Source organism: Bosea sp. Tri-49 (assembly GCF_003952665.1).
In the GTDB taxonomy this organism is placed as follows: Bacteria; Pseudomonadota; Alphaproteobacteria; order Rhizobiales; family Beijerinckiaceae; genus Allobosea.
Genome location: NZ_CP017946.1, coordinates 2,230,144 through 2,679,996, shown reverse-complemented (window position 1 = coordinate 2,679,996; position 449,853 = coordinate 2,230,144). Strand labels below are relative to the sequence as shown.

Annotated in this window: 430 protein-coding genes, 3 tRNA genes, 1 pseudogene and 2 riboswitches (2 of these 436 cut by a window edge); of the genes and pseudogenes, 245 read left to right on the top strand and 189 right to left on the bottom strand. The window is 66.4% G+C overall.

From position 1 onward, the window contains the following. Nucleotides 1–1,007: the 3' portion of a D-TA family PLP-dependent enzyme gene (locus BLM15_RS13170; RefSeq protein ID WP_126113182.1), read on the top strand. 73 nt of this gene lie to the left of the window's left edge; only the last 1,007 of its 1,080 coding nucleotides appear in the window; its start codon lies off the left edge, out of view; the stop codon is at nt 1,005–1,007. A 127-nt stretch (nt 1,008–1,134) separates the two neighbouring features. Here the strand turns inward: BLM15_RS13170 and BLM15_RS13165 are convergent, their stop codons facing one another. Then, nucleotides 1,135–1,800 carry a GntR family transcriptional regulator gene (locus tag BLM15_RS13165; RefSeq protein ID WP_126113181.1) on the bottom strand — a complete coding sequence of 222 codons (666 nt, stop codon included), beginning with the start codon at nt 1,798–1,800 and terminating at the stop codon, nt 1,135–1,137. A 122-nt stretch (nt 1,801–1,922) separates the two neighbouring features. Between BLM15_RS13165 and BLM15_RS13160 the strand changes: the two genes are divergently transcribed. The 4 genes from BLM15_RS13160 to BLM15_RS13145 all read left to right on the top strand — a co-directional run bounded on the left by BLM15_RS13160 (nt 1,923) and on the right by BLM15_RS13145 (nt 5,837). After that, nucleotides 1,923–2,516 carry a TRAP transporter small permease gene (locus BLM15_RS13160; protein ID WP_442859458.1) on the top strand — a complete coding sequence of 198 codons (594 nt, stop codon included), beginning with the start codon at nt 1,923–1,925 and terminating at the stop codon, nt 2,514–2,516. Further along, entirely contained in the window at nt 2,516–3,784 is a 1,269-nt protein-coding gene (locus BLM15_RS13155) for a TRAP transporter large permease (protein ID WP_126113179.1), read from the top strand. The genes BLM15_RS13160 and BLM15_RS13155 overlap by 1 nt, the downstream gene beginning before the upstream one ends. A gap of 33 nt (nt 3,785–3,817) precedes the next feature. Then, nucleotides 3,818–4,807 (top strand): TRAP transporter substrate-binding protein, encoded by a 990-nt coding sequence (locus tag BLM15_RS13150; RefSeq protein ID WP_126113178.1) that lies wholly within the window; start codon nt 3,818–3,820, stop codon nt 4,805–4,807. 73 nt (nt 4,808–4,880) lie between these two features. Continuing rightward, nucleotides 4,881–5,837, top strand: a complete 957-nt coding sequence (locus BLM15_RS13145) for a dihydrodipicolinate synthase family protein (protein ID WP_126113177.1) — start codon at nt 4,881–4,883, stop codon at nt 5,835–5,837. Nucleotides 5,838–6,008: 171 nt separating this feature from the next. Here BLM15_RS13145 and BLM15_RS13140 read toward each other — a convergent pair whose 3' ends face one another. The 5 genes from BLM15_RS13140 to BLM15_RS13120 all read right to left on the bottom strand — a co-directional run bounded on the left by BLM15_RS13140 (nt 6,009) and on the right by BLM15_RS13120 (nt 11,961). Beyond that, entirely contained in the window at nt 6,009–6,734 is a 726-nt protein-coding gene (locus BLM15_RS13140; protein WP_126113176.1) for a DUF1028 domain-containing protein, read from the bottom strand. Nucleotides 6,735–6,744: 10 nt separating this feature from the next. After that, the gene (locus BLM15_RS13135) at nt 6,745–8,547 is read right to left on the bottom strand and encodes a gamma-glutamyltransferase family protein (RefSeq protein WP_126113175.1); all 1,803 of its coding nucleotides are present in this window, start codon (nt 8,545–8,547) and stop codon (nt 6,745–6,747) included. 24 nt (nt 8,548–8,571) lie between these two features. Further along, entirely contained in the window at nt 8,572–9,441 is an 870-nt protein-coding gene (locus BLM15_RS13130) for an ABC transporter permease (RefSeq protein WP_126113174.1), read from the bottom strand. Then, a complete protein-coding gene (locus tag BLM15_RS13125; RefSeq protein ID WP_126113173.1) occupies nt 9,441–10,385 on the bottom strand; it encodes an ABC transporter permease in 945 nt (314 codons plus the stop codon). The genes BLM15_RS13130 and BLM15_RS13125 overlap by 1 nt, the downstream gene beginning before the upstream one ends. Before the next feature lie 70 nt (nt 10,386–10,455). After that, a complete protein-coding gene (locus BLM15_RS13120) occupies nt 10,456–11,961 on the bottom strand; it encodes an ABC transporter substrate-binding protein (protein WP_126113172.1) in 1,506 nt (501 codons plus the stop codon). A 356-nt stretch (nt 11,962–12,317) separates the two neighbouring features. Here BLM15_RS13120 and otnK point away from each other — a divergent pair, with 356 nt between their 5' ends. From otnK to BLM15_RS13105, 3 genes are all read left to right on the top strand, one after another. Then, nucleotides 12,318–13,583 carry a 3-oxo-tetronate kinase gene (gene otnK, locus BLM15_RS13115; protein WP_126113171.1) on the top strand — a complete coding sequence of 422 codons (1,266 nt, stop codon included), beginning with the start codon at nt 12,318–12,320 and terminating at the stop codon, nt 13,581–13,583. Nucleotides 13,584–13,667: 84 nt separating this feature from the next. Continuing rightward, the gene (locus tag BLM15_RS13110; RefSeq protein ID WP_126113170.1) at nt 13,668–14,996 is read left to right on the top strand and encodes a malonyl-CoA decarboxylase; all 1,329 of its coding nucleotides are present in this window, start codon (nt 13,668–13,670) and stop codon (nt 14,994–14,996) included. 74 nt (nt 14,997–15,070) lie between these two features. Further along, on the top strand, nt 15,071–16,564 hold the full coding sequence (locus tag BLM15_RS13105; RefSeq protein WP_236846741.1) for a malonate--CoA ligase: 1,494 nt from the start codon (nt 15,071–15,073) through the stop codon (nt 16,562–16,564). A gap of 8 nt (nt 16,565–16,572) precedes the next feature. On the opposite strand, the gene BLM15_RS13100 is transcribed toward BLM15_RS13105, so the two are convergent. Beyond that, entirely contained in the window at nt 16,573–16,977 is a 405-nt protein-coding gene (locus BLM15_RS13100; RefSeq protein WP_126113168.1) for a DUF6463 family protein, read from the bottom strand. Between the two features lie 126 nt (nt 16,978–17,103). Between BLM15_RS13100 and BLM15_RS13095 the strand changes: the two genes are divergently transcribed. Then, entirely contained in the window at nt 17,104–17,697 is a 594-nt protein-coding gene (locus BLM15_RS13095) for a TetR/AcrR family transcriptional regulator (protein WP_126113167.1), read from the top strand. 20 nt (nt 17,698–17,717) lie between these two features. On the opposite strand, the gene BLM15_RS13090 is transcribed toward BLM15_RS13095, so the two are convergent. Together BLM15_RS13090 and BLM15_RS13085 are read right to left on the bottom strand one after the other, a co-directional pair. After that, nucleotides 17,718–18,488 carry an MBL fold metallo-hydrolase gene (locus BLM15_RS13090; RefSeq protein WP_126113166.1) on the bottom strand — a complete coding sequence of 257 codons (771 nt, stop codon included), beginning with the start codon at nt 18,486–18,488 and terminating at the stop codon, nt 17,718–17,720. Between the two features lie 227 nt (nt 18,489–18,715). After that, nucleotides 18,716–19,270, bottom strand: a complete 555-nt coding sequence (locus BLM15_RS13085) for an NADPH-dependent FMN reductase (protein WP_126113165.1) — start codon at nt 19,268–19,270, stop codon at nt 18,716–18,718. 74 nt (nt 19,271–19,344) lie between these two features. Between BLM15_RS13085 and soxR the strand changes: the two genes are divergently transcribed. After that, complete coding sequence (gene soxR / locus BLM15_RS13080; RefSeq protein WP_126113164.1) at nt 19,345–19,806, top strand: redox-sensitive transcriptional activator SoxR; 462 nt, start codon at nt 19,345–19,347, stop codon at nt 19,804–19,806. 123 nt (nt 19,807–19,929) lie between these two features. Here the strand turns inward: soxR and BLM15_RS13075 are convergent, their stop codons facing one another. Both BLM15_RS13075 and BLM15_RS13070 read right to left on the bottom strand, forming a co-directional pair. Then, a complete protein-coding gene (locus BLM15_RS13075) occupies nt 19,930–20,730 on the bottom strand; it encodes a creatininase family protein (protein ID WP_126113163.1) in 801 nt (266 codons plus the stop codon). 25 nt (nt 20,731–20,755) lie between these two features. Continuing rightward, nucleotides 20,756–21,415, bottom strand: a complete 660-nt coding sequence (locus BLM15_RS13070; protein ID WP_126113162.1) for an NAD-dependent epimerase/dehydratase family protein — start codon at nt 21,413–21,415, stop codon at nt 20,756–20,758. A gap of 231 nt (nt 21,416–21,646) precedes the next feature. Here BLM15_RS13070 and BLM15_RS13065 point away from each other — a divergent pair, with 231 nt between their 5' ends. The 3 genes from BLM15_RS13065 (at nt 21,647) to BLM15_RS13055 (ending at nt 24,479) form a co-directional block, all read left to right on the top strand. Beyond that, nucleotides 21,647–22,675, top strand: coding sequence for an ABC transporter substrate-binding protein (locus tag BLM15_RS13065; RefSeq protein WP_126113161.1), 1,029 nt, complete (start codon nt 21,647–21,649; stop codon nt 22,673–22,675). A 110-nt stretch (nt 22,676–22,785) separates the two neighbouring features. Continuing rightward, complete coding sequence (locus BLM15_RS13060; RefSeq protein ID WP_236846654.1) at nt 22,786–23,601, top strand: ABC transporter ATP-binding protein; 816 nt, start codon at nt 22,786–22,788, stop codon at nt 23,599–23,601. Then, nucleotides 23,598–24,479 (top strand): ABC transporter permease, encoded by an 882-nt coding sequence (locus BLM15_RS13055; protein WP_126113160.1) that lies wholly within the window; start codon nt 23,598–23,600, stop codon nt 24,477–24,479. The genes BLM15_RS13060 and BLM15_RS13055 overlap by 4 nt, the downstream gene beginning before the upstream one ends. Nucleotides 24,480–24,500: 21 nt before the next feature. Here the strand turns inward: BLM15_RS13055 and BLM15_RS13050 are convergent, their stop codons facing one another. Further along, a complete protein-coding gene (locus BLM15_RS13050; protein WP_126113159.1) occupies nt 24,501–25,382 on the bottom strand; it encodes a hypothetical protein in 882 nt (293 codons plus the stop codon). Nucleotides 25,383–25,484: 102 nt separating this feature from the next. On the opposite strand from BLM15_RS13050, the gene BLM15_RS13045 reads away from it, so the two are divergent. The 5 genes from BLM15_RS13045 (at nt 25,485) to BLM15_RS13025 (ending at nt 30,437) form a co-directional block, all read left to right on the top strand. After that, nucleotides 25,485–26,672, top strand: a complete 1,188-nt coding sequence (locus BLM15_RS13045) for an MFS transporter (protein WP_126113158.1) — start codon at nt 25,485–25,487, stop codon at nt 26,670–26,672. Nucleotides 26,673–26,694: 22 nt separating this feature from the next. Beyond that, nucleotides 26,695–27,840: an MlaE family lipid ABC transporter permease subunit gene (locus BLM15_RS13040; protein ID WP_126113157.1), complete on the top strand. Its 1,146-nt coding sequence runs from the start codon at nt 26,695–26,697 to the stop codon at nt 27,838–27,840. Between the two features lie 128 nt (nt 27,841–27,968). Next, a complete protein-coding gene (locus BLM15_RS13035; protein WP_206438667.1) occupies nt 27,969–28,685 on the top strand; it encodes an ABC transporter ATP-binding protein in 717 nt (238 codons plus the stop codon). A 9-nt stretch (nt 28,686–28,694) separates the two neighbouring features. Beyond that, the gene (locus tag BLM15_RS13030; protein ID WP_126113155.1) at nt 28,695–29,828 is read left to right on the top strand and encodes an MlaD family protein; all 1,134 of its coding nucleotides are present in this window, start codon (nt 28,695–28,697) and stop codon (nt 29,826–29,828) included. 12 nt (nt 29,829–29,840) lie between these two features. Then, nucleotides 29,841–30,437: an ABC-type transport auxiliary lipoprotein family protein gene (locus BLM15_RS13025; RefSeq protein WP_126113154.1), complete on the top strand. Its 597-nt coding sequence runs from the start codon at nt 29,841–29,843 to the stop codon at nt 30,435–30,437. 114 nt (nt 30,438–30,551) lie between these two features. Here the strand turns inward: BLM15_RS13025 and BLM15_RS13020 are convergent, their stop codons facing one another. Continuing rightward, on the bottom strand, nt 30,552–36,731 hold the full coding sequence (locus BLM15_RS13020) for an apolipoprotein A-IV repeat region-like domain-containing protein (RefSeq protein ID WP_126113153.1): 6,180 nt from the start codon (nt 36,729–36,731) through the stop codon (nt 30,552–30,554). 262 nt (nt 36,732–36,993) lie between these two features. Between BLM15_RS13020 and BLM15_RS13015 the strand changes: the two genes are divergently transcribed. Together BLM15_RS13015 and BLM15_RS13010 are read left to right on the top strand one after the other, a co-directional pair. Further along, complete coding sequence (locus BLM15_RS13015) at nt 36,994–37,329, top strand: Hpt domain-containing protein (protein ID WP_126113152.1); 336 nt, start codon at nt 36,994–36,996, stop codon at nt 37,327–37,329. Nucleotides 37,330–37,531: 202 nt separating this feature from the next. Next, nucleotides 37,532–37,852: a 2Fe-2S iron-sulfur cluster-binding protein gene (locus tag BLM15_RS13010; protein WP_126113151.1), complete on the top strand. Its 321-nt coding sequence runs from the start codon at nt 37,532–37,534 to the stop codon at nt 37,850–37,852. Nucleotides 37,853–37,872: 20 nt separating this feature from the next. Here the strand turns inward: BLM15_RS13010 and BLM15_RS13005 are convergent, their stop codons facing one another. Beyond that, nucleotides 37,873–39,108: an MFS transporter gene (locus tag BLM15_RS13005; protein WP_126113150.1), complete on the bottom strand. Its 1,236-nt coding sequence runs from the start codon at nt 39,106–39,108 to the stop codon at nt 37,873–37,875. Between the two features lie 282 nt (nt 39,109–39,390). Here BLM15_RS13005 and BLM15_RS13000 point away from each other — a divergent pair, with 282 nt between their 5' ends. The 3 genes from BLM15_RS13000 (at nt 39,391) to BLM15_RS12990 (ending at nt 40,684) form a co-directional block, all read left to right on the top strand. Continuing rightward, on the top strand, nt 39,391–39,813 hold the full coding sequence (locus tag BLM15_RS13000) for a universal stress protein (protein ID WP_126113149.1): 423 nt from the start codon (nt 39,391–39,393) through the stop codon (nt 39,811–39,813). Nucleotides 39,814–39,914: 101 nt separating this feature from the next. Then, nucleotides 39,915–40,175, top strand: a complete 261-nt coding sequence (locus BLM15_RS12995; RefSeq protein WP_126113148.1) for a GlsB/YeaQ/YmgE family stress response membrane protein — start codon at nt 39,915–39,917, stop codon at nt 40,173–40,175. 44 nt (nt 40,176–40,219) lie between these two features. Beyond that, complete coding sequence (locus BLM15_RS12990; protein WP_126113147.1) at nt 40,220–40,684, top strand: YidB family protein; 465 nt, start codon at nt 40,220–40,222, stop codon at nt 40,682–40,684. A gap of 24 nt (nt 40,685–40,708) precedes the next feature. Here the strand turns inward: BLM15_RS12990 and BLM15_RS12985 are convergent, their stop codons facing one another. The 3 genes from BLM15_RS12985 to BLM15_RS12975 form a co-directional block, all read right to left on the bottom strand. Further along, complete coding sequence (locus BLM15_RS12985; RefSeq protein WP_126113146.1) at nt 40,709–41,305, bottom strand: hypothetical protein; 597 nt, start codon at nt 41,303–41,305, stop codon at nt 40,709–40,711. Nucleotides 41,306–41,408: 103 nt separating this feature from the next. Further along, nucleotides 41,409–42,584, bottom strand: a complete 1,176-nt coding sequence (locus tag BLM15_RS12980) for a vWA domain-containing protein (protein ID WP_126113145.1) — start codon at nt 42,582–42,584, stop codon at nt 41,409–41,411. A gap of 168 nt (nt 42,585–42,752) precedes the next feature. After that, a complete protein-coding gene (locus BLM15_RS12975; protein WP_057190077.1) occupies nt 42,753–43,025 on the bottom strand; it encodes an HU family DNA-binding protein in 273 nt (90 codons plus the stop codon). 278 nt (nt 43,026–43,303) lie between these two features. Between BLM15_RS12975 and BLM15_RS12970 the strand changes: the two genes are divergently transcribed. Next, complete coding sequence (locus tag BLM15_RS12970) at nt 43,304–44,545, top strand: flavin-dependent oxidoreductase (RefSeq protein WP_126113144.1); 1,242 nt, start codon at nt 43,304–43,306, stop codon at nt 44,543–44,545. Nucleotides 44,546–44,549: 4 nt separating this feature from the next. On the opposite strand, the gene BLM15_RS12965 is transcribed toward BLM15_RS12970, so the two are convergent. The 15 genes from BLM15_RS12965 to xdhA form a co-directional block, all read right to left on the bottom strand. Next, complete coding sequence (locus BLM15_RS12965) at nt 44,550–45,536, bottom strand: glycerophosphodiester phosphodiesterase family protein (RefSeq protein ID WP_442859457.1); 987 nt, start codon at nt 45,534–45,536, stop codon at nt 44,550–44,552. Nucleotides 45,537–45,590: 54 nt separating this feature from the next. After that, complete coding sequence (locus BLM15_RS12960; protein WP_126113142.1) at nt 45,591–45,971, bottom strand: PilZ domain-containing protein; 381 nt, start codon at nt 45,969–45,971, stop codon at nt 45,591–45,593. Between the two features lie 98 nt (nt 45,972–46,069). Next, nucleotides 46,070–46,528 (bottom strand): cupin domain-containing protein, encoded by a 459-nt coding sequence (locus BLM15_RS12955; protein WP_126113141.1) that lies wholly within the window; start codon nt 46,526–46,528, stop codon nt 46,070–46,072. Nucleotides 46,529–46,542: 14 nt separating this feature from the next. Then, nucleotides 46,543–47,241, bottom strand: a complete 699-nt coding sequence (locus BLM15_RS12950) for an ABC transporter ATP-binding protein (RefSeq protein ID WP_126113140.1) — start codon at nt 47,239–47,241, stop codon at nt 46,543–46,545. After that, nucleotides 47,241–47,990 (bottom strand): ABC transporter ATP-binding protein, encoded by a 750-nt coding sequence (locus BLM15_RS12945; protein ID WP_126113139.1) that lies wholly within the window; start codon nt 47,988–47,990, stop codon nt 47,241–47,243. The genes BLM15_RS12950 and BLM15_RS12945 overlap by 1 nt, the downstream gene beginning before the upstream one ends. Beyond that, on the bottom strand, nt 47,983–48,975 hold the full coding sequence (locus tag BLM15_RS12940) for a branched-chain amino acid ABC transporter permease (protein ID WP_126113138.1): 993 nt from the start codon (nt 48,973–48,975) through the stop codon (nt 47,983–47,985). Before BLM15_RS12940 ends, BLM15_RS12945 begins: the two co-directional genes overlap by 8 nt. Then, entirely contained in the window at nt 48,972–49,898 is a 927-nt protein-coding gene (locus BLM15_RS12935) for a branched-chain amino acid ABC transporter permease (RefSeq protein WP_126113137.1), read from the bottom strand. The genes BLM15_RS12940 and BLM15_RS12935 overlap by 4 nt, the downstream gene beginning before the upstream one ends. A 259-nt stretch (nt 49,899–50,157) precedes the next feature. Further along, on the bottom strand, nt 50,158–51,327 hold the full coding sequence (locus tag BLM15_RS12930; RefSeq protein WP_126113136.1) for an ABC transporter substrate-binding protein: 1,170 nt from the start codon (nt 51,325–51,327) through the stop codon (nt 50,158–50,160). A gap of 273 nt (nt 51,328–51,600) precedes the next feature. After that, nucleotides 51,601–52,674 (bottom strand): BMP family ABC transporter substrate-binding protein, encoded by a 1,074-nt coding sequence (locus BLM15_RS12925; RefSeq protein ID WP_126113135.1) that lies wholly within the window; start codon nt 52,672–52,674, stop codon nt 51,601–51,603. A 30-nt stretch (nt 52,675–52,704) separates the two neighbouring features. After that, nucleotides 52,705–53,628: an ABC transporter permease gene (locus tag BLM15_RS12920; protein WP_126113134.1), complete on the bottom strand. Its 924-nt coding sequence runs from the start codon at nt 53,626–53,628 to the stop codon at nt 52,705–52,707. Continuing rightward, nucleotides 53,625–54,701, bottom strand: a complete 1,077-nt coding sequence (locus BLM15_RS12915; protein WP_126113133.1) for an ABC transporter permease — start codon at nt 54,699–54,701, stop codon at nt 53,625–53,627. Before BLM15_RS12915 ends, BLM15_RS12920 begins: the two co-directional genes overlap by 4 nt. Continuing rightward, nucleotides 54,694–56,253, bottom strand: a complete 1,560-nt coding sequence (locus BLM15_RS12910; RefSeq protein ID WP_126113132.1) for an ABC transporter ATP-binding protein — start codon at nt 56,251–56,253, stop codon at nt 54,694–54,696. The genes BLM15_RS12915 and BLM15_RS12910 overlap by 8 nt, the downstream gene beginning before the upstream one ends. After that, nucleotides 56,237–57,103: a xanthine dehydrogenase accessory protein XdhC gene (gene xdhC / locus BLM15_RS12905; RefSeq protein WP_126113131.1), complete on the bottom strand. Its 867-nt coding sequence runs from the start codon at nt 57,101–57,103 to the stop codon at nt 56,237–56,239. The genes BLM15_RS12910 and xdhC overlap by 17 nt, the downstream gene beginning before the upstream one ends. Beyond that, the gene (gene xdhB / locus BLM15_RS12900; protein WP_126116163.1) at nt 57,100–59,418 is read right to left on the bottom strand and encodes a xanthine dehydrogenase molybdopterin binding subunit; all 2,319 of its coding nucleotides are present in this window, start codon (nt 59,416–59,418) and stop codon (nt 57,100–57,102) included. Before xdhB ends, xdhC begins: the two co-directional genes overlap by 4 nt. 22 nt (nt 59,419–59,440) lie before the next feature. Beyond that, complete coding sequence (xdhA, locus tag BLM15_RS12895) at nt 59,441–60,916, bottom strand: xanthine dehydrogenase small subunit (protein ID WP_126113130.1); 1,476 nt, start codon at nt 60,914–60,916, stop codon at nt 59,441–59,443. Nucleotides 60,917–61,032: 116 nt separating this feature from the next. Here xdhA and guaD point away from each other — a divergent pair, with 116 nt between their 5' ends. After that, complete coding sequence (gene guaD, locus BLM15_RS12890; RefSeq protein WP_236846653.1) at nt 61,033–62,358, top strand: guanine deaminase; 1,326 nt, start codon at nt 61,033–61,035, stop codon at nt 62,356–62,358. 80 nt (nt 62,359–62,438) lie between these two features. Here the strand turns inward: guaD and BLM15_RS12885 are convergent, their stop codons facing one another. Then, nucleotides 62,439–63,296: a D-amino-acid transaminase gene (locus BLM15_RS12885; RefSeq protein ID WP_126113129.1), complete on the bottom strand. Its 858-nt coding sequence runs from the start codon at nt 63,294–63,296 to the stop codon at nt 62,439–62,441. A 103-nt stretch (nt 63,297–63,399) separates the two neighbouring features. After that, the gene (locus tag BLM15_RS12880) at nt 63,400–64,047 is read right to left on the bottom strand and encodes a CGNR zinc finger domain-containing protein (RefSeq protein ID WP_126113128.1); all 648 of its coding nucleotides are present in this window, start codon (nt 64,045–64,047) and stop codon (nt 63,400–63,402) included. An 81-nt stretch (nt 64,048–64,128) separates the two neighbouring features. On the opposite strand from BLM15_RS12880, the gene BLM15_RS12875 reads away from it, so the two are divergent. Further along, nucleotides 64,129–65,244: a branched-chain amino acid ABC transporter substrate-binding protein gene (locus BLM15_RS12875; RefSeq protein ID WP_236846652.1), complete on the top strand. Its 1,116-nt coding sequence runs from the start codon at nt 64,129–64,131 to the stop codon at nt 65,242–65,244. 145 nt (nt 65,245–65,389) lie between these two features. Here the strand turns inward: BLM15_RS12875 and BLM15_RS12870 are convergent, their stop codons facing one another. From BLM15_RS12870 to BLM15_RS12850, 5 genes are all read right to left on the bottom strand, one after another. Beyond that, nucleotides 65,390–66,985: an ABC transporter ATP-binding protein gene (locus BLM15_RS12870; protein ID WP_126113127.1), complete on the bottom strand. Its 1,596-nt coding sequence runs from the start codon at nt 66,983–66,985 to the stop codon at nt 65,390–65,392. Between the two features lies 1 nt (nt 66,986). Beyond that, nucleotides 66,987–68,108, bottom strand: a complete 1,122-nt coding sequence (locus BLM15_RS12865; protein WP_126113126.1) for an ABC transporter permease subunit — start codon at nt 68,106–68,108, stop codon at nt 66,987–66,989. 3 nt (nt 68,109–68,111) lie between these two features. Beyond that, nucleotides 68,112–69,032: an ABC transporter permease subunit gene (locus tag BLM15_RS12860; protein ID WP_126113125.1), complete on the bottom strand. Its 921-nt coding sequence runs from the start codon at nt 69,030–69,032 to the stop codon at nt 68,112–68,114. Between the two features lie 112 nt (nt 69,033–69,144). Continuing rightward, nucleotides 69,145–70,779 (bottom strand): peptide ABC transporter substrate-binding protein, encoded by a 1,635-nt coding sequence (locus BLM15_RS12855; RefSeq protein WP_206438634.1) that lies wholly within the window; start codon nt 70,777–70,779, stop codon nt 69,145–69,147. A 173-nt stretch (nt 70,780–70,952) separates the two neighbouring features. Then, complete coding sequence (locus BLM15_RS12850; RefSeq protein ID WP_126113124.1) at nt 70,953–73,247, bottom strand: NADP-dependent malic enzyme; 2,295 nt, start codon at nt 73,245–73,247, stop codon at nt 70,953–70,955. 297 nt (nt 73,248–73,544) lie between these two features. On the opposite strand from BLM15_RS12850, the gene BLM15_RS12845 reads away from it, so the two are divergent. From BLM15_RS12845 to BLM15_RS12835, 3 genes are read left to right on the top strand one after another with little or no spacing between them, the layout of a single operon-like run. Then, nucleotides 73,545–74,576, top strand: a complete 1,032-nt coding sequence (locus BLM15_RS12845) for an AAA family ATPase (protein ID WP_126113123.1) — start codon at nt 73,545–73,547, stop codon at nt 74,574–74,576. Continuing rightward, nucleotides 74,573–75,832 carry a vWA domain-containing protein gene (locus BLM15_RS12840; RefSeq protein ID WP_126113122.1) on the top strand — a complete coding sequence of 420 codons (1,260 nt, stop codon included), beginning with the start codon at nt 74,573–74,575 and terminating at the stop codon, nt 75,830–75,832. The genes BLM15_RS12845 and BLM15_RS12840 overlap by 4 nt, the downstream gene beginning before the upstream one ends. Continuing rightward, complete coding sequence (locus BLM15_RS12835) at nt 75,829–76,215, top strand: LCCL domain-containing protein (RefSeq protein WP_126113121.1); 387 nt, start codon at nt 75,829–75,831, stop codon at nt 76,213–76,215. The genes BLM15_RS12840 and BLM15_RS12835 overlap by 4 nt, the downstream gene beginning before the upstream one ends. 5 nt (nt 76,216–76,220) lie before the next feature. On the opposite strand, the gene BLM15_RS12830 is transcribed toward BLM15_RS12835, so the two are convergent. The 5 genes from BLM15_RS12830 to BLM15_RS12810 all read right to left on the bottom strand — a co-directional run bounded on the left by BLM15_RS12830 (nt 76,221) and on the right by BLM15_RS12810 (nt 81,928). Next, a complete protein-coding gene (locus tag BLM15_RS12830; protein ID WP_126113120.1) occupies nt 76,221–77,237 on the bottom strand; it encodes an ABC transporter ATP-binding protein in 1,017 nt (338 codons plus the stop codon). Continuing rightward, a complete protein-coding gene (locus tag BLM15_RS12825; protein ID WP_126113119.1) occupies nt 77,234–78,217 on the bottom strand; it encodes an ABC transporter ATP-binding protein in 984 nt (327 codons plus the stop codon). The genes BLM15_RS12830 and BLM15_RS12825 overlap by 4 nt, the downstream gene beginning before the upstream one ends. 2 nt (nt 78,218–78,219) lie before the next feature. Next, nucleotides 78,220–79,149: an ABC transporter permease gene (locus BLM15_RS12820; RefSeq protein ID WP_126113118.1), complete on the bottom strand. Its 930-nt coding sequence runs from the start codon at nt 79,147–79,149 to the stop codon at nt 78,220–78,222. Next, nucleotides 79,146–80,123 (bottom strand): ABC transporter permease, encoded by a 978-nt coding sequence (locus BLM15_RS12815; protein ID WP_126113117.1) that lies wholly within the window; start codon nt 80,121–80,123, stop codon nt 79,146–79,148. Before BLM15_RS12815 ends, BLM15_RS12820 begins: the two co-directional genes overlap by 4 nt. 203 nt (nt 80,124–80,326) lie before the next feature. Beyond that, the gene (locus tag BLM15_RS12810; protein WP_126113116.1) at nt 80,327–81,928 is read right to left on the bottom strand and encodes an ABC transporter substrate-binding protein; all 1,602 of its coding nucleotides are present in this window, start codon (nt 81,926–81,928) and stop codon (nt 80,327–80,329) included. A gap of 204 nt (nt 81,929–82,132) precedes the next feature. Between BLM15_RS12810 and BLM15_RS12805 the strand changes: the two genes are divergently transcribed. Then, a complete protein-coding gene (locus tag BLM15_RS12805) occupies nt 82,133–83,065 on the top strand; it encodes a LysR substrate-binding domain-containing protein (protein WP_126113115.1) in 933 nt (310 codons plus the stop codon). Nucleotides 83,066–83,068: 3 nt separating this feature from the next. Here BLM15_RS12805 and BLM15_RS12800 read toward each other — a convergent pair whose 3' ends face one another. Beyond that, nucleotides 83,069–83,305, bottom strand: a complete 237-nt coding sequence (locus BLM15_RS12800) for an Lrp/AsnC ligand binding domain-containing protein (RefSeq protein ID WP_061964496.1) — start codon at nt 83,303–83,305, stop codon at nt 83,069–83,071. A 50-nt stretch (nt 83,306–83,355) separates the two neighbouring features. Beyond that, nucleotides 83,356–84,180 (bottom strand): alpha/beta hydrolase, encoded by an 825-nt coding sequence (locus BLM15_RS12795; protein WP_126113114.1) that lies wholly within the window; start codon nt 84,178–84,180, stop codon nt 83,356–83,358. Nucleotides 84,181–84,327: 147 nt separating this feature from the next. On the opposite strand from BLM15_RS12795, the gene BLM15_RS12790 reads away from it, so the two are divergent. The 3 genes from BLM15_RS12790 to BLM15_RS12780 are packed head-to-tail and all read left to right on the top strand — an operon-like array spanning nt 84,328 to nt 87,683. Then, nucleotides 84,328–85,341 (top strand): asparaginase, encoded by a 1,014-nt coding sequence (locus BLM15_RS12790; RefSeq protein ID WP_126113113.1) that lies wholly within the window; start codon nt 84,328–84,330, stop codon nt 85,339–85,341. 51 nt (nt 85,342–85,392) lie between these two features. After that, nucleotides 85,393–87,069: a SulP family inorganic anion transporter gene (locus tag BLM15_RS12785; RefSeq protein WP_126113112.1), complete on the top strand. Its 1,677-nt coding sequence runs from the start codon at nt 85,393–85,395 to the stop codon at nt 87,067–87,069. Further along, nucleotides 87,066–87,683, top strand: a complete 618-nt coding sequence (locus BLM15_RS12780) for a ParB-like protein (RefSeq protein ID WP_126113111.1) — start codon at nt 87,066–87,068, stop codon at nt 87,681–87,683. Before BLM15_RS12785 ends, BLM15_RS12780 begins: the two co-directional genes overlap by 4 nt. Before the next feature lie 3 nt (nt 87,684–87,686). On the opposite strand, the gene BLM15_RS12775 is transcribed toward BLM15_RS12780, so the two are convergent. Both BLM15_RS12775 and meaB read right to left on the bottom strand, forming a co-directional pair. Then, nucleotides 87,687–89,063, bottom strand: coding sequence for a TIGR03808 family TAT-translocated repetitive protein (locus BLM15_RS12775; RefSeq protein ID WP_164547509.1), 1,377 nt, complete (start codon nt 89,061–89,063; stop codon nt 87,687–87,689). Nucleotides 89,064–89,123: 60 nt separating this feature from the next. After that, nucleotides 89,124–90,098 (bottom strand): methylmalonyl Co-A mutase-associated GTPase MeaB, encoded by a 975-nt coding sequence (gene meaB / locus BLM15_RS12770; protein ID WP_126113109.1) that lies wholly within the window; start codon nt 90,096–90,098, stop codon nt 89,124–89,126. Between the two features lie 126 nt (nt 90,099–90,224). Here meaB and BLM15_RS12765 point away from each other — a divergent pair, with 126 nt between their 5' ends. Both BLM15_RS12765 and BLM15_RS12760 read left to right on the top strand, forming a co-directional pair. Then, nucleotides 90,225–91,331 (top strand): alpha/beta hydrolase, encoded by a 1,107-nt coding sequence (locus tag BLM15_RS12765; RefSeq protein WP_126113108.1) that lies wholly within the window; start codon nt 90,225–90,227, stop codon nt 91,329–91,331. Nucleotides 91,332–91,411: 80 nt separating this feature from the next. Further along, on the top strand, nt 91,412–92,413 hold the full coding sequence (locus tag BLM15_RS12760; protein WP_236846651.1) for an alpha/beta hydrolase: 1,002 nt from the start codon (nt 91,412–91,414) through the stop codon (nt 92,411–92,413). A 39-nt stretch (nt 92,414–92,452) separates the two neighbouring features. Here the strand turns inward: BLM15_RS12760 and BLM15_RS12755 are convergent, their stop codons facing one another. Both BLM15_RS12755 and BLM15_RS12750 read right to left on the bottom strand, forming a co-directional pair. Continuing rightward, complete coding sequence (locus BLM15_RS12755; protein WP_126113107.1) at nt 92,453–94,885, bottom strand: penicillin acylase family protein; 2,433 nt, start codon at nt 94,883–94,885, stop codon at nt 92,453–92,455. A gap of 147 nt (nt 94,886–95,032) precedes the next feature. Next, nucleotides 95,033–95,491: an Lrp/AsnC family transcriptional regulator gene (locus BLM15_RS12750; protein ID WP_126113106.1), complete on the bottom strand. Its 459-nt coding sequence runs from the start codon at nt 95,489–95,491 to the stop codon at nt 95,033–95,035. Nucleotides 95,492–95,754: 263 nt separating this feature from the next. Here BLM15_RS12750 and BLM15_RS12745 point away from each other — a divergent pair, with 263 nt between their 5' ends. Next, the gene (locus tag BLM15_RS12745; protein ID WP_126113105.1) at nt 95,755–97,038 is read left to right on the top strand and encodes a cystathionine gamma-synthase family protein; all 1,284 of its coding nucleotides are present in this window, start codon (nt 95,755–95,757) and stop codon (nt 97,036–97,038) included. Beyond that, nucleotides 97,035–97,877, top strand: a complete 843-nt coding sequence (locus BLM15_RS12740; RefSeq protein WP_126113104.1) for a lytic transglycosylase domain-containing protein — start codon at nt 97,035–97,037, stop codon at nt 97,875–97,877. Before BLM15_RS12745 ends, BLM15_RS12740 begins: the two co-directional genes overlap by 4 nt. A 3-nt stretch (nt 97,878–97,880) precedes the next feature. On the opposite strand, the gene BLM15_RS12735 is transcribed toward BLM15_RS12740, so the two are convergent. Further along, complete coding sequence (locus tag BLM15_RS12735) at nt 97,881–98,618, bottom strand: DUF3750 domain-containing protein (protein ID WP_126113103.1); 738 nt, start codon at nt 98,616–98,618, stop codon at nt 97,881–97,883. A gap of 153 nt (nt 98,619–98,771) precedes the next feature. On the opposite strand from BLM15_RS12735, the gene BLM15_RS12730 reads away from it, so the two are divergent. The 5 genes from BLM15_RS12730 to BLM15_RS12710 all read left to right on the top strand — a co-directional run bounded on the left by BLM15_RS12730 (nt 98,772) and on the right by BLM15_RS12710 (nt 103,113). Continuing rightward, complete coding sequence (locus tag BLM15_RS12730) at nt 98,772–99,866, top strand: polyamine ABC transporter substrate-binding protein (protein WP_126116158.1); 1,095 nt, start codon at nt 98,772–98,774, stop codon at nt 99,864–99,866. Then, nucleotides 99,863–101,050, top strand: coding sequence for an ABC transporter ATP-binding protein (locus tag BLM15_RS12725; protein WP_126113102.1), 1,188 nt, complete (start codon nt 99,863–99,865; stop codon nt 101,048–101,050). The genes BLM15_RS12730 and BLM15_RS12725 overlap by 4 nt, the downstream gene beginning before the upstream one ends. Further along, nucleotides 101,047–101,961, top strand: a complete 915-nt coding sequence (locus BLM15_RS12720) for an ABC transporter permease (protein ID WP_236846650.1) — start codon at nt 101,047–101,049, stop codon at nt 101,959–101,961. The genes BLM15_RS12725 and BLM15_RS12720 overlap by 4 nt, the downstream gene beginning before the upstream one ends. Next, the gene (locus tag BLM15_RS12715) at nt 101,958–102,746 is read left to right on the top strand and encodes an ABC transporter permease (RefSeq protein WP_126113101.1); all 789 of its coding nucleotides are present in this window, start codon (nt 101,958–101,960) and stop codon (nt 102,744–102,746) included. Before BLM15_RS12720 ends, BLM15_RS12715 begins: the two co-directional genes overlap by 4 nt. 106 nt (nt 102,747–102,852) lie before the next feature. Next, nucleotides 102,853–103,113 carry a hypothetical protein gene (locus BLM15_RS12710; RefSeq protein ID WP_126113100.1) on the top strand — a complete coding sequence of 87 codons (261 nt, stop codon included), beginning with the start codon at nt 102,853–102,855 and terminating at the stop codon, nt 103,111–103,113. Between the two features lie 28 nt (nt 103,114–103,141). On the opposite strand, the gene scpA is transcribed toward BLM15_RS12710, so the two are convergent. The 4 genes from scpA to BLM15_RS12690 form a co-directional block, all read right to left on the bottom strand. Then, a complete protein-coding gene (gene scpA, locus BLM15_RS12705) occupies nt 103,142–105,307 on the bottom strand; it encodes a methylmalonyl-CoA mutase (RefSeq protein WP_126113099.1) in 2,166 nt (721 codons plus the stop codon). Beyond that, nucleotides 105,304–106,131, bottom strand: a complete 828-nt coding sequence (thiD, locus tag BLM15_RS12700; RefSeq protein ID WP_126113098.1) for a bifunctional hydroxymethylpyrimidine kinase/phosphomethylpyrimidine kinase — start codon at nt 106,129–106,131, stop codon at nt 105,304–105,306. Before thiD ends, scpA begins: the two co-directional genes overlap by 4 nt. Beyond that, entirely contained in the window at nt 106,128–108,050 is a 1,923-nt protein-coding gene (locus BLM15_RS12695) for a methylmalonyl-CoA mutase subunit beta (protein ID WP_126113097.1), read from the bottom strand. Before BLM15_RS12695 ends, thiD begins: the two co-directional genes overlap by 4 nt. Nucleotides 108,051–108,297: 247 nt before the next feature. Then, nucleotides 108,298–108,684 (bottom strand): DUF2267 domain-containing protein, encoded by a 387-nt coding sequence (locus BLM15_RS12690; protein WP_126113096.1) that lies wholly within the window; start codon nt 108,682–108,684, stop codon nt 108,298–108,300. Between the two features lie 151 nt (nt 108,685–108,835). Here BLM15_RS12690 and BLM15_RS12685 point away from each other — a divergent pair, with 151 nt between their 5' ends. The 3 genes from BLM15_RS12685 to BLM15_RS12675 all read left to right on the top strand — a co-directional run bounded on the left by BLM15_RS12685 (nt 108,836) and on the right by BLM15_RS12675 (nt 112,427). Beyond that, nucleotides 108,836–110,377, top strand: a complete 1,542-nt coding sequence (locus BLM15_RS12685) for a helicase HerA-like domain-containing protein (protein ID WP_126113095.1) — start codon at nt 108,836–108,838, stop codon at nt 110,375–110,377. A gap of 89 nt (nt 110,378–110,466) precedes the next feature. Next, nucleotides 110,467–111,849 (top strand): M20/M25/M40 family metallo-hydrolase, encoded by a 1,383-nt coding sequence (locus BLM15_RS12680; protein WP_126113094.1) that lies wholly within the window; start codon nt 110,467–110,469, stop codon nt 111,847–111,849. Next, nucleotides 111,846–112,427, top strand: coding sequence for an LOG family protein (locus BLM15_RS12675; RefSeq protein WP_126113093.1), 582 nt, complete (start codon nt 111,846–111,848; stop codon nt 112,425–112,427). Before BLM15_RS12680 ends, BLM15_RS12675 begins: the two co-directional genes overlap by 4 nt. A 130-nt stretch (nt 112,428–112,557) precedes the next feature. On the opposite strand, the gene BLM15_RS12670 is transcribed toward BLM15_RS12675, so the two are convergent. After that, on the bottom strand, nt 112,558–113,106 hold the full coding sequence (locus tag BLM15_RS12670) for a hypothetical protein (RefSeq protein WP_126113092.1): 549 nt from the start codon (nt 113,104–113,106) through the stop codon (nt 112,558–112,560). 401 nt (nt 113,107–113,507) lie between these two features. Between BLM15_RS12670 and BLM15_RS31370 the strand changes: the two genes are divergently transcribed. From BLM15_RS31370 to BLM15_RS12645, 7 genes are all read left to right on the top strand, one after another. Beyond that, on the top strand, nt 113,508–113,915 hold the full coding sequence (locus BLM15_RS31370; RefSeq protein ID WP_129267007.1) for a hypothetical protein: 408 nt from the start codon (nt 113,508–113,510) through the stop codon (nt 113,913–113,915). Then, the gene (locus BLM15_RS12665) at nt 113,866–115,152 is read left to right on the top strand and encodes a DNA-packaging protein (protein ID WP_236846649.1); all 1,287 of its coding nucleotides are present in this window, start codon (nt 113,866–113,868) and stop codon (nt 115,150–115,152) included. The genes BLM15_RS31370 and BLM15_RS12665 overlap by 50 nt, the downstream gene beginning before the upstream one ends. 111 nt (nt 115,153–115,263) lie before the next feature. After that, complete coding sequence (locus BLM15_RS12660) at nt 115,264–116,436, top strand: phage portal protein (RefSeq protein WP_126113091.1); 1,173 nt, start codon at nt 115,264–115,266, stop codon at nt 116,434–116,436. Then, nucleotides 116,433–116,633, top strand: a complete 201-nt coding sequence (locus tag BLM15_RS12655) for a hypothetical protein (RefSeq protein ID WP_092156177.1) — start codon at nt 116,433–116,435, stop codon at nt 116,631–116,633. Before BLM15_RS12660 ends, BLM15_RS12655 begins: the two co-directional genes overlap by 4 nt. Next, nucleotides 116,630–116,800: a hypothetical protein gene (locus BLM15_RS31365; protein WP_164547508.1), complete on the top strand. Its 171-nt coding sequence runs from the start codon at nt 116,630–116,632 to the stop codon at nt 116,798–116,800. The genes BLM15_RS12655 and BLM15_RS31365 overlap by 4 nt, the downstream gene beginning before the upstream one ends. A gap of 8 nt (nt 116,801–116,808) precedes the next feature. Beyond that, on the top strand, nt 116,809–117,321 hold the full coding sequence (locus BLM15_RS12650; protein WP_206438633.1) for an HK97 family phage prohead protease: 513 nt from the start codon (nt 116,809–116,811) through the stop codon (nt 117,319–117,321). A 36-nt stretch (nt 117,322–117,357) separates the two neighbouring features. Continuing rightward, nucleotides 117,358–118,599: a phage major capsid protein gene (locus BLM15_RS12645; protein WP_126113089.1), complete on the top strand. Its 1,242-nt coding sequence runs from the start codon at nt 117,358–117,360 to the stop codon at nt 118,597–118,599. Between the two features lie 6 nt (nt 118,600–118,605). Here BLM15_RS12645 and BLM15_RS12640 read toward each other — a convergent pair whose 3' ends face one another. Together BLM15_RS12640 and BLM15_RS12635 are read right to left on the bottom strand one after the other, a co-directional pair. Further along, nucleotides 118,606–119,481, bottom strand: a complete 876-nt coding sequence (locus BLM15_RS12640; RefSeq protein WP_236846648.1) for a S1 family peptidase — start codon at nt 119,479–119,481, stop codon at nt 118,606–118,608. Between the two features lie 55 nt (nt 119,482–119,536). After that, the gene (locus BLM15_RS12635) at nt 119,537–120,310 is read right to left on the bottom strand and encodes a S1 family peptidase (protein WP_126113088.1); all 774 of its coding nucleotides are present in this window, start codon (nt 120,308–120,310) and stop codon (nt 119,537–119,539) included. A gap of 74 nt (nt 120,311–120,384) precedes the next feature. On the opposite strand from BLM15_RS12635, the gene BLM15_RS12630 reads away from it, so the two are divergent. The 18 genes from BLM15_RS12630 (at nt 120,385) to BLM15_RS12545 (ending at nt 135,899) form a co-directional block, all read left to right on the top strand. Beyond that, nucleotides 120,385–120,954, top strand: a complete 570-nt coding sequence (locus BLM15_RS12630) for a head-tail connector protein (protein WP_126113087.1) — start codon at nt 120,385–120,387, stop codon at nt 120,952–120,954. Beyond that, a complete protein-coding gene (locus BLM15_RS12625; protein ID WP_126113086.1) occupies nt 120,954–121,301 on the top strand; it encodes a phage head closure protein in 348 nt (115 codons plus the stop codon). The genes BLM15_RS12630 and BLM15_RS12625 overlap by 1 nt, the downstream gene beginning before the upstream one ends. Continuing rightward, nucleotides 121,298–121,708, top strand: coding sequence for a DUF3168 domain-containing protein (locus BLM15_RS12620; protein ID WP_126113085.1), 411 nt, complete (start codon nt 121,298–121,300; stop codon nt 121,706–121,708). Before BLM15_RS12625 ends, BLM15_RS12620 begins: the two co-directional genes overlap by 4 nt. A gap of 20 nt (nt 121,709–121,728) precedes the next feature. Beyond that, complete coding sequence (locus tag BLM15_RS12615) at nt 121,729–122,139, top strand: phage major tail protein, TP901-1 family (protein ID WP_126113084.1); 411 nt, start codon at nt 121,729–121,731, stop codon at nt 122,137–122,139. 11 nt (nt 122,140–122,150) lie between these two features. Next, on the top strand, nt 122,151–122,504 hold the full coding sequence (locus tag BLM15_RS12610) for a gene transfer agent family protein (protein ID WP_126113083.1): 354 nt from the start codon (nt 122,151–122,153) through the stop codon (nt 122,502–122,504). A 38-nt stretch (nt 122,505–122,542) separates the two neighbouring features. Continuing rightward, entirely contained in the window at nt 122,543–122,749 is a 207-nt protein-coding gene (locus tag BLM15_RS12605; protein ID WP_126113082.1) for a phage tail assembly chaperone, read from the top strand. After that, complete coding sequence (locus BLM15_RS12600; RefSeq protein ID WP_126113081.1) at nt 122,742–123,332, top strand: phage tail tape measure protein; 591 nt, start codon at nt 122,742–122,744, stop codon at nt 123,330–123,332. Before BLM15_RS12605 ends, BLM15_RS12600 begins: the two co-directional genes overlap by 8 nt. Nucleotides 123,333–123,360: 28 nt before the next feature. Then, a complete protein-coding gene (locus BLM15_RS12595; protein ID WP_126113080.1) occupies nt 123,361–124,002 on the top strand; it encodes a DUF2460 domain-containing protein in 642 nt (213 codons plus the stop codon). Between the two features lie 8 nt (nt 124,003–124,010). Further along, nucleotides 124,011–124,901: a DUF2163 domain-containing protein gene (locus BLM15_RS12590; protein WP_126113079.1), complete on the top strand. Its 891-nt coding sequence runs from the start codon at nt 124,011–124,013 to the stop codon at nt 124,899–124,901. Beyond that, nucleotides 124,898–125,344 (top strand): NlpC/P60 family protein, encoded by a 447-nt coding sequence (locus BLM15_RS12585; RefSeq protein WP_126113078.1) that lies wholly within the window; start codon nt 124,898–124,900, stop codon nt 125,342–125,344. The genes BLM15_RS12590 and BLM15_RS12585 overlap by 4 nt, the downstream gene beginning before the upstream one ends. Then, nucleotides 125,344–129,276, top strand: a complete 3,933-nt coding sequence (locus BLM15_RS12580) for a baseplate multidomain protein megatron (RefSeq protein ID WP_126113077.1) — start codon at nt 125,344–125,346, stop codon at nt 129,274–129,276. Before BLM15_RS12585 ends, BLM15_RS12580 begins: the two co-directional genes overlap by 1 nt. 51 nt (nt 129,277–129,327) lie before the next feature. Further along, complete coding sequence (locus BLM15_RS12575; protein WP_126113076.1) at nt 129,328–129,654, top strand: PepSY domain-containing protein; 327 nt, start codon at nt 129,328–129,330, stop codon at nt 129,652–129,654. Nucleotides 129,655–129,700: 46 nt separating this feature from the next. Then, a complete protein-coding gene (locus BLM15_RS12570) occupies nt 129,701–130,363 on the top strand; it encodes a response regulator transcription factor (protein WP_092156231.1) in 663 nt (220 codons plus the stop codon). Between the two features lie 7 nt (nt 130,364–130,370). After that, nucleotides 130,371–131,747 carry an ATP-binding protein gene (locus BLM15_RS12565; protein WP_126113075.1) on the top strand — a complete coding sequence of 459 codons (1,377 nt, stop codon included), beginning with the start codon at nt 130,371–130,373 and terminating at the stop codon, nt 131,745–131,747. Between the two features lie 76 nt (nt 131,748–131,823). Next, nucleotides 131,824–132,927: a c-type cytochrome biogenesis protein CcmI gene (ccmI, locus tag BLM15_RS12560; RefSeq protein ID WP_126113074.1), complete on the top strand. Its 1,104-nt coding sequence runs from the start codon at nt 131,824–131,826 to the stop codon at nt 132,925–132,927. A 38-nt stretch (nt 132,928–132,965) separates the two neighbouring features. Then, a complete protein-coding gene (ccmE, locus tag BLM15_RS12555; protein ID WP_126116154.1) occupies nt 132,966–133,439 on the top strand; it encodes a cytochrome c maturation protein CcmE in 474 nt (157 codons plus the stop codon). Between the two features lie 10 nt (nt 133,440–133,449). Then, nucleotides 133,450–135,432, top strand: a complete 1,983-nt coding sequence (locus tag BLM15_RS12550) for a heme lyase CcmF/NrfE family subunit (RefSeq protein WP_126113073.1) — start codon at nt 133,450–133,452, stop codon at nt 135,430–135,432. A gap of 5 nt (nt 135,433–135,437) precedes the next feature. Beyond that, nucleotides 135,438–135,899, top strand: a complete 462-nt coding sequence (locus BLM15_RS12545; protein ID WP_126113072.1) for a cytochrome c-type biogenesis protein — start codon at nt 135,438–135,440, stop codon at nt 135,897–135,899. 6 nt (nt 135,900–135,905) lie between these two features. Here BLM15_RS12545 and BLM15_RS12540 read toward each other — a convergent pair whose 3' ends face one another. Then, complete coding sequence (locus BLM15_RS12540) at nt 135,906–136,349, bottom strand: hypothetical protein (protein WP_126113071.1); 444 nt, start codon at nt 136,347–136,349, stop codon at nt 135,906–135,908. A 266-nt stretch (nt 136,350–136,615) separates the two neighbouring features. On the opposite strand from BLM15_RS12540, the gene BLM15_RS12535 reads away from it, so the two are divergent. The 4 genes from BLM15_RS12535 to BLM15_RS12520 all read left to right on the top strand — a co-directional run bounded on the left by BLM15_RS12535 (nt 136,616) and on the right by BLM15_RS12520 (nt 143,208). Next, nucleotides 136,616–137,851: a trypsin-like peptidase domain-containing protein gene (locus BLM15_RS12535; protein WP_335904829.1), complete on the top strand. Its 1,236-nt coding sequence runs from the start codon at nt 136,616–136,618 to the stop codon at nt 137,849–137,851. 189 nt (nt 137,852–138,040) lie between these two features. Next, nucleotides 138,041–138,724, top strand: a complete 684-nt coding sequence (locus tag BLM15_RS12530; protein WP_126113070.1) for a response regulator transcription factor — start codon at nt 138,041–138,043, stop codon at nt 138,722–138,724. Then, the gene (locus BLM15_RS12525; RefSeq protein WP_442859442.1) at nt 138,708–140,225 is read left to right on the top strand and encodes a HAMP domain-containing sensor histidine kinase; all 1,518 of its coding nucleotides are present in this window, start codon (nt 138,708–138,710) and stop codon (nt 140,223–140,225) included. Before BLM15_RS12530 ends, BLM15_RS12525 begins: the two co-directional genes overlap by 17 nt. Before the next feature lie 28 nt (nt 140,226–140,253). Then, nucleotides 140,254–143,208, top strand: a complete 2,955-nt coding sequence (locus tag BLM15_RS12520) for a bifunctional [glutamine synthetase] adenylyltransferase/[glutamine synthetase]-adenylyl-L-tyrosine phosphorylase (protein ID WP_236846647.1) — start codon at nt 140,254–140,256, stop codon at nt 143,206–143,208. A 14-nt stretch (nt 143,209–143,222) separates the two neighbouring features. Here BLM15_RS12520 and BLM15_RS12515 read toward each other — a convergent pair whose 3' ends face one another. The 4 genes from BLM15_RS12515 to BLM15_RS12500 form a co-directional block, all read right to left on the bottom strand. Next, nucleotides 143,223–144,947 (bottom strand): GGDEF domain-containing protein, encoded by a 1,725-nt coding sequence (locus BLM15_RS12515; RefSeq protein ID WP_126113069.1) that lies wholly within the window; start codon nt 144,945–144,947, stop codon nt 143,223–143,225. 166 nt (nt 144,948–145,113) lie between these two features. Next, nucleotides 145,114–147,414, bottom strand: coding sequence for a PAS domain-containing sensor histidine kinase (locus tag BLM15_RS12510; protein ID WP_126113068.1), 2,301 nt, complete (start codon nt 147,412–147,414; stop codon nt 145,114–145,116). A gap of 230 nt (nt 147,415–147,644) precedes the next feature. Continuing rightward, nucleotides 147,645–150,281 carry an aminopeptidase N gene (gene pepN / locus BLM15_RS12505; RefSeq protein ID WP_126113067.1) on the bottom strand — a complete coding sequence of 879 codons (2,637 nt, stop codon included), beginning with the start codon at nt 150,279–150,281 and terminating at the stop codon, nt 147,645–147,647. Nucleotides 150,282–150,341: 60 nt separating this feature from the next. Beyond that, on the bottom strand, nt 150,342–151,799 hold the full coding sequence (locus BLM15_RS12500; protein ID WP_126113066.1) for a cation diffusion facilitator family transporter: 1,458 nt from the start codon (nt 151,797–151,799) through the stop codon (nt 150,342–150,344). Nucleotides 151,800–151,878: 79 nt separating this feature from the next. On the opposite strand from BLM15_RS12500, the gene BLM15_RS12495 reads away from it, so the two are divergent. The 10 genes from BLM15_RS12495 (at nt 151,879) to BLM15_RS12455 (ending at nt 160,472) form a co-directional block, all read left to right on the top strand. Continuing rightward, nucleotides 151,879–152,328 (top strand): VOC family protein, encoded by a 450-nt coding sequence (locus BLM15_RS12495; protein ID WP_126113065.1) that lies wholly within the window; start codon nt 151,879–151,881, stop codon nt 152,326–152,328. 104 nt (nt 152,329–152,432) lie between these two features. Next, nucleotides 152,433–153,470, top strand: coding sequence for an aldose epimerase family protein (locus BLM15_RS12490; RefSeq protein WP_126116150.1), 1,038 nt, complete (start codon nt 152,433–152,435; stop codon nt 153,468–153,470). A 5-nt stretch (nt 153,471–153,475) separates the two neighbouring features. Then, nucleotides 153,476–154,369: a PfkB family carbohydrate kinase gene (locus tag BLM15_RS12485; protein WP_126113064.1), complete on the top strand. Its 894-nt coding sequence runs from the start codon at nt 153,476–153,478 to the stop codon at nt 154,367–154,369. Nucleotides 154,370–154,474: 105 nt separating this feature from the next. Next, complete coding sequence (locus BLM15_RS12480; RefSeq protein WP_126113063.1) at nt 154,475–155,332, top strand: urease accessory protein UreD; 858 nt, start codon at nt 154,475–154,477, stop codon at nt 155,330–155,332. Between the two features lie 10 nt (nt 155,333–155,342). Continuing rightward, nucleotides 155,343–155,690, top strand: coding sequence for a hypothetical protein (locus BLM15_RS31630; RefSeq protein ID WP_129267009.1), 348 nt, complete (start codon nt 155,343–155,345; stop codon nt 155,688–155,690). Next, the gene (locus tag BLM15_RS12475; RefSeq protein ID WP_126113062.1) at nt 155,687–156,307 is read left to right on the top strand and encodes an urease subunit gamma; all 621 of its coding nucleotides are present in this window, start codon (nt 155,687–155,689) and stop codon (nt 156,305–156,307) included. The genes BLM15_RS31630 and BLM15_RS12475 overlap by 4 nt, the downstream gene beginning before the upstream one ends. 120 nt (nt 156,308–156,427) lie before the next feature. Continuing rightward, nucleotides 156,428–157,252 carry a DUF1003 domain-containing protein gene (locus BLM15_RS12470; protein WP_126113061.1) on the top strand — a complete coding sequence of 275 codons (825 nt, stop codon included), beginning with the start codon at nt 156,428–156,430 and terminating at the stop codon, nt 157,250–157,252. A 40-nt stretch (nt 157,253–157,292) separates the two neighbouring features. Next, a complete protein-coding gene (ureC, locus tag BLM15_RS12465; RefSeq protein WP_126113060.1) occupies nt 157,293–159,029 on the top strand; it encodes an urease subunit alpha in 1,737 nt (578 codons plus the stop codon). Between the two features lie 69 nt (nt 159,030–159,098). Beyond that, complete coding sequence (locus BLM15_RS12460) at nt 159,099–159,356, top strand: hypothetical protein (RefSeq protein ID WP_126113059.1); 258 nt, start codon at nt 159,099–159,101, stop codon at nt 159,354–159,356. 87 nt (nt 159,357–159,443) lie between these two features. Next, on the top strand, nt 159,444–160,472 hold the full coding sequence (locus BLM15_RS12455) for an ABC transporter substrate-binding protein (RefSeq protein WP_126113058.1): 1,029 nt from the start codon (nt 159,444–159,446) through the stop codon (nt 160,470–160,472). A 71-nt stretch (nt 160,473–160,543) separates the two neighbouring features. Here the strand turns inward: BLM15_RS12455 and BLM15_RS12450 are convergent, their stop codons facing one another. Next, nucleotides 160,544–161,587 carry an amino acid ABC transporter substrate-binding protein gene (locus BLM15_RS12450; protein WP_126113057.1) on the bottom strand — a complete coding sequence of 348 codons (1,044 nt, stop codon included), beginning with the start codon at nt 161,585–161,587 and terminating at the stop codon, nt 160,544–160,546. 149 nt (nt 161,588–161,736) lie between these two features. On the opposite strand from BLM15_RS12450, the gene BLM15_RS12445 reads away from it, so the two are divergent. From BLM15_RS12445 to BLM15_RS12400, 10 genes are all read left to right on the top strand, one after another. Continuing rightward, nucleotides 161,737–162,045, top strand: coding sequence for a putative quinol monooxygenase (locus BLM15_RS12445; RefSeq protein ID WP_164547507.1), 309 nt, complete (start codon nt 161,737–161,739; stop codon nt 162,043–162,045). A 23-nt stretch (nt 162,046–162,068) separates the two neighbouring features. Then, nucleotides 162,069–162,761 carry an urease accessory protein UreE gene (locus BLM15_RS12440; protein WP_126113055.1) on the top strand — a complete coding sequence of 231 codons (693 nt, stop codon included), beginning with the start codon at nt 162,069–162,071 and terminating at the stop codon, nt 162,759–162,761. Between the two features lie 3 nt (nt 162,762–162,764). After that, nucleotides 162,765–163,442, top strand: a complete 678-nt coding sequence (locus BLM15_RS12435) for an urease accessory protein UreF (protein WP_126113054.1) — start codon at nt 162,765–162,767, stop codon at nt 163,440–163,442. Further along, nucleotides 163,439–163,876, top strand: a complete 438-nt coding sequence (locus BLM15_RS12430) for a DUF3995 domain-containing protein (protein ID WP_164547506.1) — start codon at nt 163,439–163,441, stop codon at nt 163,874–163,876. The genes BLM15_RS12435 and BLM15_RS12430 overlap by 4 nt, the downstream gene beginning before the upstream one ends. 3 nt (nt 163,877–163,879) lie before the next feature. Next, a complete protein-coding gene (ureG, locus tag BLM15_RS12425) occupies nt 163,880–164,512 on the top strand; it encodes an urease accessory protein UreG (RefSeq protein ID WP_126113052.1) in 633 nt (210 codons plus the stop codon). Nucleotides 164,513–164,551: 39 nt separating this feature from the next. Continuing rightward, complete coding sequence (locus BLM15_RS12420) at nt 164,552–165,100, top strand: HupE/UreJ family protein (RefSeq protein WP_236846646.1); 549 nt, start codon at nt 164,552–164,554, stop codon at nt 165,098–165,100. Nucleotides 165,101–165,168: 68 nt separating this feature from the next. Next, on the top strand, nt 165,169–166,311 hold the full coding sequence (locus BLM15_RS12415; protein WP_126113050.1) for an alpha-D-ribose 1-methylphosphonate 5-triphosphate diphosphatase: 1,143 nt from the start codon (nt 165,169–165,171) through the stop codon (nt 166,309–166,311). A 70-nt stretch (nt 166,312–166,381) separates the two neighbouring features. Continuing rightward, entirely contained in the window at nt 166,382–166,774 is a 393-nt protein-coding gene (locus tag BLM15_RS12410) for a hypothetical protein (protein WP_126113049.1), read from the top strand. 179 nt (nt 166,775–166,953) lie between these two features. Continuing rightward, entirely contained in the window at nt 166,954–167,559 is a 606-nt protein-coding gene (locus BLM15_RS12405) for a hypothetical protein (protein WP_236846645.1), read from the top strand. 2 nt (nt 167,560–167,561) lie between these two features. Further along, nucleotides 167,562–167,975, top strand: coding sequence for a PIN-like domain-containing protein (locus BLM15_RS12400; RefSeq protein WP_236846737.1), 414 nt, complete (start codon nt 167,562–167,564; stop codon nt 167,973–167,975). A 16-nt stretch (nt 167,976–167,991) separates the two neighbouring features. Here the strand turns inward: BLM15_RS12400 and uxuA are convergent, their stop codons facing one another. Both uxuA and BLM15_RS12390 read right to left on the bottom strand, forming a co-directional pair. Beyond that, complete coding sequence (uxuA, locus tag BLM15_RS12395; protein ID WP_126113046.1) at nt 167,992–169,188, bottom strand: mannonate dehydratase; 1,197 nt, start codon at nt 169,186–169,188, stop codon at nt 167,992–167,994. 39 nt (nt 169,189–169,227) lie between these two features. Continuing rightward, nucleotides 169,228–169,923 carry a GntR family transcriptional regulator gene (locus BLM15_RS12390; protein ID WP_126113045.1) on the bottom strand — a complete coding sequence of 232 codons (696 nt, stop codon included), beginning with the start codon at nt 169,921–169,923 and terminating at the stop codon, nt 169,228–169,230. Between the two features lie 163 nt (nt 169,924–170,086). Between BLM15_RS12390 and BLM15_RS12385 the strand changes: the two genes are divergently transcribed. From BLM15_RS12385 to BLM15_RS12350, 8 genes are all read left to right on the top strand, one after another. After that, entirely contained in the window at nt 170,087–171,277 is a 1,191-nt protein-coding gene (locus BLM15_RS12385; RefSeq protein ID WP_126113044.1) for an extracellular solute-binding protein, read from the top strand. A gap of 103 nt (nt 171,278–171,380) precedes the next feature. After that, on the top strand, nt 171,381–172,454 hold the full coding sequence (locus BLM15_RS12380) for an ABC transporter ATP-binding protein (RefSeq protein WP_126113043.1): 1,074 nt from the start codon (nt 171,381–171,383) through the stop codon (nt 172,452–172,454). Beyond that, nucleotides 172,451–173,359 carry an ABC transporter permease gene (locus BLM15_RS12375; protein ID WP_126113042.1) on the top strand — a complete coding sequence of 303 codons (909 nt, stop codon included), beginning with the start codon at nt 172,451–172,453 and terminating at the stop codon, nt 173,357–173,359. The genes BLM15_RS12380 and BLM15_RS12375 overlap by 4 nt, the downstream gene beginning before the upstream one ends. Nucleotides 173,360–173,363: 4 nt before the next feature. Further along, nucleotides 173,364–174,194, top strand: a complete 831-nt coding sequence (locus BLM15_RS12370; RefSeq protein WP_057190182.1) for an ABC transporter permease — start codon at nt 173,364–173,366, stop codon at nt 174,192–174,194. Between the two features lie 60 nt (nt 174,195–174,254). Then, complete coding sequence (locus BLM15_RS12365; protein WP_126113041.1) at nt 174,255–175,277, top strand: DNA topoisomerase IB; 1,023 nt, start codon at nt 174,255–174,257, stop codon at nt 175,275–175,277. Between the two features lie 101 nt (nt 175,278–175,378). Beyond that, nucleotides 175,379–176,521, top strand: a complete 1,143-nt coding sequence (locus tag BLM15_RS12360) for an amidohydrolase (protein ID WP_126113040.1) — start codon at nt 175,379–175,381, stop codon at nt 176,519–176,521. Between the two features lie 53 nt (nt 176,522–176,574). Beyond that, a complete protein-coding gene (gene cobF / locus BLM15_RS12355; protein ID WP_126113039.1) occupies nt 176,575–177,354 on the top strand; it encodes a precorrin-6A synthase (deacetylating) in 780 nt (259 codons plus the stop codon). 48 nt (nt 177,355–177,402) lie between these two features. Then, nucleotides 177,403–178,119 (top strand): GntR family transcriptional regulator, encoded by a 717-nt coding sequence (locus tag BLM15_RS12350; RefSeq protein WP_126113038.1) that lies wholly within the window; start codon nt 177,403–177,405, stop codon nt 178,117–178,119. Here the strand turns inward: BLM15_RS12350 and BLM15_RS12345 are convergent. Beyond that, nucleotides 178,110–179,447, bottom strand: a complete 1,338-nt coding sequence (locus BLM15_RS12345; protein WP_126113037.1) for an aminotransferase-like domain-containing protein — start codon at nt 179,445–179,447, stop codon at nt 178,110–178,112. The genes BLM15_RS12350 and BLM15_RS12345 overlap by 10 nt on opposite strands. 111 nt (nt 179,448–179,558) lie before the next feature. Here BLM15_RS12345 and BLM15_RS12340 point away from each other — a divergent pair, with 111 nt between their 5' ends. From BLM15_RS12340 to BLM15_RS12315, 6 genes are all read left to right on the top strand, one after another. Further along, on the top strand, nt 179,559–180,521 hold the full coding sequence (locus BLM15_RS12340) for a substrate-binding domain-containing protein (RefSeq protein WP_335904835.1): 963 nt from the start codon (nt 179,559–179,561) through the stop codon (nt 180,519–180,521). Then, nucleotides 180,521–181,312, top strand: a complete 792-nt coding sequence (locus BLM15_RS12335; protein WP_206438631.1) for a deaminated glutathione amidase — start codon at nt 180,521–180,523, stop codon at nt 181,310–181,312. The genes BLM15_RS12340 and BLM15_RS12335 overlap by 1 nt, the downstream gene beginning before the upstream one ends. Before the next feature lie 45 nt (nt 181,313–181,357). After that, nucleotides 181,358–182,254 (top strand): ABC transporter substrate-binding protein, encoded by an 897-nt coding sequence (locus BLM15_RS12330; protein WP_126113034.1) that lies wholly within the window; start codon nt 181,358–181,360, stop codon nt 182,252–182,254. A gap of 11 nt (nt 182,255–182,265) precedes the next feature. Continuing rightward, entirely contained in the window at nt 182,266–183,177 is a 912-nt protein-coding gene (locus tag BLM15_RS12325) for an amino acid ABC transporter permease (RefSeq protein ID WP_126113033.1), read from the top strand. Continuing rightward, the gene (locus tag BLM15_RS12320; protein WP_126113032.1) at nt 183,174–183,968 is read left to right on the top strand and encodes an amino acid ABC transporter ATP-binding protein; all 795 of its coding nucleotides are present in this window, start codon (nt 183,174–183,176) and stop codon (nt 183,966–183,968) included. Before BLM15_RS12325 ends, BLM15_RS12320 begins: the two co-directional genes overlap by 4 nt. 151 nt (nt 183,969–184,119) lie before the next feature. Further along, complete coding sequence (locus BLM15_RS12315) at nt 184,120–186,288, top strand: methyl-accepting chemotaxis protein (RefSeq protein ID WP_164547505.1); 2,169 nt, start codon at nt 184,120–184,122, stop codon at nt 186,286–186,288. Between the two features lie 16 nt (nt 186,289–186,304). Here the strand turns inward: BLM15_RS12315 and BLM15_RS12310 are convergent, their stop codons facing one another. Continuing rightward, nucleotides 186,305–186,769, bottom strand: a complete 465-nt coding sequence (locus BLM15_RS12310; RefSeq protein ID WP_126113030.1) for a MarR family winged helix-turn-helix transcriptional regulator — start codon at nt 186,767–186,769, stop codon at nt 186,305–186,307. Between the two features lie 48 nt (nt 186,770–186,817). On the opposite strand from BLM15_RS12310, the gene BLM15_RS12305 reads away from it, so the two are divergent. Then, nucleotides 186,818–187,273 carry a hypothetical protein gene (locus BLM15_RS12305; protein ID WP_126113029.1) on the top strand — a complete coding sequence of 152 codons (456 nt, stop codon included), beginning with the start codon at nt 186,818–186,820 and terminating at the stop codon, nt 187,271–187,273. Nucleotides 187,274–187,390: 117 nt separating this feature from the next. Here the strand turns inward: BLM15_RS12305 and BLM15_RS32140 are convergent, their stop codons facing one another. The 5 genes from BLM15_RS32140 to BLM15_RS12285 form a co-directional block, all read right to left on the bottom strand. Then, nucleotides 187,391–187,522: a hypothetical protein gene (locus BLM15_RS32140; RefSeq protein ID WP_257791808.1), complete on the bottom strand. Its 132-nt coding sequence runs from the start codon at nt 187,520–187,522 to the stop codon at nt 187,391–187,393. A 159-nt stretch (nt 187,523–187,681) separates the two neighbouring features. Then, nucleotides 187,682–187,891 carry a hypothetical protein gene (locus tag BLM15_RS12300; RefSeq protein ID WP_126113028.1) on the bottom strand — a complete coding sequence of 70 codons (210 nt, stop codon included), beginning with the start codon at nt 187,889–187,891 and terminating at the stop codon, nt 187,682–187,684. Between the two features lie 203 nt (nt 187,892–188,094). Next, nucleotides 188,095–188,934 (bottom strand): dioxygenase family protein, encoded by an 840-nt coding sequence (locus BLM15_RS12295; protein WP_126113027.1) that lies wholly within the window; start codon nt 188,932–188,934, stop codon nt 188,095–188,097. A 56-nt stretch (nt 188,935–188,990) separates the two neighbouring features. Next, nucleotides 188,991–190,052: a maleylacetate reductase gene (locus BLM15_RS12290; protein ID WP_126113026.1), complete on the bottom strand. Its 1,062-nt coding sequence runs from the start codon at nt 190,050–190,052 to the stop codon at nt 188,991–188,993. A gap of 3 nt (nt 190,053–190,055) precedes the next feature. Continuing rightward, complete coding sequence (locus BLM15_RS12285) at nt 190,056–191,261, bottom strand: flavin-dependent oxidoreductase (RefSeq protein ID WP_126113025.1); 1,206 nt, start codon at nt 191,259–191,261, stop codon at nt 190,056–190,058. A gap of 418 nt (nt 191,262–191,679) precedes the next feature. Here BLM15_RS12285 and sucC (BLM15_RS12280) point away from each other — a divergent pair, with 418 nt between their 5' ends. Together sucC (BLM15_RS12280) and sucD (BLM15_RS12275) are read left to right on the top strand one after the other, a co-directional pair. After that, on the top strand, nt 191,680–192,849 hold the full coding sequence (sucC, locus tag BLM15_RS12280; RefSeq protein WP_126113024.1) for an ADP-forming succinate--CoA ligase subunit beta: 1,170 nt from the start codon (nt 191,680–191,682) through the stop codon (nt 192,847–192,849). 3 nt (nt 192,850–192,852) lie between these two features. Further along, nucleotides 192,853–193,734, top strand: coding sequence for a succinate--CoA ligase subunit alpha (sucD, locus tag BLM15_RS12275; RefSeq protein ID WP_126113023.1), 882 nt, complete (start codon nt 192,853–192,855; stop codon nt 193,732–193,734). A gap of 37 nt (nt 193,735–193,771) precedes the next feature. Here sucD (BLM15_RS12275) and bhcR read toward each other — a convergent pair whose 3' ends face one another. Continuing rightward, entirely contained in the window at nt 193,772–194,602 is an 831-nt protein-coding gene (gene bhcR / locus BLM15_RS12270; RefSeq protein WP_126113022.1) for an HTH-type transcriptional regulator BhcR, read from the bottom strand. A 242-nt stretch (nt 194,603–194,844) separates the two neighbouring features. On the opposite strand from bhcR, the gene gcl reads away from it, so the two are divergent. Genes gcl through BLM15_RS12245 form a run of 5 tightly spaced genes read left to right on the top strand, consistent with a single transcriptional unit; the run spans nt 194,845 to nt 200,296 of the window. Beyond that, nucleotides 194,845–196,617 (top strand): glyoxylate carboligase, encoded by a 1,773-nt coding sequence (gcl, locus tag BLM15_RS12265; RefSeq protein WP_126113021.1) that lies wholly within the window; start codon nt 194,845–194,847, stop codon nt 196,615–196,617. A 34-nt stretch (nt 196,618–196,651) separates the two neighbouring features. After that, nucleotides 196,652–197,437: a hydroxypyruvate isomerase gene (gene hyi, locus BLM15_RS12260; protein ID WP_126113020.1), complete on the top strand. Its 786-nt coding sequence runs from the start codon at nt 196,652–196,654 to the stop codon at nt 197,435–197,437. Nucleotides 197,438–197,482: 45 nt separating this feature from the next. Further along, on the top strand, nt 197,483–198,373 hold the full coding sequence (locus BLM15_RS12255; RefSeq protein WP_126113019.1) for a 2-hydroxy-3-oxopropionate reductase: 891 nt from the start codon (nt 197,483–197,485) through the stop codon (nt 198,371–198,373). A gap of 20 nt (nt 198,374–198,393) precedes the next feature. Then, nucleotides 198,394–199,449 carry a 2-dehydropantoate 2-reductase gene (locus BLM15_RS12250; RefSeq protein ID WP_126113018.1) on the top strand — a complete coding sequence of 352 codons (1,056 nt, stop codon included), beginning with the start codon at nt 198,394–198,396 and terminating at the stop codon, nt 199,447–199,449. 16 nt (nt 199,450–199,465) lie between these two features. Then, nucleotides 199,466–200,296: a fumarylacetoacetate hydrolase family protein gene (locus BLM15_RS12245; RefSeq protein WP_236846644.1), complete on the top strand. Its 831-nt coding sequence runs from the start codon at nt 199,466–199,468 to the stop codon at nt 200,294–200,296. Nucleotides 200,297–200,360: 64 nt separating this feature from the next. Here the strand turns inward: BLM15_RS12245 and BLM15_RS12240 are convergent, their stop codons facing one another. From BLM15_RS12240 to BLM15_RS12220, 5 genes are all read right to left on the bottom strand, one after another. Then, nucleotides 200,361–200,921, bottom strand: coding sequence for a GNAT family N-acetyltransferase (locus BLM15_RS12240; RefSeq protein ID WP_164985392.1), 561 nt, complete (start codon nt 200,919–200,921; stop codon nt 200,361–200,363). A 102-nt stretch (nt 200,922–201,023) separates the two neighbouring features. Next, nucleotides 201,024–201,749 carry a GntR family transcriptional regulator gene (locus tag BLM15_RS12235; RefSeq protein WP_236846643.1) on the bottom strand — a complete coding sequence of 242 codons (726 nt, stop codon included), beginning with the start codon at nt 201,747–201,749 and terminating at the stop codon, nt 201,024–201,026. 203 nt (nt 201,750–201,952) lie between these two features. Beyond that, nucleotides 201,953–202,882, bottom strand: coding sequence for a succinate--CoA ligase subunit alpha (gene sucD, locus BLM15_RS12230; RefSeq protein ID WP_126113015.1), 930 nt, complete (start codon nt 202,880–202,882; stop codon nt 201,953–201,955). Between the two features lie 125 nt (nt 202,883–203,007). Beyond that, nucleotides 203,008–204,204 (bottom strand): ADP-forming succinate--CoA ligase subunit beta, encoded by a 1,197-nt coding sequence (gene sucC / locus BLM15_RS12225; protein WP_126113014.1) that lies wholly within the window; start codon nt 204,202–204,204, stop codon nt 203,008–203,010. Between the two features lie 187 nt (nt 204,205–204,391). Next, nucleotides 204,392–206,566: an acetate--CoA ligase family protein gene (locus tag BLM15_RS12220; RefSeq protein ID WP_126113013.1), complete on the bottom strand. Its 2,175-nt coding sequence runs from the start codon at nt 206,564–206,566 to the stop codon at nt 204,392–204,394. A gap of 293 nt (nt 206,567–206,859) precedes the next feature. Here BLM15_RS12220 and BLM15_RS12215 point away from each other — a divergent pair, with 293 nt between their 5' ends. Together BLM15_RS12215 and fdhF are read left to right on the top strand one after the other, a co-directional pair. Then, a complete protein-coding gene (locus BLM15_RS12215; RefSeq protein ID WP_126113012.1) occupies nt 206,860–208,581 on the top strand; it encodes an NAD(P)H-dependent oxidoreductase subunit E in 1,722 nt (573 codons plus the stop codon). Then, nucleotides 208,578–211,352 (top strand): formate dehydrogenase subunit alpha, encoded by a 2,775-nt coding sequence (gene fdhF / locus BLM15_RS12210; RefSeq protein ID WP_126113011.1) that lies wholly within the window; start codon nt 208,578–208,580, stop codon nt 211,350–211,352. The genes BLM15_RS12215 and fdhF overlap by 4 nt, the downstream gene beginning before the upstream one ends. Nucleotides 211,353–211,582: 230 nt before the next feature. Here fdhF and BLM15_RS12205 read toward each other — a convergent pair whose 3' ends face one another. The 3 genes from BLM15_RS12205 to BLM15_RS12195 all read right to left on the bottom strand — a co-directional run bounded on the left by BLM15_RS12205 (nt 211,583) and on the right by BLM15_RS12195 (nt 214,817). Beyond that, nucleotides 211,583–212,095 (bottom strand): tripartite tricarboxylate transporter TctB family protein, encoded by a 513-nt coding sequence (locus tag BLM15_RS12205; protein ID WP_126113010.1) that lies wholly within the window; start codon nt 212,093–212,095, stop codon nt 211,583–211,585. Nucleotides 212,096–212,195: 100 nt separating this feature from the next. Beyond that, complete coding sequence (locus tag BLM15_RS12200) at nt 212,196–213,215, bottom strand: Bug family tripartite tricarboxylate transporter substrate binding protein (protein WP_126113009.1); 1,020 nt, start codon at nt 213,213–213,215, stop codon at nt 212,196–212,198. An 87-nt stretch (nt 213,216–213,302) separates the two neighbouring features. Continuing rightward, nucleotides 213,303–214,817 (bottom strand): tripartite tricarboxylate transporter permease, encoded by a 1,515-nt coding sequence (locus BLM15_RS12195; RefSeq protein WP_126113008.1) that lies wholly within the window; start codon nt 214,815–214,817, stop codon nt 213,303–213,305. Between the two features lie 266 nt (nt 214,818–215,083). Here BLM15_RS12195 and BLM15_RS12190 point away from each other — a divergent pair, with 266 nt between their 5' ends. The 3 genes from BLM15_RS12190 (at nt 215,084) to frc (ending at nt 218,854) form a co-directional block, all read left to right on the top strand. Further along, nucleotides 215,084–215,770 carry a GntR family transcriptional regulator gene (locus BLM15_RS12190; protein ID WP_126113007.1) on the top strand — a complete coding sequence of 229 codons (687 nt, stop codon included), beginning with the start codon at nt 215,084–215,086 and terminating at the stop codon, nt 215,768–215,770. Nucleotides 215,771–215,832: 62 nt separating this feature from the next. Further along, on the top strand, nt 215,833–217,569 hold the full coding sequence (gene oxc, locus BLM15_RS12185; protein ID WP_126113006.1) for an oxalyl-CoA decarboxylase: 1,737 nt from the start codon (nt 215,833–215,835) through the stop codon (nt 217,567–217,569). 13 nt (nt 217,570–217,582) lie between these two features. Further along, nucleotides 217,583–218,854 carry a formyl-CoA transferase gene (gene frc, locus BLM15_RS12180; protein WP_126113005.1) on the top strand — a complete coding sequence of 424 codons (1,272 nt, stop codon included), beginning with the start codon at nt 217,583–217,585 and terminating at the stop codon, nt 218,852–218,854. Between the two features lie 113 nt (nt 218,855–218,967). Here frc and BLM15_RS12175 read toward each other — a convergent pair whose 3' ends face one another. The 9 genes from BLM15_RS12175 to BLM15_RS12135 form a co-directional block, all read right to left on the bottom strand. Next, nucleotides 218,968–219,441, bottom strand: a complete 474-nt coding sequence (locus tag BLM15_RS12175; protein ID WP_126113004.1) for a MarR family winged helix-turn-helix transcriptional regulator — start codon at nt 219,439–219,441, stop codon at nt 218,968–218,970. Nucleotides 219,442–219,653: 212 nt separating this feature from the next. Continuing rightward, the gene (locus BLM15_RS12170) at nt 219,654–220,496 is read right to left on the bottom strand and encodes a transglutaminase-like domain-containing protein (protein WP_126113003.1); all 843 of its coding nucleotides are present in this window, start codon (nt 220,494–220,496) and stop codon (nt 219,654–219,656) included. Then, nucleotides 220,493–222,274, bottom strand: a complete 1,782-nt coding sequence (locus BLM15_RS12165) for a tetratricopeptide repeat protein (RefSeq protein WP_126113002.1) — start codon at nt 222,272–222,274, stop codon at nt 220,493–220,495. Before BLM15_RS12165 ends, BLM15_RS12170 begins: the two co-directional genes overlap by 4 nt. After that, a complete protein-coding gene (locus BLM15_RS12160) occupies nt 222,271–222,936 on the bottom strand; it encodes a DUF3540 domain-containing protein (protein WP_126113001.1) in 666 nt (221 codons plus the stop codon). Before BLM15_RS12160 ends, BLM15_RS12165 begins: the two co-directional genes overlap by 4 nt. Further along, nucleotides 222,933–224,426 carry a DUF3540 domain-containing protein gene (locus BLM15_RS12155; RefSeq protein WP_126113000.1) on the bottom strand — a complete coding sequence of 498 codons (1,494 nt, stop codon included), beginning with the start codon at nt 224,424–224,426 and terminating at the stop codon, nt 222,933–222,935. Before BLM15_RS12155 ends, BLM15_RS12160 begins: the two co-directional genes overlap by 4 nt. Before the next feature lie 38 nt (nt 224,427–224,464). Next, nucleotides 224,465–224,869, bottom strand: a complete 405-nt coding sequence (locus BLM15_RS12150) for a DUF4150 domain-containing protein (RefSeq protein WP_126112999.1) — start codon at nt 224,867–224,869, stop codon at nt 224,465–224,467. Between the two features lie 11 nt (nt 224,870–224,880). Then, nucleotides 224,881–225,948, bottom strand: coding sequence for a pentapeptide repeat-containing protein (locus tag BLM15_RS12145; RefSeq protein WP_126112998.1), 1,068 nt, complete (start codon nt 225,946–225,948; stop codon nt 224,881–224,883). Continuing rightward, nucleotides 225,938–228,874, bottom strand: coding sequence for a DUF2169 domain-containing protein (locus BLM15_RS12140; protein WP_126112997.1), 2,937 nt, complete (start codon nt 228,872–228,874; stop codon nt 225,938–225,940). The genes BLM15_RS12145 and BLM15_RS12140 overlap by 11 nt, the downstream gene beginning before the upstream one ends. A 63-nt stretch (nt 228,875–228,937) precedes the next feature. Further along, nucleotides 228,938–229,549 (bottom strand): OmpA family protein, encoded by a 612-nt coding sequence (locus BLM15_RS12135; RefSeq protein WP_164547503.1) that lies wholly within the window; start codon nt 229,547–229,549, stop codon nt 228,938–228,940. A 209-nt stretch (nt 229,550–229,758) separates the two neighbouring features. Between BLM15_RS12135 and BLM15_RS12130 the strand changes: the two genes are divergently transcribed. From BLM15_RS12130 to BLM15_RS12010, 25 genes are all read left to right on the top strand, one after another. After that, nucleotides 229,759–230,349 (top strand): c-type cytochrome, encoded by a 591-nt coding sequence (locus tag BLM15_RS12130; RefSeq protein ID WP_164547502.1) that lies wholly within the window; start codon nt 229,759–229,761, stop codon nt 230,347–230,349. Between the two features lie 194 nt (nt 230,350–230,543). Further along, entirely contained in the window at nt 230,544–231,440 is an 897-nt protein-coding gene (locus tag BLM15_RS12125; protein ID WP_126112994.1) for a hypothetical protein, read from the top strand. A 43-nt stretch (nt 231,441–231,483) separates the two neighbouring features. Then, complete coding sequence (locus BLM15_RS12120) at nt 231,484–232,614, top strand: cytochrome-c peroxidase (protein WP_164547501.1); 1,131 nt, start codon at nt 231,484–231,486, stop codon at nt 232,612–232,614. Then, nucleotides 232,611–232,934, top strand: coding sequence for a cupredoxin domain-containing protein (locus BLM15_RS12115; protein WP_126112992.1), 324 nt, complete (start codon nt 232,611–232,613; stop codon nt 232,932–232,934). Before BLM15_RS12120 ends, BLM15_RS12115 begins: the two co-directional genes overlap by 4 nt. 134 nt (nt 232,935–233,068) lie before the next feature. Continuing rightward, entirely contained in the window at nt 233,069–234,730 is a 1,662-nt protein-coding gene (locus BLM15_RS12110) for a SpoIIE family protein phosphatase (RefSeq protein WP_164547500.1), read from the top strand. A gap of 223 nt (nt 234,731–234,953) precedes the next feature. After that, nucleotides 234,954–236,531 (top strand): type VI secretion system protein TssA, encoded by a 1,578-nt coding sequence (gene tssA / locus BLM15_RS12105; protein WP_164547499.1) that lies wholly within the window; start codon nt 234,954–234,956, stop codon nt 236,529–236,531. Nucleotides 236,532–236,577: 46 nt separating this feature from the next. Further along, entirely contained in the window at nt 236,578–237,081 is a 504-nt protein-coding gene (gene tssB, locus BLM15_RS12100; protein ID WP_126112989.1) for a type VI secretion system contractile sheath small subunit, read from the top strand. Nucleotides 237,082–237,108: 27 nt separating this feature from the next. After that, nucleotides 237,109–238,593 carry a type VI secretion system contractile sheath large subunit gene (gene tssC, locus BLM15_RS12095; protein ID WP_126112988.1) on the top strand — a complete coding sequence of 495 codons (1,485 nt, stop codon included), beginning with the start codon at nt 237,109–237,111 and terminating at the stop codon, nt 238,591–238,593. A gap of 61 nt (nt 238,594–238,654) precedes the next feature. Further along, a complete protein-coding gene (tssE, locus tag BLM15_RS12090) occupies nt 238,655–239,062 on the top strand; it encodes a type VI secretion system baseplate subunit TssE (RefSeq protein ID WP_164547498.1) in 408 nt (135 codons plus the stop codon). A gap of 4 nt (nt 239,063–239,066) precedes the next feature. Beyond that, nucleotides 239,067–240,815, top strand: coding sequence for a type VI secretion system baseplate subunit TssF (gene tssF / locus BLM15_RS12085; protein ID WP_164547497.1), 1,749 nt, complete (start codon nt 239,067–239,069; stop codon nt 240,813–240,815). Continuing rightward, the gene (gene tssG, locus BLM15_RS12080; protein WP_126112985.1) at nt 240,779–241,759 is read left to right on the top strand and encodes a type VI secretion system baseplate subunit TssG; all 981 of its coding nucleotides are present in this window, start codon (nt 240,779–240,781) and stop codon (nt 241,757–241,759) included. The genes tssF and tssG overlap by 37 nt, the downstream gene beginning before the upstream one ends. 113 nt (nt 241,760–241,872) lie before the next feature. Continuing rightward, nucleotides 241,873–243,258 carry a type VI secretion system-associated FHA domain protein TagH gene (gene tagH, locus BLM15_RS12075; protein ID WP_126112984.1) on the top strand — a complete coding sequence of 462 codons (1,386 nt, stop codon included), beginning with the start codon at nt 241,873–241,875 and terminating at the stop codon, nt 243,256–243,258. Then, entirely contained in the window at nt 243,255–243,785 is a 531-nt protein-coding gene (gene tssJ / locus BLM15_RS12070; protein ID WP_164547496.1) for a type VI secretion system lipoprotein TssJ, read from the top strand. The genes tagH and tssJ overlap by 4 nt, the downstream gene beginning before the upstream one ends. A gap of 55 nt (nt 243,786–243,840) precedes the next feature. Then, nucleotides 243,841–245,175, top strand: a complete 1,335-nt coding sequence (tssK, locus tag BLM15_RS12065) for a type VI secretion system baseplate subunit TssK (protein WP_126112982.1) — start codon at nt 243,841–243,843, stop codon at nt 245,173–245,175. Next, complete coding sequence (icmH, locus tag BLM15_RS12060) at nt 245,172–246,185, top strand: type IVB secretion system protein IcmH/DotU (protein ID WP_164547495.1); 1,014 nt, start codon at nt 245,172–245,174, stop codon at nt 246,183–246,185. Before tssK ends, icmH begins: the two co-directional genes overlap by 4 nt. Continuing rightward, on the top strand, nt 246,182–249,775 hold the full coding sequence (gene tssM / locus BLM15_RS12055; protein WP_126112980.1) for a type VI secretion system membrane subunit TssM: 3,594 nt from the start codon (nt 246,182–246,184) through the stop codon (nt 249,773–249,775). The genes icmH and tssM overlap by 4 nt, the downstream gene beginning before the upstream one ends. Further along, nucleotides 249,772–250,464 (top strand): type VI secretion system-associated protein TagF, encoded by a 693-nt coding sequence (gene tagF, locus BLM15_RS12050; protein ID WP_164547494.1) that lies wholly within the window; start codon nt 249,772–249,774, stop codon nt 250,462–250,464. The genes tssM and tagF overlap by 4 nt, the downstream gene beginning before the upstream one ends. Next, complete coding sequence (locus BLM15_RS12045) at nt 250,461–251,147, top strand: PP2C family protein-serine/threonine phosphatase (protein ID WP_164547493.1); 687 nt, start codon at nt 250,461–250,463, stop codon at nt 251,145–251,147. Before tagF ends, BLM15_RS12045 begins: the two co-directional genes overlap by 4 nt. A gap of 44 nt (nt 251,148–251,191) precedes the next feature. After that, nucleotides 251,192–252,187: a serine/threonine-protein kinase gene (locus BLM15_RS12040; RefSeq protein WP_126112977.1), complete on the top strand. Its 996-nt coding sequence runs from the start codon at nt 251,192–251,194 to the stop codon at nt 252,185–252,187. Nucleotides 252,188–252,223: 36 nt separating this feature from the next. After that, complete coding sequence (locus BLM15_RS12035) at nt 252,224–253,720, top strand: type VI secretion system Vgr family protein (RefSeq protein ID WP_126112976.1); 1,497 nt, start codon at nt 252,224–252,226, stop codon at nt 253,718–253,720. Between the two features lie 7 nt (nt 253,721–253,727). Next, nucleotides 253,728–254,087, top strand: coding sequence for a hypothetical protein (locus tag BLM15_RS12030; protein WP_126112975.1), 360 nt, complete (start codon nt 253,728–253,730; stop codon nt 254,085–254,087). A 322-nt stretch (nt 254,088–254,409) separates the two neighbouring features. After that, the gene (locus BLM15_RS12025; protein WP_126112974.1) at nt 254,410–254,928 is read left to right on the top strand and encodes an Hcp family type VI secretion system effector; all 519 of its coding nucleotides are present in this window, start codon (nt 254,410–254,412) and stop codon (nt 254,926–254,928) included. Nucleotides 254,929–255,003: 75 nt separating this feature from the next. Continuing rightward, nucleotides 255,004–257,865: a type VI secretion system ATPase TssH gene (gene tssH / locus BLM15_RS12020; protein WP_236846642.1), complete on the top strand. Its 2,862-nt coding sequence runs from the start codon at nt 255,004–255,006 to the stop codon at nt 257,863–257,865. Nucleotides 257,866–257,887: 22 nt separating this feature from the next. Beyond that, nucleotides 257,888–259,504 (top strand): sigma 54-interacting transcriptional regulator, encoded by a 1,617-nt coding sequence (locus BLM15_RS12015; protein ID WP_164547492.1) that lies wholly within the window; start codon nt 257,888–257,890, stop codon nt 259,502–259,504. 27 nt (nt 259,505–259,531) lie between these two features. Further along, nucleotides 259,532–260,878, top strand: coding sequence for a serine/threonine-protein kinase (locus BLM15_RS12010; RefSeq protein ID WP_126112972.1), 1,347 nt, complete (start codon nt 259,532–259,534; stop codon nt 260,876–260,878). 4 nt (nt 260,879–260,882) lie between these two features. Here BLM15_RS12010 and BLM15_RS12005 read toward each other — a convergent pair whose 3' ends face one another. Both BLM15_RS12005 and BLM15_RS12000 read right to left on the bottom strand, forming a co-directional pair. Then, nucleotides 260,883–261,656, bottom strand: a complete 774-nt coding sequence (locus BLM15_RS12005) for a MinD/ParA family ATP-binding protein (RefSeq protein ID WP_126112971.1) — start codon at nt 261,654–261,656, stop codon at nt 260,883–260,885. After that, nucleotides 261,653–262,105 carry a hypothetical protein gene (locus BLM15_RS12000; RefSeq protein ID WP_126112970.1) on the bottom strand — a complete coding sequence of 151 codons (453 nt, stop codon included), beginning with the start codon at nt 262,103–262,105 and terminating at the stop codon, nt 261,653–261,655. Before BLM15_RS12000 ends, BLM15_RS12005 begins: the two co-directional genes overlap by 4 nt. A gap of 130 nt (nt 262,106–262,235) precedes the next feature. Here BLM15_RS12000 and BLM15_RS11995 point away from each other — a divergent pair, with 130 nt between their 5' ends. The 7 genes from BLM15_RS11995 (at nt 262,236) to BLM15_RS11965 (ending at nt 268,816) form a co-directional block, all read left to right on the top strand. Then, nucleotides 262,236–262,688 (top strand): ATP-binding protein, encoded by a 453-nt coding sequence (locus tag BLM15_RS11995; protein ID WP_126112969.1) that lies wholly within the window; start codon nt 262,236–262,238, stop codon nt 262,686–262,688. A 46-nt stretch (nt 262,689–262,734) separates the two neighbouring features. Further along, complete coding sequence (locus BLM15_RS11990) at nt 262,735–263,067, top strand: STAS domain-containing protein (RefSeq protein WP_126112968.1); 333 nt, start codon at nt 262,735–262,737, stop codon at nt 263,065–263,067. Nucleotides 263,068–263,296: 229 nt separating this feature from the next. Beyond that, nucleotides 263,297–264,358 (top strand): multiple monosaccharide ABC transporter substrate-binding protein, encoded by a 1,062-nt coding sequence (chvE, locus tag BLM15_RS11985; protein WP_126112967.1) that lies wholly within the window; start codon nt 263,297–263,299, stop codon nt 264,356–264,358. Nucleotides 264,359–264,450: 92 nt separating this feature from the next. Further along, nucleotides 264,451–265,980: a multiple monosaccharide ABC transporter ATP-binding protein gene (mmsA, locus tag BLM15_RS11980; RefSeq protein ID WP_126112966.1), complete on the top strand. Its 1,530-nt coding sequence runs from the start codon at nt 264,451–264,453 to the stop codon at nt 265,978–265,980. Between the two features lie 11 nt (nt 265,981–265,991). Continuing rightward, nucleotides 265,992–267,176, top strand: a complete 1,185-nt coding sequence (gene mmsB, locus BLM15_RS11975) for a multiple monosaccharide ABC transporter permease (protein WP_269467529.1) — start codon at nt 265,992–265,994, stop codon at nt 267,174–267,176. Nucleotides 267,177–267,278: 102 nt separating this feature from the next. Then, nucleotides 267,279–268,019, top strand: a complete 741-nt coding sequence (locus BLM15_RS11970) for a FadR/GntR family transcriptional regulator (RefSeq protein WP_236846641.1) — start codon at nt 267,279–267,281, stop codon at nt 268,017–268,019. A 38-nt stretch (nt 268,020–268,057) separates the two neighbouring features. Then, the gene (locus tag BLM15_RS11965) at nt 268,058–268,816 is read left to right on the top strand and encodes an SDR family NAD(P)-dependent oxidoreductase (RefSeq protein ID WP_126112963.1); all 759 of its coding nucleotides are present in this window, start codon (nt 268,058–268,060) and stop codon (nt 268,814–268,816) included. A gap of 15 nt (nt 268,817–268,831) precedes the next feature. Here the strand turns inward: BLM15_RS11965 and BLM15_RS11960 are convergent, their stop codons facing one another. From BLM15_RS11960 to BLM15_RS11900, 13 genes are all read right to left on the bottom strand, one after another. Next, nucleotides 268,832–271,102, bottom strand: a complete 2,271-nt coding sequence (locus BLM15_RS11960; RefSeq protein ID WP_126112962.1) for a xanthine dehydrogenase family protein molybdopterin-binding subunit — start codon at nt 271,100–271,102, stop codon at nt 268,832–268,834. An 11-nt stretch (nt 271,103–271,113) separates the two neighbouring features. Then, entirely contained in the window at nt 271,114–272,100 is a 987-nt protein-coding gene (locus tag BLM15_RS11955; RefSeq protein WP_126112961.1) for an FAD binding domain-containing protein, read from the bottom strand. A 4-nt stretch (nt 272,101–272,104) separates the two neighbouring features. Continuing rightward, nucleotides 272,105–272,755, bottom strand: a complete 651-nt coding sequence (locus BLM15_RS11950) for a 2Fe-2S iron-sulfur cluster-binding protein (RefSeq protein WP_126112960.1) — start codon at nt 272,753–272,755, stop codon at nt 272,105–272,107. A 117-nt stretch (nt 272,756–272,872) separates the two neighbouring features. After that, a complete protein-coding gene (locus BLM15_RS11945; protein ID WP_164985394.1) occupies nt 272,873–273,733 on the bottom strand; it encodes a helix-turn-helix transcriptional regulator in 861 nt (286 codons plus the stop codon). A gap of 202 nt (nt 273,734–273,935) precedes the next feature. Continuing rightward, nucleotides 273,936–275,420 carry a mannitol dehydrogenase family protein gene (locus tag BLM15_RS11940; protein ID WP_126112958.1) on the bottom strand — a complete coding sequence of 495 codons (1,485 nt, stop codon included), beginning with the start codon at nt 275,418–275,420 and terminating at the stop codon, nt 273,936–273,938. A gap of 5 nt (nt 275,421–275,425) precedes the next feature. After that, nucleotides 275,426–276,166 carry a glycerophosphodiester phosphodiesterase family protein gene (locus tag BLM15_RS11935; RefSeq protein ID WP_236846640.1) on the bottom strand — a complete coding sequence of 247 codons (741 nt, stop codon included), beginning with the start codon at nt 276,164–276,166 and terminating at the stop codon, nt 275,426–275,428. A 27-nt stretch (nt 276,167–276,193) separates the two neighbouring features. After that, nucleotides 276,194–277,084, bottom strand: a complete 891-nt coding sequence (locus BLM15_RS11930; RefSeq protein ID WP_126112956.1) for an ABC transporter permease subunit — start codon at nt 277,082–277,084, stop codon at nt 276,194–276,196. A gap of 7 nt (nt 277,085–277,091) precedes the next feature. Next, entirely contained in the window at nt 277,092–278,093 is a 1,002-nt protein-coding gene (locus BLM15_RS11925) for an ABC transporter permease subunit (protein WP_126112955.1), read from the bottom strand. Beyond that, nucleotides 278,077–279,390, bottom strand: a complete 1,314-nt coding sequence (locus BLM15_RS11920) for an extracellular solute-binding protein (RefSeq protein WP_126112954.1) — start codon at nt 279,388–279,390, stop codon at nt 278,077–278,079. The genes BLM15_RS11925 and BLM15_RS11920 overlap by 17 nt, the downstream gene beginning before the upstream one ends. 156 nt (nt 279,391–279,546) lie before the next feature. Next, nucleotides 279,547–280,494, bottom strand: coding sequence for a sugar-binding transcriptional regulator (locus BLM15_RS11915; RefSeq protein WP_126112953.1), 948 nt, complete (start codon nt 280,492–280,494; stop codon nt 279,547–279,549). Nucleotides 280,495–280,501: 7 nt separating this feature from the next. Further along, nucleotides 280,502–281,179: an HAD family hydrolase gene (locus tag BLM15_RS11910; protein ID WP_126112952.1), complete on the bottom strand. Its 678-nt coding sequence runs from the start codon at nt 281,177–281,179 to the stop codon at nt 280,502–280,504. 74 nt (nt 281,180–281,253) lie between these two features. Further along, nucleotides 281,254–282,714, bottom strand: coding sequence for a xylulokinase (gene xylB, locus BLM15_RS11905; protein WP_126112951.1), 1,461 nt, complete (start codon nt 282,712–282,714; stop codon nt 281,254–281,256). A 30-nt stretch (nt 282,715–282,744) separates the two neighbouring features. Continuing rightward, nucleotides 282,745–283,776 carry a zinc-dependent alcohol dehydrogenase gene (locus tag BLM15_RS11900; RefSeq protein WP_126112950.1) on the bottom strand — a complete coding sequence of 344 codons (1,032 nt, stop codon included), beginning with the start codon at nt 283,774–283,776 and terminating at the stop codon, nt 282,745–282,747. Between the two features lie 132 nt (nt 283,777–283,908). Between BLM15_RS11900 and BLM15_RS11895 the strand changes: the two genes are divergently transcribed. After that, entirely contained in the window at nt 283,909–284,856 is a 948-nt protein-coding gene (locus BLM15_RS11895; RefSeq protein WP_126112949.1) for a sugar-binding transcriptional regulator, read from the top strand. 45 nt (nt 284,857–284,901) lie between these two features. On the opposite strand, the gene BLM15_RS11890 is transcribed toward BLM15_RS11895, so the two are convergent. The 8 genes from BLM15_RS11890 to BLM15_RS11855 all read right to left on the bottom strand — a co-directional run bounded on the left by BLM15_RS11890 (nt 284,902) and on the right by BLM15_RS11855 (nt 293,931). Next, complete coding sequence (locus tag BLM15_RS11890; protein WP_126112948.1) at nt 284,902–285,630, bottom strand: SDR family oxidoreductase; 729 nt, start codon at nt 285,628–285,630, stop codon at nt 284,902–284,904. Then, nucleotides 285,627–287,282, bottom strand: coding sequence for an FGGY-family carbohydrate kinase (locus tag BLM15_RS11885; protein ID WP_126112947.1), 1,656 nt, complete (start codon nt 287,280–287,282; stop codon nt 285,627–285,629). Before BLM15_RS11885 ends, BLM15_RS11890 begins: the two co-directional genes overlap by 4 nt. Before the next feature lies 1 nt (nt 287,283). Continuing rightward, nucleotides 287,284–288,723, bottom strand: a complete 1,440-nt coding sequence (locus tag BLM15_RS11880) for an FAD-dependent oxidoreductase (protein WP_126112946.1) — start codon at nt 288,721–288,723, stop codon at nt 287,284–287,286. A gap of 75 nt (nt 288,724–288,798) precedes the next feature. Then, entirely contained in the window at nt 288,799–290,094 is a 1,296-nt protein-coding gene (locus tag BLM15_RS11875) for an ABC transporter substrate-binding protein (RefSeq protein ID WP_126112945.1), read from the bottom strand. A 24-nt stretch (nt 290,095–290,118) separates the two neighbouring features. Beyond that, entirely contained in the window at nt 290,119–290,952 is an 834-nt protein-coding gene (locus BLM15_RS11870) for a carbohydrate ABC transporter permease (protein ID WP_126112944.1), read from the bottom strand. Then, on the bottom strand, nt 290,942–291,817 hold the full coding sequence (locus tag BLM15_RS11865) for a carbohydrate ABC transporter permease (RefSeq protein ID WP_126112943.1): 876 nt from the start codon (nt 291,815–291,817) through the stop codon (nt 290,942–290,944). Before BLM15_RS11865 ends, BLM15_RS11870 begins: the two co-directional genes overlap by 11 nt. 79 nt (nt 291,818–291,896) lie before the next feature. After that, nucleotides 291,897–292,994 (bottom strand): LacI family DNA-binding transcriptional regulator, encoded by a 1,098-nt coding sequence (locus BLM15_RS11860; protein ID WP_126112942.1) that lies wholly within the window; start codon nt 292,992–292,994, stop codon nt 291,897–291,899. A gap of 181 nt (nt 292,995–293,175) precedes the next feature. Beyond that, complete coding sequence (locus BLM15_RS11855; RefSeq protein ID WP_126112941.1) at nt 293,176–293,931, bottom strand: alpha/beta hydrolase; 756 nt, start codon at nt 293,929–293,931, stop codon at nt 293,176–293,178. Between the two features lie 154 nt (nt 293,932–294,085). Here BLM15_RS11855 and BLM15_RS11850 point away from each other — a divergent pair, with 154 nt between their 5' ends. From BLM15_RS11850 to BLM15_RS11820, 7 genes and pseudogenes are all read left to right on the top strand, one after another. Further along, a complete protein-coding gene (locus tag BLM15_RS11850; RefSeq protein ID WP_126112940.1) occupies nt 294,086–294,565 on the top strand; it encodes a MarR family winged helix-turn-helix transcriptional regulator in 480 nt (159 codons plus the stop codon). Between the two features lie 320 nt (nt 294,566–294,885). Then, complete coding sequence (gene dusA / locus BLM15_RS11845) at nt 294,886–295,908, top strand: tRNA dihydrouridine(20/20a) synthase DusA (RefSeq protein WP_126116147.1); 1,023 nt, start codon at nt 294,886–294,888, stop codon at nt 295,906–295,908. 19 nt (nt 295,909–295,927) lie between these two features. Beyond that, the gene (locus tag BLM15_RS11840) at nt 295,928–296,368 is read left to right on the top strand and encodes a PaaI family thioesterase (RefSeq protein WP_236846638.1); all 441 of its coding nucleotides are present in this window, start codon (nt 295,928–295,930) and stop codon (nt 296,366–296,368) included. A gap of 174 nt (nt 296,369–296,542) precedes the next feature. Beyond that, entirely contained in the window at nt 296,543–297,043 is a 501-nt protein-coding gene (locus tag BLM15_RS11835) for a hypothetical protein (protein WP_126112938.1), read from the top strand. A gap of 25 nt (nt 297,044–297,068) precedes the next feature. Further along, a pseudogene (locus tag BLM15_RS11830) lies at nt 297,069–297,576 on the top strand (DsrE family protein). Nucleotides 297,577–297,707: 131 nt separating this feature from the next. Beyond that, entirely contained in the window at nt 297,708–298,541 is an 834-nt protein-coding gene (locus BLM15_RS11825; protein ID WP_126116146.1) for a sulfite exporter TauE/SafE family protein, read from the top strand. An 11-nt stretch (nt 298,542–298,552) separates the two neighbouring features. Continuing rightward, entirely contained in the window at nt 298,553–299,020 is a 468-nt protein-coding gene (locus BLM15_RS11820) for a GNAT family N-acetyltransferase (RefSeq protein WP_126112937.1), read from the top strand. Here BLM15_RS11820 and BLM15_RS11815 read toward each other — a convergent pair. Beyond that, on the bottom strand, nt 298,977–299,177 hold the full coding sequence (locus BLM15_RS11815) for a DUF1289 domain-containing protein (RefSeq protein ID WP_126112936.1): 201 nt from the start codon (nt 299,175–299,177) through the stop codon (nt 298,977–298,979). The two genes, BLM15_RS11820 and BLM15_RS11815, sit on opposite strands and share 44 nt — an antisense overlap. Continuing rightward, nucleotides 299,174–300,016 (bottom strand): adenosylcobinamide-GDP ribazoletransferase, encoded by an 843-nt coding sequence (locus tag BLM15_RS11810; protein WP_236846637.1) that lies wholly within the window; start codon nt 300,014–300,016, stop codon nt 299,174–299,176. The genes BLM15_RS11815 and BLM15_RS11810 overlap by 4 nt, the downstream gene beginning before the upstream one ends. A gap of 107 nt (nt 300,017–300,123) precedes the next feature. Here BLM15_RS11810 and cobT point away from each other — a divergent pair, with 107 nt between their 5' ends. After that, nucleotides 300,124–301,155 carry a nicotinate-nucleotide--dimethylbenzimidazole phosphoribosyltransferase gene (gene cobT, locus BLM15_RS11805; protein WP_126112934.1) on the top strand — a complete coding sequence of 344 codons (1,032 nt, stop codon included), beginning with the start codon at nt 300,124–300,126 and terminating at the stop codon, nt 301,153–301,155. Nucleotides 301,156–301,168: 13 nt separating this feature from the next. Here cobT and BLM15_RS11800 read toward each other — a convergent pair whose 3' ends face one another. The 3 genes from BLM15_RS11800 to BLM15_RS11790 all read right to left on the bottom strand — a co-directional run bounded on the left by BLM15_RS11800 (nt 301,169) and on the right by BLM15_RS11790 (nt 302,623). Continuing rightward, nucleotides 301,169–301,573, bottom strand: a complete 405-nt coding sequence (locus BLM15_RS11800) for a PIN domain-containing protein (protein ID WP_126112933.1) — start codon at nt 301,571–301,573, stop codon at nt 301,169–301,171. Then, entirely contained in the window at nt 301,570–301,806 is a 237-nt protein-coding gene (locus BLM15_RS11795) for an AbrB/MazE/SpoVT family DNA-binding domain-containing protein (protein ID WP_126112932.1), read from the bottom strand. Before BLM15_RS11795 ends, BLM15_RS11800 begins: the two co-directional genes overlap by 4 nt. 112 nt (nt 301,807–301,918) lie before the next feature. After that, nucleotides 301,919–302,623 carry a glutathione S-transferase family protein gene (locus BLM15_RS11790; RefSeq protein ID WP_126112931.1) on the bottom strand — a complete coding sequence of 235 codons (705 nt, stop codon included), beginning with the start codon at nt 302,621–302,623 and terminating at the stop codon, nt 301,919–301,921. A gap of 107 nt (nt 302,624–302,730) precedes the next feature. Between BLM15_RS11790 and BLM15_RS11785 the strand changes: the two genes are divergently transcribed. Next, the gene (locus BLM15_RS11785) at nt 302,731–303,078 is read left to right on the top strand and encodes a winged helix-turn-helix transcriptional regulator (protein ID WP_126112930.1); all 348 of its coding nucleotides are present in this window, start codon (nt 302,731–302,733) and stop codon (nt 303,076–303,078) included. An 11-nt stretch (nt 303,079–303,089) separates the two neighbouring features. On the opposite strand, the gene BLM15_RS11780 is transcribed toward BLM15_RS11785, so the two are convergent. Then, nucleotides 303,090–304,610: a sensor histidine kinase gene (locus BLM15_RS11780; protein WP_126112929.1), complete on the bottom strand. Its 1,521-nt coding sequence runs from the start codon at nt 304,608–304,610 to the stop codon at nt 303,090–303,092. Nucleotides 304,611–304,792: 182 nt separating this feature from the next. Here BLM15_RS11780 and BLM15_RS11775 point away from each other — a divergent pair, with 182 nt between their 5' ends. Continuing rightward, on the top strand, nt 304,793–305,248 hold the full coding sequence (locus BLM15_RS11775; protein ID WP_164547488.1) for a thermonuclease family protein: 456 nt from the start codon (nt 304,793–304,795) through the stop codon (nt 305,246–305,248). 160 nt (nt 305,249–305,408) lie between these two features. After that, on the top strand, nt 305,409–306,329 hold the full coding sequence (locus tag BLM15_RS11770) for an AEC family transporter (protein ID WP_126112927.1): 921 nt from the start codon (nt 305,409–305,411) through the stop codon (nt 306,327–306,329). Nucleotides 306,330–306,345: 16 nt separating this feature from the next. On the opposite strand, the gene BLM15_RS31355 is transcribed toward BLM15_RS11770, so the two are convergent. Next, nucleotides 306,346–306,495 carry a hypothetical protein gene (locus BLM15_RS31355; RefSeq protein ID WP_164547487.1) on the bottom strand — a complete coding sequence of 50 codons (150 nt, stop codon included), beginning with the start codon at nt 306,493–306,495 and terminating at the stop codon, nt 306,346–306,348. Nucleotides 306,496–306,654: 159 nt separating this feature from the next. Between BLM15_RS31355 and BLM15_RS11765 the strand changes: the two genes are divergently transcribed. Genes BLM15_RS11765 through BLM15_RS11745 form a run of 5 tightly spaced genes read left to right on the top strand, consistent with a single transcriptional unit; the run spans nt 306,655 to nt 309,312 of the window. Then, on the top strand, nt 306,655–307,266 hold the full coding sequence (locus tag BLM15_RS11765) for a glutathione S-transferase family protein (protein WP_126112926.1): 612 nt from the start codon (nt 306,655–306,657) through the stop codon (nt 307,264–307,266). Between the two features lie 3 nt (nt 307,267–307,269). Continuing rightward, a complete protein-coding gene (locus tag BLM15_RS11760) occupies nt 307,270–307,731 on the top strand; it encodes a hypothetical protein (protein WP_126112925.1) in 462 nt (153 codons plus the stop codon). Next, the gene (locus BLM15_RS11755; RefSeq protein ID WP_126112924.1) at nt 307,731–308,210 is read left to right on the top strand and encodes a hypothetical protein; all 480 of its coding nucleotides are present in this window, start codon (nt 307,731–307,733) and stop codon (nt 308,208–308,210) included. Before BLM15_RS11760 ends, BLM15_RS11755 begins: the two co-directional genes overlap by 1 nt. Then, a complete protein-coding gene (locus tag BLM15_RS11750; protein ID WP_126112923.1) occupies nt 308,207–308,674 on the top strand; it encodes a hypothetical protein in 468 nt (155 codons plus the stop codon). Before BLM15_RS11755 ends, BLM15_RS11750 begins: the two co-directional genes overlap by 4 nt. Then, a complete protein-coding gene (locus tag BLM15_RS11745; RefSeq protein WP_126112922.1) occupies nt 308,671–309,312 on the top strand; it encodes a uracil-DNA glycosylase family protein in 642 nt (213 codons plus the stop codon). The genes BLM15_RS11750 and BLM15_RS11745 overlap by 4 nt, the downstream gene beginning before the upstream one ends. Nucleotides 309,313–309,316: 4 nt before the next feature. Here the strand turns inward: BLM15_RS11745 and BLM15_RS11740 are convergent, their stop codons facing one another. Further along, nucleotides 309,317–310,183: an NAD(P)-dependent oxidoreductase gene (locus tag BLM15_RS11740; protein WP_126112921.1), complete on the bottom strand. Its 867-nt coding sequence runs from the start codon at nt 310,181–310,183 to the stop codon at nt 309,317–309,319. 172 nt (nt 310,184–310,355) lie between these two features. Here BLM15_RS11740 and map point away from each other — a divergent pair, with 172 nt between their 5' ends. Further along, nucleotides 310,356–311,108, top strand: a complete 753-nt coding sequence (gene map, locus BLM15_RS11735; protein ID WP_126112920.1) for a type I methionyl aminopeptidase — start codon at nt 310,356–310,358, stop codon at nt 311,106–311,108. A gap of 6 nt (nt 311,109–311,114) precedes the next feature. Here map and BLM15_RS11730 read toward each other — a convergent pair whose 3' ends face one another. The 6 genes from BLM15_RS11730 to BLM15_RS11705 all read right to left on the bottom strand — a co-directional run bounded on the left by BLM15_RS11730 (nt 311,115) and on the right by BLM15_RS11705 (nt 315,918). Continuing rightward, on the bottom strand, nt 311,115–311,831 hold the full coding sequence (locus tag BLM15_RS11730) for an ABC transporter permease (protein ID WP_126112919.1): 717 nt from the start codon (nt 311,829–311,831) through the stop codon (nt 311,115–311,117). Then, the gene (locus BLM15_RS11725) at nt 311,828–312,538 is read right to left on the bottom strand and encodes an ABC transporter permease (RefSeq protein WP_126112918.1); all 711 of its coding nucleotides are present in this window, start codon (nt 312,536–312,538) and stop codon (nt 311,828–311,830) included. The genes BLM15_RS11730 and BLM15_RS11725 overlap by 4 nt, the downstream gene beginning before the upstream one ends. Nucleotides 312,539–312,612: 74 nt before the next feature. After that, nucleotides 312,613–313,386, bottom strand: a complete 774-nt coding sequence (locus BLM15_RS11720; RefSeq protein ID WP_126112917.1) for a transporter substrate-binding domain-containing protein — start codon at nt 313,384–313,386, stop codon at nt 312,613–312,615. A gap of 235 nt (nt 313,387–313,621) precedes the next feature. Further along, nucleotides 313,622–314,821 carry an ornithine--oxo-acid transaminase gene (gene rocD, locus BLM15_RS11715; RefSeq protein ID WP_126112916.1) on the bottom strand — a complete coding sequence of 400 codons (1,200 nt, stop codon included), beginning with the start codon at nt 314,819–314,821 and terminating at the stop codon, nt 313,622–313,624. Nucleotides 314,822–314,962: 141 nt separating this feature from the next. Next, nucleotides 314,963–315,661 (bottom strand): hypothetical protein, encoded by a 699-nt coding sequence (locus BLM15_RS31625; protein ID WP_206438630.1) that lies wholly within the window; start codon nt 315,659–315,661, stop codon nt 314,963–314,965. After that, the gene (locus BLM15_RS11705; protein WP_126112915.1) at nt 315,658–315,918 is read right to left on the bottom strand and encodes a hypothetical protein; all 261 of its coding nucleotides are present in this window, start codon (nt 315,916–315,918) and stop codon (nt 315,658–315,660) included. Before BLM15_RS11705 ends, BLM15_RS31625 begins: the two co-directional genes overlap by 4 nt. 157 nt (nt 315,919–316,075) lie before the next feature. Between BLM15_RS11705 and BLM15_RS11700 the strand changes: the two genes are divergently transcribed. Further along, on the top strand, nt 316,076–316,678 hold the full coding sequence (locus BLM15_RS11700; protein ID WP_126112914.1) for a TetR/AcrR family transcriptional regulator: 603 nt from the start codon (nt 316,076–316,078) through the stop codon (nt 316,676–316,678). A 1-nt stretch (nt 316,679) separates the two neighbouring features. Here the strand turns inward: BLM15_RS11700 and BLM15_RS11695 are convergent, their stop codons facing one another. Continuing rightward, nucleotides 316,680–317,909 carry an MFS transporter gene (locus tag BLM15_RS11695; protein ID WP_126112913.1) on the bottom strand — a complete coding sequence of 410 codons (1,230 nt, stop codon included), beginning with the start codon at nt 317,907–317,909 and terminating at the stop codon, nt 316,680–316,682. A 165-nt stretch (nt 317,910–318,074) separates the two neighbouring features. Beyond that, nucleotides 318,075–319,175, bottom strand: coding sequence for an ornithine cyclodeaminase family protein (locus BLM15_RS11690; protein WP_236846736.1), 1,101 nt, complete (start codon nt 319,173–319,175; stop codon nt 318,075–318,077). Between the two features lie 31 nt (nt 319,176–319,206). Between BLM15_RS11690 and BLM15_RS11685 the strand changes: the two genes are divergently transcribed. After that, complete coding sequence (locus BLM15_RS11685) at nt 319,207–319,668, top strand: Lrp/AsnC family transcriptional regulator (protein ID WP_126112912.1); 462 nt, start codon at nt 319,207–319,209, stop codon at nt 319,666–319,668. Nucleotides 319,669–319,675: 7 nt separating this feature from the next. Here BLM15_RS11685 and BLM15_RS11680 read toward each other — a convergent pair whose 3' ends face one another. Genes BLM15_RS11680 through BLM15_RS11665 form a run of 4 tightly spaced genes read right to left on the bottom strand, consistent with a single transcriptional unit; the run spans nt 319,676 to nt 323,292 of the window. Next, nucleotides 319,676–320,161, bottom strand: coding sequence for an Lrp/AsnC family transcriptional regulator (locus BLM15_RS11680; RefSeq protein WP_164547486.1), 486 nt, complete (start codon nt 320,159–320,161; stop codon nt 319,676–319,678). Beyond that, complete coding sequence (speB, locus tag BLM15_RS11675) at nt 320,158–321,210, bottom strand: agmatinase (protein WP_126112910.1); 1,053 nt, start codon at nt 321,208–321,210, stop codon at nt 320,158–320,160. The genes BLM15_RS11680 and speB overlap by 4 nt, the downstream gene beginning before the upstream one ends. Further along, nucleotides 321,197–322,876, bottom strand: a complete 1,680-nt coding sequence (locus BLM15_RS11670) for an SDR family oxidoreductase (RefSeq protein WP_126112909.1) — start codon at nt 322,874–322,876, stop codon at nt 321,197–321,199. The genes speB and BLM15_RS11670 overlap by 14 nt, the downstream gene beginning before the upstream one ends. After that, nucleotides 322,873–323,292 carry a thiol-disulfide oxidoreductase DCC family protein gene (locus tag BLM15_RS11665; protein WP_126112908.1) on the bottom strand — a complete coding sequence of 140 codons (420 nt, stop codon included), beginning with the start codon at nt 323,290–323,292 and terminating at the stop codon, nt 322,873–322,875. Before BLM15_RS11665 ends, BLM15_RS11670 begins: the two co-directional genes overlap by 4 nt. Nucleotides 323,293–323,602: 310 nt before the next feature. On the opposite strand from BLM15_RS11665, the gene BLM15_RS11660 reads away from it, so the two are divergent. Beyond that, on the top strand, nt 323,603–324,691 hold the full coding sequence (locus BLM15_RS11660; protein WP_126112907.1) for a TRAP transporter substrate-binding protein: 1,089 nt from the start codon (nt 323,603–323,605) through the stop codon (nt 324,689–324,691). A gap of 242 nt (nt 324,692–324,933) precedes the next feature. Next, nucleotides 324,934–326,028, top strand: coding sequence for a TRAP transporter substrate-binding protein (locus tag BLM15_RS11655; RefSeq protein ID WP_126112906.1), 1,095 nt, complete (start codon nt 324,934–324,936; stop codon nt 326,026–326,028). Nucleotides 326,029–326,101: 73 nt separating this feature from the next. On the opposite strand, the gene BLM15_RS11650 is transcribed toward BLM15_RS11655, so the two are convergent. Beyond that, nucleotides 326,102–326,413 (bottom strand): cupin domain-containing protein, encoded by a 312-nt coding sequence (locus tag BLM15_RS11650; RefSeq protein ID WP_126112905.1) that lies wholly within the window; start codon nt 326,411–326,413, stop codon nt 326,102–326,104. A 110-nt stretch (nt 326,414–326,523) separates the two neighbouring features. Here BLM15_RS11650 and BLM15_RS11645 point away from each other — a divergent pair, with 110 nt between their 5' ends. Both BLM15_RS11645 and BLM15_RS11640 read left to right on the top strand, forming a co-directional pair. Next, nucleotides 326,524–326,970, top strand: coding sequence for an Lrp/AsnC family transcriptional regulator (locus BLM15_RS11645; protein ID WP_164547485.1), 447 nt, complete (start codon nt 326,524–326,526; stop codon nt 326,968–326,970). A gap of 65 nt (nt 326,971–327,035) precedes the next feature. Continuing rightward, on the top strand, nt 327,036–327,425 hold the full coding sequence (locus BLM15_RS11640; protein WP_126112903.1) for a porin family protein: 390 nt from the start codon (nt 327,036–327,038) through the stop codon (nt 327,423–327,425). Between the two features lie 76 nt (nt 327,426–327,501). Here BLM15_RS11640 and BLM15_RS11635 read toward each other — a convergent pair whose 3' ends face one another. The 5 genes from BLM15_RS11635 to solA all read right to left on the bottom strand — a co-directional run bounded on the left by BLM15_RS11635 (nt 327,502) and on the right by solA (nt 333,257). Continuing rightward, nucleotides 327,502–329,166, bottom strand: a complete 1,665-nt coding sequence (locus tag BLM15_RS11635) for a TRAP transporter large permease (protein ID WP_442859456.1) — start codon at nt 329,164–329,166, stop codon at nt 327,502–327,504. Nucleotides 329,167–329,306: 140 nt separating this feature from the next. Beyond that, the gene (locus BLM15_RS11630) at nt 329,307–329,906 is read right to left on the bottom strand and encodes a TRAP transporter small permease subunit (protein ID WP_126112902.1); all 600 of its coding nucleotides are present in this window, start codon (nt 329,904–329,906) and stop codon (nt 329,307–329,309) included. Between the two features lie 109 nt (nt 329,907–330,015). Further along, the gene (locus BLM15_RS11625; RefSeq protein ID WP_126112901.1) at nt 330,016–331,191 is read right to left on the bottom strand and encodes a multidrug effflux MFS transporter; all 1,176 of its coding nucleotides are present in this window, start codon (nt 331,189–331,191) and stop codon (nt 330,016–330,018) included. After that, entirely contained in the window at nt 331,188–332,090 is a 903-nt protein-coding gene (locus BLM15_RS11620; protein ID WP_126112900.1) for a DMT family transporter, read from the bottom strand. Before BLM15_RS11620 ends, BLM15_RS11625 begins: the two co-directional genes overlap by 4 nt. A 27-nt stretch (nt 332,091–332,117) precedes the next feature. Next, on the bottom strand, nt 332,118–333,257 hold the full coding sequence (solA, locus tag BLM15_RS11615) for an N-methyl-L-tryptophan oxidase (protein WP_126112899.1): 1,140 nt from the start codon (nt 333,255–333,257) through the stop codon (nt 332,118–332,120). A gap of 225 nt (nt 333,258–333,482) precedes the next feature. Between solA and BLM15_RS11610 the strand changes: the two genes are divergently transcribed. Beyond that, complete coding sequence (locus BLM15_RS11610; protein ID WP_164547484.1) at nt 333,483–335,240, top strand: methyl-accepting chemotaxis protein; 1,758 nt, start codon at nt 333,483–333,485, stop codon at nt 335,238–335,240. Between the two features lie 4 nt (nt 335,241–335,244). Here the strand turns inward: BLM15_RS11610 and BLM15_RS11605 are convergent, their stop codons facing one another. The 4 genes from BLM15_RS11605 to metE form a co-directional block, all read right to left on the bottom strand. Next, entirely contained in the window at nt 335,245–336,249 is a 1,005-nt protein-coding gene (locus BLM15_RS11605; RefSeq protein ID WP_126112897.1) for a Gfo/Idh/MocA family protein, read from the bottom strand. Further along, entirely contained in the window at nt 336,246–337,268 is a 1,023-nt protein-coding gene (locus tag BLM15_RS11600; protein WP_126112896.1) for a Gfo/Idh/MocA family protein, read from the bottom strand. Before BLM15_RS11600 ends, BLM15_RS11605 begins: the two co-directional genes overlap by 4 nt. 1 nt (nt 337,269) lies before the next feature. Further along, nucleotides 337,270–338,454: an extracellular solute-binding protein gene (locus BLM15_RS11595; protein WP_126112895.1), complete on the bottom strand. Its 1,185-nt coding sequence runs from the start codon at nt 338,452–338,454 to the stop codon at nt 337,270–337,272. A 213-nt stretch (nt 338,455–338,667) separates the two neighbouring features. Further along, nucleotides 338,668–341,013 (bottom strand): 5-methyltetrahydropteroyltriglutamate--homocysteine S-methyltransferase, encoded by a 2,346-nt coding sequence (gene metE, locus BLM15_RS11590; RefSeq protein ID WP_126112894.1) that lies wholly within the window; start codon nt 341,011–341,013, stop codon nt 338,668–338,670. Between the two features lie 112 nt (nt 341,014–341,125). Beyond that, a riboswitch (cobalamin riboswitch) is annotated at nt 341,126–341,330 on the bottom strand. Nucleotides 341,331–341,472: 142 nt separating this feature from the next. Further along, nucleotides 341,473–341,669: riboswitch (cobalamin riboswitch) on the top strand. A gap of 115 nt (nt 341,670–341,784) precedes the next feature. Between metE and BLM15_RS11585 the strand changes: the two genes are divergently transcribed. Both BLM15_RS11585 and BLM15_RS11580 read left to right on the top strand, forming a co-directional pair. After that, the gene (locus BLM15_RS11585; protein ID WP_126112893.1) at nt 341,785–344,691 is read left to right on the top strand and encodes a ribonucleoside-diphosphate reductase subunit alpha; all 2,907 of its coding nucleotides are present in this window, start codon (nt 341,785–341,787) and stop codon (nt 344,689–344,691) included. Between the two features lie 159 nt (nt 344,692–344,850). Beyond that, complete coding sequence (locus tag BLM15_RS11580; RefSeq protein WP_126112892.1) at nt 344,851–345,972, top strand: ribonucleotide-diphosphate reductase subunit beta; 1,122 nt, start codon at nt 344,851–344,853, stop codon at nt 345,970–345,972. Nucleotides 345,973–346,161: 189 nt separating this feature from the next. Here the strand turns inward: BLM15_RS11580 and BLM15_RS11575 are convergent, their stop codons facing one another. Further along, nucleotides 346,162–346,560 carry a cyclic nucleotide-binding domain-containing protein gene (locus BLM15_RS11575; RefSeq protein WP_126112891.1) on the bottom strand — a complete coding sequence of 133 codons (399 nt, stop codon included), beginning with the start codon at nt 346,558–346,560 and terminating at the stop codon, nt 346,162–346,164. Nucleotides 346,561–346,788: 228 nt separating this feature from the next. Here BLM15_RS11575 and BLM15_RS11570 point away from each other — a divergent pair, with 228 nt between their 5' ends. Genes BLM15_RS11570 through BLM15_RS11555 form a run of 4 tightly spaced genes read left to right on the top strand, consistent with a single transcriptional unit; the run spans nt 346,789 to nt 349,406 of the window. Next, nucleotides 346,789–347,427 carry a lysophospholipid acyltransferase family protein gene (locus BLM15_RS11570; protein ID WP_126112890.1) on the top strand — a complete coding sequence of 213 codons (639 nt, stop codon included), beginning with the start codon at nt 346,789–346,791 and terminating at the stop codon, nt 347,425–347,427. Then, entirely contained in the window at nt 347,424–348,374 is a 951-nt protein-coding gene (locus BLM15_RS11565) for a phosphatidate cytidylyltransferase (RefSeq protein WP_126112889.1), read from the top strand. The genes BLM15_RS11570 and BLM15_RS11565 overlap by 4 nt, the downstream gene beginning before the upstream one ends. 20 nt (nt 348,375–348,394) lie before the next feature. Continuing rightward, complete coding sequence (locus BLM15_RS11560; RefSeq protein ID WP_206438629.1) at nt 348,395–348,778, top strand: hypothetical protein; 384 nt, start codon at nt 348,395–348,397, stop codon at nt 348,776–348,778. Then, nucleotides 348,765–349,406 (top strand): CDP-alcohol phosphatidyltransferase family protein, encoded by a 642-nt coding sequence (locus BLM15_RS11555; RefSeq protein WP_126112887.1) that lies wholly within the window; start codon nt 348,765–348,767, stop codon nt 349,404–349,406. Before BLM15_RS11560 ends, BLM15_RS11555 begins: the two co-directional genes overlap by 14 nt. Before the next feature lie 23 nt (nt 349,407–349,429). Here BLM15_RS11555 and moaA read toward each other — a convergent pair whose 3' ends face one another. After that, a complete protein-coding gene (gene moaA / locus BLM15_RS11550; RefSeq protein WP_126112886.1) occupies nt 349,430–350,431 on the bottom strand; it encodes a GTP 3',8-cyclase MoaA in 1,002 nt (333 codons plus the stop codon). Nucleotides 350,432–350,599: 168 nt separating this feature from the next. On the opposite strand from moaA, the gene BLM15_RS11545 reads away from it, so the two are divergent. Continuing rightward, on the top strand, nt 350,600–350,968 hold the full coding sequence (locus BLM15_RS11545) for a gamma-butyrobetaine hydroxylase family protein (protein ID WP_126112885.1): 369 nt from the start codon (nt 350,600–350,602) through the stop codon (nt 350,966–350,968). Nucleotides 350,969–350,986: 18 nt separating this feature from the next. Here BLM15_RS11545 and BLM15_RS11540 read toward each other — a convergent pair whose 3' ends face one another. Both BLM15_RS11540 and BLM15_RS11535 read right to left on the bottom strand, forming a co-directional pair. Then, nucleotides 350,987–352,687, bottom strand: a complete 1,701-nt coding sequence (locus BLM15_RS11540) for an ABC transporter ATP-binding protein (RefSeq protein WP_335904828.1) — start codon at nt 352,685–352,687, stop codon at nt 350,987–350,989. Nucleotides 352,688–353,044: 357 nt separating this feature from the next. Continuing rightward, complete coding sequence (locus BLM15_RS11535; RefSeq protein ID WP_126112883.1) at nt 353,045–353,875, bottom strand: SDR family oxidoreductase; 831 nt, start codon at nt 353,873–353,875, stop codon at nt 353,045–353,047. 90 nt (nt 353,876–353,965) lie between these two features. Here BLM15_RS11535 and BLM15_RS11530 point away from each other — a divergent pair, with 90 nt between their 5' ends. The 3 genes from BLM15_RS11530 (at nt 353,966) to BLM15_RS11520 (ending at nt 356,505) form a co-directional block, all read left to right on the top strand. Further along, nucleotides 353,966–354,901 carry an AraC family transcriptional regulator gene (locus tag BLM15_RS11530; RefSeq protein ID WP_126112882.1) on the top strand — a complete coding sequence of 312 codons (936 nt, stop codon included), beginning with the start codon at nt 353,966–353,968 and terminating at the stop codon, nt 354,899–354,901. Nucleotides 354,902–355,278: 377 nt separating this feature from the next. After that, a complete protein-coding gene (locus tag BLM15_RS11525) occupies nt 355,279–356,199 on the top strand; it encodes a dihydrodipicolinate synthase family protein (RefSeq protein WP_164547483.1) in 921 nt (306 codons plus the stop codon). 123 nt (nt 356,200–356,322) lie between these two features. Beyond that, nucleotides 356,323–356,505, top strand: coding sequence for a hypothetical protein (locus BLM15_RS11520; protein ID WP_126112880.1), 183 nt, complete (start codon nt 356,323–356,325; stop codon nt 356,503–356,505). Nucleotides 356,506–356,595: 90 nt separating this feature from the next. Here BLM15_RS11520 and BLM15_RS11515 read toward each other — a convergent pair whose 3' ends face one another. Then, complete coding sequence (locus BLM15_RS11515) at nt 356,596–357,174, bottom strand: L,D-transpeptidase (protein WP_126112879.1); 579 nt, start codon at nt 357,172–357,174, stop codon at nt 356,596–356,598. A gap of 311 nt (nt 357,175–357,485) precedes the next feature. Here BLM15_RS11515 and BLM15_RS11510 point away from each other — a divergent pair, with 311 nt between their 5' ends. The 4 genes from BLM15_RS11510 (at nt 357,486) to BLM15_RS11495 (ending at nt 359,761) form a co-directional block, all read left to right on the top strand. Further along, nucleotides 357,486–357,710 (top strand): hypothetical protein, encoded by a 225-nt coding sequence (locus BLM15_RS11510; RefSeq protein WP_126112878.1) that lies wholly within the window; start codon nt 357,486–357,488, stop codon nt 357,708–357,710. 118 nt (nt 357,711–357,828) lie between these two features. Further along, on the top strand, nt 357,829–358,107 hold the full coding sequence (locus BLM15_RS11505; RefSeq protein ID WP_126112877.1) for a hypothetical protein: 279 nt from the start codon (nt 357,829–357,831) through the stop codon (nt 358,105–358,107). 181 nt (nt 358,108–358,288) lie between these two features. Next, the gene (locus BLM15_RS11500; protein ID WP_164547482.1) at nt 358,289–358,930 is read left to right on the top strand and encodes an outer membrane protein; all 642 of its coding nucleotides are present in this window, start codon (nt 358,289–358,291) and stop codon (nt 358,928–358,930) included. 147 nt (nt 358,931–359,077) lie between these two features. Further along, on the top strand, nt 359,078–359,761 hold the full coding sequence (locus BLM15_RS11495; RefSeq protein ID WP_126112875.1) for a response regulator transcription factor: 684 nt from the start codon (nt 359,078–359,080) through the stop codon (nt 359,759–359,761). A 211-nt stretch (nt 359,762–359,972) separates the two neighbouring features. Here BLM15_RS11495 and BLM15_RS11490 read toward each other — a convergent pair whose 3' ends face one another. Next, nucleotides 359,973–361,313, bottom strand: coding sequence for a sensor histidine kinase (locus BLM15_RS11490; RefSeq protein WP_126112874.1), 1,341 nt, complete (start codon nt 361,311–361,313; stop codon nt 359,973–359,975). A gap of 213 nt (nt 361,314–361,526) precedes the next feature. Here BLM15_RS11490 and BLM15_RS11485 point away from each other — a divergent pair, with 213 nt between their 5' ends. After that, on the top strand, nt 361,527–362,195 hold the full coding sequence (locus BLM15_RS11485; protein ID WP_164547481.1) for an EipA family protein: 669 nt from the start codon (nt 361,527–361,529) through the stop codon (nt 362,193–362,195). A gap of 28 nt (nt 362,196–362,223) precedes the next feature. Here the strand turns inward: BLM15_RS11485 and BLM15_RS11480 are convergent, their stop codons facing one another. Continuing rightward, on the bottom strand, nt 362,224–362,907 hold the full coding sequence (locus tag BLM15_RS11480; RefSeq protein ID WP_126112872.1) for a lysophospholipid acyltransferase family protein: 684 nt from the start codon (nt 362,905–362,907) through the stop codon (nt 362,224–362,226). A 79-nt stretch (nt 362,908–362,986) separates the two neighbouring features. Beyond that, nucleotides 362,987–363,730 (bottom strand): alpha/beta hydrolase, encoded by a 744-nt coding sequence (locus tag BLM15_RS11475; RefSeq protein WP_126112871.1) that lies wholly within the window; start codon nt 363,728–363,730, stop codon nt 362,987–362,989. A gap of 330 nt (nt 363,731–364,060) precedes the next feature. On the opposite strand from BLM15_RS11475, the gene BLM15_RS11470 reads away from it, so the two are divergent. After that, nucleotides 364,061–365,494: an aldehyde dehydrogenase family protein gene (locus BLM15_RS11470; RefSeq protein ID WP_126112870.1), complete on the top strand. Its 1,434-nt coding sequence runs from the start codon at nt 364,061–364,063 to the stop codon at nt 365,492–365,494. 215 nt (nt 365,495–365,709) lie between these two features. On the opposite strand, the gene BLM15_RS11465 is transcribed toward BLM15_RS11470, so the two are convergent. Then, nucleotides 365,710–365,784, bottom strand: a tRNA-Val gene (locus BLM15_RS11465). 36 nt (nt 365,785–365,820) lie between these two features. Beyond that, entirely contained in the window at nt 365,821–366,519 is a 699-nt protein-coding gene (gene gph / locus BLM15_RS11460) for a phosphoglycolate phosphatase (RefSeq protein WP_126112869.1), read from the bottom strand. Between the two features lie 211 nt (nt 366,520–366,730). Here gph and BLM15_RS11455 point away from each other — a divergent pair, with 211 nt between their 5' ends. The 4 genes from BLM15_RS11455 to BLM15_RS11440 all read left to right on the top strand — a co-directional run bounded on the left by BLM15_RS11455 (nt 366,731) and on the right by BLM15_RS11440 (nt 370,016). Continuing rightward, the gene (locus BLM15_RS11455; protein WP_236846732.1) at nt 366,731–367,075 is read left to right on the top strand and encodes a hypothetical protein; all 345 of its coding nucleotides are present in this window, start codon (nt 366,731–366,733) and stop codon (nt 367,073–367,075) included. Nucleotides 367,076–367,208: 133 nt separating this feature from the next. Beyond that, nucleotides 367,209–368,660: an NAD-dependent succinate-semialdehyde dehydrogenase gene (locus BLM15_RS11450; protein ID WP_126112868.1), complete on the top strand. Its 1,452-nt coding sequence runs from the start codon at nt 367,209–367,211 to the stop codon at nt 368,658–368,660. 56 nt (nt 368,661–368,716) lie between these two features. Next, nucleotides 368,717–369,367 carry a ribose-5-phosphate isomerase RpiA gene (rpiA, locus tag BLM15_RS11445; RefSeq protein WP_236846731.1) on the top strand — a complete coding sequence of 217 codons (651 nt, stop codon included), beginning with the start codon at nt 368,717–368,719 and terminating at the stop codon, nt 369,365–369,367. A gap of 154 nt (nt 369,368–369,521) precedes the next feature. Then, entirely contained in the window at nt 369,522–370,016 is a 495-nt protein-coding gene (locus tag BLM15_RS11440; RefSeq protein WP_126112866.1) for a DUF2059 domain-containing protein, read from the top strand. 67 nt (nt 370,017–370,083) lie between these two features. Here the strand turns inward: BLM15_RS11440 and BLM15_RS11435 are convergent, their stop codons facing one another. From BLM15_RS11435 to BLM15_RS11420, 4 genes are all read right to left on the bottom strand, one after another. Further along, a complete protein-coding gene (locus BLM15_RS11435) occupies nt 370,084–371,508 on the bottom strand; it encodes an APC family permease (RefSeq protein ID WP_126112865.1) in 1,425 nt (474 codons plus the stop codon). A 114-nt stretch (nt 371,509–371,622) separates the two neighbouring features. After that, complete coding sequence (locus tag BLM15_RS11430) at nt 371,623–373,122, bottom strand: tripartite tricarboxylate transporter permease (RefSeq protein ID WP_126112864.1); 1,500 nt, start codon at nt 373,120–373,122, stop codon at nt 371,623–371,625. A gap of 12 nt (nt 373,123–373,134) precedes the next feature. Continuing rightward, a complete protein-coding gene (locus BLM15_RS11425) occupies nt 373,135–373,599 on the bottom strand; it encodes a tripartite tricarboxylate transporter TctB family protein (RefSeq protein WP_126112863.1) in 465 nt (154 codons plus the stop codon). Nucleotides 373,600–373,681: 82 nt separating this feature from the next. Next, the gene (locus tag BLM15_RS11420) at nt 373,682–374,644 is read right to left on the bottom strand and encodes a Bug family tripartite tricarboxylate transporter substrate binding protein (RefSeq protein ID WP_126112862.1); all 963 of its coding nucleotides are present in this window, start codon (nt 374,642–374,644) and stop codon (nt 373,682–373,684) included. 403 nt (nt 374,645–375,047) lie between these two features. Here BLM15_RS11420 and BLM15_RS11415 point away from each other — a divergent pair, with 403 nt between their 5' ends. Next, nucleotides 375,048–376,217, top strand: a complete 1,170-nt coding sequence (locus BLM15_RS11415; protein ID WP_236846727.1) for an O-antigen ligase family protein — start codon at nt 375,048–375,050, stop codon at nt 376,215–376,217. After that, complete coding sequence (gor, locus tag BLM15_RS11410) at nt 376,210–377,583, top strand: glutathione-disulfide reductase (RefSeq protein ID WP_126112860.1); 1,374 nt, start codon at nt 376,210–376,212, stop codon at nt 377,581–377,583. Before BLM15_RS11415 ends, gor begins: the two co-directional genes overlap by 8 nt. 6 nt (nt 377,584–377,589) lie before the next feature. On the opposite strand, the gene BLM15_RS11405 is transcribed toward gor, so the two are convergent. Beyond that, entirely contained in the window at nt 377,590–377,805 is a 216-nt protein-coding gene (locus tag BLM15_RS11405) for a hypothetical protein (RefSeq protein ID WP_126112859.1), read from the bottom strand. Nucleotides 377,806–377,903: 98 nt separating this feature from the next. Between BLM15_RS11405 and BLM15_RS11400 the strand changes: the two genes are divergently transcribed. Then, nucleotides 377,904–378,875: a LysR family transcriptional regulator gene (locus tag BLM15_RS11400; protein WP_126112858.1), complete on the top strand. Its 972-nt coding sequence runs from the start codon at nt 377,904–377,906 to the stop codon at nt 378,873–378,875. On the opposite strand, the gene BLM15_RS11395 is transcribed toward BLM15_RS11400, so the two are convergent. Continuing rightward, nucleotides 378,799–379,836 carry an alpha/beta hydrolase gene (locus BLM15_RS11395; protein ID WP_126112857.1) on the bottom strand — a complete coding sequence of 346 codons (1,038 nt, stop codon included), beginning with the start codon at nt 379,834–379,836 and terminating at the stop codon, nt 378,799–378,801. The two genes, BLM15_RS11400 and BLM15_RS11395, sit on opposite strands and share 77 nt — an antisense overlap. 147 nt (nt 379,837–379,983) lie before the next feature. Beyond that, nucleotides 379,984–380,373: a RidA family protein gene (locus BLM15_RS11390; protein ID WP_126112856.1), complete on the bottom strand. Its 390-nt coding sequence runs from the start codon at nt 380,371–380,373 to the stop codon at nt 379,984–379,986. A 245-nt stretch (nt 380,374–380,618) separates the two neighbouring features. Between BLM15_RS11390 and BLM15_RS11385 the strand changes: the two genes are divergently transcribed. Next, entirely contained in the window at nt 380,619–382,004 is a 1,386-nt protein-coding gene (locus BLM15_RS11385) for a class II 3-deoxy-7-phosphoheptulonate synthase (protein WP_126112855.1), read from the top strand. 73 nt (nt 382,005–382,077) lie between these two features. Here the strand turns inward: BLM15_RS11385 and BLM15_RS11380 are convergent, their stop codons facing one another. Continuing rightward, on the bottom strand, nt 382,078–382,965 hold the full coding sequence (locus tag BLM15_RS11380) for an outer membrane protein (RefSeq protein WP_126112854.1): 888 nt from the start codon (nt 382,963–382,965) through the stop codon (nt 382,078–382,080). A 166-nt stretch (nt 382,966–383,131) separates the two neighbouring features. Here BLM15_RS11380 and BLM15_RS11375 point away from each other — a divergent pair, with 166 nt between their 5' ends. Together BLM15_RS11375 and BLM15_RS11370 are read left to right on the top strand one after the other, a co-directional pair. Beyond that, nucleotides 383,132–383,425, top strand: a complete 294-nt coding sequence (locus tag BLM15_RS11375) for a Dabb family protein (protein WP_126112853.1) — start codon at nt 383,132–383,134, stop codon at nt 383,423–383,425. Nucleotides 383,426–383,503: 78 nt separating this feature from the next. Next, nucleotides 383,504–385,243, top strand: coding sequence for an NAD+ synthase (locus BLM15_RS11370; RefSeq protein WP_126112852.1), 1,740 nt, complete (start codon nt 383,504–383,506; stop codon nt 385,241–385,243). Here the strand turns inward: BLM15_RS11370 and BLM15_RS11365 are convergent. Beyond that, the gene (locus tag BLM15_RS11365; RefSeq protein ID WP_126112851.1) at nt 385,240–386,019 is read right to left on the bottom strand and encodes a hypothetical protein; all 780 of its coding nucleotides are present in this window, start codon (nt 386,017–386,019) and stop codon (nt 385,240–385,242) included. The two genes, BLM15_RS11370 and BLM15_RS11365, sit on opposite strands and share 4 nt — an antisense overlap. 138 nt (nt 386,020–386,157) lie before the next feature. Here BLM15_RS11365 and gltX point away from each other — a divergent pair, with 138 nt between their 5' ends. Further along, complete coding sequence (gltX, locus tag BLM15_RS11360; RefSeq protein WP_126112850.1) at nt 386,158–387,498, top strand: glutamate--tRNA ligase; 1,341 nt, start codon at nt 386,158–386,160, stop codon at nt 387,496–387,498. A gap of 6 nt (nt 387,499–387,504) precedes the next feature. On the opposite strand, the gene BLM15_RS11355 is transcribed toward gltX, so the two are convergent. The 4 genes from BLM15_RS11355 to BLM15_RS11340 all read right to left on the bottom strand — a co-directional run bounded on the left by BLM15_RS11355 (nt 387,505) and on the right by BLM15_RS11340 (nt 392,658). Continuing rightward, nucleotides 387,505–389,088 carry a Na+/H+ antiporter gene (locus tag BLM15_RS11355; RefSeq protein ID WP_126112849.1) on the bottom strand — a complete coding sequence of 528 codons (1,584 nt, stop codon included), beginning with the start codon at nt 389,086–389,088 and terminating at the stop codon, nt 387,505–387,507. 190 nt (nt 389,089–389,278) lie between these two features. Beyond that, nucleotides 389,279–390,607 (bottom strand): MFS transporter, encoded by a 1,329-nt coding sequence (locus BLM15_RS11350; protein WP_126112848.1) that lies wholly within the window; start codon nt 390,605–390,607, stop codon nt 389,279–389,281. A gap of 142 nt (nt 390,608–390,749) precedes the next feature. Continuing rightward, nucleotides 390,750–391,952 carry a DUF2865 domain-containing protein gene (locus BLM15_RS11345; RefSeq protein ID WP_126112847.1) on the bottom strand — a complete coding sequence of 401 codons (1,203 nt, stop codon included), beginning with the start codon at nt 391,950–391,952 and terminating at the stop codon, nt 390,750–390,752. Nucleotides 391,953–392,163: 211 nt separating this feature from the next. Next, nucleotides 392,164–392,658, bottom strand: a complete 495-nt coding sequence (locus BLM15_RS11340; RefSeq protein ID WP_126112846.1) for a MarR family winged helix-turn-helix transcriptional regulator — start codon at nt 392,656–392,658, stop codon at nt 392,164–392,166. 125 nt (nt 392,659–392,783) lie between these two features. Between BLM15_RS11340 and hmgA the strand changes: the two genes are divergently transcribed. Then, a complete protein-coding gene (gene hmgA, locus BLM15_RS11335) occupies nt 392,784–394,142 on the top strand; it encodes a homogentisate 1,2-dioxygenase (RefSeq protein ID WP_126112845.1) in 1,359 nt (452 codons plus the stop codon). A 188-nt stretch (nt 394,143–394,330) separates the two neighbouring features. Here hmgA and BLM15_RS11330 read toward each other — a convergent pair whose 3' ends face one another. Then, nucleotides 394,331–395,416, bottom strand: coding sequence for a TRAP transporter substrate-binding protein (locus BLM15_RS11330; RefSeq protein ID WP_126112844.1), 1,086 nt, complete (start codon nt 395,414–395,416; stop codon nt 394,331–394,333). A gap of 62 nt (nt 395,417–395,478) precedes the next feature. Here BLM15_RS11330 and BLM15_RS11325 point away from each other — a divergent pair, with 62 nt between their 5' ends. From BLM15_RS11325 to BLM15_RS11300, 6 genes are all read left to right on the top strand, one after another. Then, a complete protein-coding gene (locus tag BLM15_RS11325) occupies nt 395,479–396,492 on the top strand; it encodes a fumarylacetoacetate hydrolase family protein (protein WP_126112843.1) in 1,014 nt (337 codons plus the stop codon). A 148-nt stretch (nt 396,493–396,640) separates the two neighbouring features. Next, entirely contained in the window at nt 396,641–397,597 is a 957-nt protein-coding gene (locus BLM15_RS11320) for an MBL fold metallo-hydrolase (protein WP_126112842.1), read from the top strand. Between the two features lie 12 nt (nt 397,598–397,609). Continuing rightward, nucleotides 397,610–399,178, top strand: a complete 1,569-nt coding sequence (locus BLM15_RS11315; protein ID WP_126112841.1) for an FAD-dependent oxidoreductase — start codon at nt 397,610–397,612, stop codon at nt 399,176–399,178. Then, complete coding sequence (locus BLM15_RS11310) at nt 399,175–399,396, top strand: DUF2783 domain-containing protein (RefSeq protein ID WP_126112840.1); 222 nt, start codon at nt 399,175–399,177, stop codon at nt 399,394–399,396. Before BLM15_RS11315 ends, BLM15_RS11310 begins: the two co-directional genes overlap by 4 nt. A gap of 34 nt (nt 399,397–399,430) precedes the next feature. After that, on the top strand, nt 399,431–399,964 hold the full coding sequence (locus tag BLM15_RS11305) for a hypothetical protein (RefSeq protein WP_126112839.1): 534 nt from the start codon (nt 399,431–399,433) through the stop codon (nt 399,962–399,964). A 2-nt stretch (nt 399,965–399,966) separates the two neighbouring features. Beyond that, nucleotides 399,967–400,359 carry a lysozyme inhibitor LprI family protein gene (locus BLM15_RS11300; RefSeq protein ID WP_126112838.1) on the top strand — a complete coding sequence of 131 codons (393 nt, stop codon included), beginning with the start codon at nt 399,967–399,969 and terminating at the stop codon, nt 400,357–400,359. A gap of 6 nt (nt 400,360–400,365) precedes the next feature. Here BLM15_RS11300 and BLM15_RS11295 read toward each other — a convergent pair whose 3' ends face one another. Beyond that, nucleotides 400,366–400,899, bottom strand: coding sequence for a GNAT family N-acetyltransferase (locus tag BLM15_RS11295; protein ID WP_126112837.1), 534 nt, complete (start codon nt 400,897–400,899; stop codon nt 400,366–400,368). A gap of 113 nt (nt 400,900–401,012) precedes the next feature. Here BLM15_RS11295 and BLM15_RS11290 point away from each other — a divergent pair, with 113 nt between their 5' ends. Then, nucleotides 401,013–401,528, top strand: coding sequence for a CreA family protein (locus tag BLM15_RS11290; protein ID WP_126112836.1), 516 nt, complete (start codon nt 401,013–401,015; stop codon nt 401,526–401,528). A 33-nt stretch (nt 401,529–401,561) separates the two neighbouring features. Here BLM15_RS11290 and BLM15_RS11285 read toward each other — a convergent pair whose 3' ends face one another. Then, on the bottom strand, nt 401,562–401,864 hold the full coding sequence (locus BLM15_RS11285; RefSeq protein WP_126112835.1) for an AbrB/MazE/SpoVT family DNA-binding domain-containing protein: 303 nt from the start codon (nt 401,862–401,864) through the stop codon (nt 401,562–401,564). A 122-nt stretch (nt 401,865–401,986) separates the two neighbouring features. Further along, a complete protein-coding gene (locus BLM15_RS11280) occupies nt 401,987–402,316 on the bottom strand; it encodes a hypothetical protein (RefSeq protein WP_126112834.1) in 330 nt (109 codons plus the stop codon). Nucleotides 402,317–402,697: 381 nt separating this feature from the next. Between BLM15_RS11280 and cysS the strand changes: the two genes are divergently transcribed. Together cysS and cimA are read left to right on the top strand one after the other, a co-directional pair. Further along, nucleotides 402,698–404,167, top strand: coding sequence for a cysteine--tRNA ligase (gene cysS / locus BLM15_RS11275; RefSeq protein WP_126112833.1), 1,470 nt, complete (start codon nt 402,698–402,700; stop codon nt 404,165–404,167). Between the two features lie 197 nt (nt 404,168–404,364). Further along, nucleotides 404,365–406,020 (top strand): citramalate synthase, encoded by a 1,656-nt coding sequence (gene cimA / locus BLM15_RS11270; protein WP_126112832.1) that lies wholly within the window; start codon nt 404,365–404,367, stop codon nt 406,018–406,020. A gap of 148 nt (nt 406,021–406,168) precedes the next feature. Here cimA and BLM15_RS11265 read toward each other — a convergent pair whose 3' ends face one another. Continuing rightward, nucleotides 406,169–406,501, bottom strand: a complete 333-nt coding sequence (locus BLM15_RS11265; RefSeq protein ID WP_126112831.1) for a hypothetical protein — start codon at nt 406,499–406,501, stop codon at nt 406,169–406,171. A 108-nt stretch (nt 406,502–406,609) separates the two neighbouring features. Here BLM15_RS11265 and BLM15_RS11260 point away from each other — a divergent pair, with 108 nt between their 5' ends. Continuing rightward, complete coding sequence (locus tag BLM15_RS11260) at nt 406,610–407,302, top strand: nucleoside triphosphate hydrolase (RefSeq protein WP_335904827.1); 693 nt, start codon at nt 406,610–406,612, stop codon at nt 407,300–407,302. Nucleotides 407,303–407,545: 243 nt separating this feature from the next. Beyond that, nucleotides 407,546–409,456 carry an ABCB family ABC transporter ATP-binding protein/permease gene (locus tag BLM15_RS11255; RefSeq protein WP_126112830.1) on the top strand — a complete coding sequence of 637 codons (1,911 nt, stop codon included), beginning with the start codon at nt 407,546–407,548 and terminating at the stop codon, nt 409,454–409,456. Here the strand turns inward: BLM15_RS11255 and BLM15_RS11250 are convergent. Next, a complete protein-coding gene (locus BLM15_RS11250; RefSeq protein ID WP_126112829.1) occupies nt 409,440–411,068 on the bottom strand; it encodes a winged helix-turn-helix domain-containing protein in 1,629 nt (542 codons plus the stop codon). The two genes, BLM15_RS11255 and BLM15_RS11250, sit on opposite strands and share 17 nt — an antisense overlap. A gap of 119 nt (nt 411,069–411,187) precedes the next feature. Between BLM15_RS11250 and BLM15_RS11245 the strand changes: the two genes are divergently transcribed. From BLM15_RS11245 to BLM15_RS11225, 5 genes are all read left to right on the top strand, one after another. Then, the gene (locus BLM15_RS11245) at nt 411,188–412,138 is read left to right on the top strand and encodes a Bug family tripartite tricarboxylate transporter substrate binding protein (protein ID WP_126112828.1); all 951 of its coding nucleotides are present in this window, start codon (nt 411,188–411,190) and stop codon (nt 412,136–412,138) included. A 164-nt stretch (nt 412,139–412,302) separates the two neighbouring features. Then, nucleotides 412,303–413,157 (top strand): AraC family transcriptional regulator, encoded by an 855-nt coding sequence (locus tag BLM15_RS11240; protein ID WP_164547479.1) that lies wholly within the window; start codon nt 412,303–412,305, stop codon nt 413,155–413,157. Then, on the top strand, nt 413,154–413,807 hold the full coding sequence (locus BLM15_RS11235) for a class I SAM-dependent methyltransferase (protein WP_126112826.1): 654 nt from the start codon (nt 413,154–413,156) through the stop codon (nt 413,805–413,807). The genes BLM15_RS11240 and BLM15_RS11235 overlap by 4 nt, the downstream gene beginning before the upstream one ends. Next, on the top strand, nt 413,804–414,694 hold the full coding sequence (locus BLM15_RS11230) for a DMT family transporter (protein WP_126112825.1): 891 nt from the start codon (nt 413,804–413,806) through the stop codon (nt 414,692–414,694). Before BLM15_RS11235 ends, BLM15_RS11230 begins: the two co-directional genes overlap by 4 nt. A gap of 81 nt (nt 414,695–414,775) precedes the next feature. Then, entirely contained in the window at nt 414,776–415,279 is a 504-nt protein-coding gene (locus BLM15_RS11225) for a hypothetical protein (RefSeq protein WP_126112824.1), read from the top strand. Between the two features lie 62 nt (nt 415,280–415,341). On the opposite strand, the gene BLM15_RS11220 is transcribed toward BLM15_RS11225, so the two are convergent. Together BLM15_RS11220 and BLM15_RS11215 are read right to left on the bottom strand one after the other, a co-directional pair. Continuing rightward, nucleotides 415,342–415,734, bottom strand: coding sequence for a hypothetical protein (locus BLM15_RS11220; protein ID WP_126112823.1), 393 nt, complete (start codon nt 415,732–415,734; stop codon nt 415,342–415,344). 112 nt (nt 415,735–415,846) lie between these two features. Next, nucleotides 415,847–416,800 (bottom strand): SDR family oxidoreductase, encoded by a 954-nt coding sequence (locus BLM15_RS11215; protein WP_206438662.1) that lies wholly within the window; start codon nt 416,798–416,800, stop codon nt 415,847–415,849. A gap of 195 nt (nt 416,801–416,995) precedes the next feature. On the opposite strand from BLM15_RS11215, the gene BLM15_RS11210 reads away from it, so the two are divergent. The 5 genes from BLM15_RS11210 (at nt 416,996) to BLM15_RS11190 (ending at nt 421,149) form a co-directional block, all read left to right on the top strand. Beyond that, entirely contained in the window at nt 416,996–418,651 is a 1,656-nt protein-coding gene (locus BLM15_RS11210) for an FAD-binding dehydrogenase (RefSeq protein WP_126112821.1), read from the top strand. Between the two features lie 145 nt (nt 418,652–418,796). Further along, on the top strand, nt 418,797–419,495 hold the full coding sequence (locus BLM15_RS11205; RefSeq protein WP_126112820.1) for a phosphatidylserine decarboxylase: 699 nt from the start codon (nt 418,797–418,799) through the stop codon (nt 419,493–419,495). 168 nt (nt 419,496–419,663) lie between these two features. After that, entirely contained in the window at nt 419,664–420,527 is an 864-nt protein-coding gene (locus tag BLM15_RS11200; RefSeq protein ID WP_126112819.1) for a CDP-alcohol phosphatidyltransferase family protein, read from the top strand. 74 nt (nt 420,528–420,601) lie between these two features. After that, nucleotides 420,602–420,859 (top strand): type II toxin-antitoxin system ParD family antitoxin, encoded by a 258-nt coding sequence (locus BLM15_RS11195; protein ID WP_193219489.1) that lies wholly within the window; start codon nt 420,602–420,604, stop codon nt 420,857–420,859. Continuing rightward, entirely contained in the window at nt 420,856–421,149 is a 294-nt protein-coding gene (locus BLM15_RS11190) for a type II toxin-antitoxin system RelE/ParE family toxin (RefSeq protein ID WP_126112817.1), read from the top strand. The genes BLM15_RS11195 and BLM15_RS11190 overlap by 4 nt, the downstream gene beginning before the upstream one ends. A gap of 13 nt (nt 421,150–421,162) precedes the next feature. Here the strand turns inward: BLM15_RS11190 and BLM15_RS11185 are convergent, their stop codons facing one another. Then, nucleotides 421,163–421,543, bottom strand: coding sequence for a hypothetical protein (locus BLM15_RS11185; protein WP_126112816.1), 381 nt, complete (start codon nt 421,541–421,543; stop codon nt 421,163–421,165). Nucleotides 421,544–421,824: 281 nt separating this feature from the next. On the opposite strand from BLM15_RS11185, the gene BLM15_RS11180 reads away from it, so the two are divergent. From BLM15_RS11180 to BLM15_RS11160, 5 genes are all read left to right on the top strand, one after another. Continuing rightward, the gene (locus BLM15_RS11180; protein WP_126112815.1) at nt 421,825–422,475 is read left to right on the top strand and encodes a Maf-like protein; all 651 of its coding nucleotides are present in this window, start codon (nt 421,825–421,827) and stop codon (nt 422,473–422,475) included. Nucleotides 422,476–422,496: 21 nt separating this feature from the next. Beyond that, nucleotides 422,497–423,924, top strand: coding sequence for an L-lactate permease (locus tag BLM15_RS11175; RefSeq protein ID WP_126112814.1), 1,428 nt, complete (start codon nt 422,497–422,499; stop codon nt 423,922–423,924). A 126-nt stretch (nt 423,925–424,050) separates the two neighbouring features. Continuing rightward, the gene (locus BLM15_RS11170; RefSeq protein WP_126112813.1) at nt 424,051–424,875 is read left to right on the top strand and encodes an SDR family NAD(P)-dependent oxidoreductase; all 825 of its coding nucleotides are present in this window, start codon (nt 424,051–424,053) and stop codon (nt 424,873–424,875) included. Beyond that, nucleotides 424,865–425,074 (top strand): DNA gyrase inhibitor YacG, encoded by a 210-nt coding sequence (gene yacG / locus BLM15_RS11165; RefSeq protein ID WP_126112812.1) that lies wholly within the window; start codon nt 424,865–424,867, stop codon nt 425,072–425,074. The genes BLM15_RS11170 and yacG overlap by 11 nt, the downstream gene beginning before the upstream one ends. A 436-nt stretch (nt 425,075–425,510) precedes the next feature. After that, nucleotides 425,511–425,586: transfer RNA gene (locus BLM15_RS11160), tRNA-Phe, on the top strand. A 134-nt stretch (nt 425,587–425,720) separates the two neighbouring features. Here BLM15_RS11160 and BLM15_RS32320 read toward each other — a convergent pair. Continuing rightward, nucleotides 425,721–425,882 (bottom strand): tyrosine-type recombinase/integrase, encoded by a 162-nt coding sequence (locus BLM15_RS32320; protein WP_442859439.1) that lies wholly within the window; start codon nt 425,880–425,882, stop codon nt 425,721–425,723. Between BLM15_RS32320 and BLM15_RS31845 the strand changes: the two genes are divergently transcribed. Continuing rightward, on the top strand, nt 425,832–426,533 hold the full coding sequence (locus BLM15_RS31845) for an SOS response-associated peptidase family protein (protein WP_126116140.1): 702 nt from the start codon (nt 425,832–425,834) through the stop codon (nt 426,531–426,533). The two genes, BLM15_RS32320 and BLM15_RS31845, sit on opposite strands and share 51 nt — an antisense overlap. Before the next feature lie 192 nt (nt 426,534–426,725). On the opposite strand, the gene BLM15_RS11145 is transcribed toward BLM15_RS31845, so the two are convergent. The 3 genes from BLM15_RS11145 to BLM15_RS11135 form a co-directional block, all read right to left on the bottom strand. After that, on the bottom strand, nt 426,726–427,778 hold the full coding sequence (locus tag BLM15_RS11145) for a hypothetical protein (protein ID WP_126112811.1): 1,053 nt from the start codon (nt 427,776–427,778) through the stop codon (nt 426,726–426,728). Nucleotides 427,779–427,912: 134 nt separating this feature from the next. Beyond that, complete coding sequence (locus tag BLM15_RS11140; RefSeq protein WP_126112810.1) at nt 427,913–428,092, bottom strand: hypothetical protein; 180 nt, start codon at nt 428,090–428,092, stop codon at nt 427,913–427,915. A gap of 314 nt (nt 428,093–428,406) precedes the next feature. Next, a complete protein-coding gene (locus BLM15_RS11135) occupies nt 428,407–428,691 on the bottom strand; it encodes a hypothetical protein (RefSeq protein WP_126112809.1) in 285 nt (94 codons plus the stop codon). A 106-nt stretch (nt 428,692–428,797) separates the two neighbouring features. Between BLM15_RS11135 and BLM15_RS11130 the strand changes: the two genes are divergently transcribed. The 8 genes from BLM15_RS11130 (at nt 428,798) to BLM15_RS11075 (ending at nt 439,059) form a co-directional block, all read left to right on the top strand. Beyond that, nucleotides 428,798–429,283: an MgtC/SapB family protein gene (locus tag BLM15_RS11130; RefSeq protein WP_126112808.1), complete on the top strand. Its 486-nt coding sequence runs from the start codon at nt 428,798–428,800 to the stop codon at nt 429,281–429,283. 319 nt (nt 429,284–429,602) lie between these two features. Continuing rightward, a complete protein-coding gene (locus tag BLM15_RS11125; RefSeq protein WP_126112807.1) occupies nt 429,603–430,229 on the top strand; it encodes a transglutaminase-like cysteine peptidase in 627 nt (208 codons plus the stop codon). Between the two features lie 177 nt (nt 430,230–430,406). Continuing rightward, on the top strand, nt 430,407–432,140 hold the full coding sequence (locus tag BLM15_RS32190; RefSeq protein WP_206438627.1) for a hypothetical protein: 1,734 nt from the start codon (nt 430,407–430,409) through the stop codon (nt 432,138–432,140). A 452-nt stretch (nt 432,141–432,592) separates the two neighbouring features. Continuing rightward, a complete protein-coding gene (locus BLM15_RS11095) occupies nt 432,593–433,024 on the top strand; it encodes a hypothetical protein (RefSeq protein WP_126112806.1) in 432 nt (143 codons plus the stop codon). A 342-nt stretch (nt 433,025–433,366) separates the two neighbouring features. After that, entirely contained in the window at nt 433,367–435,637 is a 2,271-nt protein-coding gene (locus BLM15_RS11090; protein WP_126112805.1) for a type VI secretion system Vgr family protein, read from the top strand. A 6-nt stretch (nt 435,638–435,643) separates the two neighbouring features. Continuing rightward, nucleotides 435,644–436,690: a DUF2169 family type VI secretion system accessory protein gene (locus BLM15_RS11085; protein ID WP_126112804.1), complete on the top strand. Its 1,047-nt coding sequence runs from the start codon at nt 435,644–435,646 to the stop codon at nt 436,688–436,690. Next, complete coding sequence (locus tag BLM15_RS11080; RefSeq protein ID WP_164547477.1) at nt 436,690–438,372, top strand: PAAR-like domain-containing protein; 1,683 nt, start codon at nt 436,690–436,692, stop codon at nt 438,370–438,372. Before BLM15_RS11085 ends, BLM15_RS11080 begins: the two co-directional genes overlap by 1 nt. A 12-nt stretch (nt 438,373–438,384) precedes the next feature. Beyond that, nucleotides 438,385–439,059 carry a GAD-like domain-containing protein gene (locus BLM15_RS11075; RefSeq protein ID WP_126112802.1) on the top strand — a complete coding sequence of 225 codons (675 nt, stop codon included), beginning with the start codon at nt 438,385–438,387 and terminating at the stop codon, nt 439,057–439,059. A 78-nt stretch (nt 439,060–439,137) separates the two neighbouring features. On the opposite strand, the gene BLM15_RS11070 is transcribed toward BLM15_RS11075, so the two are convergent. Then, nucleotides 439,138–439,764 carry a Vgb family protein gene (locus BLM15_RS11070; RefSeq protein WP_126112801.1) on the bottom strand — a complete coding sequence of 209 codons (627 nt, stop codon included), beginning with the start codon at nt 439,762–439,764 and terminating at the stop codon, nt 439,138–439,140. A gap of 38 nt (nt 439,765–439,802) precedes the next feature. Then, nucleotides 439,803–441,023, bottom strand: coding sequence for a helix-turn-helix domain-containing protein (locus tag BLM15_RS11065; protein WP_126112800.1), 1,221 nt, complete (start codon nt 441,021–441,023; stop codon nt 439,803–439,805). Between the two features lie 118 nt (nt 441,024–441,141). On the opposite strand from BLM15_RS11065, the gene BLM15_RS11060 reads away from it, so the two are divergent. From BLM15_RS11060 to BLM15_RS11045, 4 genes are all read left to right on the top strand, one after another. Next, the gene (locus tag BLM15_RS11060; protein WP_126112799.1) at nt 441,142–441,585 is read left to right on the top strand and encodes an SRPBCC family protein; all 444 of its coding nucleotides are present in this window, start codon (nt 441,142–441,144) and stop codon (nt 441,583–441,585) included. Nucleotides 441,586–441,835: 250 nt separating this feature from the next. Then, nucleotides 441,836–442,948 carry a branched-chain amino acid ABC transporter substrate-binding protein gene (locus BLM15_RS11055; protein WP_126112798.1) on the top strand — a complete coding sequence of 371 codons (1,113 nt, stop codon included), beginning with the start codon at nt 441,836–441,838 and terminating at the stop codon, nt 442,946–442,948. A 229-nt stretch (nt 442,949–443,177) separates the two neighbouring features. Further along, complete coding sequence (locus BLM15_RS11050; RefSeq protein ID WP_126112797.1) at nt 443,178–443,372, top strand: hypothetical protein; 195 nt, start codon at nt 443,178–443,180, stop codon at nt 443,370–443,372. A 95-nt stretch (nt 443,373–443,467) separates the two neighbouring features. Further along, nucleotides 443,468–443,558, top strand: a tRNA-Ser gene (locus tag BLM15_RS11045). Nucleotides 443,559–443,694: 136 nt separating this feature from the next. Here the strand turns inward: BLM15_RS11045 and BLM15_RS11040 are convergent. The 7 genes from BLM15_RS11040 to acnA form a co-directional block, all read right to left on the bottom strand. Further along, nucleotides 443,695–444,168, bottom strand: a complete 474-nt coding sequence (locus BLM15_RS11040; RefSeq protein ID WP_126112796.1) for a hypothetical protein — start codon at nt 444,166–444,168, stop codon at nt 443,695–443,697. Nucleotides 444,169–444,257: 89 nt separating this feature from the next. Next, nucleotides 444,258–444,614 (bottom strand): hypothetical protein, encoded by a 357-nt coding sequence (locus tag BLM15_RS11035; RefSeq protein WP_126112795.1) that lies wholly within the window; start codon nt 444,612–444,614, stop codon nt 444,258–444,260. Nucleotides 444,615–444,749: 135 nt separating this feature from the next. Further along, the gene (locus BLM15_RS11030) at nt 444,750–445,454 is read right to left on the bottom strand and encodes a hypothetical protein (RefSeq protein ID WP_126112794.1); all 705 of its coding nucleotides are present in this window, start codon (nt 445,452–445,454) and stop codon (nt 444,750–444,752) included. Nucleotides 445,455–445,629: 175 nt separating this feature from the next. Continuing rightward, the gene (locus BLM15_RS11025; protein ID WP_126112793.1) at nt 445,630–446,112 is read right to left on the bottom strand and encodes a DUF1028 domain-containing protein; all 483 of its coding nucleotides are present in this window, start codon (nt 446,110–446,112) and stop codon (nt 445,630–445,632) included. Nucleotides 446,113–446,307: 195 nt separating this feature from the next. Continuing rightward, entirely contained in the window at nt 446,308–447,210 is a 903-nt protein-coding gene (locus BLM15_RS11020) for a GntR family transcriptional regulator (protein ID WP_206438626.1), read from the bottom strand. Between the two features lie 70 nt (nt 447,211–447,280). Beyond that, on the bottom strand, nt 447,281–448,237 hold the full coding sequence (locus BLM15_RS11015) for a Bug family tripartite tricarboxylate transporter substrate binding protein (RefSeq protein ID WP_236846634.1): 957 nt from the start codon (nt 448,235–448,237) through the stop codon (nt 447,281–447,283). Nucleotides 448,238–448,285: 48 nt separating this feature from the next. Beyond that, nucleotides 448,286–449,853 carry the 3' portion of an aconitate hydratase AcnA gene (acnA, locus tag BLM15_RS11010; protein ID WP_126112790.1) on the bottom strand. Its footprint extends 1,078 nt past the window's final position, so 1,568 of the gene's 2,646 nt are visible here — the last part of the coding sequence; the start codon falls outside the window, past its right edge; it ends in the stop codon at nt 448,286–448,288.

Below are 449,853 nucleotides of genomic sequence, written 5' to 3'. Positions count from 1 at the left end.
TCGAGGCCAACATCGCCCGGCTCCAGGCCGCCTGCGACGCCGCTGGCGTCGCCAATCGCCCGCACATCAAGACCCACAAATCGCCCGAGCTGGCGCGGCTCCAGGTCGCCGCCGGGGCGCGCGGCATCACCTGCCAGAAGCTCGGCGAGGCCGAGGTCATGGCCGATGGCGGCATCGACGACATCCTGATCAGCTACAACATCCTCGGCGAGGAGAAGCTGGGGCGCCTTGGCGCCTTGCAGCGCCGCGTTCGGATGATCGTCGCCGCCGACAACCTCGTCACGATCGCCGGCTTGCCCAAGGCGGCCGAGATCGCCGGGCGCAATCTCGAGGTCGTGGTCGAGTGCGACACCGGCCGCAAGCGCGCCGGCGTCGAGACGCCGGGCGAAGCGGTCGAGCTCGCCAAGCAGATCGCTGCCTCCAAGGGCCTGACCTTCGCCGGCTTCCTGATGTACCCGCCGGAAACCGGCTGGCCGGCAACGCAGGATTTCCTCGACATCGCCAATGCCGGGCTGCGCGAGGCCGGCCTCGAAGCCGGCATCATCTCGACCGGCGGCTCGCCCAATATCCCGAATATCGGCAAGCTCAAGGGCTCGACCGAGCATCGCTCGGGCACCTCGATCTTCAACGACCGCATGCAGATCGCGGCCGGGGTGGCGGAGCTCGAAGACTGCGCGCTGACGGTTTACGCGACGGTGGTCAGCCGGGCCGGAGCGGAGCGCGGCATCCTCGATTCCGGCTCGAAGACGCTGACAAGCGACAAGGGTAATCTGGATGGGCACGGCTACATCCTCGAATATCCGCTGGCCCGGATCGCGCAATTCGCCGAGGAGCACGGCTTCCTCGACCTCTCCGGCAGCAATGAGCGGCCTAATGTCGGTGAGGTCGTGCGGATCGTCCCGAACCATGTCTGCGTCGTCGTCAACATGGTCGATCGGCTGGTGACGGTGCGCGGCGACAAGCTCATCGGTGAACTGCCGGTGGCGGCAAGGGGCAAGTTGACCTGAAGGCCAAACGTCATGCTCGGGCTTGACCCGAGCATCTCAGCCCGGAGGGGGCGCTGATCGGCGCCTTCTCGTCATGAGATTCTCGGGTCTGCGCTTCGCTCCGCCCGAGAATGACGCCCAGTCTTCGCTACCCCTTCCCGCGCTCCTCCAGGAATTCGACCAGATCCTGCCGGACCAGCTCGATATGGTCGACGAGCAGGCGGCTCGCTTCCTTCAGCGCTCCGGCGCGGCAGAGCCGGATCAGCTCGTTGTGCTCGGCCTGCGCCCGCTCGATCGAAGAGCTGCGCTGCAATTGCAGGCGCGTATAGCGGTCGCTGGTCTGCAGCAGCCCTGAGACGATAGTGAGCGTGCGCGGCTGCGTCGCCCGCGCATAGAGCGCCATGTGAAAATCGGCGTTGAGCACGCCCCAGCGGCTGATGTCGCCCGCTGTTATCGCCTGCTCGAAGGCGGCCTCCATCCCGGCGACAGCCGCGAAATCTTGCTCCGTCAGCGCGGGCACCGAACTCGCCAGCAGCCGCGGCTCCAGGAGCTTGCGCAACTCGAAGACGTCGTCGATCTCGCCGAGCGACAGCCCCGAGACGATCGCGCCCTTGTGCGGCACGATTCTGACGAAACCCTCCGCTTCGAGCTGGAACAGCGCCTCGCGCACTGGAATGCGGCTGACCTCAAAGGCCTGCGCCAGCGCGTCCTGCCGCAATTGCGAGCCGGCCGGATAGCTGCCGTCGAGGATCTCTTGACGCAGGCGATCGACGATCGCCGAGGACAGGGTGCGGTGCTTCAGGGGAGGGGACATCGGCCGCACCCTAGCTGATGGCGTTGGGGAAAACCATTGACACGTAGATTTTATACAATCTACAACACGATCAGGGGAAGACAAGAATGAGCAATGAAGCTGTTGCGGCGCGTAGCCGCTCCATGGTCGTGCCGGAGGTGATCGTCGCGGTGTCCGGACGCCTGCTCCGGGTCGAGCACCGCGCCATCCAGGGGCTGATGTTCCTGCTGTCGGCGCTGATCCTGCTGAACGTCGTCACGCGCTATAGCGGCCATCCGATCTACTGGATCGACGAATCCGCGGTCTACAGCGTGGTCTGGCTCACCTTCATCGGTGCCTCCGCGATGACGCGCATGCGGCTCGACTTCGCGGTGACCATGCTGACCGACCGCTTCTCCGAGCGTGGCGTGGCGATCTTTCGCGTCATCGCGACCCTCGGCGTCATCCTGTTCGGTATCGCCCTTGGCGTGATGTGCTGGCTCTGGCTCGATCCGATCGGCATCGCGCAGGCGGGCTTCGACGCCAGGGAATACGCGGGCCAGTCCTTCAACTTCATCTACACCGAGCGCACGCAAACGCTGAACTGGCCGACCTGGGTGATCTACCTCATCATGCCGCTCTTCGCGGTGTCGATGACGCTGCATGCCCTCGCGAACCTGTTCGAGGATCTCGGCCTCGTCGCCAGGCAGGAGCTGCCCGGCTTCGCCGCCGCCAATGCCGACGGGGTGGTGAACTGATGGCGATCACGATTGGAGCCTTCTTCGGCATCATGCTGGCCGGCGTGCCGATCGCGCTGTGCCTCTGCCTCGGCGCGCTGGTCTACATGGCGGCGACCGGCAACATGCAGCTCCTGCCGAATTACCCGCTGCAGATGTTCGGCGGCGTCGACAGCTACGGCCTGATCGCCATCCCGCTCTTCGTCCTGATCGGTGAGATCATGAATGGCGGCGGCATCACCCGCCGCATCGTCGACCTCGCCATGGCCTTCGTCGGCTCGCTCCGTGGCGGCCTGGCCTATGTCAACATCCTCGCCAACATGTTCGTCTCCTCGATCCTCGGCTCGGCCACGGCCCAGGTCGCGATCATGGCGCAGGTCATGGTCCCGGAGATGGAGCGCAAGGGCTATGACAAGAACTTCGCCGCCGGCCTCACCGCCTATGGCGGCATGCTCGGGCCGATCATCCCGCCCTCGGTGATGTTCGTCGTCTACGCCGTGCTGGCGCAGGTCTCGGTCAGCGACATGCTGATCACCGGCATCGTGCCCGGCATCCTGCTGACGCTGATGTTCTTCCTCGTCATCGCGGCGATGGGTTTCGTCTACAACTACCCGGCCGGCGAGAAGCAGACCCTGCGCGAGCGCGCCATGATCGTGCTCGGCGCCGCGCCGACCCTGCTAATCCCGATCGTCATCGTCGGCTCGATCCTCGGCGGCCTCGCCAATGCGACGGAAGCGGCTGCGGTCGGCTCGGTCGCGGCCGCCTTGATCGGCCGTTACTGGACCAAGGAATTCAAGTTCGAGCAGCTGCCGCAGATGATGCTGCGCGCCGGCGTCTATTCGGCGATCGTGCTCTTCCTGGTCGCGGCTGCTGCCGTGTTCTCCTGGGTTCTGGTCTACGGCAAGGTCCCGCAGGCGGTTGCCGCCTCGATCCAGGCGATCGCCAAGGATCCGGTGACCTTCATGCTGCTGGTCAACGTCATCCTGCTGATCATCGGCACGGTGATCGACGGTATCCCCGGCTTGATCATGACGGTGCCGATCCTGCTGCCGATCGCGACCGAGGTCTACGGCATCGATCCCCGCCATTTCGGCGTCGTCGTCGTGGTCAACCTCGTCCTCGGCTTGCTCTCGCCGCCGGTCGGCCTGTGCTTCTTCGTCGCCGCCGCGGTGACCGGAGCCAAGCCCGGCAAGATGTTCCTGGTGACGCTGCCCTTCTTCATCATCTCCTGCGTCCTCCTGGTCCTGCTCTCGATCTACCCATGGCTGTCGCTGGTCCTGGTGAAGTGAGTTCGTTCGTCAACCAATAAGGGGAGTTCCGTCATGACCATTTCGCGCCGTCATCTGATCGCCGCCGCTGCGACCCTGCCGATCGCCAAGCCGGCGCTGCTGCTCGCCCAGAGCAAGGAGCTGCGCTTGGGCATCCTCACCCCGAACGGCCATCCCTGGAACGTCGCGGCCGTCAAGGTTGGCGAGCGCCTGAAGGCCGAGACCAATGGCCGGCTGAACCTGACGGTCTTCCACTCCGGCCAGCTCGGCAACGAGGCGGCGATGCTGCAGCAGATGCAGTCCGGCGCGCTCGACATGGGCTGGATCATGGCTGCCGAGCTTGGCTCGCGCGTGCCGGCGATCGGCGCGATCACCGCGCCCTACATCGTCGACTCCACCGCCAAGATCGCCAAGCTGGTGCGCGATCCCGTCGCGATGAAGCTGTTCGACGTGCTGCCGCGCGAGACCGGCTGCGTCGGCATGGCCTGGGGCATCACCGGCATGCGCGCCGTGTTCTCCGCTAAGGAGATCGATGGCGTCGCCGGGATCAAGGGCATGAAGCTGCGTATCAACCCGACGCCGGTCTATCGCGACTTCTATCAGCTGCTCGGCGCCGCCCCGACCCCGATCCCGACCCCGCAGGTCTTCGACGCCATGACCAATGGCCAGGTCGACGGCCTCGAGGCCGATCTCGAATTCTCCTGGAACCAGCGCTTCGACAAGGTCTCGAAGACCATCCTGCAGATGAATGCGATCTTCATGCCGGTGATCGCGCTCGCTTCGGGCCGCGTCTGGCAGGGCATGCCGGCGGGCGATCGCGAGCTGATCCAGAAGACCGTCCGGGCAGCGCTCGACGAGCAGATCGACGCGCTTGCCGTCAACGAGCCCAAGCTCGTCGAGCAGTTCAAGGCGGCCGGCGCCAACTTCAAGCTCGCCAATCCGAAGGACGCCGAAGCGGTCGTCGCCGAGTTCGACAAGATCTGGCTGCCCAAGGCGCCGGTGCTTGCCGATTTGCGCAAGGCCGGCAAGTCGATCTCAGCCTGATTTTTTGGGCTATCATCATGGCTGTGGGCGAGAGGCCCGCAGCCGCATTTCCTCCCGTGAGCGGACCCCTGCCATGACCAAGAACATCTTCAGCGGTACGATTCCCGCCCTGATGAGCCCCTGCACCGCCTCGGGCGACGTCGATTACGCCGAGCTGGTGCGCACTGGCCGCCACCTGATCGACGCCGGCATGTCGGCGGTCGTCTATTGCGGCTCGATGGGCGACTGGCCGCTGCTGACCGACGAGCAGCGCATGGAGGGCGTCGAGGCCCTGGTGAAAGGCGGCATTCCGCTCATCGTCGGCACTGGCGCTCAGAACCCCAAGCGTGCCGCTGCGCTCGCCGCCCATGCCAAGAAGGCAGGCGCGCAGGGCCTGATGGTGATCCCGCGCGTGCTCTCGCGCGGTTCTTCGCTGCAGGCGCAGCGCGCCCATTTCGAGGGCATCCTGGAAGCGGCGGTCGACCTGCCGTCGGTGATCTACAACAGCCCGTATTACGGCTACGAGACCAAGGCCGACCTGTTCTTCGCGCTGAATGCGCGCTACCCGCACCTCGTCGGCTTCAAGGAGTTCGGCGGCGGCGCGGCGCTGACCTATGCGGCCGAGCACATCACCAACCGCGATCCCAAGCTGACCCTGATGGTCGGCGTCGACACGCAGGTCACGCACGGCTTCATCCGCTGCGGTGCCGGCGGCGCGATCACCGGCATCGGCAATGCTCTGCCCAAGGAAGTCCTGCACCTCGTCGCACTCTCGCAGAAGGCTGCGGCCGGCGACCCCCAGGCCGAGCGCGACGCGCTCGAGCTGGAGCGGGCACTCTACGTCCTGTCGTCCTTCGACGAGGGCGTCGACCTCGTGCTGTACTACAAGCACCTGATGGTGCTGGAAGGCCACAAGGCCTATGACCGCCACTTCAACGACGCCGACAAGCTCTCTGACGCCCAGCGCAACTACGTCGAGACCGAATGGCGTCGCTTCAAGAGCTGGTACGCCAAGTGGGCGGCCGAGGGGCGGGCCGCCAAGGCAGCGTGAGCGTCTCGCTTCCCTTCTCCTCCCCTTGTGGGAGAAGGTGGCCCAAAGGGCCGGATGAGGGGTTGCTCAGGTCTTCGAGATTTCGAAAAGCGCGACGGTGAGCCGACGATCAGCGTCGCGCGACCCCTCACCGTAACCTTCTCCCGCAAGGGGAGAGGGGACAGGTCGCGCCTATTCCGGATGCCGCGCGTTCCACGCGGCGGCATACTCACTGCACAGCCGGTCGAGCTCGGCTCGGTCGGTGACGCCGGCAGGGCGCGCCCGCGAAGGCGAGGCCTGCTGGAACGGCACGGAACGCTGATGCGCCACCCGCCAGATCCGGCGCAGCTCGACAAGCGGCTCGGCGTGATCATCGACCCGGACATCGAAGCTTGGCACCGGCTCGCCGGCCCAGATCCGGATCGCGCAGGATTGCCGGCCGCGCTTGTCGCCGCCGGCCTTCTCGCCGGCTTCGAGCGCCACCAGCAATCGTTCGTCGAAGTCGAGCCCTGAGTTCTCGACATAAGCCTTCAGCGTCTCCTGGACGACCTCCGGCCCGGCCAGCATGTTGCCCGCCACCGAGACCTGCGGCCCGTTCACCGCCCCGCACCAGTCGATGCAGGCATTGCCGGTATAGGAGGCGGTGCGGCCGTCGCGGTCGATCAGGTGCACTTGCCGGTGCGCCCGGCCTTCATCGGCCGCGGTCAGGCTAGCGATGATCTCGACCGAGGAGCGTCCTTCCTGCAGCAGTCGCAGGCCGTCGACGCCGTAGAGCGGGTTGACGAAGGCCTGCGTCGCGATCGCGCCGACCCGGCCGCAGCCATAGGGCACGCGTGCGCCGACGGCGAAGGCGCAGGTCGAGACGGCGACGCCAAAAGCGCCGGTCGCGGCATCGCGCGCGACGATGGACCAGGTCATGAGCGATTCCTCAGCGGCCGGCGGCGTAGGCCTGCATCAGACGTGGCGTCGCCGCGGCGCGCAAGAGCCCATTGGCGCTCTTTTCGGCTGCCGTCAGACGCCCAACCGTCCAGGCGGGAGCTCGCTCCAGATCATGCCCGCGTCGCACGAGATCGGCCAGCACCGCCTCGCCGGCGCTCTCTTCGACCGCCAGATGCCCCGGCCGCGCCTCGCGCGGATAGAAGGTTGAGGGGAAATGCTGGGTGTGGAACAGCGGCAGGTCGATCGCCTCCTGCAGGTTGAGGCCGTGATGCACCCGGCGCAGGAACATGCCGAGTTGCCATTGCTCCTGCTGGTCGCCACCCGGCGTACCGAAGGCGAGGCGCGGCTCGCCGTTCTCGAAGGCGATGGTCGGCGTCAGCGTCGTGCGCGGGCGCTTGCCGGGCGCGAGCGAGGAGGGCAGGCCCTCTTCGAGGAAGAAGGCCTGGGCGCGCGAGTTGAGCGGGAAGCCGAGCTCCGGGATTACCGGGGAGGATTGCAGCCAGCCGCCCGACGGCGTCGCCGCGACCATGTTGCCCCAGCGGTCGATGACGTCGATATGGACGGTGTCGCCGCGCTGCGAGGAGGCGACCATCGAGGCCAAAGTCGGCTCGCCGATAGTCGCGCCGCTCGTGGCGCCATGCTGGCCGGCGATCCGGATATTGGCGAGCGCCTGCGCGACCTGGGCTCCGAAGCCGGGCACTGCGCCAGGCCTGATTTCCTGTGAGGCCTCGGCGCCGATCAGCGCGCGCCGGCCGCGGGCATAATCCTCCGACAGCAGCGTCGCCAGCGGCACCTTCACGAAATCCGGGTCGCCGTAATAGGCCTCGCGATCGGCGAAGGCGAGCTTCATCGCCTCGGCGACATGGTGGATGAACTCGGGGCTGGCCGGGCCCATCGCGGAGAGGTCGAAGCCTTCGAGGATCTTCAGCGTCTGCAGGAAGACGGGACCCTGGCCCCAGGGGCCGATCTTGAACACCTCCCAGTCGTGATAGGTCACGCTCGCCGGAGCCTCGTAATGCGGTGTCCAGCCGGCCATGTCCTGCGCCGTGAGCAGGCCCTTATGTCGGCGCCCGGTCGAATCCATCGGCGCTTCCGTGCGGCAGAAGGCGTCCATCGCCTCGGCGACGAAACCCTTGTACCAACAGTCATAGGCGGCCTGAATCTGCTTTTGACGGTCGCCGCCGGCAGCCTCCGCCTCCGCGAGGATGCGCTTGTAGGTTTCCGCCGCCGCCGGATTGCGGAAGAGCTCGCGGCCCTTCGGGACGTTGCCGCCCGGGAGATAGACTGCGCCCGATGTCGGCCATTCATTGCTGAAGAGGTCGGTCAGCCCCGCGATCGTGTCGGAGACGCGCGGCAGCATCGGGTGGCCGTTCTCGAAATAGCCGATCGCCGGCTCCAGCACCTCGCGCAGGGGCAGGCGGCCATGGTCGCGCAGCATCGTCATCCAGCCGCCGAAGGCGCCGGGGATCACGGTCGAGAGCAGGCCGTCGCCGGGGATGATGTCGATGCCGAGGTCCTTATAGGCCTCGATCGTCGCCGCGGCCGGCGCCGGCCCCTGGGCGCAGAGCACTTCGACCTTCTTGGTCTCGGCCGAATAGAACACCGCCGGCATGTCGCCGGCCGGGCCGACCAGATGCGGCTCGACCACCTGCAGCACGAAGGCGGCGGCGGCGCAGGCGTCGAAGGCGTTGCCGCCCTTCTCCAGCATCGCCATGCCCGACGCGGTCGCGAGCCAGTGCGTCGAGGTGACGACGCCGAAAGTGCCGAGGATCTCGGGGCGGGTGGTGAACATGAGGCAGTTCCTTAGGCGATAGGATCAGGATTCTTTGGGATCGAGCGCGTCCCGCAGGCCGTCGCCGAGCAGGTTGAAGCCCAGGACCGCCAGGAAGATGGCGACGCCGGGCGCCACCGACATCCACGGCGCCTGCTCCATGAAATTCTTGGCGACGTTGAGCATCTGGCCCCAAGACGGTGAGGGCGGCTGCTGGCCGAGGCCGAGGAAGGAGAGGGCGGCTTCGAGCACGATCGCCTGCGCCATGAACAGCGTCGACTGGACGATGATCGGGGAGAGCGTGTTCGGCGCCACATGGCGAAACAGGATGTAGAGGCTGCCGCCGCCGATGGAGCGGGCGCCGTCGACAAACTCTTCGTTCTTGATCGCGAGCACCTGCCCGCGCACCAGCCGGATCAGGATCGGCGCGAAAGAGAGCCCGATCGCGATCATCGCATTGGTCAGCGACGGGCCGAGAACGGCCGCGAGCGCGATCGCCAGAATCAGGAAGGGGCAGGCGAGCAGGGCTTCAGTGACGCGCGAGATCACCGCGTCGATCCAGCCTCCATACCAGCCGGCGATCAGGCCGATCGGCACGCCGACGCCAAGCGCGATCGCGACCGAGATGATCCCGGCGAGCAGCGAGGCCTGCGCGCCGAAGATCAGTCGCGAAACCTGGTCGCGGCCGAGCTCGTCGGTGCCGAACCAGTAAAGCTCGGAGGGCGGCTTGCGGATGGCGAGGAAATTGGACTTCAGCGGGTCGGCGAGCGGCAGCAAGGGCGCGAGCAGCGCCATCGCGACGAAGACCAGCACGATCAGGCCGCCGATCCGGGCCGAGCGGCTGCGCATCAGCTTACGGAGGGAGCCGCGGCCATGAAGGTTAGCCCCGGTGGCGCGGACGGTCATGGCGCCCATCAGCTGTCCCTCAGGCGCGGATTGACGAGGATGTAGAGGACATCCGCGAGGAGGTTCATGATGATGAAGCCGATCGCGGTGCAGAGCACCACGCCCTGGACGACGCCATAGTCGCGGTTGAAGACCGCATCGACGATCAGCTTGCCGAAGCCTGGGATGGTGAAGACCTGCTCGGTCAGCACCGCGCCGGCGAGCAGTTCGCCGAACAGGATCGTCGACAGGGTGATGATCGGCACCAGCGCATTGCGCAGCGCGTGCCGGTTGATCACCGCATCCTCGGCCAGCCCTTTGGCGCGGGCGGTCCGGACATAGTCGGACTGCAGCACTTCGAGCATGGCCGAGCGGGTATGGCGCATCAGTGAGGCCGCGAGCCCGCCGCCGAGCACGAAGGCCGGCATGATCAGCCGCTCGATCGCGGCGCGCGGGTCGCTGAAGATCGATTCGAAGCCCGAGGCCGGCAGCCAGCGCAACTCGACCGAGACCAGCAGGATCAGCATGATCCCGAGCCAGAAATGCGGGACCGAGAGGCCGAAGAGCGCGACGGCGCTCGCCGAATAGTCGGCGATGGTGTCCTTGCGCCTGGCAGCGATGATGCCGGCGGGGATACCGATGCCGACGGCGACGATCATCGAGGCGACGGCCAGCTGGAAGGTGACGCCGAGCTTCTGCACGATCAGCCCGAGCACCGGCTCGCCGGTGCGCAGCGAACGGCCGAAATCGCCCTGGATCACCTGGCCGAGCCAGGCGAAGAACTGCACCACGATCGGATCGTCCATCCGGTAGATCTGGCGCAGGCGCGCGATCACCTCGGGATCGCGCTCCTCGCCGGCGATCACTAGGAACGGATCGCCCGGCAGCGCCCGCTGCAGGGCGAAGACGAAGAGCGACACCAGGAACAGCGTCGGGATCGCGATCACGAGGCGGCGGCCAATCAGCGCGAGCATGGCTGCCGCTTACCTCTAGGAGGCAGGGAGAGAACGGGATCGCCGCGCTCTCCCTTGTCGAACGACATGCTCACGACCGCTTCAGTCCCGACAGCCGGATCATCCCGTCGGGATTGATCACGAAGCCCTGGAGGTTGGAGCGCAGCGCGAAGAAGACGGTCTGGTTGTAGAGATAGACGATCGGCAATTCGTCCTGGAGCATCTTCTGCGCCGCGTCGTAGCGCTTCTTACGCTCGGCGACGTCGTAGATCGTGCGGGCCTCGTCGAGCAGCTTGTCGACCTCGGCGTTGGAATACTTGCCGTCGTTCTGGTTGCCCTTGCTGGTAACGAACTGGTGGATATTGCCGTCGGGGTCGATGCGGCCGGACCAGCCGATCCGGCTCATCTGGAACTTGCCCTGCTGCTGGTCGCGCAGCTGGCTGGCGAATTCGGTCGAGCGGATCTGGACGTCGATGCCGACCTCCTGCGCCATCGCCTGGATGACCTGGCCGAGCTGGGCGTCGACGGGGTTGTTGGTGACGAAGAGATCGATGCTGACCTTGGCGACGCCAGCCTCCTTCAGCAGCGCCTTGGCCTTGGCGACGTCGCGCGCCGGCACGGGGAAGGCGGCAGAGAGATACTGGTTGCCGGGATTGAAGGGCTGGATCATCGGCTCATAGAGCCCTTCGAACACGACCTGGCTCAGCACCTTGCGGTCGATGGCGAGCGACAGCGCCTGTCGCACCCGCTTGTCCTTGCCCATCGGCTGGTTGGCGGCCTCGCCATGGCCGGTGTTGATGGTGATGCCCTGGTAGCCGAGATTGGCGGTGCTCTGGACCTTCAGGCTCTTGTCGCCCTGGGCCGATTTCACATCGGTCGGCGCCAGACGCTCCAGCATGTCGAGCTCGCCGGCGCGCAGGTTGGCGAGCCGGACCGTGGTGTCGGGGATGGCGCGGTAGACGATACGGTCGAACTGGTACTTGTCGGCTTCCCAGTGCCCCTTGAACTTGTCGAGCACGATGCGGTCGTTCTGGACGCGCTCGACGAATTGGTAGGGGCCGGAGCAGATCGGCTTGGCGGTGATGTCGGGGCCGAGGCTCTTGGGCGACAGCATCATGCCGGCGCGATCGGTGAGCTGGGCGAGCAACGTCGCATCGGGACGCTTGAGCTTGAAGACGAGCGTCGCCGGATCGGGAGCGCTGACGTTCTCGACCGAGGCGAGCTCGGATTTGCGCAGCGAATCCGGCAGGGTCATCGCCCGCTCGATATTGGCCTTGGCGGCCTCTGCGTTGAAGGTTTCGCCGTCATGGAACTTGGCGTCTGTCCGCAGCTTCATCGTCAGCGTCAGCCCGTCGGCCGAGAACGACCATTCGGTCGCGAGCCGCGGGATGATCTTCAGCTCCGGGTCTATGTCGACGAGCCGGTCGCACAGCCCCATGAAAACGATGCGGCCGACGAAGGTGCGTGCCTTGTGCGGATCGAGCATATCGGGGTCTTCCTGGAGCCCGATGCGCAAGGTCGACGGCGATTGGGCCTGGGCCGGAAGTGCGGCGAGGCCGAGCAAGGCCGCCGACGCAAGCAGTACGATACGTTTCATCGCTGTTCCCCTGTTTGTTTTGCTTTGATAGTGGCCCGCTGACCGGTGCGCCCTCGCTCTTCGGCGATTCTGGCAGCTCCGCGGGTTCATTCTGACTTGGTCCCATTCGGTACCAAGTTGGCGCATTTCAAGGTGATCGTCGATAGGCTCGCCTTGTCCCTGCCGAGCGTTGTCTGAAACATTCCACGCCAACGCGATTGGTGCAATGGATACAGTATGACGAATGCCAGTCGCCAGCGCTTGCATGGCAGCGGCGCGATCCGGCTCTGTCGCTGTTTGCATCGATTCTGGTATGCAAGATTTGCCGGACGTTGCTCGTATGCTTATGCGGCAAGTCCAACAGAAAAGGTCGAACGATGCTGCTGGGTGTGATTGCCGACGACATGACGGGCGCGACCGACGTCGCCCTGATGCTGAACCGCGCCGGCATGCGCACGGTCCAGGTCATCGGCGCGCCCGCTGCCGGCGCGAAACTGCCCGAGGCCGATGCCGTCGTCGTCGCGCTGAAATCGCGCACCAATCCTGTCGCTGAAGCCGTGGCGGATTCGCTCGCCGCCTGCGAGGCGCTGCTGGCTGCCGGCGCGCGGCAGATCCTGTTCAAATACTGCTCGACCTTCGATTCGACGGCCAAGGGCAATATCGGCCCGGTCGCCGATGCGCTGATGCAGCGCCTAGGCGCCCATCAGGCCATTGTCTGCCCGGCCTTCCCGGCGAATGGCCGCTCGATCTTCCAGGGCTATCTCTTTGTCGGCGAGGTGCCGCTGCACGAGAGCTCGATGAAGGATCACCCGCTGACGCCGATGCGGGATTCGAACCTGATGCGGCTGATGGGCGCGCAGACCGGGCACAAGGTCGGACTCGCCTCCTATGCTGCCGTCAACCAGGGCGCTGCCGCCGTGCGCAAGCGCCTGGCCGAACTAGCGGCGGACGGCGTGCGCTATGTCGTCACCGACGCGCTCGACAACGGCCATCTGATGGTGCTCGGCGAGGCCATTTCCGACCATGTCCTGCTCACCGGCGGCTCCGGCATCGCCATGGGCCTGCCCGAGAACTTCCGCAAAGCGGGGCTTTTGCCCTGGCGTGAGACTGCGACGCATCTCTCGGCGCCGGCCGGCCGCGCCGGCATCATCTCCGGCAGCTGCTCGGCGGCGACACGCGGTCAGATCAAGGCGGCCCTGGCTGCCGGCATCCCGGCGCTGAAGGTCGATCCGCTGGTGCTGGCCGGTGGCAAGCAGACGGCGAAGGAGCTGGCGGATTGGGCCCTGGCGCAGCCGGCCGACAAGCCCTTCCTCGTTTACTCTAGCGACGACCCGGCTGAGGTCGCAGCGGTGCAGGACAAGCTCGGCCGCGACAAGGCCGGCGAGACGGTCGAGCACGCCTTCGCCGAACTCGCGCGACTTCTGAACGCCGGTGGTGTCACCCGCCTGCTCGTGGCGGGCGGCGAGACTTCCGGCGCGGTCGTGCAGGGGCTTTCCATCCGCACGCTGGAGATCGGCCCTGAGATCGATCCCGGCGTGCCCTGGACCCGCGTCGTCGACGGGCCTGACATGGTGGTGGCGCTGAAGTCGGGGAATTTTGGCGCGCCCGATTTCTTCCTCAAGGCGTGGGAACTCTTGAGGTAGCGCGATCGTGTCGCGTCGCCTCGCGTTTGCGCTTCGGTAAACTCGTATAGGATAGGCGGTGCAAGCGAGGCTTTGGGGGTGCAGATGGCGTTTCTTGGCGATCTCCTGACCAGCGTCGCCGATCGCGGCCGGGCGCTGATCAATTTCGAGCGCTTCGCCTCGAACCGCCGGCGGCCGCTCGACAAGCTCTGCGAGGACCTGCTCTCGGGCCGCGGCGAGGCTTCCGGCATGGCGCTGGCGCAGGCCGTTCTCGATGACTGGGAGCGGCTCGACGAGGCCGGTCGGCTCGCCTTCTTCCGCCTGCTGCAGGAGCGCTTCGGCCCCGATCGCGAACGGCTCGACGCCGCGCTGCAGCATTATCGCGACAATCCCGACGCCGAGGCGATCGGCCAGCTCCATCTCGCCTCCGAGCCGCGCCGGCAGGAGCTGTTCCGCCGGCTCAATCTCGCGCCCGGCGGCACGCATGTGCTGGTGCGCATGCGCGAGAGCCTGTTCGAGGCGATGAAGCAGGAGCCCGATCTCAAGGCGGTCGATGCCGATTTCCGGCACCTGTTCGGCTCCTGGTTCAATCGCGGCTTCCTGGTGCTGCGCCGGATCGACTGGACCACGCCGGCCAATGTGCTGGAGAAGATCATCCGCTACGAGGCGGTCCACGCCATCAAGGACTGGGACGATCTGCGCCGCCGGCTCGAGCCGGCCGACCGGCGCTGCTTCGCCTTCTTCCACCCGCAGCTGATCGACGAGCCGCTGATCTTCGTCGAGGTGGCGCTGACCCGCGAGAGCCCGAGCCGCATCGTCGATGTGCTGAGCGAGGAACGCGAGGTATTGCCGGCGTCCTCGGCGACCACGGCGGTGTTCTATTCGATCTCCAATTGCCAGGAGGGTTTGCGTGGCATCTCCTTCGGCAATTTCCTGATCAAGCAGGTCGCAGAGGATCTGAAACGCGAGCTGCCGGGGCTCGACGTCTTCGTTACGCTCTCGCCGGTGCCGGGTTTCGCTCGTTGGCTCGGGCCGTTGCTGGCCGAGCCGGCCGAACTCGGCCTGACCAATGAGGAGGCGGCGCTGCTGATGCAGGCGCCGGCCGAGGTCGTGGCGCTCGACGAGGTGACCGAGGCCCGCCGCGACAAGCTGCTCGGGCAGATGCTGGCGCAATACATGCTGCGGGCCCGCACGTCTTCCGGACGTGTGATCGACCCGGTCGCCCGCTTCCATCTCGGCAATGGCGCGCGGCTGGAGCGCATCAATGTCGGCGGCAACCTCTCCGACCGCGGCCTGCGCGAGTCGCATGGCGTGATGGTCAATTACCGCTACGAGCTCGACGATATCGAAGCCAATCACGAGGCCTTCGCCAGCCGCAACACCGTGGTCGCATCCTCCTCGGTGAAGAAGCTGCTGCGGCCGGCCAGACACTGAACAACACACAACGGAAACGCCTGAAAGGACCCGAAATCATGGGCAATCATCTGTTCGACCTGATCAAGGCCCGCATGCCGGCGCCAACCGCGCCCTTCGCGTTCCTCGATGACGGCCGGACCTATTCCTATGCCGACATGGTCGCGGTCTCCGCCCGCTTCGCCAATGCGCTGGTGGCGCTCGGCGTGAAGCCCGGCGACCGCGTCGCCGTCCAGGTCGAGAAGAGCCTGGAGGCGCTGATGCTCTATCTCGGCACCGTCCGCGCCGGGGCGATCTTCCTGCCGCTCAACACCGCCTATACCCCGGCCGAGATCGAATACTTCCTCGGCGATGCCGAGCCCGCCGTCTTCGTCTGCGATACCGCCAAGGCGGAGGCGCTGAAGCCCTTCGCCGACAAGGCCGGCGCGAAGCTGGAGACGCTCGGCGTCGGCGCCGGCAGCCTGCTCGACAAGGCCAATGCCGCTGCGGCCGAGTTCGCCGATGTTGCCCGCGGCGCCGACGATCTCGCCGCGATCCTCTACACCTCCGGCACGACCGGGCGCTCCAAGGGCGCCATGCTCAGCCATGACAATCTCGCCTCGAACGCGCTGGCGCTGGTCGACTACTGGCGCTTCGGCAAAAGCGACGTGCTGCTGCACGCTCTGCCGATCTTCCACACTCACGGCCTCTTCGTCGCGACCAATGTGATCCTGTTCGCCGGCGCGGCGATGATCCTGCTGCCGAAGTTCGACCCCGAGCAGGTCTTCAAATACTTGCCCAAGGCGACCAGCATGATGGGCGTGCCGACCTTCTATGTCCGCCTGCTGCAGGATCAGCGCCTGAGCAAGGAGGCGACGAAGCATATGCGCCTCTTCGTCTCCGGTTCGGCGCCGCTGCTGGCCGAGACGCATCGCGAATGGCGCGAGCGCACCGGCCACGCCATCCTCGAGCGCTACGGCATGACAGAGACCAACATGAACACCTCGAACCCCTATGACGGGGAGCGGGTGGCAGGCACGGTTGGCCTCCCGTTGCCCGGCGTTTCGGCCCGCGTCACTGATCCGGAGAGCGGCAAGGAACTCGCCCGCGACGAGATCGGCATGATCGAGGTCAAGGGCCCGAACGTCTTCAAGGGCTATTGGCGCAATCCCGAGAAGACGGCGGCCGAGTTCCGGGCCGACGGCTTCTTCATCACCGGCGATCTCGGTAAGATCGACCCCGCCGGCTATGTCCACATCGTCGGGCGCGGCAAGGACCTGATCATCACCGGTGGCTACAACGTCTATCCCAAGGAAGTCGAGGCCGAGATCGACGAGATGCCGGGCGTGATCGAGAGCGCCGTGATCGGCTGCCCGCATCCGGATTTCGGCGAGGGCGTCACCGCCGTGGTGGTGGCGAAGGCCGGCGCGGACATTTCCGCCGCCGGCATCGCCAAGGCGCTGGAGCAGCGCCTCGCCAAGTTCAAGCAGCCCAAGCAGGTCTTCGTCGTCGCCGACCTGCCGCGCAACACCATGGGCAAGGTCCAGAAGAACCTGCTGCGCGAGCAGTACAAGGACATCTACGCCAAGCAGCTCAAGGCGGGCGAGTAGGCTGCCTCTCAGCTGGTGCCGGAGCGCGCTTGCCTCCTGATCCCGGCAAGGAGCGCGGCGGCGACGGGAAGGCCGGCGGGAAAGCCGCTCGGCTCGACCAGGAGCGCACAAACCGCAAACCAGGCCAGCAGTCCCCAGCCGACAAAGGCCGGAACCGCTTGGCTATGCGCGTCGAGATGCAGGATCAGGCAACCGAGCAGAATGCTCGGTATCGCAAAGCTCCCGATCGTCGACCAGAATGCGGCACCACTGGCGGCAAGCTCGCGCGGCTGGTCGGCGAAAGGCTGCCAATGCGCCAGTGTCCACTGCGTCAGGCCGAGCCAGCCTGAAATCTCGCCGCGTGCGTCGAGGCCTAGCACCAGCAGATGCAGGATTCCGAGAGCGACCAAGGCTCGCGCGCTCCAGCGGATCATGTTGCGACCTCCTGCTTCAGCCTGGGGCTTGTACATCCAGACCATACGGTTGCGTATGTACGATATGTAGCGTGGGTATGTCCATACGCTTGCGTATGGCGCTATGGTGTATGACGAGAGGTGCCCATGACGGCGACGGGGCAGGCATTGACGCGGCGGGATTGGGTCAAAGCGGCCCTTGTGGCGCTCGCCGAAGGTGGTGTCGAAGCCGTCAAGGTCGAGCGGCTGGCGCGCAGCCTTTCGGTGAGCAAGGGCTCGTTCTACTGGCACTTCAAGGATCGCGGCGATCTTCTCGCCGCATTGCTCGCATTCTGGCAGGACGAGCTCACCGCCCAGTTGATCGAGCGCAGTGCCGATCTGCCCACGCCGCGGCAGCGCCTTGAAACACTGGCGCAGCTTTCGCTCGAAGCCGAGAGCGAGGGGGTGAACGTCGCCGAGGCTGAGGGTGCACTCCGCGCCTGGGCGGCACAGGATGCGTCAGCCGGCCGCGGTTGCCGTCTTGTCGATCAGCAGCGCATCGACCACGTTGCCAGCGAGCTTGCGCTGGCCGGGCTTGCCCCGGCCGAGGCCGAACTTGCCGCGCGGGCGATCTACCTGACGCTTCTCGGCATCTATGCGGCGCGGCGCTACACACCCAAGCTGGCAGGCGATGCGCCGTTCCGAGCCATTGTCGCGATCGTCCTCGATGCGGCGGCGCAGAGTTCCACCAGAGCCGGTTGAGATAGCCGGGTCGCGATCCTTCAGGCCTCGGCTCGCGCCGACGCCTTCAGCTCGATCGTCTCGCCATCGGCCGGGATCAGCAGCCGCTCGCGGCCGATGCCGCGGGCCTCGGCCACCTCGCGCAGCGCCTGCCGGCTGACGCTGGCATGGTCGAGCGCTTCCATGTGGACGGCGACGATCACCGCCTGCGGCGCCTGCTCGGCGAGGTCCAGCGTCTGCTGCGCATCCATGACGATCAGCGTGCCGTCCCAGAGCGCGCCGCAGGAATGAGTGACGATCACGTCGGGCTCGGCCTTGGCGACGGCCTCCTGCAGCGGCGGATAAAGCACGCTGTCGCCGCACCAGTAGACCCAAGGCTCGCCCGGTGCTTCCAGGGTGAAGCCCATCACCTTGCCCATGACCTCGACGACCGGCCCGGTGCCGTGCTGGGCCGGCTGCGGCTTGACTACGATCTGGCCGATGCGGACGAAATGGTCGAGCGGCTCGACATTGCTGAAGCCGGCCGCCCGGATCGCGTCCTCATTGCCGGGCTGGCAGATCAGCGGAATGTCCTTCGGGATCCGCGCCTTGGCGACCTCGTCGAAATGGTCGGCATGTAGATGCGAGACGATGACGTGGTCGACGCCGGCGAGGATCTCCTCGATCGGCTCGGGCAGGTCGACCATCGGGTTCTGCGACTTGCCGGCGATCGAGCGGCGGCTGAGCTTTTCGCCGAAATCTGGGTCGATCAGCAGGGTCTTGCCGGCATAGCTCAGCTTGAGCAGGGCGTTGCGCAGGAGTTTGAGCTGCATGGCGGCTCCGCAGAAGGAGGGATCGGTCTGCCCGATCCTTCCCGCATGCAGCCGCCGCGACCAGTTCGAATTTGTGAAGCAAACTGCATCGCGGCGTTAGGTGCCTGCGTTTTCAGAGAGATTTTCCACTCGCAGCCCTCCGGGTGTTGATTTCGTCTCCGACAAGCTCCTGACACGACAAAATCCCTGCTGGCGAGTTGCCGAGATCGTGTCGTGCCGGATGCTGCTCAGGCGGCGAACTGGCCGTAGGGCACGGTGTTGCGGGCTGTCCTGAGGGCGCTCGCCCACCAGTGCAGCTGCCCAAGCATGGTCGCCATCGCCCGCTCGGCCCGGTCGGCATCCCGCAGGTAGCCGGCCTCGTCGAACTGGTCCCAGGCATTGGCGAAGCAAACGCCGTCGCGGATCGTCGCCGCGTGCAGCTCGGCGAAGACGAGGCGGAGTTGCTCGACGGCGCGCAGGCCGCCCGAGACGCCGCCATAGGAGACGAATGCGATCGGCTTGCCGCGCCATTGTGCGCCGGTGCCGTCGATCAGCGCCTTCAGCGGCGCCGGGAAGGAGCGGTTGTACTCAGGCGTGACCACGATGAAGGCGTCGGCCCGACCGAGCCGCTCCGTCTGCTCGGCGAGATCGTGCGCGCCGGGGTCGACGCTTTCGACCGAGAATGGGCCGTCGCCCTCGATCTGCGCGATCGTCCAGCCGGCGACCTTGTCGCAGAGGCGGCCCTGGCGCGTGCTGCCGTAGACCACGGCGATCTTGATCTGGGGAATGAGCGGGCGATGCATGAGAGGCTCCGGGGGGCTGGCGATGCAGCGGAGCGATCTCTATAAGACCTCAAGTAAGGTTAAGGTCAAGCGCCATGAAGCACCCAGCCCGCAATCTCTTCGCCGATGATCTCAGCGTCGGCCAGGTCGCGAGCCGCAGCGGGATCGCGGTCTCCGCACTCCACTTCTACGAGGCGGAAGGGTTGATCCGCAGCCGCCGCAATGCTGGCAACCAGCGCCGCTACCCGCGCGAGGTGCTGCGCCGCGTCGCCATCATCAAGGTGGCGCAACGCGCCGGCATCCCGTTGAAAACCATCCGCGAGGCCTTCAAGGCGCTGCCGCAGGAGCGCACGCCGACGGCTGAGGATTGGAGCCGGCTCTCAGCCGCCTGGAAGGAGGAGCTGGAGCGTCGCATCGACCGGCTGACGCGCCTGCGCGACCATCTCAACGACTGCATCGGCTGCGGCTGCCTCTCGGTGAAGAGCTGCCCCCTGCACAATCCCTGGGACGAACTGGGCAAGCAGGGGGCGGGGCCGCGGCTGTTGGATCCGGATTGAGGAGGATGGGAGGCGCTGCCCGTCATTGCGAGCGCAGCGAAGCAATCTAGAGGGACGTCGAGCTCTGCCGCCCCTGGATTGCTTTGTCGCTGCGCTCCTCGCAATGACAGTTAGGCCGTTATCTCACCCCGCCTTGTGCAGCTTCGCCAGCGGGAAGCGCGCGACATCGGCAAGCAGCCCGACGAAGCCTGCGGCCTGGAACTCAGCCGTCGCCTTGCCCTTCTCGGCGGTGGCGAGGCTGGCGTCACCTGCCGCACCTGACGGATGAACATCCTGCGCCATCCAGGCGAACGGATGGGCACCGGTCGGCCGCAGCAATGTGTAGCCCTCGTCCGCCATCTCGACCGTGCGCGGCACGAAGCGGCCGGCCTGGCTCATGTCGACGAGATCGGGCCGGAAGTGCAGCATCAGCGAGGTCTCGATATCGCCAGCATGGATGCCGTGCTTGGCATCCATCTCGCCATAGAGCTCCGGCGGCAGGCCGAAATTGCTCCAGGAGGTCGAGACCGCGAACATCCCCTGGCTGACGCGCAATTCGCGCGCCACCACCTTCATCGGGTCGACATTGCCGCCATGCGAGGTGACGAGCACGAGCTTGCGCAGGCCGGCGCGCTTCACGCTCTCGCCGATCTCGATCCAGCTGCGGATCGCGCTCTCCCAGGAAATGGTCAGCGTGCCCGGCGAATGCAGATGCTCGTTCGACTTGCAGATCGCCTGCGTCGGTAGCACCAGCACGTCGAGCCCGGCCGGAACCTGCGGCATCGCCAGCGCCAGCATCGCGTTCATCACGGTGGTGTCGACCGACACAGGCAGATGCGGGCCGTGCTGCTCGATCGCGGCCAGCGGCAGCACGGCGATGGTCGCCTCGGGCGAGAGTCCGGCGAAGTCGCTGCTCTTGAGATCGCCCCAGAAACGCGCACTCATTCCGTCAGTCCTTGTCGGCGGCAGGTCATAGCCGGTTGATGTCTTCGCACTCGAGGATCGGCTTGGGTGAGCCCTCGCGCGCAGCCCTCAGCATCGCCTTGCCCAGCCGTTCGGTCGAGGTGACATAGCGCGGGAAGCTCCGCTCGAGCCAGGGCAGGAGCGGTGCGGCAATGGCATAGCCTACCCGATAGAGCGTGGTGCGCGAGGTGATGCCGTGCATCGGGCGGATGCCGGCGGGCCGGAAGATGTAGACGGCCTTGAAGGGCAGGCGCAGCAGAGCGTTCTCGGTCCGACCCTTGACCCTGGCCCACATCACACGGCCGCTCTCGCTGCTGTCGGTGCCCGCTGCGGAGGTATGGATGAAAGTCATCGCCGGGTTGAGCCGGGAGAGCGTCCGGGCGGCCGCGAGCGGTATGTCGTGGGTGATCCGACTGTAATCGGCCTCGCTCATCCCGGCCGAGGCGACGCCGAGGCAGAAGAAGCAAGCGTCGAAACCGGTGAGCTCTGCTTCGATCGCCGAATAGTCGGTGAGGTCGGCATGGACGATCTCGCGCAGCTTGGCGTGGCGCTGGCCCGTCGCCGTGCGGCCGATCGTGACGACCTCCTCGATTCCGGGGTCGAGCAGGCATTCGCGCAGAACGCCTTGTCCGACCATGCCGGTCGCGCCGAAGATCAGGACTTTCATAGCGTAGAGGTTTTCAGCTGGATTCCAGATCGTGGGACGCCATCAGAGGCGGCGTTGGCTGATCACAGCATAGCCGGCAAGCCGCGCGATGGAAGCGTTGCCGCCATCTGTGTGCAGAGCGCTGATGCACATTCACATGACGGCGTCGGCCGTGGCATACAAGCTGCTTGCCGGACGCGGAAGTTACGCAACCCGGCGACAGGTCTGCGACATGATGGAGGGGGTCCTGCCATGACGATGAAATATCGCCTCGACCGGCGCGCTGCGCTCGGCCTGCTCGGTGGCTCGGCCGCCTCGGTGCTGATCCCGGTGCCAGGCGCCCGCGTCAATGCGCAGACGCTCGACAAGGTCAGCTACCAGACCAACTGGCGGGCCCAGACCGAGCATGGTGGTTTCTATCTCGCTGCCGCCAACGGCATCTACAAGAAGTACGGCCTCGACGTCGAGATCCGTCCCGGCGGTCCGCAGCAGAACCCGACCCAGCTCCTGCTCGGCGGCCGCGTCGACATGATCATGGGCAATTCGCTGGAGGCGCTGAGCTTCGCGCAGGAGAACCTGCCCTTCCTCTGCATCGCCTCGATCTTCCAGAAGGACCCGCAGGTCCTGATCTCGCACCCGGGCCAGGGCAACGACACGCTCGCCGCCCTCAAGGACAAGCCTATTCTGATCGCGGCGCAGGCCCGCGTCGGCTTCTGGCCGTTCCTGAAGCTGAAATTCGGTTATCGCGACGAGCAGATCCGGCCCTACACCTTCAACATGGCGCCGTTCCTGGCTGACAAGAAGCTGACGCAGCAGGGCTTTTTGTCCTCCGAGCCCTTTGTCATCCGCAAGGCCGGCGTCGAGCCGGTCGTCCATCTCCTCGCCGATGCCGGTTTCGAGAACTACAACACCACGATCACGATCTCCCGGAAGATGGTGCAGGAGAAGAAGGAGGTCGTGCAGCGCTTCGTCGACGCGACGGCCGAAGGCTGGGCCGAATATATGAAGGGCGGCCCCAACATCGCCGCCGCCAATGCCCGGATCCTGAAGGACAATCCCGACATGGATCAGGAGAAGATCGACTACGCCCTCAAGGTGATGAACGACAACGGCATCGTCGTCTCCGGCGACGCGCGCACCCTCGGCATCGGCGCCATGACCGATGCGCGCTGGGCGAGCTTCGCCAAGACGATGACCGAGGCCGGCGTCATCCCCGCCGGGGTCGACGTCAAGAAGGCCTACAGCCTGGAGTTCATCAACAAGGGCGTCGGCAAGCCCTGAAGAACGTTATGCTCGGGCTTGTCCCGAGCATCTCTTGCCGGAGATTCTCGGGTCTGCGCTTCCGCTCCGCCCGAGAATGACGGCCTTTCATAAAACGGATCATCAGGCCTTTGGACACAGCCTATCTGAGCACACCACATGCAGTACGTCAGACTGGCGCCGAGCCGCTGGTCTGCGTGCGAAACGTCTCCAAACAGTTCGCCAACGGCACGCTGGCTGTTCGCGACGTCAATCTCAGCCTCGATAGCGGCGAGTTCGTCAGCCTGCTCGGCCCTTCGGGCTGCGGCAAGTCGACCCTGCTGCGCATGATCGCCGGGCTGGGCAGCCCGTCCACCGGCACGATCGACTGGCCCGGCGCGGGCGAGGGCACGCAAGGGCAGGCGGAGCGCGATCTCGGCTTCGTCTTCCAGGACCCGACGCTGATGCCCTGGGCCAATGCGCTCTCCAACGTCATGCTGCCGCTCACGCTGAAGCATGTGCCCAAGCGCGACGCGCAGGATCGAGCGGCCGAGATGCTGGCGCTGGTCGGGCTCAAAGGCTTCGAGAAGTCTTATCCGCGTGAGCTCTCCGGCGGTATGAAGATGCGGGTCTCGATCGCCCGCGCTCTGGTGATGCGGCCGAAGATCCTGCTGATGGACGAGCCTTTCGCCGCGCTCGACGAGATCACCCGCCACCGCCTCAACGACGATCTCCTGAGCCTGTGGTGGCGCGAGCGTTTCACAGCCGTCTTCGTGACGCACTCGGTCTTCGAGTCGGTCTATCTCTCGCAGCGCATCGTGGTGATGGCGGCGCGGCCCGGCCGCGTCATGGCCGATCTCGATGTCTCGGCGCCCTATCCGCGTGACGAGCTGTTCCGGACCTCGGCCGAATACGCCCATCTCTGCCGGCTCGCCTCCGGCAAGCTCAAGGAGGCGATCGGCGCATGAGCTCCTCTTCCTCCGCGACCTCCGTGCCGCATGACGGCACCGATGCCGAAGCCCGCCCGCTCACTGTTACCGAACCGTCCATCCTCGGCCTGCCGGTCAGCTTCTGGCCCCGCATTCTCGCGCCGATCGCTGTCGGTCTCCTGGTGCTCGGGCTGTGGGAATTCGCCGTGCGCTGGAACGAGGTGCCGTCCTATGTGCTGCCGGGGCCGATCTTGGTCGGCCAGACGCTAATCGCCGATTGGGGCACGCTTTCGACCTCGCTCTGGGTCACCTTGCGCATCACCTTCATGGCGCTGGCGGCGGCGGTCGTCGTCGGTGTCGCGCTCGCGGTGCTGTTCACCCAATCGAAATGGCTGGAGATGGCGCTTCTGCCCTATGCGGTGATCCTGCAGGTGACGCCGATTGTCGCGATCGCGCCGCTGATCATCATTTGGGCCGGCGACATCAACCTGTCGCTGCTGATCTGCGCCTGGATCGTCGCCTTCTTCCCGATCCTGTCGAACACAATCCTCGGGCTGAACTCCGCCGACCACAACCTGATCAACTTCTTCCAGCTCCATGGCGCGACGCGCTGGCAAACGCTACGTCATCTCAAGCTACCGGCGGCGCTGCCCTACTTCCTGGCGGGCCTCAAGATTTCGGGCGGGCTCGCGCTGATTGGCGCCGTCGTCGCCGAGTTCGTGGCAGGGACGGGTGGCTCGGAATCGGGGCTGGCCTATCGCATCCTCGAGGCCGGATACCAGCTCAAGATACCGCGTGTTTTTGCGGCGCTGCTGATGATCTCGCTCTCCGGCATCGCAATCTTCCTCGCGACGAGCTGGATCTCGCATTTGCTGCTGCGGCGCTGGCACGAGAGCGCGCTGAAGCGCGAGAACTGAGCGCGGCAGAGCGGAACGGCTTTAGCCGAAGAAGCGCAGCCGATCCTCGACGGGCAATGTGCCGATCGCTCGCAGGTCGGCCTCTGAATAGCTGAGTTCGACTTGCGCGGAACTTGTCATTGGCGGATCGGCAATGGCCTGGCCAGCCGCGCCGACATCGGCGAAAGCGATATCGTCTTCGGCGGCCTGGATGCTACCGCGTCGGCGATAGGCCTGCGTCGACGGGCGCAGGCCGGTTTCGTTGAGTGGCGCGCGCTCCTGCGTGCCGGCCTCGACCACATCGATGTCGCCGGGGTCCGTCGTTCTCTTCGGAGCGGGCGGCCTGGGCATCTCGGCCGGCGCCATTGAAGGCCGAGGGGTATCGAGCAAGGTGAAATCGGTGTCGCCTGCGGTCGCGCGCAGATTCGCATCCAGCATGGCGATGGTGTCGGCGACCTTTTCGATTTGGTTGGCCCCGGCCTCGATCACTGTGGTCGCGCCATAGATCTGGGTCGCACGTTGGTCGAGCCGGTTGCAAAGCTCGGATGCCGATCCCGATTCGCGGAGCGTCCAGGCAATTTCCTGGATCGCTTCTGCCGCCTCGAGGATGCCCGACGCCGTCTCCTGTATGCGGGTCGACAGCCGCGCGGAGGTGCCGCTGACGCCGGCCCGGTCGAGATCGCCGCGAAGCTCCGCAATCGTCCGCGCCGTTTCCGAAAGGTTCGGGCCAAGCTCCACCGCGGGAACGGAGCAGAGCCGCTCGAGCCGGGCGATGGCCGAAAGCACCATCTCGGTATCAGCCTGCCGGTTTCGGCGAGCGTACTCGTTCAGGAACCAGCGGCCGCGCGACGTTTCCACCACGGCAGCGGCGATCGTGTCGTAATCGGCTGCGCTCAGCGGAGATGGCGAACGCGCGTCGCTCATGGCCAGACTGCTCTCCATGGGCTGGCCGAATCGCTTGTCGCCGACCGAAGATGCCCATCGGCAAACTTGCTGATGATTCTTTAAGAAATCGCTGCCACTGGCATGTCACCGCCTCTCCGGTCCGAGCCTTCACGTCTGCTGGCCGCGCGCCTGTCGCTCATGCACGCGTTGAACTTCCTCGGCGTCGGCTTCTATCTGCCGTTCTTCCCCGTTTGGCTCGGCTCTAAGGGTCTGAGCGATGTCGATATCGGCTATGTGCTGGCGATCCCGATCCTGGTGCGCGTCTTCGTCGCGTCGTCGGTGACCGGTCTCGGTGACAGGCCGCGCCCGAATATCTTGCTGGCCCTGCTCAACGCACTGGCCGCGATCATCTATTTCGCCCTGGCGCAGCAGGCGCAGCTCGTCCCGATCGCGGTCCTGACCGCGCTGAGCGCCATCGCTCTCTCGGGCGTGGTGCCGCTCGCCGACGTCCTGACCACCGAGCAGGTGAAAGCCGGGGCGCTGAAGGACTATGGCCGCGTCAGGCTGTGGGGCTCGGTGACTTTCGTGCTCTCGAACCTCGCCGGCGGCTATCTGATCGCATTGTATGGCGCCTGGTTGATTCCGCTCGTCCTGGCCGGCAGCAGTACGCTTGCAGCGCTCGCGGCCCTGCAAGCGCCGGCGCCGCCAGGAAGAATTTCACCCGTCGCCCGGCAAGGCGCATCTCCGGCCGGCTTCAGGCTTCCGTTCTGGCTCGCGGTCGCTGCGGCCGCTTGCGTCAACGCCACCCATGCGGCGCTCTATGCTTTCGGTTCGCTGCACTGGCGCAGCCTCGGCTTCAGCGACGAGGTGATCGGCTGGCTCTGGGCTGTCGCTGTCCTGGCCGAGATCGCGGTTTTCCTGGTCGCAGGCAGCATTGCGGCGCGCGGCCTCGTCGGCTTGCGCTGGATCGCGATCGCGGCGGTGGCGGCAGCGCTGCGCTTCGGGATGATGAGCGCCGATCCTGGCCTGGCGGTCACCTTCCTGCTGCAGATACTGCATGGCGCCACCTTCGGCTACGCTCATCTCGGCTCGCTGGCCGCGTTGTCGGCGCTCGCCCCGGAGGCGCGCCGCGCGGCGGCGCAGGGCCGTCTCGTTGCAGCCGGTGCACTCGCGATGGGGCTGACCACCATTCTGTCCGGCTATCTCTATCGTGTGTTCGGGCCCGGCGTGTTCCTCGCCATGGTGCCGGTCGCGCTGTGCGGCCTGGCGCTGGCGGCGCTTGCCATCCTCCGGGCGCGCAGCGATACAGGCTATGGGGGCCGAATCTGAATGCGGGAGTGGGCTAACCGTCATGGCTGTCGTCGACGACGCTGAGCCGCAGGCGGTCTATCGCGACGATGGTGGCGTCCTCGTGGTGTCGCTGGCCGGGCGCTGGAGCGCCGGGCGGGCGCCGCGTCTCGAGGCCCTGACCAGCGAGCTGACGGAGCGCATCAGCAACGTGCGCAGCGCACGGCTCGACCTGTCGGCGGTCGAACGCCTGGATACGCTCGGCGCCTATCTGCTCGGCCAGGTGAAGCAGGCGGGTGAGGCGAAGGGCGCTTCGGTCGAGCTGACCAGCCGCCGTCCGGAGCACGGCGTGCTGCTCGCGGAGGTCGAGCGCGACGTCACCGATTACCAGCCGCCGGTTCGCCCGATCGGGCTCGTCACCATCCTTATCGACATCGGCCAGGGCGTCGTCCGCTTCGGTCGCGATCTTGCCGGTGGCGCGATCTTTCTCGGCGAGGTGATGGCAGGTTGCGTCGGCGCCCTGTTGGGGCCGCGGCGCTTCCGCGGGCCCTCGCTGGTCAACCAGGTCGAGCTGATCGCCTTCAACGGCGCGCCGATCATTATCCTGATCTCGTTCCTGGTCGGCTGCATCGTCGCGCAGCAGGGCATCTTCCAGCTCCAGCGCTTCGGCGCGACCGCCTTTGTCGTCAACCTGACCGGCATCCTGGTCTTGCGTGAGCTCTCGGTGCTGCTGACCTCGATCATGGTGGCGGGTCGCTCAGGCTCCGCCTTCACCGCCGAGATCGGCTCGATGAAGATGCGCGAGGAGATCGATGCGCTCCGGGTGATGGGGCTCGACCCGATCGAGGTGCTGATCGTACCGCGCATCCTGGCACTGATCATCGCGCTGCCGATCCTGACCTTCATCTCGGCCATGGCAGGCCTCGTGGGGGCCGGGCTGGTGAGCTGGCTCTATGGCGGCATCGGCCTCGATACCTATCTCGATCGCTTGAAGTCCGTGATCACCTGGCAGCATTTCGCGGTCGGCCTCATCAAGGCCCCTTTCATGGCCTTTGTCATTGGCTTGATCGCCTCGATCGAAGGCTTGGCGGTCAAGGGCTCGGCCGAATCGCTTGGCCATCAGGTGACGGCGTCGGTGGTGAAGGCGATCTTCATGGTCATCGTGGTCGACGGGCTGTTCGCCATGTTCTTCGCCTCGATTCGGATGTGAGGGGGCGTCCGGTGCTCGACAAACCCTCTCAAACCGGCCCGCGCGGACCGCAGGATGCGGCCAGGCAGGAGCCCGAGGCGGTGATTCGCGTCCGTGATCTCAAGGTCGCCTTCGGCGACAAGGTGATCATGGACGGGCTCGATCTCGACGTGATGCGCGGTGAGATTCTCGGCTTCGTCGGCGGTTCCGGCCAGGGCAAATCGGTGTTGACCCGCACGATCCTCGGTCTGGTGCGCAAGCAGCGCGGCTCGATCGAGGTCTTCGGCGAGAACGTCGACAAGCTCGATCCGCGTGGCCGGCGCCGGCTCGAACGACGCTTCGGCGTGATGTTCCAGCAGGGCGCGTTGTTCTCGGCGCTCACCGTCAAGCAGAACATCCAGGTGCCGATGCGCGAATATCTCCAGCTTTCGCCGGGTCTGCTCGAAGATCTTGCCATGCTCAAGGTCGAGATGGTGGGGCTGAAGCCCGATGCGGCCGACAAGACGCCCTCGGAACTCTCCGGCGGCATGATCAAGCGCGCCGCGCTCGCCCGCGCGCTGGCGCTCGATCCCGAGATCGTCTTCCTCGACGAGCCGACTTCGGGCCTCGACCCGATCGGCGCCGCCGAATTCGACGAACTGATCATGACGCTCAAGCAGACTTTGGGGCTGACGGTGTTCATGGTAACCCATGACCTCGATAGTCTATATGTAGCCTGCGACCGGATTGCTGCATTGGCGGACAAGCGTGTCATCGCGGTCGGTCCGCTCGCCACGATGCTGGCGTCCGATCATCCCTGGCTCAAAGCGTATTTCGGTGGGGAGCGGGCACGCGCCCGGTTGCCCGCGGATCAAACGAGGACCTGACCGCCCGCGATGGAATCCCGTGCGAATTACGCCCTGGTCGGCCTCTTCACCCTCGCGGTGATCGCGGCGATGTTCGGCTTCGTCTACTGGTTCGGCAGCGGTGGCGGCGGCCGCAAGCAGGACGTTCGCGTCATCTTCACTGGCACCGTCACCGGGCTTGGGCGTGGATCGAGCGTGCTTTTCAATGGTTTGCGCGTCGGTGAGGTCAAGCAGATCGGCCTGCAGCCTGACGACCCACGCCGCATCTTCGGCGTGATCGAGGTCGAGAACACAACGCCGCTGAGGGTCGATACGCGCGCCCGCATCGAGGCGCAGGGGCTCGCCGGCGTCGTTGCCCTGCAGCTGATCGGTGGCGAGCCCGATGCTGCGATACTGCAGGCAAAGCCCGGCGAGCCGCTGCCGACCATCATCGCCGAACGCTCCGAGCTGCAGGACATCATCGAGACAGTCCGCAATGTCGCGAAGAAGGCCGATGACGTGCTCGGCAATCTCGACGGGCTGATCAAGGAGAACTCCGCTTCGATCAGCAACACCGTGCGCAATGTCGAGAAGTTCTCCAAGGCTCTGGGCGACAATTCCGGCAGCATCGACAAGCTGATGGCCAGCTTCGGCCAGATCGCCGACACGATCGCGCCGTTGTCGCAGAAGCTCGGCACCCTCAGCGAAGAGCTGACCTTGGTGGTTCGCTCGATCGATCAGAAGAAGATCACCGGCATCGTCGACAATATCGACAAGTTCACCGCGGCGCTGGGCGGCTCCAGCAGTGATGTGTCGAAGGCGGTCAGCGACGTCGCCTCGATCACCGACAAGCTCAACCGCGCCGCCGATCAGGTCGAGGGCGTGCTCAAGGCAGCGCAGTCATTCCTCAACACGCAGGACGGGCAGGGCGCCTTCGCCGAGGTCGCCAGCGCGGCGAAATCGATCCGGGCCCTGGCCGATAATCTCGATAAGCGCACCGCCGAGATCACCACCGGTATCAACCGTTTCACTGGTCCGGGCCTGCGCGATCTCGAAACGCTGGCTTCCGACGGCAAGCGTACCCTCGGCGATCTCAACCGCGTCCTGCGTAATGTCGAGCGTAATCCCCAGCAGTTCATCTTCGGCGGCCGGCCGCCGCTTCCCCAATATGGCGGATCGCGCTAGCTCGATATGACCATGCTGACCTCGCCTTCGCTGCTTCGTGGTCGTTTGCGCGCCCTGTCCCTGGCGGTTGCAGGTGCATTGCTGCTGGCCGGCTGCGGCGGCGGCGCGGCGCCGACCACCTACGATCTCTCCGCGCCGCGCGATTTCGGGCGCATCGGCGGTGGCGGTGGGGTGCTGATCGTCGCGCAGCCGACGACGGTGCAGGCACTCGATTCGGACCGTCTGATCGTGAAGGATTCGAGCGGTGCACTCTCGTTCCTCGGCGGGGCGCAATGGGCCGACCGGGTGCCCAATCTGGTGCAGACCCGTCTGATCCAGACCTTCGAGAACGGCAGCCGCATTGCCGCTGTCGGCCGGCCGGGCGAACGCATCGTGCCCGACCTCCAGCTCAACACCGATATCCGTGCCTTCAACATCGACGCCGCCAGCGGTCAGGCCGTGGTCGAGATCACCGCCAAGCTGATCGGCGATCGCACCGGCAAGGTCCAGCGCGCCCGTGTCTTTTCCGCCCGTGTGCCGGCCAGCGCCGTCGACGGGGCAGGGGCGGCGCAGGCCCTTGACCAGGCGCTGTCCCAGGTACTGATCCAAATCGTCCGCTGGGCGCGGTGACAGAACAAGCTTGGGCGGTGACGCGGCGAGGGTAATCGCACATATAGCCTGCGCCAAAAGAAAAGGCCGCCCGGAGGGCGGCCTTTTCGTATCCGGCTTGGCCGGTTGGTTCTTCTACTCGAACCGCCCGCTGGCATGGGCCAGCATGGTGTAGACCTTGCCGGTTTCCGAGGTCAGGTAGGTCTTCGCTACCATTGAGTCGCGGTCGTCCTTGGCGGCTTCGCCGAGTAGGCGCTCGAATTCCTCGATATAGCGGTCGACCGTCTCCTTGAACTCGGCGTCGCGGCGGTATTTGCGCCGGATCTCGTCGAAGGTCTGCTGGCCCTGCAGGGTGTAGAGCCGGCGGGTGAAGACGTTGCGCTCGCCGCGCTTGTAGCGCTCCCAGAGCTCGACGGCCGCGTCATGGTCGATCATCCGGGCGATGTCGACCGAGAGTGAGTCGAGCTTCTCGATGCTGTGCGCCGTCGGCTTGGAGGCCTCGGGCGCCCGGTCGTCGCGCGAGGCGCGGCTCAGGAGGTCCGAGAGCCAGCCCGACTTTGCCGGAGCAGGCTCGGCCGCGGGCCGGCGCACTGGCTCGGCGCGCTGAGCCTCGGGCCGCACGGGCTCGGGGGCAGGGCGCGCCTGAACCTGCACTTGCGGCTCGGCCCTCGCCGGTTCCGGCGTCGGGTCGATCGAGGCACGCAGCGGCTCGGTCAGCACCGGCGTGCTCTGCACGGCGACCGACGCGCTGGCTACGGGCATTGGCTGCTGATAGGCGACTGCCCGCCGCTCGCCCTGCGGGCGTGCAACGTCGCTGCTGCGGCCGGAGCGCGAGACGATCTCGGTCAGCTCGTTGAGCGCCTTGATCTGGTCGGCGACGACGCGGCGCATGGCGGCAGTCGATTCCTGCGTCTCGCGCGGCAGTTCGAGCACGCCCTTCTTGAGCTCGGTGCGGGTTGTCTCGAGCTCGCGATGGATCTCCGCTGACATCGACCGCATGTCCTCGGCGGCGCTCTGGAAGCGCTCCGTGACCTTGGCGAACTCGCCGGAGACCTCGTTCACCACCTCTTCATAAGCCGCCCGCAGCGCCAGTGCCGTCGCCTCGCGCTCGCGGCCGCTGGCGGCGCGGATCGAGTCGAATTGCTGGGCAATGGCGTTGTTGGTCGACTCGGCCGCGTCGCCGAGCACGGTGCTGAGCTGGCGGGTGCGCGTCTCGGCGTTGCTGAGCGAATCGTCGAGCGCCGACGAGAAGGAGCGGGTGATCTGCTCGATGTCGTCGGTGCGCGTCGAGATCAGCCCGTGCAGGTGCTCCAGCGCCTCCTTGCGGTCGGCGAGGACATTGCCGACGCGGGCCTCGACCTGCTCCAGCCGCTGCGCGACGGCGTTGAGCGCCGCGGCATTGGCCTGCGAGGTCTCGGTCATCGTCGAGCCTTGCTCGTCGATCCGGGAGATCAGCGCCACGGTGTCGCGCAGCGTGCCTTCCGAGTAGCCCTTCAGCGTCGCGATCTGGCTCGCGACCTGCTCCGAGGTGCGGTTGGTCTCCTGCACCACCGTCGAGAGCACGGTCTGTAGCTCCTCGACGCGGCCCGACAGGCTGCCTTCGACCGCCGCGAGGTTCTTGTTCGCGCCGGTGACGATCTGCTGCATCAGCTTGTTGGCCTCGCCGAGGCGGCCCAGCATGCTGCCGAGCTCGCTGCGCAATTGCTCGTTGGTCTTAAGCAGCGCCTCGACCGACTGGTTGGTCCCGCTCTCGATCGTCTCGCGCAGCGCGCCCGAGGCGAGATCGAGCGCCTGGCTCATCTCGGTGCCGCGCTCGCGCAGGCTGGCGACCACGGAGCCGCCACGGTTTTCGATGTTTTTGACCAGGGCCTCGCCGATGCTGGCGAACTGGCCGGCGAGAGCAGCGCCCTTCTGACCGAGCGCGTCGATCACGCCGTTGCCGCGTTCGTCGAACAGCGCACGGATTTCCTCGGTCCGTGCGGTCAGCGAGGAGTTCATTCCTTCCGACTGTTCCGCCAGGGTCCGGGTCAGATGCCGGCTCTGCTGGTCCAGCACATTCAGGATGTCGCCTCCGCGCTCATCGAACAGGGCGCGCAGCTCCTCCGTCCGTCCGGAGAGGGCGGTGGCGATGCCGTCCGACCGCTCCTGCAGGATCTGGGCGATCTGGCTGCCGCGGTGGCCGAGCGCGTTGAGGATGCCGCCACCGCGCTCGTCGAAGACGGCGCGCAGCTCGTCGGAGCGCTCGGACAGCGCGGCGGCGATGCCGTCGGACTTCTCCTGCAGCGTCCGGACGATCTGGTTGCCCTGCTGGTCGAGCAGGTTGACCAAGCCGGAACCCTTGTCCTCGAACAGGGCGCGCAGCTCTTCCGTCCGGGCGCTGAGCGAGCCGGCAATCGATTCCGAGGTGCCTTGCAGCGTCTGGACGATCTGGTTGCCGCGCTCGTCGAGCAGGGTGATCAGGCTGGCGCCCTTGCCCTCGAACAGGGCTCGCAGCTCCTCGGTACGGTCGCCGAGCGAGCCGGCGATCGAATCTGCGGTCCCCTGCAGCGTCTGGGCGATCTGGGTACCACGTGAGTCGAGCGTGCCGGAGACCGTATCGAGCCGGTTGACGACGCGCTCTTCGAACCGCGCCACGCTCTGGTCGAGCGTATCGGCGATCTGCAAAGCGCGTCCGCCGAGCGTCGCGTTGATGCTGTCGGCCTTGTCGGCGAGCGTTTGTGTCAGCGCCTCGCTCTTCGTGGTGACGATCTCGCCGATCTCATCGGCCTTGGCGGTGAGCGCGCGGGTGACTTCGCGCCCGCCCTCGGCCATGACGCGGGCGATATCGACCGTACGTTCGACCAGCGCCTCGTTGAGCGCGTTGGCGCGGGAGCCGAGATTGCCGTCGATGCGGGCGATGAGCCCGTCGAGTGAGGTCGCGATCTCGGCGCTCTTGGCGCTGGAGCGGTCCTCGAAGATCTTGATCTGGGTCTCCATGGTGGCGGCCGCTTCCTGCGTGCGTGCCGTCATGATCTCGGCTGCATGCTGCGAGCGCTCGCCGATCCGCTCGGCCAGCGCCTGCCCTTCCTCGCCGAGCAATTTCTCGACCTGAGTCAGGCGCAAGGTCACCGAGTCGGTGAAGGAGCGGGCGTCGTTGCCGAGCTTGGCAGCGAGCGTGCCGCCGCGGGTGACGATGATCTCCTCGAAGGCGCCGAGGCGGGCGCCGATGGTGGCCTCGATCTCGCGGCCCTGAACGTCGAAGAGGCGGTTCAGCGAGTCATGCTTGCTGGCGAGCGACTCGTTGAGCGCCTGCGAGCGCGCATCGACCGAGCGCAGCAGCGACTCGGCGTTGGCGGCGAGCGCCTGGTTGACGCGGCCGCCCTGCTGGGTGAGCGCGATCACCACGTCCTTGCCGGTCGCGGCGAGCAGGCTGCTGGCACGCTCCGCCTCGGTCGTGAAGGTGCCGCGCAGCGCGGTCGCTGCCTCGGTGACGCGGTCGGCGATCTCGCGGCCGTCGACATTGATCGCGTCGGACAGGGCCTTGGTGGCCTCGTCGAGACGGCTGGCCAGCGTCTGGCTCTGCTCGCCGATGAGCCCGTGGACCTCGCGGCCGGTCGCGGTGAGGCCGGCGACGATCGCGTCGCGCTGGGTGCCGAGCAGGGCGCCGACCTCGTCTCCCGCCTGACCGAGGCGGGCGATGAAGCCAGTGTGCTGGTTGTCGATGACGGATTTCGCCGTCTCGCTCGCAGCCAGGATCTTGGCGGCGAGCGCCTCGCCGGTTTCGTCGAGCCGCTGATGTGCGGTTCCACTCGCTTCCGCCAGCCGGTCGATCAGCGCGTTGCCGCGCTCGGCCAGCAGGCCGTGCACGGAGCGGCCGACATCGGCGACGCGGGTGACCAGCGCCTGGCTCTGGCCGGAGAGCAGCTCCTGCATGTCCTGGCCGGTCGCAATGACGCGGCCGCTGAGCGCTTCGCCTTCGTTGATGAGAAGGTTGCGCACGCTGGCGCCGGCATCGGTGAGCTGCGTCACCAGCGTCTCGCGCTGGCTGCCGATCGCGGTGTGGACCTCGGTGCCGACATCCGACAGGCGCGCGACCAGGCTGTCGCCGCGCTCGCCGATCGTGGCGTGGACCTCGCGCGCCACTTCCGACAGCCGGGCGATGAGCCCGTCGCCACGCTCGCCGATCGCAGCCTCGACGTCGCGGCCGGCATGGGCCACGCGGGCGACAATGCCCTCGGCGCGGTCGCCGAGCGTCCGGTGAATCTCCTCGGTGCTGTCGGACAGCCTGGCGACGAGGCTGTCGCCGCGCTCGCCGATCACATTTTCGACGATGCGGCCGGCATCGGACACGCGCGCAACAATGCTGTCGGCGCGTTCGCCGATCGCGTGCTCGACACCCTGGCCGATCTCGGCCATGCGCAGCACCAGCCCATCGCCGCGCTCGCTAATCGCTTCCTGCAGACGCTGACCAGTTTCGGAGAGACGGCCGACCAGATGGTCGCCTTGCTCGCCGATCGTGCTGCGCACCTCGTGGCCGACGTCGGAAAGGCGGGTGACGAGGCTGCTCGCCTCCTCGGAGAACAGGCTGTGCACGGTCGCGCCGACGGCGGAGATCCGCGCGGTCAGTTCCTCGCCGCGCTCGCCGATCAGGCTGTGAAGGCCTTTGCTGGCCTCGTCGAAGCGCAGGACGATCGAGTCGGTCTTTTCGCTCAGCAAGGTGTCGACGGTCTGGACCGTGCCGGAGAGCTTCTCGACCAGTGTCTCGCCCTGGCTGGCGATCAGGCCATGAACGGTGTCGCCGGCTTCCTGGATGCGGCTGACGACGAGCTCGTTCTGCTTGCCGAGCAGCATGTGCACGCCGCGGCCGACTTCGGCGAGACGGGTGGTGACGCTCTCGCCCTCGCTGCTGATCGTGTTGCGCAGCGTCTCGCCGGTTTCGGTGAGGCGGCGGCTCAGGCTGCCGCTCTGCTCGTCGAACAACTCGACGAGGGTGCGCCCGCTCTGCTCGAAGCGCTCCGCGACGGTGGCGCCGCGCTGCGAGATTTCCTGGGCGAGCGTGTCGCCGGTGACGCGCAGCGTATCGTTGACGGTCTCGGCGCGGCTCGCCAGCGACTCGACGACCTGGGCGCCGGTCTCGCTGATGGCGCGGGTGACGTCGCGGGCGCCGGCGGTCAGGCCCTCGGTGAGCACGGCGCCGGTGCGCTCCAGCGAGCCCGCAATCTCCTGGGCGCGGTTGTCGAGCAAGGCGGTTACCGACTGGCTCGCATTCGTCATGCGCTCGCTGACATCATGCGAAGTCGATTGCAGGCGCTCGACCAGATCGCTGCCGCGGCCGCTGATCTCGTCGACCATGCGCTCGCCGGCATGGCCGAGCGCGAGCGTGATCTGGTCGCCCTTGTCGGTCAGGCGCGAGGTGACGCGCTCGCCCGCCTCGGCGACCGCGTCGGCGATCGAGCGGCTGGCGGTTTCGAGATCCTTGCTGATGCTCTCATGGGCGCCGCTGATCGCGAATTTAACGCGCTCGGCATTGCCGACGACGGATTCACGCTGGTTCACCAGTTCGTCGATCAGCGAGCGCAGCCTGATCTCGTTGTCGGCATAGGCCCGCTCGAGCGTGGCGATCTCGCCGCGCACGATGGTTTCGAGTTCGCCGGCGCGCGCCACCGCGCGCTCGATGCCGTCGCCCATGGCGGCGACCTCGCGGCGGATGGTCTGGCTGAGCGACAGGACGGAATCCGTCGCAACGACCTCGGGCTCGGCCAGGCGCAGCGCGACCTCGGTCATCGCGCGCGAGACCAGCCGCATCTCCTGGGTCCGGCGATAGAGCGCCGCCAGCACGAAGAAGAAGACGACGGGCGTGCCGGCACCGAAGGCGAGCAAGGCCCATTGCCCGGGCCCCCAGGCGGCCATGCCGGCCGGCAGGCCCTCGGTGAACGAGCCATAGCGGCTGACGAGCGTGAAACCGACGCCGCCGAGCCAGGCGAGAGTGGCCAGGACCGCGAGCCAATAGGGCCGGCCGGAGGGACGGACGGCGAAGGCCTGGACGAGCGAAGAGGAATCCCGGCGGTCATCATTGGCGACGCGGCTGGTGTCGGGCGCGATGGCGGGGCGGGGCGGAGCGACCGGCGCTTCTGGTACGGCTTCGGCGGCCGCTGGCGCTACGGGGGCGCTTTCGACACGCGGCAGATCGATCTTGAGCTCGTTCTCGCCCGTCGCCGGCATCCTCGGCTCGGCGGAGGTTGGCCCCTCGGTCTTCGACGGGTCGAGCCTCAGCGCCTCCTCGATCGCCGACATCGCCGCTTCGGTCGGATCCTGGAGCTTGTTCTGCCGGGTCATGAATGCCGCCTCGCTACGCTACTTGCGACGGGCGGTGATGTCCGCCGCAGATCGGGAACCGGCAGCCTCCAGCCGGATCCGTCAAGCGACACGACGCCCATCGTTTACTGTATCGAAGGGTAGTTGAGGCAAGCAGGGATTGAAACCCGTTTGACCGTCTGATTCACAAACGTCGTTAACGCCTCATTCACCATAAAGGCGCTTCATCAGAGGTCAGAAGGCTGCGCGAGTTCCGCAGCTTAGAGCCAAAACCGAGTTCCCCATGCCCCAGACTGCCATCGACCTCGTGCATCTGTCCCGCCAGACCGGTGGCGATGCCGAGTTGGAGCGCGAGCTGCTGACGCTGTTCGCGCAGCAATGCGCTCGCCATTTGCGCGCCATCCATGGCGGTGACGCCAATGTCCGCCGCGATGCCGCTCACACCCTGAAAGGGGCTGCCCGCGCGATCGGCGCCTGGCAGGTAGCGGAAGCCGCCGACCGGATCGAGCAGCAGCTCGGCCAAGCCGGCACGGCGCCGCGCGAAGACGCGCTGGACGCCCTGACGCTTGCCGCGGCCGAGGCGCGCGCGGTGATTTCCCGGCTCGACTGCGCGGCCTGACGCCGCAGCACTGAAGGCTGCGGGCAGTCGATATCGGCGTTTCGTCCGCCTTCGAAATCCTCTAGAGACGAACTGCCCGCAGGCTTTCGCTTGCGGGCGACGTTCCTCCTGCGAACCTGCCAGTGCGCCGCCAAGGAAGCCCGGCCGGTTCCTCCCGACCGCGCCAGCCGCGCAGCCGCCGCAAGGCGCGCCGGAGTCCACGATGCCGAAGATCACTTACATCGACGCCCAGGGCACCAGCCGCACGGTCGAAGGCGAGGCGGGTTCGACCGTGATGGAGGTCGCGGTGCGCAACGGCGTGCCGGGCATCGAGGCGGAATGCGGTGGCGCCTGCGCCTGCGCCACCTGCCATGTCTATGTCGACGAGGCCTGGGCCGAAAAGGCCGGCCATGCCGAGCCGATGGAAGAGGACATGCTGGACTTCGCCTTCGATGTCCGTCCGAACTCGCGCCTGTCCTGCCAGATCAGGGTGCGTGACGAACTCGATGGCTTGATCGTTCGCACGCCGGCCCGCCAGGGCTGAACTCCCAACAGCTTGGTTTTCTACTCGGCCGGCGCCGCTGCCCGGGCGGTGAACGTCGTCTCATGGCCGGCGGCCGGATGGCGCGGCACCAGCAATGACAGGCTGAGCGAGACCGTGGCCACCGCCGCCCCGATATAGAAGACGATCGCCGGATCGCGCAGCCAGATCAGGCCGAAGGTGATCGGCAGGAACACCGCAGCGATGTGATTGATGGTGAAGGCGACCGCCGAGGTCGGCGCGATGTCGGCGGGGTCGGCGATCTTCTGGAAATAGGTGCGCTGTGCCAGCACGAGCGTGAAGAAGACGCCGTCGATGACGAAGAGGCCGCCGGCGACGAGCGCGCCCGCCGCGCCGAACTGGCCGTGGCTGGCCAGCGCATAACCGATGAAGACGGCGATCAGCGAGATATTCTCGAGCTGGATCGTCGCGCGTTCGCCGATCTTGCCGACGAGATTGCCGAGCAGCGGGCCGGCGAACATGTTGATGCCATAGGTCACGAGCAGCAGCGTCGCGGTCGCGGCGACGTCGTAACCGAAGCGCTCGACCAGCAGGAAGCCGCCAAACGCCATGAAGATCTGCCGGCGCGCGCCCGACATGAAGGTCAGGGCGTAATAGAGCCAGTAGCGCTTGCGCAGCACGAACCCCTTGTTCTGCGGAACCACGCCCTGGAAGCTCGGGAAGAGCACCATGGCGGCCGCGGTCAGCGCCATGGTGACGAGGCCGGCTCCGAGGAAGATATGGACATAGCTCGGCTGCCACAGGCGCCAGATCAGCGCGATCGAACCGAAGGCGATGAGCTGCGCCACCGCCGAGGCGCCGGCGATCTTGCCGAGCAGCCGCGGCGCCTCCGACTTCGGCAGCAGCTGCAATTGCAGCGATTGCTGCGCCGTCTCGTAATAATGGAAGCCGAGCGACATGATCATCGTCGTCAGCAGGAGCCCGCCGAGGCTGGGGAAATAGCCGGTCAGCGCCACGCCGAGGCCGAGGGTTAGCAGGCTGAGATAAGCCAGCACCTGCTCGCGCATGATCCAGAACAGGATGATGGCGGTGAAGGCCAGGAAGCCGGGAATCTCGCGGACCGATTGCAGGATGCCGATGTCCTGCCCGGTGAAGCCGGCCGCTTCCTTGGCGAAGTTGTTGAGCAGCGCGCTCCAGCTGGCGTAGCCGAGCCAGTTGAGGAAGGCGAGCACCATCAGGAAGGCGGCCGGAGAGGCGAGCAGGCCCGTGCGTGGCGGCGGAGAGGCGGCTTCGGTCATCGGTCCACCCCAAAAGAACGCACGGCGCAACGCGCGGCGGCGGACTGTCGGGTTCCCGGGCGCCGCCGTCAAATTCCCTCGGCTTCTGGCCGGCATGCGTTGGCCTGATTGATCGATCGCAAGGACGGTGGCCCACCATCACGCGATAATCGCGTTGTTGGAGCCTCTCGCGACGACGCGACGCTCTTCCCTTCGGGGATTGTGCTCCGACATAGTGTGAAGGCGTCGGTGCCGATCGTTCGACCATGCCTGGCCGGGCGGGCCACGCCGGAGGAGGATGCGATGTACAAATCGATTCTGGTGCCCGTCGATCTCGCCGAGGCCGAATTGGCAGCCCCTGCCATTACTGCGGCCGAGTCATTTGCCATCGCGTCCGACGGCACGATCAGGCTGGTCTTCGTGCGTTCACTGGTGCCGATCACCTACATGGAATTCGTGCCTGCCGACTTCGACGCGGGCCAGCAGGCGGAATCCGAAGCCAAGCTCGCCGAGATCGCCGCCAAGGTGAACCTGCCGGCCGAGCGCGTCTCGGCCAAGGTCCTGGTCGGCTCTGTCCATGGCGAGGTGCTGGCCGAGGCCGATGCCAGCGGCGCCGACTTGATCGTCATCGGCTCGCACGAGCCCGGCATACTGGCCTATGTGATCGGCTCGAACGCCTCGACCATCGTGCGCCGGGCGAAATGCTCGGTGCTGGTGGTCCGGTAGCCCTGAGGCGGCATAGCTCGCCAAGTCAGTTGCTTCCGAAAATCGGGAACCTCCCGGCATCGCCGCAGTTGAAGCTCTGCGCCGCAATTCGGGAGGACGTTGTGAGTATCCTTTGGACGATCATTATCGGATTTTTGGCGGGTGTCGTCGCCAAGTTTCTGATTCCGGGGCCAAATGAGCCCTCGGGGTTTGTGCTGACGACGATTCTCGGGATCGTCGGAGCGTTCGTCGCATCCTATCTCGGGCAGGCGCTCGGCTGGTACGCGCCCGGCGAGGGGGCGGGGATCATCGGGGCCATCGTCGGTGCGATCGTCGTCCTGATGGTGTGGGCGTTTCTTTCAAAGCGCGGAAACGCCGCCTAGGCCTGCTCAATCAGGCTAGCTTCCAACTCGCCAGGAGAGATTTCATGAGTGAGAACCGCCTGCCGTCCATGACGGCCCTCCTCGGGCTGCTGGCCATCGCCGGCTATCAGAACCGGGACAAGATCGCAGAGTGGCTCGGGCGCGCGAAGGAGCCAGGAACCGCGGCTGCACCGTCATCCGGCATGCCTCCCGAGGCGGGCGGTATCCTGGGCGGCGTGCTCGGAGCCGGCGGAATCGGCGGCCTGCTGAACGGCGGGCTGGGCGAGCTTCTCGACCGGTTTAAACAGGCCGGCCAGGCCGAAAAGGCCGATTCCTGGGTTCGTCAGGGGCCAAATCAGGATGTCGCGCCCCAGGAACTCGAAACCGCCATCGGCCCCGACGTCATCGATGCCCTGGTCCGCCAGACAGGTCTCTCGAAAGAGGAACTGCTCTCGCGCCTGTCGCGGCAACTTCCCGAAGCCGTCGACCGCTATACGCCGGAGGGTAGGCTCGGCACCGCTGGCGCCTGAACCAGTTCCTGGCCGCCGGCGTGATCAACCCGGCTGGCGGCCCGGGACGAGATCGTCCGGCACCTCGCCGGCGGCGAGTTCCCGCGGCCGGTTGAGCTTGATCATCGGCCAGACCTGCCAGAACGAGGCAGCCGCGAGCACGAGCCCCAGTCCGGCGGCCGCAGTGGCGCCCTGCTGGAAAGCGCGCAGGCTGAAAAAGGTCAGCATGACCATCGCGCCGCTGCCGGCGAGCGCCAGTGCCAGCCAGAGCAGATAGGGGTTGCCGGCGAGGAAGCGCGCTTTCGGATTGGCACGCACGATCGCGGCGGATAGCGCCGTGACGAAGGCGTGGTAGCGCGTATCGTCGCGATCGATGTCGGTCAGCGAGCGCCAGGACAGGTTTCCGAAGGTGATCGTTCGACCGTCGCTCAGGCGCAGCTGGGTCCGGAAGCCCTTCGACGAGACATTGCTGGGCGCGTAGATGAAGCGCACCTGCTCGACGGCGGACAATCTGACCTGATCGACCTTGCGGGTCGAGTCGACCTCCAGCGTGTCGCCCTTCAGCCGATAGGCGATCTCGAAGCCGATCGGCCGCGGTCGTTGGCGCCAGAAGGGCAGGGTGGTCTCGTCGTCGGTTTGCATGGCGCGAAGCTCTAGCCGTCATTCTCGGGGAGAGCAAAGCGCAGACCCGAGGATCTCCTGAAGGAGATATTCGGGACGAGCCCGAGCATGACGAGCCAGTCGGCTACCGCGTCAGCGCCTTCATCGCGCCGTCGAGGCCGTCCAGCGTCAGCGGGAACATCCGCCCGCCCATCAGCCCGCCGATCTGTCGGATCGACTGGGTATAGCCCCACAGATGCTGCTGCACGGGGTTGAGCCAGACCGATTTCGCGAAGCGCTCCGTCAGCCGCCGCACCCAGACCTCGCCGGGCTCCTCGTTCCAGTGTTCGACCGAGCCGCCGGGCATCGCGATCTCATAGGGGCTCATCGAGGCGTCGCCGACAAAGACGAGGCGGTAATCGGCCGGATATGTGCGCAGCACGTCGAAGGTTGGGATCACCTGGTCGTGGCGGCGCCGATTCTCCTTCCAGACCCGCTCATAGGGGCAGTTGTGGAAGTAGAAGTGCTCGAAATGCTTGAACTCAGCCCGCGCTGCTGAGAACAGCTCTTCCGCAAGCTCGATATGCCAGTCCATCGAGCCGCCGACATCGAGAAAGAGCAACACCTTGACGGCGTTGTGCCGCTCGGGCCGGAGCTTGACGTCGAGATAGCCGTGCTTGGCCGTCTCGGTGATGGTCTGGTCGAGGTCGAGTTCCTCGGCTGCGCCGGTGCGGGCGAACTTGCGCAGGCGGCGCAACGCGATGCGTAAATTGCGAACGCCCAGTTCGCGCGTGTCGTCGAAATCCTTGAACTCGCGCTTGTCCCAGACCTTCACCGCCCGGAAATTGCGGTTCTTGTCCTGGCCGATGCGCACGCCTTCGGGATTGTAGCCATAGGCGCCATAGGGCGAGGTGCCGGCGGTGCCGATCCATTTCGAGCCGCCCTGATGGCGGCCCTTCTGCTCGGCGAGGCGTGCTTTGAGCGTCTCGAGCAGCTTGTCCCAGCCAAGTGCCTCGATCTGGGCCTTTTCCTCGTCGGTCAGGAACTTCTCGGCGAGCTTGCGCAGCCACTCTTCGGGAATGCCGACCTGCTCGAACGCCTCGCCAAGCGTCTCCATGCCCTTGAAGACTTCGGCGAAGACACGGTCGAAACGGTCGAGATGGCGCTCGTCCTTCATCAGGCATGTGCGGGCGAGATAGTAGAATTCGTCGACGCGGTGTTCGGCGAGATCGGCCTCGACGCCTTCGAGCAGCGCGAGATATTCGCGCAAGGTGACCGGGACCTTGGCGGCGCGCAGATCAGTGAAGAGGCGAAGGAACATCGCGCTACTGTGGCCAGCAGCGCCTCGGGGTCAAGCCGCGGCGGCCTGGAGCCCGTTCCGGTCAGCGTGCGACGCGAGCTGACGGGTCGAATAGGGTACAAAAAGTAAGAGCCGGATCCGATCAGATTGAATTCGATCTGATCGGATCCGGCTCTGGTCCGTCAAGGCTTAGGCGACGGCGTCGGCCAGATCCTTGGTGACCTTGAACTTCACGACCGTCTTGGCCGGGACCTTGATCGTCGCGCCGGTCGACGGGTTGCGGGCCTCGCGGGCTTCGCGCTTGGAAGCGGCGAGCTTGCCGATACCGCCGAGCGTCACGTCGCCGCCGGACTTCAGGGTCTTGGCGACAACGCCGGCGAGCGAGCCGAGGATGGCCGAGACGTCGGTCTTGGTCTTGCCCGTCTCATCCGCAATCGCGGCGATCAGTTCGTTCTTGGTCATGAAAACCTCCTGAGACCAATGATGCTTAAATTGACGCCGTGCCGAGCCCCGGAGGGTTCCGACACGTCGCGGCGAATCGACGCAATCGCGCACGAGCCCGCCATTTGACACGCTTGCCGACGGAACACGACGGCAGCGACCGTACATACGCACAGCAATCGGCTTCGTTCCTGTCAAAAGCCGCGAAATTGCGGCGGTTTTCACCAGCTTTGTGGAGCGATTGACAAGTTCCTTCGAATTATTTGAAGCTTGAAATAATTTAGGGGAGCGGAACAGGCATGAAGGCCATCATCATCGGCGGCGGCATCGGGGGGCTGTCACTGGCCCTGATGCTGCATGCGCGCGGCATTGCCGCGACCGTCTACGAGCAGGCGAGCGAGATCCGCGAGATCGGCGTCGGCATCAACACGCTGCCGCATGCCATTCGCGAACTGGCGGAACTGGGCCTGCTACCGGCGCTCGATGCGGTGGCGATCCGCACGCGCGAACTGATCTACATGAACCGCTTCGGCCAGACCGTCTGGCGCGAGCTGCGCGGCCTTCACGCCGGTGCGCCAGTACCGCAGTTCTCGATCCATCGCGGCCGACTCCAGGGCGTGATTCGCGACGCCGTGATCGAGCGGCTTGGTCCGGATGCGATTCGCACCGGCCGGCGCCTGCAGGGCTTCCTGCAGGACGAGGGTGGCGTGACCGCCCATTTCGCCGATGCCAAGCTCGGCGAGGGCGGCGAGACGGCGCGTGCCGATATCCTGATCGGCGCCGACGGCATCCACTCCACGGTGCGTTCGCATTACTTCCCGAACCAGGGCGGGCCGCGCTGGAACGGCGTTCAGATGTGGCGCGGCGCCTGCGACTGGTCTGCCTTCCTCGACGGCGAGAGCATGATCATCGCTGGCGGCATGGCCGGCAAGCTGGTGCTTTATCCGATCGCGGAGGGTAAAAAGCCGGGGATGCGCTTGACCAACTGGGTGGTCAATGTGCGCACCGGCGATCCCTTGAAACCGCCGCCGAAGGAAGCCTGGTCGAAGGCTGGTCGGCTCGAGGACGTGCTGCCCTTTGCCCGGCGCTTCACGGTGCCCGGCGTCGATATCCTCGCTTTGATCAAGGCGAGTGGCATCTTCTGGGAATATCCGATGTGCGATCGCGATCCGCTGCCGCGCTGGACGCACGGCCGGGTGACGCTGCTCGGCGACGCCGCCCATCCGATGTACCCGGTCGGCTCCAATGGCGCCTCCCAAGCGATCCTCGACGCACGCTGCCTCGCCGACCTGCTGCTCAAGGCCGAACACCCACGCCATGCGCTCGCGGCCTATGAGGCGCAGCGCCTGCCGGCGACCGCCGAGATCGTCGCGATGAACCGGGCCGGTGGCCCGGAGCGCGTGATCGATGCGGTCGAGGCGCTGGCGCCCAACGGCTTCGACGATGTCGAGCGTGTCCTGCCCTATGGCAAGCGCGAGCAGATCGTGAACGCCTATGCCGGCAAGGCCGGCTTCTCGGCGGCGCAATTGGCGAAGCGTTGAACGATCAGGGCTGCTCTGCCCGCACCAGCGGCGCGATCCGGTCGATCCGGTTGGTCCAGATCCCGGGAATCGGCCGCTTGAGGGCAGCCAAATCCTCGGCCCGGTCGATCCCGGCCGAGCCGTCGCCGCCGACCAGCGGACCGGCGACGATGACCTCGCTGCCGGCGGCGCGCATGCGGGCTGTGAACCGCGCCGGCCAGCCCCAGATCCAGCGCGTGTAGTTGGACGGGATCAACAGCAGCTGCCGTTCGCAGGACTGCGGCGTGACACCGGCCCAGCCCAGTGCGAGGTGGTGGATCAGGCAGCGCTTCTCTGCCGCTTTGGACATGGTGCGCAGGGTCGGAATGCGTTCACGCAGCGCCGCGATCGGCCGGTCGCCGCCATAGGCCATCAGCAGCGCGAGCTGCGCCGGCGGGAGCTTCAGGAGGCGTTCGGCGAGCAGTTCGCCTTCGCGCGGATCGTTGCTTTTGACGTTGATCAGCAGGCGCCGATCTGGAAAGCGCGCCAGGACCTCGTCCAGCGACGGCATCAAGCCGACGCCCTTGCCGCGAAACGGATAGGTCTTGCCGCTATCGGCCGTGTAGCCATGGCCGATGTCGAGTGCCTTGAGCTCGGGCAGCGTCTTCTCGCGGGCGACGCCCGCGCCATTCGTTCGGCACTCCAGCGTCCAGTCATGGATCACGGCGAACTGGCCATCGGTGGTCGGGTGGATGTCGAGCTCGACGATGTCCGCCCCTGCCGCAAAGGCCGCCTCCATCGAGGCGAGGGTGTTCTCAAGATAGGGGTGTTCCGGCGGGTTGATGCGGCTCGCTGTGCAGGTCGTGTCGGTAACGCCGCCTGGCGGGTAGGTCTGAGCCAGGCCGCGATGCGCCAGCAGGACGGGACGGTCCGTCGTCGCCGGCGCCAAAAGCGAAGTGTTCTGCACAAAGGCCGTGACGCCCAGAACCGCGGCTACAGTGCCCGCAGCGAGCCAGAATCGTTTCATTGCTATCCCCTCAAAGAGGGGGGATGTCTGAATCGAAAGCCGGCAAAATTCGGCCGGAACTCAGGCGCCTTCCGTCAGCTCGACGATGCGCGCCTTGAGCGTCGCATTCTCCTGTTCGAGTCGGCGCAGGCGCCGCACCAGATCGAGCGGAACAGGTGCATCATCCTGCTTTGCGGCGGCGGCAAAGGAGACACCGATGCGCTCACTATCGCGCCAGCGGCTGCGCACCATTCGGCTCTCGCGCTTGAGCGGGAAATAGAGCTCGAACAGCTCGGGCACGACGACGCTGTTCGGAAAGACCAGCAGCGCCCCGTCTTCCGACAGGTTCCTGACGGTACAGTCCAGCGTCGACTGGCGCTGGTTGAAGATGACCTTGCCGCCGATCAGCGTCCGGTTGCGCGCGGAACGGCGGCGTTCGGTGAGAATGGTGGCGGTGGGCATCGGCCTGACCTTGTTCTAGCTCAGGTTGAAACAATGCCCGGGAATGCTCTTGGTTGCAGCAGTAAGCTTTGCTTAACCTTAACTGCGCCGCGACACGCTCAGGCCCCTTCGGGCGGCGGCGGCAGGAAGTCGATCTCGTAGCGCGCTGCGAGGGCGACGACCTCGGCCGGGTTCTGCTCCTGCATTGAATGGATCGCCCAGAACAAGTCGTAGAGCCGGCCCGTGGGCGCGACCCAGAACAGGCACTTCACGGCTGAATCGCTTTTGTTGAACAGCCCGTGCGGGATGTTGCGAGGCAACTTGATCAGGTCGCCGGGCAAGGCATGCGACTCCTGGCCGTCGAGCACGAGATCGAGCCGGCCCTCGAGCAAGTAGATGAACTCATCCTGGGTCGGGTGGATGTGCGGCGGCACGAAGGTGCCGGGCGGGAAGGTGGCGTGCCAGGAGAAGCTGTCCTCGCTCAGCATCTTCGGCACATAGGTCTGGCCGAGGATGTTCCAGGAGATCGCGTCGATCCCCTCATTGGCCTTGGTCACGCCTGCGGTCAGCGGTTTCATGGTCGATCTCCTTCTCAAAGGTGGAGGAAGCGGTCCTTGACCGCGCTGTCGCTGCGCAGATCGTCGCTGCTGCCGCGCCAGGCGACGCGGCCCTTCTCCAATACGACATGCCGGTCGGCGATCCTGGCGAGCGCGTCGACATTCTTGTCGATCACCAGGATCGACTCGCCCTCGGCCTTGAGCGCCGCGAGGCAGGACCAGATCTCCTGCCGGATGATCGGCGCCAGCCCCTCGGTCGCCTCGTCGAGGATGACGAGCTTGGGGTTGGTCATCAGGGCGCGGCCGATCGCCAGCATCTGCTGCTCGCCGCCGGAGAGCTGGTTGCCGCGATTGGCCTTGCGTTCCCTCAGGCGTGGCAGGAAGGCGTAGACGCGCTCAAGCGTCCAGCGCGGCGCGCCGAAACGGCTGGCGGCGGTGGCGATCAGGTTTTCTTCGACGGAGAGCGTCGGGAAGACCTGCCGTCCTTCCGGCACCAGCCCGATGCCGGCCTGCGCCAGCTGGAAGGGTGCGCTGCCGGTGAGGTCGACGCCGCCGAAGCTGACTCGCCCGGCGCGCGGCCGGATCAGCCCCATGATGGCGCGCACCGTCGTGGTCTTGCCCATGCCGTTGCGGCCGAGCAGGGTCACGACCTCGCCGGCACCGACCGCAAGATCGACGCCGAACAGGATCTGCGCCTCGCCATAGCCGGCATCGAGATTCTCAACGGTGAGCATCAGCCCTCCTCGCCGAGATAGGCTTCGCGCACGGCGGGATCGGCCCGGACGACAGCCGGATCGCCCGAGGCGATGACACGGCCATAGACCAGCACGCTGACCGTGTCGGCGAGCGCGAACACCGCCTCCATGTCGTGCTCGACCAGCAGCATGGCGTAGCGCCCCTTCAGGCTCTTGAGCAGGCCGATCAGCCGCTCGCCTTCCTCCTTGCCGACGCCGGCGAGCGGCTCGTCGAGCAGGATTGCCGCTGGCTCGAGCGCCAGCGCCATGGCGATCTCCAGCGCCCGCTTCTCGCCATGCGACAGGCTGCCGGCCGGGACATGGGCGCGCTCCGACAGGCCGACCGCATCCAGCGCGGCGCGGGCAGGGCGGTTGAGGCGCTCGTCGCTGGCGGCATTGCGGAAGAAGGACAGCGGATGGCTCGCCTTGGCCTGCACGCCAAGCGCGACATTCTCCAGCGCCGAGAGCGAGGCGATGGTCGAGGTGATCTGGAAGGTCCGTGCGAGGCCGTGGCGGGCGCGCTTCTCGGCGTTGAACGCCGTGACGTCCTCGCCGCGGAAGTGGATCGTGCCGTCGTCCGGCGTCAGCATGCCGGAGATCTGGTGGACAAGCGTGGTCTTGCCGGCGCCGTTCGGGCCGATCAGTGCATGCAGTTCGCCCGGCGCGACGGCGAAGCTGACGCCGTCGGTGACCTTCAGTGCGCCGAAGGACTTGCGCACACCGTCGAGGACAAGAACCGGCTCAGCCATGACGTGAGCCCAGCTTGCGCAGCATCCCGACGATGCCGCCGCGGGTGAACAGCACGAACAGGATGATCAGCGGCCCGAAGATGGCGCGCCAGTGCTCGGTCAGGTGCGAGAGCGCGTCCTCGGCGATCAGGTAGGCGATCGCGCCGATGATCGCGCCGTGCAGCGAGCCGACGCCGCCGAGCACCACCATGAAGATCAATTCGCCCGAGCGCTGCCACGACATGAAGGCCGGGCTGACGAATTCGGTGTGGTTGGCGAGGAAGAAGCCGGAGAGCCCGGCCAGCATGCCGCTGATCACATAGGCGACGAGGCGCACGCGGGTGACGTCGAAACCGGTGACGCTGACGCGGGTCGGATTCTCGCGCGCCGCCCTGAGCACCCGGCCGAAGCGCGAGGCGACGAGGCCGCGCACCAGGAGATAGGCGCCGCCGAGCGCGATCAGAACGCTGTAGTAGAACGAGGTCCGGCTCGCGAACGGCTTGAAGCCGAGGAGCGTGCTCTTCTCGTAGAGCGTCAGCCCGTCATCGCCGCCATAGGCCGAGAGCGCCTGCGCCAGGAAATAGACCATCTGGCCGAAGGCGAGCGTGATCATGATGAAGGCGACGCCGCGCGTGCGCAGGCAGATCGCACCGGTGATTGCGCCGAAGAGGGCGCATGTGACGAGGATCACCGGCAGGATCACGAGCGCCTCGCTCCTGCCCTCGGTGATCATGATGCCGGTGACATAGGCGCCGATGCCGAGGAAGGCGGCATGGCCGAAGGAGACGAGCCCGCCGACGCCGAGGATGAGGTCGAGCGAGAGCGCGGCGATGGCGAAGATCAGCGCCCGCGTCAGCAGAGCGAGCCAGCCGGCCGGCATGCCGAGCGAGACGGCGAGCGGCGCCAGCGCCAGCAGCAGGAACAGGATGGCCGGCAGCAGCACCTTGGCGCGCTCGCGCGGCGGCGCGACGCTGGTGACCTCGGCTGTCGTCGTCGCCGAGCTCATGTCCGGCCTCGCGCCGGCAGCAGGCCTTCCGGCCGCACGAACAGCACCACCGCCATCAGGAGGTAGATCAGCATCGAGGACAGGGCCGCGCCGGTCGCTCGCGCCGAGGGGGCGCTCATGAACAGCCGGAGCAGGTCGTTCATGAAGGAGCGGCCGAGCGTGTCGACCAGGCCAACGATCAGCGCCGCGACGAAGGCGCCGCGGATCGAGCCGATGCCGCCGATGACGATGACGACGAAGGCGAGGATCAGCACGGTGTCGCCCATGCCGGGCTCGACCGAGAGGATCGGCGCCGCCATCGCCCCGGCGAAGCCCGCCAGCATGGTGCCGAAGGCGAAGACGATCATGAACAGCTTGCGGATGTCGACGCCCAGCGCCGAGACCATCGGCGCATTGGAGGCGCCGGCGCGCAACAGCATGCCGGTGCGGGTTTTCTCGACGATGAACCAGAGCAGGGCGCCGACCGCTAGGCCCGAGCCGATCAGGGCGAAGCGATAGGTCGGGTATAGGATGCCGTCCATCAGCGCGACATTGCCGGTGAGGAACGCCGGCAGCGGCACGGAGAGGGGGGCGGCCCCCCAGACTATCTTGACGCCCTGGTTGAGCAGCAGGATCAGCCCGAAGGTCGCCAGCACCTGGTCGAGATGGTCGCGTTCATAGAGGTGGCGGAAGACCAGGAATTCGAGCGCAAGGCCGAAGACGAGCGCTGCCGCCAGCGCCAGCACGAGGCCGAGCACGAAGGAGCCGGTCAGCGCGACGAAGGTCACGGCGAGATAGGCGCCGAGCATGTACTGCACGCCATGCGCCAGGTTGATGAAGTCCATCACGCCGAAGACAAGCGTCAGCCCTGCCGCCACCAGGAACAGCAGGATGCCGAACTGCAGCCCGTTCAGGATCTGGACGATGAGGAGGCCGGTGGTCATTACTGGTTCGCGATCGGCTGTCCGGAAAAAGCGCGGGGAACCCTCTCCTGTAAGGAGAAGGCAGGGTGAGGTGTAGGCCGACGGACCAGCGCCGCTAGCGCTGACGGCGTGGTCAGGTTCAGGCCAGTGATTTCGCTACGAACACCTCACCCCTACCCCTCTCGCTGATCTCGAGTTTACACGAGATCAGCATCTTAGAGTGTCGAAGTCGGTAGACCCGACTTCGATGCAGGAGAGGGGTTCCCGAGGTTCAGCCGCCCTATTTGAGGGCGCAATCCTTCGCGTGCGGATCGGCGTAGTCCTCGAACACCTTCTGGGCGATCTCGGTCTGGAACTTGCCGTCCGGCCGCTTGGCGACCTTGACCAGGTAGAAGTCCTGGATCGGGTAGCCATTGGTGTTGAACTTGAACTTGCCGCGCAGCGAAGTGAAGTCGGCCTTCTTGATTGCGGCGCGCAGCTTGTCCTTGTCGCCGGTGCCGCCGGCGGCCTTCACGGCCGAATCGATCAGCTGCGCCGCGTCATAGGACTGCTGGGCATAGGAGCCGGGGACGATCTTGTAGGCCGCCTCATAGGCCGCGACGAACTTCTTCGTCTGCGGGTTGTCCATGTTGGGCGCCCAGGTCATGCCGCCGAACATGCCGACCGCCGCGTCCTGCTGCGCCGGCAGCGTCGACTCGTCGACCGTGAAGGCGGAGAGGAAGGGCACCTTTCCGGTGAGGCCGGCCTGCGACCACTGCTTGACGAAGTTGACGCCGAGGCCGCCGGGTAGGAAGGCGAAGACCACGTCCGGCTTGGCCGAGGCGATCTTGGCGAGCTCCGCCGCAAAATCGAGCGAGGTCAGCGGGACATAGACCTCGTCGAGGATCTCGCCCTTGAAGTAGCGCTTGAAGCCGGCGAGCGAGTCCTTACCCGCCTGGTAGTTCGGCGCGATGATGTAGGCCTTCTTGTAGTTCTGGTCCTGCGCGTACTTGCCCAGCACCTCGTGGACCTGATCGTTCTGGTACGAGGTCACGAAGAAGTTCTGGTGGCAGGCCTTGCCGGCCATAGTCGACGGGCCGGCGTTCGGGCTGATCAGGATGGCGCCCGAGTCGAGCACGGGCTTGGCGATCGCGCCGAGGATGTTCGAGAACACCGGGCCGACGACGAAGTCGACCTTGCCGCCCTCGACGTAGCTGCGGACCTTGCCGACCGCGACGTCGGGCTTCAGCTCATCGTCGATCACGGTGATCTGCACCGGCACGCCGCCGAGCTTGCCGCCGTTCTGGTCGACCGCGAGCTGGAAGCCGTCGCGGACCTGCTGGCCGAGCGCGGCCGCCGGCCCGGTCAGCACGCTGACCACGCCGATCTTCAAGGGCTCCTGCGCCTGGGCGCTGGCAAGCCCGAGTGCGAGCACGCCGGCGCCGAGTGACAATGCGAACTTCAACGTCATGTCTGATGTCCTCCCGGGACGTGCCAGATGCGACCGCCGGTGGGGTTCCCCATCCCTGTCCGTGCGGCGTCGGCAGTCATATTGTTTCAAGCTTAAAATATCTGCAAGGGGGTTCCTGCGGGTAATTTTTGTTCGCGGCTGGAGAGCGTCATTCTCGGGCGGAGCGAAGCGCAGACCCGAGAATCTCAGGATGAGAAAGCGCTGAGAGGGGCCCCTTCCTGCCCGAGATGCTCGGGGCAAGCCCGAGCATGACGCGTCCTTCGCTTAGCCGCCTTAGGCCTGCACGCCATCGACGTACCAATCCATCTTCGAGAGCACCTCGTCGGACGCGGTCTCGCCGGCCTTGAGGCGCAGCGTGCCTTTCTGGTCCTTGAGCTCGCCCGTGAAGGGGTGGATCGTGCCGGCGACGATACCCTTCTGGAGCTCGTCCGCAGCGGCGCGGGCAGCCGGCGTGACGGCGTCGTTATAGGGCGCGAGCTTGACCATGCCGTCCTTGATGCCGCCCCAGACGTCGCCGCTCTTCCAGGTTCCGTCCATCGCCTCCTTGACGCGCTTGATGTAGTAGCCCGACCAGTCGTCGACGATCGCCGAGAGCTGTGCCTTGGGCGCGAAGGCCTTCATGTCCGAGGCCTGGCCGAAGGCATAGACGCCGCGCTGCTCGGCCGCCTGCAGGGCGGCTGGGCTGTCGGTGTGCTGGCTGATCACGTCGCAGCCCTGGTCGATCAGCGCCTTGGCGGCGTCGGCTTCCTTGGCCGGGTCGTACCAGGTCGAGGCCCAGATCACCTTGGTCTTGAAGTTCGGGTTCACTTTCTTGGCGGCGAGATGGAAGGCGTTGATGCCCATCACCACCTCCGGGATCGGGAAGGAGGCGATGTAGCCGGCCTGGCCCGATTTCGACATGTGGCCGGCCAGGGTGCCGATCACGGCGCGGCCCTCATAGAAGCGGGCATTGTAGGTCGCGACGTTCTCGGCGCGTTGATAGCCGGTGGCGTGCTCGAACTTGATCTTCGGGAACTGCTTGGCGACTTGGATCGTCGGGTTCATGAAGCCGAACGACGTGGTGAAGATCAGCTGGTCGCCGGCCTGGGCGAGCTGGCGGATGGCGCGCACCGCATCCGGCCCCTCGGCGACGTTCTCGATGAAGCTGGTCTTGATCTTGTTGCCGTATTCCTTCTCCAGCGCCTTGCGGCCCTGATCATGCGTCCAGCTCCAGCCATGGTCGCCGACCGGGCCGACATAGATGAAGCCGACGCCGAATGGCGCCTGGGCTTGAGCGCCCGTGAGGGGCAGCACGGAGGCTGCGGCCGCGCCGGCCAGAAGCGTGCGGCGGGTGATGATGGTCGACATGATGGTGCTCCCCGTTGTCGGTTGCGGCGGCTACTGCGCCGGGAAAGGCTTGCCGAGGCAGGCGGGCGCATCGCGTCCGCCGGTCCTCCGTCCTAGCGACATCATGGTCAGAACCACAATCGTCGCAAGGTAGGGGGTCATCGCCAGCACCTCGGGCGCGATGAAGCTCCAGCCGGCCGCCTTGGCCTGCAATTCGAAGGTCGCGACCGCGCCGAAGAGATAGGCGCCGATCAGAAGCCGGCCCGGCTTCCAGGCCGCGAAGACGACGAGGGCGAGCGCGATCCAGCCGCGGCCGGCGGTCAGCCGGTCGGCCCACATCGGCGTCAGCGCCAGCGAGAAATACGCGCCACCGAGGCCGGCCAGCGCTCCGCCGAAGGCGGTCGCGGCGGTGCGGATCGCCAAAACGCGATAACCGATGGCATGGGCAGAGTCGGCGTTCTCGCCGACGGCGCGCAGGATCAGCCCGGCCTTGCTCCGGCGCAGGAACAGGCCCACCGCGAGCACGAGCGCGAGCGAGAGATAGACGATCGCGTCATGGCCGAAGACGAGGCGCAGCCAGGGATGGGCGGCATAGTCGGCCGGGAAGAGCGGGCCAAGCCGCGTGATCGTGCGGCCGACGAAGCCGGCGCCGATCAGCGAGGAGGCGCCGATGCCGAAGATCGTCAAAGCAAGGCCCGTCGCGACCTGGTTCGAGCCGAGGCCGAGCGTCAGCAGCGCAAAAATCATCGCCGCAGTAACGCCAGCCAGCGTTGCTGCGAGGAGTCCGAGCGGGACGCTGCCGGTGGAGTAGGCGACCGCGAAGCCCGCAACGGCGCCGCAAAGCATCATGCCCTCGACGCCGAGATTGAGGACGCCGGCTTTCTCGGTGACGAGCTCGCCCAAAGCCGCGAGCAGGATCGGCGTCGCCGCGGCGGCGAGCGTCATGAAGATCGAGACGAGGATGGCGGCGGTCATGGCGCGCTCCTCGCCGGGCGCGCCTTCCAGGCGAGCCGCCAGCGCACCAAGACGTCCGTCGCGAGCAGGAAGAACAGCAGCAGCGCCTGGAACATGCCCGTCGCTGCCGAGGGCAGGCGCACCGTGCTCTGGGCGATCTCGCCGCCGACATAGGTCACCGCCAGCACCAGCGCGCCGAAGACGATGCCGACAGGCGAGAGCCGGCCGAGGAAGGCGACGATGATCGCTGTGAAGCCGTAGCCGACCGGGAATTGCGGGGTGAGCTGGCCGAAGGGGCCGGCCGCCTCGAGCAGTCCGGCAAGCCCGGCAAGGCCGCCACCGGCGAGCAGCGCTGCCCAGGTGACGCGGTTGGCGTCGAAGCCGCCATGGCGGGCGGCCGCCGGCGCACGGCCGACGACGCGCACCGCATAACCGGCAACGGTCTTGCTCATCACGAACCAGGCGACGAGCGCGAGCAGGATGGCGATCGGCACGCCGAAATGGACGAGCGAGCCTTCCGCGACCGCCGGCAGCGTCTGGCTGGCGCTGAACATCTTGGTCTGCGGGAAATTGAAGCCGTCCGGGTCCTTCCATGGGCCGCGCACGAGGTAGTAGAGGAACTGCACCGCGACATAGGTCAGCATCAGGCTGGTCAGGATCTCGCTGACCTGCAGCCGCACCTTGAGCAGAGCAGGCAGCGCCGCCCAAGCCGCGCCGCCCACGACACCGGCGAGCGCCATGGCCGGCAGTATCCACCAGCCGGTCATGTCATGGGTCAGCAATGCGACGCCGGTGCCGGCGATCGCGCCCATGACGTACTGCCCCTCGGCGCCGATATTCCAGATATTGGCGCGAAAGCCGATGGCGAGGCCGAGCGCGATCATGATGAGCGGCGCCGCCTTGACGCCGAGATCGGCCCAGCGCTGCGGCTCGATCAGCGGCGTGATGAAGATCGCCGTGACCGCGCGCAGGCCGTCATAGCCGATCGCGCCGAAGACCAGCATGCCGGTCAGCATGGTGAGCCCGATTGCGATCAGCGGGCTCAGATAGAGCATCGCCTTGCTGGGCTCGCGCCGGCGCCGCCACTCAAGCATGCGCCGGCTCCACCTGATGGCTCTCGCCGTGGACGCCGCCCATCAGCAGGCCGATCTCTTCGAGCTCCAGCCCGGCGACCGGCCGCGCCTGCGACAGCCGGCCCTCGTTGATCACACAGAGCCGATCCGAGAGTTCGAGCAGTTCGTCGAGATCCTGCGAGATCACGACGATCGCCGAACCCTGCGCGGCGAGGTCGACCAAAGCCTGCCGGATTGCGGCGGCGGCGCCGGCATCGACGCCCCAGGTCGGCTGCGCCACCACCAGCACATCGGGCTTCTGCCCGATTTCGCGGCCCATAATGAACTTCTGCAGATTACCGCCCGAGAGCGAGCCAGCCAGCGCTGCGGGGCCGGTGGTGCGGACATCGAAGCGGGCGATGACATCCTTCGCATAAGCCTCGACCGGCCCCTGACGGATCAGGCCCGAGGGGGCGAGCGGCAGGCGATGGCGCGCGGTCAGCACGACATTCTCGGCGAGGGAGAAGTCGGGCACGGCGGCATGGCCGTTGCGCTCTTCGGGCACGCAGGCGAGACCGGCGGCGCGGCGGGCTCCAGCATCGGCGAGGCCGATCGGCCGGCCGTCGAGCTTGATCGCGTCTGCCCGGCCGGCAGGGTGCTCGCCCGAGAGCGCCATCAGCAACTCGGCCTGGCCATTGCCCGCAACGCCGGCGATGCCGAGGATCTCGCCGGCCTGCGCCGAGAACGAGATGTCCTTCAGGCTGGTGCCGAAGGGCGGCTCGCCCGGCATGTCGAGCTTGTCGACGCTGAGCCGCGCGGCGCCCGCTTTACCGCCGCCAGCCGGCCGCTGGAGGTGTTTCAGCTCGGCGCCGATCATCAATTCGGCCATGCGCCGCGTCGTCTCGATGCGCGGATCGCAGGTCGCAACGACCTTGCCGCCGCGCAGGATGGTCGCGGCCTCGCAGAGCGCTTTGATCTCGTGCAGCTTGTGGCTGATGTAGAGGATCGAGCAGCCTTCCCTTGCGATCTGGCGCAGCGTCTCGAACAGGCGCTCGACCTCCTGCGGCGTCAGCACCGAGGTCGGCTCGTCCATGATCAGCAGCTTCGGCTTCTGCAGCAGGCAGCGCACGATCTCGATGCGCTGGCGCTCGCCGACCGAGAGCGTGTGCACGGCGCGATCCGGATCGAGCGGCAGCGAATAGCTGTCTAGGATCGCCTTGATCCGCGCCTTCAGCTCTTCGGCTGGCACCGTCTCGTCGAGGCCGAGCGCGATGTTCTCCAGCACGGTCATGCCGTCGAACAGCGAGAAATGCTGGAAGACCATGCCGATGCCGAGCTTGCGCGCCGCCTTGGGCGAGGCGATCTCGACCGGGCGGCCGTCGAAGCTGATCTGCCCCTTGTCGGCGCGCTGCACGCCATAGATGATCTTGACCAGGGTCGATTTACCGGCGCCGTTCTCGCCGAGCAGGGCATGGATCTCGCCGGGGCGGACCGAGAGGCTGATGTCCTGATTGGCCTTCACGCCCGGAAAGCTTTTCGAGACATGCGCGAGCGCCAGGCGCGAAGGTGCCGTCTGGTCAGGCGGCTGCGTCATGGCGGTTCCGTGCCCTCGCGCGTCCCGTGGCGGGCCTCCCCGCGAGGGCCGCCTTCTCGCCAAGCAAGCAACGCACCAGCTCGGCACTCGTCAAGGCGGCGATCACCTCCGGACGCTTGTCATGCACATCCGATCCGCCGATCGGGCAGGTCAGGAGCGCCAGCGCCGTGCTGCCGGGATGGCGGCGGCGGAAACTCGCCTCGAAGCGGGCGCGCTTCGTGCCTGAGCCGATCATCCCGACATAAGCCGCATCGCCGCGCAGCAGCGCCGCCTCGGCCAGGCGATAGTCGAGCGCATGGCTATGGGTCAGGACGATGAAAGCCGAGCCGGGCCGGGCAGCGACAAGAGCTGCTTCGGGATCGTCGAGCTGCCGGCAGGTGACGGTCGCCGGCACCTCCTCGAACTGGCCGGGCCGATCGTCGATCAAGGCCACGGCAAGCGGCAGCAAGGCGAGACTGCGTGCCAGCGCCTTGCCGGTATGACCCGCGCCGAAGATCAGTACCTGCGGCCGCTCGGCCGCCGCTTTCGCCTCATCTTTCCTCAGCGCTTCGAGATGCGCTGCGGTCGCCGGCTCCATCGCCACCCGGACGCGTCCGCCGCAGCACTGACCCATTTGCGGACCAAGCGGGATATCGATCAATTGCTGCGGGCCGTTGCTGTCGAGCAGGATGCGGGCGAGGTCGATGCAGTGGAATTCGAGCTGGCCGCCGCCGATGGTGCCGGCGCTGCCACGGGCGCTGACGATCATCGTCGCGCCGGCCTCACGCGGGGTCGAGCCCTGCGCTTCCGCGATGCGGACGATGACGGCGCCATCGGCGAGGTTGGCGGCGAGGAAATCGGCGGGGCTCATCGCGCGCCCTCCGCCTGGGCCCGCACCCGATCGACTGCGTCGAGCACTCGCTCCGGCGTCGCCGGCGCGTCGAGCTGCGGGCAGAAGCGGTGATCGCCGACGCTGGCCACGGCGTCGGAGAGGGCATGCAGCACGCTGATCGCCAGCATCAGCGGTGGCTCGCCCACGGCCTTGGAACGATGGATGGTGTGCTCGCGATTGGGCGCATTCTCCAGCAGCGCAACATTGAAGATGCGCGGCCGGTCGGAGGCGACCGGGATCTTGTAGGTCGAGGGCGCGTGCGTCTTGAGCCGCCCCTTCTCGTCCCAGACCAGTTCCTCGGTGGTCAGCCAGCCCATGCCCTGGATGAAGCCGCCCTCGATCTGCCCCTTGTCGATCGCCGGGTTCAGCGAGTTGCCGCAATCGTGCAGGATGTCGACGCGCTCGACCTTGTATTCGCCGGTCAGCGTGTCGATCGCGACCTCCGCCGCGGCGGCGCCATAGGCGAAATAGTAGAACGGATGGCCTTTGCCTGCCTTGCGGTCCCAATGGATCTTTGGCGTCGCGTAGAAGCCTGTCGCCGAGAGCTGGACGCGGGCCATATACGCCGCCTTGACCAGCTCGACGAAGCCGATCTCGCGCGCACCGACCTGCACCCTGCCGGGCAGGAAGACGATCGCCTCCGGTTTTTCCTGCCAGTGCTTACAGGCGAAGGCGGTGAGCCGCTTCTTGATCGTCTCGCAGGCGTCGAGCGCCGCCATGCCGTTGAGATCGGAACCTGACGAGGCGGCGGTCGCCGAGGTGTTCGGCACCTTGCCGGTCGTCGTGGCGGTGATCTTGATCTGCTCAAGCCCGATGCCGAAGGCCTGCGCCACCACCTGCGCAACCTTCTGGTAGAGCCCCTGGCCCATTTCGGTGCCGCCATGGTTCAGTGCCACGGTGCCATCGGTATAGACATGGACCAGGGCGCCGGCCTGATTGTACCACGTCGCGGTGAAGGAGATGCCGAACTTGACCGGGGTCAGCGCGATGCCGCGCTTGATGATCCTGCTCTCCTGGTTGAAGGCGCGGATCGCTTCGTGGCGGGCGCGGTAGTCGCAGGAATGAGTGAGGTCGTCGATCACCTCGCCGGCGATCATGTCCTCGACGGGCTGGTGATAGGGCGTGATCTCGCGGCCCTCGCCGCCATAGAGATTGCGCTTCCTCACCTCCAGCGGGTCGAGCCCGGTGGCGTAGGCGACCTCCTCGATGAAGCGCTCGGCCCCGACCATGCCCTGTGGCCCGCCGAAGCCGCGAAAGGCGGTGTTCGAGACGGTGTGCGTGCGCAGGGGTTCGGAGTGGGCCCGCACCGCCGGGTAGAAATAGCAGTTGTCCATGTGGAACAGGGCGCGGTCCGTCACCGGGCCGGAGAGGTCGGCATTCCAGCCGCAGCGCGCGGCGTAGATGGTATCGACCGCATGGATGCGGCCGTCATCGTCGAAGCCGATCTCGTAATCGACGACGAAGTCGTGGCGCTTGCCGGTGATGACCATGTCGTCGTCGCGGTCGGGCCGCAGCTTGATCGGCCGCTTCAGCTTGCGGGCGGCCAGCGCGGCGACGCAGGCGAAGAGATTGGCCTGCGTTTCCTTGCCGCCGAAGCCGCCGCCCATGCGCCGGACCTCGATGGTGACCGCATGCGCTCCGACGCCGAGCACGGCGGCGACCATGTGCTGGACCTCGCTCGGATGCTGCGTCGAGCACAGCACCAGCATGTCCTGGTCTTCGCCGGGGATGGCGAGCGAGATCTGGCTTTCCAGGTAGAAATGATCCTGCCCGCCGATCGTCATCGAGCCCTTCAGCCGGCGCGGACTGGCGGCGAGGGCGGCGGCGATGTCGCCGCGCTCGAGCTTGAGCGGCTCGGTGACGAGGTCGGAGCCGGCGGCGCGGGCGGCGGCGACATCGAGCAGGGGAGGCGCCTCGTCATAGGTCGCCTTGGCCAGCAGCGCGGCATGGCGGGCCTGCTCGCGCGTCTCGGCGACGACCGCAAAGAGCGGCTGGCCGTGATGCAAGATGTCGTTCGTCGCGAAGACCGGCTCGTCATGCTTGTGCGTCGAGGAGATGTCGTTCTCACCGGGGATGTCGGTCGCTGTTAGGACCGCGATGACGCCCGGAGCAGATTCGACGGCCGACAGGTCGAGCGAGAGCAGCTTGCCATGCGCGATGGTCGAGAGGCCGATATAGGCATGGGCGAGGCCGGCCGGCTCGGCGATATCGTCGATGTAGAACGCTTCGCCGGCGACGTGTTTCTCGGCTGAATCATGCTTCAGCGGCGAGCCGACGATCGGCCGCGTTTCCATGGCGTCGAGCCGTTTGCGCGCGTCAGCCATGGGCGGCCTCCGCCAGCAGGCCGGCGACGCGAGTTGCGGTTTCCGGCGCGGTGGTCTCGATCAGGAAGCGCCGCAGCAGGTTGCCGGCGACTTTGAGCCGGTAGGCGGCCGAGGCCCGCATGTCGGTCAGTGGCGTGAAGTCCTGGGCCAGCGCAGCGATTGCGGCAGCAGCGGCTGTCTCGTTCCATGGGCGGCCGAGCAAGGCGGCTTCCGCAGCCTTCGCCCGCTTCGGGGTGCCGGCCATCCCGCCATAGGCGAGCCGTGCCTCGCCGACCCGGCCGGCGCCATCGAGCTTCAGATAAAAGGCGCCGCAGACGGCGGAAATGTCCTCGTCGAAGCGCTTCGAGATCTTCGAGATGTGGAAGCGCGCGCCCGTAGGCAGCTTCGGCACCAGCACGGCTTCGACGAATTCGCCGGGCTGCCGATCCTGCTTGCGATAGTCGAGGAAGAAGGCTTCGAGCGCGAGTTCTCGGCGCTCGCTGCCTTTGCGCAGCACCAGGGTCGCGCCGAGCGCGATCAGCGCCGGCGGCAGGTCGCCGATCGGCGAGCCGTTTGCGATGTTGCCGCCGATCGTGCCGGCATTGCGGACTTGCTCGCCGCCGAAGCGGCGCATCATCTCGTCGAGCTGCGGCGAGATCCCGGCGAGCGCCTCGCGCACCGCGATCTGGTTCGCCATTGCGCCCAAGCGCAGATGGTCCCCTTCGTCGGAGATCGTGCGCAACGCATCGATCCGGCCGAGATAGATCACGGGATCGAGCCGGCGCATGCCCTTGGTCACCCAAAGCCCGACATCGGTCGCGCCGGCGACCAAAGTGGCCTGCGGATGGGCGCTGATCAGCCCGGCCAGCGCCTCGACCGTGGCGGGAGCGTAGAAATGGCGCTCGCCGTCACCGATCGAGATCGTCTCGTTATCCGCGAGCGCTTTCAGTCGGGCGATGATTGCAGGCATCGCCGCGACGCACCGGTCCTTCTCGCGCTCGGCAGCATCCATGCGCTGCGCCGCCGCAATGATCGGCTCATAGCCGGTGCAGCGGCAGAGGTTGCCGGCGAGGGCATCCTCGATCCGTTGCACCGTTGGCGTCCGCTCGTTCAGCCAGAGCGCCAGCAGCGACATCACGAAGCCGGGCGTGCAGAAGCCGCATTGCGAGCCATGGCAATCGACCATCGCCTGCTGCACCGGGTGGAGTGTGCCGTCCGCGCTCTTGAGATGCTCGACGGTCAACACATGGCAGCCGTCCAGCGTCGGCAGGAAGCGAATGCAGGCATTGATCGCCTCATAGCGCAGCCGCTCGCCATCGAGCCGGCCGACGACGATGGTGCAGGCGCCGCAATCGCCCTCGGCACAGCCCTCCTTGCTGCCGGTGCGGCGCAGGTCGAGCCTGAGCCAGTCGAGCACCGTGCGGGTCGGATCGCAGGCGGCGATCTCGACCAGCTCGTCGCCGAGCAGGAAACGCACGCTCTCACGCATGGCGGCAGGGCCGCTCGCAAATCGGATTCATGCGCCAAGATTAGGCAGGTTGCGGCTTGGCCGGAAGCTTTGATTTGGTGCAGATATGATCGCGATTTGAGCCGGAGCGGCGAGCCTTGAGCAAAGACGGTGCGATCTCGGCCCTGCGCGGCCGGCTTCTCTGGTTCGTCGCTGATCCGCACGAGATCGGCGAGGCTGCGCATCGCTATGTCGAGGATGGTCTGCTCGTCATCGAGAACGGCCTGATCAAGGCTGCAGGCGAGGCCAAGGAGCTGCTGCCGACGCTACCTGCCGGCGCTGCGATCACTAATCATCGTCCGCATCTGATCATGCCGGGCTTCATCGACGCCCATCTCCACATGCCGCAGACGCAAGTGATCGCCTCCTATGGCGCGCAGCTGATGGAGTGGCTGAACAAGTACACCTTCGTCGAGGAGCAGAAGCTCGCCCAGCAGGGGCATGCCGAGAAGCTCTCCGCCTTCCTGCTCGACGAGTTGCTGGCGAGCGGCACGACCACGGCGGCGGTCTATTGCTCGGTGCACAAGCAATCGGCCGAGGCTTTCTTCGCCGAATCGCATCGGCGCAACACGCGCATGATCGCCGGCAAGGTGATGATGGACCGCAACGCCCCGCCGGCGCTGACCGACACGGCCGAGAGCGGCTATGCCGACAGCAAGGATTTGATCGGCCGCTGGCATGGCAAGGGCCGCCAACTCTACGCGATCACGCCGCGCTTCGCCGTGACCTCGACACCGGAGCAGATGGCGGCCTCGCAGCGTCTGGTCGAGGAGCATCCCGAGTGCTTCATCCAGACCCATATCAACGAGAACCAGGCCGAGATCGCTTTCGCTCGGGAGCTCTATCCCGCTGCTGCCGACTATGCCGGCATCTACGAGGATTATGGTCTGCTGGGTAAGAAGAGCCTGCTCGGCCACTGCATCCACATGACCAAGCGCGAATGGCGCGCCTTCGCCGAGCATGGCGCGGTCGCGGTCTTCTGTCCGACCTCGAACCTCTTCCTCGGCTCCGGCCTGTTCGATTGGCAGAGAGCCCGGCACGAGGGCGTCAAGGTTGCGGTCGCCACGGATATCGGCGGCGGCACCTCCTATTCGATGCTGCGCACCATGGCCGAGGCCTACAAGATCCTACAACTGCAGGGGCAGTCGCTCTCGGCATTCGAAGCGCTGCACGCGATCACGCTGGGCAATGCTGTGGCACTGGGGCTCGACCATCTGATCGGCTCGTTCGAACCGGGGCGCGAAGCGGATGTCGTCGTGCTCGATCCCGCCGCGACGCGGGCGATGGCGCACCGGCTGGAGACGGTGCGCGACCTCGCCGAGGAGCTCTTCGCGCTGGTCACGCTCGGCGACGAGCGCAACGTGGCCGCGACCTATGTAATGGGGGAGCGGATCGAGCGGCCGTCATTCTCGGGCGCCGTGTAGCGGTGACCCGAGAATCTCTCGCCGGATAGGGCGTCTTCCTGTCCTGAGATGCTCGGGTCAAGCCCGAGCATGACGCCAGACTACCCCAGCACGCCGCCCTTGCGGGCGTGGTCGAGATAGATTTCGCGCAGCCGGATCGTCGCCGGGCCGGGCGCGCCGTTGTGGATGCTGTGGCCGTCGATTGTCGTCACCGGCATGACCAGGCTGGTCGCGGACGTGATGAAGGCCTCTTCGGCGTCGAGCGCCTCCTCCAGCGTGAACTCGCGCTCCTCGAAGGAGAAGCCGCTCTCGGCCAGGAAGGCGAGCACGGCCGTGCGGGTGATGCCAGGCAGCACCTTGTGGGAGAGCGGGCGCGAAATCAGCGTCTTGCCCTTGACGATCCAAGCGGTCGACGAGGCGCCTTCGGTGACGATGCCGTCCTCGATCATCCAGGCCTCCTGGGCACCGTTCTCGGCCGCGAACTGCTTGGCCAGCACCGGCGCGAGCAGGTTGACGCTCTTGATGTCGCGACGCGCCCAGCGCAGATCTGGCGTGCTGACGACCTTGATGCCGGTCTTGGCCAGCGGCGTGTTGGCGAACTGGCGCGCCTGCGTGAACAGGACGACGGACGCTTTCACGCCCTTCGGGAAGGGAAAATCGCGATCGGAGGCGCCGCGCGAAACCTGCAGATAGATGCTGCCTTCGTCGAGCTGGTTGCGAGCGATCAGCTCCTGATGGATCGCGACAAGCTCGGCGCGCGAGCAGGGCAGCTCAAGCCCGATCTCGCCGGCCGAGCGTTCGAGCCGCGCCAGATGCGCCTCGCAATCGACCAGCTTGCCGCCGAGCACGGCCGAGACCTCGTAGATGCCGTCGCCGAAGATGAAGCCGCGGTCGAAGATCGAGATCGTCGCCTCTTCCTCGGGAAGATAGGCGCCATTGACGTAGACGGTGCGGCTCATGGGGAGGGTCTCATGCGGGAAGGACGGACCTTCCTAGCCGAGCCGGAGGCGCGAAGCGAGATGGCGTGCCGGCTTGCCGCTCAGCGTCGGATGCAGGGCGGCGCTAGTCTGTCGTCTTCGCCTCGAAATGGCGCTGGCGGAAGGCGCGAACCTTGGCGCGATTGCCGCAGACCGCCATCTCGCACCAGCGTCGCAGCCGGTTCTTGGTGGTGTCGAAGAACAGCCAGCCGCAGTGGTCGCCCTCGCATTGCTTGATGCGGGCAAGATTCTGCTGGGTCAGCACGGTGAGGGCCGAAAGCGCGATCGGCCCGCGGATCGCCTCACTGAGCGTCTGGCCCGCGTCCCAGCGCCAGACGAAACCGTCGCTGAAAGGGGACAGCTTGGCGCAGGCGAGGCAATGCGCGTGGATGGCGGCGAGTTGCGACCGATCCTGCTCGTCCGGCTGCTGGCGGCGGGAAAGGCTGAGCCCGATCCGGTAGATCGTGTCGCGCAGGTCGAGTGCCTCGGTGAGGAGGCGCGCCGCCAGTTCGGCATCGGCTGCGACCGCGGCCAATGCGGCGTCCCGGTCGCTGTCGCTGATCGCCTTGGCATGGCGCGCCCAGATCACGACGTCGCGCCCCTCGCGCAGATGCTCGAGTTCGTTCGGGCCGCCGCGATCAGAGGCAGTGTTGGCGAAGTCGAAGGCGAGCTCGCTGGCGACGAGCGGCAATGAACCGGCCCGGCTCGGGCCACCTGTACGATCGACGGTCATGTAACCAGCTATCTCTGATTTACAGGTTAAATCAAGCGGCTTAGCGTCCGGCCACAGCTTGAACCGTGGAGGAGAACGGACATGAGAACCAACTGGGCCGCGATGCTCGCCGCTGGCGTGCTCGCGATGTCGCAAGGCGCGGCGCTGGCGCAGATCAAGCTCGGCGTCGCCGGCCCGATGACCGGCGCGAGCGCTGCTTTCGGGGCGCAATTGAAGAACGGGGTCGAGCAGGCGGTGGCCGACATCAATGCCGCCGGCGGCATTCTCGGCCAGACGATCGCGCTCTCGAGCGGAGACGATGTCGGCGATCCCAAGCAGGGCGTCTCGGTCGCGAACAAATTCGTCGGCGACGGCGTCAAATGGGTGGTCGGCCACTTCAATTCCGGCGTCACGATGCCGGCTTCCGAAGTCTACGCCGAGAACGGCATGCTGATGATCAGCCCGTCTGCGACGAACCCGAAGATCACCGAGCGCGGCCTGTGGAACGTCTTCCGCACCTGCGGCCGCGACGACCAGCAAGGCGTCGTCGCCTCCGGCCACATCGCCAAGACCTTCAAGGGCAAGGTCATCGTCGTCGTCCATGACAAGACGACCTATGGCCAGGGGCTCGCCGAGGAGACCCGCAAGGGCCTGCACGCGGCTGGCATCAAGGAAGCGCTCTACGAAGGCGTCAACACCGGCGAGAAGGATTTCTCGGCGCTGGTCTCGAAGGTCAAGGCAGCCAAGGCCGACCTGCTCTATTGGGGCGGGCTGCACACCGAGCTCGGCCTGATCGTCCGGCAGATGCGTGATCAGGGCCTGACGACGGTGGCGATGGGCGCCGACGGCATCACCTCCGACGAATACGCCGTGATCGGCGGTCCGGGCACCGAAGGCACACTGATGACCTTCCCGCCCGATCCCCGCAAGCGCGCCGCCGCCGCCGAGGTCGTCAAGCGCTTCGAGGTCAAGGGCGTCAACCCCGAGGCCTATACGCTCTATTCCTACGCCGCAGTCCAGATCATGAAGCAGGCGGCCGAGCAGGCGAAATCGCTCGATCCGAAGAAGGTCGCCGCCGCGATGCATTCGGGCATGACCTTCAAGACCGTGCTCGGCGACATGTCCTATGACAAGAAAGGTGACCGCACCAATCTCGACTACACCGTCTACACTTGGAAGAAGGGTGCGGATGGCAAGATCAGCTATGTCGAGAACTGATGGCCTGAGCATTTTCGAGCGAAGTGGGTACCGGTTCGCGTGAAGAAAATGCGATAAAACAATATTCTAGCCGGTGTCGGTGGCCTCCCCTGGCCGGACACCGATAGGGCGCCGCTTCGCTCAAGGCGAGGCGGCGTTTTTCGTTTCAGCACTTCAGCGCCGCCGCGATCAGGCGCTGGGTATAGTCCTGCTGCGGTGCCTCGAAGATCGCTTCGGTCGGTCCGTGCTCGACCACTCTGCCGTCCTTCATCACCATGATCTCGTCGGCCATGGCGTGCACGACCGCGAGGTCGTGGCTGATGAAGAGATAGGAGAGGTCGTGCCGCGCCTGCAGATCCTTGAGCAGGGCGACGATGCTCTGCTGCACTGTGCGGTCGAGCGCTGAGGTCGGCTCGTCGAGCACCACCAGCGCCGGATGCAGGATCATGGCGCGCGCGATGGCGATGCGTTGGCGCTGACCCCCCGAGAACTCGTGCGGATAGCGATTGCGCAAAGCGGGGTCGAGGCAGACCTCGGTGAGTGCCGCCGCCGCCCGTCGCTCGCGCTCGGTACGTGACAGTGCCGGTTCGTGCACCAGCAGCCCCTCGGTGATGATCTCGCCGACGGTGAGGCGGGGCGAGAGCGAGCCGAACGGATCCTGGAACACGACCTGCAGGCTTCGACGCAGTGGCCGCATCGCGGCGCGGTCGAGCGGATTGAGCGCCCGGTCCTCGAAGCGGACGGTTCCAGAAGAGGGAAGGAGCTTGAGCAAAGCGCGCCCGAGCGTCGATTTGCCTGAGCCGGATTCGCCGACGATGCCGATGGTCTGGCCACGCTTCAGCGTCAGGTCGACGCTGTCGACGGCGTGCAGCACTGCCTTCTCGCGCCTGAGGAAGCCGCGCGAGAGGTCGAAGGAGACGCGCAGGTCGTGGGCTTCGAGCAGCACGGGCGCATCTGATGGTGGTGGTGCCTTGTGACCGTGCGGCTCGGCCGCGAGCAGCGCCCTGGTGTAGGGATGCTGCGGCGCTTCGAAGATCGCTTGCGCCGGGCCGCTCTCGACCACCTCGCCTGCCTTCATCACATAGACTCGCTCGGCATATTTCCGGACCAGGCCAAGATCGTGGCTGATCAGGATCACCGCCATGCCGAGTCGCTGCCGAAGCTCGGCGATCAGCGCGAGGATCTCGGCCTCGATGGTGACGTCGAGCGCCGTCGTCGGCTCGTCGGCGATCAGGATGTCGGGATCGTTGGCGAGCGCCATCGCGATCATCACGCGCTGGCGCTGGCCGCCGGAGAGCTCATGCGGATAGGAATCGAGCCGGCGCTCCGGATGCGGGATGCGCACCAGCTTGAGCAGCTCCAGCGCCCGCGCCCGCGCCGCCTTGCGCGACAGGCCCTGATGCTTGCGCAAGGGCGCCGCCATCTGGGCGCCGATCCGGAAGAGCGGATCGAGCGAGGTCATCGGCTCCTGGAAGATCATCGCGAGCTTCCGGCCGCGATAGCTGTTCAGGACCGCCGGCGGCAGCTTGAGAAGATCGACCTCGCGATAGCGGATCGTGCCGGTGACCTCGCCATTGCTGGCGAGGAGGCCCATCGCCGCCATCACGCTCTGGCTCTTGCCGGAACCGGATTCGCCGACGACCGCGACGAACTCGCCCGGGCCGACATCGAGATCGATCCCGCGCACCGCCTCGCACGGGCCGTCATTGGTGCGGAAGCGGACCTTGAGGTCGCGGATGGCGAGGATTGGTTCGCTCGCCATCTCAGCGATCCCTGGGGTCAAGCGCGTCGCGCAGACCGTCGCCGAGGAAGTTGAGGGCGAACAGCGCCGTCACCAGGAAGGCAGCAGGGAAGGTGAGCATCCATGGCGTTGCCTGGATGGCGCGGGCGCCGTCCGAAATCAGCACGCCCCAGCTCGTCATCGGCTCCTGAATGCCGAGGCCGAGGAAGGAGAGGAAGCTTTCGAGCAGGATCACCTTCGGCACCAGGAGGGTGACATAGACGACGACCGGCCCGAGCGTATTGGGGATGACATGGCGCTTGAGGATGCCGCCGGTCGAGACGCCGAGCGCTTCGGCCGCCAGCACATAATCCTGCCGTCTGATCGAGAGCGCCTGGCCGCGGACGATGCGGGCCATGTCGAGCCATTCGATCGCGCCGACGGCGAGGAACATCAGGATGAAGTTCCGGCCGAAGAAGACGACGAGCAGGATGACGAAGAAGATGAAGGGCAGGGAATAGAGAACGTCGACGATGCGCATCATCACCATGTCGATGCGCCCGCCGAGATAGCCGGCGGTCGCGCCATAGACGACGCCGATCACCAAAGCGACGCCGGTGGCGAGCAGGCCGATGGCGAGCGAGACGCGGCCGGCGATCAGCGTGCGGGTGAGCAGGTCGCGGCCGTTGGAGTCGGTGCCGAACAGGAAGTATTGACGCTTGATCGGGACGTCGAGACTGAGCCGGCGTCCCTCCTGCTCATTGGCGGTGATCACCGGCGTGCCGAACTGGTCGGAGCGGTCGAAATAGACGAGCAGGCGCTGGTCGATCGGCCGTTGCGAGGTCAGCACCAGCCGGACGCGGGTTGCCTCGGCCACGACATCGTTGGGTGTGGCCCTGATCCGCGACGCGATGCGCTGCACGGCGCCGGGCAGGGCCTCGGCCTTGGGATAAGCGGAAAGGCTCGCCGGGACGCGGACATAGTCCTGGTAGACCCGGTCGTAAGCGTGACCGGTCATCAGTGGGCCGAAGATGCAGGCGAGCATCATCAGCGTCAGGACGACGAGGCTCGCCACCGCAGCGCGGTTGCGCAGCAGGCGGATGCGCGCGTCCTGCCAGAGCGAGCGGCAGATGGGCGGGATGGGACAGGCGGGCATGTCGCTCATCGCTCACTCCAGCCTGACGCGCGGGTCGAGCAGCGCATAGAGCACATCGACCACGAGGTTGAAGAGCAGCACGAAGATCGCGACGACGACGACCGTGCCCATCACCAGCGTGTAGTCGCGGTTGAGCGCGCCCTCGACGAAATAGCGCCCGATGCCGGGAATGGCGAAGATCGTCTCGACCACGACCGAGCCGGTGAGCAGGCTCGCCGCCGCCGGGCCGAGATAGGAGACGACGGGTAGCGCGGCGCCGCGCGCGGCATGCAGCGCGATGGTCGTGGTCGAAAGCCCCTGGGCCCGCAAGGTGCGGATATGGTTGGCACGCAGCGTCTCGATCATCGCCGCGCGCGTCATCCGCGCGATGACCGCGATCTGGGGGAGGGCGAGCGTCACGATCGGCAGCACCGTGTTGCGGAAGGCGCCGCCGTTCCACCCGCCGACCGGCAGCCAGGCCAGGCTCAAGCCGAAGACGATCTGCAGGACGGGCGCGACGACGAAGTTCGGAATGGTGATGCCGGCGGTGGCGAAGCCGATCACGGCATGGTCGGCTGCGCCGTTCTGGCGGAAGGCCGCGACCATGCCGAGCGGGCCGCCGATCGCGAGCGCCAGCAGCAGCGCCGAGGCTCCGAGCCGGATCGAGACCGGCAGGCCCTGCGCGAACAGTTCGCCGATCGAGAAGTCGCGGAAATAAAATGATGGGCCGAAATCGCCGCGCAGCAGCGCTGCGAGGTAGGTCAGGTATTGCTGGAACAGCGGCTGGTCGAGCTTGTAGATGCGCCGCAGGTTCTCCATCACCTTGGCTTCCAGCGCCTGCTCGAGATCGAACGGCCCGCCCGGCGCGACGCGCATCAGGAAGAACGAGATCGTCACGATCACGAACAGGGTCGGGATCGCGGTGGCGAGGCGGCGCAGGATGTAGGTGAGCACGGGGCTGGTCCCTACGTCATGCTCGGGCTTGACCCAAGCATCTCATGAGCGCTGGCGGTCGCCCGCTCCGACCCGAGATGGCCGGGTCAGGCCCGGCCATGACGCTTTTCAATCACGGTTTCAGGCTCATGAACCGCGTCGGCAGCGCGCCGCGCAAATTCTGCTGGAAGCCCTGGACCTTCGGCGAGACCAGATTCTTCGAGGAATAGTAGAGCACCGGAATCCAGGGCACCTCGGCGGCGAGGATCGCGTCGGCCTCGCGCAGGATCGCGGCGCGCTTGGCGATGTCGATCTCCTCGGCACCCTGCTTCATCAGCGCGTCGAATTGCGGGTTGTTGTACTTGCCGGAATTGAAGCCGGTGTTGTCGCTCTGGAACAGGAACAGGAAGTTCTGCGGGTCGGAATAATCGCCGATCCAGCCATAGCGGGCGATGTCGAAATCGCCGCCGTCGCGCAGCAGGGCAAAATGCGTCTTGCCGTCGGTGTTGATGAAGCTGGTCTCGACGCCGATCGCCTTCCATTGCTCGGCGATCGCGATCACGGTGCGGCGGTTGTTGTCGGTGGTGTTGTAGCGCAGCTGGACCCTGAGCGGCATGCCCGGCCCGAAGCCTGCGGCGGCGAGCAGCTTCTTGGCCTCGTCCTCGCGGTCGAGCGGGGAGGTGCCCTTGAAGTCGGCTTCGGCGCGCTCACCATAATTGCCGATGTTCGGCGGGATCACGCCATAGGCCGGCAGCATGGTGCCACCCCAGATCTCCTCGGCGATGAACTCGCGGTCGATCACCAGCGACAGCGCGCGGCGCACCCGGATGTCGTCGAATGGCTTCTTTGCGGTGTTGATGATCAGGAAATAGGTGCCGAGATAGGGCGAGATCCTGACCTGGTCCTTGCCGAGCTTCTCGCGCAATTGCTGGACCTGATCGGCCGGGATGTCCGACGTCATCTGCAGCTCGCCGGCCTGGAAGCGGCGGGCGGCGGCGGAGAAGTCGGGCGTGGGATAGTAGATGACGGTGTCGATCTTGACGTTCGTGGCGTCGTGGAAGGCCTTGTTCTTCTCCAGCCGGATATGCGAGTTCGGCACGAACTCCTTCAGCGTGTAGGCGCCGTTCGAGACCCAGTTCTCCGGCTTGACGAAGTCCTTGCCGAACTTCTGGACGGAGGCCGGATGGACCGGCAGCCCGGTCTGATGCGTCAGCAATTCCAGGAAATAGGGCGTCGGCCGTTCCAGCGATATTTCGAGCGTGCGGTCGTCGATCGCCTTGACGCCGAGATCTTCGAGCTTGGCGCCTTCGCCTGCCTTGTTGATCTTCTCGGCATTGCGGATCGGGTAGAGGATGTTGGCGTATTTCGCCCCGGTCTCCGGATTGACCATGCGCCGGAACGAGAAAACGAAATCGCCCGCTGTGACCGGATCGCCATTCGACCATTTGGCGTTGGCGCGCAGCTTGAAGGCGTAGCTCTTGCCGTCCTGGGCCATCGTCCAGCTTTCGGCGACGCCGGGGACAACTTCGCCATTGATATGGTGGATCACCAGGCCTTCGGACAGGTCACGCAGTAGATGCGCCTCGCTCACGGTCGAGGTCTTATGCGAATCGAGCGTCTCGGGATCGCCGTCATTGCCGCGATGGAACACCACCTGCGCCATGGCGGCGCCGACGAAGGTAACGGCAAGCGCAAGAAAAAGGCCGCTCGCCAGCGCGAGCGGCCTGACGGCACGCCGGATTCCGGACTGACGATGGAACTCACGCATGAGCGCTCTCCGAACGTTTCGCACGGGCCCCTTTCCCGCTCCTGACGGGAAGTATGAGCCTATCGTGCGCCACCCGCCAAGAGCGAAAAGGCGGTATCAACCACTCATGCTAAGCCACTGTCCCGCTTTTGAAAGCTGGCTCAGAAACGACTTCAACAGAGCGTTTCCCAAGGTCAGCCGGTGGCTGCCCGCCCTTGTGCCTCCGCGACCGCCACCGCGGTCATGTTGACGACGCCGCGCGCCGTCACCGAGCCGGTGAGGACGTGCACCGGCTTGGCTGCACCGATCAGGATCGGCCCGACCGGGAGCGCATCGGCCAGCACCTTGGCGAATTGGTAGGCGATGTTCGCGGCGTCGAGATTGGGGAAGATCAGGACGTTGGCGATGCCCTTCAGGCGCGAGGACGGCAGCACCCGCTCGCGGATGGCGGCGACGAGGGCGGTGTCCGCCTCCATCTCGCCGTCGCATTCCAGCTCCGGCGCGCGCTCCTGGATCAGCTTGCCCGCCTTGCGCATCTTGATCGAGCTCGGGGTGTCGGCTGCGCCGAAATCCGAATGCGAGAGCAGGGCGATCTTCGGCTCGATGCCGAAGCGCGTGACGTGGCTCGCGGCCAGCACTGCCATGTCGGCGATCTCTTCCGCCGTCGGATCATGCTTCACATGGGTGTCGGCGAGGAAGAAGCCGCCCTTGCTGGTGATGATCAGCGTCATCGCGGCGAGGTCGCAGACGCCGGGTTCCAGCCCGATGATGTCGCGGATATGGCGCAGCCGCGAGAGGAACCGGCCTTCGAGGCCGGTGATCATCGCATCGGCCTCGCCGCGCACGACGGCAAGCGCCGCGATGACCGTGTTGTTGGTACGCACCAGCGAGCGTGCCGCCTCGGGCGTGATGCCGCGCCGGCCGGCGATGTCGAGATAGGTCTGGACATAGTCGCGATAGCGCGGATCGTCCTCCGGGTTGATCAGTTCGCAATCGATGCCGGGCCGGATCGTCAGGCCAAAGCGCTTGACGCGGGTCTCGATTACCGAGGGGCGGCCGATCAGGATCGGGATCGCCATACCTTCCTCGATCGCGATCTGGGCGGCGCGCAGGACGCGCTCATCTTCGCCCTCGGCATAGATCACCCGCTTCGGATCGGCCTTCGCCTTGGCGAAGAGCGGCTTCATCAGGAAGCCGGAGCGGAAGACGAAGCGCGACAGGTCCTCGCGATAGGCCTCGATGTCGATCAGCGGCTTCTTGGCGACGCCAGTGGCCATCGCCGCCTCCGCCACCGCCGGTGCGATGCGCAGGATCAACCGCGGGTCGAACGGATTGGGGATCAGTGACGTCGCGCCGAAGGTCTGGGACTCGCCGCCATAGGCGCGCGCGGCGATATCGGAGGTCGCCTCGCGGGCGAGGGCGGCGATAGCGCGCACGGCGGCGAGCTTCATCGCCTCGTTGATCGTCGTCGCCTGCACATCGAGCGCGCCGCGGAAGATGTAGGGGAAGCAGAGGACGTTGTTGACCTGGTTCGGATAGTCCGAGCGGCCGGTGCAGATCATCGCGTCTGGGCGGACGGCGAGCGCATCCTCCGGTGTGATCTCGGGGTTCGGGTTGGCCAGTGCCAGGATCAGCGGCTTTTGCGCCATCTGCTTGGCCATTTCGGGCTTGAGCACGCCCGCTGCCGAAAGGCCGAGGAAGATGTCGGCGCCGCCGATCACTTCGGCGAGCGTCCGCGCCTCGGTCTCCTGGGCGTAGATCTCCTTCCAGCGATCCATCAGCGTGTTGCGGCCCTTGTAGACCACGCCGTCGAGATCGGTGACCCAGATGTTTTGCGTGCGGGCGCCGAGCGACACGAGGAGATTGAGGCAGGCGAGGGCAGCCGCGCCAGCGCCCGAGACGACGATCTTGACCTCGCCGATCTTCTTGCCCGCGAGATCGAGCCCATTCAGCACGGCGGCGCTGACGATGATCGCCGTGCCGTGCTGGTCGTCATGGAAGACCGGGATGTTCATCCGGGCCTTGAGCTGCTCCTCGATCTCGAAGCATTCAGGGCCCTTGATGTCCTCAAGATTGATGCCGCCGAAGGTCGGCTCCAGCGCTGCGACGACCTCGACGAATTTCTCGACGTTCTTCTGCTCGACCTCGATGTCGAAGCAGTCGATGCCGGCGAACTTCTTGAAGAGGACGGCCTTGCCTTCCATCACCGGCTTGGAGGCGAGCGGGCCGATGTCGCCAAGGCCGAGCACGGCCGTACCGTTGGTGATGACGGCGACCAGGTTCTGGCGCGAGGTCAGCTCGGCTGCCTCGCCGGGGTCGTCGACGATCGCCTCGCAGGCAGCGGCGACGCCAGGTGAATAGGCTAGCGCCAGGTCGCGCTGGTTGCCGAGCGGCTTGGTCGCCTGGATTTCGAGCTTACCGGGCTTGGGCAGGCGATGGTAGACGAGCGCGCCCGAACGAAGGTCCGCCGACAAGGTGCTTTTAGCCATCCCCACGCTTCCTCTGCGCCGCCATTGCTTGCTGACGAGGTCGCGCGGAAAGGGGGTGGGCGTCAAGCGGGGCCAGGCGGTGAAGGGCTTGTGCCGCAGGAAAAATGGAGCCGAGCATCGCTGGCAGGCGCTGCGGAACTATCAAAAACCGCCGAAGCGGACGGTTCGTGAAACAGCCGTGAAACAAAACTAAACATTACAAAGAAATAATGATTTCAAAGGCCTCTGGCGTTGCAGACTGCCTCTTGCCGTACCTGCGCGGAGATGACCCCGGCGGGTCGTCCTTGGGAGGGGTTGATGGAAGCGACGCGATCCGCCTTCGAGGAAGTTGTCTCGTTGCGTCAGGCCAAGCAGCTGATCCAGTGCATGGCGCATGAGCAGAGCTTTCTGCTGCTCTCGCCGCCCGGACTCGGTAAGTCCGAGCTGGTCTATGAAGCCGCGCGCGAGGCGGGCCTGCCCTGCCGTTCCCTGCTCGGCACGCAGATCGCGCCCGAGGATGTCAGCGGCATCCCGCGCATCGTCGGCGAGCGCTCGGTCTTCTGCCCGCCGCGCGTGCTGCTGCCGGAAAAGCCCGAGCCGTTCTGTCTCTTCCTCGACGAGCTGCCGGCCTGCTCGCCCGATGTCCAGAAGGCGTTCTATTCCCTGCTGCTGGAGCGGCGGCTGGGCGAGCATGCCTTGCCGAAAGGTACTTGGGTCGTCGCTGCCGGCAACCGCCTGCAGGATCGCGCTCTGGTGCGGGCGATGAGCTCGGCGCTGGTCAATCGCGTCACCATCTTGCAATTGTGCGTCGACACCGCCGATTGGCTGGCCTGGGCCCAGCGCGCCGGCGTGCGGAGCGAGATCCGCAACTTCATCGCGACGATTCCCGACGCGTTGATGCGGCCGGTGCCGGCAGAGCCCGTGCCGTTCTCGACGCCACGGGCCTGGGCAATGCTGTCGCGGGCGCTCGACATGGCGCAGAAGGCCGGCTTTCTCAGCAACGAACTCCGGCGTGCGCTCGCCTTTGGCCGGCTCTCGCCGGAGGATGCGGTGGTGTTCTGCGCGCTCGCCGAGGATTCGATCGGGGCGGTGCGCCCGCTCGAAGACTATCTGCGCAAGCCGGAGCTGCTGCCGAAGGGCGATTCCGCCCGCTGGTTCATCCTCGACTGCATCCGCCAGTTCGTCAGGGATGGGCGCGCGGAAGGCATCAAGCCGGCGGTGATCAATCGCTTCCTGCGCAGCCTGTCGCATGAGCACCAGCTTCTCATCCTCAACGACATGGTCGAGGTCTGGGGCGCGCTCGGCGCGGACCGGGCGATGTACGACCTCCTGCGCAAGGTCGCGGCATGAGCGCGGCGCCCGACCTCCCGACAGCAGACCGCGCCACCCATGCGCGGATCATGCGGGGCTTGCGGCTGGTAACGGTGCCGTTCCCGCATCTGGCGGGGCTCGCGGCTGCCGTGCGCGTCGAGATCGACGAGCGCGTGCCGACCATGGGTGTCTTTGCTTCCGGCCGGTTGCTGGCCAACGCGGCCTTCACGGCCAGGCTCTCCAGCGACGATCTCGTCTTCGTGCTCGCCCATGAGCTACTGCACCTGGCGCTGCGGACCCATGACCGGGCCCGCGGCAGCGCCACGCTCGAGTTCAACTACGCCCACGACTACATCATCAACGACATGCTGCGGCATGCGCTCGGCACCACCAAAATCCCGGCCGGTGGGCTCGATATGCAAGGCGCACGTGAGCGCTCGGCAGAGGACATCGTACTGGAGATGCGCCGCACCGGCAATTACATGCCGTCGCGGACTCAAGTCTGGGAAGGCCATGTCGTGACCGTCGAGCAGGTGCTCGGCGCAGCCCGGCAGGCGCCTGCCGGCGCGATGGGCGATGCGCTTGACGCCCAGCGCGAACGTGAGCTTTTCCCTGAGGACAGCGCTGACCAGGCCGAGCGGGCTCGGGCGGTCCGCGACCTCGCTGGCCGCGGCATGGTGCTGGCGAAGGCCATGGGCGCCCTGCGCGGCAGGGGTGACAGCGCAGGCGGCCAGCAGCAGAGCGTGCGGGCGCAACGCGGCTTCTTCCACACGCCCTGGCATGTCGCGCTCCAGGCCTGGCTTGACGGCGCCGCGCCCGGCGAGCGCACCTACACCCGCGCCTCGCGACGCGGCAACGATCGCAGCGATCTCGTGATGCCCGGTCGCAAGCGCCATTCCTGGATGCTGAACGTCATCCTCGATACCAGCGCCTCGATGAGCGACGACATCCCGAAGGCGCTCGGCGCCATCGCCGATTTCTGCGACGCGGCGGGGGTCGACGAGATCCGCGTCGTCCAGTGCGACAGCGTCGTCACCTCGGACGAGGTGCTCTCGCCGGCCGCGCTCGCCGACTACCAGATCAGCGGCTATGGCGGCAGCGACCTGACGCCGGCGCTTGATGCCCTGGCGGACGACCCGCGCGTCAGCTCGGCGATCGTCATCACCGACGGCGACATCACCTATCCCAGCGAGGCAGTGCCCTATGCAGTGCTCTGGGCGCTGCCGAAAGCTTCAGCCTCGTTCCAGCCGTCCTATGGACGCGTGATTGTCATGCAAGCGGGAGGCGCATCGTGAAAGTCGTTCAGGATCTCGTCGCCTATTTCGACAAGCGCGGAAAACTCTCGCGCCGGCAGCTCAAGCAGCTGCTCGAGCAGAACTCGATCGCCTCGGATGCGCCGACCAACATGCACGGGCTCTGCGAGAAGGTCGGCGCCGTCTACTATTTCCGCATCACTGGCGTCCTGGAAGGCCAGCTCTGGGGCACCGACATCTACAGCGGCGACTCGACGCTTGGCGCAGCCGCCGTCCATATGGGTCTGCTGAAGCCCGGCAAGAGCGCCGTCTTCAGGGTGACGGTGGTGACGCCGCCGGAGGAGTTCCCCGGTACCGAACGCAATGGTGTCACCAGCACGCAGTACGGACGCTATCAGTACGCCTGGAAGCTGTCGGCGATCTGAGCAGCTCAGGCCGCCAGCGCACCGACGCCGCCATCGTGCAGATGGCAGGCGGCGACATGCCCGGTGGCGATCTCCTTCAGCATCGGCCGCTCGACCCTGCAGCGCGGTCCGGCCTGCGGGCAGCGCGGGTGGAAATGGCAGCCGGACGGCGGATGTAGCGGCGAGGGGATCTCGCCCTTCAGCGGAGCGAAGCGCTTCTTGCGCGCCGCGATCGACGGCACATTGGCGAGCAGCGCCTGCGCATAGGGGTGCTGCGGGCCCTTGAACAATTCGGCTGCCGGGGCCGCCTCGACGACGCGGCCGAGATACATGATCACGACCCGGTCGGAGAGGTGCCGGACCACCGAGAGATCATGGCTAATAAAGAGATAAGTCAGGTTAAGTTCGTCGCGCAGCTTCATGAAAAGATTCAGGACTTGGGCCTGAATCGATACATCAAGAGCGGCCACGCTCTCGTCGCAGACGAGGAATTGCGGCTTGACCGCCAGAGCCCGCGCGATGCCGATGCGGGCGCGCTGGCCGCCGGAGAACTGGTGCGGATAGCGGCGCCGATAGGTCGAATCGAGCCCGACCCGGTCGAGCATCTCGGCAACATAGGCGTCCTGCTGCACCTTCGGCACCAGCCCGTGCACGACCGGCGCCTCGCCGACAATGTCGGTGACGCGCAGGCGCGGATTGAGCGAGGACATCGGGTCCTGGAAGATCATCTGGATGGCGAGCGTCGCCGCTTTCCGCTCCTCCGACGACATCTCGTTGGTGTAGCGCCCGCGCCAGGAGACGCGGCCGGAACTGGCATGGTGGACGCCAGCGACGACACGCCCGAGCGTCGACTTGCCGCAACCGGATTCGCCGACGAGCCCGACGACCTCGCCCTGGCGGATCGAGAGGTCGACGCTGTCGACGGCGTGGACGGTCTGCTCGCTGTAGTTGGCGCCGAGTAGGTTGGCGAATTTCGAGGCAGCGTCGAGCGGCTTGGTGAAGCGCTTCGAAACACCTTCGAGGGTGAGGATCGGCGTAGTCATGCCGCGACTCCGGCGAGGTTCAGCGGGTGGTGGCAGCGCACGCCGCGTGCTCCCGGGAAGGGGGTGACGTCGGGGGCGAGGGAAAGGCAGTCGGCCTGCGCGTAATCGCAGCGCGCCGCGAAGGCGCAGCCCTGCGGCAGCCGCGCCAGCGAGGGCGTCGAGCCCCTGATCTGGCGCAAGGGGGCTCCGGGCTCACCTTCTGCCGGCAGCGAGCCGAGCAGCCCGCTGGTATAGGGATGAAGCGGAGTGTCGAGGACGGGGTCGACCGCGCCGGTCTCGACGATGCGGCCGGCATACATCACCGCGATCCGGTCGGCGAGGCCGGCGACGACGCCGAGATCATGCGTGATCCAGACCAGTGCCGTGCCGGTGTCGGCGCAGAGCCCCTGCATCTCGGCCAGGATCTGGCTCTGGATGGTGACGTCGAGCGCCGTGGTCGGCTCGTCGCAGATGATCAGAGGCGGGCGGTGCAGCAGGGCGATCGCGATCGCGACGCGCTGGCGCATGCCGCCGGAGAACTGATGCGGATAGGCGTTGAGGCGTTCCTCGGGCGAGGGGATGCCGACCTTGGCGAGCGCGTCGCGGGAGCGCTCCCGGGCCGCCTTGTGCGAAACCTTGTCATGGGCGGTGACGGCCTCGATCATCTGCGTGTCGACGCGCAAGACCGGGTTCAGCGTCATCATCGGGTCCTGGAAGATCATCGCGACCTCGCGACCGCGGACCTTGCGGAAGCCCTCCTCGTCGAGCCCGACCAGTTCCTTGCCGTTGAGCTTGATCGAGCCCTCGACGATCCTCCCCGGGGGATCGATCAGACCCATCACCGAGAAGCCGGTGACCGATTTGCCGGAACCAGACTCGCCGACGAGACCGAGCACCTCGCCGCGCTCGACATGGAATGAGACGCCGTCGACCGACTTCACCGTGCCGGCGCGGGTGAAGAAATGGGTCTTGAGACCGCTGACTTCGAGAACTGGCGCCATGCTCACTTCTCCAGGCGCGGGTTGAGCACGTCGCGCAGGCGGTCGCCGACCAGGTTGATCGAGACGATCGTCATCAGCAGTGCGAAGCCGGGGAAGACCGAAATCCAGTAGCTGCCCGAGAGCATGTACTGGAAGCCGTTGGCGATCAGCACGCCGAGCGAGGGCTCGGTCTGCGGCAGGCCGACGCCGAGGAAGGAGAGCGTCGCCTCCAGCGAGATCGCATGCGCGGTCTGCACGGTGACGATGACGATCACCGGCGCCAGGCAGTTCGGCAGGATGTGCCGGAAGACGGTGCGAGCATGGGAGAGGCCGAGCGATTGCGCCGCCTCGACATATTCCTTGCGACGCTCGACCAGCGCCGAGCCGCGCACGGTGCGAGCATAGTAAGCCCACTGCACCATCACCAGCGCGATGATGATCTTGTCGACGCCCTTGCCGAGGCCAGCCACCAGGATCAGCGCGACCAGCACGGATGGCAGCGAGAGCTGCAGGTCGACGAGGCGCATGATCGCGTTCTCGGTGCGTCCGCCGGCATAGGCGGCGATCAGGCCGACCGCCGCCCCGAGCGTCGCCGCCAGGATGCCCGAGAAGGCGCCGACCATCAGCGAGATGCGCAGGCCGTAGAGGATGCCCGAGAGCAGGTCGCGGCCGACACCGTCCGAGCCGAGCCACATGGTGAAGCCTTCGCCCGCGGCCGAGCCCGGCGGTTGGCGCGAATCCATCACGTCGACGCTGGCAAGATCATAGGGGTTCTGCGGCGCGATCAGCGGGGCGGCCAGAGCGAGCAGCACGATCAGGATGAAGAGGGCGAGGCCGAACAGCGCCAGCCGGTCTTCGATGAAAGAGCGGACGAAGCGGCGGAACGGCGTCTCCTCCTTGGCGGGAGCGGCCGGCGGGGCGGCAGTCGTGGAGGGCAGGGCGGCTTCGCTCATGATGTCGCCTCCGTCAGGCGTACGCGTGGGTCGAGCGCCGAATAGACCAGGTCGACCAGGAGGTTGATGGTGACGAACAGCACGACGACGACCATGACGTAGGCGACGATCACCGGCCGATCGAGCCGGGTGATCGCCTCGAGCAGCAGGCGGCCCATGCCGGGCCAGGCGAAGATCGTCTCGGTCACCACCGAGAAGGCGACGAGCGATCCGAATTCGAGCCCGAGCACGGTGACGATCGGGATCATGATGTTCTTCAGGATGTGGACGCCGATGATCCGGCTCTGCGACAGGCCCTTGGCCCGCGCGAACTTGACGTAGTCCATCAGCGCCGCCTCGCGCGCGCCGGCTCGCGCCAAGCGGATGACCAGCGAGATCTTGAGCAGCGCCAGGTTGAACGCCGGCAGGGCGACGTGCTGCCAGCCCTGCATGGTCAGGAGCGAGGTCTCGATGCCGAGCACCGAGACGGTCGGCCCGCGCCCGGTCGCCGGCAGCCAGCCGAGGCTGACCGCGAAAGTCAGGATCAGCATCAGGCCGACCCAGAAGGTCGGCAGCGAGAAGCCGAGGATCGAGACCGCCATGATGAAGCGCGACAGCCGGCTCTCCGGCTTCAGGCCGGCATAGAGGCCGAGCGGCAGGCCGATCAGGATCGCCAGCACCAGCGCGACGAAGGCGAGCTCCAGCGTCGCCGGCATGCGGTGCAGGATCAGCTTGATGGCGGATTCGCCATGGACGAAGGAACGGCCGAGATCGCCCTGGGCGGCGTTCTTCAGGAAGACCAGGAACTGCTCCCAGATCGGCCGGTCGAGGCCGAGCGCACGGGCCGTCTCGGCGATCTGCTGCTGGTCCATCTCGGGCGAGATCAGCATGTAGATGGGATCGCCGACGACGTTCACGCCGAAGAAGACGATCACGAGCATCGCCGCGATGACGAAGAGGGCTTGCGCCAGGCGGCGCAGGACGAATGCCAGCATGGTCCGGGGCCTTCCGGATCGTTCAATCCGCCTCCAGCTTAAAGCTGGAGCAAGTTAAAGATAGAGCCGTTCCGCGCGGCCGGTACCGGCCAGATGCCGGAAGGCGGCGAGCGTGGAACGGCTCCTGGGACGTTGCCCGCTAAGCGGGCCGGGCTCCAGCCCAACCCGCCAATGGCGGCGACGACGCGTTCAGCCGGGCCGGCTTATTCCTTCCGGATGCCGGTGGCGAGCGTGTACTCGTCGGTGCGGGCCTGCACCTTGACGCCCTTGCGCGAGGCCCAGGTGTTCAGCTGGTAGTGCGTCGGGATCAGGCCGACATCGTTCATGCTGATATCCATCGCCTCGGCCAGAGCGGCGTCGCGCTTGGCGTCGTCGACGGTGCTCAGCGCCTCGACGAGCTTGGCGTCGAAGGTCGGGTTGGAGTAGCGGCCGCGATTGGTCGCGCCCATGCCCTTGGCGGGGTCGAAGGTGGCGAGCAGGGCCTTCAGCGAGTCGGAAGATTCGCCGGTGCCGGCGCCCCAGCCGACCAGGATGAAGGAGAATTCAGGCACATTGCCCTGGCCGCCCTGCGAGGCGCGGGTGAAGAAGTTCGCCGACGGCAGCGTCTCGACCTCGGTCTCGATGCCGAGTCGCGAGAACATCTGCGCGACGGCCTCGATGATCTTGGTGTCGTTGAGGTAGCGGTTGGTCGGCCCGTGCAGCTTCATCTTGAAGCCGTTTGGATAGCCGGCCTCGGCGAGCAGCTTCTTGGCGCCGTTGAGGTCGAAGGCGACCGGCTTCAGCTTCTTGGAGGTGCCGAAGAAGCCGTCGGGCAGGAGCTGGCCAGCGGGGATCGCCTCCTTCTCCATGATGCGGTCGACGATGCCCGGGCGGTTGATCGCCATCGACAGCGCCTGGCGGACCTTGAGGTTGCGCAGCGGGTTCTTGATCTCGGAGCCGTCCTTGCCCTTGATGAAGGGCGAGACCTCGCGGAAGTGATCCATATGGAAATAGATCACCCGGTTCGAGACCGTGCTGGCGACGCTGAGCTTCGCGTCGCCCTTGAGGCGGGCGACGTCGGAGGTCGGCACGTTCTCGATCACGTCGAGATCGCCGGCGAGCAGGGCCGCGACGCGGGTCGGCGCCGAGGTGATCATCCGGAAGGTGACCTTCGACCAGGGCTCCTTGCCGCCCCAGTAATTCTCGTTCGGGGTCAGCACGACGCGGTCGCCGGAGACATATTCGGCCTGCTTGTAGGCGCCGGTGCCGCCGGTAGTGCACTTGCCGAGGTTGAAGTCCTCGGTGGTGGTGTCCTTGCACTTGGCCGGGATGATGCCGAAGGTCGAGAGGTCGGTCGGCACCAGAGGCGCCGGCGCCGCGGTCTTCACGCGCACGGTGAAATCGTCGACCTTGGTGAACTCCTTGCCGCGGACATAGGCGGAGAAGCTCGACGGGCTCTTCGGCACGTTCGGCGCGCGCTGCATGGTGGCGATCACGTCGTCGGCGGTGAACGGCGTGCCGTCATGGAACTTGACGCCCTGGCGCAGCTTGAACTCCCAGGTCGTGTCGTCGATCGCCTTCCAGCTTTCGGCAAGCAGCGGCTTCAGCGCCTGCTTCTCGTCCTGCCCGACCAGCGGCTCATAGATGTGCCGCGCCAGCATGTTGTTGGGCGAAACGTTGTGATAGTGCGGGTCCATCGCGCTGAGCTCGGCCGACAAGCCGATCTTGAGCTCCTGGGCGGATGCGAGCCCAGCGATGGTCATGACAGGAGCCGCCAGAATGGCGAGCTTGAGAGCTTTCAGCCCGTTGGCGCTGAACGTTTTCATTCCGAACCTTCCGATGGCCTTGATGCGCCATCTTTCACAACTGAGCCGCGCATGGCGAGTCGCCGGATTGGCCGGTCTGCCCCTGTTCTCGCCCGGGCCGGCTTGTAGAACGATTTCGTATACCTGTAAATTATACGGCGCGCGCTATGATATAATCTCAACGCATAGGCGGATGCGAGGCGCGGATAGGGGCAGAACGCGACCATGGTGAATACGGCGAGCGCCGATCGACGAACCCCGAGCCTGCGCGAGCTCGAGGTGCTGCAAGCTATGATCACGACCCGCAAGACGGTGGCAGCAGCGCAGATGCTCGGCATTTCGCAGCCCGCCGTGTCGCGGGCGCTAGCCGCGCTGGAGGCCCATGTCGGCCTGCCTCTGTTTTCGCGCGAAAGCGGCCGACTTGTGCCCACTGCAGACGCCTTTGCGCTGGACGCCGAGGCACAGCCGATCTTCGCAGCGCTCGACCGGCTGAATCGTTGGCCCGGACAGGCCGTTCAGGCGAGCGTGCTGCGCATCGCAACGCCGCCGACCCTGGCCCAGTTCGTCCTGCCGCCGGTTCTGGCCGAGTTCCGTCGGCTGGAGCCCGATGTCGTCGCCAATGTCGAGATCGACACGAGCTCCACCGTCATCACGCAGGTCGCCGACCGCGCGGTCGATCTCGGGCTGGTCGACATGTCGGCATCGCATATCGGAATCCATGGCGAGGTCATTCGCGAAGCCGTGGCGCATGTCCTGATGCCGGAAGATCATCCGCTTGCCGACCGCGAGGTGTTGGGCCCACAGGATCTTGCCGACGAGCCGATCATCGCCCTCGCGCGGCGCTTTCCCGAGCGCATCAAGGTGGAGCAGGCTTTCGCCGACGCCGGAGTGGCCCTGCGCCTGGTCGGGGAGGGCACGGCGGCCGTTTTCGTCGCCGAGATGGTCAGGCAGCGCGTCGGTCTGGCTTTGCTGAATCCATTTCCCCTGACGCTAGGCGGCATGCAGGGGCTGGTGGCCCGTCGCTTCGCGCCGGCCATCGCCTATCGAACGATGCTGCTGTTTCCGTCCGCCGGCTCGGTCGCTCCGGCGGCGCGCCGTTTTGCCGATCTGCTGATCGCGATGCAGCCGGAGGACGGGCTGACCACGCCGATCAGATAGCGCTCAGAACGCCTTGAAGGTGATGATCGTGTGGGTGTCGGCGATCTCGGGAATCGACTGGACCTTCTGGGCGACGAAATGGCCGATATCGACATCGGCCGCGACATGAAACTTGGCCAGGATGTCGTAATTGCCGGCGGTCGAATAGATTTCCGAGGCGATCTCGCGGTCGGCGAGTTCGCTGGCGACCTCATAGGTCTTGCCGAGCCTGCATTTGATCTCGACGAAGAAGGTCTGCATCGCGCGCTCCGGATTCCTCAAGCCCTTCGATAGCCGCTGGCGCGGGAAGATCAAGCGCCGGCAAGCGCGGCGATGCGGCGCGTCATGCCGCTTTCGGGATCGGGAAGCGTGTCGAGCACGGTGAAGTGGTTGGCGCCATCGATCTCCTGATAGCGCGTCCGCACGCCTTCGAGGCCCCAGACGTCGGTGAGCCTACGGCTCTGCTTCAGGTACTCGGTGCTCTCGGCTCCGCCGACGACCGCGTCCATCACCAGCCCTGACGGTGCCGGCCAGAACAAGGGGCTCTCGCGTTCCGCCCCCTCGTGCGAAAGGCCTAGCGCCTTGTTGATGCTGGTCTCGGTCAGCGGCTTCAGATTGTAGAGGCCGGAGATGCCGTAGGCGGCCGGCACGATCTGGTCGGGAAGCTCCGGATCGACATTCTTCCAGCCCGTCGCCAGCAGGCAGGCGGAGAGCTGGCCGCCGGCCGAATGTCCGGCTGCGACCACCGGCAGATTGTAACGCAGCCAGATGGTCGCGGCAGCCTGCTGCAGCTCCCAGACGATGTGGCCGACCTCGACCTGTGGGCAGAGATCATAGCCGGCGACGGCGACGGGAACACCGCGTTGATTGAGCCCTCGCGCCATGTGCGAGAAGAAGCTCGGGTCGAGCGCCTGCCAGTAGCCGCCATGGATGAAGAGCACGATCGCCTTGCTCTTCACATCCTCGGGCTTGAACAGGTCGTAGGTTTGGCGCGGGCCCTCGCCATAGCGCACGCCAAGCTCGCTGACGGCGACCTCACGATAGGCGGCCGCATCGCGGGCCCAGCCGGCGATGATGCCCGGATGCTCCGGCACACGGGCGCGATTGTTATATTCGGTCTCGTAGTCGACGGACATCGGATCCTGGTTTTGCTGCGCCTCGGCTGTAGCCGCCGGCTCGGTTCGGGGGCAGTTTGCTCCATGCGCACCCGGCCGGTCGAGGTCTTTTGACAGGCGCTGCGACAAACGCGACAAGACGCAGCCTCGATCGCGCCGGAGCCGCCCATGGACAACCCTGTTCTCGCCGAAGTCACCCGTGGCAGCACCGTCGAATCGCGCCATCGCGGCTCGGTGATCGTCGTCGATGCCGACGGGGCCGTGGTGCTCTCGCTTGGCGATGTCGAGCGGCCGGTCTTCCCGCGCTCGGCAGTGAAGGCGCTGCAGGCCCTGCCGCTGCTCGAAAGCGGCGCCGCCGATAGCTACGGCCTGACGCACGCCGAAATCGCGCTCGCGGTCTCTTCGCATTCCGGCGAAGAGCTCCATGCCGAGACCTCGCTCGGTATGCTCAGGAAGGCCGGCCGCGATGCTGCCTGCCTCGAATGCGGTGCGCACTGGCCGATGGGCGAGGCGGCTGCGCGGGCGCTCGCCAAGGCCGGTCGCGAGCCGACAGCCCTCAACAACAACTGCTCCGGCAAGCATGCCGGCTTCGTCTGCCTGTCCTGTGGCATCGACGAGGACCCGGCCGGCTATGTGAAGGAGGGTCACAAGGTGCAGCAGGCGGTGCGCGCCGCGCTGGAGGAGGTGACCGGTGCTGCGCACAAGGCCGAGCTCTCAGGAACCGATGGCTGCTCGATCCCGACTTATGCAGTGCCGCTGAAGGCGCTGGCGCTCGGCTTCGCCCGCTTCGGCACCGGCAATGGCCTCGGGCCTAAGCGCGCCGAGGCGGCGCGGCGCATCCGCGAGGCAGTCGCGGCCAACCCCTTCATGGTCGCCGGCACCGGCCGCTTCGATACCCGCTTCATGGAGGTCTTCGGCGCCCGCGCCTTCATCAAGACCGGCGCCGAGGGCGTCTATTGCGGCACCTTGCCGGAACTCGGCTATGGCATCGCGCTGAAATGCGACGATGGTGCCGGCCGCGCCACCGAGATCGCCATGGCGGCGCTGATCGAGCGCTTCCTGCCGCGACAGGGTGGCGATGAAGAGGCTTTCGCGCCCTTCCGCGAGACGGTCATGAAGAACTGGAACGGCATTGAGGTAGGCCGCATCCGGGCTACCGAGGCATTGCGATCGCGCGCTTGACGGCGAACGAAAGGCGGGGCGAGGTTGGCTGCCTGCCCTCGGTCCCGCGCAATGCCGCCTGTTTCCGCCCCAGCTGAGAATTCCGCTGCGACAGGCCGCGCCGGCGCCTTAGGCCGCGACCTGCTCGCCGGGCTGACGCTCGCGGCGATCACAATCCCCGAGCAGATGGCGACGGCCCGGCTCGGTGGCTTCGAACCGCAGATCGGCTTCTACGCCTTCGTCGCAGCGACGCTCGGCTTCGTCCTTTTCGGCGCGAGCCGCCTGCTGACGGCCGGCGCCGATTCGACGATCACCCCGATCTTCGTCAGCGGCCTTGCTGCACTGGCTGTAGGTGGCGCGATCCCGGCGGGCTCGGCGACTTTGCTCGCGCTCCTCGTCGGGCTTGTACTGGTCCTAGCCGGCCTGCTCCGGCTCGGCTGGATCGCCGATCTCCTGTCCGTGCCGGTGCTGACCGGCTTTCTCGCCGGCATCGCCGTCCACATCGCCGTTTCACAGCTTCCCGGCCTGCTCGGCATTCCCGGCGGCGGCCATCACATTGCCGGCCAGCTCGCCGCGCTTTGGCATGGGCTTGGCGGCATCAACGTCATCTCGCTGGCGATCGGCGTCGCGACGCTCGCGACCGTGAACCTGTGCGAACGCTTCGTCCCGCGCCTGCCGGGCGCACTGCTGGCGCTCGTTGCCGCGACGACGGCGGTTGTGCTCTTCAAACTGGAGGCGCATGGCGTCGCGGTGCTCGGCGCCTTGCCCTCAGGCTGGCTGAGTCTCGTGCCGCCGGTGCTCGACTGGAGGGACATTCGCAGCCTCGTGCCGCTCGCGCTGGTCATCGCGCTGGTGGTGATGATGCAGACGGCGACGGTGAGCCGCTCCTTCCGCGATCCGGACGGCGGCGAGCCCAAGGTCGACCGCGATTTCATCGGCCTCGGAGCGGCGAACCTCCTCGCCGGGCTGGCCAGCACCTTTCCTGTCAACGCGAGCCCGCCGCGAACGGCTGTCGTCGCCGAGAGCGGTGGCCGGTCGCAGCTCGCTGCAGCGACGGCGGCATTGATCGTGCTCGCGCTCGCGGTAGCCGGCGGCTCGCTACTGGCGCAGGTGCCCGTGGCGGCGCTGGCTGGCGTGCTGTTCTTCGTGGCGCAGCGTATCATCCGGGTCGAGGTCATCCGCCGGCTCGCCGGCCAGTCGCGAACCGAATTTGCGCTCGTTCTGCTCACGGCCATCGCGATCGTCTGGCTGCCGGTCGAGACGGGCGTCGCCGTCGGGATCGGCCTGTCGCTGCTGCACGGCGTCTGGATGACGACGCGCAGCGAGCCGATCGAGCAGTTGCGCATTCCCGGCACGACGATCTGGTGGCCGCCCGAGCCCGGCCATCGCGGCGAGCAGGTCGAGGGCGTGCTGGTGATTGCCTTTCCGGCGCCGCTGCTCTTCGCCAACGCCGAGATATTCCGACTTGGTGTACTGGCGCTGCTGGCGGAGCGGAAGCCGGCTCTGCTCGTCCTCGACGCCGGCGGCATCCCTGCCATCGACTACACCGCGGCGCAGGCCCTGCTCGCTGTCGCGGCGGCCTGCCGGGAGCGGGGCGGTGCTTTCGCCATCGCCCGGGCTGAATCCGTCCGCGCGCTGCAGGCGCTGGAGGATTTCGGCGTGATCGCCGAGATCGGGGCCGAGCATGTTTTCCATAGCGTCGAGGAGGCGGTGAGGGCGCTCGTGCCAGCCGCGAAGGGGGCTTCATGAGCTACTCGGTCGAGCCAAGGCTGCATCCTATCGCCATCGCCGATCTCAGGCCGACGCAGATCACCGTCGGCATGCGCGAAGTCGAGATGAAGCAGGTCCATTGGCGGGCGGAGCGCGAGGAGAAGGGCGCGGATTTCCTCGGCCGCCATGCCGTCCCGGTCGTCATCGGCCCGAAGCGGCGTCTCTATCTGATCGACCACCACCACCTCGCGCTCGCATTGCATCTGGAGGGTGAAGAGCAGGTGCTGACGACCGAAGTCGCCGACCTGTCGCGGCTCGGCAAGGACGAGTTCTGGAGTTTCCTCGATAGTCGCAGCTGGATGCATCCCCTCGATGCAGAGGGGCATCGGCGCGGCCATGACCAAATCCCACGCAAGGTCTCCGGCCTTGTCGACGATCCCTATCGCTCGCTGGCGGGAGCGCTGCGGCTTGCCGGTGGCTACGCCAAGACGGAGGCGCCGTTCAGCGAGTTCCTCTGGGCGGACTTCTTGCGCCGACGCATCAAGCGGGCGGTTCTCGAACGATCCTTCGCCAAGGCGCTCGAAAGGGCACTGGACCTGGCCCGGTCGCGCGAGGCCGCGCATTTGCCGGGCTGGTGCGGTCCCTCGGACTGAGCTTCAGCCGACGGAATTGCCTTCGACGCGGATGCCGGCGGCACGCTTGTCTTCGCCCTTGGTCAGGTCGCCGGTGACGACCTTGCCGAATTCGGTGCCGACCACCGCGCCGAGCCTGGCCTCGCTGATCACGTTGTTGGCGATTAGCGCATTACGCTCCTTCGGGACGAGCGAGACGGAGATGCCGATCCCGGTGCGCCGGACCACGTTGCCGGTCGCGACGAGATTGCGCATCGCCCAGGACCAGCCGAGGGAGATACCGACCTCGCTGGCGTTCTCGATGACGTTGCCGGTGACCGCCGCTTCCGCCTCGACATGCACGCCGAGCCCGCCGACGAGCTCCTTGCCCTTCGGCGCGAATCCCCTCTGCGCATTGCGGATGATGTTGTTGGCGAAGACCGAGAGCCGCCCGCCATGGTCGAGATTGGTGATGTTGGCGCCCTGCGCGCAATCCTCGACCAGGTTGTTGGCGATGATCGCACCCTCGAAGGCGAATTCCGAATAGAGCCCGGTCTCGCCGCAGCGGCGGCCCTGATTGCCGAGGATTTGCACGCCGGAGCCGGAATTGTTGCGGATGAAGGTCAGGGCGCAGTCGCGCAAGGTGTTGCCCTCGATCACGACGCCGCCGGCGCGAAACAGGCTGATGCCGTTGCCGTTCGGCCCGTCGCCACCGGCATCGCTGCGGATGCGGTTGAGGCGATTGCCGCGGATCAGGCTCTGCTCGTCTCCCGCCTGGCTGCGCCAGAGCTGGATGCCGTTGTTGCCGCAATCCTCGACTGTGTTGGCCTCGATCGAAAGCCCGCGCGAATCCAGCGAGAACAGCGCCGCATCCCGCATCGAGCGGAAGCGGTTGCGCTCAATGCGCCCCGCGGTCCGATTGAGCGTCAACCCGACCGAGCCGGCATTGGCGAATTCGCAATCTGACAGAGCGAGGTCGAGCACTTCCTCGACATTGAGCAGGCCGGTGCGCTGGCCGAGCTTCATATCGAGGCCATCGAGTCCCATCCCGGAAATGGCGACGCGCTTGATGCGCCGCGCCGCCAGCAGCGGCCCGGCCTGCGCGGCGATGAATTGTGTCGCACCGGGCACGCCGATCAGGCGGGCATTCTCGGGCAGGACGACATTGGCGATGCGGTAGCGGCCGGGCGCGACGACGAGCGGCGTATCGCGCTTGACCGCCTCGATCAGCGCGTTCTGCAGAATACGCGACTGGTCATCGGTGGAACCGGGGCGCAAGCCGAACTGCGCCGCCTCGATCCCGAGCGTGCCGAGTGGTGCGGATACGGTCGCGCGCGGCGTCTGTGCCAGCGCGGGACTGGCCGAAGCCGTAACCGTGCCGAAAAGGGCCGTCCGCAGCCAGTCGCGGCGCGAAAGCGTCATCGGAGCCTCCATCTCGCAGCATGACTTCAAGAGGCGTGCCGTCGATGGCGCACCGTCAGCTTAGAGGCCGAGTGCCTTGGCGATCTCATCTGCAGCCGCGGTAGGCGCCATCTCGCCTGCAGCGACAGCGGCTTCGAGCTTGGGCGTGCGCGCTTTGAGTGCCGGGTCGTGCCGGAGCTTAGCCTGAAGCCGGTCCTGCACCATCGCCCAGATCCATTTGACGTCCTGCCGCCGGCGCTTCTCGGCGATCAGGCCCTTCGCCTCGAAGCGGGCGCGGTGGTCCTCGATCTTGGCCCAGAGCGCGTCGAGGCCGGCACCGGTCAGGCCGGAGATGGTGACGACCGGCGTCGACCACAGGGGCGAGGTCGGCGCGAGGATGTGCAGCGCTGCCTTGTACTGCGCGGCGGCTGCACGCGCGGCGGTCGCACCGTCGCCATCGGCCTTGTTGACCGCGAGCATGTCGGCGAGCTCGATGATGCCCTTCTTGATGCCCTGTAACTCGTCACCGGCATTGGGCAGCATCAACACCAGGAAGAAGTCAGTGAGGTCGGCGACCGCCGTCTCCGACTGGCCGACGCCGACCGTCTCGACCAGGATGACGTCGAAGCCGGCGGCTTCGCAGAGCAGCATGGTCTCGCGCGTCTTGGCTGCGACGCCGCCCAGCGTGCCGGAGGAGGGCGAGGGCCGGATATAGGCGTTCGGATCGATCGCGAGCTGCGCCATCCGTGTCTTGTCGCCGAGAATCGAGCCGCCGCTGCGCGTCGAGGACGGATCGACCGCGAGCACCGCGACCTTGTGGCCCTGGCTCGTCAGATGGCTGCCGAGCGCGTCGATCGTCGTCGATTTGCCGACGCCGGGCACGCCAGTGATGCCGACCCGGATCGCCTTGCCGGTATGAGGAAGGAGGCGGGACAGGAGCGTCTGCGCCTGTTCGCGGTGATCGGCGCGGCGACTTTCCGCGAGCGTGATCGCCCGTGCCAGCGCCGCGCGCTCGCCCTTGAGAATCGCATCGCCGAGCGCTGTGAGGTCGACCATACCCGCTGGTAGCAAGAGAGTGCTTGCAGCGGAAGCGAGCCTTTTGGAGGCGGCCGTGTCATCCCCGCCCTTGCCAAGCGGTGGGGACGGTGAGACGAGTTTCTCGGGTTGCGGAGAGCGTGTCGCGTGTCCGGGTTGCGGTCTTTCGTTCTCATCTCGCTGCTGTCGCTGGTGCTCGCCGCCTGTGGCGGCCCCCCGCGTGTGCTGGTCGTCTCGGTGGCCAAACCAGATGACACCTCCGGCACGGTCAGCATCTTCGTCGCGACCTCACGCGCCTCGACCAAGCAGCCGGAATATTTCAGCGGCGAGCGCAGCCCGGCAGTTGCCTTTGCGCGGCTCGACATCAACGTGCCGCGCAATCACCAGGTCGGCCAGCTCGAACTCCCGGGCAGCGTCACGAGCGCGGGCGATCCCGCCAGCCATTTCACTGTCGGCGGCGTCAAACTCCTCTCCGAGGCGGAGATGCTGAAACAAGTTAAGGCGGCGGTGGCCCAGCGTTCGCCGGCCGAGCGCGAGGTGCTCGTCTTCGTCCACGGCTTCAACACGAATTTCGCCGACGCCGCCTTCCGCTTCGCCCAGATCGTCACCGATTCCGGCTTCAAGGGTGTGCCGGTGCTGTTCACCTGGCCGTCGCGTGCGCAACTCCTGGCCTATCCCTATGATCGTGACAGCGCTGATTTCTCCCGAGACGCCCTGGAAACGGGCCTGCGCGTCATCGCGCGCGATCTCGGCGCCAATCGTTTCGATATCCTGGCGCATTCGATGGGAACGCTGCTGACGGTCGAGACCTTGCGGCAGGCGGCGATCCGTGGCGACGGCAGCTTCGGCGGCAAGCTGCGCAACGTCATGCTGGCGGCGCCCGATATCGATCTCGACGTCTTCAAGACCCAGCTTGCCGCGATCAAGCGGCCGGTGACCGTTTTCGTCTCCTCAGACGACAGGGCGCTCGATTTCTCGCGCCAATTCGCCGGCGATAAGACCAGGCTCGGGGCTATCTCGGACAAGGATGTCGACGTTATCGCCGATCTCAACCGGGCCGGCGCAAGGATTATCGACCTGTCGAAGGATCGTAGCGGCGATGACTACAACCACGGCAAGTTCGCGACGACTCCGCGCGTCGTCCAGATGATCGGAAAGCGGCTCGGCACCGACGGGCTGGATGGTGGAACGGGCGGCGGCATGCTCGGACTGGACTCCAAGGCCTCGCCCTCTTTCGTGGAGCGCGATCGGTAATCGCCCCATTCTGGCCGCGTTGGTCTGGCCTTAAGGGTTTGCGGCCAGAAGGTCCGCACTCCCATTCTTGGACCTAGCCAGTGACCTCGCCTTTGCGACATGCCGTTTCACGCCGCTCCCTCGTCGCCTTCCTCGGGCTGGGGCTGGCTGGTTGCGCCCAGAGCGAGGCGTCGATCTCGCCCTTCGTCGGGCCGGCGGATTCATCCAGCTTCGGCAAGGAGCCGCAGCTGCTCGTCGCGACGACGCGCAAGCCGATGGGCGATCGTGCGCCCTATTTCGGCTCCGAGCGCGGCAGCGGCCTGACCTTTGCCGAGGTCAGGCTGTCGGCGCCGGGACGCGGCGTCGCGGCGCAGGTGAGCTCCGTGGTCAGTGGCGACTGGGCCGTGCTCGGCGTGACCCGCCGCAGCGCGAGCGACACCGCCCGCGCCTTCTCCGAAGCTGCGACCGGTCGCGACGTGCTGCTCTATGTCCACGGCTTCAACGAGACCTTTGAATCGGCCGCGCGCAGTGCCGGCCAGCTCTCGCATGCGCTCGCCTTCGAGGGGCGCACTGCGCTGTTCACCTGGCCCTCGGGCGGCGGGCTGCTCGCCTATGCCTATGACCGGGAAAGCGCGCTTTGGTCGCGCGACGGCTTCGTCCAGACGCTGAAGGCGCTGGTCGCGAACCCCACGATTGGTCGGATCAACATCGTCGCGCATTCGATGGGCAGCTTCCTGACGCTGGAAGGCTTGCGCGAGCTTCGCGATTTCGAAGGATTGTCGGATCGGATCGGCGCCGTCGTGCTGGCCTCGCCCGACGTCGACATCGACGCCTTCGAGCAGACAGTGCCGCGGCTCGGCTCGGTAGCCCAGCGCATGACGGTGATCATCGATCCCGGCGACAAGGCGCTGGCAGTCTCCTCCCGCCTTGCCGGTGGCGTCGCCCGCGCCGGCGCCGCCGACCGCGAACGGCTGGAGCAGCTCGGTGTGCGCGTTGCGGATACCGCCGGCCGTGGCTGGAGCCTGCTGCGCCACGACCTCTTCCTGACGAACAGCGAAGTGACGCAGGTCGTGCGGCGCGCGATCGACCGGGCGCGCTCCTGAGAACGGAGGCCAGAGCCTCCGTTCCAGGTCCTTATCGCTTCAGCCAGCCGGCTTGAGCGCGATGACGGAACGCGCCGCCTTCTCGATCGCCTCCCGCGAATAGAGCAGCGGCGCATAGTCGCCGGCGGCCCAGAGCGGCGCGAGATCGCGATAATGCGGGCTGTAGGCGTCGCCGGACTGCCCGGGCGTATTGATGAAGCGGCTTTCGTCCCAGTTGCCGACATCCAGCACCATGCGGAACGAGGCACCCGCCGTGACCTTGAAATCGGAGATCCGGTAGGAGGCCGCGCGCGGGCTGAAGGCCGAGCCGCCCATGGCGAGCCGGCCGACATTGAGCTGCGCGCGGTCTGGGCCGCCGGCGAGCGGCGAGAGCGCATGGTCGAACTGCGCGTGGTGGATCTTGCCCCAGTTCCAGCTTGCGACATCCGGGCCGAGCGTCTGCCGCAGCTCCTCCATCGCCGCTTTCAGCGTCTCGAGCAGCAGCGCATCGCGCGCGGCCTTCGGGTCGGCGCCGAGCGCGTTGTCGGGCGCCTGCAGATAGGCGACGACGGCAGCCACATCGAGCGGGCCGATCACGCTACGCGCCTTTTCCGGCACGGCCTTGGCCGTCAGCGCGCGGCCGAGATGCTTGCTCATCCAGACCTCGGAGAGAGCGGCGGCGGCGCTATCCACCGCAGTCTCGTGGTTCCAGCCCTTGATCAGCTTCAGGCCTTCGGCCGTGACCGGATCGTCAGAGGACAGCGGCGCGAGCAGGGCGGAGAGCTTGCGGGCATTGTCGGAGCTGTCGTCGTTCTGCAGGGTCATCGCGTCCGCCAGCGTCACCTTGGTCTTGGTGCCGAGCACGGCCTTGATCCGGTTGATCCGCGAGGGATCCGACCATTCGAAGCCGATGCGCTTGGCGAGCAGCGGGTGATCCTTCGGGATGTTCATCTCGTTGGCGGTGGCGAAGAAGCCCTCGGTCGGATTGTAGACCTCCGGTAACTCGCCCGCCTTCATGAAACCGGTCCATTCATAGCGGCCATCGCCGGGCACCGGCATCAGGCCGTCATGGTTCGGCCGCTGCGGCGCGCGCCCGCCGACGATCCAGCCGATATTGCCCTTGTTGTCGGCATAGACTTGGTTCTCGGACGGCGCGCCCCATTCGGCCATCGCCTTCTTGAAGCCGGCCCAGTCCTTCGCCGTCATGTATTCGGCCGAGTTGAAATAGGCCGAGGTTCCCGGCTCGAACCAGACCGTGCGGATCGCGAAGGCGCGCTTCTCGTCGGGCTCGGCCTTCATGATCGGGCCGTGGCGGGTGAATTTCAGGTCGATCTGGCGCGGCGCCTCGCCCTTGACCTCGATCGTCTCGTTGACGGTCCGCATCTCCTCCCAGCCGCCGCCGTAGCGATACTGGTTCGGATTGGCCGGGTTGGTCTCGTAGACGTAGAGGTCTTCCTGATCGATCGCGAAGATCGTCAGACCGAAGGCGATCTCGCCATTATGGCCGATCGAGATGCCGGGCAAGGCAGGCTCGCCGCCGCCGATCACCGAGAGGCCGGGCGCATTGAGGTGCACGACATAGCGCAGCGACGGCACGCCATGGGCGCGGTGCGGGTCGTTGGCCAGGATCGGCCGGCCGGTCGCCGTGCGGCTCGCCGCGATCGTCCAGTTGTTCGAGCCGATGGTCGAGATGCTGTCGCCGGCCGCGGCGAAGATGGCGTCACGGTCGAGCGCGGCGCGCTTCTCGCCGGGAGCGGCGAAGGTCACCTCGCGCGTCGCGAGATTATAGTCGTCGAGGATGTCGGGCTTGATCGTGCAGGGATCGAGCCCCTCCGGCACCTTGGTTTTCACGCTCGGCTCCAGTACGCGCCGGAAGCGATCCGCTTCTACCCCGGCGGCGCAGGCGACACGGGCGCGCACCACCTCGGACATCACGTTGCGGGTCAGGCCATGGCTGCGGATGCGCACCACATCCTCGGCGCTCCAGCGATCCGGGAGGGTGCCTGAGACGCGGAAGTCGAGCGGCAGCGGCTGCTTGCCGGAGCGCACCTCGTCGACGCGCGCGTTGATGCCGGCGACGAAAGCGTCGGTATAGGCCTTGGCGTCGGGGCCATAGGCGGCCCATTCCTTGTCCATCTCGCCGCGATAAAGGAAGAGCCGGGCGGCGCGATCCTGCGCGACATAGGACGGGCCGAAATCCTTGGCCAGCAACCCGAGCCCGCGCTTGCGCCAGAGATCGATCTGCCAGAGCCGGTCTCGTGCCGCATTGTAGCCTTGCAGGAACAGCGCATCGCGGGTGGAGGCTGCGTAGATGTGCGCCACGCCCCATTGATCGAGGATGAGCTCCGCCGGCCCCTGCAGGCCGGCGACGGCCTGCTCCGAGCGCTTGACTGCGCTCGAAAGCTCAGCCCGTGCAGGCAGGGATGTGGCGACCAAGACGGTGGCGATGGCAAACAGCGACGCTGCGCCGCCGGCGCGAAGTGCTCTGCTCATGGTGTTCCTCCGTGCGGCCCGTCTTTGGCGACAGGCCTTGCCGGTGGAGCTTAGGGGGAGCCCGGGCGGCGGCAACCGTACATGGTCACATGGCAGCCTTGCCGTGCCGGCATGTAGGGCGGTGCGTTCCTTGCGCCGATGGCCGAGCTACAGCGGCGGCAGACCGACCCGCTTCTTGATCGTCGCCAGCGCGAAGTTGGATTCGACCGACTGGACGCATTTCAGCCGCGTCATCTTCTGCTTCAGGAAGCGCTCATAGCCCTCGATGCCGTCGGTCAGGACGCGCAGCAGGTAGTCCTGGCTGCCGGTCATCAGGTAGCACTCCGCCACTTCCGGCCAGTTTTCGATCGCCTTCTCGAATTCGGCAATGTGCTCCGTGTTCTGCTGGCTGAGCCGGACCGAGACGAAGACGCTGAAGGGCAGGCCGTAGGCCTTGGGGTCGACGATCGCCGAATAACCCTTGATGACGCCGGTCTCCTCCAGCCGCTTCAGCCGGCGCAGGCAGGGCGTCGGCGACAGGCCGACCTTCTCCGACAGGTCCTGATTGGTGATGCGGCCATCCTCCTGCAGCAAGGTCAGCATGCGACGGTCGATCGTATCGAGCATGATCTGCTCCTCCGGGCGTTCAAGTGAGCAGGAAGCTGCAAAATCTTGCTCTAGAGCACGGGTGATCGTTCATGCAATGGCCTTAGGATCGTCCTAGGCTCGTGTCGCGGGGCCGCGCTGGCCGGCAAGAGCAGGATGCGAAAAAGTGGGAACCGGTTTTTCGCTGTGATCCTGCTCTAACTCTTTGGTGAGAGACGGATTCAGATTTCAGATGGAAGCGCCTTGCGATTCCATCTGAAATCATCCGGCTCTAGGAGGCAATCATGAGCGACGACAACTATCACAAGGACCGGATTGCCAATCGCCGGCTCCATCCCGAGACCCTGATGATGGGCTTCGGTTATTCCCCCGCAATGTCGGAAGGCTCGCTCAAGCCGCCGGTCTTCCTGACCTCGACCTTCGTTTTCGAGAACGCCCAGCAGGGCAAGGACTTCTTCGATCTGACCGCCGGCCGCCGCCAGCTCAAGCCGGGCGAAAAGTCGGGCCTAGTCTATTCGCGCTTCAACCATCCGAACATGGAGATCCTCGAGGATCGCCTGGCGATCTGGGACGAGGCCGAGAAATGCGCCGTCTTCGCCAGCGGTATGGCTGCGATCGCGACGACCTGCTTTGCTTTCCTGCGGCCGGGCGACACCATCATCCACAGCCGGCCGCTCTATGGCGGCACCGAGACCTTGCTGAAGAACCAGATGGGCGCCTTCGGCGTCACGCCCTTCGGCTTCACCGACGGCATCGACGTCGCGCAGATGCGGGCGGTCGCCGAGGCCGCCGCCGCCAAGGGCCGGGTCGCGATGATCCTGGTCGAGACGCCGGCCAACCCGACCAACGGGCTGGTCGATCTTTCGGCCTGCGCTGCGATCGCCGACGAGCTGGAAAAGTCGCAGGGCCATCGCCCGCCGGTGGTTGTCGACAACACCATGCTGGGGCCGATGTTCCAGAAGCCGCTGAAGCACGGCGCCGACCTTAGCCTGCTGTCGCTGACCAAATATGTCGGCGGTCACAGCGATCTCGTCGGTGGCTCGATCAGCGGCTCGGAAAAGCTGGTGCGGCAGGTCAAGGCCTGGCGCGGCTCGCTCGGCACGCAGCTCGATCCCAATTCCTGCTGGATGCTGATGCGCTCGCTCGAAACGCTAGACATCCGCATGAGCCGCTCGAACGAGAACGGCCGCAAGGTCGCGGACTATCTCGCGGCGCATCCCAAGGTCGCCAAGGTGCACTATCTCGGCAATCTCGAGGACGGTGACCCGCGCAAAGCAGTGTTCGACCGCCAGTGCAGCGCACCCGGCTCGACCTTCGCCTTCGACGTCAAGGGCGGCGAGAAGGAAGCCTTCGCCGTGCTGGACAATCTCCAGATCATGAAGCTCGCGGTCAGCCTCGGCGGCACCGAGACGCTGGTCTCGCATCCCGCCGCGATGACCCATTCCGGTGTCGCCCGCGAATTGCGCGAGGAGATCGGCCTCACCGATGCGCTGATCCGGATCTCGGTCGGCATCGAGAACATTGAGGACTTGATCTCGGATCTCGCCCAGGCGCTCGAAGCCGCGTGAGGGCAGGGCGCCGCCGCATTCTCGCTGCGGCGCTCGCCGCCACGCTCCTCAGCGGTTCGGCCTGGGCCGAGCCGCAGACCGAGAGTGTGGCTCAGACCATTTGCCGCCTGATCGAGGGCGCCGCGAAGACGCACGATCTGCCCATCGCTTTCTTCACGCGCCTGATCTGGCGCGAGAGCAGCTTCCGGCCAAACGTTGTCAGCCCGGCCGGCGCGCAAGGCATTGCCCAGTTCATGCCGGGCACGGCGAACGAGCGCGGCCTTGCCGACCCGTTCGACCCGGAGGCGGCGATCCCGGCTTCGGCGTCGTTCCTCGCGGCGCTCAAGAACCAGCTCGGCAATCTCGGCCTCGCCGCAGCCGCCTACAATGGCGGGCCGAACCGTGTCGCGCGCTGGGTCGAGCGCGGCGGCACGCTGCCCTACGAGACGCAGGCCTATGTCCGCTTCATCACCGGTCGTCCCGTAGAAGAATGGCGGCTAGGAGCTGGGGAGTCTCCGCCCCCGGCGACGCGGGAGGAGACCGACTGCCTCGCCACAGTCGCTTCGATCCGCATCACGACGCCGGCCGTGCTGGTCGAGGGCGCCTATGGGCCGTTTGGGGTGCAACTCGCCGGCAATGCCTCGAAGGCGCGCGCCATCGCCTCCTATCAGCGTGTCGCCGCGCGTTTCGCCTCGCTGCTATCAGGCAAGCCGACCATGATCCTGGGCTCTGCCGTGCCGGGGCGAGGCAGGGGCCGCTTCTATCGCGTCAGGTTGCCGGCGCAGAGCCTGCGCGAGGCGACGCTGGCCTGCAATCGCCTGCGGCAGGCGGGTGGGGCGTGTCTGGTGCTGCGGAATTGACGGTCAGGCCGAGAAGCCGATGCGCCCCCAGCCCGGCAGCTTCAGCGCTGGCCGCTGCAGGTCGAAGCCGGCGACGAGGCCGAGCAGATTGATCTCGATGCCCTCGACCCAGCCGAGCGTGACACCCGCTAGCCCGTAAAGCGAGGCTTGCAAACCGGTGCGGCTCGGCGTCCAGCCGGCGTAAAGGCCGTCCCCGCGCCAGTCCTTGCCAATCGCCGTCGGCGGCAGGGCGCGGCCGAGCTCTGGCACTTCCGCAAGGATATGCTGGACGAAGCTGTTGGAGTTGGGTCCCGGCCAGGCCGCATAGGAGCCATTCGTGCTGTAGCTGTAGCTCTTCACAGCCTCGCGGATGCGCGGGATCAGCGCCTCGGCCGCAGTGCCCCTGATCTCGCTGACCAGCTCCGGCACGTTGCCATACCAGCGCCCGTCGGCGGCGCGGACGTTGACGCGCACCGGATTGCCCCAGCCGACGACGTCGAAGCGGGTGTAGGCCGAGGCGTTTTTCTCCTTCACCACCACCCAGGAATGATGGGCGAAGACGCCGCGCCAGCGGCCGACGCGGGCAGCGAAGACATGAACAGTCGCTTCGGTCTCGATGCCGGGGGCGGGCAGGAGCGCTGCGCTCGACCAGTCGGCACGTGCCCAGTCGGACGCGAGCGGCTGCCATTGCCACCAGGCGGCATGCGTGCCGAGCGGGAGCAGGAAAATCAGGGTGAAGAGGAGGAGAAAGCGCCGGATCATACTCCTGAGGAAAATAGGTGGCGCGGCACCCGTGCCACAAGGCGCGACGGAGCATCGCCGATCACGAAATCGAGGTTGAGGCTTGGCCGCAAGCTGCTAGCTTGCCGGCGCGAAATCTAGAGGAGGGGCAGATTGCGCACTTTGACGTCGGTTATGCATGGGTTGGCCGCTGCGGCGGCTTTCGGGCTCGCTCTCGCGGCCGGTCCGGCAGGAGCGCAGGACAATAAGGAACTGCGCATCTTCAACTGGTCGGATTACGTCAATCCGGAGGTGCTCGACGCCTTCAAGAAAGAGACTGGCATCACCGTCGTCTACGACACTTTCGACCAGATGGAGACGGTCGAGACCAAGCTGCTCGCCGGCAAGACCGGCTACGACCTCGTCGTCGTCACCGCCTCCTTCCTGCCCAGGCACATTCCGCTCGGTCTCTACACGCCGGTCGACACCGCCAAGGTGCCGAACCTCAAGAACGCCTGGCCCGAGATCCAGAAGCGCCTGTCGAAATACGATCCCGGCAACAAGTTCGCCGCGAACTACATGTGGGGTACCACCGCGATCGGCTACAACGTCTCCAAGGTGAAGGAGCGGCTCGGCAACGACGCCGTGATCGACAGCTGGAACATCGTCTTCGATCCCGAGAAGCTGAAGAAGCTCTCCAATTGCGGGGTGCATGTGCTCGATGCGGTCGAGGAGATGTTCCCGGCGGCGCTGCGCTATCTCGGGCTCGATCCCGATTCGAAGAACGAGGCCGATCTCAACAAGGCCGGCGAGCTGCTGCGCAAGATCCGCCCGCACATCCAGAAATTCCACTCGTCGGAGTACATCAATGCGCTCGCCAACGGCGATATCTGCCTGGCGGTGGGTTATTCCGGCGACGTGCTGCAGGCCAGGAAGCGCGCCAGCGAAGCCAAGAACAAGGTCGAGATCGCCTATGCGATCCCGAAGGAAGGCGCGCTGATGTGGTTCGATTCCTTCGTCATCCCGAAGGATGCCGGCAACCAGGAGGCGGCGCTGAAGTTCATCGACTTCGTCAACCGTCCCGACATGGCGGCGAAGAACTCGGACTTCATCCAGTACGCCAACGGCAACATAGCCTCCAAGCCGCTGCTTTCAGCCGAGGTCCGCGACAATCCCGGCATCTATCCGCCGGATGCGGTGATGGGCCGGCTCTATACGATCACGCCCTACGACCAGAAGACGCAGCGGGTGGTCAACCGGCTGTGGACCCGCGTCAAGAGCGGCAGGTGAACAGGGATCCGAGCCGGCCGGAGGCGGGTGGAAGGCGCGCCTCGCCCGGCAGCGTCCGGCGCGACTTCCAGCCCTGGAACGACCCTGCTGCCAAGCCGTTGGTCGAATTCCGCAACGTGACCAAGCGCTTCGGTGCGGTGGTAGCCGTCGATAGGCTGTCGCTCTCGATCCATCACCGCGAATTCTTCGCGCTGCTGGGCCCCTCCGGCTGCGGCAAGACCACGCTGATGCGCATGCTCGCCGGCTTCGAGCAGCCCGATGAAGGCGAGATCCTCCTCGACGGCGTCGACATCACCGCCGTGCCGCCGCACAAGCGGCCGGTCAACATGATGTTCCAGTCCTATGCGCTGTTCCCGCATATGAGCGTCGGCGACAACATCGCCTATGGACTCAAGCGTGACGGCCTCCCCAAGATGGAGATCGCCGCGCGGGTCGACGCCATGCTCGGGCGCGTCCGGCTCGTTGGTCTGGAGAAGCGCTGGCCTGACCAGCTTTCCGGCGGCCAGCGCCAGCGCGTCGCGCTCGCCCGTGCCTTGGTCAAGCAGCCCAAGCTGCTCCTGCTCGACGAGCCCCTGGGCGCGCTCGACAAGAAACTGCGCGAAGAGACGCAATATGAGCTGATGGACCTGCAGGCCGATCTCGGTTTGACCTTCATGGTCGTCACGCACGATCAGGACGAGGCCATGACCATGGCCGACCGCATGGCGGTGATGGACCATGGCCGGCTGCTCCAGATCGCGCCACCCGACCTGATCTACGAGGCGCCGTCGAGCCGCTTCGTCGCGGAGTTCGTCGGCGACATCAACCTGATCGAGGCCAGGGTGACAGCTGTCGACGGCGATCTCGTCACGTTGGAGAGCCTTCCCGTTGGTGTGATCGAGCTCGACGAGGATGCCCCAAGCTGCCGGCCGGGGGATGCGCTCACCGTCGGCCTGCGCCCTGAGAAGATCGTACTCAGCCATGACGAGCCGCAGCAGGGCGTCAACAAGGTCGCCGGCGAGATCTGGGACATCGGCTATCTCGGCGACATGACCATGGTCCAGGTCATGGTCGGCGGCGACGAGGGCAAGCTCTTCAAGGTCTCGCTGACCAACCGCACGCGGCGCATCGAGCGACCTTTCGCCTGGGAAGACAAGGTCTGGCTCTCCTGGGACGTCGAGGCCGGCATGGTGCTGGCGTCGTGAGCACGCCGGTTCCCCGAAGCAGCGGGACCGGGCGAGGCCTGCTGGTCGCGGCCATCCCTTATCTTTGGCTTGTCGCTTTTTTCCTCGCGCCCTTCGTCATCGTGCTCAGGATCGCACTCTCCGACGCCGCGACCGACCAGCCGCCCTATGCACCGCATTTCCCCGGCATCAGCCAGCTCGGCGAGTTCCTGGTTGCGCTCGATTTCGAGAATTTCCGCCTGCTCGGCGACGATCCGCTCTATTGGCAGAGCTATCTTTCCTCGCTGCGTATCGCAGCGCTGACGACGCTGATCGCGCTCGCGATCGGCTACCCGCTCGCCTATGCAATGGCGCTGGCGCCCAAGCGCTGGCAGGGCATCCTGCTCGTCCTCGTCATCCTGCCGTTCTGGACCTCGTTCCTGATCCGCGTCTACGCTTGGATCGGCATCCTGCGGCCGGACGGGTTGCTCGACATGGCGCTGATGGGGATCGGGCTGACAACTGAGCCTCTGCGCCTGCTCAACACCGATGCCGCCGTGCTGATCGGCATGGTCTATTCCTATCTGCCCTTCATGGTGCTGCCGCTGTTCTCGACGCTGCAGAAGCTCGACGGCACCTTGCTGGAGGCGGCGTCCGATCTTGGCGCGACGCCGCTGACCACCTTCCTGACCGTGACCTTGCCGCTTTCGATTCCCGGCATCCTCGCCGGCTCGGCCCTGGTCTTCATCCCGGCGATCGGCGAGTTCGTCATCCCTGATCTGCTCGGCGGTTCCGACACGCTGATGGTCGGCAAGGTGCTCTGGAACGAGTTCTTCTCCAATCGCGACTGGCCGCTGGCCTCGGCGGTGGCGATCGTGCTGCTCGTCGTCCTCGTCCTGCCGCTGATGCTGCTGCAGCGGGCGCGCGGACAAGGGGAGGCCAGCGTGCGATGAGGCGCTTTGGAGCCTTCCATCTCGCTGCGCTCGTCGCCGGCTTTGCTTTCCTTTATCTGCCGATCATCGCGCTGGTCGCCTATTCCTTCAATGCCTCGCGGCTGGTGACTGTCTGGGGTGGCTTCTCGACGCACTGGTACGGTGCGCTGCTGAACAACCAACCGCTGCTCGATGCGGCCTGGCTGACGATCCGTGTCGCGCTGGTCTCGGCGACGCTGGCGACGATACTCGGCACGCTGGCGGCACTGGCGCTGACGCGCTACCTGGTCTTCGTGGGCCGCACCCTGTTCTCAGGCATGGTGATGGCGCCCTTGGTGATGCCGGAGGTGATCACCGGCCTGTCGCTGCTGCTGCTCTTCGTCGCCGGCGATGTCGAGCGCGGCTATTGGACCGTGATCATCGCCCACGCGACCTTCAGTCTCGGCTTCGCCTGCATCGTCGTGCAGGCCAGGCTCGCCGGCTTCGACCGTTCGCTGGAGGAAGCCGCCCGCGATCTCGGTGCGACCCCGTTCGAAACGTTTGCGACGGTGACGCTACCGCTGATCTGGCCGGCGATCGCCGCCGCATGGATGCTGGCCTTCACGCTCTCGCTCGACGATCTCGTCATCGCGAGCTTCACCACCGGGCCTGGCGCGACGACGCTGCCGATGCGGCTCTATTCGGCGATTCGCCTCGGCGTCACGCCCGAGATCAACGCCGCCTGCACGATCATGATCGCAGCGGTGGCGGTCGCGGTGATCGGGGCGTCCCTGCTGATGAAGCGGGACGCGCTGGCTGGGCGCTGACATAAACGCCTGCTGAACATCCCGCTCAAAACCGGTTCAGCCTGGCTGCGCGATGGTGCTTGCCAGAGCGGGAAGCCTTCCTGCTCCGGCAAGAGGAGACATCAAGATGTTTCGTACCCTCGCTTCTGCCGGCCTCATCGCTGCTGCTGCGCTCGGGATCAGCGCGGCATCGCCCAGCAAGGCGGAGGCCGGCGTCCTGATCCAGCAGGCTTATTATGACGGCCCCGGCTATGGCTGGCGCGCCCCGCCGCCGCGAGCCTATGGCTACTGGGGCGTGCCGCGCTGGCGCCGCCATTACGACGGCCCGCGCTTCTACGGCCCGCCGCCTCCGCCGCGGTACTATCACCGCTGGCGCGGCGGCTGGTGAGCGATGATGGTCAACGCAGCGCGGCGGATCACTCCGCCGCGCTTTTCTGCGCGTAGCCGAGGCGCTGGTTGAGCTCTTCCAGCAGCTTCTCGGCCGCGTCCGCGATCACGGTGCCGGGTGGGAAGATCGCGCTGGCGCCGGCCTCGATCAGGGCGTCGAAATCCTGCGGCGGGATCACGCCGCCGACGACGATCATGATGTCAGGCCGGCCGGCCTTGGCGAGTGCCGCCTTCAATTCCGGCACCAGAGTGAGATGGCCGGCCGCCAGCGACGAGACGCCGACGATATGGACGTCGTTCTCGACGCCCTGGCGCGCCGCCTCGTCCGGGGTGGCGAAGAGCGGGCCGATGTCGACGTCGAAGCCGAGATCGGCGAAGGCCGAGGCGATCACCTTCTGGCCGCGGTCGTGGCCGTCCTGGCCCATCTTGGCGACGAGGATGCGTGGGCGGCGCCCATCCGCCTCTTCGAAGGCCTCGCACATCAATTGCACGCGTGTCACGGCAGGGTTCATCTCGCCGACCTCCCGCTTGTAGACGCCCGAGATCGCCTTGATCTCGGCGCGATGGCGCCCGAACACCGTCTCCATCGCCATCGAGATTTCGCCGACGGTCGCCTTCGCCCGCGCCGCCTTGACCGCGAGGTCGAGCAGATTGCCATTGCCTTGCGCGCCATTGGTCAGGGCGGTCAGCGCCGCCTGTGTCTCACTCTCGTTGCGCTCGGCCTTGAGGCGCCTGAGCTTGTCGAGCTGCTGAGCGCGGACCGAGGCATTGTCGACCTTGAGGACGTCGATCGCCGCCTCGTTCTCGGGCTTGAAGATGTTGACGCCGATGATCGATTGCTGGCGGCCGTCGATGCGCGCTTGCGTCTTGGCGGCGGCCTCCTCGATCCGGAGCTTGGGAATGCCGGCCTCGATCGCCTTGGCCATGCCGCCCAGCGCCTCGACCTCCTGGATATGGCCCCAAGCCTTGGCGGCGAGTTCGGCGGTGAGCCGCTCGACATAATAGGAGCCGCCCCAGGGATCGATGATCCGGTTGGTGCCGCTCTCCTGCTGCAGCACGATCTGGGTGTTGCGGGCGATGCGGGCGGAGAAATCGGTCGGCAGCGCCAGGGCCTCGTCGAGGGCGTTGGTGTGCAGCGACTGGGTGTGCCCCTGCGTTGCAGCCATCGCCTCGATCATCGTGCGCGGCACGTTGTTGAAGACGTCCTGCGCCGTCAGCGACCAGCCGGAGGTCTGGCAATGGGTGCGCAAGGGCAGCGACTTCTCGTTCTGTGCCCCGAAATCCTTGACCAGCTTGGCCCAGATCAGCCTGGCAGCCCGGAGCTTCGCCACCTCCATGAAGAAGTTCATGCCGATGGCCCAGAAGAAGGAGAGCCGCGGCGCGAAGATATCGACGCCGAGGCCCGCCTGCTGGCCGGCGCGGATGTATTCGACGCCGTCGGCGAGCGTGTAGCCGAGTTCGAGGTCCTGCGTCGCTCCGGCCTCTTGCATGTGATAGCCGGAGATCGAGATCGAGTTGAACTTCGGCATGTTCGCCGAGGTATAGGCGAAGATGTCGCCGATGATCCGCATTGAGGGCGAGGGCGGGTAGATATAGGTGTTGCGGACCATGAACTCCTTGAGGATGTCGTTCTGGATGGTCCCCGAGAGCTTGGCCGCCGGCACGCCCTGTTCTTCCGCCGCGACGATATAGAGCGCCAGCACCGGCAGAACGGCGCCGTTCATCGTCATCGACACGCTCATCTGGTCGAGCGGTATACCGGAGAATAGCGTGCGCATGTCGTAGATCGAATCGATCGCGACGCCTGCCATGCCGACATCGCCGCCGACGCGCGGATGGTCGCTGTCATAGCCGCGATGGGTGGCGAGATCGAAGGCGACCGACAGACCCTTCTGGCCGGCGGCGAGGTTGCGCCGGTAGAAGGCGTTCGAATCTTCCGCCGTGGAGAAGCCGGCATATTGCCGGATCGTCCAGGGCTGGTTGACGTACATGGTCGGGTAGGGGCCGCGCAGATAGGGCGCGATGCCGGGCAGCGTGTCGACGAAGGGCAGGCCGTCACGATCCGCGGCCGTGTAGATCGACTTGACTGGGATGTCCTCCGGCGTCTGCCAGAGCTCGCCCGCGCTCTGCAGAGCGGTCGCGCTCGCTGCCGTGTCGGCGAAGGCGAGCTTCGTGAAATCCGGGATCGCGGTCATGGCTTGCTCCCGTCTGGCCTGTCCCACCAATGGTGGAAATGATGCACCGGTCCGTGGCCGCGGCCAACCTTGACCGCGTCCGAGGCCGCGATCGCGGCTGAAATGTAGCTTTTGGCCAGCGCCACCGCCTCGTTGAGCGCGATGCCGTGGGCGAGACCGGAGGCGATTGCCGAGGACAGCGTGCAGCCGGTGCCGTGGGTGTTCTGCGTGGCGATGCGCGGCGCGACCAGGCGCTCGCGGCGACCGTCCTTGCCGATCAGGACGTCGACGCTGTCGTCGCTGGTGCCGTGTCCGCCCTTGACCAGGACGTTAGCCGGGCCGAACGCGAGCAGGGCTTCGGCTTGCTCCGCAGCAGCGTCCTCGGTCTCCGCCATGGCGGTTCCGAGCAGGGCGGCCGCCTCGGGCAGGTTGGGCGTGACGATCGTGCAGAGCGGCAGCAGGCGACGCTTCAGCGCCTCGATCGCCTCTTCCTGCAGGAGGCGCCCGCCGGAGGCCGCGATCATGACCGGATCGAGTACGATGTTCTTCGCGTTATGGCGCTCGAGCCCGTCGGCGACGGTCTCGATTAGCTCGGCCGTGGCCAGCATGCCGATCTTGATCGAATCGACCTTGAGATCGTCGAAGACGGCGTCGATCTGCGCGGCGACGAAATCGGCTGGCACCGGATGGATCGCCGTCACGGCAGTCGTGTTCTGCGCGGTCAGCGCGACGATGACGCTGGCGCCGTAGACCTGATGCGCGGCGAAGGTCTTGAGGTCGGCCTGGATGCCGGCGCCGCCGCTGGAGTCGGAGCCGGCAATGGTGAGCGCGATCGGCATGATCATCCCTTGTTCGTACTGACCGGGGATATGGCGATCGCCAGCGCATCCTGCAGCACCGCGACGGCGTCGCAGCCGGCGAAGACGAAATTCGTCACACCGGCCTCGCGCAGCGCCGCCTCCTGCTCGCCGGGGCGGCCAGCAAGCCAGATCGTGGCGCCGGCCGCGGTCAGGGCTGCTGCAGCCGGGATCGCCTCGCTCGCATAGGCCTCGTCGGAGCCGCAGAGGCAGGCGAGCTTCGCGCCCGAAGCGCGGAAGGCTGCGACGAGCGCGTCGAGATCGGTAGCTCCTGTCTTGGCGAAACCGTCGCCAGAAGGCGCAGCCATGCCCCCTGCCTCGAACAGGTTGCGGGCGAAGCCGGCGCGTGCGGCGAAGCCCGCGATCGGCCCAAGCGTGGCGAGGAACGCCTTCGGCCGCTCGCCGGCCGCTTCGGCGATATCGGCGCTGGCGCGTAGCGCCTCGAACGGTTCGGCCAGGCGGACGCTTGGTAGAGCCTCGACCGTAATCACGCTGTTTCCGGCAGGCTCGGCTAAGGCAGCGGGTGGTGGCGCCAGCACCGAGACCGAGGCTTCCGACAGGTTCGGAAACTCGCTCGTGCCGGTGATCGGCTCGCGCCGGGTCGCGATGGCTTTCGCGCGGGTAGCGCGCTCGCGTCCGAGGCCTGTCTGGACATGGCCGTTGGCGAGGGCGGCGACGATGCCGGTGAGGCCGTCGACGCTCTCCGCCTCGAGGTCCTGGAACTTGCGCCAGCCCTGCTCGCACAGCGCCTGCGTCAGCTGTTCGAAACCGCCCGCACCGGCTGCCGGATCGGCGACACGCCAGAGATTGGCTTCCTCCAGCAGGATCAGCTGGGTGTTGCGGGCGATGCGGCGGGCGAAGCCGTCGGGCAGGCCGAGCGCCGCGGTGAAGGGCTGCACGCTGATCGAATCTGCGCCGCCGACGCCAGCCGAAAAGGTGGCGATCGTACCGCGCAGCAGATTGACCCAGGGATCGCGCCGCGTCAGCGAGCGCCAGGCCGTCTCGGCATGGATGAAGACGGGCTCAGGATCGAGCCCGCAGGCACGCTGCACCCGGTCCCAGAGCAGGCGCGCGGCCCGCAGCTTGGCGACGCTGACGAATTCGTCGGCGTCGACCACGAGGGTGAAGGAGATGGCATCGCGCGCTTGGGCGAGCGGTACCCCTTCGGCTTCCAGCAGGCGTAGATAGGTCACCGCCGTCGCCAGCACGGCGCCGAGTTCCTGCCCTTCGGTCGCGCCGGCCTCATGCCAGATCCGGCCATCGGCCGCGACAAACGGGCCGGTGAAGCCCCGCCCCTTCAGGTTGGCGATGGTCTCAGCGATCCGCTTGCCGAGCTCGGGCAGTTGCACCGCAAGCGCCCCCGAGCTCGCGAGCACGCCGATCGGCTCCATGCCGAAATCGATCTGGAGCGAGGAGGGTGCATGGCCGCGTTTCTCGGCCAGATCGGCCAGCAGCAGGGCGTGCTTGCGGCCGCCGGGCGCCGTGTCGAGCCGCAGCCTGACGAGATCGAGCATTACGCCATCGAGCGCCGTGTCGAGCGCCTCGATCGTCGTCGCTCGCAGGCCGAAGCCGCGCGCTGCAAGAGCGCCGGCGAAACTCAGACTGAGCGAGTCGGCGCCACCTTCCAGATCGGCGAGTGCGAGCTTCGCAGCTTCGGCCTCGTCAGGGTGATCGACGCGCGCCGTAACATGCCAGCGCCCAGCCTGGGCGCGTAAAGGGCGGGAACTCGACCCGGCTGCGGCCTCATAGAGCGGTTCGATGCGGATGCCGTCCGAGGTCCGCCCGACCAGTTTCTTCTCGAAATCGGCGCCCTTCAGCACCTTGTCGACCGCCGCGCGCCACTGCGCTTCGCCCGGCGTGGGGAAGGCGTCCATGAAGGACAGGTCGGCGAGGACGGTCGAGGTCATCAGCAACGAACTCCTTGCGCGCTTTCCCTCTGCCATTCTCGTCAGGCGATGGAATGCGCGCCGGTTGGCGGCCCATTGTGCAACCGCGAAGTCCTGATTGCCATGGCTCGGCGCGAACGCAAATGCCCCGTTGGTCGGAAAGCCGTGCCGAAATGCCTAATCCCGCGAAAGGGAACTCCTATGCCTGCAAACGAAAACGCCGCCCTGTGCGAGCGGCGTCATGAAATTCTGCGAAGTCTTGTCCGGCTCAGACGAACTGACCGAGGCCCGGGATTGCGCCGACGATGGCGCCCATCGTATCCTCGCCCGCCTTCTCGCGGCCAACCGCAAACATCTCCTTCGAGACGGTCTGGATCTGGCCCATCGACAGGCCAGCGCCCATCAGCTGGCCGCCGAGCGCCATCACGCCGCCGCCACCGCCCATCAGGCCGCCGATCGCACCCATCAGCCCGCCCTTGGCGCCGCCCTCGGCTTCAGCCAGATCCTGGGCGCCAGGCAGCGCTCCCATCAGCTGGCTGATCTCGGCCGCGGGACCTTCCTTCTGCAGGAAAGCGAGGATGATGCCGATCGCCTTTTTCGCCAGCGACTCGTCGAGGCCGGAAGCAGCCATGATGCGGGAGATCAGTTCATCCATCGTGCGGTCCTCTCATGCCGAGTCATCCGGCGTTCCAGAAGATAGTTTATACATAAACTATCCCGGGTGGAAGCGATCTTCATGCTTCCGCCCAAGTTCTCGTTTCGCTACACCCTTTCCACGACCTTATGGCAACGGAACAGGCGCGACCATGGCGGATGACGGCACGATCCTGATCGGCAAGAGCGAGAAGCCGGAGGTGCTGCTGCTCAAGCTCGCCAACCGCCATGGCCTGGTCACTGGCGCGACCGGCACCGGCAAGACGGTGACCCTGCAGGTTCTGGCCGAAGGCTTCGCCAAGCACGGCGTTCCGGTCTTCGCCGCTGATATCAAGGGCGACCTCTCCGGTATCGCCGCGCCGGGCAATTCCAAGCCACCCTTCGTCAAGCGCGCCGAGGAGCTCGGGCTGAAATACGAGCCCGACCAGTTCACCACCGTGTTCTGGGATGTGTTCGGCGAGCAGGGCCATCCGGTCCGCGCCACCATTTCGGAAATGGGGCCGCTGCTGCTGGCGCGCCTGCTCGACCTCAACGACACCCAGGAGGGCGTGCTCAACATCGCCTTCCGTATCGCCGACGAGCAGAAGCTCCTGCTGCTCGACCTCAAGGATCTGCGCGCGATCCTCGCCTTCATCGCCGAGAATGCGCAGGAGCTGACGACCAAGTACGGCAACGTCACCTCCGCCTCGGTCGGCACGATCCAGCGCGCTCTGCTCGTGCTGGAGAACCAGAAGGGCGATCTGTTCTTCGGCGAGCCGGCGCTCGACATCAACGACCTGATGAAGACCGATCGCGACGGCCGCGGCATCATCAACATCATGGCCGCCGACAAGCTAATGGCCAATCCGCGGCTCTACGCCACCTTCCTGCTCTGGCTGCTCTCCGAGCTGTTCGAGCAGCTGCCCGAGGTCGGCGACCTCGACAAGCCCAAGCTCGTCTTCTTCTTCGACGAGGCGCATCTGCTCTTCAACGGCGCGCCCAAGGCGTTGCTGACGGCGGTCGAACAGGTGGTGCGGCTGATCCGCTCGAAGGGCGTCGGCGTCTATTTCGTCACCCAGAACCCGCTCGATATTCCCGATACCGTGCTGGCCCAGCTCGGCAACCGCGTCCAGCACGCTCTGCGCGCCTTTACCCCGCGCGACCAGAAGGCGGTCAGGGCCGCCGCCGAGACCTTCCGGCAGAACCCGAAGATCAACACCGAGCAGGCGATCACCCAGCTCGCCGTCGGCGAGGCATTGGTCTCGACGCTGGAAGGCAAGGGCTCGCCGACCATCGTCGAGCGCTGCCTGGTTGCCCCGCCGATGGCGCAGGTCGGACCGATCACGCCGCAGGAGCGGACGCAGTGCATGCGCGACTCCGGCTTCACCGGCAAATACGACACGATGGTCGACCGCGATTCGGCCTATGAGGCGCTGATGCAGCGCAAGGGGATGAAGGCCGACGGCTCGCCGGTCGAGGCCTCGACCGAAGGTGGCGGTGGCATCCTCGACACGATCGGCGGCTGGCTCGGCGGCGGTAGCAGCGGCCAGCGTCCCAAGACCGGGCCCGGCAGCCGTGGCGGGCCGCTGCCACAGAGCATGACCGAGAAGATCATCACCTCGGCGGCACGCTCGGCCGCGACCTCGATCGGCCGGCAGGTCGGCACCGCGATCCTGCGCGGCGTGCTCGGGAGCTTGACGGGCGGGCGGCGGTAATTCGTTTTCCGCCATGCGCACGGACGGCTGGCGTCGTCCGCGCGACTGGGCATGATGGCGCCACCGGAATCAGCCTCCAGTGAGCGCCCATGTCCCAGCTTCCCGCCATCCTCTCCCGCCTCGACGCCGATCTCGACGCTTCGCTGGCTCGCCTGTCTTCCTGGCTCGAAATCCCCTCGATCGGGACCGATCCCGCCTTCGATCCGCAGACGCGCCAGGCGGCCGAATGGCTCCGTCGCGACCTTGAAAGCCTCGGCTTCAAGGCCGAACTGCGCGAGACCGGCGGCCATCCGGTCGTGCTTGCGCATCGCCCGAAGCCCGGCGCGCCGCACGCGCTGTTCTACGGCCATTACGACGTTCAGCCGGTCGATCCGCTGGAGCTGTGGGACAACGACCCGTTCAAGCCGGCCGTCAAGGAGATCGAGCCGGGGCGGAAGGCGATCCTCGCCCGCGGCGCCTGCGACGACAAGGGCCAGGTCATGACCTTCGTCGAGGCGATCCGCGCCACGCTCGCCGAGACCGGCGACCTGCCGATCGGCCTCACCATTCTGGTCGAGGGTGAGGAGGAATCCGGTTCGGTCAACCTGCCGGGCTTCATCAAGGCCAATGCGGCGGAGCTGAAGGCGGACTTCGCGCTGGTCTGCGACACCGGCATGTGGGATCGCGTCACGCCGCTGATCACCTCGACCCTGCGCGGCATGGTCTATCAGGAGGTCAGGCTGACCGCCGCCGATCGCGACCTGCATTCTGGCCTGTTCGGCGGCGCCGCCGCGAACCCGATCCATGTGCTGACCAAGATCATCGCCGAGATCCATGACGAAACCGGCCGGATCACCATCCCCGGCTTCTATGAGGGCGTGCATGAGCCGACCAACGCGCAGAAGGCGGAATGGGCCGATCTCAACCTGACCGAGAAGGAATTCCTCGGCCAGATCGGACTGAAGCACTCGGTCGGTGAGAAGGGCCGTATGCTGATCGAGCAGATCCAGTCGCGCCCGACCTGCGACGTCAACGGCATCTGGGGCGGCTATACCGGCGAGGGCTCGAAAACGGTGATCGCTGCCAAGGCCTCGGCCAAGGTCTCGTTCCGCCTCGTCGGCGACCAGGACCCGGCGAAAATTGCCGCCGCCTTTCACCAGTTCGTGCGCGAGCGCCTGCCGGAGGACGTCACCGCCGAGTTCATCGGCCATTCCGGCTCGCCGGCGCTGGCCGTGCCGGTCGATTCTCCCGTCCTGCAGAAGGCGCGCAAGGCTTTGGCCGAGGAATGGGGCGGCCGCGTCGTCTCGATCGGCAGCGGCGGCTCGATTCCGGTCGGCGGCGACTTCAAGCGCACGCTCGGGCTCGACACGCTCTTCGTCGGCTTCGGCCTCGACGACGACCGGGTCCACTCGCCAAACGAGAAGTATGACCTGTCTTCCTTCCACAAGGGCCAGCGCTCCTGGGCCCGCATCTTGCAAGCACTCGCCTCATGAAATCCGTCTGTGTCTTCTGCGGCTCGAGCCCGGGCCATGACCCCGTCCATGCCGAGGGCGCCCGCGCCATGGGCACGGCAATAGCCAGGCGCGGCCTGACATTGGTCTATGGTGGCGGCGCTGTCGGCCTGATGGGCATCGTCGCCAATGCCGCGCTCGAAGCCGGCGGCGAGGTCCATGGCGTGATCCCGCGGGCGCTGCGCGAGAAGGAGGTCGGCCATAACAAGCTGACCAGGCTCGAAGTGGTCGAGACCATGCATATCCGCAAGGCGCGCATGGCCGAGCTTTCCGACGGCTTCATCGCCATGTCCGGCGGTATCGGCACCTTCGAGGAGATCTTCGAGATCTGGACCTGGGGCCAGCTCGGCATCCACGGCAAGCCGCTCGGCTTCCTCAACATCGACGGCTTCTACGACGCGCTCGCCGCCTTCCTCGACAACACGACGAAGGCCGGCTTCATGTGGCAGGCTCATCGCGACATGGCGATGATGGAGACCGACCCGGGCGCGCTGCTCGACAAGATGGAGGCTTACAGGCCGCAGACCCAGATCAAATGGGTGGAGAAGACAGAAACCTGAGCCACAAACTTCGGCGATGTCGATATAGGAACTAGGTCCCAGTTGTATACGTGGTGTCGTGAGCGCGCGCCTCAGGACGTCGTCGCGGTGCTTCCCAGCTTTCGCTGTAGGGTCGTCTTGTTCTCAGAAATCATTCCCCGCTCGCTACAACAGGTGAGCCACCGACGAAAGGATGAACGCCTTCTGGGCACCACCGAATTAGGTTCTTCAGATTTTCCGCTACTTGGGGCTTATCCGCATTTTGGCTAGACCATCGCCTAGCTGCCATTACCATCGCGTTGCAAAAAGTGACCAGATCAAACATGGCCGCTGTCTTCTCTCCCACCACGATAGACAAAGCGTGAATGCCGCCCCCCGATTCAGGTACAGTGAAAATCACGTGGGTTCCTCGGAAGAAGGCATGGCCTCGGAGGTCGCCACGATGAACAAGGCCGCCCCTAAGTTGGTAGCACGACGCTCCATCCAAACCCAGTTCTCGAGGTGTAGTAAATTCATCTACAAATGAGACGTAGTGCTTCTGCTTGACGAATTGCGATTTATCTATCGCCAGGCCCATGCAGATTTCTGGAATTGTGAGTGTTACCAGAAGGGCTGGATAGTAAAGTCTCGCATCGATCGCACGTTTAATGTCACCTGCTATGGTCTCAAGCGGAAGCGGCATCAACGAAAGCTTCGACATTCAAGCCGCCCGGTGCGAGGTTCGCCAAGTAGGATCGGAAGTTGGCCAGATCGACATCAGTGCATGCATATTCGCCCTCATCGATTGCGCGGAGCATCAGCCGCAGTCTCGCCATTACAGCAGACACTAACATGGATTCCCTGTCCCCGCCGGTACACCTTCTAGTATCTTCGTCGTCATAGAAACTCATCCCAGTTCTCTGACTGCTGGCCTGTCACACCTAGCTCACTTGGCATAACAGGATGGCCATGTCAGATATGGTGTTAGGAATTTTGTCCTTGACATCGTGACGCTGATCGGGTAGAGATCAGGAACGCTCACGAAGTGTGCCTGAGACGAACGAAGCCGCCGCGCTGCCCAGCAGGCGGCTTTTGCGTGTCCGGGCCGAGCCGAGGTTTCCCATGGCCGATGAGAATGACGAGACCGCCCCGGCTCGGCCGGCGGCGAAGCGCAAGCCCGCGCCGCGCGGCCGCAAGGCGGTGATCAGCAAGCTCTGGAGGGCGGCGCAGACGCAGCTCGAAGCGCATGAGGCGCATCTGGCCGAATTGCCGGCCGGCGCGGCGGCAAGCGAGGCCGACGCCAAGACGCTGGCGACGCTGGCCCGCACCGTGCGCGAGCTGGTCGCGCTGGATTCCGCCGCAGCGGGGGAGGGAGGAAAGTCCGAGGATGAGCCCAGCCCCGCCGAAGGAGTGCGCCGGGTCGATGAACTGCGGCGAGAGCTGGCACGACGCATGGAACGCCTTATCGCCGATCACGCAGGTGAGACTGTTCCTCAAGCTCCTGCCGGACCTGCCTCCGGAGCTGGTTAGGCTCGTCGAGCAGGAGTGGACCTATTACGGACGGTCCGACCAGAAATCCCGCCGCCTGCCGCCCTGGTGGACCTGGCTCGTCCTTGGCGGACGCGGCGCCGGCAAGACCCGGACCGGGGCAGAGTGGGTCAAGGGCATGGCGCTGGGACTGGCCCCGATCGCCCGCGAACCTGTCGGCCGCATCGCGCTCGTCGGCGAAACGCAGGCTCAGGTTCGCGATGTAATGATCGAGGGCGTCTCCGGGCTGCTGGCGATCCATCATCGCTGGGAGAAGCCGGTCTGGTCGCCGTCGCGGCGTCGCCTCGAATGGGGCAATGGCGCGATCGCGCAGGTGTTCACTGCCGAGGACCCGGAAGGGCTGCGCGGGCCCCAATTCGGCGCCGCCTGGTCCGACGAACTGGCGAAATGGCCGAACCTTCAGGAGACCTGGGACATGCTGCAGCTCGGCCTGAGACTCGGTGAGCGACCGCGACAGGTGGTGACGACGACGCCGCGTCCGCTACCCTTGATCAAGCGGCTGCTCGATGATCCCCGCGTCGCCGTCAGCCGGGCGGCGACCAGCGCCAACCGCTTCAACCTGGCGCCGAGCTTCCTCGACAGCGTGAGCCAAGCCTATCGCGGCACGCGGCTCGGCCGGCAGGAGCTCGAAGGCGAGATCGTCGAGGAGAGTGCAGACGCGCTCTGGAGCCGGGCATTGATCGAAGAGTGCCGTGAACGGGAAGCGCCGCCGCTGGCGCGGATCGTGGTGGCGATCGATCCGCCGGCCTCCTCGTCGATGCGGGCCGATTCCTGCGGGCTCGTCGCGGCGGGGATCGATCGCGACGGCATCGGCCATGTGCTGGCAGATGCAACGCTCGCCGGCGCCAAGCCGCATGAATGGGCGCAAGCCGCAGTCGCGCTCTATCGCCGGCTGGAGGCTGATGCGCTGGTCGTCGAGGTCAACCAGGGCGGCGAGATGGCGACAAGCGTCATCCGCGAGGTCGATCCGGGCGTGCCGGTGACGCCGGTCAGGGCTTCGCGCGGGAAATTCCTGCGGGCCGAGCCGGTGGCGGCGCTTTATGCGCAGGGCCGCGTGCACCACGCCGGCGCCTTTCCCGCGCTGGAGGACGAGATGTGCGACTTCGGCCCGACCGGCCTGAGCTCCGGCCGCTCGCCCGACCGGCTCGACGCGCTGGTCTGGGCGCTGACGCATCTGATGCTCGGGCCGAAGGGACGGCCACGGGTGAGGGGGCTTTAGGAACAGCCGTCATTCCCGGACCGCGAAGCGGAGCCGGGAATCTCAGGACCATCCTGCATGAGATGCTCGGCTCAAGGCCGAGCATGACGTGCGCTTCATAGCGAGACATCCATGCTCAACTTCCTTCGCAGCCTGCGCGGCCTCGCCGCGCCGGAACAGAAGCGCTCGCGCGTCGGGCCGCTGATCGCCCTGCACGAAGCTGGCCGTCCGGTCTGGACGCCGCGCGACTATGGCGCCCTGGCGCGCGAGGGCTATCAGCGCAATCCGGTGGTGCATCGCTGCGTTCGATTGATCGCCGAGGCGGCGGCGCAGACCCAGCTGATCGCCAAGGTCGGCGAGCGCGAGATGCCGGAGCATCCGGCGCTGGCGCTGATCGAGCGGCCCAATCCGCGCCAGGGCGGCATCGCCTTCCGCGAGATGCTCTATGGCCACCTGCTCGTCGCCGGGAATGCCTATGTCGAGGCCGCCAGCATCGCTCGCGAGCCGCGCGAACTTTATGCGCTGCGGCCTGACCGGATGCGCGTGGTGCCCGGTCGCGACGGCTGGTCGGAAGCCTATGACTATACGGTCGGCGCGCAGACGATCCGCTTCCGCCAGGACGAAGGCGCGCTGCCGCCGATCCTGCACCTTTCGCTGTTCCACCCGGTCGACGACCATTACGGCCTCTCGCCGATCGAGGCGGCGGCCTGCTCGCTCGACGTCCACAACGCCGCCGGCGCCTGGCACAAGGCGCTGCTCGACAATGCGGCGCGGCCTTCGGGCGCCCTGGTCTACGACGGGCCGGAAGGCGGTACGCTGACCGAGGCGCAGTTCGAGCGGCTGAAGCAGGAGCTGGAGGACGGTTTCCAGGGCGCGCGCAATGCCGGGCGCCCGCTGCTGCTCGAAGGTGGGCTTGACTGGAAGCCGTTGTCATTGTCCCCGGCCGAGCTCGACTTCGTCGCCGCCAAGGGCGTCGCGGCGCGCGAGATCGCGCTCGCCTTCGGCGTGCCGCCGTTGCTGCTCGGCCTGCCCGGCGACAACACCCACGCCAATTTCGCCGAGGCCAACCGGGCCTTCTGGCGCCAGACGCTGATCCCGCTGGTCAGGCGCACGGCGCAGTCGCTGGCGCAATGGCTGGGCCCGGCCTTCGACGACGCGCTCACCCTCGAGCCCGATCTCGACGCGATCGAGGCGCTCGCGGAGGAGCGGGAATCGCTCTGGCGGCGGGTCTCCGCCGCCAGCTTCCTCAATGAGGACGAGAAACGCGAGGCGGTCGGCTATGGCCGCCGGGAGGTGTCGTCATGAGCCCATTCGATGAAGCCGCGGCGGGGATCGTCGCCCGCGGCGATCTCGGCCATCTCGCGCTGCTGCTCTGGGCCTTCTGCGCCTCGGGGCTCGCACTGTTTTCCCTGCGCGAACTGATCGCCGCCAACCGGCGCTTCGACGAGTTCGTGCGCGAATTCGCCCGCTTCAACGCCCGTTACGAAGGAGGGGATTCATGAGCAAGACCGGTGGCAAGTCGCCGCCCAGGCCGGCTCCGGCCGCTGTCCGATCGGGCGTGGCCGCGCCGCGTCCTGGCCGCCAGCCGCGCGACGTGTTCGGCCGCTTCTTCGAGACGATCGGGCAGCTCGATGCCAGTGGCCGCGGCGGGCGGGGAGGGGCGCGATGAGAGCTGCCATGCCCCGTTATCCCGCCTTGGCGCGCGAGGCCAAGTTCCTGGCGCAGCCGCTGGCCCGGGTCGAGCCGGACGGCGCTTTCGAGGGCTATGCCAGCCTCTTCCGCATCGCCGATCTCGGCAAGGACGTGGTCGAGCCCGGCGCCTTCCGCGACAGTCTTGCCCGCCGTGGGGCGGCCGGCATCAGAATGCTGTGGCAGCACGATCCGACTGAGCCGATCGGGCGCTGGCTCGAGCTGCGTGAGGATTCGCGCGGCCTTTATGTCCGCGGCCGCCTTTCGCTGGCGGTGGCACGGGCCCGCGAGCTGCACGCGCTGATGCGCGATGGCGCCGTCGACGGGCTCTCGATCGGCTTTCGCTCGCAGCGCGCCCGCAGCGAGCCGCGCAGCGGGCTGCGCCGGCTGGAGAAGGTCGACCTCTGGGAGATATCGCTCGTCACCTTCCCGATGCTGCCGCAGGCCCGGGTCGGCGCCGTCAAGGCGCTGCGACCGCCCTGCCGCGCCGCCTTTGCCTGAGAACTGAACCGAAGCAGCAGAACCACAGGAGATTCCATGACTGCGCTGAACCAGGCTCCCGAGACCAAGGCGACCGGCGAGGTCGCCGCCATCTATGACGATCTGCGCTATACGCTGGAGGCCTATCGCGCCACCAATGACGAGCGCCTGGCCGAGCTCGAGACCCGTATGGGCGGCGACGTTTTGACCGGCGATAAGCTGGCCCGTCTCGACGACGCGCTCGACGAGACCCGTCGCCGGATCGACCGGCTGAGCCTCGACAGTCGCCGGCCGGCTCTGGGTGCGAGCGAGGAGCGCGACCCGGCCGTGGCCGAGCATAAGGCGGCCTTCGCGTCCTATGTCCGCCATGGCGAGGCGACGGGCCTGAAGCGGCTCGAAGCCAAGGCCCTTTCGGCCGGCTCCGGCCCGGATGGCGGCTATCTCGCACCGTCGACCGTCGAGGGCGAGATCCTGCGCCGCCTCACCACCGTCTCGCCAATCCGCGCGATCGCGACGGTGCGGACCATCTCGTCCGGCACCTACAAGAAGGCGTTCTCGACCACTGGTCCGGCTTCCGGCTGGGTCGCCGAGACAGCGGCCCGTCCGCAAAGCAGCACGCCGACCCTGGCCGAGCTCTCCTTCCCGGCGATGGAGCTATACGCCATGCCCGCGGCGACGCAGACGCTGCTCGACGACGCCATCGTCGACATCGACCAGTGGATCGCCGAGGAGGTCGAGAGCGCCTTCGCCGAGCAGGAGGGCGCGGCCTTCGTCAATGGCGATGGCGTCGACAAGCCCAAGGGCTTCCTTGCCTATCCGACCGTCACTGACGCGAGCTGGAGCTGGGGCAATATCGGCACGCTGAAGACCGGCGTCGCCGGCGCCTTCGCCGCCTCGAACCCGTCCGACATCCTGGTCGACCTCGTCTATGCGCTGAAGGCAGGCTACCGCCAGAACGCCAGTTTCGTGATGAACCGCAAGACGCAAGCCGCAGTGCGCAAGTTCAAGGACTCGACCGGCCAGTATCTCTGGCAGCCGCCGGCCGCGGCGGGCGCGCAGGCGACGCTCCTTGGCTTCCCGGTCGTCGAGGCCGAGGATATGCCGAACGTCGCGACCGACTCGCTCTCGATCGCCTTCGGTGACTTCCGCCGCGGCTATCTCGTCGTCGACCGGGCGGGCGTGCGCATCCTGCGCGATCCCTACTCCGCCAAGCCGCATGTGCTGTTCTACACGACCAAGCGCGTCGGCGGTGGCGTCCAGGACTTCGCCGCGATCAAGGGGCTGAAGTTCTCGGCCTGACCTAGATCAGCGACCGAACCACCAGCTGTAGCTCGCGTTCGGGCGCGCACCCTCGCGCGCCTGGCGCGGCTCGTCGCCATAGTTGAGCAGTCGCTCGCTCGCCTCGGCTATCCAGGCGCGGTGGTCGCTGATCGGGGTGATCGCGGTGAAGCCACCGCAGATCATCTTGATGCGAGAGCTCAAGGGGCCGCTCGACCAGGAGACGATGCCGACGAGATCGCGCGAGCCGGACGGGCCACGCAGGACGGGCCCGCCGGAATCGCCTCGGCAGGCGCCGGCGCCGAGGACCTCACCACGGTTCTCAGTGTCGACCGCCACCTTGACCGTGTTGGCGGTGGTGTAGTTGCCGGCGTTGACTAAGGTCACCTCACGCAGGGTGCGCGCGGTCTTCTTGTTGTTTTCGGAAGCGAGGCCAAAGCCGGCCATGGTCACGGTCTCGCCCTGCCACAACCCGCTGCCGAGCGTCAGTGGCTGGATATCGGCAGGCAGCGGCGCGGCGAGACGCAGCAGCGCCAGGTCCGCGCCCGGCTGGGTGCGCGGCGTCGTGCCGGGCACGAAGGTCGGGTGCGGCAGGACTGCTGCTACCGCATGCGTGCGGTTGCGGAAGCGCTTGTCGAGGCTGATCACGCGCACCGAGCCTCCGGTCATCAGGCAGTGCGCTGCCGTCAGCACGAGCTCGGAGGAGATCGCGGCGCCGGAGCAGAGCTCGCCGCGGCTGGTCTCGACCCGCAAGGTCGAGGCGCGTGCGCCGTCGACTGTGCGCGAGGTGACGCCGCCGATCACAGCCTGTGCCGGCGCAGTCATCTGCAGACCGGCGCAAAAAGCTATCGCGACGATCGCGGCGCGTTTCGAATAGGTCACGGTCGAGGTCATCGCTGCCATGGCTTCAGTCTATGGTTTGCTGCGGCGCAGTCCAGTGCTGTTCGCGCTCGGGCCGTCACGGTGTGGTGGTCCAATCGGCGCTCTCGCCCCAGCCCGACAAGGTGCGGTCGATCCAACTGCGCTGGGGCGCGACCAGCACGCCTTGGCTGAGCAGGCCGCATTGCTTGCCGGATGGGCCGGTCGACCAGCTGGAAACAGCGACGACGCCGCCCGAGCCTGCGACGATGGGTCCGCCGGAATCGCCCTGGCAGGCGCTGGCGCCCGGTCGCTTGCCACCGGTCGTCGGATCGGCCGCCCAGATCAGGACGCGGCCGGGGCCGTAAGGCTCAACGGCGGCGAGTGCAGCTGAGCGGTAAGTGCCGGTCGTCTTCGCTTCGCCCTCGCGCGCGACGCCATAGCCTGCGAGCGTGACCGGCGATCCGGCGCGCGGCAGCGCGCCGTCAACCAGCGTCGCGGTCGAGAAACGCGCCGGCAGCGGCGCGGCGAGCCTGACCAATGCGAGGTCGATCGAACGCTGCCGGTTTGCAACAGCCTTGGCGTTGAACTCCGGATGCAGAGCGATGGCCGCTGGCTCGGTCAGCACCGGCTGGCCGCTGTCCTGCCAGTGGATGCGTAGGTCGACGCGAGCATCGGCGCAGTGAGCGGCGGTGAGGATGGCACGGCGCGACAGCACGATGCCAGTACAGACGCCGCCACGCGCATTGAGGACCATCAACGTCGAGCTGGCGATGGGCCCGCCCTCGCGCCCGCCAACCACGGCCGAGGCGGACCAGGGCGCAGCGATGGCTGCTGCCAGGACTGCCAGTCCAATCACCGTTCTGCCGTGCATCGAGCCGTCTCCGCTGTCGGGCCGGGTTCGATAGCGCATCGCCGGCCCCGTTCAAACCCGGGAGAGGAGAGACCATGACGCCGCTCGCCCTGACGCCACCCGTCATCGAACCGGTCTCGCTATCAGAAGCCAAGGATTTCCTACGGATTCTTGTCGACGACGAGGATGAGCTGCTCGGCACCTTGATCACAGCGGCTCGGCTGATGATCGAGGCCGCTTCCGGGCGTCTCCTGATCGAGCAAGGCTGGCGAATCGTGCTCGACGCCTGGCCGCCGGGCGGCGAGATCCGCCTGCCGCTCTCGCCGGTGCGCAGCCTCACGGCTGCACGCGTCCATCCTGCCGCCGGTGTCGCTGAACTGGTAACGCCGTCGTCGCTGACATTGGTGGAGGGCTCCGATCCGCCGCTGATCAGCGTTTCAGGTCCGGTCTCGGTGCCCGGCCGCGCCCGTTCTTCGATCGAGATCGACCTTGTCGCCGGCTTCGGTACGACGCGCGATACGGTGCCGGCGCCGCTGCGGCAGGCTGTGCTCAGGCTCGCCTGTCGATGGTTTGAGCATCGCGGCGATGTGGTCAGCCGCGATGCAATGCGGCTGCCGGCCGAGATCGCCGCACTCGTCGCTCCCTTTCGCCGTGTGAGGCTCTGATGCTTCGCGAGACATCGAAAGGCCGGCGTCCTGTCGGCGCGCTACGCTGCCGCCTGTTGCTGGAGGCACCCGTTGAAACGGCGGATGGCGCCGGCGGCCAGCTTCGCAGCTTCGAGACCGTTGCCGCTGTCTGGGCCCAGGTCGAATGGCTTTCGGGCGATGAGCGCTGGCGCGGCGAGCGGCCCGAGCAGGCGGCGAGCCACCGCATCACCCTGCGCTGGCGCGCCGGCGTCGATGCCGGTCAGCGGCTGCGCGCCGGTGATCAGATCTTCGACATCCGCACGGCTGGCGATCCCGATGGCGGCCGTCGGCGCCTCGTCTGCCTGGCCGAGGAGGTAAGCCGATGAGCGACGCCATCCTGCCGCTGCGACGCGCGATCCACGCGCATTTGTCCGCCGATGCCGGGCTGACGGCGCTGATCGGAGCAGGCCGCATCCATGACGAGCCGCCGCGCGCCCTGAACGGGCTCTACATTGTCCATGGCGACGTCACGGCCGAGGACTGGTCGACCGGCAGCGACCGCGGTTGCGAGCAGAAGCTTTCCCTCGTCGTCTGGGCGGGGGAGAGCGCCTCTTCGCGCAAGGCGCTCGAGACGGCAGCCCGGATCGTCATCAGCCTGGAGGATGCCGCGCTAGCGCCTGAAGAGCACCGGCTGGTCAATCTGACCTGGCTGTCCTCGAAGCTGACCCGCGACCCCAAAACCCATCTGCCGACCGTGACCCTGACCTTCCGCGCCGTCACCGAGGCGCTCTGACCCGCACGAAAGGACCGCCCATGCCTGCCCAGAAAGGCAAGGACCTGTTGCTCAAGGCCGCCGATGCGGGCGGCAGCTTCGTCACCGTAGCGGGCTTGCGCGCCCGCCAGATCGCCTTCAACGCCGAGGCGGTCGATGTCACCCATACCGAGTCGGCGGGGCGCTGGCGCGAGCTGTTGGCAGGCGCCGGCATGCGCCGCGCCAGCATCAGCGGCGCCGGCATCTTCAAGGACGAGGCGTCGGACGCGCTGGTTCGCCAGATCTTCTTCGATGGCGCGATCCGCGACTGGCAGGTGATCGTCCCCGATTTCGGCACGATCACCGGGCCGTTCCAGCTCTCGACGCTCGAATATCGCGGCGACCATGCCGCCGAGGTCACCTTCGAGCTCTCGCTGGAATCGGCCGGCCAACTCACCTTCACACTCGCCTGAGGGGAAACGGCATGGTCAATCGCTACAGGGGCGAGGTCGCCCTGATGGTCGAGGGGCGGGCGCTGCCGATGCGGCTCACGCTCGGCGCGCTCGCCGAACTCGAGGATGCATTCTCGGTCGAGAACCTGCCGGCGCTGGGCGAACGCTTCGCCGCCGGTCGGCTTTCGGCCCGCGATATCGCGCGCATCCTGGCGGCCGGGCTACGCGGGGCCGGCAGTGCGCTGGCCACGGACGAGGTTGCCACGCTCCCTTTTGACGGCGGGCTCAACGGCGCCATCGCTGCTGCGATCGCATTGCTCGACGCGACCTTCGCCCCGGCCGGCGAGGTCTCGGGAGCTCGCCCTTCGATGCCGCCGGCGGTCTGAGCGCGCCGGCGGCGGTCCCTTTTCCCTGGCGCGAGGTGATGGCCTTCGGGCTCGGGCGCCTGCGCTGGCCGCCGGATGTCTTCTGGGCCGCAAGTCCGCGCGAAATCTTTGCTGCGATCGAGGCCTACCGGCCGCCTCAAGCGGTCGAAGCGCCCTCGCGCACGACGCTAGATGCACTGATGCAGGCCCATCCGGATCTCGTTTCCTGTGATCATGACGATTGGAAAGGTCGCATCGATGGCTGACGAAGACGCTTCTCCCTCCTTCGATTTCGGTGGCCTTCGCACGCTGAACACGCTGACCCAGAGCCTGACCAAGGCGTCGCAGGCCTTCGGCAAGTCGATCACCACGGCCTTCGCCAGCGGTATCGTCGAGGGCAAGCGCTTCGAAGACGTGCTGCGCAACATCGGCACGTCGCTGAGCCAGAGCCTACTGAAGTCGGCCCTGAAGCCGCTGCAGAGCGCGATCTCGAGTTGGCTCGGCTCCGGCATCAACAGCCTGGTTGGCCTCTTCACCGGCGGCATGAGAGGTGGCGGTGGTTTGCCGGTCTCGCCCTTCGCCGATGGCGGCGTTGTCGCGGCACCGTCCTATTTCGCCATGGGGCGCGGCCTCGGGCTGATGGGCGAACGTGGAGCCGAAGCGATCATGCCCTTGTCGCGTGGTCCTGACGGCAAGCTCGGCGTACGCGCTGCCGGTGGCGGCGAGCGGCGTCCGGCCAGCGTCACCGTCCAGATCACGACGCCTGACGCCGACAGCTTCCGCCGCTCCGAGGCGCAGGTCTCGGCGGCGATCGCCCGCGCCGTGGCGCGCGGCAACCGGGCGCTCTGACCTTTAGCAACATGACAGGAGAGGCAGCATGAGCGGCTTCCACGAGGTGCGCTTCCCGACCGGGATCGCGCGCGGTGCCCGCGGCGGGCCGGAGCGGCTGACCCAAGTGGTGATGCTGGCCTCGGGCCAGGAGGTCCGCAACAGTCGTTGGGCGCATTCGCGCAGGCGCTACGATGCCGGTTTCGGCATCCGCACTCTCGATGCGCTCGCTGAGGTCGTCGCCTTCTTCGAAGAGCGCCGCGGCCGGCTCTATGGCTTCCGCTGGCGCGACCAGCTCGACTGGAAGAGCTGTGGCCCGTCGGCGACGCCTGTGGCGAGTGATCAGCAGATCGGCGTCGGCGACGGGGCGACACGGGTCTTCCAGCTCTGCAAGCTCTATGGCGGACTGCACGCTCCTTACGTCCGGCGCATTACCAAGCCGTTGGCCGGGAGCGTGCTCATCGCGGTCGACGGTGTCGTGCAGGTGCAGCCGACAGCCGTGTCCTGCGATCACGCCAGCGGACAAGTCACTTTCGCTGTCGGCCATGCGCCACCGGCCGGCTCCGTCGTCAGCGCCGGCTTCTCCTTCGATGTTCCGGTCCGCTTCGATACCGATGCGATCGAGGTCGATCTGTCGGCCTTCGAGGCCGGTGACATCCCCAAGATCCCGATCGTCGAGATCGCCGACTGAGGTTTGCCATGCGGATACTTTCCCCGGCGCTCGCGGCGCATGTCGCCGGCGAGGCGACCACGCTTTGCCGCTGCTGGAGCCTGACCCGACGCGACGGGGCGGTGCTCGGCTTCACTGATCATGACCGCGATCTTGCTTTCGACGGAGTTCTGTTCCGCGCGAATGCCGGCCTTGAAGCCGCCGAGGCCAGCTCCGAGCTCGGCTTCACGACCGGCGGCGGCGAGGTGCTCGGAGCCTTGGCGGCAAGCGGCCTCAACGAGCAGGATTTGTCGCGTGGGCTCTACGACGATGCCCGTGTCGCACTCTGGCTGGTCAACTGGGCCGATCCGAGCCAGCGCACCTTGCTAGAGACCGGTTTTGTCGGCGAGGTGAAGCGCAGCGACAGCAATTTCACCGCTGAGGTCCGGGGGCTCGGCAAGGCCTTCGACGAGGAGCGTGGCCGGCTCTACACTGCGAGTTGCTCGGCCGATCTCGGGGACACGCGTTGTGGTGTCACACCTAGCTCGTCTGCGGCGACCGTCGCTGCAACGGATGGACGGCTCTCGCTTACTGCGCCGGCACTCTCCGGTTATGGCGACGGCTACCTCAGCGGCGGCCGGCTGGTTTTCACCGCGGGCGCCAACACTGGCTTCGCCACAGAGATACGCAGCCACCGTGAGGACGGTGGCGCGATCGTCTTGCAGCTTTGGCAGGCTGCGCCGCAGCCGATCATGGTCGGCGATGTCTTCACGGCCCAGGCCGGCTGCGACAAGCGCTTCACCACCTGCCGCAACAAGTTCAGCAACGGCGTCAACTTCCGCGGCTTCCCGCATTTGCCGGGCAACGACTTCATCATTGGCGGCGCCGCCACGGATAATCCTGGTGCCGGCCCGTTCGATGGCGGGAGCCTGTTCCAATGACGGGCACCGATACGACGCGCGAACGCATCGTTGCGGCGGCACGCGGCTGGCTCGGCACGCCCTATCACCATCAGGCGTCGCTGCGCGGCGTCGGTTGCGACTGCCTCGGCCTGGTACGTGGGATCTGGCGCGACCTTTATCGCGACGAACCCGAGCCGACGCCACCCTATTCGCCCTACTGGGCCCAGCAGGGTGCGGGCGAGACACTGGCACTGGCGGCGCAGCGTCACCTGCGGCCTCTCGATATCGAGGCTGCGCGGCCCGGCGACGTCCTGCTCTTCCGCTGGCGCCAGCATCTGCCAGCGGCGCATTGCGCCATTCTGATCGAGCGGGACCGCATTCTGCACGCCCATGACGGCGCGGCGGTCGGCGAGGTTGCCTTTACCGGCTGGTGGCGCCGCCATCTCAGCCACGCCTTCGCCTTTCCGGAGCTCGATCCCTAATGGCTACGCTCGTCCTGCAGGTCGCCGGTTCGGTGCTCGGAGCGGCCGTCGGCGGCCCGTTCGGTGCCATGATTGGTCGCTCGCTCGGCGCCATCGCCGGTGCGAGCCTCGACCAGGGCCTGTTCGACGGCGGCGGTGGCACACGCATCGTCGAAGGCCCGCGCCTCAAGGAGATCGACGGCCTCGCCTCGACCGAGGGGGCGCCAATCCCGCGGGTCTACGGGCGAGCCAGGCTCGGCGGGCAACTGATTTGGGCGACGCGCTTCGAGGAGGAGGTGACGACCACCGTCACCCGTACCAAGAGCGGCGGCAAGGGCGGCCAGAAGGCGCAGAAGACCTACGAGGCCACCTACAGCTACTACGCCAATCTCGCGATCGCGATCTGCGAGGGGCCGATCGCCTTCGTCCGCCGAATCTGGGCCGATGGGCGCGAGATCGATTTCAATGCCGTGTCGCTGCGCATCCATCGCGGCTTCGAGAATCAGGAGCCCGATCCGCTGATCGCCGCCAAGGAGGCGGGCGCCGCGCCGGCCTATCGTGGTACGGCCTATGTCGTGTTCGAGCGCTTTCCGCTCGCTGATTACGGCAACCGCGTACCGCAATTCTCCTTCGAGGTGGTGCGAGCGGTGCCTGGCCTCGGCGAGATGATCCGCGCCGTGACGCTGATCCCCGGCGCGAGCGAGTTCATCTATCAGCCGACTCTGGTCAACCAGGAGCCTGAAGCTGGCGTCACTATCGCCGAGAACCGGCACCAGCTGCACAGCACCACCGATATCGACGGCGCGATCACGCATCTGCTGGCGCTCTGCCCGAACCTGCGACGTATTTCCTTGGTCGTCAGTTGGTTCGGTGACGATCTGCGGGCGGACCATTGCACCATCGCACCGCGCGTCGAGATCGCCGACAAGAATACGCCTGACGCGCCGTGGTCGGTAGCGGGGCTTGATCGGCTGACGGCCCGCGTCGTCAGCCAGTCGAACGGCAGGCCTGCCTATGGCGGCACGCCTTCGGACGGCAGCGTCGTCGCGCTCATCCGCCGCCTGCGCCATGTCTATGGGCTCGAGGTGGTGCTCTATCCGTTCGTTATGATGGATGTGCCGGCGGGCAACGCGTTGGTCGATCCGCGCACAGGTAATGCATTCCAGCCGCCTTACCCCTGGCGCGGCCACATCACCTGCTCGCCCGCCCCTGGCCGGCCGAGCTCTCCGGACGGTACGTCGGCCGCGACGAGCCAGATCGCGAGCTTTCTCGGCTCCGCAACGGCTGTCGACTTCTCGCTCGACGGCGACAAGGTCATCTGCGCCCGGCCGGGCGAGTGGAGCTTTCGCCGCGCCGTGCTGCATGCCGCCATGCTCGCCAAGGCGGCCGGCGGGGTCGAGGGGTTCATCATCGGCTCCGAGCTGGTCGGTCTGACGCGGGTGCGCGGGGCTCCGGGTTATTATCCGATGGTCAACGGGTTGGTCGCGCTTGCGGCCGAGGTCCGCGCAATCCTGCCACCATCGACCAAGCTGACCTATGCAGCTGACTGGACCGAATACGGTGCCCATGTTCGCGATGGCGGGCAGGAGGTTCGTTTTCCGCTCGACCCGCTCTGGTCGAGCACGCACATCGACGCGATCGGCATCGACTATTACGCGCCGCTTTCCGACTGGCGCGATACGCCCGATCATGCCGACCTCGCCGTTGCGCGGGGGCCGGCCGATGTCGACTACCTGCGCAAGCGCCTGACCTCCGGTGAGGGTTATGACTGGCACTACGCCGACCTTTCCAGTCGCTACGCCCAGATGCGTCTGCCAATCACGGATGGCGCCTTTGGCAAGCCCTGGGTCTTCCGGCAGAAGGACCTGCCGAACTGGTGGCTGAATTCCCATGTCGAGCGTGTCGCCGGCGTGGAGATCGGCGCGACGGGTTGGCTGCCCGGCTCGAAGCCGGTCTGGTTGACCGAGATCGGCCTGCCCGCCGTCGACAAGGGCGGCAACTCGCCGAACGTCTTTCCCGATCCGAAATCTGTCGATGGCGGCTATCCGCATTTCTCGACGAGGGCGCGCGACGATCTCGTCCAGGCGCGTGGGCTGGAGGCGATCCTGTCGGGCTTTGATCCCGCGCTTCCCGGTTTCGAACCACAGCGCAATCCGATAGCGCCTTCGCTCGGCCTGCGCATGGTCGATCCGGCCAACGTCTTCGTCTGGACCTGGGATGCAAGGCCGTTCCCGGCCTTTCCCGACCTGACTTCGGTCTGGGCGGACGGGACGAACTACGACACCGGCCACTGGGTCAACGGCCGCCTCGAAGGCGTGACGCTCGATCGATTGGTGCGCGCGATCCTAGCCGATTATGGCCTGCCTGGACCGGATGAAATCGCCATCGACGGTTTCGTCGATGGTTATGTTCTCGACCGGCCGATCTCCGCGCGACAGGCGCTCGAGCCGCTGGCCCAGGCCTTCGGCTTCGACGCTGTGATGTCCTCCGGCAAGCTCGCCTTCCGTGGCCGCGCGGCGACTGTCGCACGCGCCTTGTCGGCTGATGACCTCGTGCTCGATCGCGATGGCCAGCCCTTCGAACTGCGCCGCGCACAGGAGAGCGAGCTGCCGCGCGAGCTACGCCTGGTCCATATCGACGGCAACGAGGACTATCGTCAGGCGACCGCCCGCTCGCGCCGCCTCGCCGGGGCCGCGCGCCGAGAAAACGCCGTCGAACTTCCCGTGGTCACGCGCCGTGCCGAAGGCCAGCGTCTCGCCGACCAGCGGCTGCAGGAGATCTGGGCGGGTCGCGAAACGCTCGAACTGGAGCTTTCACCGCGCTGCGTCGGTCTTGAAGCGGGCGATGTGATCTCGCTCGATGTTGCCGGCCGACCGCGTCTGTTCCGGCTGACGCGGATCAGCGATGGTCCGACCCGGCGCGCCAGTGCGCGTGCGGTCGAGCCAGCCATTTATCGCGGTGCGGCAGCAGGTGCGGCAGAAGGCGAGCGCCCTCCGAAGCTGACACCGCGGATTGCAGGGCGGCCGGACGCCCTGATCCTCGACCTTCCGATCGTGCGGGAGGTGCCGCCACCACTGCAGTCTCTCGCAGCCTTCGCCGATCCTTGGCCTGGTGCGCTAGCGATCTGGCGCGCCACCGAGGGCATGCCGTTTGAACTGGTTGGCATCGTCGCGGCGCCATCGATCATGGGCGAGACCTTGACCGAACTCGCCCATGGCCCGCTTTGGCGGACCGATCGTTACGCTTCGGTTGACGTTCGGCTGCGTGGCGGCAGCCTCGCTTCGGTTGCGCCGGAGGCGGCCCTTGCCGGAGGCAATGCGCTAGCATTCATCGATGCGGCGGGGGAGGTCGAGATCGCCACAGCGGCGCGGGTGGAGCTGATCGCTGCGCGGACATTCCGGCTGTCGCAGATGGTGCGCGGGCTCGGCGGCTCGGAGCCCGCCGCAGCGCGAACATTGGCTCCAGGGGCACGCGTGGTCGTGCTCGATGGCGCAGCGGTCTCGTTGACGACGAGCCTCGACGATGTCGGCCGGCATGTCCGCTATCGGGTCGGCCCACCCAATGCTGACGTCGCCGCCGCCTCGATGCGCGAGCTCTTCGCGACTGTCGGGATCGCACCGTTGCGGCCATTGGCGCCCGTGCGTGTCCGGGCTCGGCGCCTGCCATCTGGCATTGCCTTGAATTGGATCCGGCGCAGCCGTTTCGGGGGTGACTCCTGGGAAACGGCCGAGGTGCCGCTCGGGGAGGATACCGAGCGTTATCGCGTGACGATTCGAGCTGGCGGCGCGTCCATCAGGACCGTCGATGTCGATGCGTCTGTCATGCTCTACGAAGCGGCGCAGGAACTCGCCGATTTCGGCAGCCCTCAGGCCGAGCTTGACGTCGAGTTGGCACAGCTCAGCGTCGTCGCGGGACCGGGCCTTTCCCGGCGTGGACTCGTCGCGGTCCGCTAAGCTAGCCTCACGCTGATGTTCATGGCGCATTCACGCGTACCGGGATAGCCCATGGCGATGATGCTGCTCGACCCCAACGTCGCGATTTTCGCGCTCGTAACCGCCACTGCTTCGCCGGTGGAACCGGTCGATTCACCGCAGCCAATCTCCTGCCTATCGGCGCAGGAAACGCGCGAGGCTGTGTCGGACGGCAAGGTCATGCAACCCGCCACGGCATCCCGCCATGCCCGTGAGGCGGCGCCCGGCGAGGTCCTGCGGATCAGGCTCTGCCGCCAGGGTGACGAGTTCGTCTATGTGGTGACGACGATGAAGCGCGACGGCCGCGTCGCCCGGGTCACGCTCGATGGCGCCTCGGGCAAGGTGGCGGATATCCGCTAGTTCCGCTATGCCGCGTTCCTGATCCGCCAATCGGAGAAAAGCCGCCGTGCGATTGCTCGTCGTCGAGGACGACAAGGACCTCAACCGCCAGATCGTCAATGCGCTGGAGAATGCCGGCTATGCCGTCGACAAGGCTTTCGATGGCGAAGAAGGGCTCTATCTCGGCGAAACCGAGCCCTATGACGCGGTGATCCTCGATCTTGGACTGCCCAAGGTCGACGGCGTCGCCGTGCTGCAGGGCTGGCGCCGGGCCGGCAAGACCATGCCGGTTTTGATCCTCACGGCGCGCGATCGCTGGAGCGACAAGGTCTCGGGCTTCGACGCCGGCGCCGACGACTATGTCGTCAAGCCGTTCCATATCGAGGAGCTGCTCGCCCGCGTCCGCGCCTTGCTGCGTCGTGCGGCGGGACACGCGACCGCCGAGCTGATCTGCGGCCCGGTCCGCCTCGACACGCGTGCCAGCCGCGTCGTCGTCGATGGCAACCCGGTCAAGCTCACCTCGCACGAGTACCGATTGCTCGCCTATCTGATGCACCATCAGGGCCGTGTGGTCTCGCGCACCGAGCTGGTCGAGCATCTCTACGATCAGGATTTCGACCGCGATTCCAACACGATCGAGGTCTTCGTCGGCCGCCTGCGCAAGAAGCTCGGTGTCGACGTGATCGAGACCGTGCGCGGCCTCGGCTACATCGCTGCCGCGAAGCCCTGAGGCCGCCATGCCGGTCACGCGGCAGCGCTTATCGCTTGGCGCCCGGCTCTTCATCTCGGCCGCGATCTGCTGCGCGCTGGTGCTGATCCTCGCCGGCTTCGGTCTCACCACCTTCTATCGCCGCTCGGCCGAGCGCGGCTTCGACGAGCGTCTCAGCGTCTACATCAAGGAGCTGGTTGCCGACCTTGCGGCGCCGCCCGAGGCCGAGCGCCAGGCGATCGGCGATCTCGGTGAGCCGCGCTTCGACCTGCCGCTCTCCGGCTGGTACTGGCAGATCATCCGGCTCGACGGCGAGCGTCCGACGATACGCACCTCGCGGTCACTGGTCGGTGGGCAGTTGCCGAAACTGCTCGACCAGAATTTGCAGCCGAATGCTCGTGGCTTGCGCGAAAGCTATGTCTCCGGACCGGATGAACGGCGCCTGCGCGTGCTCGAGCGCGAGATCGATGTCGGCGAGGATGGTCGCTTCACCGTCGGCGTTGCGGCCCCGGCCGACGAGATCGAAGGTGATATCCGCGATTTCCGCTTTGCCCTGACGCTGACCTTCCTGTTCCTTGGTCTCGCTTTGGTCGCGTCGACTATCGTGCAGGTTCGCTTCGGCCTGCGCCCGCTGGCGCGCTTGCGCGCTGCGGTTGGGACGGTACGCACCGGAGAGAGCACGCGCATCGCCGGGCGCTACCCGCCTGATCTTGCGCCGCTCGCTGGCGAGCTCAACCAGTTGATCGACGCCAACCGCGAAATCCTGGAGCGCGCCCGAACTCAGGTCGGTAATCTCGCCCATGCCCTCAAGACGCCGCTCAGCGTGATGCAGAACGAGGCCGAGGCCGGGCAGGGCGCTTTGTCCCAGACCATTCGCCATCAGACCGCAATCATGCGCGATCAGGTCCAGTACTATCTCGACCGGGCTCGGGCTGCCGCTTTGTCCGGCGCTCTCGGCGGCGTCTCCGAGATCGCGCCTTCGCTCGACGCGTTGATCCGGACCTTCGAGAAGATCGCGCAGGGCCGGGCGATAGAGGGCAGTCACACTGTTCCTGCCGATGTCCGTTTTCGCGGCGAGAAGCAGGATCTCGAGGAGATGCTCGGCAATTTGCTCGACAACGCTTTCAAATGGGCGCGCACCGAAGTGCAGGTCAGCCTGGCGCCAGAAGCGCAGGCGCCGGAAGGGCGTCTCGTCCTGCTGATCGACGATGATGGCCCGGGGCTTCCCGACGAGGCGATGGCCGAAGTCCTCAAGCGCGGCCGCAGGCTCGACGAGACGACGCCCGGCTCGGGCCTGGGATTATCGATCGTCGTTGATCTCGCCAAGCTCCATGGTGGTGGCCTCTCGCTAGAGCGCTCGCCGCTTGGCGGCCTCAGGGCCCGCCTTGTCCTGCCGGCGGTCTGACGCCGCATTGCCCGCGTGACCCTTTGTCGCCATCTTCGGACATGAACCGGCACCTTCGAACGGTTATGAACGGCGAATGCTGATCTGGATCATCTTCGCGGCCATGACGGGCGCAGCGGTCATGGCGGTGCTCTGGCCGCTCGGCCGCCGGGCGCCGGCACTCACCGCCGACACCGCCGGAGCGACCGCGCTCTACCGCGCCCAGCTCGCCGAGATCGATCGCGATCTCGGCCGCAAGCTGATCGGCGGCACAGAGGCCGATGCAGCCAAGGCCGAGGCGGCGCGCCGACTTCTGCGTGAGACAGCGACGGAATCGACGCTGGCCGGCGAGAGTGAGCCGGCCTTGCGCAGGCGCCGTGCTGCGTCTGCGATCGCGCTCTCCTGCGTGCCTCTGCTGGCGCTGCTGATCTATGGCGCCTACGGCTCGCCGACGACGCCTGACCAGCCGCTGGCGGCGCGGATTAAGGCCAACCCGGCGCAGGATTTCGAGCTGGCACTGGCGCGGATCGAGTCCCATCTCGCGGCCAACCCCACCGACGGCAAAGGCTGGAGCGTGCTCGCGCCGGTCTATCTGCGTCAGGGACGTTTCGACGATGCCGCAAAGGCCTTCGGCAACGCGATCCGCTATGACGGCGCGACGAGCGAGCGGCAGGGTGGCCAGGCCGAGGCTCAGATGCTCGCAGCCGGTGGCGTGGTCACGGCCGCAGCGCGCGAAAGCCTCTCCGAGGCGCTGAAGCTCGACCCGGCCAATCCGCGCGCCCGCTTCTTCATGGCGATCGCGCAGGAGCAGGACGGGCAGGTGCCTGCCGCGATCGCTTCACTCAAGGCCCTGCTTGCGGACGCGCCGGCCGATGCGCCGTGGACCGCCACGGTCCGGGCGCGTCTCGAAGGGCTGGAGCGTCCTGCCGCTCCGGCCGATGCGATCGCGAGCCTGCCCCAGGCCGAACGCATGGGTGCGATCCGCGGCATGGTCGAGGGCCTCGCCGCGCGGCTCGCCGAGGGCGGCGGCAGCCTCGCCGACTGGTCGCGCCTGATCCGCTCGCAAGCTGTTCTCGGCGAACGCGAGGCGGCTCAGAAGTCGCTGTCGACGGCGCGCGAGCGCCTGGCCTCCGATCAGGCGGCAGCGTCCGCCCTCGAGGGCCTGCACACCGAGCTCGGCCTGCAGGAGGCCGCCCGATGACTGTCCAGGCCGTTATTCCCGCCACGCCGCGCAAGCGCTTGACCCGCAAGCAGCGCCGCCTCGTCGTGATCGCCTCGGCCGGCGTCGTCCTCGGCCTCGCTGCCGGCCTCGTCGCCTATGCGCTGCGGGATTCGATCGTCTTCTTCTACGGCCCAACCGAGATCGTCGAGAAAGGCCTCACGCCCGGTACGCGCCTGCGTCTCGGCGGCCTGGTCGAGACCGGCTCGGTCGAGCGTGGTGCCAATCAGCGCGTCAGCTTCGCCGTCACCGACGGCAAGACCAGGACCATGGTCAGCTATACCGGCTTGCTGCCCGACCTCTTCCGCGAAGGGCAGGGTGTCGTCACCGAGGGCGTGCTCGAGGGGCCGGGGCGGTTCCGCGCCGATTCCGTTCTCGCCAAGCATGACGAGACCTATATGCCGCGCGAGGTCGCCGACGCGCTGAAGAAGCAGGGCCATTGGCAGGCCGGCGAAACCAAGCCCGGCGCATCCGCTGCGCCGGCCACGAAATAGGGCCGCGCCTGTGTTCGTCGAGATCGGTCATTTCGCTTTGGCGCTAGCGCTCGGTGTCGCGGTCGTCCAGACGATCGTGCCGCTCTGGGGCGTGAGCCGGAACGACCCAGCCCTTGCCTCGGTCGGCCCGGCGGCGGCGATTGCCTGCTTCCTGCTGGTCGCGCTCTCTTTCGGCTGCCTGATGGCGTCCTATGTGGCGTCGGATTTCTCGGTCGAGAACGTCGCGGCCAATTCACACTCGACGCAGCCGCTGATCTACAAGCTGACGTCAGTCTGGGGGAACCATGAGGGCTCGATGCTGCTCTGGGTCCTCATCCTCGTGCTGTTCGGTGCACTTGTCGCATTGTCGCGGCGTTCGCTGCCGGTGAAATTGCGGGCTGGAACGCTGGCCGCGCAGGGCAGCGTCAGCGTTGCCTTCCTCGCCTTCACGCTGCTGACCTCGAACCCGTTCCGGCGGCTCGTTCCCGCGCCGGGGGAAGGGCAGGACCTCAACCCGATCCTGCAGGATCTCGGCCTCGCGATCCATCCGCCGCTGCTTTATGTCGGCTATGTCGGCTTCTCGATCACCTATGCCTTCGCCGTCGCGGCGTTGATCGAGGGCAAGATTGATGCGGTCTGGGCCCGCGCCGTCCGCCCCTGGACCTTGCTGGCCTGGACCTTCCTGACGCTCGGCATCGCCATGGGCTCCTACTGGGCCTATTACGAGCTCGGCTGGGGCGGCTGGTGGTTCTGGGACCCGGTCGAGAACGCCTCGCTGATGCCCTGGCTCGCCGGCACGGCGCTGATCCACTCGACCGTGGTGATGGAGAAGCGCGACGCGCTCAAGGTCTGGACGATCCTGCTCGCCATCCTGACCTTCTCGCTTTCGCTGCTCGGCACGTTCATCGTCCGCTCCGGCGTGCTGACCTCGGTCCACTCCTTCGCCAGCGACCCGCAGCGCGGCCTGTTCATCCTCGGCATCCTGATCGCCTTCATCGGCGGCTCGCTGGCGCTGTTCGCCTGGCGCGCACCGCTCTTGAAGCAGGGCGGCCTGTTCGCGCCGGTCTCACGGGAGAGCGCGCTCGTCGTCAACAACCTCTTCCTGGCGACGGCCTGCGCCACTGTCTTCATCGGCACGCTCTATCCGCTCGTGCTTGAGATGGTGACCGGCGACAAGATCTCGGTCGGCCCGCCCTTCTTCAACGCCACCTTCGTGCCGCTGCTGGTGCCGCTCCTGCTGCTGCTGCCGATCGGCCAGACGCTTGCCTGGAAGCGCGGCGACCTGCTCGGTGCCGCCCAGCGCGCGCAGGTTGCCTTCGGGGTCGGCGTGATCACCACGCTGGCGATCTTCGCCTTCGTGCGAGGCGGCCCTGTGCTGGCGCCGCTTGGCATCGGGCTCGGCGTCTTTCTCGTTGTCGGAGCGTTCTGGGAAGTTGGCGAACGTGTCGTCGGCCGCGCCAGCGGCGCATCGGCAATCCTGTCGCGGGCGAAGGGCCTGCCGCGTTCGGCCTGGGGCACGGCCCTCGGCCATGCCGGCGTCGGCATCAGTGTGATCGGGATCGCCGCCACTGCCTGGGGAACCGAGGCGATCGGCATGCTCAAGGTCGGCGAGAGCCTGACCAGCGGCCGCTACACCGTAACGCTGGAAGCGGTGACGCCGCGTACCGGCCCGAATTATCGCGAGGATGCGGCCCGCTTCCGCATCGTTGCCGATGGCCGCGAGCTGGAGCCGGTCGAGGCGATGAAGCGCATCTATACGGCGCGCGCCATGCCGACCACCGAGGCAGGCATCCGCACCGTGGGGCTAGGGCAGGCCTATATCAGCCTGGGCGAGCCCGATGCCAGCGGCGCAATCGCGGTCAAGCTGCACGACAAGCCGCTCATCCTCCTGATCTGGATCGGCGCGCTGGTGATGGCGGCGGGTGGTGGGCTCTCGCTCACCGACCGGCGCTTCCGGTTGGCTGCGCCGCGTCGGGTCGCGGCACCGTCCGCGCTTCCGCAGCCGGCCGAGTGAGCCCGATGCGTGCCGTCCTGCTCCTCCTGGTCGGGCTATCGGCGTTCTCGGCTCCGGCTGCAGCCGTGCAGCCCGACGAGGTGCTGAAGAACCCGGCGCTGGAACAGCGCGCGCGGGGGATTTCCTCCGGCCTGCGCTGCCTGGTCTGCCAGAACCAGTCGATCGACGATTCCGATGCGCCCCTCGCCAAAGATCTGCGCATCCTGGTGCGCGAGCGGCTGACGGCCGGCGACAGCGACGGGGCGGTGATCGATTTCGTCGTCGCGCGCTATGGCGACTTCGTCCTGCTGCGCCCACCGATGAATGCGCGCACGATCGCGCTCTGGGCCGCGCCCTTCCTGATCGTGCTGTCCGGAGCCGTCTTCCTCTGGCGCAGGCGCAATCGGAGCGTTGCTCCGGCCAGCGCTGCACTCACTGCCGAAGAGCAGGCGAGGCTGGACGAACTGATGAAGCGCGGCGATTCCTGAGCAGGCTCAGACCGAGATACCGCACTGCCGGTGCATTTCGCCACTGATCGACGGCGTGAGATAGGCGCCCCACGTCATCCGGCCGGCACGTAGCGAGGACGGGCCAACGCTGGCCTGATTGGCGAAAACCCGCGCAAAGCAAGCAGCCGCGGGGCCGGAATAGCCTCGTTTCGCTGCGATCCTGAGGCCGGCCTGGTAAGCCCCGCCACGATATTGCGATGTGACCGGACCCGACTGCTGTCGCCTCTGCCTCAGGTCACCGAGCCGGTCGACGCCGCAGCGGCGCTGCAGCTCGGCGTTGTAGGCCTGTGTCGAGGCGGCGAGCCAGCCTCTCCGCCCGTCGGCTCTTTCGACGACCACAGCATACCTGGCGAAGACCCGCCCATAGCATTCGACATTATCATAGCCGCGGCGCTGTGCGAGACGTACCCCGGTTTCATAGGCGGACATGCTTTGCGCCAGGGCGCCTTCTTCGGCCAGCACTAATGCGGCGAGAGCGATACAACCAATCATATATTTCATTTTGGCCTGCTCTTATCGCGCGCATCGACAGTAGGGAGCATTGCGAGCGAGCCGGCGTCAAGCGGGTTCCCGCCCGGCGCCTCGCCAACCTTACGAAACTGTCATCATCGGGCGAAATCCGGGTAAGGCACTGCCCGTCATGGTCCACCTCACGAAGCAGGGAAGGCCCTGCCTCCCGCATCGAGGTGAGAACCATGACCACCCAAGAAAACAACACCCCCGACACCGCCACTCGCTCGCCCGCCACCACCCGCTCGATCCTGAAGCGCGGCGCGCTCGTCGCCGGCGCGGCGACGCTCAGCATCGGCCTGATGGCCGGTCTCGCCGACAACTTCCTGAACACTCACGGCGCCGCCAATGCGCAGCCGATCCAGCTCTCCGGCCTGCAGCAGACGCAGCTGCCGTCCTTCGCCGACGTGGTCGACCGGGTTAAGCCCGCCGTCGTCTCGGTCCGCGTCAAGGCCAAGGTCGTCGCCAGCGCCGGCGAGGAGAGCGGCCCGGCCGGTATCGAGGGCTTGCCCCCCGGCCATCCGCTCGAGCGCTTCTTCCGCCGCTTCGGCGAGGAGGGCTCGGGTCCGCGCGGACCGCAGCAGCAGCCGCGCGTCCAGCTCTCGCAGGGCTCGGGCTTCTTCGTCAGTCAGGACGGCTACGTCGTCACCAACAACCACGTCGTCGCCAACGCGGCAGAGGTCCAGCTCGTCACCGATAGCGGCAAGACGCTCTCGGCCAAGGTGATCGGCACCGATCCCCGCACCGATCTGGCGCTGCTCAAGGTCAACGAGTCCGGAAACTACCCCTTTGTCCAGCTCGCTGCGGGTAAGCCGCGCACCGGCGAATGGGTGCTGGCGGTCGGCAATCCGTTCGGCCTCGGCGGCACCGTGACCGCGGGCATCGTCTCGGCCCAGGGGCGCGACATCGGCTCCGGCCCCTATGATGACTTCCTGCAGATCGACGCGGCGGTGAATCGCGGCAATTCCGGCGGTCCGACCTTCAACCAGAAGGGCGAGGTCGTCGGCGTCAACACCGCGATCTACTCGCCCTCGGGCGGCAATGTCGGCATCGCCTTCGCGATTCCCGCCGCCACCGTCCAGAGCGTCGTCGAGCAGCTCAAGGAGCACGGCTCGGTCGCCCGCGGCTTCATCGGCGTGCAGATCCAGCCGGTCACGGCCGAGGTCGCCGACGCGATCGGCCTGAAGGATGCCAAGGGCGCGCTGATCGCCGAGGCGCAGGCCAACGGCCCAGCGGCCAAGGCCGGCCTGAAGCGCGGCGACACCATCCTCGCCGTCAACGGCGAAAGGATCACCGATGCCCGCGAACTCTCGCGCAAGATCGCAACCTTCGCGCCCGGCGCCAAGACGAGCCTGACCATCTGGCGCGACGGCAAGGAGCGCGAGATCGCCTTCGAGGTCGGTCGCCAGCCGGCGGCCTGACCCGGGCCTATCCAGATCGGGCATGCTCTTGCGCGTAGCGTTCAGTTCATCTGCAAGTGCATCGTCCGGGCGGATGGTTTCTCCCGGTTGTCACGTCGCCCCCTGCCGGGAATGCCAGCCGCCACGGCGGCAGGTCGGATCGTCACCTCCGGCCTGCCGCTTTTCATTTCCTTGGGTTAGGTTGCCGCCATGCGACTCCTGATCGTTGAAGACGATGCCGAGGCGGCAGCCTATCTGGTCAAGGCCTTTCGCGAGGCCGGCCATGTCGCCGACCATGCCCCTGACGGCCTCGAGGGCTACGCCATGGCCCAAGGCGGCGGCTACGACGTGCTCGTCGTCGACCGCATGCTGCCGCGCATGGACGGGCTCTCGGTAATCCGCTCGCTGCGCGAGCAGGGCGAGACGGTGCCGGCGCTGATCCTCTCCGCGCTCGCCCAAGTCGACGACCGGGTGAAGGGCCTGCGTGCCGGCGGCGACGATTACCTGCCCAAACCCTACGCCTTCTCCGAGCTACTCGCACGCGTCGAAGTGCTGTCGCGTCGCCGTGGCGCGCCGGCCTCCGAACCGACCACCTATCGCGTCGGCGATCTCCTGCTCGACCGGCTGGCACATCGCGTCACTCGCGGCGGCGAGGAAATCGTGCTGCAGCCGCGCGAGTTCCGGCTGCTCGAATATCTGATGAAGCATGCCGGACAGGTGGTGACCCGCACCATGCTGCTCGAGAACGTTTGGGATTATCACTTCGATCCGCAGACGAACGTCATCGACGTGCATGTCTCGCGGCTGCGCTCCAAGGTCGACAAGGGTTTCGAGCACCCGATGATCCATACCATCCGCGGCGCGGGATACATGGTCCGTGACTCAGCTCGCTGATCGCCGGGCCCCGGAAGCCGGAGCGTCGTCCGGTCGCCTGCGCTTCCTGCCGCACCTCGTCCGTACAACGGCCTTCAAGCTGACGGCGCTCTATCTCGTCGTCTTCGCGCTCTTTGCCGTCTTCGTGCTGGGCTATGTCGCCTGGAATGCCAAGAACCTGCTCGACGACCAGATCCGCTCGACCATTGACGCCGAGATCCAGGGCCTGGCCGAGCAGCAGCGTCTCGGCGGTATTAGGCGGCTCGTCCAGGTTATCGAGCGACGCTCGCGCGGACCGGGCGCCTCGCTCTATCTCGTCACTACCCCGCTGGGCGAACGTATCGCCGGTAATATCGAGGCGCTGCCGCCAGGCACGCTCGACCGCCAGGGCGAGAGCGAGATCGAGTACGCCCGCTCCTCCGAAGCGCTCGACCAGACCAACCATGCCATCGTCCGCGTCTTCATGCTGCCTGCGGGCTTTCGCCTGCTGGTCGGCCGCGATGTCGAGGAGCGCGAGCGCCTGCGCGTCGTGATCAAGCGAGCTGCTGCCTGGTCGTTCCTGCTCGTCGTCGTGCTCGGCTGCTTCGCCGGCTGGTTCGTGGCGCGGCGCGTGCTGAAGCGCATCGACGGCATGAACGACACGGCCCGCTCGATCATGGCCGGCGACCTCAAGGGCCGGCTCGCCATTGCCGGCACCGGCGACGAGCTCGACCGGCTGGCCGAGAATCTGAATGCCATGCTCGACCGTATCGGCGAGCTGATGAGCGGCATGCAGCAGGTCTCGGACAACATCGCCCACGACCTCAAGACGCCGTTGACCCGCCTGCGCAACCGTGCCGAGGAGGCCTTGCGCACGGCGCAGTCGCCCGAGCAACTGCGCGCGGCGCTCGACGGCGCGATCGAGGAGGCGGATGGGCTCATCCGCGTGTTCAACGCACTCCTGATGATCGCGCGGCTCGAGACACGGCAGATCAGCGATAGCATGGCGCCGCTCGACCTCGCCGAGATCGTCGATGGGCTCTCCGAACTCTACGAACCACTCGCCGAGGAGGCGGGGCTCACTCTGTCCGCCTCGGTCGAGCCCGCCCTGTCGCTCACCGGCAATCGCGAGCTGATCGGCCAGGCGCTGGCCAATCTGATCGACAACGCGCTGAAATACGGCAAGCCGGAAGGCGATGCCCCGCCGACCGTGGCGGTCACCGCAAAGCGTATCGGCGAAACGATCGAGCTCGGTGTCGCCGATCATGGTGCCGGTATCCCCGAGGCCGATCGCGGCCGCGTCCTGGAGCGCTTCGTCCGGCTCGACCAAAGCCGTACGAAGCCGGGTTTCGGACTCGGGCTCGCGCTCGCTTCGGCGGTCGCGCATTTGCACGGCGGTGCGATCCGCCTGTCGGACAATGCGCCGGGGCTCGATGTCGTGATGTTGCTGCCGGTTGCGCCGCCTTCTGTGGACAGGCCTGCTGCGGAGGTGACTGCGGGCTCGACATCGCAGCCGAACGGGGCAGGGTTTCAGTCGGCCTGATCGAAGGCTGGTCGCTGCGGAGGTCAGGGTGGGCGAGCCGTTATGTGAACGCCTGAAGACGGCCCCGATCCTGCCGGCGCGCGGCAAGGTCGAGGCGCTCTGGCGCGAGGATCTGATCGAGCGCCTGTTCGATACCGAAGCCGGCGAACAGCTCGCCGCCCATCTTGCGGGCAATGAGGCATCGGCTGCGCTGGTCGCGGGCATCCTCGCCCATTCGCCCTTCCTGACCCAGATCATGCGGCGTGATCCGGAGGGGTTGCTCGCCTCGCTGACCACTGATCCCGGCGAGCGCCGCGATGCGCTGCTCGCCGGCATTGCCGCCTTCGCCACGCCGGAGACCGCGACCGCCGATCTGATGCGCGAACTGCGCCGTTTCCGGCAGGCGATGGCGCTCCTGCTGGCGCTCGCCGATATCGGCGGCGTCTGGCCGGTGGAGACGGTCACCGCGGCACTCAGTGCCACCGCCGACATGGCGGTTAAGCTCGCCAGCGAGCATGCGCTGCATCAGGCCGCCGGCCTCGGCCGGATCGAGCTCCCCGACCCGGCTGAACCTGGGAAGGGCTCGGGCCTCGTCGTGCTTGCGCTCGGCAAGCATGGTGCCGGCGAGCTGAACTACTCCTCCGACATCGACATCGTCGTCTTCTTCGATCCGGAGATGGCCGAGGCAGCCGGCGTCGGCGAGCCCACGAGCTTCTTCGTCAAGCTCACCCAGCAGATCGCCCGCATCATCCAGGAACGCACGCCGGACGGCTATGTCTTTCGCGTCGACCTGCGCCTGCGGCCCGATCCGGGCTCGACCCATGTCGCGGTCGCCTTGCCGACGGCCTATGCCTATTACGAGACCGTCGGCCAGAACTGGGAACGCGCCGCGATGATCAAGGCGCGGCCCGTCGCCGGCGATCTCGATCTCGGCCGCCGCTTCATCGCCGATCTCGCCCCCTTCATCTGGCGCAAATATTTCGACTTCGCCGCCATCGCCGACATCCATGCGATGAAGCGCCAGATCCAGTCGGTGAAGGGCTTCGAAACGCTCAGCCTGTCCGGCCACAACGTCAAGCTCGGCCGCGGCGGCATTCGCGAGATCGAGTTCTTCGTCCAGACCCAGCAGCTCGTCTTCGGCGGAAGGCGCCCGGCGCTGCGCGGTCCGCGCACGCTCGACATGCTGGGCGAGCTCACCAGGGAGAACTGGATCAGCCCGCAAGCGCGCGACGAGCTGACGGAATCCTATTGCTGGCTGCGCACCATCGAGCACCGGCTGCAGATGCGCCATGACGAGCAGACGCAGACCCTGCCGACGGACGCCGCCGATCTCGACGCCTTCGCCCGCTTCTGCGGCTATCCCGCGGCCAAGGCCTTCGGCAAGGATCTGGAGGCGCATGCAAGACGCGTCGAGGGTCACTATGCCTTGTTGTTCGAAGATGCTCCAAGCCTCGCCAGCGAGGCCGGCTCGCTCTCCTTCACCGGCACACAGGACGATCCCGAGACCCTGGCGACGCTGGGCAAGCTCGGCTTCCGCCAGCCGGCGGTTGCGGCCGAGACAGTGCGCGGCTGGCATTTCGGCCGCCGCGCCGCCGTCACCAGCGCCCGTGCTCGCGAGGTTTTGACCGAGCTGACGCCGGCGCTCCTCGTCGCGCTCGGCCGCACCACCGATCCGGACGGCGCGCTCGCCCATCTCGACAATGCCTTCGTGCGCATGCCGGCCGCGGTCGAACTGCTGACCCTGCTGCGCTCGCACGAGGCCCTGCTGCAGCTCTTCGCCGAGATCCTCGGCAGCGCGCCGCGTCTCGCCAAGGTCGCGGCGCTCTATCCGCATGTGCTCGATGCGGTGATCGACCCGGCCTTCAGCGCCCCGCGGCATGATGCCGAGCGGGTGGCGCAGCGCGTGCGCGCCATGGTCGGCACGCCGCCGCCCAGCGTCGAGGACGGGCTCGACCGCATGCGCGACGCCGCGCGGCAGGAGAACTTCCTGGTCGGCGCCCGGCTGCTCTCCGGTGTGGTTAATGCCGAACAGGCGGCGCAAGGCTATGCCGCGGTCGCCGAGGCCTGTATCCGCACCGCTTTCGACGATACCCGCGCCGCCTTCGCCGCCGACCATGGCCTTGTTGCGGGCGCTGAGGCCGTGGTGCTCGGCATGGGGCGGCTCGGCGCCGGTGAACTCACGCCCTCATCCGATCTCGACGTCATGCTGCTTTATGGGCGGCCGGAGGACGCCGAGGCCAGCGATGGCGGGCGTCCGCTCGATCCCGTCACCTGGCATGTCCGTTTCACCCAGCGTCTCGTCGCGGCGCTGACCGTGCCGACCCGGCGCGGCACGCTCTATCAGGTCGATATGCGGCTGCGCCCCTCCGGCAACAAGAGCCCGGCAGCGACGCAGTTCGAAGGCTTCAGGGCCTATCATCAGGGTGAAGCCGAGATTTGGGAGGAGATGGCGCTGACCCGCGCTCGCGTCGTTGCCGGTGATGCTGATCTCAAGGCGAAGGTCGAGGCCGCGATCCGGGAGATCCTGCTACGCAAGCGCGATCCGGCCAAGGTCGCCGCGGCCGTCGCTGAGATGCGGGCGCTGATCGCCAAGGAGAAGGGCGAGAGCGATCCCTGGGATCTCAAGCTCGCTGCCGGCGGGCTGACCGATCTCGATTTCCTGGCGCAGTTCCTGGTGCTCGCCCATGGCCACGACTACCCGCAACTTCTCGCCCGCACCACGGCAGGTGTCTTCATTGCGGCGCGCGACAACGGTGTCATCGCAGCCGAGGATGCGGAACGGCTGGCGGGCGCGGCTCGCTTCATCGGTGACGTCCAGCTCTGGCAACGCTTCGCGGTGGAGGAAAACTTCGATCCCAAGGCCGTGCCGGATCGCGTCCTGCGCCGGATCGCGACGGCGGTCGGCCTGCCGGATGCCAAGATGTTGAAGGCCGAGCTCGACGAGACACGCGGTGCTGTGCGCGCGATCTTCAAGCGCCTGCTGGGCGGTGCGCGCGCGGCCTGATTGCCGCTCCGGCGTTATTCCGCTGCGTTCAGCTTGGTCTGCGGCTCGACCGGCTCCGGCCGCGAGCCTTTGGATTTCTGGACAGGCGCCCGCACGACCCGGTTCCGGCCCTCCTGCTTCGCGCGATAGAGCGCGGCGTCGGAATTGGTGAGCAGCTCGCGCGTGGAATTAGAGGTGACGGGCGCGCAGGCGACGCCGAGGGAGGCAGAGATCTGGGCGCCATTCGGCTCCGACAGGGCTTCGACGCTGACCCTGATGCCCTCGGCCTTCGCCGCTGCCATCTCCAGCCCGCAATTTGGCAGCACCACGATCAGTTCTTCACCGCCATAGCGGCAGGCGATATCGGTCTCTCGCAGCTGGTTGGTGATAGCGGCGGCCGTATCGCGCAGCACGGCATCGCCCTTGGCATGACCGTGCTGGTCGTTGAGGCGCTTGAAGTGATCGAGATCGATCATAATCACCGAGACCTCGGTCTTCTCGCGCTCTGCCAGGCGGACGACGCGCTCGAGCGCATCTTCCATATAGCGGCGATTGTAGAGGCCGGTCAGCGGGTCACGCAGGGCCTGGCTGCGCAGCTTGTCGCGCAAGGCGATGTTCGACAGCGCGAGCGACATCGCGTCGGCGAGCGCTGCGCCGATGCTTGCCACGTCCTTGAGGCGCTCCTCGGCCCGGTCGCCGTCGCAATAGATCTGCAGAAGGCCGAGAATCTCGCCGCGGGCGATCATCGGGATCTCCAGGGCGTAGTCGCTGACGTTGCAGTGCTCGCAGCGGAGCTTGTGCGAGTTGGGGTGGTTGATGTGCGGTTTGCCGCGCTTCAACGCCCAGCATTGCTGCAGTCCGATCGCATCCGGCAAGGCTTCGCGGTCCGGGCGTCCCCAGGTGGTCGACAGCGTGAGACGGTCGCGCGAGTTGCTGAAGACATAGAGTGCGCCGCCGAGGTCGGGGACGAGATCGGCCGCGGCCGCGCGCAGCACTGCATTGGCATCGCCAAGGTCCAGAGCGCTCTGCAGCATCTCGGTCATCTCGAACAGGCGCGAGACCTGCTCGCGCGATGCGTTCGCACTGCCGACCGCCAGGTCGCGCGCCCTGGCGTCACGCGCACTGCTGCGCGAAGCGCCGAGGAAGGCGAGGATGCAGAAGGCGCCCGTCATGATCTGCAGGCCCAGCACGATGCTCGTCGCGCCGGCGATCCTGCGATTGAGCGATGCCTCTATCGCTTCTTTCCTGGTCAGGTCGGCCAGGATCGCGGCGGTGAGGATCGCCGTGTTGGGTTGGACCTCGCGGGCCACATAAAGCGATTGCGCGATCTCGGACTGCTTTGCGACGACCGCCGAGACCGTGTCGGCCCAGCCGGCCTTGAGTGCCGTCAGGATAGTGCTCGTCGGAACCTCTTCCGTCCTGCGCAAGGCGGTCCTGGGGAAATTGTCTTCAGGGAATGTGTTCAGCCAGTTGAGCGCCCTGGCGTAGTTGAGCAGCTTGGGCTCGCTGTCGTGTCGGATCATCAGATCGGCGACGGCGGCACCGGTTTCCATCACCGCCTGGCGTGCGACGCGCAAGGTCCTGGTACTCTTGCGCACCTCTTCCACCAATGTCTGCTGGTGGCTGATGTAAACGAAGCCAGACATGACCAGCGCGATCATCACGGCGAGGAAGGCGATCGTCGCAATCGACGAGCGCCTCAGCGCGCCGTCCGCCTTTCGCCCGGCCCGCGGGCCGTCGGATGCGAGATGGGCTTGCATTGCTCTAACCCCGGGACACGCACCGGCTGGTGGGTCGGCGCGACTGCTCGGGGCAGGCTTGCCCCCGCTGGGTTGAGGCTTCGTCAAGTTGCTGGGTTAAGCGGCGCTTAAGAATACCGTGAGGTTTCGCGGCATCGAGCGGTCACCACTATCCCGTGGAATGGGCTTAGGCCGCTGCCGCGATCGCCTCGTCGGTCTTGTGCCGCAGCGGCAGATGGACCATCACGATCGTGCCCGAGCCCATGATCGAGCGGATCCGGAGCGAGCCGCCATGCAGCTCCGCGAGCGAGCGGGCGATGGCGAGGCCGAGGCCGGAGCCGCCATGACTGCGCGCCAGCTCGCCCTCGACCTGCTCGAACGGGCGGCCGATGCGGCCGAGTTTTTCGCGCGGAATGCCGATGCCGGAATCCTCGACATAGAGGTTGAGTGCGTCGGGCGCCGGCTTGACGCGCACCGCGATCTGGCCGCCCTCGGGCGTGAACTTGATGGCGTTGTCGACGAGGTTGCCGACGATCTGGAAGAGAGCGTGCGAGTCCGCCTCGAGGCGCAGATCGCTGCCGATATCGCTGGTGAGGGAGAGCCGCTTGTGCGCGATCGCCTCGCGATGACAGTTGATGGCTTCGCCGACCACGAGGTCGAGCGCGACGTCCGTCTTCTCGAGCTCGATCTTGCCGGCCTCGATACGGGCCATGTTGAGGATGTCGTTGATCACTGCGAGCAGGTATCCGCCGCTGGAGCGGATATCGCGGACATATTCGACATAACGCTCGGAGCCGAGGGGGCCGAACAATCCGTCATCCATGATCTCGGAGAAGCCGAGGATGGCGTTGAGCGGTGTGCGCAGCTCATGGCTCATATTGGCGAGGAATTCCGATTTGGCGCGGTTGGCGGTTTCGGCCGAGGCCTTCTGCTCGAGATAGAGTTCGGCGAGCTCGGCGAGCTGTTGGGCTTGCGCCTCCAGTTTCTGCCGCGACGACTTGAGATCGGTGACGGTCTTGAGCAGTTCGTGCTCGGAGCGGGTCAGGCGCTCCTCCTGCTGCTTCAGCATGGTGATGTCGGTGCCGACCGAGACCGAGCCGCCATCCTTGGTGCGGCGGCCGTTGATCTGCAGCCAGCGCCCGTCCGAGAGTTTCGCCTCATATGAATGGCTGCCCGAGCCGGGGCGCGAGCTGCGGACCGGCTCGCGGTCGATGCTCGGCTGGGCGCTATGGCTCATGATCTGCTCATAGCTCGTGCCGGTGCGCATCAGTTCCGGCGACAGCATGTGCAACTGCTGGTACTTGGCATTGCAGAGCACGAGTTTCTGCTCGGCATCCCAGAGCACGAAGGCCTCCGAGATCGCCTCGACCGCGTCGCGCAGCCGGGCGTCGGACGTGGCGGTGCGGGCCGCCATGCGGCGCTGCTCCGAGATGTCGACGACGATGCCGACGAGGTGTTGCGCATGGGTCCGCCGATCGGTGACCAGCTCGGCCCGGGCCTTGAGCCAGACCCATTCGCCGGAGGCGTTGCGGACGCGGAACTCCTGGTCGAGATGGTTGGTCTCGCCACGGCTGACCGCATCGGCCAGGCCGTAAAGGTCGGCGTCTTCGGGGTGGATGAAGGCGTTGACCTCGCCGAAGGACATGTATTCGCCGGAGCGGTTATAGCCGAGCATCGCATACATCGAATCCGACCAGTACATCCGGCCCCTGGCCAGGTCCCAGTCCCACAGGCCGCAATGGCCACGGCTGAGCGCGGTGTCGATGCGGTCTCGCACGCAGTCGCAATCCTCGTCGGCGGCGCGGGCGCGCCGGGATTGGAGGACGAACGCGGCGGTGATGCCGGCGAGCACGATCGCCGCCGAGCCGAACAGGACCAGGATCGAGCGTCGGCGCTCGTCCCAGGTCGAAAGAGCACGCTTGACCGGATGGAGCACGGCGACCTGGCCGAGCGGCGCGGAGAGATTCCGGACGGTAGCGAGGACCTCGATCCCGCCGGGCAGCGTGATCGGCATCACGCCGGCTCGATCGGCGAAGACGGTCAGCGCCTGCCCGGGACCAAGCAGGTCGACGAGGTTACGCTCGCTTACGCCGACCGTCGGCTCTCCGGCGACAACCCGACCGCTCGGGTCGCTGACATAGACGATGCGGCCGCGGCCGGCGATATGCCTCGTGGTCAGCGTCGTGAGTGCGCTCTCGGGGCGTTTGTCTTCCTTCGAGGCTAGATCGATCTCGCGCACAAGCAATGTCGCGAGCGCATCGAGATCCATTGCTGCATCGTCGAGCGCATCATCACGCAGCGCGCTGGTCTGGACGTAGGCTCCGATCGCCAGCAGCAGGACGAAGCCGGCGACCAGCGCCGGAATGACTTTCCGGAAGGTCGGCTCCAGCTTCTCGAAGCGTTGATAGAGCGGATTGGTCAGGGAGCGTGCTACGCCCAGCACCGAATTTGCGCGCACGTGTGCGCAAGCCGCGTCTGCACGCGTCATGCCCGTTCCCCCTTCGGAAGCGATGTACCGTCAGTAAGATCGGGAGACGTGCCGCATCCCCGAATCACTGTCAGTTGAATCCGCAGGACTCGCTTTGTCTAGCGGAAACTTCGTTCTTTGCGCGACTTTGCAAGCAAGAGTTGTAGTGTCGAATCGGTTGAATCTTGCACGCGCAGGACTTCGTTAACCTTTGAGGCAAAGCGGCCTTAACGCCCCTGTCACTAGCCCTTTCAGGCCAGCGAGCGGGTAGCGATATCTGCGACGTCGCGCGACAGGTTCGGGGTGGTCTGGACCATCCGCAAAGCCGCCTCCGCCTTGGCCCGGCGCTTCGGCTCCAGCATGCGCCAGCTCTTGAACGAACCGAGTAGGCGCGAGGCGACCTGCGGGTTCGTCCTGTCGAGCGCAATGACGATGTCGGCGATGAAGCCGTAGCCTTCGCCGTCGGCCCGATTGAACTGGGTGAGGTTCGCCGCGAAGCCGCCGATCAGGCCCCGGACCCGGTTGGGATTGCCGAGCGAGAAGGCGGGGTGGTTCATCAACCCCTTGACCCGGGTGAGCGTGCCGTCCTCCGCGATCAGTGCCTGCGCCATCAGCCATTTGTCGAGCACGAGCGGCTCGCGGGCGTAGAGCTCGCCGAAGCGCGTGATCAAATCTTCCCGCTCGGCGCCCGGGATCAGCGTCATCGCCGCCAGCGCCGCGAGCCGATCGGTCAGGTTGTCGGCCTCGGCGAACTGGGCCAGCGCCAGCCGTGCGCCCTCAGCGGGTGAGCCCAGCGCGATCAGGCCGAGCGCTTCGTTGCGTAGCGCGCGCCGCCCGGCAGGCGCGGCGGCCGGCGAATAGGGGCCTCGTTCGGTGAGGCTGACACGTAGGTCTGTGAGCTGTTTGGCGAGCGCGCCGCCGATCGCAGCCGAGAGCCGGCGGTGGGCGCCTTGCACGATATCAGGATCGACATCGCGCCCGATCTCGCGGGCGATGTCGGCCGGGGCCGGCAGGCGCAAGACCTGCGCGGCGAAGGCCGGATCCAGTGCGGGTCCGGCGAGGAAACCGGAGAGTGCCTTGGCCAGCGCTGACGCAGTCGCATCCAGCGTGGACATATCGCCCTTGCCGGCACGGATCAGCGTCCGTGTCGCCACGGTCTGCAGCGCCTGCCAGCGGTTGAAGGAATCGCTGTCGGCGGTGAACAGCGTCAGGAGCTCGCTGTCGCCTAGGTCGAGTTCGAGCCGGACCGGCGCCGAGAAGCCGCGCAGCAACGACGGCGTCGGCGCTTCCTGCACATCGGTGAAGGTCAGGGACAGCGAAGGCTGGTCGAGCACGACCACGCCGCCGGCCTTCAGTGCCGGCGAGATGCTGGTGAGTGGCAGATCGCCGCCCTTGCCGACCAGGCCGAGCGCGACAGGGATGACGACAGGCTGCTTGTCGGATTGGCCGGGCGTCGCCGGCGTCGATTGCGCGAGCTGCAGGGTGTAGCTCCTCGCCTGCGCGTCGTATTTGCCGGAGGCGACCACCGTCGGCGTGCCGGCCTGCTCGTACCATCTGGCAAAATGGGCGAGATCCTGACCGGAAGACTCGACGAAGCAGTCGAGGAACTCTTCGATGGTCGCAGCCGTGCCGTCGCAGCGCTCGAAATAGAGGTCCATGCCGCGCGTGAAGGCGTCTTCGCCGATCAGGACCTTGAGCATGCGGATCACCTCCGCGCCCTTCTCGTAGACCGTCGGCGTGTAGAAGTTGTTGATCTCCTTGTAGGCGCGCGGCCTGACCGGATGGGCGAGCGGGCCGGCATCCTCGGAGAACTGCGTCGAACGCAGGGTGCGGACATCGGCGATGCGTTTCACCGGGCGCGAGCGCTCATCGGAGGAGAACTCCTGGTCGCGGAAGACGGTGAGGCCTTCCTTCAGGCAGAGCTGGAACCAGTCGCGGCAGGTGATGCGGTTGCCCGTCCAGTTGTGGAAGTACTCATGCGCGATGATCGCCTCGATCGAGGCGTAGTCGCCGTCGCTGGCCGTCAGCGGGTCGGCCAGCACATATTTGTCGTTGAAGATGTTGAGGCCCTTGTTCTCCATCGCCCCCATGTTGAAGTCGGACACGGCGACGACGTTGAACACGTCGAGATCGTAGTTGCGGCCGAAGACACGCTCGTCCCAGCGCATGCAGCGCACCAGCGAATCCAGCGCCCAGCCGGCACGGCCGGCCTTGCCCGGCTCGACATAGACGGCGAGCTCGACCTTGCGGCCATCGGCGGTGACGTAGTCCTGTCGGACATGATCGAGCTTCCCGCCGACCAGCGCGAAGAGATAGGCCGGCTTCGGATGCGGGTCGTGCCAGACGGCGAAATGCCGCTCGCCGCCGGGCAATTCGGCAGCCGCGACGAGGTTGCCGTTGGAGAGCAAGACCGGAGCCTGCGCCTTCTCCGCCTCGAGCCTGGCCGTATAAACGCTCATCACGTCCGGCCGGTCGAGGAAATAGGTGATGCGGCGGAAGCCGTCGGCCTCGCATTGCGTGCAGTAGACGCCGCTGGAGCGGTAAAGTCCCATCAGCTTGGTGTTGGCGCCGGGGTCGAGCGTGGTCTCGATCCTGAGCGAGAACGCCCGCGCCGGCGGTGCCTGGATCGTCAGGCCCTGCGGCGAGAGGGAGTACAGGGCCGGATCGAGCGGGACTTCGTCGAGCAGGATGGAATCCGGCGTCAACTCGTTACCGTCGAGAACGAGCGGAGCGCCGGCATGGCCGGCCGGGTTCGGCCGCAGCTGCAGCAGCGTGCGCACCCTGGTCCGTGTCGGATCGAGGACGATGTCGAGATCGACCGTGTCGATCAGCCAGTCGGGGGGGCGATAATCCTCGAGGCGGATCAGTGGGGCGTCTTCGGCGCGCATGGCAGGCTCGCTTCCTTCAGTCGCTCTTATCTATGGGGCCGGAGATGATGGCGAAAGTCGTCAGGGCAGGGCGTAGGGCTTGTCGGTCGTGATCGCCGGCTCGGCATGGCTGACCAGGCGGCAAACATCCGGCCGGGCTTCGCGAACCTTTCGCTCGATCTTGTCGACGGCGCGATGCACGGCGGCGACATCGAGTGCCGCATCGGCGCGGCAGTGGTAATTGACCACCAGGCCGTTGCGGGTCTCGCGCACGCGAACGCTGTGGATGTCGCGGATCGGGCCGCCGACTTCGGCCGCCTCCTGCGCGATCGCCTTGCCGATCGCCTCGACGACTTCCCAGGACGCATTGTGGCCGGAAGGCTGGCCGGTCTCCATCGGCTCGATATGGGTGTCGACCTCGGTCTCGCCGCCGAACTCGGCGCGGATCGCGTTCTCCAGCCGCGTGGCGATCTCGTGCGCTTCGCCGAGCGGCAGCACCGCGTCCACCTCCATGTCGAGCGAGACGGCGAGCCGCTCGCCGATCGTGTGGACGCTGACATGGTGCACCGGCACCTTCATCTTCAGCGCGATCAGCAGCACCCGCTCCAGCGCGGTCTCGTCGTCGACCTGCACGGGGTTGGCGGTGACGGTCAGCGCCGAATCCGGCTCGACGACGGCCAGCGCCCGCAAGAGGTCGTCCTTGATCGCGCTGACGCGGTCGAGCGGCAGGGTCCGCGAAACCTGGATGCCGATCTCGCCCTGCACGACACCACCCGCAGGCCGCAGCCGCAGCCATTCGACATTGACGACGCCAGGCACGCCCTGAGCCGCCTCGCGCAGGCGCTCGGCGACGCCCTTCGGTGCGGCATCGATCAGCGTGTCGACGGTACGCCGCCCGAGCTTGACGGCGGTGGCGATCATGAAGACGGCAAGAGCGAGCGCCGTCGCGCTGTCGGCCATCGGCACGCCCATCCGCGTCAGGATCAGGCCGAGCAGGACCAGCGCTGTACCGACGAAGTCGGTGGCGAAATGCAGCGCTTCGGCCGAGAGCGCCTCGCTGCGGGTCTCCTTGGCGACCATGGTCAGCGTGCGCCAGCGGGTCGCGTCGACCATCAGCGAGAACAAGAGCACGCCGATGACCAGCGGCGTCACCGCGACACTGGGTTCGCTGCCGCTCCACAGGCGATTGGCGGCCTCCCATAGGATCGCGCCGGAGAGCCCGAACAGGATCGCGGTCTCGAGCAGAGCCGCCAGCGCCTCGAACTTGCCGTGGCCGTAATGGTGCTCGTCATCGGCCGGCTTGTCGGCAGCGCGCACCGCGAACCAGGTGAACATCGTCGAACCGATGTCGATCAGCCCCTGCAGGGCGTCGGTCATCAGCGCGAGCGAGCCGGAGAGGATCGCCGCGCCGAACTTGGCGAGCGTCAGCACGACGCTGGCGATCACCGACAGCATCGCCGCCTTCTGCTTGACCCGCGCCACCTCGGCGGGCGACACCGTGCCCGTCGGGTTCGGCGTGCGATCCTGCGTTCCGCTCATGACAGCTCCGCGCCAACCCTCTTGGATTGGCGCGGGTTTGGCCCGATCCATCAGCCAGATCAACCCCGGGAGACGAATAGTGCGTTATCTCCACACCATGGTTCGCGTCACCGATCTCGATGCGGCGCTCGATTTCTACGTGAACAAGTTCGGCCTGGTCGAAACTCGCCGGATCGAGAATGAGAAGGGCCGTTTCACCCTCGTCTTCCTCGCCGCGCCGGATGATGCCGCCACGGTCAAGGAGCAGGGCAGCCGCGGCCGCCCGACGCTGGAGCTGACCTATAACTGGGATCCGGAGGTCTACACGGGCGGGCGCAATTTCGGCCATCTCGCCTATGAGGTCGACGACATCTATGCGACCTGCGACAAGCTGATGAAGGCCGGCATCACCATCAACCGGCCGCCGCGCGACGGCAACATGGCTTTCGTCCGCTCGCCCGACAACATCTCGATCGAGATCCTGCAGAAGGGCGAGCCGAAGGCGCCGGCTGAGCCGTGGCTGAGCATGCCGAATACCGGGGCTTGGTGAAGGCGTAGCAGCAGGGCTTGCGCATACAGCGCACCTGCGACTAGCGAGGGAGCCGCGACCGCTCGGGTGAAGGGCGGCGCGGCGGGAGGCTGGCCTTGACCAAGATGCTGTTCGGCACGCTCGATGACGGCACGCCGATCCACGAGGCCGTGCTGCGCTCGGCCTCCGGAGCAGAAGCGCGGGTGATGGAATGGGGCGCGGTGCTGCGCGATCTCGTGGTGCCGCTGCCCAATGGCGGGCGCCAGCGCGTCGTGCTCGGTTTTCCCGACTTAGCCGACTATCCCAAACACTCTCCACATATGGGCGCGATCGCCGGCCGCTTCGCCAATCGCATCGGCGGCGGCCGCTTCGTGGTCGATGGCACCGAATACCAGGCCCCGCTCAACGAACATGGCCGGAACTCGCTGCATGGTGGCGGGCAGGGTTTCGGCAAGCGGCCCTGGACTTTGGTGCATCACGACGAGGCGAGCGCGACCTTGGCGCTGGTCTCAGCCCATGGCGATGCCGGCTATCCCGGCACGCTCGACGTCTTCTGTCGCTACAGCCTCGTAGGCGCCACGACCCTGCGGATCGAGCTCAGCGCCACGACCGACGCGCCGACGATCGTCAATCTGGCGCATCATTCCTATTTCCGCCTCGATGACGGCCCTGACATCCTCGACCACGAGTTCGAGGTCCGCGCCAATCTGATCACGCCGGTTGATGCCGACCTGATCCCGGACGGCTCGGTCGCCCCGGTGACCGGAACGCCCTTCGATTTCCGCAAAGCCCGGCCGATCCGCTTCACGAACCCGGACGGCTCGCGCTTCTGGTACGATCACAATTACCTGCTCCGGCGCGATCGTCGTGAGCCCGCCGCTGCGACCGGTCTCGAACTCGCCCATGCCGCGACCTTGCGTTCGCGCCGCTCGGGCCTTGCCATGGAGGTCTGGACGACCGAGCCGGCGCTGCAGGTCTATGACGGCTTTAAGCTGGATACGCCCGTCTCCGGGCTCGACGGCGTGCCCTATGGCGCCTGCGCCGGCATAGCGCTCGAGCCGCAGCACGTGCCGGACTCGCCCAATCTCCCGCATTTCCCCGCGACGGTGCTGCGCCCCGGCGAAGTCTATCGCCAGATCAGCGAATTCAGGTTCGGAGCCTAAGCGGCATGGCCGGCGTCTTCTGTCTCGGTATCGCGACGCTCGACTATGTCTACAGCGTCGAGCGCGTCCCCAACCCCGGCGAGAAGGACCGGGCGCGCGATCTGGTCGTGACCGGCGGCGGCTGCGCCGGCAGCGGCTCGGCCGCGATCGGCCGACTCGGCGGCAAGGCCTGGCTGGCGACGCGCCTAGGCGACGACGCGGTCGGCGACACCATCGTCGGCCAATTGCAGCAGGACGGCGTCGACACCTCGCTCTCGCCACGCTTTCCCGGCTTGCGGTCGCCGGTCTCCTCGATCCTGATCGACGCCCAGGGCGAACGCATGGTCGTCTCCTATACCGACCCGAAGACGCCGCTGACGACCGACTGGCTGCCTGAGGCGCTGCCCGAAGGCGTCGACGGCGTGCTGGTCGATACGCGCTGGGGCGAGGGCTCGCTCGCGGCGCTGCAGCTTGCCCGCCAGGCCGGCGTGCCCGGCGTGATCGATGGCGACCGGCAGCCGACCCATCCGGAGATGGTGACCACCGCCAGCCATGTCGCCTTCAGCGAGAAGGCGCTGAGCGAGATCTCGGGCGGGCAGGAGCCGCGGGCGGCGCTGGAAGCGTTGGCGCGCGAAGCGGAGAACTGGCTGGCAGTGACGCTCGGCCCGCGCGGCGTGCTCTTCATGGAGAATGGCGGCATCGCCCATCTGCCGGCTTTCCCGATCGAGGCGGTCGATACGCTCGGCGCCGGCGATGTCTGGCATGGCGCCTTCGCGCTGGCGTTGGCCGAGGGGCAGGGGGAGCGCCAGGCGGTCCGCTTCGCCTCGGCGGTGGCCGCGATCAAATGCACCCGTTTCGGCGGCCGTGCCGGCACGCCGACGCGCGATGAGGTCGAGCGCTTCCTGGCGGCGCATCCGTAGCGCCGCGATCTGCCCGTTATTTGGGCAGTCGCGGCATCGTGGCCACTTGCCCGGCAAAGGGTAGCGCGGAACACTGCGTCTACCTTCCGCCGACCGACGCCTCCCATGTTCGCGCCTGCGCTGCCGCAATCACCCGAGCCGCTGTTGCCGGACTATGTCCGCGCCGATGGCGGCGTGCGCCTGCGCTTCGGCAAGGTCGGCGCGCGCAGCATGCGGCTGGAGGTCGCCGAGAGCGGCGGCTACCGCGCCCGTTTTCCAATGGCCTATGACGAGCGCTGTGAGGCCGTGCTGATCAATACGGCGGGCGGCATGGCGGGCGGCGACCGCGCCGTCACGCGGATCGCCCTCGATCCCGGTGCGCAGGCGGTCGTGACGACGCAGGCGGCGGAAAAGATCTACCGCAGCCAGGGCAGTGAGACGCGGGTCGAGACCCGGATCGATGTTGCTGATGGCGCCGAACTCGCCTGGCTGCCGCAGGAGACCATCCTGTTCTCCGGTTCCCGCCTGTCGCGCAGCCTCGATGTCGAGCTGGCGGCCGACGCTGGCTTCATCGCCGCTGAGACGCTCTATTTCGGCCGCACCGCCATGGGCGAGAGCCTGTCGCGCGGCCAGCTGCGTGATCGCTGGCGCATCCGTCGCGACGGCCGGCTGGTCTTCGCCGAGGACCTCAGGCTCGACGGCGCCATCGACGCGACCTTGGGTCGCAAGGCGGTCGGGCAGGGCGCGCGGGCCGCCGCGACGGTCCTCGCGGTGGGGCCTGGTCAGCCGGAAAAGCTCGGCGAAATCCGCGCCTTGCTCGCTGACGATCCGGCCTTCACCGAGGTCGAGGCCGGCGCCGGCATCCTCGATGGCTTCCTTCTGATCCGCCTCCTCTCCGCCGATGCGCAGGCGCTGCGTCGCGCCCTCGTCATGCTGCTCGGGCATCTGATCGGCCGTGCGCTGCCGCGCACCTGGTCAATCTGAGGAGAGCGTGATGCTGGCAATCCAGGGACTGAAATGCGTCTATGATACCGGCTCCCGCGGCTGGGCGATCGAGCTCGCGCTGAAGGGCGAAGGCGAAGAAGCCGTGCGCCGCTTCGATGTCGACGGCCCCGAGGATGCCGAGATGCTGATCGAGGCTTTCGACGAGTCGACCTCGAGCAGCTTCGATCCGGCGACGGGCGAAATCGTGTTCGCCTACGAATACGCCACCCTCGACGATGAAGACGAAGAGGACGAGGAAGAGGAAGGCGAAGAGGACGAGGACGGCGAGGAAGAGGACGACGCCGAAGTCTCCGAGGACGAAGCCGACGAAGACGAGAAAGAAAAGGTCAAGGCATGAATCTGACGCCGCGCGAGAAGGACAAGCTCATCATCGCCATGGCTGCCATGGTGGCGAGGCGAAGGCTCGAGCGCGGCGTCAAGCTCAACCATCCCGAAGCCGTCGCGCTGATCACCGACTTCGTGGTCGAGGGTGCGCGCGACGGCAAATCGGTCGCCGAATTGATGGAGGCCGGCGCCCATGTGCTCTCGGCCGATCAGGTCATGGATGGCATCGCCGAGATGCTTCACGACGTCCAGGTCGAGGCGACCTTCCCGGACGGCACCAAGCTCGTCACCGTTCACGAGCCGATCCGCGGTTCCAAGGGCAGGTTGAAGCCGGGTGAGGTGACGACGCTGCCGGGCGATCTCATCCTCAACGAGGGACGCGAGAGCCTGACGCTCACCGTCGCCAACACCGGCGATCGGCCGATCCAGGTCGGTTCGCACTATCATTTCTTCGAGGCCAATCCGGCGCTCGCCTTCGAGCGCGACAGGGCCCGTGGTTTCCGGCTCGATATTCCCGCCGGCACCGCCGTGCGCTTCGAGCCCGGCCAGACCCGCGAGGTCAGGCTTGTCGCGCTCGCCGGCAAGCGCGAGGTCTATGGCTTCCGCCAGGAGGTCATGGGCAAGCTGTGAGGCGGCGCCCGGGACCGCATTTGCGACGAGATTCCGCTTCAGCGTTGTGAGCGTAGCGTTGCCGGCTTCCGTCAGCCCGAGGCAGCTGCCATGCTCGAACGATCCTCAGGCCAGACCGCCATGCAAGACGACGCTGCACTCCCATCGCCCCCGACGCTCGAAAGCGCCAAGGCAAAACGGGGGATCTGCGCCATCAGCGGCGCCGAGCTCAGCCGCAAGAGCCTGATCGCGCTGGGAACCCTGCGGCCCTCGCTGGTCGAGCATATCCGGCGCGACTTTCCCGATCTCGACGACCACAGCCTGATCAGCCTCAAGGAGCTGACGCGTTACCGCACCCGCTATGTCGAGGAGATCCTGCGCGAGGAGCACGGCGAGTACACCGATCTCGACCGGGAGGTCGCCGAGAGCATCGCCCGCCAGGAGACCATCGCCGAGAATGTCGAGGATGATTTCGAGGAGCATCGCACCCTCGGCGAGCGTCTCTCCGACGGGCTCGCCAGCTTTGGCGGCTCATGGGCCTTCCTGATCAGTTTTGGCGTCGTGCTGGCGGTCTGGATGCTGGTCAACGTCGTCGCCGGGACGGGCGCTTTCGACCCTTATCCGTTCATCCTGCTCAACCTCGTGCTGTCCTGCATCGCCGCCATCCAGGCGCCGATCATCATGATGAGCCAGAAGCGGCAGGAGGCGAAAGACCGGCTGCGCTCCTTCAACGACTACCAGGTCAACTTGAAGGCCGAGCTCGAGGTCCGGCACCTGCACGAGAAGGTCGACCATCTGATCACGCGGCAATGGCAGCGTCTCGCCGAGATCCAGCAGGTCCAGCTCGAAATGCTGCAGGAAGCGCAATTGCCGAGGCGCAAGCCGAAGCGGCGCAAGAAGCCGGTGGCCAAGAAGAAGGTTGCTGCGATCCCGGTGGAGGCGCCGGAGCCGGGCTCGTTGGCCTGAAGCTTGCTCCGGGGACGATCAGAGATACGGGGATAAAACGATGCCTTTCGCCTTCCCGCGCAATGCTTATGCCGCGATGTTCGGCCCGACCACGGGCGACACGGTCCGCCTCGGCGACACCGAGCTCGTCATCAGGGTCGAGAAGGACTTCACCACCTATGGCGAGGAGGTGAAATTCGGCGGCGGCAAGGTCATCCGCGACGGCATGGGCCAAAGCCAAGTCCGGAACGCCGACGGCGCGGTCGATACCGTCATCACCAATGCGCTGATCCTCGACCATTGGGGCATCGTGAAAGCCGATATCGGCATCCGGGCCGGCCGCATCTGCGCCATCGGCAAGGCCGGCAATCCCGACATTCAGGCCGGCTTCGGCAATTTCGCGCCTGACGAGACGATCATCGTCGGCCCCGGCACCGAGGTCATCGCCGGCGAGGGCAAGATCGTCACCGCCGGCGGCTTCGACAGCCATATCCATTTCATCTGCCCGCAGCAGATCGAGGATGCGCTGATGAGCGGGCTGACCACCATGCTGGGCGGCGGTACCGGCCCGGCCCATGGCACGCTGGCGACGACCTGCACGCCGGGACCTTGGCATCTCGGCCAGATGATCAAGGCGGCCGAGGCCTTCCCGATGAACCTCGCCTTCGCCGGCAAGGGCAATGCCGCGCTGCCCGGCGCGCTCATCGAGATGATCGAGGCCGGGGCCTGTGCGCTCAAGCTGCACGAGGACTGGGGCACGACGCCGGGCGCGATCGACAACTGCCTTTCGGTCGCCGACGAATACGACATCCAGGTGATGATCCACACCGACACGCTGAACGAGTCGGGCTTCGTCGAGGACACGGTCGCGGCCTTCAAGGGCCGCACCATCCACGCCTTCCATACTGAGGGGGCGGGCGGCGGCCATGCACCGGATATCATGAAGGTCGCCGGGCTGCCGAACGTGCTGCCGTCCTCGACCAATCCGACCCGGCCCTTCACCGTCAACACGCTCGACGAGCATCTCGACATGCTGATGGTCTGCCATCATCTGTCGCCGTCGATCCCGGAGGATCTCGCTTTCGCCGAAAGCCGCATCCGCAAGGAAACGATCGCGGCCGAGGACATCCTGCACGATCTCGGTGCGCTCTCGATGATGTCCTCGGATAGCCAGGCCATGGGCCGCATCGGCGAGGTCATCACCCGCACCTGGCAGACCGCGCACAAGATGAAGGTCCAGCGCGGCCCGCTGCCGCAGGACGCCGGCACCGGCTCCGACAATTTCCGCGCCAAGCGCTATGTCGCCAAGTACACGATCAACCCCGCGATCTCGCATGGCATATCCAGGCATATCGGCTCGATCGAAGTCGGAAAGCTCGCCGATCTCGTCGTCTGGTCGCCCGCCTTCTTCGGCGCCAAGCCCGATCTCGTCGTCAAGGGTGGCATGATCGCGGCTGCCCCGATGGGCGATCCCAACGCTTCGATCCCGACGCCGCAGCCGGTGCATTACCGGCCGATGTTCGGCGCCTTCGGCAAGGCGGTGACGTCAACCTCGCTGGTCTTCGTCTCGCAGGCTGCGATGGCGAACGGGTTGAAGGACAGGCTCGGCACCGACAAGGAGATGGTCGCGGTCGAGAACACCCGCGGCGGCATCTCCAAGAAGAGCATGATCCACAACGACGCGACGCCGGACATCCAGATCGATCCGGAGACCTATGCGGTGGTCGCGGATGGCGAATTGCTGGTCTGCGAACCGGCGAAGGAATTGCCGCTGGCGCAGCGGTATTTCCTGTTCTGAGACGCAAGGGGGCGGGAACATCGCCGGTCACCTCGACGTTCCCTCCCATCGCAGATCAGGGAGGGAACCATGGCCAAGACTAAGACCGCCGGCCCCAAGGGTCAGCAGCCCGAAGCGCTTGCGACCTTTGCCGCCAGCGCCCGCAATGACGGCAAGAAGCCGAAGGAGATCGGGCTCGAAGCCACCAGGGCGACAAAGCCGCTGAAGACCTCCCCGGAAAAGAAGCAGGACGCTGCGACGAAGGTCCTGCGCGAAGGCGTGCTCGGCAAGGATCAGGGCGCCGACGAGGCGATCGACAAGCTGCCGGACAGGACGCGCCGGCACTGAGCGGCGGGCACCCTCTGCGGTTGACACCTGCGGGGCCTCTCTTTCTTGTAGGCGGCTAAAGAAAATCAGCCGTCCAGGGAGGTTGCCTTGTTCCGTCTTTCCCATGCTGCTGTGCTGGCCGGCACGGCTTTCGCTGCCTTTGCGACGCCTGCTGCCGCGCAGGGCCAGGTCACCGTCTACTGCTCGATCCTCGAAGAGCAGTGCCGTGAGGGCGCCTCGATCTTCGAGAAAGCGGCCGGCATCAAGGTCCAGATGGTGCGCAAAAGCACCGGCGAGGTCTATGCCCAGGTCAAAGCCGAGGCGACCAATCCGCGCGGCGACGTCTGGTGGGGCGGGCCGGGAGAGCCGCATCTGCAGGCGGCCGACGAGGGCTTGCTCGACGAATACAAGTCGCCCAAGCTGCCGGAGCTGCATGATTGGGCCAGGCGCCATGCCGAGCAGTCGAAGTTCCGCACCTCCGGCATTTACCTCGGCGTGCTCGGCATCAGCTACAACCTCGAGACCCTGAAAGGCAAGAAGCTAGCTGAGCCGAAATGCTGGGCCGATTTGCTCGACCCCAAGTTCAAGGACGAGGTCCAGATCGCCGATCCCAGCTCGTCCGGCACGGCCTATGTCTTCCTGGCGACGACCGTCCAGCGCCTCGGCGAGGACAAGGGCTTCGAGTTCCTCAAGAATCTGCACAAGAACATCAGCCAGTACACCAAGTCCGGCATCGCCCCGGTCAAGGCGACGGCGCTCGGCGAGACGGCGGTCGGCATCGCCTTCATGCACGACATGCTGACGCAGAAGCTGCAGGGCGCGCCGATCGGCATCGTCGCCCCTTGCGAGGGGACAGGCTATGAAACCGGCTCGGTCTCGGTAATCAAGGGCGGCAAGAATGCCGAGGCGGCGCGCAAGTTCGTCGATTTCACGCTCTCGCCGGAGGCGCAGGACATCAACGCCAAGCTCAAGATCAACTCGATCCCCTCTAACAGGAATTCCAAGCTCTCGCCCGATGCGCCGAAATTCGAGGAGATCAAGCTGATCGACTACGATACCCCGCGCTGGGGCAGCCCGGCCGAACGCTCGCGCCTCCTCAAGAAGTTCGACGACGAGGTGAAGGCGCTGCCGCGCTGAGTGCAGCTGCGTTTAGTAGCATTGGCCGGAGCCAGTGCTACTAAACCGCTGTTGTTGCGGGGTGCAGGAGATCACCGCACCGGCGGGGCGTATTGCAGGCCGCCCTGCGTCCACAGCCGGTTCATGCCGCGCGGCAGGTTGAGCGGCGATTTCGCGCCGAGATGCCGGTCGAAGCTCTCGCCGTAATTGCCGACCGCCTTGACGATACGCACCACCCAGTCGTTGGTGAGGCCGAGGCCCTCGCCGAACTTCCCCTCGGCTCCGAGCAGGCGCTTGATCTCGGGATTGGGCGACTTCACCATCTCGTCGACATTGGCCTGGGTGATGCCGAACTCCTCGGCGTTCAGCATGGCGTAGACGGTCCAGCGCACGATATCGAACCAGCCATCGTCGCCCTGGCGGACCCAGGGGCCGAGCGGCTCCTTCGAGATCATCTCGGGCAGGAGGTCGTGCTCGGCCGGGGCCTTGAGTTTCATCCGGTTCGCTGCCAGCTGCGACAGGTCGGTTGTGTAGGCATCGCAGCGCCCGGCCTCATAGGCCTGAATCGTCTCATCGAGCCCGGCATAGGCGATGACTTCGTATTTCATCCCGTGATTGCGGAAATAGTCGGCGAGGTTGAGCTCGGTCGTGGTGCCCTGCGCCACGCAGATCGAGGCGCCGTTGAGCGCTTTGATGTCCTTCACGCCCGTGCTCTTGCGCACGAGGAAGCCTTGGCCGTCGAAATAGTTGATCGCGGTGAAGTTGAGGCCGAAGCCGGCGTCGCGGCCGAGCGTCCAGGTCGTGGTGCGCGAGAGCACGTCGATCTCGCTGCTTTGCAGCACAGTCAGCCGGTCCTTCGAGGCGAGCGAGATGTACCTCGCCTTCTCTTGGTCGTTGAAGATCGCCGCGGCCAGGGCTCGGCAAAGATCGGTGTCGAAACCGCGCCATTGCCCCTGGGCATCGGGAAGCGAGAAGCCGGCGACGCCTTGGCTCGTTCCGCAGATCAGCTGGCCGCGCTGCTTGATGCGCTCCAGCGTCGTCTGGGCCTGGGCGGCCAGCGGAAGCGCCGCCGCGAGGCAAAGCCCTGCCAGGGCGCTGCCGAAATTGCGGGCGCGCCGTGCTGAAATTCTGAGCATGAGATTCCCCTGATTATTGGCCGGTCGATCTAACAGGCTCGCCGACGGACGAGCCAGAGGTATTTATGCGGCTAATCGATTGGGTGGTGCATCCGGGGGCGCATCTCCCGCGTATTGGATGGGCCTGTAACTATGGAGACCCGTCCAGCATGTCCGATCCCGTTCTCGTCATCGCCCGCGCCAAGGTCAGCTTCGCCGAGCGCGAGCGCTTCATGGCGGCGGCACGCGATTGCATCGCGGCAACGCGCCGCGAGCAGGGCTGCCTCGGCTACGACATCTATGAAAGCGCGACCGAGCCCGGCCAGTTCGTCAGCTTCGAGAGCTGGGAGGTGCGTGCTGATATCGACCGGCACATGCAGCAGCCGCACCTTCGGTCCTTCCTCGCCATCGTCGGGACTTGCGTCAGCGTCGCTCCAGTGATCGAAGTGGTGGAACCGCGATCGGTCGATCGCCTCTGATCCATTTCGCCACGGGTTTCGTCATGCAGCGCGCCATCTCCGTCGTCCGCAAGGCCGCGGTCAAGCAGGACCGGGTCGTCGAGACCCTCACCCTCGACCATGAGGATCGCAACCGCCGCCGCGTTGCGCTGAAAGGCGATGGTGGGCAGGATATCCTGCTCGATCTCGACAAGCCGACCGCGCTGAATGACGGCGATGCGGTCAAGCTTGAGGACGGCTCGCTCGTCCTGATCAAGGCGGCCGCGCAGAAGCTGATCGAGATCACCGCCGAGAATCCGCTGCGGCTGGCGCGCGTCGCCTGGCATATCGGCAACCGCCACACCCCGGCCGAGATCACTGCGACCGCGATCTATATCGAGCACGACCATGTGCTGGCCGAGATGGTCCGCGGCCAGGGCTGCGCGATGACCGATGTCGAGCGGCCGTTCCAGCCTGAGCGCGGCGCCTATGACCATGATCACGCCGATTGCGGCCATGACCATCACGGGCACCATCATCACGATCACGGTCATGAGCATGGCCACGACCACGGCCATTCCCATGCCGGCCACAGTCATGATCATGGCCACGAGCATGAGCACGCACATGAGCACGCCCATGGCGCCTCCTGCGGCTGCGGCCACGATCACCACCATCATGACGATCACGGCCACAAGCACGACCATGGCCATCATGGCCATGAGCATGGCCACAAGGGCCACAAGCACGATCACTGAGCCATGCAGGGCGCGCTCCTGCCCCTGATGATCTGGCTCTCGCCGGCCTTCCCGGTCGGCGGCTTCGCCTATTCGCACGGGCTGGAATGGGCTTTCGAGGTCGGCGATCTCACCGACGTCGATGGCCTCGCCGACTGGCTCGATGCCCTCATCGAGCACGGAGCCCTGCGCAACGACCTCATCCTCTTCGCCGCGTCCTGGCGTGCCAGCGGCGCGGACGACGCGAAGGCGCTGCGGGAGATCGCCGAACTGGCGCTCGCCCTGGCGAATTCGGCCGAGCGCCGGCTCGAGACGGTGACCCAGGGCAATGCCTTCGTCTCGGCGATCGCCGCCTCCTGGCCGTGCGCATCCATCGAGGGGCTGCGCGCCGCCTGGCCGGGCGACGTCGCCTATCCCATCGCGGTCGGCGTCGCCGCCAGCGGCCATGGCCTGCCGTTGCAGCCATCGCTCGAGGCCTTCGCGCTCGCCTTCGTCGCCAATCTCGTCTCAGCCGCCGTCCGGCTCGGCATCATCGGCCAGACCGACGGCCAGAGGGTCATCGCCCGGCTGACTCCGGTTCTGCATGAGGCGGCCGTTCGGGCTGAGGCCATGACGCTCGACGACCTCGGCGGCTGCGTCTTCCGCTCCGATCTCGCCTCGCTGCGGCACGAGACCCAGTATTCGCGGCTGTTCCGCTCGTGACCGCCGCCATCGCCATCATATTGGCATTGCTCCTGGCCGTGATCGCCGGCCTGCATGCCTATTGGGGCCGGGGCGGGCTCTGGCCGGCGACGAATGAGCAGGAGCTGATCGCCACCGTCATCGGCAATGCCGGGGCGAAGCGCATGCCGTCGCCCGGCCTGTGCCTGCTGGTCGCGCTGGCTATTGCTGTGACGGCAATCTGGCCGCTGCTTCTGGTGCAGGTATCTGGCACGGCCTCCCTACGACCGCTACTCCAGCTCGGCGGCTACGCGATCATGGCGGTGTTCTTGCTTCGCGGCGTCGCCGGCTTCCTGCCGGTCTGGCGGCGGCTGCATCCGCGCGAGCCATTCGCCAGCTATGATCGCCGCTATTACTCGCCGCTCTGCCTGCTGATCGCCGCGGGCTACGCGGTACTGCTCCTGCAAGGACCCTGATTGATGACCCGCTCACCCCACGGCCCCTTGCGCGTCGGCATCGGCGGCCCGGTCGGCTCCGGCAAGACCGCGCTGATGGAAGCGCTCTGCAAGCGCATGCGCGACCGCTACGAGATCTGCGCCATCACCAACGACATCTACACCAAGGAGGACGCCCGCATCCTCACCGTCTCCGGCGCCCTGCCGGAGGAACGGATCATGGGCGTCGAGACCGGTGGCTGCCCGCATACCGCGATCCGCGAGGATTGCTCGATCAACCTCGCCGCAGTCGCGGAGATGCGCGGCAAGTTCCCCTCGCTCGACCTGATCCTGATCGAATCCGGCGGCGACAATCTCGCCGCGACCTTCTCGCCCGAGCTGGCGGACCTCACGATCTACGTGATCGACGTCGCCGCCGGCGAGAAGATCCCGCGCAAGGGCGGGCCAGGCATCACCCGCTCCGACCTGCTCGTCATCAACAAGACCGACCTCGCCCCGCATGTCGGCGCGGATCTTGCTGTGATGGACCGGGACTCGAAGACCATGCGCGGCAAGCGCCCCTATGCCTTCACCAATACGCGGGCGGGGGAGGGCGTTGACCTGGTCGTCGACTTCATCGAGACCGCCGGCGGGTTGAAAGCGCCGGCCCAGAGCTGAAGATAGGACCTGACGATGCGCGCGACCGGATCTCTTGCCATGCTGCTCACCCTCGTTTCGGCCCCGGCCTTCGCCCATACCGGCGCTGGGCCGGTCGATGGCTTCGTTCACGGGCTGGTGCATCCGCTGACCGGGCTCGACCATGTGCTGGCCATGGTCGCAGTCGGCCTCTGGGCCGGGCTCGTCGGTGGCAAGGCGCGCATCGCCTATCCGGCGGCCTTCGTCGGCACGATGGCGCTGGCCGGCGCCTGGGGCATGTCGGGCGGCACTCTGCCGGGCGTCGAGATCGGCATCGCCTTCTCGGTGATCATCCTCGGTGCCGCGGTCGCGCTGAAGGCCTCGCCGCCGCTCGCTGCTGGCACACTCGCCTGCGGCATCCTCGCCATCTTCCACGGCTTCGCCCATGGCGCCGAATTGCCGGAGAACGCCAGCGGGCTTGCCTATGCAGCCGGTTTCATCGTCGCGACGGCCGCGCTCCACCTCGTCGGCATCCTGCTGGCCGGCGCTCTCGCCACCCGCGCGCCGCTTTTCGCCCGCGTCGCCGGCGGCGGGCTCGTCCTTGCAGGCGTCGCGCTCCTCGCCAGCTGAGGCGAGCGTCATCGCCATGTCATAAGGAGCAGCCAAGCGCGCCGTCCTTTCAGAGACGGAGGCGGGGCATGAGTCTGCATATAACCGGCGGCGAGGTGCTGACCGACGCGCTCGTCCGTGCCGACGTCGTCACAGAAGGGGAGGCCATCGCCGCACTGGACGGCGCCGCTCCGGCCAGGGCGCTGCAAATCGACGCCACCGGCCTCTACGTCCTGCCCGGCATCGTCGACTGCCATGGCGACGCCTTCGAACGCCACATCATGCCGCGGCCGAGCGTCTCCTTCGACATCGATCTCGCTTTGCGCGACGCCGACCGCGCCATCCTGGCGAGCGGCATCACCACGGCCTTCCACGGCGTCACCTGGTCCTGGGAACCCGGCCTGCGCGGTGCCGACAACGCCCGCCAACTGGTCGAGCGGATCGCGGCGCTGAAGCCCGAGCTCGGCGCCGACACGCGCTTCCACCTGCGCCACGAGACCTTCAATCTCGCCGCCGAGGCCGAGATCGTCGACTGGCTCGGCACTGGCCGTGTCGGCGTGCTCGCCTTCAACGACCATACCGGCGGCATCCTGAAATCGAGCAGCCGGCCGGGCAAGGTCGCCAAAATGGTCGAGCGTACCGGGCTGACGCATGAGGACTTCATGGCGCTGGCCGAGAATGTCTGGGCGCGCAAGGACGAGGTCCCGGGCTCGATCGAGCGGCTAGCGGCGGCGGCACGCGCTGCCGGTGTGCCCGTCATGTCGCATGACGACATGACCCCTGAGATGCGGCGCTGGTATCGCGGCCTTGGCGTCACCGTCGCCGAATTCCCGATCAACGAGGCGACGACACGCGAGGCCGCCGCCCATGGCGAGGCGGTCGTCTTCGGCGCGCCGAACGTGGTGCGCGGCGGCTCACATCTTGATTGCCCGGCGGCCGAGGCGATGGTGCGGGCAGGGCTCTGCACCATCCTGGCTTCGGACTATTATTATCCGGCCCTGCCGCTCGCGCCCTTTATCCTCGTGCGCAAGGGCGCCGCGGATTTCGCCACCGCCTGGCGCCTGGTCTCGCAGGGGCCGGCAGAGGCGCTTGGGCTGACTGATCGCGGCCTGATCGCGCCCGGCAAGCGCGCCGACCTCGTCCTGGTCGCACCGGAGCCGCAGCCGCGCGTCGTCGCGACGATTTCCGGGGGTAGGCTGGTGCATCTGGCGGATCAGCGCATTCTCGCCTGATCGACCTCGCTGGTTGCCGGCCACGTCGCTGCAACCTAGGATTTCAGCCTGCGGGCAAGGGGAGAGGACGATGGCGCGCTGGTCCGACTCGATGAAGCTGTCCGAGTACAAGGAATACGAGACCTATCTGCTGGTCCCGGGCGTCTACGAGATCGGCTATATCCAGCGCGAGACCTTCTACCCGAAATATATCGGCAAGGCGCCGGTGACGCTCTACCAGCGCATCCGCACCTATGGGCGCGATCTCGGACGCAGCTCCCACAACCGCTTCATCCGCGAGCTGGTCGAGGTCAACTATCACCGTCTCTGGTTTCATGTCATCCGCGTCAGCCGCCCCGGCGGGGCGGCGCTGCGCGAGGCTCTGCTGATGAACCGGCTGAGCATCGGTGAGGGCGGCCTCTACGAATGGAACTGCCGCTACGAATACGCGCCGCTGACTGAGGCGGGGTATGTGCTGAGGTAGGCCTAGGCCGTTGGGACCTTCGTTGACGAACGGCAGCTCGACGCTCATCATTTACTGACCTGGTCGGAATCGGCCAACTTGAAAGCATTCCCTTGAACCAACTCGTCGGTATAGGCCTATACACGCCTGCGGAGGCAGCTCGCCTTGTCGCAGTGCCTGCCGCGAAGATATCGCGGTGGTTGACCGGGCATTACATGAAAGGTCGGTTCTACGAGCCGCTCTGGCGTTCTCAGATCGATTTGCAGGATGACAAAGTCTATCTCGGTTTTCGCGATTTGATGGAGGTCCGCGTCGCAAACGCGCTCATGGGGGTTGGTGTCAGCGCAATCCGTGTCCGAGCTGCAATTGAAATGGCGCGCGAGGTCTACGGAGTAGAGCGGCCGCTCTCAACCGAGAGTTTCCGCCACAATGGCCGCGATATTTTCATGAAGGTAATTGACCGCGACGCCAACGGTGCGGAACGGGAGCAGCTCCTTAATACGTTTCGGCGGCAGTATGAATTTACAGCGGTCGTCGAGCCGTCTCTGAAGCACATCGAATTCGATAATGCCGGGACGCCGCGGCTGTGGTGGCCTAAAGGCAAGGGTACCCAGATCGTCGTCGACCCGGCTCGCGCTTTCGGCCAACCCATAGACGCTTCATCAAGCGTGCCAACGTCTGTTCTTGCAGCAGCAGGGCGATATCAAGGCGTGGAAATGGCGGCGAAAGCCTATGACGTCACGGCGGCGGCGATCCGCCGGTCCATGAAGTTCGAGGATGAAATCGCGGTGAGGCTTGCCGCTTGAAGGTGCTGCTCGACAACTGCCTAGCACCGGTATTTGCGAGCACCCTCGATGGGTTCGTCAGTCATTTCGGACACCGCGCATTCCACATTAAGGATATGAATGAGCTGCCACGTGGCCGCGATACTGCGGACCTCGAATGGATAGAATTCCTGCGCGCATCGAATGATCTGTGGATCTTCATATCGGGCGATGGCCGCATTCTAAAGAACAAGGCTGAGCGCGCAGCGCTCCGCTCCGCCGGCCTCCATGGCTTCGTGCTAGCGCCAGCGTACCAGAAAGCTCCATTGCCTCAGGTTGCAGCTACTCTCGTATGGCGTTGGCCGGATATTATCAAAGTAACGGAACTTCTGGCGCCACCCGCGATGCACGAGATACCTATCGGCAAGGCAACGAAGTTGCGCCAATTGCCGATATAGGCAGTTCGATTTCTACTCAGCTCGCATACCCTTTCATACTCGCCAGCGCCGTCATCACGCCGCGCAGCTCCGCCAGACCACGCAGGCGGCCGACCGCCGGATAGCCGGGGAAAGAGCCCTTCTTGGCGTCGTCGAGCAATTCATGGCCGTGGTCGGGGCGCATCGGGATGCGCCAGTGCTTCCAGCCGGCGGCCTTGCGCCGCGTCTGCTCGGCCATCAGCGCGTCGACCAACGCGACCATGTCGGTGTCGCCGCCGAGATGCTCGGCCTCCATGAAGGAGCCGTCCGGGTCCTTGGCGACGTTACGCAGATGCGCGAACCAGATCTTGTCGGCGAAGCGGCGCGCGATCCCCGGCACGTCGTTCTTCGGATTGGCGCCGAGCGAGCCGGAGCAGAGGGTGAGCCCGTTCGAGGGGCTGTCGACCGCGCCGAGGATGAAGGCGATATCGTCCTCGTTCGAGCAGATGCGCGGCAGGCCGAAGAGCGGCCGCGGCGGGTCGTCCGGATGGATGCACATGCGGATGCCGACCTCTTCCGCGGTCGGGATGACCGCTTCGAGGAAGCGCTTGAGGTTGGCGCGCAGGCCGTCATGGCTCATATCGGCATAGCGCGCGAGGATGCGCTTCAGGCCCGCCACGTCGTAGCGGTCATAGGCGCCGGGCAGGCCGGCCATGATGTTAGCCATCAGCTTAGTGCGGTCGGCCTCGGAGGAGCGCTCGAACCAGGCCTTGGCCTTGTCCATGACCTCGGCCGAATGGCCTTCGTCGGCGCCCGGCCGCTGCAGCATGAAATGGTCGACGACGACATATTCGTGCAGGTTGAAGCGCAGCGCCGTGCCGCCGCCGGGCAACGGCTGGGCGAGGTCGGTGCGGGTCCAGTCCAGCACCGGCATGAAGTTGTAGCAGACCACCTCGATGCCGCAGGCGGCGAGATTGCGCAGCGACTGGCGGTAATTGGCGAAGATGCTCTCGAGGTCGCCTTCGCCGATCTTGACGTCCTCGTGGATGGGCAGGCTCTCGACCACCGACCAGCGCAGGCCGAAGCTCTTGTCGGCTTCGATGATCGCCTTGCGCTTTTCGATTTCCTCGACACTCCAGACCACGCCATAGGGGATCTGATGGAGCGCGTTGACGATGCCGCGCGCGCCCGCCTGCCGGGCCTGGGCGAGCGTCACCACATCGTCCGGGCCGAACCAGCGCCAGGTCTGTTCCATCGTCTCTGTCCTTTTTAGGCGCCGTCTGTCGCGGCTTCGTCAGGTGGGTTTGCTGAGCCCGCCATTCGCGGCGAAGGCGTCGACATGGTCGCGCGCGATCGTCTCGATGGCGTCGAAGACGGTGCGCAGATGCGCCCGCATGGTGCGCTCGGCCTTGGCCACGTCGCCAGCGCTGACCGCTTCCGCGATCTGGCGGTGCTCGTTCAAAATCATCTCCGACCAGCCGCCGGTATCGAGCGACAGGCAGCGCACCCGGTCGAGCTGGGCCTTGACGCTCTCGATCAGGCCCCAGACGGACGGATGGCCGGAGAGCCGCGCCAGCTCCGCATGGAATTCCTCGTCGCCGCGGAAGAAACCGGCGCGGTCACCCTCGACGAGCGCCTGCTCCTGCTGCTGGATGGTGGCTGCGAGGGCGGTTTTACCCGCGTCGTCAATGTTCTGCGCCGCCAGCACGACCGTTCGGCATTCCAGCGTCTCGCGCACGAACTGGCTGTCATAAACCGCGGCGAGGTCGATCGGCGCGACGAAGGTGCCGACCTGCGGCACGACCACGAGGAAGCCGTCCTCGACCAGCCGCTTGAACGACTCGCGCACCGGCGTGCGGCTGACGCCGAACTGCAGGGCCATGCGCGCTTCCGAGATCGACTCGCCCGGACGCAGCACCGCGTTCAGGATGTCGCCGCGCAACGCCCGGTAGATCTGGTCGGTGCTCTGTCTCGCCGCGGCGATGCCCATTGCCAAGCTCTTGTTCACTAGTATACTAGGATACCGGCTCGAACGGAGGCGTCAACTCCGAAAGCCGCGAATTCAATAGAAGCCGGTGCTAAAAGTGCCGCAAGAGCCCGCTTTTCACGGGCTGGGGAAACAGCAGGCGGCGAGGCCGCCGGGAGGGGAGATCATGGTCCAGGATACGATCCATCGCCGTACATTCCTCGGCGGCGTCGCTGGCATGGCCGGTATCGCGGCCGCGCCCGGAGCCTTTGCTCAAACGCTCAAGCTGCCGGCGTCCCCGCTGACGATCAGCGTTATCGACGTCGGCGGCGCGCTTGCGCTGGTCCAGACGCCGCTGGAGAACTACCCCAAGGCAAATCCCAAGGCCGTCTCGCGGATGGTCTTCACCAAGGCGCCCGCGCCCGAATTGCCAGCCAAGCTGAAGGCGCAGCAGGATGCCGGCCGCCTCGATATCGACTTCGTCATCGGCGGCCTCGACGTGCTCTCTGCCGGCATCGACCAGAAGCTCTGGGTCGAATTGCTGCCGCGCTTCGCCGCCGACCTGCCCAAGCCCGATGACATCTACCTGAAGCCGGCGCTCGCCATGCACAATCTCGGGCGCGGCCAGGCCATGGCGATGGTCTATTATCCGTCCGGCCCGCTGCTCGAATACATGCCCGACAAGGTCAAGACCCCACCGACCACGGCGCAGGAGCTGCTCGACTGGACGAAGCAGAACAAGAACCGCTTCCTCTATGCCCGCCCGGCCAATTCCGGCCCCGGCCGCACCTTCATCATGGGCTTGCCCTACATCCTCGGCGACAGCGATCCCAAGGATCCGGCCAAGGGCTGGGACAAGACCTGGGCCTATCTAAAGGCGCTGGGCGAGAACATCGAATATTATCCCGGCGGCACCGGCGCGACGATGAAGGAGCTCGGCGACGGCTCGCGCGACATCATCGTCAGCACGACCGGCTGGGACATCAACCCGCGTGTCCTCGGCGTCGTGCCGAAGGAGGCGAAGATCCAGGCGCTAAAGGGTTTCCACTGGGTCACGGACGCCCAGTACATGATGATCCCCAAGGGCGTCTCCGACGAGAAGCTCGCCGTGCTGCTCGACCTGATCCGCCACATGCTGACGCCGCAGCAGCAGGCCTATACCTATGACGAGGGCTATTTCTATCCGGGCCCGGCGGTGAAGGACGTGCCGCTCTCGATGGCGCCGGAGTCGAGCCAGAAGGCGATCCGCGAATACGGCCGGCCGGAATACGACAAGCTGATCGCGGATAACCCGATGGAGACCCCGCTCGAGCCCGAGAAGATGGTCGTCGCCTTCCGCATCTGGGACGAGCAGGTCGGCGGCGCCAAGCGCAAATAGCCTTTGCTGACATCAACGAGCAGGCCGGTTCTTGACCGGCCTGCCGCCTTGCTGTCGCTCGTCGGCAGCTACCAGTCCATCCGTTCGAACTTGATGGTCCTTCATGTCGATACACGCCGCGAATTTCCGCGAACTCAGGCTCGACCGGCTCTGCCGCGATTTCGGGACGCATAACGCCGTCAAGGACGTCTCGCTGACGATCAAGCAGGGCGAGTTCATCGCGCTGCTCGGTCCGTCGGGCTGCGGCAAGTCGACGACGCTGAACCTGATCGCCGGCCTCTTGCCCGCGACCGGCGGCGGCATCTGGCTCGACGAGAAGCGCATCGATCCGCTCCGCCCGGAGGAGCGTGGCTTCGGCATGGTCTTCCAGAGCTACGCGCTCTTCCCGCACATGACCGTGCGCAAGAATATCGGCTTCGGCCTCAAGATGCGCGGCATGCCCAGGGCCGAGAGCGACCAGCGCGTCGCGGAAGCCGTCGCGCTGGTCCGCCTGCAGGGCCAGGAGGCTAAGCTGCCCGGCCAGCTCTCCGGTGGCCAGCAGCAGCGTGTCGCCATCGCCCGCGCCATCGCAGTGCAGCCGCCGCTCGTGCTGATGGACGAGCCGCTCTCCAATCTCGATGCCAAGCTGCGTCTCGAGATGCGCGCCGAGATCCGGCGCATCCACAACACGCTCGGCGCGACCACCATCTACGTCACGCACGACCAAGAGGAGGCGCTCTCGCTCGCCGACCGGATCGTGGTCATGCGCGATGGCGAGATCCGCCAGGTCGGCGGGCCGGAGGATTTGTTTTCGCGGCCGGACCACATCGACGTCGCCGAGTTCATGGGCTTCCGCAACAAGGTCGCCGGCCGCGTTGCCTCCGTCACTGAGGGGCTGGCGACGGTCACATGCGGCGAAGTCGGCGTCACCGGACGCGTAAGATCGCAAGTCGTGGCCGGGCAGGGCGCCCATATCTCGATCCGCCCCGAGGACCTGCATCCGGTCGCGGACGGTGCTCCGGGGCTCAAGGCCAAGGTCGTCTCGACCGAATTCCATGGCCGCGAATTCGTCGGTTTTGCGCGGATGGCGGACGACACGCCGCTGACTTTCCTGGCCGATAGCCGTATCGCTCCCGGCACCGAGATCCGCCTCGCCGCAGCTCCGGATCGCGTCCTCGTCTTCGGAGAGGGCGCATGAGCACCGTGCCAGGCGCTGCGTCCAGCATCGCCGAGATTCCGCTCAAGCAGCGCCTCGCCGCGCGGGGCCTCGACGGGCTGACCCTGCTCGTCCTGCCGGCGGTGATCTTCCTGCTGGCGCTGTTCATCTACCCGTTCTTCTACGGGCTGTTCCTGTCCTTCAATCCGAAGGCGGGCGGGGCGCTGGCGAACTACCAGCGCTTCTTCTCGGATTCCTTCCTCTACGGCACGATCGCGACCACGCTCTGGCTCGCCATGCCGGTGACGATCCTGACGCTGCTGCTGGCGATCCCGATCGCCTTCCGCGTCAGGCTGATGGAGAACCAGCGCCTGCTCACCACCATCCTGGTGATTCCGATCACGCTCGGCACCGTGCTGGTTGCGGAAGGGCTCCTGAACTATCTCGGCCCGCAGGGTTGGTTCAACCGGACGCTGATGGCGATCGGCCTGATCTCAAGCCCGGTGAAGCTCCTGCACAATTACTGGGGCGTGATGATCTCGCTGGTCATCACCGGCTTTCCCTTCACCTTCCTCTTGACCCTGTCCTATCTCAGCGGCGTCGATCCGGCGCTGGAGCAGGCCGGCGCGACGCTCGGCGCCGGCCCATGGGAGCGCTTCAAGCACATCCTCCTGCCGCTGCTGCTGCCTGGCCTCGCGATCACCTTCTGCCTCAGCTTCGTCCAGGCCTTCTCGGTCTTTCCCTCGGCGGTGCTGTTAGGGGCGCCTGCGGGTCCTACGCGCGTCATTTCGATCGCCGCCTACCAGGCCGCCTTCGAGGAATACGACTACTCGATGGCCTCGGCCGTCGCGATGATCATGGGCGTGGTCCAGCTCGCAATCGTCGTCGCGGTTCTGGGCCTGCGCGGGATGCTCTATCGCGGCCCGGCCGGCGGCGGGAAGGGCTGATCCGATGGTCAAGGACACCCGCCTTTCCACCAAGCTCTGGGCCGCGGCCAACTGGACGCTGATCGGCTTCTTCATCGTCAACCTGTTCGGCATGATCGCGGCGGTGGTGACGAGCTCGTTCTCGACACGCTGGCTGCGCTCCTGGCTGCCGGATGGCTGGACGACGCGCTGGTATGGCGCCGCCTGGAGCGAGTTCCAGCTCGGCGACGTGCTCACGGTCACCTTCCAGATCGTCTTCCTCGTCGTCTTCTTGTCAGGGTTGATCGGCGTACCCGCTGCCTATGCGCTGGCGCGGCGCGATTTCCCCGGCAAGAAGCTGGTGATGCTGCTCTTCCTGCTGCCGCTGCTGGTTCCGCCGATCACCTTCGGCATCCCGCTCGCGACCGTGCTCTACCGCACCGGCCTCGCCGGCTCGATGTCGGGCGTGGTGCTCGCTAATCTCGTGCCGACGGTGCCTTTCGTCATCCTGGTGATGATCCCGTTCATCGAGCAGATCGACACCAAGATCGAGGCGGCGGCGCGCGTCTTCGGCGCCAACACCTTCAAGCTCTTCGTCTACGTGCTGCTGCCGCTGCTGATGCCCGGCATCCTCGCCGCGCTGCTGCTCGTGCTGGTCCGCACGATCGCGATGTTCGAGCTGACCTTCCTCACGGCCGGCCCGACCAGCCAGACCCTGGTCGTCGCGCTCTATTACGCCGTCTTCGCCGCCGGCGTGCGCGCCGTGCAGTCGATCGACGCCATGGCGGTGATCTACATGGTGACGACGCTGATCTGGCTCATCATCGCGCTGCGCTTCGTCAACCCGACGCAGATCGTGGCGCGGGCGAAGCGCTAGGCTGGAACATCCGGCCACGTCCCGCATTCCTCCGCAGCCGGTCGAGCTGCGGAGGCGCTGATGGTCACGAAGGGCAAGGGAAGCGCCGCAGCGAGCAAGGGCCGCCTGCGCCGCGTCAGCGTCGATGACCTCACCATCCGCCGCGTCAGGGTCGGCCGCAATTTCGGCTATCGCGATGCCGATGGCGGCAGGATCACCGATGACGAGACGCTCGCCCGCATCCGCTCACTGGCGATCCCGCCGGCCTACCAGGATGTGCTGATCGCCGCTGATCCGCGCGCCCACCTCCAGGCGGCCGGCCGCGACGACGCCGGGCGTATCCAGCACCGCTATCACCCCGATTGGGAGAAGGTGCGCGAGCGCCGAAAGCTGAAGCGCCTCGGCCGCCTGATCGACGCGCTGCCGAAACTGCGCGAGCGCATCGCTGCCGATCTGAAGGATCGCACGCTGACACGCGCCAAGGCGCTCGCCTGCGCTGCCGCGATCATCGATCGCTGCCATATCCGCGTCGGCAACGAGGTCTATGCCCGCACCAACGGTAGCCATGGCGCCTCAACCCTGCTCAAGCGCCACGTCTCCGTCGACGGCAGGCATGTCGCGCTCTCCTTCCGTGGCAAGGGCGGCAAGGACGTCGCCTGCGGGCGTGACGACGCCCCGCTTGCCCGTGCCCTGACGCGGTTGAAGACCTTGCCCGGCAAGCGCCTGTTCCAGTACTGCGCCGAGGGAGGCCCAGTCGCCGCGATCAACGCGGCCGACATCAACGCTTATCTGAAGGAGGCGTCCGGCCTGCCGGTGTCGAGCAAGGACCTGCGCATGCTCGCAGCCAATGCCGCCGCCGCCGAGCTGCTGCTCTCGACCGACATCGCCGCCAGCGAGCGTGGCCGCAAGCGCCAGCTCGCCGACATCATGCGCGCCATCGCCGAGCGGCTGGTCAACACGCCTGCCGTGGTGCGCAAGAGCTATGTCCACGCCATCGTCGTCGATGCCTATGCCAGCGGCCGCCTCAGCCGCGCCTATCGCAAAGCGCGCGGCCGCGGCGGCTGCTCGCGCATTGAGCGGGCGCTGGGATTGCTGGCGGCGTGAGCGGAATGCATGACCGTCTGCCTCGGCCTGGCGTCGCCGGGGGTTGAACCAGCCGGCGCGCTGGTGATGCTCGGAGCAAATCATCCGAGGAAGCGCCACGCATGTTTCTCACCAATTCCGACATGGTCGAGCTGATCGAGCTGCGCCATGCCCTGCATCGTGCGCCGGAGATCTCCGGTGAGGAGCGCGAGACGGCAAAGGCGATCGTCGGCTTCCTTGAGCCGAGCGCGCCCGACCGCATCGTCACCGATCTCGGTGGCCATGGCGTCGCTGCGATCTATGAAGGTGCCGAGCCCGGCCCGACCGTGCTGATCCGCTGCGAGCTCGACGCTCTGCCGATCGAGGACCTTTCCGGCGTGCCGCATTCGTCGCAGGTCGCGGGCAAGGGGCATCTCTGCGGCCATGACGGCCATATGACCACGGTCGCGGCCCTGTCGCGCGGACTCGGCCGCCAGCGGCCGCAGCGCGGGCGCGCTATCCTCCTCTTCCAGCCGGCGGAGGAGACCGGGGCAGGGGCAGCCGCGGTAATCGCCGACCCGAAATTCCCCGAGATCGCGCCCGACTTCTCGTTCTCGCTGCACAACAAGCCCGGCCTGCCATTGGGCTCTGTGCGGATTTCGGAGGGGCCGGCCAATTGCGCCTCGCGCGGGCTGAAGATCGTGCTGACCGGCCATACCTCGCATGCCGCGACGCCGGAACACGCGGTCTCGCCGATGAAGGCGCTCGCTCGCCTGATGCCGGAACTGACTGCGCTCGGCCCGGGCGGTGCCCTTGAGGGCAACTACCGCCTCGTCACCGTCACCCATGCCAGCATGGGGGAACCGGCCTTCGGCATCACGCCCGGCCACGCCGAGCTCTGGGCGACGCTGCGCACGCTGAACGATGGGCTGATGGGCTCGCTTTGCGCCGAGGCCGAGGCGCTGGTCCGCGAGGCCGCTTCCGCCGGCGGGCTCTCGGTGGCGATGGATTACCACGACGTCTTCCATCACTGCGAAAACCATCCCGAGGCGGTCGCGCATCTGCGTCGCGCTTGCGACGAGGAGGGCATCGCGCGTGGCGAGACGCCGCCGCAGCGCGGCTCCGAGGATTTCGGCCTGTTCGGCCGCTCCTCGAAATCGGCGATGTTCCTGCTCGGCTCCGGCGACACCCCGCCGCTGCATAATCCCGATTACGACTTCCCTGACGCTATCATCGCGCCCGGCGCCCGCGTCTTCATGCGCACGGTCCGCAATCTGCTCGGTTAGCGGTCGCATACTCCTGCGTGCTATGCGGCGCCTCTAACGGAACAGAGGTGCCCATGCGCAGGATCAGGATCATCGGCATTGGCGCCGGCAATCCCGAGCATATGACGATCCAGGCGATCAAGGCGCTCAACACCGCCGATGTCGTCTTCGTGCCGGACAAGGGCGCCGAGAAGGCGGCCCTGCGGGAGCTGCGCGAGGAGATCTGCCGGCGCTATATCGAACGCGACGGCTGGCGCACCGTGCCGCTCACCGTGCCGAAGCGTGCTGCGGCGGGCGACGATTATCGCAGCAGCGTCGACGACTGGCATGCGGCTCTGGCCGAAAGCTATGAGCGGCTGTTCCTTGAAGAGCTCGGCGAGGATCAGATCGGCGCGCTCCTCGTCTGGGGCGATCCTTCGCTTTACGACAGCACGCTGCGGATCATCGAGGCCGTGCGCGCCCGCGGGCTGGCGTTCGACTACGACGTCATCCCCGGCATCACCAGCGTCCAGGCGCTGGCCGCGGCGCATCGGCTGGTGCTCAACCGGATCGGCGAGCCCGTCACCATCACCACCGGCCGCAAGCTCGCCGAAGGCGGCTTCCGCGACGCCGCCGGCAGCACCGTCGTCATGCTCGACGGCGAGCAGGCTTTCGGGAAGATTGATCCCGCCGACCTCGACATCTGGTGGGGCGCTTATCTCGGCGCGCCGCAGGAAATCCTGGCTTCCGGCCCGCTTGCCGAAATCTCGGATGAGATCGCCCGCAGGCGCGAGGCGGCACGCGCCGAGAATGGCTGGATCATGGACACCTATCTGCTGAGGCGGCGAGGGCTGACCGGCGGCGTTTGCCGTTAGGCCACCATACCGGTATAATCTGTGCCGGCTGGCCGAGGAGTTGCGCCCATGGACATCTCGCTCCGCCTTCGCGATCCGATCGCGCCGCAGCTCGTCGCGGCGTTGCGCCAGGCGATCATCGCCAGCGAACTTCGCCCCGGAGAGGCGCTCTCGGAGAAGGAAATCGCTGGCCGCTTTGGCGTCAGCCGGCAGCCGGTGCGCGAGGCCTTCATCAAGCTCTCGGAGGCCGGGTTGGTGCAGATTCTGCCGAGCCGCGGCACCTATGTCATGAAGATTTCGATGCGCGAGGTCGCCAATGCCCGCTTCGTCCGCGAGGCGGTCGAGTGCGCCTTGGCGCGAGCTGCGAGCCGGCTGATCGATCCCGCAGGCGTCGCGCGCCTACGTCGCCTGATCGCTGAGCAGGCCGCTGCCGCCGGGCGTGATGACTATTCCGGCTTCACCGTGCTGGACGAGGCCTTCCACCAGGCCATCGCCGAGATCGTCGATTGCGATTATGCCGGCAAGGTGGTCGAGAGTGCCCGCGCCCAGACCGACAGGGTGCGCTATCTCTCCTTGCCCGGTACCTCGCCGATCCCGCTGCTGATCACCCAGCACAACGCCATCGTCGATGCGATCGAGACCGGTGATGCCGACACGGCCGCGACCGCGATGCGCATCCATCTGCGTGAGATCCTGAACGCGCTGCCGCGCATTGCCGCCGAGCATCCGGACCTGTTCGAGGATGAGGAGCTGCCGGCCCATACGCGGACACCGCGTCAGCGCTGATCGCCCCGCTGCGCCGCCTTGATCAGAGCGTCGGCGACACGCTCATAACCCTCGGCCAGGATCGCAGTGGCGACCCGGACATGCTCGGTCGGCCTCGCCGCACATTTGCTGCCGGGTAGCACTGCGATGCCGTGCGCCGCCAGGGTCACCAGCGCGAACTGCTCGGTCTCGACCGGCACCCAGATGCACAACCCGTCGCTTTCCGGCATGGCGAGACCTCGCTCGCCCAGGCAGGTGATCAGCGCCTGCCGGCGCTCGGCATAGATGGCGCGCGCCTGTGCGACCTTTTTTCCCGTCTCGGCATCGGTCAGCAGCCAGGCGGTTGCGGCCTGCAGCAGTCGGCTGGTCCAGCCCGAGGAGAAGCTGCGATAGGACTGGATCTGCCGGATCACCATGGCCGGCGCCGACAGCACGGCGATCCGCAAGTCCGGCCCGAGCGATTTCGAGAAGGAGCGGATGTGCACGACCCGTTCCGGCATCGTCACGCCCAGGCTGATCGGTGGGTGGATCGAGACATCGCCGATGCCGTCATCCTCGATCACCAGCGTATCGCTGCCGGCGAGGACCCGGCCGAGCTCGGCCAGCCGCGCTGGGCTGACATGCTGGCCCGTCACCGAATGGGTGCGCGGCTGGAAGATGAAGGCCGAGGGCCGCCGCTCCAGCGCGGCTGCGAGCTCCGAGGGCAGGGGGCCTTGCGCGTCGCGGCCGACGGGCAGGATCTCGGCGCCGAGGTCCTCGATGATGTCGAGCAGCCGCATCGCGGTCGGATCCTCGATCGCGATGCAGGAGCCGGGCAGGACGGTCGCGTGCAATACCGAGTAGACAGCGTTGTAGCCGCCATTGGTGGCGAGGAAGGCATCCGGTCTGTAGGGCCAATGCGGCGCCACCGCATCGCGCAGTGCCGGCAGGATCGGCGTGCGCTCATAGCTGTTGAGGTTTTCCGCCGTTGCTGCCTGCGCCAAGGCCTCGGCTAGGGGTGGCATCAGCGCGGCGTCCGGAACTGCCAGCGAGAGGTCGAGCGCATCCGGCCCGAAATCGGCGACGCTCGCCATCCGCGTCGGCCGCGGCGTCGCATTGTCGCCGCTGACCCAGGCGCCGCCGCGTCCGCGCCCCGAGACGATCTTCTGCCGCTTCAGCTCGCTCCAGGCTTCCGAGACGGTGCCGGGGCTGACGCCGAGCCGAAAGGCGAGCTCGCGCACTGTCGGCAGCCGCATGCCGACCGGCAGCAGGCCGGAGCGGATCAGCTGGCTCAGATCGAGCGCGATGCCGCGCGCGGTGCGCTGTGTCAGGCGGTTTGCCAGCCAGGAGGCGTCGGGTTCGTCGATCATCGAATCAAAAATGAATGTTCAGGAACGTAATATCAATTGATCAGGTCAAATGAACATTTAATCTCGTCGCTGTCCAAGGTTTATCTGCAGCGAGGCGATGGCTTGAAACCTGTGATCCGGCTGGCCCTGCGCGACTGGGACTTCATCACGCCGCTATTGCTCGGCGATCTCGCTTCCGACCGCTTCCAGCTGAAGATCGAACGCCTCGCCGCGCTGCCTGACGATTTCGCCAGCGACCCGCGTTTCGACGCCAGCGAGATCTCGTTCAGCCGCTACACCACCGGCCGCGCCCGCGGCGAGACCGGCGTCGTCGGCATCCCGAACTTCATCATGCGCGGCTTCCGCCATCGCTGCGTCGTCGCGGCGGCCGAGAGCAAGCTGACCTCCTTCGAGGAATTGCGCGGCAAGCGCATCGGCATCGCCGGCTGGCAGGATTCCGGCAACACCTGGACGCGCGCCGCCATGGCCGCTGCCGGGCTTGGCATCGACGACGCCTTCTGGGCGGTCAGCCGCCTCGCCGCCGATCATCCGATCATCGATCGCGTCGGGCGCTATGCTCGGCCGGGCCGGATCGAGGCGTTGCCCGGCCAGCCGCCGCTGCTCGACCTGCTCGCTGCCGGCGAGATCGCGGCCGTGCTGATGCCGTTCATGCCGCAGGGCTTCTTCGCGAAGGGCTCGCGCTTCCGGGCGCTGCTCCCGGACGTCCGGGCCGCCGAGCGCGGTTACTTCGCCAAGGTCGGCTTCGTGCCCGGCATGCACATCATCGGCCTCAAGCCCGAGCTTGCAGCCCGCGAGCCCTGGCTGCCGCAGGCGCTCAGCGATCTGCTCGACGAAAGCCAGCGCGTCTGGCTGGAGAAGCGCCGCCGCTATGCTGACACCACGCCCTGGTTGATCGACGAGTTGGTGCGCAGCGGGCATGATCTGCCCGAGAGCTGGAATGCGAGCGGGCTTGCCGCGAACCGGGGGATGATCGCCGCGTTCATCGAGCAGCTGCGCATCCAGAACCTCGCCGACACCGACCTGACGCCCGAGACCCTGTTCCCGGCCGCACCCGCTCTGGAAGGAGCCCATTGATGAAAGCCGCGCTCGGACAATTCGCCGTCAGCCGCGAGTGGCAGGAGAATCTTTCTACCTCAATCCGCTTGATGGGCGAGGCGAAGGCCGCCGGGGCCGATCTCCTGCTGCTGCCGGAGGGCATCCTGGCCCGCGACATCACCGACCCAGACATCGTGCTGAAGACGGCGCAGCCGCTCGACGGCCCGTTCATGCAGGGCGTCCTGGCCGCCAGCAAAGGCTCGGCGCTGACGACCCTGTTCTGCATCCATGTGCCGAACGGCAAGGGCCGCGTCTTCAATATCCATGTCGCGGTTCGCGACGGCGCCATCGCCGCCGCCTATCGCAAGCTCCATCTCTACGACGCCTTCTCGGCGCTGGAATCGACGAATGTCGAGCCCGGCACGGAAGTGCCGCCGCTGCTCGAGATCGCCGGCCTGAAATGCGGGCTGATGACCTGCTACGACGTCCGCTTCCCCGAGCTCGCCCGGCGCCTCGCGCTGGATGGCGCCGATGTGCTGCTGCTGCCGGCTGCCTGGGTCCGTGGTCTCGGCAAGGAGGCGCATTGGGATGTGCTGGTCACCGCCCGCGCGCTGGAGAACACCTGCTATGTCGTCGCTACCGGCGAATGCGGCCCGCGCAATATCGGCGCCAGCATGGTGATCGACCCGCTTGGCGTCGCAATCGCCCGCGCCGGCGAGGCTCCAACGCTGATCTATGCCGACATCGATCCGGCCCGCATCGCCGCGGCGCGTGCGGCGCTGCCGGTCCTCGCCAACCGCCGCTTCGCCGGCCCCGAGCTCGCCGCCTAAGAGCGGGCCGCCAATTCACCGACAACGAAAAAAGGGAACGTCGCCATGAACATGATCGTGAAATTCGCCGGAGCCGCCGCGCTGGCTGCGGTGCTCCTGCAAGGCCCAGCCTTCGCCCAGGATGCCAGCATCAAGATTCCCGAGCAGAAGGTCGACGAGGCCCTGCGTGCCAAATTGCCGGAGGCGATCCGGACGGCCGGCAAGATGATCTCGGTCAATAACGGCTCCTTCCCGCCCTATGAGATCGTCACCGACGCCAAGACTATGACCGGCGCGGCCGCCGAGCTCTCTGATGCGATCGGCCAGCTTCTCGGGGTCAAGATCGAGCATGCGACGGTGAGCGGGCTCGCCGCGGCGCTGAGCGGCATCGCTTCCGGCCGCTACCAGTTCGCCATGGGTCCGGTCGGCGACTTCAAGTCGCGCCAGGAGTCGAATGATTTCGTCGATTATGTCCGCGAATACGTGATCTTTGCGGTCCAGAAGGGCAATCCGAAGGCGATCGCCAGCCTCGACGACACCTGCGGCAAGAAGATCGCGGTGATGTCGGCCGGTTCGGCCGAGAAGGTGATCAAGGCGCAGGCCGAGAAGTGTACAGCCGAGGGCAAGCCGGCGCTGGAGGTGATGTCCTTCACCGACCAGCCGACCTCGATCCTCTCGGTCCGCTCGCGGCGCTCCGACGGCTTCTTCTCATCGCAGGCGCCGCTGACCTATTTCGTCCAGCAGGCCAAGGGCGATCTCGAGCTCGCCGCGGTCGGCAAGGCCAACGGCTTCCAGGACCTGTTCCAGGGCGCGGTGGTGCCGAAGGGCTCGCCGCTGGGCGAGGTGCTGCTCGCCAGCATCAAGGCGCTCAAGGCGAACGGCACGTATGAGGCGATCTTCAAGAAATGGGGGCTCGACAACAACATGATCGGCGAGCCCGGCATCAACCTCTCGAAGAACTGAGCGGGCGGGTCATGAGCAGCGCGGCTGAGCCGATGCATGACCGGCAGGCGACGTTTCGCGACGTCGCCAACGCCCATCACCCATTCGAATGGGGGCGCTGGCTAATGTGGGCCTTCGTGCTCGCAGTCGCCGCCAACTTCGCCTGGATCGTCGCCTGGAACCCGAATTTCGGCTGGCCGGTCGTGGCGCAATGGTTCACGGCCGAGTCGATCCTGCGCGGGCTTTATGTCACGCTCGGCCTCACCGTCGTCGCGATGGTGATCGGCGTCGTCATCGGTCTGCTGCTGGCGATCGCCCGGCTCTCCGACGACCGGCTGTTCAGCGGCCTCGCCGGTCTCTTCATCTGGTTCTTCCGCGGCACGCCGCTGCTGGTCCAGCTGATCTTCTGGTACAACCTCTCGACGCTCTTCCCCGAGATCTCGATTTCGATCCCGTTCGGGCCGACGCTGGTCAGCTGGCACACCAACGATTTGATCACGCCGATGACGGCGGCGATCGCCGGCCTCTCGCTCAACGAAGCCGCCTATATGGCGGAGATCATCCGCGGCGGCCTGCTCTCTGTCGACAAGGGCCAGTCCGAGGCGAGCGACGCTTTCGGCATGACCCGGGCGAGGGCGCTGTGGCGGGTCATCATTCCCCAGGCGATGCGCTCGATCGTGCCGCCGACCGGCAACCAGCTGATCAGCATGATCAAGGCGACCTCGCTGGTCAGCGTCATCGCCATGGCCGATCTGCTCTATTCGGTCCAGGCGGTCTACAACCGCACCTTCGAGGTCGTCCCGATGCTGATGGTCGCGGTGATCTGGTATCTCGTCATCACCACGGTCCTGAACATCGGCCAGGGCTTCATCGAGCGCTACTACGCCCGCGGCGAACGCGGTGTGAGCGAACCCATGCCGGTCATCGCGGAGGCGACGCCATGAGCCGGATCGCGGCAGAGACGATGCCGCTGGTCAGCGCCCGCAACGTCCACAAATCCTTCGGCCACAACGAAGTGCTGAAGGGCATCGATCTCGACGTCATGCCGGGCGAGGTCGTCGTCGTGCTCGGCCCGTCGGGCTCGGGCAAGTCGACCTTCCTGCGCTGCATCAACCATCTCGAAGCGATCGATCGCGGTTCGATCATGGTCGCCGGCGAGCAGATCGGCTACCGCCTCAACGGCGAGCGGCTGACCAAGCTGTCGCCGCGTGCCATTGCGGCGCAGCGCCGCCAGATCGGCATGGTCTTCCAGCAGTTCAACCTCTTCCCGCACATGACGGCGCTGGAGAACATCATCGAGGCGCCGGTCGGCGTCCATGGCCGCAGTCGCAAGGAAGCGACCGACTACGCCATGGAGCTGCTCACCCGCATCGGCCTGACCGAGAAGGCCAACGCCTATCCGCGTCAGCTCTCCGGCGGCCAGCAGCAGCGCGTCGCCATTGCCCGCGCGCTGGCGATCCGGCCGAAGTTGATGCTGTTCGACGAACCGACCTCGGCGCTTGATCCTGAGCTCGTCGGCGAGGTGCTTTCGACGATGCGCGATCTCGCCGGCCAGGGCCTGACCATGATCGTCGTCACCCATGAGATCGGCTTTGCCCGCGAGGCGGCCGACCGCGTCGTCTTCATGGATGGCGGCCTCGTCGTCGAACAGGGCCCGCCCGAACAGGTGCTCGCCAATCCGAGCCACCCCCGTACCCGCCTCTTCCTCAGCCGCTTTATTCGCGAAGCGGCCTGAGCGGCGCAAACCCTCAGAGTTATCTCCTGACGCAAGCGCGCCGAGCCGCCGCGGCCGCCCGGTCAGCGCGGCTTGGTTAACGTTAAACGATCATTATCAGATATCCGAATATCTTGATGGAAAGAGGTGTGAAGACCGGGGGAGATTGAGCATGGGCCGTCCGCACTCGCCGCGGCAGCGCTTTCGCCTGACTGGCGTCGGCGCGGTCATCGGTATGGCCCTGACGGCCGCCGTCGCACTCGTCGCCGCGGCCGGCGCCTTTTCGACCCAGCGTCTCGGCAACCGGATTCTGACCGAGACCGTCGCGCGTGAAATGACGAGCGCTCAGGAGACCCTGCGCACCAGCCTCGACAGCGAGATCAAGCGCGCCGTCTCCATGGCGCATGTCATCGCGAGCAATGCCCAGATCCAGGCGCGCTTCGCCGCCGGCGATCGCGAGGCCCTGGCCGCGGCGACCGTCCCCGGTTTCGCCGCGCTGAAGGCGAATGACGGCGTCGTTCAGCTGCAGTTCCACGTCGCACCGGCCACATCGTTCCTGCGCGCGCATCGCTCGGAGAAGTTCGGCGACGATCTCTCTTCCTTCCGCTTCACGGTCGTCGAGGCCAACAAGGCGGGCAAGCCGGTCTTCGGCCTCGAGAACGGCGTCGAGGGCCTTGGCGTGCGCGGCGTGATGCCGGTACGGTTCGAGGGCAAGGCCGTCGGGACGGTCGAGGTCGGCCTCGGCTTCGGCCAGGCCTTCTTCGACGCGTTCAAGAAGATCTCCGGCAACGACATCGCTTTCTTCGTTCTGGCCAATGGCGAGCTCAAGCGCTTCGCCTCGACGCTTCCCGATGACGGCCTGCTCTCGCAGGAGAGCTTGCGTCTCGGCCTTGGCGGCACGACGGAGATCCAGCGTCTCGCCATTGCCGGGCGCGCCAGCGCCATCGTTTACGCGCCCGTCAAGGACTACCGCGGCGATGTGATCGGAGCCTATGCGCTCGTCTCCGACATCTCCGCGCTGAGCTCGATCATGGACGCCGCTCTGTCGGCTTCGGCCCTGGTCGCGCTCGTCAGCCTGATCTCGGCGATCGCCTGCGCCTGGATGCTGAACCGCTGGATCGCCGCACCGGTGCGCGGCATGACCCGCACGATGACGGCGCTGGCTCAGGGCGACCGCGACGTGCTCGTTCCCTCGCTGTCACGCCGTGACGAGATCGGCGAGATGGCTCAAGCGGTCGACGTCTTCAAGCGCGCCGCGATCGAGAAAGAAGCCATAGCCGTCGAAAAGCGTCAGGCCGAGCAGGAGGTCGAGGCCCAGCGTCATGCGACCGACGCCGAGAGGTCGCGAAACGAGGCCGAACGACAGGAGGCCACTGAAGAGTTGGCGGTGGTGGTCGACGCGCTCGGAGCCGGCCTCGAGCATCTGGCCAATGGCAATCTCGGCTATCGCATCGAGCAGCCGGTTGCGGCGGGCTATGCCAAGCTGAAGGACGACTTCAATTCGGCGATCGCCAAGCTGCGCGGTACGATGCGCCAGATCGCGACCAATACCGAGAGCATGAAGGCCGGCGCCGGCGAGATCAGCCAGGCGGCGGACGACCTCGCCAGCCGGACCGAGCAGCAGGCCTCCTCGGTTGAGGAGACCGCGACCGCGCTCGACCAGCTGACCGCCACCGTGCGCCAGACCGCCGAGGGCGCGCGCCAGGCGAGCCTCGCCACAAGTCAGGTCAAGGGTGAGGCCGAGCAGTCGGGCGAGATCGTCCGCGATGCGGTCGCCGCGATGGGCGGCATCGAGAAGTCCGGTGAGGAAATCTCGCAGATCGTCGGCGTCATCGACGAGATCGCCTTCCAGACCAACCTGCTCGCGCTCAACGCCTCGGTCGAGGCGGCGCGCGCTGGCGATGCCGGCAAGGGCTTCGCGGTCGTTGCCTCCGAGGTCCGGGCGCTGGCGCAGCGCTCGGCGGAAGCGGCCAAGGAGATCAAGGGCCTGATCACCGCCTCGTCCATCGAGGTCGAGAAGGGCGTCGCTCTGGTCGGCCAGACCGGCAGCGCGCTCGGCCGCATGTCCGGCGAGATCACCCGCGTCACCTCGCTGGTCGCCGAGATCGCCTCGGCCGCCCAGGAGCAGGCGACCGGGCTGCAGGAGGTCAACACCGCGGTCAACGAGATGGACCAGGCGACGCAGCAGAACGCCGCCATGGCCGAGCAGTCGACCGCAGCCTCGCAGGCGCTCGCCCAGGAGGCCGATCGACTCGCGGCGCTGGTCTCCTATTTCAGCCTCGAAGCACCCGAGCCATCACAGGGGCAGGTCTCTTCGGGTTCCGCACGCCGGGCGGCTTGAGAAAGCGGCCCCGTCCCTAGCCGCCATCCAGCTCCCTGGCGCGCTCCAGCGCGAGAGCGGTGCCCTTCTCGACGAAGCCTGCGATCAGGTCGAGTTCCTCAGCACTGTAGTGCCGCATCAGCGCGGCCGAACGTTCGGCCATCGGGGTGAAGAGTTGCTGGATCGGCTTGATCGCCTCCGGCACGATCCGGACGATGACCTTGCGGCGATCCTGCGGATCGGTGGCCCGCTCGACATAGCCCTTCCTGGCGAGGCGATCGATCAGGCCGGTCACGGCGCCGCTGGTCAGCTTGGTGTGCTCCATGATCTGCCCGGCGGTCACGGGACCGGCCAGCAGGATCAGGTCCAGGCATTCGAGATCGACCGAGGCGAGGCCGATCCGCTTGGCGACCGCCTGGCTGTGCAGGGCGCTGGCCGTGCCCATGCGCCGCAGGACCGTCGTCAGGCGTGCGATCGCCTGGTCTTGACTTGGAAGGGTCATTCGTCAAATATCTTAGTTATAAAGATAACTAGCTAAAGAGATAATTCCATGGATGCGGTCGTGCTGTCCACGGCGCTGACGGCGCTCCTGGCCAATATCGGCTTGGGTGGCGGCATTTTCGAGCATGGCGTCGTCGACCGGGCCTGGCCCCGCAAGCCGGAGATCGTCCAACCCCGGAAGGGTGGGATCTGGCGTGCCGGGTTCTGGATTCCAGCCCATACCGCCTTCGATCTCGTCCTGCTCGCCGCGCTCTATCTCGGCTGGGGCAATGACGGAGTCCGCAGGGCCTTGCTGCTGGCTCTTGCCGCGCATGTGGCGCTACGGCTCTGGTCGGCCTTCGACATGATCCCGAAGGCGATCGCGTTCGAGAAGGCCGAGACGGTCGACGAGGCCGCCGCCCGCGACTGGACCAAGCGCAGTCTGATGCGGTTTCCACTGGCGCTGCTCACCAGCCTCGCTGCGCTGGCGGCCTTCGGCGCAGCTTGCGGGTCGAGGCTAGGGTGACGGCTCGATCCGAGCCCGCTGCTCATCTTCGCCTGCGCTAGAATCGTGAGAGGTAGCTTGTTCTGCGGGGCCGCGGTCGGCGGAGGGCACCAATGCCCTCCGCACGCGTGTCAGCTTCTAGCTCCAGAAGCCCGCCTGGTGGTCACGCGGCGAGAACGCTTCGTCGGCATCCTGCTGCTGCGCTTCGAGGTTCTCCTCGTGGTCGTGCTCGGTCTCGAGCGCGCACTCACAATCGTGCCGTTCCAGCATGGATCGCTCCTTTCGAATGGTTGGGAGGTTGCTTCAGGCACGGGTTAGATATGAACAATTGCTGCACTGCACAAGCCTCAAGAGCGGGCACCAGGCGGTCTCGCTGTCTTGTGATTGTGCCGCCGGGCGACGGGGGTGGGCTTCGATGCCGGAAAGACATCAGCCGCTGTCGCCGCCCTTCGTGTCGGCTACCGTCGCCGATTGGCGGGCTGCGGCCTGATCGAGACATTCCGCCATTTGAGAGGTGCCCCAGGAAAATTTGGAGCACTGCGCGGTTCCCAAGGTCAGGTTCCTGGCGACTCCAGTGGGCTGGTCAGAACCGCTGCAGCCGGAGAGAGCCAAAGCAATGATGGCGAGCGTCAAGCGCATGTCGTTCCTCCTTCGGATGGCGCAATCGAGCAGCCATTTTTGGCGGTAATTCGATCTGCGGGAATCCCGGCCCGCGAGCGCTTCCGGCGCCACAATCGACGCGGAGCTGCGATCGCGGGGTGGCTGAGCCGCCCCTCATGTTCGGTGAAGGCCGGGCCGGCTCCGTGTCCGAAACGGCCCCGGTGGCAGCTGGTGTAAGCAGCTCAATCCGGGACGAGGACGAAGTCGAAAGGCGACCGCCAGGGCACCGGCCCGCCGGCGATACGCTCGAAGGGCGCGATCAGCGTCTTCTTGACGCCGAAGACGGTGTCGGACCCGAGATAGGGATCGTCGCCGACGAAGGTATGCGTCACCAGCCTTTGGTAGCCCACGGCGGTGACAATGTAGTGCATGTGCGCGGGGCGATAAGGATGCCGGCCGAGATGGCCGAGCATTTGGCCGACCGGCCCGTCATCGGGGATCGGATAGGATACCGGCTTGATGCCGATGAAGCGGTACGCCCCGTCCGGCTCCGTGACGAAGACGCCGCGGTTGTTCCATCTGGGCTGGATGCCTGGCTGCTGCACGTCGTAGAAGCCATCGGCATTGTCCGACCAGACATCGATCCGCGCGGCCTCGACCGGCCGACCGTCGAGATCGATCACCCGGCCTTCGTAAAGACAGCTCTCTCCCTTGCCGTCGAGGCTGATGCTGTCTCCCATCTGCCGGACCGGCACGCCGGCGACATGGAAGGGGCCCAGCACCGTGTTCTCCGTGGCGCCTGGCGGACGCCGATTGTTGATCGCGTCGACCAGCATCGAGAAGCCGAGCGTGTCGGAGAGCAGGATGAACTCCTGGCGCTCGCCGCTGCAGATCCCGCCAGTTCGGGTCAGGAAGTCGATGCCGTATTCCCACTCCGCCTGCGTCAGCTGGGTTTCCTTGGCGAAGGCGTGCAAATGCCTGACCAGGCAAGCCATGATCTCGGCGAGCCGCGGATCGATGGTCTCGTCCATGCGCGCGTTGACGGCTTCGGCGGAGCTTTCCTCGGTGAAGTAGCCTGCCATGTCGTTTCCTCCGTCGTCTTATTGCGTCGGCCGTCGCCGATGGCCTTTGGCAAGCCTTATTGCGGGCGTGCGCCTTCCCAGGCGTGCTGCAGCAGCACGCGAATGGCGTCGCGCTCGATCGGGCGCGGGTTCCAATAGGGATTGTTGCCGGCAAGATCGGCGGCGCGGTCGAGATCGCCTTCGACAAGGCCGAGATCGCGCAGCGCGACGGGCGCGCCCAGTGCGACGGAGAAATCGTAAAGTCCGCCGCCGACCGATCCGCCGAAGAGCTCCGCGACCGGTGCCAGGGCCCCGGCGGCCGCGTCGGCATTGTAGGCGGCTGAGTGCGGCAGAAGGATCGCGTGCGTCTCGGCATGAGGCAACGCGAAGCTGCCTCCCAGCGTGTGGCAGAGCTTGTGTTGCAGCGCCATACCGACCTGGGCCAGCACCGTGCCGCACAGCCAGGCGCCGAACTGCGTGGCCTCGCGTGCCGGAAGGTCGCCGGGGTCGGCGACGACGCGCGGCAATCCCTCCTTGAAGGCGCGAAGGCCGCCGAGTGCCAGCTGGTCGGAGAGCGGGTTGCGATCCCGCGCATAGAGGGCCTCCACCGCATGCGCCATGGCGTTGAGCCCGCTGGTGACGCTGAGCCCGGTGGGCAGCGTCGCGACGAGTTCGGGATCGTAAAGGATCACCTCGGGCTGGACCTTGGGCGAACGTAGGGTCTCCTTCACCCCGTTGGCGGTCTGCCCTAGCACGGGCGTCGCCTCCGAGCCGGCATAGGTCGTCGGCAGCACGATCTGCGGCAGGTCTGTGTTCAGGGCGATGGCCTTGGCCAGGCCAATGGTTGAGCCACCGCCGATGGCGACGAGGCAATCGGCGCCGCGGGCCGCCTCGAGCGCAGCCTTGGTGATCTCGATGGGCGTGTGCATGGCCGCCTTGCTGAATTGCCCGTGCGCCAGTCGACCCAGGGCAGCCAGCAGCCTTTCGCCCTGCGCCGCCTGGTCTGGTGTGGTCAGGACGAGCGCGTGCGAGAGGCCGAGCGCCGTCATCTCGGCCCCGAGCTCGTGCCGGATTCCGGCGCCGAGCCGCACTCTCACCGGTGGGTGATCGGCTTCGAAGCCGGCGTGGAATGTGCGCATGAGCTAGACCGCCTTCTTCAGGAAGCCGGCGACCTGACGGTAACTGGCTGCGACCTCCTCCAGCTCGGCCGGAGAGATCAGGTCCTCGATCCGGTCAGCGGGCCCCTTGATGCGCGCAGCCGCGATGTCGAGGACGCGCTCAGGGCCCGATTTGCGATTGTTGAGCACGACATTGGTGGTGACGGGCCGGCGCAGGGCTTCATAGGCGAGCAGGCCTTCCGGTCCCGGCTGCGCGGCGAGCGAGTCTGCGAGTGCCCTCGAATCGATGATCGCTTGTGAGGCCCCGTTCGCTCCCATCGGGTACATCGGATGGGCGGCGTCGCCGAGAAGGGTGACCCGCCCTTGCGTCCACCACGGCAGCGGGTCGCGATCGATCATCGGATACTGGGTGATCTTCAAGGTGCTCTTCAGCAGGGCTGGGATGTCGATGTCCGGCATCCGGAAGCCCAGGAACTCGGCGATGAAGTCGCGGTCGCCCTCGCGGCTCCAGTCGGCCTCGTCGGCCGCACGCGGCCGATCGTGGTGCACTTCGGCAACCCAGTTGATCAACGCGTTGCCGTCGCGCGCGGCGCGGCTGATTGGGTAGCAGACGAATTTCACGTCGTGGTCGCCGGCGATGAACATGGTGCGGCCATCGCCGAAGGGCGCCTGGAGACTAGCGCCGCGCCACATCATCGTGCCTTCGTAATGCGCGGGCCCTTCGCTCGGATGGAGCTGTTGGCGCACTTTCGAACGGAATCCTTCGGCGCCGATCAAAAGATCGGCCTCAGAGGCTGTGCCGTCGGCGAAGCGCGCATGCACGCCGCTGACGTCCTGCGTGAACCCGGCAAGGGCCCTGCCGGGCACGACCGCATCCCGTCCCAGCCGGGTGCGAACCGTATCGAGCAGCAGGAACTGCAGCTCGCCCCGATGGATCGAGTATTGCGGATAGTCGAAGCCGGCCTCAACCGAGCGCGGATCCGACTGGATCAGGTGGCCGAAACGCGTGCGGTATTCGATCGCGCGGGTGCGGACCGCCATCTCGTCGAGGGCGTCGCCGAGCCCGAGCCCATGCAGCACGCCCGAGGCATGCGGCATGACGTTGATCCCAACGCCGAGCGGCTGCAGCGTCTCCACCGCTTCGAAGATCCGGACTTCGTAGCCCTTCTCGTTGAGGCACAAGGCTGCTGTCAGGCCGCCGATACCGGCGCCCGCAATGGCGATCCTCATCGTCTATTCTCCTGGGGTGATCCCGGTGAGCCTTGCTTGGTTCTTTTGCGATTGGCGTGTCCCGACAGATTGCGGCCGGATAAGCTGCTCGCCCGCATGCAGCCGCACCAGGCCGCCCCGTCTGGAGGGATGTTCCAAAGCGTTTCCCTGCGTTGTCTGCTTCAATTGGTAATGCTGCCTGATCAATTTAGTCAAGTTGCCTGACAATAAACTGAGAGATCAAGATATGGAGCAATTACTCGGGTGGAGCGAAGCCTGACCCGAGAATCTTCTGACGAGCGGGATCGGAAGCCTTCTGCCGCAAAAACTCCCCGGCCTGCTGGCCGATAACCGGTTGTCGGCGTGGCGGTAATCTGGCATAATGTATGCCAGATTATAACAGCGCCGCACACGGCGCGATGGCGGGAGGGACCGGGTCGTGAGAATCCATGAGTTCCAAGCGAAGCATCTGCTGGCACGCTACGGGCTGATTGCGCCGGAAGGCAGTGTCGCGATCACCGCCCGGGAGGCTGGCGAGATCGCGCAGCGCCTCGGTGGCCCAGTGGTGGTCAAGGCGCAGATCCATGCCGGTGGCAGGGCGCGCGCCGGAGGAATCCAGCGGGTGGAGAACTCCGCCGCCGCTGAGGTTGCGGCCGGGGAATTGCTCGGCAAGCAGCTCGTGACCGCCCAGACCGGGGCGGCGGGCCAGATCGTCAGGCGCGTCCTCGTCGAGCGTGCGTTGCCGGTGCGGCGTGAGCTGCATCTTGCCCTGCTGGTCGATTCCACCTCGGGCGAAGTGATGCTGATCGGCAGTGAACGGGGCGGCGCGGATATCGAAGAGCAGGCGGCGCGCGGTGAGGTGCGCATCCGCGAGCTCAGGCTCGGCACCGGCAACGAGGCGCGGGCGCAGGAGGTGGGCGATTTCGTCGCGACGCTCGGCCTGGAGGGAGCGCTGCACAAGCAGGGCTGCGCGCTCGTAGACGGCCTGCGCCGTGCCTTCGTCGAGCTCGACGCCAGCCTGATCGAGATCAATCCGCTCGCAATCACCGAAGACGGCAGGTTGGCCGCGCTCGACGCCAAGATGACGCTCGACGACAACGCCCTGTTCCGGCACCCCGAGCTCGCGGCGCTACGCGACGAGGACGACACCAGCGCCGCCGAATTGCAGGCCCAGCGCCATCAGCTCAACTATGTCCAGCTCGACGGCGATATCGGCATGGTGGCGAATGGCGCGGGGCTCGGTCTCGCCACGCTCGACATGGTCGTCGCGGCCAAGGGGCGGCCGGCCAATTTCATGGACATCCGGACTACGGCGAAGAGCCTCGACATCGCCCATGGCTTCGGGCTGCTGCTCGACAATCCGAAGACGCGCGCCATCCTGATCAACGTGCATGGCGGCGGCATGCAGGCCTGCGACACCATCGCCGAGGGGCTCGGTATCGCCTTGCGCCGCACCGGCCGCTCGCTGCCGCTGGTCGTGCGCCTCGCCGGCAACAACGCCGATTTCGGGCGCTCGCGCCTGCGGAATTTCGGCTGCGCGGTGATCGATTGCCCGGACATGTGGACTGCGGCCACGAAAGCGGTCGCGCTGGCGCAGAAGGGAGCCTGAGCCATGGCCGTCTTTCTGAATCGCGAGACCCGCGTTCTCTGCCAGGGCATGACCGGCTGGGCCGGCACTTATCATGTCGCGCGGATGATGGAGTATGGCACGCAGGTCGTCGGCGGCGTGACGCCGGGCAAGGGCGGTCGCTCGCATCTGAATTTGCCGGTCTATGAGCGCGTTGCAGAAGCGAGGCGCGAGACCGGCGCCAATGCCAGCATCGTCTTCGTGCCGCCGGCCAATGCCGCCGCCGCGATGATCGAGGCGATCGAAGCCGAGATGCCGCTGGTGGTCACGGTCACCGAGCGCGTGCCGACGCTCGACATGGTGCGGGTGCGCGCCGCGCTGAAGGGCGGGCGGACCACTTTGGTCGGCGCCAATTCGCAGGGCATCCTCGTGCCGGGCGTCGGCAAGCTCGGCGTGATGGCGACCGGTAGCGAGCGCCCCGGCGGCGTCGGCATCATTTCGCGCTCGGCCTCGTTGACGAGCGAGGTTGTGGCGCAGGTCACCGCGGCGGGGCTCGGCCAGTCGGCGACGATCGGCGTCGGCGGCGATCCGATCCATGGCATCGGCATGCGCGAATGCCTCGCGCTCCTGCTGGACGATGCCGATACCGAAGGCGTGGTGCTGATCGGCGAGATCGGCGGCACGGAGGAGGAGGAAGTCGCCGAATACCTCGCCGGCACGCCGGCCTCGAAGCCCGTCGTCGCGCTGATCGTCGGCCGCGAGGCGCCGCTGGAGCGCCGCATGGGCCATGCCGGCGCGCTCACCTTGCGCGGCAAGGGCGATGCGGCGGGCAAGATCAGGGCACTGGAGGCTGCCGGCGTGCGGATCGCCCCGAGCGCCCATCTCGTCGGCGAGACCATCAGGCAGGCGCTCGCCGAGCGTGGATAGCGTCCTTCTCCTGCAAGGGGGGAAGGGAGGGAGCGCCTTACTCCCGCTTCGGCAATCGGCCGCCGATCGAGCGGGTGATCTCGTCGGCGGCGCGGCGGACCATCGGGCCGTAATCGTCGAGCTTGCGCGGGGTGACGCGCACGGTCGGCCCCGACACCGAGACGCCCGCGATCGCCTCGGCATGCTCGTTGAAGATCGGCGCTGCGACACAGCGCATGCCGAGGGTGCGTTCCTCGTCGTCGAGCGCCCAGCCGTTCCGACGCCCCTGCGCGAGCTCGCGCAGGAACTCGCCGAGATCCGTGATCGTGTGCTCGGTGAAGCGTTCGAGCCGCCGGAACGCGCAGATCTGGCGCACACGGTGCTCCGGGAACTCGGCCAGCAGCGCCTTGCCGACGCCCGATGCATGCATCGCGCCGCGGCTGCCTGCCCGGAAGAAGGCGCGCAGCGTGTCATGGCTCTCGACCTGCGAGATGAACACCACCTCGCCATTGTCCTCGATGCCGAGATTGACGGTCTCGCCGCTGGCCTCCATCAGCGCATGCATGGCGCCGCGTCCCATGTTCGCGACGCGGCGGTTGCGCAGGAAGGCCGAGCCGGTCTTGAAGGCGCCGACGCCGACCAGCCAGATGCCGCGCTCCATGTCGTGCTGGACGTAAGCGCGGCTCTCCAGCGTCAGCAGGACGCGATGCGCCGTCGAGGCCGAGACCCCAGAGCGCCGGCTGAGTTCGCTGAGCGTCAGGCCGTCTTCCTCGGCGAGGATTTCGAGCAGTGCCAGCCCGCGATCGAGCGCCTGTACCGCCCCGCCGGCGATCGCTGTCTTCAGCGAGCGCGGTCGCCCGCGCCCCTTGCGTTGCTCGATCGCGCTCATGCGCTCCTCCGTGACCACCGCTGGGACGGTAGCAGATCACGGATGGTTCGCCATGACCAAATTAAAGCGAAATCATTTTGCATAATCAAAATCATGGCTATCTGAAATTATTGTAATAGTTTGATTTAAAACGAGAAATTATTTTCTATCGATATATGAAAAAATATTCTGAAATAAATTGACCGAGGCGTCTATCTGGAATTTGGTATGCCAGTACACGGTTTTCTCCCGGGAGAGTGGCCATGCCGAAAATGAGAGCCGTCGAGGCCGCGATCAGGGTTCTGGAGCGGGAAGGCGTGACGCAGGCCTTCGGCGTGCCGGGGGCGGCGATCAACCCGCTTTATGCGGCGCTGAAGAGCCGGCAAAGCATCCACCATATCCTGGCGCGCCATGTCGAGGGCGCCTCGCATATGGCGGAGGGTTATACTCGGGCCAAGGCAGGCAATATCGGCGTCTGCATCGGCACCTCGGGCCCGGCGGGCACCGACATGATCACCGGGCTCTATTCGGCCATCGCCGACTCCATCCCGATCCTGTGCATCACCGGCCAGGCGCCGCGCGCGCGCCTCTACAAGGAGGATTTCCAGGCTGTCGATATCGAGTCCATCGCCAAGCCGGTGACCAAATGGGCGGTGACGGTGCGCGAGCCGGCTTTGGTGCCGCGCGTCTTCCAGCAGGCCTTCCACATCATGCGCTCAGGTCGTCCCGGGCCGGTGCTGATCGACCTGCCGGTCGACGTCCAGATGGCCGAGATCGAGTTCGACGACGAGACCTATGAGCCGTTGCCGGTCTACAGGCCGGCCGCCTCGCGCCGCCAGATCGAGAAGGCGATGGCGATGCTGGACGCGGCCGAGCGGCCGCTGATCGTTGCTGGCGGCGGCATCATCAATGCCGATGCCGCGGAGCTGCTGGTCGAATTCGCCGAGCTCACCGGCGTCCCTGTCGTGCCGACGCTGATGGGCTGGGGCGCGATTCCCGACGACCACCCGCTGATGGCAGGCATGGTCGGCCTGCAGACCAGCCATCGCTACGGCAACGCGACGATGCTCGCCTCGGATTTCGTCATGGGCATCGGCAACCGCTGGGCCAACCGACATACCGGTTCGATCGAGACCTATACCAAGGGCCGAAAATTCGTCCATGTCGACATCGAGCCGACCCAGATCGGCCGCGTCTTCAACCCGGATTTCGGCATCGTCTCCGACGCGAAGGCGGCGCTCGAGCTCTTCGTCGACGTGGCGCGCGAGCGGGAAGGGAAGGGGCTGCTCAGGAACCGGACCGGCTGGGCGCAGGACTGCCGAGATCGGCGCGCGACCATGCTGCGCAAAAGCCATTTCGACAATGTGCCGCTGAAGCCGCAGCGGGTCTACGAGGAGATGAACGAGGCTTTCGGACGCGACGTCTGCTACGTCTCGACCATCGGCCTGTCGCAGATCGCCGGCGCCCAGTTCCTGCGCGTCCATAACCCGCGCCACTGGATCAATTGCGGCCAGGCCGGGCCGCTCGGCTGGACCTTGCCGGCGGCGCTGGGCGTGCGCGCCGCCGATCCGGAGCGCGAGATCGTGGCGCTCTCGGGCGACTACGACTTCCAGTTCCTGATCGAGGAGCTCGCTGTCGGGGCGCAGTTCAAGCTGCCCTACATCCACATCGTCGTGAACAACTCCTATCTCGGCCTGATCCGCCAGGCTCAGCGCGGCTTCGACATGGATTTCCAGGTCGGGCTCGCCTTCGAGAACATCAACGCGCCCGATCTCGACGGCTATGGCGTCGATCATGTCGCTGTCGCCGAAGGGCTCGGCTGCAAGGCGATAAGGGTGAAGAGCCCGAACGAGTTCAAGGCCGCCTTTGCACAGGCCAAGGCCTGGCTCGCGGAATACCGGGTTCCAGTGGTGATGGAGTTCATCCTGGAGCGCGTCACCAACATCGCGATGGGCACCGAGATCGACAATGTCGTCGAGTTCGAGGAGGTGCTTGATCTGCCTCTGCCCGAGCCCGAGCTGCAGCCGGCCCAGTAAATCCGATCAGTCGACGCCACCAGGGGAGAGACGTATGCCTCGCTTCGCCGCCAATCTGACGATGCTGTTCAACGAACTGCCCTTTCTGGAGCGCTTCCAGGCGGCGGCGGAATCCGGTTTCAGTGGCGTCGAGTACCTGTTCCCCTACGAGCACGACAAATATGAGCTGGCGGGCCGGCTTAAGCGCTGGAAGCTGACACAGGTGCTGCACAACCTGCCGGCTGGTAACTGGGCCGCAGGCGAACGCGGTATCGCGATCCTGCCCGACCGGATCAGCGAGTTCCAGCGCGGCGTGTTCGATGCGATCGACTACGCCCTCAAGCTGGGTTGCAGGCAGGTCAACTGTCTCGCGGGCCTTGCACCGCAAGGCGCCGAGCAAGCCAGGCTGCATGAGACACTGGTCAACAACCTGCGATTTGCCGCCCATGAACTGTCGCAGGAAGGCATCGCGCTGCTGGTCGAGCCGATCAACACCCGCGACATGCCGGGCTTCTTCCTGAACAGCACGGCACAGGCGTTGAGCCTGCTCGACGACGTCGATTCAAGCAACGTCTTCATCCAGTACGACGTCTATCACATGCAGGTCATGGAAGGTGATCTCGCCCGCACGATCGAGGCCAATCTCGACCGGATCGCCCATATCCAGATCGCCGACAATCCCGGCCGCAACGAGCCCGGCACCGGCGAGATCAACTTCCCCTTCCTGTACCGGCATCTCGACGCGATCGGCTACGCCGGCTGGGTCGGCTGCGAATACAAGCCCGCCCGCAGTACCCGCGACGGCCTGACCTGGCTGCCGGGACACCCGAAGGCTGCGTGACGGCGAGACGGTCGACGATCCAGTCGAACGGAGGATACGGTACTCATGGCGAATATCGGTTTCATCGGCCTCGGCATCATGGGCCGCCCCATGGCGGAGCACCTGATCACGGGCGGCCATACGCTGCACATATCGAGCCATCACAAAGCACCGGATGCCGAGCTGCAGGCGAAGGCGATCACGGTCCACCCGACGCCGAAGGCGGTCGCGGCGGCGAGCGAGATCGTCATCCTGATGCTGCCGGACACGCCGCAGGTCGAGGAGGTGCTGTTCGGCACCAATGGCGTCGCGCTCGGCCTGAACAAGGGCGGCATCATCGTCGACATGAGCTCGATCTCGCCGATGGCGACCAAGGAGTTCGCACAAAGGATCGAGGCGAACGGCTCGTCCTATCTCGACGCACCGGTTTCGGGCGGCGAAGTCGGCGCCAAGGCGGCGACGCTCACCATCATGGTCGGCGGGCCGCAGGCGGCCTTCAATACGATCAAGCCGCTCTTCGAGCTGATGGGCAAGAACATCACGCTGGTCGGCGGCAATGGCGACGGCCAGACCACCAAGGTTGCCAACCAGATCATCGTGGCGCTGACCATCGAGGCGGTCGGCGAGGCCTTGCTCTTCGCCTCCAAGGCAGGGGCGGACCCCGCCAAAGTGCGCCAGGCGCTGATGGGTGGTTTCGCCTCCTCGAAGATCCTCGAGATCCATGGCGAGCGCATGGTCAAGCGCACCTTCAATCCAGGCTTCCGCATCGGGCTACACCAGAAGGACCTGAACCTGGCCCTGTCGACGGCGCGCTCGCTTGGCGTCTCCTTGCCGAACACGGCGACGGCGCAGGAGCTGTTCAACGCCTGCGTCGCCCATGGCGGCAAGGACTGGGATCATTCGGCCATGGTGCGGGCGCTGGAGATCATGGCGAACCACCAGGTTGCGAATCCATAAGAGCAAGAAAGGGAAGGCCCATGAAGATCTGCATCTACGGCGCCGGCGCGATCGGCGGCTATATGGGCGTGATGCTCAAGCGCGGCGGGCTCGACATCTCGCTCGTGGCGCGCGGCGCCCATCTGGAGGCGATCAACGCCAAGGGCCTGACCCTCGTCACCAAGACCGAGACGATCACCGAGCAGATGCCCGCGAGCCGCGATCCGCGCGATCTCGGCCAACAGGATGTGGTGATCATCGCGCTCAAGGCGCATCAGGCCTGGGAGGCGGCGGAGGACCTGAAGCCGCTGCTCGGGCCGGAGACAGCCGTCGTCACCGCCCAGAACGGTGTGCCGTGGTGGTATTTCCACGGCCTGGACGGCCCCTATGCCGATCTGCGTCTGCGCAGCGTCGATCCGGGCGACCGGCAATGGAACGCGATCGGACCCGAGCGTGTCATCGGCTGCACGGTCTATCCGGCGACCGAGATCGTCGAGCCCGGTGTCGTCAAGCACATCTATGGCGACCAGTTCGGCCTCGGCGAGCCCAATCGCAGGGAAAGCGAGCGCCTGACGCGCTTCGCCGATGCGCTGACCGCCGGCGGCCTGAAGCCGCGCCTGTTCTCGGATATCCGCGACGACATCTGGCTCAAGCTCTGGGGCAATCTCTGCTTCAACCCGATCTCGGCGCTGACCCATGCGACGCTCGACGTCGTCGCCACCGAGCCCGGCACGCGGGCGCTTGCTCGCAGCATGATGCTGGAGGCTCAGGCAATTGGCGAAAGGCTCGGCGTCACCTTCCGCGTCGATGTCGAGCGCCGGATCAATGGCGCGGCCGGCGTTGGCGCTCATCGTACCTCCATGCTGCAGGATCTGGACAAGGGCCGGCCGCTCGAGATCGACGCCTTGCTTGGCGCCGTTCAGGAGATGGGGCGGCTGACCGAGACGCGCACGCCCTTCATCGATGCGGTGCTCGGACTTGTCCAGCAGATGGCCAGCGTCAAGGGGCTCTATCCGACCTTCCCGCCCGAGGCGCTTGCCGGGGAGGGGGCGGGCGAACCCGCTATCGAGCGGCCGCGCCAGCTGGCAGCCTCATGACAGGGGAGACGGTGCCATGTTGAACGCGACGATCGAGCAGATGGCGCGGACGGAGAAGAGACAGGCGAGCGCGCATTGGGTGCGCTTTGTGCTTGCGGGTCGCGAACGCTTTGGCACGCTTGTTGGGGAAGCTATCGCGATCCACAGCGGCGACATGTACGCCGGCGCGCGGCCGACGGGCGAGAGGGTGCCGCTCGACGAGGTCACGCTGCTGGCGCCGAGCACGCCCTCCAAGATCATCGCGCTCTGGAACAACTTCCACGCGCTTGCCGGCAAGCTCGGGATGCCGGTACCGCCGGAGCCGCTCTATCTGATGAAGGCGCCGTCCTGCATGGCGGCGCCGGGCTTCACCGTGATGCGCCCGCCATCCTATGCCGGCAAGGTCGTCTATGAAGGCGAGCTCGGCATCGTCATCGGCCGCAATTGCAGCCGCGTGAGTCCGCAAGCCGCTGGCGAGTTCATCTTCGGCTATACCTGCGTGAACGACATCACGGCGCTGGACCTGATCGCGGCCGACCCGACCTTCCCGCAATGGGTACGCGCCAAGAGCTTCGACGGGTTCGGGCCTTTCGGGCCGGTGGTGGCGACCGGCCTCGACCCGCGCGCCCTCACTGTCCGGACGCTGCTCAACGGCCAGGAACGCCAGAACTATCCGATCGCGGACATGATCTTCCCGCCGCATGAGCTGGTCAGCCGGCTCTCCCACGACATGACGCTGCTGCCAGGGGACCTGATCTGCTGCGGCACCTCGCTGGGGGTCGGCGTAATGAAGGAGCCGGTCAACACGATCGAGGTGACGGTCGAGGGCATCGGCACACTGATGAACGCCTTCGTACAGGACGGCTGATCGGGGGCCCGCAGGTCGCGAACCCATCACTGGAAACGGCCGAGCTGCCCGCTGGGCTGGCCGTTCAGCCCTCGCGATCGTTCCAGTCACTGCGCAGCAACGTCGTTACGTGTTCGATCGTTTGCCGTCCGTCAGCCATGCAACGGCTGGGAACCTCAGCCACGCGTCGATATCCTAATTTGCGCTGCATCGCCCAAGAATTTTCGTTGCCGTCGAAGTAACCGTTGACCAGTTTCGTCAGGCCCAAGTCGCAAAAAGCGAGGCGGATCTTCGCCTCGAACGCTTCGCGGCCATAGCCGCGTGCCTGGTAACCGTTGGCTATCCAGATTCCTCCACCACCGGTCCCGGCCTTCCAGTCAATCTTGTTGAGACTGATGCCTCCGATCACTCGTCGCTCAGATCTGAGTTCAACCGCAAATTCGTACGCAGTCGGCCGACTTCCTGCGGTCGAAATCGCCTGACATCTCCTGACCCAATCTTGGGCGTGTGATGTCGAATAGGGATGAGGGACGAAAGCGAGCCACTTTGCGATGCCGAGATCGTTCAAGCCTAGCGTGAGTTGCTCGACGTCTTCCTCACCCCAGGCTCGGAGAATAAGGCGCGACGTTTCGATTTTGGTGTCCACGACGTTGCCGCCTCCTTCGGACCGGCGCTGGAAGCCCTGTTTCAGCAAGCGGCTCCAACTCGCCTCGGTGCGCCTGTCGCTGCGCAGTTATGAGTCTACGACCTAGTCGAAGATGTCGGCGTGCTGGTCGACATAGGCGGCGAGGCCGAGTGTGTGGTCGCGCGACAATTGCTCGGCCAGCGCGATGTCGCGCCGCTCCAAGGCCTCGATGATCCCCAGATGTTCGACGATCGAACGGCTGGCGCGATCGTCACGCCCGATCGTCATCTGGCGGATGCCGCGCACATGCAGCAGCAGGTTGTCGGTCATCTCGACGAGCAGCTGCGACTTGCTCAGCCCGATCAATGTCTGGTGGAAGACGAGGTTGGCCGATGAGTATTCGCCGACGTGGTCGGACGGCTTGTGGGCCTCGTCGAAATCCTTGAACAGCGTGCGTAGCTTGCCGATCTCGGCATCGCTGGCACGCTGGACGACGAGGCGTGCGGCCATGCTTTCCAGCGCCGCCCAGGCCTGGATCATCTCGACGATCTCGTTCTTGGTCTTCTTCAGCACCATGATGCCGCGGCGCGGCAGCGACTTCACCAGCCCCTCCTGCTCGAGCATCGCGACGGCTTCGCGCACCGGCGTGCGGCTGACGCCGAGCTGCTCCGAAAGCTGGCGCTCGTCGATCCAGGTCGGCTCCGATGAGCCGTAGATGTCCATGGTGATGATCGCCTGCTTCAGCGAGGCATAGACCTTGGTCTTGAAGGTCTCCTCAGGCGTGAAGCGTTCGAGGACGAGCTGTTGCGTTGCGCTCGCAGGCGTGGTCGTGGCGCTGGGGGCTTTCAAGGTCGCTGCTCCTGCTTTCTGCAGCGCATAGCGCCCGGCTGACGCTACGTCCATGCGGGAGTCGGCGCTGATCCCGCACAACGGTTCAAAAAAGAAGCCCCGCGACCAGCTTGTCGCGGGGCTATCAGGGAGGAGGTCGGATCTGCCGGTCGTCGCGAGAACATGCCGGCTCGATGTGGTTGGACTTGCGCCAGCGGGGATGGTCAGAAGGACCACTCGATCTCGGCGCAGCGCTTCTGGACGCCGACTTCACCGTTGAGCAGCTCCATCAGCGTCTTTCCGAGGCGAGCCGGCGACGGCGAGACCCGGATACCGGCCGCTTCCATCGCCGCGATCTTGTCTTCGGCGCCGCCCTTGCCGCCGGAGATGATCGCGCCGGCATGGCCCATGCGGCGGCCGGGAGGGGCCGTGCGGCCGGCGATGAAGCCGACCATAGGCTTGGCTCGCCCGCGCTTGGCCTCATCCCTGATGAATTGCGCCGCATCCTCTTCGGCCGCGCCGCCGATCTCGCCGATCATCACGATCGACTCGGTTGCGGGGTCGGCCAGGAACAGCTCGAGCATGTCGATGAACTCGGTGCCTTTGACCGGGTCGCCGCCGATTCCGACAGCCGTGGTCTGGCCCAGCCCTTCGCAGCTGGTCTGGAATACTGCCTCATAGGTCAGCGTGCCCGAGCGCGAGACGATACCGACCGAGCCCCGCTTGAAGATGTTGGCCGGCATGATGCCGATCTTGCTCTCGCCGGCGGTGACGATACCGGGGCAGTTGGGGCCGATCAGCCGGGATTTCGAGCCGCTCAGCATGCGCTTGACCTTGACCATGTCCATCACCGGGATGCCCTCGGTGATGCAGACGATCAGAGGGACCTCGGCGTCGATCGCCTCGCAGATCGCGTCCGCTGCGCCCGGCGGCGGGACGTAGACGACTGAAGCGGTGGCGCCGGTCTTCTCCTTGGCCTCGGCGACAGTGTTGAACACGGGCAGATTGAGATGGCTCTGGCCACCCTTGCCGGGGGCGACGCCGCCGACCATGCGCGTGCCGTAGGCGATCGCCTGCTCGGAATGGAAGGTGCCGTTCTTGCCGGTGAAGCCCTGGCAGATAACCTTGGTGGTCTTGTCGATCAGGATGGACATGTTCGCTCCCCCTTGATCACGTTGCATTGGTGCGTTTCGTCCCAATGCAGAAGGCGTGATCGCTTTTTGGTTGTTTTGAGCATTTCCTCTGCGGGAAACCTGTTCCCGTGCTGTCACGCGGGTCCCTAGTTCTTGCGCACAGCAGCAACGATCTTCTGGGCGGCGTCGTCGAGGTCATCCGCCGGGATGACGTTGAGACCGGAGGAGCGGATTATCGTCTTTCCCTCCTCGACATTGGTGCCTTCGAGGCGCACCACCAGCGGGACTTCGAGGCCGACCGTCTTAACCGCCGCGATCACGCCGCGGGCGATGACATCGCACTTCATGATGCCGCCGAAGATGTTGACCAGGATGCCCTTCACGTTGGGATCGGCCGTTATGATCTTGAAGGCGGCGGTGACCTTCTCTTCGGAGGCGCCACCGCCGACGTCGAGGAAGTTCGCCGGGCTTTCGCCGTAGAGCTGAATGATGTCGAGCGTCGCCATGGCGAGGCCGGCGCCGTTGACCATGCAGCCGATCGTGCCGTCGAGCGCGATATAGGCAAGGTCATATTTCGACGCCTCGATCTCCTTAGCGTCTTCTTCGGTCTCGTCGCGCAGCTTGTAGACGTCTGGATGCCGGTAGAGCGCATTGTCGTCGAAGGAGATCTTGGCGTCGAGGCAGCGCAGCTTGCCGTCCTTGGTGACGATCAGCGGGTTGATCTCGAGCATCGCCATGTCCTTGGCGATAAAGGCCGCATAGAGCTTCGCCGTCAGACCCTCGGCCTGCTTGGCGAGGTCGCCGGTAAGATGCAGGGCCTCGGCGACGGTGCGGCCATGCAGCGGCATGATGCCGGTCGCGGGGTCGACCGAGAAGGTCTTGATCTTCTCGGGCGTGTCATGCGCGACATCCTCGATGTTCATGCCGCCTTCGGTCGAGACGACAAAGGCGATGCGCGAGGTCTCGCGATCGACCAGCATCGACAGATAGAACTCGCGGTCGATCGCCGAGCCGTCCTCGATATAGAGGCGGTTAACCTGCTTGCCGGCTGGACCGGTCTGGACGGTGACCAGCGTGTGGCCGAGCATCTGCTGGACGAAGGCTTTCGCCTCATCCACCGATTTCGCCAGGCGCACCCCGCCCTTCTCGCCGGCCTCGGGTTCCTTGAAGGTGCCCTTGCCGCGGCCGCCGGCATGGATCTGCGACTTGACCACCCAGACCGGGCCGCGCAGCTGCTTCGCCGCGGCTTCGGCATCCTCTGCCGTCAGTATGGGAAACCCGTCCGGGACGGGCACCCCGAATTCCCTGAGCAACCCCTTCGCCTGATATTCATGGATGTTCATCGCGATCTCTCTCGGATTTCGGGGAGAGCGACCGGGCCTTTCCGCGGCGCCGGCCATTCGGAACAGAAGCCTTGAATGATTTGTATGGGGCCGCTCCCATCCTGCCGGAGGGAGCGGCGGTCACGCGATGCGTGCAGCCGGCGACGCTGGACGGAGTCCGGGCGTCGGCGGAGTCGTGGTCTATCGCTCAGCCCTTGATCAGGCCGGCGGCGCGCGCCCATTTGTACTTGGCGCCGAGCACCTCGACCGGCGTCTCCGTGGTGTACGGATAGGCCACGATACCGTGGTCGTAGAGCTTCTCGCAGGCCTTCTCGACCTCGACGTCACCGACCAGCGATGCGACGATCGGCTTGTCGATGCCCTTGGCGCGGGCCTCGGTGACGACCTCGATCATCTTGTCGGCGAAGACCAGCGGCGGGGTCACGATCGTGTGCCAGTAGCCGAGGATGAGTGCGTGGATGCGCTCGTCGTTGAGGCCGAGGCGGACCGTGTTCTGGTAGGTCAGCGGCGGCTCGCCGCCGGTGATGTCGACCGGGTTGCCGGCCGCGCCGAAGGGCGGGATGAACTTGCGGAAGGCTGCGTCGAGATCATCCGGCATCTTCATCAGCGTCAGGCCGTTGTCGAAGCAGGCGTCCGAGAGCAGAACGCCGGATCCGCCGGCGCCAGTGATGATCAGGACATTCTCGCCCTTCGGCGCCGGCAGGACCTGCACACCGCGGGCATACTCGAGCATGCCGCGCAGCGAGGGCGCGCGGATGACGCCAGAGGCCTTGAGGATGTCGTCATAGATCTTGTCGTTGCCGGCGAGCGCGCCGGTATGGGAGGCAGCTGCCTTGGCGCCATAGGCGGTGCGGCCGGCCTTGAGCACGATCACCGGCTTCTTCTTCGAGACGCGCTGTGCGACTTCGGAGAAGGCGCGGCCATCCTTCAGGTCCTCGCAGTGCATCGCGATCACCGAGGTGTTCGGATCCTGCTCGAAGAAGGTCAGCAGATCATCCTCGTCGAGGTCCGACTTGTTGCCGAGGCCGACGATCGAGGAGACGCCCATCTTGGTTGAGCGGGCAAAGCCGATGATCGACATGCCGACGCCGCCGGACTGTGAGGACAGGGCCGCCTTGCCCTTGACGTCGAAGGCCGTGCAGAAGGTCGCGCAGAGGTTCTCCGGTGTATAGTAGAAGCCGTAGATGTTCGGTCCCATGATCCGGACATTGTGCTTGCGGGCGGTCGCCAGCAGCTCTTCCTGCAGCTCCGGCTCGCCCGATTCGGCGAAGCCCGACGGGATCATCACCGCGCCGGGAACGCCCTTGCGGCCGACCTCGTCCATGGCGCCGTTGCAGAGCTTTGCCGGCACGGCGAAGACCGCGACATCGACCACGCCGTCATAGTCGAGGATCGACTTATAGGCCTTGACGCCCTCGATCGTGTCGGCCTTCGGGTGCACGGGAACGATCGTGCCCTTGTAGCCGCCATTGATCAGGTTCTTCATCACCGAATTGCCGATCTTGCCGGCCTCGTTCGAGGCGCCGATCACCGCCACGGCCTTCGGATGGAAGATGCGGTTCATCGCCGTGACGATGGCATCCTGGTCGGGGCGGAAGCGCTCCTTGCGCGCCTCGAAATTGCAGACGATGCGGGCATCGACCGCGGTCGCGCCGGATTTCGTCGCGAAGACGGGGTTGAGGTCGAGCTCCTCGATCTCCGGGAAGTCGTCGAGCAGCGCCGAGACCTGGACGAGGATCGCGGCGAGCGCGCCACGGTCGACGGCTTCGCTACCGCGCACACCGTCGAGCATCTCCTGGGCCTTGATCGAGCCGATCATCTCGAGCGCCTGCGCCTCATTCACCGGCGCGAGGCGGAAGGTCAGGTCCTTCAGCACCTCGACGAGGATGCCGCCGAGACCGAATGCCACGAGCTTGCCGAAGGAGGGATCGGTGATCGCGCCGACCAGCGTCTCGGTCGCGCCCGTAGGCAGCATCTGCTGGACCTGAATGCCCTCGATCTTGGCGTCGGCCTTGTATTTGCGGGCATTGGCCAGGATCGTGTCATGAGCGGCGCGGGCCTCGGCATCGCTCTTGACGCCGACGATCACGCCCCCGGCATCGGTCTTGTGCAGGATGTCGGCGGATACGATCTTCATGACGACGGGATAGCCCATGCCGCCAGCGAGCCTGGCGGCCTCGTCGGCCGATTTGGCGAGGCCTTCCTTGGGCAGCGGGATGTCGTAGGCGTCGCAGACCAGCTTGGCCTCCGGGGCCGTTAGGCTGGTGCGGCCGTCGGCCTTGACGCCATCCAGGACCTTGCGGACCGTCGCCTGATCGACGGCTGTTTCGCGCGGCTTAATCTTGAGGGCTGCCTGGGTCATGATGCATTTCCTCCCGTGGAATTTTCTTTTGCTGAAGCCATCGTCGGGCCGCCCGCATATTTCGGATCGTTGCCCGGTCGGGTTCTTGTTTGGTATTTGGCATGCCAATCGGCGTGGCTGTCAAGAGGGGAATGTCAGGTCATCGAGCGCAATCGTCATGATCTGGCATTATGCATGCCAGAGGTTGGCACCTTAGAATCTTTCGGATAACCTCTGGTTATCGCCGCAAGTGCCGGGATAACGGCACAGGGCAGACGGGACGAAGGTTCCGGAGAGGGAGGACGCTTCGGCCGATGAGCGGGCAGCACGACCAGCACAACCACAATGTCCACGCCTTCGAGCATCCGGGCCTTGGCCGGAAGCGCGCCAGATCGACGCCGAAGGGGCGGCAGGTCGAGCCTCGCGCGCTGGAGGAGATCGGGCAGTTGCTCGGCGAGCGCCCGCGCCGGCGTGACCTCCTGATCGAGCATCTTCATCTGATCCAGGACCGCTATCACCAGATCTCGGCGGCCCATCTGGCGGCGCTCGCCGAGGAGATGCGGCTATCCTTCGCGGAGGTCTTCGAGACCGCCACCTTCTACGCCCATTTCGACATCGTGAAGGAAGGCGAGCCCGAGATTCCGCCGCTGACGGTGCGGGTCTGCGACAGCCTAACCTGCGCAATGTTCCACTCGGAGGAACTGCTCGCGACCCTGCAGGACTCGGTCGGCCCTGGCGTGCGCGTGGTGCGGGCGCCCTGCGTCGGCTTGTGTGATCACGCGCCGGCGATCGAGGTCGGCCATAACTTCCTGCACGAGGCCACGGCGGAGACGGTGCTGGCCGCGATCGAGGCCAAGGATACTCATCCGCACATGGATGCGTATGTCGACTGCGACGCCTATGTCGCGGGTGGCGGCTATGCGCTGCTGAACAACCTGCGCTCGGGCGAGCGCAGCATCGAATCGATCCTGACAGTGCTCGACGATTCCGGCCTGCGCGGCCTCGGTGGCGCCGGCTTCCCGACGGGCCGCAAATGGCGGGCGGTGCGCGGCGAGCCGGGTCCGCGGCTGATGGCGGTGAATGGCGACGAGGGCGAGCCCGGCACCTTCAAGGATCGCCTCTATCTCCAGACCGATCCGCACCGCTTCCTCGAAGGCACGCTGATCGGCGCCCATATCGTCGAAGCGGACGAGGTCTATATCTATATCCGAGACGAATACCCGGTGGCGCGCGCGATCCTGGAACGCGAGATCGCCAGGCTGCCGGCGGGCGGGCCAGCGATCCATCTGCGGCGCGGGGCAGGGGCCTATATCTGCGGGGAGGAGTCCTCGCTGCTGGAAAGCATCGAGGGCAAGCGCGGGCTGCCGCGGCACAAGCCGCCCTATCCCTTCCAGGTCGGCCTCTTCGGCCAGCCGACGCTGATCAACAATGTCGAGACGCTGTACTGGATCCGCGACATCGTCGAGAAGGGCAATGGCTGGTGGAACTCGCATGGCCGCAATGGTCGCACCGGCCTGCGCAGCTATTCGGTCTCGGGCCGGGTCAGGGAACCCGGCGTCAAGCTCGCCCCGGCCGGCGTCACCATCCGCGAGCTGATCGAGGAATTCTGCGGCGGGATGCAAGACGGCCACCGTTTCCGCGCCTATCTGCCGGGCGGCGCCTCCGGCGGCATCCTGCCCGCCTCGATGGACGATATCCCGCTCGATTTCGGCACGCTCGAGAAGCATGGCTGCTTCATTGGCTCGGCCGCCGTGGTGGTACTCTCCGAGCAGGATGACATGCGCGCCGCCGCGCTCAACCTGATGCGCTTCTTCGAGGATGAGAGCTGCGGGCAGTGCACGCCCTGCCGCGCCGGCACGCAGAAGGCGGTGATGCTGATGCAGCGCCCGATCTGGAACCAGGAGCTGCTCGGCGAGCTGTCGCAGGCGATGCGCGACGCGTCGATTTGCGGGCTCGGCCAGGCGGCCTCGAACCCGCTGACCTGCGTGATGCGTTATTTCCCCGAGGAATTCATGACGAGGGATGCCGCAGAATGACCCAGGGCATCAGCTTCGAACTGAATGGCGAGCGCGTCGAAGCCGCCTATGGCGAGACGATCTGGCAGGTGGCGCAGCGTCTCGGTACCGCGATTCCGCATCTGTGCTACTCGCCGGAGCCCGATTACCGGGCCGACGGCAATTGCCGCGCCTGCATGGTCGAGATCGAGGGCGAGCGCGTCCTCGCCGCGTCCTGCATGCGCAAGCCGACCGTCGGCATGAAGGTCCATACCGGGACCGAGCGGGCCGAGAAGGCCCGCAAGATGGTGATGGAACTGCTCGTGGCCGACCAGCCGGCACGAGCGACCTCCCATGATCCGACCTCGAAATTCTGGAGCTGGGCGGACAAGACCGGCGTCACCGAGAGCCGCTTCCCGGCGGCCCTGCGCTGGAGCTCGGATGTCAGCCACACTGCGATGAGCGTCAATCTCGACGCCTGCATCCAGTGCGGCCTGTGCGTGCGGGCCTGCCGCGAGGTCCAGGTCAATGACGTGATCGGCATGGCTTATCGCAGCGCCGACACCAAGATCGTCTTCGATTTCGACGACCCGATGGGCCAGTCGACCTGCGTCGCCTGCGGTGAGTGCGTGCAGGCCTGCCCGACCGGGGCGCTGATGCCCTCGGCCTTCCTCGACGCGAACCAGACCCGCACCGTCTGGGCTGACAAGAAGGTCGATTCGCTCTGTCCCTATTGCGGTGTCGGCTGCCAGGTCACCTACAACGTCAAGAATGAGGCGATCGTCTATGCGGAGGGGCGCGACGGACCGGCCAACCATAACCGGCTCTGCGTCAAGGGCCGTTTCGGCTTCGACTACATCCATCACCCGCACCGGCTGACCAAGCCGCTGGTGCGCCTGCCGAACATGCCCAAGGACGCCCGCGACCAGGTCGATCCCGCCAATCCCTGGACGCACTTCCGCGAGGCGTCCTGGGAGGAGGCGCTCGATCTCGCGGCAAACGGGCTGAACCGCGTCCGCGACGAGAAGGGCCGCAAGGCGCTCGCCGGCTTCGGCTCGGCCAAGGGCTCGAACGAGGAGGCCTATCTCTTCCAGAAGCTGGTGCGCACCGGCTTCGGCTCCAACAATGTCGACCACTGCACCAGGCTCTGCCACGCCTCCTCGGTGGCGGCGCTGATGGAGGGCGTCAATTCCGGTGCGGTCACGGCGCCGTTCGCGGCCGCGCTCGACGCCGAAGTCATCATCGTCATCGGCGCCAACCCGACCGTGAACCACCCGGTCGCCGCGACCTTCCTCAAGAACGCCGCCAAGAAGGGCGCCAAGCTCGTCATCATGGACCCGCGCGGGCAGGCGCTCTCGCGCCATGCCTGGAAGCACCTCGCCTTCAAGCCGGGCAGCGACGTCGCCATGCTGAACGCGCTGCTGCACACCATCATCACCGAAGGCCTGACCGACGAGCAGTACATCGCCGGCTACACGGAGGGCTATGAGCGGCTGAAGGAAAGCATCCAGGCCTTCCCGCCGGAAAAGATGGCGGCGGTCTGCGGCATTCCGGCCGAGGAGCTGAAGGAGGTCGCGCGCGCCTATGCCCGCTCGCGTGCCTCGATCATCTTCTGGGGCATGGGCATCAGCCAGCACATCCACGGCACCGACAATGCCCGCTGCCTGATCGCGCTCGCGATGGTGACCGGCCAGATAGGCCGGCCCGGCACCGGCCTGCATCCCCTGCGCGGCCAGAACAACGTCCAGGGCGCCTCCGATGCCGGCCTGATCCCGATGGTCTATCCGGACTACCAGTCGGTCGAGAAGGCCGAGGTCCGCTCGATCTTCGAGGAGCTCTGGGGTCAATCGCTCGATCCGAAGCGGGGCCTGACCGTCGTCGAGATCATGAACGCGATCCATGCCGGCGAGATCAATGGCATGTATATCGAGGGCGAGAATCCGGCGATGTCGGACCCGGACCTCAATCATGCCCGCGGCGCGCTGGCGATGCTCGACCATCTCGTCGTGCAGGACCTGTTCCTGACCGAGACCGCCTTCCACGCCGATGTCGTGCTGCCGGCCTCAGCCTTCGCCGAGAAGGTCGGCACCTTCACCAATACCGACCGGCGCGTCCAGATGGCCCGCCAGGTCGTGCGCCCGCCGGGCGAGGCCCGGCAGGACTGGTGGATCATCCAGGAGGTCGCCCGGCGGATGGGCTGCGACTGGCGCTATGGTGGCCCGGCCGATGTCTTCGGCGAGATGGCGAAGGTCATGCCGTCCTTCCGCAACATCACCTGGGAGCGGCTGGAGCGGGAGGGGGCGGTGACCTATCCGGTCGATGGGCCGGACCAGCCCGGCAACGAGATCATCTTCGCGCAGGGATTTCCGACCGAGAGCGGGCGGGCCAAGATCGTCCCGGCCCATATCGTTCCGCCGGACGAACTGCCGGACGCCGAATATCCGATGGTGCTGTCGACCGGGCGCGTGCTCGAGCACTGGCATACCGGCTCGATGACGCGGCGTGCCGGCGTCCTCGATGATCTGGAGCCGGAAGCTGTGGCGCTGATGTCGCCGCGCGATCTCGGGCGCCTCGGCATCGCGCCCGGGGGCTTCGTCAGGCTGGAGACGCGCCGCGGCGCCGTCGCGGTGAAGGTGCGCTCGGATCGCGACGTGCCGCAGAACATGGTGTTCCTGCCGTTCTGCTATGCGGAGGCCGCGGCCAACCTTTTGACCAATCCGGCGCTCGACCCCTTCGGCAAGATCCCCGAGTTCAAGTTCTGCGCCGTAAGGGCACGCCCGGCCGAGGAAGCGCTGATCACCGCGGCGGAATGAAGCCCGGTGAGCCGCGCTCTGCGCAAGGTGTCATAGGGCAGGGCGGCCCTGCCGGGCGTTACCATCGGCATGGTGGACGCGTGGGGCCCGGTTCTGATCGGAAATCGACACTATCCGGGGACGGCCTATCGGACTGACCGGCAGGCCCGTCGGCCGAAAGCATCTCGTCGTCCGAAAAAAGATCAGGCGGGCCGGGCGGTGCGCCCGGCCCGCCTGTGCGGCGGCGAGGATCAGTAACCGAGGGCGGCTTCCAGCGGCCCCTTGGGCAGCGGCACCAGGAACCAGACCTCGAACATCAGGAAATTGACGATCGCGATGCCGAGTGAGACGGCCAGAGCCTGCCACACCGGAAACTTGCCGAAGAACACCATGAAGGCCCCGATATAGATCGCGGCCGAGACGTAAATGCCGATGTAGTTCGTCGCCAGCACGAAGAGGACGGCGGGAACGAAGATCGCCGCCATCCGCTTGATGCCAGGAATGGTCGTCGCGACCTTCTCGCCTTCCGGCGTGTGCGGCAGCGCCTGGGCCAGATTGACGAGGGAAGCGATGCCCATTGCGACGACGATGTAGAACGGGAACAGGCCGGGCTGCGGCCCCTCGTTCGGCTTCCAGGAGATGCCGAGGCGCAGGCTATCGGTTATCACGATCGCCGCGACGATCAGGAAGAAGATCGCGACCGCGATATCCAAAGTGCGATAGCTGACGAGTGGACGGCCTTCGGCTTCTTCGTTGCTGCTCATTGTCTTTGCTCCTGGCTGGGGCCGCTGCCGGCGCGTCAGCTCCGCGATGGTTGGCTGACCGGAGCGCGATCACTCGCGCCGCGCTCCGGTGCTGTCTGACTCACTGCGTTGCGAGGAAGCCGGCTTTCTTCATTAGGTCGGAATGCAGCGTCTCGGCGCTGACCAGCCATTTCTCGTAATCGGCGCCGGTCATCATGGTCTGGTTGAAGGCGCCCTTCTCCATGAATTCCTTCCAGTCCGGCGTCGCCATCACCTTCTTGAGCAGGTCGACATAGAAGTTCACCTGAGCCGGCGTCGCGTTCTTGGTGGTGAAGATGCCGCGCAGCATCTGGTATTCGACCGGCAGGCCCGATTCCTTGCAGGTCGGGATGTCGCTCCAGGCTTCCTTCTCGGTGACCTTGGCGGTGTAGGTCGAGCGCTGTGCATCGAAAATGCAGAGCGGGCGCAACTGCCCGGCACGCCATTGGCCGACGGCCTCGATCGGGTTGTTCACGGTCGAGTCGACATGGTTGCCGACGAGCTGGACCGCCACTTGTCCGCCGCCGGCATATGGCACGTAGGTGAATTTCTTGCCGCCGGTCTGCTGCTCGATCGCCGCCGTGACGATCTGGTCTTCCTGCTTCGAGCCGGTGCCGCCCATCTTGAACTGGCGGTCATCGCCGGCCTTCACCGCGTCGACATAGTCCTTGGCCGTCTTGTAGGGCTTCTCGCTGTTCACCCACAGGACGAACTGGTCGAGCGCCAGCATTGCGACCGGCTTCATGTCCTTCCAGTTGAACGGCGAGCCGGTGCCGAGCGGCGTTGTGAACAGGTTCGACAGCGTGATTGTGATCTTGTGCGGGTCGCTGGCGCTGGCCTTCATCTCCAGGAAGCCTTCGGCACCCGCGCCGCCGGCCTTGTTGATCACGATGAGCGGCTGCTTCATCAGGTTGTGCTTCTGGACGACGCCCTGGATGAAGCGCGCCATCTGGTCGGCGCCACCGCCGGTGCCCGCCGGGATGACCAGCGTCACGGGCTTGGTCGGTTCCCAGCTCTGCGCCCAGGTGGGCGAGGTCAGGCAGGCGCTCGCAGCCAGCGCTGCCGCAATTGTCTTGGCCTTCGACACTTCCCTTCGGATCATCACGCTTCCTCCCATTATAGGCGGCTTTGTTGCCGCGTTGGTAAAGTCATGAAGGCGAATATGTTGCGGGAACCATGTCGGGCGGCGTCAGGCCGCGCGGGTGATCGCGCCGTTGCTTGAAAGTTTGACGCGCAGCGCCTGCAGCATTGGCCAGAAGGCCATCACCAGGCCGAGTGTCATGATGCCGCCGCACAGCCAGTTCGACCAGAACACGCCGACATTGCCCTGCGAGACCAGCATGGCCTGGCGGAAGGAGCTTTCCGCCTGGTCGCCGAGCACCAGCGCCAGCACGAGTGGCGGCAGCGGGTAACGCAGCTTGTTGAACAGATAGCCGAGCACGCCGAAGACCAGCATCATCCAGACGTCGAACATCGCGTTGTTCACGGTGTAGGCACCGATGGCGCAGACGAAGACGATCGCGGGCGCGATGATCGAGAAGGGCACGCGCAGGATCGCGGCGAAGAAGGGCACGCAGGTCAGCACCATGATCAGGCCGACGACGTTGCCGAGATACATCGAGGCGATCAGGCCCCAGACGAAGTCCTTTTGTTCAACAAAGAGCAGCGGGCCGGGCTGCAGGCCCCAGATCAGCAGGCCGCCGAGCAGCACTGCCGCGGTCGGCGAGCCCGGGATGCCGAGTGTCAGCATCGGCAGCAGCGCGGCGGTGCCGGCGGCGTGGGCGGCGGTCTCCGGCGCCACCACGCCTTCGAGCTCGCCCTTGCCGAAATTGTCGCCCCGCTTCGACAGGCGCTTGGCGATGCCATAGCCCATGAAGGAGGCCGGCGTCGCGCCGCCCGGCGTGATGCCCATCCAGCAGCCGACGATGCAGCTGCGGAGGAAGGTCAGCCACATCCTTGGCAGCTGCTTCCAGGTGCGGATGACCGCATCCATGCGCAGCTTGGCGGTGGCGCCATTGAACTTGAGACCGTCCTCCATCGAGCAGAGGATCTCGCCGATGCCGAACAGGCCGATGACCGCGACGAGAAACTTGAAGCCGTTCAGGAGCTCATCCTGTCCGAATGTCATCCGGAGCGTGCCCGTCACACCGTCCAGGCCGACGGAGGCCAGTGCGAAGCCGAGGCACATCGAGGCGACTGTCTTGAACGCCGAGCCCCGGCCCATGCCGATGAAGCTGGCGAAGGTGAGAAACTGCACCGCGAAGAACTCTGCGGGGCCGAATTTCAAGGCGAATTTCGCGACCACCGGCGCAAGGAAGGTGATCAGGCAGACGGCGAAGATGGCGCCGACGAAGGAGGCGGTGAAGGCGCCGACCAGCGCCTCGTCGGCCTTGCCGTTCTGGGCCATCGGATGCCCGTCGAAGGTCGTCGCCACCGACCAGGGCTCACCGGGAATGTTGAAGAGAATCGAGGTGATCGCGCCGCCGAACAGCGCCCCCCAGTAGATGCTGGTCAGCAGGATGATCGCCGAGGTCGGCGGCATGCTGAAGGTCAGAGGCAGAAGAATGGCGACACCGTTGGCACCACCAAGCCCCGGCAGGACGCCGATGACGACACCGAGCGTGATGCCGATCACCATGAGCATGATGTGGTAGGCGCTGAGAGCAACGGCGAATCCGCCGAACAGGGCGTTCAGTTCATCCATAGCGCTTCGTCCCCATAGACTGGCCTTGTTCAGGGACCGCGCAAATGACCAACGCAGAACCGACTGGCCTTGTTTGAGTTAGCCTAGGATGAAACTGCGTGGCATGCAATATGCCATATTTGGATGCGCTGCAGCATAATAATTGCTGGATTATGGCCGTTGCGCGGCTATTTCTTTCATTATATGGTATGCCAGAAACCACCGCTGTCGGAACGCATGGCGCGCTGGCGGCGTTTGGCTAAGGCAACACGGAAATCGACTTCGCAATGGTCAAGGCACAGCTTGAAATTCAGCCCATCGAGGAGGTGCAGAGCCTCAAGAGCCGCACCTATGAGGCGCTGAAGGCCGCGATCGGAACGATGAAGATCTATGACGCGGGCGCAGAGCTGCGGCTCGACGAGCGCGCGCTTTCGCTTCAATTCGGCGTCAGCCGGACGCCGTTGCGCGAGGCGCTCGCGCAGCTCGAGCAGGAAGGCCTGGTCAGGATCGCGCCGCGCCGCGGCATCTTCATCGTGCGCAAGACCAAGGCTGAGATTCTCGAGATGATCACCGTCTGGGCCGCGCTTGAAAGCATGGCCGCCCGGCTCGCCACCGAAGTCGCCTCCGATGCCGAGATCGCCAGGCTACACAGCCTCGTAGACACCTTCGACAGCGACGCGATCGAAGAGCATATGGGCGAGTATTCCGACGCCAATATCCGCTTTCACGCGGCGATCATCGCGCTTTCTGGCTGCAAGCTCATTGCCGAGATCACCAATGGTTTGTTCACGCATGTGCGTGCGATCCGCCAGCGCACGATTTTCGAGCGGGACCGGGCCCGCCGCTCCATCGTCGATCACAAGGAGATCGTCGAGGCGCTGGAAACGCGCAACGGCGAGCGCGCCGAGCGGCTCGTCCGCGAGCACACGCTCAAGCTGAGGCAACATGTCGAGCAGTTCGTCCAGCTCGACTGAGCGGGGCCAAGATCAACAACAAGAATAGCCAATAAGAAACAATCGACTAGGGAGAAAGCGGGATGTCCGCAGTCGTACAAAGCATCTCTTCTGCCGCGCCTGAAGCAGAGCGCGAGCTGACCGATGGCTTCAACCTCATCATCGATGCGTTGAAGCTCAACGGTCTCGACACGATCTATGGCGTGCCGGGTATCCCCATCACCGACTTCGGCCGCATGGCGCAGGCGGCGGGCATCCGCGTGCTCTCGTTCCGCCACGAGCAGAACGCCGGCTACGCCGCCTCGATTGCCGGTTTTCTCACGAAGAAGCCCGGCGTCTGCCTCACCGTTTCGGCGCCCGGCTTCCTCAACGGCCTGACCGCGCTCGCGCATGCGACCACGAACTGCTTTCCGATGATCCTGATCTCGGGCTCGTCGGAGCGCGAGATCGTCGATCTGCAGCAGGGCGATTACGAGGAGATGGACCAGCTCGCCGTCGCCAAGCCGCTCTGCAAGGCGGCGTTCCGCGTCCTGCACGCCCAGGACATCGGCATTGGCCTTGCGCGTGCGATCCGCGCCGCGGTCTCCGGCCGGCCCGGCGGCGTCTACCTCGATCTGCCGGCCAAACTGTTCGGCCAGGTGATGGACGCCGAGGCCGGGGCGAAGTCTCTGGTCAAGGTGATCGATGCCGCGCCGGCGCAGCTTCCGGCGCCGGACTCGATTCAGCGCGCGCTCGACGTGCTGAAGGGCGCCAAGCGCCCACTCATCATTCTCGGCAAGGGCGCAGCCTACGCTCAGGCCGATGACGCGATCCGCCAGTTCGTGGAAAAGAGCGGCGTTCCCTTCCTGCCGATGAGCATGGCCAAGGGCTTGCTGCCGGATCTACACCCACAATGCGCCGGCGCGGCGCGCTCGACGGTGTTGAAGGATTCCGACGTCGTCATGCTGATCGGCGCTCGCCTCAACTGGCTGCTCTCGCACGGCAAGGGCAAGAGCTGGGGCGACGCACCCAAGCAGTTCATCCAGATCGACATCGAGCCGAAGGAGATGGACTCCAACGTCGAGATCGTCGCGCCCGTGGTCGGCGACATCGGCTCCTGCGTTTCCGCGCTGCTCGCGGGCATGGGCGACGCATGGCCGGCACCGCCAGCGGACTGGACTGCGTCCGTCGCCAGGAAGCGCGATGAGAACGTCGCCAAGATGGCGCCACGCCTGATGAACAACAACGTGCCGATGGACTATCACGGCGCGCTCGGCGTGCTGCGCACGATCATCAAGGAGCGGCCGGACGCCATCCTCATCAATGAAGGCGCCAACACACTCGATCTCGCGCGCGGCGTCATCGACATGCATCAGCCGCGCAAGCGTCTCGACGTCGGCACCTGGGGCGTGATGGGCATCGGCATGGGCTATGCGATCGCCGCCGCTGTTGAGACCGGCAAGCCCGTGCTCGCCGTCGAAGGCGATTCGGCTTTCGGCTTCTCCGGAATGGAGGTCGAGACGATCTGCCGGTACAACCTGCCGGTCTGCATCGTGATCTTCAACAACAACGGCATCTATCGCGGCACCGACGTCAATGACGCCGGCGCCGACCCCGCCACGACCGTGTTCGTCAAGGACGCGCGCTACGACCGCATGATGGAGGCGTTCGGCGGCGTCGGCGTCAACGCGACTTCGCCCGACGAGCTGAAGCGCGCCGTCAACGCGGCGATGGACAGCGGCAAACCCACTTTGATCAACGCTGTGATCGATCCGACCGCCGGCAGCGAAAGCGGCCGCATCGGCAATCTGAATCCACAAAGCGCACTCAAGAAGAAATAAGGGAGGAGACAAAATGAAAGCGCTAGAAGGCGTCAAGATTCTCGATTTCACCCATGTGCAGTCGGGTCCGACCTGCACGCAGCTCCTCGCCTGGTTCGGCGCCGACGTGATCAAGATCGAGCGTCCGGGCACCGGCGACATCACGCGCGGCCAGCTCTGCGACGTGCCGGATGCGGACAGCCTCTATTTCACGATGCTGAACCACAACAAGCGCTCGATCACGCTCGACACCAAGAACCCCAAAGGCATGGAAGTGCTCTGGGAGATGGTGAAGATCTGCGACGTGCTGGTCGAAAACTTCGCCCCGGGCGTGCTCGATCGCATGGGCCTGACCTGGGAGAAGATCCACGCGACCAATCCGCGCCTGATCGTCGCCTCGGTCAAGGGCTTCGGCCCCGGTCCCTACGAGGATTGCAAAGTCTACGAGAACGTTGCGCAATGCGCCGGCGGTGCGGCCTCGACCACCGGCTTCCGCGACGGCCTGCCATTGGTCACGGGCGCTCAGATCGGCGATTCGGGAACCGGCCTGCACCTCGCGCTCGGCATCGTCACGGCGCTCTATCATCGCACCCATTCCGGCATCGGCCAGAAGGTCGATTGTGCGATGCAGGATGGCGTGCTCAATCTCTGCCGCGTCAAACTGCGCGACCAGCAACGCCTCGACCACGGCCCCTTGAAGGAATACAGCCAGTTCGGCGAAGGCTTGCCCTTCGGCGATGCCGTTCCCCGCGCTGGCAACGATTCCGGTGGTGGCCAACCTGGCCGCATCCTGAAGTGCAAGGGCTGGGAGACCGATCCCAACGCCTACATCTACTTCATCACCCAGGCCCCGGTCTGGGAGAAGATCTGCGACGTGATCGGCGAGCCGACCTGGAAGACCGACCCGAACTACGCCAAGCCGCCGGCGCGCCTGCCCAGGCTCAACGAGATCTTCGGGCGCATCGAGCAATGGACCATGTCCAAGACCAAGTTCGAAGCGATGGACATCCTCAATGAGTACGACATCCCCTGCGGGCCGATCCTGTCGATGAAGGAGATCGCCGAGGAGAAGTCGCTGCGTGACACCGGCACCGTGGTCGAGGTCGATCACCCAAAGCGCGGCAAGTACCTCTCGGTCGGCAATCCGATCAAGCTCTCCAACAGCCCCACCGTAGTCATGCGTTCGCCATTGCTCGGCGAGCACACCGATGAGGTGCTACGCGACGTGCTGAAGCTCGATGAGGGCCGCATCACGGCGATCATCGAATCGGGCGCCACCGGCGCGTTGGCGCAGGCGGCGGAGTAGTTTTCAAAGCTCCCATCGACCTCTTGGGGTGGCGCCTCGGCAGCGAGGCGCCACCCTTTTTAGTGTCAGGGTGGGTGCGCCTGATCGGCGCGGCCTCGAGCGGCGGGCAAAGCTCAATCGGGAGCAAGGGTGTCGAACGCGACGGCATAGGTCGCAAGGCCTCTCACTATCGCATCCATGGCCGGCTCGCCCAACTCCGAACGCATCTCGCGCTCGGCGATGTCGACGGCGTCACGAAAGGCCGCGAGCCAGATCAGTCCGGCCGGGGTGAAGGTCACGATGCGTGCACGCCGGTCGCTCAGATCGACGGCACGCGTGACCAGTCCGAGCGCGGCGCATTGGTCGACCAGCTCACCCATCGCCTGCTTGCTCATGGAGGCGCGTCGGGCGAGCTCCGTAAGCCGCGTCCCATCGACATCGAGATTGCGGGTCAAGCTCACATGCGCGATGCGGGTTTCTGCATGACCGCCATTGCTCATGAGCTCGAGGACACGCGCCTCGAAGCGGCGCACCGCATTGTTGAGAAGACGGCCGATATTGGCGTGCCGCCAAGCTGTCCCCGTGCTTTCGAGCTTAGCCTGTTCCATCTGCCCTGCTGTTCCTCGGACGGGGTCCGAAGATTCTCTTGGGCTAATCAGCGCCCCTGTCATGGGTTAAAGCGCAAAAGCCAGAGAGTATCCACCTCTCGCGGGGTTGAAGATGCAGCCGGCTCCGTGTCGCGCAAGGAGCTCGCCACATCCATCTGATGGGTGATCCGGCAACCATCTCGGCTTCTTTCCCGCAACCACCTTGAGTGCGACTAACCCTGCGCCGTGCGGTCACGACCGAAGTGAATGAGGCGCTCGCGAGAAGCATGATCTTGGACGATGTGTCGTTCGGCATGGGCAGAGACGATCAATCGTGCCTGATTGGCGCCCTTGAAGCAGCCCTGAACGACGGCAATATCTTGAAGCCGGCTGCCGAATGCCGTCGCGACAACCATGTTCGCCGCTCCGGATGTTGCGAGAAGGTCGAGTGGGCGCCATTGCATTCCGTCCCAGACCGCGATCCAGGCATGGCGTCGGACCGGGCGCGTATCTCCTGATGGGCCGGCGAGGCGGTAGCCGCCGACGAAGCGGGCCGGGACGCCTTGAGTGCGGACGATCTCGACTGCGAGACGCGTGATCGCTTCGCAGGAGCCTGTCCGTCGCTGCGCGATCTCCTGCAGGCTTTGCGGCTGGTGAAGCGGGGCGTCGCTGTAGCGCCAGGACTCGCGAAGATTGGCCAAGGCCTGTTGCCAGGGGATGGCGCTCGCAGCAACCGCCAGGTCTTCGACTGCAAGATCACTTGCGGTCGGAACGAGAGCGGGCAGGGGCTCATCAAGACCGATCAGGCGATCGAAGCTGGCATTGAGGCGCAGACGAGAGACCGGCCCGGCGAGCTTCAGCCTGTCGACCGCGACACCGTTCCCGTCGAGTTCGGCTGGCTCGAACCGGGCTTCCGGCTCGCAGGTGAGATAGATCGGGGCGAGCCGCGGTTCAGCGGCGAGCAGGGGTCGAGCCCGGAGTTCGAGATCGAGATGATACGCCGGTCGATCGAAGGCGTAGACGACATCGAGCGTCAGATGGACCCGCTCGGAGAGCGAGTGACTCCCTGTCGTCATGCTTCCGCTTCGGTGGCAAGACGCGTGCGGATGAGCCGTTCGAGTTCTGAGCCGGGCGAGGTCGCATTCGGCGATCCCGCCGGGTACGGCGTCAGCGACGGATAGAATCTCGCCCGCCCCGCCTCTTCCTGCCAGATCCAGTGTGGCGCGCGCGGCAGGAGCGCGATTCCGGGTTGGCCGAGCGCGCCGGCGAGATGCAGGGCGAGGCAATCCGGCGCCAACACCAGGTCGAGCGAGGCGATGGCGGCGGCGAGATCCTCTGGCCCGCCGATCCGGTGGCCGGCATCGATGACATCGGGTGCGCGGGCGAGCTCGTCCCGCGCCGCGCCGATCGCCAGGCTCACCACCGTGCCGAGCGGCTGGGCGGCAGCCAGGAGGTCCTCCAGCCCCATCCCGGGAATGCGGGCCGACCAGACGATGCCGATGCGCGGGCCGGGCAGTGCTGCGACCGCTTCCTGCCAGAGTCGGGCGCGGCCGGGCTCGACAGCGATATAGGGCGCCGGCATGGCGAGGGTGTGCGCATCGGCGCGCAGATGCGCCATCGCCTCGGCGAGAATGAGCGGCTGCGAGGCATCAGCGCTGCCGGCTTCCGAGAGGATCGGTGCTAGCGGCGCTAGCAGCGAATGCAGGGCCGACGGCGCCAGCAGCGGCAGCTCCCGGCCCGCTTGCTCGGTGAGCGCCGGCAGCAGGCGCAGCGCGAAGACGACTTCGCCGAGCGGCATGTCGGGCGGGACGAGCACCGCATCGATTGCCCGGCGTGGCTCCGGGAGCCCGCCATAGGCCTCCTCGAAGCGGCCGAGCGCGAACAGGCAGGCGTGCCGCAGCGGACGGGCCTCAGGGAGCTGCATTGCCGCGGCACGCTCGCTTGCCAGCAGCGCATCGCCGAAGCGCCCGGCGCCTGCCAGCGCCCGCGCTAGAGCCAGCAAGGCAGGGCCGCTCTGGGCTCCACTTTCGCGAGCCGCCGCAGCCAGCGATGCAACGGCCTGCCGGACCGTTGCAGCGTCCGCTGCGGTCAGCGCCTGCAGCTCCAGCGCGGGCAGGAAGCCAGGGGCAAGGGCCAACGCCCGCCGTAGGAGATCACCGGAACGGCCAGGATCGCGGGCGGCGAGGAGCCGCGCCAGGGTGACGATATGCGTCGGATCCGATGGCGCGCAGAGATAGGCGCGCTCGGCGCAATCGACCGCGGCCGCCTCATCTCCGAGCGAGACATGGGCTTCGGCGAGGTTGTGCCAGGCCTCGACACAGGCTTCGTCCAGGGCGACGGCTTCCTCGAAGCAGGCGATGGCGAACGGCCGGTCCGAGACGGCAAGCGCGCAGAGGCCGCGCAGCAGCCAGGCACGCGGCCGCTCGGGATCGCATTCCAGCGCATGCTGGGCCTCGCCGGCCGCATCCTCCGGGCGCCGTCGTGCCAGCAGAAGCTCGGCCCGGCGTTCCCTTACGCCCGCATGGTGAGGGGCGAGGCGGACCGCTTCGTCGAGGCAGGTTTCGGCGTCGCCGAGGCGATCGCATTCGGTGTGCAAGGCGGCGAGATTGGCGAGGATTTCGGGCTCGCCCGGCCGCAACCTGGCCGCGGTGCCGATCAGCTTTTCTGCCGCTGCCGTGTCACGGCGCAGCAAGGCGACGCCGCCGAGGCCGTTCAGCACCCAGGGATCGTCCGGCCGCGCCGCGAGCGCCTCGCGCAAGATCGCCTCGGCTTCGTCCGTCCGGCCTTCGGACAGGCGCTTCAGCCCGGCCCGCACCTTGGTCGCATGGCTGGTGGCGATGGCCGGCGCGCTCATCCGATCGTCACGCGCTTGGCGTCGAGGCGGATATCGTCGCGGGCCAGATGGGTCTCGACTGCGGCGCTGACCGTGGTGAGCTCGGTCTGAGAGAGATGCGTGCCGATGCGTTCGCTGTCGATGCCGGCGATCGCGGTATTCCGCTCTTGTGACGTCACCTCGATGCGCTGCGCTACGGTCGACTGGCGGCCGACGACGGTGGTCAGTGCGTCGCCGACCACGGATGCCAGCCGCGAGATTTGCGTCAGCACGTCGGCGACCAGATGGAAGCGCCGGCTGGTCACGGCCACTTCCGGTGCTTCGAGCCCGAGCCGGGCCGTGGCGCTGAGAGCGATGCTCGGCGCCGCGATGGCAAGGCTTGCGGCCCGATCCGGCAAGGAGAGGGTCGCGTCGCCGAGGCCGGCGCGGGTCAGGACGGCGAGGATGAAGACGCGTCGGCCGGATGCGACGACCAGCACCTCATCCTCGGCCTGCGGCTGGATCAGGCAGGAGATAGCGCGCGCGGCCTCGCGCGTCCCCGTCTCGTCCTGCACGAGGCAACGTTCGCCGGTGATCGCGAGCACGCGCGCGGAACTCAGCCTGTCCGCTGCCCCGAAAGGCGCGGAATTCGCGCCGGTTGAGGCTTCGGCCATCGTGTAGAGGCTGTGCAGGGATTGACTCATGACCTGAAAAAGAAGCCGGTTCCAACTTTGGTGGCCTTGTTATCGATGTCGACGGTGCCGCTCCTCGCGAGCACTGCATTGAAATAGGCGCTCATGTTGGCGTTCTTCAATTCCAGTCCGAAGGACTTGCCATCGACGCCGACCCATTTGAAATCCAAACCGGAGACATACTTCAAGTCCGAGCCGAGCACGACCTTGGTATCGGCGCCGATGACGTTCTTGAAGGCGACGCCGATGATGATGTTCATGTCGATCGCGAGATTGATCTTGAGATCGATCGCGGCGTTGAGACGGAATTCCGTGCCCAAAGCCAGCGTCAGCGTCGCAGCCATGGTCAGGTTGATGCGCGCGGCAAGGTTGGTCGAGATCTGGTCGCCGAGGAAATAGCTGACCGACACGCCGAGGAACTTCTTCTCCTCGTAGCCGCGAAACTCCGTGTATTTCTCGCCGTAGAACCACTCCTTGGCGGTGCCGTAGGTCTTCTTTTCGGAGGTGGAGTAGAGCCATTCCGAGAGCGGCCCCTTCGCCTCGTTCTTCACATAGCCATAGGCGAGCAGGGAGATGTTGGCCGGTGCGTCGGGCGTGCCGGCGGTGATCGAGACGCCGGAGAGCGCATTGACGGCAAAGACGCCGGCCGGTGCCGTGAACTTGATGTCACCGTCCGACACGTTGGTGGTCTGGCCCTTGACGATGTCGACGAGCATGCCGCCGCCGACGGAGAGGTTGACATCGGAATCGGTCTTGCCGAGGAAGCCGTCGCCGGAGGAGGTGGTCGTCTTGGCCTTGGTCGAGATGGTCAGCAGCTCCATCTGGCCGGCCTTGTTCTTCACGAACTTGTCGCCGCGCTTCAGATAGCCCTGCTTGACGCTACCATCGGCATTGGTCGCGTCGCTCGCTTTGGCCTCGTTGGCGGTCTCGGCCATGGTGACAAAGGGGTTCTTGCCGCTGAGCAGCGCGGTCAGCGACAGGTCCGGGCTCGGTTCGGTCTTGGTCGTGTTCGAAGCGGTGCTCTTCGACAGCGAGAGCTCGGGCATCATCGCGCCCTCCTCGCCCTCGACATAGGCGCCGAGGCGCAGATAGGTGCCGCTGCCGAATTCGTCGGGCTTCAGCGGTACGTCGATGCGGGTATAGGGCCGGCCGGCCGCGGCCTCGCCTTCGGTGACCGAGGCGTCCTCGTAATGCGGTACCGGCGGCAGCGGCTTCGCTTCGCCGTCGATCACGCCTTCCAGGCCATTCGGACGAACATGCTGTTCCGGATGCGCACTGCGACCGAGCACGGCGAGGACGTGCCATTCCTCACCGCCCGCCCAGGCAAGGACCTCGTCGCCAACATGGGGGGCGAGGGGGCAGGACAGGGCGACGCAGGCCGGAACCTCGCCGGTCTCGCTCCGGAGAAGCAGCCGGTCGCCGGTGCGGGCGACCACTGTCGCCGGGCGCAACGCCGGCATGGCGCCGGGGGGCGAGATCAGGGCGGTTGCGGCGGGCATCATCGGTGCTCTCCCGTGGGATCAGAAATGCGGCCGTTGTCTTAGGACAGGCAGATCGTGGTGACCTGGCTGGGGGCGAGCGTGATGCCGACGATGTTCGGGCTCATGCCGTTCTGCATCGTCGGGTTCAGCATCTTCGTGGCCGGCGGGCCGCCGAGGAACATCGTGACCGAGCCCATCGCGTGCTTCACCGGCCCCATGACGAAGCCCGAGGCGACGCCGAGCAGGACGCCGGGCTGGTCGCCGAGGCTGATCGGCTTCGTGGTCAGGAGATTGTGCGCCGGCATGCAGGTCAAGAAGGTGGTGAGCTGCGTCGGTATCGCCATCGGCGCGAGCGCGATGTTGGGATAGGGCACCGGTACCGGCACGACCACCGGCGTTAGGCAGACATCGGGAAAGGCAAAATCGGGGGCAGGGATCGGCCCGGAGGAGTTGACGAAGACCATCGCGTGCCTCCTCAGGTCAGGGCCGCGACGCGCACGGGATCGTAGAGATCGGCGACGGCGCGCTGTGGATCGGTCGGAAGGGTCGAACCCGTCGCATGCTGGAACAGCGTGCCTTCCGCCGAGATGGCGTGAAGATTGGTGCGATGAAAGCGCGCCGCGATGAAGGACGCGCCGTCGAGCCGAGCGTAGGGGAATTGTGCATGGTCGAGCAAAGCGCGCTCGAAGCGGGCCGCGGCGCAGTCAGCGCGTTCGAAGAGAGCGTTGCTCAGCCGCGCATCGGAGAGGTCGGCGCCAGCGAGCTTCGCCTCGCTGAAATTCGCGCTGGTGAGATCTGCTCCAACCAATTTCGCGGCCGTGAGATCGGCGCCGATCATCAGCGCCATCGGCAGCTTTGCCCCGGAGAAGTCGGCGCGCGAGAGATCGGCCTCGAGGAAGAGGCTCTGGGAGAGATCGACGCCAGCGAGATTGCTGCCGGCCAGGCGCGCTTTCATCAAATTGATGCGTGACAGCCGGACCTTGCGCAGGTCACGCTGCGATAGGTCCGCCTCCATGGCGAACATCGTATCGATGTCGGCGCCATCGAGGATGGCGGTTCGCAGATCGCCCTTGACCAGCGTCAGGCCGCGGATCGTCGCATCCGACAGATCGACGCTGGCGAGGATGCATTCGACCAGCGCGACCGTCGTCAGCTCGACCCCGGCGAAACAGGCTCGGGAGAGATCGACCCGGGCGAAACTCGTGCTGACGAGCTTCGCTCCGGTGAAATCGGCCTCGGTCGCGTCGACTTCGGCGAACTGGCAATCGCGCAGCGTCGCGCGGGCGAAGGATGAGGCGGTCAGCCTGGTGCGCGGCCATTGCACCGTGTCGAAGTCCGCGCCGCTGAAATCCGCCCGCTCGAAACGGCACTGGACGAGCTGGCATCGCTTCAGCTGTGCTTCGTGAAAACGCGCTCCGGAGAAATCGCAACCGATCAGGATCGCGCCGTCCAGCGAGACGCCGTTGAAATCCGCTTCGACGAAGGAAGCTCCCTCGGTGGGCAGGCCAAGCTCGACGCGCTCAAGTAAATCCTCACGGCGCATCGCTGGGCACCCCGAATATGGTCTTGTCGAGCAGGGCCTGCGTCAGGTCGGCGCCGACGAGTGACGCATCCGAGAGATCGCAGCCGTAGAGATTGGCCCGCAGCAGCCGAGCACCATCGAGATGGGCGCGGCGCGCCTGGGCGTTGAACAGATTGGCACCGAAGAGATCGGCACGCAGCAGGATCGTCTTGCCGAGCGAGGCCTGCTTGAGCGAGGCGAGGGCGAGATCGGCCTCGCTGAGATCGGCCTCGCCGAAATCGACCCGGTTGAAGCTTGCCCGCGCGAAGCTGGCGCGGATCAGCCGGGCGCCGCGGAAGGAGCCGTTCATGCCGACGGCGCCATCGAAGCGCGCGCCGGTGAGATCGCAGCCTGCGTGAAAGCCGCTTTGCTGCAGATGCGCTGCGGAAAAGTCGGCGCCCGGCGCCTCCAGCTTCACCGCGGAGAGCTTGAACGCCTTGAGCCTGCGGGCGTCGAGCCCGTCCGCCTGAACCTCGACCAGCGCGCAACTTTCCATGACCGCATCGGCTAGGATCGTCCGCGACATGCTCGAGCGCAGGATCGTGACCCGGTCGAGCCGGGCGCCGGCGAAGGAGACATCCGACAGGTCGGTCTCGATGAAATTCGCCTGTTCGAGCGTCGCGCCGGCGAAGTCGCATTGCGCGACCTGGCTCTTGAGCCATTGGGCCCGGCGCAGATCGGCACCGGCAAAGCGCGCGCCGCGGGCGTCGGCGGTCCCGAAATTAGCGTCCAGCAGATTGGCCCGCGAGAAATCGGCGCCGCGCAGGTCGGCGCCGGCGAAGACCGCGCCGGCGCAATTGGCGCCGATAAAGCGCGCGCCGCTGAGATTGCATTGCTCGAAGAAGGCGCCGCTCAGGTCGAGGCCGCTGAAATCCTGGCCGGAGAGGTCGGCGCCAGCCATGTCGCGGCCGGCGAGTCCTTCTCCCTTCATCGCGCTGATCGCCTGTCCGAAGCGGAGCGCCGCTTCCGGCGGCAATGGCGTGGTCGGATGGATCGGCTGGGGGGCGAGGCGGCGCATCGTCGCCATCGCTTCCCCGAGCTGCGGCTCGAGCTGGTCGAGCTGAGCGCTCGCCCGCGCGAGCTGCGCCTTCGGATCGGTCGGTTCCTTTGAAACCGGCAGGATATCGCCGGCCAGCAGCGTGCCGAGAAGATCGTCGAGCGATTGGCCGGGCGGTGCCAGATCAGGGAAGGCTCGTGTCAGCTTCTCGCCGGCAGCGTCAGCCTCCGCTGGAAGTTGGATCGCCTGTCTGCTGCCTGCTGCCGCTAGCTCCGGGAGCGGTGCATCGCGCTGCGCCGCCTGCGCGCCGGCAAGGCCGTCGCGAGCCGGGGCAAGGAGCGCTGTTCCAAGCCCGCTGTGGAAGCGCTGCAGCGCCTCGCGCAAAGCCGCTTCCGGATCGACCGTGCCCGCCGGCAGCTTGAAATCCGGCGGCAGGGCGGTCGCGGCGAGGTTGGGCTGCTCCGGCAGATCGAGTTCGGCGAGCAGGGCGTCGAGCTCGCCGAGTTCTCCCGTCTGGCGGAAGCGTTCGCCGCGATTCGCCATGGCATGGGCTTTTGCCTCCAGCTCGCGGCCGTGTTCGTCCATCTGCGCCTGGAGTTGCTGCGTGCCTTCGAACAGCGCGGCGAAATCGATCTCGCCGCTGGCGATCTCCTCCGGCGAGGGCATCCAGGCCGGCGGCGGCTCGGCGGGCGGCAGGTTCGGCATGAAGGCGGCGGGCAGGCCGGCCTTGTCGAGCGCGTCGCGCAGGACGAGCCGCTGCGCTTTTTCGGTCCGCTCGCGCTGGCGTTCGTGATGGGCCATGCGGGCAAGCCGGCGTCGCTCCAGCGCGGCGGGATCGGGAAGGGGTGAGAGCGCCGCGTCGGCAAGAACGTATTTCGGCTTCTCAGTCGGATCGCTGCGCTGCCGGAAAGCTTCGACGTAATGCTCGACGGAGCGCGGCTCGTCGGCGAGGCGTTCATAGGCGAGCATGACATGGGTCACGTCGTCGCCGTCGATGTCGGCGACGGGGCAGGCGCCGCGATAGATCAGCACGCCCTTATGGGCGGTGGGGAAAAGCCAGGCGGTGTCGAGGACGCTGGGCAGCTCGAAAAGGCCGTCGGCGCAGGCGATGAAGATGCGGGCGCGCATCCCCGGCAAGGCGCCCTCGAGCACGGGATGCTCAGCCGAGAAGCCCGTGAGCCGGAACGGCTCCTGCCCGGAGAAGTAGCCTTCGATCCTCTGGTCCGGCGTCGCGGCGCAGAACAGGCGCGGATCCGCGTCGTGGGCCAGTCCCGGGAAACCGTGCTTCAGCCAGTGATCATCATAGGTGCCGGCCAGCGCACGCCGCGATGGGTGTGCGGGATCGATCGGCCCTAGTCGGACCGGCTCCGGCATGTCGTCGGCATTGCGGATCAGCCGGTCGGCCCGTTCGATGTTCGGCAGCAGGACGATCTCGCCTGCATCGACGCGGCCGGCCGCCTCCGCTCCGCGCCCGAGCGGGTTGATCGGATGGTTCGGGCCGCCGAAGCAGCGTTCCGGAACGAGCGGCATTTCGGTGAAGGGGCGGGGCTGCTCGAAGACGGGACCGCCTGCGGTCTGGCGCCAGACGCGGTCACCGAAGACGGCGAGGCGCTTGCGAACAGCGCCGAGCGCGATGTCGAGCGTGAGCGCCGGGACTGGCTCACCGTCCGGCGCCCTGGCGAAGCCGGCGACGAGGACCTCGCCGCATGGTTTCGGCATCGCTGCGTCGAAGATCGTGCCCGCCGGCATCTGCTCCATCGCCATCGGCCAGAGCGCGGTATCGGGTTCGAAATCATTGGGTTCGAGCAGCGAGAACAGCCCGAGCGCCGAGACGACGAGCGTTGCCGAAGCGCCTCGGCGCTCGACCTTGGTCAGGATGCCGAGCTTTCGTGGTTTGATGATCGTCGGCATGCTGCTGTCTTGGTGGCTCGCAGGTGACGCTAGGGCGGGTAGACGACAGGTTGACGACGCCGTTCACGGCTCGCGGGTGATAAGGATCTCGACGCGCCGGTTGCGGGCACGGCCCTCGATGCTGGCATTGTCGGCGATCGCCTCGGAAGAGCCGCGTCCATCGACCGCAAGGCGACCGCCCTCGCGCAGAGCCGGCCGAATCAGCGCCGCGACGGCCTCGGCGCGTGCGACCGACAGCGCCTGATTGTCGCGGAAGGGGCCGCCGGCTGTGACCGCCTGATCGTCGGTATGCCCGACGATGCGCACCGGCCCGCGCTCGCCGTCGATCACGCCGGCGATGCGGCGCGCGACCGGCACGAAGCCCGGCAGGGCCGTCGCCTGGCCCGAGGCGAAGGTGATGAGATTGCCGATCCGGATTGCGACCCAGCTGCCGAACGGATCGACGGTGATCGAGCCGGCCTTGATCTCCTCGGCCAGCGCCGCCCGGATCCGGTCGATTTGGCTGGGGCGTGGCGTCGGAGCCGGAGCGGGCTGCGCCGTGACCGGCTGGGCCGGCCTGGGGGCTGGCAGCAAGAGCGGGATCAGCAAGGCGAGCGCCACGAGCACCGCGATGATCGCGGCGCTGTAGAGGCCAATCTGGACGAATTTCGATCTGACCTGCGTGCTCGTCGCCATCGTTCCCCCCATGTCGACGCGACAGATCACGATGCCGGTGACGACAGGACGATGACGGCGCCTATCATTTGGGGCGCTGCGGAAGCGGGTCAGCACTTCTTCGGAGAAGCGTATAGCTAAGTAATTAGCCGACATATTGAAACAATACTGTCAGAATTCCGATCTAGAGCTGCCGGCGTGAATTCCTGGCCGCTGACGAGAGACCGTCCGTGACGAAGGTCCTGGGCGACGAGACGCCTTTGCGCTTGAACGGAGAGGCCAAGGCCTCTCCGATCGCAGAGTCGTCCCGAACAGGTGCTGTCATCTCGTTCCTGCCGGCCGTTCTCGTCCTTGCCGGGGTCGTTTGCCTGTTCGCGGCAGGCTCGCTCCTGCTGCGGCAAGGCCTTCGCCCGACCGAGTTCCGGATCGCCCAGCCTGCGGGCCATGCCGAGCGCGAGGCGGGCTTTGGGCTGTACCGGACGCATTGCAGCGCCTGCCACGGCGCCTTTCTTGGCGGCGCTGCCGGATGGCGCAGCGATACGCCCTTGGCGCCGGCGCTGAACGAAAGCGGCCATGCGACCAATCACAGTGATGCGGACCTGTTCCTCCGCGTCGCCGCCGGGGCCCGCACGGCCGATGGCCGCGTGACCATGCCCGCCTTCCGCGGCGTCCTCTCCGACCAGGAGATCGTCTCCGTGCTGGCTTACACCATGTCCTGGTGGCCGGACGAGGAACTGCAGCGGCGCGCCGGCTCCGACTGGACCTTCCAGGCCGTGTGCACACCGGCCGGGGCGCAGGTGTCCGCGAAGGCCGGGCGTTGACGCGATCCTCCTCCCAAGCAACATGCGCCTGGAGCGTCTGGTTCCGGCAGCGTGCAGTCCGGCCCGGATGCCTCTTCGCGCCGGCACTCCTCTTCGCATCGGCGGGCGGCGCCGAAGCGCATGTCAAATGGTTCGCGCCCTATAACGTCGCCGTCCCGCCCGCTGCGCTCTGGGACGTATTCTCGGTCCCGTTCGTGATCGCCCTTTCGCTGTCGATCCTCTTGATCGCGATCGTCTTCGTAGGTGATCGAGCGATGAGCGCTGGAGGTGTCGAGGACGCCGTCGACGCGATGTTCGAACCCTTGAAGGCCGTCACGCCTGGGATCATGCGCGTCAGTCTCGGCGCCTTCCTGCTCTGTTTGTGGTTGCTCGGCGGCATCCTGCTCACCCCAGAATTAAAGACCGACAGCCAGGCGGTCGCCTGGTTCCAGCTCTTCCTGGCCTTCTGCACGATCTGGTGGCGGACGACCTTCATCGCCGGCTTCGGAATCGTCGTGCTCTACGGCCTCGCGGTCGCCCAGTACGGCGGCTTCCATCTGATGGATTATCCGCTCTTCCTCGGCATCGCTGCCTATCTGATCATCCATTCGCTGCGGTTGGTGAGGCTCCAGCCCTACGCCCTGTCGATTCTCTACGTCGCCATGGCGCAGACGCTGCTCTGGGCCTCGGTGGAGAAATGGGCCTATGCGTCGTGGACGCTGCCGCTGCTCGCCCAGCACGAGCGCATCACGCTCGGCATCAACCATCACACCTATGTCATGCTGGCAGGCTTCGTAGAGTTCGTCGCCGCCTTCCTGCTCCTGTTCGGCATGCTCAGCCAGCGCCTGGTCGCCGCAATGCTACTCGGCATCTTCATTGCCGCCGTCATCGACTTCGGCAAGGTCGATGCCGTCGGCCACTTGATGATCATTGCCTCGCTCGGCATCGCCGTGATCGAGGGAAACACGGTCGTCAATCGCGCGGTCCAAAGCGGTATCCGCTCCTACCGGATCGGCGGGCTGGAACAGGCCGCGACCTATGTCGGCGTCCTCCTGCTCTTCTTCCTGATGTATTACGGCGCGCACGGTCTGGCCTATGGCAGCCTGGCATAGCGGCAAATCAACGGGTCGAACGGTCGCCCGGCCGATGGCCGGCATGGCGGAGCCGTCGCCGCGCCTGCGTGGCTGGCGGCTGCTCGCCGGTGTCGCGATGGCGCTGCTCGCCGGCTGCTCGACCATCGAGCCGCTGCTCGAGAATCCGGCGAGTCTCGATAGAGATGACGCGACCCTCACCTCCGAGCAGGCCGAACAGAAGGCCAGGGCGGCCGCTCGCCCGATCGACACTGCCAGCCTGCGCTCCAGTTATCGCCGGCCGGCCGAGTTGCCTGCAGGGGCGCACGCGTCGGCACCCGTCATCGCGCTCGGCAAGAAGCTCTTCGACAGCACCGAGCTCTCGGGCAATCGCCGCATCGCCTGTGTCAGCTGCCATCTGCCGAATGCCGCCTGGGCCGACCGCAAGGCGAAGCCGATCGCCGATAATGGCCGGCCGATGGCGCGGCGCTCGCAGACGCTCTACGACATGGCCTGGGCCAGCGTCTTCCTCTGGGACGGCCGGCAGGATTCGCTCGCCGGCATGGTGAGCGGCCCGATCGCGTCGCCCGACATCATGGGCCTGTCGCTCGATGCGATGGTGCAGCGCCTGGCTTTCTCACCGGAGTTCTCGGCCGACTTCCAGCGTGTCTATCCTGACGTCGGGCCGACCCCCGAGACGGTCGCCGACGCGCTGGCGGGTTATATGAACACCTTGCGCTCGCCGGCGACCCGCTTCGATCGCTGGGTCAAAGGCGATGACCGGGCGCTGACGCCGGCGGAACTGCGCGGTTTCAAATTGTTCAACGGCAAGGCCAATTGCGTCGCTTGCCATTCCGGCTGGCGCTTCACCGACGAGGGTTTCCGCGATATCGGCCTGAAGGACACCAGCGATCGCGGGCGGGGCCGGATCAAGCCGCAGATCGAAAGCCTCGCCTTCGCCTTTAAGACGCCGACATTGCGCGGTGTCGCCGAGCGCGCGCCCTACATGCATGACGGCTCGATCGGCACGCTCGAGGCCATCATCGAACATTACGACCGCGGCGGCACGCGCCGCCCGAGCCTGTCGCCCGATATGTTCCCGCTCGGGCTCAGCGCGCAGGAGAAGAGCGATCTCGTCGCCTTCATGCGCTCGCTGTCGGGTCCTGCAACGCCCGCCGCCCAGACCAATTCCGACCCGGAGGTCAGTCCCCAATGAAGCGCTTTCCCGCAATCCTCCTGGCAGTTGTGTGTGCTGGAGCCATACCGTCATTCGCTGGAGCAACCGAGTTCCGGGTCACGCAGAAGGGTCAGCAGTTCAACCCGCGCACGCTGGCGATCAAGGCCGGCGATGAGGTCGTCTTCGTCAACGACGACAGCGGCACCCACAATGTCTTCTCCGAGAGCGCCACGAACAGCTTCGATCTCAAGGCGCAGCGCCCGGGCGCCAGCACCCGGGTCGCCTTTCCGAAGGCCGGCAAGGTCGACGTTCGCTGCGCCATTCATCCTTCGATGCGGATGACGATCGACGTCGAGTAGCCCGGCCGCCTGTCGCGGCTGGCGCGCAACTGTCACATGCACATGCTCCGATGCGTCGTCAGGACCGGATGCCGAGGCGGCGATGCGCCACCTTTCCGTGTCCCGGCCAGCGGCACGAGGCCCGAGCGTTGAAAATGACCGTCAAACGCAAACTGTACGGGCTCGCCGCACTCGGCATCCTGATCGCGGCGATCGTCGCCGCCGCGGCGGTCTATGGCGTCGCGGCCATGTCGAGCGCCAGCCATTCGATCTTCAACAATGCGCTGCTCGTCAACAAGAACGTCTCGACGCTGGTCGTGCTGTTCGAGCAGAGCCGGACATTCGTTCGCGGCGTCAACGCGAATACCAGCAAGGACGAGATCGCCGGGGCCGATGCGGCCTTCAATGTCATCGACCAGAAGCTCGCGGACACCAGCATCGACGTGTTCCGTTCGATCACCAATGAGGGGGTCCGCGAGGCGGTCACCGCCTTCATCGCCGCGCTCGACCAGTCGCGCCGGGTCGCGACCGAGATCTTCGAATCCTGGAAGGCCGGCGACGCGGAGAAGGCCGCGCGGCTCTACGAGGAGGATGGCCGCAACGAAGCGGCGATGCGCGAGGCGTTGTCGACGCTGACCGCCTTCCTCGACCGGCTCGCCGATCAGGAGCTGAACGCGCTGGAAGAGACGCAGCGCACGACCACGCTCGTCGCCATCGCGGTGGCGGCGGCGGTCCCGTTCCTGATCGTCATCGCCTTCCTGGTGGCGCGCCAGATCGCGACGCCGATCGCGGCGCTGACCTTCGCCGCGCGCGATGTCGAGCGCCGCAAGTTCGAGCCGAGCTCGATCGAGGCCGTCGCCGCCCAGCGCAACGAGCTCGGCTCGCTCGCGCGCGTCTTCCAGAAGATGGCGGTCGACGTGCAGCGGCGCGAGGAAGAGCTCGAAGGCCTCGTGCACGAGCGCACGCGCGATCTCGAAACCAAGAACGAACTGCTCGAAAAACAGCACAAGCGGATGGAGACCGAACTCGACATCGCCCGCTCGCTGCAGGGCGCCATGCTGCCGCAGCGCATGCCGAAGCATCCGAGCTATTCCGGCCGGGCGATCATGCGGCCGGCGCGCGAGCTCGGTGGCGACTTCTACGATTTCTTCGTGATCGGCGAGGATGAGATCGGCCTCGTGATCGCTGACGTCTCCGGCAAGGGCGTGCCGGCGGCCTTCTTCATGGCGATCTCGCGCACGGTGCTGCAGGCGAGCGCCCGCGAGCGCCGTTCGGCCGGCGAGTGTCTCGCCGAGACCAACTCGATCCTGTGCGAGCAGAACCCGCTCGATATGTTCGTCACGGTCTTTTACGGCATCCTCAACCTGCGGACAGGCGAACTGAGCTACGCCAATGGCGGGCACAATCCGCCGATCGTCGTGCGCGAGAGCGGCGAGGTCGCCGAACTGCCTGTTACCGGCGGCATCGCCATGGGCATCATGCCCGGCCTGTCCTACGAGCAGGGCAGCCTAGTGCTGGAGAAGGACGACACGCTCTTTCTCTACACCGACGGAATCTCCGAGGCGATGGATACGCAGGGGCGTGAATTCACCGTCGACCGCCTGGTCGCGTCGCTGAGCGAGAGCCATCGCCAGTCGCTCGACATCGTGGTCTCGAACGTCACCGATGCCGTGAGCCGCTTCGTCGGCGATGCCCCGCAGCATGACGACATCACCTATCTGGTCGTCCGCTATAAAGGCTCGCCGGAGCTGATCGAACTCGAAACCATCAAACGGGCGGAAGACGTTGGTGGCGGGTGGGCGATGAAAGCCGTCTAATACTGAGCCAGCTTCGTATTCGTCCACCTCCACAAGCTGATGTGGTCCGATTGTTCAGTTGCGAGCGCGATAGTCGCTCGGTCACATCAAAGTCATCGAAGCTTCAATAACGGGCGTCATCAACGTCAGTGGGGCCAAATACACAATGGTCGCGCTGCGAGCGTCGATGTCCGAGTCCAGTTCCACCTTTTTCGATCCGCGTATCGCGAGCGGTGCATCGCCCGTGTCCGAGACGGCGCCTGCCGGCTCGGAGCCGCGCAGCTCGATCGAATTCGAGGAGCTGGAGGCCGAGGTCCGCAAGCTCGAGACCGATGGCCCGCTCGCGGTGAACTGGCGCGAGGTCGCAAGGCTGTCGACAGTCGTGCTGGAGACCCGTGGCAAGGATCTCCTGGTCGGCGCTTGGCTGGCGCATGCGCTCTGCCGCGAGGAGCGCTTTCAAGGCCTCGCCGTCGGGCTCGGTGTCCTGCGCGAGATGATCGCTAGCCATTGGGACAAGATGCAGCCGCCGGCCGCGCGTGAACGGGCTCGTGTCGGCGCGCTCGAATGGTTGGTCGGCCGCACTGCCCCGCTTTGCGAGGGCGAGGCCTCCGAAGGTGACTGGCCGGCGGTGCTCTACGCCTATGACGCACTGACCGAGATCGATACGCTCGCCGGCGAGAAGCTGCGCAAGGAGCAGATCGCGCTCGGCGATCTGGTACGCGCGCTGAGGCCGCATCGCGACACCGCTCGCCGTGCCCTGGCGGAGGCGGAGCAGAAGCGCAAGGAGATCGAGACCGAAGCTGCGGCGCGGGCCGAGCAGGAGGCGCAGGCCGCGACGCGCGCTGCCGAGGCGCCTGCGCCGGTGTCCGTTCCGGCCGCAACGCAGGCTCCCGTGTCAGCCGCAGCTCCCACGCCGGCTCCGCCATCGGCACTCGACCTCTCGACGATCGATGCCTTGCCCGAGACGCTGCGCAGCCTTTCTGCCGAGCTGATTGGCAACAGTACCGCCGATGCGCGCGCCCATCTGCTGTCGCGCGTCGCGTCCTGGTGGCGGATCCGGCAACTGCCGCCGAACGAGGGCGGCCGCACCGGCGCGATGCCGCCGGTCGAGGAGGCCGCCGCCATCCAGGCGCAGCGTCAGGCGGGCCAGAACCAGGAAGCACTCAAGGCGCTGAACGAGTTGGTCTGGACGGCCCCGTTCTGGTTCGAAGGGCACCGCCTTACCGCCGAGGTCCTGAAGTCCATGGGGCCGGATCATGCCGATGCCGGCGCTGCCGTCGGCGGGGCGATGAACATGCTGTTCCGCCGTTTTCCCGAGCTGATGAATTTCAGCTTCGGCGACGGCAGGCCCTTCGTCGATCCCCCGACCCGGGACTGGATCGAGGAGAACGGCGGCAGCGGTGGCGCTGCTTCAGGCGGCGCCGATGGGCTCGACCGGGCGCTAGGCGAGGCGAGGGCGCTGATTGGGGCCGGCAAGGCGCCAGAAGCGATCGACCTGCTGGCGTCGCTGACCCGTGGCGAGATCGGTGGGCGCAACCGCGTGCTGCGCCAGATCGCCCAGGCCCGCTTTTGCCTTGATGTCGGCCTGATCACCGCGGCCCTGCCGCTGCTCGACCATCTCGAGAGCTTGCTCAAGGCGCACGACCTTGAGAACTGGGAGCCGCAGCTCGCCGCTCAGGTGGCGGAGCTGCGCTTCCGGGCGCTCACCCATGCCGATGCCGCCCGGCTCGTCGCCGAGGATCGTCGTCGCATCAGCCTGGACGAGACGCGCCAGCGCCTCGTTCGGCTCGACCTTGCAACCGCCGCGCGCCTGTTCCGGTGACCGGCTCCACCTGAAGACCAAGTTTCAACACGCTGGGGAGATCGTCATGTCGAAGGAAGTCTCGGTCGCTCCAAAGGAGCGCGTCAACATCAAGTTCAAGCCCAGCACGGGCAATGTGAAGGAAGAGGTCGAGCTGCCGCTCAAGCTGCTGATGGTCGGCGACTTCACGGGCCGGGCCGACGACCGCCCGGTCGAGGAGCGCTCGCTGGCCGACATCAACAAGGACAATTTCGACGACGTGCTGAAAGGCCACGAGCTCAAACTCGACGTCGCGGTCGCCAACAAGCTCGACGATGCCGCCGATGCGCCGGACGTCCGCGCCTCGCTCTCCTTCACCAAGCTCAAGGATTTCGAGCCGGATGCGGTGGCGCGGCAGGTGCCCGAGCTGCGCAAGCTGATGGAGCTGCGCGAGGCGCTGGTCGCGATGAAGGGCCCGCTCGGCAACGTCCCGGCCTTCCGCAAGGCGATCCAGAGCGTGCTCGAGGACGATGCGGCCCGCGAGAAGCTGCTGCGCGAGCTGACCGGCTCGACCGACGGCAAGACCCCCTGATCAAATCAGCACGACAGGACCGCAACCATGAGCAATCAGCAACTCGAGATCGCCCAGGATGCTTCGGTCGTCACGACCGAATTGTCACTGCTCGACCAGATCCTCGGCGAGACCAAGCTCCAGCCGAGCGACGAGGGCTACGACGTCGCCCGCCGCGGCGTCGCCGCCTTCATTTCCGAACTGATGCTGCCGGCACGCAAGGACGAGAAGGTCAACAACGCCGTCATCGACCAGATGATCGCGGCGATCGACGGCAAGCTCTCGCAGCAGCTCGACGAGATTCTGCACGACGAGTCGTTCCAGAAGCTGGAAGCGGCCTGGCGCGGTCTGAAATTTGTCGTCGATCGCACCGATTTCCGCCAGAACATCCGCATCGAGCTGCTCAACTGCTCGAAGGACGAACTCCTGGCCGATTTCGAGGATAGCCCGGAAGTCGTCAAATCCGGCCTCTACAAGCACATCTACTCGGCCGAGTTCGGCCAGTTCGGCGGCAAGCCCTATGGCGCGGTGATCTCCAATTACGAGTTCTCGGCCGGCCCGCAGGACGTGAAGCTGATGCAGTTCATGTCCAGCGTCGGCGCGATCTCGCATGCGCCGGTGATCGCCTCGGCCGGGCCTCAGATGTTCGGCGTCGAGAAATACGAGGACATCGCCAACCTCAAGGATCTCGAGTCGATCTTCGAGGGCCCGCGCTATGCCAAGTGGAACGCTTTCCGCGAGACGGAAGATGCGCGCTATCTCGGCCTGACCGTGCCGCGCTTCCTGCTGCGCATTCCCTACGGTTCGGACACGGTTCCGGTGAAGGCCTTCAACTACGAAGAGAAGAGCGCCGGCGAGACCGACAACTATCTCTGGGGTAACGCGGCCTACACCTTCGCGACGCGCTTGACGGAATCCTTCGCGCAGTATCGCTGGTGCCCAAACATCATCGGCCCGCAATCGGGCGGCGCGGTCGAGAACCTGCCGGTGCACAATTTCGAGTCGATGGGCCAGCTGCAGTCCAAGGTTCCGACCGAGGTGCTGGTCACCGACCGGCGCGAATATGAGCTCGCCGAGCAGGGCTTCATCGCGCTGACCATGCGCAAGGGCAGCGACAACGCCGCCTTCTTCTCGGCCAATTCGGTGCAGAAGCCGAAATATTTCGGCAATACGCCGGAGGCCAAGCAGGCGGAGCTGAACTACAAGCTCGGTACGCAGCTGCCCTATATGTTCATGATCAACCGCCTGGCGCACTACATCAAGGTGCTGCAGCGCGAGAACATCGGCTCCTGGAAGAGCCGCGAGGAGCTCCAGGAAGAGCTCGGCAAGTGGATCAGCCAGTATGTCGCCGACCAGGACAATCCCTCGCCGGAGGTCCGGGCGCGCCGGCCGCTGCGCAAGGCCGAGATCCGGGTCGAGGACGTCGAGGGCGAGCCGGGCTGGTACCGCGTCGCGATGTCGGTCGTGCCGCACTTCAAGTACATGGGCGCCGACTTCACGCTCTCGCTGAAGGGCAAGCTCGACAAGCAGTGACATGTCCTGCTTCGCCCCGCCTCCAATCGGAGGCGGGGCCGCTGCAATTGACGGGAATTCCGTGGCGAGCCTGTTCGAACGATTGGAGAGCGCGCGCGAACCCGGCACCGGTTCGCTGGAGGTCGCGCGCGGCCCGAGCCTGTCCGAGAGCGTGCTGGCAAATGTCAGGCGCATCCTGAACGCGCGCCAGGGCTGTTGCGAGACGAGGCCCGATTTCGGCATGCCCGATCTCAACGACATCTCGCGTGAGGCTTCGGAGACCATTCCGGCGATCGCGCGGACGGTGAAGGCGCAGCTCGAAGCCTTCGAGCCGCGGCTGCGCGAGGTGCTGGTGAAGCCGATGCCGACGGAGTCGCCGGGAGAGTTCGCCTTCTCGGTCAGCGCCGCGCTGATCGATGGCGAAAGCGGCGAGGCGATGCGTTTCGACACCGTGCTCGGCAATGACAGGCAGATGCGGCTGCGGAATTGATGCGATGTCGCTGAACGCCCATTACGAAGACGAATTGTCCTATCTACGCGAGCTCGGCCAGGAGTTCGCCCGGGCGAACCCCAAGCTCGCCGGTTTCCTGTCGCGCGAGGCGAGCGACCCCGATGTCGAGCGGCTGCTGGAAGGCTTCGCCTTCACCGTCGCGCGCCTGCGCCAGAAGCTCGAAGACGAGATGCCGGAGCTCGTGCACGGGCTGATCCGGCTGGTCTGGCCGCACTATCTACGCCCGATTCCGCCGATGAGCATCGTCTCCTTCGAGGCGGCGGCCGGCGGCGGGCCTGGCGTCACGCGGGTTCCGGCGGGCATTGCGCTGGCCTCGCGGCCGGTCGACGGCGTCTCCTGCCGCTTCCGCACCTGCTATCCGGTCGAGGTGCTGCCGTTCGCGATCACGCGCACGCAGAGCGAGAACCGGCCGACCACGGCGCGCCTCGCGCTGACCTTGCAGGCGGCCGGGCGCGGCACGCTGCAGGGCCTGCAAGGCGGGCGCCTGCGCTTGTTCTTCAACACCGAGCGCGAGCCGCAGGTCGGGCGCACGCTGCTGCTCTGGCTGTCGCGCCATCTGCGTTCGATCACCGTGACGAGCGATTCCGGCGAGAGCGTCACCCTGCCAGCGAGCGCGATCCGCCCGGTCGGCTTCGAGGACGGGGAGGGCGTGCTGCCCTATCCCTCGAACGCCTTCATCGGCTTCCGGCATTTGCAGGAATATCTCGCCTTCCCGGCCAAGTTCCTGTTCGTCGACGTGACCGGGCTCGAGGCTCTGGCCGGCCTGTCGGGCAAGGCTGCGACCTTCGCCTTTGAGTTCTCGCGGCCTTTTCCCGATCAGGTCAGGGTCGCGGAAGGCCATGTCCGGCTGAATTGCACGCCGGTGGTCAATCTCTTCGCGCACGAGGCGCATCCGCTACGCATCGATCGCTCCCGCAGCGAGTACCGCGTCGTCGCCGGCGGGCGCGCGGGAGCGGAAATCTACGCGATCGACAAGGTCACCGGCTATCTCCAGGGCCGGGCCGAACGCATCGTCTACGAGCCCTTCGAAGCCTTCCGCCACGATCTGCCAGGCGAGGCCGAGAGCAAGCTGTTCTATCGCGAGCGGCTGCGCCCGGCCGTGGTCGGCCGCGGCGTCGACCATTATCTCTCCTTCGTCTCGCGGCTGGAGCGGACCTCGGCCCCGCCGGCGGAGGTGATCTCGATCGGTTTGACCTGCTCGAACGGCGCCCTGGCCGAGCGCCTGCCCGTCGGCGCGATCGACCAGCCGACCTCGGAGACGCCGGCGACCGTCACCTTCGCCAATGTGATGGGTGTGACGCCGCACACGCCGCCGCCGATCGGCGAGAACCTGCTCTGGCGGCTGATCTCGAACCTCTCCCGCAATTACGGCTCGCTCGTCGATGTCGGGGCGCTGCGCACGCTGATCGCGAGCTATGATTTCCGCGCCGTGCACGATGCGCAGGCGCGCCGCCGGCTGGAATTGCTGCTGGAGGGGCTGGAGGCGTTCGAGAGCGGCGTCGAGGATGGCGTGCTACGCGGTCAGCCGGTCCGCGTTCGCACGATCAGGTTGACCGTGGCCGAGAGCAAGATCGGCGGTGAGGCCGAGCTTTATCTGTTCGGGGCGGTGCTGGAGCGCTTTTTCGCAGTCTATGCCAGCCTCAACAGCCTGCACCGCTTCGCCATCCAGGGCACCGAGAGCAAGGTCGAGTACAAATGGACGCCGCGAGTCGGCACGACGAGCGCGACCTGAGCGCCGTCGCGGCGCTCGATGCTGCGATGGTCCAGTTCAACGCCCTCTGCCTTCAGCTGGAAGAGGCTTTCCCGCAGCCGGGCGGCATCGGTTCGTCAGGCTCGCCGCGGCGCGAAGCCGTGCGCTTCCGCGCCAATCCGACGCTCGGCTTTCCGGCCGAGGAGGTCGCGGCGATCGAGTTGCCGGCACGTGCCGGCGATCCCATCGTCGTCACCGCCAATCTCTTCGGCCTGCACGGCCCGTCCTCGCCACTGCCGCCGGCTTTCACCGAGCGCATCGTCTTCGCCGAGGATGGCGGCGCGCTGCGAGACTTCTCGGACTTCTTCAACCATCGCCTGCTCGGGCTGCTCTTCCGGATCTGGAAGCATTATCGCCACCAGCATCGTTACGAGCCCGGCGCGACCGATCCGATCTCCGGCGCGGTCGCCGCGCTCTTCGGCATGTTCGGCGTGGCGCAGGAGGGAGACCGGCCGGCGCGGACGCTGCTCCTGCCCTATGCCGGGGTGCTGGCGCTGCACAGCCGCTCGGCCTCGGTCGTCGCCGGCGTGATCAGTCATTATTTCGGTGTGTCCTGCGCGATCGAGGAGTTCGTGCCGCGCGAGATCCGCATCCCGGAGGAGGCGCAGTGGCGCCTCGGCGCGCCGGGCATCGAGCTCGGCGTCGATACGGTCGCCGGTGAAGCCATGCGCGACGTCATGGGCAAGTTCCGCCTGCGGCTCGGGCCGCTGACCTCCGCGCAATGCGACCGGCTGCTGCCGGGTGGGCCGGATCACGCCACGCTGACCGAATTGATCCGCCTTTCGATCCGCGAGCCGCTGGATTGGGACATCGCCTTCGTGCTGGCGCCGGGAGAGGCGCGCCCATTCCGCCTTGGCGAGACACGGCTCGGCTGGTCGGGCTGGCTCGACGTCGATCCGGGCAGCCCCGTCGAATTCGTCATCTGAGGTCCAGTTGCGTCACATGATTGTTGTTCGCCTCGCCCAACCTTGCGCCAGCAGCGCCAAGAGCCGGCCCGACCGGTCGGCGGGGCATGCGTTGATGTGGGGCCGGGGGTAAGATGAGATTGCTGCTGACCGTGCTCGGGCTGCAACGCAGCACGCTCGGCGACCGGTCTACGCATATCTTCGGGGAAGCGGGTGGCACGCTCGGGCGCAGCGCCAGCTGCGACTGGATTCTGCCCGATGAGCGCAACACGCTTTCGGCCCGGCACGCCCGCATCTCGCATAACGGCCGCGGCTTCCTGATCACCGATACCAGCACCAACGGCGTCTATCTCAACGCGGTCGATGCGCCGCTCGGGCGCGACCAGAGCGCGCCGCTGAGCAATGGCGATACGATCTACCTCGCCGACTACATCATCTCCGTGGCGATCCTGCGCGAGGAGCCGGCACCTGCGCCGGTTCCCATGCCGGCCACTGCAATACCAGTGGCGCCCGTCGCTCCGACGCCAGTTGCGCCGCTGCCGATCCCCGTTGCCGCACCGGCCATCCCGATCGGCCTGGAGCTGTCAGCGCCCGCGCCCGCTATCCCCGCCTCGATGCCGGCTGCGGCTCAACGCCAGCCGACGCAGCTTGCCGGCCCGATTCCGGATGATTTCGACTTCAGCGACCTCGCGCCGGCAAAACCGCAGGCAGCTCCGATGGCCACGATGCCGGCGCAAACCGTGCCGCCGGTTCCAGTGATGCCTGCGCCTCTCGCCGAGCCCGCTGCGCCGCAGCAGGCGCCTGCTGCGGCCGTCGATCCGCTCGCCTTGCTGCGCCAGCGCGCGATGGTGCGGGCCGCTTCGATCGATCTGACGCCGCAGGAGCCCGGGGTGCCCGCGCCTCGGCCGATGGCCGAGGTCGCCCTGCCGGGTGGCTCGCTCGCGCCAGGTTCCGGCGATGCCGCAGCCTTCTGGTCCGGGATCGGGCTCGATCCCACACGCATTCCGCCCGAGGCGCGGGCGCGGTTGCTTGAGGAACTCGGCGGCGCGCTGCGCCAGGCGGCGGGCGGGCTCGTCTCGATGCTCTCGGCACGCAAGTCGATGAAGGACGAGTTTCGCCTGGATCAGACGCGGCTCGCGCCGCAGGAGAATAACCCGTTCAAATTCTTCTCGTATGGCGACGAGGCGCTGCGTCGGATTGTGGTCGAGGGCGCGCCCGGCTTCCTGCCGCTCGACATGGCGGTGAAGCAGTGTTTCGCCGACATGCACGCGCATGAGGTCGCGCTGGCCTCGGCGATGCAGACCAGCATCCGCGAGTTGCTTGAACGGCTGGCGCCTGCACGGCTCGAATCCGAAGCGGAACCCGGCCTGCTCGGCCGCAAGCCGGACCGGAGCCGCCTCTGGGAGCGCTATGCCGAATTGCATGGCGAGCTCGCGGGCGATCTCGATCGCACGATCCGCACCCTCGTGTCCGACGAATTGGCGCGCGCCTCTGCCCGTGGGCCAGGAGCGAAGGTGTGAGGCCGGTCACGAGATCGCTGCTGCTGCCGACCCGCCGGTCGCTTCTCGCCGGCCTGGCGGTCGGTGCCGGCGCGCCGCTCATCGCTGCTTGTTCCTCCGGGCCGCCGGCAGCCAAGACGACCTCGCTCGAATTCGGAATCGAGGCCGACCAGGAGATCAACGCCAACGAGAATGGCGACCCGTCGCCGATCGTGCTGCGCGTCTACGAACTCAAGACCAAGAACGCCTTCGAGCAGGCGAGCTTCTTCGAGCTGCTCGACAGCGATACGGCCAAGCTCGGCGCCGATCTCGTCTCCAAGCGTGAACTCGAGGTGAAGCCGGGCGAGAAGAGCTCGTTCAAGCGCGAGTCGCCGACCGAGGCGAAGCATATCGGCGTGATCGCCGGCTTCCGCCAGATCGAGGTCGCGCAATGGCGCTCGCTGGTCGACATCGTACCGGACCGCGACAACGCCTTCCTGATCACCGTCCGCGCCCTGGCCGTGAAGATCGAGCTGCAGCGCGCCTCCCGCAATTTCGGCCTGATCTGAGGTCGCCCATGCCGACCTTCGCCCCGCCCGCAGAACCCTTCCGGAGCCGCCCCCGATGACGCTGGTGAGCAAACCGCTCTGGTCCGAGGGCATGCTGATCCGCCCGCAGCACTTCCAGCAATATGACCGCTGGATCGAGCATGTGGTCGAGGGCCGCACCACTGCGCTAGCCGCCTTCGCCTGGGGGCTGCGCAAGCTGACGCTCGGGGCCGAGTTGCTGCCGCTCGGCCGCATCGCCGTCCAGTCGGTCGCCGCCGTGATGCCTGACGGGACGGTGATCGACACCGCCGGCGGCATCGCGATCGAGGCGCGGGCGGTTCCGCCGAACACCAAGAATGCCCTGGTGAAGCTCGTCGTGGCGCTGCGGCCGCTCGATGGCGCCGAGATCGGCGACGGCGGCCGCAGCCGGCGCTATGAGGCGGCCGAGCAGGCGGTGCGCGACGTGACCGCTCCGGATCGGGCAGCGGTCAGCCTCAGGGTCGGGCGGCTCTCGGCGCGGCTTCTGCTCGAAGGGGAAGCCGAGGACGATCTCGTCACGCTGCCGATCGCACGAATCCGCGAGGTCGATGCGACCGGCGCCGTGCTCCTCGACGAGAACTACGTTCCGCCCTGCCTCGACTTCCAGGCTTCGCAGCGCCTCGTGCGCCTCGTCGGCGAGATCCGCTCGCTGCTGCGCAGCCGAGCGGAGGCGCTGGCCGGCCAATCCGCCGCCGGCCCGGCCGCGGCCGAGAGCGGCGGGCTCGTCGATCTCGTCGTGCTCTCGATCGTCAATGGCCAGGAAGCCGTCTTCGACCATTTCGCGGCGACGCCGGGCCTGCACCCCGAGCAGGTCTATCGCGCGGCATTGGCGCTCGCCGGCCAGCTCTCGACCTTCTCGGTCTCGCGCCGGCGCAGCGCCGATTTCCCGGCCTACGACCATCTCGATCTCGATGCTTCCTTCGCGGCTGTGCTCGACCAATTGCGTCAGCTCCTGGCGGTAGTGATCGAGCGCAATGCGATCGCGCTGCCCCTGCAGGATCGCGGCTACGGCATCCGCCTCTCGACGATCAGCGACCGCACTTTGTTCCAGGATGCGCGCTTCGTCCTGATCGCGCTGGCGAGCGTGCCGACCGAGACCTTGCGAAGCCAGCTGCCGATCTCGATGAAGGTCGGCTCGGTCGAGCAGATCCGCGATCTCGTCAACCTGCAGCTGCCCGGCATTCCGCTGACCGCGCTGCCGGTGGCGCCGCGCGAGCTGCCCTTCCTGCAGGGCGGCGTCTATTTCGAACTCGACCAGAGCGTCGAGCTCTGGCGCAATCTGACGCGCTCGGCCGCCTTCGCCCTGCATGTCAGCGGTGACTATCCCGACCTGCATCTCGAATTCTGGGCCATTCGCGGGAAGCGCGCGTGAGCAGTGATCAAAGCTTCGATCCGCCGACCGTCGTCGGGCACAGGCCGATCGGCTTGGCACAGCCGCGGCCGGCCGGAGCGGCGATCCACGACCCGCCGACGACGCCGTTCGCGCCGCCACGCCAGCCACTCGCCGCCCAGCCCTTTGCTCCGCTACCGGCAGCCCGACCCACCGGCTTCGCACCATCAGCGCCCACGCCTTCGCTCATCCCACGGTCGGAACCCGCGAGACCGCAGCAGCGGCGTGGCGCCTCCGTATCGACCCGCGAAGCCCCTCCAGCGTCCTTGCAGGCGAATGCCGAGATCGCCGACGGCTCGGACGCGCTCGTCGCGGCCGCCAACCCGCTGCTGGCGCTGGTGGCGCAATTGCGCGATGCCGTCGACTTCGCCGACGTCGCGCAGCTGCGCAGCGAGGTGATCGAGCAGATCCACAAATTCGAGGAGGCGGCGGTCAGGAACGGCGCGGCCGCCGGTGACGTCCAGGCTGCACGCTACATCCTCTGCTCGGTGATCGACGAGACGGTGATGACGACGCCCTGGGGCGCCGCCAGCGACTGGAGCACCAGCTCGCTGCTCAACCGTTTCCATAACGAGACCTGGGGCGGCGAAAAGGTCTTCGCCATCCTCGACCGGGTGAAGACCGATCCGCGCAAGAACATCGCCCTGCTCAAGCTGATCGACTTCGTGCTGCTGCTCGGCTTCGAGGGCATGCACCGCGTGCTCGACAATGGCCGCGAGCGTCTCGCCGACCTGCGCGACGAGGTCGGCCAGCTCGTCGGCCGCAATCTGCCGCCGCCACCCTCGGAACTCTCTGCGCACTGGCAGGGCGTCGGCGCCGAGAAGGCCCTGCGGAGCTTCTTCCCGCTCTGGATCGTCTTCGCCGCCGCAGGGTTCCTGCTGGTCACCATGTACAGCTTCCATCGCTACCGCCTCGCGGTTGAGGTCGCGCCGGTGGTCGAGCGCATGCAGGCACTCGAGAACACGATTGCTTCCAGAGTGGTGCGGCCATGATCCGCTCCTATCTGCTCGGCTTCCTGTCGCTGCGCGGGCTGGTCACCGTCTTCGGTGTGGTCGCGCTCTGCGTGATGATCTGGGCCGGCGGGCCCTATCTCTCGCTCTTCGGCTGGGCGCCGCTGGTCTCGGTGGAGGCGCGCACGAGCGCGATCATCCTGCTGCTCTTGAGCCTGATCGGCGTCTCGCTATTGCGCCTCTATCTGGCGCGTCGCGCCAATGCCCGGATGATCAAGTCGCTGCTCGACACCGGCGGACTCGCGGCCATGGCCGATTCCGGCGGGACCGACGAGGTCGAGATCATCCGCGAACGCTTCGAGGGAGCGCTCACTACCCTCAAGGAGACGATCTTCGCCGGGCGCAAGGGCGATGCCTATCTGTTCGAGCTGCCCTGGTATGTCATCATCGGCCCGCCTGGCTCCGGCAAGACGACGATCCTGAAGAATTCCGGGCTCGACTTCCCGCTGGCGCGCACGCTCGGGACCGATCCCGTCGCCGGCCTCGGCGGCACCCGTCATTGCGACTGGTGGTTCACCGACCAGGCGGTGCTGATCGACACCGCCGGCCGTTACACCACCCATGAATCGAACGCGGCGGTTGACGCCGCCGCCTGGCGCGGCTTTCTCGACCTGCTCAAGACCCATCGCGGCCGCCGGCCGCTCAACGGCATCGTCCTGGCGATCAGCCTATCCGATATCCTCCTGCAGAACGAGGTCGAGCGTAAGCGCCATGTCGCGGCGCTGCGGGCGCGTCTGCAGGAGCTGACCAAGACCTTCGGCGTCGAATTGCCGACCTATCTCCTGATCACCAAATGCGACCTGATCCCCGGCTTCTCCGAGTTCTTCGACGGGCTGAACGAAACCGGACGGGCGCAGGTCTGGGGCATGACCTTTCCGCCCGATGCCAATCTGGCGACGCGTCTGACCGAGATCCTTGACCAGAACCTGCGCGAGCTCGCTGACCGCCTCGACCAGGTCATGCGCGAGCGCGCCCATGCCGAGCGTGGCCTCAGCCGGCGCGGGCGCATCTATCTCTTCCCCAAGGAGTTCGCCGGTTTGCGCCGGGACCTTGCGAGCTTCGTCCACGAGATTTTCAAGCAGAGCAAGTTCGAAACGCAGTCGCGTTTGCGTGGCGTCTACTTCACCAGCGGCACGCAGGAGGGCACGCCGATCGACCGCGTGCTCGCGGCGTTCGGGCGCAGCTTCGGCCTGACCAGCGGCCAGCGCGCGCCGTTCTCAGGCCAGGGCAAGGCCTTCTTCGTCAACCGGCTGCTGACCGATGTCATCTTCGAGGAGCAAGGGCTTGTCGGCGTCGACCGCAAGCTCGAGCGCAGCCTCGTGCGGGCCCAGAACATCGGCTACGCCGTGGCCGCGGCGCTGGTGATCGGGCTCAGTGTGCTCTGGTGGGGGGCGGCGAGCCGCAGTCAGGCGAGGATCGCCGCAACGAACGAATCGCTTACCCCGGTCGAAACGCGGCTCGCGGCCGTGCCGGCGCGGGCGACGCCGGCGACCTTGCTGCCGGTGCTGCAGGCTGCTGATGCCGTGCGTGATGCGAGCGGGCAGGGCGGTATCCTCGGCTGGCTCGACGGCTTCGGGCTGAGCGCGACGCCCTTACTCGCGCCGGCGGCGGCAGAATTGCGCGAGCGCCTCATCGTCGGTCGCCTCTATCCGGCCTTCGCGACGCGCCTATCGGAGCGGCTGACCGGCCTCTCCCAGATCGGCGCCGAGAACGAGGCGGTGCGAGAGCTCCTGCGCAGCTATCTCATGCTGAGCGACACCGAGCGCTTCGACCGCAGTGTGGTGCAGCGTGCCGCGCGCGAGGAAGCACAGCTCGCCTTCCCGGTCGACCAGAGCCGGGCGGCCGAGCTCGGACGGCATTTCGACGAGCTCGTCGTGCTGCTGCCACAGCCGCTGCCGACCGACCGGCGCATCATCGACACCACGCGGGCGCGACTGATGCGGACCCCGCGCAGCGAGCAGGTCTATGCCCGGCTGTTGCGCGAGGCCGCGCAGAACCCGCGCTTGCGCTCGATCGATCTCTCCACTGCGATCGGCGCCGGCGTGCTCGATTTCGGCCTCGGTCGCGCCGGCAACAACGCGGTCTCGGTCATCCCGGCCGCCTTCACCCGCGAAGCCTTCTACGATTTTGTGCTGCCGCGGTTGCCGATCCTGATCCGCGAGGAGCTCGGGATCGACTGGGTCACCGGCGGCGAAGCGGCCGGCTCGGGCGTGGTCCAGACCGGCACGCGCGAGGTGATGGACCGCTATGTCGCCGACTACATCCGCTATTGGCAGGGCGCGATCACGGCGGCGCGGCTCGTGCCCTTCGCCGAGACGCAGCAGGCGCTCTCGGCCGTGCAGGCCTTGGCAGCCGCCAACTCGCCGCTCGAACGGCTGATCGGCATCGTCCGCACCAATACGGAATTGCCGCTGCCCGGGGACACCCAACCGGGAGCCCCGGCCGGGGCGAGCGCCGGCTTGCCCGGACCGGCCGGCACAGCAGCCGGAGGCCTCATCGCCGCTGCGGCGAGCAGCGCGGCGAATGCCGCTGCCACCGCCGCGCTCGGGGAGGGGCCCTGGCCCGGTGCGACCATCGCGGCGCCGTTCCGTCCGCTGGTAGAGCTGGTTGCAGCGCCGGGTGGCGCGCAGCCGGCGATGGGGCGCATCCGCGAATTGTTCAGCGGCGCCTATGGCGCGCTCAGCAATGTCTCCAACGCGCCCGATCCGCGTCAGGCTGCCTATCAGGCTGTCGCGCGGCGCGGCAGCTCCGGTGCCGATGCGCTCGGCCAGCTCAGGGCGGATTCGGCGCTGCGGCCGGAACCGGTGCGCGGTATCATGCGGGCGATAGCGAGCCTCAGCGCCTCCTCGGTGGTTGGCGACTCCCTCGATTATGTCAACCAGGCCTGGCGCCGGGATGTGCTTCCGCAATGCCAGGCCGCGCTCGACCAGCGCTATCCGCTGTTCGCGAGCGCCAAGGACGAGGTCTCGCTGCGCGATTTCAGCGACATGTTCCGGCCCGGCGGCCTGCTCGACGAGTTCTTCCAGAAGCATCTCGCGCCCTTCGTGACCGAGCAGCGCAACGGCTACGCCCCGATCACCGTCGACGGCTCGGCTCTGCCGCTGAAGCGCGAGGCGCTGGCGCAGTTCTACCGGGCACGGGCGATCCGCAACGCCTTCTTCGCCGGATCGGGCTCCGCCCCCTCGCTGAAGTTCAGCCTGCGCCCGAGCTTCCTCGATCCGAAGCTGCTGCGCGCGACGCTGGCGCTCGACGGCAAGGACATCGTCTATCGCCATGAGGCGCAGCGCGCCTACGACTTGGAATGGCCGACCAAGACCGATGCCAGCACGGTCGCGGTCACGCTCACCGATCTCAACGGCAAGGACACCCGCGTCGAGCGCACCGGCGCCTGGGCGCTGCTGCGCATGGTCGATGCCGCCTCGCTCGCGGCGCGCGGCGGCGCCGACCAGTTCAGCATCACCGTGACCGGCGACGAGAACGCCCGCGTCGTCTACCAGCTGCGGGCGGCGAGCGTGAACAACCCGTTCAATCTCGGCGCCTTGCGCGCCTTCCGCTGCCCGGATTCGCTGTGAGCGAAGCCCCGGCCTTCGGCCTGTTCGGCAAGGTGCCCTGGGCTGGCGATTTCGTGCAGCAGGGATTGCCCGGCCGCTTCGTCTCGCCATGGGAAGCCTGGCTGCTGGCAATGCTGACGGCGAGCCGTCAGGCGCTCGGCGCGCGCTGGGACGATGCTTATCTGCTCAGTCCGCCCTGGCGCTTCCGGCTCGCGCCCGGCCTGATCGGGACATCAGGCTGGATCGGGGTGTTCGCCAGCTCGGTCGATCGCGTCCGGCGCCACTACCCGCTGACCCTGGCGCTCGAGCTTCCGGTCGAGGACGGTGCCGGATTCGCCGCGAGCGAGGGGCTGCTCGATCTGTTCGAGGTCGTGGTACTCGACCTGATCGCGACCGAGCGATCCCTGCCCGAAGCGCTGGTGAGCCTGCGCCGCCGGCTCGATGCCCAGCGCGCCGCGGCCAGTCTTTGGCTCGGGCCGGGCGGCGGCCGGCTCGTCATGGACAATGAAGCGGAGCGCCTGTCGCTCGGCGCCGCCGACAGCCCGGCGCAGGACGGCGCCAGCCATTGGTGGCACGGCCGCTGGAACGCGCGGCCGGCAGCCGCTTTACGCTGCGTAGGCCTGCCGGACCCCACCGCTTGCGCCGGCTTTTTCTCCGGCGACTGGTCGCGCGATGGCTGGCGTGCCGCGGCTGTGCGGCAAGGCGCGTGAGCCTCGTGGGAGAAGAATGGGAGGTCTCGGTCGCGACGCGGCAAGGGCCGCGCCATGACGTCAATCAGGACAGCTACGCCGCCTTGCCGGAGGCGGGGCTGTTCGCCGTCGCCGACGGCATGGGCGGCCATGCCGATGGCGAGCTCGCCAGCCAATCGATCACCCGCATGCTCGCTGCCGTGTCCGAGCCGCAGGCGGCGCTGACCATGCGCGTCGCCCTCGCTGAGGAAGGGATCGCCGCGATCAACGATGCGCTGCGCGAGCATGCGGCGCGCTCGGCCGAGGGCGACATCGTCGGCTCGACCGTGGTGGTGGCTTTGGTCGGGGAGGGCATGCTCGTCTGCCTCTGGGCCGGCGACAGCCGCGTCTATCGCCGGCGCGACGACGCTCTCGCCCAGCTGACCGAGGACCATGTGCTCGGGCACGGTCCCGGTGCCGGCCATGTCCTGACCCGCGCGGTCGGCTCGGCCGCCTATCTGCCGATCGCGCGTTGCGTGACGCCGACACTTCCCGGCGACACGCTGCTCCTGTGCAGCGATGGCCTCAACAAGGCGCTCGCCGATGCCGAGATCGGCGAATTGCTGGCGCAGCCGCTGGCCGGCCTTGCCGAGCGGCTCGTCGCTCGTGCCGTCGCCAATGGCGGCCGTGACGACATCACCGCCGTGATCGCGAGGCGGCTGTGAAGGTCCGGCGCAGACGGCGTCGCCGCGCGGCCGAAGTGCGCGGGATGCAAGCCGCGACCTTGCCTGCGACCTCAGCGCTGCAATCCGGCGAGCGCGCTCTCCCGGCGCCGCTCGGCACATTGCTGCGTGGGCGCTTCGAGCTGATCGAGGTGGTTGGGCGCGGCGGGATGAGCACGGTCTATCGTGCCGTCGACCATGTCCGGCGGCGGGCGCGGGCGCTCGATCCCGAGGTCGCGCTCAAGGTCACCGATATCGGCGACGGCTACCATGACGACGCGGCGACCCTGCTGCATCGCGAGGGCCGGCGGCTCTTAGCGATGCGCCATCCCAATGTCGTCAAGGTGCACGACTTCGATCGCGAGGGGCCGCTGCACTTCCTTGTCATGGAGTTGCTCCGCGGCAAGACGCTGGCGCAGGTGATGCAGGAGCGCGACGGCAAGGCGCTGGAGCGCCGGCTGGCCCTGCGCATCGTCACCGAGCTCGGCGCCGGGCTCGCCGCCGTGCATGCCGCCGACATGGTCCATGGCGACCTGAAGCCGGGCAATGTCTTCATCACCCAGGACGGCCATGTGAAGCTGATCGATTTCGGAACGGCCCAGCCCTTGCTGCCGCCCGATCACCGACCATCCGAGGACGAGACCGGCTTTTTCCTCCGGCGGCTGCGCGCGGTCACGCCGGCCTATGCCTCGCCCGCCGCGCTCGCCGGGCAGGCGCCCGACCCGCGCGACGACATCTTCTCCTTTGCCGTGCTGACCTATGTGATGGTCGCCGGGAAGCATCCTTTCGACGGCCGTTCGGCTGCGGCAGCGATGGCGGAGGGGCTCACCCCGGCCTCGCCGCCCGGTTTTCGCGGCGGCCGCTGGGTCGCCCTGCGGCGCGGCTTCGACTGGGAGGTGGAAACGCGGCCGGGCAGCGCCCTCGATTTCGCCCGACGCATCCTGCGGCCGCGCCTCGCCGATCACCGCCGCGCCTTGCTTGGCCAGGCGCAAAGCCTGCTTGAACGCCTGCACCGTCGTAAACCTGTCAACGCCCCGCCCTAGCGTCACCTTCGTTCCTCTTATCGGACGCGACGTGCCATGCTCGACCGACCTGCCAGTCACGACACCACGATCGCGCTCAGCCTCGCCAGCGGTGGCATCAAGGACGGCCTGCATGTCGAGCGGGTCACTGGCCGCGAAGCGATCTCGGAGCCTTACGCCTACCGGGTTGCGTTCCGCTCGGACAAGGCGATCAGCCCCGAGGACGTCATCGGCGAGCGGGCGAATCTGACGCTGAACACCGAGGCCGGCGAGCTCGCTGTGCACGGCGTCGTCGTCGAATTCGCCGCCGAGGACCCACTCGGCGACCAGAGCCATCTCTATGCCGCGGTGATCGCGCCGCGCCTCCGGATGCTCGAGCTCAGCCGCCAGAACCAGGTCTATGGCTCGACCAGCAAGGTCTCGGTCAAGGACATCATCCAGAAGGAACTCGAGGGCTCGCTGGCGGCCAATCACGGCCACATCACCATCGATCACGAGCTTAATCTCGCCGCGAGCTATCGCGAGCGCGAGTTCATCGTGCAGTACAATGAGAGCGACCTTTCCTTCCTGTCGCGCTGGTGCGAGGGCAGCGGCATCTTCTATTTCTTCAAGCAGGGCCAGGATGGCGAGACCGCGGTGTTCGGCGACAGCAACGTCGCGTTCATCGAGGCGAAATCTTTGCCTTATCGCCATGGCCGTGACGCGATCACCACGTCTCAGGCGGCGGTGACTTCGTTCGGCTTCGTCGCCCGGCCGGTGACGAAATCGGTGGTGCTGCGCGAGTACAATCCCGAGAAGCCGGCGCTGCTGCTGCGCGCCCGCGCCGAGGTCGAAGGCGGCAAGACCGGCACCATCATCGAATACGGCCAGCACTTCCTCGAGCCCGACGAGGGCGACCATCTCGCCAAGGTCCGGGCCGAGGAGATCGCCTGTCGGGCCAAGGTCTTCCGCGGTGTCAGCAATGCGCCGCAACTGCGCCCGGGCATGTTCTTCCGCCTGAGCGGGCACCCCTCGCTCGACGACCGCTACCTCGTCATCTCGGTGGAGCACGAGGTCTCGACCCCGGCCCCGGTCGGCTATGGTACGGCTGAGGCCGTCGCCGGCGCGCCCTATGGCAACCGCTTCGAGGCGATCCCGCTTTCCGTGCCGTTCCGGCCCGAGCGGCGCACGCCGCGGCCGCTGGCGGCCGGGCTCTTCAACGCCTTCGTCGACGGCGAGGCCGACGGCACGCGGGCCGAGGTCGATACGCAGGGGCGCTACAAGGTCCGCCTGCGCTATGATGAAGGCGACAGCGCCGAGGGCAAGGCGAGCGAATTCCTGCGCAAGGCCGAGCCCTATGCCGGTCCGTCCGACACCGGCATGCACTTCCCGCTGTTGAAAGGCACCGAGGTCATCCTCTCCTGCGTCAACGGCGATATCGACCGGCCGATCATCGTCGGTGCGGTGCCGAACCCGCTGACGCCGAACGTCGTCTCCAAGCGCAACCGCACGCTCAACCGCTTCCGCTCGCCGTCGGGCACGCTGTTCGAGATGAACGACGGCTCTGCCAGTTGAACCTGCGATGATCTGGCAGCCACCGACACGCGAACTCGATCCGCTTGCCGCGCTCGTCCATGAGGCGGTGCGCACCCAGGTCTTCCCGGGCGAAGCGTTCGGCTTCCATCTCGTTGCCGTGCCGGGCGAGAGCTGGCGCGAGACCATGCTGCCGGATGGCCGGCCGGTGCGGATCAGGCTGTCGGCGAGCCCGGCCGCGCAGACGCAGCGTGAACGCCGCGCCTGCGCCGGCATCCATGTCAGCGGGGAAATGGTCGCCGGCGACATGGGCTATCGCGTCAGCGCCGACCTCGTCGTCGACTTGGTGACGCGCGCCGTCCTCGCCTGCGACAGCCGGCTGGAAGCTGTCGGCCGAACGCGTCCCTGAAGCCGCAATCCGGCTCACTCCATCCATTCTGTTCAGCTTTGGATCGCTGCGGTTCCGCGTTCTACGTCGCCGTAGTTGCGGCGCGCTGCATAGGCATGACCGGCGTCGCTAGTCTGTCTTCGGCCCGGCAGCCAGATCGAGGTGAGCGTGCGCCTGCGCAGTTAGCCGAATGAGCGCAGGAAACTGCGCAGTCACGGCAGTGACGCAAACAGCTTTATCAAAATTAGATCAATAGGATAGGTGATTTCTTCCACTTGGTACGCCCCTTGCCGAGCAAGGGCGCCGGCTCGAGCCGGAGCAGCGAATTCCAGGGAAGAGAACAATGGCACTCGACGCCTACATGACCATCAAGGGCCAGAAGCAGGGGGACATCTCCAGCGAGGCCAGCACGATCAAGAGCGCCGGCGCCGGCGCCAAATACGACAAGCACGGCAACGAGATCACCGTGCTCTCCTTCACCAGCGGCGTGATCAACCCGCGCGATCCGAAGTCGGGCTTCACCTCCGGCGCCCGCGTCCACCAGCCGGTCACCTTCACCAAGCTGATGGACCGGTCCTCGCCGCTGCTCTGGCAGGCGCTGGCCAAGGGTGAGACGCTGACCGAGATCGTCTGCAAGTTCTACCGCCCGGACACCGCCGGCCTTGGCGAGCCGGAGGAATTCTTCGAGTTCAAGTGGGAGAACGCCAAGCTTTGCGAAGGCAAGTCCTATCTGCCGCTGACCGTCACCCAGGCGAACGACCATCTGCGCCCGATGGAAGACTGGTCCTTCACCTATGAGAAGGTGACCTGGAAGCACACCAAGGCTTCGACCGAGGGCGAGGATTCCTGGCAGAGCGCCTGATCCGGCGAAATCAGCCGCCGCGCAGCCCCTGCGCGGCGGTCTTGCTGGGGATCTTGCAACGGCACGGTGACGTAGATGTCATCGGCCAGTCACCTCGACGCTGTGAGGTACGCCATCGCGCAGACCGGGCCTCAAGCCCGGCGCGACATCCGGCGCCAGGCGCCAGGCAGGGGGCGTTTCACCATGGTCCAGGTCGATCTCAAGCAGCTGCTCGGGCGGCTGAACCCTTACGTCAAGCGGGCGCTCGAAACGGCAGCTGGCCACAGCGTTGGCCGCGGCCATTACGAGGTGGCGGTCGAGCATCTCCTGCTTGTGATGGCGGAAGATGAGCAGCGCGATCTCGGCATCATCCTCAAGCAGTTCGGGCTCGATGCTTCGGGTCTGAAGCGCGGCCTTCAGCGCGCCACCGAAACCCTCAAAACCGGCAATACCGGCCGGCCCGTTTTCTCGCCGGGGCTGATCGAATTGCTCACCGATACCTGGCTGATCAGCTCGATCGAGCTCAGCCAGCAGCAGATTCGCTCGGGGGCGATCGTCGCGGCGCTGCTCGCCAACCCCAGCCGCTACGCGATGGCCGACTGGTTCGAGGCGCTGCGGGCAATCCCGCTCGCCGAGATCAAGGCCAAGTTCCGCGACATCGTCGCGTCCTCGGCCGAAGAGCCGGCCGTTCCCGCGGCGACACTCGGTGGAGCCTCTGGCCAGGCCGGCAACGGCGTCCTTCCGCCCGACGGCGCGCTCGCCCGCTTCACGATCAACTTCACCGAGCAGGCGCGCAAGGGCAAGATCGATCCAGTCTTCGGCCGTGACCGCGAGATCCGGCAGATGATCGACATCCTCGGCCGACGCCGCAAGAACAACCCGATCTGCGTCGGCGATCCCGGCGTCGGCAAGACCGCGGTGGTCGAGGGCCTCGCGCTCAAGATGGCCGAAGGTGACGTCCCGGACTTCCTCAGGAATGTCGAGTTGCTCAGCCTCGATCTTGGCATGCTGCAGGCTGGCGCCGGCGTCAAAGGCGAGTTCGAGAACCGGCTCAAGGGCATCATCGACGAGGTCAAGGCCTCGCCCAAGCCGATCGCGCTGTTCATCGACGAGGCGCACATGCTGGTCGGCGCTGGCGCTTCGGCGGGTGGCGGCGATGCCGCCAATCTGCTGAAGCCGGCGCTCGCTCGGGGTGAGCTGCGCACTGTCGCGGCCACGACCTGGTCGGAATACAAGAAGTATTTCGAGAGGGATCCGGCGCTGGCGCGGCGCTTCCAGCTGGTCAAGCTCGACGAGCCTTCGCCGACGGAGGCGATCACCATCGTGCGCGGCCTGCGCGCGGCTTACGAGAAGAGCCACGGCGTCTATGTCCGCGACGATGCCGTCGCCGCCGCCGCCAACCTCTCGGCCCGCTACATCTCCGGCCGGCAATTGCCCGACAAGGCAGTCGACGTGCTCGACACCGCCTGCGCTCGGGTGAAGCTCTCGCTGTCCAGCAAGCCGGCCAGCATCGACGATCAGGAGCGCCGCATCGCGACGCTGCGCCGCGAGCTTTCTGCGCTGGAGCGTGACCGGGGTACCCTCGGCAAGGACAATCCGCGCATCGCCGAGGTCGAGGAGGAGATCGCCGGGATCGAGGCCGAGAAGGCCGAGGCGATCGTACAATGGGAGCGCGAGAAGGCGCTGGTCGACCGCATCGTCGAGCTGCGCCGCGAACTCGGCCTCGGTCCGGAGGGAATAGCGCAGCTGGAAGCCAATGCCGCCGACAATGATGATGGCGACGACGAGGATGACGACCGCGACGAGGAGGAGGCCGAAGAGGCTGATAACTCGCGCAAGTCAGCCGAGCAGGAGCTGCAGCAGGCCGTCGCCGAGCTGGAGAAGACCCGCGGCAAGACCGCGATGATCCATTACGAGGTCACAGCCGACGCCGTGGGCCAGGTGATCTCGGACTGGACCGGCATTCCGGTCGGCAGCATGGTCAAAGACGAGGCCGCTGCCATCCTCGGCATGTCGGACAATCTGCGCCAGCGCATCAAGGGCCAGGATCATGCCGTCTCGGCGCTGGACGAGGGCATGCGTGCCGCCAAGGCCGGCGTCAACAATCCCGGCCAGCCCATGGGGGTCTTCCTCTTCGTCGGCACCTCTGGCGTCGGCAAGACCGAGCTCGCGACACAACTCGCCGACCTGCTCTTCGGCGGTGAGCGCTTCCTGATCACCATCAACATGTCCGAGTTCCAGGAGAAGCACACCGTCTCCAAGCTTGTCGGCGCCCCGGCCGGCTATGTCGGCTATGGCGAGGGCGGGCTGCTGACCGAGGCGGTGCGCCAGCGGCCCTATTCGGTCGTGCTGCTCGACGAGTGCGAGAAGGCCGATCCGGAGGTGCTGAACCTGTTCTACCAGGTCTTCGACAAGGGCACGCTCGCCGACGGCGAAGGCCGGATCATCGACTTCAAGAACACGGTGATCATCCTCACCTCCAACCTCGCCACCGACATCATCACGGCGATGGGGACGCAGGAGGAGAAGCCGTCGACGGCCGAGCTCACCGAAGCGATCCGCCCGAGCCTGTCTCGGCACTTCAAGCCGGCGTTGCTGGCCCGCATGCAGATCGTGCCGTTCTATCCGCTGATGCCGGATGTGCTGAGCGAGATTGTGCGGCTGAAGCTCAACAAGGTCGGCAAGCGCCTGCGCGAGAGTCAGAAGATGGCATTCCACTATTCGGACGCCGTCGTCGAGGCGATCACGGCGCGCTGCACCGATGTCGACACCGGCGCCCGCAACATCGACCACATCGTCAACCGCACGCTCCTGCCGGAGATCGCGACCGAGATCATCGGCCGGATGGGTGAGGAGCATGCGCCCGAGAGCCTGTCGGTCGACATCGGTCCCGAGGGCAGCTTTACCTACCGCTTCACGCTGCCGGGCTCCGAGCCGGTGGCGCAGGCGGCCGAGTGACGGTGTTGCACGAGCCCGCCAGATGCACGACCCCCTCTCGGTCGCCGAGGAGCTGATCGAGCTGACCACGACGCTCGCCACCGAGCGTCGCCTCGAGGCCCTACTCGGGGCCGTGGTCAACTCGGCGCGACGGCTGACACGCGCCGAGGGCGGGCGCGTGCTGGTGCTCGACCGCACCGGCCGGCATCTGCACGGCCTTGTCGGCCAGAACGATGTCGTGCCCGATGCAGCGGCGCTTGCCAGCGAGATCCCCGTCTATGCCGAAGGCAACGCGTTCAATCTGCGTGACGCCAATGTCTTCGCGGCGGTCACCGGCAAGATCGTCAACCTGGCCGATGTCTACGATTATAGCGCCTTCGATTTTTCGCGGCTGCGTGAGCAGGACGAGCGCACCGGCTATCGCACGCGCTCCTTCGTGGTCGCACCGCTCTGGAACGTCGAGGGTGTCACCCTCGGCGTGCTTCAGTTGATCAATGTGCAGATGACGCCCGGCGGCGAGATCGGTGCCTTGCCGACGGCTTTCGAGCGCGTCGTCGGCTCCTTCGCGGCCCATGCCGCGGTCGCGATCGCCAATGCCCGGCTGTTCGAGGAGAATCGCGAGCTCATCCGCCAGCTCGACCGGCGCAATGCCGACCTCGCCCGCGAGAATTCGCGGCTGAAGGTGATGACCGCGCCGCGGGAGGAGCAGGTCGTCGGCGAAAGCCCTGCCTTCCAGGCGGCGCTCGACCTGGCGCGCCGCGCCGCCTCTTCCTCGGTCGCGGTGCTGATGCTCGGCGAGACCGGAACCGGCAAGGACGTCTTCGCCAACGCCGTCCATCGGCAGGGCAAGCGCCGTGATCGGCCCTTCGTCGCGCAGAACTGCGCGGCTCTGCCCGAGACGCTGCTGGAGAGCGAGCTCTTCGGCCATCGCAAGGGCGCCTTCTCGGGTGCGCTCGCCGACAAGAAGGGGCTGGTGCACGAGGCCAATGGCGGCACGCTATTCCTCGACGAGATCGGCGACATGCCGCTGCCGCTGCAGGCGAAGATCCTGCGCCTGCTGGAGGAGGGCTCGGTGCGCCGCCTCGGCGACACGAGGCTCGAAAAGGTCGATGTCCGCATCATCGCCGCGACCAATGTCGACCTGCCCCAGAAGATCGCGCAGGGCACCTTCCGCGAGGATCTCTACTACCGGCTCAGCGTCTTCCCGGTGACGATCCCGCCGCTGCGCGAGCGGCCTTCCGACATCCCCTTGCTGATCGACTTCTTCCTCAGGCGCATCGCCCAGGCGCACGGCCGCGAGGGCTTCGCGCTGACGCCGCGGGCGCTCGATGCGCTCTGCCGCTGGCGCTATCCCGGCAATGTCCGCGAGCTGAAGAACATGGCCGAGCGCGCCGCTCTCCTGATCGACGGCGACGAGCGCATCGATCTGAAGCACTTGCCGGCCCAGCTCGCCAGGGCCGCGCCCGACATCATCGTGCAGACGCCGGCGGCCGAAGGCAACGCCAGCCTGCGCTCGGCCGTGCGGCAATACGAGGCGATCGTCATCGAGAATCGCTTACGCGAAGCCGGCTGGAACCAGAGCCGGGCCGCCCGCCTGCTGCAGATATCGCGCCGTAGCCTGGTCGAGAAGCTGCAGCGCTACGCCATCAGGACGCCATGAGCACGGCAGGGCCGAGGGGAAGGATCGATGGATAAGGCGGACGAGGCGGATCGCGCCCTCAACGCCTTCGTCTCGGGGAGGATGCCTTTCGAGCGACTCGTCGCGGCGCTGAAGAGCCTTGTGTTTGGCGACGGCACGGCGCTGCCGGTCCTGGCGCAGCTCGAAAGCTGGGCAAATGAGGGGCGCCTGCCCGCCGATCTCGCAGCCCTTCTCGCCGGTGAGCTGGGCGGCGGCCCGCCGGCCGGCGCGGTTGATACTGCCGGACTCGACCCGCCGACCGTCCCACTCGGCTCGCCGCGCCCGCCTGCGCCCGATCCGGCCATGCCGCTGCCGCCCGCCGGCACCATCCGCGACAAGGTCGACGAAGTCGTCGTCAATGCGCTGATCGGCGATTTCGTAGGCCTGCGTGGTCGCAACCGCACAAGCGAAGCCCACTCCGATGCGGCGCTGGACGCCAGCCTCGCTGATTTCCGCAGCCTGCGCTTCCGGCGGGACGCCAGCAATGCCGAGGCCGGCCGCGCCCGGCGTTTCGAGCTCGACCCACGGCGCGAAACGCGCCAGATCGGCATCGGCGCCATGTTGAAGGACCGCTTCATCCTCGATGCCGAGATCGGCCGGGGTGGCATGGGCACGGTCTATCGCGCTGTCGACAGGCGCCGGCTCGAAGCGATGCGCCAGCAGCCCTATGTCGCGCTGAAGCTGCTCGGCGGTGATTTCCGCCACCATCCCGAAGCGCTGCGTACCATCGAGGCCGAGGCACGCCGGGCGCAGGAACTCGCTCATCCCAACATCGTCACGATCCATGATTTCGAGCGCGATGGCGGCCATCTCTTCATCGTCATGGAGCTGCTCGAAGGCGAGCCGCTCGATCAGCGCATTGCCTGTGCTGGTCCGACCGCGGTTGGCTGGGAGGAGGGCAGGGACATCCTCACTGGCCTCTGCGCCGGCCTTGCCCATGCGCATGCGCGCGGCGTGGTCCATGCCGACGTCAAGCCGGCGAACGTCTTCCTGACGGCGGGTGGTGTGAAGCTTCTCGATTTTGGCATTGCGAGCGCCGCACGCGACGGTGGTTTCGATCCGACCTCGCTCGGCGGGCTGACACCGGCCTATGCCAGCCCGCAGATGATCGAGACGGCCGAGCGCCGGGCGGATGATGACGTCTATGCGCTGGGCTGCATCAGCTATGAGCTGCTCGCCGGACGCCACCCCTTCGACGGCAAGGCGGCGATCGAGGCGCGGGAGCAGAGCTTGGCGCCGCTGAGGCCCGTCGATGTCGAGGACAGGGTCTGGTTGGCGGTGACGACAGCGCTAGCCTTCGAGCGCGAGCAGCGTCCGGCCGACGCCTCGGCTTTCGCGCGGACGCTGTTCGGCTGAGTGGCTAGCGATCGCTGTCGACCAGGGCCGTGATCGCGGCAATGCCGTCGGCATAGGCCGATGTCGGCGCGAGCAGCGAATAGAGCCCGCCGCTGCCGAGCCTGACCATGTCCTCGCTGAGTGGCAGCACCGCCGCCACCGGCACGCGATAGGTGCTGGCGATCCGGTCGGAGAGCTCGCGGAAATCGAGCGAGGGCAGCACCTTGTTGACGATCAGCAGCAACTGCGGCACGCCGAGCCTGCGGGCGAGGTCGAGCGTGACGGCGGTGCCCTGATAATCCTGATGGTCGGGCCGCAGCACGAGCAGGAGCGTGTCGGAGATCGCGATCGAGAGCAGCGTCTCCTCGTTGACGCCGGGATGGGTGTCGATCAGCAGGTAGTCCAGCGCCAGTGCGCGGGATAGGTCCTGAAAGCCGTCATTGAGCAGGTTGACGTCGTAGCCTTCCTTGACGACCCGCGCGATCTCGCCGGGGCGTATGCTCGACGGCACCAGCATGACGGTTCCGCCCGCCGCACCCGCGACCGCCTCGGCCAGCCGGTCGGTGACGTCGTGAGCGGCTTCCTCGATCCGGCAGCGCCCCCAGAGATAATCATTGAGCGTATAGCGCAGCCGATCCGGCTCGATGCCGAACAGGACGTGGATGCCCGGCGACTGGATATCGGTGTCGACGATGGCGACGCGCCGCCCGCGCCGTGCCAGCTGGGCGGCGATGTTCGCCGTCGTGTTGGATTTGCCGGTGCCTCCCCGGTAGGAATGCGTCGAGACGATGATGGTCATGCCCGCTCGCCCTTCTCCGGGCTGCCGGCTTCGCGCCGTTGCCGCATTGCCTGGGCACGCTCCTGCAGTGCCCTGAAATAGTCGGTCTCGACGATGGCTTCGACCTCGCGCTCCTTGCGCGTCTGGTCGATCTCGATGGCGAGGCGCTGCACCTTGGTCTTGAGGTCGGCGTTCTCGCTGGCGATGTTGCGGTTGGCGTCCTCCAGCCGTCGATTGGCCTCCTTGAGCTCCGCCAGCATCCCGCCGAGCCGGAACTCGCGCGCCTCGATTTGCACGGCCATGCTGCCGAAGGCCTCGGCGAGCTCGCGCACGGTCTCAGGCGCATCGACATCTGCCGTCATGGCGAAGAGGCTGTCGATATTGTCGTAGTCGCCGCGGGCGAGCTCACCGCAGAGGTCGCGCAGGCGCCGGGCGAACAGGTCGGGGGAGGCGAGGCTGTGGGTGTCCATACGGGACACAGTAAAGCGGCATCGATGACAGAAAGAGGAAGGCACTGTCGGCCTGATCGATGTCAACGTAGTTTCGCAATCGGCCCCTAGCGTCACAGGCGAATGATGATCGCCGATCGAAGGGCGTTGAATGCTGGCGCGCGGTATCCATGTCGTCCTTCGCAGCGACACGCATGAAATTCGGCGCCTCGCCGATGCGATCGATTATCTGGCCGATTCGCTTCAGCTGCCGCAGCCGATGATCTTCAAGCTCAACCTCGCGCTGGACGAGCTGATCACCAACACGATCGCCTATGGCTATGCCGAGCAGAAGGACGGCGTCATCGACATCGAGATGCGCCGCCATGACGACCGCGTCGTGGTGAAGTTGATCGACAGCGCCGCGGCCTTCGACCCACTTTCGATGTTGGAGCCTGACACGGCCGCTGCGCTGGAGGACCGGAAGATCGGTGGTCTCGGCATCCATTTCGTCCGTACGCTGATCGATGAGGTGGATTACCGCCGCGACGATGATCGCAACGTCATCACGCTGACCCTTCTCTTGCCGCCGCAACCGGTGACGGCTGCCGGAATTCAACCCTGAACGAACAGTTCCGGCCTTATCCGCCGCCACAGGAGAGCAACGGCTCATGATGGAGTCGCAGACCATCGGCGAGATGCGCGTCCTGTCGCTTACAGGTCGGCTCGACAGCATCAACGCGACCGAGACGGAAGCCGCCATCGTGGCCGAGATCCGGGACGGGGCTACGCGCCTCGTGCTCGATTGCTCGGGGCTGAGCTATGTCTCCAGTGCCGGCCTGCGCGTTTTCCTCGTCGTCGCCAAGCGCATGAAGGAGATCGGCGGCCGGGTCGTCCTGGCCGGCCTCGCGCCCTCGGTGAAGGAGGTCTTTGCGATCAGCGGCTTCCTGCAGATCCTTACGGTCTGCGAGACTCGGGACGACGCCATCGCGATGTGCGCCTGAACAGGCGGCTCGACCGATAAGGGACGCTCACGGAAGTTTTCTTTCATTGGTGTCGATCTGCTGGGAGCGACAAGCGCGATCATCCCTTGAGCTACGTCGCGGGAGAAGCGCAGACGATTGACAGGCGCTGCAGGCTCTGCCCAGATGGCAGCATCCGATGGCATATTATATGACTAATTGGATTGATCGACCAAAGAGTCGAGCCACAGAGCAATCTGGGAGAAGACGCATGAAGGCAATCCGATGGATGATGGCGCTTGCCCTTGGCGCTTTCGCTTTTGCACCGCTGGCCCAGGCCCAGCAGAAGGGCACGATCGGCGTCTCGATGCCGACCAAATCCTCGGCGCGTTGGATCGCCGACGGCGACAACATGGTGAAGTCGCTCAAGGAAAAGGGTTACGCCGTCGATCTGCAATATGCGGATGACGACATCCCGAACCAGCTCGCCCAGATCGAAAACATGATCACCAAGGGCGTCAAGGTGCTGGTTATTGCCGCTATCGACGGTACCACCCTGTCTGACGCGTTGCAGCAGGCGGCGAGCAAGGGCGTCAAGGTGATCGCCTATGACCGCCTGATCCGTAATTCCAAGAATGTCGACTACTACGCGACCTTCGACAATTTCCAGGTCGGCGTGCTGCAGGCCGGGTATATCGAGAAGGCGCTCGGTCTCAAGGAAGGCAAAGGGCCCTTCAACATCGAGCTCTTCGGCGGCTCGCCCGACGACAACAACGCCTATTTCTTCTACAACGGCGCCATGTCGGTGCTGGAGCCCTACATCAAGAGCGGCAAGCTCGTGGTGCGCAGCGGCCAGCTCGGCATGGACAAGGTCTCGACGCTGCGCTGGGACGGCGCGGTCGCCCAGGCCCGCATGGACAACCTGCTCAGCGCCTACTACGCCGACAAGCGCGTCGACGCCGTACTCTCGCCCTATGACGGCCTGAGCATCGGCATCATCTCCTCGCTCAAGGGCGTCGGCTATGGCAGCGGCAAGCAGGCCATGCCGGTGATCACCGGGCAGGATGCCGAGGTCCAGTCGGTCAAGTCGATCCTGAACAAGGAGCAGACCTCGACCGTGTTCAAGGACACGCGCGAGCTAGCCAAGATCGCGGCGAACATGGTCGACGCCTCGCTCTCGGGCAAGGAAGTCGAGGTCAACGATACCAAGACCTATGAGAACGGCGTCAAGACCGTGCCGTCCTATCTGCTGAAGCCGGTCAGCGTCGATGCGTCGAACTGGAAGGAGACGCTGATCGCCAGCGGCTACTACACCGAGAACCAGGTGAAGTGAGCCGCGCCGGCGCGCGCTCGCCGCGCCGGATCCATTCGCCATCTCCGCGCGGGCGCCTGTTCGCCCGCGCCCCCTCGCTGCGGGATGGATTGATGCAAGCGATTCTCGACATGCGCGGGATCACCAAGACGTTTCCGGGCGTGCACGCGCTCGACAACGTCAACCTGACCGTCAGGGCAGGCGAGATCCACGCTCTGGTCGGCGAGAACGGTGCCGGCAAGTCGACCTTGATGAAGGTGTTGAGCGGCGTCTATCCGCACGGCTCCTATTCCGGCGCGATCCATTTCGACGGTCAGGAGCGCCAGTTCCGTGGCATCGCCGACAGCGAGACCCTCGGCATCATCATCATCCACCAGGAGCTCGCTCTGGTGCCGCTGCTTTCGATCGCCGAGAACATCTTCCTCGGCAACGAGCAGGCGAACCACGGCGTCATCGACTGGTCGGCGGTTTCGGCCCGCGCCAAGGAGCTGCTCGCCAAGGTCGGACTGAGAGAGAAGCCGGAGACGCTGGTCACCACTCTCGGCGTCGGCAAGCAGCAGTTGGTCGAGATCGCCAAGGCGCTGTCGAAGAAGGTCAGACTGCTCATCCTCGACGAGCCGACCGCGAGCCTGAACGAAAGCGACAGCGACGCCCTGCTCGAACTCCTGCTCGAATTCAAGCGGCAGGGCATCTCCTCGATCCTGATCTCGCACAAGCTCAATGAGATCGCCAAGGTCGCCGACGCGATCACCGTGCTGCGTGACGGTGCGACGGTCGAGACGCTCGACTGCCGCGCGCAGGCGGTCAGCGAGGACCGCATCATCAAGGGCATGGTCGGGCGCGAGATGGCCGATCGCTACCCCAGGCGGGAGAGCCATCCCGGCGAAGTCCTGTTCGAGGTCGAGAACTGGACGGCGCATCATCCGATCCATGCCGAGCGGCAGGTGGTGAAGAACGTCAACCTCACCATTCGCCGCGGCGAGATCGTCGGCATCGCCGGGCTGATGGGGGCAGGGCGCACCGAATTCGCCATGAGCCTGTTCGGCCGCTCCTATGGCCAGAAGATCAGCGGCACGGCGAAGCTCGCCGGCAAGACGATCGATGTCGGCACGGTTGAGCGCGCCATCGCCAGTGGCCTTGCCTACGCGACGGAGGATCGTAAATCCCTCGGCCTCGTCCTCGAAGAGGACATTCGCCAGAACATCACCCTCGCCAATCTGGCGGGCGTCGCCGAGCGCGGTGTGATCGACGACATGCGCGAGCTTGCGGTCGCCAACGACTATCGGGCCAAGCTCAGGATCCGCAGCCCCAGCGTCTATCAGCAGGCCGTCAACCTGTCCGGCGGCAACCAGCAGAAGGTCGTGCTGAGCAAATGGCTCTTCGCCGACCCGCAGGTGCTGATCCTTGACGAGCCGACGCGCGGCATCGACGTCGGCGCCAAATACGAGATCTACACGATCATCAACCAGCTGGCCGAGGCCGGCAAGGCGGTGCTGATGATCTCCTCCGAGATGCCGGAGCTGCTCGGCATGTGCGATCGCATCTATGTGATGAACGAAGGGGCGTTCGTCGCCGAGCTCGACGCCGCAGAGGCGTCCCAGGAAAAGATCATGCAGGCCATCATGAGATCGGGGAGACGCTGATGGATACGAGCCTGACCGACGATGTGCGCGGCTCGAAGGGCGCGTCCTCGCTGAGCTTCATCAAGTCGCATTTCCGCGATTACGGCATGCTGCTCTCGCTCCTGGCGATCATGCTGTTCTTCCAGTTCATGACCAACGGCACGCTGCTGAAGCCGCTCAACCTGACCAACCTGATTCTGCAGAACAGCTATATCGTCATCATGGCGCTCGGCATGCTGCTGGTCATCGTCGCCGGGCATATCGATCTCTCGGTCGGCTCGGTGGTCGGCTTCGTCGGCGGCCTCGCCGCGGTGCTGATGGTGCGCTACGGCTTCCACTTCGTGCCGACCATCATCATCTGCATGGTCGTCGGCGGACTGATCGGCGCGGCGCAGGGCTATTGGGTGGCCTATTTCCACGTGCCGTCCTTCATCGTCACGCTCGCCGGCATGCTGGTTTTCAAGGGGCTGACGCTCGCTCTGCTCGGCGGCATGTCGGTCGGCCCGTTCCCGCCGACCTTCCAGAAACTCTCCTCCGGCTTCATCCCCGACCTGTTCGGGATGGACGGCTTCAACCTGACCGCGCTCTTCCTCGGCGCGGCCTGCGTCGTCGCCATGGTCTATTTCAGCCTGCGCAGCCGCAACAACCAGGTCCGCCACGGTGTCGAGACCTCGCCCTTCACGCTCTTCGCCGCCAAGAACGCGCTGTTGGCACTGCTGGTCGTCGCCTTCTGCTATCAACTCGCCACCTATCGCGGCCTGCCGAATGTGCTGGTGATCATGTTCCTGCTGATCGCCCTCTACGCCTTCGTCACCAACCGCACCGTGATCGGCCGGCGCATCTACGCGCTCGGTGGCAACGAGAAGGCGGCGAGGCTGTCGGGTATCAAGACCGAGCGCCTGACCTTCCTGGCCTTCGTCAACATGGGCGTGCTCGCCGGGCTCGCCGGGCTGATCTTTGCGGCGCGCCTCAACACGGCGACGCCGAAGGCGGGCCTGGGCTTCGAGCTCGACGTCATCGCCGCCTGCTTCATCGGCGGTGCCTCGGCGTCAGGCGGCGTCGGCAAGGTCACCGGCGCGGTGATCGGCGCCATGGTCATGGGTGTGATGAACAATGGCATGTCGATCCTCGGCATCGGTATCGACTATCAGCAGGTCATCAAGGGCCTGGTCCTGCTCGCGGCGGTTTCAATCGATGTCTACAACAAGAAGAAATAACCCTGCGATGCTCTTCACGGACAGCCGGGCGCTGCCCGGCGTGCCCGGGCGAAGAGTCCCGCCCGCATCATGAATTCGCCGCAGCCCGCCCTGGCTCTGCCAATGCCCTCCCGTTCCGCGCACGAGTTCGTCGTGCACGGCATCGGGCGCCGGATCGTCGCCGGCCAGTATCCGATCGGCAGCACTTTGCCGGGCGACGCCGATCTGACGGAGCGCTTTTCCGTCTCGCGCTCGGTCCTGCGCGAAGCGCTCAAGACGCTCGCCGCCAAGGGCTTGATCGAGCCAAAAACCAGGGTCGGCACGCGCATTCTCGAAGAGAAGCGCTGGAACATGTTCGACGCCGACATTCTGAGCTGGCGCTTGCAGCGCGGGGCCGACGCGCCCTTCTTCGAGAACCTGTTCGACATCAGGCAGGCGCTTGAGCCGCTGGCGGCCGCGTCGGCCGCGCTACGCCGCAGCGACGAGGACATCTGCCGGATCGAGGCGGCCTGGCGCCGCATGGGCCCGCCGGACCAGACGCGCGATGGCTTCACTTCGGCCGATCTCGCCTTCCACCGCGCCATCCTCGACGCGTCCGGCAATCCCTTCCTGCATTCGATCGGCTCGGTGATCGAAACAGCGCTCGCAGCGGCCTTCGCACTGAGCGCGCCGGTCGACGACCCCGAGCGCTTCGCTCTGGCGCTGCGTCAGCACCGCGCCATTCTCGATGCGATCGTCGCGCGCGATGCCAATGCTGCGAGCGCAGCGATGACGATTGTCATCATCGAAGGCACGCGCTGGACCAGCATGGAAATCCTGAAGGCACCGAGGATCGAGATCGCGCTCAAGCTGTTTGGCCGCTGATCCGGTTGCCTCGCCCTGAACAGACCAAGGAGTGGACCATGGCTGCCCTGTATTCGGACCTTGCGAAGAAGGTCGTGCTCGTCACCGGAGGGGCTTCGGGCATCGGCGCCGCGATCACGCGCCGCTTCGCCGATCAGGGCTCGACCGTCATTCTGTTCGACATCCAGCGCGCCGCTGGTGAGGCGCTCGCGGCGGAGCTGACGGCGGCTGGCTCATCCGCGCATTTCCATGAAGTTGATCTGACTGATATTCCTGCGCTTCAGGCAGGGGTCGCCCAGGCTCGCGCCTCACACGGCCCGATTCAGATTCTCGTCAACAACGCCGCACATGACGAGCGGCATCCGACCGAGATCGTGACGCCGGAATATTGGGACCAGCGGATCGCGGTCAATCTGAAGCATCAGTTCTTCGCCGCGCAGGCGGTTCTGTCGGATATGAAGGCGGCCAATGGCGGCGCGATCATCAATTTCGGCTCGACCTCCTGGATGGCAGGTCAGGGCGGCATGGTCGCCTATACGGCAAGCAAGTCCGGTGTGATCGGGTTGACGCGCTCGCTGGCGCGCGATTACGGCCCTTACAACATCCGCGTCAACGCGATCGCGCCAGGTTGGATCATGACCGAACGGCAGATCGAGAAATGGCTGACGCCGGAGAGCGAGGCCGAACTGATGCGCCGTCAGTGCCTGAAGCGCCGGCTCGGTCCCGACGAGGTCGCGCGCGTCACCGTCTTCCTGGCGTCGGACGAGGCCTCGGCTTGCACGGCGCAACACTATGTCGTGGACGGCGGATGGGTTTGACCGAGCTGCGATGCCTCACGCGATCGGCAATCCCGGCAGCAGCTTGTCGAGCGTGATCGGCAGGCTGCGGACGCGTATGCCTGTCGCGTTGTAAATTGCGTTGGCGATGGCGGCACTGGCTCCGCAGTTGCCGAGTTCGCCGACGCCTTTGGCTCCCAATGGATTGGCCTTGTCGTCGTGCTCATCGAGGAAGACCGCGTCGACATCGGGCGTGTCGGCATGGGCGGGCAGGTGGTAGTCGCCGAGGTCGTGATTGACGAAATGGCCATGCCGCGGGTCGAGCACGGTCTCCTCGGTCAAGGCAGCCCCGACGCCCCAGATTATGCCGCCGATCATCTGCGAGCGTGCCGTCTTCGGATTGAGGATGCGGCCGGCGGCGAAGACGCCGAGCATGCGCCGCAGGCGCGGCTCGCCCGTGTCGAGGTCGACGCTGACCTCGGCGAAATGCGCACCATGCGAATGCTGCGAGAAGCTCTGATAGGTCTCGCCGCGTGCGGCGCTGCCTTCGGCGCTGATACCCTCGGGCGCGACCGCGGCGATGAGCTCGCGGAGCGGATGGCTTTGCGAGCCGAGGTTCAGTGCAGCGCGCGCGAAGCGTGCCTCGGCGATGTTGGCGCCACGCAGCGGCGAGCGCTCATGCTCCCTCGCTGCCACCAGGATCTTCTCGCGCAGTGCGAGGCAGGCGTGATGTGTCGCTGTACAGGTGCTGGTCGCGCCCCAGGAACCGCCGGAGCCGGCGCTGCGCGGCAAGGCGCTGTCACCAAGCTCGACGCGGACAGCCGCGAGCGATACGCCCAGCCGCTCCGCTGCGACCTGGGCGAGGATCGTGTAGGTCCCAGTTCCGATGTCGGTCATGTCGGTCTGGACCACAATCTCACCACGCGCATCGATCGTGACGCGCACGGCCGTCGGGCCGAGATAGTTGGCTCGCGTCGCAGCCGCCATGCCATAGCCGATGAGTTTGCGCCCTTCGCGCCGACTGCCGGGCCGGCGCGGCCGCTCGTCCCAGCTGAAGCGCCTGGCGCCCCCCTGCATGCAGGCGATGAGGTGGCGCGTCGAGAACGGCACGTTCCGCTCCGGGTCGCGCTCCGGCTCGTTGCGGATGCGCAATTCGATCGGATCGAGCCTCAGCGCTTCGGCGAGTTCGTCCATGGCGCATTCGATCGCGAAGAGGCCGGGAGCCTCGCCCGGCGCCCGCATCCACTCGCCGCGATTGGTGTCGAGCCGCACGAGGCGATGCGTCGTCCGGCGGTTGGGCGCGGCATAGAGCGAGCGGCCGGTCGCCGCCGTCTGCTCGGCGAACTCCTCGCAGCGCGCCGTGGTCTCGATCACGTCGTGGGAGAATGCGGTAAGCTGTCCGTCGCGCGTCGCGGCGAGCCGCATGCGATGCTGGATCGTCGGGCGATGGCCGGCATTGGCGAACATCTGCTGGCGCGTCAGCGCGACCTTGACGGGGCGCCCGAGTTTCCGCGCGGCGAGGGCGGCCAGCACCGTTTCGGCATGGACGATCAGCTTCGAGCCGAAGCCGCCGCCGATGAAGGGGCTGACGATCCGAACTTTCTCCAGTGGCAGCCGCAGTGTCGCTGCCAGGCCAGCGCGGATGTTCGCCAGCGTCTGTGTCGCCGTGTGGACCGTCAGCACGTCGCCATCCCAAGCGGCCATCGCTGCATGCGGCTCCAGCGGATTGTGGCTGGCGAAGGCGGTCTCGTATGTCTGGTCCAGCGCGACAGGGGCCGCCTTCATGGCAGCGTCGACGTCGCCGATGATCGAATCCGTCGCCAGGCCGGCATTCGCGCGCGCCGGGCGATAGGCATTGGCCAGGCCGGCTTCAAAATCGAAGGCTCCCTCTGCCTGTTCGTAGCGACAGGTGATGAGACTCGCTGCATGGCGCGCTTCCTCGAAGGTCTCGGCAACCACCAGCGCCACGGGCTCGTCATGGAAGCGGATGGCGTCGCTCGCCAGGACCGGCCGGGCCCGGGTGAATACCTGAGGCACCTCCGGCGTGGTCGGTTCACCGAACACGGCTTGTTCGGGCGCGTTGCGGTGGGTCAGGACCAGCAGCACGCCGGGGGCGCGCTCGGCGGCGACAGTGTCGATATCCGCCAGCCGGCCGCGGCCGATCGTGGCGCCGAGGATGAAGCCATAGGCCGGTCGGGAGGTGGCGCGATGCTCATAGCCATAAGTCGCTAGACCCCTGACCTTCAGCACGCCATCGATGCGGTCGAGCGGCCGGCCGACGAGATCGCCGTCAACGGAGGCGGTGCCTTGAATGATGTGCCTGGTCATCGAAAATCCCTTCAGGCGGTGCGTGTGGTTTCGATGAGGACCCAGCGCAGGCTGCGGCGCAGGAGCTCGTGCTTGAAGTCGACCTGCGCTGAGCGCCGTGCACCGGAGAGCGCGGCCTCCGCCGCGGCGCGGTAGCTTTCCTCGCCGACCGGGCGGTTCGCGAGCGCTGCTTCGGCGGAGAGCGAGCGCCAGGGTCTGGGCGCGACGCCGCCAAAGGCGAGGCGGGCCGAGCGGATGCGTCCGCGCTCGGCGTCGACCACCGCCGCGACCGAGACCAGCGCAAAGGCATAGGAGGCCCGGTCGCGCATCTTGCGGTAGAGCTGGCGTCCCGGCGGAGGCGGCGGCAGCACCACCGCCGTAATCATCTCTCCGGCGGCGAGGTTCGTTTCCCGCTCCGGCGTGGCGCCGGGCAGCCGGTGTAATTCGCCAAGCGGGATGACTCGAGTGAGGCCAGCGCCGTCGATCGTCTCGACGCGTGCATCGAGCGCAGCCATCGCGACCGCCATATCGGAGGGATGCACGGCGGCGCAGGCCTCGCTCGTGCCGAGAATGCCGAGACTGCGCTCAAAACCGCCGAGCGCTGAACAGCCGGAGCCAGGCGCGCGCTTGTTGCAGGCCATGCCGGGATTGTAGAAATAGGGGCAGCGCGTGCGCTGGAGCAGGTTTCCGGCGGTTGTCGCTTTGTTGCGCAATTGCCCCGAGGCACCGGCGAGCAGCGCCTGCGCGAGCAGCGGGTAGCGCGCCCGGACGCGCCGGTCGGCGGCGAGGTCGCTGTTGGGAAGCTGAGCTCCGATGCGCAGCCCGCCTTCAGCGGTCTCTTCGAGGCCGCGCAAGGGCAACCTGCTGATGTCGACGAGATGGGCCGGACGCTCGATGCCGAGCTTCATCAGGTCGATCAGATTGGTGCCGCCGGCGATGAACTTCGCGTCCGGACGGGCGGCGACGGCGGCCGCAGCCTCACGCAGGCCGGTGGCGCGCTCATAAGTGAAAGGCCGCATCGGCTCACCCTCGTTCTGCGACATCGCGGATGGCCGCGACGATGTTGGGATAGGCCGCGCAGCGACAGAGATTGCCGCTCATCCGCTCGCGGATTTCCGCGTCGTTCAAGGTGAAGCTCGCTGCGGCGACGTCGGCGCTGGCATGGCTCGGCCAGCCAGCCCTGGTCTCCTCCAGCATGGCGACGGCCGAGCAGATCTGGCCCGGCGTGCAATAGCCGCATTGGAAGCCGTCATGGGCGACGAAAGCCGCCTGCACCGGGTGCAACCCGTCGCCCTGGGCAAGGCCTTCGATCGTGGTGATCTCGTCGTCCTGATGCATGATCGCCAGTGCGAGGCAGGCATTGATGCGCCGGCCGTTGACCAGCACCGTGCAGGCCCCGCACTGCCCGTGGTCGCAGCCCTTCTTCGAGCCGGTGAGGCCGATCTCGTTGCGTAGAGCGTCGAGCAATGTCGTGCGCGGATCGAGCGAGACGGCGATGGAGCGTGAGTTGATCCGCAGCGCCATCGGCACGCGCACGCTCGTGTCGGCTGCGGCCGGCGTCGAAGCCGCCGGATTGCGGGCTTCGGCAGGCGCGCCGGCGAGCAAGGCGAGTGTGAGAGCCGAACTGCCTTCGAGGACCTGACGGCGCGTGGCGTTCGGTAAGCGGGAGATCATGCGGCAAGCCTCCTTGCGTCATGCCCTGCCATCCGATCGGAAGGACAGGGCCTCGCCGCCTGATCTGGCGATGGCGGCTCCTCCCGTCTTTCGCAAACCGGGAGCGATTGTCGCGATTCAGGAAAATGCTGCGCGGTAAGCCTGTGGCGTCGTTCCGCGCCGACGCCGGAAGGCCGCTGTGAAATGGCTCTGGCTGGCGAAGCCAAGCCGCGCGGCGAGGTTCGCGATCGGCAGATTGGAGCGGGCCAATTCCGCCTCGGCGCGCTGCATGCGGAGCTCGAGCACGAAGGCATAAGGCGCGAGGCCGGTCGTCGCCTTGAAGCGGCGCGCAAAGCTGTCGGTGCCGATTCCGGCAACGCTGGCGAGCGCGCCCAGCGTAATCGTGCCGCCGATATGCGCGTCGATATACTCCTCTATGCGGCGGAGCGTGACAGGGCTGAGCCTCGCATACGTGGTCGGCGGAGGCGGGGCTTCGATCAGACCAGCGCGCTTCAGGCAGAGCAGTGCCAGATGCTCGACATAGAGAGCATCGTGAGAGAAGCCGGCTGCGAGGTCGGCTCGCAGGCTCGCAAGCACTGCCGGGAGCAGCGGATCTTGGGCATTGGTGCGGGCGCCCCCCTGCAGGGGCAATCCACTGCCGGGAAAAGCGAGCTCCGGATCGATCCAGAGTGCGGCATAGACTAGGTCGGCTCCTTCGTAGATCCCATGGCGCGGCGTGCCCGCCGGCACGATGGACACCATGCCAGGCCGGTCCGCGCCCTCGTGCGGCCGGGCGCCGCCGGCTGTGACCTTGGTCCTGCGCGTGCCGCCATGGCAGGTCGCGACGATCAGATGAGCCGGGGCGACCCAATTCAGCTCGGCCTCGCTGCAACGCCAGCGCCGCTGGTCGAAGATGATCCGGCCATCAAGCCAGGATGCCGATACCGCGCCTGTCGCCGGCGTGGCTCCTCTCTCCACAAGGCGGCCCTGGCCGAGCATGGGCAGCGATACCGCCGCGGATAAGCCTCGTGTAGCGTCCATCGCCTCTAATCTGGCTCACCGATGGCCGCTCTGCACCGGAGGCAAAATTCACAAAGCCTCGATCGGGTCGCAACAGGGGAGCGGGTCCTTTGCGCCAGCCGGGCGAGCCGGAGCTTGTCCGGCCAGGCGGACGGCCCGCCGCGGAACGTGACGATGCCTGTCACGAGCTGCGCGAGGCGAGGTAGCCGTCGATACTCGCGCGGGTTCCGGACTGCCAGATTCTCTGCAAGGCTAGGCTGAACGCTTCCCGGAAGCGCCGGTCCTCCGCCAGATCGCCATAGATGTCCTGCATGGCGAGCCAGGCCTCCGGCGCGAACCTGGCCTGCCGAGCCTGCATCGTCAGCCGCGGCCAGCTCGGATCGTTCGGCGCGATCGGCTGCCCGCTTTCGGTTCCGCCATCGCAGTAGCGGCACCACAGGGCGCTGACGAGTGCGAGGCCGTCGATCGGCCCGCCAGCCCGCAAGGCATCGCGCAGTGTCGGCAGGATGAATTTCGGCTGGCGGTTCGAGCCGTCCAGGCACAGCCGGCGGATCGTGTCGCCGATCATGGGATTGGCGAAGCGCCGCTCGATCGTGCGCTTGTAGGCCGCCAGATCCGTATCCGGAACCGGCGGGACCCTGGGGATGACCTCCTGATCGAGCAGAACCGACAGGAAGCGCGCGATCTGCGGGTCCGCCATCGCCTCGTGGACGAAGTGGATGTCGAGCAGGCCGGCGGGATAGGCTATCGCCGCGTGACCGCCATTGAGAATGCGGATCTTCATCAGCTCGAAGGGCGCGACATCGGCGACGAACTGAACGCCGACCTGCTCCAGCCGGGGGCGCCCCGCCGGAAAGTGATCCTCCAGCACCCATTGCCGGAAATCCTCGCAAAAGACCGGCCGGCGATCGTCGATCCCAAAATCATCGCGCAGGACCTGACGTTCGTGCTCCGACGTCGCGGGCGTGATGCGGTCGACCATGCCATTCGGAAAGGCGGCATTCTGGCGAATCCAGTCCGCTTCCGAGCGGTCGATCAGATCGACGAGGCCGGTGACGGCGTCTGCCGTGACATGGCCGTTGCCTGGCAGGTTGTCGCAGGACATCACCGTGAAGGGTGGCAGGCCGGCCGCGCGCCGTTTCAGCAGCCCGGCTGCGATCAGGCCGAAAGCGGTCTTCGGGCGAGCAAGGCGATCCCTGGCATCGGCGACGATGTCGGGATGGCTCGCATCGAAAGCCTGTGTCGCCGGGTCGAGATAGTAGCCACCCTCGGTGACGGTCAGCGACACGATCCGCGTCCGGGGATCGACCAGGCGCTGCAGGATCGCCCCGCCGTCGCCTGGCGGAATGAAATCGATCATCGCGCCGGTCACCCGCGCCTGCGTGCGGTCGGCCTCCTGCGTCACCACGGTGGTCAGGAAGTCCTGCGCGGCGAGATCGCGCCCCATCTGCGCGTCGCTCTCCCGCACGCCGGTGCCGATGATCGCCCAGTCATGGTCGAGCCCGCGCTCGAACAATTCATCGAGATAGGCCGCCTGATGGGCGCGATGGAAATTGCCGACCCCGATATGGACGATGCCCGGGCTCAGTTGCTCGGAACGGTAGCTCGGAGTCGCAACCGCTTTCCCGATCCCGGCAAGCGCCGCACGTGACAGGACCACGGCCATCCCAGTCACTTCGCCCTTGCAGCCAGGAGCTGCAGCGCGAGGTCCGGGCGGTCGCTGGTGATCTGCGACACCGGCTGGCCGAGCCAGTAGTCGAGATCGCCAACCGTATTGGGCACCCAGACGCCGAGCTTGTCGCGCCCGACGATCGCAACGGCGCGGTCGATCGTCAGCCGCAGCAGCGACTGCTCGACGGCGATGATGCAGCCAAGATCGACGAAGCGCTTCAAGGTCCTGTCGACGCCGCCGAAAGCTTCGCAAGAGCGGCGGTCGACCGAGGCGAGCCGGCGCATCTCGGGCGCCTTGGCCCTGATCTCCTCGATGACCTCCGGGACGAAGCAGGTCAGCACGACGCGCGCGGCGAGCCCGCGCTCCCTGACGAGCGCGATCACCTTGTCGAGCAGGCCGGGATAGGGATTGCCGAAGGCATCCATCTTCATCTCGATCTCGAGCTCGATTGTCGTCGGCGCGAAGACGTCGAGGATGGCGGGCAGCGTCGGGATCGTCTCGCTGAGCGTATCGTGGAGCTTGACCTTGCGCAGGGCCTCGCGGCTCAGGCGACCGATCGGGCCCTTATGGTCCGTCGTGCGCTCGAGCAGCGGGTCGTGGATCACCATGATCTCGCCGTCGCTCGAGAGATGCACGTCGAGCTCGACGGCGTTGACGCCAAGGCCACAGACATTGCGGAAGCCGCTGAGACTGTTCTCCGCCCAGATATTGCGTGCGCCGCGATGGCCGATGATCCGCATGATGAATTCCGTTGTCCAGGTTGTCTGCTACTTGCCGCTGTCCACCAGCCCCTTCACGAACCAGCGCTGGAGGATGAGGATGACGAGGGTCGGCGGCAGCATCGTCAGGAAGGCCGCGTTCATGAGCAGATGCCAGGTCGGCAGCGAGTCGCTCTGCGGCATCAGCTTCTTCAGGCCGATCACCGCATTGGCCATTGCGGGATCGGTGGTGAGCAGCAGCGGCCAGAGATACTGGTTCCAGCCCATCAGGAAGAGGATGATCGCCAGCGCCACGATGTTCGAGCGCGACAAAGGCAGCAGGATCAGCCGGAAGAACTGCCACGGGGTTGCGCCATCGATGCGCGCCGCCTCGCAGAGCTCGTCGGGAACGGTGAGGAAGAACTGGCGGAAGAGGAAGGTCGCCGTGGCGGAGGCGATCAGCGGCAGGATCAGGCCCGAATAGGTGTTGACCAGATTCCAGTCGAGATCGACCAGCGCCTGGATGCCGAGCCAGGAGCCCAGAATGTTGAGCGGCAGCGCCACATTCGCCGCCGACTCGTAGGTCGGCACGATGCGGACCTCGATCGGCAGCATCAGCGACATGAAGATCAGCCAGAAGGCCGTCATCCGGAAGGGGAAGCGGAAATAGGTGACGGCGAAGGCTGCGATCACCGAAACGGACAGCTTTCCGATGGTGATGCCCGCGGCGATGATAAAGGAGTTGAGCAGCAGCCGGCCGAAATTCGCGTTGCTCAGGACGGTCTGCATGTTCGCGACGAACTCGGTGCCCGGCAGCCAGGACATCGGCACCCGCATGATCTCCTGCTGCGAGAGCGAGCCGGTGACCAAGACGAAGTAGATCGGCAGGCAGACGAGCGCGGCGCCCACCAGCAGGATGAGATGGCAGACAGCGTCGATGATCGGCGTGCGTTCGTTCATCGCGATCCTAGACGCTGTAGTTCACGCGGCGCTCGACGAAGCGGAACTGCGCGAAGGTCAGGGCCAGCGCGAGCGCCATCAGCACGACGGATTGCGCGGCGGAGGAGCCGAGGTCGAGCGTGACGAAGCCGTCCTGATAGACCTTGTAGACGAGAATGGAGGTCGCACCGGCCGGGCCGCCCCGGGTCGTGGCGTCGACGATGGCGAAGGTCTCGAACAGCCCGTAGACGAAATTGATCACGATCAGGAAGAACAGTGTCGGCGTGATCATCGGCAGCGAGATGCGCAGGAAGCGCTGGATCGGCCCCGCCCCATCGAGATAGGCGGATTCGAGGATCGACTGGGGCACCGAGAGCAGCGCCGCGACGAGGAAGATGTAGTTGTAACAGATGTGCTTCCACGACGCGGCCATGACGATCAGGCTGAGCGCATGCCAGGAATTGCGGTTCGGGTCCCAGTCGAAGCCGAGCCCCTGCAGCATGTGCGCGACGGGGCCGACCCGGGGATTGAACAGGAAGGCGAGCATGATGCCGGCGATCGCCGGGGCGATGGCGTAGGGTAGCAGCAGCACGGTCCGGTAGACGCCGCGTCCGCGCAGGATGTGGTTCGAGGCGAAGGCGAGCAGCAGCGCGAGCGACAGCGTCAGCACGTTCTGGGCGATGGTGAAGATCAGCGTCACTTGCGCCGATGACCAGTAGACGCCGCTGCGGAACAGCCGCTCGAAATTCTGGAAGCCAACCCACTGCGTGGTGGCGCCGAACGGATCGGTCAGCTGGAAGGCCTGGATCAGCGCCCTGATCGAGGGAATGAAGAAGAACAGCAGCAGGATGAAGAGCTGCGGCGCGAGCAGCCAGAACGGCAGGCGCCAGTCCCGGAAATGCGCGCGCTTCAGCCCGCTTTCGGCCTGGCCGTCGCCCTTGAGGAGCAGGCGCCGGAACGGCCAGCGGAGGCGCAAAGCGCCACCGCCAGCCGCCACGGGAAGAGCCGCCGTACTATTTCTTGCCGGCATTGAGCTGCTCGTAGCGGCGCAGCACCTCGTTGCCGCGGCCCACTGCGTCGTCGAGCGCCTGCTGCACCGGCTTCTTGCCGAGGAAGGCGGCCGAAACCTCCTCCATGATCGCGACGTTGATCTGGTTGCTGTTGCCGATGCGGAAGCCGAGCGAGTTGTCGCTGGGCGTGCCGCGCATCAGCTGGACCACGGCGATCTCGCGCGTCGGGTTCTTCTGATAGTAGCCTTCTGCCTTGGCCGCGTCATAGGCGGCGGTCGTGACCGGGACATAACCCGTCGCCTGATGCCACCAGACCTGCGTGTCGGTCTTCGCGAGGAAATCGTAGAAGGCGGCGATCGCCTTGTACTTCTCCGGCGTATGCCCCTTCAGGGTCCAGAGCGCGGCGCCGCCGATGACGCTGTTCTTCGGGGTCACGCCCTGCTCGTAGGGCAGCTCGGCCGCGCTCCAGTCGAACTTCGCGGCGGCGACGACCGCGGCATGCGATGCGGTGGAGGCGATGATCGTCGAGCATTCGCCCGAGGTGAAGAGCTGGATCGGGATGATGCCCTGCCCGGCGAGCTGCATCACGCCGGAGCTGACCAGCCGCTTCATGCGCTCGACCTGGCCGACAAGCTTGCCCTTGTTGAAGATGAAGCTGGTGTCGAGACCGTCCATGCCGTTGCGCTTTGTCGCATACGGGATGTCGTTCACCGCGCTGTAGTTCTCGAGGAAGCTCCACTCATAGTCGCCGGGCAGCACCATCGCGCATTTCGACACGCCTTTGGCCTTGATCGCGTCGAGCTGCGGCTCGAGCTCCTGCCAGGTCGCGCCGGGCTTGTCGAAACCGGCCGCTTTGAAGTGATCGCGGTTGTAGAACAGGATCGGCGTCGAAGAATTGAACGGCATCGCCTGGAGCTTGCCGTCGATCGCGAAGTAGCTGACGACCGGCGCGATGAATTTCGAGACGTCGACCGGGCGGCCCTGCTGCGCCATCAGCTCGCTCGTCGAGACGATGGCGCCGGAATTGACCATGGTGAGGAAGGAGCGCTCGTTCGACTGCACGATCTCGGGCTGGCGCTTGGCGCGGTACGCCGCAATCGTGCCGTTCAGCACCTCGTCGTAATTGCCCTTGGCGATCGCCTTGACGACGTAGTCCTTCTGGGAGTCGTTGAACTTCTTGACCACCTCGTCGACACGCTCACCGAGCGCGCCGCTCATCGCGTGCCAGAATTCGATTTCCGTCGCCGCCTGGGCGGAGGACAACCCCGCCAGCAGCAGAGCGCCCGCACCGGCAAACGCACCATAGAAAGGTCGCATGTAAAGCCTCCCTCACAAGTTATATGAGCATATGCTCTTGGTTTAAGCATATGCTCGCACACTGGCTCTCTATGTCAACCGTTGGTGACGGGCATGTGACAGCCGCCCGCTGCGGCAGCCCGCGTGCGCCGGACAGATATGGGAGATGTGGCGGGCTCAGTCGGCGAGGAGGGCGCGCGCGGTGTCCTCGTCGGTGACGAGGCCGTTCACGATCTTGCCGGCGAGCGCGGCACGCAGCGGCGCCACCTTGGCCGGGCCCTGGCCGATGCAGATGCGCAACCGGGCACTGCCGGGCTCCGGCGGCACGCTGGTCACGCGCAGATTGGTGCCACGGTCGAGAAGACGGCCTTCCGCGTCGAAGACCCAGCCGGTCACCTCGCCGACGGCGCCGTGGCGAACCATCTCGAGCAGCTCGCTGCGCGTCATGAAGCCGTCGCGGTACAGCACGGCGTCATCGCCGATCTGACTGATGCCCATCACCCAAAGATCGGCCTCGCCGGCAATGGCACGGATGCGCCTGACCGATTCGATTTCGATGAGCTGGGCGCGCTCCTCGGGGCTCGACACGTAAAGCGGCAGCGGCATCGGGAAATGCTGCGCCTTGGTGATCTCGGCGAGCTTGACCAGCGTGTCGAAGGGGCTGGCCGAACCATCGGGGGAGATCGTCCCGACCAGTGAAACCAGCCGGTGCAGCGGACAGGACATGGCCGGAACGCGCTCGATGCTGGCCCGCATCGAGCGACCGGTGCCCAGCGCCATGACCAGTGATTTGCGCGAGCGCAGCCAGCGCTCGATCAGCACGCCGCCGAGCGCCGCGACGCCGGCGGCCCCCGTCTCCGCCGAGCCATCGGAAGGGGCAACGTCGCAATGCAGCAGCTCGAAACGATCGCGCAGCCTTGCGGCGAGATCCATGCAGGTGCTGATCGGATGGTTCATGCGAAAGCTGATCAGCCCCTCGCTGCGGCAGAGCGAGACGAGGCGCTGCGCGGCCGGGCGCGAGATGTTCAGGATCTGCGCGATGTCGTCCTGCGTGCGGCCGGCGATGTAGTAGAGCCAGCCGGCGCGGGCCGCGTCGTCGAGGCGGGCGCTGTCGTTGTCAGCCATCGAATCCTCAGCCTGGCACGGGCGCAAGCGCCAGCTCTCGCCAGGATTCGAAGAGGCGGTCGGCTCCTGCCGCCAGAAGCGCCTGTCGCTGGTCGAGAACGGCGAAATGACTGCCGGCGGCCAGGCCGTAGGCCATCATTCCCGCCGCCTTCGCTGCAGTGACGCCGCTGACGCTGTCCTCGATCACCAGGCAGCGCTCGGGCGCCACGCCGCGCTCATTGGCCGCCAGCAGGAACAGGTCCGGCGCAGGCTTGCCGCGCCGCACGCGGGTCGTGCTGAAGATCCGTCCGGCGAAGAGATCCCAGAGATCGACCTTCCGCAGGCAGAGCTCGATGCGCTCTTCATCGCTGGACGAGGCGACGCAGTAGTCGCTTCCGAAGGACTCGACGGCGCTGCGGACGCCCTCGACCGGCTTGAGCTCGCGCCCGAACGCGGCGAAGAGCTGTGCCCGCCAGCCCCGGGTGAAGTCGGCAGAGGCCGGGCGGCCGGTCATTCGCTCGTAATCCTCGATGATCGCGCTGGACGGCCGCCCGAGATAGCGGCGCATGACCGTCGCCAAATCATAGCTGGGATCGAAAGGCGAGAGAATATCGACGAGGGTGCGGCAGCTGATGACCTCGCTGTCGACGAGTACGCCGTCGCAGTCGAGGATGACGAGGTCGAAAGGCGAGTGCGGAGAGTGCATCGGGCAACAAATCATTTGAACGGATGCTCACATGAAGAGCATCCGCCCGGTTTTCTGTCAAATCCATATCCCGGTCAGCAGAGGCTGCGACCGACCCCCGCTGCACGTCTCCAGATCTCGTAGTGTTCCGAATAGACCGCTGCCCTCGCCGCATGCGGGGTGAAGATGTCGACATCGCCGGATGGCGGCGTGCAGACCGCATCCGGATCCTCGCCGGAGCAGGCCAGGCGGGCGAGACGCGCGGCTCCGAATGCGGCGCCGGTCTCAGCCTGGCGATAGCGCGACAACTGCATGTCCAGCACATCCGCAAGGATGGACAGCCATAGATCCGAACGCGAACCGCCGCCGATGACCATGGCCGACCCGATCGGCGGGGCATCGACCTCCAGCGCAGTCTTGCCATCCCGGAAGGCGAAGGCGACACCCTCCAGAACGGCCTGGGTCATGGCCTTGCGTTCGGTCTCGTGGCCGAGGCGCGCGAAACCGCCACGCATATGCGGGTCGTTGTAAGGCGTGCGCTCGCCCGACAGATAGGGCGTGAAGAGCACGGGCGAAGGGCGCTCTGCTCGCCGGCCGGACTCTTCCAGCAGCGCGATTTCGGTTTGCCTGCATATGGACGCCCACCAGCTCAAGCTGGCGGCGGCCGAGAGATGAACCGACATCTGATGCCAGCGGTTTGGCAGGGCGTGACAGAAGGCATGAACGGCGCTACCGGCGCGCGGCTCGAAGCGCTCGGTCGTGCGCCAGAGCACGCCAGAGGTCCCCAATGACAGGAAGCTGGTGCCGGGCGCGACGGCTCCCAGGCCGACCGCTCCGGCGGCGTTGTCCCCGCCGCCGCCGGCGAACAGGGGCGGCGCGTCGAAGCCGAGCTCCTGGCTGAGTTCGGCCCGCATGCGGCCCGCCGGCTGCGATCCTTCGACAAGCCTGGGCATGAAGCCGCGATCGAGCCCGGTCGCGGCCAGCATCCGGTCCGACCAGTCGCGGCGGCCGACATCGAGCCAGAGCGTTCCGGAGGCATCCGACATGTCTTCGATCGCGTCACCCGTCAGAGCGAGCCGCAGATAGGCCTTCGGCAAGAGAACCTTGCGGGTTCGCCGGAAGATGTCGGGTTCGTGCCTGCGCACCCAGAGGAGCTTGGGTGCGGTGAAACCGGGCATGGCGATGTTGCCGGTGATCTCCCGGTAGTCCGGTTCGACCGCCTCGATTTCGGTACACTCCGCAGCCGCCCGGCCATCGTTCCAGAGCATGCTGGGACGCAGCGGCCGATCATGCTCGTCGAGCAGGACCGCGCCGTGCATCTGCCCGGAGAGCCCGATACCCACGCAGCGACAGAACGCCTCGGGGCTGGCATCCTTCAGGTCGTGCAGGGCAGCGAGTGCGGCGCTGATCCAATCTGCGGGGTTCTGCTCTGACCAGAGCGGCGCAGGGCGATCCACGCTGAGATCCCGCGCCGCCGTGGCGAGCACGTGCTGATGGTCGTCGACCAGCACGGCCTTGAGAGATGAAGTCCCGAGATCGATGCCGATATAGGTCACATCAGGGCCTGCGGCGCGTGGTCAGTGGAGTTAGCCGGGCAAGCCGCCCGGGTAGATCATGCTCTTCACCATGCCGGCTTCGTTGGCGGCATGGCGCCGGAAAGCCGCCGGCCCGTCGGCAAGGGTGAAGCGGTGGCTGACCACGGCTTCGACGTCGACCCTGCCCAGCGCCACCAGTTCGATCGCGCGCGGATAGACATGTCCCATCCGGCGCGAGAACTTGATGTTCAGGCCGCGCCTTCGGGCTTCGGCGGCCGGGATCACATAGCTGTCGCCATCCGGTATGCCGACCAGAACGACGCGGCCGCCGATACGGGCGGCGCGGATGGCGTCGCGAAAGCCCTCGGGGGCGTTGGTCGCCTCGATCACCAGCGGCAAGCCCTCACCCTTCGTCCATTCGGCGATATCGGCGACACTCGCGCCCGCCTTGCTTGCCCCCAGCCTGAGGGCGAGATCCCGGCGATGCAGCTGCGGATCGCAGGCGAGAATCTCTCCGACTCCCGCCGACCGCAGCACCTGCAGGATCAGCAGGCCGATCGGCCCGCAGCCGATCAATGCCACTTTCTCGAGCAGGCGCGGCTTGGCGAGGTCCACGGCATGGATCGCAACGCCGAGCGGCTCGAGCATGACGGCCTCGCTCGGCGAGAAGGCTTCCGGCACCGCGACGATCTGCGACTTCGGCACCCAGATCCGCTCGGTCATCGCCCCGTCATGCGGCGGAGCCCCGATGAAGACGACCTCGGGGCAGAGATTGGGATGCCCGCTCTGGCAATGCTCGCAATGCCCGCAGGCCTGGTTGGGATCGACGGCAACCAGTGCGCCGCGCGCCAGGCCGAGCCCCGGCAGATCTTCGGTCAGCCAGCCGCTGAATTCGTGGCCGGGAACGAAGGGAGTCGAGATCACGGCCGAGCCGATGCCGCCATCCTTGTAGTAGTGCAGATCGCTGCCGCAGAGCCCGACGGCGGCGACATCGAGCAACGTCTCACCCGCCACGCCCTCGCGCAGGTTGAACGGCGCGACGCGTGCATCGCCTGCGGCATGGAGGAAAATGGCATGGGACATGGGACGTCGGCGCTCGCTAAGGAACAGTCCTTCAACAAATGTATTTTGTAATTTACACTAGTTAGGTCAAGCTCAAAACCGCCGCGGCATCCCTTGTCGCCGGCGGCCTGCCGTTCCCATCAGGATGCCGCAATGCCCGAGGAAGCGCAGATGCAAGTTCGGGCCGCCTGGCTCTACTATGTCGAGGGCCTGACCCAGGCCGAGATCGCGGAACGGCTGAAGATGACCCGCCTTCGCGTCAACCGACTGCTGGCCGAGGCCCGCAGCAGCGGGCTGGTGAACATCACGATCAACTCGCGGCTGGAAAGCTGCGTCCGGCTCGAACGCGCGCTCGTCACTGAATTTGGCCTCAAGGACGCGGTCGTTGTCCCGAGCCCGGCCGATCCTGAGCAGGTCGCCGCGCAGATCGGCAAGGCAGCCGGCGAGTTCGTCTCGCGGATCATCGAGGAGAAGCCGTCCGGCATCTTCGGCGTCGGCTGGGGCGGTACCTTGCGGGAAACCATCCGCCACATCCGTGCCGGGCAATATCGCGGCCTCACGGTGACCTCGATGATGGGCGGATTGACCTACGGCATCGAGATCAACACCTTCGAGATCGCCAGCCGGTTCGCCCGGCGCTGGCAGGCGGAATGCCATTACCTCGCCGCGCCGATCTACGCCGGCACGCCGCAATCGCGCGATACCATCCTGGCGCAGGACGTGTTCGAGGCGGCCTTCGCCCGCATCCAGGCGACCGATGTCGCCATCCTGAGCGCGGGCGATCTGAGCGAACGCTCTCTGCTGGTGCGCTACGGGCTTCCGGGCGACATCCTCGTAGAGGAACTGGCCCGGGCAGGAGCGGTCGGCGACATCCTCGGCCAGTTCATCGACCGCAACGGCCAGGCCATCGCGCATCCGATCAACCACCGTGCCATTGCGCTTCCGTTGGACGAGTTGCGCAGGATACCGATCGTGATCCTCGCCTCTGGCGGAACCAACAAGGCCGGCATCATCGCGGCCAGCCTTCGCGGCAAGCTGGCATCGGTGCTGATCACGGATGAAGACGCCGCGACCGCCATTATGGCGAGCCCTGCCCGCTAGAGCCGGATCTGATCAGGTTGCGGTGCAAGCCGATCGGAGCGGGCTCTAGAGATCCGTGCTCTGCGGCAGTATCACCAGATCGCGGATCGTGACGTTGCGCGGACGGGTCAGCATGAAATGCACGGCCTCCGCCACTTCCTCCGCCTCGATCAGACCACCGCGGGCGCGCTCGGCCTCCAGTTTCTCCGGTGGCCAGTCGGCGATCAGCGCCGTCACTACCGGGCCGGGCAGCACCGCACCGACGCGCAGGCCGTGCGGAATGACCTGGCGCCGCACCGTGTGGACGAAGGCCTGCACCGCGTGCTTCGAGGCAGTGTAGACCGGCTCCCACACCACCGGAACGACGCCGGCAACGGAGCTGGTGACGAGGATGTCGCCGGTCCTGCGCGCGATCATGTGGGGCAGCACGGCGTGGATGCTGCGGAAAACCGCGTTAACGTTGAGGTTCAGCATGCGGTCCCAGACGTCGGGATCGCCCTCGCTGACCGGCCCGCCGACATAGGCGCCGGCATTGGCGTGGAAGATGTCGAGCGGGCCGGCCTTTTCGAGGATTTGCGGCAGCATCCCGGCGATGGAGGCGGGATCGGTCAGATCGACGACGAGCGGAATGGCATTGGCGCCGAGAGGCTTGCAGACCTGCGCCAGGGCTTGCCCGTCGCGGTCGACGAGAACGACGCGCACGCCGGCGGCGATCAATCGTTTCGCGCAGGCAAGGCCGATCCCCGAGGCTGCGCCGGTAATCGCAGCGACTTTTCCGGTCAGGTCCTGGCTCACGTTGGGGTCTCCGATACGGCTTGGGTTCGCGCTGGCCGCATGAGTTCCCGCGCTTGGCGTGCCGCCGCCTGCAGCGCTTCGAAGGCGGCAAGACGCCGGGTGTGCAATCGGGCGATCTCGCCGCCGGCCGGGGTAAAGACCGTGGCGCACGGCGCCATGCCGGTCATGGCTTCGCCTAGGTCCGTAAAAGCTTTAGCCGCGGCTGCAGCGAGCATGGCCGAGCCGAGAAGGACGGGATTGACCTCGTCCGGCACCAGCACCGGCCGACCCGAGCAGTCCGCCAGCAATTGCCGGATCAGGGGATGGCGCCCGGCGCCGCCGCTGAGTACGATCGCCTCGACGATGGCGCCCTGCGCCCGGCTGACCTCGATGATCTGGCGCAGGCCGTAGCCGATGCCGGTCAGGCCGGCGACATAGAGTGCGACGAGATTGTTCAGATCCCGCTCCATGCCGAGCCCGGAGATGACCGCACGCGCCTGCGGATCGGCATGGGGTGAGCGGTTGCCGAGGAAGTCCGGCACGACGATCAACTCACCGGCCAGGCGAGCCGCCTCCGATGGTCCATCAACATGTTGCAAAGCCTGCGCGGCGAGCCAGTCAGGCAGCGAGAGCCCCTCCGCATCGGCCCGGCGCTGAGCGTCGGGCGTGGCCGGATGGAAACCGATCAACTGCTCGATGGCGGCCCCCGCCCCCGATTGACCGCCCTCGTTGAGCCAGAGGCCGGGTGCCATCGCGGCGAAATATGGTCCCCAGACGCCGGGGATGAAGATCGGCTCACGGCTGCTCGCCATGGTGCAAGCCGACGTCCCGAAGACATAGGCCATGCGGGTCAGGGCGCTGCCGGGCGCAGAGCGCACGCCGACCGAGCCGACGCCGCCGGCGTGAGCGTCGATCAGCCCGGCGGCGACAGCCGTGCCGGGTTTCAGGCCGAGTTCGGCGGCAGCCTGCCCGGTCAGCCCCTGTCCGAGCGCGGTGCCGCCGGGCACGATCTCGGTGCCGATCCGGGCAAAGCCTTCGTCAGCCAGATCAGCGAGCCCGATCTGGTGGAAAAAACCGGCATCCCAGCGCCCTTCATGGGCAAGATAGGTCCATTTGCAGGTCACGGTGCAGGTCGAGCGTGCCAGCGAGCCGCTCGCGCGCCAGGTCAGGAAATCCGGCAGGTCGAAGAACTGCCAGGCGGCATCATAGGTGGAGGGCAGCTTTTGCTTGAGCCAGAGCAGCTTCGGCGTCTCCATCTCGGGCGAGATCGTGCCACCGACATAGGCGAGAACGGGATGGCGGGTCGCATTGATGCGCTCGGCCTGCTCGATGGCGCGGTGATCCATCCAGACGATGATGTCGCGGCTGGCGTCGCCATGGGAACCGACGGGCAAGGGTGCCCCACCCTGGCCCACCGCGACCAGCGAACAGGTCGCGTCGAAGCCGATGCCGGCGATAGCGTCCGGTGAAAGCCCGGCGTTCACCATCGCCTCGCGCACGCTGGCGCAGACGGCCTGCCAGATGTCCTCGCTCGACTGCTCGGCAATGTCAGGCCCGTCCCGGTAGAGCGCGATGTCGCGCTTCGCCGTCGCGACCATGCGCCCAGCGCGGTCGAAGATGCCGGCCCGGGCGCTGCCGGTGCCGACATCGATACCGATGAAATGCCCGGCCATGTCAGGCCGCGGCGCGCTTCGGCGATCCGGCGCGGGTCCCGTCGGGATTGCGCAGATAGACCCCATGCTCGAGCTGCTGGCGGCGCAGCTCGTCGAGGTCGATCTCGGCGGGCGGGCGATTGCCGCGCACCGATATCTTGGCGGCACGGCCGGCCGCCTCGCCCATCGCCATGCAGGTCGCCATCACGCGGATCGCGCCCATCGCCTCATGCGTCGCCGAGATGCTGCGGCCCGCAACCAGCAGATTGCCGATCCTCTGCGGTACGAGCGAGCGATAGGGGATGTCGTAGCAGTCGCCGCACCAGATCAGCGTGCAGCCGTCGTCGGCCGGCCGGTGGATATCGATCGGATAGCTCGCAACCGCGATCGCATCGTCGAAATGCGTGCAGGCGAGCACGTCCTCTTGCGTCATCACGTATTGGCCGATGATGCGGCGCGTTTCGCGAATGCCGAGGAAGGGCGCGGTCTTGGTGAAGTAGGCGTTCTCGAAGCCGGGCACATAGCCGACGAGGTAGGCGACGATGTCGTCGATCTGGGCGCGGCCCTCGATCTCGCCCTTGGTCAGGCTGCGGGCATCGGTGCCGTCGGTGCCCTTGACCCGGGTCATGTTGATCCAGACTTCGCCCTTCTTCAGGCCGGTGATGATGATGGTGCGCTCATTGGCGATCTTCAGCCCGCGCTCGGCCTTGGCCTTGGCCATCAGCTCGCGCATGCCGACGACGATGAACTGGTGGTTCTGGCCGAAATATTCGGCCGGAATGAAGTCGGTGAGGTAGGTCCGCGCCGCTGGCGGTGCATTGGCGATGCTGAGGCGCAGCGCATCGGTGTCGACGCCGGCGAGGCAGAACATCAGGGTTGGCGGCTGCATGCCGCCATCGGCATTGCCCTTCTCGGTCGGCACGCCGGCACTATAGGCGACGTCGGCATCGCCGCTGCAGTCGATCACGACCTTGGCGAGGGTCGCGGTGCGGCCGCTCTTGCTTTCGGTGATGACACCGCGGATCGTGTTATTCTCGACCAGTGCGCCGGCGAAGAAGGTGTAGAACAGCACATCGACGCCGGCTTCCGTCAGCATCTCCAGCGCCACCGTCTTCACCGCCTCCGGCTCGACCAGTGTGATGCCCATATGCAGGGGGCAGGGCCGGTGCTCACTCGCCCCCTGGCGCTCCCGGCGCAGGCGCTCGATGAATTTCTGCGGCAGGCCGTCGATGATCTGGTTGCCCTTCTGGCCGAGGAAGCCGAGCACCGGTAGGCCGATCGTCATGTTGCCGCCGACGAAGCTGCGGCTCTCGATCAGCCCGACGCGCAGGCCGTCCTCGGCCGCGGCCAGCGCTGCGGTCAGCCCCGAAGGGCCGCCGCCGACGACGAGCACGTCGTATTCGGCCGAGACGGGAGTGGAGCGTGCCGGCTCCTCGATGAAACGGGTCGCTGCGGTCGACATGGCGAAGGTCCTTCAGGATACGATGAGTTCAATGGCGGCTGCGGGGCCGTGCGTCCCGCAGCCAGGGTTGAGCGATCAGGCCGGCATCATCGGCTTGACGCGGTCGATGATGGCGGAGACGGCATCCTTGACCGGCTTGCGGCCGAGCACGGCGAGCTGGACCTCCTCGAGGAAGGTCGCCTGGGCGCGGGCGGCCTCCGGGAAGGGCGGGAAGGCGCCGCGCGCCGTCTTGAGCACCTTGGCCTCCACCTCGGCGAGCGGGTTCTTCGCCTTCAGCCCTGCATCGCCATAGCTCGAGACGCGAACCGGGCCATTGCCGTTGATCGCCATCCCGAGCGTCACGCGCTTGCTCGAGACTTCCCTGATGAAGCTCCAGGCCAGCGCCTTGTCCTTGGCGTTCTTCGGGATCGACATCGCCCAGGCTTCGACGACGGCGGCCATCGGCACCTTGCCCTTGATCGCGGCAGAGCCGGGGAATTCGACTGCCTTGATCCTGCCGGGGAACTTGCTCTGCTCGGCATTGTTGAGCTGCGCGCCGCGGGCGAAGGGCAGCACGGTGAAGGCGGCACGGCCCTGCTGCAGCCAGGTCACCTGGTCGTCGTTCTTGGTGGTCGCGTAGCTGCGCGGCAGGCTGCCGGTCTCGAACATGCCGCGCAGTGCGGCGAGCCCGCTCTCCAGCGCCTCGCGGTTCGGCACCAGCTTGAGATCGGGGCTGACAAAATCGCCGCCATAGGCGCGGGCGAACATGACGGGGAACACGGCGAGGTCGCTGGCCAGCACCATGCCGGTAACCGGCGTGCCGGCCTTCGAGGTGAAGCTCGTCTTCTTCGCCTGCTCGATCAGCTCCTCCAGCGTCGTCGGCGGGGCCGAGATGCCGGCCTCCTCCAGCAGGGCCTCGTTGTAGAACAGCCCCTGCGTCGCATGGCGGACCGGGATGCCGATCAGCTTGCCGTCGACGGTCATGCCTTGCACCAGGCCAGGCGCGATGTCGCCGAAATCCTCGATCGCATCCTTGCTCTGATAGGCGCCGAGCGGCTCGAACAGCGCGGCGATCTGCGAAGTTGGCCGGTTGTCGATCAGGTAGCCGACGCCGTACTCGGTCTCCTTCAGGCTGGCCTCGCGGAAGAGCCGGTCCTGCAACGGGTTCGAGTCGAAGGTCGTGAAGGCGATCTCGGCATCGTTGGCCTTGCGCCAATCCTTGAGCAGGTCGGCGTCGCCGCTGCCGAGCACGGTCTGATGGACCTTGTGGCTGAGGACGTTCAGCGTCTTGCCGGCGGCAAGGCCGGGACCTGCGGCCAGCAGGGCTCCGGTGCCGGCAGCCCCGGCGATGAAACCGCGGCGCGTCAATTCGGTGGCGGGCTTTCTCGACATGGCTTCCTCCCTCTTTGTGGTTGGCTACCCCTTCGTCGAACCGGCGGTGAGGCCGGCCACGAGGTAGCGGTTCATGAAGACGACGAAGACGAGGACGGGCACGAGCTGCACCGTCGCGGCGGCGAACAAGATTCCCCAGTCGACCCCGTCGATGGAGCCGATCATCTCGGAGATCACGAGCGGGGCGGTCTTGGCCTTCGTCGCGGTGAAGATGAAGGCGAAGAGGAACTCGTTCCAGGAGAAGACGATGACGAAGACCGCGACAGCGAGCACGCCGGGCATCGCCAGCGGCATGATGACCTTGCGCAAGATGGTCAGGCGGCTCGCCCCGTCGATTGAGGCCGCTTCGTCGAGCTCGCGCGGAATCTGGTCCATGAAGGTGCGCATCAGCACCGTTCCGAGCGAGACGAAGAAGCTCGCATAGAGCAGGATCAGCACGAGATGCGTGTCGCTGAGGCCAAGCGCATTGACGATCGGAAAGAGCGGCAGCGTCACCACGATCGGCGGGATCAGTCTGATGATGATGAGCCCGAGCAGGCTCGCCCCGAGCCAGCGCCCGGAATTGCGCGAATAGACATAGCCGGCGCAGGCGCTGGCGACGATGGCGAGCAGCGTAGCGCCGACGGTGATCACCAGGCTGTTCAGAAGCCCGTCGAAGAAGACGCCCCAGGAGCGCCAGAGCTCGGCGTAGTGCTTGACTGTCGGCGCGAACAGCCATTTCGGCGGCACGGCGAAGATGTCCTGCCCCGGCTTCAGCGACGACATCGCGATGAACAGGATCGGGAAGAGCGACCAGAACAGGATCGCGATGACGGCGAGCGCCTTGCCCGCCCCGATGAGAAGGCGCTCAGTGCGCATGGGCCACCCCTCCGCGCCTGAGCAGGAGGACGTAGGCGCCGGCGAGCAGGAGCGATGCCAGCACCATGATCCAGGCGGTCGCTGCGGCCGGGCCGAAAGCATTGAAACTGAACGCTTCCTGATAGAGGTAGATCGCCACCACTTCGGTCGAGCGGGCGGGCCCGCCCTTGGTCAGGAGCCAGGCCTCCGAGAACAGGCGGAAGGCGAAGATGTAGCGGAAGAGCAGCGCGATCAGCATCGCCGGGCCAAGCAGCGGCAGCGTCACGCGCCGGAAGGCCTGCCAGCGCGTCGCCCCATCGATCCGCGCCGCTTCATAGAGCTCGCCTGGGATGGCGAGGCGCGCCGCATAGACGATGACGAAGGTGAAGGGCAGGTGCAGCCAGATCGTCAAAAGGCCGATCAGGCCCATAGCGTGCGACGGCTCGAACGACCAGTCGAGCGTCGGCAGGCCGAACGCCCGCAGCGCGAGGGTGATCGGGCCGGCATCGGGATCGAACAGGAAGCGCCATATCACCACGGCGGTGACTTCGCTGACGGCATAGGGCGCGAGCACGGCGACCAGCAGGAAGCGCCGGAACGGCAGGCCGCTGGCGAAGAGCAGGGCCATGCCGAGGCCGATAGCCAGCTCCAGATGCACGGCGACGACAACGAGAACGACCGTGTTCCACAGCGCACTGTGGAAGGCCGGGTCGGTGAGGACGCGCCAATAGTTCTGCAGGCCGACGAAGCTCGGCGCCTGGCCGAAGCTCGATGTGTTCAGGCTCAGCCAGACGACATAGAGCGACGGCAGCACGATCACGCTCAGGATGAGCAGATGCACCGGCGCAAGCAGCGGCAGTATCCGTGCCGTTCTTTGAAGCTGCACGCTTTCCTCCAGACCTTCTTTCGCTCCGGGCTCTGTCGGCCCGGTGGCTCGGACGCGAGGCGTCCGCAGTCGGTATTCGTCAGTGCACCGCCTTGGGCGACGCAGCCGGTCTCTCCGGGTTCGCAAGCAGATCGGGATCGCGGGCGTTGCCGCGATCCGTCGCGGCGGTGAGATCGCGCACGGAGTCGCGCACCTGCAGGCTGGTCTGCAGCACGATGGTTTGCGCCGGTGCATCATCGCCCGCAATGCGCGCACGCAGGCGCTGCCAAATCGCCGCGGCGAGCTCGCCGATCGGTTGCCGGATCGCCGTCAGCCCCGTCTTGCGGGCGCTCATCCATGGGTAGTCGTCGAAGCCGACCACGGAGATGGGCTCGGGAATATCGATCTTCAAACGCGCCAGCGCAGACAGCGTGCTCAGCGTCGTGACATTGGTCAGTGCGATCACCGCGCTCGGCCGCGCATGCCGCTCGAGCCAACTCAGGAAAAGCTCGGCACCACGCTCGGCGACGGATCCGAGCTCGACCACAGTCACGTTGCAACCGGCCGCCTCCCGGATTAGGTCGCTAGCGCCGCGGACACGTTCGCGGATTGGCGAGATGGCGAGGCTGGAGGCGGCGATGACGAAGTCGCGATGCCCTAGCGCCAGGAGGTGACGCGCCGCGATCTCTCCGGCTTCGCGGTTGTCGATTGCGACCGTGTCGACGACTGAGCCTCCCGGGTGGACACGGTCGGCGAAGATGATCGGCAGCCGTCCGATTTCGGCGGCGAGGGTTTGCGGCACCTCGTCAGAGCAGGGCACCACGATGAGGCCCGATGGACGCCAGGCGAGCAAAGTGCGCAGGCGCGATTGCTCGAGGCCGGCATCGTCGCGGGAGCTTGCAACGACGATGTCGTAGCCGTCGACCTCTGCCAGCACCTCCAGCCGCGAGACGAGCGAGGTGAAGAAGACGTCATCGAGATCGGGAACCAGGACACCGACGACGCGCGCTTGCCCGGAGCGCAGCTGCGATGCGGCCCGATCCACCTGGTACGCCAGTTCCTTCGCGGCCTGCAGAACACGTTTACGCAGATCGTCGTTCACCGGCTTGTTGCCGCTGAAGACATTCGAGACCGTCGCAGTGGATACCCCTGCGCGGCTCGCGACATCCCGGATCGTTACGCGGCGGCCATCCATCATTCAGCCTGTTAAACGTTTAACTGTAAAACGTTTAACAGAACCAAATTCGCTTCACAAGCGCCTTTGTGAATGTCCGCTCAGGCGCGGCTCAGGAAAAAGGAAGCGGGCCCTTTTGGGGCCCGCTTTTCTGTTCTGGATGGTGTGGAGCTGGCTCTTGCCTGTCCGGCCCTGTCGACCCGTGTCACTTAGCGTTAGCGGCTTTTTCGATGATGTCGGCGACGACCTTTGGCTTTGAGACGTAGAGAGCGTGGCTGCCCTTGGTCTCGGTGATGGTCGCTCCGGCGCGCTTGGCCATCTGGCGCTGGGCCGGGGGCGGGATCATGCGGTCGTCGCTGGCGACGAGATAGAAGCTGGGCTTGACCTTCCAGGCCGGGCTGGAAACGGCGCCGGTCAGGGCCGCGACGCCCCAGGGCACCTGCGCGTTAGCCATGAAGGCGGCGGTCTTGGCGTCGACATCGGCGGCGAAGGACGCGGCGAACTTCGCCTTGTCGAGCAGGAGGAAGCCGTCGACCGGCGGCAGGATCGGCGGGACCGAGGCGCCGGGAGGCGGGTTGGCGATCAGCGAGGAGACGGACTCGCCAGCGTCGGGGGCGAAGGCGGCGATGTAGACGACCGACTTCACCTTCGGATCGGTGCCCGCCTCACTGACGACGACACCGCCATAGGAGTGGCCGACGAGCACGACCGGGCCGTCCTGCTGGGCGATGGCGCGCTTGGTGAAGGCGACGTCGTCGGCGAGAGAGGTGGTCGGGTTCTGGACGATGGTGACATTGTAGCCCTTGGCCTTGAGGACATCGTGGACGCCCTGCCAGCCGGAGCCGTCGACGAAGCCGCCATGGACGAGGACGACATTCTTGACGACTGGGGCGGCCAAAGCGGGCGTGCCAGCGACAGAAGCAGCGAGGGAGACAGCAGCGGCGATCAGGGACTTGGTCATGGCGGGTTCCTTCCGTTGTTTAGTTCGCGGCAATCATTATTGCGATATATATTCTCCTACACAGCCACTCCGAGCTTGTAAAGCGTTTTCTTTATCGCGATATTGGTTTTCGAGATGCGGGTCGCTATTGCTGACCCGCCACCGGAGAACGACGATGACCGACGCCCCGACCCTGCCTCTCGACGGCCAGCTCTGCTTCTCGATCTACTCGACCTCGCTGGCGATCCAGCGCGTCTACAAGCCGATGCTGGACGGGCTCGGCGTCACCTACACGCAGTATCTCGTGCTCAGCGCGCTCTGGGAGAAGGACGGGCTGACGATCAGCGCCATCGGCGAGCGCCTGGCGCTCGAACCCAGCACCATCACCCCAGCGGTCAAGCGCCTCGAGGCGGCCGGCTTCCTCAGCCGCCGGCGCAGCACCATCGACGAGCGCCTGGTCGAGGTTTACCTGACCGCCAAGGGCCAGGAGCTTCACCCGAAGACCGGCTGCCTCACCGACGCCCTGTTGCGAAACTCGGGCTTCGAGATCCCCCAGATGATCGAACTCAACAGAAGCGTCCAGGCGCTCAGGCAGGGAATGCGAACGGCGACGAGTGGGGGAAACGATCTGCCGAATCGACCTGCGGAAGAGTGAGCAAGCCTCGGCGGAAGCGCATTTCCGCTTGGCTAGGCGGCGCGGACAACGCAGCGTGATGCTTGCAGCCGCCAAGAAAATATCCGCGCTGGCCTGTGCAAGATGCACAAGTCAGCGCGGTCGGGGTAGGTCTCCTTGCAAGGCTGCACACCCGTCCGATTTGCGCCGTATGGGCGACTGTCCCATCCTTCCGAGGTCATTCGATGAGTGTGCCCATTTACAGCACTGTCGTCCGATTTGTGACATTGGCTGTAATCGGATAGCGAATGGGCCGAAATGGTAAGAAACTGAACGTTGAGCGGCGAGTGGCTGTGAACGAAATGCCTGCAGTGGCCGGGAAATTGGCTGATATCAGCCCTTGGCGCTTCTCCGTGGCGCCGATGATGGACTGGACCGATCGGCATTGCCGGATCGTCCATCGCCTGATGTCGCGCCGCGCCCGGCTCTATACCGAGATGGTGACGGCACAGGCCGTGATCCGCGGTGACCGGGGGCGGCTGATCGGCTTCGACGATGTCGAGCATCCGCTGGCGCTCCAGCTCGGCGGCAATGATCCGGTACTGTTGGCAGAGGCGGCGAAGATCGGCGCGGACTTCGGCTATGACGAGATCAATCTGAACTGCGGCTGCCCTTCCGACCGCGTCCAGGGCGGTGCTTTCGGCGCCTGCCTGATGCGCGAGCCGGCGCTCGTTGGCTATTGCGTCGCGGCGATGAAGGCTGCCGTTTCCATTCCCGTCACGGTGAAATGCCGCATCGGCGTCGACGACCAAGACCCCGAAGCCACGCTCGATGCATTGACCGCGACCGTGCGCGCCGCCGGCGTCGACGCTCTCGTCGTCCATGCCCGCAAGGCCTGGCTGCAGGGGCTCTCGCCCAAGGAGAACCGCGAGATCCCGCCGCTCGACTATGAGCGCGCCTATCGCCTCAAGGCCGCCAATCCGGACCTTATCATCGCGCTGAATGGCGGAATCCGGCAGCCGGAGGAATGGCTGCCGCATCTTGAGCATCTCGACGGCGTCATGCTCGGCCGCGAGGCTTATCAGAACCCGGAAGTGCTGCTGTCGGTCGATCCGCTGCTCTTCGGCGAGGACGCGCCGGTCGCCGATGCTTTCGAGATGCTGGAAGCGCTCGAGCCCTTCATCGTCGCCCATCTCGAACGGGGAGGGCGCCTGCACGCCTTCACCCGCCATCTCGTCGGGCTGTTCCCGGGCCGGCGCGGCTCGCGCCTGTTCCGCCGCCATCTCTCCGAGCACTGCGTCGCAGCGGGCGCGGGTCTTGCCGATCTGCGCGCCGCGATTGCCCATGTCGAGCGGCAGGTTCCGTCCGCCATCGCGGCGGAATGAGGCGATGCAGGCTGGCGATATGATCGACCCCGCCCTCGTCGCCCGCATCGAGGCGAGCTTCGGCAAGCAGGCCTTCATGACGACGCTGGGCGCACGCCTCGTTCGTGTCGCACCAGGCGAGATCGAGATTGCCATGCCGGTCTCGGCGCATCTGTGCCAGCAGCACGGCTTCGTCCATGCCGGCGCGGTCTCGACCATCGCCGACAGCGCCGCCGGCTATGCCGCGCTGACCACCATGCCGGCCGGCAACGGCGTCCTCACCGCCGAGTTCAAGATCAGCCTGCTGGCGCCGGCGACCGGTGACGAGCTCATCGCCAAGGGCAGGGTGGTCAAGGCCGGCCGTACCCTGACGCTTGCCATGGCCGAGGTCTTCGCCGTGACGGCGGGCAAGGCGAAGCTCTGCGCCATGCTGACGGCGACCTGCATGACGATCGCCGCGCGCGAGGGCGTCAGCGACTAGCTCGCACCGCGCGAAACGGTTGCTTGGGCGGAGTACCCCACCAGGGCCACCTCCTTCCCCTATGCTCGTCTTCTGGTCTTTTGGATCTGAGGTCTGCTCGACCCGACGAGGGCGAGGTCGACGCTCTCGCAGATGTCTCGCGACAGACGGCTCCCGGCGGATCGCCAGGCCTGTTTGAACAAGCTGCCGCAGCCGGTGAAGGTACCTGATCGGCCGGCGGGCAGCGGCGAAGCCTGGGTGATCAACGAGACCACCTCACCGGTCGACTACACGCCGATCGTCACCGCCACCGCGTTTTCCCTCGGCGGTGCCGACAGTGCTCTGAAGCAGCTCTCAATTCACTGCCGCGGCGGCCGGACTGAGATGGTGGTTGGTGGACCAGCCGTCTCCGATGGTGGCGCCGACTACGCTCTCTCGTACCGCCTCGATGACAGCCCGCCCGTGCAGGTCGCAGCGGGCCGGCCTTCGTTCGGAAGCGGGGTCGCATTCCGGGGCGATGTCGTCGGCCTGCTTCTCTCGCTCCCCGCAGAGGGCGGCCTCGCCATCCGCCTCTCGACCCGCGGCGGCGCCATCCATGACGGGCACTTTTCCCTCAGTGGACTGAAGGCGGCGCGGGACAGGGTTGCCGCAACCTGCAGATGGCCCCGCGCCTTAGCCAAACCACGTAGCGAATAGACCTCGAACTCATGGGTGGGATGTTATGACGATCAGGCTCAAAGACTTTGTCCGCGCCGCCTTGGCGACTGGCGTCGCGCTATCCATCGCCGTCCCGCCTGCGGCCGCACAGGGCACGAAGCAGAGCTCAGTGCCGGCACCGAAGCCGCCCGTGGTTGAACGGAAGCCGCACCGGCTCATCCTGCAGGTGAATACGAACGAGGCCGCGATGATGAACCTCGCGCTCAACAATGCGGCGAACGTGGCGCAGTATTTATCAGGATCTCGGCGAGAAGGTGGAGATCGAGGTCGTCACATTCGGCCCCGGCCTGCACATGCTGCACGACGATACCTCGCCGCTGAAGGCGCGGATCAAGGCGATGACGGCGAGCACGCCGGCCATCACTTTCAAGGCCTGCGGCAACACGCAGGGCAATATGAGCAAGGCCAAGAACAAGGACATCGCCCTGATCCCCGAGGCTGTGGTGGTGAAGTCCGGCGTCGTCCGGGTCATGGAGCTGCAGGAGAAGGGCTGGACCTATGTCAGGCCGTGATCGGCCGCGGTCATCGGACGCGGACGCCTCGTCCTGAGGCGTCTTTCGCGCATGCCCACCTTGCCGGCTGAACCTTGCCCTTTCCGGTGGGGGGGCTAAGAGCACTCCGTCTTCGCCAGATTGAGTGCATGATGATCGCCGGCATTGCCCTGAACGATTTGATTTTCCTCGCGTTGTCGCTTGTCGCGGCCGGCGCTGTCACCGGCCTGCTCGCCGGCCTGTTCGGCGTCGGTGGCGGCGCGATGATCGTGCCGGTGCTCTACGAGGTCTTCCGGGTGATCGGCGTGCCGGAGGAGGTGCGCATGCCGCTCGCGGTCGGAACCTCTCTGGCCGTGATCATCCCGACCTCGATCCGCTCCTACCGGGCCCATCTCGCCAAGGGCATGGTCGACACCTCGATCATCCGGGTCTGGGCCGTGCCGGTCGTGCTCGGCGTGCTGGGTGGCAGCTTCATTGCGCGCTATGCCCCGCCGGACCTGTTCAAGGCTGTCTTCGTCGCGGTCGCCTTCGCCAGCGCCATGCGCCTGCTCTTCGCCTCCGACCGCTGGAAGCTCGGCGACACGCTGCCGGGAGCGTTCCTGATGCGGATCTATGGCGTCATCATCGGCGTGCTCTCGTCGCTGATGGGCATTGGCGGCGGTCAGCTCTCCAGCCTGTTCATGACCTTCTACGGCCGGCCGATCCACCAGGCGGTCGCGACCTCGTCAGGCCTTGGCGTGCTGATCTCGATCCCCGGCGCGCTCGGCTACATCTATGCCGGCTGGCCGAAGATGGACGTCCTGCCGCCGCTCTCGCTCGGCTATGTCTCCTTCATCGGCTTCCTGCTCTTCATCCCAACCTCGATCTGGACGGCGCCGATCGGCGCGCGCCTGGCGCACCGGTTGTCGAAGCGCAAGCTGGAGGTCTCCTTCGGCATCTTCCTGCTGGTGGTCTGCGCCCGCTTCTTCTGGTCGCTGATCGTCTGAGGGCACGAACCATGGTTGACGTGCGCCCTTGCGAGGAGGCCGATCATCCTGCGCTCGCCGGTTTGATGGCTGAGATGCAGGTGCACTACGGCGTGCCCTGTCCGCCGGATGCCGAGATCAGGGCCGGGCTGGTGAACCGGCCGGCGGGAACCGAATTGCTGGTCGCCGAGCATGACGGGGCTCTCGTCGGCTTCGCCGCCTTCTCGGCGATCTATCCCGGCCCTGGCCTGAACCCCGGCTGCTTCCTCAAGGAGATCTATGTCGCCGAAGCGGCTCGCGGGCTCGGCGCCGGCCGGGCGCTGCTCGCAGAGCTGGCGCGGCTTGCGCTGGCACGCGGCCTTCGCCGGATCGACTGGACGGCGGCGCGCGACAATGAGCGCCTGCTGCGCTTCTACGAGAGCCTCGGCGCGACGCCGCAGCCGGAGAAGGTCTTCTTCAGGCTGACCGGCGAGGACCTTCATCGCCTGGCCGACGGCTGAGGCGTTCGTCCAACCTCGCCATGATGGCGAGGCGTTCCGCCTCGCTCATCCGCGACCATTGCGCGATCTCCTGCAGGGTCCGGCCGCAGCCCCGGCAGAGCTTGCTCGCCGGATCGATCACGCAGACCTTGATGCAGGGGCTGGAGATCGCGTTCATCGCCCGCCCCAGCCGATGACGATGGCGAGGCCGAGATAGATCGCGATCTCGCCGAGCTGCTGCGCCGCGCCGAGAATGTCGCCGGTCTGGCCGCCGATAAGGCGGATGGCGGTACGCGATAGCCAGTAGGTCATTAGTACCGACAGGGCCAAGCCGAGCAGGACACCAGCGAGGGGGAGGGCGCCCGCGCCAACCAGGAGCAGGGCGAGGGCGCCCGACAAGCCGTAGGTGACCGGCAGCACTGATCGCTCGGGCCGTCCGACCGAAGCGGAGGCGCCGTCTCGCCGCGTAGGCTCGACGGTGGCGAGGATGCGGATGCCTTCGACGCGCGACCAGGGCGCGGCGACGAGCACGGCCGCTGCTAATGCCCACGCACCAGCGCCTTGCAGGATCGCGGCGAGCGCCGTCACCCGCAGCAGCAGCGAGAGGCCGAGCGCCAATGCGCCGAAGGTGCCAACGCGGCTGTCCTTCATGATCTCCAGCCGACGCTCCGGCGTGTGCCCACCGAACAGCCCGTCGGCGCTGTCGGCGAGCCCGTCCTCATGAAAGGCGCCCGTCGTCAGCACGAGCCCGGTCACGGCGAGTGTCGCTGTCAGCAGGGCGTTGATGCCCGCAAGGCCCGCGAACAGCGCGATCAGCGCAGCAGGGAATGCGATCAGCAATGCCGCGAAGGGCAGGGCACGCGGCACCAGCCGGAAATCCGGCAGGGCATGGGCGCTTTCGCCCGGCAGCGCCGGCACCGGCAGGCGCGAATAGAAGCGGATGCAGGTCGCGGTCGCTACGAGCCAACCCGGCCAAATCGCCGCCTGCGGCGCATCATCGCTGTCGGTTTCGGCCACGCTGCCCTCGGATTGTCTTCGTCCGCTCCAGCCTATAGCAGCAGCGGCAACATGGCGGCGACCTCGCGCCGCGCGATTCCCTAGGCTTTCAAGATCGGCTTCCTCAGATGTCTGCGATGCCCGCTTCCGGCCTGCCCTTCGACGATATCCGCAACCTCATCGCCAGCATGCCCGGTCCGGACATGGCGGCGGCCAACACGGTGCGCGCCCGTGACAAGGAGCTGACCAAGCCGGCCGGCAGCCTCGGCCGGCTGGAGGAGATCGCCGAATGGCTCGCAGCCTGGCAGGGCAAGGCGCCGCCGCGCGTCGACCGACCGCTGGTCTGCGTCTTCGCCGGCAATCACGGCGTCGTCGCTCAGGGCGTCTCGGCCTTTCCGCAGGCGGTGACGCGCCAGATGCTGGAGAATTTTGCCGCCGGCGGCGCCGCGATCAATCAGATCTGCGCCGCCTATGACCTCGGCTTCAAGGTCTTCGACCTCGCGCTCGACCTGCCGACCGGCGATTTCACGCAAGAAGATGCGCTCGACGAGCGCGCCTGCGTCGCGACCATGGCCTTCGGCATGGAGGCGCTCGCCGGCGGCGCCGACCTGCTGGCGCTCGGCGAGATGGGCATCGGCAACACCACCTCGGCCGCCGCGATCTTCGCCGCGCTCTATGGCGGTGGCGCTGCGACATGGTGCGGACGTGGCACCGGCGTCGACGATGACGGCCTGAAGCGCAAGATCGCGGCGGTCGAGGCGGGGCTCAAGTTTCACGCCAATCACCTCAGCGACCCGCTCGAAGTGCTGCGTCGCTTCGGTGGCCGGGAGATGGCGGCGATCTGCGGCGCGATCCTCGCCGCCCGCCTGCAGCGCATCCCGGTGATCCTCGACGGCTATGTCGTCACCGCCGCTGCCGCGATCCTGCATGCGCTCGATCCATCCGCGCTCGACCATTGCCTTGCCGGCCATCTCTCGGCCGAAGGCGCTCATGCGCAGGCGCTGGTCAAGCTCGGCAAGCAGCCGCTGCTGGCGCTCGACATGCGGCTCGGCGAGGGGACGGGTGCAGCGCTCGCCGCCGGCCTCGTCAAGGCGGCGGCCGGCGTCCATTCCGGCATGGCGACCTTCGCGCAGGCGCAGGTGTCGGGGAAGGCCGACTAGAGACTGTGATCTGCTACTCCGCCTGGAACGGATTCTCGATCCTCAGCTGCTCGTCGACGATCAGGGCGTGCTGCATGTCTTCGCTGTAGAGCACCGCACAGCCCGATTGTAGCGCGCTCGCTACGATCAATGTGTCGTAGAAGCCCAATCCGTAGCGCTCGGCCAGCCTGACGGCCTCTTGGTGCGTGGCGAAACCGAGCGGATGGACGATGCGGCTGAGCGTCGTGATCGCCTCGACCGCGTCAGTGATCTCCGCCCATGAGAAGCCCAGCTTGCGGCGCGCAACATTGGTGAATTCGTTCAGGACCTGGACGCTGAGCTCGCAGCCGCGGCCAAGCAGATCCTCTGCCACAGAGTTCCGTGGATCGTCGCTGAAGGCGTAGATCACCACATTGCTGTCGAGAAAGGCGCGCGTCACGGGACGCGCTCATTGGCCTCGTCGCGATCGAAGCGCCAGCCGGGCGGGAGCGGCTTGCGCAGGCTGCGGATACGGGCGAGCGCGCGCGGCTTGCGCTCGTCGCGCGCGATCAGGAAGGTGCGATCGTCCGCGATACGGATATCGACGTCATCGCCTTCCTTGAGCGCCAGTGCCTCGCTGACGGCCGCTGGTATCCGAATGGCGAGGCTGTTGCCCCAGCGTGCGACCTGCATTGACACGCTCCTGTTTGATATACACGGAACATGTATATCCTAAGGGCGGTCATCAAGCCACGATCTCTTGGAAAGGCGCGCCGGGCGTTCCACTCGGCGCGCCCTCCTCTCGTCAGGCGCCGAAGCGCTCGATCACCTCGGCCAGCTGCAGATGGCCTTTGCAGGCGCCGCTGCCGGCTGGCGTCTCGCCGTTCTCGAAAGCGGTCGCGTAGACCACTGCCGTATCGGCCTCGACCCGCTGGCGCAGCGCCTGCAGCTTCGGCCAACGCGAGAGGTCGGCGACCTCATGGTATTCGAGCCAGCGCGCCACGCCGGCGAGCAGTCCATCTGCGAGGCTATGCTTGTCGCCGACCAGCCAGTGCCCACCGTCGAGCATCGCTTCCAGCTTGTCGTGGCGCTCGATCACTTGGCCGCGCCCTAAACGGCGCAGCGCCGTCTCGAAATCGGGATCGGGCTCGGGCAGTTCCAGCGCGACCCAGAGCGGGCCGAAGGCGCCGGTGAAGCCTGTGTTGAGGTAGGCCATGAACTGGTGCATCCGGTCGGCTTCCGGGGACAGCGGATCGAAGCTGATCCGCCGTTCGGTGTCGCGCGCCTCGAGCCAGGCGGCGATCGCCATGGTCTCGGTCAGCGGGCGGCCCAGATCGGTGATCAGCACTGGGGTTTCGACGCGCGCATTGATCCGGGTGTAGGCCGGTTCGCGCATTTCACCCAGCATATCGACGCGGCACAGCTTGTAGGGCTGGCCAAGCCATTCCAGAGCAGCGACCAGGCCCATCGAAGTGCCGGACGGGTAGCCATAAACGAGGATCGGTTCCATGTTGCGTTTTCCATTTGGGTCGGGAAACGCTGCGCAGCGGGCTGGAACCTAGTCATCCGTCGCCCCATGTAAATTACGCACTTTTCTGTAACCAGGCGGAACGAACCATGAAGGACGTCGTGTCCGACTGCCCGATCGAAAGCGTCATGCGGGTGCTGAGCGGCCGCTGGCCGACCTTGCTGCTGTACTATCTGAAGGATGGCACCAGGCGCTTCAGCGAGCTCAGGCGCGACAACCCGACCGTCTCGCACCGCATGCTGGCGCTGGAGCTCCGGAAGCTCGAGGCGGCCGGCATCGTCCGCCGGATCGACCATGACGGCTATCCCCGCCGGGTCGACTACGAACTGACGACCGCGGGACTTCGCCTCGTGCCGTTGATCGATGCGCTTGGCGGCTGGTGGGAGGATGTCGAGGCTGAGCGGGTGGGCGTACCTGTGCTTCCGCAGGTCGCGTAGCCCAGCCGATTCTACGCGGCGGAACGCTCGCCGGGGTGCGGCAAGGCCGGCAGCGTGTCCATGACGCGCTCGGCGGGAAGCGTGATCGTCACTTCGGTGCCAGCGCGCGGCGCCGATTTGATGCGGAAGCCGCCGCCGTGCAGGTCGACCAGCCCCTTGACGATCGGCAGCCCCAGGCCCGAGCCCTGCTCGGCCGTCTTGATCGCCAGCGAGCCGCGCCCGAACGTCTGCATCACCACCGGGATTTCGTCCTCCGGGATGCCGGGGCCGGTATCGGTGATGCTGACATACTGCCCACCGGTGGCGGTCCAGCCGACCTTGATCGAGATCTCGCCGCCCTGCGGGGTGAATTTGATCGCGTTCGCCAGAATGTTCAGCACGGCTTGGCGGATGGCGCGCTCATCGGCCCAGATCCGCGGCAGCTCGGGCTCAGTCGCCTGGCGGATGGTCTGGCTCTTGGCCTTGGCGCGCAGGTTGAGCATGTGCGCCGCATCGTCGGCGATGCCCGCGAGGCTGATGGCCTCTTCGCTGAGCTCGTACTTGCCGGATTCGATGCGCGACAGGTCGAGGATCTCGTTGATCAGTGTGAGCAGGTGCTGACCCGAGGAATGGATATCGCCGGAGTACTCCTTGTAGGAGGCGTTGGCGTGCGCCCCGAAAACCTCGTTCTTCATCACCTCGGAGAAGCCGAGGATGGCGTTGAGCGGTGTGCGCAGCTCATGGCTCATCGTCGCCAGGAAGCGCGACTTGGCGAGATTGGCCTCCTCTGCCTTGCGCCGGGCTTCGTCGGAATTGGCCTTGGCGGTTTCCAGCTCGGCGATCAGCGCGTCCTTCTCGGCCCGGAACTCGATCGTCTCGACCGAGGTCGAGTAGAGCCTGTTGGTCAGGAAGATGAAGAAGAGCTGCGCGCAGGCGGCCATCAGCAGCATGGTGACGCTGTCGATGTCGCTGCGGCCGCTGAAGGACAAAACGATCGCGCCAACGATCGGCACGAGGCTGGAATAGACCGCGATCGGGATCGCCGCCGCGAGCGTAACGGTGAGCGCGCTGACGATCAGCAGCGCCGTCATCAGGAAGAAGCGGGCGCCGGGTGCATCGATGCCGATGAAGAGGCCCGCAAGCAGGGCCCAGGACAGGCCGTGCAGCAATTCGGCCGCGGGCAGGAGCTTGCGCCAGAAGGCGACGCGTGCGGCGGCGGACGGTTCAGCCAGAAAGCGCCGGCACAGCACGGCGGTGAAGCCCGTGCTCAGCACCACCAGCGTGAGCCAGCCCGAGACCGTGTAGAACGGCACCCAGACGCAAGCTGCGGCGGCGACGAGGAGCGCGAGCAGCAGGGTTCCGGCCGACCCGTTCAGCCGATATTTTGCGAAGACACGGATGAGTTCGTAATCGAAGGCGCGCTGGAGCCCGGTCGAGGAGGTCAGCTTCTCGCGCGCCGACCGGACCTCGCGGTTGATCAGCTTGCGGCGCGCCAGCACGGTCGGATCGGGTCCGCGGCCGCGCTGCACCTGTTCGGCTGTCAGTTCCGCCATGATCTGAAGGCAAAGGCTCCCGCCCGGTGGCGCCCCGTCGCGCTCCGGCTCGCCATGATGGGCGAGAAATCGTTAAGCTTATCCTGATGGCACGCTTTGGATTCAGGGCAAGCAACTATGGTCCGTTCGGCTGGCGACGGGTCGGCCGGTCGGTCGACTTCGTCGTAGCCCTTGGATTCCTTGTGCTTTTGGCGATTGCCGGCGCTGTCCTGCAGTACCGGCTAGGTCCCAGCCGCAGCCTTGCGGGAGCAGCCGAGGCGATCGACGGCGATTCGCTCCGGCTTCTCGGCGAGGAGCTTCGCCTGGAGGGGGTCGACGCGCCCGAATACCGGCAGACCTGCCGGGACCGGAGCGGAGGCGAGGTCGCCTGTGGCCGGCAGGCGCGCCGCGCGCTCGCCGCCATGCTCGCGCTCGGCAACGTCACCTGCATAATCTCGCGGGCCGACCGCTATGGCCGCGGGCTGGCGCGCTGCCGGCAGGGCGATGCCGAGATCAACGCAGCGCTGGTGCGCCAGGGCCAGGCCCTGGCCTATGGTGGCTATCAGGCCGAGGAGGCCGAGGCGAAAGCCGCCGGTCGCGGTATCTGGGCGTTGAGCTTCGAACGCCCGGACGCATGGCGTAAGAGCCATCCGCGCTGAACGCGCCCGCCAGCCATGCGGATTCGTCAATGCCGCCGATGGCTTTGGCATTTTCGTCTTCGATGGCCTCAATCTAAAGAAGGATCGTCTCCTTCCTACCCTCTCGCCGGATTCGCTGCCGCATGACGCCATCGTCCGCCTGCCGATTGGAGCTGCCGGCATGATCGGCGCCATCCTGCTCGCTCTGGCGCCGATCGCCCTGTTGATCGCGCTCGGCCACGCCATGCGTCGCCTACGCTTCCTGCCGGATGCGTTCTGGCCGCAGGCCGAGCGCTTGAGCTACTACGTCCTGCTGCCGGCTCTCTTCATGCATGCCTTGGCGATGGCCGATCTCAGAGGCCTTCCCGTTGCCGAACTGGCCTTGACGCTGATGGCCGCGATCATCGCCATCGCGGCGGCGCTCGTGCTGGCGAAGCGCTGGCTCGGCTACAGCGATGCCGCTTTCACCTCGGTCTTCCAGGGCGGCATCCGCTTCAACAACTATGTCGGCCTGAGTGCGGCCGGTAGCATGCTGGGGTCGTCGGCCTTGCCGCTCGCTGCTGTGGCGAATGCGGCGATCGTGCCGACCGTGAACGTCCTCTGCGTCCTGGTCTTCGCCCGCTGGGGCTCGGCGCAGCCGACCTTGCGCGGTATTCTCCGGAGCCTTGCGCTCAATCCGCTGCTGATGTCCTGCGTGCTCGGCATCGCCATCCAGCTCAGCGGCCTTGGTCTGCCGCCCGGCGTAGAGGGCTGCCTCAAGGCCCTCGGCCAGGCCTCGCTTCCGATCGGCCTGCTCTGCGTCGGCGCGGCGCTCGACTGGGGCGCGCTGGGTCGCGGCCTCAAGCCGGCACTGGTTGCTTCCTTCGTAAAGTTCGTGCTGATGCCGCTCGCGACCTATGCCGCGTTGAAGGGCTTTGGCCTTGGCGGCCAGGCCGCGACGCTCGCCATTCTGTTCCAGGCGTTGCCGACCGCCTCCTCGTCCTATGTGATGGCGCGCCAGCTCGGCGGCGATGCGCCCCTGATGGCTGGCATCTGCGCACTGCAGACCGTCCTGGCGGCGGTTGCAGTGCCGCTCGCCTTGATCCTGCTCGCACCGGGCTGACTAGTCGCGGCGCTGTTCACATGGACTCGCGCGGATCATCCTTGCGCGGCCCGTCGAGGCGTGCCGCGCCAGGTTCGCGCGAACGTGACCAGAAGGTCGCGAGCATCAGCCCCACCGGAATGGCGAGGATGACGATCCAGACGACGAAGCTCCAATCCTGTGGCATGTGGGTTCCCCCTGCGGAACGGTAATCGCAGGCGAGGGCGGTTTGTTCCTGTCGACGCTCGTCAGTGTCGTCTTGCCGCCGTCTTTGCGGGTGAACTCTTGACAGGGCCGCGGCGGCACCGTGAAACCGCCATGTCTCGGGACGGCGAAAGGCGAGGGCATGAAGCTCTATGACGGCGGGCGTGCGCCCAATCCGCGGCGGGTCCGCATCTTCTTCGCCGAGAAGGGCGTGACCCTGCCCGAGCTCGTGCCGATCGACATCGGCAAGAAGGAGCACCGGACGCCGGAATTCACGCGTATCAATCCGTCGCAGCGTCTCCCGGTCTTGTTGCTCGAGGATGGTACGGCGCTCGCTGAGACGATCGCGATCTGCCGCTATATCGAGAGCCTGCATCCGGCGCCGCCTTTGTTCGGCGCCGCGCCGAAGGAAGCCGCGCTGATCGAGATGTGGAATCGGCGCATCGAGCTCGGGCTGTTCACGGCGGTTTCGGCGGTGTTCCGCCACAGCCATCCCGCCATGGCCGAGCTCGAAGACCAGGTCCCGGAATGGGCTGAGGCCAATCGTGAGCTGATCGACGATCACCTGGTGCTGCTCGACCTGCAGCTTGGTGCCAACCGCTTCATCTGCGGCGACGAGCTGACGGTGGCTGACATCACCGCCGGCATCGCCATCGACTTCATGAAGCCCTCGCGCATTCCGCTGCCGGAAGACTTCGCCAACATTCGCCGCTGGCATGGCGAAATCTCGGCCCGCCCGAGCTGGAAGGCTTGAACGATGCGCCTGCTGGCGGTCCTGCTCGCTTTCATGCTGCCGCTTGCCGCTATGGCGGCGGAGAAGCTGACGGGCGAGCAGATCAACCAGGCCTTCACCGGCAACACGGTCAGCGGCCGCTACACCGGCGGCGGCTTCTTCACCGAATATCACGACCCCGACGGGCGGGCGCTCGGCAATAATGGCTGGCAGGAGAATCGCGATGCCTGCTGGATCACCAAGGGCGACGCCGTCTGCTATTATTACGGCCCGCCGGAGGAGCGGACGACGCATTGCTTCACGGTTGAATTGACGGAGCGTCTCTACATCCTGCGCAATGTCGGCGATGGCCGGATCAACGCCGTCGCCACCATCGAGCTTGCCAATCCGCGCAACCATACCGACGGCGGCAAGCCCTGGTACTGTGACGGGCTGATCTCGCGCGGTCCGCAGCTTCCGATGTCGCGGCGGGTGGCGGCGCGGTGATGAAGGCTTGGCCGATAGCGGCGCGCTTCATGCTGCTGGCGTTCTGCGCCTGCGCGACGAGTGCTACTGCGGTCGAGCGGCTGACCGGCCAGGAGATCCGCCAGCTCTTCGAGGGCAATACGGTCGCCGGTCGCTACAATAACGGCCTGCCGTTCAGCGAGTATCATCACCAGGACGGCCGCGCGACCGGACACAATCGGCACGTGACCAACACCGATGCCTGCTGGACGACGACGGACGATGCTGTCTGCTATTATTACGGCCCGCACGAGACACGCCGGACCTATTGCTTTGCCGTCGAGCGCAGCGGCACGCTCTATGTGCTGAAGACCTATCGGACCGGCCGCATCAACGGCATCGCCACCATCCAGCCGGGCGATCCCGAGAAGCATAGCGACAAGGCGCCGTCCTGGCATTGCGATGGGCTGATCTCGAATGCACCGCCACCTGCGATGTCGCCGCGGGTCGCCTCGCGGTGAGGCTGTTCGCGCTGGCGCTGCTTCTCGGGCTCTCGATCTGGGGGAGCGAAGCGCTCGCCGTCGAGCGGCTGACCGGCGAGCAGCTGCGCGAGCTCGTCGAAGGCAATACGGTGACCGGCCGCTACAGCACCGGCGGGACCTTCAGCGAGTACCATCACGAGGATGGGCGGGTAAGCGGCTACAACCGCGATCGGGAAACGCCGAACCGCGATGCCTGCTGGATCACGACGAAGGATGCGATCTGCTACTATTATGGCCCGATCGAGACGCGCCAGACCCATTGCTTCACCGTCGAGCGCAGCGGCACGCTCTATGTCCCCCGCAGTGTCGTCAGCGGCGGCATCGTCGGGGCCTTCGCCATTCAGCCCGGCGATCCCGAGAAGCATGCCGACAGGGTTCCAGCCTGGCATTGCGACGGGCTGATCTCGCAGCGCCCGGGCCGGGAGCGGTTGGCCGCACGATGAGCGGGCAGGTGGCAGGCTCATCGGAAGTGCTCGACGACGTCCTCGCCGAATTGCGTGCTTGCCGGATCTGCCGGGACGAGCCGGTCTATCTTCCGCGCCTGCCGCATGAGCCGAGACCCGTGATCCAGGCTGAGGCGAGCGCCCGCCTGCTGATCGCGAGCCAGGCGCCGGGCACGCGCGTCCATGCCAGTGGCAGGCCCTTCACCGACCGCTCCGGCGACCGCCTGCGTGACTGGCTTGGCCTGGATCATGCCCGCTTCTATGACGCCTCGCGTGTCGCGATCGTGCCGATGGGGCATTGCTTCCCCGGGCTCGACTTCAAGGGCGGTGATCTGCCGCCACGCCGCGAATGCGCGCCGGCCTGGCGCGAGCGCGTGCTCGCGGCGCTGCCGCAGATCGAGCTCGTGCTTGTGATCGGCCGCTACGCGCAAGCCTGGCATCTCGGGCCGAAGGCGGCGGCCAATCTGACGGCGACCGTCGCCGATTGGCGCGCCACCTTCGCGCAGGAGCGCAAGCCGCGCATCCTGCCGCTGCCGCATCCGTCCTGGCGCAACAATGGCTGGCTCAGGAACCACCCCTGGTTCGAGGCGGAGCTGGTGCCGGTGCTGCGGGCCGAGGTGGCGCGGCTGGTGGGCTGAGCCCTTACGGCTCCAGCCGCTTCAACAGGCTCGACGTGTCCCAGCGCCCGCCGCCGAGCTTCTGCACATCGGCATAGAACTGGTCGACCAGCGCGGTCACCGGCAGGCGGGCACCGTTGTTGCGGGCCTCGTCGAGCACGATGCCGAGATCCTTGCGCATCCAGTCGACGGCGAAGCCGAAATCGAACTTGTCGGCATTCATCGTCTTGCCGCGGTTCTCCATCTGCCAGGAGCCGGCGGCGCCCTTCGAGATCACCTCCAGCATCGCCTCGACATCGAGGCCGGCGCGCTTGGCGAAGTGGACGCCCTCGGAGAGGCCCTGGACCAGGCCGGCGATGCAGATCTGGTTGACCATCTTGGTGAGCTGGCCGGAGCCGGCGGGTCCCATCAGCCGGCACATGCGTGCGAAGCTGGCAATCACGGGCTCGACCTTGGCGTAGGCCTCCGGATCACCGCCGCACATCACGGTCAGAACGCCGTTCTCGGCGCCGGCCTGACCGCCGGAGACCGGCGCGTCGACGAAGCCGAAGCCGGCCGCCTTCGCCGCGGTGTCGAGCTCGCGCGCGACATTGGCCGAGGCGGTGGTGTGGTCGACGAAGACCGTGCCCTTGCCCATTGCGGCGAAGGCGCCGTTCTCGCCAGTCGTCACCGAGCGAAGGTCGTCGTCATTGCCGACGCAAGCGAACACGATCTCCTGGCTCTCGGCGGCCTGCGCCGGCGTCGGCGCATAGACGCCGGCATGCTGTGCCACCCATTTCTGCGCCTTCTCCGGCGAGCGGTTGTAGACGGTGACCTCATGGCCCTTGGCCTTGAGGTGGCCGGCCATGGGATAGCCCATCACGCCGAGACCGAGGAAAGCGACTTTGGCCATGAGGTGCTCCGCTGCAATCGTCCGAAAGGTCATTGCGGCTTTAGCGCGCCGGGGAGGGCGAGGGAAGCGATGCAGGCGCGATAGCAGCGATCGCGATTCCGCAGAGATCATGCATGGGCAGTCTGCCGCGCCCTGGCTTGCCGCCCTAGCCGAAATCCGTCAGGAACCGGGCATGACCATCACCAATGACGAAGAACTGCAGGCCCTGCGCGATATCGGTCGTATTGTCGCCGATACGCTGGCCGCCATGGGGCGGGCCCTCGAGCCGGGCATGACCACGGCCGAGCTCGACGCGATCGGCCGGGAAATGCTCGAAAGGCAGGGCGCACGGTCGGCCCCCGAGACCGTCTACGGCTTCCCTGGCGCTACCTGCATCAGCATCAACGAGGAGGTTGCGCACGGCATTCCGGGCGAGCGCCGGATCGCTGCCGGCGATCTTGTGAACATTGACGTCTCCGCCGAGAAGGCTGGCTATTTCTCCGACACCGGAGCCTCCTTCACGGTGCTGCCGGTCGATCGCCGCATCGAGCGGCTGTGCCGCGACGGCAAGCGCGCGCTCTGGGCCGGGCTCGGCCAGGTCGGGGCCGGCAAGCCGATCGCCGGCATTGGCGAGGCTGTCGGCCGGTTCGCGCAGAAGAACGGCTATACGTTGGTCCGCAATCTCGCCAGCCACGGCATCGGGCGCTCGCTCCACGAGGAGCCGAAGGAGATCGCCACCTGGCCCGAGCGCTCCGAGCGGCGCGTCATGCAGAAAGGGCTCGTCTTCACCGTTGAGCCATTCCTGTCGCTGGGAGCCGATTGGGCCGAGCACGAAGGGGACGATCGCTGGACGCTCTATGCCGAGCCGAGTGCGCCGACGGTCCAGTACGAGCACACCGTGGTCGCGACCGCCAACGGTCCGCTGGTCCTGACCTTGCCGGGCTGAGCGCGCTCAGCGCAGCGCCATGTGCCGCGTCAGCCTGAGCTCGATCCGGTCCCAGACCCGCCGGATGATTTCGGTGAGCACGAGGTAGATCAGCGCCGCATAGAGATAGATTGACAGGTCGAAGGAGCGGGCGAAGGCGAGGCGGGTCGCGCCCATCAGGTCGAACAGCGTCACCAGCGAGGCGATAGCGCTCGCCTTGATCATCACGATCAATTCGTTGCCGAGCGGGCGCAGCGCCAGGATCATCGCTTGCGGCAGGATCACGCGGCGCAAGGTCGCCCAGCGATGCAGGCCGAGCGCGAGCGCGCCTTCGAACTGGCCGCGCGGGATAGACTGGATCGCGCCGCGCAGAATCTCGGCCTGGTAGGCGGCGGTGTTGATCGTGAAGGTGAAGAGCGCGCAGTAGAACGGCTCGCGAAAGAACCACCACAGGCCGATATCCTGCCAGAACAGGCGGAACTGGCCGAAGCCGTAATAGACCAGGAAGAGCTGGCAGAGCAGCGGAGTTCCACGGAAGAAGGTGGTGTAGCCGTTGATCGCAATCTGCGCCCAGCGCGGCCCGTAGAGCCGGGCGATGGCGAGGCCGATCGCGAGCACGAAGCCGAACGCGACCGAGAGCACCACCAGCTCGAAGGTGAGCAACAGGCCGCTCGCCATGCGGCAGCCATAGTTCTGCAGGGCCTCGCTGCCGATCAGGTAGCCGGGATATTCGCACCAGGTCATCGCGTCGCTCCGCCGAAGGCGGCAAAGCCGCGATTGGTGCGCTGCTCGAGCTTGCCGATGCCCCAGGCGGAAACCAGCGAGAAGAAGAAGTAGAGCATCATCGCGGTGCCGAAGAACAGGAACGGCTCCTTGGTTACGACATTGGCGCGCGTCGCGATGAACATGATGTCCTGCAGCGTGATCACCGAGATCAGAGAAGTCTCCTTCAGCAGCACCATCCAGTTGTTGCCGAGGCCCGGCAGCGCGACGCGGATCAATTGCGGAAAGACGACGAGCCGGAAGGCCTGCGCCTTCGATAGGCCGAGCGCCGAGGCGGCCTCGCGCTGGCCCTTCTGGATCGAGTTCAGCGCGCCGACCCAGACCTCACTGGAGAAGGCGGCGAGCACCATGCCGAGCGCCACCATGCCGGCGACGAAGGGCGGGATCGAGAAGCCGGTCCAGACCTTCTGCACCAGCACCTGGATGCCGAAATAGATGATGTAGAGCGTGAGCAGCTCGGGCACGCCGCGGAAGACAGTGGTGTAGACAGTCGCCAGCGCGCGCAGCAGCACGCTGTCCGAGCGCTTCCACAGCGCGATGATGAGGCCGAGCGCCAGGCCGAAGGGCAGGGTCGCGAGCGCGACTGAGATGGTGTTGGCCGCGCCTTGCAGCAGGGCCCATCCCCAGCCGCCGGGGCCGAAGCCGAGCAGAGCGAGTTTATCGAACATGGGGAGGGCCGGCGCGCGAGGGATAAAAGCCCGCCGGCGTGGAACGCCGGCGGGTGGGCGTCAGCAGGCCTGGATCACTCGTACTTGAACCACTTGGCCTCGAGCTTCTTCAGAGAACCGTCGGCGACGGTCTCGGCGATCGCCTTGTTGACCAGATCCTTCAGCGCAGTGTCCGCCTTGCGGATGGCGCCGGCGACGCCGGCACCATGGATCGCATCGTCACGCGTCACCTCGGCGATCCGCTTGCAGCAATCCTTGCCCTGTCCCTTGAGGAAATCGGCGAGGGCCAGCGCGTCGGCGACGATATAGTCGAGACGGCCGTTGAGCAGGTCGAGATTGGCCTCTTCCTGGGTCGGATAGAGGCGCGCCGTCGAGTCCTTGTAGAACTTCTCGACGTAGTTGGCGTGGATGGTCGAGCCCTGCGCGCCGATCGACTTGCCCTTCAAGGTCGCGGGCGAGATGTCGGCCGAGGCAGTGGTCTTGGGGCCGATCATCCAGATCGGCGTCTTGCTGTAGACCGAGGTGAAGTCGACCTGCTTCTTGCGTTCCTCGGTGGCGTTCATGCCGGCGAGGATGATGTCGTATTTGTTGGCCTGCAGCGCCGGGATGATGCCGTCCCAATCCTGCACCACCCAGCTGCACTTCACCTTCATCTTCTCGCAGAGAAGGTTGCCGTAATCGATCTCGAAGCCTTCCAGCTCCTTCTTGGCGTTCAGGTTGTTGTAGGGCGGATAAGCCCCCTCGGTGCCGATCCGGACTTCCTTCCATTCCTTGGCCTGGGCGAGCGCCCCGGTGGCGCCGGCAACGGTGAGCGCTGCGGCTGCGAAGAACTTTGCGAAACCTTTCATGGGACCTCCCCTTGGGTTTGGCCAACCGGGCGTTTCGAGTTCCCGCATCGGCTTGTGCGCGACAGCTTGTGCGATCATCGGGGCGGGCCGCAAGTAGGCTCTTGCAGCTTTTCTGAGCGTGTCCGCACAAAGATGGCGCAACGCAAGCCGCTGTTTTATTTGTTGAAATCGCGCGGCGGAGAGGATTTTTCTCGCATCACGCCAGGGCGGCCGCACACGTATTTTGTCGCCGGGCTCAGCGTGCCAGCGAGGTGAAGACGTTTTCGCAGCGCTCCAGCCCCCAATCCAGCTCCTGCCGGCTGATCGTCAGTGGCGGTGCGAAGCGGATGGTGTGCTCATGCGTTTCCTTGGTCAGTACGCCGGCATCGGCGAGGCGGGCGACGATCTCCTTGGCGCTTCCCGCGCCGGATGCGATCTCGACGCCGATCCAGAGGCCGCGTCCGCGCACTTCGCTGGCGAGGCCGATCGTCATCGCCACGAGGCGCTGTTTCATATAGGCGCCGAGCTCGGCCGAGCGCTCGACCAGCTTCTCGTCCTCGATCACCGCCAGCGCCTCGAAGCCGATCGCCGCTGCGAGCGCGTTGCCGCCGAAGGTCGAGCCATGCGAGCCCGGCCCGAACAGCTGCATCACCGCGCGCGAGGCCAGGAAGGCGGAGACGGGATAAACCCCGCCGCCCAGCGCCTTGCCGACGATCAGCCCGTCTGGCTTCACGCCCTCATGCTGATGGGCGAACCAGTAGCCGGTGCGGCCGAGGCCGGACTGGATCTCGTCGAGGATCAGGAGGACATTGTGCCGGTCGCAGAGAGCGCGCAGCGCCCTGAGATAGCCGTCCGGCGGCAGCACGATGCCGGCCTCGCCCTGGATCGGCTCGATCAGGATCGCGGCGGTGTTCGGCGTGATCGCTGCTTCCATCGCGGCCGCGTCGCCGAAGGGCACGCTGACGAAGCCCGGCGCGAACGGGCCGAAGCCATCGCGGTAGCTCTCATCCGTGGAGAAGCCGACGATCGTCGTGGTGCGGCCGTGGAAGTTGTTGTCGGCGACGATGATCTGCGCCCTGCCGTCGGCGATGCCCTTGACCTTGTGGCCCCAGCGCCTGGCAGCCTTGATCGCGGTCTCGACCGCTTCGGCGCCGGTGTTCATCGGCAGCGCCATCTCCTGCCCGGCGACGGCGCAGAGCTTGGCCAGGAACGGGCCGAGCGGCTCGGTATGGAAGGCACGGCTGGTCACGGCGAGGCGCCTGGCCTGCTCGTTCAGCACCTTGAGGATGCGCGGGTGGCCATGGCCGAGGCTGACGGCGGAATAGCCGCTCATCATGTCGAGGCGCCGGACGCCGGCGACATCGGTGAGCCAGACGCCTTCGCCATGGGAGAGCATGATCGGCAGGGGCGCGTAGTTCTGCGCGCAGACTTCCCGTTCGAGCACGATCGCGTTCATGGCGGTTCTCCCTCGTTTCTTCGAGGGTAGGCGCGCTCAAGCGACGGAGTCGGCTGGAAGCGCCGGCTCCTGCAGCCGAATCTGTCGAGTTTGCGACAGATTCGGGCGGCGCTGAGTAGTGTTGCCGTATACCGATATGGCTCAGAGCAGGCTGACGCCGTTCTCGGCGAGCCAGGCATCGTGCAGCCATTTTTCGGTCTTGCGGTGGCCGGGGAACGTCACCCAGACGATATCGCGCTCGAACACCAGGACCTTTCGGTCGGTTCCGACGATGACCCACATCCAGCGCCCATCGGCCTTGTTGCGCATCTTCACCTTCATGCCGGTGAGCGTCAGGTCTTCGGTCCTCCCGTTGCGGGTGGCGCGAAGCGGTTCGTCATGCGGCTCGATCCAGCTGATCTCAAGCGCCGGCAGCAGATCGGGCGCCGCCGCACGCAGGAAGTCCATGGCGATGGCTTGCGTTTCCTTCCGCGAGGGGAGCTGGCCGCCGACCAGGTCGAGGTCCATGCGAGTAAAGCCTTTCAGGCGGCCGTTCTCGGCTATGACCGTGCTGAAATGCTCGCCGCCGAGGGCAGCGTTGCGGCCATCGCTCCGCCGATAGCGGACAAGCTCGGCCCGCTCGCCGTCGACCGTGACGGGGCCCCGGGCAATCTCGATATGGCCGGCCGGCAAGAACGCGCTGACGGCCGTGGCAACGGGTTGGGCAGCGAGAGTTGCGGTGGTCATGAAGTTTCCTGTCTTCGAGGCCGCGGCGGCAACATCGCCGGCGACAGCCGGCTGGCAGACAAGGAGCGCGATCGCGCCGGCCAGCAGCGAGGTGGAGAGGAGGCCGGCCATCACGAGCGTGCCTCATCGCCGGAAGCTGCCAACGGGCGCGCGGGGGTGGCCATGGCGCGGCGCGCCAAAGGCATCACCAGATAGACCATGCCGAGCACCATGGGCGGGACGGCGAGGGCGGTGACGGACCAGATCGGCCAGCCGCCGGTCAGCGGAGTCAGAGCCAGCAGCAGGGCGTTGATCAGCAGATAGGCGCCGATCATCAGCGTTCCCAGGAAGCGCAGATGGGCGAGAAAGCGAACCGGGGTAGTCAGGGGCATGATCATCTCCATAACGGAACGTTCCGTTTCGTTGTAATTGATAGATACGGATCGTTTCGATATCAAGGCGCCTGCTGCAAGATCGTGCTTGCAATGGACAGGCCTGCCAGCGCGTGCCGAAAGGGCTGTCGCAGGGGCGAGCCGAAGGGAGGCGATCATGAAGGCCACGAAAGCCGCAATACCGCCGCGCCGCGCTTCGATCGGGGCGAAGCGCAATCCGGCCTCACAAGCGGCGATCCTCGCCGCAGCACGCGCCGTGCTGGCGGAGGAGGGCTATGCCGGCTTCTCGATCGACGCGGTCTCGCGACGCGCCGGGGCTGGCAAGCCGACGATCTATCGCTGGTGGAAGAACCGCGCCGATCTGCTGATGGAAGTCTATGCCGCCGAGAAGGCGATCATCCGGGCAGTGCCAACGGACGATCTCGCGCGGGACCTCGTCGATCACACCATCGCGCTATGGAGTTTCTGGTGCGGCACCCCGTCGGGGCGCACCTTCCGTGCGCTGCTGGCCGAGGCGCAAAGCGATCCCGAGGCGCTTGCAGCGCTGCGCGAGAAATTCCTGCCTGAGCGCTTGCGGGATGTCCGCGGCCTTTTCGCTGCTGCAGTGGCGCGCGGCGATATCCCGGCCGAGGAGGTCGAGGCCAGGCTCGCACTCTATCTCGGCTTCAACTGGTTCCATGTGCTGACCGACCAGCTCGAGGCCGGCCAGGCCGCGATTCCGGTCGCGATGCGGCTGATCGCGGCGCCGACGCCGCGCTGAGTCAGACGCTGGCGACGGCTGCCCGTTGCCCGCCCCTCGCATCCCACAGCGTCACCAGCCAGATCGCCAGGCCCGCGAGCGCCAGGCCAGCGCCGACCCAGCCGGTCGAGGTCCAGCCATAGCCGGCGGCGATCGCCATGCCGCCGAACCAGGGGCCGAGCGCATTGGCGGTGTTGAAGGCGCTGTGATTCAGCGCCGCCGCCAGTGTCTGTGCGTCCTGCGCGACATCCATCAGCCGGGTCTGCAAGGGCGTACCGAGCCCGCCGCCGCAGCCGATCATGAAGGCGACGGCCGAGATCGCCCAGATATTGCCGGCGGCGAAGGGAAAGAGCGCCAGCGAGCCGGCGGTCCAGATCAGGATGATAGCGATCGAGGCCATCGGCATCCGATCGGCCAGCCAGGCGGCTGCGAGCGTGCCGAAGGTCAGGCCGAGCCCGAAGACCGCCAGCACGACTGGCACCATCGAAGGTGCGACCTGCGTCACCTCGATCAAGGTCGAGGCGAGATAGGTATAGACGGCGAACAAACCGCCGAAGCCGACCGCGCCGATGGCGAGCGTCAGCCAGACCTGCCGATGGCGCAGCGCGCCGAGCTCGCGCAAGGCGCTGGCGCCGGGTTGCGGCCGATCCTTCGGCGCGAACAATGCGATCAGGACCACGGTGGTCAGCGCCAGCGCCGTGACGACGCCAAAACCCCAGCGCCAGCCGAGCACCAGGCCAAGCCAGTTCGCCAGCGGTACGCCGAGGATTGTTGCGATCGTCAGCCCGAGCATCACCCTCGCCACGGCGAGTGCCCGCCGGTTCGCCGGCACCAGCGAGGCCGCGACCAGCGCCGCGACGCCGAAATAGGCGCCGTGCGGCAGCCCGCTGAGGAAGCGGAACAGGAGCATCCAGCCATAGCTGGGGGCGAGTGCGGAAAGTCCGTTGCCGAGCGCGAACGCCGCCATCAGCGCGATCAGCAAGGTGCGGCGCGAGAGCTTGGTCGCCAGCACCGCGATGATCGGGGCGCCGACGACGACGCCGGCCGCGTAGGCGCTGATCACATGCCCGGCCGTCGGCTCGTCGACACCGAGCCCGGCCGAGAAATAGGGCAGCAGGCTCATCACCGCGAACTCGGCCGTGCCGATGGCGAAGCCGCCCATCGCCAAAGCGAGCAGGACAAGGCCGACACGCGGCGCGGTGGTGGAGCGGGCAGGGCGCGCGAAGGCGTCTCCCGTGCTCGAGAGGCTCATGACGATGGTCCGGATGGATTGTTTTATGTTGTCGCGCAGACATGCGCGCTGCGCTGCAACATATGGCCCATGTCATGCGTGAATCGCAAGCTTCCGCTCGCTCAACTCGGCGCGAGCAGAAGAGCCATGCTGATGGTGCATGGCTCCTGTCAAGTCGTAAGGGCTTTAAAGCAAGACAGTCCGGCCCACACCCTGCCGTCTGGCTTCGCGATAGGCGAGATCGGCTGCCACCATGTCTTCCATGGCGACGCCCATGGCCTTGTACATGGTGATCTGCCGTTCCGATGTCCGTCCCGGCCGCCGCCCCAGCAGCATCACGCCAAGGTCGGTGCCGGACTCGGGGTCGATACCGGCCAGTTCGCAGCAGCCTACCGGTGTCGGCGCGAAGGCCTCCCGCGCCTCGACGAAGAGGCTGCCGCGCGCGATCAGATCGATCGGCAGCTCGCCGCCGGGCGGCGCGACGCCGACCGAGGACACATGCGTTCCCGGTTGAACCCAGTCGGCGGATATCGCGGGGACATAGGAGTGTGTCGCGAGGCAGACCACATCCGAAGAGCGCACCGCGGTCTCGATATCCGCAACGGCGGTGACGCCGGGGTGACGTGAAGCCAGCGCCTGCGCATCGGCGAGGTTCTTCGAGAACACCCGAATCTCCGCGAAATCGCGAACGAGCGGCAGCAGGTTGAGGTGCTGGCTGGCTTGGACGCCGGCGCCCACCACGGTCGCGATCCTGGCATTGGGCCTGGCGAGCTCCCGCACCGAGAGGACCGCCGAGCCGGAGGTGCGGACGGCCGTGATGTAGGTGCCGTCCATGATGCAGACGGGCATTCCCGTCTCCGGATCGAAGAGATGGATCGTCGCGAGATGGCTCGGGATGCCCCGGGCAATGTTGCCTTCGAAGACGTTGACCAGTTTTACCGTCAGATGCATGCCCGCCATCCAGGCCGGCATCGCCAGCGAATAGCCTGCATCCGGAATATCGAGCTGTGGTCGCGCTGGAATGACGACGCGCCCGTCGGCAAGGGCCTTGAAGCCCTCCGCCAGCGCGTCCAGCAGCTTGCGCAGGTCGATACAGTTTCTGACGTCCGCTTCACTCAGCGAAAGAATCGTGACCTCACCCTTCGTGTGATTGCTCGATGCAGGATGTATGCTGTCCATGATGTCGATCGCCTTTGGTCGTCCTGGCGGTGAGTGCCCTTCAGACGGTATTGCGGCGATCTGGTGTGATGAAATATGCTGATTTCGCTCGTCTTGCGTGATTATCACGCGCAATAACCCATCAAAGTGTGAATTCGAAATGAGCGACCTTGACCGCGTCGACCGGCTGCTGCTCGGGCTGTTGCAGGAAGATGGCCGACGCACCGTGCTCGATCTCGCCCAACGCGTCGGGCTGTCGCCGACGGGGGCGTCGCAGCGGATCAAGCGCCTGTTCAGCGAGGGCTTCATCCGCGCGGTCCGCGCCGTGCTCGAGCCCTCGAAGATCGGGCGCGGCACGCTGGTCTTCATCGAGGTCAGGCTCGATCACACCGCCCCGCATGTCTTCGACCGTTTTGCCGAGGCTGTCGCGAAGGCTCCCGAAATCGTCGAATGCCACATGGTGATCGGCGGTTTCGACTATCTGGTCAAAGCCCGGATCGCCGACATGGCGACGTTCCAGGAATTCCTGCAGCGGGTCATCCTGCCGCTTCCCGGAGTGAGGGAAACGCACAGCTACGCCTCGATCGGCGATGTGAAGCCCGACGCGCTGCTGCCGCTGTGATGCCGGCCTAGTCTTCGAGTAGCGGATAGCCCTCGAAATCCTTCAGCGCCTTGAGCGCGAAAGTGGTCGCGATCCGGGCGATGCCGAGCTGGTTGTCGGCGAGCCAGGCGCCGGTCAGCTCCTCATAGGCGGCGAGCGAATTGGCGACGATGCGCGCGAGATAGTCGGCATCACCGCTGATCACCAGGAGTTCGACCACGTCCGGACAGGCGCGCAGCACCTTCTCGACTCGCTCGCGCCGGCCGACCGAATGGTCGCGCAGCGAGATCTGGGCGAAGGCGATGATGGCGTGGCCGGCGAGCTCGGGCGAGAGCCGCGCGCCATAGCCGGCGATCAGCCCGGAGGCTTCGAGCCGGCGCATCCGCTCCAGGCAGGGCCGGGCCGAGAGCCCGACCCGTTCCGACAAGGCCTGGTTGGTGATCCGGCCCTCCGCCCGCAGGATCGCGATGATCTGGCGATCGATCGCGTCGAGCTGGAGCGCCTTGCGCTTCACGGCCTGCCCTTGCCGGCGGCACGGGCCTCGGCGATCAGGCAGAGCTCGAGGAACAGCACCTGCGCCGCGCATTGCGCGGTGTTGCTGGTTGCGTCGTATTGCGGCGCGACCTCGACCACGTCGGCGGCGACGATGTTACGCCCTTTCAGGCCGCGCAGGATGGCGAGCGCCTCGCGCGGGGTCAGGCCGCCGACCTCCGGCGTGCCGGTGCCGGGCGCGAAGGCCGGATCGAGCGAATCGACGTCGAAGGAGACATAGGTGGGTCCGTCGCCGATCACGGCGAGCGCCTTGGCGATGACGGCGTCTAGGCCCATCCGGTCGACCTCGTCGGCATGGATCACGGTCATGCCGGACTCATAGGAGAACTCCCAGAGATATTCGGCGCCGCCGCGGATGCCGATCTGGATGACGCGCTCAGGATCGAGCACGCCGTCGAGCACCGCTTGGCGGAAGGGGCCGCCATGGTGGAATTTCGAGCCCTCATAGGGCCCGGACGTGTCGCAATGCGCGTCGATATGGACCATGCCGACCGGGCGCTTTTCGCCAACCGCCTTGAGGATCGGATAGGTGATCGAATGGTCGCCGCCGACTGCGAGCGTCGAGACGCCAGCCTTCACGATCTGCTTGAAGGTTGCCTCGATGTCCTCATGGCAGCTCTCCAGCGAATAGCGCGAGCGGAACGGCACGTCGCCGATATCGGCCGCCTTGACCATGCTGAAGGGCGCGGTGCCGTTGACATGGTCCATCGGTCCCATGCGCTCGACGGAGCGCACCGCGCGGGGGCCGAGCCGCGTGCCGGCCCGGTTGGTGACGCCGAGATCCATCGGCAGGCCGATGATCGCGACGTCGAGCCCGCCGAGATCGGGCTTGCCCAGCGCATCCGGCCGATAGGGGGCGCTGATGAAGGTCGCGACATCCGAGAACGGCCATTTGCGCCGATCGCCCTGGAACTGCCCCGCCGCGACCTTGGCGAAGCGTGGATCATGGATGTCGGCGCCGCTCGCCCCGGCATAGCGCGCCTTGAGTTTTGCCAGCTTATCCTGATCCATCGCTTGGTCCCCGAGGTTTGAGCCAGCCGCGATAATGCGCCAGCAGGCCGAAGAAGGGCAAAGAGAGCCGCACGTCGAAGCGGAAGCGGCCCTCCGCGTCAACCATCTCGCGCGCCTCGGCTGATGGCATCAGGAAGCGCGGCAGCGGCAGGCCGAAGACGCGCCAGGCCGCGATCGGCAGCGCAAGGCCATCCGGGCTCGCCTCGGCAGCCAGCGTGAACGAGAACGGTCCGAAGGCCTCGCGGAGTTCGCCGCGATCCATGCTCAGGTGCGAACTGAAGCGCTGGCCAGCGAAGTTGCGGGTCCAGGTTTCCGAGCTGTCATCGAACGAATCGCCGCGCGCGACGCTGACCGTCACGGGCAGTTCGGTGCCGGCGGCGGGCAGGCCGAAGCACCGGCAGAGCAGGCCGATCATCGCCCCCTCGCCGCGCGCGACGTCAGCCCGGCCTCGCCAGACCGGTTCTGCATTGACGGAGTGGAAGGCGCGGATCGCTGCCGGCATGCCGGAGTACGCTTCTGCCCCGAATACGGTCTCGAACAGGGCAGGGCCGGCGCCGCACTCGTCCTGGCTGGTGCTGATCACATAAGGCGCCATCTCGGCCTCGATCATGGCGAGGTCCAACGCTTCGGCCGCCGAGCGAGCGCTGGGCGCGATGCCATCAGCGAGCAGGGCACGCACCGCTGCCGCGGCTGCGAGCGTCGGCACTTGTGGGCCGTCATCATTCTCCGCCAGTAGCGACCAATAGGCTCGGCGCGGCCGCCCCTTGGCGTCGATGCCGGAGATCGCGACCCGCATGCCGCCGCGATCTGAAGTCCAGAGGCGGGTGATCCGGCGCGCCCTGACGAGATAAGGCACCAGCGGCGCGAGATCGGCGACCCAGCCACGGCGGCGCAGCCAGCCGAGCAGCGCCAGCCCCCATTGTTCGATGCCGGCTTCAAGCCCGGCGGAGAAGCTCACGCGGGAATGAACGGCGAGGCCGGTACCGAGCGTCTCGGCATCGACGGTCTCGACCGGTGCGACCCGCCGCAGGCCCAGGCCCGGCATGTCGATGACTTCTCCGGTCTCCCAGCCGGGCGTCGTCTGCAATTCGCCTTCGCGCCAGATCGGTACCGGCTTGCCGGCATAGCTGAGAACGGCAGCGATGACTGCTGGTCCGACCTCGCTGCGTCCGCCCGGCGTGATCGCGATGTCGACCGTATCGAGCCGCTGCCAGCCTTCGCTGAGTTCCCGTGCCGCCGCGGCCGAGAGCGCCGGCGTCGAGCTCGCGCCGGCTAGCGCGACGAGGCCATGCTGCCGCGCGAGCTCATCCAGCTGCAGTCCGTAACCGGTGAGATAGTCGCGCGCATCGGCGAGGTCGACGACATGGGCGCCGAGCAGGAGCGCCGCCGTCGGAACTTCGTAGCCCTGCTGCTGGAACGGCCCCGAGGCATCGATCACCAGCCAGGGCTGCAGCGCGGCGAGCGCGGCCACGAGTTCCCTGTCGCGGTCGAAGGCGATGCCGCTCACCGGCACGTTCGCCTCGCTCGCCAGCTCCTTCGCCAGGGCTTCGGCCTTGTCGGCGCTGCGCGAGGTCAGCACCAGATCGAGGCCGTCCATGCGCGAGAGATGGCGCGCCAGCCGCCGGCCGAAGACGCCGGTCGCGCCGATCAGCACGACGCGCTTCATGAGCCGTCCGGCAAGGTGAAGCGGTGCCGCGTCGCCGGATCCGGGATCTCGCAGCTGTCCTTCTTGCCGAAGAGCCGGTAGCGGTTGCGGGCGACGCGGTCATAGAGCCAGTCGCGCCAGCGCTTTGGCAGCGCCCGGCCGAGGAGCAGCAGGCGGGCCGGTCCGTTCAGGTGCTGGGTCAGGGCGAGCACCCCGTCGGATTTGGCGAGCGCCTTGCCGTCCTCGATGAAGAGGAAGCTGTCCGGCTCGTCGGGATCGATGCCCTGAGTCCGGGCTAACTCACGCCCCTCACGCGATTGGATCGCGACGAAGCGGATGTTGTGGTCGCGCTCATGCCGCAAGGTGTAGCGCACGCCGCCGGAGCAGAGCACACAGACACCGTCATAGAGCCAGATCGGGGCAGGGACGCTGGTCATCGGGCCTCTTTAGGGGAGAGGTTGACCGGGTGGGGAAAAAGTTTCATGCGCTTCCGGCGCAGCCGTGCCATGCTCTGCGTGCAATTGTCGAGCGGCCTGCGACAGTTGACGATCTTGCAACGATTGGGGAGTGCTGCGCAAATCTTGTGCAAGTATAGATTCGAAGCGAGCCGATTAACCGTGGGTCAACCCGGGCCGCCGCTTCCGATCATCGCTGCATCACACCAAGGTCGTCCTATAAATGTCGCCCGCGCCGGTGCTATTGCTGCCCGGGCGCGGCGATGAACGTCGAAACGAGGAGATGCCCCATATGAAGCGTCGTCAATTCCTGCAGGTCGCCGGTGCCGGTGCGGCTGCATCCGCTGTCGCCATGCCGGCCGTCGCGCAGGCGAATCCCGAGGTGAAGTGGCGCCTGGCGTCGAGCTTCCCGAAGTCGCTCGACACCATCTATGGCGGCGCCGAAATCATGGCGAAGATGGTCTCCGAGCTGACCGACGGCAAGTTCCAGATCCAGGTCTTCGCCGCCGGCGAGATCGTGCCTGCCCTGCAGGCGGCCGACGCGGTCACCAACAACACGGTCGAGATGGCTCATACCGTCTCGTATTACTATGTCGGCAAGGATCCGACCTTCGCGATCGCGGCGTCCGTGCCCTTCGGCCTCAATGCCCGCCAGCAGAACGCCTGGCTGTTCCAAGGCGGCGGCAACGAGCTGTTCAACGAGTTCTACAAGAAGTTCAACATCTACGGTCTGCCTTGCGGCAACACCGGCGCCCAGATGGGCGGCTGGTTCCGCAAGGAGATCAAGAGCGTCGCCGACATCAACGGCCTGAAGATGCGCATCGGCGGCATCGCCGGCTCGGTCCTGCAGAAGCTCGGCCTCGTGCCGCAGCAGATCGGCGGCGGCGACATTTACCCGGCGCTCGAGAAAGGCACGATCGATGGCGCCGAGTGGGTCGGCCCCTATGACGACGAGAAGCTCGGCTTCGCCAAGGTCGCGCCGTATTACTACTATCCGGGCTTCTGGGAGGGTGGTCCCTGCGTCCACGCCTTCGTCAACCTGGAGAAGTGGAACTCGCTGCCCAAGGCCTACCAGGCCGCGCTGACCGCCGCCTGCACCTACGCCAACACCCAGATGGCGGCGAAATACGACGTGCAGAACCCGGCAGCGCTGAAGCGCCTCGTCGGCGCCGGCACGCAGCTGCGTCCGTTCCCGCAGGATGTGATGGAAGCCTCGCTCAAGGCCTCCAACGAGCTCTATGCCGAGATCTCGGCCAAGAACGCCGACTTCAAGAAGGCGATCGAGGCGATGGCCGCCTTCCGCGGCGATCAGTACCTCTGGTGGCAGGTGGCGGAGCTCACCTTCGACATCTTCCAGGTGCGCAACCGCGCCACGAAGTAATCGACCGCCAGATACGGCGACAGCAACGAAGCCCGGCCGCGAGGCCGGGCTTTTTTGTTCGGCCGGGAAAGGCCGGGCGGTGCGCCGATGCCAAGATGGGTTAGACCAAATACCTATGCGAAAACTGCATGGGCGTTATGTGTCATGCTTGCGCTCGCATCGCAGATGCCCTTTTCTGGCGCTCTTGCGCGCGAACCGGAAAGACCGGCGCGCCTCAAAAAGCTCTGGGAGGAGCGCCCCGAATGAAGCGTCGTCAGTTTCTGAAAGTCGCCGGTGCCGGCGGTGCCGCCAGCGTCATTGCTGCGCCGGCCATTGCTCAGTCGATGCCGGAGGTGAAATGGCGCGTCACCTCCTCGTTCCCGAAATCGCTGGACACGATCTATGGCGCTTCGGAAGCGCTTGCGAAGGCGGTATCCGAGGCGACTGACGGCAAGTTTCAGATCCAGGTCTTCGCCGCCGGCGAGATCGTGCCGGCGCTGCAGGCGGCCGATGCGGTGACCAACGGCACGGTCGAGATGTGCCACACCGCCTCCTACTATTATGTCGGCAAGGATCCGACCTTCGCTTTCGGCACCGCCGTGCCCTTCGGTCTCAACGCCCGCCAGCAGAACGCCTGGTTCTACCATGGCGGCGGCATGGACCTGCTCAACGAGTTCTACAAGAAGCACAACATCTACGCGCTGCCAGGCGGTAACACCGGCTGCCAGATGGGCGGCTGGTTCCGCAAGGAGATCAAGACGGTCGCAGACCTGCAGGGCCTGAAGATGCGCATCGGTGGCTTCGCCGGTCAGGTGATGAGCAAGCTCGGCGTCGTGCCGCAGCAGATCGGCGGCGGCGACATCTACCCGGCGCTGGAGAAGGGCACGATCGACGCGGCCGAATGGGTCGGTCCCGCCGATGACGAGAAGCTCGGCTTCAACAAGGTCGCGCCCTACTACTACTACCCCGGATGGTGGGAGGGCGGCGCCGCGCTGCACTTCTTCATCAACACGGCGAAATGGGACGCCCTGCCGAAATCCTACAAATCCATTCTCACCACGGCGGCGGCGCTCGCCAATATCGATATGCAGGCGAAGTACGACGCCCGCAATCCGGCGGCGCTGAAGCGCCTTGTCGGCGGCGGCGCGCAGCTGCGGCCGTTCTCGCAGGAGATTCTCGAAGCCTGCCTCAAGGCCTCGAAGGAAGTCTATGCCGAGACCAGCGCCAAGAACCCCGACTTCAAGAAGGTCTATGACGCGATGGCGGCCTTCCGCGGCGATGAATATCTCTGGTTCCAGATCGCCGAATACACCTTCGACAACTTCCTGATCCGCGCCCGCGCGGGCAACCTGCTCTGAGAAGAGGGCGACTGCCGGTCCGCCGGCCAACTTGTTATGGGGTCCCCGGCCGCGAGGCCGGGGATTTTTCATCTCAGATGCTGCCGGCGCGCTCGATCACCAGCACGCGTGCGGCTCCGACGGGATGGGCGACATGGGCGTCGCCGTCCTGCGCATGAAAGATGTCGCCGCGAACCAGTCGCTGCACGCTTTCGATGCCGTCGGTTCTAGTGTGCATGTCGACCTCGCCGTCGAGCACGACGAAGACCTCCGGCCCGTCATTGACGTGCCATTTGTAGGGCTGATCGGTCCAGTGCAGCCGGATCGTCGCGTCGTCGATCCGGTCGATGTCGAGTGCCTCCCAGGCGCGGTTGCCGGTGAAGTCCTGCGGCTTGATCGTCCTCATTCCCGTTCTCCATGGTGGAAGAGGCCCGGAATCTTCACTGGCCGCGGCGCCCATGCCATAGGCAAGACGCTGGCGGCGCCTGCGATCGGCGGTTTCTGGAGGGATGTTGCTTGCGAAACGACGGTGAGCTCGACGCCATCGACCGGAAGCTGCTTGCGCTGCTCCAGGCCGACGCGCGCGCCTCCTTCACCGCGCTGGCGCGCGATGCCGGGCTCTCGCGCACCGCGATCCAGGAACGGATGGCGCGGCTCGAGCGCTGCGGTGTCATCCTCGGCTACACCGTCCGTCTCGCCGACCTGCCGAAGGCGCCCATCACCCGCGCGATGCTCTCGCTACGCATTCGCACGCGCCCCTGCGCAGCCGTTCTCGATCGCTTCAGGCACTGGCCGGAGATCGTCGCCTGCTATTCGCTGGCCGGGCCCGTCGACGCGATGCTGATCGTGGAGACGCAGGATGCGGCGGCCCTGTCGCAACTGGTTGACAGGCTGAGTGCCGTGCCTGGCGTCGGCGAGATCGAAACCGCGCCGATCCTGGCGGAGAGCGTCAGGGCCGGCTGAAGACTTGCCCTAGCCCGGCCACGCTTACGGCGTTAGGTTAAGGCTCATCGCAAATCGGGGCGCTCATGAAGCTGCCATTCGTCATCATCCTCGCGACCCTGGGCCTGCCGGCGCTCGCCGCTGCTCAGTCGATCGGCGAGCCCATTCCCGGTCGCGGGGCGGTCAAGACCAAGCCGGCCGCAACTCGTCCCGCGCCGGCGCAGGCGACGCGGCCTTGCCCCGAATACGGGCCCGGCTTCGTTCGGGTCGAAGGCTCTTCGGCCTGCGTTCGTGTCGGTGGCGGCGTTCGCGTCGAGTTCGGCAAGACCTCCAGCCGCCGCGGCTACGGCTCCGCCGCCGATGCGATGGTCTACGGTGAAGCGCGCAGTCAGACCTCAATTGGCGAGATGCGCGCCGTGATCAGTGGTCGTGGCCGGATCGACAACAACCTGAATAGCGGTTGGCAGCGCTGGTGAGTTGAGCGCTCGCAGCAGCTTGCGGAATGAAAAGCCCCGGATCGCTGATCCGGGGCTTCGTCATTCTGGCTACCGCCTACTGGAGGTTCAGTGTTGGCGGAGCGTTGATATCAAGTCCCGGCAGTCCGCCGGAGCCGCCGAGCCCTGGAATGGTGATGCTGTCGAGCTGCTTGTTGATCTGCTGCTGGTCGAGCTGAATGCCCGAACTCTTGTAGTGCATCACCATCTGCGGGAAGAGCACGACGAGTGCCACCATGATGCACTGGATCACTACGAAGGGCACGGCGCCCCAGTAGATCTGCCCGGTGGTGACCGGCTCCATCATCTTGCCCGTCACCTTGTCGCGATAGGGGTTCTTCGGCGCCACCGAGCGCAGGAAGAACAGGGCAAAGCCGAAGGGCGGGTGCATGAACGAGGTCTGCATGTTCACGCCGAGGATGACGCCGAACCAGATCAGGTCGATCCCGAGCTTCTCCGCCGCCGGGCCGAGCAGCGGCACGATGATGAAGGCGAGCTCGAAGAAGTCGAGGAAGAACGCGAGCAGGAAGACCAGCACGTTGACGACGATTAGGAAGCCCGTCGCACCGCCGGGCAGTCCGACGAGCAGATGCTCGACCCAGACATGGCCGTTGACGCCGTAGAAGGTCAGCGAGAACACGCGGGCGCCGACCAGGATGAACAGCACGAAGGCCGAGAGCTTCGCGGTCGACTCCGTCGCCTGCCGGAGCAGGCTGAAGGTCATGCGCCCCTTGCCCCAGGCGAGCAGGATCGCGCCGGCCGCGCCCATCGCGCCGCCCTCGGTCGGCGTCGCGACGCCGATGAAGATCGTGCCCAGCACCAGGAAGATCAGCGCCAGCGGCGGCACCATCACGAAGACGACCTGCTCGGTCATGCGCGAGAGCAGGTTGAGCTTCAGGTACTTGTTGACCAGCGCGATCACGAAGGAGACCGCAACTGCGATCGACATCGTCAGGATGACGAAATCCGCGCCGCCGCCGACCTTGGTGAAGTACTTCATGTAGGCAATGGCGACGGCGAAGGCGAGGATTGTCACCACCAGCAGAGAGCGCCGCCGCGTCACGCCGTCGGTGTCGCGTAGTGTCTGTGCTTCCGCGGGCAGGCCGGGCGCGCGCTCGGGGCGCACGATGGTGATCAGGAAGACATAGCCGGCGTATAGCCCGGCCAGCACCAGGCCGGGGATGAAGGCGCCCTCATACATGTCGCCGACCGAGCGGCCGAGCTGGTCGGCGAGCACGATCAGGACGAGCGAGGGTGGGATGATCTGCGCCAATGTGCCGGACGCTGCGATCACGCCCGAGGCAAGCCGCCGGTCATAGCCATAGCGCAGCATGATCGGCAGTGAGATCAGCCCCATCGAGATGACGGAGGCCGCGACGACGCCGGTGGTGGCTGCGAGCAGCGCGCCGACGAAGATCACCGCATAGGCGAGGCCGCCGCGGATCGGCCCGAAGAGCTGGCCGATCGTGTCGAGCAGATCCTCCGCCATGCCGGAGCGCTCCAGCACCAGGCCCATGAAGGTGAAGAACGGGATCGCCAGCAGCACGTCGTTGTTCATCGTGCCGTAGATGCGTTCCGGCAGCGCCTGCAGGAAGTTCTCCTGGAACATGCCGAGCTCGATGCCGACCAGCGCGAAGAACAGGCCGTTGGCGGCGAGCGCGAAGGCGACCGGATAGCCGAGCAGCAGGAACAGCACGAGCGCGCCGAACATCACCGGCGCCATGTTGACGCGCAGGAAGTCGCCGATCCCGGCAGCATGCGCGTCGCCGGTGTGCAGGCTGAGGAAGGCGGCGACGGTGAGCGCGAGCAGCAGCGCGGCAGAGCGGGCGAGGGTCATTGAACGGGTCCGGGAAACGGCTTGGCTCACGGGGCGAGACCTTCGGCCCTGGCCTGGTCGAGCAGGCGCTGCGCTTCGGCTTCGGCGGCTGCGGCGTGGCCGCGCAGCGTCTCGTCGTCTTCGAGCTTTCCGCGCATGATCGCGATCTGCTTGATCACCTCGGAGATGCCCTGCAGCAGCAGCAGGAAAAAGCCGATGATCACCAGCCCCTTGGCCGGCCATTGCGGCAGGCCGCCGGCCGAGAGCGACTGCTCGTTGACCTGGTAGGAGCGCATGAAGAACGGGCCGGAGTGGTAGATCATCAGCACGCAGAACGGCAGCAGGAACAGGAGATGGCCGATCAGGTCGATCCATTGCTGCACGCGCTTCGGCAGCAGGTTGTTCACGATGTCGATGCGGATGTGCTCCTTCACCTGCAGCGTCCAGGCGGCGCAGAGCAGGAAGACCGCGCCGAACAGCACCCATTGCAGTTCGAGCCAGGAGTTCGACGACACGTTGAACAGCTTGCGGATGATCGCGTTCACGGTCGAGACGATGACCGCCAGCAGGATCAGCCATGCGACCCATTGACCGATCTTGCGGTTGAGAGTGTCGATCGCGCGACTCAAAGCGAGGGGTGCGTCCACCTCAGTCCTCCCTGACCTCGTGGATTACGGCCGCATCATGCGGTGTGCGAAGGGCGGTTATACCAATGCTACATGCCGTACAAGATTGCGCGGCGCAAGGCGCTGTGGATCAGTCGTTGCGCCCGCGAGGCTCGCTGCGCAATGCGAGCAGGGCGACGACAAGCATCAGCCACATCATCGCCATCAGCGCCGGCGGCCAATGCGCGACCAGCGAGCTGATCAGCACGGTCGCGAGCGCCCCCGAGCCGAGCTGGATCGCGCCCGCGAGTCCGGCGGCCGAGCCGGCAAGCTCAGGTCTCGCAGAGAGCGCTGCCGCGGTCGCTCCGGGCAGGGTCAGCCCGTTGCCGATCGCGTTGATGGCAAGCGGCAGGAAGAGGGTGAGCGGCGTCCACCAGGGCGTCAGCGCGACCGCGAAGGCTGCCGTCGTCGCCACGAACGAGATGACCAGGCCGATCCAGGCCATCCGCGCCGTGCCGTGCCGGAGCACCAATCGGGACATCGCGAAATTGCCCACCATGTAGCCGAAGGCGTTGAGGATGAAGTAGGCGCCATAGGTGTCGGAGCCGCGCCCCATCGTCTCGACCACGATGAACGGCGCCGCCGCGATGAAGGCGAAGAAGGCGGCGGAGGTCATCGCCAGCGCAATCACATTGCGGATGAAGCTGCGGTCGCGTGCCAGGTCCGGGAATGCCCGGAAGATGCCGATGAGCGAAGTCCGCACGCCGACATTCGGCGCCGTCTCGGGCAGGCGCATGCCGACGAGCACCAGCACGATCGCGGCGGCGGCGGCCATCGACCAGAAGATCATGCGCCAGCCGAAATTGGTCTCGATATGGCCGCCGAGATAGGGCGTGATCATCGGCGCCACGACCATCACCATGGTCACCGTCGCGATCTGGCGGGCCGCCTGGTCGCGGCTGGCCGTGTCGCGGATGATGGCGCGCGCCAGGGCGAAGGTGGTGCCGGAGCCGGCGCCCTCGAGCACGCGCGCGAACAAGAGGGTTCCCGCGCTGTCCGCCAGGGCGCCGAGCACCGAGCCGGCCATGAAGACTGCGGTGCCGGCCAAGACACAAGGGCGGCGCCCGAAGCGGTCGGAAAGCGGGCCGACGATGAGCTGTGTCAGCGCGACTGCCACCAGGAAGAGCGTCAGCGTCAGCTGGATCGTCGCGTAGCTGGTGGCGAAGTTGCGGGCGAGCGCCGGCGTCGCCGGAGCCAGCATGTTGAGCGCGATCGGCTGCAGCGTCGAGATCGCGACGAGGACGGTGAGGGAGGGTTTGGGGGTCATAGCGGCTTGTCGCCCTCAGGCTTCAGCTGCGAATCGGGGCGGACGCGCTGGCGGTGCAGGGTGTAGAGGCCGCTGCCGACGATCAGCGCGATGCCGGCGAAGGCGATCTTGTCCGGCGTCTCGCCCCAGACCAGCCAGCCGATCAGCACGGCGATGAGCACGACCGAGTAGCGATAACCCGCGACGACGCCGACATCGGTGTTGCGGAAGGCGCTGATGATACAAAAGCTGCCTGCTGTCACCAGGATGGAGGCGAGCCCGAGATAGAGCAGCTCGATCCGCCAGGGCGACTGCCAGGTTTCGAGGGCGCCCATGCCGAAGCTCATCAGCCCGACGATGATCGTCGCTGTCAGGGAGATGATCGTCGAGGGAACGTCGCTGCTGATGAAGCGGGTTGTCAGGTCGCGGACGGCGACGAGGCCGGCGCCCGCGAGAGCGATCAGTGCGGCCAGGCTGAAGCCGTCCGCGCTCGGGCGCATCACGATCAGGACGCCGAGGAAGCCGACTGCCAGCGCGACCGCCCGGCGCCAGCCGACGGTTTCGATCCGCAGCAGCACCGCCAACAAGACGATGAGCAAAGGCGAAGCCATCACGATCGCCGTTATGTTGGCGAGGGGCAGCAGGCCGAGCGCCCAGATGAAAGTCAGCGCACACAGCGCCTCGAAGATCCCGCGAGCCAGGACCACGGGCTTCAGCCCGAGCGGCAGCTTGCGCCAGTCGCCCATCATCACCACCATGGTGACGGCCGCCACGATCGCAAAGCCGGTGCGCAGCGTCACCGCCTGCCCGGTCGGGAAGGCTTCGCGGGCGAGCTTCATCAGCGCGTCGTTGCAGCAGAAGAGCGACATCGCCGTCATCATGGCGATGATGCCGCGGCGGTTCTGGGCGGCGGTGGCCAAGGCGTTTCCTGTCGAGCCTGGGCAGGCTCAGGCGTCGAAGCGGGAAAGGGAGAAGGCGGATAGATCGAAGGCCGAGCGGCCGCTGGTCGAGAGATCGGCGAGAATCTCGCCGATCGCGCTGGCAAACTTGAAGCCATGGCCGGAGCAGGCCGAGGCGAACACGGCCTGCGGCACACCCGGCACGGCGTCGATGATGAAGCCTTCGTCGGGCGAGACGGTATAGATGCAGCCCTTCACGGTCAGCGGCTCGCCTGCGGCGTCGGGGATATAGCGCGCCAGGCACTCTCGGATCAGCCTGACCTGGTTCGGGCTCGGTGTCCGGTCGGGATCGCGCGGGTCCATCGGCTCGCGCCCGAAATGCGGTCCGCCGAGCTTGAATCCGGGATGCTCATAGAGCGGGAAACCGTAGAAATTGCCTTCCTCGACGCTGAGGATGAAGACCGGGAAAGCGCCCTCGCGGAAGAGTTCCGGCCGGCGTGTGGTGAACCAGCCGATCGCCTGCCGCACCGTCCTGACCTGCCGCTTCAGCGCCGGCACGGCATCCGCGATCCAGCCGCCGGACGTGAGCACGAGCCGCCCGGCCGAATAGGTGCCGCGCTCGGTCCTGACGGTGACGCCACCATCGGCGGTCGGCTGCCAGTCGAGCATCGGCTCGCCGGTGCGGATATCGGCGCCTTTTGACTGCGCCAATCCGACATGGGCGTAGATCGCCTTCTCCGAGGCGACGAAGCCGCCGCCCGCCTGCCACAGGCCGATATGCCCCTCCGGCAGCTGGAAGGCCGGAAAGCGGCGGGAAATCTCCTTACGGTCGAGCACCTCGTGCTCGAGCCCATGGTCGAGGCAGGACTTCAGCGACGACTCGACCGGGCCGAGCCCTTCCGGTGCCAGGTCGAGCGAGCCGGTGACGTGCAGAAGCTTCAGCCCAGCCGCCTCGCCGGTCTCGCTCCAGAGCTGGTGCGCCCGCTTGACGATCGGCACATAGTGCGAGCCCTCGAAATAGGCGAGCCGGATGATCCGAGTCAGCCCGTGCGAGGAGCCCATCGCGTGGCCGAGGTCGAAGCGTTCGAGGCCGAGAACCTTGAGGCCGCGCTTGGCCAGATGCCAGCAGGCGGCGGAGCCCATCGCACCGACGCCGGCGACGATCACGTCGTATTGCGATGAGCTCATGGAAGCTTCCTGGAAGGGCCGACTTCATCCGTCGGTCAAATCTGCCTGCAATCTAGGCGGGCGGGCGGTTCGGGTCCATCCCGCCTGGTGGGTGAGCGCATACGCGTAGCGGGCAGGGCGGCAGGCCGACACACTGGAAAACTGAGCATCGAGCGGCCGACTTCAGGCTTTTGTTAACCCTGTTGGCGGCATAGTCCGGCATCCTGTTTCGCCTCGGGAATGCCTATGCTTGCTCGCTCCGTCTGGCGCCTGTTGGGCCGCGCCGGCCCCGCTGCCGCGCCGGCTGCGTCGCAGGCTGTGGCCGAGGCGTTGCCGATGCCTGCGACCGCCGAGACCTCGATCAGCGAAGCGATCAACGAGCTCGAGAACGATGTCGTCGCCGCGATGCGCCGTCTCAATGACGGGCTCGACCAGGCCGAGGATTGCTCCGAACGCTCCGAGGTCCGCTCCCGCGAGATCCGTGGTGGCATGGCGGAATTGCGCGACGCGGCTGTGCTGGCAAGCGAGAATTCTTCGGCATTGGCGACGGCGACCCTACAGGTCTCGGAGGCGGCCGAACGGGTCGGCGCCGCCATGTCCGGCGCCCGCGACATGCTCGACAATGCTGCCGAGCGCGCCGCCGAAGCGACGGCGATGATCAACGGGCTCGCGGCGGCGACCGGCGAAATCCGCTCGATCGTCGATGCCATTGCCGAGATCGCCCGCCAGACCAATCTGCTCGCCCTCAACGCCACGATTGAGGCAGCCCGCGCCGGCGAGGCCGGCAGGGGTTTCGGCGTCGTCGCGCAGGAGGTGAAGTCGCTCTCGCTCGGCGTGCGCGAAGCGGCCGACCATATCCGCAACCAGGTCGATCGCCTGAACCAGACAGCACAGGGATCAGCCGCGGTGGTCACCGACGCCTTCCGGCTTGTCGGTGAGGTCAATCCGGTCATGGCGACCGTCGGCGAGGCCTCGCAGGAACAGGCGGCCGCCGCGGCGGAACTGTCGCGCAGCGCCGAAGCCACGGCGCGTTTCATCGAGACCGTGCGCGACCGCGTCACGCAGGTCGACCGCGTCGCGCTTGCCGCCGCGCAGGAGAATGTCGATGCTAGGCGGGCGCTGGCCGAAGGCGCGCGCCAGGCTGAGGGGCTGCTGGAGCGCTTCGTGCCGACGCTGCGCCACACCGTCTTCGCCGACCGGCGCCAGCACGACCGTTTCCCGGCCGAATGCCCGGTCAGGCTCGAATTCGGCGGACGCGTGGTCGCCGGGCAGACGATCGATCTCGGCTTTGGCGGAGCATTGCTGTCGGTCGCCGACACGGAGCTGAAGGCGAGGGCACGAGGCACCGTCGCGATCGAGAATCTTCCGTCATTACCTTGCCGGGTGATGGCCCGGAGCGATCTCGGCCTTCACATCGCCTTCGAGCGCGGCGGCGAGGGCGCGCATGCAGCGCTGCACAAGCGGCTGGCCGAGATCGAGGACGAGTATCGTCCGTTGATCGAGCAGGCGCAGGAATTCGCGCACTGCGTCGCGGCGCTGCTGGAAGCGGCGCTGCGCACCGGCCGCCTCACCGAAGAGGATCTGTTCGACACCGACTACGTGCCGGTTCCGGAGTCCAATCCACGCCAGTTCGCCAACCGGGCGCTGCCGGCGCTGCAGGCGATCCTGCCGCCTGTGATGGAGCAGGCCAAGGCGAGCGATCCGCGCCTCGTCTTCACCTTGCCGATCGACCGCAACGGCTATGTCCCGGTGCATCACCCCGAGTATTCGCAGCCGCAACGGCCCGGCGATCCTGGCTGGGACCCCGCCTATAGCCGCGACCGCCGTATCTTCGACGACCGCGCGGGCATCACTGCGGCGCGCTCGGCACGGCCCTTCATCATCCAGTCTTATCAGCGCGACATGGGCAGCGCCGGCGTTCAGCTGATGCGCGAGGTCGACGCGCCCTTACGTGTCGCCGGTCGCCATTGGGGCGGCGTGCGTATGGCCTACCGAATGACCTGACGGATCAACTCCGCCCCGCCGCCAGGATCGTGTCGATCCAGCGCTGCGAGGTCAGGGCTTCCTCGCCGGTGACCACGGGCTCGCGGTTGGCCTCGATCGCTTCGAGGAAATCGGCGATCACGGCGCGATGGGCGTCGTGCGGGAAGTCCATGATGTTGGCGCCGCTGCCGGTATTGCCCTCGGCCTCGACCACTTCGGACCGGCCGTCGAGGAAGGAGAGCTGCAGACGCCCGCCGACCAGTGCCGCATGGCCCTTGCTGCCGATGATCTCGATGCGCTCGGGATGGCCGGGATGGGCGGCGGTGGTCGTCACCAGCGTCGCCGGCGCGCCATTGCCGGTCTCGAGCAGAGCGCCGACATAGTCTTCGGTCTCCATCCTGTGCAGGGAGGTGGTACGCACCTGCGCCGCCACGACCTTCGACACGCCGACCAGCGAGCGGAACAGGTCGAAGGAGTGGATCGCCTGCGTCAGCAGCACGCCGCCGCCATCGCGTGCCGTCGTACCGCGACCGGGCTCGTCATAATAGCTCTGCGGCCGCCACCACGGCACCTGTAGCAAAGCTGCTTCGACGCTGCCGAGCTCGCCGCCGTCCAAAGCCGCCTTTAGCCGCAGGCTCGCCGGCCGGAAGCGATGCTGCAGCACGACGCCGAAGGCCTTGCCCGAGGCCCGCGCCGCCGCGACCAGCTCTTCGCCGCGCGCGACCGTCAGCTCCAATGGCTTTTCGACCAATACGTGCTTGCCGGCGGCAAGGCAGCGCGCCCCGACATCGCGATGGCTCGAGGGTGGCGTCAGCACGATGACTGCCTCGACGCTCTTATCGGCGAGGACGGCGTCGATATCGGTCGTGCCAGGGAAGGGGAACTGGCTGCGATAGGCGTCGAGCCGCTTCTGCGAGCGGCTGACGACGTGCCGGACATCGACCCGGCTGCCTAAGTCGACCAGGCTGCGCGAATGGGGCAGGGCGGCCGGTCCCAGACCGATGACGGCGATACCGATCTTGCGTGTCACTTTGCCTCTGTTCCTCTGATCGGCAGGCGCACGGCCCGGTCCTGCGCATGCAAGGCGAGTCGGCAGACCGTGAACATGTGCTGCTGCGTCGCTGCCGTTTCGCTGCGACCTTCGACGTCCGCAATGAGGGCCCGGAAATAAGTCAACGGCTCGCGCGATGCGTCGATATGGCGGGTGCCGGCCCTGTCGACCAGGAAGAGATGGTCGGTGCCGGGCCGGCCGGCGATGTCGACATATTTGCGCAGCTCGATCGTCCCTTCCGTGCCAAGAATGGTGAGACGCCCGTCGCCCCAGGTCGGCAGGCCGTCCGCGGTGAACCAGTCGACGCGGATAAAGCCGCTCGCACGATCGCTCCGGAGTAGAATTTCACCGAAATCCTCGAAATCGGGCAGGTCGGGCATACCGAAATGGCCGATCCCGGAGATCGCGATCTCGGCGTCCTGCGAGCCGGTGAAATGTAGGAACTGGTCGATCTGGTGCGAGGCGATGTCGGTCAATATGCCGCCGAAATAGCGCTTGTCGAAGAACCAGTCCGGCCGGATCGCCCGGTTGAGGCGGTGCGGTCCGAGGCCCACCGTCTGGATCACGCGCCCGATCGCGCCGTCCGCGATGAGCTTGCCGGCGATGATGGTGGCAGGAACGACGAAGCGTTCGGAGAAGCAGACCGAAAAGATCCGCCCGGTCTCCGCAACGACCCGCTCAACCTCGGCAAGCTGCTCGAAGCTGGTCACGCCCGGCTTGTCCACCATCACGTCCTTGCCGGCCCGCATCGCCCGGACGGCGAGGGCGGCCCGCTCCGAGGGGATGCCGGCGCAGACGATGAGGTCGATCGAGGGATCGTCGAGCAGCCGCTGGCTTTCCGCCTCCCGCAACTGCGGGAAGCGCTCGCGGAAGCCGTCGAGCACGCGCGGATCGCTGGTCTGGGGATCGAAGCCGGCGCAATCCGCGCCGGCTTCGAGGAGACCGCCGACCATATGGTAGATATGGCGGTGGTCGAGGCCGATGGCAGCGAAGCGCATCTTACTTCGGCGTATGGCCGACGCCGATCTCCTGGTCCCAGCGTCGGAAGGCGGCGACCAGGCGCTCGGGCGTCAGTGGCGGACGGGTCGGCAGGCTGCCGATCAGCCCGTCATATTCGGGCCGGCCGTACTCCCTGATCACGTCCTGGCTCTCCTGCGGGGCCATTGCGAGAGTAACGCCCTTGATCGCCGGGCCAGGATAGAAATAGCCCTTGTCATAGGTCGCAGCCTGCGCCTCTGGCTTCAGCATGTAGGACATCAGCGCCAGGATCACCGGGATCTTCGCCGCTGCGACGCCCTTGGGGATGCACATGAACTGGGTGTCGGGAATCCAGTGCGTGTTGGCGAGGACGAAGACCTTGGCCTCCTTCGGCACGATGCCGAGCGCGCGCGGGTTGATGTCCCAGCCCAGCGTCGAGACGATGACGTCGCGCGTGCCCTCGCCGAGCTCCTTCATCGTCGGCGTCGTGCCGCCGGGATAGTAGTCGATGCCGGTGCCGAGCTCCTTGAGATAGGCCCAGCTCTTGGCCCAGCCGTTCATCGGATCGCTCGGGTCGCTGTCGCCGAGGATGTAGGGCAGGCCCTGCAGGAAGGTCCAACCCGGGCCGGAATTGAGCGGGCGGGCATAGGTGAAGCGGTTCTTGTTCTGCTTGACATAGGCGAGGAACTCCTCGGCCGTCTTGGGCACGGTCTTCAGCCGGTCGGGCGCATATTCGAACAGCGGCCCCGATGGCGAATAGACGACGGCGACGCCTTCGTTCTGGCCGAAATTGCGCTGCATCATCAGCGCCTGCTCGTGATAGGTCTCCTCCGCCTTGGGCAGGGCAGCGGTGTGCGACTTCCAGACGTCGACCCACAAGCCCTGCTGGATGCCGTCCGACATCGCGCCAGGGCCGGTCAGCACCATGTCGATGTCGACGCGGTTGGCATCCTGCTGGGCTTTGAGCTTGGCTGGCAGCTCCGGCGACGGCGCGCGCGAAAAATTCAGCCGCGAGATCAGCTTCGGATTGTCCTTGGCGAATTTTTCGATCGCGGCCTGCGTCAATTGCAGATTGCCGGCGACGTCGATGATGTTGAGTGCGACCGGGCTCGCCGGCAGTGCGCCCTGGGCGAAGGCTCCACCGGCGGAGAGCGCGGCGAGACTGGAGGCGCCGGCGATGACGCCGCGCCGTGTCAGATGGCTCATGATACCTCCCTGTGCTGGCCTGCTTTGCTGCGGCCTTGCCATGTATACTAGTACACCAGAACTGACAGGCAAGATGCGAAAGCAGGGGCTGGCTGCGTGGCGGCTGGCTGAGCGCGCTGCTCGAAAGGGAGGTGCAGTTCTGGATGGCGCCAAGGGAAGAGCGGAACTTGGAGGTCTGCTGACGCAGACCTCCTTGAGCAGAGTTCCCGGTGACTAGGCCTCGCCTCTTATCAGCTGCGCTACCCTTACCATGTTGACCAAGGCTGGCCGGACCTCCTCCCATTTCCGGGTCTTCAGCCCGCAATCGGGGTTGATCCAGAGCTGCTCGTCCTTCAGCCTTTGCCGGGCGAGCTGCAGGAGCTCGCTCATCTCGGCGACATCCGGCACGCGCGGCGAGTGGATGTCGTAGACTCCGGGGCCGATCTCGTTCGGATAGTTGTAGTCGACAAAGGCGTCGAGCAGCTCCATCTTCGAGCGCGAGGTCTCGATCGAGATCACGTCGGCATCCATCGCCGCGATGGCGTCGATGATCTGGTTGAACTCCGAATAGCACATATGGGTGTGGACCTGCGTCTCGTCGGCGACGCCGGAAGCGCAGATGCGGAAGCTCTCCACGGCCCAGTCGAGATAATGCGTCCAGTCACCCCGCCGCAGCGGCAGGCCCTCGCGCAAAGCCGCCTCGTCGATCTGGATCATCGCTGCGCCGGCCGTCTCCAGGTCGAGCACCTCGTCGCGGATCGCCAGCGCAATCTGCTTCGACGCCTCGCTGCGGGGCAGGTCGTCGCGCACGAAGGACCAGTTCAGGATGGTGACCGGGCCGGTCAGCATCGCCTTCATCGGCTTCCTGGTCAGCGACTGCGAATAGCGCCACCATTCGACCGTCATCGGCTTCGGCCGCGAGACGTCGCCGAACAGGATCGGCGGGCGCACGCAGCGCGAGCCGTAGCTCTGCACCCAGCCGCTGCGCGTGAAGGCGAAGCCGGCGAGCTGCTCGCCGAAATACTGCACCATGTCGTTGCGCTCGAACTCGCCGTGGACGAGCACGTCGAGCCCGATCTCCTCCTGCCAGCGCACGGTGCGCGCCGTCTCCTCGCGCAGGAACTGCTCGTATTCGGCATGGCCGAGCTGGCCCTTGTCATGGGCGGCGCGCGCCTTGCGGACCTCAGCTGTCTGCGGGAAGGAGCCGATCGTCGTAGTCGGGAAGGCAGGCAGGTTGAAACGGGTGCGCTGCAGTTTCGCGCGCTTTGCGAACTCGTTCTCGCGGCGCGCGAAGGCTTCCGTGACCGCCGCCATGCGAGCGGCCACCGCCTTGTCGTTGACCTTCGGGGAGGCCTTGCGCGCGGCGGCTGCCGCGGTCGAGGCGGCCAAGGCTTCCTGGACGCTGTTGCGCCCGCCACCGAGCGCGCGACCAAGCGTCGAGAGTTCGCCCATCTTCTGGACGCAGAAGGCGAGCCAGCCCTTCACCTCGGGATCGAGGTTGGTTTCCAGCTCGAGGTCGATCGGGCTGTGCAGCATCGAGCAGGACGGCGCGACCTGGACATGATCGGTGCCGCGCCTGGCTGCGATCGGCTCGATCCGCGCCAGCACCTTCTCCAGATCGGTCTTCCAGATGTTGCGGCCGTCGACCACGCCGAGAGAGAGCACGAGGCCGCGCGGCGCCTTGGCGAGAACCGTGTCGAGCTGTTCGGGCGCGCGGACGAGGTCGAGATGCAGGCCGGCGACCGGCAGGGATACGGCAGTATCGAGATTGTCGCCGAGCGCGCCGAAATAGGTCGCCAGCATGATCTTCAGCTGCGGCAGGGCGTGGGCGATCGTCGCATAGCTCCGGCGCAGAGCCTCGCGGGCCGGCTCGTCGAGATCGAGCACGAGGCAGGGCTCGTCGATCTGCACCCAGTCCGCGCCATTGGCCGAGAGCCGGCGCAGCACGTCGATATAGATCGGCAGCAGTTCACCCAGCAGCGAGAGCGGATCGAAGGACGGATCCTTGGCCTTGCCGAGCTTGAGGAAGGTCACGGGCCCGAGCAGGACGGGCCGCGTCTCGTAGCCGAGTGCCTTGGCCTCGCGATATTCCTCGACGGGCTTCAGCGAGGCCAGTTCGAAGCGCTGCCCGGCTGCGAACTCCGGCACCATATAGTGGTAGTTGGTGTCGAACCATTTGGTCATCTCCTGCGCCGGGACGCCGTGATGATGCTCATGGTCGTGATGAGCATGGCCGCAGGAGGTGTGCGGCTCGGTCTCGCCCTGCGAGCCCCGTGCCATGGCGAAATAGGTGCCGAGCGGCACCGGGCCACCCTTCCAGCCGTAAATGGCCGGGATCGCGCCGACCATGACGCTGGTGTCGAGGACCTGGTCGTAGAACGAGAAGTCGTTTGACGGGATCACGGTGATCCCTTGCGCCTTCTGCCGCGCCCAGTTGGCGGCGCGCAGACCGGCTGCGGTTTCAAGCAGGGACTGTTCGTCCGATTTCCCGGCCCAGAAGCTTTCGAGCGCGGTCTTGAGTTCGCGGCGCGGACCGATGCGCGGCGTGCCGAGAGCGGCGACGGAGACTGATTGAGACATAGGCTTAACCCCATAAAATGGGGGCAAAGGCCAGAGCGGACGCGTGTGAGAATCCGGGCGACGGAAAATCGGCGCGGATCCGCAACCGCACCACCGGGACACCCCGCCCGAGGACGTTCATGTTGTCGGGGCAGGTCTCCTGGCTCACGGGTCAGGGCAGCTGTCCGGCCTTCCCGCGACCTTGTCGGTCCCAGTGGCTTCGATTGGACAGCGGCTCGCCGCTTACAGTTGCGGGGGCAGCGCCGGCACTTCACCGGCTTCCCTCTTAGCTCCGATGCGGCAAGCCGCGCCGGAGAACCTCGACCGTGCCAGTATGCCGATCCGAGAGTAGACGTCAATCGAGATATAAAGACATCTTTATGTCTCCATGTTTTTTGGGGGCTGTTGGAGATATCCTCGCTTTCCACATGCGAGAGACAAGTCACGCACGATCAATTGACAGCGTCAGCGCAGAGACTACTAAATCTGGTGGTCGATGGTCTCTCGAATCGCAAGATCGAGAGCTAAGAGGGAAGCCGGTGGGAAACCGGCGCTGCCCCCGCAACTGTCAGCGGTGAGTTCGCGTCCATGTAAGTCACTGAGGCCGCAAGGCCTTGGGAAGACGGGCGAGAGCTGCGACCCGCGAGCCAGGAGACCTGCCGCGACCCTAGTTTTACGTCCTCGGGCGGGGTGTCCCGGTGGTGCGCTTGGCAGGTCGCGGCCTTGGGTTGCCGCGCGCCTTCTCGACGCAACCGCTCGGCCTTTGCCCTCAACATCTTGGGGTTGATGCCGATGTCTCTGTCTCTCGAAGCCGAACGGCCTGCGGCCGCCGCGCCGGTTATCACTGCTGCGCCGCCGACAGCCGCGGCGAGCGAGCCGGGCTACCAGATCATTCGGCGCAACGGCGGGGTCACCCCTTTCGATCCCTCGAAGATCGCGGTTGCGCTGACCAAGGCCTTCCTCGCCGTCGAAGGCTCCAGCGCTGCCGCCTCGCGCCGCATCCACGACGTCGTCGCCGAGCTGACCGAGCAGGTCGTCGCCGGACTGACCCGCCGCGCCGCCACCGGCCGCACCTTCCATATCGAGGACGTCCAGGACCAGGTCGAACTCGCCCTGATGCGCGGCGAGCATCACAAGGTCGCCCGCGCCTATGTGCTCTATCGCGCCGAGCGTGCCCGGGAGCGCGCCAAGGTGGTCGCTGAGACCCAGCCGGCCGCCGCCGCTGCGCCGTCGCTGCAGATGAAGCTCGCCGACGGCACGCTGGTTCCGCTCGATGCCGCGCGTCTCGACAAGGTGGTTCGCGAGGCCTGTGCGGAGCTCGACGGCGTTTCGGCCGAGCCCGTCCTCGCCGAGGCACAGCGTAATCTCTATGACGGCATCTCGCTCGACGAGTTGGCGCTGGCGCCGATCCTTGCCGCGCGGACGCTGATCGAGAGCGAGCCGAACTATGCCAAGGTCTCGGCCCGCCTGCTGCTCGACAAGCTGCGCCGCGAGGCGCTGAGCTTCGTCCACGGCCGCGCCGAGCAGGCGACGCAGCAAGAGATGGCCGGCCGCTATGGCGAGTATTTCGAGGCCTATCTGAAGGTGGGCATTGCCAACGAGCTGATCGACCCCGAGCTTGACCGCTTCGACATCGCCCGTATCGCCGCTGCGCTGAAGCCAGAGCGCGACCTGCAGCTCGACTATCTCGGCTTCCAGACGCTTTACGATCGCTACTTCCTGCATGTCCGCGGCAACCGCTTCGAGCTGCCGCAGGCCTTCTTCATGCGTGTCGCCATGGGGTTGAGCCTGCGCGAGATCGACCGGGAGGCGAGGGCGATCGAATTCTACGACCTGCTGTCGTCCTTCGATTTCATGGCTTCGACGCCGACCCTGTTCAATTCGGGCACGCTGCGGCCGCAGCTCTCCTCCTGCTTCCTGACCACGGTCGCCGACGATCTCGACGGCATCTTCAAGGCGGTGAAGGACAATGCCCTGCTCGCCAAATACTCCGGCGGGCTCGGCAATGACTGGACGCCTGTGCGCGGTCTCGGCGCCCATATCAAGGGCACCAATGGCGAGAGCCAGGGTGTGGTGCCCTTCCTGAAGGTCGCCAACGACACCGCTATCGCGGTGAACCAGGGCGGCAAGCGAAAGGGCGCCGTCTGCGCCTATCTCGAGACCTGGCATGTCGACATCGAGGAGTTCCTCGATCTCCGCAAGAACACCGGCGACGACCGCCGCCGCACCCATGACATGAACACGGCGAACTGGATTCCCGACCTGTTCATGCAGCGCGTCGAAGCCGGTGCCGACTGGACGCTGTTCTCGCCCGACGAGGTGCCGGACCTGCACGACCTCTATGGCAAGCCGTTCAAGACGGCCTACGAGGCTTATGAGGCCAAGGCGGAGCAAGGCGGGATCAAGGTCTTCAAGCGGATCAAGGCGCTCGATCTCTGGCGGCGCATGCTGACCATGTTGTTCGAGACCGGACACCCCTGGATCACCTTCAAGGATGCCTGCAACCTGCGCTCGCCGCAGCAGCATGCCGGCATCGTTCACTCGTCCAACCTCTGCACCGAGATCACGCTCAACACCTCGGCCGACGAGGTCGCGGTCTGCAATCTCGGCTCGGTCAATCTCGCAGCGCATGTCACCGCGGAAGGGCTCGATCAGGCGCGGCTGAAGCGCACGGTGACGACTGCGATGCGTATGCTCGACAACGTCATCGACATCAATTTCTACACGATCCCGGAAGCGCGCCGCTCGAACCTGCGGCATCGCCCGGTCGGCCTCGGCATCATGGGTTTCCAGGACGCGCTCCAGGCGCTGCGTCTGCCGACGGCTTCGGAGGCGGCGGTCGCCTTCGCCGACACCTCGATGGAGGCGATCAGCTTCCATGCGATCTCGGCCTCGGTCGATCTCGCCGCCGAGCGCGGCCGCTATCCGAGCTTCGAAGGCTCGCTCTGGTCGAAGGGCATCCTGCCGATCGACTCGCTGGAGATCCTCTCGGAGGCCCGCGACGGCAACGTTGAATTGGATCGTTCCTCCACGCTGGACTGGGATGCCCTGCGCCAGCGCGTCGTAACAATCGGCATGCGCAACTCGAACACGATGGCGATCGCCCCGACCGCGACGATCTCGAACATCGTCGGCGTCTCGCAGTCGATCGAACCGTCCTACAGCCAGCTCTACGTCAAGGCGAACATGTCGGGCGACTTCACCGTGGTGAATGCCGGGCTCGTGCATGACCTGAAGGCGAGGGGGCTCTGGGACGAGGTGATGGTCTCGGATCTCAAATATTATGACGGCAAGGTCACCGGGATCGACCGGGTGCCGGACGATCTCAAGGCGCTCTACGCCACCTCCTTCGAGATCCCGACGGAGTGGCTGATCAAGGCCGCCGCGCGCCGGCAGAAATGGATCGACCAGGGCCAGTCGCTGAACCTTTATATGGCGCAGCCCTCGGGCCGGAAACTCGACGAGGCCTATCGGCTGGCGTGGCGGCTCGGCCTCAAGACGACCTATTACCTGCGTGCGCTCTCGGCGACCCATGTCGAGAAGTCGACGCTGAAGGGCACCGACGGCAAGCTCAACGCGGTTTCGGCCACCGTGCCGGTCGCGGCCGCGCCGATCATTGTCGACATCCCGCTCGGGAACGGCATGGCCGTCCCGAACGCCTGCTCGATCGACGATCCCACCTGCGAGGCGTGCCAGTAAGGCCCTGCCGTCATTCCACCTCCCGCGTCATTCTCGGGCGAAGCGAAGCGCAGACCCGAGAATCTCCGGCAGGACGAGGCGCAGGAGCCTCATTCGGCATGAGATGCTCGGATCAAGCCCGAGCATGACGCCTTTTAGTTTCAAAATGGAACTCACCCCATGCTCGACTGGTCCGACACCAAGCCGGCGAACCCAGCCAATCCCGCCATCCTGAACGCACCCGCCGCCGACGCCACCGGCCTCGGCGAAATCGACCGCAAGGGCGGGCGGGTCAGCGTCGACGAGAAGCGGATGATCAACTGCCGCGCCGACGTGAATCAGTTGTTGCCGCTCAAGTACAAATGGGCCTGGGAGAAGTACCTCGCCGGCTGCAACAACCATTGGATGCCGACCGAGGTCTCGATGCAGGCCGACATCGCGCTGTGGAAGTCCAAGGACGGGTTGACCGAGGATGAGCGGCGCATGCTCAAGCGCAATCTCGGCTTCTTCGCGGCATCCGAATCTCTCGTCGCCAACAACATCGTGCTGGCGATCTACCGCCACCTGACCAATCCCGAATGCCGGCAGTACCTGCTGCGCCAGGCCTTCGAGGAGGCGATCCATACCCACACCTTCCAGTACATCGTCGAGAGTCTCGGCCTCGACGAGGGCGAATTGTTCAACATGTACCGCGAGGTGCCCTCGATCACCGACAAGGCGGCCTGGGCGCTGAAGCACACGCAGAGCATCGAGGATCCCGACTTCCAGACCGGGACGCCCGAGAACGACCAGGCCTTGCTGCGCGACCTGATCACCTTCTATGCGATCTTCGAAGGCATGTGGTTCTACACCGGCTTCGCCCAGATCCTCTCGCTCGGCCGGCGCAACAAGATGGTCGGCATCGCCGAGCAGTATCAGTACATCCTGCGCGATGAATCGATCCATCTGAACTTCGGCATCGACGTGATCAACCAGATCAAGATCGAGAACCCGCATCTCTGGACCAAGGCCTTCCAGGACGAGGTGCGCGGCATGATCCGCGATGCGGCCGAGCTCGAAGCCGCCTATGGTCGTGACACGATGCCTAGGGGCTTCCTCGGGCTCAACGCGGCGCTGTGCGAGCAGTACATGCACTTCATCGCCAACCGCCGCTGCGCCCAGCTCGGCCTCACCCCTGTCTTCGCCGAGACCGAGAACCCGTTCCCGTGGATGAGCGAAGCGATGGACCTGAAGAAGGAGAAGAACTTCTTCGAGACCCGCGTCATCGAGTACCAGAACGGCGGCGCCTTGAGTTGGGAGTGATACGACGGCAACCGAACGCCGGGTTGCCTGACAGGCGATCAGCCATCCCGAAACATCCGAAGCGCAATGGCCTGGTTTCAGGGAAACAATGCCGATTTCGTCAGTCTCGGGCTCGCCCGCCCTCCGCCGCCGGTTACACTCATATGCGGCCCGACCGCGGCGCGCGCCGGCGGCGACCGCTGACCGCGTTCACAAAGCAGAATTTGTTGCTCGCAGTCGGTCGACAACTTCTGACAGCACGTACCAGATGAAATTCGGCGTCGTTTCGACCATGAACCGGAATTGCTTTGCATCGACCAAGGCAATTTCGGAGGGTGCTATCGCTTTTGCCGTAGCGGATCGCGGCTTCCTGTCGATCAGCGAAACAATGCCGAAGGCTCGCCCTTCACTGACCTCTTCGATCAGTTTTCCGCGGCTGCTGACTTCGATTCTGCCGGTGAGAACAATATAGGCATGGGCGGGCTCGTCGCCCTCACGGAAGACGACATCCCCGGCGGCATAGTTGATCACCGTTCCCAGACCGCGGGCGAGCTGGCGGAAATCCATGGGCGCAAGGGCAGGCCTAGCCGCGGCGGAATGCTCGTTCATCGCTCGAACTCGCTCTCTGGTCGGTGGCGGCTCACTGTAGCGCAGGAACCAGGGAGCTCCAATCGATCCAGCAGGCCGCGGCCGGTGGATACGAGGTCTTTGGAGGCCCCCAAAAGGCGGTGAGCGGAAGCCCGCGACCAGCTTTCGAATTCGCCCCAGACCGCTGCAATGTCGACAGCGTTCGAGATGAACGTTACGTCATCGCAAGGGCGGCAATCGGGTATGGGGATGCGCGAAGCAGGGATCAGCTTGGCTGGTACGCTCATTGTGGTCTTTGCCCGCTTCATCACGGCGGTCCGCGGACGATGGGACGGCGTCGCGCCGACCGGTGAGCAGCGGATTTATTTCGCCAATCATGCCAGCCACGGCGATTTCGTCCTGATCTGGACCGTATTGCCGCGCCGCATGCGGTTCGCGACCCGGCCGGTCGCCGGAAGCGATTACTGGCTGAAGAGCAGCCTTCGGCGTTTCATCGGCCGCGATGTCTTCAACGCCGTCCTGATCGACCGGGACCGTGAGAGCCGAACGAGTGACCCGGTCGCCCAGATGACGGAGGCGCTCGATGCCGGCTCCTCTCTCATTGTGTTCCCGGAAGGGACGCGCAACACCACGGATGCACGGCTGCTGCCGTTCAAGAGCGGGCTGTTCCATCTGGCGCAGGCGCGGCCGAACGTTACGCTCGTGCCGGTGTGGATCGACAATCTCAACCGGGTCATGCCGAAGGGCGAGTTCGTGCCGGTACCTCTCATCTGCACCGTCACCTTCGGCGCTCCCATCGCCATCGCCGACACCGAGACGAAGCAGGAATTCCTGGCCAGGGCGGAGGCGGCGCTGCTGGCCCTGTCACCCAAGGCGAGCGTGCCATGACGATGCCGCATCCTGATCTCGTCGCCGTGCTGGCCTGTCTGCTTGCCGTGCTGGTCCTGGCTTCCGCTGTCGGCTACGTGCTGCAGCGCCGGCTTTCGCCGGATGGCTCGAATGCCGTGGTCGAGAACCTGAACGATCGCATCCGCGCCTGGTGGATCATGATCGTGCTGATGGGCCTGGCGCTGATCGGCGGCAAGACCGGCGTGACGCTGCTCTTCGCCTTCTGCTCCTTCGCAGCCTTGCGTGAGTTCATCACGCTGACGAACACGCGGCGCGCCGACCATTGGGCGTTGGCCGCCGGCTTCTTCATCGTGCTGCCGGTGCAATATTACTTGATCTGGATCGAGTGGTACGGCCTCTACTCGATCTTCATTCCCGTCTATGCCTTCCTGCTCATGCCGATCATCGCGACGGCGCGCGGCGACACCGAGCATTTTCTGGTGCGCATCGCCGAAGTGCAGTGGGCGCTGATGATCTGCGTCTTTTGTACCTCGCATGTGCCGGCGCTGCTGAGCCTCGACATCCCCGGCTATCAGGGGCGCAACGTCCTGCTGATCGCCTTTCTCGTCATCGTCGTGCAGATGAGCGATGTGTTGCAGTATGTCTGGGGCAAGCTGCTCGGCCGGACCAAGATCGCGCCCAGGCTGTCGCCGTCCAAGACGGTCGAGGGCTTCGTCGGCGGCGCGCTCAGCGCAACGGCGGTCGGGGCCGCCTTGTCCTGGATGACGCCATTCACGCCGCTGCAGGCGGCTTTCCTGGCGCTGGTCATTGTCGTGATGGGCTTCTTCGGCGGGCTCGTCATGTCGGCGATCAAGCGCGATCGCGGCATCAAGGATTGGGGTCATCTGATCGCCGGCCATGGCGGCTTCCTCGACCGACTCGATTCGGTGGTGTTCTCCGCCCCGATCTTCTTCCACCTCGTCCGATACGGCTGGTCGAGCACGTGAGCGCGCCGCTCGCGCGCCTGATGCGAAGCAGCATTGTGCATGTCGCCTTTGCCTTCATCGCCATGGGCAGCTGGGCGGCTTTCGCCAACCGCATCCACTCGATGCCGGCGCCGCTTCTCGCCGGGCTGATTCAGGGCACGTTGTCCGCTCTCATCACACTGCTGCTGAAAGGGGGCATCGAGTATCTCGCCAGCCGCTTCACCGGCCTGGCCGCGCTGCTGGCGCCGCCGGTGATCGCAGGATTCGTCTCCGCGAGCGTGCTGACGCTCATCCACACCATCGGCGGCACGCCCGAGATCGGCAGGACGATCGCCGTCCCGCTGACCGTCGCGACCAGCTATGCGGCGCTCTACAATCTCTCGCTGTGGCGGAGCAGGAAGGCGATGAACCATGGCGCAGAGTGACGATCGGCGGCCGCTCTCGAGCCGCGATACAGGCTGGGCCAGGGCGATTGCGCGCCGGCTGAGTGCCAGCGGCATCACGCCGAACCAGATCTCGATAGCGAGCATGGTGATGGCGGCCTTCGCCGGCGCCGCCTTCTGGCTCGCGGGCACGGCGGCTTCCGGGCCGCGCGCTGCCCTGCTGCTTGCCGCGGCCCTGTTCTGTCAGCTCAGGTTGCTCTGCAATCTCTTCGACGGAATGGTCGCGATCGAGGGCGGCAAGCAGGCTGCGGACGGGCCGTTCTGGAACGAGTTCCCCGATCGGATCGCCGATATCCTGATCCTCACCGGCGTCGGTTACGGCATCGGCACACCGGCCCTGGGGTGGGCGGCTGCCGGTCTTGCCGTGCTGACGGCCTACACCCGCGAGCTCGGCCGCAATTGCGGTCTGCCGGCCGACTTCTCCGGTCCGATGGCCAAGCAGCACCGCATGGCGACGATCACCGCGGCCGCGCTCCTGTCACTGCTGGAGCCGCTGTGGCGAGGCCAGAACGAAGTGCTGGTCGTCGCGCTCTGGCTCATCGCGGCGGGCGCTGCCGTGACGGCTCTCAGGCGGGCGACGAATATCGTACGCGGATTGCGGGCTCGCTGAGCTTGGTCGAGGCCCGCGCCGTCTCAGCCGCCGGTCACGCTCATGTGCCGGCCGACGGCGGCGCGTGGCTGGCGCCGGTCGATGACGAAGTCGTGGCCCTTGGGCTTGCGCGAGATCGCCTCTTCCATCGCCCGGTAGAGCAGGGCGTCGTCGCTTGAAGCCCGGATCGGCGCGCGCAGGTCGGCGGCGTCCTCTTGGCCGAGGCACATATAGAGCGTGCCGGTGCAGGTCAGGCGCACGCGGTTGCAGCTTTCGCAGAAATTATGGGTCATCGGCGTGATGAAGCCGATGAGGCCGTCCGTCTCGCGGACCCGGACATAGCGCGCCGGCCCGCCGGTCCGGTACGGATCGTCGTCGAGCGTGTAGCGGTCCATCAGCTTGGCCCGCACCATCGAGAGCGGCAGGAACTGGTCTAGCCGCGCCGGCTCGATATCGCCGAGCGGCATCACCTCGATCAGCGTCAGGTCCATGCCGAGCCCATGGGCCCAGTGCATCAGCCCCTCGATCTCGTCCTCGTTGACGCCTTTCAGCGCGACCGCATTGATCTTGACGCGCAGGCCCGCCGCGCGCGCCGCCTCGATGCCGGCGAGCACCTTGGAGAGATCGCCCCAGCGCGTGATCTTGCGGAATTTCTCGGGATCGAGTGTATCCATCGACACGTTGACACGGCGCACCCCGCAATCGGCCAGCTCCTGCGCATAGCGGGAAAGCTGCGAGCCGTTGGTGGTCACGGTCAATTCGTCGAGCGCGCCCGAGGCGAGGTGGCGCGAGAGCGAGCGGAACAGGTTCATGATGTCGCGCCTGACCAGCGGCTCGCCGCCGGTGATGCGCAGCTTGCGCGTGCCGCGCGAAACGAAGGCGGTGGCGACGCGGTCGACCTCCTCGAGCGTCAGCAAGTCACGCTTCGGCAGGAAGGCCATGTCCTCGGACATGCAGTAGACGCAGCGGAAATCGCAGCGATCCGTCACCGAGATGCGCAGATAGGAGATGTCGCGGCCGAACGGATCGGTCAGCGGCGCACGCATCAAGGGCCTGATGGGGTCATGCAGCACGGTGGCTGAAATCCTCGGGCGATCGCGGTCTTGCGGCGCAGTGCGCCTGCCGTTGCTCTGATATAGGAAGGCAGCATTGTCGGCCGCAAGCCCGCGGTCAAGCAGGCTGATGGTCGCAAGCCGTTCTGGAGAAACACGAAGATGTCAGATTGGCCGAGCGAGATCCGCCTGTCGAAGGATCGCCGCACCCTGCATGTCACCTTCGAGAGCGGCGAGAGTCATGCACTCGCCGCCGAATTGCTGCGGGTCGAGAGCCCCTCGGCCGAGGTCCAGGGCCATGGCCCGACGCAGAAGCAGACCGTGCCGGGCAAGCGCGAGGTCGAGATCATCAAGGTCGAGCCGGTCGGCCATTACGCCGTCCGCCTGACCTTCGACGACATGCACGACACCGGCATCTATGGCTGGGATTATCTGCGCGAGCTTGGCCGCGATGGCGAGGCGAAGCTGCAGGCCTATCTCGACGATCTCGCAGCGAAGGGGCTGTCGCGGGAGCGGGCCAGGAGAGGCTGAGCGCGCAGCAGGCTCTGCTTATCTTCCCCCGCGCTGAGGGCGTTGCGGCACGATAAAGCCGCCGGATTGATGCGCCCAGAGGTCGGCATAAAGCCCGCCGGCGGCGAGCAGGTCCGCATGGGTGCCCTGTTCGACGATGCGTCCGGCGTCCATCACCACCAGGCGGTCCATGAGCTGAAGCGTGGAGAGCCGATGGGCGATGGCGATAACCGTCCTGCCGCGCATCAGCTCCGAGAGCGCTTCCTGGATCGCGGCCTCGACCTGTGAGTCGAGGGACGACGTCGCCTCGTCGAGCAGGAGGATCGGGGCATCCTTCAGGATCACCCGGGCGATGGCGATCCGCTGGCGCTGCCCGCCGGAGAGCTTGACGCCGCGCTCGCCGACAAAGGCTTCGAAGCCCTGGCGTCCCTTGCCATCCACCAGCTTGTCGATGAAGGCATCTGCCTGCGCCTTTCGGGCGGCATCGCGCATCATGCCTTCGTCGGCCTCCTGGCGGGCGTAGAGGATGTTCTCGCCGATGGAGCGATGCAAAAGTGAAGAGTCCTGAGCCACCACCGCGATCCGGGCGCGCAGCGATTCCTCGGTGACATGGGCGATGTCCTGCCCGTCGATCAGGATGCGGCCCGATTGCGGCTCATAGAAGCGCAGCAGCAGATTGATGAGCGTCGACTTGCCCGCGCCGGAGCGTCCGACGAGACCGACCTTTTCACCGGCGGCGATGGTCAAAGACAGCCCGTCCACCACGCGGTGCGGCTGGCTGTAGTGGAAATGCAGATTCTCGAACCGGATCTCGCCATCCTGGGCCTCGAGCGGACGCGCGTCGGGCTTGTCGAGCAGGCTGAGCGGCTGCGCGATGGTTTTCATGCCCTCCTGCACGATGCCGATGTTCTCGAAAATCCCTGCGATCTCGAACGCCACCCAGCCCGACATGGCAATGATCTGGGTGGTGAGGAGAAGGGCGGTCGTCAGCGTCCCCGCGTCGGCGCGTCCCTCGGAGAAAAGCCAGACGCCGATGCCGCCGGTTGTGACCAGCAGGACCGCGTTGAGGCAGACCAAGCAAAACACATAGACGGTATTGAGCTGCTGCTGGCGGGCGAAAGCGGTCTGGAAGCGAAGAAATCCGTCGCGAATATAGGCGTCGTCATCGGCTCGGCGCCCGAACAGCTTGACCGTCATCATGTTGGTGAACGTGTCGACGACTTTCCCGGAGATCGCCGAGCGCGTCTCCGAGGTCTCACGAGACCTGACCTGCACCTTCGGCAGCGTGTAGGCGAGGAGCCCCCCATAGAACAGAAACCAGACCAGCATCGGCGCCGCCAGGCGAAGGTCCTGCGTGCCGAGCAGACCGATTGCGGTCGCGCCGAAGACGAGTATCTGCCAGACCGCTCGAACGAAGGCGACGATGCTTTCCCGCAGTGGTCGGGCCGTTTGCATCACCCGGTTGGCCAGTCGCCCGGCGAAGTCGTCCTGGAAGAAGGCGAGCGGCTGGCGGACGACATGCCAGTAGTTCTGCCAGTGGATCAGCGTCGTGAAGGAGACCGCGATCGAGTGGTTCACGAGCAGGCGGAACAGGATGGTGCCGAGCGGCCGGACCACGAGCACGATCGCCGCCATGATCAAAAGCAGCTGGCCGGCAGCGTCGAAAACCCGTTCGCGCGCGACCGACGACAGTACAGAGACGAGGCGGCCGATCAGATAGGGCACCACCGCCTCGATCACGGCGAGCGTGAAGCCGATCAGGAACAGCGCAGCGAACAGGCCCTTCGCCTGGCGCACGAAATGCCAATAGAACGATAGGAGACCGCCGGGGGGCTGGCCCGGCGGCGATGCGGTCGGATCGACAATCGAATCGAAGAACCTGAACATCGCACCTTATTGCAGCGGGCGCGCCGTGGCGGTCCACAACTTATGCGAACGAAAAAGGCCGGCACGAGGCCGGCCTTGAGCGCAGCGGTCGATAGGGCGGATCAGCGGGCGACGACGCTCGGGTGCGACCCTCGGCAGGCTCGTAGCGGCCGATTGTGTCCTTGTTCAGCATGCGCAGACCGCTGGACCAGCTCCAGCGTGCGTCTGGCTCTAAGCGGCGAGCTCCGGGCCGAACATCTCGCGCATCTTCTGCAGGTAATGATCTTCCGAGGTCGACCAGCGCAGTTCCGCCAGCAGCTTGGTGTCGGCGCCGGCCGGATAGCGGATCTTTCGACCATCGTCTGTCGCGGCTGCAAAGACGGCCTCGGCGACCTCCTCCTCGGTGCAGTACGGCGTCGGATAGCTCGCCATCTTACCGAAGCAGGACTGGGCGAAGCTGCTGTAATCGGGCGGAATAAGGCCCTGCATGCGTGGGGTGCCATTGGCGGTGAAGCTCGTGGTCGGCGCGTAGCCCGGTTCCACCAGCCTGGCTTTGATGCCGAAGCCCTCCAACTCGTAGGACAGCGATTCCGTGAAGCCCTCGACGGCGCATTTACTGGCGGCATAGATCGCCACGAGCGGCATGACCCCGATGGTCGTGCTCGAGGTGAGGTTGACGACATGACCACCGCCTTGCTTGCGCATTTGCGGGATGATGGCGCGGCAGGTCGCAAAAACGCCGAAGGTGTTGGTCTCGAACACCTCGCGGATCGTCGCATCCGGCGTCGCCTCGACGACTGAGGCCATGCCGATCCCGGCATTGTTCACCAATGCGTCGATCGCACCGAAGGTGGCGACGCCCTCGGCGATCGCCGCGTCGATGCTGCTCTGGTCGGTGACGTCGAGAGGAAGCACTTTCAACCGGCCCGAGCTCACCTCGAACGAAGCCGATTCGGGGCGGCGCATCGTCGCCAGCACGTTCCAGCCGCGCCGCAGGAAGAGCTCGGCTGTCGCCTTGCCATATCCCGATGAGGTGCCGGTGATGAGGACTGTCTTGATCATTCTGATCTCCGTTGGTCGCACTGCCTCCAATAGACAGAATTTCGGGACGATCTATAATCGTAGATCCATGAAACATTATCGATCGTCCAAATGGACCCTCTCAGCGATATCGTTGCCCTGCTGCGCCCTCACGCCGCTTTGTCGAAGCCGATAACCGGGCGGGGCGCCTGGGGCGTTCGCTATGCGGCCTACGGGCAGCCGGGCTTCGCGATCGTTCTGTCCGGACAATGCTGGCTTGCGCTCGACATGGCCGAACCGGTGCGGCTCGAGCGCGGTGACTTCGTGCTCCTGCCGTCGACGCCGGCCTTTGCGTTGTTCAGCGAGCCCGGCGTCGCCCCTGTGCTGGTGGAGCCGTCTGAAAAGGCTACCCGGCATGGCGAGATCGATGGCGAGCCCGATGTCGAAATGCTGGGCGGTGCCTTTCAGGTCGAGCAGGTCAACGCGCCGCTTCTGCTCGGGCTGCTACCCCGTATGATCCATATTCGCGCGGTGGACGGCGGAGCCGGCCGGATTTCCGGCATCGTCGGCTTGATCATGGACGAGTGCGCAGCCGATCGCGCGGGCCGGGACATGATCCTGCAGCGCCTGCTGGAGGTGATGCTGGTCGAGTGCCTGCGCTGGCATGGCGTCGAGGAGGGAGTTTGGCCGACCGGGCTGCTGGCCGGGATGCGCGACCCGGCCATGGCCAAGGTCCTGCGTGCACTCCACTCCGATGTTCGGGCTGGATGGACGGTTGCCGACCTCGCCGACCTCGCCGGCATGTCGCGATCGTCCTTTGCGAACCGGTTTGCCGAGGCTCTTGGCTGCGCCCCGATCGAATATTTGGCGCGTTGGCGGATGGCTCTGGCGCAGGACGCGTTGAACCGCGGGGCAAGATCGCTTGAGCGCCTCGCGGAGGAGATAGGTTATGAATCCGCCAGTGCTTTCAGCACGGCGTTTCGCCGGCGGATCGGCTGCTCGCCGAGAGCGTTCGCCCGTGCCTGTCGCACCGACAATGCGGCTTCATCGCGCTCGGCCGCCGCATAGCCGGCATGAATCGAAGCAAACAAAAAGGCCAGCTTCACGCCGGCCTTTCGTAACCCTTCTGCAGTGGCATTCAGCGCGCGACGGAGACGAAGCGCTCGCAGAGGTTAATCACATCCTCGTTCGGCACGCCGCCCTGATGCCGGCTTCACACTATTCGCCCCGATCCGCATCGAACCCTTATGCCGACCGGCCTAGCCTTGATCCGGCGTCGTGCTCGGGCACGTTTGGAACCAGAGGCGCCATCGAACCCCGACCGCCCCGTGGGGTTTGAGGGCCCTCGGCCCCTGTTTCACCGGTCGTCCCGAGTTCGGCCGAGGCGCAGCGGAGCAGAACGCTCCGCTGCGCCTCCATCGTCAATCCACTCTGCCGAGGTCGATATGGATCACTGGCTTCATGGGATGTTCACCGCGCTCGTCACGCCCTTCAGGGCCGGCGCCCTCGACGAGCCAAGCCTGGCTCGGCTGGTGGACTGGCAGGTCCAGGAGGGTGCCGATGGCATCGTGCTCGGCTCTGCCAGCGGCGAGTATTCGACGCTGTCCGGCAAGGAACGCATCCGGCTCGTCACGGTTGCGCGCGCCGCGGCTGGGCCTGGTTATCCGATCCTGGCTGCCGCCGGGTCGTATTCGGCCGCGGACAGCATCGCGGAAGTCAGGGAGGCGACTGCGGCAGGGGCGAGCGCCATTCTCCTGCGGCTGCCCTATTACAGCAAGCCGACGCAGGCCGGCCTTGTCCGGCACGTCCTGTCGGTGGCGGAGGTCACCTCGCTACCTGTGATCATCGACAACGATCCCGATCGTTGCGCCATCGACCTTGCACCCGGAACCCTGGCCGAGATGGCCGAACATCCGACCATCGTCGGCATCCTCGAGCGGCGCGGCGATATCGCCCGTTGCGATCGCATCATGCGCAACTGCAGCCGGCACTTCCTGCGCCTAACCGGGGCCAGCGACACCATCCCGTCCTATGTCGTCGCGGGCGGCTGCGGCGCGGTCACCAGCATCGGCAATCTCGCGCCGCGCCTGCTGCGCCGGATCAGGGAAGCCTGCCGCGCCGGTGCATTCGAGCAGGCCCAGACCCTCCAGCGGCGGCTGATCCCGCTCCATGACCTGCTGTCCCGAGAGCCCGATCCGGTCGCGGTCAAGCTGGCCCTGTCGTTCCAGCATCCGGGTGTCGGCTCCGTCTGCCGGTTGCCTCTGGTCGCGGCGCAGCCCTCGCTGGCCGAGGAACTCAAATACGCGCTCGATGACCTGCCGCGACCGAGCAATGGTCACGCGATCGAGCATCGTTCAGCGGCCTGACTTTCAACAGCCCGCATGAGCGCGTCCTCGCGCTTATGCGGGCTTGATGACGCCGAGCCATGGCCGGCATCGCGAGCTTACGCGGACCTGGTCGATCATCCGCCGTCAAATACGGAGGTCGCCATGACCACTTATGAAGCGTCGGAGAGACAGCGGCGCGCGGCTGCGCATCGGACCGGACCTCGCAACGAGCTGTCCGATACGCGGTCCAGCGAGATCGCCCGGGACCTGTTGCAGTGCCTCGTCCTGCTGCTTCTGCTGGCCGGTGTCGTGGCCGCCCGAGTATATTTCACGGCCCCGTTCTGATCGCCCTGCGCCTCGTTGCCGGGGCGGGTCGAAGCAAACAAAAAGGCCGGCACGAGGCCGGCCTTTCGTAATGCGCGATGCAGCGTTCGTTCAGCGGGCGACGACGACGCGGGTGCCGACCTTGGCGCGCTCGTAGAGGTCGATCACGTCCTCGTTCAGCATGCGGATGCAGCCGGAGGAGACCGCCTGGCCGATCGTCTCCGGCTCGTTCGAGCCGTGGATGCGGTAAAGGGTCGAGCCGAGATACATGGCGCGGGCGCCGAGCGGGTTCTCCGGGCCGCCGGGCATGAAGCGCGGCAGATCGGGGCGGCGCTTCAGCATCTGCGCCGGCGGGGTCCAGCCCGGCCACTCGGCCTTGCGGGTGACGGTCTGCGAGCCGGCCCAGTCGAAGCCGGGGCGGCCGACGCCGACGCCGTAGCGGACGGCCTTGCCATCGGGCAGCACGAAATAGAGGCGGCGCTCGCTCGTGTTGATCACGATCGTGCCGGGGCGATAGGTGCCGCTGAAGGAGACAACCTCGCGCGGGATCGCGGTCGCCTGCGCCTTGGCGGGGTCGACATAGGTGACGAGCGGCTGGCGGGTGAGCGGGTCGATCTCGGCGATCGCGGCAGTCGCCGTGGCCGCGACGGCCGTGCCGGCGATCAGGGCCAAACGGAAGAAGCGGAGCATTGCGGCCTCGGAAGGGAGTGCGGGGGTGGCGGGCGCTAAGAAAGGTGACGGAAAAACGTCAACAATTCCCCAAATCTCTGGCAGAGCGAGGGCTGCCATACAATCGATCGGCGTTCACATCGGCGCGACCTTCCGAGCTTTGGAGGCGCCCGTTGCCGGTGTGCAACAGGCGCGGCTGTCTGAAGGCTGCTTGGCCCGATCTGGGCGGTTTTCGGGCGGAAGCGAGGCGAGCAATTTCGGGGAACCGCGGGGGGCATCGGTGCGTTCTCGTTGCGCCGCATACGTAGTGACGATGTCGAGGCCTGCCGACCATGATTCCCGAAGACAGCGAAGAACAGCGCATCATCAGGATCGCGCGGGCGCTCTGCCGCTCGGCGCGCATCGACCCTGATGCCGCTATCGACGAACGCACCCGTCACCTTCTTCGCGAAGCCTATCACTCTCCGGCAGAGGGACTGCCTGCGTGGGTCGCCTTCCGTGCTTCGGCTCGTGATTTCGCCGCTCGTTATCCGCGCGAGATTGTGAGCAGCCTCTGACGGCTTCTCCGATTGTCGTTAACCGGCCGTTCGCCTAGTATTCAGATGAAGGGGCAACTTCCGATTGCAAAGCCGAGCGGGCTCTGGTCCGCTGCATGCAAACGCCGGGAAGCTCGCCATGCCTGCGTGCCAACTCAATGCCGGACCAGACGAACTCGCTGCCCTCGGAACAGCCTTTCATGAGGCGTGGCGGCATGTCGGCCCGATCGACGGACCGTTCGAGAATCCCCATCGCGAATGGCTCGCACGCCTGATTCTCGGCCTGCGCCGCTCCGGCCATTCCGGCGACATCACGCTGCTCGCGATCGAGCAGTTCCAGGCGACCTCGCCCTTGGCCGAATGGGCGAGCAGCACGCACGGCGCGCAGCCGCGTCCTGAGCGCATCGGCCGCGGCTGAGCGCCACCCGCGGCGACCGTACACCTCCAACGGACCTGATTCAGGCTGGTGCCCGCATGGCGGGCAACGTTGCCGTAATCTTCGCCCGCAATCTGCGCCGTGCTGACCCGGTCCGATGAACGGACCTGCGGTCGCAAGCCTGATGCGTCGGCGGCGATCAAGCCGCCGCAAGGAGCCTTTGATGAAGCGTCTCATTCCGATGGTCGGCCTCGGCCTGCTGGCCCTGCTCGCGGTTCCGGCCATGGCGGCCGATCGTCCCGCGCGCGTGCAGCAATACCAGCCGGCCTATTCGCAGCCGCGTCCCTATAACTGGAACGGCATCTACGCCGGTGTGCATGCCGGCGCCGCCTTCGACCGTTTCGAGGGAACCGCCAAGAAGAGCCGCAACGAAATCCTGCTCGGTGGTCAGGTCGGCTACAACCTCCAGATGGGCGGTCTCGTCACCGGCCTCGAGGCCGATATGTCGATGAACGGCTTCGGCAAGGGCGCCAAGCGCACCGGCGGCACCAGCGCGGACATGCGCTACGCCGGCACCCTGAAGGCCCGCGCCGGCTTCGCCTTCGATCGCCTCCTGGTCTACGGCCTCGGCGGTGTCGCCTATGGCAGCCTGAAGGCGAGCGACGGCCTGGTCTCGAAGGAGAAGAGCAAGATCGGCTATGTCGTCGGCGCCGGCGCCGAATACGGCATCACCGACAATCTCTCCGCCAAGGTCGAGTACAACTATGTCTCGCTCGGCAAGCAGAACTTCCAGTTCAACAGCGGCCGCGCCCGCGTCGGTGTCAGCGAGCATATCGTCAAGACCGGCCTGAACTACCGGTTCTGAATCCTGAAATCCCGGGCCAGGTGACCGGCCTGGATCGCCTTGCGGCCTTATTGCCGCGCCAAGGCATGGATGGAGCGTGATGTGTCTGGATATTTCGCCCCTATTCCGGCATCACGTTCCATCCGTGCACCCTGAATCGACCCCTTAATGCGCGCACTGATCGTCGAGGACGAGCCTCAGCTGATGGCTTTCCTGTCCTCGCTCCTTACCAATGCAGGGCTGATCGCCGATCGCACGACCACGATCGATGCGGCGCTGGCGGCCCTGCGCTCTACTCCCTTCGACATCGTCATCGTGGATCGGCGCCTGCCTGATGGCGACGGTCTGTCGATCGTCAAGGCGCTGAACGCTTCCGATACGCGGCCCGCTTTCCTGATTCTGACCGCCCGCGATGCCAAAGCCGACGTGATCGAGGGCTTGAACGGCGGCGCGGACGACTACCTGGTCAAGCCCTTCGAGCCGGAGGAGCTGCTGGCGCGCCTGCGGGTCATCATGCGCCGGCGCAATCCCAAGCGCTCGCTGGTGATCACCGCGGGCAATCTCTCGCTCGATCTCGAGGGGCGCTGTGCCTCCGTCGGTTCGGAACTGCTCGACCTGCGGCGGCGCGAGGCGCTGATCCTGGAAGCACTGGTCCAGCGCGTCGGCCGCGTCGTCACCCGCGACGTCCTGATCGAGGCCGTCTACGGCTTCGACGATCTGATCGAGTCGAACACGCTGGAGGCGCAGATCTCGCGGCTGCGGCGCAAGCTCAAGGATGCCGGCGCCCGGGTCGAGATCACCTCGCTGCGCGGCATCGGCTATATGCTGAGGGTGTCGGAAACGGTAGCATAGCACGTGGTTCTCCGAGACGGATGATGCCGTCTTTCCGGGGCAGACCGAAGGCCTGAGCCCGGAACCCAGAATAGCTGCCATCTCCGGAAAAGCGCGGCGACCGTAGCGCTATCAATTGTAGTCGGCATCGGTTCTGGGTTCCGGGCCCTTCGCTGCGCGAAGTCTCGGAATGACGCTGAACTCGGAAAGAAGGGCGCTTTGAGACAGCGCCTCAGGTGCCGGGCTCGGACGGCGGGAAGACCAGCCGCACCATGGTGCCGCCGCCCGGCCGGCCAAGGATGGTGAGCGTCCCGCCATGGGCCGCCATGATGTCGCGCACGATCGTCAGGCCAAGCCCGGCACCGGTGGAATTCGGCGACATCCGGTTGAACGGCTCGGTCACCTGCGAGCGGTCGGAGGCCTCGATGCCGACCCCGTCATCGGCGACTTCAACCACGGCGCTGTCGATCACCTTGACCAGGATTGTCGATTTCGCTTGGGCGTGGCGCAGCGCGTTGTCGACCAGATTGGCGATGGCCGCCCGGACCGTAGGCTCGTTAGCCTGGATCAGCGATCGGCGATCGCCTTCCTCCTCCAGCGCGATATCGGCGCCGTTGCTCAGGATCAGCGGCGCGAGATCGGCCAGTACCGCGCGGGCGGTGCTGTTGAGCTGCAGCGGCTCGAAGGGGAGTTCCGTGCTGTGCAGGCGCGCGAGCTGCAGCATCGACGAGACGATGGTGGTCAGCCGGTTGACGTCGGTGGTGAGCGCCAGCCGCATCTGATCGTTCGGCAGCGCGTCGATCCGGCCGCGCATCACGGTCAGCGGGGTGCGCAGCTCGTGCGCGACATTGTTCATGAAGCGCTGCTGCACCTCCATGTTCCCGGCGATCTGGTCGAGCGCGGCATTGAGCGCCGTGGTCAGCGGCATCAGCTCGATCGGGGTCTCCTCGGTCGGCAGCAGGCCGCGCGGCGCCCTGGGGTCGATCCGGGCAGCGGCCTCCGCGGCGCTGCGCAGCCGCTCGCCAATATAGGACACCGACATGGCGATCGCGCCTGCGATCAGCAGGCCGAAGACCACCGAGATCGCCAGCGCCGAGCCCGCGATGGCCCGCAAGTAGAAGCCGAGGATCAGATCCCAGCCCGGTCGGCCGCCGCCGGTTGCGACGATGAAGCGGTTGCCGTCCTTCTCGATCACGTCGAAGGCGAGCGCATTATCGCCGCCGACCCGCATCTGCGCAGCGATGGTCGGCCCGTCGAGCCGAATGTCGATCGGCAGGCCCGGCCGCAACTCTGGCGCATACTCGACGACGGAACGTCCATCCGAGACGAGGTACCAGAGGCCGGGGCTGGCGCGCTCGATCCGGGTCAGGTCTGCGGTCTTCTCGACCTGCAAGGCGTTGCCGGATTGCTGGCGCACGCCTTGCCGGATGATCCGGGAGGTGACGTCGTTGCGCAGGGCGCCAGGATCCTCGGTGATCAGGGCGAAGGCGATGACAGCGCCGATGAAGGCGGTGAACAGGACGATGCCGAGCAGCGACAGACGCAGGGTGAGGGCGCGCGACAGTGAGGTCATGGCCGGTCTCCGCTATCATGCCGGGCTGCGCGGCGACCTTCTCGGGAGAGCAGGTCTGTCGCTTGCGATCGGCTGGAGATTGATGCGGCGTTGCGGGTCGTCACGGAACCTCGATCGGGGTATGGCTTGCGGAGCGGGGCGCTCGCCTCTTCCTGTCTCTGCATGGACCGTATTGCCATTGCCGTTCAACTCTCTCCCGGAGCTGCCGGCCTGATGTCCGCGTTACGCGTCATCCGGAGTTGGCCTGGGCTGCGCTTCATGCTGGCCACGCTGCTGGCCTTGGTGCCGAGCCTCGTGCTCGCGCAGGGGGCTGTCACGAAAGGGGATGTCCGGGCCGGCCAGCTGCCGACAACCCCGCGGCAGGATATTTTCGGGATCGTCGAGGGCGTCTTCGACACCGCTTCCAAGACGGTCAGCATCCCGATCGAACGCTCGCTTGCGCTCTTCGGCGAGCCGAACGCCTATATCGTCGGCGGCGAGCTCAGCGGTTCCTTCGTACTCGGCGGCCGCCATGGCAGCGGCGAATTGCGCTTCTCCGACGGGATTCCGATGCCGGTGAGCTGGTCGGCGCTCTCCGTCGGCATCGGCCTCGGCGCCGATTACGGCCGGGTGATCATGCTGGTCTACGGGCTCGACCGCTACGAGGATGTGTTCGGCACCTATGGCAGCCTCGGCGGCAGCGCCCATTTTCTCGCCGGCGCCAACGCCACCATCCTCGCCTCCACGCGCGCCCGCATCGTTCTGATTTCCTCCGGCCTCGGCCTGCGCCTTTCCGGCGATCTCAGCCGCATCGTCATCGAGCCGGCGGGTGTGCAGGAACAGCTGCGCCCGCCCGGCAGAATCTGCGCCACGCCGGCTGACTGCCCCTCGCCGGGTCGCTGACACGTCTCGGATAAACAAGGCTTCGGTCCTAGCGGCGCCGCTCGATAAGGCGACGTGCCGTGGCGTGCAGCTCGTCGAGCTGGCTCGAAATATCGAGCGCGATCAGGCCCATCTCGCGCTCGTCCGCCGTTCGGCGGACATAGAGCGGCTCCGACCAGAGAATGCAGCCGCGGCCGAAGGGCAGGGCGATGCTCGCCTTGTCCCAATTGTCGAGTTCGACGCGCGCGCTGGTCACCGCGGCGAAGAGATAGATCGGTCGGCCCGTGGCGCGCGCGAGCTGGACCGCGCCCTGGCCGGCGACGCGCGCAACCTTCGGGACATCGGCGGTGAGCAGGAGACTGGTTCCGTCGCGCAGTGCCTCGCGCATCTCGAAGAAGGCGGGAATGGCGCGCTTGGCCTGGATCTTCGTGCGGCTCTGCGTGCCCGAACCGCGGATAACCTGGAAACCGGCCCGCCCCACCACCGAGGCCACCACGGATCCATCGAAATGCAGCGAGGCCAGGATCGCGACCTGCGAGGCGCCGTCCAGCGCCGCCAGACTCAACATCTGCTGGCCATGCCAGGTCAAGGCGATGAAGGGCTCGCGGCTTCGTTCCCACGGCCTGGCGCCCGGGATCGCCGGCTTGAAACGGGTCGTCCGCTGGACGAAATCGAGATAGGCGTGCAAGGCGCGGCCGGCGATTGCCACGGATTGTCCATTGCCGAATCGCATGATCCGATCTCCACGGTGGCTCCGGTGGAGTGGTCGTTGCGTCGGTTTGCTCGAACATTGCGCGGCTGTGCGGCCGCCTTCAGCGCATCATGAACTTGACGATGCGGGCGACGAACTCCTCGTCTTGCCCCGCAAAGCCGTGATGAGCGCTGGAGCGGCAGGGATTGGCCTCGTCGGCATTGCCGCCACTCATCCACTCGATATGGGCCCGGCCGCCGGCCCAGGCCTGGAAGGGCGCGACGCCGGCAGGCTGTGTCCAGCGGCAGCGATCCTCGCGATGGTGCAGCGCGAGCGTTCGAGGCAGCCGGTTCGGCGTTCCCAGGATGCTCTGGACGGTGTCGTCGGGACCGGATGCCTTGCTGAGGAAGCCGGAGGTCAGGACCAGCCTGTCCGGCATGGCGCCCTCCACGAGCCCTTCGGCGGCTCGCTGCGTGCCCTTGCTGGTGGCGATCACGATGACCGGGCGCTTGATGGCGGCCATGTGGTCGACTGCAGCGGAGAGGTTCGTCCCGAGCTCGGCGAGAAGCACGTTGTAGCCTTGTGCGACGAACGCATCGCGGTTGCGGATCAGGACGTTGTCTCCGGCCTTGCCGAAGCGCGCGCCGCTGCCGACCTCAAGACGCCCGTCGCCGCCGGTCAGCAGGATCACGCTGCCCTTGGGATGTGGAGCCCGGATGAGGATGCTGCGGACGCCGCTGATCGTGACGGTCTCGCCGCCCTTGACCGTTATCGGCGCTTCCGCCCGAGCTGACGGGGCGGCGAGCCACAAGGCGATCGCGAGGGCGCCGAGCGCGCGCGAAGCGCGCTGCTGAAATCGAAGCATGGTAGGTGTCACCCATTCACTTGACGCAACGCAAGGTCTCGCGACTCGAAGATGTCGCGCCTGCGCCCTTCGCCCAGGATTCGGTGGCTACATTGCACCAAATGTGCAGCCTGCTTCTTGCTGACGTTCCGGCTACGCGTCCGATCGGAAAGGCGCCCAGATATGGCAATTCGTCGTCGGCCGCTCCCGCGCAGGGTATTCCCCCCATTCGCCCACCGCGCGATGACAGGCGCCTCCGGGCTGCTACGCTGTATCTGACAAGACACAGCGCAGGGGCAGGCCGGTTCACATGTCCGGCCGAGCGTCGCGCAGAAGGAAGGAAGCCCGCTCATGTCTCATGCCCTCCAGTTCTACATCGACGGTGCCTGGGTCGACCCCGCTGCCGGCCTGAAGACCCTCGACGTGATCGACCCCTCGACCGAGGAGGCATTCGCGCAGATCGCGCTCGGCAGTGAGGCCGATGTCGACAAGGCCGTCGCGGCGGCACGCGCCGCCTTTCCGGCCTTCGCCGCAACCTCGAAGCAGGAGCGGCTGGCGCTGATGCGGCGCCTGCTCGAAGCCTATAAGGCGCGCTATGCCGATATCGCGGACGCGCTGTCGCAGGAGATGGGCGCGCCGAAGGAATTGGCTCACCGGGCGCAGGCTGCGATGGGCACCGGGCATCTCGCCAAAATGATCGAGACGCTGGAGAATTTCGAGTTCGAGGAACTGCGCGGCACCACCCTGATCGCCAAGGAGCCGATCGGCGTCGTCGGTATGATCACGCCCTGGAACTGGCCGCTGAATCAGATCATGTGCAAGGTCGCGCCGGCTCTCGCGGCTGGCTGCACCATGGTGCTGAAGCCTTCCGAGATCGCCCCGATGAATGCGATTATCTTCGCCGAGGTGATGCACGAGGCCGGCGTGCCCAAGGGCGTGTTCAATCTCGTCAACGGAGATGGCCCGACGGTCGGCGAAGCGATCTCGCGCCATCCCGGCGTCGACATGGTCTCCTTCACCGGCTCGACCCGCGCCGGCATCCTGGTTGCCAAGGCGGCCGCCGACACGGTCAAGCGCGTGCATCAGGAGCTCGGCGGCAAGTCGGCCAACATCCTGCTCGACGATGTCGACCTGAAGCGGGCGGTCAAGCTCGGCGTCGAGAGCGTGATGCGCAACTCCGGCCAGTCCTGCAATGCGCCGACACGGATGTTCGTGCCGGCCAGGCTGCATGAGGACGCGCTGGCCATCGCCAAGGCGACCGCCGAACCGCTCAAGGTCGGCGCGCCGTCGGCGGAGAGCGTCTTTCTCGGCCCGGTCGTCAGCGAGACGCAGTTCGACAAGATTCAGCGCCTCATCGAGAGCGGCATCAAGGAAGGCGCGACCTTGGTCACCGGCGGACCGGGCCGGCCCGAGGACCTCAACCGCGGCTACTTTGTCCGGCCGACGGTCTTCGGCAACGTGACCGACGAGATGACGATCGCGCGCGAGGAGATCTTCGGGCCGGTGCTGTCGATCCTGCCCTATGAGAGCGAAGAGGAAGTGATCGCGCGGGCGAACGACACACCCTACGGGCTCGCCTCCTACGTCCAGTCCGGCTCGCTCGAGCGGGCGCGCAAGGTCGCGGCGCAGATGCGCTCCGGCAACGTCTACATCAACTATCCCGCCTGGGACGCCGGCGCCCCGTTCGGCGGCTACAAGCAGTCCGGCAATGGCCGCGAATATGCTGACTTCGGCCTCGAGGAATTCCTCGAGATCAAGGGCACGGTCGGCTACGCCGCAGCCTGACCCAGGCTCGTAAAGCAGCGCCTTCCAGAGACCGCCGAGCCGACGCTCGGCGGTCTTTGTGCGTTGGGGCTGTCCGGATGCGCTGATCTGTTCGTGGTGGCTGCCCGGGAGGGGACGAAGCGCCGGAAGTGCCGCTGATCGAATCAGGGCCAGCATGGCGCGCATCTTCACGCCCTGCGCTGGTGCGCCGGGTCTTCCGAAAATGTCGGGGAAAATGGTGGGCGGCACAGGGATCGAACCTGTGACCCCTCCCGTGTGAAGGGAGTGCTCTACCGCTGAGCTAGCCGCCCGGACCGCGCTGTTCCTAGTGGGGCGCGCCTGCGCCGTCAAGAATGAGTAGCGAGCGCCGGTTCGCCGCCGGTCAGACGGCGCACTGCCTGGGGCAGTTCGCTGAAGTGCTGGATCACCAGATCGGGATCGAGAGCCTCGACAGGCACGTCGGTATAGCCGAAGGGCACGCAGACCACGGGGATGCCGGCGGCGCGCGCCGTGCTCACATCGGTGCGCGAATCGCCGACCATGACTGCGCGTGCCGGATCGGCGCCGGCCTCGGCGATGGTCTGCGTCAGATGGCGCGGATCGGGCTTGAAGAAGGGGAAGCTGTCGCGCCCGGCGATCGCCGCGAAACGCCCGGTAATGCCGAAATGGTCGAGGATCAGCCGCGTGTGCAGGATCGGCTTGTTGGTGCAGACGGCGAAGACGAAGCCGTCGGCGGCGAGCGCGTCGAGCGCGGCAGTCACGCCGTCATGGACGTAAGAGTCCTTGGCGACCGCGCCGGCATAGATCACCAGGAATTCCTCGAACAACTGCTCCAGCTTCTCGGCATCGAGCGGCCGGCCGCTGACCTTGAAGCCGCGCTCGATCAAAGCTCGCGCACCGGCGCCGACCAGTTCGCGCGCCCGCTCGATCGGCAGCGCCGGCAGCCCTTCGCGCTCGAGGATGACATTGAGCGTGTGCATGATGTCGGGAGCGGTCTCGGCGAGGGTGCCGTCGAGATCGAAGACGACGATCGGGGGCAGGGACATGAGCGATCCTGTAGGGCGGCCATCCGCATAAAGGCCGGTCGGCGCGGCTTGGCAAGGGCGCTTCGGCAACAGCCACTTCATCTCGTCGTGACCCCGCCGCAATCGCGATGATACGGCTCGGCCGGCATGATAGGGTGCAGGCGAATCGTCGAAAGGGGTCGTAGCGGTGCCGAAACTGTCGAGCTGTTCCAGAAGCTCCCTCGGCCGGGCGCTGGGCGCCGGCCTGTTCGTCTTGCCAGTCTTCGGCGCGGCGTTGGCTGCGCCGTTCGAGTTTGCACCCGCCCCGCAGACCGACCTCAATCGCGTCTATCGCATCGACAAGGCGACGGGCGAAGTCGGTGCCTGCCAGTTCCAGCTCAAGGAGGGCGGCGTCGGCATCACTGTCTGCTTCCCGGCGGGCGAGGGGGCCGGCCCGCAGGCGCCAAGCGACTATGTTCTCGTCCCCTCGCGCCATGAGCGCGAAGGCGGCATCTTCCGCGCCAATGTCCGCACCGGTGAGCTCAGCGTCTGCTACGTCTTCGACGACAAGGTCGTCTGCACGCCGATGGCGAAATAGCGGCTGCCGACGGACTGGTGGCCGAACAGTAACTGCATTCCGCGCACCGCCTGCATGCGGCGTTTTGCTATCGGCAAGCGCTCGCGCCACGTGCTAGAGCCCCGGCAACCCGCTCACGCCGCCGGAGGCTCGCATGCTGACGCTCAAGGATCCCTCGCTGCTGCGTTCGCAGTGCCATGTCGATGGCGCCTGGATCGGCGATGGCGTCGATGTGGTCGACAATCCGGCGACGGGAGAGGTGCTGGCCAAGGTGCCGCGCTTCGGCGCCGACGAGACCACCGCCGCGGTCGAGGCCGCCTCGCGCGCTTTCAAGCCCTGGGCCAAGAAGAGCGCCAAGGAGCGCTCGGTCATCCTGCGCAAATGGTTCGATCTGATCATGGCGAACCAGGAGGACCTGGCGCAGATCATGACGGCCGAGCAGGGCAAGCCGCTCAGCGAAGCCCGCGGCGAGGTCGCCTATGCCGCCTCCTTCGTCGAGTTCTACGCCGAGGAGGCCAAGCGCATCTATGGCGAGACCATTCCCTCGCCCTTCCCGAATTCGCGCATCATCGTCGCAAAGCAGCCGGTCGGCGTCTGCGCCGCGATCACACCCTGGAATTTCCCGGCGGCGATGATCACCCGCAAATGCGCGCCGGGTCTGGCGGCGGGCTGCACCTTCGTGGTCAAGCCTGCTCCCGACACCCCGCTGACCGCGCTGGCGCTGGTCGTGCTCGCCGAACGGGCTGGCTTCCCCAAGGGCGTCATCAACATCGTCACCGGCGACGCAGTCGCGATCGGCGGCGTGATGACCAGCCACCCGGCGGTGCGCTTCATCGGCTTCACCGGCTCGACTCCGGTCGGCAAGCTCCTGATGCAGCAGGCGGCCACGACGGTGAAGAAGGTCGGGCTCGAGCTCGGCGGCAATGCCCCCTTCATCGTCTTCGACGATGCCGATCTCGACAAGGCGGTCGAGGGCGCGATCATCGCCAAGTTCCGCAACATGGGCCAGACCTGCGTCTGCACCAACCGGCTCTTCGTCCAGGACGGCATCCATGATGACTTCGTCGCCAAATTCGCCGGCGAGGTCGCAAAGATGAAGGTCGGCAACGGCGTCGAGGTCGGCGTCGTGCAGGGACCGCTGATCAACGAGCGCGCGGTCGAGAAGGTCGAGCGCCACGTCGCTGATGCGGTCGCCAACGGCGCCAAGGTGATGGTCGGCGGCCGCCGCCATGCGCTCGGCCGCACCTTCTACGAGCCGACGGTGATCTCCGGCGTCACCACCAAGATGCTGGTGACGCGCGAGGAGACCTTCGGGCCGATCGCGCCGGTCTATCGCTTCACGAGCGAGGATGAGGTCGTCGCCATGGCCAACGACACGCCGTTCGGCCTGGCAGCGTACTTCTACACGAAGGATCTCGGCCGCGCCTTCCGCGTCGCCGAGGAGCTCGAATACGGCATGGTCGGCGTCAATTCGGCCATTCTCGGCACCGAGGTCGCGCCCTTTGGCGGCGTCAAGGAATCCGGCCTCGGCCGCGAGGGCTCGCTCCACGGCATCGAGGAGTTCGTCGAGATCAAGTACATGCTGATGGGTGGGCTCGGCGCGTGAGCGAGGAACTGAAGAAGGCCGCCGCGCTGGCGGCGCTGGAGCTGGTGCGGCCGGGCATGCGTCTCGGCCTCGGCACCGGCTCGACCGCGAAGCTCTTCGTCGACGGGCTCGGGGCGAAGGTCGCTGCCGGCCTGGAGGTGCTTTGTGTCGCGACCTCGGAGGCAACGCAGGCGCAGGCGCTCGGTCTCGGTATCCCGATGTCGACCCTCGACGAGACGCCAGAGCTCGACCTCACCATCGACGGCGCCGACGAACTCGACAGCGCCTTGCGGCTGATCAAGGGCGGCGGCGCCGCGCATCTGCGCGAGAAGATCGTTGCCGCCGCTTCGAAGCGCATGATCGTGATCGCCGACACCGGCAAACAGGTCGAGACGCTCGGCCGCTTCCCGCTGCCGATCGAGGTCGTGCCCTTCGGGCTCGAGGCGACGCGCCGGGCGGTTGCTGCTGCGATCGCTTCGGCCGGCGCGCATGGCGAGCTCATTCTGCGAAAGCGTCCCGATGGTTCGACGCTGCTGACCGATGGCGGCCACTACATCCTCGACGCGCATCTTGGCCGGATCGAATTGCCCGAGGTGCTGGGGCTGGCACTCAACCAGGTTCCCGGGGTGGTCGAGCACGGCTTGTTTCTCGGCCTGGCGACGGCGGCCTTCCTCGCCGGAGCCGACGGCGTCCGCGTCCTCGGCGATCCTGCCGCCGAGCGCCGTTGAGACTAGCTTGACGACCTGATCCGGCCGCAAAAGTGGTTTCCACTTTGGCTGGACATGTTCTAAGAGCGGCCGGCGGCTGCTCTTGGTCAGGGACGTTGCCGCGCCAAAACAATGGAATCGCCGCATTCCGGACGATCGACGAAGGGGTAACCGCATGATCCGTCACAGCCTGGCAGGCGCGCTTTTTTCGCTGGCGTTGTTCATGGTGCCCGCACACGCGCAGCAGGCGCCGACGCCGGAGCATCTCAAGGCTGCCCGCGAGGTCGTGATCTCTTCCGGCCTGTCGCAGTCCTTCGAGTCGATCTACGCCGAATTCACCGCCGGTGTCCGGCAGAACATCGGCTCGACCCGGCCCGAGCTGAAGAAGGACATGGACGAGGTCCTGACCGCGCTCAAGGCCGAGGCCGATCTCCGGCGCGACGAGATCGTCGACGGCTCGGCCCGGATTTTTGCCAGCAAGATGACCGAGGCCGACCTCAAGGACGTCGCGGCTTTCTTCAACTCGCCCGTCGGCCAGCGCTACAATTCCTATCGTCCGCAGGTGATCGATGAGATATTCGCGTTGCTGCAGCCCTGGAGCACCGCGACCAGCAACCGGCTTTTCGACCTCTTCCAGGCCGAGATGCGCAAGCGCGGCCATCAGCTCTGAGCTGAAAGCCTGGCTCTCGATAGCAAAAAAAGGCCGCCGGCGAAACCGGCGGCCTTTTTCTTGGCGTTCAGTTCACCGGCCCGCCTCTGCCGAGGTCTTCCACCGTCGGGTCGCTCGGCCGCACGCCAGCGGCGCGGTTGACCATCACGGTGACGAACCAGAGCACGATGCCGATGCCGATCAGGATGCCGGCGATCTTGTACTGGACCGGGTCGCGCCCGGTCCAGGGACCGGCAAAAAAGGCGCAGGAGATCGCCCCGGCGATCGGCAGGATCGTCGGCGTGCGGAAGTGCTCGTGCTCGACCGTGTCCTTGCGCAGCATCAGCACGGCGATGTTGACGACCGTGAAGACGCAGAGCAGCAGCAGCGCGGTCGTGCCGCCCAGCGCCGGCACCTCACCGACGAAGGTGATCAGCGCGAAGGCGAGCAGCGTGGTGAAGCCGATCGCGACGTAAGGGCTGCGGCGCGTCGGATGGACCTTGCCGAGCGCCGGCGGCAGCACGTGCTCGCGGCTCATGCCGTAGACCAGCCGGCTCGCCATCAGCATGTTGATCAGGGCGCTGTTGGCGACCGCGAACATGGTGATGAAGCCGAAGATCCAGATCGGGAAGTTGGGCGCACCGGCCGCGACCACCTTGAGCAGCGGCGTCTCGCCTTCGCCGAGCTGTTCGGGCGAGACCAGTGTGATGGCTGAGATCGACACCAGCACGTAGATCGTGCCGGTGATGACAAGGCCGGCGAGCAGGATCTTCGGGAAGGTTCGTGTCGGGTCCTTGGTTTCCTCGGCCATGTTGACCGAGTCCTCAAAGCCGACCATGGCGAAGAAGGCGAGGGTCGTCGCCGCGATCACAGGCCAGAACAGGCCGCCATCGCCCGCCGGCTTGAACTGCGTGATGCGCGAGACGTCGCCCTGGCCGGCGGCGATCGCCCACAGGCCGACGAAGATCACAATCAGTAGGCCGGTCAGCTCGACGCAGGTGAGGACGACATTGGCCTTCACGCTCTCGCCGACACCGCGGAAATTGATCGCGGCGACCAGCGCCATGAAGGCGAGGCCAACGATGGTGATGCCGATTCCGCCAGCGAGGTTCAGCCCGAAAGCGTGCGACATGTTGGCGGCGAAAGCACGCGAGGCGGTCGAGGCCGATGTGATGCCCGAGCACATCACGGCGAAGGCGACGATGAAGGTGATGAAGTGGATGCCGAAGGCCTTGTGCGTATAGAGCGCGGCGCCAGCGGCGCGCGGATACTTCGTCACCAGTTCGAGATAGCTGAACGCCGTGATCATCGCGACGACGAAGGCGACCAGGAAGGGCAGCCAGACGACGCCGCCGACCTGTTTCGCCACCTGGCCGGTGAGCGCGTAGATGCCGGTGCCGAGAATGTCGCCGACGATGAAGAGCAGCAGCAGCCATGGCCCCATCACGCGATGGAGGCTGGGTTCGGCGCCTTCGGTTTGTACGGCGGACGGGGGTAGCGTCGTGTCGCTCATGGTTCTTCCTCGCTCGACGGGCCGCAGGGCCGGTGAAGAGGAGAACACAGTCACGCCATATTTGTTCAAGCGCAACCGGGGCGTGCTGCCCCGGTTGTGCGTCGCGCGGTCAATCTAGTCTTCCGCCGCCTTGAACTTGTTCAGCCCGCTCATCACGAAGGGTGCGACCAGTGCGATGAAGGCGATGCCGAGCAGCGTTGCCGAGATCGGGTTCTCGAGCAGGATCATCGGATCGCCGAGACTGATCTGCAGCGCGCGGCGCAATTGCGCCTCCGCCATCGGCCCGAGGATCAGTCCGACCACCATCGGCGCGACCGGATAATCGTAGCGCCGCATCAGATAGCCGAGATAGCCGAAGCCGAAGAGCATGCCGAGCTCGACCGGCGAGGGGTTGACCGCGAGCGTGCCCATGGTCGCGAAGACCAGGATGCCGGCATAGAGCCAGGGCTGCGGGATCGCCAGCAGCCGGACCCAGAGCCCGATCAGCGGCAGGTTCAGGATCACCAGCATGACGTTGGCGACGAAGAGCGAGGCGATCAGGCCCCAGACCAGGTCGGGCTTCTCGGCGAAGAGCAGCGGGCCGGGGTTGAGGCCGTATTGCTGGAAGCCGGCGAGCATGATCGCAGCCGTTGCGGAGGTTGGCAGGCCGAGCGTCAGCAGCGGCACCAGCGTGCCGGCGGCGGAGGCGTTGTTGGCCGCCTCCGGTCCGGCGACGCCCTCGATCGCGCCCTTGCCGAATTCCTCCGGATATTTGCAGAGCTTCTTCTCGGTCGAATAGCTGAGGAAGGTCGGAACCTCGGCGCCGCCTGCTGGCAGCGCGCCGATCGGGAAGCCGAAGGCGGTGCCGCGCAGCCAGGGTGCCCAGGAGCGCTTCCAGTCCTGCTTGCTCATCCAGAGCGAGCCCTTGATCGGGATGATCTCTTCCGGCTCGCGCCAGCGCTTCGAGGCGACGTAGAGCGCTTCGCCCACGGCGAACAGGCCGACTGCCAGCGTCGTCACCTCGACGCCGTTGAGCAGTTCCGGCACGCCGAAGGTCAGACGCGCCTGGCCGGTCAGCTTGTCGATGCCGATGAGCCCGAGCAGCATGCCGAGGAACAGGCTGGTCAGGCCGCGCAGGGGGGAATCGCCGAAGGTCGCGGACACCGTGACGAAGGCGACGATCATCAGGGCGAAATAGTCCCAGGGTCCGAACTTGACCGCGAGCTCGACCAGCCAGGGCGCCAGGAAGGCGAGGCCGATCGTGGCGATCAGGCCGGCGACGAACGAACCGATCGCCGCCGTCGCCAGGGCCGGGCCGCCGCGGCCGGCCTTGGCCATCTTCGAGCCTTCGAGCGCGGTCGCGAGCGAGGCACTCTCGCCGGGAGCGTTGAGCAGAATCGCGGTGGTCGAGCCGCCATACATGCCGCCATAGTAGATGCCGGCGAACATGATCAGCGAGCCGGCCGGATCGAGCTTGAAGGTGACCGGCAGCAGCAGTGCCACGGTGAGCGCCGGGCCGATGCCGGGCAGCACGCCGACGGCGGTGCCGAGGAAGACGCCGATCAGGCAGAACAGCAGCTTGGAGGGCTCGAGGGCGACGGAGAAGCCGTTGGCGAGCGAGAGCAGGGTTTCCATGTGTGTGCTCCTTCAGCTCAGCAGCGCTTCGAGCGGCCCGGCCGGCAATGACAGGGTCAGGAGCTTGAGGAAGACCACATAGATGATGGTGCCGAGCACCGCCCCGATGACGATGTCGACAACAAGCGCATCGCGTCCGAAGCCGCGCGCCGTGCAGGCGAAGATGATCGCGGTGGCGATGATGAAGCCGCCGCCGAGCGCGATGCAGGCGACGAGCCCGACCAAGCCGCCGATGATCCAGAGCAGAGCTTTGCGGTCGGCCTCTTCCGGCTTCGGCAACCCGTCCTTGAAGGCAACGATGAAGTGCGCCAGCCCGAGTACGGTGAGGCCGATGCAGACGACATAGGGCATCGCCGTTGGCCCGACCCCATAGTTCGAGGTGATCGTCTGGCGCGAGGCGTCGAAGGCGACGATCGCCGCTGCCGCCAGGAGAAGGAGCCCGACGACGAGGGCGGGGCGGTCGAAGGAGCGGGACATGGGCGCGGCCGTCTGGCTGGAGCAAAGGTGAAAAAGGGCGGACGGCCTTGCGGCAGCCCGCCCTCGTCGACGTCTCAGGGCCTCACTTCACCAGGCCGACATCCTTCATCACCTTCTCGACGCGGACTGTCTCGGTCTTCAGGAAGCTGTCGAACTCGGCTGCGCCGAGATAGGCGTCATCCCAGCCGCGGGCCTTGAGGATCTCGGTCCATTCCTTCGACTTGACCAGCTTTTCGACCGCGCCGGAGAGATCCTTCTTCTGCGCGTCGCTGAGGCCGGGGGGAGCAACGACCGAGCGCCAGTTCAGGAGCTCGAGGTTGACGCCACCTTCCTTCAGGGTCGGGGCATCCGGAGCGTTCTCCAGGCGCTTGCTGGCGCTGACGCCGATCACGCGCAGCTTGCCGGCCTTGATCTGGCCTTCGAACTCGCCATAGCCCGAGATGCCAGCGGTCACGCGGCCGCCCAGCATGGCGGCAAGCGCTTCGCCGCCGCCCGAGAACGGGATGTAGTTGATCTTCTTCGCGTCGCCGCCGGCGGCTTCCGCGAAGAGGGCGGCGAGGATGTGGTCGGCGCCGCCGGCCGAGCCGCCGGCCCAGGTCACCTTGGCCGGATCGGCCTTGACGCGGTCGGCAAGGTCCTTGGCGTTCTTGACCGGCGAATCCGTCGGCACGACGATGACCAGCGCCTCGGCCGTGAGCCGTGCGATCGGTGTGGTCTGCGTCAGGTTCACCGGCGATTTGTTGAGCAGGATCGCGCCGACCATCACGAAGCCGTTGACCATCAGCTGGTGGCCGTCGCCCTTGGCGCCGATCAGCTGGGCGAGGCCGATGGTGCCGCCGGCGCCGGTGACGTTGGTGACCTGGACGCTCTTGGCGATGCCGGCGGCCGTCAGCGCCTGCTGCATCGAGCGCGCCGTGCCGTCCCAGCCGCCGCCCGGGGCTGCCGGAGCCATGATCTTCAGTTCCATCTGGGCGAAGGCGGCCGTGGTGAGGCCTGCGAGCGCGACGGCGGCTACGGCCCCGCGCTTGATGAAGGACGTCAGCATAGTTACCTCCCTGATGGCACGCTGCGGGCGCACCGATTGTTGACGCTCGCCTGTGGCACCGCATCGGACCGCGGATCAATTGCGCCTGATTGCATAATCACAAGTCAAGATGTTTCGCCTGAGAGGCCTGCGAGCGCACGAAAATTCGACAAGTAACCGCGGCCGGCGTCGCCAAAGGTCGTAAGCCTCTACCGCGCATTCCGTTCGGCCGGCTCCAGCCTCCCCGCAAAAGCGGTGCTCACATCTGCGGAACATGCTCTAGGCGCGGCATGCCCCATCGCGTAAGCCCCAGCACATGAGTCAGACCTCTCCGTCAGCCCATTCGGATGCGTCACCGTCGCGTGCAGGCGAGCCGGCGGCAAGCCGAGGCCTTCGCGTCGCCGGCGGGGTCTGCCTCGTGCTGATGCCGCTTGCGATGTGGCTGGCGAACCGCTCCGCGCCGCTGATGCTCGGCCTCGCCGCCGCGGCTTTCCTTGGTGCGGCGCTGTTGTCGGAGCCGGCGGGTGCGAGCATCGCGCGCCTGCGTCGGCTGCTCACAGCGCAGGTGGCGCTTGCAATCGCCGCCTTCCTCGCCTGGGCCTTGATCTCGATCGGCTGGAGCCACAAGCTTTCTGGGTCCCTGCAGGCCTGGGGAGAACTGGTCCTGCCGATTGGGTTCGCGCTAGCGATCGCGGCGTCCGGGCAATGGCGGCCGACGCTGCCCCTTTTGCGCGCGCTTGCCTTGGCCATCATCGCCGCCGCTGTACTCGTAATGATCGAACTCGCCTCCGGTCTGTCCCAGCGCGCCGCGCTCGGCACCGGCAAGATGATGAGTTTCGTCTTCAACCGCCCGGCGATCGTCCTCCTCTTGCTCGCCGTACCGACTGCCCACGCGCTCTGGTCGCGGTCGGCGGGGTGGCTCGACCGCGTCCTGGCCGCCTTGCTGGCGGCTGCCGTCGTCGTCTTTGTCTTCCGCTCGGAAAGCGAGGCCGCCAAGCTCGGCGCGCTCGTGTTGATCCTCTGCTGGGCCTTCGCCGCCATCGTGCCGCGTGTCGCGCTCGCGGCGACCGCGCTCGCCTTCGTCCTGACCATGGCGATCGCCCCGTGGCTCGGTCCAATCGCCGAAAAGCTGGTGCCGTCCTTCGTGCTCAATCGGCTTGATGTCATGAGCGCCCAGGCGCGTATCGACATCTGGGACAGTTTCGGCGAGGTGGCGCGAGCCCGGCCGATCGCCGGCGCCGGCTTCGGCACTTCGGCGACCATGCATGAACACAAGGTGGCGGCGGAGGTTTCGGCTGAGCATAGGGTGTTGCTGGGGGTGGGCCATCCGCACGACATGCCCCTGCAGGCCTGGGCGGAGACCGGTGTCATCGGCGCTGGCCTGCTGACGCTCGCCGGCCTTTTGCTGCTTGCTCGGCTGCGGCAGTTGCCAGCCGTGGAGCTGGCGCCGCGCCTCGCCATCTTCACCGCGGCGTTCTCGATCGCAACCGTCGGACACGGGGCCTGGCAAGGCTGGTGGATCGCCGGGCTCGGCGCCGCCACTCTCTGGTTCGCTATGGATGCCGCGCCGCGGCAGGGAGACGCTCATGGCTGAGTTCAACGTCGATCTCTTCGTCATCGGCGCGGGATCGGGCGGTACGCGCGCCGCCCGCATCGCCGCCGGCCATGGTGCCCGCGTGATGATCGCCGAGGAGGACCGCATCGGCGGCACCTGCGTCATCCGCGGTTGCGTGCCGAAGAAGCTCTTCGTCTATGCCAGCCGCTTCGCCGACGAGTTCGAGGATGCCGCTGGCTTTGGTTGGAACATCGGCAAGCCGGAATTCGACTGGCCGACGCTGCGCGATGCCGTCGCCAATGAGGTGACGCGGCTCTCCGGCCTCTATCGCAAGGGGCTCGACGCCGCGATGGTCGAGATTCGCGAGGAGCGCGCCGTCGTCGAAGGGCCGCATGCGGTCCGGCTCCAGAAGAGCGGCAAGGTGGTCAGCGCCCGCCATATCCTTGTCGCCACCGGCGGTCATCCGGCCTTCGAGCCGCCGATCCCCGGCGGCGAGCTCGGCATCTCCTCGAACGAGGTCTTCCATCTGCCGAGCCTGCCCAAGCGCATGCTCGTCGTCGGCGGCGGCTACATCGCCCTCGAATTCGCCAGCGTCTTCGCGCGGCTCGGCGTCGCGGTCACGCTGCTGCATCGCGGCGACAATGTCCTGCGCGGCTTCGACGAGGATCTGCGCTCGCGCCTGCGCGATGCGCTCGGCCATGCCGGCATCACGCTGCGTCTTGGCTGCACGGTCAATCGCATCGAGTTGCTGCCGGACGGCTCGCGCCGCGCTCATTGCGCCCATGGCGCGCCGATCGATGCGGATGTCGTCCTCGTCGCGACAGGGCGCCGTCCGAACACGGCCGGGCTCGGCCTCGAGGCGGCCGGTGTCAAGCTCGGCCCGACCGGCCAAGTCCTGGTCGATGCCGCCTCGCTCTCCAATGTCCAATCGATCGCTGCTGTCGGAGACGTCACCGACCGCGTCAACCTGACTCCTGTCGCGATCCGCGAGGGCCACGCCTTCGCCGACTCGACCTTCGGCGGCAAGCCATGGACGGTCGACCATGCGCTCGTCGCGTCGGCCGTATTTACCACGCCGGAGCTCGGCAGTGTCGGTCTCACCGAGCAGCAGGCGCTGGCGACGGGCCGTCAGCTGCGCATCTTCGAGACCGGCTTCCGGGCAATGAAGGCGACGATCTCGGGCCGCGACGAGCGCATCTACATGAAGCTCGTCGTCGATGCCGAGACCGACCGGGTCGTTGGCGTCCACATCCTCGGCCATGACGCCGGCGAGATCGTCCAGTCGGTCGCGATCGCCGTCACCATGGGTGCGACCAAGGCCGATTTCGATCGGACCGTCGCGCTGCATCCGAGCGCGGCCGAGGAACTCGTCACTATGCGCACGCCGCGCAAGAGTGCGCTCTGAACAGTATCAGCCGCCGCGGTCTGCGCGGCTGCTGTCATAAATCAGGCTTGCATCATTGAGGCCGAGATCGCGCGCCATGTGAGGGCTCAGGCCCTCCTGGTCGAGGCGATCGTCGAGCGCGACCAGACGACTGCGCCGGAATTGCCGAATGCGGGCCAAGGTGGCACGCAGCGCAGGCATAAGGCTGACATATCCAATATTCCTGCTAACTTCGGCCGACATGAGGCGGCTCCCGCGGCGGGTTTCGATTGCGCTCAGGGATGCCGCCGATCGGTCTCGAGGACAAACCGGATTTCACGCCCGATACATAAGGTCTACTGATGAATGACCTGGCGACAGGCCTGCCGCCGCTGAGCGCGGTCCGCGCCTTCGAGGCGGCGGCGCGCCATGGCAGCTTCACTCGTGCCGCGGTCGAGCTCGGCATGACGCAGGCGGCGGTGAGCTATCAGATCAAGCTGCTGGAGGAGCGCCTCGGCCTCCCACTATTCCAGCGCCAGGCGCGCCGGGTCGTCCTGACCGAGGCGGGCGACCGCCTGGCGTCGTCGGTAATGGATTCCTTCGATGGATTGCGCGCGGCTTTCGCCGCGGTGACGCAGACGGCCGAGGGCGTGCTCTCGATCCAGGCGCTGCCGACCATTGCCTCGAACTGGCTGGTGCCGCGCCTCGGCCTGTTTCAGTGCGAGAATCCTGGGCTGGCGGTGAGGATGGTCACGCAGGTCGGCCCGCACGATCCGCAGCGCGACGATTGCGACGTTGCCATCCACCGTGGCGGCGGTCAGTGGCCAGGGTTGGAGGCGCACTGGCTGATGAAGAGCGAGTTCACCCCGCTTTGTGGGCCGAACCTGTTTCGCGATCTTGGCCGGCCGCCGCAGCCTTCCGACCTGCTGGGTGTGAACCGCATCGGAAAGACCGAGGCCTGGGATCGCTGGTTCGCAGCCGCTGGCGTCAATTCCGAGGCGACGTCGGTAGAGCCGCGCTTTGACCTCGCCGTGCAGCAGCTCGAAGTGACGGCCGCGCTCGCCAGCAATGGCGCGGCCATGTGCTCGCCGATCTTCTTCCGGCGCGAGCTTTGCGAAGGGCTGCTGATCCAGCCCTTCGACCTTATGCTCGCTGGCGGCCACGACTATTGGCTGACCTACCCGGTGCGGCGCCGGACGGCACGCAAGATCAGCCTGTTCCGCGACTGGCTGCTGGAGCAGGCGCGCGAACTCCCGGCTATTTCGTCAGGCCCTTCTTCGCCAGCCAGTCCTGAATCAGCTGCGCGACGGAAAGATTATTCTTGTCCAGCATGAGCATGTGCGAATTGCCCTTGATGCCGACGGTGGGCAGGTTGACGACCTCGACCGAGCCGCCGGCGGCGCTGATCTTGTCGCCGAAATCGGTCGCGGTCTTGCGGATCGTCGGCCAGCGCGCGTCCTGCTCGATATAGTCGCCGAACACCATCAGGACGGGGATGTCCTTCAGCGCCGCTGCCTTGGCCGGGTCGCCGATGCCGGCCGGCTCGACCGCGATCAGCGCCTTGACCTTGTCGGGCCGAGCCTGCGCCACCTTGAAGCCGAACTGGCCGGACTGGCTGTGGAAGGCGATCACGCAGGGGCAGACCTTGTCGACCTCGGCGATATAGGCGTCGATGATCATCTGGTCGGTGGAGGTCCAGCGCGGCACGATCTGCTTGACGAAGTTGTCGTAGCCTTCGGCCGGGAACTGGCTGCCTGGCAGGTATTTGCGCTTGGCCGCATCGCCGTCATAGCCGCCGCTCGCACCGATGCGGAAGCGCTCGAACGGATTCGCCGTGGTCAGGAACACCGGCTCGCCAGGGATCACGTCGGGATACATCGCCCAGCCCGAGCGCCCGCGCTCGACCGCGTCGGAGTTGTAGACCGACCAGCCCTTGCGCAGGAAGAATTCGAGCCAGCCCTGGCGCCCGTCAGGCGTCGTCTCGTAATTGACGCCGGTCATGCCGCCGCCATGCCAGAGCAGGAGCGGCACGCTGCCTTTCTCGTTCTGAGGCAGGAAGTACTGCACATACATCTGCCCGGTCTGGTAGGTGCCGTTCGGGTCGACGCGGGCCGGCGTGCCGCCCGGGGTGAACACGACGTCCTTGACCGGCCGGCCGGAGAGCTCGACCAGCTTGCCGCCGACATGGAAGGAGCCCATTCCCCGCAGCGAGATCGGCTCCTGCGCCTGCTGGGCCTGTGCCGATCCAAGGCTGCATGCCAGGCCGAAAGCGGCCGCCAGAATATGACGCTTCATGGTCCCTCCCGTCGCCGCAATGGGCGTTATTGATGCGCGGCCATCTTCAGCCGCGCCGCGCGGGCGAGACAATGGTCTTTGCGGGCAGGTGTGAAATGCAAATGCCGGAGCGATTGATGCAAGCAGTGCATCAAACTGCGCGCTGCCTCAATCCGCCTTGCCGAGATAGGCGGTCGCGTCGATCTCGACGAGGCAGTCGGGCGAGCCCAGCCCGTTGACGATGCAGGAGACGCGGTGCAGCGGCTCTTCCGCGAAATTCGCGAAATAGACCTCGTTCATCGGCTCCCAATAGGTCCGCTCGGTGACGTAGACCGTGCACTTGACGATATCCTTCAGGCCCGCCCCGGCTTCCTCGAGCAGGGCCCTGATGTTGTCGATGCATTGCTGGGTCTGCCGCCTTGCGTCGCCGATCGCGTATTTGCCCTGCAGATCGGCGCCGACGCAGCAGACGAACATGAAGTCGCCGGCGATCGTCGCCTGGGCGAAGGGCAGCCGGCTCTTGTAGACGCGGTCCGACGAAACGCTGCGCTTGGGCATGGGGCTGTCCTGTCTTGGGGGGGCGGTTGAATCAACGTCCGAACGCGTTGAATCGGTCGCTGAAGTGCCTGAATCCATGTTGCAGTGGGTGGTGCCAATCGCTTGATGGGATTCGCAATTTCGCGCTCTGGCATGCCGTCCTTGCCGTAACGGTGGCCAGCAGCCATTTGCGGGTGTATAGGCCCCCCTTCGCGCCAAGATGAGGTTAACGGCAGGCGCGACGTCTGAAATCAGGAGCAGTACCCATGTCCGAGCGGTGGACGCCCGATAGCTGGAGGGCAAAGCCCGTCCAGCAGATGCCGGAATATCCGGATCAGGCAGCCTTGAAGGCGGTTGAGCAGCAGCTCGCCGGCTTTCCGCCGCTGGTTTTTGCAGGCGAGGCGCGCAAGCTCAAACGGGCGTTGAGCAAGGTCGCTGCCGGTGAGGCCTTCCTCCTCCAGGGTGGCGATTGCGCTGAAAGCTTCGCCGAGCACTCGGCCGACAATATCCGCGACTTCTTCCGGCTGTTCCTGCAGATGGCGGTGGTGCTGACCTTTGCCGGTGGCTCGCCAGTGGTGAAGATCGGCCGTATCGCCGGCCAGTTCGCCAAGCCGCGTTCGACCCCGACCGAGACGATCGGCGGTGTCGAACTGCCGAGCTACAAGGGCGACATCATCAACGACAACGAGTTCACGGCCGAGTCCCGGATTCCGGACCCGCGCCGTCAGCTCGAGGCCTACAGGCAGTCGGCGGCGACGCTGAACCTGCTCCGTGCCTTCGCGACCGGCGGCTACGCCAATCTCGACCAGGCGCATCGCTGGATGCTCGGCTTCGTCAAGGATTCGCCGGCCTCGCATCGCTACCAGGAGGTGGCCGAGCGCATCACCGAGGCGCTCGACTTCATGCGCGCCATCGGCGTCGATCCCGAGACGCATCCCGAGATGCGGACCACGGATTTCTACACCAGCCACGAGGCGCTGCTACTCGGCTACGAGCAGGCGATGACGCGCACCGACTCGACCACCGGCGAATGGTACGACACCTCAGGCCATATGGTCTGGATCGGCGATCGCACCCGCCAGCTCGACCATGCCCATGTCGAGTTCTTCCGCGGCATCAAGAACCCGATCGGCCTGAAATGCGGCCCCTCGACCACGGTCGATGGCTTGCTCAAGCTGATCGATGTGCTCGATCCGCAGAACCAGGCCGGCCGCCTGACGCTGATCGGCCGCTTCGGCGCCGACAAGGTCTTCGACCACCTGCCGGCTCTGGTGCGCGCCACCAAGCGGGAAGGGCGCAACGTCGTCTGGTCATGCGATCCGATGCACGGCAACACCGTCAAGGCGGCGAGCGGCTACAAGACCCGGCCCTTCGATCTGATCCTGACCGAGGTGAAGAACTTCTTCGCCGTCCATCAGGCGGAAGGGACGCATGCCGGCGGCCTGCACCTCGAAATGACCGGCAAGAACGTCACCGAATGCACCGGCGGCGCTCGCGGCATGACCGACGCCGATCTCAACGACCGCTATCACACGGTCTGCGATCCGCGCCTCAATGCCGAGCAGGCACTGGAACTCGCCTTCCTCGTCGCCGAGCTGGTCAAGCGCGAGCGCGCCGGCCGGGCGCGGCCGGAGGCCGAAGCCGCGGAGTGATCTCGGCGATACAGCCAACGAAACAGGGCCGCAGCAACGCTGCGGCCCTGTTTCGTTTGGAGGATCGCGTTCTTCAGAACTTCAGCGCGGCGGCGACACGGCCGGTGTTGACCGTCGTCGTGGTGCCCTCGATCTCGGCGAAGCGGATGATCTGGTACTCGGCGCGCAGGAACAGGTTGTCGGTGAGGGCCCAGTCGACGCCAGCGCCGGCGCTGAGGCCGAAGGCGTAGGTGTTCTTCTTGCTGCCACCAACTACGGATGGATTGGCTGGTGTGTAACCGGTGGCGTAAGAAGCCTCGGTGGCGCCGCTGACCGGATTGGTGCGGGTGAAGAACCAGGTCGACTGGATCGTCGAGCTCGTATTGAAGCGGCCGATCGCGCCGCCGATCGTCGCATAGGGCATGATCCGGCCGTAGGCCCAGCCCATGCGCAGCCGTAGCGTCGCATAGTCATTCAGCTTGGCACTCTGATTAGAGGTCATCCGGATATCGTTGACAGCACCGTCCGAAGTGGAAGTGCGCCGTCCGATATAGTCGTTGACGCTGTAATTGTGCCCCGAGCGCGTGTAGTCGGCCTCGAAGCCGAGAACGACGTCGTCGAACAGGTAATTGTAGCCGACGATGCCGAAGAATTGCGCGCCGCTGTCGCGTTTTTCCGGCAGATTCCCGACCCAGGAACCCAAATCGTTCTCCGCGCCGAGCGCGGTATTGCGGAAGGCGTAGTTCGCGAGGGCAGCCATACCCTCGCCGGGCTTGAATTTCGTGTCGGAGACGCCGGCGCCGCCGCCGAGATAGAAGCCGGACCAGTCGAAGCGGCCACCGCCGAACATCGGCGGCGGCTCCACAGGCTGCTCGATCTGCGAACCCCTGAGATAGTCGGCGCCTTGCGCCGCCTGCGGCACCGCCAGCGTGCAGGCGATTGCGACGACCGGGGCGAGGGTGGCGATAGATCCAGCACGCATCGCGTGTCTCTCCGAACGGTGGCCAGCACGATGGTTGCACTGCCCGGAGATGATTCATGCCGGGTTAACCCTAATGTCGGGTTAATGGATTGCCGATCCGATCATCCTCGATCAGACATCCGCCCGCGGTCAGGACGCGCGATTCCCGGCTGCGAGGAGAGGGCGGATGATCCGGCACATCGTATTCTTCACGGCCAGGCGCGCCGATGATGTCGGCCTGGTCCAGCGCCTGCTCGGTCGCCTCGGCGAGATCCCGCACGCACTTGCCTTCGAGGTCGTGGCCAACGCCAGAATCGATCCGATCGGCAACGAGATCGACATCGTCGTCTATGGCGAGTTCGCCGATGAGGCCGCGCTCGCCGCCTGGAAGGCGCATCCGATCTATGACGAGACGACGCAGGCGGTGCGTCCCTTGCGCGAATTGCGCTACTCGGCCGATTTTCGCTCAGTGCTTGTCTGACCTGCCCTTGCGAAAACGCAGGGGCGGGCAGGGCGCCGGCCCGTTGCTGGCGCGCCGGCCGCAAGCTACATCCGGAGCATGACCACGACTTCTCTTCGCCTGGCGCTCGCCCAGCTCAACCCGATCGTCGGCGATGTCGCCGGCAATGCCGACAAGGTGCGCGCCGCCCGCCGCGAGGCGGCTGCCGGCGGGGCCGAACTCGTGATGTTCCCCGAGCTCTTCCTCTCGGCCTACCCGCCGGAGGATCTGGTGCTGAAGCCGGCCTTCCAGGACGCTTGCCGCAAGGCCTGCGAGGAGCTTGCCCGCGAGACCGCCGATGGTGGCCCGGCCGTGCTGCTCGGCCTGCCCTGGCTCGAGGATGGCAAGCTCTACAACGCCTATGTACTGCTCGACGGCGGCCTGATCCAGTCGGTGCGCTTCAAGGTTGACCTGCCGAACTACGGCGTCTTCGACGAGAAGAGGGTGTTCGAGCCCGGCCCGCTGCCCGGCCCGGTCGTCTTCCGCAACCATGTCCGCCTGGGCATTCCGATTTGCGAGGACATCTGGGGCGAGGAGGTCGTCGAGTGCATCGCCGAGACCGGCGGCGAAATCTTGCTGGTTCCCAACGGCTCGCCCTTCCGTCGTGGTGTGATCGAGGAGCGGCTCAACGTCGCCGTCGCCCGCGTCGTCGAGAGCGGCCTGCCGATGGTCTATCTCAACCAGCTCGGCGGCCAGGACGAGCTTGTCTTCGAGGGCGCCTCCTTCGTGCTCAATGCCGACCGCAGCTTCGCGCACCAGCTGCCGGCCTTCCGCGAGACGATCGCGATCACGCAATGGGAGCGTGGGCCCGACGGCTGGCGCTGCCTGCCCGGCGAGGTCGCCCCGGTCGAGAGTGGCGACGAGGCCGATTACGCCGCCTGCGTTCTGGGCCTGCGCGACTATGTTGAGAAGAACCGCTTCCCCGGCGTCGTGCTCGGCCTCTCCGGTGGCATCGATTCGGCTATCTGTGCCGCTATCGCGGTCGATGCGCTAGGCGCGGAACGCGTGCGCTGCGTGATGATGCCCTATCGCTTTACCTCGCAGGAGAGCCTCGACGACGCCAGGAAATGCGCCGACGCGCTCGGTGTACGCTACGAGATCGTACCGATCGCCGAGCCGGTCGAGGGCTTCGAGCAGGCACTGGCCGAGCTCTTTGCCGGCACCAATCGCGGCATCACCGAGGAGAACCTGCAGAGCCGTGTCCGCGGCACGCTCCTGATGTCGATCTCGAACAAGTTCGGGCCGATGGTGGTGACGACCGGCAACAAGTCGGAGATGTCCTGCGGCTACGCCACGCTCTATGGCGACATGAACGGCGGCTACAACCCGATCAAGGATCTCTACAAGACCGAGGTCTTCCGCCTCTCGGCCCTGCGCAACCGCTGGAAGCCGGCGGGCGCGCTCGGGCCGGATGGCGAGGTGATCCCCGAGAACATCATCATCAAGCCGCCTTCAGCCGAACTGCGCGAGAACCAGAAGGATCAGGATTCGCTGCCGCCCTATGAGGTGCTCGACGACATCCTCGCCTGCCTGATCGAGCACGAGATGCGCCTCGCCGACATCGTCGCGCGCGGCCACGATCTCGAGACGGTGCAGAAGGTCGAGCGCCTGCTCTATCTCGCCGAGTACAAGCGGCGGCAGGCGGCGCCGGGCGTCAAGGTCACCCGCAAGAACTTCGGCCGCGACCGGCGCTACCCGATCGTCAACCGCTTCCGCGATTCCGGCGAGCCGGCGCACCAGCTGGACCGGTCGCTGGTCAAGGGCGTCGGCAAGGCCGGTGGCGAGAGCTTCGACTTTTAGAGCCAGAACCCGCCGATCTGGTTCGCCGTTGGATTGGCGATGCAGGCGGTCATCCGGTCGAGCCAGATGCGTTGGTATTTGGCGTTGAGCCCGTGCTGGGTGTCGATGTCGTAGCGGCGCTGGATCAGCTTGACCCGCTTATTGATGTGCAGATTGACGAGGCTGGTGAGCTGCGTCACCAGCCCGCCGATAGTCGGGGCGCGGGCGATGGTGAGCTGGTGCGCCAGCGCCCGGCAGACGACGAAGCCGACATCGTAGTGAAACTGCTCATGCGCCAGCAGGCCCGCGTCCAAAGTCACGCCGATCCTGACCTGTGCGTTCGGCCAGACCTCGATGTCGTTGGGCACGCCGAAGGCATAGTCGGTCCCGACCATGCGGGCGCCCTTGTCGAAGATTTCGTACTCGAAGGCAGTGTAGGCGTCCTGGACCGTGCCGTCCGCCGGGTCCATCACCACCGGCACCTGCAGGAAGTCGCCGGCCTTGAGCTTGATCGGCAGGCGCGAGGCGCTGACCACGACGCCGGCCGGCGCGGGGTTGTTGGCCATGTGCAGGAAGGTCTTGCCGCCCGGGTCGACCCGGGAGTCGGGGCTCGGCATCTTCAGGAAGACCTGCTGGTAGCGCTTGATCCCGCCTCTGGTCAGCGGCCCGCAATCGCCGTCGACCTCGAGCAGGTCGATGCCGAGCGCGGCCGTATGCGGATTGATCATCGCCTGGACCAGGCGGGTATCTGGAGCCGTGTTCTTGCCGCCGAACCCGACCGAAGCCGTGATGCTCATCCTCGCCTCCCAGCGCAGATAGCGACCGTCCCGCCGCCTTCTAACCTTGCGTCAATCTGAGCGCTTGTCGATCTCCTTCCGCCAGGGCTGTGCGATGCCCTTGCCCTCGCGCCGTTCCCGCGCGACAAGCGGCCGGTCATGACCACACCCTTCGTCCGCACCGCCCCGTCGCCGACCGGCCATCTGCACATCGGCAATGCCCGCTCGCTGATGTTCAACTGGCTCTTCGCCAAGCGCCATGGCGGGCGCTTCCTGCTGCGTTATGACGACACCGACCAGGCGCGCTCGAAGCCGGAATTCGCCGATGCGATCGCCGAGGACCTTGGCTGGCTCGGCGTCGTGCCTGACGCCAGCATCAAGCAGTCGGAGCGGATCGCGCTCTACGACGCCGCGGCCGACAAGCTGCGCGCCGCTGGCCGCCTCTACCCCTGCTATGAGAGCGCCGACGAGCTCGATCGCAAGCGCAAGCGCCAGCTCGCCCGTGGCTTGCCGCCGGTCTATGATCGCGCCGGCCTGAAGCTGACTGTCGAGGAGCGCGGAAAGCTCGAAGCCGAAGGCCGCAAGCCGCATTGGCGCTTCCTGCTCGACTGGGAGGAGATCGGCTGGGACGATCTCGTCCGCGGCCCGTCGCATGTCGACTGCGCCTCGCTCTCCGATACGGTGCTGGTCCGCGAAGACGGCACCTATCCCTACACGTTGCCCTCGGTCGTCGATGACCTCGACATGGGCATCACCCATGTCATCCGCGGCGAGGACCACGTCACCAACACCGCCGTGCAGATCCAGATCATGCAGGCGCTCGGTGGCACACTGCCCACCTTCGGCCACCACAACCTGCTGACCACCGCGAGCGGCGAGGGCCTGTCGAAGCGCCTCGGCCATCTCTCGCTCCGGGGTCTGCGCGAATCCGGCATCGAGGCACTGGCGGTGGCGGCGCTGGCCGTGCTGACCGGCTCCTCCGATGCGGTTCGACCGGTCTCGACCCTCGACGAGCTCGCTGGCCTCGTCGATCTCGCCCATGTCTCGCGCGCTCCGGCCAAGTTCGACGAGCACGAACTGGAGACGCTCTCCGCCCGCACCTTGCACCAGCTGGATTTCGCGACGGTCGAGGAGCGGCTGAAGCAACTCGCTATTCCGGCGAGCGAGCCGTTTTGGCTTGCCATACGCGGCAATCTCGCCCGGCTCTCGGGCGCCAAAGATTGGTGGACAGTGGTCGAGGGGCCGCTCGAACCGCACGTCGCCGACAAGGCCTTCGCGGCTCAGGCGGCGGAGCTGTTGCCGTCGGAGCCTTTCGATCAGACGACCTGGAAGAGCTGGACGCAAGCCGTGGCGGCCGCGACGGGCGCCAAGGGCAAGGCGCTGTTCATGCCGCTGCGCCAGGCCCTGACCGGCCTCGACCACGGCCCGGAGCTGGCGGCGCTGCTGCCGCTGATAGGGCGGGAGAAGGCGCTGAAGCGGTTAGCTGGCGAGAAGGCTTGATCGCCGTCAGGTCTTGCCGAACGTCGCACCCAGCTCCTCGATATCGAGGTCCCGTTCCAGTTCGTGCAGAGTCTCGTCATCGATGTCGCCGGCGCGGTGCAATCGGATGAGCTCGCCGCGCCCGGTGGCGATCGCCGCCAGGATCACATCGAAATGGGCGTTGAACAGGGGCGTGTAGTGCTCCGTGCGCTCGGCATAGTCGACGATGACCTTGCTCCTGCGCTGATAGCGTTCCAGCAGGCTGGGATGGACCAGGTTGCCCTCGCCATCATAGGCCAGGCCTTCGACGGTTACCAGTTGCGCCTGGGACATGGCAGCTTCGGCCTGGCTCATGGTCATGCGCGCCTTGTAGGACACCGGCTCTGTCAGCTTCGCCCAGGCGATAACGCGGCCCAGCGTCGTCCCCTGGATCAGCACGGTGCCGAGAATGACGGCGAACGCGGTCACCAGGATGAAGTCGCGGCCGGGGAAGCCTTCGGGGATGCTGAGTGCCAGGGCCAGCGTGACCACGCCGCGAACGCCGGCCCAGCTCAGCACGACCGAGCCGCGGGCACCGAGCGGGGTGTAGGGCTCGAGCCCCAGGACATTGCAGAACCTGATCACCAGATCTGAGCCGAACACCCAGGCGAAGCGCGCCAGGGTGAGCGCGATCAGGATCGCGAGGATCGGCCATCCCATCGTCGCGAACATCTCGCCGAAACCGCCTCCGCGCTCCACGACGCCGCGCAGGGACAAGCCGATCAGGATGAAGACGGAGGCCTCCATCAGGAAGATCATCACGGTCCAGAACGATGTGCCGCGCATGCGTATCGCGGCCGAGAAGACAGTGTGCTGGTGCCAGCCTGCGATCAGCCCGGCGGTGACGGTGGCGATGACGCCGGAGACATGAAGTATTTCGCCGAGCAGATAGGATGTCCAGGACAACAGGGCCGTCGCAGCGATGACGAGGTATTCGTCGCCTAGGCGTCGCACGAGCAATACCCAGGCCGTGCCGACGGCTGCGCCGATGAGGGCGCCGCCGAACGCCAGCAGGAAAAAGCTACCCACCGCGTCGACCGCGCTGAAGGCGCCGGTAGCAGCGGCGGCGATGGCGAAACGGAAGAGCACCAGGCCGCTCGCATCGTTGAGCAGGCTCTCGCCTTCGAGCAGGATCTGCAGGCGCCGGGGCAGCTTGACCCGTTGCAGCACGGCGCGGGCGGAAATCGCATCGGGCGGCGAGACGATCGCGCCGAGCGCCGCGCATGCCGCCCAGGGCAGTGACGGGAACAGGAGATGGGTCACCACCGCGACGACGGCGGTGGTGAAGAGCACGGCGCCGACGGCGAGCGAGGCGATGCCGATCAGATGGCGGCGCAGGCGACGCAGTGCGATCGACCAGGCACCGTCCATGAGCAGCGGGGGCAGGAAGATGACGAGCACCAGCCCGGGATCGATCGCGATGGCGGGCAGGCCCGGCAGGAAGGCGAGCAGGCCACCGCCGGCAAGCAGCGCCACCGAGGGAGGCAATCTCAATTTATGGGCGGCGTAGTGCAGCGCGATGATCGCGGCGAACATCCCGATCACCAGCTCGAACAACTGCGTCGCTGCCATGTGCCTCCGCCCTGATACGGCTTTCGTCATGGTAGACCGTATTACAGGATGGGGTCGGTCGAAACGCAATCGCCCCATGGCTCGGGTAGGGCCGGGCGCGATAAAGCATTTTTACGACGTGAGGGGCCGGCGGCAGCGGCCTGGATCGCCTCCGGGCTTGCGGTCCCTGAAGCCAGCGATGCGGCTCAGCTCACTCGTGCCGGTGCATCGCCGACTCGTGCTTGGTGTCGCGCATCGTCGAATAGACCAGCAGCGAGATGAAGATCACCGCCGAGAGGTAGTAGTAGAACCACTGCTCGTGGCCCTGCTGCTTGAAGAACAGGGCGATCGCCGGGGCGGTGCCGCCGAAGATCGAGACGGTCAGCGCATAGGGCACGGCGACGCCGGTGGCGCGGATCGAAGTCGGGAACAGTTCGGCCTTCACCACGGCGTTGATCGAGGTGTAGCCGGCGACGAAGAGCCAGGCCGCCGAGATCAGCAGGAAGGCGGTCCAGGGCGACTTGGTCTGTTCCAGCGCCGACAGGATCGGCACGGTGAGCAGCGTTCCGGCGACGCCGAAGAAGATCAGCAGCGGCTTGCGGCCGATCCGGTCGGACAGCATGCCGTAGAGCGGCTGCAGGATCGAGGCGAAGATCAGCGAGCCGGCGATGACATAGGTGGTGACGATGTCGGAGAGGCCGACCGTCTGCTTCACGAAGGTCTGCATATAGGTGGTGAAGGTGTAGAAGGCGGCGGTGCCGCCCGCCGTCAGCCCGACCACGATCGCGACCTCGCGCGGGTATTTCAGCAGCCCGCGCAGCGAGCTTTCCTTGGCCGGGCCGGCCTTCTTGGCCTCGTTGAACGCTTCCGTCTCGTGCATGTTCCGGCGCATGAACATGGCGGTGACCGCCAGCATCGCGCCGATCACGAAGGGGATGCGCCAGCCCCATTCCACCAGCTGCTCATGGGTCAGGAAGACATTCTGCAGCAGGAGCAGCACCAGGATCGCGGTGAGCTGCCCGCCGATCAGCGTCACATACTGAAAGCTCGAATAGAAGCCGCGATGGTCGGGATGCGCGATCTCGGTGAGATAGGTCGCGCTCGCCCCGTATTCGCCGCCGAGGCTCAGGCCCTCGATGATCCGGGCCAGCGCCAGAAGAACCGGCGCGGCGAAGCCGATCGTCTCATAGGTCGGCGTCACTGCGATGATCAGCGAGCCGAAGCACATCATCAGCACCGAGACGGTCAATGACAGCCGCCGTCCATAGCGGTCGGCGATATGGCCGAACAGCCAGCCGCCGATCGGGCGCACGATGAAGCCGGCGGCGAACAAGGTCGCGGCGTTGAGCTGCACCACCACCGGATCATGCGAGGGGAAGAACTTGGGCGCGAAATAGAGCGCGAAGGCAGTGTAGGCGTAGAAATCGTACCACTCGACCAGATTGCCGACCGAGCCGATGAAGATCGCCTTCAGGCGGCGCGCGGTATCGGCGACGTCCATGCCGTGAGGGGCGGGGGTGGCGATTGCTGGATCGGACATGGCTCGCTCCGCGTTTGAAAGCCGGCGCGAGCAGCAGCGGGCGCCGGCAGCAGAACGTTGATCTAAACCTTGCGTTCGTTGCTGGTCAGCGATGTGAAATTTGGTCAGAGTTGCTTCCGGCGCATGGCGCGGCCGGGCTGCCTCATGGCCGCGCGGTCGCTCCGACGCCGAGATTGGGAGCGAGGTTCGGCGCGACGATCCGGACCGTGCGGCGCTCGCCGGTGACGCTCTTGCTCTCACGCTTCAGGCCGTCGCCCTGCTGCAGCGTCTTCTCGCCGTCGATCCGCTGGGGCCCGACGCCGGCGGATTCGGTGCTCGCGGTCGGCACGTTGGTGTCCGGCGTCGGCTCGTCGCCCGGGGCGGCCTGAAGCGCGGTCGGCGCCGGGCCGGTCGGTTTGGCCTCCGCTGCGGCGGCATTGGCGGCGCCCTTCTTGCCGCGCTGCGGCTGTTCGGGCTTCGGCCGCGACAGTTCCTGCGAGCGCTGCTCGGTGACGATGATGTCGCCCTTGCGCTGCTCGAGCATCTGCTCGGCGTTCTGCAGCGCCTGGGCCCAGCTCTGGCCCTGCCCTCGGCAGGTGCAGGCGGCGTCGAAGCTGCGGGTGTATTTGAGCGCGTTCGGCAGGGACGAGTAGGGCTGGCCGGTGGTGCGGGCCACCGCGTTCTGGATGTCGCCGCCGCTGCTCATGCCATAGGCCAGCGTCTCGCTGCCGGGGCAGAGCGACTGGCACATCTCGTCCTGGCTCTCGCGTCCGCCCGGGCTGTTGGCGAGCGGGAAGAAGTAGCCGTCGCAACTGCGCACGCAGACCGAATAGGGGCCGCCCTGGCGTGCTCCGCCTTCCGTCGGCTCGGTCGGTTGGTCGGGGTCGAGCTCGGGCAGGGTCGAATCGATCTCGCCGCGGCGCGGCTCGATGCCGAATATCGTCTCGAAGAAGCCGCGCTGCTGCGGCGCCCGGCAATTGTTGTTGATCAGCGCAGCGAGCTGGGCCCGCCGCTGCTCGACACCGCCACCCTGCGCCTGCTGCTGGAGCTGGCCATATTGCTGCTGCAGAGCGCCGAGCTGCGCCCGGATGCCGCCGCATTGCGGGGGCGGCGCCTCGCCGAAGAACAGGAAGCCGCCGCCGCGATCGCAGCCCATCGACCGATACTGGCTTGAGAGCTGCGCCAGCTGGCCGGCGACGCGCTGCGCCGCCTGGGCGGCGCGGGGATCGCCACCGCGCTGGCCTTGCAAGTTCGACAGTTCTGCGCGCCAGTTGTCGCAAGCCGGCGACTGCGCCAAGGCTGCGCCTGTCAACGCGGCGAAAGCCAGCGCCGGAGCGAGCACGCGTCGGAGCGAAGCGAAAATCATCGAAGGCAGAGCTGCTATCCCTGTGACCCGTCCCATGCCGGCGTCGGTCGCCTGCACCGGCAAAGCACATGCTACAAACGCGACGGAACTAAGGAGGCGCGCGTCAGATCGTCCGAGAGAGCCGATTCGACGTGCCGCCCGGAAGGCCTTGCGCATCGCATATCGTGCCATCGGCGGCAAATCCTGCGTTCCCGATCACGGCTTTTTGAGATCAGGCCTCCTCGGTCTGGTAGGCGCCGGCAAGGTGGCGGCCGCGCTCGGTCAGCACCGCCAGCACGCGCTCGAACACCCGTAGCTCCTCAGCCGAGATGCCCTCGATCCAGCGCTCCTCGAAGGCGAGCGCCAGCGGCACGATCTGGGCGTAGATGCGCTGGCCCGCGGGCGTCAGCGCGACGAAGGCCTCGCGCCGGTCGGCCCGGTTCTCGGCTCGTGTCACCAGTCCGCGCTTGTCGAGTTCGGCCACGGCGCGCGAAACCTTGGTCTTGTGCATCTGCGAGAGCTCGCCGATGTCGCGCGAGGTCAATTGCCCGAACTCGCCGAGCTGCGCGATCACCCGCCATTCCGGGATGCCGATGCCGAAGCGTGTGCCGTAGACCCGGCCGAGCCCCCGGCTGGCGAAGAAGCCGACGACGTTCAGCCGGTAGGGCAGAAACTGCTCGAGATGCAGGGTGCGATCGGGAGAGGGCGGCTTTTGTTTCGTTGACATTAGTTGCACATGTAACTAATCGGGGTTGAGCCAAGGCCGCTGAAGGCTGCCGCCGTGATCATCACGCAACGGCAGCGCCTGTCAAAGCGGCCAGCCGTGGAAACGCATCAGGAGGAGGTCCAGCCATGAACGTGCAGACCACGCTTCAGTCGAGCTTCGGCGAGCAGGTCCGGGGCGGCCGCCGCTACATGTCCGGCTTCGGCAATTCCTTCGAGACCGAGAGCCTGCCGGGCGCGCTGCCGATCGGCCGCAACTCGCCGCAGAAGGCAGCCTATGGCCTCTATGCCGAGCAACTCTCCGGTTCGCCCTTCACCGCGCCGCGCTCGACCAACGAGCGCTCCTGGCTCTACCGCATCCGCCCGAGCGTCAAGCATGGCGGCCGCTGGACGCTGGTGGACAAGGGATTGATGCGCACCGCGCCCTGCCGCGACGAGACGAAGCCGTCGCTCGGCCAATTACGCTGGAGCCCGATCCCGGTCCCGCAGGAGAAGCTGACCTTCCTCACAGGCCTGCGCACCCTGACCACCGCCGGCGACGCCGACAGCCAGGCCGGGATGGCGGCGCACATGCTCTTCGTCACCGCCTCGATGGAGAAGGAATACGTCTTCAACGCCGATGGCGAGTATCTCGTCGTCGCACAGGAGGGAAAGCTCCGCTTCTTCACCGAGTTCGGCATCATCGAGATCGAGCCGGGCGAGATCTGCATCATCCCGCGCGGCGTCGTCTTCCGCGTCGAATTGATGGGCGGGCCGGCGCGCGCCTATGTCTGCGAGAACTATGGCGGCGCGTTCACATTGCCCGATCGCGGGCCGATCGGCGCCAACTGCCTCGCCAATCCGCGCGACTTCCTCACTCCGGTCGCCGCCTATGAGGACATCGAGGAGCTTTCGACGCTCTACGCCAAATGGGGCGGTGAGTTGTTCTTGACCAAGGTCGACCAGTCGCCGCTCGATGTCGTCGCCTGGCACGGCAACTATGCGCCCTACAAATACGACCTGCGTCATTATTCGCCGGTCGGCGCGATCTCCTTCGACCATCCCGACCCGTCGATCTTCACCGTGCTGACGGCGCCCTCGGAGACACCCGGCACCGCCAATATCGACTTCGTCATCTTCCCCGAGCGCTGGATGGTGGCGGAGAACACCTTCCGCCCGCCCTGGTATCACCGCAACATCATGTCGGAGTTCATGGGGCTGATCTACGGCGTCTACGACGCCAAACCCGAGGGCTTCACCCCCGGCGGCTTCAGCCTGCACAACATGATGCTGCCGCACGGCCCGGATGCGCAGGCCTTCGAGCATGCCAGTACGGTCGAGCTGAAGCCGGTCAAGCTCACCGGCACCATGGCCTTCATGTTCGAGACGCGATTCGCCCAGCGCGTCACCGGCTACGCTGCCGGCCTGCCGGAGCTGCAGGACAATTACAGCGACTGCTGGAGCGAGCTGAAGAAGCGCTTCGACCCGAACAAGCCCGAGGCGTGGTGAGAGGCTCGCGCGCCGCTGCCTACTCTCTCCCCCCTTGTGGGGGAGAGGCAGAGAGGGGGGTAGTCAGCCGTGAGACTGATCACTGGCGAAGCCTCGACGCGGCTCGCCCGGTCACCCCTCTCCCAACCCTCCCCCACAAGGGGGGAGGGCTCCCGCGCCCTGTTCTGCGCGATCGTCGCAGCCCGTCTTCAGCGCGAGCGCAGCCGGTTCATGAAGGCGTCGTAGGAGAGTTCCGCGACCTGCCACCAGAGCAGGTTCTCGCCGCGGAAGGCGACCATCGACTCGTAGCCCTTCTTGAAGGCTTCGCTCTTGGCGGAGGTCTCGGCGTAATACTCCTCGGCCGCTTTGAGCGAGGCTTCCATGATCGGCTGCGGGAAGGCCTTGAGCTGCGCGCCCTGGGCGATCAGCCGGCGCAGGCCGCCCGGGTTCACCGCATCGTACTTGGCCAGCATCCAGTTGTTGGCGGCCTCGCAGGCGTGCCTGACGATCGCCTGGTAATGCTTGGGCAGCTTGTTCCATTGCTCCTGGTTGATGACGAGGTGCAGCATGGCGCCGCCCTCCCACCAGCCGGGGTAGTAGTAATAGGGCGCGACCTTCACGAAGCCGAGCTTCTCGTCGTCATAGGGGCCGACGAACTCGGCCGCGTCGATCGTGCCGCGTTCCAGCGCCGGATAGACGTCGCCCGCTGCGATCTGGGTCGGCACCACGCCGAGCTTGGCCAGCACCGCCCCACCCATCCCGCCGATGCGGAACTTCAGGCCCTTGAGGTCGTCAACCGTCTTGAGCTCCTTGCGGAAGAAGCCGCCCATCTGGCAGCCGGAATTGCCGCAGGGGATCGAGTAGGCGTTGAACTTGGCGAGTGCCCCGTTCACGACCTCTTCGCCGCCGCCGAAGAACCACCAGCTGTGCTGCTGGCGGGCATTAAGGCCGAAGGGAATGCCGGTGCCGAGCCCGAGCGCCGGCTCCTTGCCGACATAGAAGTAGGTCGGCGTATGCGCGCATTCGACCGTGCCGGAGGTGACCGCGTCGAGCGCCTGCAGGCCGGGCACGATCTCGCCGGCCGAGAAGGTCTGAACCTGGAACTTGCCGTCCGTGGCGTCGGCCATGAACTTCGCGAACTGCTGGGCGGTGCCGTAGATCGTGTCGAGCTGCTTCGGGAAGCTCGAGGTCAGGCGCCATTTCACCTCAGGGCTAGATTGCGCGATCGCGGGCATCGCGATCGGCGCGGCGGCTGCGGCGAGCGCGCCCGTCTTCAAAAACGTACGGCGTTGCATGGACTTTCCTCCCCGGGATCGATTTGCTGCCATCATCACTGTTCGGCGAGGATTGAAAAGAGATGAAAGTCGCATCCCTCATGCATGGCCGGGATGGCCGCCTCGTCGTGGTCTCGAACGACCTGACCCGCGCGACCGACGCCTTTCCGGTTGTCGCGACGCTGCAGGGCGCGCTCGACGACTGGGATCGCTGCGCGCCGCGCCTCGCCGATCTCGCCGAGAGCCTGGAGCACGGTTCGGTGCCGTCCTTCCGTTTCCACGAGCATGACTGCGCCTCGCCCTTGCCGCGCGCCTATCAATGGGTCGACGGCTCGGCCTATGTGAATCATGTCGAGCTGGTCAGGAAGGCGCGAGGGGCCGAGATGCCCGAGAGCTTCTGGACCGATCCGCTGATGTACCAGGGCGGCTCCGATTCCTTCCTCGGCCCGCGTGAGGCGGTGAAGCTTGCGAGTGAGGATTACGGCATCGATCTCGAAGCCGAGATCGCCGTCGTTACCGGTGACGTGCCGATGGGCGTCAGCCCCGAAGCGGCGAGGGGGCTGATCCGCCTCGTCATGCTCGTCAATGACGTGAGCTTGCGGAATCTGATCCCCAACGAATTGGCGAAAGGCTTTGGTTTCCTTCAATCAAAGCCGTCCTCGGCCTTCTCGCCGACGGCGGTGACGCCGGACGAACTCGGCTCTGCCTGGAAGGACGGCAAGCTCAGCCTGCCTTTGCTCGCCCAGGTCAATGGCAAGCCTTTCGGCAAGCCTGAGGCCGGCGTCGACATGACCTTCGACTTCGGCGTGCTGATCGCCCATGCCGCCAAGACCCGCCCGCTCGTCGCCGGCACCATCGTCGGCTCCGGCACGGTCTCGAACCGCGACGCCGATGGCGGGCCGGGCCGGCCGGTTTCGGAGGGCGGGCTCGGCTATGCCTGTATCGCCGAGCAGCGCATGGTCGAGACTATCCGGACGGGTACGCCGCAGACGCCCTTCCTGCGCTTCGGCGATAGTGTCCGCATCGAGATGAAGGACGCCGCCGGCCATTCGATCTTCGGCGCGATCGAGCAGGAAATCCTACCCTATGCGCCGTAGGCCGCACCGTCATTCTCGGGCGAAGCGAAGCGCAGACCCGAGAATCTCAGGACGAGTAGGGCGCTCCCTGGAGCCTCGCGCGGCCTGAGATGCTCGGGGCAAGCCCGAGCATGACGTCAGTATATCGACAAAATTACGAGGTTGCTCCATGTCCTCCCCCGCTTTCGCCTCCACCGCCGATCTCGGCGAGAAGACCGTCTCCTTCGAGGAAGTCGGCAAGGGCGTCTACGCCTATACCGCCGAGGGCGATCCCAATAGCGGCGTCGTCGTCGGCGACGATAGCGTGCTCGTCTTCGATGCGCAGGCGACGCCGACCATGGCCGAGCGCGTCATCGCCAGGGTGCGCGAGGTCACCGACAAGCCGGTCAGCCATGTCGTGCTCTCGCATTATCATGCCGTGCGCGTCCTCGGCGCACCGGCCTATGGCGCGAAGGAGATCGTCTGCTCGGATGCGGCGCGGGCGATGATCGTCGAGCGCGGCGAAGAGGACAAGGCGAGCGAGATCGGCCGCTTCCCGCGTCTCTTTCAAGGGGCTGACTCGATCCGCCCCGGTCTGACCTGGCCGACCACGACCTTCTCGCACAACGCCTCGATCTGGCTCGGCAGCCGCGAGGTCCGATTGATGAAGCTCGGCCGCGGCCACACCGCCGGCGACATCGTCGCCTGGATGCCCGACACCAATGTGATCTTCGCCGGCGACCTCGTCGAATACGGCGCGACGCCCTATTGCGGCGACGCCCATTTCACCGACTGGCCGACGACGCTGGATGCGCTTGCCGCCTTCGCGCCCGCCGCGATGGTGCCGGGCCGCGGTGCGGCGCTGACCAACCGGGCGATGGTCGCCGACGGCATCAAGGGCACGCGCGCTTTCCTCTCCGATCTTTACGAGGCGGTGAAAGTGCACGTCGCCCAGGGGCGTTCGCTGCGCGAGACCTTCGAGCGCGTCCATGAGACGCTGAAGCCGTCCTATGGCGACTGGGTGATCTTCGAGCATTGCCTGCCCTTCAACGTCACCCGCGCCTATGACGAGGCCGGCGGCCTCGACCATCCCCGCATCTGGACCGACGAGCGCGACCGCCAGATGTGGCTGGACCTGCGGGGCTGAAGGCATCGCCGCATGCAGCCCTTTCGCCAGTTCGCCTATCGTCGCAGCCCGGACCAGGATGCGGCGTCGCGCGCCCGGCACCCGGTGGTCATCGTCGGCGCCGGCCCGGTCGGGCTGACGCTGGCGCTCGATCTGGCGCGCCGGCAAGTTCCGGTTGTGCTGATTGACGATGCCGACCGGATTGGCGAGGGCTCGCGCGCCATCTGCTTCGCCAAGCGCACGCTCGAAATCTTCGACCGGCTCGGGCTCGCCGAGGCGATGGTCGCAAAGGGCGTCACCTGGCAGAAGGGCAGGGTCTTTCGCGGCGACACTGAGCTCTACGCGTTCGACCTCCTGCCCGAGGGCGATCACAAGCAGCCGGCCTTCATCAATCTCCAGCAATTCTATGTCGAGGCGGCGCTGGTCGAGGCCGTGCTTGCCGAGCCGCTGGTCGATCTGCGCTGGAGCAACCGGCTGGCCGGCCTGGAAAACCGCGAGGACGGCGCCAGGCTGACGATCGCGACGCCAGAAGGAGACTATGCGCTTGAGGCCGACTGGCTCATCGCTTGCGATGGCGCCCGCTCGCCGACGCGCGGCCTGCTCGGACTGGAGTTCCGCGGCGAGGCCTTCGAGGACCGCTTCCTCATCGCCGATGTGAAGATGACCGCGCCGTTCCCGACCGAGCGCTGGTTCTGGTTCGATCCGCCCTTCCATTCCGGCCAGTCAGCGCTGCTGCACAAGCAGCCGGACGATATCTGGCGCATCGACCTGCAACTCGGGCCAGATGCCGATCCGGACCATGAGAAGCGGCCGGAGATCGTGCGGCCCCGGATCGAGCGCATGCTCGGCCATGCCGATTTCTCGCTGGAATGGGTCTCGGTCTACCGCTTCCAATGCCGCCGGCTCGACCGCTTCCTGCATGGCCGCGTCGTCTTTGCCGGCGACGCCGCCCATCAGGTCTCGCCCTTCGGTGCGCGCGGTGCCAATTCCGGCATTCAGGACGCCGACAATCTCGGCTGGAAGCTGGCGTTGGTGTTGCAGGGCAGGAGCCCGGCCTTGCTGCTCGCAAGCTATGACAGCGAGCGCCTCGCCGCAGCCGACGAGAACATCCTGAATTCGACACGGGCGACCGACTTCATCGCGCCGCGCTCGCCGGGCGAGCGCCTCTTGCGCGAGGCGGCCCTGTCGCTGGCGCCGCTGACCGGCTTCGCCAAGCGCTTCGTCAATTCCGGCCGGCTCTCCGTGCCTTCAGCCTATGCCGGTTCGCCGCTATCGACCGAGGACGACGGTGGGGAGGGCAACCTGCCGCCCGGCGCGCCCTTCCTCGATGCTCCCGTTGCCGGCGTCTCTTGCGCTTGGCTCAGCGAGGCTTTCGCGGCGGGGCAGGCGATCCTGCTCGGTGAAGGCGCGGCAAGGATTGCGCCGGTCGGCGTGCTTGCGATCGAGCCAGCCGCCGGCGATAGCACCTTGCGCCAGCGCTATGCTCTGGAGGGCGGCGCAGCCGTGCTGCTGCGGCCGGACGGGCATGTCGCGGCACGCTTCCTGAAACCCGAGCGCGCGGCGATCGAGGTTGCGATCGCGCGGATGGAGGGCAGGGGATGAATGCTGCAGTTGCCACGACCCCCGCGAGTGAGCTCGCCCGCGAAGCGCGCTTTGCCGATCCCGATTCCGCCTTCCGCCTGCTCGCCCAGGCGCATCGCGATCTCGATGAGCGCGGGAGCGCTGCGCTCAATGCTCGCCTCGTCCTGATCCTCGCCAATCATATCGGCGACGCGCGGGTCCTGCGCGAGGCCGTGGCGCTGGCGCACGAGGCGAGGTAGGCTCGCCTCACGACGCCCTGGAGCCGTGAGCCTGATGGAAGATCTGCCGACCTTCTACCCCACCCTGATCCCGCTCGGCTTCTTCTTCTGGGGGCCGGCGCTGGTGGTGCTGACGCTGCTCCTGTCCTGGCTCTGGGCGCGCAGCCTGCGCGTCGACCGGGCGCTGGAGAGCGATTTCAACGGCTTTACCAAGGAAGACGTCGAGAAGCTCTTCTCGCTCTACGGGCCCGAGCGCCGGGCGATCTACCGCAACAAGCTGCTGCCGGCCGATCTCGCCTTCGCGCTGGTCTATACGGTCGTCGGCGCGCTGATCGTCGTCGGTCTCTCGATGCGCGGCTATCCCTGGTGGGTGGCGGCTCTGTGCGGCGGCGGCTGGCTCTTCGGCGGGCTATGCGACGTCGCCGAGAACCTCGCCATCGCCCGCCTGCTCGATCGCTACCCGAAGGTCGAGGATGGCACGGTCGCTTTCGCCAGCGGCTTCACCCGGCTGAAGCTCGTGCTGACCGGGCTCGGCTTCGTCGGCGCGATCGCGGCCTATTATCTCGCCTTCAAGCCGATCGCCGCCTGAGCATGCGCGGATTTGCGCGCGCCTTGCTGGTTGCGGGCGTCTTCGGTGCGCTGGTCGTGCCGGCGGCGGCTGACGAAGCCTATAAGCGCTGCATCGACACATCGGACGGCACCAATTCTGCCTGGGCCGCCTGCGGCGGGGCATGGGTTGCGCGCGAGGACGCCAGGCTCAATGCGGCCTGGAAGCGTCTCTATGCGGCGAGCGAGCCGGCGACGAAGAAGGACCTGCTCGAGGAGCAGCGCGCCTGGAACGCCTTCAAGGACAAGGCTTGCCAGTTCTACGCCAATGGCGATTTCGGCCGGGAAGGGCAGGTGCTGCACTTCCCGAGCTGCCGCGCAGAGCTCATCGCCCGTCGCACGGCGACGCTCGACAGCTACGGCGCCGACCGGCGCTAACAATCGTCAGGCCGCGATGTAAACGCGCCGGAGGCGGAAGCGGACCGCGGGTACCGGTGTTGCGCCGATCAGAATCTCGGTCTCGCTCGGCGCCGATTCGAAGCCGAGCCGTGCCGCCAGCTGCAACGATGCTGCGTTCTGCGGATGCGTGATGATGAGGGCCTCCGGCAGCTCGAGCATCTCGAAGCCGTAGCGGAGCAGCCGCTCCACTGCCTGCCGGGCGAAGCCCTGTCCCCAATGCCGGGCGGCGAAACGATAGCTGATCTGGGCCTGCTCCGGATCGTCGCCATCCGGAATGAGCCCGACATAGCCGAGCGGCTCGCTTTCGTCGGTCCGGGCGAACACGGTCCAGTAGCCGAGTCCGCGGCCGACATGCAGGAAGCTGCGCGCTGCGACGCCCTCGCGGCCCATCGCCGGATCGCCGGCTGCCGCGATGTAGCGCATCACCTCCGGATCGGCATTGAGCGCGGCGACGAAGTCGAGATCGGCCTCGGAGCGCGGCTTCAGGAGGAGTCGCTCGGTTTCCAGCTGCGGCAGCATGGTCGTCGCTCTGTCGTATCGTTGGAAGATTGCTCGTGCCTGCACTGGTGCGTGACAGCGCGCAATCCCATATCCTGCCGGCCCCTCTGCGGGAATGCTCTGGGAGAATTTGGATGAGCTTTCGTCGTTGCCTTCTCGCCGTCTCGGCTGTTCTCGCGCTCGCTGGCGTCGCTGCGCCGGCTGCGGCGCAGGAGGACCTGATCTTCAGGAAATCGACGGTCTGGAAGATGCTGACCCCGGACGACAAGCTCGCCGTCTACGGCGTCGACGACCCGGTCGTCGAGGGCGTCGCCTGCCATTACACCGTGCCCGAGAAGGGCGGCGTCTCCGGTATGTTCGGCGTCGCCGAGGAAGTCTCCGAGGTCTCGCTCGCCTGCCGCCAGATCGGCCCGGTGAAGATCAAGGAGAAGTTCTCGCAGGGCGACGTCGTCTTCCGCGAGCGCCGCTCGCTGATCTGGAAGAAGATGCAGATCGTGCGCGGCTGCGACACCAAGCGCAACGTCCTGATCTACATGGTCTACACCGACAAGCTGATCGACGGTTCGCCGCAGAACTCGACCTCGAGCGTGCCGATCATGCCCTGGGGCGGCATGGGCGATGTGCCGAAATGCTCTGAATGGGTGAAGTAAGGCGCAATCCGACCGCGTTTTCTAGCGGGGCGTTTAGCTGCCGGTATAATTGCAGTTCGCGCCGTGGAAATGAGCGCAGTTGCCGCTTTCCGTTATCGTGAGGACGCGGCCCCGGCGACGAATGTCCAGGCGGCAGACGTCGTCGTATTCCTGGGCTTCGGCCACGAGCCGGTCGCCCTGGGAGCGGCCGCGTGCCGAAATGACGCCGACGCAGCTCCTGCTGCCTATTTCGATATCGACCTTGAGCACGCCGGCGCCTGCCGGGCGGATCGTCATGCTGCCGCCGAGCGTTCGATAGCGGCCCTCGAAGGCATTGGCCGGCAGGAGTGTCGTCAAGACGAAGGCGGCGGCGAGCGCTGAGCGGAGCATGAGCCGACGATCCTCGATGCAGCCGAGGACGATCCGCGGCTGCTAACGATACGGCTTGCGTCGATCCGGGGAAAACTCGCCCGTCGGGATTAGCCCCCGCAGGTGATGGCGAGCGGCTGTTCGGCAGGAGCTGCGCTGGCCTGGCGCGGGGTCGAGCCGGTGAAATCTTCCGGCGCGGCGAGGCCATAGGCGGTGGCGACGCGGTGGCCTTGCGATTCGCACCAGGCGTCGGCGACGATCTGGCCGCATTCGGATTTGCTGGCGATGCAGTCGGCGACGCCGTAGCCGTCTCCGGCCGGGATCAGATAGGTGCGCTCGGCCTTGGGGGCGGCAACGGTGCCGGTAGCCGGCAGCAGCGCGAGCGACATTCCGGCGCCGAGGATTCCGAAGAGCCCGACCAGAGCAACGGCGCGGCGCATGATACTGTCCCTGAGACCCGACCGGGGCTGAACCTTCGACATGTCAAACTGGTTCCAAATGGTTAAGACTGCGTGAACCACGGCAATCTTGGTTGCGCGCAAACCGCCGGGCGCTTGTGGCGGCATTGCGGCGGCGAGAGCTGAAATCGCGGGAAGGCAGGGCGATGGGGCGCGAGCGTTGCGCAGCTGCCACTTGACGTAAGCGCACATGACAGGCATCACGGCTGGATGACGCGAGCCCTCGCCATTATTTGCATTATTTGCCGCTAGCTTTCGCTGGCCGGCTGCTCACGTCCTCGTCCCAACGAAAAGACAGACAGCGCCCCGGCCAGCGGCCAGGATAAGCCGTTTTTGTCGCCTTTTCGTCAGGATACCGCTTCGATGCAGCCGACCCTCAGGCTCTACAATACGCTGACGCGGACGAAGGAGGTCTTCACCCCCGTCGATCCCCAAAACGTGCGCATGTATGTCTGCGGCCCGACGGTCTACGACTACGCCCATATCGGCAATGCCCGGCCGGTCATCGTCTTCGACGTGCTCTATCGGCTGCTGCGGCATCTCTATGGCGAGGCCCACGTCCGCTATGCCCGCAACCTCACCGACGTCGACGACAAGATCAACGCCCGCGCGGCGCGCGACTATCCCGATCTGCCGCTGAACGAGGCGATCGCGAAGGTCACGCAGACGACGACGGCGCAGTTCCATGCCGATGTCGATGCGCTCGGCAATCTGCGCCCCGACGACGAGCCGCGCGCCACCGGCCATATCGAGGAGATGAAGGCGATCATCGAGCGCCTCATCGCCCGCGGCGTTGCCTATGTCGCCGAGGAGCACGTGCTCTTCCACGTGCCGGCGGTTGCCGGCCTGAAAGACGCACCGCGCTACGGCTCGCTCGCCCGCCGCTCGCTCGACGAGATGGTCGCCGGCGCTCGCGTCGACGTCGCCCCTTACAAGCGCGATCCGATGGATTTCGTGCTGTGGAAGCCGAGCCGCGCCGGCATCGACCCGGGCTGGCCGTCGCCGGCCGGCATTGCCACGCCCGGCCGGCCCGGCTGGCACATCGAATGCTCGGCCATGTCGATGAAGACGCTGCTCGAGCCCTTCGGTGGCGGCCTGCAATGTGACGATCCCGCCAGGAACGTCTTCGACATCCATGGCGGCGGCATCGATCTCGTCTTCCCGCATCACGAGAACGAGCTGGCCCAGAGCTGCTGCGCCTTCGGCGCGGCCGGCGGAGCGCCGCGCATGGCGAACTACTGGATGCACAATGGCTTCCTGCAGGTCGAAGGCGAGAAGATGTCGAAGTCTCTCGGCAACTTCGTCACCATCAACGAGCTGCTGGCGACCGACACCTTCGGCGGGCGGACATGGCCCGGCGAGGTGCTGCGCCTTGCCATGCTAAAGACGCATTACCGCCAGCCGATCGACTGGACGGTGAAGGCGCTGGAGGAGGCGGAGAGGACGCTGGCGGATTGGGCTGCGGCTGCAGGAGATGCCGAGGCCGGGCAAGTCCCTGCCGCGGTGATCGAAGCGCTGGCGGACGATCTCAACACCTCGCAACTGCTCGCCGAGCTGCACGCCCTGCGCAAGGCTGGGGATTATGCCAGCCTGAAGGCGAGCCTTGCCTTGCTCGGCATCGCCCTGCCGCAGGTGGCCGTGGCCGAGATCGATGATGCCCTGCGGGCAAAGGTCGAAGCGTCGATCGCCGCCCGCCTGGTTGCCCGAAAGGCGAAGAATTTCGCCGAATCCGATCGCCTTCGCGATGAGCTCGTCGCGATGGGCATCGTGCTCATGGACGGCAAGGACCCGGCCACCGGCGAGCTGATTACGAGCTGGGAGGTGCAGCGGTGACGCTTCATCTCCCAGCAAAAGCCTTGAACCTGTCGCCGTGTCGCGGCGTTGCCTCAGCCCGTTGAAAGAAGAACAACAACAATGACCACCCAGACCCCGAAGATCCGCAAGCGTGGTTCGCTCTCGATCGCGATGAAGCTCGTCATGCTCGCCATGGTGATGCCGAAGGTGTTGCGTTACCGGCTGCGGGTGAGGCGATGAGCGTCGCGGCACAAGCCACGCTGGCCGAGGCTGCGCCGCGCAAAGGCGGCGACGCGACGCTCGCCCGCGTCCACCTCTTCGACACGACGCTGCGCGATGGCGCCCAGACCACCGGCGTCGACTTCTCGATCGACGACAAGCGTGCGGTGGCGGCGATGCTCGACAAGCTCGGGATCGACTATGTCGAGGGCGGCTATCCCGGCGCCAACCCGCTCGACACCGCCTTCTTCGCGGAAAAGCCGACGAAGCGGGCGAAGTTCGCCGCCTTCGGCATGACCAAGCGGGCAGGGCGCTCGGCTTCCAACGACCCCGGCATCGCTGCGTTGCTCGACGCGAAGGCCGACGCCATCGTCTTCGTCGCCAAGAGCTGGGACTATCATGTCCATGTCGCGCTCGAGATCTCGCTCGAGGACAATCTCGACGGTATCCGCGACAGCGTCGCCACTGCCAAGGCAGCCGGCCGCGAGGTCATGCTCGACTGCGAGCACTTCTTCGACGGCTACAAGGCCAATCCCGATTACGCGCTGGCCTGCGCCCGCACCGCCTATGAGGCCGGCGCCCGCTGGGTCGTGCTCTGCGACACCAATGGCGGCACGTTGCCGGACGAGATCGGCCAGATCGTCACAGAGGTGGCGAAGGTCGTTCCGGGCGACAATCTCGGCATCCATGCCCATGACGATTGCGGCTGCGCCGTGGCCAATTCGCTGGCGGCCGTCGAGGCCGGCGTGCGCCAGATCCAGGGCACGCTCAACGGCCTCGGCGAGCGCTGCGGCAACGCCAACCTCGTCACCCTGATCGGCGCGCTCAAGCTGAAGGAGCGCTATAATCGCCGCTTCACGCTCGGCGTCGACGAGGCCGAGCTCGGCGAGCTCACCCATGTCTCGCGCGCGCTCGACGAGATGCTGAACCGCGCGCCGAACCGTCACGCACCCTTCGTCGGTGCCTCCGCCTTCGCCACTAAGGCCGGCATCCATGCCTCAGCCGTGCTGAAGGATCCGCGCACCTACGAGCATGTCGCGCCCGATCTGGTCGGCAATGTCCGCAAGGTGCTGGTCTCCGACCAGGGCGGCAAATCGAACCTCGTCGCCGAGCTGGAACGCATCGGCGTCACCATCGGCCGTGACGATCCAAGGCTCTCGCGCGTGCTGGAGGAGCTGAAGGAGAAGGAGGCGCAGGGTTACGCCTTCGAGGGGGCGGATGCCTCGTTCTATCTGCTTGCCAAGCGCATCCTGGGCGAGCTGCCGGCCTATTTCGAGATCGAGCGCTTCACCGCCAATGTCGAGCGCCGCTACAATGCGCTCGGCGAGCTCGTCACCTTCTCGGAGGCGATCGTCAAGGTGAAGGTCGGCGAGGAATCGCTGATCTCTGTCGCCGAAAGCGCGCTCGGCCCGGTCAATGCGCTCGACCTCGCCTTGCGCAAGGATCTCGGCCGTTACCAGTCGCTGATCGGGGGCTTGAGGCTGGTCGACTACAAGGTCCGCGTCTTCCAGGGTGGCACCGACGCGGTCACCCGCGTCCTGATCGAATCCGCTGACGAGACCGGCGAGCGCTGGACCACGGTGGGCGTCAGCGCCAACATCATCGACGCCTCGTTCCAGGCGCTGGTCGACTCGATCACCTACAAGCTGATGCGCGAGGGCGCGACGGCTTAAAGCATCCTTCTCCCCTCGGGGGAGAAGGTCCGGCAGGGGATGAGGGCGGGTACGACTGGGTGAAGCGGTTAGTCGCTTGCCTGTCCTTCCCTCATCCGTCAGCGCTTCGCGCTGCCACCTTCTCCCTCAAGGGGAGAAGGGAGAGAACTTACTCCGTCAGGCGCAGCGACTTCTCCTTGCAGAGGTCGATGCCGTCATTGTCGCTCTCGCTCTCGTCGCTGAACTTGCCGAGCAGATAGTAGCTGCAGCCAGCCGGCTTATTGAGTTTGATCATGATGCTCTTGCCGGGCGCCAGCGGCTTGCTGAGCTTGCCGACGAGCCGGGCCTGCTCGCCCGTGGTCGTGATCTCCAGCGACTCCAGCGGGACGGTGCGGGCATTGGTGATCTTGATCTGCGCCGGTGGGCGCGATTGCGCGAGGGCCGGCACGACAGGCAGCAGCGCCAGCGCGCAGGCGGCGGGAAGGATGCGTCGAAGCGTCATGGGCGTCTTCTCCAGGCCTCAGCCTTTAAAGGCTTTAGGCCAGTCTGACATCGCAGTTGCGACGAGAACAAGGCCTGATCGGCGCTGCTTGGTGGCGACAGAGTCTGGTTGCAGGCGTCGCGGCTCTCGCCGATCCTGTCGCGCGACGTGAAGAATATCGGGCTCTCGATCATGCAGACCGCCGAAGGCATCGCCGCCCGGATCGTCGAACGGGCGAACGATATGCGGCGCATCATCATCGCGCTCGCCGGCGCTCCGGGCGCTGGCAAGTCGACGCTGAGCGAGCGTTTGCTTGAAGCGTTGCCGGCAGGCGAAGCGGCGCTGGTGCCGATGGACGGCTTCCATTTCGACAATGCAGTGCTCGATGCGATGGGGCTGCGCCAGCGCAAGGGCGCCCCGCAGACCTTCGACTGCGCCGGGCTCAAAGCGACGCTGCGGCGCATTCGGTCGGGCGAGGGGGATGTGGCGGTGCCGCTCTTTGATCGGCAGGCCGATCTTGCTCGCGCCGGTGCGGCGATCATCCCGGCCGATGCGCGTTTCGTGCTGGTCGAGGGCAACTACCTCCTGCTCGACCAGGCGCCCTGGTTGGAGCTCGCACCGCTCTTTGACCTCACGATCTTCATCGATGTGCCGATGGCCGAATTGGAGCGCCGGCTGCTGACGCGCTGGACCGATCTCGGTCGCGGTGAGGAGGCAGCGCGGGCCTGGGTCGAGGGCAACGATCTACCCAATGCGCGGCTGGTGGTCGAGAACAGCCGGCAGGCCGATATCATTTGGCGGAATGGCACCGCCGCGCCCTGATCGGCTTCAAAATTAAGCGCGAGTCATCCCGGGCGACCGAAGGGAGACCCGGGACCCATTCCGGAACCTCTATCGGGAAGACTCCGGAATGGATCCCGGATCTCCGCTACGCTCCGTCCGGGATGACAAGGTTGCTCTCGCTGTCGCCGTCATCGCACAAGCAACTTCGGCAATTTCTCCTCCTACCCCCTGCATTCCCCGGAGAATCCGCCTATATCGGCGGTTCCATTTGGAAGCATTTCAATGTCCTCGCCTGCCACACCGGTCCCGGCGCTCCTCGCGCGCGCCGCCGTGCTCCAGCCCGGCTCCGGCTTCATCGCCACTTTCCAGGCGCTCTGGCCCTATCTCTGGCCGCCGGAGCGGGCCGATCTGCGCCAGCGTGTCGTCGCCGCCTTCGTGCTGCTGGTGATCGGCCGGCTCGTGCTGATGGGCGTGCCCTTCACCTTCAAATGGGCGACGGATGCGCTCGCCAACAACCCGACCTCGCTGTCGAACTGGCTGCCCTTCCTGGTCGGGGCGCCACTGGCGCTGACCGTGATCTACGGCTTTGCCCGCGTCGGCTCGGCTGCCTTCGTCCAGTTGCGCGACGCGATCTTCGCACCGGTCTTCATGCATGCGGTGCGCACGCTGGCGCTGCAGACCTTCGGCCATCTCCACCATCTCTCGCTGCGCTTCCATTTGGAGCGCAAGACCGGCGGGTTGACGCGCGTGCTCGAGCGCGGCCGCAACGGCATCGAGGAGATGGTTCGTCTCGGCCTCAACCAGCTGGTGCCGGTGATCATCGAGGTCACCCTGATCATCAGCGTGCTGCTCTGGCTGTTCGACTGGCGCTATGTCGTCGTGCTGGTGGTGATGGTGGTCGGCTACATGGCCTACACCATCAAGGCCACCGAATGGCGTATCGCCATCCGCGCCCAGATGAACGAGTCCGACACCGACGCCAACGCCAAGGCGATCGACTCGCTGCTCAACTACGAGACGGTGAAGTATTTCGGCGCAGAGGCGCGCGAGACGGCGCGCTACGATGTCTCGATGGCGCGCTATGAGCGCAACTCGATCAAGGCCTACACCTCGCTCGCCTGGCTCAATTTCGGCCAGGCTGCGATCTTCGCGGCGGGCCTCACCATCTCGATGGTGATGTGCGTGCGCGGCTTCCAGGCCGGCACCAACACGGTCGGCGACTTCGTGCTGATCAACGCCATGCTGATCCAGCTCTACATCCCCCTGAACTTCATGGGCACCGTCTATCGCGAGATCAAGCAGGCGACGCTCGACATCGAGCAGATGTTCTCGCTGATCGGCCGCGATCCGGAGATCCAGGACCAGCCGGGCGCTCTCCCGCTCGACGTCCGCGCCGGCACCGTCACCTTCGAAGATGTCCACTTCGCCTATGTGCCGGAGCGGCCGATCCTGCGCGGCATCTCCTTCGAGGTCCCGGCCGGCAAGACCATCGCGATCGTCGGCCCGTCCGGCGCCGGCAAGTCGACGATCTCGCGCCTGCTGTTCCGCTTCTACGAGCCGCAAGCCGGCCGCATCCTGATCGACGGCCAGGATATCGCCGAGGTCCAGCAGGTCAGCCTGCGCTCGGCGATCGGCATGGTCCCGCAGGACACGGTGCTGTTCAACGACACCATCGAATACAATCTGCGCTATGGCCGCCCCGAGGCGACGCAAGGGGAGATCGAAGAGGCCGCGCGGCTCGCCCAGATCGACCGCTTCATCAAGTCGCTGCCGGAGGGCTACCAGACCTCGGTCGGCGAGCGCGGCCTGAAGCTCTCCGGTGGCGAGAAGCAGCGCGTCGCCATCGCCCGCACCATCCTGAAGGGGCCGCCGGTGCTGGTGCTGGACGAGGCGACCTCTGCGCTCGATTCCTTCACCGAGAAGGAGATCCAGGATGCCCTCGACCGGGTCAGCGAGGGCCGCACCACGCTGGTCATCGCCCACCGGCTCTCGACCGTGGTCAACGCCGACGAGATCATCGTGCTCGACAAGGGCCTGATCGTCGAGCGCGGCCATCACCGCGAGCTGCTTGCCGCGGATGGCGTCTACGCCGCGCTCTGGAACCGCCAGCGCCAGGTCGACGAGGCCAAGGCGACGTTGCAGCGCGCAACGCAGGAAGAGGGCGAGAGCGTCAGGGTCAGCCTGACGCAGTGACCTCGGCAGCGCCGCCCTCCGGCAGGCCGGCGGCGGCGAGGTCGGCCAGATAGGCAGATCGCAGCGGCGCAAAGTGCAGCGCCGGCAGGTTCTCGGCGATATCGGCGAGATTGCCAAAGGTCGGCGAGGCGCTGAGCGCCCTGGCATATTGGGCGGCCAGGGCGTTCTTGCCGAGGCGTCTGGCCGCGATCGCGCCGGCGACATAGCAGGTCGGGAAATGCGGATTGGCGGCGATGCCCTGCTCGGCCTGCGCCAGAGCGGTCTCGTCCTCGTCGAGCACGATCGCCGCCCAAGCCCCGATCCAGTGCCAGATCGCGCGCAGGGGCTCATAGGGGCTTAGCGCGAAGGCGCGGGCGCAGAGCGCCGCCGCCTCCTGCGGAAAGCCCTGCATCGTGCGGGCGAGGCCGAGCAGGGCATGGGCCGGCGCATACGACGCGTTGAGCCCGATGCAATGGCGCAGCGCCGCCTCCGCCCGGTTGAGATCGTGGGCGAGAAGGGTCGCCAGCGCCAGCGTGTAGTAGGGGTCCGGGTTGCGCGGGGCGAGGTCGATGGCGCGTTGGGCGTGTTCGAGGGCGGCCGTCAGCAGCACGGCGCGCCCTTGCGGACGCCAGCCATACTGCGCGGCGCGCCATTCGCAGAAGGCGAGCGCATTGAGGCCGATGGCCGAATCGGGATCGAGCGCCAGCGCTTCCTCCGCCCAGCGCCAGGCGCGCTCGTTGCTCTCAGGCGTCTGCGGGCGGCAGTAGAGCTCGACCCAGGCGCGCATCGCGGCCTCGATCGCGCGGAGATCGCGACCCCCCTCGACCGGCGGGCCGCGCGCGGCGCCTTCCGCCAGTTCGAGCAGCAGGCGCCGCGCTGCCCGCGCGATGGTGAGCCGGCCGCTGTTCGCCCAGTCGGCCAGCGCGAAGGCGGTCTCCTCGGCCACGACCTGTCGACCGCCATTGCCGTCGATTAATCTGAGGCTGACACGCAGCTCTTCGCCCGCCAGCAGCAGCCGTCCCTCGACAACGAAGCCGACGCCAAGGTCGCGCGCCACCAGCAGCGGATCGACCGGCCGGCCGGCGAAGGTCAGCATCGTGCCGCGCGCGATGGCGACGATCGCCGGGTGGCGCGAGACCTCGTCGATCAGGTCGTCGAGCAGGACTTCGGCGAGGAACCCGTGGCTTTCCGGCAAGTTCGGCGCGCCGAAGGGCAGGATCGCGACCGAGCGCGGGCCGAGGCGCGCCACGCCCGGAGCCGGGCGGCGCTGGTCCTCTTTCGCGCGTTCGACGGGCGCGACCAGCCGGTAGCCGCGACGCGATACCGTCGTGATGAAGGCCGGGGTCGCCTTGTCGGCGCCGAGCACCCGGCGCAGGTCGCCGACCGCCTGATAGAGCGAGTTCGAGGTCACGGTCAGGTTCGGCCAGACCTGATCGAGCAGAGCCTCGCTGGTGACGAGCCGTCCCGGTTCGCGCGCCAGAGCGAGGAGGACGCGCATGGTGCGTGGCTCGAGCTTTACCTCCCTGCCGTCGAGCACGATCTCGTCGAGTTGCGGCTCGACCCGCCAATTGCCGATCCGGAAGGGCGCCTGGTCGTCCCGGTGCCGGGGCGGCTGATCGTCGGTTTCGCTCATCGCAGGCTCCGCGGCGGCTCCGACAGCAAAGCATCAGAAAACCTTCAGTTCAACGACAGGACAGCGGCGCAACCGGCGGCGCATGATCGGCGCATCGGTACGGAAGACGGGAGGGCGCGATGCTGACGCGACGGACCATGCTGGCGGGATCGGCAGGACTCGCCCTGATCCAGGCGCGGCCGCTATTGGCGGCCGATCGGCCACCCCTGCGGCTGATCGTGCCCTTCGCCGCCGGTTCCGCGCCGGATCTGGTGGCGCGGCTGTTGGCCGAGCGCTGGGAGCGCCCGGTGGTCGTGATCAACATGGCGGGCGCGGGCGGCAATATCGGCGTCGACCATGTCGCCAAGGCCGGGAAGGACGGCCATACCCTGGTGCTCGCCGGCGATGCCGCGATCACCGTCAATCAGGCGCTCTATCCGCAGATGCCGTTCGATGCGCAGCGCGACCTTGCCCCGATCTCGCAGATCGTGATGACGCCGAACCTTCTGGTCGTCACGGCGAATTCGCCCATTCGCTCCGTCGCTGACATCGTCGCCTCGGCCCGGGCCGAGCCTGGCAAGCTGACCTATGCCTCGGCCGGCGCCGGCACCTCCTCGCATCGTGCCGGCGAGATGCTGAAGCGGGCCGAGGGCATCGATATTACCCATGTGCCCTATCGCAGCAGCCCGCTGCCGGACGTGCTGAACGGCAGCGTCGGCTTCTTCTTCGCCAATGTCGCGACCGCTCTGCCGCTGGTGCGCGAGGGCAAGCTGCGGGCGCTGGCGACGAGCGGGCGCCAACGCCTCGCGATCGCGGACGAGATCCCGACCATGATCGAGCTTGGCTATGAGGGTTTCGAGGCTGTCGCCTGGTTCGGCCTGCTCGCGCCCGCCGGCACGCCGCCGGGCATGATCCTCGGCCTCTTCACGGAACTAGCTGCGATCGGTTCGGAATCGGGCGTCAGGAGCCGGCTGTTCGCCATGGGCGCCGAACCGATCTTCAGCTCGCCTGAGGCTTTTACTGAATTGATCGCCGCCGAAACCCCGAAATGGGCGTTGCTGATGCGGCGAACCGGGATCCGCATCCAGTAAGGCGGCCGCAGCTTGGCCGGCAAAGGCGCATCGAATGTTCGGCGGAGGACGCGCTCGCCAGCGTACGGCGGCACGTCGCGCGATGCCGGGGTTGTGGACGAACGATCAAGCGACGGGCTAAAGCCGATGATATGCACGGGGCTCTCACGGGGAGGAGCCGGGGCATGTCGCTTGCCGACAAGGCGCTTTGGGTGATCGAGCGTAATTCGGGCCGGGAACTGACACTCGGCTCGATCGCGGCAGCCTGCAACGTCTCACGCTCTCATCTGGCCAACGCCTTCGGAACCGCCAGCGGCTGGCCGGTGATGGCCTATCTCCGCGCTCGCAGGCTCAGCGAAGCCGCCAAGCGAATGGCCGCCGGCGCGCCCGACATCCTCTCCGTCGCGCTCGAATTCGGCTACGGCTCGCACGAGGCCTTCACGCGGGCCTTTCGCGACCAGTTCGGGACCACGCCGGAAGAGGTGCGCAACAGCGGCAGCGTGGGCCGGCTCGAGCTCGTCGCGCCGCTGCGGCTGACGAATGGCCGCGCGCGGACGCCGATCCCGGCCCTGCGGGAGCTGCGTCGGCTGCGCCTCGTCGGCCTGTCCGCGCCATGCTCGTACGAATCGGCGATCGGCATCCCCGCGCAATGGCAAGCGTTCATGTGCGACCATTATGCCGACATCGCCGACAAGGCCCCGGGAATACCGATCGGCGTCTGCCGTGCGCCGGACGAGGATGGCTGCTTCGAGTATATGTGCGCCGCCGAGGTCCGCTCGGTCTCCTCGCCCCGCAAGCCGCTCGCCGCTCTGGACGTCGAACCGGGGACCTGTGCGGTCTTCGACCATCGCGACCATGTCTCGACGATCTACGACACCTATACGGCGATCTGGAACGAGGCACTGCCTGCCGCGGGCCTCAACGCTGCGAACGGGCCCGTCCTCGAATTCCACAACGAAGCCTTCGACCCGGGCACCGGGCTTGGTGGGCTGACGATCTGGATCCCGTTGGAGCGCAGTGGGAACGGGAGTGCGACATGACAGCTTCGGATATGCCCAAGGAGAGCCGAGCGGCGAGCCGCTCGGCTTCCAACACATCGACGCTCGTCGGCTATGAAGGCTGCGCCGACGACTACGCGGAAACGACTGCGCCCAAGCCGGAGGCGGATGATCAGCCAGCGCTGGTCGAGCTGCTGAAAGCCGTCGAACGGGGAAGCCGCCTGCTCGAGATCGGCTCCGGCCCGGGCTGGGACGCCGACTGGCTGGAGGAGCGGGGGCTCGCCGTCAGGCGCACAGACGGAGCGGAATCCTTCGTGCATTTTCAGGCTTCGCGCGGCCGCCGGGCCGAGCGCCTCGACGTGATCAGCGATCCGCTTGACGGTCCTTATGACGGGGTCGTGGCGCTGCACGTGCTCCAGCATGTCGAGCGCGAGATTCTACCGTTGGTCTTCGCCAGGATCGCAGATGCGATCCGCGATGGCGGCGTCTTCCTGCTCGCGCTCCGGGAGGGGGAGGGCGAGAGCGTCGAAATCGGCTCGACGGGAAGCGAGTATTACGTCGCCCTGTGGCCGCGCTCCGAGATCATCGCCGCACTGGCCGCGCTCGGCCTCGGCTTGCTCTGGTCGCACTCGTTCGACGGTCGCGAGGGCCGCTGGCTGACCGCGTTGTTCAGGAAGGACATGTCGGAATGAGCCGGAAAGCCTTGCTGCTCTTCCTCGCCCTCGGCGTGATCTGGGGCGTGCCCTATCTGCTGATCAAGGTCGCACTCGTCGATTATCACCCGATCATCGTCGCCTTCGGCCGCGCCGCCATCGGAGCGCTGGTGCTGTTGCCGTTCGCCTTGCGCGGCAACGGCATCATGGCCGGTTTCCGCAAGCCGGGCTGGCTGATCCTGTTCACGCTCGCCGAGATCAGCGGTCCCTGGTTCCTGATCGGCTTCGCCGAGACGCGGGTCACGAGCTCGCTCGCGGGCCTGATCATTGCGCTGACGCCGATCATCGCCGCGATCCTGGGCGTCGTGCTCTCGCAGGAGCGGCTCGGGGCAGGGCGGCTCCTTGGCCTCGGCCTCGGTCTTGCCGGCGTCGCCGCGCTGCTCGGCTTCGACGAGCAGCCGGCCGAACTCTGGCCGGCGCTTGCGCTCGGCGCGAGCGCGCTCGGCTATGCGCTCGGTCCGATCATCGTGGCGCGCAAGCTCGCCGACGCCGACGACGGCGCGGTGGTCGTCGCCTCGCTCATCGTCGCTTCCGTCCTTTATCTGCCCTTCGTTCCCGCCTATTGGCCGGCGCGTTTCCCGCTGGATGCATCCCTCGCCGTGATCGCCCTGGCTGTCTTCTGCACGGCTCTGGCCTTCCAATTGCTGTTTGCGCTCATCGCCGAGGTCGGCGCGTCGCGCGCGACGGTCATCGCCTATCTCAATCCGGCCGTAGCGGTGCTTCTCGGTGTCACGGTGCTCGGCGAGCCGTTCTCCCTTGCCTTGCTGGCGGGTTTCGCACTGATCGTCGCCGGCTCTTATTTCTCCACAGCCCGGCGGCCAGAGCGCTCGGAGAGCGCAGCGTCGGTCATCGAGCCTTCCAGTTGAGAAAGCTTCTACAAAACCCTCGCCAGGATGGCCCAGGATTTGCCAGTATGGCGCACTGCATTTGAAGCGGGGGGCTTCATCATGTTCGTGCTCGATCCGACCACCTTGGTCGGTTTCCACACCTGGCTCAGCATCATCGCCATCGTCGCCGGGATCCCGATGACGGCGGCGCTGCTGAAGGGCCATCTCAGCCAGCGCTGGAACGGCGTCTATCTGTCGACTTCGGCCGCGACCGACATCACCGGCTACGTCTTTCCGTTCAGCGGTGTGCTGCCGTCGCATATCGTCGGGGCGATCTCGCTCGTCCTCCTGGCGATCGCCGCGGTGGCCCTCTACGGCAGGGGGCTGCAGGGAGGATGGCGACGTACTTACGCGATCACGGCGGTGCTCTCGTTTTACCTGCTGATCTTCGTGCTGATCGCGCAGCTCTTCCTCAAGGTGACCGTGCTGCACAATATGGCCCCGACGCAGAGCGAGCCGCCTTTCGCCATTGCCCAGGGCATCGTGCTCGCGATCTTCCTCGCCTTGACGGTGCTGGCGACGCGGCGCTTCGGCAACGGGGTCGCACCGCTGCGCTCGGTGTGAAACAAAAAAAGGGGCGGCCCGAAGGCCGCCCAGTTCTCGCCATGTCGTTCTTTCACGGCGCGTCAGCTGCGGTCGACGTCGACGATCTCGCCGCGCGCGTTGATTTCGACCCGCAACTCGTCGCCGCGCCTGTCGGAGCCGTCGATCACCCAGACATTGCCGCTCCAGCGGGCCTGTTCGATCTCGGCGACGCCGTTGCGGCGGGCGATCCTGATCGCCTCGCGCTGCGAGATCATCTCGTAGCGCGCGCCGTCATATCCGCCCCGATCATAGCCCCGGCGGACATCGTCCGGCTTGTAGGTGCCGCCGCGATAGGGCGCATTGTCCCAGTTGGTCGGGCCGCGCTCATCCTTCGGAATGCTGTTCTCTGGTCGCAGGTCGACGCCCTGCGCCATAGCCGCGGCCGACGACAGCGCAAGCGCGCCGGCGACCAGTCCAATCTTCAGCGGTTTCATCCTCATCCTCCAGGGTTGATGATGTGTCCTGAGGATTCAACCGCTGCGGCGAGGATGCGTTCCGAAGTCTTTCGTGACCATTCTGCGGCAAATATTTGATCCGCCCAATGATCTAGCCATGCCCGCCGATGATCGGCAGGATTTCGCCGGTGATGTAGCTGGAGCAGTGCGACGAGGCCAGGAAGACATAGGCGGGCGCAATCTCCTCTGGCTGCGCAGGGCGCTTCATCGGCACCTTCGAGCCGAATTCCGCCACCGCCTCGGCCGGCCGGTCCGACGGGTTGAGCGGCGTCCAGACCGGGCCGGGCGCGACCGCGTTGACCCGGATCCCGCGCGGCAGCAGATGTGCCGCCAGCGAGCGGGTGAAGGCATGGATGCCACCCTTGGTCGTGGCGTAGTCGATCAGCTCCTTGCTGCCCTCAAGGCCGACGACCGAGCCGGTATTGACGATCGCGCTGCCCTTTCCGAGATGCGGCAGCGCCGCCTGTGTCAGGTGGAAATAGCCGTGCAGGTTGGTACGGATCGTCGTGTCGAAATGCTCCTCGCTGAGATCTTCGAAGCGCGGCGCATGCACCTGGAAGGCGGCATTATTGACGAGGATGTCGAGCCCACCGAGCGCGTTCACCGTCTTCGCCACGGCATCGCGGCAGAAGCCTGAATCGCGGATGTCGCCGGAAATGGCGATGCCCTTGCGGCCTTCCTTTTCGATCGCTGTCAGGGTCTCTTGCGCATCCGCGTCCTCGCCGAGATGCAGGATCGCGACATCCGCCCCTTCGCGTGCGAACAGTACCGCGACCGCCCGGCCGATGCCGGAATCGCCGCCACTGATCAGCGCGGTCTTGCCCTGAAGCTTGCTTGAGCCCTTGTAGTAAGGTGCATCATACATCGGCGCCGGATCGAGCGCCGCCTCCGAGCCGGGCTTGGCCTGATGCTGGCGCTTGAACGGCGGCACGGGGTAGAGCCGCGCCCCGGCTTGCACCGCGCCATACTTCTTCTTCTGCGGCCGGGCATCGGCGCGGGCGATGTCCTTCTGAATGCGCCGCTGCTGCTTCGTTGCGGCCTTCACCGATTTCGGCAGCTTGTCGTCTTTTCGTTTCATGGCGGTCTTGGCCATCATCGCCTCCTTGCGCGCCTTCCCCGTTGCTTTCGGCAACGTGTCGTTCCCGCCCCGGTTCCGCGGCAGGCCGCATCCACGCCCTTGCGGTCCGGCGATTTCTCGGCAAGCTCAACCGCAACGGGAGTCCGGCGGCTGGGAGGGTGTATGGCGCTCGATGCGGATGTGGTCATCGTCGGCGCAGGCCTTGCCGGCCTCGTCGCTGCTGCCGAATTGGCCGGTGCCGGCTGCAAGGTGATCATCGTCGAGCAGGAGCCACGCGCTTCGCTCGGCGGGCAGGCGCACTGGTCCTTCGGCGGTCTCTTCCTGATCGATTCGCCCGAGCAGCGCCGCCTGCGGATCAGAGATTCGCTCGACCTCGCCCGGCAGGATTGGCTCGGCTCGGCCGGCTTCGATCGCGATGAAGATCACTGGCCGAGGGCATGGGCGGACGCTTATCTCGATTTCGCCTCGGGTGAGAAGCGCAGCTGGCTGCACCGGCAGGGCATGCGCTGGTTCCCGGTCGTCGGCTGGGCCGAGCGCGGCGGCTATCTCGCCACCGGCCACGGGAACTCCGTGCCGCGCTTCCATGTCACCTGGGGCACGGGCCCGGGCGTGCTCGAACCCTTCCTGCGCCGCGTCGCCGAAGCTGAGGCGAAGGGGCTGATCGAGCTGCGCTTCCGCCATCGCGTCATCGCCCTGACGCGCAGCGGCGGCGCTGTCGATGGCGTCGAAGGCGAGGTGCTGGAGGCCAGCGCAATCGATCGCGGGCAGGCGAGCTCGCGCGTCGTGGCTGGCGGCTTCGCGATCAAGGCGCAGGCCGTGATCGTCGCCTCCGGCGGCATCGGCGGCAATCACGATCTCGTCCGCCGCAACTGGCCGCAACGCCTTGGCGAGCCGCCGCAGAGGATGCTCTCCGGCGTGCCGGCTCATGTCGACGGCGCCATGCTCGCCGTGGCGGAGGCGGCCGGCGGCCGGCTGATCAATGGCGACCGGATGTGGCACTATGTCGAGGGCATCGCCAACTGGGCGCCGATCTGGCCGGCGCATGCGATCCGTATCCTGCCCGGCCCATCCTCGCTCTGGTTCGACGCGCGTGGGCGGCGCCTGCCGGTGCCGCTCTTTCCCGGCTTCGACACGCTCGGCACGCTGGAATATCTGCGCAAGACCGGCTTCGACCATTCCTGGTTCGTCACCAGCCGCAGCATCGTCGCCAAGGAATTCGCACTCTCCGGCTCCGAGCAGAACCCCGACCTCACCGGCAAGAGCTGGCGCCAGGTCATCCAGCGCGCTCGGGCCGGCATGCCGGCGCCGGTCCAGGCCTTTCTGGACAAGGGCGAGGACTTCATCGTCGAGCGCGACTTTCCCCGCATGGTCGCTCGCATGAACGAGCTCGGCGGTGCCGGTTTGATCGACGAGGCGCATCTGCGGGCGCAGATCGAAGCGCGCGACCGCGATGCCGACAATCCCTATGGCAAGGACCTGCAGGTCACGGCGTTGCGAGGCGCCCGCGCCTATCTCGGCGATCGGCTGATCCGCACTGCCAAGCCGCATCGCATCCTCGATCCGGCCCATGGCCCTCTGGTCGCGGTCCGCCTCAACATCCTGACGCGCAAATCGCTGGGCGGGCTGATGACCGATCTCTCGGCGCGGGTATTGGGCGCAGACGGCGAGCCGGTGCCCGGCCTCTATGCGGTCGGCGAAGCCGCCGGCTTCGGCGGCGGCGGCCTGCACGGCTATCGTGCGCTCGAAGGCACTTTCCTCGGCGGCTGCATCTTCTCGGGGAGGGTCGCAGGCAGGGCGGCGGCGAAGGCGGTTCGGTAGGATCGATTGTCGCGCCATCCCCGCACCTCTTTCGCAAAAGCCCGCAAAAGCCTAAACAGCTACGCCGTCTTGCGGCCTCAACCCCGCCGCGAAGGCGCTGCCAGATGCGCGCGCCGCGCCAACAAGAGCAACAGGACTAACGCCCATGTCTCTCGTCGACTCCGTCCGCCGGACGATCGTGCCGATCCACAAGGAAGGCTATGTCTTCATCGCCATCGGCGTGGTGGCGACGCTGGTGCTCGGCCAGCTCTGGGCCCCCTTCGGCTGGATCGGCACGCTGATCACGCTGTGGATCTGCTATTTCTTCCGCGATCCCGTCCGCATCGTGCCGCAGCGCGAGGGGCTGGTGATCTCGCCGGCCGATGGCCGCATCAGCCAGGTCGCCACCGCCGTGCCGCCGCCGGAGCTGGAGCTGCCGGCCGAGCCGATGACGCGCATCTCGGTGTTCATGAATGTCTTCGACTGCCATGTGAACCGCAGCCCGGTCGCCGGCCGCCTGCTCAAGATGGCCTATACGCCCGGCCTCTTCCTCAATGCCGAGCTCGACAAGGCGAGCGAGGACAATGAGCGCAATGCTCTCGCGATCGAGACGCCGGCCGGCACCATCGCCGTCGTCCAGATCGCCGGGTTGATCGCCCGCCGCATCGTGCCCTTCGTCAAGGAGGGCGATCCGCTTGGGCAGGGCGAGCGCTTCGGCCTGATCCGCTTTGGCTCGCGCGTCGACGTCTACCTGCCGCAGGGCGTCGTCCCGCTGGTCGGCGAGGGCCAGACCGCGATCGCCGGCGAGACCGTGCTCGCGGATTTTTCGGGCAACGACGTTGGACGGGCGTTCCGGGGGATCTGAGTTAAAGCCGTCATTCTCGGGCGGAGCGAAGCGCAGACCCGAGAATCTCGTGACAGGAAGGCAATGCCGCCCACTGGTCCTGAGATGCTCGGGTCAAGCCCGAGCATGACGCTATGCGCTTCGCCGCCACGCTAGCCTCCCGCCCCAAAACCACGTATTCCGGCTGGTATGAGCGACCTCTTTCCTCCTTTCGAGCCTGAGCGCGTCGAATCGAAGCGCACCCGCTTCAAGGCGATCCCGTTCCGGCTGATCGCGCCCAATGTCGTGACGCTGATCGCCCTTTGCCTCGGCCTGACCGCGATGCGGCTCGCTGTCGACGGCAAGTTCGAATCGGCGACGATCTGCATCCTCGTCGCAGCCCTGCTCGATGGCATCGACGGCCGCCTCGCACGCTTGCTCAAGGGCACCTCGCGTTTCGGCGCCGAGCTCGATTCGCTCTCGGATTTCGTCTGCTTCGGCGTCGCCACCGGTTTCGTGCTCTGGACCTTCGTCCTGCACGATCTGCGCTCCTTCGGCTGGATCATCGTGCTGACGCTGGCCTGCGCCATGGCGCTCAGGCTGGCGCGCTTCAACGTGATGATCGACGATCCGAACCGGCCGGAATGGCAGAAGAACTTCTTCGTCGGCATGCCGGCCCCGGCCGGCGCGATCACCGCCATGCTGCCTTTCTACCTGGAGTTCGTCGGCATGCCGGTGCGGGAGTATGGCGCTCCCTTCGTCGGCCTCTACATCCTGTTCATCGCCTTCCTGACGATCTCGCGCATCCCCTGTTATGCCGGCAAGACGCTCGGCACCCGCGTTCCGCGCGACCAGGTGCTACCGATCTTCGTTGCCGTCGTCGTCATCGCCGGCCTGCTCTTCGCCTATCCGTTCGAGATGCTGGCGCTGGTCGTCGCTGCCTATCTCGCGCTGATTCCGGTCAGCGTTGCGCGCTACCGCAGGCTGGAGCGCGAGCATGCGGCGGCCATGCCTGCCAGCGTTGCGGCTGCCGAGCCGGCGGGCATAGCCGAAGAGGCTCCGCCGCAGGCGTGATCGGCCTGAGTGTCTTATGCGTTCTTGTGAGGAATTGTGAGACACCCTATATTATCGGCATGAAATCCGACAATATGCGTCCCTTGACCATCTCGCTCTCGCCCCAACAGCTCGCGCGCCTGAGCAAGGCGGTCGAGAGCGGCGCCTATGCCTCGAACAGCGAGGTCCTTCGCGATGCGTTGCGACTCTGGGAGCAGCGCGAAGAGTTGCGGGAACTCGAGCTCGCCCGGCTGAAACAGGCCTACGAGGAGGGTTTGGCGAGCGGCGAACCGATCGAACTGAGTCTCGATGATCTGCTGTCACGCTTCCGCGCCAAGGCGGCTGGCCGATGACGAAAAAGGTTCGCTACACGCCGCGCGCGGAAGCGGACCTTTTTGAAATCTGGGTTGCCGTGGCGAAGGATAGCGAGCGAGCAGCAGATGCGCTGATCACCCGGATCGTCGACAAGATCGAGTTGGCCGCGGAAGTGCCCTATATGGGCGTCGCGCGGCCAACGCTCGGATCGCGAGCCCGCATTCTGATCGAAGGCCGCTACGTCGTCATTTACCAGCCCGGGCCGCCGGCACTATCGGTGGTTGCCGTGGTGCACGGCAGAAGCGACCCGGAAACCTGGCTGAGCTGAGCCGCGGCCTGCGCTACCGAGACCGCTTCGCCAGCCGGCTGGCATTGGCGCGGGTGCGCCGCGAGAACGGCTCCAGCGTGCTGTGGACGGCCTTGGCCGTCGCTTCGCCGAGCCCGTTCGGCGTCAGCGGGTTGAACGCCATACTCCACCAGAACAGTGTCGCGGCATGGCCGATGGCGAAGCTGCTCTCGGCCATGGCCGCGGCCTTCTCGACCACGGCCTTGCTGGCCTCGCGCTGGCCCCTGGCGTCGCCGAGCGCGCCCTTGGCCAGGATCGGCATCCGCATGGCGATGGTGAGCCCGGCATCGACCTGCATCGCGACCATCTGGGCGAGGACGCTTTGCGCGTCCGCCGCCAGCGCGACGGTCGAGGCAGATCCAGTTCGTGACGCCATGGCGAAAGCTCTCCGGTGACGAGAAGGGGGCCGTGTAGGCCGAGCCTTGCGGGTCGCCGCCACGCCCGCTTGTCTGATGTGGCAAGCTAAACGGATTAGTGCAATCCGGAACCATGCATGGCGACGCTCAAATTCTACGCATTGCACAGGAGATGCAGCCACCCCATGCGCGAACGGCAGGACAACCGGGTGGCCGGCTCCCGAGGAGAGGGCTTGGGATATTCCGCAACTGGCTCTAAAGCCTTGCGGGAAATCGTCCCGGACGCGCAGCGAGCCGACACTTGAATCTCTTCAGCTCCCAGAAGCCGCCGGGCTGGCGGCCCAAGCTGGTCCTGGCCTCGGCCTCGCCGCGGCGCCTGGCCTTGCTCGAACAGGCCGGCCTCAAGCCCGACGCGCTGCTGCCCTCCGACCTTGACGAGAGCCCGCTCAAGGGCGAGCGCCCGCGCGACCTTGCCCGCCGGCTCGCCCGCGCCAAGGCCGAGGCCGGGCTCGCCGGGCTGAAAGGTCGGCCCGATCTCGACGGCGCCTATATCCTCGCCGCCGACACCGTCGTCGCGGTCGGCCGCCGCATCCTGCCCAAGGCCGAGATCGTCGACGAGGCGGCCGCGTGCCTGCGCCTGCTCTCAGGCCGGGCGCACCGGGTCTATACCGGCGTCGCGCTGGCGACGCCGTCCGGCACGATCCGCGAGCGCATCGTCGAGACGCGGCTGCGCTTCAAGCGTCTCTCCAGCGAGGACATCGAGAACTACCTCGCCTCGGGCGAATGGCGCGGCAAGGCGGGGGCCTATGCCATCCAGGGCATTGCCGGCTCCTTCGTGGTCAAGCTCGTCGGTTCCTATACCGGCGTGGTCGGCCTGCCGCTCTACGAGACCGTCAACCTGCTCGGCGGCGAGGGCTTCCCGATCCGCCTCGGCTGGCTGAATGTCGGCTGAGCGAGCGCAAGCCAGACGATCATGATCCTGGTCTGGCTCTCGCCGCTGATCCTCTTCCTCGGCTTGATCCTGTCCGGTCGCTCGGCGCTCATCGCAGGGCTGGTCGGCACGCTCTGCGCCGCGCTCGTCGCCTATATCGCTGGCCCCAACCACCCGGACGCAGCTGCGATCATCCGGCATTTCGCCGCCGGAGCCTGGATCGGCCTGCCGGCGACATTGGTCATCGTTGCCGGGCTCGCCTTCTCGCTCAGCCTGGAGAAGGTTAGCAACGATGCCGACCCGCCCCAGCCCGAACATGGCGCGCTCGCCGAGGCCTGCCTGCTGCGCGGCCCCTTCCTGGAAACCGCGACCGGCTTCGGCGTCGGCTATGTCGTCGCCGTTTCCGGCGCTCGCCGCCTCGGCGTCGACAAGGCGTCGGCACTGGCGCTCGCCACCTTCAGCCAGATCCTGGTGCCCTGGGGCGCGCTCGGCATCGGCACCAGGATCAGCGCCGACATCGCCGGAGTCTCGCTCGCGGCGCTGATCTGGCGGATCGCGCTGGCGACGGCGCTGCTTGGCGCGGTGCTGCTGCCATTGTTCTGGCGGCTGTCGCGGCAGGCTGGCCTGTCACCCGCGCTCGCCGACCGTCTCGAATGGGCCGGCCTGATCGCGCTGCTGATGGCCCTGCTCGTCGCAGCCAATCTCACTCTGCCGCTGGAACTCGCCGCCATCGCGGCGCTGGCGCCGGTCATGCTGCTGCGCTTCCTGCGGGTCAGGGGCTGGGCCGGGCTCGACCGGGCGCTGCTTGCGCGCCTTGCGCCCTATATCGCGCTGGTCGTAGCGCTCGCGCTGATGCGGCTAGTGCTGGTGATCCATGACTGGCTGGAGACCCCGTCCTTCAAGCCCTTCGCCGACGCCTCGGCTTTCGCGCCGCTGCTCTCGCCGGCTTTGCCGCTGATCGTCATCGCGCTCGTCGTCGCCATCAGCCGGGGCGGGGCAAGACAGGCGTCGGCGTTGATGACATTGACGCTGCAGCGCTCGGGGCGCGCGGCGCTGCTGACCTTCCTGCTCGTCGGCATGGCCTGGATCATGGTCGGCTCCGGCCTTGCCGGCGGCATCGGCCTTGCCGTCAGCAGCGTGCTCGGCTCCTGGTCCGCCGGGATCGTCCCGGTTGCCGGCGCGCTCGGCGGCTATCTCACCGGCTCCAACACCGGCGCCGGCGCCGTCTCGATGCCGCTCGCCACCGCGCTCGTCCCGGCCGGCGAGGCGAGGCTCCTGGTGATCGCCGCCGCGGTCGTCGCCGGCAGCCTGCTCACCGCGGTCAGCCCGGTCCGCGTCACCATGGGCCAGGTCCTGATCAAGGCGACGACGGCCGAGACCGGGCAGGCGATGCGCTCGCTCTGGCCCTGGTTCGCGCTGGTCGTGGGTTTCACGGTCGCCATCGCGCTCATGACCGCGCAGCTCGCCTGAGGCCGGGCGCCGGAGCGCATGCCGGCTTGCATGCCATGCGCTTGCTCCGGCCGCCGCGAGTGCCGATGGTGGCGCCATCGCGAGAGCGCCGACAGCGAACGGGCGCGCAGGGCAGGGAACACCGGAATGGCTGGACGTCTTCAAGGCAAGGTCGCGATCGTCGCGGGCGCGGGCTCGATCGGCCCGGGCTGGGGCAATGGCAAGGCGACCGCGACCGTGTTCGCCCGCGAAGGCGCCAAGGTCGTCTGCGCCGACCGCAACCTCGAAGCCGCCGAGGAGACCGCCAGCATCATCAAGGGCGAGGGCGGCGAGGCCTTCGCGATCCGCACCGACGTCACCAGCCAGGACGATCTCGCCGCGCTCGTCGAGGCGACGCTCAAGGCCTATGGCCGCATCGACGTGCTCGACAACAATGTCGGTATCGCCGAGGTCGGCAGCGTCGTCGACCTGCCGCTCGAAACCTGGGAGCGCGTCTTCAAGGTCAACCTGACCGGCTGCTTCCTGGCGATGAAGCACGTCATCCCGGTGATGCAGCGCCAGTTCGCCGAGGGCGGGCAGGGCGGCTCGATCATCAACATCTCGTCGATCGCCTCGATCCGCCACACCGGCGTGCCCTATGCCAGCTATGGCGCCAGCAAGGCGGCGATGAACCAGCTCACCCGCACCACCGCGGCGCAATACGCCCCCGAGAAGATCCGCGTGAACGCCGTGCTGCCCGGGCTGATGAAGACGCCGATGGTCGAGCATTCGGCCGGGCTCGCCCAGTCCTATGGCAAGGGCGACGTCGCGGCGATGTGGGCGGCGCGCGACCGGCAGGTTCCGATGGGCCATATGGGCGAGGCCTGGGACGTGGCCTGGGCAGCGCTCTTTCTCGCCAGCGACGAAGCGCGCTATGTCACCGGCATCGAGCTTCCAGTCGATGGCGGAGTGACCTTGCAATATGGCGCCTGAACAACCCGAGAATCCTGCCCCGCCTTCGCGGCCCTGCCCGATCTGCGGCAAGCCGGCTGTGCAGCGCTTCAAGCCGTTCTGCTCGTCCCGCTGCTCTGACATCGACCTCGGCCGCTGGCTCAAGGGCAATTACGTGATTCCGGGCGAGCCGGTGGAAGAGGCCGAGGACGTGCCGATGCGGCGGGCCGAGGACGACTAATGGAAAGGCCCGGCGCTTCCCTTGCGGGAGGACGCCGGGCCGTTCACTGACCGCCGCGCGACGGGTCAGGTACTTTCCGGTGGGCTCATCGCCCTGAATTCCGCCTGCCGCGCGATCGAGCCACCGGTACATCCGCGGCTTGCTCCAGATCGGCGGTAGGCACGGCGCCGTCACCGGCGCCGCCGCATCAACCCGGCCGCATCGCTTTGGTTCCAGGCTTTGTTCGCGCCGGAAGGACGGCCGCGCCCGCGACCTGCCGGATCGGCGGCGCCATCCGCTTTGGCGCAGCAAAATGGCCCCGCAGCTCGCGGTTTTGAAGCCTGCGCAGCCTCGGATGAAAATTTCACGCTGGCCGGATCGTTTGTCGGCTGGACAGCCCGTGCCCGCCGCTCTATATCGCCTCCCACCAACCGAAGCGCAGCGCGCTTCGCGGGACGCCCAGGTAGCTCAGTTGGTAGAGCATGCGACTGAAAATCGCAGTGTCGCTGGTTCGATTCCAGCCCTGGGCACCATTCATTCAAAATCCTTCAACATTTTCAGTGCTTTGGGTTAGGTTTGCAAATTAGGTTTGCGAGCCGGATGTTCCACCTTTGGCCGCTGAGACTTTCCCGATCGCGCTCTCCGCAAGCGTCGTACGAGAGATCGCCTAGGTATACCGCTGAACTTCGTTCAAGCTCTTGTGGCCAGTGATTGACGCGATTTCGTGTGCGGTGCAGCCGGCTTCAGCCAGCCGCCGGGCTGCAGCTTTCCGAATGCCATGCGTCACGCAGCGCTCTGGAAGACCCGCGGCGTCGATCGCGTCAGCCATCCAATTGCCGAAGCCCTTTTCGGTGAAGGGGTGGCCGAATTCGGTCAGAACCATCGTCCCGACATCGAGACGAAACGCGTCCAAGCTCGGTTCCAAGTCTGGGTGCCGATGGATCATCAGATCGGCTCCGGTCTTGACCTGCTTCACCCGCATTTTGCTGTTGCGGATGTGCAGAGCTGGCCCACCGAGAGATCGCGAAGCATGTCCCTGCCGGCGGCGCGCGTAGCCACTGTCGGCTCGACCGGCACCACAACCGCCTCCGCTCCCTCGACAGTGAGGCGCGAGCCCTCCGCCTCCTTCGCCGGGATCTGGGCGCCGCAATGGACCAGCGTGCGCAAGGTCAGGACGGGCGAGGAGACGATCGACCTCTTCGCCTTTTTGACGACCGGGCCGAACGCCGAAGTGACGCCCATCCACCCCAAGGCGATGCCGGTGATACTGACGACCCCAGAAGAGTGCGAGACCTGGATGACGGCGCCATGGGAGCAGGAGCGGACGCTACAGCGGCCGCTGCACGATGGAGCGCTCGCGGTCGTCGCGCGCGGGTTGAAGAGCGACGAAGTGGAAACCCTGATTTCGCGGGAGTCAGCGGATAGCTCGTCTAGTGCAATGATCATAATCGAGGGGGAGGATACCAGTGAAGAGGTTTGATCGCTGGGACATCTCCTTGATCGCTAATGCAAGCGGAAGCGGCACGGTCACTACCTGCTCGCCGAATTCCGCCCGAATCTCTTTCAAGGCGAGTGACTTTTGAGCAGACAGCACCAGATCGATAATTCGATCGATCTTAACGTCCACAACGTAGTTTTCTTCGCCGGCCATACCATCCTCCTGCTTTGGGTTTCAATCAGTAAGGCGTTCCGCTTGAGCCCGACGGGCTCGAATTGTGGCTTCAGCCAATTCGTTGTCTTGGGATCTCCTGAGGTCTTTGAGAGCAAGTGTAGTGACTATGTCCGTTATGCGTTCGCCTGGTGCAGCGCGAGGAATGTCGCCAGACAATCTCAACTCGGCTATTGTAGCAGGCACGACTGGGGCTTCTGGGGGTAACTTGAGCACCACCGTAAGCTTGTGAATGTCATTCCTAGAGTTGCTGTTAGAGAATCCCGTTTTTGTTATGCGGCCGCCATACGGTCTCGGTGCAATAGCAAGACTAGCCGTAGCGCCTCCGGACAGTTGTGTCGTAAACTCCATTCTGCGCAGGGTAGTCGGAAACCGAGACTCGGCTGGCACGTCGGCGGGGCCAACGAGGTTCGCGGATTGGTTCAGATTTAAGAATGTCCCGACAATTTCATCTAAACCGAGGGATCCGGTTATAGGATAGATAAGCTTTGGGTTTTTCTGTTCTGCAAGTGTTGTGCGCGTGAAGCCTCCGTCACGACAGTATCCATCGTGGGTGTATCGCACAAGATTCTCGAATACATCTGATAATCTGAACTGTATGAAATTGTCTCTTACTAACTTGGATCCAGCGTTTCCACCTAAGCTCGCTGCTCCGTTAGAGAAATTGCGTAGCGCATCAACGGTTAGTCCAATTTCATTCACCTCCGACATATCGAACTGAAAATCATACACAACTACGGCATGATTGTATCGTTCCAAGACAGCCAGCGTTTTGGGATCAACTCTGTAGGTTTTTAGATGTGTGTTGAGATCGCGCCAGCTCAATTTTCCGTCGATGAGGTTCTGTGCGAGCTCCGCATACCTTGGATATTCGTCAACTCTTTCTTTTCTTGAGAGCGAGCCGACGATAAAACCTCGGACCGAGTCGCGGAGTTCGCAACGAGTCTTGGCTACAATCCGAATAATATCGAACCCCGTGAAGTCGCCGGGCATCGGTACTGACGAGCAGGCTCCAAATAGAGCAGTGCCCGCGATCGCAATTATCGCGCGGCGCATTATTCCCCCCAATCGGCATTTTCAATGCTCGTTTGAGTTGAAGCTGAACGACCTCTCAACGAGAGTCAACGGTTCATTAACTTTAATGGCGAAAGTCTAGCTCTTCAGCTCCGCGTATCGTTTACTTCGCCGGATCAGCGGCCGGCGCGCCACGCACAGCGCATACGTTCCATCAGCCACTTTGCGCCGGTCATGGCATCGCACTCAGGCTGCCGCCCGTCTTCGATGTACGCGCAGCCGTCCGGGCAAGACCGCGAAACGGCCATTGCCTGAACGACCCGGTCCTCCTGCGCCTTCATCAGCCTCTCAGACATCGGACGCTCCCCGGGGTGCGGGGATTGGTCCTGTGCCAGCCGGAAACGGGAATTGGTACGCGCGTAAAGATGAAGGTCTTCACTGGCCCAGGTTTATCTCTGATCCGGCTCTGTTCCCCTGGCGCAGTTGTGCCCCCACAACTCATCGCTGTGAGAGGCGGGTACGCTTCGACATGTGGGCCGAGATCGATCTTTTAGCGGCCCGGCAGATAAGGGACGGGTGGCTGCTGCACTGCCGTTAGGATGCATTATCTCTGTGAGCGTCGCGCCATCTCTGTGAGAGCCGCGCCTTCTTCGGCCACCAATCTCGCCCTTCACCCCAGCCGCCGATCACGCTCCTCAACTATCCGCTCCACAACCTCCCGATACTCCGCAAGCAGCTCCTGCAGCGGCCCGATATCCCGGAACGCCCGCTGGTCCTGCTCTTCCTCGCCTTGCTCTTCCCAGGCGGTGATCGCCTCGTCGGCGGCGGCGAGATGATCGGCTGACGGGGAGGGTGGTGGCGGGGCGCCGGCCTCCTCGACAAGTCGTAGGGCGATCTGGCGGCGCAGCTCGTCTGCGCGTTGGAGCATCGGCTCGAGCCGGTCGGTGTAGGGCATCTCTCGAACCTTGCTTTGCCAATCCGGACGGACAAGCCGCTCGCGGCAACACCTCGCTCCTTCGCGCGTTGACGCCCGGTGATCAATCGCTGCGGGGGAGAGTGGCATGAACTTCGGGACCATGAGTTTCGATATCTGGGGCGAGATCGATCTTCTGCTGCGCCTGCTGGCCGGGATGGCGGCCGGGATCGTCGTCGGCTGGGAGCGCACCGGCAAGCAGCAGGCGGCCGGCATCCGCACCTTCGGGCTCGTCGGCCTCGGCACCGCCGCCGCGGCGACGATCTTCAGCCAGCCGCATGAGATCGACGCTGCCAGCCGCGTCGTGCAGGGGCTCCTCACCGGCATCGGCTTTCTGGGCGCCGGCGTCATCGTGCTGCGCGAGGGCCATACCACGCCGCAGGGCCTGACCACGGCGGCGGCGATCTGGGTCACCGCGGCGCTGGGCTGCGCCGCGGGGCTCGGCGACCATGCGATCGTGCTCTCGGCGACGGTGCTCGGCCTGGGTTTGTTGATCGTCGATCATTCGATCGAGCGCCGGGCAGGGCGGCCAGCGCCGTCCGCTGGGGGCAGCGGCGACGAGGGAGTCGGCTGATCCTGTTGAAAACCGCCGCGTCGGCGATCCGATTTGGTCGCCGAGAAGCCGCTGGTTTTCGCGAGTGAAACCTGGTCGTTGACGCGAACAGCTCACTTCGCGCGCGAAGGCGCGCGTTGCGGCGTTCTGCTCGCGGGGGGCGTTTTCAGCCTTGGCTGACCCGCCGGGATTCGGCGCAGCATTCATGCTGGCCGTGCGAATCTCCTGCGCTTTCTCATCACAGAATTGCCTTCTTTCTTAAGCAAAGGCCCCCATCCTTCGACCTGCCGTTCCCGCGATCTCCCCCTGCAAGGCGGACCATGACGATGTGGTTTCGACCATGACGACGCCTGCCTTAGTCGCGACATGGGCCATAGGCGTCGCGCTGCTCGCCGGAGTCCTGCCAGGCTCTGCCCGGGCCGAGCAGCTTGCGGCAAGGACGCGCGGGTCGGCTTCGCCACCGCCGGCTTTCGTCAATTTCTGTGCGAAGAACCCGGCGGAATGTCGCCGGTCCGGGGCCGTGACGCGGCAGGTTGCCCTGACCCCGGAGCGCCAGCGTGACCTTCAGGAGGTCAATGCGCGGGTGAACTCCGCGATATCGGAGATATCCGACCGGGAGCATCATGGCCGCGAGGATGTCTGGAGCATCCCGACCGATGGGCGGGGCGACTGCGAGGATTTTGCGCTGCTGAAGCGCAGGCAGCTGATCGAGCGTGGCTGGCCGTCCTCGACCCTGCTGATCGCGGTCGTCGGCACGCCTTCGGGCGAGGGCCACGCGGTGCTGATGGCCGCGACCTCCGAAGGCGATCTCGTCCTCGACAACAAGACCTCCCGCCTCCTGCCCTGGACGCAAACCGGGTACATGTTCTTCACCCGCATGTCGCAGGCCAATCCGCGCGCCTGGGAAGCGATCGATGGCGGCACCATCGCCGTGACCGCTGCGACCAGGCAGCCATATCGGCCCTGAGAGGGCCGATCGTCACGTATGCCGGTTCCGGGAAGTCGGGACATGTGAGGGCGTGCTCGCTTTGGTGTACGTCGGCTGCCCGCCGGGACCATCGTTCTGCATGGAGAGCAGATGATCCGATCAGACTGGTGTGCAGCCTGATCGGATAAGTGTCCGGGCTCAACGGCTGCTGCCGCCGTGACCGCCGCCGCCGTTGCCGCCACCGCCCTGGCCGCCACCGCCGTGGCCGCCACCGCCGTGACCACCGCCACCATGGCCGCCGCCGCCGTGACCGCCACCGCCATGGCCGCCGCCGCCATGACCACCGCCACCGTGACCACCGCCACCGTGGCCGCCGCCGCCATGACCGCCACCACCGTGGCCGCCACCGCCATGACCACCGCCGCCGTGGCCGCCGCCACCATGACCACCGCCGTGACCACCGCCACCGTGACCACCGCCACCGTGGCCGCCGCCGCCATGACCGCCACCACCGTGGCCGCCACCGCCATGACCACCGCCGCCGTGGCCGCCGCCACCATGACCACCGCCGCCGTGACCACCGCCGCCGTGACCGCCACCACCGTGGCCGCCACCGCCATGACCGCCGCCCTGGCCACCGCCACCGCCGCCCTGACCGCCGCCGCCCTGACCGCCACCGCCATGACCACCGCCGCCGTGACCGCCACCACCGTGGCCACCGCCACCTTGACCGCCGCCCTGGCCACCGCCACCGCCGCCCTGACCACCGCCACCCTGGCCGCCACCGCCGCCTTGGCCGCCGCCGCCCTGACCGCCACCGCCGCCGCCTTGGCCACCGCCGCCGCCCTGACCGCCGCCACCCTGGCCGCCGCCGCCCTGACCACCGCCACCCTGGCCGCCACCGCCCTGACCACCGCCACCCTGGCCGCCACCGCCGCCTTGGCCGCCGCCGCCCTGACCGCCGCCACCCTGGCCGCCACCGCCCTGACCGCCGCCACCCTGGCCGCCGCCGCCCTGACCGCCGCCACCCTGGCCGCCGCCGCCCTGACCACCGCCACCCTGGCCGCCACCGCCCTGACCACCGCCACCCTGGCCGCCACCGCCGCCTTGGCCGCCGCCGCCCTGACCGCCGCCACCCTGGCCACCGCCGCCCTGACCGCCACCGCCGCCGCCTTGGCCTCCGCCGCCGCCGCCTTGGCCACCGCCGCCGCCGCCCTGACCGCCGCCGCCGCCGCCCTGACCGCCGCCACCGCCGCCTTGGCCACCGCCGCCGCCGCCCTGACCGCCGCCGCCGCCGCCCTGACCGCCGCCACCGCCGCCTTGGCCACCGCCGCCGCCGCCCTGACCGCCGCCGCCGCCGCCTTGGTCACCGCCGCCGCCCTGACCGCCGCCGCCGCCGCCCTGACCGCCGCCACCGCCGCCTTGGCCACCGCCGCCGCCGCCGCCCTGACCGCCGCCACCGCTGCCCTGGCCACCGCCGCCACTCTGGCCGCCACTGCCGCTGCCGCCGCTATTCGAGTTGCCTGCCGAACTGCCGCCCGTGGCGTTTCCTGCACTGCCGCTGGAACCTTCACCACCGTTGCGGTCGCTGCCACCGGAGTTCGCGGCGCCACCCGAAGACAAGGCTCCCGTCGTCAATGGCGGGCACATCCAGTATTGGGCGCCGCCCTGCTGAACCAGGGAGCACGCGGCATTGGGCGCGCGCGTGCGCCTGCCATTGGTGGAAACGGCGTTGTAGTATTCGACATTGCCGGCCGCGGCGCCCTGAGGCGCGGGGGCGGGTGTGCCGATCGACGCTGTTGCCAGTGGCGGGCATGCCCACAGCATCTCGTTGCCATATTGTCCGATGATGCAATCCCGGCTCGGCGCCCGTGTCCTGCGGCCGTTTGGGGATACGGCGTTGTAGTATCGCACCCCACCGGCATCTGCGAGGCTCGGTCCTGGCGCTGAGGCTGTGCTCGGGCGGAACGGGTTGTTGCGCGCCGCCGGATCGCATTCCCACAGCCATTTGTTTCCGATGAGCTTGCGTTCGCAGGCTCCGTGGGGCCGTGGTGTCGGGGTGCCGTTGATTGAGAGGCCCTCATGATATTCAGGCCACGGGCCGGCTCCTTGCGCATAAGCAAAGGTCGACGTAGTCGCGAGAAGTCCCGCAATAAAGATCTTGCTCTGCAGGTATCGCATGACGTGCCTCCCGCCCGGGAAGCCAGTAGCTGCCCAGCGCAAAAAACGATGTATTTCGGGATGGCCTGTTTTAGATTCCCAAACAGGGCCAATCCGGCACGTTGAGCAATAGCATGCAGTGTTTGACTTGATTTTATTCTATTCGAGTGAAAGCTTTAGGTCGCTCGAACTAGTCCGATGGGGTTACTGCCCAGTGCAGCGTCGGAGAGAGGAAGCGAGAGATGATAACGTCTTGGAAGCAGACGATGGTGGCGCTGGCCGCATTGCTGTTCATCCATCCGGCGCTCGCCCAGATCGGCACGCCGGGCAATGCGCCGCTGACGCCGGGCGGGCCGCGCCAGGGCCTGGGACCGCCCTCGATCTTCGATCACACGCCTGACATCAGGCTGCATGCACCGGGGGCTGGCGGCATCCCAGGCGCCGGCCCGCCAGTCGACTATGGTGGGACACCGCGGACCGCGCCGCGATCGCCGAACTCGATCTACATGCCGCGCTATGGGGCAGCCGACGATCCATCGCCCCGAAGCGTTATCGCCGCTATTTGCAGGACGCCGCGTCGGGCCTGTGCCGCGCCGAGTCGGGCTCTTGCCGGCGCCCGCTGCTTCTGCCGCCTGCCGAACGGGGTGCGGCAGCGCGGACGCGTGGTTCGCTAGATCGTGCAGGTGTGTGGCGGCAACCGATGAGAACGCTGCCGATCACCGGTCCTTACTGCTGCCCAGCGAACATGTCGGTCTGATGCTGGGCAATGCAGAGAGCAAATTCGCCAAAGTTCTGCGGAGCTTGTCTTCCCGAAGGCCATCTCATGGCCCTGCTGAAGGGCACGGGGCTGCTGTGACGGCGAGTAACGCGCGGCGGCGTCTCCTGCGCTCACGCGGGGCGGGAGCGAGTCGCCGCGCCAGCGCCTCTCACGAAAAGGCCGCAATGCTCTGCCTGATCAGGCGAAACAGTCTCTAATCCTACCAAAGTTTATTTCAGGCTGATTCTTGGATTTGCATATGCTTACTCAGGTCAATCGCTCGGCGAAATTGTTTACCCCGCTCGGCCCTGACGTATTGTGTCTGGTCGATGTTTCCGTAACGGAAAGTTTGGGGCGTTTATTCACCGCTGAGATCAACGCAATTTCGAATGACGCCGATATCGACTTCGATAAGCTTATCGGCCAGCCCTGTCATGTCGAACTCGATCGTGGACCGTCCGGCAAGCGGATGTTACACGGTATAGTTGCGGAAGGGGAGTGGCTCGGTATCGAGCACGGGCTGACGCATTATCGTCTCCTGCTGCGGCCATGGTTCTGGCTGCTCGACAAGATCGCAGATTGCCGGATCTTCCATGACAAGACGGTGCTCGACATCATTCGAGAGACCTTCGCCCGGCGAGGTTTTTCGGATTTCCGCATCGCCACGACATATGATTATCCGGTTCTCCACTATACGGTTCAGTACCGCGAGACCGATTTCAACTTTCTCAGCCGGCTGATGGAGCAGCACGGCATCTATTATTACTTCCAGCACGCGGCCGACCGTCATGTGCTGGTGCTGTGCGATGGCCGTGCCTCCCATTCGCCTGCGCCGGGGCTGGAGAACGTCGTCTATGTGGCGGCCAGGGATGCCGGGCATCTGGCGCGCCGACCGACGATCCAGGACTGGCGGATGCGCCGGACGCTGCGGTCCGGTCGTTCCGGCCTCCAGGATTTCAACCATCTCACGCCCAACACGCAGATGCTGGCCGATGCCGCGGCGACCGAGCGATACACCCACTCCACGCTCGAGCTCTTCGACTATCCCGGGCCGCATGTCGTCCAGGCTGACGGCGAGCGCTATGCCCGCATCCGGCTCGAGGCCGAGCAGGCGATGGACAAGCGCCGCAACGCGATCGGCTTTGCCGTGTCGGCTTTCGCCGGCGCCTTCCTGACGCTCAGCCGGCACCCCCGCAGCGGCGAGAACGGGCAGCACCTCCTCGTCGGCACGCGCTTCAGCTATGGCCCGCAGGTCTACAGGGCGCATGCGGGCCAGGAGGAGGCCGGTTATCGTGCCGAATACGATCTCTTACCCGTCGAGGTGCCCTTCCGCACGCCGATGACGACGCAAAAGCCGCGCATCGACTCGACCCAGACGGCGATTGTCGTCGGCCAGAAGGGCGAGGAGATCGATTGCGACGATCACGGCCGCATCCTCGTCCATTTCCATTGGGACCGGCATGGCGACCAGAGCTGCCGCCTGCGCGTCGCCCAGGTCTGGGGCGGTCAGACCTGGGGAGGCCAGATCATTCCACGCATCGGGATGGAGGTCTCGGTGGTCTATCTCGAAGGCGATCCCGACCGGCCGCTGGTCACCGGCTGCGTGCCCGATCCGGTCAACCACCGTGTGCCCTACGATCTGCCGGCGAACAAGACGCGCTCGGTCCTGCGCTCCAACACCTACAAGGGCACCGGCTTCAACGAGTTCACCCTGGAGGACAAGACCGGGCAGGAGATCATGTTCTTCCACGCCCAGAAGGACCACACGACACGCGTGCTCAACAACCGCACGGCGCGCGTCGACAGCCACGACGTCTACTCGGTCGGCGGCAACCGCGCGGTGGAGGTCGCGAAGAACCAGAAGCACGAGATCGGCGGCTCGCTGAACATGGTCGTCGGCGGGACCGGCTCCAACGCGATGAAGGCGCTGACCGGCGTCATGGGCCTGGCCGGCCAGACAGCCAATCTGCTGAAGCAATCGGGTGATATCGCGGGCGGTGGCGGTGCAACGCTCGGCGCCTTCGGCCTCACGCTCGCATCGTCCGCCCTCGGCTTTCTCTCCGGCGGTGGCCAGAAGTCGCGCAAGGGCGTCGTCTCGGGCCCTAGTCCGCGCGCCGATGCCGGCGTCGACCTGACGGCGTCCGGCACCGGGATCGGCAAGGATGCCGGCGGCTTCTTCCCGCTGCCGGGCATCATGAACACGGTCGTCCAGTCATTCCAGTCGACCAGCGTCGGCGTCGCCCAGGTCGAGCAGATCGGCATGAGCAAGGTCACCAATGTCGGCCAGACCATGGTGACCAATGTCGGCAAGTTCTCGAAGACCATCGTCGGCGAGGAGTTCGTCATCGAGTGCGGCGCCTCGAAGTTCATCATGCGCAAGGACGGCACGGTGATCATCCTGGGCACGAACTTCAACTTCACCGCCTCGGGGCCAACGCAGATCAACGGCAAGGTGGTCGACCTCAACAAGCCTGGCGGCGGCACCGCCGAGGCGAAAGCGACGTCGGCGGACAGCTCGGCCAAAGGTTGACCGGGCATGTCGGTCGACAACCGCACGCCGTTCCCGGCCATCGCCTTCCGGCAGTTCAATCTCGCCGGGCAGCTGCTCGGCGTGATCGCTGTCCGCGGGACGTTCCAGTTCTCGGCAGCAGGGCCACTTGCTCCCGCCGGGAAGCAGCTCCCGCTGAAGCTGGCGGATATCTATGACGGCGATCCGCATGAGGGGCCGTTGCTCACGCAAGGCGATCTCGTCCCGTTCAAGCCGGCGACCGATGTGACCTTTATCGGCGCGGCCCATAGCCCCGACCAGGTCCCGCGGCCGAGCTGGACCTGCCGCCTGCGGATCGGCCCGGTGCAGAAGGCCTTGCGGGTCACCGGCCCGCGCAGCTGGCGCGCGCGCCGGCAGGGCAGGGCTCAAGTCGACTGGGAGCTCACCGCGCCTCAACCGGTCCCCTATGTGCCGATCGACTGGCGTCTGGCCCATGGCGGGCTTCTGCCGGGCCATTCAGGTCCAGATTTCGATGGCCGCTATCGTTTCAACCCGCTCGGCCGCGGCATCGTCGACGAGAGCCGCGTCCGCGACGGCGACGAATATCCGGCGCCGCAGATCGAGGATCCCACGCAGCCGTTCACCACGCCACATGGCGAGATCGAACCGCAGGGCTTCGGCCCGCTCTCGCCCTGGTGGCGCCAGCGCCACCAATATGCCGGGAGCTATACGGAGGAGTGGCTCGCCAGGCGCCATCCGCTGCTGCCGGAGGATTTCGACTTCCGCTTCTGGCAATGCGCCCATCCCGACCTGATCGTCGCGCCCTGGCTGAAAGGCGACGAGCCCTTCGAGCTGGAGAACCTGGCCTATCGCTATCCGCTGGTGCGCGGCTGGCTGCCCGGCCTGACGATGCAGGTAATGCTCGACCAGGGGCGTGGTCCCGAAGTCGCGCCGCTGGTTCTCGACGGCGTGCATTTCGACCTGCGTTCGGGGATCGCCCGCGTCACCCTGACCTGGCGCACCGGCTTCCCCTGGCCGGAGCGGCGCGGCCAGCCCATCCTCGAATGCTTTGGCCCGCTGGCGGAGGCGGCGTGATGAGCGACGAGCCGCCCAAAATAACGATCACCGGCGGGCGTACCTATAACTGGGACCAGATGCCCCCAAGTATGGCGGAGCAACACAATCAGCTCAACGCCGCTGGCGACGCGCTCTGGAACAGCGATCGGGCAGGGGCTCAGGCAAAATGGGCGGAAGCGGATCGGCTCATCGCACCTTACGAGAAGAAGAAGGAAGAGGAGGAGAAGAAAAAGAAGCCCCCTCCGCCGACTGGGCCCAATCCGCATCCGCCGGAATTTGTCGTCGACCATAACGATGCGGTCGCGATTTCGACTGCGCCTGATGTGTGTCGCGTCGGCACCACGCCGACGCCGTTCATGTCGTATGCGCTGGGCGGTGACGATGAGAACTATTCCCCCGACGTGTTCTCGAACGGCGTCGCCATCAAGCACAATCAATCGCGGATCTGGTACACGCGGGGGGACGAGCCGGGCACCGGGCTTGGAGTCAAGTCGAACACCGTCAGCTCGAAGGTCATTCCGAATTCGCATTCCAGTGTCGTCAAGGTCAACGGCATCTGGGTTCAGCGCCATTCCGATACGTGCTGGCTGAACAACGGCAACAACCCCGGCGAATATACTCACGTCAAGTCGACGGAGGTGAACAAGGCGCCCGACGCGAATGACGAGCACGACAAGAGCGCCTGGCAGTCGTTCAAGGATCAGCTCTACGACAAATCAGGCACGGTCCAGACCGCCGACGGCATTTGGGACAAGGCTGGAGAGTGGTGGAACGATCCGTCGAAGATCGGAACGGATGCGACCAATTTCTACAATGGCCTGCCGACTGGGAGCGAGGTCTGGCAGGGCACGAAGAACATTGGCTCCGGCATCGCCAATGTCGGGAGTCAGGTCTGGAACGACCCGAAAGGCTCGGCCGGGGCGGCCTGGGATTGGGGAGCCGGGAAAGCATCCGATGGCTGGGAGGGCGCGAAGGACGCCTGGAGCAAGGATGGCGTACCGGGTGTCCTTGGGGCAGGAGTCGGCGTCGCCATCGACGTGGTCGACCCGACCAGGAAGCTCAAGCTGGCAAAGAAGGTCGGTGAAGGGCTCGAGGCGGCCGCGGATGCAAACAAGGCGGGAGACAAGCTGCCTGACAAGAAGAGCGACAAGCCGCCTGAAAAGAAGGCGGAGGAGGATGGCGACGGCGGTGCAAGGAGCACGCGCGTTATGGATGTCGAGTGCTTTGAGGTTCCCGATAATCTCAAGGGCAAGGCTGCTGAATATAAAAGGCAGCTAGACGAGCAGATGAATTATATAAACGAAAGAATGACCGCTGATGATATGGCGTACGCGCACTGGGTCCTGGAGAAGGCGCAAGGGACGAAGTTGCTGAGACAGCCGTATCTTCAGCAACAGCACCGTGCTGCGTACAAGCGGTACCTTAGCGGTCAAGGGCTGAGCAAGGAGCAGATTGAAGCCAAGACCGCCGGTATGGCGGCGACGCATTTCTTGGACATGGTTGCTGGCGGCAATCCTGCGGTATTCTCGAAGGATGCGGCGGGGAATCCTGTGCTTGGCGACTCTGAGGTCAATTCCTATATCGGCAATCAGTGGACCCAGAAGGGGCGGGCAGCCTCCCTGAAGGAGGAGGCCGAACATATGCGGAAAGAGGGACGGTCAGGTGAGAAGATGAAAGTCAATCTAAGGCCGTGTGATTAGGGGTGTAGCTGTATGTATGAGAATTTTGAGTATTATCTAAACAATTACTCCCCTGTATTCCCTGAAAATTCTCTTTCTCAAGAAAGAAAGGAAAGAATTTCAGAAATTTTGCCAGATTCATTGGTAGAATTCATTACAAAATATGGCTTTGTTTCGTTTCATGGAGGTCTTTTTAATCTCTGTGATCCGGATGAATTTAGATCTATATTGGCTTTGATTTTTAAAGATGACAAAGAATTTCATCATCGTAGCTGTCATGTCGTCGGATTTACCGCTTTTGGAACCCTATGGTGCTGGTCTGACCAGTACCTTGATTTCAAAATCGATTTGCCATTCTCGCTTGTATACTGCGACTCGTTGACGATGCCGGGCTGGAAGCCGACCGCATCTGCAGATCATATCGCGTCCGGCATCGTGCCTGACCGGGAGGACGCCGACTTTCTAGACAACGCCGGCGAACCGATGTTCGATCGCTGTGTTGAGGCTTACGGCCGTCCAAGTTCGACCGAGTGCTTCGGCTTCGTGCCGGCGCTGGCTATTGCCGGCGCGTTTGGGCCGCTGCAGCGTGTCGAGAACATCAAGCGCATGAGCGCGCTGGAGCATTTCACGATCCTGGCTCAGTTGGAGCAGTTTCACCTGGTTGTTCCCGGCCCCGACGATATCATTCCTGTTCGGGCAATCGGATAGCAGCCTGGCACCGTCACGAAGCGTTCGTGACGGTGCTGCCCAAGTCGATCGCACCGTTATGATTTGCGCTGATCGCCTTCACCTGCGCTTCACTGCCCTGACCACGGCGCTCTTGCCGCCGCCGCCGCAATAGAAGCGGTCGCCGCCTGCCTCCATGCCGGCGATGAAGGTCCCTTCCGGCATGCGCATGCTGTCCAGCACCTTGCCGGTCTCAGGATCGACCCGGCGGATCTCGCTTTCCTCGTTCTCCCAGGTCGCGTGCCAGAGCTCGCCGTCGCTCCAGGTCACGCCGGTGACGAAGCGGTTGGACTGCAGCGTGCGCAGTATTTTGCCGGTCTCCGGGTCGACCTGATGGATCTGGCGCTCGCGATAATGGCCGACCCAGAGCGTGCCTTCCGCCCAGGTGAGGCCGGAATCGCCGCCGCCGGCAGGCGCGGGAATCGTCGAGACCACCCGCCCGCTCTCCGGATCGATCTTCTGGATGCGGTCTTCGGCGATCTGGTAGAGGTGCTTGCCGTCGAAGGCGGTGCCGGCATGGGCGGGGACGTCGAGGCTGCGAACGGTGTCGCCGCTCTTCGGATCGAAGGCGTTGAGCTTGTCGCCGGACGCGAACCAGACGTTGTTGCCGTCATAGCTGACGCCGTGCACGGCCTCGACACCGGGGAAGGGGCCGTATTCGCGGATGATCGTGGCTGTCCTGGTCATGGGATGATCTCCTCTGTTCGGTTGGACCGAGACAGGGTTTAGCCATCCGGCAGCGGAGCCGGGAGTAACAAGGCTGTCGGGAAACCCGGCACCGGCGGCGTCAGCCAGCGCCGCGCCCGCGCCTTGCCGAAGGACTGGATCTTGCCGGCCCCAGCCAGCGTCTCGAGCGCGCGCTGCATGTTGCGCTGGCTGACGTCGAGCGCCAGGGCCAGCGCCGAACTCGCCCAGGCCTCGCCATCGGCGAGCAAAGCGAGCACGTCGGCATGCGGTTCTTCCAGCGGCTGCGCCAGCACCGCGACCGTGCCCGCCCGGTGCGGTTTCAGGGCAAAGCCGCGCTTGGTCGCGTTGATTTCGGCGAGCCCATGCAGTTCGGCGCGCAGCCGGCCGATCTCGACCCGCAAACGGGCGCGATGCGACTCGTCGGCTTCTTTGGCTCGGAAGGCGCGCCTCAGCAGCACTTCGCGCGAGACATCCGCAGGCCAGGCCTCCGCCAGGGTGCGGGCGAGGGCGAACAACACCGGTCGCGTCGCCAGCGGAACAGCGGTGCCGGCTTCGCGCACGACATTGCGGCAGGCATCGACCACGAAGCTCCCCGAGGAAAGCAGCGCCGCGATCTCGCCCAGCATCAGCGGGCGCTCCTCGCCCTGTGTAATCAGCCGTGCCGCCGGTGTCTCCAGTACATGCGCAGCGGCTTCGACCTCGGCCACCAGCGCCGGAATGCGGGCGCGCTGCGCCGCATCCGCCGCAAGCGTGAATGCTGCGTGGGCCGCCCCGGCCTGCAGCCGCCGCAGTGCGATGCCGCCGATGGCCAGCGCCCGCGCTGCTTCCAGCGCTGGCGGCAGCGCTTTATCGTCGAAACCGGCGAGCAGGCGCTCGGCCTCGCCGAGCCGGCCGATCAACAGCAGCCGGCGGACCGCGATCGTGCGGGCATGGGCAGCGTTGAGGCGGTCGCCATGCGCTTCGAGCACTGCGCGCGCCGCATCGAGCGCCTTCGCCGGCCAGCCGAGATCACGCGAGACCAGGGCGATCTCGGCTTCGGCGACGGCACAGCGGGCCCGTGCCACCGGCTCGCGCGCGCCGAAGGCCCGGCCGGCACGCTTGAGCAGCGCCTTGGCCCTGGGAAGATCGCCGAGCTGCGCCATGGCGATACCGCGCAGCGCCAAGGCCGGCGCATCCTCGCGCAGGGCGATGCGGTTGAGCGCGGCGAACGGATCGCCTGCGGCCAGCGCCCGCCCGGCAGCTGTGATCAGCGTGTCCATGCCGAGCTTTCGAATCCCGTCAAGCTTGTCACTCCCGCTCCCTGCCGCCCTGCCTCTAGTTCATCTCCTCACGACGGCCAGACGGCACGTCGCTGGCACCTGACAAGAGGAGATCATCATGCCGGACATCCTGCACAGAGTCGGAATCAAGTCTTCCCCCGAGGCAGTCTATAAGGCGCTGACCACCATCGACGGCCTGTCGCACTGGTGGACGGACGAAACGCGTGGCGACAGCAAGATCGATGGCGTCGTTCACTTCCAGTTCGGCGAGCGCGGCTTCTTCGACATGAAGGTGATCGAGCTTGCTCCGGGCAAGCGCGTGCTTTGGGAGGTGGTCGATGGTCCCGCCGAATGGATCGGCACGAAGGTCAGCTTCGATATCCGGCAGGAGGGCGAATACACGATCATCCTCTTCAAGCACGAGGGCTGGAAGGAGCCGATCGAGTTCATGCACCATTGCAGCACGAAATGGGGCGTGTTCCTGCTGAGCATGAAGTCGCTGGTCGAAACCGGCCGGGGCGCTCCCTACCCGAACGACGTCAAGATCGACGACTGGAACTGACGCGTCCGGCTCGCACCGGAGCGCTATCAGTATAATCGCGGTGGCCATGCCACCGCGTTTTTTGTTCGTACGAGGAGTTGGGTCGATCTAACGGCGGCGGGCGCGCGGCGTCATGCCTGCCATGCATTTTTGCATCTGCTCAGAAACGCGCCACGCAGTGCCGCGTCGCCTCGCACTGGCTTATACAGGTCGCAGGCGATCCTCGGGTTGGGTCGCACGCAAAAATTGTATGGCTAAAGAGGAGACGCACATGACGCTCAAAGCCCGATTCCTCATCGGAACAGCCTTCGCCGCGGCGGTGTTCGCGGGCGCCCCGGCACGCGCTGACATCACCATCGGCCTGCTCGCGCCGCTGACCGGCGCCGTCGCCGCCTATGGCGACCAGGTCAAGAACGGCGCCCAGGCCGCGGTCGACGCCATCAACAAGAAGGGCGGCATCGGGGGCGAGAAGGTCGTCCTCAAGCTCGCCGACGATGCCGGCGACCCCAAGCAGGGCGTCTCGGCCGCCAACCTCCTGGTTGGCGACAAGGTTCGCTTCGTCGTCGGTCCGGTGACCTCCGGCGTCGCGATGGCCGCCTCCGACGTCTTCGCCGAGAGCGGGGTCCTGATGGTGACGCCGACCGCGACCTCGCCGGCCCTGACCAATCGCGGTCTCAGCAATGTCTTCCGCACCTGCGGCCGCGACGACCAGCAGGCCGAAGTCGCCGCCAACTACGTCCTGAAGAACCTGAAGGCCAAGAAGGTCGCCATCGTCCACGACAAGGGCACCTATGGCAAAGGTCTCGCCGATTCCTTCAAGAAGGGCATCAATGCCGGCGGCATCACCGAGGTCGCCTATCTCACGGTGAATCCGGGCGACAAGGATCTCGCGGCGGTGATCACCCGGCTGAAGTCGGGCGGCGCCGAGCTGATCTATTTCGGCGGCTACCACCCTGAGGGCGGCCTGCTTGCCCGCCAGTTGCACGATGCCGGCGTGAAGGCGACGATCATCGGCGGCGAGGGGCTGTCCAACACCGAGCTCTGGGCGATCGGCGGTGACACCGCGGCCGGCACGCTCTTCACCAACGCGACCGATGCGCTGAAGAACCCGGCCTCGGCCGAGGCGGTGGCGGTGCTGAAGGAGAAGGGCATCCCGCCGGAGGCCTTCACGCTCAACGCCTACGCCGCCGTCGAGGTGCTGAAGGCCGGCATCGAGAAGGTCGGCAAGGACGCCAAGGCCGATGCGGTCGCCAAGGCCTTGAAGGCCGGCCTCGAGGCCAAGACCGCGATCGGCACGCTGACCTATGGCAAGACCGGCGATCTGAGCTCGCCGAGCTTCTCCATGTACAAGTGGGAAGCCGGCAAGATCGTCGCGGCCGACTGACGAACACGATCCAGGACTGAGGGAAGCGGCCTGCGGCGTGCCGCGGGCCCTTTTTCATTTTCCCGTCATTGCGAGCGTAGCGAAGCAATCCAGAGCGGCAACGCTCTACGTCTCCTGGATTGCTTCGTCGCTTCGCTTCTCGCAATGACGGCACTTTCTCCTGAACGCGCCGTTCGGGAACCGTTCAGGCGCGGGGCCGTTTTCTCCGGCGATCGAACGGGACTTGTCCATGCCAATCGCCGAACCCGCTACGCAGTCCTTCGCCAAGCCGTCCCTGATCGCGATTCGGCGCGAGGCGGACGGCTATGGCATCCGCTTCGGCTTGAACGAGGCCGAGGATGCGGCGATGCCGGGTCCGGTCTTTCCGACGCTGGGCGAAGCCATGGCCTGGATCGAGCGCATCGACCGCGCCCGCGGCCATTGAAGCGTGTTGATCGAGGCGATCTTCCTCATGCCTGTCGATCGCACGTCCTGATGGCTTGTCAAAGCGGGTCGCGATCGGGCATAGAGCCTTCCAACGGAGACGTGGCCGAGAGGCTGAAGGCACTCGTTTGCTAAATGAGCATACCCCACAAGGGTATCGAGGGTTCGAATCCCTCCGTCTCCGCCATTCATTTTTTGCCATAAATCTCAAGATCTTAGCTTGGCAGTCGTATTCGATTGTGTAGCAAAATTGTGGCGGCTTCTATGTAGGTGTCCCTAGCCGACTACCGTCGGCACTTGTGATTCTCGTCGAAGAACGAAAGCTAAATGGAAAGGCCCAGACCTGCTCCCTGAACAAGCCAAGCCTCCTCGCTAAAGCCCGAGCCTTTCCCCCAAACAAATTCAAGAGAAGAAATCTGTTCGCCGGCATTGTAGTATTGTCGGGTGCTGACAGTGGGCGGGCCAAGTGTCTTTGATTTAGACAAAACAATCGCAGAGAATTCATGCACGTTACTGATGGATCGCTTTAACTCAGCGGCGATCAATCCGTCACAGAATGAAATAATCGGACTGTTCCCAGCGTGGTAAGACTGCCAGCGGTCGCTGCTGATGCCGTCAATTTTATTTATCGGCTCCTTCCAGTTTGCGAAAAGATTTTGCGCTGCGGCGAACGTCATTCCGGAACTGAAGCCGTCGATGCTCTGAGCGAACGCAGCCTGCGCTTGGATGAACGCTGCAAGCGCGAATAACAGCCGTCGAGACAAAACCCATCCTCCGCATTCTTCGGTTTCAATCATGGATGTTTGTTGGCCTATTAGAAAGCCAGTGCGGGAACTAACAGAAGCATCCTGAGCGGTGAAAAGGATGGCAGGGGTTTTGAGCGTCGCTATGGAGAGGGCGGGATCGAATAACCCGCTGCGACATCCGTATGACCGGATGTCGTCCAGCCGTTGACGTAGCGATGCGCCAGCCGATAGCCGGCGTGATCCTTCGCGGCGTCTTTGCTGCCGTCAGCGTCTCGATAGAACTTGCAAGGAAGGGAGCCGACCGTTTCGGCGATAAGGCGCACGGCCTGAAGAGCGGCGGGGACGTGAAGCGCGGTGTGAGCGTTGACCGAGACACCGGAGACAGTCGGCAGTGATCCGATTAGCTCGGGGAAGGCGGTGTCGGAAAGAGGGATGGGCTTCCCTTCGATGCCGAAACCGAGCGACTTCTTTACACTGCCGGCGAACTCGCGAAACACAACTCGACCTTCACTGACTTAACAGCGAAGATTCTCTCATGAGTGGAGTCGGGATGCAATAGAAATAGGAAATTAATCCTACAATCGAGTGTCAACAGCGTGGCCTGTCTCTCTCACAGAATTTATAACCATGCGTCAGGTATTAGCCGGGCAGTTGCTGACAAAGAGAGCAAGTTGCGGATATGCATCTCTTACCTGCTTTATGAACTTGTCAGGTCCTCCCTTAAATAAGAACTTAAACACGCTTTTCTCAGAACAAAGATTATATCCAATCTGATCATAATATAATTTCTTTCTATCTGCGTTTATATCGGGAGACCAGCTCAAAAGAAGGGTCTCATAGCTGTTCAATGAAAGCACTGTATAGCTAGTTATCTCTTCTCTATTAATTTGAATGCATTTTTTTCGCTCATTCTCCACGAATGAAGTCTCTCGATCAGCGGGTGATTCACTTAAGATCTCTCTATTAAATATATCCGGGTTAAAAAAGTAAACAGATTTACTCTCTATAGAGCTATTGTAGTAGCTCGTCTCCTTTGTGTTATAGTGCCGCATCGCGATTAAGCATGAGATGCCTGTGCGAATATCCGCTCTCAGGATTGCAGTGTGAGAGCCGAAGCGACCGATAGCCTCGGTATCGCGCGCTCGCGCGCCTTCTACGCGAGCAAGCTCGCGCGCACGCTCTGCGTCCGCCGCAGCCGATATTTGAATATTCCTGAGCTCAAAAGATATAAACCAAGAAGCAATACCGAATCCAACAGCTGCAATGAATGTTCCGAAAGCTACAAAAGATTGAAAAATCTGTGCCGCGTTGCCGTGCTTTGCGGGATCATAAGCCATTTGAATGCCTCTCAGCGGACATGCAATTTGAGCCTATCAGAAGCTTTCGAAGTTTGCGAGATTTTATGAATATTTCGTGTTCGGCCATTCTCTGGGAATATAGACTAAAAAGGCCATCTGAGATAGTCGAGCTGGTCGTGATTACATCAGCGCCGGCAGTTCATAGCCCACGCGATCAACTGCCTCCTTCACCTCCTGCCCGCTCTCCGGCTTCCATGGCGACGATCAGGCGCTCGTCGAAATCGAGCGAGGACGCATCCAGATAGGTCTTCAGGGTGTCTTCGACGACCTGTGGTCCAGCGAGCATGTTGCCAGCGACGGAGACGAGAGGCCCGGTGATATCGCCACTCCAGTCGATGCAAGCCGACCCTGTGAAGGCTGCGGGCCGCCCGTCTCGATCGATGATATGAAGCTGGCGCTGGTCGCTTCCGCCATCAGCAGCCATTAAGGCTGCGACGACCTCGGTGGAGGCACAGCCCTCCTGGAGCATTCGGAGGCCGTCAACGCCATAGAATGGATTGGCGAGGGCTTGAGTCGCGAGCACGCCGCTGCGGCCGGCTCCGTAGGGAACGACCGCCCCAACCGCCAGCGCCCTCGATGCACACAGGATGCCGAATCCTCCGGTTCGCTCATCTTTTGCGATGATCGACCAAGTCACCGCTTCACCTCCCGTTGCCGCTGCACCAGCGGAGCTTCATTCGCGAACAATCGCCATCGTGAGTGCATCACGATAGATGCCATCGGCGCGGAAGGCATACCATGACCAACCCTCCAATCTGATGGGTAGATTTGGCATTTTAATAACAAAAAATGTAATTACGCTCGCCTGCGATCGCAGTGGGAACGGCACGCATCAGCGCGACAGGATCGGGCGAATGCGCGCCAGGTTCTCGATAGTATGGGTCAGATGAGCGCGCAGCCGGGCGGCGGCCTCGTCTTGATCGCGGCGCGCGAGGCTGTCGAGGATGGCCAGGTGCTCCTCGCATTGTGCGCGATAACGCTTGCGGTCCAGCATCGAGCGGTAGGAGAGCAGGCGGCGCACGCGATTGAGCCGCCTGATCGTATCGAGGAAGAACGGGTTGCCGCTCGCACCGACGATCGTCTCGTGGAAGCGCACTCCGCGCTCATGCAGCGCATCGGCGGAATCGGTCTCGATGGCGCCGGCGAGCAACCTCTCCTCGGCGTGGCGGCAGGCCGCGATCTGTTCGGGTGGAAGATCGTAGCCCGGCTCGAGCAGGGCCGCGGGCTCGAGGACGAGACGGAGCCGGTAGCTCTGCTCCAAGCTTTCGGGCGTGTTCAGGACCGGGAGAAAGGTCCAGCCATAGCCGGCGCGCCGCTCGGCCCAGCCCTCGGAGCTGATGCGCGTCAGCACTGCCGTGAGCTCGGCCCGCGTCAACCTGTAGCGCTCGCGCAGCTCGGCTTCCGTAATTTGGTCGGGCAGCGAGCCCCCGAGACGGTCCTCGGCAATCCGGAAATAGATCGCGTCGCGGCCGTCGGTGATGGCGAGGCCCAGCTCTTCTGCGCTGGCCGGCTCGCCCTGAGCGACAAAATAGCCGCGGTTAGGCTCGTGGCGCAGCACGCCCTTGCCGGCGAGCAGCTGAAGGGCTTGCCCCACCGGGAAGCGCGAGACGCCGAGACGGGTCGCGAGATCCTGGGCGCGCAGATGCGTCCCGGCGGCGAGCCGCAATTCCCGGATCTCTCCGAGCAGCTTCGCCGCCAGTGTCTCTCCGAGATCCTGCCTGCTCGCCCGTGCCACGATGCGCTCCCGCCGGCCTGCACGGCCTGCCGACGAGAGCATCTACCCGAGCCGGGCGACGATTCGAAGCCTATTTGACGAGTCCGATCGAGCGCAGGACGTCGGCGACGCGCACCTGCTCCTCCTTGAGGAAGGCGGCGAAGGGCTCACCGGCGAGGTAGTAATCGTCCCAGCCGCGGACCTTCAGCAGCTCGGTCCACTCCTTCGACTTGACCATCTTGTCGAAGACGGCGGTGAGTTCCTGCCGCTGCTGGGCGGAGATGCCGGGGGCCGCCATCACGGCGCGCCAGTTGACGACCTCGACATCCATGCCGAGCTCCTTCAGCGTCGGAACATCCACGCCTTCCAGGCGCTTGCCCGAGGACAGGGCGATGGCCCTGAGCTTGCCTGCCTTGATCTGGCTCTCGAACTCGCCATAGCCCGACACGCCGGCCGTCACCCGGCCGCCGAGCATGGCGGCGAGCGCCTCGCCGCCACCCGAGAAGGCGACGTAGTTGAGCTTGCCGGGATCGCTGCCGGCCGCCTTCGTCGCGAGTGCTGCGAGGATGTGGTCGGCTCCACCGGCCGATCCGCCAGCCCAGATGAAGCGCGAGGGATCGGCCTTGATGGCCGCGGCCACGTCCTTGAGCGTCTTGTGCGGCGAGTTCTCCGGCACGACGATGACGAGCGGATCGCCCGTCAGGCGTACCAGCGGCGTGACCTGGTCGAGACTGACCGGCGCCTTGTTGGTCAGGATCGCCCCGACCATGGTGATGCCGTTGACTATCAGCTGGGAAGCATCGCCCTTCGAGCCATTGATGAACTGGGCGAGGCCGACGGTGCCGCCCGCACCGGTGACGTTCTGCACCTGAACACTTTTGGCGAGGCCGGCTCCGGTCAGGACCTGCTGGATCGAGCGCGCAGCGGTGTCCCATCCGCCGCCCGGCCCGGCGGGTGCGATGATCTTGAGCTCGGATGGGGCCTGGGCCACGGCCGGCACCGCGATGATGGCGGCGGCGCAGGCGAGCAGAAGTCGACGGTCGATCATGGGCATTGCCTCCGTTTATGGTCGGTTTTGGTTGTTGAGTGATGCAATTCAGGCGCGGCGACGTTCCGCCGCCTCGTCTTCACCCGGTGGGTCATCTCGGTGGTCGGGCAGGAAGCGCCGCAGGATCAGCGGCAGCATGCCGCCGGCGCGCAGCGTCTCGCATTCGAGCTCCGTCTCGATCGCAAGGCGCATGGGGATCGACAGGCGCTCGCCGCCCGCACGCAGGAGCGTGACCTCCGTGGTGAGACGCGGCGCGAGCAGGCTCTCGGGCACCGTGACCTCGAGGCGATCATCGGGCCGGAGCGACAGGCCGGCGCCCTGTGCAGCATCGTCGAACGTAAGCGGCAGGATGCCCATGCCGATCAGGTTCGATCGGTGGATGCGCTCGAAGCTCGCCGCAAGCACGGCGCGGACGCCGAGCAATGAAAGGCCTTTCGCCGCCCAGTCGCGCGAGGAGCCAGTGCCGTAGCGCTCGCCTGCGACGATCACAATGGCTTGGCCCGCCGCGCGATAACGCTCCGCTGCCACCCAGAGCGGCAGGATTTCGCCGCTGGCCACATGCCGGGTCGAGCCCGGAAGCAGATCGGGTTCCAGCTGGTTGACCACCGTCCTGTTCGTGAACAGGCCCCGCAGCATGACCTCCCAGTTGCCGCGCCGCGAGGCGTAGACATTGAGGTCGCGCGGGTTCTCGCCATGCCCGGTCAGCCACCGCCCCGCCTCACTGGCAGCAGGCGTCTGCCCGGCGGGCGAGATGTGGTCGGTGGTGATGTCGTCACCGAGGACGAGGATCGGGTGGGCGCTGAACCGGCCGAGGGAAACCAGCGCGTCGGCGCGGGCGAAGGGAGGCCGGCGCAGATAGGTCGACGACGGGTCCCAGGGGAATTGCGGCGTCGACGGCGCGTCTAGCCCCGCCCAGTTCGCATCGACCGAGGCACGGGCAAAGGCTTCGCGGAAGTCGCGGCGGTCGAGGCCGGCAGACAGGGCTGCATCGATCTCCTCGCCCGATGGCCAGAGCTCGGACAGATGGATCGCACGATCGCCGGCGCGGCCGATCGGCTCGCGTGCGAGGTCACGCGCCGCATCGCCAGCCAGCGCATAGGCGACGACGAGCGGCGGCGAGGCGAGGAAGCCAGCCTCGACCTGGGCATGGACGCGGCCGGGAAAGTTGCGATTGCCCGACAGGATCGCGACCGGAAGCGTCTCGCCAGCCGCGACCGCCTGCTCCATCACCGGCAGCAGCGGCCCCGAATTGCCGATGCAGGTGGTGCAGCCATAGCCGATGATCCCGAAGCCCAGAGCTTCGAGATCGTTGAGGAGACCGGAGCGGCGCAGGAAATGCTCGGCCGCCGGCGAGCCCGGCGCGAGCGAGGTCTTGACCCAGGGCGGCGGAACAAGGCCGAGCGCGCGGGCTTTGCGGGCCACGACCCCGGCCGCGACGAGCAGGCGCGGATCGCTGGTGTTGGTACAGCTCGTGATCGCGGCGATCGCGACCGGGTGCCGCGGCAGGTCCTCCGCCAGCGTCGTCGGCTGCGGAAGCGCGGCCAGCGCCGCCGGCACGCCGGCGAGCGGCAGCCGGTCCTGTGGGCGGAAGGGGCCGGCGAGGCTCGTCTCGACCG

Coding starts and splice junctions, on each gene's coding strand:
- BLM15_RS11900 (WP_126112950.1), bottom strand. CDS start 283,776: ATGTCCCATGCCATTTTCCTCCATGCCGCAGGCGATGCACGCGTCGCG.
- BLM15_RS12135 (WP_164547503.1), bottom strand. CDS start 229,549: ATGGCGACGAGCACGCAGGTCAGATCGAAATTCGTCCAGATTGGCCTC.
- BLM15_RS11505 (WP_126112877.1), top strand. CDS start 357,829: ATGCCTGCGTGCCAACTCAATGCCGGACCAGACGAACTCGCTGCCCTC.
- sucC (WP_126113014.1), bottom strand. CDS start 204,204: ATGAACATCCATGAATATCAGGCGAAGGGGTTGCTCAGGGAATTCGGG.
- BLM15_RS12710 (WP_126113100.1), top strand. CDS start 102,853: ATGTTTCGTACCCTCGCTTCTGCCGGCCTCATCGCTGCTGCTGCGCTC.
- BLM15_RS13140 (WP_126113176.1), bottom strand. CDS start 6,734: ATGACCTGGTCCATCGTCGCGCGCGATGCCGCGACCGGCGCTTTTGGC.
- BLM15_RS11850 (WP_126112940.1), top strand. CDS start 294,086: ATGACCGACGCCCCGACCCTGCCTCTCGACGGCCAGCTCTGCTTCTCG.
- BLM15_RS12880 (WP_126113128.1), bottom strand. CDS start 64,047: ATGACCGTCGATCGTACAGGTGGCCCGAGCCGGGCCGGTTCATTGCCG.
- BLM15_RS11795 (WP_126112932.1), bottom strand. CDS start 301,806: ATGCAGGTCGCACGCTGGGGCAACAGCCTCGCCATTCGGATACCAGCG.
- bhcR (WP_126113022.1), bottom strand. CDS start 194,602: ATGAGCGCGATCGAGCAACGCAAGGGGCGCGGGCGACCGCGCTCGCTG.
- BLM15_RS12935 (WP_126113137.1), bottom strand. CDS start 49,898: ATGACCACCGGCCTCCTCATCGTCCAGATCCTGAACGGGCTGCAGTTC.
- BLM15_RS32140 (WP_257791808.1), bottom strand. CDS start 187,522: ATGCTGGAACGGCACGATTGTGAGTGCGCGCTCGAGACCGAGCACGAC.
- BLM15_RS12850 (WP_126113124.1), bottom strand. CDS start 73,247: ATGGCTAAAAGCACCTTGTCGGCGGACCTTCGTTCGGGCGCGCTCGTC.
- BLM15_RS11870 (WP_126112944.1), bottom strand. CDS start 290,952: ATGCGCACTGAGCGCCTTCTCATCGGGGCGGGCAAGGCGCTCGCCGTC.
- BLM15_RS12795 (WP_126113114.1), bottom strand. CDS start 84,180: ATGTCCGTCGACTACGAGACCGAATATAACAATCGCGCCCGTGTGCCG.
- BLM15_RS31845 (WP_126116140.1), top strand. CDS start 425,832: ATGCGTCACGCAGCGCTCTGGAAGACCCGCGGCGTCGATCGCGTCAGC.
- BLM15_RS11945 (WP_164985394.1), bottom strand. CDS start 273,733: ATGCTCGGCCAGGGCCGCCTTGTGGAGAGAGGAGCCACGCCGGCGACA.
- BLM15_RS12620 (WP_126113085.1), top strand. CDS start 121,298: ATGAGCGACGCCATCCTGCCGCTGCGACGCGCGATCCACGCGCATTTG.
- BLM15_RS11440 (WP_126112866.1), top strand. CDS start 369,522: ATGATCCGTCACAGCCTGGCAGGCGCGCTTTTTTCGCTGGCGTTGTTC.
- BLM15_RS12040 (WP_126112977.1), top strand. CDS start 251,192: ATGCAAGCCGCGACCTTGCCTGCGACCTCAGCGCTGCAATCCGGCGAG.
- BLM15_RS11545 (WP_126112885.1), top strand. CDS start 350,600: ATGTCAGATTGGCCGAGCGAGATCCGCCTGTCGAAGGATCGCCGCACC.
- BLM15_RS11685 (WP_126112912.1), top strand. CDS start 319,207: ATGAGCGACCTTGACCGCGTCGACCGGCTGCTGCTCGGGCTGTTGCAG.
- BLM15_RS11895 (WP_126112949.1), top strand. CDS start 283,909: ATGCCCGAGGAAGCGCAGATGCAAGTTCGGGCCGCCTGGCTCTACTAT.
- BLM15_RS12575 (WP_126113076.1), top strand. CDS start 129,328: ATGGCGATGATGCTGCTCGACCCCAACGTCGCGATTTTCGCGCTCGTA.
- BLM15_RS13050 (WP_126113159.1), bottom strand. CDS start 25,382: ATGAGCGACGCGCGTTCGCCATCTCCGCTGAGCGCAGCCGATTACGAC.
- BLM15_RS11570 (WP_126112890.1), top strand. CDS start 346,789: ATGCGCGAAGCAGGGATCAGCTTGGCTGGTACGCTCATTGTGGTCTTT.
- BLM15_RS12775 (WP_164547509.1), bottom strand. CDS start 89,063: ATGACGCTTTCGCGCCGCGACTGGCTGCGGACGGCCCTTTTCGGCACG.
- rpiA (WP_236846731.1), top strand. CDS start 368,717: ATGCGTCTCGGCCTCGGCACCGGCTCGACCGCGAAGCTCTTCGTCGAC.
- BLM15_RS11600 (WP_126112896.1), bottom strand. CDS start 337,268: ATGCGCTTCGCTGCCATCGGCCTCGACCACCGCCATATCTACCATATG.
- BLM15_RS12190 (WP_126113007.1), top strand. CDS start 215,084: ATGGTCAAGGCACAGCTTGAAATTCAGCCCATCGAGGAGGTGCAGAGC.
- uxuA (WP_126113046.1), bottom strand. CDS start 169,188: ATGGAACAGACCTGGCGCTGGTTCGGCCCGGACGATGTGGTGACGCTC.
- gph (WP_126112869.1), bottom strand. CDS start 366,519: ATGTCCCTGCCCCCGATCGTCGTCTTCGATCTCGACGGCACCCTCGCC.
- BLM15_RS11365 (WP_126112851.1), bottom strand. CDS start 386,019: ATGAGCATCACGGCTTCGGTCGGGTTCGGCGGCAAGAACACGGCTCCA.
- BLM15_RS12375 (WP_126113042.1), top strand. CDS start 172,451: ATGAGCACCGTGCCAGGCGCTGCGTCCAGCATCGCCGAGATTCCGCTC.
- scpA (WP_126113099.1), bottom strand. CDS start 105,307: ATGACCGCGATCCCGGATTTCACGAAGCTCGCCTTCGCCGACACGGCA.
- BLM15_RS13105 (WP_236846741.1), top strand. CDS start 15,071: ATGCCGGCGCCAACCGCGCCCTTCGCGTTCCTCGATGACGGCCGGACC.
- BLM15_RS11385 (WP_126112855.1), top strand. CDS start 380,619: ATGTCCGAGCGGTGGACGCCCGATAGCTGGAGGGCAAAGCCCGTCCAG.
- BLM15_RS12910 (WP_126113132.1), bottom strand. CDS start 56,253: ATGACGCAGCCGCCTGACCAGACGGCACCTTCGCGCCTGGCGCTCGCG.
- BLM15_RS11525 (WP_164547483.1), top strand. CDS start 355,279: ATGGATCACTGGCTTCATGGGATGTTCACCGCGCTCGTCACGCCCTTC.
- BLM15_RS12370 (WP_057190182.1), top strand. CDS start 173,364: ATGGTCAAGGACACCCGCCTTTCCACCAAGCTCTGGGCCGCGGCCAAC.
- BLM15_RS11390 (WP_126112856.1), bottom strand. CDS start 380,373: ATGCCCAAGCGCAGCGTTTCGTCGGACCGCGTCTACAAGAGCCGGCTG.
- BLM15_RS12810 (WP_126113116.1), bottom strand. CDS start 81,928: ATGAAAACGTTCAGCGCCAACGGGCTGAAAGCTCTCAAGCTCGCCATT.
- map (WP_126112920.1), top strand. CDS start 310,356: ATGACCATCACCAATGACGAAGAACTGCAGGCCCTGCGCGATATCGGT.
- BLM15_RS12960 (WP_126113142.1), bottom strand. CDS start 45,971: ATGCCCACCGCCACCATTCTCACCGAACGCCGCCGTTCCGCGCGCAAC.
- BLM15_RS12870 (WP_126113127.1), bottom strand. CDS start 66,985: ATGGCGAGCGAACCAATCCTCGCCATCCGCGACCTCAAGGTCCGCTTC.
- BLM15_RS12660 (WP_126113091.1), top strand. CDS start 115,264: ATGCTCAACTTCCTTCGCAGCCTGCGCGGCCTCGCCGCGCCGGAACAG.
- BLM15_RS12305 (WP_126113029.1), top strand. CDS start 186,818: ATGGATGCGGTCGTGCTGTCCACGGCGCTGACGGCGCTCCTGGCCAAT.
- BLM15_RS11490 (WP_126112874.1), bottom strand. CDS start 361,313: ATGACCTCACTGTCGCGCGCCCTCACCCTGCGTCTGTCGCTGCTCGGC.
- BLM15_RS11185 (WP_126112816.1), bottom strand. CDS start 421,543: ATGGCGTCACGAACTGGATCTGCCTCGACCGTCGCGCTGGCGGCGGAC.
- BLM15_RS11950 (WP_126112960.1), bottom strand. CDS start 272,755: ATGATCTCCCGCTTACCGAACGCCACGCGCCGTCAGGTCCTCGAAGGC.
- BLM15_RS12630 (WP_126113087.1), top strand. CDS start 120,385: ATGACGCCGCTCGCCCTGACGCCACCCGTCATCGAACCGGTCTCGCTA.
- BLM15_RS12170 (WP_126113003.1), bottom strand. CDS start 220,496: ATGACGACAGGGAGTCACTCGCTCTCCGAGCGGGTCCATCTGACGCTC.
- tagH (WP_126112984.1), top strand. CDS start 241,873: ATGAGATTGCTGCTGACCGTGCTCGGGCTGCAACGCAGCACGCTCGGC.
- BLM15_RS12435 (WP_126113054.1), top strand. CDS start 162,765: ATGCAGGGCGCGCTCCTGCCCCTGATGATCTGGCTCTCGCCGGCCTTC.
- tssF (WP_164547497.1), top strand. CDS start 239,067: ATGTCGCTGAACGCCCATTACGAAGACGAATTGTCCTATCTACGCGAG.
- tssH (WP_236846642.1), top strand. CDS start 255,004: ATGTCATCGGCCAGTCACCTCGACGCTGTGAGGTACGCCATCGCGCAG.
- BLM15_RS11635 (WP_442859456.1), bottom strand. CDS start 329,166: ATGGCGCCGGTGATGTTCGGCGCGCTCGTGCTGTTCCTGCTGCTCGGC.
- xdhC (WP_126113131.1), bottom strand. CDS start 57,103: ATGAGCCCCGCCGATTTCCTCGCCGCCAACCTCGCCGATGGCGCCGTC.
- BLM15_RS13035 (WP_206438667.1), top strand. CDS start 27,969: ATGGACGGGCTCGATCTCGACGTGATGCGCGGTGAGATTCTCGGCTTC.
- BLM15_RS11860 (WP_126112942.1), bottom strand. CDS start 292,994: ATGATGGATGGCCGCCGCGTAACGATCCGGGATGTCGCGAGCCGCGCA.
- BLM15_RS13070 (WP_126113162.1), bottom strand. CDS start 21,415: ATGAAAGTCCTGATCTTCGGCGCGACCGGCATGGTCGGACAAGGCGTT.
- cysS (WP_126112833.1), top strand. CDS start 402,698: ATGCAGCCGACCCTCAGGCTCTACAATACGCTGACGCGGACGAAGGAG.
- BLM15_RS12540 (WP_126113071.1), bottom strand. CDS start 136,349: ATGTCCGCCTATGAAACCGGGGTACGTCTCGCACAGCGCCGCGGCTAT.
- BLM15_RS11695 (WP_126112913.1), bottom strand. CDS start 317,909: ATGAGCCTCTCGAGCACGGGAGACGCCTTCGCGCGCCCTGCCCGCTCC.
- BLM15_RS11305 (WP_126112839.1), top strand. CDS start 399,431: ATGGAAGATCTGCCGACCTTCTACCCCACCCTGATCCCGCTCGGCTTC.
- metE (WP_126112894.1), bottom strand. CDS start 341,013: ATGTCTCAATCAGTCTCCGTCGCCGCTCTCGGCACGCCGCGCATCGGT.
- BLM15_RS11405 (WP_126112859.1), bottom strand. CDS start 377,805: ATGTCGGCCGAAGTTAGCAGGAATATTGGATATGTCAGCCTTATGCCT.
- BLM15_RS13065 (WP_126113161.1), top strand. CDS start 21,647: ATGACGATGAAATATCGCCTCGACCGGCGCGCTGCGCTCGGCCTGCTC.
- BLM15_RS31365 (WP_164547508.1), top strand. CDS start 116,630: ATGAGCAAGACCGGTGGCAAGTCGCCGCCCAGGCCGGCTCCGGCCGCT.
- tssM (WP_126112980.1), top strand. CDS start 246,182: ATGATCCGCTCCTATCTGCTCGGCTTCCTGTCGCTGCGCGGGCTGGTC.
- BLM15_RS12680 (WP_126113094.1), top strand. CDS start 110,467: ATGTCCCAGCTTCCCGCCATCCTCTCCCGCCTCGACGCCGATCTCGAC.
- BLM15_RS11515 (WP_126112879.1), bottom strand. CDS start 357,174: ATGCTCCGCTTCTTCCGTTTGGCCCTGATCGCCGGCACGGCCGTCGCG.
- BLM15_RS12420 (WP_236846646.1), top strand. CDS start 164,552: ATGCTGCTCACCCTCGTTTCGGCCCCGGCCTTCGCCCATACCGGCGCT.
- BLM15_RS12970 (WP_126113144.1), top strand. CDS start 43,304: ATGAAGGCCATCATCATCGGCGGCGGCATCGGGGGGCTGTCACTGGCC.
- BLM15_RS12975 (WP_057190077.1), bottom strand. CDS start 43,025: ATGACCAAGAACGAACTGATCGCCGCGATTGCGGATGAGACGGGCAAG.
- BLM15_RS11745 (WP_126112922.1), top strand. CDS start 308,671: ATGAGCGGGCAGGTGGCAGGCTCATCGGAAGTGCTCGACGACGTCCTC.
- BLM15_RS12865 (WP_126113126.1), bottom strand. CDS start 68,108: ATGAGCGACATGCCCGCCTGTCCCATCCCGCCCATCTGCCGCTCGCTC.
- BLM15_RS13130 (WP_126113174.1), bottom strand. CDS start 9,441: ATGGGCGCCATGACCGTCCGCGCCACCGGGGCTAACCTTCATGGCCGC.
- BLM15_RS11575 (WP_126112891.1), bottom strand. CDS start 346,560: ATGAACGAGCATTCCGCCGCGGCTAGGCCTGCCCTTGCGCCCATGGAT.
- BLM15_RS11480 (WP_126112872.1), bottom strand. CDS start 362,907: ATGCGATTCGGCAATGGACAATCCGTGGCAATCGCCGGCCGCGCCTTG.
- BLM15_RS12980 (WP_126113145.1), bottom strand. CDS start 42,584: ATGTTCCTTCGCCTCTTCACTGATCTGCGCGCCGCCAAGGTCCCGGTC.
- BLM15_RS12485 (WP_126113064.1), top strand. CDS start 153,476: ATGGCCGGCGTCTTCTGTCTCGGTATCGCGACGCTCGACTATGTCTAC.
- BLM15_RS11450 (WP_126112868.1), top strand. CDS start 367,209: ATGCTGACGCTCAAGGATCCCTCGCTGCTGCGTTCGCAGTGCCATGTC.
- BLM15_RS11065 (WP_126112800.1), bottom strand. CDS start 441,023: ATGGACACGCTGATCACAGCTGCCGGGCGGGCGCTGGCCGCAGGCGAT.
- BLM15_RS11375 (WP_126112853.1), top strand. CDS start 383,132: ATGATCCGGCACATCGTATTCTTCACGGCCAGGCGCGCCGATGATGTC.
- BLM15_RS11650 (WP_126112905.1), bottom strand. CDS start 326,413: ATGAGGACGATCAAGCCGCAGGACTTCACCGGCAACCGCGCCTGGGAG.
- BLM15_RS12920 (WP_126113134.1), bottom strand. CDS start 53,628: ATGACCGCCGCCATCCTCGTCTCGATCTTCATGACGCTCGCCGCCGCG.
- sucD (WP_126113015.1), bottom strand. CDS start 202,882: ATGTCCATCCTGATCGACAAGACCACCAAGGTTATCTGCCAGGGCTTC.
- BLM15_RS11770 (WP_126112927.1), top strand. CDS start 305,409: ATGATCGGCGCCATCCTGCTCGCTCTGGCGCCGATCGCCCTGTTGATC.
- BLM15_RS11175 (WP_126112814.1), top strand. CDS start 422,497: ATGATCCTGGTCTGGCTCTCGCCGCTGATCCTCTTCCTCGGCTTGATC.
- BLM15_RS12655 (WP_092156177.1), top strand. CDS start 116,433: ATGAGCCCATTCGATGAAGCCGCGGCGGGGATCGTCGCCCGCGGCGAT.
- BLM15_RS11565 (WP_126112889.1), top strand. CDS start 347,424: ATGACGATGCCGCATCCTGATCTCGTCGCCGTGCTGGCCTGTCTGCTT.
- BLM15_RS11325 (WP_126112843.1), top strand. CDS start 395,479: ATGAAAGTCGCATCCCTCATGCATGGCCGGGATGGCCGCCTCGTCGTG.
- BLM15_RS12780 (WP_126113111.1), top strand. CDS start 87,066: ATGAGCTACTCGGTCGAGCCAAGGCTGCATCCTATCGCCATCGCCGAT.
- BLM15_RS12625 (WP_126113086.1), top strand. CDS start 120,954: ATGCTTCGCGAGACATCGAAAGGCCGGCGTCCTGTCGGCGCGCTACGC.
- fdhF (WP_126113011.1), top strand. CDS start 208,578: ATGACCCAGGGCATCAGCTTCGAACTGAATGGCGAGCGCGTCGAAGCC.
- BLM15_RS11370 (WP_126112852.1), top strand. CDS start 383,504: ATGACCACGACTTCTCTTCGCCTGGCGCTCGCCCAGCTCAACCCGATC.
- meaB (WP_126113109.1), bottom strand. CDS start 90,098: ATGGTCGACCTCACAGCGCTCGGCGATGCGATTCTCAAGGGCGAGCGC.
- BLM15_RS12360 (WP_126113040.1), top strand. CDS start 175,379: ATGTTTCTCACCAATTCCGACATGGTCGAGCTGATCGAGCTGCGCCAT.
- BLM15_RS12010 (WP_126112972.1), top strand. CDS start 259,532: ATGGATAAGGCGGACGAGGCGGATCGCGCCCTCAACGCCTTCGTCTCG.
- BLM15_RS12140 (WP_126112997.1), bottom strand. CDS start 228,874: ATGCCGACGATCATCAAACCACGAAAGCTCGGCATCCTGACCAAGGTC.
- BLM15_RS12985 (WP_126113146.1), bottom strand. CDS start 41,305: ATGCAAACCGACGACGAGACCACCCTGCCCTTCTGGCGCCAACGACCG.
- BLM15_RS11130 (WP_126112808.1), top strand. CDS start 428,798: ATGAACTTCGGGACCATGAGTTTCGATATCTGGGGCGAGATCGATCTT.
- BLM15_RS11230 (WP_126112825.1), top strand. CDS start 413,804: ATGAGCCGGAAAGCCTTGCTGCTCTTCCTCGCCCTCGGCGTGATCTGG.
- BLM15_RS11760 (WP_126112925.1), top strand. CDS start 307,270: ATGCGCCTGCTGGCGGTCCTGCTCGCTTTCATGCTGCCGCTTGCCGCT.
- BLM15_RS11280 (WP_126112834.1), bottom strand. CDS start 402,316: ATGCGCCGCGCCGTTGCTCTGGTCGGGCTCTTCGGAATCCTCGGCGCC.
- ccmI (WP_126113074.1), top strand. CDS start 131,824: ATGCTGATCTGGATCATCTTCGCGGCCATGACGGGCGCAGCGGTCATG.
- BLM15_RS11720 (WP_126112917.1), bottom strand. CDS start 313,386: ATGAAAGGTTTCGCAAAGTTCTTCGCAGCCGCAGCGCTCACCGTTGCC.
- ureC (WP_126113060.1), top strand. CDS start 157,293: ATGCCTTTCGCCTTCCCGCGCAATGCTTATGCCGCGATGTTCGGCCCG.
- BLM15_RS11310 (WP_126112840.1), top strand. CDS start 399,175: ATGAATGCTGCAGTTGCCACGACCCCCGCGAGTGAGCTCGCCCGCGAA.
- BLM15_RS11210 (WP_126112821.1), top strand. CDS start 416,996: ATGGCGCTCGATGCGGATGTGGTCATCGTCGGCGCAGGCCTTGCCGGC.
- BLM15_RS12195 (WP_126113008.1), bottom strand. CDS start 214,817: ATGGATGAACTGAACGCCCTGTTCGGCGGATTCGCCGTTGCTCTCAGC.
- BLM15_RS12220 (WP_126113013.1), bottom strand. CDS start 206,566: ATGACCCAGGCAGCCCTCAAGATTAAGCCGCGCGAAACAGCCGTCGAT.
- BLM15_RS11195 (WP_193219489.1), top strand. CDS start 420,602: ATGCGTCCCTTGACCATCTCGCTCTCGCCCCAACAGCTCGCGCGCCTG.
- BLM15_RS11535 (WP_126112883.1), bottom strand. CDS start 353,875: ATGATCAAGACAGTCCTCATCACCGGCACCTCATCGGGATATGGCAAG.
- dusA (WP_126116147.1), top strand. CDS start 294,886: ATGCCTGCAGTGGCCGGGAAATTGGCTGATATCAGCCCTTGGCGCTTC.
- BLM15_RS11190 (WP_126112817.1), top strand. CDS start 420,856: ATGACGAAAAAGGTTCGCTACACGCCGCGCGCGGAAGCGGACCTTTTT.
- BLM15_RS11970 (WP_236846641.1), top strand. CDS start 267,279: ATGCCCTCCCGTTCCGCGCACGAGTTCGTCGTGCACGGCATCGGGCGC.
- BLM15_RS12785 (WP_126113112.1), top strand. CDS start 85,393: ATGCCGCCTGTTTCCGCCCCAGCTGAGAATTCCGCTGCGACAGGCCGC.
- BLM15_RS12385 (WP_126113044.1), top strand. CDS start 170,087: ATGGTCCAGGATACGATCCATCGCCGTACATTCCTCGGCGGCGTCGCT.
- BLM15_RS11095 (WP_126112806.1), top strand. CDS start 432,593: ATGATAACGTCTTGGAAGCAGACGATGGTGGCGCTGGCCGCATTGCTG.
- BLM15_RS12635 (WP_126113088.1), bottom strand. CDS start 120,310: ATGCACGGCAGAACGGTGATTGGACTGGCAGTCCTGGCAGCAGCCATC.
- BLM15_RS11665 (WP_126112908.1), bottom strand. CDS start 323,292: ATGACCAGCGTCCCTGCCCCGATCTGGCTCTATGACGGTGTCTGTGTG.
- BLM15_RS11290 (WP_126112836.1), top strand. CDS start 401,013: ATGAGCTTTCGTCGTTGCCTTCTCGCCGTCTCGGCTGTTCTCGCGCTC.
- BLM15_RS11240 (WP_164547479.1), top strand. CDS start 412,303: ATGTCGCTTGCCGACAAGGCGCTTTGGGTGATCGAGCGTAATTCGGGC.
- chvE (WP_126112967.1), top strand. CDS start 263,297: ATGAAGGCAATCCGATGGATGATGGCGCTTGCCCTTGGCGCTTTCGCT.
- BLM15_RS11340 (WP_126112846.1), bottom strand. CDS start 392,658: ATGTCAACGAAACAAAAGCCGCCCTCTCCCGATCGCACCCTGCATCTC.
- BLM15_RS11880 (WP_126112946.1), bottom strand. CDS start 288,723: ATGTCGACCGCAGCGACCCGTTTCATCGAGGAGCCGGCACGCTCCACT.
- BLM15_RS12380 (WP_126113043.1), top strand. CDS start 171,381: ATGTCGATACACGCCGCGAATTTCCGCGAACTCAGGCTCGACCGGCTC.
- BLM15_RS12445 (WP_164547507.1), top strand. CDS start 161,737: ATGTCCGATCCCGTTCTCGTCATCGCCCGCGCCAAGGTCAGCTTCGCC.
- BLM15_RS11510 (WP_126112878.1), top strand. CDS start 357,486: ATGATTCCCGAAGACAGCGAAGAACAGCGCATCATCAGGATCGCGCGG.
- BLM15_RS13020 (WP_126113153.1), bottom strand. CDS start 36,731: ATGACCCGGCAGAACAAGCTCCAGGATCCGACCGAAGCGGCGATGTCG.
- BLM15_RS11320 (WP_126112842.1), top strand. CDS start 396,641: ATGTCCTCCCCCGCTTTCGCCTCCACCGCCGATCTCGGCGAGAAGACC.
- BLM15_RS11475 (WP_126112871.1), bottom strand. CDS start 363,730: ATGCTTCGATTTCAGCAGCGCGCTTCGCGCGCGCTCGGCGCCCTCGCG.
- BLM15_RS12205 (WP_126113010.1), bottom strand. CDS start 212,095: ATGAGCAGCAACGAAGAAGCCGAAGGCCGTCCACTCGTCAGCTATCGC.
- BLM15_RS11925 (WP_126112955.1), bottom strand. CDS start 278,093: ATGCCGGCAAGAAATAGTACGGCGGCTCTTCCCGTGGCGGCTGGCGGT.
- BLM15_RS11790 (WP_126112931.1), bottom strand. CDS start 302,623: ATGGAACCGATCCTCGTTTATGGCTACCCGTCCGGCACTTCGATGGGC.
- BLM15_RS11040 (WP_126112796.1), bottom strand. CDS start 444,168: ATGATTGAAACCGAAGAATGCGGAGGATGGGTTTTGTCTCGACGGCTG.
- BLM15_RS12490 (WP_126116150.1), top strand. CDS start 152,433: ATGCTGTTCGGCACGCTCGATGACGGCACGCCGATCCACGAGGCCGTG.
- speB (WP_126112910.1), bottom strand. CDS start 321,210: ATGGATCAGGATAAGCTGGCAAAACTCAAGGCGCGCTATGCCGGGGCG.
- BLM15_RS12120 (WP_164547501.1), top strand. CDS start 231,484: ATGGCGGAGCCGTCGCCGCGCCTGCGTGGCTGGCGGCTGCTCGCCGGT.
- BLM15_RS12345 (WP_126113037.1), bottom strand. CDS start 179,447: ATGATCGACGAACCCGACGCCTCCTGGCTGGCAAACCGCCTGACACAG.
- BLM15_RS12565 (WP_126113075.1), top strand. CDS start 130,371: ATGCCGGTCACGCGGCAGCGCTTATCGCTTGGCGCCCGGCTCTTCATC.
- BLM15_RS32320 (WP_442859439.1), bottom strand. CDS start 425,882: ATGGCTGACGCGATCGACGCCGCGGGTCTTCCAGAGCGCTGCGTGACG.
- BLM15_RS12480 (WP_126113063.1), top strand. CDS start 154,475: ATGTTCGCGCCTGCGCTGCCGCAATCACCCGAGCCGCTGTTGCCGGAC.
- BLM15_RS12115 (WP_126112992.1), top strand. CDS start 232,611: ATGAAGCGCTTTCCCGCAATCCTCCTGGCAGTTGTGTGTGCTGGAGCC.
- BLM15_RS12035 (WP_126112976.1), top strand. CDS start 252,224: ATGCTCGACCGACCTGCCAGTCACGACACCACGATCGCGCTCAGCCTC.
- BLM15_RS12640 (WP_236846648.1), bottom strand. CDS start 119,481: ATGGCAGCGATGACCTCGACCGTGACCTATTCGAAACGCGCCGCGATC.
- BLM15_RS11315 (WP_126112841.1), top strand. CDS start 397,610: ATGCAGCCCTTTCGCCAGTTCGCCTATCGTCGCAGCCCGGACCAGGAT.
- BLM15_RS13095 (WP_126113167.1), top strand. CDS start 17,104: ATGACGGCGACGGGGCAGGCATTGACGCGGCGGGATTGGGTCAAAGCG.
- BLM15_RS11855 (WP_126112941.1), bottom strand. CDS start 293,931: ATGACCAAGTCCCTGATCGCCGCTGCTGTCTCCCTCGCTGCTTCTGTC.
- BLM15_RS11915 (WP_126112953.1), bottom strand. CDS start 280,494: ATGGCTGACAACGACAGCGCCCGCCTCGACGACGCGGCCCGCGCCGGC.
- tssC (WP_126112988.1), top strand. CDS start 237,109: ATGAGCAATCAGCAACTCGAGATCGCCCAGGATGCTTCGGTCGTCACG.
- BLM15_RS12145 (WP_126112998.1), bottom strand. CDS start 225,948: ATGCGCCGTGAGGATTTACTTGAGCGCGTCGAGCTTGGCCTGCCCACC.
- BLM15_RS12365 (WP_126113041.1), top strand. CDS start 174,255: ATGGTCACGAAGGGCAAGGGAAGCGCCGCAGCGAGCAAGGGCCGCCTG.
- BLM15_RS11300 (WP_126112838.1), top strand. CDS start 399,967: ATGCGCGGATTTGCGCGCGCCTTGCTGGTTGCGGGCGTCTTCGGTGCG.
- mmsA (WP_126112966.1), top strand. CDS start 264,451: ATGCAAGCGATTCTCGACATGCGCGGGATCACCAAGACGTTTCCGGGC.
- BLM15_RS11990 (WP_126112968.1), top strand. CDS start 262,735: ATGATGGAGTCGCAGACCATCGGCGAGATGCGCGTCCTGTCGCTTACA.
- BLM15_RS13090 (WP_126113166.1), bottom strand. CDS start 18,488: ATGCAGCTCAAACTCCTGCGCAACGCCCTGCTCAAGCTGAGCTATGCC.
- BLM15_RS12450 (WP_126113057.1), bottom strand. CDS start 161,587: ATGCTCAGAATTTCAGCACGGCGCGCCCGCAATTTCGGCAGCGCCCTG.
- BLM15_RS11935 (WP_236846640.1), bottom strand. CDS start 276,166: ATGCGGATCATCGGCCATCGCGGCGCACGCAATATCTGGGCGGAGAAC.
- BLM15_RS11920 (WP_126112954.1), bottom strand. CDS start 279,390: ATGCGACCTTTCTATGGTGCGTTTGCCGGTGCGGGCGCTCTGCTGCTG.
- BLM15_RS11595 (WP_126112895.1), bottom strand. CDS start 338,454: ATGAGCCATCTGACACGGCGCGGCGTCATCGCCGGCGCCTCCAGTCTC.
- BLM15_RS12600 (WP_126113081.1), top strand. CDS start 122,742: ATGGCTGACGAAGACGCTTCTCCCTCCTTCGATTTCGGTGGCCTTCGC.
- BLM15_RS11755 (WP_126112924.1), top strand. CDS start 307,731: ATGAAGGCTTGGCCGATAGCGGCGCGCTTCATGCTGCTGGCGTTCTGC.
- BLM15_RS11470 (WP_126112870.1), top strand. CDS start 364,061: ATGTCTCATGCCCTCCAGTTCTACATCGACGGTGCCTGGGTCGACCCC.
- BLM15_RS11200 (WP_126112819.1), top strand. CDS start 419,664: ATGAGCGACCTCTTTCCTCCTTTCGAGCCTGAGCGCGTCGAATCGAAG.
- BLM15_RS11825 (WP_126116146.1), top strand. CDS start 297,708: ATGATCGCCGGCATTGCCCTGAACGATTTGATTTTCCTCGCGTTGTCG.
- BLM15_RS11560 (WP_206438629.1), top strand. CDS start 348,395: ATGCGAAGCAGCATTGTGCATGTCGCCTTTGCCTTCATCGCCATGGGC.
- BLM15_RS12150 (WP_126112999.1), bottom strand. CDS start 224,869: ATGGTCTTCGTCAACTCCTCCGGGCCGATCCCTGCCCCCGATTTTGCC.
- BLM15_RS11520 (WP_126112880.1), top strand. CDS start 356,323: ATGACCACTTATGAAGCGTCGGAGAGACAGCGGCGCGCGGCTGCGCAT.
- hmgA (WP_126112845.1), top strand. CDS start 392,784: ATGAACGTGCAGACCACGCTTCAGTCGAGCTTCGGCGAGCAGGTCCGG.
- BLM15_RS11050 (WP_126112797.1), top strand. CDS start 443,178: ATGCCAATCGCCGAACCCGCTACGCAGTCCTTCGCCAAGCCGTCCCTG.
- BLM15_RS12255 (WP_126113019.1), top strand. CDS start 197,483: ATGGCGAATATCGGTTTCATCGGCCTCGGCATCATGGGCCGCCCCATG.
- otnK (WP_126113171.1), top strand. CDS start 12,318: ATGCTGCTGGGTGTGATTGCCGACGACATGACGGGCGCGACCGACGTC.
- BLM15_RS12295 (WP_126113027.1), bottom strand. CDS start 188,934: ATGGCAGGCTACTTCACCGAGGAAAGCTCCGCCGAAGCCGTCAACGCG.
- BLM15_RS11700 (WP_126112914.1), top strand. CDS start 316,076: ATGAAGGCCACGAAAGCCGCAATACCGCCGCGCCGCGCTTCGATCGGG.
- BLM15_RS11955 (WP_126112961.1), bottom strand. CDS start 272,100: ATGCGGCCTTTCACTTATGAGCGCGCCACCGGCCTGCGTGAGGCTGCG.
- BLM15_RS11655 (WP_126112906.1), top strand. CDS start 324,934: ATGAAGCGTCGTCAGTTTCTGAAAGTCGCCGGTGCCGGCGGTGCCGCC.
- BLM15_RS11610 (WP_164547484.1), top strand. CDS start 333,483: ATGCTTGCTCGCTCCGTCTGGCGCCTGTTGGGCCGCGCCGGCCCCGCT.
- BLM15_RS12460 (WP_126113059.1), top strand. CDS start 159,099: ATGGCCAAGACTAAGACCGCCGGCCCCAAGGGTCAGCAGCCCGAAGCG.
- BLM15_RS12160 (WP_126113001.1), bottom strand. CDS start 222,936: ATGAGTCAATCCCTGCACAGCCTCTACACGATGGCCGAAGCCTCAACC.
- BLM15_RS12330 (WP_126113034.1), top strand. CDS start 181,358: ATGAACATGATCGTGAAATTCGCCGGAGCCGCCGCGCTGGCTGCGGTG.
- solA (WP_126112899.1), bottom strand. CDS start 333,257: ATGAGCTCATCGCAATACGACGTGATCGTCGCCGGCGTCGGTGCGATG.
- BLM15_RS12685 (WP_126113095.1), top strand. CDS start 108,836: ATGGCGGATGACGGCACGATCCTGATCGGCAAGAGCGAGAAGCCGGAG.
- cobF (WP_126113039.1), top strand. CDS start 176,575: ATGCGCAGGATCAGGATCATCGGCATTGGCGCCGGCAATCCCGAGCAT.
- BLM15_RS12470 (WP_126113061.1), top strand. CDS start 156,428: ATGCAAGACGACGCTGCACTCCCATCGCCCCCGACGCTCGAAAGCGCC.
- xdhA (WP_126113130.1), bottom strand. CDS start 60,916: ATGCGTGAGAGCGTGCGTTTCCTGCTCGGCGACGAGCTGGTCGAGATC.
- BLM15_RS12200 (WP_126113009.1), bottom strand. CDS start 213,215: ATGATCCGAAGGGAAGTGTCGAAGGCCAAGACAATTGCGGCAGCGCTG.
- BLM15_RS11420 (WP_126112862.1), bottom strand. CDS start 374,644: ATGCTGACGTCCTTCATCAAGCGCGGGGCCGTAGCCGCCGTCGCGCTC.
- BLM15_RS12605 (WP_126113082.1), top strand. CDS start 122,543: ATGGCCTTCGGGCTCGGGCGCCTGCGCTGGCCGCCGGATGTCTTCTGG.
- BLM15_RS11235 (WP_126112826.1), top strand. CDS start 413,154: ATGACAGCTTCGGATATGCCCAAGGAGAGCCGAGCGGCGAGCCGCTCG.
- BLM15_RS11135 (WP_126112809.1), bottom strand. CDS start 428,691: ATGCCCTACACCGACCGGCTCGAGCCGATGCTCCAACGCGCAGACGAG.
- BLM15_RS11030 (WP_126112794.1), bottom strand. CDS start 445,454: ATGGCTTATGATCCCGCAAAGCACGGCAACGCGGCACAGATTTTTCAA.
- BLM15_RS13100 (WP_126113168.1), bottom strand. CDS start 16,977: ATGATCCGCTGGAGCGCGCGAGCCTTGGTCGCTCTCGGAATCCTGCAT.
- BLM15_RS12855 (WP_206438634.1), bottom strand. CDS start 70,779: ATGCGTGAGTTCCATCGTCAGTCCGGAATCCGGCGTGCCGTCAGGCCG.
- tssK (WP_126112982.1), top strand. CDS start 243,841: ATGACGCTGGTGAGCAAACCGCTCTGGTCCGAGGGCATGCTGATCCGC.
- BLM15_RS11395 (WP_126112857.1), bottom strand. CDS start 379,836: ATGAAGCGTCATATTCTGGCGGCCGCTTTCGGCCTGGCATGCAGCCTT.
- cimA (WP_126112832.1), top strand. CDS start 404,365: ATGAGCGTCGCGGCACAAGCCACGCTGGCCGAGGCTGCGCCGCGCAAA.
- BLM15_RS12415 (WP_126113050.1), top strand. CDS start 165,169: ATGAGTCTGCATATAACCGGCGGCGAGGTGCTGACCGACGCGCTCGTC.
- BLM15_RS12310 (WP_126113030.1), bottom strand. CDS start 186,769: ATGACCCTTCCAAGTCAAGACCAGGCGATCGCACGCCTGACGACGGTC.
- BLM15_RS12475 (WP_126113062.1), top strand. CDS start 155,687: ATGAATCTGACGCCGCGCGAGAAGGACAAGCTCATCATCGCCATGGCT.
- BLM15_RS11145 (WP_126112811.1), bottom strand. CDS start 427,778: ATGCGCCGCGCGATAATTGCGATCGCGGGCACTGCTCTATTTGGAGCC.
- BLM15_RS12615 (WP_126113084.1), top strand. CDS start 121,729: ATGCCTGCCCAGAAAGGCAAGGACCTGTTGCTCAAGGCCGCCGATGCG.
- frc (WP_126113005.1), top strand. CDS start 217,583: ATGAAAGCGCTAGAAGGCGTCAAGATTCTCGATTTCACCCATGTGCAG.
- BLM15_RS11255 (WP_126112830.1), top strand. CDS start 407,546: ATGTCCTCGCCTGCCACACCGGTCCCGGCGCTCCTCGCGCGCGCCGCC.
- BLM15_RS11355 (WP_126112849.1), bottom strand. CDS start 389,088: ATGGCAGCGACGCAGTTGTTCGAGCTGGTGATCGGGATGTTCGCCGCG.
- BLM15_RS11425 (WP_126112863.1), bottom strand. CDS start 373,599: ATGTCCCGCTCCTTCGACCGCCCCGCCCTCGTCGTCGGGCTCCTTCTC.
- BLM15_RS13025 (WP_126113154.1), top strand. CDS start 29,841: ATGCTGACCTCGCCTTCGCTGCTTCGTGGTCGTTTGCGCGCCCTGTCC.
- BLM15_RS12595 (WP_126113080.1), top strand. CDS start 123,361: ATGAGCGGCTTCCACGAGGTGCGCTTCCCGACCGGGATCGCGCGCGGT.
- BLM15_RS12825 (WP_126113119.1), bottom strand. CDS start 78,217: ATGGCGCCAGTTCTCGAAGTCAGCGGTCTCAAGACCCATTTCTTCACC.
- BLM15_RS13150 (WP_126113178.1), top strand. CDS start 3,818: ATGACCATTTCGCGCCGTCATCTGATCGCCGCCGCTGCGACCCTGCCG.
- BLM15_RS11640 (WP_126112903.1), top strand. CDS start 327,036: ATGAAGCTGCCATTCGTCATCATCCTCGCGACCCTGGGCCTGCCGGCG.
- BLM15_RS12830 (WP_126113120.1), bottom strand. CDS start 77,237: ATGACTACGCCGATCCTCACCCTCGAAGGTGTTTCGAAGCGCTTCACC.
- BLM15_RS12745 (WP_126113105.1), top strand. CDS start 95,755: ATGAGCGACGACAACTATCACAAGGACCGGATTGCCAATCGCCGGCTC.
- ureG (WP_126113052.1), top strand. CDS start 163,880: ATGACCCGCTCACCCCACGGCCCCTTGCGCGTCGGCATCGGCGGCCCG.
- BLM15_RS12015 (WP_164547492.1), top strand. CDS start 257,888: ATGCACGACCCCCTCTCGGTCGCCGAGGAGCTGATCGAGCTGACCACG.
- pepN (WP_126113067.1), bottom strand. CDS start 150,281: ATGCGCGCCGAAGACGCCCCACTGATCCGCCTCGAGGATTATCGCCCC.
- BLM15_RS11765 (WP_126112926.1), top strand. CDS start 306,655: ATGAAGCTCTATGACGGCGGGCGTGCGCCCAATCCGCGGCGGGTCCGC.
- BLM15_RS12675 (WP_126113093.1), top strand. CDS start 111,846: ATGAAATCCGTCTGTGTCTTCTGCGGCTCGAGCCCGGGCCATGACCCC.
- BLM15_RS11705 (WP_126112915.1), bottom strand. CDS start 315,918: ATGCCCCTGACTACCCCGGTTCGCTTTCTCGCCCATCTGCGCTTCCTG.
- gltX (WP_126112850.1), top strand. CDS start 386,158: ATGACCACACCCTTCGTCCGCACCGCCCCGTCGCCGACCGGCCATCTG.
- gor (WP_126112860.1), top strand. CDS start 376,210: ATGGCTGAGTTCAACGTCGATCTCTTCGTCATCGGCGCGGGATCGGGC.
- BLM15_RS11330 (WP_126112844.1), bottom strand. CDS start 395,416: ATGCAACGCCGTACGTTTTTGAAGACGGGCGCGCTCGCCGCAGCCGCC.
- BLM15_RS12670 (WP_126113092.1), bottom strand. CDS start 113,106: ATGTCGAAGCTTTCGTTGATGCCGCTTCCGCTTGAGACCATAGCAGGT.
- BLM15_RS11725 (WP_126112918.1), bottom strand. CDS start 312,538: ATGTTCGATAAACTCGCTCTGCTCGGCTTCGGCCCCGGCGGCTGGGGA.
- BLM15_RS11840 (WP_236846638.1), top strand. CDS start 295,928: ATGATCGACCCCGCCCTCGTCGCCCGCATCGAGGCGAGCTTCGGCAAG.
- BLM15_RS12335 (WP_206438631.1), top strand. CDS start 180,521: ATGAAAGCCGCGCTCGGACAATTCGCCGTCAGCCGCGAGTGGCAGGAG.
- BLM15_RS11430 (WP_126112864.1), bottom strand. CDS start 373,122: ATGGAAACCCTGCTCTCGCTCGCCAACGGCTTCTCCGTCGCCCTCGAG.
- BLM15_RS11015 (WP_236846634.1), bottom strand. CDS start 448,237: ATGATCGACCGTCGACTTCTGCTCGCCTGCGCCGCCGCCATCATCGCG.
- BLM15_RS12755 (WP_126113107.1), bottom strand. CDS start 94,885: ATGAGCAGAGCACTTCGCGCCGGCGGCGCAGCGTCGCTGTTTGCCATC.
- BLM15_RS13055 (WP_126113160.1), top strand. CDS start 23,598: ATGAGCTCCTCTTCCTCCGCGACCTCCGTGCCGCATGACGGCACCGAT.
- BLM15_RS12535 (WP_335904829.1), top strand. CDS start 136,616: ATGACCACCCAAGAAAACAACACCCCCGACACCGCCACTCGCTCGCCC.
- BLM15_RS12820 (WP_126113118.1), bottom strand. CDS start 79,149: ATGAGCGAAGCCGCCCTGCCCTCCACGACTGCCGCCCCGCCGGCCGCT.
- BLM15_RS12940 (WP_126113138.1), bottom strand. CDS start 48,975: ATGAGCTCGGCGACGACGACAGCCGAGGTCACCAGCGTCGCGCCGCCG.
- BLM15_RS13005 (WP_126113150.1), bottom strand. CDS start 39,108: ATGACCGAAGCCGCCTCTCCGCCGCCACGCACGGGCCTGCTCGCCTCT.
- BLM15_RS11220 (WP_126112823.1), bottom strand. CDS start 415,734: ATGAAACCGCTGAAGATTGGACTGGTCGCCGGCGCGCTTGCGCTGTCG.
- BLM15_RS11495 (WP_126112875.1), top strand. CDS start 359,078: ATGCGCGCACTGATCGTCGAGGACGAGCCTCAGCTGATGGCTTTCCTG.
- BLM15_RS12735 (WP_126113103.1), bottom strand. CDS start 98,618: ATGATCCGGCGCTTTCTCCTCCTCTTCACCCTGATTTTCCTGCTCCCG.
- BLM15_RS12715 (WP_126113101.1), top strand. CDS start 101,958: ATGAGGCGCTTTGGAGCCTTCCATCTCGCTGCGCTCGTCGCCGGCTTT.
- yacG (WP_126112812.1), top strand. CDS start 424,865: ATGGCGCCTGAACAACCCGAGAATCCTGCCCCGCCTTCGCGGCCCTGC.
- BLM15_RS13010 (WP_126113151.1), top strand. CDS start 37,532: ATGCCGAAGATCACTTACATCGACGCCCAGGGCACCAGCCGCACGGTC.
- BLM15_RS12945 (WP_126113139.1), bottom strand. CDS start 47,990: ATGGCTGAGCCGGTTCTTGTCCTCGACGGTGTGCGCAAGTCCTTCGGC.
- BLM15_RS11350 (WP_126112848.1), bottom strand. CDS start 390,607: ATGTCCGATCCAGCAATCGCCACCCCCGCCCCTCACGGCATGGACGTC.
- BLM15_RS11910 (WP_126112952.1), bottom strand. CDS start 281,179: ATGCACTCTCCGCACTCGCCTTTCGACCTCGTCATCCTCGACTGCGAC.
- BLM15_RS11205 (WP_126112820.1), top strand. CDS start 418,797: ATGTCTCTCGTCGACTCCGTCCGCCGGACGATCGTGCCGATCCACAAG.
- BLM15_RS12290 (WP_126113026.1), bottom strand. CDS start 190,052: ATGCGCACATTCCACGCCGGCTTCGAAGCCGATCACCCACCGGTGAGA.
- hyi (WP_126113020.1), top strand. CDS start 196,652: ATGCCTCGCTTCGCCGCCAATCTGACGATGCTGTTCAACGAACTGCCC.
- BLM15_RS12320 (WP_126113032.1), top strand. CDS start 183,174: ATGAGCCGGATCGCGGCAGAGACGATGCCGCTGGTCAGCGCCCGCAAC.
- BLM15_RS12250 (WP_126113018.1), top strand. CDS start 198,394: ATGAAGATCTGCATCTACGGCGCCGGCGCGATCGGCGGCTATATGGGC.
- BLM15_RS31370 (WP_129267007.1), top strand. CDS start 113,508: ATGGCCGATGAGAATGACGAGACCGCCCCGGCTCGGCCGGCGGCGAAG.
- BLM15_RS13125 (WP_126113173.1), bottom strand. CDS start 10,385: ATGCTCGCGCTGATTGGCCGCCGCCTCGTGATCGCGATCCCGACGCTG.
- BLM15_RS11295 (WP_126112837.1), bottom strand. CDS start 400,899: ATGCTGCCGCAGCTGGAAACCGAGCGACTCCTCCTGAAGCCGCGCTCC.
- BLM15_RS12690 (WP_126113096.1), bottom strand. CDS start 108,684: ATGGATGAACTGATCTCCCGCATCATGGCTGCTTCCGGCCTCGACGAG.
- sucD (WP_126113023.1), top strand. CDS start 192,853: ATGGCCGTCTTTCTGAATCGCGAGACCCGCGTTCTCTGCCAGGGCATG.
- BLM15_RS12590 (WP_126113079.1), top strand. CDS start 124,011: ATGCGGATACTTTCCCCGGCGCTCGCGGCGCATGTCGCCGGCGAGGCG.
- cobT (WP_126112934.1), top strand. CDS start 300,124: ATGTCTGCGATGCCCGCTTCCGGCCTGCCCTTCGACGATATCCGCAAC.
- BLM15_RS12925 (WP_126113135.1), bottom strand. CDS start 52,674: ATGTCGACCATCATCACCCGCCGCACGCTTCTGGCCGGCGCGGCCGCA.
- BLM15_RS11930 (WP_126112956.1), bottom strand. CDS start 277,084: ATGAACGAACGCACGCCGATCATCGACGCTGTCTGCCATCTCATCCTG.
- BLM15_RS12840 (WP_126113122.1), top strand. CDS start 74,573: ATGAGCGCGGCGCCCGACCTCCCGACAGCAGACCGCGCCACCCATGCG.
- BLM15_RS13075 (WP_126113163.1), bottom strand. CDS start 20,730: ATGAGTGCGCGTTTCTGGGGCGATCTCAAGAGCAGCGACTTCGCCGGA.
- BLM15_RS12545 (WP_126113072.1), top strand. CDS start 135,438: ATGCGTGCCGTCCTGCTCCTCCTGGTCGGGCTATCGGCGTTCTCGGCT.
- BLM15_RS12350 (WP_126113038.1), top strand. CDS start 177,403: ATGGACATCTCGCTCCGCCTTCGCGATCCGATCGCGCCGCAGCTCGTC.
- xdhB (WP_126116163.1), bottom strand. CDS start 59,418: ATGGAAACGCGGCCGATCGTCGGCTCGCCGCTGAAGCATGATTCAGCC.
- BLM15_RS11055 (WP_126112798.1), top strand. CDS start 441,836: ATGACGCTCAAAGCCCGATTCCTCATCGGAACAGCCTTCGCCGCGGCG.
- BLM15_RS13160 (WP_442859458.1), top strand. CDS start 1,923: ATGGTCGTGCCGGAGGTGATCGTCGCGGTGTCCGGACGCCTGCTCCGG.
- BLM15_RS11415 (WP_236846727.1), top strand. CDS start 375,048: ATGCCGCTTGCGATGTGGCTGGCGAACCGCTCCGCGCCGCTGATGCTC.
- BLM15_RS12845 (WP_126113123.1), top strand. CDS start 73,545: ATGGAAGCGACGCGATCCGCCTTCGAGGAAGTTGTCTCGTTGCGTCAG.
- BLM15_RS13030 (WP_126113155.1), top strand. CDS start 28,695: ATGGAATCCCGTGCGAATTACGCCCTGGTCGGCCTCTTCACCCTCGCG.
- BLM15_RS12650 (WP_206438633.1), top strand. CDS start 116,809: ATGCCCCGTTATCCCGCCTTGGCGCGCGAGGCCAAGTTCCTGGCGCAG.
- BLM15_RS12930 (WP_126113136.1), bottom strand. CDS start 51,327: ATGACGTTGAAGTTCGCATTGTCACTCGGCGCCGGCGTGCTCGCACTC.
- BLM15_RS12175 (WP_126113004.1), bottom strand. CDS start 219,441: ATGGAACAGGCTAAGCTCGAAAGCACGGGGACAGCTTGGCGGCACGCC.
- rocD (WP_126112916.1), bottom strand. CDS start 314,821: ATGAACGCGATCGTGCTCGAACGGGAAGTCTGCGCGCAGAACTACGCG.
- BLM15_RS11345 (WP_126112847.1), bottom strand. CDS start 391,952: ATGATTTTCGCTTCGCTCCGACGCGTGCTCGCTCCGGCGCTGGCTTTC.
- BLM15_RS11555 (WP_126112887.1), top strand. CDS start 348,765: ATGGCGCAGAGTGACGATCGGCGGCCGCTCTCGAGCCGCGATACAGGC.
- tssG (WP_126112985.1), top strand. CDS start 240,779: ATGGACGCCGCGAGTCGGCACGACGAGCGCGACCTGAGCGCCGTCGCG.
- BLM15_RS11245 (WP_126112828.1), top strand. CDS start 411,188: ATGCTGACGCGACGGACCATGCTGGCGGGATCGGCAGGACTCGCCCTG.
- BLM15_RS11670 (WP_126112909.1), bottom strand. CDS start 322,876: ATGAAGCGCGTCGTGCTGATCGGCGCGACCGGCGTCTTCGGCCGGCGG.
- BLM15_RS12000 (WP_126112970.1), bottom strand. CDS start 262,105: ATGGACACCCACAGCCTCGCCTCCCCCGACCTGTTCGCCCGGCGCCTG.
- BLM15_RS13000 (WP_126113149.1), top strand. CDS start 39,391: ATGTACAAATCGATTCTGGTGCCCGTCGATCTCGCCGAGGCCGAATTG.
- BLM15_RS13155 (WP_126113179.1), top strand. CDS start 2,516: ATGGCGATCACGATTGGAGCCTTCTTCGGCATCATGCTGGCCGGCGTG.
- BLM15_RS12790 (WP_126113113.1), top strand. CDS start 84,328: ATGGACAACCCTGTTCTCGCCGAAGTCACCCGTGGCAGCACCGTCGAA.
- BLM15_RS12030 (WP_126112975.1), top strand. CDS start 253,728: ATGATCTGGCAGCCACCGACACGCGAACTCGATCCGCTTGCCGCGCTC.
- BLM15_RS11080 (WP_164547477.1), top strand. CDS start 436,690: ATGAGCGACGAGCCGCCCAAAATAACGATCACCGGCGGGCGTACCTAT.
- BLM15_RS12510 (WP_126113068.1), bottom strand. CDS start 147,414: ATGACGCGTGCAGACGCGGCTTGCGCACACGTGCGCGCAAATTCGGTG.
- BLM15_RS11060 (WP_126112799.1), top strand. CDS start 441,142: ATGCCGGACATCCTGCACAGAGTCGGAATCAAGTCTTCCCCCGAGGCA.
- BLM15_RS12805 (WP_126113115.1), top strand. CDS start 82,133: ATGGTGAATACGGCGAGCGCCGATCGACGAACCCCGAGCCTGCGCGAG.
- BLM15_RS11740 (WP_126112921.1), bottom strand. CDS start 310,183: ATGGCCAAAGTCGCTTTCCTCGGTCTCGGCGTGATGGGCTATCCCATG.
- BLM15_RS12155 (WP_126113000.1), bottom strand. CDS start 224,426: ATGATGCCCGCCGCAACCGCCCTGATCTCGCCCCCCGGCGCCATGCCG.
- BLM15_RS12610 (WP_126113083.1), top strand. CDS start 122,151: ATGGTCAATCGCTACAGGGGCGAGGTCGCCCTGATGGTCGAGGGGCGG.
- BLM15_RS11380 (WP_126112854.1), bottom strand. CDS start 382,965: ATGCGTGCTGGATCTATCGCCACCCTCGCCCCGGTCGTCGCAATCGCC.
- BLM15_RS12245 (WP_236846644.1), top strand. CDS start 199,466: ATGTTGAACGCGACGATCGAGCAGATGGCGCGGACGGAGAAGAGACAG.
- BLM15_RS11580 (WP_126112892.1), top strand. CDS start 344,851: ATGCTCGACTGGTCCGACACCAAGCCGGCGAACCCAGCCAATCCCGCC.
- BLM15_RS11995 (WP_126112969.1), top strand. CDS start 262,236: ATGCTGGCGCGCGGTATCCATGTCGTCCTTCGCAGCGACACGCATGAA.
- BLM15_RS11785 (WP_126112930.1), top strand. CDS start 302,731: ATGAAGGACGTCGTGTCCGACTGCCCGATCGAAAGCGTCATGCGGGTG.
- BLM15_RS13110 (WP_126113170.1), top strand. CDS start 13,668: ATGGCGTTTCTTGGCGATCTCCTGACCAGCGTCGCCGATCGCGGCCGG.
- BLM15_RS12515 (WP_126113069.1), bottom strand. CDS start 144,947: ATGCAAGCCCATCTCGCATCCGACGGCCCGCGGGCCGGGCGAAAGGCG.
- moaA (WP_126112886.1), bottom strand. CDS start 350,431: ATGCGTGCGCCGCTGACCGATCCGTTCGGCCGCGACATCTCCTATCTG.
- tssB (WP_126112989.1), top strand. CDS start 236,578: ATGTCGAAGGAAGTCTCGGTCGCTCCAAAGGAGCGCGTCAACATCAAG.
- BLM15_RS12165 (WP_126113002.1), bottom strand. CDS start 222,274: ATGAGCGCGCCGGCCATCGCCACCAGCCATGCGACCAAGGTGCGGGCC.
- BLM15_RS11265 (WP_126112831.1), bottom strand. CDS start 406,501: ATGACGCTTCGACGCATCCTTCCCGCCGCCTGCGCGCTGGCGCTGCTG.
- BLM15_RS12955 (WP_126113141.1), bottom strand. CDS start 46,528: ATGAAACCGCTGACCGCAGGCGTGACCAAGGCCAATGAGGGGATCGAC.
- BLM15_RS12695 (WP_126113097.1), bottom strand. CDS start 108,050: ATGACCTCGACCGTCCTCGCCGACCTGTCCTTCATGGACGCCTTCCCC.
- BLM15_RS12005 (WP_126112971.1), bottom strand. CDS start 261,656: ATGACCATCATCGTCTCGACGCATTCCTACCGGGGAGGCACCGGCAAA.
- thiD (WP_126113098.1), bottom strand. CDS start 106,131: ATGATCATGCCGATCGCGCTCACCATTGCCGGCTCCGACTCCAGCGGC.
- BLM15_RS11660 (WP_126112907.1), top strand. CDS start 323,603: ATGAAGCGTCGTCAATTCCTGCAGGTCGCCGGTGCCGGTGCGGCTGCA.
- BLM15_RS13040 (WP_126113157.1), top strand. CDS start 26,695: ATGGCTGTCGTCGACGACGCTGAGCCGCAGGCGGTCTATCGCGACGAT.
- BLM15_RS11485 (WP_164547481.1), top strand. CDS start 361,527: ATGTCCGCGTTACGCGTCATCCGGAGTTGGCCTGGGCTGCGCTTCATG.
- soxR (WP_126113164.1), top strand. CDS start 19,345: ATGAAGCACCCAGCCCGCAATCTCTTCGCCGATGATCTCAGCGTCGGC.
- BLM15_RS12530 (WP_126113070.1), top strand. CDS start 138,041: ATGCGACTCCTGATCGTTGAAGACGATGCCGAGGCGGCAGCCTATCTG.
- BLM15_RS12730 (WP_126116158.1), top strand. CDS start 98,772: ATGCATGGGTTGGCCGCTGCGGCGGCTTTCGGGCTCGCTCTCGCGGCC.
- BLM15_RS11530 (WP_126112882.1), top strand. CDS start 353,966: ATGGACCCTCTCAGCGATATCGTTGCCCTGCTGCGCCCTCACGCCGCT.
- BLM15_RS11225 (WP_126112824.1), top strand. CDS start 414,776: ATGTTCGTGCTCGATCCGACCACCTTGGTCGGTTTCCACACCTGGCTC.
- BLM15_RS12215 (WP_126113012.1), top strand. CDS start 206,860: ATGAGCGGGCAGCACGACCAGCACAACCACAATGTCCACGCCTTCGAG.
- BLM15_RS13015 (WP_126113152.1), top strand. CDS start 36,994: ATGCCCCAGACTGCCATCGACCTCGTGCATCTGTCCCGCCAGACCGGT.
- BLM15_RS12950 (WP_126113140.1), bottom strand. CDS start 47,241: ATGCTCACCGTTGAGAATCTCGATGCCGGCTATGGCGAGGCGCAGATC.
- BLM15_RS13085 (WP_126113165.1), bottom strand. CDS start 19,270: ATGCATCGCCCGCTCATTCCCCAGATCAAGATCGCCGTGGTCTACGGC.
- BLM15_RS11940 (WP_126112958.1), bottom strand. CDS start 275,420: ATGGCCGTGGTCCTGTCACGTGCGGCGCTTGCCGGGATCGGGAAAGCG.
- BLM15_RS11960 (WP_126112962.1), bottom strand. CDS start 271,102: ATGACCAGGCACATCATTCAAGGCACCGCCTCCGTTGACGGCGATCTC.
- BLM15_RS11140 (WP_126112810.1), bottom strand. CDS start 428,092: ATGTCTGAGAGGCTGATGAAGGCGCAGGAGGACCGGGTCGTTCAGGCA.
- BLM15_RS12875 (WP_236846652.1), top strand. CDS start 64,129: ATGAGAACCAACTGGGCCGCGATGCTCGCCGCTGGCGTGCTCGCGATG.
- BLM15_RS12500 (WP_126113066.1), bottom strand. CDS start 151,799: ATGAGCGGAACGCAGGATCGCACGCCGAACCCGACGGGCACGGTGTCG.
- BLM15_RS11820 (WP_126112937.1), top strand. CDS start 298,553: ATGGTTGACGTGCGCCCTTGCGAGGAGGCCGATCATCCTGCGCTCGCC.
- BLM15_RS12815 (WP_126113117.1), bottom strand. CDS start 80,123: ATGCTGGCATTCGTCCTGCGCCGCCTGGCGCAAGCCCTCTTCGTCATC.
- BLM15_RS12325 (WP_126113033.1), top strand. CDS start 182,266: ATGAGCAGCGCGGCTGAGCCGATGCATGACCGGCAGGCGACGTTTCGC.
- BLM15_RS11090 (WP_126112805.1), top strand. CDS start 433,367: ATGCTTACTCAGGTCAATCGCTCGGCGAAATTGTTTACCCCGCTCGGC.
- BLM15_RS11500 (WP_164547482.1), top strand. CDS start 358,289: ATGAAGCGTCTCATTCCGATGGTCGGCCTCGGCCTGCTGGCCCTGCTC.
- BLM15_RS11730 (WP_126112919.1), bottom strand. CDS start 311,831: ATGACCTGGTGCGAATATCCCGGCTACCTGATCGGCAGCGAGGCCCTG.
- BLM15_RS11435 (WP_126112865.1), bottom strand. CDS start 371,508: ATGAGCGACACGACGCTACCCCCGTCCGCCGTACAAACCGAAGGCGCC.
- BLM15_RS11075 (WP_126112802.1), top strand. CDS start 438,385: ATGTATGAGAATTTTGAGTATTATCTAAACAATTACTCCCCTGTATTC.
- BLM15_RS13120 (WP_126113172.1), bottom strand. CDS start 11,961: ATGAAACGTATCGTACTGCTTGCGTCGGCGGCCTTGCTCGGCCTCGCC.
- BLM15_RS11250 (WP_126112829.1), bottom strand. CDS start 411,068: ATGAGCGAAACCGACGATCAGCCGCCCCGGCACCGGGACGACCAGGCG.
- BLM15_RS31630 (WP_129267009.1), top strand. CDS start 155,343: ATGCTGGCAATCCAGGGACTGAAATGCGTCTATGATACCGGCTCCCGC.
- BLM15_RS12885 (WP_126113129.1), bottom strand. CDS start 63,296: ATGAGCCGCACCGTCTACGTCAATGGCGCCTATCTTCCCGAGGAAGAG.
- BLM15_RS11875 (WP_126112945.1), bottom strand. CDS start 290,094: ATGTCGAGAAAGCCCGCCACCGAATTGACGCGCCGCGGTTTCATCGCC.
- BLM15_RS12580 (WP_126113077.1), top strand. CDS start 125,344: ATGGCTACGCTCGTCCTGCAGGTCGCCGGTTCGGTGCTCGGAGCGGCC.
- BLM15_RS11085 (WP_126112804.1), top strand. CDS start 435,644: ATGTCGGTCGACAACCGCACGCCGTTCCCGGCCATCGCCTTCCGGCAG.
- BLM15_RS11585 (WP_126112893.1), top strand. CDS start 341,785: ATGTCTCTGTCTCTCGAAGCCGAACGGCCTGCGGCCGCCGCGCCGGTT.
- BLM15_RS11885 (WP_126112947.1), bottom strand. CDS start 287,282: ATGGCCGGGCATTTCATCGGTATCGATGTCGGCACCGGCAGCGCCCGG.
- BLM15_RS12645 (WP_126113089.1), top strand. CDS start 117,358: ATGACTGCGCTGAACCAGGCTCCCGAGACCAAGGCGACCGGCGAGGTC.
- BLM15_RS12110 (WP_164547500.1), top strand. CDS start 233,069: ATGACCGTCAAACGCAAACTGTACGGGCTCGCCGCACTCGGCATCCTG.
- BLM15_RS11070 (WP_126112801.1), bottom strand. CDS start 439,764: ATGACCAGGACAGCCACGATCATCCGCGAATACGGCCCCTTCCCCGGT.
- BLM15_RS13135 (WP_126113175.1), bottom strand. CDS start 8,547: ATGTTCACCACCCGCCCCGAGATCCTCGGCACTTTCGGCGTCGTCACC.
- BLM15_RS12410 (WP_126113049.1), top strand. CDS start 166,382: ATGGCGCGCTGGTCCGACTCGATGAAGCTGTCCGAGTACAAGGAATAC.
- BLM15_RS12300 (WP_126113028.1), bottom strand. CDS start 187,891: ATGCGCTTGACGCTCGCCATCATTGCTTTGGCTCTCTCCGGCTGCAGC.
- BLM15_RS11170 (WP_126112813.1), top strand. CDS start 424,051: ATGGCTGGACGTCTTCAAGGCAAGGTCGCGATCGTCGCGGGCGCGGGC.
- gcl (WP_126113021.1), top strand. CDS start 194,845: ATGCCGAAAATGAGAGCCGTCGAGGCCGCGATCAGGGTTCTGGAGCGG.
- BLM15_RS12800 (WP_061964496.1), bottom strand. CDS start 83,305: ATGCAGACCTTCTTCGTCGAGATCAAATGCAGGCTCGGCAAGACCTAT.
- BLM15_RS13145 (WP_126113177.1), top strand. CDS start 4,881: ATGACCAAGAACATCTTCAGCGGTACGATTCCCGCCCTGATGAGCCCC.
- BLM15_RS13165 (WP_126113181.1), bottom strand. CDS start 1,800: ATGTCCCCTCCCCTGAAGCACCGCACCCTGTCCTCGGCGATCGTCGAT.
- BLM15_RS12315 (WP_164547505.1), top strand. CDS start 184,120: ATGGGCCGTCCGCACTCGCCGCGGCAGCGCTTTCGCCTGACTGGCGTC.
- BLM15_RS31355 (WP_164547487.1), bottom strand. CDS start 306,495: ATGCCACAGGATTGGAGCTTCGTCGTCTGGATCGTCATCCTCGCCATT.
- BLM15_RS11815 (WP_126112936.1), bottom strand. CDS start 299,177: ATGAACGCGATCTCCAGCCCCTGCATCAAGGTCTGCGTGATCGATCCG.
- BLM15_RS12750 (WP_126113106.1), bottom strand. CDS start 95,491: ATGCTCGATACGATCGACCGTCGCATGCTGACCTTGCTGCAGGAGGAT.
- BLM15_RS12390 (WP_126113045.1), bottom strand. CDS start 169,923: ATGGGCATCGCCGCGGCGAGACAGAGCACCGACCAGATCTACCGGGCG.
- BLM15_RS11780 (WP_126112929.1), bottom strand. CDS start 304,610: ATGGCGGAACTGACAGCCGAACAGGTGCAGCGCGGCCGCGGACCCGAT.
- BLM15_RS13045 (WP_126113158.1), top strand. CDS start 25,485: ATGTCACCGCCTCTCCGGTCCGAGCCTTCACGTCTGCTGGCCGCGCGC.
- BLM15_RS11400 (WP_126112858.1), top strand. CDS start 377,904: ATGAATGACCTGGCGACAGGCCTGCCGCCGCTGAGCGCGGTCCGCGCC.
- BLM15_RS12285 (WP_126113025.1), bottom strand. CDS start 191,261: ATGAGGATCGCCATTGCGGGCGCCGGTATCGGCGGCCTGACAGCAGCC.
- oxc (WP_126113006.1), top strand. CDS start 215,833: ATGTCCGCAGTCGTACAAAGCATCTCTTCTGCCGCGCCTGAAGCAGAG.
- BLM15_RS12025 (WP_126112974.1), top strand. CDS start 254,410: ATGGCACTCGACGCCTACATGACCATCAAGGGCCAGAAGCAGGGGGAC.
- BLM15_RS11965 (WP_126112963.1), top strand. CDS start 268,058: ATGGCTGCCCTGTATTCGGACCTTGCGAAGAAGGTCGTGCTCGTCACC.
- BLM15_RS11625 (WP_126112901.1), bottom strand. CDS start 331,191: ATGACCCCCAAACCCTCCCTCACCGTCCTCGTCGCGATCTCGACGCTG.
- BLM15_RS11125 (WP_126112807.1), top strand. CDS start 429,603: ATGACGACGCCTGCCTTAGTCGCGACATGGGCCATAGGCGTCGCGCTG.
- BLM15_RS12990 (WP_126113147.1), top strand. CDS start 40,220: ATGAGTGAGAACCGCCTGCCGTCCATGACGGCCCTCCTCGGGCTGCTG.
- BLM15_RS12585 (WP_126113078.1), top strand. CDS start 124,898: ATGACGGGCACCGATACGACGCGCGAACGCATCGTTGCGGCGGCACGC.
- BLM15_RS12915 (WP_126113133.1), bottom strand. CDS start 54,701: ATGCTTGAGTGGCGGCGCCGGCGCGAGCCCAGCAAGGCGATGCTCTAT.
- BLM15_RS12440 (WP_126113055.1), top strand. CDS start 162,069: ATGCAGCGCGCCATCTCCGTCGTCCGCAAGGCCGCGGTCAAGCAGGAC.